Origin of the sequence: Wielerella bovis (genome assembly GCF_022354465.1) — a bacterium.
Classification (GTDB): Bacteria; Pseudomonadota; Gammaproteobacteria; order Burkholderiales; family Neisseriaceae; genus Wielerella; species Wielerella bovis.
Genome location: NZ_CP092361.1, coordinates 1,498,600 through 1,959,972 on the forward strand (window position 1 = coordinate 1,498,600; position 461,373 = coordinate 1,959,972).

Consider the following 461,373-nt stretch of genomic DNA (forward strand, 5'->3'; position numbering starts at 1 on the left):
CATGGTGGCGATTGATGGTTGGGCGACTGTAACCGAACATCATGTGATTGATTTAAGCAAACAATTTGAAAATGATGGTGTGAATAGCATCATCTATACCGACATTGGGCGCGATGGCATGATGAGCGGCGTGAATATTGATGCCACCGTCAAACTAGCGCAAGCCATCAATATTCCGATTATCGCTTCGGGTGGTTTAAGCAATTTAGACGACATTCGCGCTTTGTGTGAAGTGGAACAATATGGCGTAGCAGGCGCAATTACAGGGCGTGCAATTTACGAAGGTGGTATTGATTTCTCCGAAGCGCAAAATTTGGCTGACGAACTTTCGGTAGCCTGAAATTTTTTGAAGTAATTTTTTAAAGATAAGGAAATAAAAATGACTGGTGCTTTTATGTTAATCGCGTTTATTTTGGGCTTTTGGTGTATTTGGTCCGCTAACCGCGATGTCAATTCTATTGGTGAAGCATTGGGTTTCACAGTAATGGCCATTATCATCAAAGCCTTGATGGAATGGAATGGCGCACCCAATTTTGACGATAAGCTGCTGGCAACTTGGGGCATTTTATTTGTGTTTACCATTATTATTCTAGAATTGGTAGACCGTTTTTCTAACAGCATGGGTGCAAATATGGCGATTGCTGTTGTAGGTGGCGGTGGCTGGTTTGGTCTGGCTAAATATTTGTTTAGCGACGCAGGTGCAGCAAAAGTGGCAAGCTGGCTTTCCTGATTTTATTGTAATCATACAAGGGGCGGATTTTCCGTCCTTTTCTATTTTCAGGCTGCCTAATCATAAAGGCAGCCTGAAAATATAGTCGCTTAAAATAAAAATAGGACAAAGCGACCACGCCCGCCGTGTACATCTAGTACATAAGGGCGTGGACAACGCAGTAGTATTTTTAATTTTAAGCGACTATATGTTACACTTTTCATTATTTATTTTTGACTATTAAGAAAGAAAACATCATGGCTGGCAACACTTTCGGACAACTTTTCACGGTAACCACTTTTGGCGAATCACACGGCGTGGGCTTGGGCTGCATCATTGACGGCTGCCCGCCCAATTTGCCTTTGAGCGCAGACGACATTCAACACGACCTAGACCGCCGCAAACCGGGTACAAGCCGCCACGTTACCCAACGCCGTGAAGCCGACCAAGTGGAAATTTTATCGGGCGTGTTTGAAGGCAAAACCACAGGCACACCCATTGCGCTGCTCATTCGCAACACCGACCAGCGCAGCAAAGATTACGGCAACATCGCCCAACAATTCCGCCCTGGACACGCCGACTACACCTACTGGCACAAATACGGCACACGCGATTATCGTGGCGGTGGCAGAAGTTCGGCGCGTGAAACGGCAGCGCGTGTGGCGGCGGGCGCAGTGGCGAAAAAATGGTTGCGCGAACAATTTGGCACAGAAATCGTGTGCTGGGTAACGCAAGTGGGCGAAAAAGAAATTGTGTTTGAAAATGAAAATTTTATTTCGCAAAACCCATTTTTCGCCGCCAATCAATCGCAAATTGCCGAACTGGAAAATTACATGGACAGCGTTCGCAAATCGCTGGACAGCGTGGGCGCGAAATTGCACATTGAAGCGCGAAACGTGCCAGTGGGTTTGGGCGAACCCGTGTTTGACCGTTTGGACGCGGACATTGCCCACGCGCTGATGTCCATCAACGCGGTGAAAGCGGTAGAAATTGGCGATGGTTTTGATGTGGTGGCGCAACGCGGCAGCGTTCACGGTGATGAACTCACGCCCACAGGCTTTAAATCCAACCACGCAGGCGGCATTTTGGGCGGCATTTCCACAGGGCAAACGATTACGGCGAATTTTGCGATTAAACCAACCAGCTCCATTGCCACGCCACGCCAATCCATTGATATTGACGGCAATGCGGTGGAAATCGCCACGCACGGACGGCATGACCCTTGTGTTGGTTTACGCGCCGTGCCGATTGCGGAAGCGATGTTGGCTCTGGTGCTGATTGATCATGCTTTGCGAAATCGGGCACAAAATACTGATGTGCGCGTGAATACACCTAATATTGCGCGTTTGCAGAAATAAGTTTCAGACTGAGATTTTTGCAAAACCTATTCAAGCTACCTGAAAACTCATAAGTTAGATATCTGTATTCGATAATTTTTATAAATATTTATTTAGATATAGAAATGTCGGATTCAAGAAACCAACCAGTAATTTCGGGTTTTGCAAAGATTCCAGACTGCCTGAAAAAATACAAAACACCAGTATAAACATGCAATTTATGTTATTTTTTCAAATAAATTCAGATGTTTAAAAATAAACCAACCTATGACAAAAGCCAAGAAAATAAAAAAACAAAATAGTCGCCAAATATTGCTTCTAGAACGCTTATTGATTCAAAGATATACCTTACCAACCCTGTGTCTTTTCCAATAGCATTGTTCAATTCTTTGAATTAAAAACAAATTCATTCACTAAGCAAACATTTATCATTGTCATTCAAAAACTTTAGATATGAAATTGGACACAGCATTTGTGAATTATTAAACTGATAAACCATTGAAAACAAGAAATATCACTCATGATGCATATTGGTTACGCAGACAAATTGACAAATTGTTGAACGATTGTTCAGACAGCCTGAAACCCTTGCAATCCCTAAATCTTCGTATTGCTCAAAACAATAGCATGACGGAATGCGCAAATATATCCATAAATCCATTGCAACGGAACATCTAAGAAATAGGGATTCTGCAAAGGTTTCAACCTAAAAATGAAAATAACCTAAATTGTATCCATTAAATAAATATTAATGATACAAATATTTAAATAGCATACTTATTGTTCATCGTCTGTACGCTCACGATACAATACCAACAATTTGCCAATATGTTGTATTAATTGTGCATTCACAGCCGAACACAATTCCTCACCAATCAACACACGCTCTGCACGGTCATCTCCCAATACACGTACTTTAATTAACTCATGCGCACGCAACGCCGTATCCGTTTCCTGAATAACAGCCTCCGTTAAGCCCTTTTGCCCCACCATCACCACAGGATTTAAATGATGTGCACGCGCTTTCAACTCTACAATTTCTTGCTTACTCAAAGTTTTGTCATCAACCATACTATTACTTCTTTAAAAAAATTTTAGGAAATATTTGTACCACCCAATTAACGCACAATTCAAAGCCATGCAAAAAAAATAATATTATCAAAAGATACTAACTTTCCAAATCAAACATGACAAAAAATGTACTATAAAAGAGACTTTTACAAAATTTACATTATACGAGAAAACTCATCTTTCAGGCAGCCTGAAAATACCCCACATACAAAAGCACTTTCTAAAAACATGAATTATCTTAAAAATATTTTTACCAAAATCTTGCACAATCTCTACAAAACTCGCTATAATTTACCGTTTTACAACCTTGCTGCCTATTTGCATGAATTAGGCGGCTGATTTTAAACCACAAGGAAGATAACATGCGTCATTACGAAATCGTGTTTATCGTTCACCCAGACCAAAGCGAGCAAGTGCCTGCAATGGTAGAACGCTACAAAACTATGATTACCGAAGCAAGCGGTAAAATTCACCGTTTGGAAGATTGGGGTCGCCGTCAGCTGGCTTATCCAATCAATAAAATCCACAAAGCACACTATGTGTTGATGAACATTGAAGCAACACCAGCAACTATTGAGGAGTTGGAAACTGCTTTCCGTTTTAATGATGCGGTATTGCGTCATTTGACCATTCAAACTAAAGCGGCTGTAACTGAAGCATCTCCTATGATGCGTGAAGAGAAATCAAAAAATCTGATTTCAGGTGAAACAGCTAGTGAAGAAGTTGCCGAAGCATAATAATTGGAAAACCAATTTACCTTGACCGCTACTTTATATAAAGTAGATAGTTTGCGTTATACGCCTGCAGGTATACCTGTATTAGATGTGGTATTGCAACACGATAGTTGGCAAAATGAAAATGGCGCACTCTGCCAAATTAAATTTGAATTACCAGCTAAAATTATCGGTCAAAATGCTCAAGCATGGCAGCACAGGCAAGGCGAAATCGTTACCGTAAGCGGTTTTTTGGCACAAAAAAGCCAGCGTATTCTTCGCCCTATGCTGCGAATTCAAAACATTACAGAATATAAAGGTTAAAACGACATGGCTCGTCAAACATTTAAACGTCGCAAATTCTGCCGTTTTACTGCAGAAAAAATCCAAGAAGTGGATTACAAACAAGTTGATTTGCTGAAAGATTTCATTACTGAAAATGGCAAAATCATTCCTGCTCGTATTACTGGTACTAAAGCAAACTACCAACGTCAGTTGGCTGTTGCTGTGAAACGTGCTCGTTTCTTGGCTTTGTTGCCTTATACAGACCAACATAAATAATTAGGAGTACAACATTATGCAAATTATCTTGTTGGAACGCGTTGCTGGTTTGGGCAACTTGGGTGATGTGGTAACTGTTAAAAATGGTTATGCACGCAATTTCTTGATTCCTACTGCAAAAGCAAAACGTGCTACAGAAACAAACTTGAAAGAGTTTGAAGCACGACGTGCTGAATTAGAAGCAAAACAAGCTGCAATTTTAGCAGATGCACAAGCTCGTCAAGCTAAATTGGATGGTCAAACCATTACTGTGGCTCAAAAAGCGGGTGTAGATGGTCGCTTGTTCGGTTCTGTTACCAATGCAGATATTGCCGAAGCCATTAAAGCATCTGGTATCGAAGTAGTTAAATCAAACGTTCGTTTGCCAGAGGGTCCATTTAAGGCAATTGGCGAATATGAAGTAGAAATTGCATTGCATGCAGATGCTGTTGCAACAATCAAATTGATCATTATATCTGCTACAGAATAATCTGCTAAACACTCTAAGAATCAGGCAGCTTAAAAGCTGTTTATATTAAGGACTAAATCCTATATAAAATGGGATTTAGTCCTTATTTTATTTATGCAGTTGGTTAAAATATAGTGAATTCAATTTAAACCAGTACAGCGTTGCCAACTCCCTTATGTATAGATAAAGAAATTAAAATTCGGTACACAACCAAGTAAAATAAAAAAACAAAGAGTGAATGCAATCCAATAACCAATCTTGACGTAAATGTTTAATCCAAGCCCAAGTGTGCTCAATTAAATTCAAATCAGGACAGTATGGCGGTAACCATAAAATCACATGCCCTGATAAAACAATAAGCTCTTGAATGTCCTGGCGTTTGTGAAAAGTCGCATTATCCATAACCAAAACACTGTTAGGTGGTAATTGTGGCAGTAAAACGTTTTGAACCCATGAATAAAACACATCTGAATTGATGCTGAATTCATACAAACCCACTGCAATCAATTGATTTTGGTACAGTGCGCCAATGGCATTGGTTGTGTTTTTGATTTGCCAGTTGTGATTGCCATGACAAACTTGTCCTCTTGGCGCATAGGCATAAGGACGATAAGTTTGGTTTTTAAAACCACTTTCATCAATATAAACAATAGGACGTTTCTCTTGCTCATACTGTTGTTTTAATGAGAGAAATTGTTCAATTGTTTCGGGTTGAGCTTTGGGGTGTTTAAGAATCTTTTTTTTGAGTGATTTTTAGCCGTTTAAGTGCCACACCAATGGCTCTTTGTGAACAGTTAAAGCGAACAGCGCGTTCTCTTTGAAAATCATCAGGAAATTGTTCTACGTCTTTTCGCAATAATTCATCATTGATTTTATTGGTTCTTTTGGGGTAGGGTTTACGTTCAATGCATTTTTTCCATAGTTGAATGGTACTGCGACTGATGCCATATTCCGCTGCCAATTCACGGTAGCTGTAACCCGAATTTAATTTTTCTAAAATCATTTGGCGATAATCTTGTGAATAAGCCATAACTGTTCTCCTGTGTGTACCGTTTATTTAATTCTACACCTATATAGTGGATTCAATTTAAATTAGGACAAGGTGACAGCGATTACCATGCACAAAAAACATAAAGGGAATGATAAAACGGTATTATTTTGATTTAAAAAACAATCATATTTAAGAATTCAAATATGTACTATGTGTACACGGCAGTCTCTGTCGCCTTGTCCTGATTTAAATTGAATCCACTATAACAAAAATTTCGGGCTGAAACCTTTGCAAAACCCGATTTTTTGAACTTTTTTGAAAAATAAATTTCTTAAAATTCAAAAAATTAAAATTTTTAAATATCAAATTTTAGGAGTTTTGCAAAGGTTTCAGGCTGCCTTTTGATTTTATTGCGCGATTTGTTGCGCTGCTGTTTCTAAACCTGCATTCAAACTATCCAGCATTGCGCCATAACCATCGCCTTGCTGTGGCGTGTTCACAGAAAATGCACGGCGTGTGCCATTGCTCCATTGTGCATAGCCGCTGATTTCGGTTTCGCCGCGATAAGTACCTTGAAAGCGGTCTAGATAAATGGTCAGATTGCTGCCGTTGGTTTGGATTTTGGGCAGATAATTCAGGCTACTGATACGGTTAAGTTTGTTGGCAAATGTGGCGGCTAATGCTTCGTTGAGCGGTGCTGCCCACATATTTTTTTGTGCAAAATGTAGGGTGTATTCATCGGTTTGATACAGCAAACTGTTGCTTTTGAGTGGTTCGGACAACACGATGTTGATGCCGACTGTTTGGCTGTGTTTGCTGGGTAATTTAAATGCGCTATCGGGGAGTTGATAGTATTGGGTGCTGGTGGCGGTGCTGCTGCACGCGGTGAGTAAGATGGCGGTAATAATGGGCAGAAATTTGTTCATGGTGGTATCCGTTGGGTTGTGGCAACCTATAGTCGTTTTAAATTCAAATAAGACAAGGCGACAGCAACCGCCGTGTACACCTAGTACATAAGGGAGCTGGCAACGCGGTATTATTTGAATTTTAAACGACTATAAAGCGTGGGTATGGCGGCGCAACGCCATGTCCGTGGACAAATAGCGTTTTTTATTTTTTCAGGCTGCTTTTTGGTTGATGACGCAAAAAGCAGCCTGAAAATTTTATTTTCCTTTGGGTATAGGGTCTTTACCGCTGCGGTTAAAAATCAAGGCGTTGGGTTGCTCTTTGAGTGTGTTGAGCACGGGTTGGGCGTTTTGCAAGGTACGGTCTATGCTTTGCAAGGTGGCTTGGACGTCTTGATACATGGGCGATTGCGGTGAAATGCCTTGCAGGGTTTGGCGCAATTCGGTCAGTGTTTTGTTTAATTCGCGCGGCAGATTTTGGGTGCTGTTTTGTCCGACCAGTTTGTTAGCAGAGGCTAACATGGTTTGGGCGGATTTGAGTGTGGTTTGCAATTCTTTCAGGCTGCCATTGAGTTCGCCTACGGTTTTATCTAATGGTAAGGCGTTGAATTTGTCCAATAATTTGGAGACTTGTGCTTGTAAATCGTCTAAACCGCCGCCGCGTGTGGCGATGACGATGTCGCCGCCATAATCGTGTTGTGGTTTGAGTACGGGGCTGTTGTCTCTGGCTTCTTCCAATGCGATGAGTTTGCTGCCAAGTACGAGATTATTGCTGCTTATGGTTGCGCTTAATCCTTTGTTTAGGGCAGCCTGAATGGTGTTTTGCCAGTATTCTTCGCTTTGTGGTGAACCGCCCTGCTCTATTCTGTCTGGGTCTATGCGTAGGCGGACGGGAATATAGCCGTTTTGGAACAGTTTTTGGCTGTCGTTGCCTTGAAAATAGGGTACATTGGCAACGCTGCCGATGCGTATGCCTTTGTATTCTACGGGTGCGCCAACATCCAAACCGCGCACGGAATTGTTGAAAAAGGCGACATAGTACAAGGTGCGTTCGTTGGGCTGGTTTTCAATTTCAGCACGGTCGTTGTGAATGGTAAATGTTGCGCCGCTTTGTACGGTTAATGTGGGGTCGTTGGCAGCTATATTGGGTGTGTCAAACGAAATTGCGCCTGATAATAAGGCAGATAGGGGTGCGCTGTTCACTTTAATGCCACCGCCGTCTAAACGCACATCAATGCCGTTATCTAACCAAAAACGGCTGTTGGCTTTGACCAAATTTTCGTGCGGACTTTGGACAAAAATGCTGTATTGCACGCTTTGGTCAGCAGGGTTGAACTTGGCACTTTCTACTGTGCCGACCGTGTAATTTTCGTATAACACGGGGCTGCCTGCGCTAATCATTTTGCTGTTTTTGCCTGTCAGTGTGAAACGTACGCCTGTTTGACCCAATGCGGTAATCGGTGGCAATTCGGAAACGGTGAATTCGTGTGCTTCTTCGCTGCTGCTACCGGGGTTGAAGGCGATGTATGAACCTGATAATAAAGTGCCTAATCCTGTGATGCCGTTTTGGTCAATGCGTGGTTTGACGACCCAAAATTGGGTGTCTTTACGCATAAATTCGGCAGTATCGCGGTTGAGTTTGGCGATGATTTCTACGCCACTTTTGTCTGGACGCAATCTCACTTTGACCACGCGCCCAACTTCTACATTCAATACGCGAATGGTGGTGGTGTTCACTTCAATTCCATCGGCATTGTCCATATAAAGTGTGATTTCGGGTCCTTGTGAACGGATATTTTTGACAAGCAAATAGCCACCGACAATCGCGGCTGCCAATGGAATCAGCCAAACGGTGGATACCAGTGTTTTGCTGGGACGGATTTTGGCGGTTTGTGGTTCGTTGGATGTGGTCATAATTGAATCGTATTAAGGCAGCCTGAAAAAGATAATACGTTTTTTTCAGGCTGCTTTTAATTAACAAATAAAAAAATTTCAGGCTGCATGGTTTAAATCATCTTCATCATTGATATTGTATAAGAATTGCCACATTTTGTTCTCCTAAAATAGGTTTCAGGCTGCCTGAAATGCCCGTATGCGTTTATTTAATTCGTGAATCACAATATGGCTGTTGCTGCCAAATGTAATGTCATCATCGCTTTGCACCATGCGTTCCAAATTTAATTTAATTTGACGTTCAGGTGTAAAAATGATGATGCCGACATCTTCATCCCAAGCTCTTCTATTCGCAGTACGTTGCTCATACCAATGAACCACTTGTTCAATTTCTGTGTATTTCAGGCTGCCTGAATGGGGATAAACATGAAAATACAAGCTGTCATGATTCAAACAAATACATTCCGTTTTTTTGCCGTTCCAATGATAAAGCAAACGCAGTTCCCGACTTATTTTGACACACAACCATACCAATATGCCAATCGCCATTAAAACAATCAACCATACTTCATCAAACGGTATTTGCAGCAATAAATACAGGAATATCGCAAGAATACACAAAGCCGAAAAACCATACACCAGCAATGGAAAAATCAAGTTGGGACAAGGTTGAAAAAACCATTGCTGTTGTTGTAAGTATAATTTTGACATTTTCAGGCTGCCTGAAAAGTTTTTAAGCTGGTGTTTTCGTGTGCCAATCGCTATTCAACTGCATTTGGTGTGCCACGCCCAAGATTTGGCTTTCGCGGAAATAATTGCCAATCAGTTGCACGCCAATCGGCAAACCGCTCGCGCTGAAGCCAGCAGGCAAACTCAACGCAGGCAAACCTGCCAAATTGACCGCAATCGTATAAATATCAGACAAATAGGCTTGTACAGGGTCGCTGTTCAATTCTCCCAATTTGGGCGCGGCAGTTGGCGCATTCGGAGCCAAAATCACATCGCATTTTTCAAAGGCTGCCTGAAAATCATTCGCCACCAAACGGCGCAATTTCTGCGCTTTCAAATAGTAAGCGTCATAATAGCCGTGCGACAAAACGTAAGTGCCAATCATAATGCGGCGTTTCACTTCCGCGCCAAAACCTTCGGCGCGGGTGTTGGCGTACATTTCTTCCAAGTCTTTGAATTGATTGGCACGATGTCCGTAACGCACACCGTCATAACGCGACAAATTGGTGCTGGCTTCGGCAGACGCCAACACATAATACGCTGGAATGGACAACTCGGTTTGTGGCAAGGAAACTTCAACCATTTCAGCACCTTGCTGTTTCAGCAACTCAATCGCATTGTTTAAGGCAGCCTGAACGTCTGCGCTGTTGTTGGCGGTAAAATATTCTTTCGGCAAACCGATTTTTAAGCCTTTAAGTGATTGATTTAAATCACGGGTGTAATCTTCTTTGTCGCGTTCCAAGCTGGTGGAATCGCGTTCGTCAAAACCCGCCATTGAGTTGAGCAAAATCGCGCAATCTTCGGCAGTTTGCGCCATTGGGCCTGCTTGGTCAAAACTGGACGCGTAGGCAATCATACCAAAGCGCGACACCACGCCATAAGTCGGTTTTAAGCCCGTGATGCCGCAATGGGACGCAGGTTGGCGGATTGAACCGCCCGTATCCGAACCGAACGCGGCGGGTGCCAAACGTGCCGCCACCGCTGCCGCCGAACCGCCCGATGAACCACCTGCAACGTGTTGAACATCAAAAGGATTTTTGGTCGCGCCATAGAACGAGCTTTCATTGGTGGAACCCATGGCAAATTCGTCCATGTTCACGCGACCGAGCGTTACCATACCGTCATTCAACACGTTTTGCACGACTGTGGCGGTGTAGGGCGCGATGAAATTGTCCAACATTTTGGACGCGCAAGCGGTGCGCCAACCTGTTTGGCAAAAAATGTCTTTAAAAGCAATGGGTACGCCTGTGAGCGCGTGGGCATTGCCTTGCGCCAAACGCGCGTCTGCGGCAGCGGCTTCGGCAAGGGTTTTGTCTTTGTCCAGCGTGATGTAGGCGTTGATGGCGGTGTTTTGCGCGTCAATCGCGTTCAAATATTCGCTTGCCAATTCTACGGCGGAGATTTTTTTGCTTTGCAATAATTCACTGGCTTGTTTTAAGGTGTAAGTGGGCATGGTTTTTTCTCGTTAATAAAATATTGAAAAATAAATAAAAAAGGGTTTTGTAAATAGGTTTCAGGCTGCCTAAAAAATGTTTTAGTCTGCAAAACCTATTTTTCATTTAGAAAAATTATTTCTGATAGGGGAAAATACAGTTATTTATCAATTCATTAATGATATTGTCATCTATTTGATTTTCGGTATTGTCCTTGAAAATTTTGGATTGTACAAATTCTAAACTTTCATCTGAAATTTGACCAAAAACATCAAGCCTATCTCGGTAAAAAGGATGGGAACGCAACATTTTTTCCAATGCCGAGTTGATAGGCGGACTGCCAGCATAAAGCAATGCAGCTAAATCGTCAGATTCAAATTTAGTGAAAAAGATTAACTTGATTAAAGCCAAAATTTCATCATGATTTAAATGAATTGGGTTATTGTTCATAAATGTACACGATTTTCAATCATTTGGTGCAGTATAAGCCCTGTAACATTTTCAGGCTGCCTGCTTCAACAAAGTTAAAAAATTGTCAGCCAAAGATATAGCTGCATTCTACAACGGTCTGCGATTTGCCGTTGATATTCACAGGCAATAATTCCGCTCTCAGGGTTTCATGCTCTTCCAAAACAATATTGAAGTGTTTGCGTGGGCGATATTTGTTTGCCAACACGCGGCGAGCCTTTTCAATCGGCACATCAAGCAACAAACGCTGGTATTCCATACCTGCGGTTTCTTCCGCTATGAAAGTTTGGCTGTAATGCACCACGGGCAAGCCATAATATAATAATGTCCTTTGAGCGACAATCGGATTTGGTTAAAAGTGTATTTTTCGCGTTCGTCCCACATTTTATGAAAGCTGACTTTTTGAGCCGCTTGATTGCGATATTTTGCAGGCAGCCTGATGTTTTGTGCCAAATAAAATTGTCCATTTGCGTTGGTACGAACTGCGCCCATGCTTTCTGTAAACGCGCTCAATGCTGGACTGGTATCACAACCTTTTTCCCATGGTTTGAACAAGCCCGACCAATCGGCTGGTGCTGCCAAAGCGACAGGGGAAAGCAAATACAAAAATGTGCTTATCAATAAAAATTTTTTCATGGTGGGAAAACCTTTCAGGCTGCCTGAAAAAACCATTCAATCGGGCGGCTGTCCGTCATGCGCCAACCATTGACATTCTTGCAACGCCATTTCGCTGAACACCGCGCAAAACGATGAATTTTCAGGTGAACAGGCGTAAATGCCAAATTGAATTTTGCCTGTGGCGGCGTGTAAATGGGCAATCCGCATTTGATGAAAACGGCTGCCGTCCAATGAATATTCTATGCGAAAATCCTGTGCGCGGCGGCTTAAACGATACCAAACGCTGCGGCAATGGGTGGGCATTTCGCAAGTCGCCCAGTCGGAATAGCCGTGATTGGTGACCACGCTGCCCAAATGTTGGAAGTTGGCATTTTCGTATTCCACCGATGCTTTGAGCCAATTTTCGCTGTCCAAATACACGACTATGCCACATTGGTCAAAGCGTTGTTTGCTTTCAGAAAAATCGGTTTTGACCACAAAACTGAAATGGCTTTCATCGGTCGCCATTTGGAACATGGGGGCGTTGTCGTTCTGAAAATGGTAGTAGGTGCGTTGCCATAAATCGGTGTGGGCTTGGGTTTGGATTGTGATTTTATTTTCTTTTATTTCAAAATATTGGGGTGGATTTGTCCATTGCCATTGTTCAAAATTCATGATTTTTCTCGTTTTTTTGGGGAAAATGGGGTTGCAGGCTGCCTGAAACCGTTATTTTACTTAATGAATGGGCAATTTGTGTCGCAATTTTTCTTGCTTGATGGCTTCAAAAATCATCAACCATTCTTGGTGCAATTCGGGGTGCTTGATGTCAAGCGGCTGAATGTTCGGCAATCGTGTTTTAATGTGGTGGTCGCGCAATTTGCCTGTGCGTGTGTCGCGCAAACGCCATTTGGCAACATAATCGCCTGTTTTTAAATTTAAACTGTCTTGACCTGCACCTTCATTTGCTGCGGTGCCAAAAGCCCAAAAATCGTAGCCTATGTATTGCATTTTGCCATTGGTGGCATTGTGGGCGTAGTGGAAACTTCTGCCGTGTCGCATTGCGCTACACGACACGATAAAACCAACTCGCGCATTTTTTAAATGGGGTGGTTCATCGCAAACATTGTGTTCTGTGATGACTTTGTTTTGGCTGGATAATTTGATGTGCAACACGTCATCTTGTAACCAAACGCTGTCGGGTTTTTGGTCGCCGTCCAAATCTTTGTTTATCCGAGTTTCAGCGTGAATGGTTTGGCTGAATAATAGGGCGAACACGCTCATCAATAAATGTTTTTTCATGATTTTTCCACTTTCAGGTTGCCTGAAACTCAATCAGATTCATCAAGTGCGTACAGTTTATTAACAATTTCACTCGGTAAACCTTCATCATATTCTTCAAAATCAATTTCAAGGTCTACAAAATCATGACCATTAATGGTCGCCAACATTTCGGCAGGCACTTCGCGCACACGCACAATATCTTCATATTCAAACGGCATGCCGCCATCGGTATCGTAAGGGTCGTACCAAATATTCGCATTGGTATAGAAACCATTGGTGTAACGCGCTTCTATCAAACGCGTCAGTCGCCAATCTTCTTGCACAAAATAGGGAACGTCTTGTTCATCATCAAATTGCGTTAAATAATCCGCGCCCAAATTCCAATAAATTTTTAAAATAACCGCTCGTTCCGTTTCAGGCTGGTCAATCAACCACGCCAAACCTGCCTTGTTGTCATCATAATTTGAACGCGCGGCATAATTGAATTGTTCGGCAGGTGTGGCGTTTTTCAAAAAATCAAGAATTAACTTTTCTGTTTCATTATTCATTTGTTTAACCTTTATTCTTTCAGGCTGCCTGAAATTCAATCTGGCGAAGAAATCGTTTTCACTTCCACATTTTTGCCGCGCTGACGGAAAATAATGGTTGTTATTCCGCCTTCAAAATTTTGCTCAATGTGCAAACCGTTTTTGATTGGCATGTAAATAAACGGAATTTGCAATTTCGTGTCGGGATAGACAGTTACGGCTTTTTTCGGCATGGTCGGCAACAGTCTGTATTTGCGGTATTCGCCTGTCAGGTGTTTCAGTTGCTTTTGGCGATATTGTTGATAAACGCGTGCCACATTGGTGTTGGCGTAATGGCAAGTTTCGGTGTTGTTATAATTGTCTTTTGAATAGACGGTATGACATTTGGGCGCGGCGTAAACTGTGTTTGCCAGAAACAATGTTGCCAATAAAATCAATTGTTTTTTCATGATTTTGAACTTTCAGGCTGCCTGAAAATTTAACCTGCATCGGTTTTAATTTGCCCAAAATCGCTTTTTGCCAAGGCTTTTTGTTCAATAAATGCCATTAATTTATTGCCGTCTTGCCAGCACCATGCCAAATCATTGTGCGATTTCAAAGTCAAAAAAGGCAACCAAGTTTCGTTTTCCACTTCGGGCGTGGGGTCATAACCCAAAGAATAAAATGACGGATAACCTGCCAAATAATCAGGCGCTTGTTTTTCTTGTCTATAATCACCGAATAAGTCAAAAAACTCACGACGTGATTTTTTATTATCAGGAAAATCCAATTTTAATTCATCAGAACACGGCATATTTAAACCATATTCAAAAGTAATGCTTTTGGCGTGAATCACCGTACCATCGTGCAGTATGTTCATTTTGTCTTGATGCAAAACACGCTCGGTTTTTTCATCAAAATAATATGCCACAACATAATTTTCATCGCCAAAAAATGGTTCTTCATCATCGCTTTCCCAATCTTTACTACATTCTTGATAAAACAAAGACAAAATACCTGTTTGGGGAAATTGTGAACGCAAAGGATTGTCGCTTGGCAAATCGGTAAAATTGATTTGGGCGAAAAACAGGTATTCTGTACCTTTTGGTGTTTCAGGCAGCCTGAAATCAACTGGCAGATAAGGTGCGCCACCAAAATAACTGCTATTTTGATGAATGTCTTGTTCCACAAAAGAAATGTCAAAACAAGGCTTTGCCAACGCCAACCAAGCATTTTTATCAAATTGTGGATTTTGTTCAAAAAATTGATTTAAATCTGACACTTTCATTATTCTGTCTCTATTATTTTTAGGCTTTCAGGCAGCCTGAAACTTCATTCTTCATTTTGACGAATGGTTAAAGCATGTTCCACCGTTTGCTCTGCCAGCACATCGCCAGCCACATTGGTCAGTTGGAAATAAAATCCTGATATTTCACGAACAGGGTTTTCTGAAAAATCCACATCTTCCCAGTTGATAATAAAACATGGATTATCATCTTCTTGGCATTCATCATAGCTCAATAAACTTGATTTAAAAATACATTCGCCAATTTCGCTGCCAAGCATGTCATAAATCCACACAATCACGCCATGTTTTGCTTGATGATTTAAATACATATACGAACTCAAGTCGGTATTGTGTGCAATGGTACTGTGTTCATCAACGGGGATTAAATTGTCATTTTCATCAGCCATATTGGCATAATATAAATTGTCAGGCTCAAATGTAATTGGGGCATCTTGACCATCGTCATGCCAATTTTCCACTTTTAATGGAAAATCAATTTGTAATGATTCAATCGCAATATCATAACGATTGTATGCTTTAATCATAAAACCGCTAATATCGCCAATTTCATTCATATTGAAATTTAAATCCAATAAGCCATCAACTGTTTCAGATATTGGGTCAAAACCATAAGATAAATCCGTGAGTGGCACACAAGAAAACCGCACATTTTCATTGCATTCAGCCTGTATTCGCACGGTAATTTGTGAATCAATGCTGATGCTGTCGTTGGGCGATAAAATATGTCCGTCATACCGCACAGACACAAATTCAATGTTCAAATTATCCTTATCTGCCGTTTGACGTTGCGCCAATTCTTCTGATGAAAAAGGTTTGTACACATAATTGATGTTGTGTACTTCATGATATAAAGCATCATTATTGGTGCTTTTGGCAGAAAGGATTGCACCCGTAACGGTTAAACCATTGGGATATTTTTCTGCATCAATATCATTCAGATAAAAATAACGCTCAATGGTGTGGCGCCCTGCTGGCAACACATCAGATGGCATATAACCACCATTAGGCAATTCATCTTCCTTAACCTGCGAAAACATCCAAATTCGACAATCATAACGACTTTCAAAATCAATGGTCGCCCACAATAAATCGCCATCACTTAAAGACTCGGATTCAGGTGTTTTAAATGTGATGCTGTGCAAAATAAATTCAGGTTTAGGTTGAAAACCAAACAGTTTGCTAAACAATTTACCAAAACACGACATGATAATATTTCTTTGCTAACTAATTTCATCAAATTAAATTCAGGCTGCCTGAAACATTTTCATTATCTTGAAGAGGCAGCCTGAAACCTTTAACGCATATTAAATAATAGGCAAATTTTCTTTCCCAATTTCCCAGAAATCATCAGGAAGCGGAGGGTCTTCATATTCTTCCTCCTCTTCTTCTGGTTCGGGTTCTTTGGGTGGACTGGCAACCGCTTTTGGCGGCGGTGCCACATCTTTTGCCTTATCCTGATTGCTTACCGAAGTTGTTTCAGGCTGCGTTGATTTAGGTGCAGTTTCTGGTTTAGATGCGACAGGCTGATTATTTGCAGATTCCTCCGCAGGTTTTTCAGGCTGCTTATTTTGATTCTCTGTTTCACCATGTTTCCATTCAGTAGACACTTGAACTTCCTTTGGTGGTGTAGTTGTTTTGGCTGGCGAACTTGGCGCAGATTTCTCTGTTGCATCTGCCTTGTTTTCAGGCTGCCCTACTGTATTTTCAACTGATTTGGTATCTGCTTGAACAACAGGTGGATTATCCACTTGTTGTGGTTTAGGCGCAGTTGGTGCTGTAACATTTGACTGCCCCACTCGTTTGCATACCTCGCGTATCACACCATCATTAGGTTGCGATAATAATTTCAACTGGTCAGCAGTATATTTCGGTACAGGAAATTCATTGGCATCAACGATTTCGCCATTCGTACTGTAATGGGTAGTGGTGCGAATGGTGCGAATACTGTTGGCGCAATCAATCTGCTCAAACCAACGATTATAAGCATACCATGCACCCGTTGCTGGCGATTTTTGCGGTTTAGGATAATGGTATTCTATCAATGCAGTAATCACGCCATTTTCTTGTTTGATACTATCTGCCAACAAAAATTCGCGGCTACCCGATGGATTTGCTTCTCCTGTCGGCACATAATTTGGATTGCGTGTCGGGTCGGGCATTTTGTGTTCGGTCGGTTTTTCAGGCTGCGATGTTGCTACGCCAATATTTTCAGGCTGCCCATCATCAGGTTCCTGAGATTGCCACAAATCAGTATATCGTGTCGTAAAACGAGTTTCATGTATCACATGGCAGCCTGAAAACAAAATTGAACACGCCATCGCCAAGGCAATAGAACGCAACTTCATATTTAACTTTCAATCACTTGTGGCACGATATACAAACGATTGCGTACATCAGGCGCAACTGCTTGATATGCCGCCGCATGGTCGGTTTCCACAACTGCATCTTCGCGCAAACGCAACGCCACTTCATGCGGATGCGACATAGGCTCAACACCATCGGTATTGACCGCTTGCATTTTTTCCACCAACTCAAAAACAGCATTCAATTTTTCCAAAGTTGCCGTTTTTTCCGCATCGTCCAAAGACAAACGCGACAACTTGGCGATTTTTTCCACATCATCTAATGTCAGAGCCATATCTAAAAATTCCTTAAAATTTTGATTTAGTAATTTGAAAAATTAGGGTATCATTGCGTGTTATTTATGCGCAGCGTGCGCAATTATACCCGAAAACGTTTTTAAAAGTATGATGATTTTTTCAGGCAGCCTGAAAGCTATCATGCTTTACCCATTGTTTATATTTAATTAATTTTAACAGGACGCATCATGCTTGGTTTTTTTACTCGCTATTTTTCTAACGACATTGCCATTGATTTAGGCACAGCCAATACATTAATTTATATCAAAGGCAAAGGCATTGTATTAGATGAACCATCTGTGGTAGCCGTTCAATCTGACAACGCAGGCAGAAATGAAACTCTCGCAGTCGGCGCAGAAGCCAAAAAAATGTTGGGTCGTACCCCTGGTAGCATTCAAGCTATTCGACCATTGAAAGACGGCGTGATTGCTGATTTCAACGTAACAGGCAAAATGCTCAAAGCCTTTATCCGCAAAGTGAACAACAGCAAATGGGCAGCTACGCCACGCGTTGTGATTTGCGTACCTTGTGGCGCAACCCAAGTAGAACGCAAAGCCATTCGTGATTCTGCACAAGAAGCAGGCGCATCAGCCGTTTATTTGATTGAAGAACCGATGGCAGCCGCTATTGGCGCAGGTTTACCGATTGAAGAACCCACAGGTTCTATGGTGGTGGACATTGGTGGCGGTACAACCGAAGTGGGCGTGATTTCATTATCAGGCGTGGTGTACTCACATTCTGTGCGCGTAGGTGGCGATACATTTGACGAAGCGATTATTCAATATGTGCGCCGCAACTATGGTATGCTGATTGGTGAAGCATCTGCCGAAGAAATCAAAAAACGCATCGGTTCCGCTTTCCCAAGCACCGAAGTTAGCGAAATGGAAGTTAAAGGTCGTAATTTGGCGGAAGGTATTCCACGCTCGTTTACCATCACATCAAATGAAGTGTTGGAAGCATTGGCAGACCCATTGAGCCAAATTGTGCAAGCCGTACGCAACGCGCTGGAACAAACGCCACCCGAACTGGGCGCAGACATCGCAGAACGTGGCTTGGTATTAACAGGTGGCGGTGCATTGCTCAAAGGTTTAGACCGCTTGTTGGCTGAAGAAACAGGGTTACCTGTGTTAATCGCCGAAGATGCTTTAACGTGCGTTGCGCGCGGTTCTGGTAAAGCATTGGATATGGTAGGCAAATTAAATTCTGTATTTGTCAACAATCCATAAAACTGTTTCGACTTGATGGATAACAGATTATGGCTCACTGGTTTCCCAAACCAAGTGAGCCATTGTCTGCTTACATAATTAAAAAATTTATTGAAAAAACTTAAACAACTACTTTCAGGCTGCCTGAAACATTGTGCTACACAAGTAAATACTTAAACACATGTCAGACCAATCCCTTTCCTTTACCCAACGCGGTATTCGCCCCGTTAATAAGCTGATTTGCTTATCTATTTTATCCATTATTTTATTGATGCTAGATAGCCGATATTCTGCTGTTCAAACAGCTAGACGCTATGTAGCAACCGCATTGTTTCCATTACAATGGCTCGCTAATCAACCACTTGAATGGTATGAATATAGCAGCGCCATGTTTCAATCACAAAACTATTTATTGAAAGAAAATCAACGCTTAATGCAAGAAAACACTCGCTTAAAACTCCAAGCGCAGCAAGCAGAATTACGCGGTAAAGAATTATCAGACCTTAAATCATTGATGTCTTTGCAAAATCATGGCTTACAAATTACCACCGCTGCCGAAATTATTTCTAACGGCAAAGAACCTTCAGGCAGCCGTTTGATTATTAATAAAGGCGCAAACCACAATATTCGCGCAGGAGATGCCGTTGTAGATGACACGGGATTAATTGGACAAATCAATCAAGTCCACCCATTAAGTGCAGAAATCAGCCTATTAACAGACAGCACCTCAACCATTCCAGTCATGGTGGCACGAACAGGGATTCGTTCTTTATTATACGGTGGCAGTGGTAACATTTCTTTACGCTACTTTCCAACCGATGCCGATTTACAACCCAACGATATTTTGGTTACTTCTGGCTTGGACAGCATTTTTCCTGCAGGTATCCCTGTGGCACGCGTCATCCAAACCAGCCGTAATGCAGGCACCCCTTTTTATCGTGTACAATTAGAACCTTTGTCCGATTCGCGCAGCAGTAAATATGTATTAATACTACCGCAAACCGAACTTCCTAATTTTCAGGCTGCCTCTACACCAATGGCAGCATCCGTTCCGACACAACCATGAATGAATCAGAAACCTTTTACCATAAAATCCCTAAGAAGCTGATTTATATCAGCTTTATACTTGCTATTTTAGTGGATTTTATCCCACTTTCAGGCAGCCTTTTTTACTGGCTACCTGAATTTACTGCCTTAATATTAATGTATTGGGCAATTAACCGTCCACAAAATGTGGGTATTGGCACCGCTTTCATTTTAGGCTTACTTATAGATATTGGCATCGCAGCACCTTTAGGAGAACACGCTTTAGCATACATCTTTTCTCTCTATTCAGTGATTCACAACCGTCGCCAAATCGTGTTATATAATTACGGTATTCAAGCCATTGTGGTTTTTGCCGCTCTAATGTGTAGCGAAATCATTTTAACCTTGATTCGTTTGCGTTTTACCCATCATTTTAATGGTTGGACAACTTTTCTCGCACCCTTTGTTGGGGCATTATTGTGGCCATTGTTAAACAAAATTATGGTTTCCATTTTGAATTTCTATTACCTCCGCCGATGAAAACACCACGTCAGCTTTCAGGCAGCCTTTCATACCAAATCAACAACCGCCATCGTGATTTTATTTTGCGATTGGTGGTTGCTTTTGTGTTTATTTTAATTTTATTTAGCTTGCTTATTGCGCGTTTTGTCTTTTTGCAAGTCCGTAAACACGATGAATACGTTGCCCGAGCAACAACTAATCGTATTACACTGATACCAACTCCTCCCATTCGTGGCGAAATTACCGATGTAAATGGCATTGTGTTGGCACAAAATTATCCTGCCTATTCGCTTGAAATTATTCCCAATCAAATTGAAGGCAAAACTGAAGATTTGATTGAGGCACTCAAAGCGTATGTAACTTTGGACGAGGCAGATTTGCGCCGTTTTAAAAAATTTCGTGCCGATTATCGCTCATATGAAAAAGTGCCCCTCAAATTAAAATTAACACCCGATGAAGCCTCACGCCTTGCCGCACATTTGTATCGTTTCAAAGGTGTAGAAATTAATGCGCGTACATTCCGTGAATATCCATTTGGTCCATTGACTGCTCATTTTCTAGGTTATATTGGACGTATCAGCGACCGCGATATGGAAAAATTGACCGAAAATAATCGTGCTATGGCGTATCGCGGTACAACACATATTGGCAAATCAGGTTTGGAAGCATTTTATGAAGAGCAGTTGCATGGTTCACCTGGTTATCAAGAAGTAGAAAAAGATGCGGCAGGTAATATCATGCGGATTATTCGTTCTGAACCTGCACAAACAGGACAAACTTTACGTTTATCCATGGATATTCGCTTACAACAAGAAGCTGACCGTCTGATGCATAATCGTCGCGGTGCTATGGTTGCGATTGACCCTCAAACAGGTGGTATTTTAGCCTTTGTTTCTAAACCCAATTTTGACCCTAATATTTTCATTGATGGCATTGACAGCGAAAGTTGGAAAGCATTGAATGAAAACTGGCAACGTCCATTAATCAACCGTGTAACACAAGGTTTGTATCCACCAGGTTCCACTTTCAAGCCATTCATGGCAATGGCATTATTAGAAAGTGGCAAAATCACACAAACTTCCATTGTGCCCGCTCCAGGTGCTTGGAGTATTCCTGGTACAACACACCAATTCCGTGATTCAGTACGCAGTGGACACGGCGCAGTTAATTTATCACGTGCCATTCAAGTGTCTTCGGATACCTTTTTCTATCGACTCGGTTTTGAAATGGGCATCAACCGCACTTATCCTTATTTGGCTGCTTTCGGTTTAGGTTCTCCAACGGGCATTGATTTACCAGGTGAATATCGCGGCATTCTGCCTAGCCCAGAATGGAAAGCCAAACGTTTTGCCAAAGGTACCGAAAAGCAACGTCATTGGAATCCTGCCGAAATGGTTCCTGTTAGTATCGGACAGGGTTACAACACCTACACACCTTTACAAATGGCACATGCCACCGCTATTTTGGCAAATAATGGCGTAGTTTTCCGTCCACATTTGGTTAAAGAAATACTGGACCATGAAAACCAACAAATTACCGTTATTGACCCTAAACCTGAACGCATTTTGCCGTATAGTCAAAGCAATTTTAACTACATCAAACATGCGATGCAGCGTGTATTGCAACCAGGCGGAACAGCATACAAAAAAATTGGTAGTGGCTTGCATTACACTATGGCAGGCAAAACGGGAACAGCACAAGTTGTCCAAATCAAACAAGGTGAAAAATACAATGCCGCAGCCTTGCGTGTACAACACCGTGACCATGCTTGGTTTATTGCCTTTGCACCTGTAGATAAACCACAAATTGCTGTTGCTGTCATTTTGGAAAATGCAGGCTGGGGGTCAAATGCCGCACCATTGGCTCGTCGTTTGACTGACTTCTATTTATTACGCTTAAAACGTGGTCAATTAAGCAACGAAGTTAAAGGAGCGCGACAAACTGCCAATCCATTGTTGCAACTGAATGCGCCATTGGTCAAACAAAAAAATAGCGTTCAGGCTGCCTTTGAAGCAGTTGCTCAAGAAAAATCTGCGGTTCAGGCTGCCTCTCAACCTGCCGCCGCATCAACTGAAAGATTTGAATAATGTCAAACCATAAAGATGATGCCAACTGGCTTATTAAATTCAAAAATTTATTTTGGGATCCGCTTGACCCTTGGCTATTTTATGCAGTACTGACCATTTATGTAATGAGTATGTTTCTGCTATATTCTGCCGATGGGCAAGACATTGGTCGCTTGGAAAACAAAACCATACATACCATTCTAGGTGTCGGATTATTATTGATTTTTGCGCGAATTCGTCCACAAATTTTAAGTAACTTTGCCCTACCCATGTATGTGATTGGTGTTGTTTTACTGCTGGGCGTTCATTTTTTTGGGATAACCGTAAACGGCTCAACTCGCTGGCTCAATCTCGGCATTGTGCGCTTACAGCCGTCTGAAATCATGAAAATTGGTTTACCCATGACCGTTGCATGGTTTTTTCAGCGATATGAAAGCAATCTCGCATGGTTTCACTATATCGCAGCCTTGGTTATCATTATGATTCCAGGCGTATTGATTTTAAAACAGCCCGATTTGGGTACAGCAACCTTAATTATGGCATCAGGTTTATTTGTCATGTTTTTTGCTGGTTTTCCATGGAAAGCCTTGCTTGCCTCCATTATCGGTTTTTGTGCCGCTATGCCCCTTATTTGGACTTATGGGTTGCACAATTATCAAAAAGTCCGCATCATGACCCTGCTTGACCCAAGCAAAGACCCACTTGGTGCTGGCTATCATATTTTACAATCCATGATTGCCATCGGTTCAGGCGGTGTATGGGGCAAAGGTTGGTTAAACGGAACCCAAACCCATTTGGACTACATTCCCGAAGCCACCACCGACTTTATCTTTGCCGTATATGGCGAAGAATTTGGCTTAATCGGCAATATCTTGCTGCTACTGGTGTATACTATTATTTTGGGACGCGGTTTATATATTTCATCCAAAGCACCCACGCTGTATAGTCGCACATTGGCTGGTGCATTGACCATGACATTTTTCTGTTATGTCTTTGTGAATATGGGAATGGTAAGCGGTATTTTGCCCGTAGTCGGCGTTCCCCTTCCCCTTGTCAGCTACGGCGGTACTGCAACCTTATCTATTATGTTTATCATTGCATTATTAATGGGTATCGCCAATCAGGGAAAACAAAAACATTACTGATATTTTCCCAATGAAAATGCAGCCTGAAAATTGTATAATTTTTCAGGCTGCATCCATCTTTTCAGGCTGCCCTATATCAATATATTTTTTCAAAAAGCAGCCTGAAAAAATTAAGGAGTATAAAAATGAACTTTGAACTTGGAAAACTATTTCTTGCACTCGTCGTCTTAATCAACCCATTGGGTGCACTAGCCATTTATCTAGAACTAACTCAAAACTTTACTAAACGCGAACGTCGCCAAGTGGCACGCCTTGCTGCATTCAGCGTGTTAATGTTAGCTGTTGTATTTACATTAACTGGTTCATTATTATTAAAAATACTCGGTATTCGCATTGGCTCATTCCAAATTGGTGGCGGTATTTTATTATTTTTGATTTCTGTATCCATGGTCAGAGGTGGCAGCAATCCCGCTAAACCCGACATTGGCACCAGTGAAAATAATGAAATCCAAATTAAAACACCACAAAAAACAGATTTAGCTTCCATCGCCGTCGTTCCCATTGCCATGCCAATGATGATTGGACCTGGTGGTATTTCTGCCGTTATTATTCAATCCACTGCTGCACAAACTATTCAAGACACTTTACTTCTACTCGGTGCAGACGTATTGGTTGCCGCATTATGTTATTTGGGATTGATTACCGCCGACAAAATCAGCAAATGGTTGGGGCAAACAGGTTTGACCATTTTCAACCGCATTATGGGCATGATGCTCGCCGCCGTATCCATTGAAATTATTTTGGCAGGCGCACGCAGTCTGTTACCACAATGGTTCTCCTAAATAATATCTAAAGTTAAATATACTTTCAGGCTGCCTGATTATTTTTTGTGATACCATTAGGCAGCCTGAAAAAAAACCTTTTCCTAATTAACCATTATGTCTCACCAAACCATACGCAAAACCGTCCTGTCGCCACACAGCGCAGACAAAATGTTCCAACTCGTGGACCGCGCCGAAGATTATCCCAACTTCCTACCATGGTATGGGCATACCGAAATCCTGTTTCGCAGCGAAACCGAACTCAAAGCACGCCTACACATGGATTACATGGGCGTTCAACAATCTTTCGCCACCCACAACCACAATATCCCCAACCGCGAAATCCGCATCAACTTACTGGAAGGACCATTCAAATCGCTGCACGGTACATGGACATTTGTCCCCTTGGGCGATGACGCATGCCAAATCCAATTTGAATTACACTACGAATTAACAGGCATACTCACGCGCCTGCTCACACCCGTATTCAACAGCGTAACCAACAAACTAGTGGACGCATTCATCAAAGAAGCAGACAAACGCTATGGCTAAACTCACGATTGAAGTCGCATACGGCACGGCGCAAAAACAAAAATTATATCGCTTGCAACTGGACGAACCTTGCACCGCACGGCAAGCCGCCATCGCCGCCCAAGTTTGTCACGACTTTCCCGAAGCGCAGCCTGAAACCGCACCGCTGGGCATTTTCGGCAAAATCGTTCCAGATGAACAACTGTTACACGATGGCGACCGCGTAGAAATCTATCGTCCCCTACTCGCCGACCCGAAAGAAGCACGGCGTAAACGTGTCGCACAACAAAAATAAATCAAAGGCAGCCTGAAAATACCGAAAATATATTTTCAGGCTGCCTAAACCAAAAGGAATCGTATGAATATTAAATTGATTGTTGGATTAGGCAACATCGGCAGCGAATACGAACACACGCGCCACAACGCAGGTTTTTGGTTTGTGGACGAACTCGCATGGCAGATGAAAGCCAGTTTCAAAAGCGAAAAAAAATTCTTTGGCGAAGTGGCACGCATCGCCCGTCCCGAAGGCGATTTGTGGCTGCTCAAACCCGAAACTTACATGAATTTATCGGGCAAAGCCGTTGCCGCACTCGCTCAGTTTTACAAAATCCAGCCCGATGAAATTTTGGTGGTGCATGACGAATTGGATATTCCTTGCGGACAAATCCGCTTCAAACTTGGTGGTGGCAATGGCGGACACAATGGTTTAAAAGACATTCAAGCCAAATTTGGTACGCCCGATTTCTACCGTTTGCGTTTGGGCATTGGACACCCAGGGGAACGCAATTTAGTCGTAGGTTTCGTGTTGAACAAACCGCCTGCCGCCGAACGCCAATTAATTGACGATGCCATCACCAAATCACTGCGCGCCATGCCCGATATTCTGGCTGGCAATAAAGAAGAAGCCGTGCGTTTTTTACACAGCAAATAATTTTTCAGGCTGCCTATTTATTCACGAAAGCACATCATGAATCCATTGATTACCGATTATCCTGTATCCACCGCACCCACGCCCGTGATTGTCGCGCTGGATTTTGCCAACGAACACGACACGCTTGCCTTTGTGCGCCAACTATCGCCCGATTTGTGTCAATTAAAAATCGGCAAAGAATTATTTACCGCCACAGGACGCAGTCTTGCCGAAAAACTCATCAATCAAGGTTTCAAATTATTTTTGGATTTGAAATACCACGATATTCCCAACACCGTTGCCCAAGCCTGCAAAGTTGCCGCTGAAATGGGCGTGTGGATTGTGGATATGCACGCATCGGGCGGTCGCCGCATGATGGAAGCCGCCGCCGAAGCCGTTGCCCACTATTCGCAACGCCCACATCTCATCGGCGTAACCGTTTTGACCAGCATGGAAGCGGCAGATTTGCACGAAATCGGTTTGAGCCAATCGCCCGAAGAATTGGTATTGCGCTGGGCAAAATTAAGCCAAAGTTCAGGTTTGGACGGCGTGGTTTGTTCCGCGCAAGAAGCACGCCTTTTGCGCCAACATTTGGGCAATGATTTTTTGTTGGTAACCCCCGGCATTCGGCTCAACACCGCCAACAACAGCGATGACCAACGCCGCATTATGACACCAGCAGAAGCATTGACAGCAGGTTCCAGTTATTTAGTAATGGGTCGCCCAATTACCCAAGCTGCCCATCCAGCTGCCGTTTTACGTGAAATCAACGCCCAAGCTGCACAATTATTATCCGCTTAATCTTTCATTGCAAAACCTATTCAGGCTGCCTGAAAACGCATATCTGATGTTGTTTATCTGATTTACAATACACGGCAATTTTTGGGATTGCTACCAATATGTCCCCTCCCTCGTCTCCAACGGGGGAGGGCTAGGGTGGGGGGATAAATCTGTGAAAAATAAATATTCTTGAAAATCAAAGAGCAACCCCTACCCTAAACCTCCCCCGCCAGCGAGAGAGGTGATAAGTCTCAGGCAGCCAGAAAGATTTTTGTCGTGTACTGTGTATCGGATTCAAAAATCCGACCTACCATTTTTGAATTTTACAAAGGTTTCAGGCTGCCTCTTCTCTAATAAGACAGCCTGAAAATATACAAATTATTCAATATGATACTTCATAAACTGTTTCAAAAAATCGCCCAATTTTCGCTACCCACACTACATCGCTGGGGCAATGCACTCGGTTATTTGATGTATTACACATCACCAAAAGACCGCCGCCGCATCCGCGAAAATCTCCGCATCGCCCAGCTACCCAGCGACAAAGTCACCATTATTCGCGTCTGCCAAGAAACCGTCAAAAGTGGCTTGGAATTGCCGATTGCATTTTTCAGGCAGCCTGAAAACATTGCTGCTTTATTTACCGAAATACATGGTTGGCAATATATCCAACAAGCACTTGATAATAAACAAGGTTTATTGTTAATTACGCCACACATCGGCAGTTACGATTTGGCAGGACGCTACATCAGCGAACAACTTCCTTTTCCGCTCACCGCCATGTATAAACCACCCAAAATCAAGGTGTTGGACGAGATTATGCAAGCAGGACGAGTACGCGGCAAAGGCAAAACCGCGCCGACCAATTTACACGGCGTAAAACAAGTGATGAAAGCCTTGCGCGATGGCGAAGCCACGATTGTTTTGCCCGACCATGTTCCCGCACCCACCGAAGGCGGCGATGGCGTGTGGGTAGATTTTTTTGGCAAACCTGCATTTACCATGACTTTGGCAGCCAAATTGGCGCAAATGAAAAATGTTGCCGCGCTGTTTTTTGTCGGCGAACGCTTACCCGATGGACAAGGTTTCAGGCTGCATATTGAGCCTTTGCATGGCGAATTAACAGGCAATAAAAGCCACGATGCGCGTATTATCAATCAAAATGTAGAAAGTTTGATTCTCCGTTTTCCTTTGCAATATTTGTTTGCATACAATCGCTATAAACACCCCGCAGGTGCGCCTGAACGTCCTGAATAATGTTCAGGCTGCCTGAAAATATGGAGAAATTATAAATGCAATTCAACCCCAGCCAGCCAGCCAGCCAGCCAGCCAGCCAGCCAATTATACCATTGCTGTTATCACATCAACGATTGGTCGCCCTGAATTAGAACGTGCCATACAAAGCGTTGCTGCACAAACCTATCCATGCACTCATTATGTTTTTGTGGACGGCGAACAATACGCCGATGCTGCGCGTGAAATTTTGACACGTTATCCGCATGTTAAAGCCGTGTATTTGCCTGTTAATACGGGTGCAAATGGTTGGTATAACAGCTACATCAACGCCGCAGCTTCATTTATCGCGCAAGAAGACATTATTTGTTTTTTGGATGATGATAACTGGTATCGTGAAGACCATGTTGCTAGCGTGGTAGAAACTTTTGAGCAAAGTGGCGCAGATTATGTTTATACGTTGCGTAATTTATATACACCGCAACAAGAATTTATTTGCCAAGATAATTTAGAATCGCTAGGTGATTGGGCATGCTTGTTTCATCAGAAAGATATTTCTTTCAACATGGATATTAACCAGCAATACTCAATTTTTTTCACTTTGTTTGGTGTACGCCGTCAATTCTTGATAGATGTCAATTGTTATGCTTTACGACGTGCAGTTGCACAGTCCATTGCCTTACATTGGTGCAAACAAGGATTCGGTAACGATGCTGTGATTCACACGCGTCTACGAGAACAAAATTTCCACAATGCGACTACTGGAAAATATACCGTTAATTATATTTTCAATTACCTAAAACCAAATAATCTAGTCTATGACGCATATCACGATTTATTATCAAAAAATAAATCTGATACAGAAACTAAGTCTGGCATTATAGAAATAATACGCGCCCTAAATCAGGCACATATCCAAGCCTACGGTGGCAGACCTTGGGCAAAAGAATAATTTTTCAGGCTACCTATTGATTTTTCATCGTATAAAAGCAGCCTGAAAACACAAAACAGAAAGCCAATCATGACCCCAGAACAACTTTTTCAAATCGCCGCGCAATTATTAGACAAACTGGAAAACGAAGGCAGCGATGCCCTTTCCGATGCACAACACACCCTACTCGCCTATTGCTGGCTAGATAGCCAAGTGCAAGAAGGTGGTTTGGTGCAACTCATCGCATCAGGTTATGGCGAATACATTTTACTCAACCCCGTTGCCGACAGTTTACGCCGTTGGCGCATCAAACTCACGCCGCGCATTTTGGACAAAGCACGTGTTTTGTATCAACAATACGGCGCAGAAATCGAACACTTGGTGGACGAAAATCCCGACATGGATTTGGACACCTTACGCCAACAATTCAATCAATTTGAAGAATTGGATGCCGATTATTTTGATTGTGCCGACGAAGATTTAGCTGCCGTATGCGAATACGTTGCCACACATCTTGTTGATTTTGTTGATGCAGCCTGAAAAAACATCATGACACGATACGCACTCACCCTATCTTACGATGGCAGCCAATTTTTCGGTTTCCAAAAACAAGCCGCAGGTGTCGCCACCGTTCAGGCTGCTTTGGAACACGCGCTGACCCAAATCGCCCACGAACCCATCAACATCATCGCCGCAGGTCGCACCGACACAGGCGTACACGCCACCGCGCAAATCGTGCATTTTGACAGCGATGCCACGCGCCCACTTTCCGCATGGGTACGCGGTGTTAATGCACATTTGCCCAATGGCGTTGCCGTATTGCACGCGCAGACCGTTGCGCCCCATTTTCATGCACGATTTGATGCGTGTGGACGGCGGTATCGCTATCTTTTGCAAGCCGCGCCTGTGCGTTCGCCCTTGCTGATTGGGCGTGCCGGCTGGACACATTATGCGTTGGATTTGGACAAAATGCGCCAAGCCGCCACATTTTTGCTCGGTGAACACGATTTTTCTAGTTTTCGCGCTGCCGAATGTCAAGCCAAATCACCAATCAAAACCATGTATGCGGTTGAACTTTCAGGCTGCCCTAATGGTTTGATTAAATTGGATATTCATGGTAATGCGTTTTTACATCATATGGTACGCAATATTGTTGGCGCGTTGGTATATGTTGGCTGCGGACGCATGAGCGTGAATGAATTTGCCGAACTACTGGCTTTGCGCAGTCGTTTGACCGCGCCGCCGACATTTATGCCCGATGGTTTGTATTTGACAGGCGTGGATTATCCACCCGAATGGGGGATTAGGCAGCCTGAAATGCCAGATTGGCTGTAGCAAAACTTCCTCAGTTTTGCCCCATTCAAACAATGGGTTCTATTTTTCAGGCTACCTAAAACCTGCGCAAAACCTGAAATGGTAGGTAGGATTCTCACATCCGATATTTTTCTAACTATGCAACTATTTGTTTTTATAGTGGATTCAATTTAAATCAGGACAAGGTGACAGCAACCACCGTGTACACATAGTACATAAGGGAGCTGGCAACGCTGTACTAGTTTAAATTGAATTCACTATAAATCGCTTTACAATTTTGGTGCACTATCTGCAATCTCATTACAAAAACAAAACAGCAAATGCGATGATGTTCTCGTATTTGCCGTTTGTGTTTTAAGCTGTTCTAACTGCACCACTCAATGTGTACACCACCTTGTGTCGTACAGACATACGATGGGTCAAACAGAAACAATACTTTGTCTTGCCTAATAAATTCAGGTAGAAAATTAGCATGCGATTGCGATGTGATTTTTAAAATCAGTCATTTATTTCCCACTAAGCAGCAAGCAACTTTCTACGCTTACTGGTAATTGATTAAAAGGCGTTCTATTTCTTATGAGATAATTATTTTTATACAATGGATTAAAATTAGATTTCCCACATCCTGCGAATATTTTACCTTTAAAATTTATTAATCTAATTTCATTGATGGATTTTATTTTTTCTGGTGCAAGACTATTATCAATAACTAAAATTTTAATTTCAAATAGTGATTTTGATAAGGCATTATCCATCATCAATATGAAAGCTGCCATGATAAGAGCAATATTTTTAGAGTAAAACCCATTGTTAAACTCCTTGTAATATCTATTTAATAGATATTGTTTTTTTAATGATTTACTTTTCTTAATTTGATATACATAAATAATTTGGTTTTCAGGCAGCCTGAAAATGTAAACTGTATTTTTCCTGATTGGGTTAAAAAATACAGTTGCTACAAAACTGAAAGTAAAATTTTATGGATTTTCATCCAAACATTCAATATGCACAGTATTCATGTGTTCGCGGGTTAGAACCAGCAATTCATTGGCTTGTTCCATGCTGTATTTACCCAAGCCCTGCTCGCTTAAAACACGCCCGAACGCATCTTCCAATCCCAAAATCGCACGGCGTTCGGCTTCGGTTAAATATTCATATTCGCGCAAATTGCCAAAATGCTGCGATAGCGTGTGCCACGCGATAAACAGATGTCCCAATGTAAGCGGCACGTTCACGTTTTCTTGTAAATTGATTTTTGGAAAATCGGGTATGATGTTGTCCTTATTATATTTTTCAGGCAGCCTGAAAAGATTGGGGCGCGTAGGCTGGCGGTAAGTGTCGCCCCAAGCGACACGCACCCCAGCTTTGGACGGTGGGGGTGCTGGGGTGCATTTCGCTACGCTGCATTTACCGCCAGCCTACGTGCAATTTGGGGTTTCAGGCTGCCTGAAAATGAATGAAATGATTAAATTACTGTTAAAATCTTTTCCATATCATTTTTCAGCAAATCAGCAGGATTACCATGCCTACCCCGTCTTTGATTTAGTATCATAAAACTTCCAATACATTGTTCACTCATTGTTTTCTCTGGCATCACATCAATAGGGTTCTTATCATAATTCTCAATATTTACACGACACAGTGATAATAAAATATAAAATACCATCAAATCCAAATCTTCGTATGTTGGGACATATAGGTGTAGAATTAAATAAACGGTACACACAGGAGAACAGTTATGGCTTATTCACAAGATTATCGCCAAATGATTTTAGAAAAATTAAATTCGGGTTACAGCTACCGTGAATTGGCAGCGGAATATGGCATCAGTCGCAGTACCATTCAACTATGGAAAAAATGCATTGAACGTAAACCCTACCCCAAAAGAACCAATAAAATCAATGATGAATTATTGCGAAAAGACGTAGAACAATTTCCTGATGATTTTCAAAGAGAACGCGCTGTTCGCTTTAACTGTTCACAAAGAGCCATTGGTGTGGCACTTAAACGGCTAAAAATCACTCAAAAAAAAGATTCTTAAACACCCCAAAGCTCAACCCGAAACAATTGAACAATTTCTCTCATTAAAACAACAGTATGAGCAAGAGAAACGTCCTATTGTTTATATTGATGAAAGTGGTTTTAAAAACCAAACTTATCGTCCTTATGCCTATGCGCCAAGAGGACAAGTTTGTCATGGCAATCACAACTGGCAAATCAAAAACACAACCAATGCCATTGGCGCACTGTACCAAAATCAATTGATTGCAGTGGGTTTGTATGAATTCAGCATCAATTCAGATGTGTTTTATTCATGGGTTCAAAACGTTTTACTGCCACAATTACCACCTAACAGTGTTTTGGTTATGGATAATGCGACTTTTCACAAACGCCAGGACATTCAAGAGCTTATTGTTTTATCAGGGCATGTGATTTTATGGTTACCGCCATACTGTCCTGATTTGAATTTAATTGAGCACACTTGGGCTTGGATTAAACATTTACGTCAAGATTGGTTATTGGATTGCATTCACTCTTTGTTTTTTTATTTTACTTGGTTGTGTACCGAATTTTAATTTCTTTATCTATATCAATCGCATAATCTGGGCGACATCTATCCAATTCATCAATAAACAAAATAATTGGCTTGGTGCTTGCCAATTCTTTTAAAGTTTGTTGTAAAGCTTGTAAATTTTTTTCGCTTTCAATTTGTTCTTGCAATAATGTGGCAGTTACCAATTCAATGCTTTTATCTACACCTGCATTAATGGCTTTTTCGCCCACTTCTTTTGCAGCATCATCAAGAGCTGTTCCCCAGTCATCTGATAATTGCCTAATATTTTGTTTCAATAAATGACCAAGCCCCGCTTTGAGTGCTGTTTTAGATGCAAATTTTGCGCCTGCTGCAAATTTATTTATCCAGTTTTTACGTTGTTCTAGTACTGCGACATCATCATGATTTACAGGGCAGCAAACATTGATGATTTCCGCCAATAATGCCAATAAAGGTTCGCCTGTGTGGTCGGTACGGAATGCATCAATGTAAACCAAATGATGTGTATCGGGCGATGTTTCCCTCATCAAGTTAATCAGTTTTTGGCAAAAAATGGATTTACCTGTTCCCTATGCTCCATCAATAATCATGGGCGAAACATCAATATCGGATTGCTGCAATAAACGACTGATTTTCTCCGCAAGTGGGCGGCGTTTGAAATCGTCTTGCTTAGCAAAAGTAACACCATTATTATCAATATCATGCATAATCATACCCTTATGTTTTAAAAAATGAATTTTTTGGCAAATTTGGTGTACACGACCACATATCATCTCTACCAAAACTTTCAGGTAGCCTAAAAACTTATTCATCAACCAAATCCCGACACAACATAACCGCTTCTTGCAAACTTTCCACGCCATAAATTTTTAATTTGGGGAACTCGTTTTCATTGCGCGGCAAATTCGCTTTCGGCACAATGGCGCGTTTGAAACCCAATTTTTCCGCTTCTTTCAAACGCTCCTGACCGCGCGGCACGGGGCGGATTTCGCCACTCAAACCGATTTCGCCAAACGCCACCATTTTTTCAGGCAAAGGCTTGTTTCTGAAACTGGAAACCATCGCCAATACCGCCGCCAAATCCGTCGCAGGTTCGCCAATTTTCACGCCACCCACCGCGTTCAAAAACACATCTTGGTCAAAACAGGCAATGCCCGCATGACGGTTCAACACCGCCAGCAACATCGCCAAACGGTTTTGTTCCAAACCGACCGTTAAGCGTTTGGGCGTGAAACCGTGTGCATCATCTACAAGTGATTGAATTTCCACCAATAATGGGCGCGTTCCTTCCTGCGTTACCAAGACGCACGAACCCGCCACATCGTCCCGATAGCTCGCCAAAAAAATCGCGGACGGATTGGATACGCCTTTCAAACCCGTTTCGGTCATGGCAAACACGCCCAATTCGTTTGCCGCGCCAAAGCGGTTTTTAATCGCGCGTATCATGCGATGATTGGAATGCTGGTCGCCTTCAAAATACAACACGGTATCCACCATGTGTTCCAACACGCGCGGGCCTGCGATGGCGCCGTCTTTGGTAACGTGTCCGACAAAAATCATGGCGATGCCCATTTGTTTGGCGATGCGCGTGAGTTGGGCGGCACATTCGCGCACTTGCGACACGGAGCCTGGGGCGGACGTGATTTGGTCAGAATACATGGTTTGAATGGAGTCAATCACAACCACGCTGGGCGCGTGTTGTTTTAAGGCAGCCTGAATGGCTTCCAAACGGATTTCGGCAAGCAAATTCACGCCTTCTGCGTTCAAACCTAAACGCTGGGCGCGTAGGGCAACTTGTTGCGCGGATTCTTCGCCTGAAATGTACAAGACCTTGCGTTTTTTCGCCATTAAAGCAATGGTTTGTAAGAGTAATGTGGATTTGCCAATCCCTGGGTCGCCACCCAATAAAATCACGGCACCGTCCACCAAACCGCCGCCCAAAACGCGGTCTAATTCGCCCATGCCTGTGGCTTCGCGTGGTACTTCCATGGCGGTTACTTGGGATAGGGCTTGGACTTGTGTCGTTTCGGCTGCCCATGATTGGAAACGGGCATTTTTCGGTTCGGAGGCGGCGATGTTTTCTTGTAGCGTGTTCCATTCGCCACAATGGGGGCATTTGCCAACCCATTTGGGCGATGTGCCGCCGCATTCGGTGCATTGATAGACGGTTTTGGGGGCTTTTGCCATTTGGTTTTCCTATTTTAATTATTTGAATTAATTTAAATAAAATGGTTTCAGGCTGCCTGAAACCTGCCCCCTCCCACGCTGTCGGGGGGAGGGGACAGATACTTGGTAAAATTAAAAATTGTCGTGTACTGAAAGGCAGCCTGAAAAATATTCAGCGCGTATTTAAGCCAAGTTTATGACGCTGCACGTTTCCTATCCAAACTTTCCAAATACATACGGCGAAACAGGTAAATGAAGGGCATCAAAGCAAATAGCCCAAATAAAGTATTATAGACCCAAGGGGCAAATCTGCCGCATTGAAACATTTGGTAACAAACGAAATCTTTTTTAATGTTGTAGCGATATGATTCATCGTCCCATTCATATTGCTTGGATGCCAACCCGAAATTGAACACATGAATCGGATTATCCGCCATGCCTTTGCCCTGTACAGTTTCATTAGGATGAACAGGGAAAAACAAAGTGGGTTGATTGCTGGAATGCAATATCAGCCCCAAACTGTATGCCGTGTGGTCGTTTTTCTTTTGGCGATAATAATAAAATGCATAATAAGTGTTGCCCGCTTTAATCAAATGAATATTGCTGCTGGCATGAAACAGATGTGGTGTAATCATTGAATCCACAATTTCATAATCATCCAACCGCACTTCTTGCGACTGGGCAATGTATTGTTCTTCATTGACAAACAACCCATCTACCCCCAGCTCTAACAATAATAGGAACGCCATAAACAGTCCCACCACCCAAACAAATAATTTATCGATAAGCGAAGAATTGAAAAAACGCATTGTTTGTCCTTATGAAGTGGATTTTGTTACAAAATAATTTAAGCACAGCAAACCGCATTCGGTGTATTGATAGACGGTTTTGGGGGCTTTTGCCATATTGATTTTTCCTTAAAATAAAATGGGTTTCAGGCTGCCTGAAAAATATTCAGCGCGTATTTAAGCCAAGTTTATGACACTGCACGTTTCCTATCCAAACTTTCCAAATATAGTGAATTCAATTTAAACCAGTACAGCGTTGCCAGCTCCCTTATGTACTTAGGTGTACACAGCGGTTGCTGTCGCCTTGTCCTGATTTAAATTGAATTCATTATATTTTTATTTCAAACGACTACATTGTACTTTTCGAGAGTTGAAAATTTAAAAATAAAATAAAATCATAATTTTGTAAAAAAACAAGCATAATAATTTGCAAATAAATGTAAAATCAGTATGATGTAATGCTTTTCTGTAATCAACTTCTTATGAGGTTTTTTTATGTCTTCACAAACACAACAAAATAATACGGTCGCGTTAGGCGTACTGACTTCGCTGTTCTTCATGATGGGTTTCATTACCTGTATGAACGACATTTTGATTCCGCATCTGAAAAAAATCTTTGATTTAAGCTACACGCAAGCGATGTTGATTCAATTTTGCTTCTTTACTGCTTATGCATTGATGTCCATTCCAGCAGGTAAATTGGTAGAGAAAATCGGCTACAAAGGCGGTGTGATTGGTGGCTTTTTGATTGCAGCTTTGGGCTGTGTGCTGTTTTATCCTGCTGCAGGCAGCGCATCTTATCCCATTTTCTTGGGTGCATTGTTTGTTTTAGCAACAGGTATTGTTTTGTTGCAAGTAGCAGGTAATCCTTATGTTACTTTGTTGGCAAAACCTGGTAAAGAATCCACCACTTTAACCTTAATTCAAGCATTTAACTCATTGGCGACCACCATTGCGCCTCCTTTGGGTGCAGCGTTGATTTTTGTGGATGCATCTGCAACCAAAGCGGAACAAGTGGCTTCGGTGCAAATACCGTATTTAGGATTAGCAGGGTTCATGATTTTATTGGCAGTTGCCGTGGCATTCATTAAGTTGCCTGACGCGCGTAAAATCGCCAATGCTGAAACCGAACACAATCATGATGGTAAAACCAGCGTTTGGCAATATAAACACATGATTTTGGGTGCTGTAGGCATTTTCTGTTATGTGGGCGGTGAAGTGGCCATTGGCTCCATGATGATTAACGTACTGGAAAAAGTGGCAGGTTTGAGCCACGAAACAGGCGCGAATTATTTGGCTTTGTACTGGGGTGGTGCGATGGTCGGTCGCTTTTTGGGTACAGCCGTATTGAACAAATTTGAACCCAATAAATGCTTGGCATTCAACGCAACTGTTGTGGTTGCATTAATTGTGATAGCGATTTTGTTTGGCGGTTATGTTGCCATGTGGAGTTTATTGGCGATTGGTTTGTTCAATTCCATCATGTTCCCAACCATTTTCTCTTTGGGTACAAAAGGTTTGGGTAAATTCACAGGTACGGCATCAGGCATCATCTGTACAGCGATTGTGGGCGGCGCAATCATTCCTGTGGCTCAAGGTGCATTTGCTGACACCATTGGTTTGTTGCCATCGTATTTTGTTTCAGCATTGTGCTATGTTTATATCGTGTTCTTCGCGTTGAAAGGCTACAAAGCAGACGAAAAACACGCATAATGCCGTGAAAGGGTACGGGCATTAGTGCATATTGATATATGATTTGTGCCTCTTGCCCAACTCTATCAAAATCTGATGTACCATCATTTACAACAATTCAGGCTGCCTTATATCCCACTAAGGCAGCCTGAAACATTATTGTAAACAATACCATACAATATACGCCACAAATCCAAACACAGGCACAAATTGCCACAGAGTTTGATTGCGTTGATTTTTTTCGCCTCGCAAATGCGCCATAATCGCAGCAAACAAAATATATTTCAACAAAAAAGTGGCTGCACACGCCATAATAATGCCGTTGATTAAATGGTCGATTGGTGTGCCTGCTGGATTAAGTGTGAACCACATTATCATGCCCAACGGCAGCAAACACGCAATCAACCAACGTTTTAAAATGGAATTTGGCACACAATTTCCTTTCAGGCTAACCAATTAATTGTCAAAATAAATATTCTACCGATTTTTCACACAAAAACCCATTATAATTCTGCCCATTATCATTTTCAGGCAGCCTGAAAGCACATTATGACCCGATTCCGTACCGATAAATCATTGGAATACGCCGAGCGTATTATGCTCGTATCCGTATTATTAACAGACAGTTACACAGGCAGCAATGAAAGCCGTGAACGCCAATTTAAGGCAGCCTGCGCCGAAGCCGCCGAACTTGTCCGTGCGACAGGTGGCGATTTGGTGTGCAGCGAAACCGCTAAACGCGACAAAGCGCATTCCGCGCTGTTTGTCGGCACAGGCAAGGCGGAAGAGTTGGCGGAATTGGTGGTGCAAAATGAAATTGAACTCGTTGTATTCAATCATGAATTGTCGCCCACGCAAGAGCGCAATTTGGAAAAAATATTGCAATGCCGCGTGCTTGACCGCGTGGGTTTGATTCTGGCGATTTTCGCGCAACGAGCGCAATCGCAAGAAGGCAAATTGCAAGTGGAATTGGCGCAACTGAATCATTTGTCCAGCCGATTGGTGCGTGGATACAAACACTTACAAAGTCAAAAAGGCGGCATTGGCTTGAAAGGTCCGGGCGAAACGCAATTGGAAACCGACCGCCGCCTTATTCAAACCAAAATCACGCAATTGCGCCGCCAATTGGAACAAGTGAAAAAACAACGCGAAACACGGCGCAAATCCCGACTTTCAGGCAGCCTGAAGACTTTTGCGATTGTGGGTTACACAAATGCGGGCAAATCCACTTTATTCAATCGCTTAACCAAAGCCGATGTGTTGGCGAAAGACCAATTATTTGCCACGCTGGACACGACCGCACGGCGATTGTATTTGTCGTCCGAAGCCAGCGTGATTTTGACGGATACCGTTGGTTTTGTTCAAGATTTGCCGCATAAATTGGTGTCAGCGTTTTCGGCGACTTTGGAAGAAACGGCGTTGGCAGATGTGTTGCTGCATATTGTGGACGCGGCTGACCCTGAATATGAACGAAAAATTCAGGATGTGAACGATGTGTTGGCGGAAATCAAAGCGGATAAAATTCCACAAATTATTGTTTACAATAAAATTGATTTACTTCCAGAAAATGAACAATTTTCAGGCAGCCTGAAAAACAATGTAGGAGAAACAGTAGTGGTGCGCGTGTCAGCCATCAGCGGTACAGGTTTGGATGATTTGCGTGCCGCAATGGTTGAGTGGGCATGACTTCAGACTAAAACCTTTGCAAAACCCAAATTTTCAGGTCAGATACTTTAATCCAATATTTCCTATTTTTATCAAATACTTATTTTTATTTAAAATTATCGGATACAAGTATCTGACCTACGAGTTTTCAGGCTGCCTTTTTTGATATAGTGAATTCAATTTAAACCAGTACAGCGACCGCCGTGTACATCGAGTATATAAGAGAGCTGGCAACGCTGTACTGGTTTAAATTGAATTCACTATAATTAGCTACTCCTTTAAGATTAATCCGATTGGGAATGACTACATCGTTTTAAAACAATAAAACCACTCACACCCGCCAACAGTGAACCCAAAAATACGCCAATTTTCGCTTGGTCTTGCAAAGCCGTATCGCTAAACGCCAACAGGCTGATAAACAAACTCATGGTAAAACCGATACCACACAACAGTGCCACGCCATACACTTGTTTCCATGTTGCACCTTCAGGCAAACTGGCTAAACGGCATTTCACCATCAACCATACTGTCGCAAATACCCCCAATTGTTTGCCCACAAACAAACCTGCCGCCACGCCCAACACCACAGGCGAAAACAAATTGCCCAAACTAAATCCAGCAAACGACACACCAGCGTTAGCAAAACCAAAAATCGGCAACACCACAAATGCCACAGGCAACGCCAAAGCGTGTTCCCATGTCAGCAGCAAAGGTTCGCGCACATCAGCGTCTGGCGAACGCAAAGGCATGGCAAACGCCAAAACCACCCCCGCCAAAGTTGCATGAATGCCTGTTTTCAAAACAAAAAACCACAGCAACGCACCCAAAACCAAATAAATCCAATGGCGCGTTTCATTTTTGTGATTGAAATAAAACAAAGCCACCATCACCAACACCGCAGGCAATACATACAACCAGTGAATTTGTGCCGTGTAAAACAGTGCAATCACGACAATCACCGCCAAATCGTCCATAATCGCCAAAGCAGTTAGAAAAATTTTTAATGAAACAGGCACTCGGCTGCCCAAAATCGCCAATACGCCCAAAGCAAAAGCAATATCGGTCGCGGCTGGAATCGCCCAACCTTGTGTCAAAGGCGTATTTGTCCCTGCAAACAAAACATAAATCAACGCAGGCAACGCCAAACCACCCACCGCCGCCACCGCAGGCAAAAAGCGTTTGGCATTGTCGCTCAATTCCCCTTGCAGCAATTCGCGTTTCACTTCCAAGCCCACAAACAGGAAAAATACCGCCATCAAACCATCATTAACCCAATGTAATACGCTCATGCCCAATACTTTTGCATCCAATAAAGCAAAATACGCAGGCGCAGCCGCAGAATTGGCAATCAATAAACCCAAAACCGCCGCCACCATCAATACAATGCCAGCCGCTTGTTCCGATTGGAAAAAATGTTTGATTCTTTGCATTTTGACTTCCTTTACTTAAAATAAGGACATAAATATATCACAATTTATTTTCAGGTAGCCTGAAAGGTATAGTGAATTCAATTTAAATCAGGACAAGGCGACAGCGACCGCCGTGTACACATAATACATAAGGGCGCTGGCAACGCTGTACTGGTTTAAATTGAATTCACTATATTTATTCTCAAAATTAGGATGCATTCAAACATAATGCCACAGCATATCTCGCTCGTTAAAAATCATGCAAGTACTGTTTATCAGGAAATAGCATCAGATAAATTTTCAGGCTGCCTTTTGTGATAAACAATCCAAAAAGGCAGCCTGAAAATCTATTATAGTCGTTTAAAATAGAAATCAGACAAGGCGACAGCAACCGACGTGTACATCTAGTACATAAGGGAGCTGGCAACGCTGTATTATTTTATTTTAAACGACTATAACATCACAATAGACTGGGTACAAAATCATTCAATGTATCGCGCAACTGAATCAATTTTCCATGAAAAAAATGTGAGCTTTCAGGCAATACAATCACGGGTAAATTCTGCTCGCCACACCATTTCAAAGGATTGGCTAGTGGCACAACTTCATCGTCTGCGCCATGAATAACCAAAGTTTTGTGTCTATTTGGTACATGTGGCGCAGGTACTTCATACAAACCAACTGCTGTACCAATGAGCAACAATAAATCAGGTTCACGTTGTTGTGCCACAAAAGTGGACACATACGCGCCAAATGAAAAACCTGCTAATACAAATTGCGCTGCATTGGGATGTTGGGCGCGCGCATAATCAATTACGGCAATACAATCAATGGTTTCGCCACGTCCATAATCGTGTACACCTTCACTATTTCCTGTGCCACGAGAATTGGGTAAATAACAATGAAAACCCATTACAGACAAAACTTTGGCTGTCGTTTGTATTACTTTATTAGTAAACGTTCCGCCTTGTGTGGGATTGGGATGATGCACAACGGCTACACCACGTTCTACGCCTTGCGCAGGTAAATACAAGGTTTCCAATTTACCGACTTCACCTTGAATATGGATTAAAGTTTGCGGATTATTCATAAGATTTTACTTTTCATAATAACAAAAATAATAGGATAGGCAGCCTGAAAAATATTTCAGGCTGCCTGAATCATGAAACAAAATTATATCATGCACAAATCACTTTAATCGCCAGCCCACCGCGTGAAGTTTCACGATATTTCGCGTTCATATCCTTGCCTGTTTCATACATGGTTTCAATGACTTTATCCAAATCCACACAAGCCTTGTCTTCACGCCTCACCGCCATACGCGCTGCATTCACCGCTTTAACCGCGCCAATCGCATTACGCTCAATACACGGCACTTGCACTTGTCCGCCAACAGGGTCGCATGTCAAACCTAAATTATGTTCCATACCAATTTCTGCCGCCATGCATACACGTTCAGGCGAACCACCCAATAATGCTGCCAATGCACCAGCTGCCATAGAACACGCAACACCCACTTCGCCTTGACACCCGACTTCCGCCCCCGAAATAGAGGCGTTCATTTTATACAATGCGCCAATTACCGCCGCAGTCAGCAAATAATCACGCACTTTGCCTGCCGTCAATTCCCCGATAAATTGACCATAATATTGCAACACCGCAGGCACAATGCCACACGCACCATTGGTCGGTGCAGTAACCACTCTTCCCCCAGCTGCATTTTCCTCATTCGCTGCCAGCGCATAAACATTAATCCAATCCACCAACAACATCGGGTCTTGCGCCGCATCATGCGCTTTCTTTTGCAGCGAACGATACAATTTCGGTGCGCGACGCGGCACTTTTAACGCACCTGGTAACACGCCATCTTTGACCAAACCGCGTTCCATGCACGCCGACATCGTTTGCCAAATGGTCGCCAATTTCTCGTCCAATTCTGCTGGCGTATGGCAACATAATTCATTGGCCAATGCCATTTGTGCGATAGAAATACCATGTGTTTCGCAATGCCTCAACACCTCTGCTGCGGAATGATAGGGATACGGTACATCTGCTGTTTCAGTTTCGGGCGCATTAAAATTTTCTTCGTTTACCACGAAACCGCCACCGATAGAATAATACGTTTGCGCGTATATTTTCAGGCTGCCTGAAAACGCGGTAATCGTCATTCCATTTTCGTGTAATGGCAAAAAAGTATCATGAAAAACCATGTCTTGCGCATAATCAAATTGTACTTCATGCGCACCTTGCGCCACCGCCAAACGCGCTGTTTGTTTCACATTGGTAACAAAACAAGGAATGTAATCAATGTCCACATCGTGCGGCAAATAACCCGCCAAGCCCATAATAATCGCTGTATCTGTACCATGTCCCAAGCCTGTCATGGACAATGAACCATATACGTCCACTCGAATGTGGTCGGTTTGCGACAAGCGATTTTGTGCGACCAAATCATCTATAAATTGCTTACCTGCTTTCATCGGTGCAACGGTGTGCGAACTGGAAGGACCAATGCCGATTTTGAAAATATCAAAGACGCTAATCATGATGAATGCTCACTTTGTGTATTTTTTCGGGTTTCAGGCTGCCTTTTTGATAAGGCAGCCTGAAAAAAATATGGCACATTATAAAATTAAAATAAAGAAAAAGCAGCCTGAAAAATATGAGTATTCCTGAAACTGAACATGTATGAATTAGATATAGTCGTTTCAAATACAAATAGTACAGCGTTGCCAACGCCCTTATGTACTAGATGTACACGGCAGTCGCTGTACTGGTTTAGTGAATTCACTATAACATACAAATACATACTCGCTTTCAGGCTGCCTACCCTATTCTTTGCTATAATCCGCCACTTTGTTTAATCATTCAGGCAGCCTGAAAAAATGCGTCTTACCCAAATCAAACTAGCAGGTTTCAAATCCTTTACCGACCCCACCACCATTCACGTTCCCAGCCAACTGGTCGCCGTGATTGGACCAAACGGCTGTGGCAAATCCAATGTGATTGATGCGGTGCGTTGGGTGTTGGGCGAAGCATCGGCGAAACAATTGCGCGGTGAAAGTATGCAAGACGTGATTTTTAACGGTGCTGCTACGCGCCGCCCTGCGCCACGCGCATCGGTGGAATTGGTGTTTGATAATAGTGACCACGCTTTGCAAGGCGCGTGGGGACAATATGCCGAAGTATCCATCAAACGCCAGCTCACGCGACAAGGCGACAGCAGCTATTTCATCAATGGTCAAGCAGTGCGCCGCCGCGATATTACCGATTTATTTTTGGGTACAGGCGTGGGTGCGCGTGGTTATGCGGTGATTGAGCAAGGCATGATTTCGCGAATTATTGAAGCGCGTCCCGAAGAATTGCGAGCGTATATTGAAGAAGCAGCGGGCGTATCCAAATACAAAGAACGCCGCCGTGAAACCGAATCGCGTTTGCAAGATACGCGTGAACATTTGCAGCGTTTGGCAGATTTGCAAACCGAATTGTCGCGCCAAGTGGAAAAATTGGAAAAACAGGCGAGCACTGCGGAAAAATATCGTCAGTTAAACCAAGAATTGGCGCAACAACAAAATTTGCAAGATTATGTGCATTGGCAACAGGCATTGGCTGATGCGGACAAGGCGGCGGCGCAACATCAAATCGCGCAAACACAACAAGAACAATTAAGTACGCAAACCGAGCAATTAAATCAACACATTCAAACCTTGCGTACACAAGAACAGGAACAACAAAACACGGTAGGCAGCCTGAAAAATCAACACGCTTTATTGCGCGAACAAATGGCGCGTGTGGAAGAGCAAATTCGGGCGCAACAAACGTATCAACAGCGCACAGAAAAAGAACGTGCGGCGGCACAAAATAAAATTCATCATTTACAACAACAGCATAATTCCATTTTAGAAGAATGCGACGTGTTGCAAAATCGTTTATTGGACAAACAGACGGAATTGGCAGAATTGGCGATGGTGGTGGCGGAACACGAAATGCGTTTGCCCGAATTGGAACGTTTGGAGCAGCAACAACATCATGCCTACACCAGCCAGCAAGAGCAGTTAAATCAATTAAAACGTGAGTTGGCATTGAAGCAGCAGCAAGCGCAACACACGCAACAGGCGTTGGCAAAACACCATGAGCGTGCGGCGCGTTTGCGTGAAGAATTGACGGCATTGGCTTTGCCCGATGATGCGGAATTGGCGGCGGCGCAGTTGGCAAGCGAAACGCATCAAGCGCAATATGAAGCAACAGAAATCGCATTGCAACAACAAACGGACACAATAGGCAGCCTGAAAACACGTTGGCAAACGGCGCAACAACATTTATCGGTAATCCAGCAACAAGTGATGACGGCGCAAGCGCAACAACAGGCGTTGGCGCAGATTTTGCATAGCCAGCAAACAACTGATGTGTGGGCAGAAACCACATTTGCTGATGCGCCTGTTTTGTGGCAACACGTTCACGCACCCGATGCGTGGCAAATGGCGTTGAGCGTGGTGTTGGCGGAACGTGTGCAAGCGCGTTGTTTGCCAGAACCGATGCAAGGGCAGCCTGAAAATTTGGCGCACGGTACGGCTGCGTGGATTAATACACAAGGCAGCCTGAAACACAAAACTTTGCCTGCACAGGCTTTATTGAATCAAATTCAAGTAGATAAACGTTTTCAGGCTGCCGTATCGCATTGGTTAGACGGTGTTTTGTGTGCACCTGATTTGGCGTATGCTTTGGCGCATCAACACGATTTGCAAGGGCATCAGATTTGGCTTACGCCCGAAGGTCATCGGGTGGACAAAGTTGGTGTGATATTGTTTGCTGCGAATGATGGCGTGGATTTTCTGCAACATCAGGCAAAATACGATGCACTGACACAGGATTTGGCACAACTGGAACCGCAATTAGCGACAGCGGAACACGCGTATCAGCAAATCCAACAAGAAATGACGGCAGCTGAACAAGCACATCAACAAATGTTGGCACAACATCGGCAAACATCTGCGGCATGGCAAGAGGCGCAACATCAAGCCAATACGCTGTTCACGCGCACCAATCAAGGACAGTTACGCCGCGAACACATTGTGTTGGAATTGGCGCAGTTAGATGAAGAATGTGCAGTATTGGCGCAACAACAAGAAACGCTGGCGACAGATGGGGAAACTTTGGCGCAAGCGGTGGCGGAATTAGATACGCAAAATCGTGAATTGTCGGGCAATCGCCACACGCAGCAACAGGCGTTGAAACAAGCGCAGTTGGCATTATTGGAAGCCAATCGGCAATACGGTGTAGCGGAATTGGATATACACAAATGGCAGCAACGCGTGGATAGTTTGCAAGCGCAAGCAGCGGCATTGGTGCAACAACAGGCGGATTGGCATACGCGTTTGGAAGAAACAGTTTTTCAGGCTGCCGATGATGCTTTGATGGAAGAATTGTCGCAACAATTAGCGCATCATCAAGAACATGAAATGGTTTTGCAAGAACAGATTTCGGCAGCGGAATCGCATTTGCAAGAGACGCAAACACAGGGCATGGAAGTGTATGAGCGCGTTCAAGCAGCAGCAGCAATGTTGCCGCAAATTCAGGCTGCGGTACAAACAGCTTTGTTGCAACAGCAAGAAGCTTTGTTGAACGCACAGCATTATCACGAAGATTTATTGTCGCGTGATGCAGATTTGGCATATCTATCGCAATATGAATATTCAGGCAGCCTGAAAGATTTAGCGCAACACATTAAACAGTTACAAACACAAATTGATGCTTTGGGTGCGGTTAATTTGGCGGCATTGGCAGAATTGAGCGAAGCGCATGAACGCGATGATTATTATCGCCAGCAAAGCGAAGATGTTCAGGCTGCCATTGATTTGTTGGAACAAGCCATCGCGCAAATTGATGACGAAACCAAAATCCGTTTTAAAGAAACATTTGATGCGGTCAATGCCAAAGTACAGGAATTTTTCCCGACTTTATTCGGTGGCGGCGAAGCGCGTTTGCATATGGTGGGCGATGATTTGCTGACCGCAGGCGTGTCTATTATGGCGCGACCTGTCGGCAAAAAAAATGCCACCATTCATTTGTTAAGCGGTGGCGAAAAAGCCTTAACCGCTATGAGTCTGGTGTTCGCTTTGTTCAGTTTGAATCCTGCACCATTTTGTTTATTGGACGAAGTGGACGCGCCATTGGACGATGCCAATACTTCGCGCTTTTGTCAGTTGGTCAAAGAAATGTCGGCACAAACGCAATTTTTGTATATTTCCCACAATCGTTTGACGATGGAAATGGCGGAACAATTGGTCGGCGTTACCATGCAAGAAAAAGGCGTATCGCGTGTGGTGGCGGTGGATATTCAAGAAGCATTGCAAATGGCGGAGCAGTAATCGTTAAAAGGCAGCCTGAAAAATTTTCAGGCTGCTTTTTCTTTAACAAATCATTTCTTTAATTTACCCACTACTACATTTTCTAACATAGTGCTAATATACACACTTTCTTCAATACCTCTATCAGGAGAATAAACATGGATAACTGGACACAAACACTTAGCGCAGGCACGCTGTTGGGCATTGCCGCAGGTGCGATTGCGCTGATTTTGGTACTGATTATTAAATTTCGCGTACATGCTTTGCTGACTTTAATTCTGGTCAGCTTGCTCACTGCGATTGCCACAGGTTTACCCTATGGCGCATTGGTTAATGATGTGCTAGTCAAAAACTTTGGTGGCACAGTAGGCAGTGTCGCACTATTGGTTGGCTTAGGTGCGATGCTTGGTCGCTTGGTGGAAACATCGGGTGGCGCAAAATCTTTGGCGGATGCAATGATTCGACTGTTTGGCGAAAAACGTGCGCCATTGGCATTGGGTGTAGCATCATTGCTATTCGGTTTCCCCATCTTTTTTGATGCAGGTTTGATTGTTATGTTGCCGATTGTATTCGCAACGGCACGACGCATGAACTCCAATGTGTTAGCGTATGCCTTGCCGTCTATTGGCGCGTTTTCCGTAATGCACGTTTTCTTGCCACCGCATCCAGGTGCAATTGCAGCTTCAGAATTATATGGCGCTGGCGTGGGTTATGTACTGCTGTTGGGCTTACCCGTTGCCATTTTAACTTGGTTAGTGAGCGGTTACTGGTGGGGTTTGACAGCAAATAAATTATTCCCTGTTCCCGTACCTGCTGCTGATTTGCTCGCTGGTGGCAAACAAGACAATGACCAACCTGCCGAACCTGCCAAAGCATCTACCGTGATTATGTTGATGCTGATTCCTATGTTATTGATTTTTATGAATACAGGTTTGCACATGGCAAGCTCTGCCAAATGGGTAGATGGCAAAGCAGAATGGGTACAATTTTTACGAATGATTGGTACAACGCCCATCGCCTTGTTGATTTCTGTATTAGCAGCCATGTATTTCTTGGGACGTAAACGTGGCATGAATGCCAGCGCATTAGAAAAAACATTGGACGGCACGCTGGCACCTGTTTGCTCCGTTATTTTGATTACTGGTGCAGGCGGTATGTTTGGTGGCGTATTACGCGCTTCTGGAATTGGTAAAGCATTGGCAGATACCATGGGCGATTTGGGTGTACCCGTATTACTCGGTTGCTTTTTAGTGGCATTGGTATTGCGAATTGCACAAGGTTCCGCAACCGTTGCATTGATGACTGCGGCTGCTTTAATGGCACCTGCCGTAGCCGCAGCAGGTTACAATGAATGGCAACTGGCAGGCGTGGTTTTAGCCACCGCAGCAGGTTCCGTTGCAGCTAGCCATGTAAACGATTCAGGTTTCTGGTTGGTGGGACGTTTGTTGAATATGGACGAAGCCACCACCTTGAAAACATGGACGGTTAATCAAACATTGATTGCCATCATTGGTTTTATTTTGTCAGCGATTGCGGTGGCAATATTAGGCTAAACCAATTTTGTTTCAGGCTGCTTTTTTGCCATGAATCACACATCAAGGCAGCCTGAAAAATATTTTTTGATAATATTTGATACGCGACTCAAACAAGGAAAAAAACCATGACCAAACATTATGTGATTATGGGCATTTGCGGCTGCGGCAAAACCACCGCCGCCCAAACCGTGCAACAACATTTGCATTGCGCCTATGCCGAAGGAGATGATTTTCATACCCAAGTCAATCGCGACAAAATGGGCGCAGGCATTCCGCTGACCGATGAAGACCGCGCCCCATGGTTGGGAAATTTGCGCGATTGGATGAGTGAACAAGCAAAAAATGGCGCAAAATATTCTGTGGTAACCTGTTCTGCGCTGAAAAAAGCCTACCGCGATATTTTGCGTGGTGCAGAAGGCGAAGTGTATTTCATTCATCTTTCCCCACCGATTGAATTGAACCGCGACCGCATGGCAGCACGACAAGGGCATTATATGAAAGCCAGCATGGTGGATTCTCAACTGGCGATTTTGCAGCCATTGGAACCAGACGAACGCGGCATTGTGATTGACAATGCTGGCGCAGCAGATGAAGTTGCAGCGGATATTCGCCGTTGGTTAGACAGTAACCATTAAACACAAAAAGGCAGCCTGAAAAGTTTTTCAGGCTGCCTTTATTGTTATTTTTGATGGAAGAATTAGTGGATTAAGTCATTTTCGTGCATATAATTCAGACTCTCTTGTGCAGCTTTATTTCCTTGTGCAGCAGCTTTTTCAAACCATTTTTTGGCTTGAATATAATCTTGTTTCACACCCAAACCTCCATAATACATATAGCCCAAATTGTATTGTGAGACTTCATCCCCTTGCACAGCAGCTTTTTCATACCATGCTTTGGCTTGGGTATAATCTTGTTTGATACCCAAACCTTCATCATACATATAACCCAAATTATTTTGTGCACTTGCATCTCCTTGCGCAGCGGCTTTTTCATACCATGATTTAGCTTGGGCATAATCTTGTTTTACGCCCCAACCTTGCTGATATATATAGCCCAAATTGTTTTGTGCACCTGCATCTCCTTGCGCAGCGGCTTTTTCAAACAATGATTTAGCTTGGGCATAATCTTGTTTTACGCCCCAACCTTGCTGATATATATAGCCCAAATTGTTTTGTGCACCTGCATGTCCTTGCGCAGCAGCTTTTTCATACCATGCTTTGGCTTGGGCATAATCTTGTTTCACCCCCCAACCTTGCGCATACATATAGCCCAAACTATTTTGTGCGCCTGCATCTCCTTGCGCAGCAGCTTTCTCATACCATGATTTAGCTTGGGCATAATCTTGTTTGATACCCAAACCTTGCTGATACATATAGCCCAAATTATTTTGTGCGGCTGCATATCCTTGCGCAGCAGCTTTTTCATACCATGCTTTGGCTTGGGCATAATCTTGTTTGACGCCCAAACCTTCATCATACATATAGCCCAAATTGTTTTGTGCGCCTGCCAATCCTTGTGCAGCAGCTTTTTCATACCATGATTTAGCTTGGGCATAATCTTGTTTTACGCCCCAACCTTGCTTATACATATAGCCCAAATTATTTTGTGCTTCTACCAATCCTTGTGCAGCCGCTTTTTCCAACCAAAATTTGGCTTGCGCATAGTCTTGTTTCACACCCTCCAAACCATTCAAATAACGCACACCAACATTATTTTGTGCAAAAGCATCACCTTGTTGCGCCAATTTTAAATCGATCGCGAAATTATTTTGCGATTGTCCTGAAATATTGGTTGATGAAGTGGTTTGCGTATCTGGCTCAGCAGCAACAGGCAACACCAGCATCGTAGCCAATAATACTACGGATAATTGGGGAAATTTGCGAGAAATAGGAAATAGCATATAAAGCACTCCATATCATTGGGACAAGAAAAAAGTGTAAGCTTTTATTACGCATTAAACAAGTTGTAGGTCGAGCATTTATGCCCGACATGATAGCGATACATTGTGTCGGGCATAAATGCTCGACCTACAGAAGTTCCATATCATTGGAACAAAAAGAAAAAGTGTAAGTTTTTATTCCGCATTACACAAGTATTCTGTGCTTGTTAAATATTTTGTGTGTTTATTTTGATAAAGGCAGCCTGAAAAACTTTTCAGGCTGCCTTTATCATCATGAAATTAAATATATTGCACCGTCAAAATTTCATATTCACGCATACCGCTTGGTGCTTGCACTTCCGCCACATCGCCCTCTTCCTTACCAATCAGAGCGCGCGCAATCGGTGAGCTGACTGCAATGCGTTTTTCTTTAATATCCGCCTCGTCATCGCCTACCACTTGATAAGTCGTTTCCTCGTCCGTTTCCAAATCCAACACTGTTACCGTTGCACCAAACACAATGCGACCTTCGGCATGAATTTCTTTTGGGTCAATAATTTGCGCGTGTGATAATTTGCTTTCCAGTTCCGCAATACGTCCTTCAATAAAGCCCTGTTTTTCTTTTGCCGCTTCGTATTCCGCGTTTTCCGACAAATCACCATGCGAACGTGCTTCTGCAATCGCCGCAATAATTTCAGGACGCGCCACACTTTTTAATTGTTGCAATTCCGCTTTCAATGCTTCCGCGCCACGAATCGTTAAAGGGATTTTACTCATAAATATACTCTCCAATAAGGCAGCCTGAAAATTGAAAATCATATTCAGGCTGCCTATAAAACCTTATTTTTATCTGGTTTCAAAATCAATAATAAAAAGGCAAGCCGCAAAATTTATGCGGCTTGCTGCTAAATCAAAAGTTGTGCCTATTGTATCAAATCACACAAAAAAGGCAAGTTTAACGCAATGGTGTCATGCCCATAAATTCCAACAAGAAATTGGTAAACGCAGGATTTTTAGGTTTGCTATCCATATTGGGCCAACGTTGTTGCCAGCCACGCAGCGCATTTTCCACATAAGCACGCGATTGGGTATTGGTAATTTCGCCACGTTGGCTGTCTACCGCTGCTTGCAAATACACATCATACACGCTGTCATCCACAATATTGCGTCCCACCAAATTGATGCGGAAACGGTTCAAATGTTGTGCGGCTTGTACTTTGGTCATTTTGCCTGCGCGAACTTGCAAACCCAAACGATTGGCTTCTGCACGAATTTTTGCCACATCAGACCAATGACTGGCTGCCAATGTGTAGCTTTTTGTGGACACTTGGCTATCCGATGACATGGGTTTTAATTCATGCGGCAATTCCATCATATTGCAGGCAGACAGCAGCAAAGTCGCCATAATGCCCATTGAAAGGTATCGTTTTGTCATGATGCAGTCTCCTTATACAGACGCGAAAGAATGAAGAATAGGCGATATTAACCGATTTTTGTGATTAATCAAAATATCTCTGTTTGAATCTGTGTCATTCAATCCACTTCAAACAGTTAATCATCTAAAAAGATTCATAATATAAAAAGGCAGCCTGAAAATAATTTTCAGGCTGCAAACTCTTGATATTATGTGTGTGTTTCTTTATGCCTGTATTTTATACTAAATCAGCATACAATGCAGTAGACAAATAACGTTCGCCAAAATCAGGCAACACTGCCACAATCAATTTACCTTCGTTTTCAGGTTTTTTCGCCAATTCCAACGCGCTCCAAGCCGCTGCACCCGACGAAATTCCCGCCAATATGCCTTCTTTTTCAGCCAATGCGCGTGCCGTTGCCAACGCATTTTCATTGGATACTTGCACCACGCCATCATAAATAGACGTATTCAAATTTTTTGGTACAAAACCCGCGCCAATACCTTGAATCACGTGCGGACCTTTTTGACCACCGCTCAATACAGGCGAAGCCTCTGGCTCAACAGCAAATACTTGCACGCTGGCTTTTTTCGCTTTCAATACTTCGCCCACACCACTCAATGTACCACCCGTACCAACACCTGCAACAAAAATATCTACCGCACCATCGGTATCGCGCCAAACTTCTTCAGCAGTTGTTTTACGATGCACTTCTGGGTTAGCAGGATTTTCAAATTGTTGTGGCATGAAATACACACTTGGATTAGCTTTAACAAATTCTTCTGCTTTGGCAATCGCACCACTCATGCCTTCCGCAGCAGGAGTCAGCACCAATTCTGCACCAAACGCACGCAGTAACATACGGCGTTCTTTACTCATGCTTTCGGGCATGGTAATCACCAATTTGTAACCTTTTGCCGCACATACCATTGCCAAGCCAATGCCCGTATTACCCGAAGTTGGCTCCACAATAATTGTGTTTGGCGTGATTTTGCCTTCGCGTTCTGCTGCTTCAATCATGGCAGCAGCAATGCGGTCTTTCACGCTGTTACCAGGGTTAAAAAATTCCAGTTTCACCGCAACACGAGCGGGTAAACCTTTGGTCAAATGATTCAGTTGCAACAAAGGCGTGTTGCCGATTAAATCAGTAATATTATTAGCGATATTCATAGTGTATCCCTTTTGCATATTTGCATAAAAATCATTGATGATAGTAATCCTACCTTATCTTCGTGTAGAAAATAAAATAATTTGTGCTGCTTTGTTTTATAACCTACCGCTATAATACGCTTTTTTTGATTATACGATTATTTTTCAGGCTGCATTTTGTTGCTAGGCAGCCTGAAAACCGATTTTGGATTATGTCTCAAACACGTCTCATTTTGCTTCACATACCGCGTATCGCATGGCTATTGCTGATTATTCTAACCCTTGTATGGGATTGGATTTATGCACCACTTGGTACAGGTTATATTTTATTGCTCATCAAACTCGTGCCACTTTTGTTGCCGATACGCGGCATTTTATCGGGCAAAATATACACATACCAATATTGTTCCATGCTGATTATGGCGTATTTCATTGAGGGCGTAATGCGTTTATGGGACATTCAGGCTGCTTCACGTTGGTTCGCTGCAATGGAAATTGTACTCACACTTATCTTTTTTTCAGGCTGCCTGTGTTATTTAAAACAATTCAAAATCAAGAAAGACAAAATATGAATAAGCCTTTGTTTACTAGCGAAACTGCCCCTTTGTGGCTTGGTATTTTGTTGGTCGCTGTTGTGCCATTTTTATCTATTATGCGATTGGGTCCTTTGCCCAGCTTTTTCTTGGAAAGTGGTTCGCTGTTTTTTGCCTTGATATTGGTGTTGCTAACCGTGTTTTCAGGCAGCCTGAAAAGTAAAATCACAGATTCTTTTTGGTATTTTATTGTACTCGCCGCATTTTGGGCGATTCAAGCACGCGCCATGAATTTGACCTATTTAGGCATGAGCGACATGGTTTCGTGGACATTTGTGATTTTGGCGTTGATGTGTTGGGCGTGTCGCGGCTGGGTGTTGAAATTGGGTACAGAGCGTGCCGTTTCCATATTAGCGGCGGCTTTGGTATTGGGTGCGCTGGCAAATGCGGCGATTGGTTGGCTGCAATACACGGGCTTGGCAGGCAAATTTCAGGGTTATTTGATGTATCGCGCAGGCATTGTGGAAGGGCAGCTCGCGCAACGCAATCATTTTGGACATTATTTGATGTGGGGCGTATTGGCGACTGGCTGGCTGTGGGCGCAAAAGCGTTTGGCTAGTGTCGTTGCGCTAGCGTTGATTGTATTTTTATCAGCAACCATGGGTTTGACTGGTTCACGCACCATTTTCGCATATGTGTTGGCATTGGCTATTTGGTTGCCTGTGTATCGCGTGTTTTCAGGCAGCATCAGCAATCGCACCGTCAGTGGATTGGGATTGGCAGCCGCGATGGTATTGTTGTGTCAATTTGCGATTGAGCCTGTGTTGGCTTTGTTCCGCGATGGCGGCTTAAACAGCGCGGCAGAACGTTTGAGTGGCTCGCAATTTGAAGGTTCGGGTCGCGGCTACGAATGGAAAAAAGCATGGCAAGTATTTTTATCCGCGCCTTTATTGGGACACGGTTGGGGCAGTTATTCTTGGTATGGTTTCGTGGAAAATGTCTATCCAACAGGTTTTCGTCCATATGAAAATTCAGTATTGTTCACGCATAGCCACAATTCATTTTTGAATTTATTGGCAGAAATGGGCTGGGTCGGCACAGCATTGGTGTTGGTTGGTTTGCTGTTTGTGGTACGCGCGTGTTTTCAGCGTGTGAATGCGCCTGTGGGTGGATTTTTGCTGGCATTGATGAGCGTATCGCTGGTGCATAGCGTGTTGGAATATCCGCTTTGGTATATTTATTTTTTGAGCGTATTTGCATTGTTTATCGGATTTGCACCGCCTGCTGATGAATCTGAACGTGAAAACACACAAGGCAGCCTGAAAACCAGCATGCCTGTATTATTTGCCACACTTATATTAATGGGCGGCATTATTCGTTTGGGTTTTGCGTATCAAGATTTACGCGCAGTTTCAGGCAGCAGCAATGTGGGCGTCAAAAAACGCACCGACAATATTATTGGTTTGCTGACAACGGCAAAAACCGAACCCATGTTGCGTTATTATGCACAACTGCAACTGATGAATTATGTAGATGTCAATGCCAACAGCATTCCTGACTGGGCGATTGAACATGCGCGAGAAAACATGCTTTATCGTCCCTTTGCCAATGCGCATAAATACGGATTGGTGGCGTATCGTTCGGGCTATGAGCAAGAAGCGCGTGATTTTATGAAATTGATGTACCGTTATTATCCCGCCAAAATGCCAGCCTATGCCGCTCCGATTATGAATACGCCGCATTATGAAGGTTTGCGCCAAGATTACACCGCTGCGTGTGAAGCCTATGCCGCGTCCATCAATCAACGTCCAAATTGCGCACAAGCAATGGTATTGCCTGATTGGTTGCAGAAAAATGTAGCGAGTAAATAAAAGTTTTCAGGCTGCCTATTTTGTAGATAGGCAGCCTGAAAACTTTTATCCCCAATATTTTCCATCAAATCTTTTTTTCCTGCGCCAAAACGCCCATTGCGGTTTCGCCACCATCACACATTCCCCCTGTTCACAAACTATCCGCAAACCTTTCAGGCTGCCTGAAAACAAAGCATCTCGCAACGGTGCAAACCAGCGCGTTTCCCAATCTGCCAATAAATCAACATACGCCCATACATCGCCCGTATCACGACACGCAACAAAATCATCTGCCAATACCGCAGATTGCGCCACCGCCACCTTTCGCTCATCGCACACACGCAACCACGCCGCCCAATCATACGGTGCCGCTTCGGTTTGCAAACTACTATTTTTCGCCCAAACACTATCCGTTCCCAATAATAAGGCAGCCTGAAAATCCACAGGCGTATGTTCAGGCGCGTTCCACAACCACACAGCATTAATTGGCGGCTGGCGATTTTCGTTAAGCCGATGACTGTGCAACCACATTTGAATTTCCGCCGACCAACGCAACCATTCCGCCGTATTGCCCCCACTCGCTTGCTCGCTGCCGTCCATTTGCCCACATATATCCAGCACACACGGCGCAGACCATTGTACTTTTTCAGGCAGCGTTAAAGTCCACAAATCGGGTCGGGCAGCCTGAAAAACAGCATCGCCTGCATATAAATCATTCAAACCTTCGCATAAAATACGCGCTTCGTCCGCCGTAATCGCAACCGCCGCACCGTCCAACATATTCACACTATTCATGCCCATTTGTTGCCACACAGGACTGGCATAAACCACGTTTTCAGGCTGCCTTAATTGGTCACACAAAAACGTTTGATACAGTTGCGAACGTGTACGCAAGGCAACCTGAAAACGCGCAAAACGCCATAAATCATTGAGTGCAGGTGTAGAAAAAGTTGGCACAGTTTCGTGTTCTGCGCGAAGAAATGCAGGAATAATTAGTGTAAACATGATAACTTTAATGAATTTAAACAAAAGTATGCTTGGGTAAAAACTATGTTCTACTCGCGTAACAATGTTAAAATTATAAATTATAGTGAATTCAATTTAAATCAGTACGGCGTTGCCAGCTCTCTTATGTACTCGGTGTACACGGCGGTCGCTGTCGCCTTGTTCTGATTTAAATTGAATCCACTATATTTTGTACAAACAATATCTAGTTTAACGAGATGAAAACGAAAACAAAATTGTTAACAACCATACCTGCTGCATTGATTTTATCGGGTGCAGTATGGGCAAACACGCATGGCACTGCACAACAAACAGAATACAAAACCAAATTGGTGGTACAAGAATTACCACTACCCAAAATAACCAGCAGCAACACACCAGCGAGTTATTGGTACGATGAAGAAGTACAAACAGGCGATAATTTAAGCGTTATATTGGGACGCTTGGGCGTGAGCGAACACAGCATCCAAACCTTTTTGAAAGAAAGCCCAATTGACACCAAAATGCTGCAATTACGCGCAGGACAAATCATCAGCGCGCGCGTGGATTCAGCAAAAGAAGTAACCGATATTCAATTTTTCAATGATAATGAAGATGGCGAACGCACACTCATTGCGATTGAAAAAGTCAATGGAAAATGGCAACTTCATGCAGGCGCTGTGGATACGGAAACCATGCCTTCATTGCGTTCGGTAGTGGTAATAACATCCGCTTCTGGTGCATTGGCGCGCGCAGGTGTGCCAGTAGAAATTCGCACAGCATTGAAAGAAGTATTTGCCGATAAGCTGGATTTAGATGCCTTAAAATCAGGTGATAGCGTGCGCGTGTTGTACGAAAGCTTGTATTTCCGCGGACAAGAAGTGGCAACTGGTAATGTTTTAGCAGCAGAAATTACAACAGGTGGCAAAACCTATTATGGCTATTATTTTGAAAATGGTGAACAAGATAATGGCGGTAATTATTATGATGAGAATGGTAATGCATTGAAAAAAGGTTTTGATGGTTTGCCTATCGAATCATTTACACGCATTTCATCGCCATACGGCATTCGTATCCATCCCATTTTCCGCACAGTGCGCATGCACACAGGAATTGATTATGCAGCGCCAACTGGTACAAAAGTCCTTTCGCCTAGCGATGGTGTAGTGAGTTTTCGTGGCTGGAAAGGTGGCTATGGTAATACCGTTATGGTACGACACAGCGACGGCATGGAAACGCTGTATGCCCATTTAAGCAGCTTTATTCAAAATGTGGATATGGGTACACCTGTTGGTGCAGGAACAGTAATTGGTTTGGTGGGTTCTACAGGTAACTCCACAGGTCCGCATTTGCATTATGAAGTACGGATTAATGGTCAGCACGTCAATCCTGCTGCGGTGGCATTGCCCACGCCTAAACTATCTATACCCGACATGGCGGCATTAAAAAAATATCGCGCCAAAACCGATGATATTATGCAAGCAGTACGCGGTTTACCCGTGATGGTAGCGCAGCGCGATTAAATTTTTATATCATCAAAATAAAAGGCAGCCTGAAAACATTTTTATATGTTTTCAGGCTGCCTTTTTTGGTTTATTTATCGCTTTAGAACAAAACTTTAATATTTTATTGGTTTTATAAAAGTATCATTTTTTCCAATCAAATTTTATGTTAAAATTATTCCATTTTAATTTTGTTAAACAAACCATCATTCTGGAGTAATCAGTTCATGGCATCTTATCAATTAAATATTGTACATCAAGGTACTGTACACAAGGTTGCTTTGCAATCTGGCGAAACCGTGCGCGCACCCGCGTCAGCACATACACAATATAAATTATTCAACCAAAACGGCACTTTATTAATGCAGCCTGAAACCAAAATGGTTGGCAATGATTTATGGGTTTTATTAGACGAAAATTCCAATAAACCATTGTTAATTCTAGAAAATTATACATCAAGCGAATACGTTACCGATGCAATGACCTTACTACAAGATGGCAATACTTTTGCTATTTTGGGTTCCGATACTATGTTTTCAGCACCTGTACAGACTGTCCCTGTAATATCCAAAACAGCGGTGGCGGCAAGTGGTGGAAAAATGGCTGCCATTGCGGCAGGTGTTGCATTATTAGGCGGTACTGCTGCAATTGCTGGTAAAAATAATGGTAAGAATGAAACTGCTCCAACACAACCAGAAACTCCTCCTGCACAACCCACTACTTCTACTACACAACCGAAACCTGTAACCCCTGCTAAACCTGCTGCACCTACTGCCCAAATTACTATCAACAAAATCGCAGGCGATGACATCATTAATCAAACTGAAGCTAAAGGCGATATTACGCTTTCAGGCAGCCTGAAATATACAGGTGATGTATCTGCTAATGCTGTAAAAGTTAATGTAAATGTGGCTGGAAAAACCATTGCTGCTACGGTAAATGGTAATACTTGGACTGCAAAAGTCGCTGGTAGCTTATTGGCTGGCAAACAAGGAGCAAATAATGTAACCGCCACCATTAACGTCAGCGATAGCGCTAAACAAACCGCTAGCGCAACGGCAAATCATGCTTATACTGTGGATACGCAAATTGATAAACCTGTGATTACAATCGATAAAATCACAGGCGATGACTTTGTGAGCTTAACTGAAGCAAAACAAACCACTATTAATATTACTGGTACAGTGCGTAATGCTAATAATGGTGATAAAGTCACTTTAAAAGTGGGCAATGCTAGCTACACTGGCGAAGTGCAAAATGGCAAATTCTCTGTTGCGGTAGATGGTAAAACATTGGCTGTGCATCAGTCTGTATCTGTAAGTGTGAATACTAAAGATGCGGCTGGTAATACGGCTGCTGGTAATGGCTCTCGCAATTATCAGGTGGAAGTAGCGCAACCAACACAACCTACTCAACCTGTAACCCCTGCTAAACCTACTGCGCCTACTGCTCAAATTACTATCAATAAAATCGCAGGCGATGACATCATCAATCAAACTGAAGCTAAAGGCGATATTACGCTTTCAGGCAGCCTGAAATATACAGGTGATGTATCTGCTAATGCTGTAAAAGTTAATGTAAATGTGGCTGGAAAAACAATTGCTGCTACGGTAAATGGTAATACTTGGACTGCGAAAGTCGCTGGTAGCTTATTGGCTGGCAAACAAGGGGCAAATAATGTAACCGCCACCATTAACGTCAGCGATAGCGCTAAACAAACCGCTAGCGCAACGGCAAATCATGCTTATACTGTGGATACGCAAATTGATAAACCTGTGATTACAATCGATAAAATCACAGGCGATGACTTTGTGAGCTTAACCGAAGCAAAACAAACCACTATTAATATTACTGGTACAGTGCGTAATGCTAATAATGGTGATAAAGTCACTTTAAAAGTGGGCAATGCTAGCTACACTGGCGAAGTGCAAAATGGCAAATTCTCTGTTGCGGTAGATGGTAAAACATTGGCTGTTCATCAGTCTGTATCTGTAAGTGTGAATACTAAAGATGCGGCTGGTAATACGGCTGCTGGTAATGGCTCTCGCAATTATCAGGTGGAAGCTGCGCCTGTAAAAACGAACGTATCAGTAGAAATTGATAATGTAACGTCTGATAACGTAGTGAACAAAGCAGAATCGCAAGGAGAGATTGCTGTAACAGGTACTGTGCGTAATGGCGTAGCAGGACAAGAAGTTGTTGTATCATGTGGTTGTCCTGCGTGTTCTAATCCTGGATGGGTAAGCATTGCAACCACTCTGAAAAATGATGGCACATTTGTTGTGAATTTTGAAGGTAACGATGTTGCCAAAGGCACAACAATTAAAGTAACGCTGCCTGAAACAGGTACAACTAATGCGGCGAATAATAGTAAAGACTATTCAGTAGATGTTACTGCGCCTACGATTACACCAACTTTGGGCAAAATCACAGGCGATAATGTGATTAATAAAGCTGAATCTACAGGAAATGTTACCCTTTCAGGCAGCCTGAAAGGTATTGCAGTAGGTGATAAAGTAACAGTTACGATTAATGTTGCGGGTAAAAATCATACTGCAACAGTAAATGGCAATAACTACTCTTTAACTTTGAAAGCCAGTGAATTAGCAAATGGTAACAAAGTGGTGGTTACAGCCAAGTCTATTGATGCAGCAGGTAATGAAGCCACTGGTAAAGCCGAGCAAACTTATGTTTATGATGCAATCATCAATAAACCAAGTATTACTATTGATGCAATTAACGGTGGTAAAACAATTAATTCAACCGTTAAAGGTAATATTACGCTTTCAGGCAGCCTGAAACATGATGCAGATGTATCTAATCCTGAAGTAAAGATCACAATTAATGGTAAAGAACATACAGCACAAGTTAATGGTACGAAATGGACTTTAAGTGTGCCTGTAACAACCTTGACAAGCAAACAAGGCGAGCAAAATATTTCTGCAACCATTAATGTGAAAGACGCTGCTGGCAATACAGAAAGTGCCTCTAATACAGCGAAATATACGGTTGATACGCAAATTTCTGCTACTGTTAAATTAAATGCCATTACCAGTGATAACCAATTGGATAGTTCTGAAATCAGCAAAGATATTGATGTATCTGGCAAAGTAACAGGCGAATTCCAAAATGGCGACAAAGTTAAGATTACTGTTGGCAATAAAACTTATGACACAACTGTTAATGCACAAGGTGTCTTCACAGTAAAAGTTGCAGGTATGCAATTAGCAACGGCGAGCAAAGTAACTGCTACTGTTGTCGCAACTGATGCAGCTGGTAACAGCATTACTGTGAGTGATGACCAAGCGTACACGCTCAAAACCAGCAGCACAACCACAACTTCTAGCATTACATTAGACAATATTGCAAACGATGGTTACATCAATGCTGTAGAAGCAAAAGGCAATATCAAAGTTTCAGGCAGTATTGAAGGCAGTAATGCGGCAGCAGGTCAAAAAGTTAGCTTAGTAATTGCAGGTAAAACACATACCGTTAATGTAGATAGCAGCCTGAAATTTAGTTTGAATGTAAATGCAAGTGATTTGACAACTAGCAAGAACCGTCAAATCAGTGCATCTTGGGATGGCGCATCAACCAGTAAAACATATAACGTGGGCGATTATGCTTCAGCAAAAATCAACATTACCAATGTTGGCACAAATAATGGCAATATTGGTGATGCGGAAGGCACTGTTCGTTTGAGCGGTCAATTGACTAATTTAACTGGCATTTGGGGTAAAGGTAAAAATGCTACCAAAATTTACAACGTTACAGTAAAAATTGGTGAAGAAAGCTATGTTGCTGGTATTAATGAGGAAAATCAAACATTCCACATTAATATTCCCACAAATAAATTAAGCAGCCTGAAAGGTAAAACTTTATCGTATAGTTTTGAAACAGCTGATACTTTGATTGATTACAAAGATGCTACAGGCGTTCGTGTAACCAACAAATATGGCATGTGGGAAAATGTTTTACAACAATATATTGCTGATGATGTAAAAGTAGCTGATGCACCTGCATTAGGTAGCAACAATATCGTGTTTGATGACAATGCCATTTTGTCAAAAAATAGCAATGGTGGTTATACCGTCAAAGATGTATCTAATACAACCACCATTTCAGGAACAGTATCAGGTACAGCTAAAGCCAACGATGTCGTTAAAGTTGTGATTGATGGTGCAACTTACACAGGAAAAGTAGTTTCAGGTAACAAATTCACAGTAGATGTCCCTACTTCTGTCTTATCCAAACAGACAGATATTGTGGCAACATTAGAAACTCGTGATACTGTTGGAAACAGTATTTCTGTAAGTGATAGTACCCATTATGCTGCATCTTCGTCATTAAGTGATGGTACATTTGCCCAAGGCAATGTACACAGCAAAATGAATTATAGCGATTTGCCTTACTTCATCGCTGCCCTTGCTGGCGAAGGATATAATGAAACAGTTAATATCAGACCAAGTGGACACTTAACACATACTGGTTACGGCGCAAATAGTAAGGTTATTAAATACTATTTTGCTACTATGGCAGATTATGTAGCAATGCGTAATAGCGATAGTTATTTAACAGATAGAACAGTACGCCAAATTGTCGATAGCAATCCTATGGAATATGATCAAACCAAAAAAGATTTGATTACCGAAGCATTACAGTCAATCGCTAAATATACTGATATTACGTTCGAATTAGTTAATAACTATCGAGATGCAGATATTCACTACTATATGATTAATACCCAACGAGCAGTGGGTCAATCAGATGTACTGGGTTATGCATATTTTGGTGGCGAAGTTGTTTTAGATAGACAAACTTTTGGTAACAACTATGATGACCTAAGCCAATGGGCAAAAGACCAGTTCTACCTAACAACAGTTCATGAAACCATGCACTCGTTGGGCTTAAAACACTCGTTTTATGAAAACAGCAAACCAACTGCTAGAAATTTAGATGATATCGAAGATATGGAAAGTCTCACACTCATGTCATACGATAGCACCGATATCATGGGTAAATACGATTTGCGTATTTACGATTTGGCTTATTTGCATTATCGCTATGGTGTCAACCCTAATGCACGCACAGGGAATGATACCTACACATTCCAAAACTTTAATGCCAAAGAATCTGATGGTGGTATTTATATTTGGGATGGTGGTGGTATTGATACTTTTGACGCCTCTGCCGAAAAACAAGCTGTAAATGTAAACTTAACCCCAGGTTCATGGATTTACAGAGGAACACAAAGCAGAAAATTTGCGATTGATGGAATGTTAAGTACATCTATTGAAGAATACACAGGTCAATACAGTATCCATCCTTTCAATTCAGGCAAAAAAGCCGAAGTGTATAACTTCACAGAAGGACAAGCCTTCATTGGTTTTGGTACCCAAATTGAAAACCTAAAAGGTTCTGCATATAACGATATCTTAACTGGTAATGCAGCAGATAATGTTATTTATGGTAACGCTGGTGATGATACTATCTACGGTGGAGATGGTAATGACTATTTAGATGGCGGTACAGGTAAAGACAAGTTATTTGGTGGCAAAGGAAATGATACCTATGTAATTGATGATATTGGAGATACTATTACAGAGTATGCTGATGAAGGTATAGATACAGTATACAGCAGCCTGAATAGCTATACATTAGGTGCTAATTTGGAAAACCTAACCCTGATTGGCAATGCGATGACTGCGATTGGTAATAATTTAGCCAATACCCTGACTGCTAATAATCATGGCAACACTTTAGATGGTGGTGCTGGCGACGATACCTTAATTGGTGGTACAGGAGCAGATACACTCACAGGTGGTGCTGGTAATGATACTTTTGTATTCAGCAGCGTATTGAATGGTAGCATTGACACAATTACAGATTTCACCAAAGGCGACAAAATTGCCCTATCTAAATCTGTATTTAGCGCATTAGGAAACACACTTGATGCGTGGTCAACCTACATTAAATACGAACAGTCTACAGGTGCATTGTCATATGATGCTGATGGTGCAGGTGGTTTAGATGCGCAGCAATTTGCAACATTGACCAACAAAGCAGCATTAGACCAAAATAGTTTCATCTTAATATAATAATGTTGTACAAATTAAATGAAAGGCAGCCTGAAAACTATATATAATCACCTCATTACTGATTTATAACATTCAGTCAAAATGCTTTTCAGAAAACAAAACAGCAAATACGATAACATTACTGTATTTGCTGTTTTTTATAGTGGATTCAATTTAAATCAGGACAAGGCGACAGCGACCGCAGTGTACAGCTAGTATAGTCGTTTCAAATACAAATAGTACAGCATTGCCAACGCCCTTATGTACTACTCGTACACGGCGGTCGTTGTCGCCTTGTCCTATTTTAATTTGAAACGACTATAGTATATAAGGGAGCTGGCAACGCTGTACTGGTTTAAATTGAATTCACTATAATATTAAATACAGCCAGTTTGCTTGCATAACAACCTGGCTGTTTTCTCTTTACCATCACATCATTGCACGCAAGAATTGCACAATCTGCTCACCTTCAAATTGCGTTTGAAATTTCACATTGACATCACGATTGATTTCAGCAAATAAACGTTCCGCATGTTTGATTTTTTGCTGTTCTTCTTGGCGCAAATCATCGCTGCCTGAAACATTTTTGCTTTCCAAAATCAAATTCAAGGTTTCACCTAAAGCTGTTTTCACAATATAAGCAAAATCAGGAGAATAAGTGCCACCGCCAGCCACAGGAATTTTGATGGAGTTTTTTGGAATTTTCGTAAACACAATCACTTCTTGAACCTGATTATCCGTGATGTTTTCACGCTCCAATTCGCTGTCATAAAACACACTTTCAAACAGAAATTCTTCTAATGGATTCACTTCGTCAAACTGCGTACCCAAATCAGCCGCATTCACTTCCACCAAAGCATTGCCTTGATTATCCGTGAATTTTGTCGGGTGTATGCTACCACCCACACGACTGTAACCCACTTCAAATGCACTAAACGAATGAAGCAACAACCAACGGTCAAATCCTGCCTGAATCGCTTTAATCGTCTGTTCATTCAAATATTGTGAAATAGCCAACACATCGCGCACGGCAAAAAATGCTTGATGTAAGGTTTGCATTTGAATCAAAGCCGTTTGTGATAGTTTCAGCAAAAATTCACGGTAATTTAGTGTGTTAATCGGTTCAAATACTTCATCATACACACTCTCGCTGTTGACGGCTGTTAATAATCCGTTGCTGATTTGGATTTCTTGTTGCACGGTGCGTATGCCCGTTTTTGTGAACTTGTGAGCGTTGTCGCGCAAATATTGCGTGAACAATGCCAAAAATGCCGCTTCATCTTTGATTTTGTATTGCAACAAGGCTTTTTGGTTAATCGCTTCCCACAAGGCTTTAAGTTCATCGTATTTACCCACGCGCATTTTGACTTTTTCTGCCCTATCGCCCGAACGGATAATTTTGTCTTTTTTCAGGCTGCCTGAAACTTCAAAGGCTTTGGGGAATAATTTTTGGGCTTCAGCAAAACCGTTTTCCAAAAACACATCATCGTCATCGGTCAAATCTGCCAATGTATTGCGTATGTTTTTCTTGGTTTCATTTGGATAGGCAGCCTGAATTTTTTCAATCAATTCATCATTTAATTCTGTGAAAACAATCGGCTTAATAACCGCATTATTCACTTCATCGGTCAATGTTTTGACAAAATCCGTTTCGCTGCTGTCCACAAAATAGTTCAGGAAAAACGCATGGTCTTTCACACGCGCCATGTATTCGTTCACAGGCAAACGCAAGCCTCGTCCCACTTCTTGCAATTTACTGGTTTCACTACCGCTGGAACGTAATTTGCAAATCTGAAACACATTCGGATTATCCCACCCCTCGCGCAATGTCCACTTTGAAAAAATAAAACGGCGCGGATTGTCCAACGACAACAAAGCTGCTTTATCGTGCAAAATCTCATGGATTTCCTGCTCGATTTTTTCGTCTTTGTCGCTGTTGTCTCGTGAAAAATAACCGCCATGTGTTTGGCTAATGTCGTTTAAAGCAGTTTGCCAATATTGGCGTAAAAATTCATCGCTTTCATTTTTCAGACGGCATATCAATTCTGCCTGAACCATTTGCTCAAAAACCGTTTTCAGGCTGCCTGAAAGCCGATTTTGCTCATCACGATAACCTTGAATATCGTCAATAAAAAACAAAGTCAGCGGTTTAATCCGCCCACCATTGCGCGTGAGTAATTGTTTTTCTAACTCAAAATGCTGTCTGACGGCTTGGCGCATCATTTTGTCGCGCACACTGTCGCTGTAAGAATAGGGATTTAAACTTTCGCCCTTTTTCATTTCCAAACCATTGCTTAAAACCAACGTGGTTTTGTTCATTTCTGCAACAAATAAATCATCAATTGCGTGATGAATACGGCTTAACAACTCACCTTTACTCAACTTAAATTCTTGTTTATTTAAAACAAAAGTTGCTTCTTTACCGTCTAAATCAATCAGCTTAATCCGCTCGCCATTATCGCCATCAATCTGTTCGGTAAACGCACGAATGCCTTTGACCAAATCATCATTAAACGCATCAATCGCGGTTAAACGGTAAAGCAGATTTTCAAATTTTTGTACACTTAATTTGATAATTTTGCCTTGTTCATTTTTGATGTTTTTGCCATGCTCATCTTTTTTATTGACCTGAATACTTGGAAATGTTGCACCATAACGCAAAATAAATTGCGCCTTAAATAATTGCAAGTTTTGCCATGTAATACCATCAATATCAAATTTATGCGGCTCGTCCATAATCAAAAACGGCTTTACCGCCGCTAATGCTTCAAACGGTACATGGTATTGGTCTTTAATCAAATGGCTACCGTCATTATTTTTGTCTTTACCCGCCATAGTAGGCGAATTGACCATACCCATATTAATCAGCAAAACATGGATTTTCTGCGTATCCTCCGTTTCCACAAAACGCACAATTTCAGACGGCATAGATGATTTATTTGTTTTATTTTTTTGGCTTTCAACCACATACAGTTGAATTTCTTTCTCGCCATACAGACCTGCAAAATCCTGACGGAAATGCTCGGCAAGCGAAGTGCTTTGCAGAAAATTTTTCGTCCCTGCCTTAATGGAAAGCGTTGGCACAACCACAATAAACTTAAACACACCCAACACACGATTTAGCTCAAACATGGTTTTGGTGTAAGTGTAGGTTTTGCCTGTGCCTGTTTCCATCGCAATATCCAGTACATTGCTGCCTGAAAGCGGTATGTCTTCCACGCTGTTGGCTTTTTGGATTTTCTGCAAATTATCCATTTTCAGGCTGCCTGAAAACATGATTTCAGGATTTTCATCACGGCTATTTTGCTTGGGTGGATGTATATGGTTAAACACACTCAAAACCGATTCAATCGCCCGCTCTTGATGTGGTAAATTTTTTTCGTAAGTAAAACCAGCCATTTAAACCCTCGCCAACACGCTCAAATTGTTCAAACCTTTTTTATTGGCATAAGTTCCAACCGCTTGCGCCAATTCTTTTTGCATGGCACTTTCCATATTTGCGCTGAATAAAACAATGCGTTCAGGGACAAAATCCTTGTCGTTGTCCAGTTTTTCAATCAAGGCTTTGACGCATTCGGAATGGAAACCGCTTGCCAGCAAATACAAATGATGACGGCAGTAATAAGCCGTGTAACCAGCTAAATCAACAGTTTGGACTTTTTCAGGCAGCCTGCAACCGTCATACACACGCCAAGTGGTTAAAAGCATGTGCAATTGCTCATCGCTTAAAGCCGTATCTGTGATATGCGGTAAATCAGGCTGAATGGGGTCAAAGTCGGTATCTGATGCCGTCTGAAAGTTTGGCTCGGTTTGGAAAACTTTAAAGCCCAAATCGCCTGAATAGTCGGGGTTTTCATTTTTAATTTTTTGACTTGCCTTTTGAATACGGGCTTTGGTGATGTCAAAAATGGTTTCATAACCTGCTTTATAGGCTTCGGATTTTTCATCTGTTTTTTCAGGTAACTGCACGCAAATAAAACGGCGGTTGCCGTTGTCTTTGTCTTCTGCATTTAATTGCATCACGGCATGAGCAGTTGTGCCACTACCTGCGAAGAAGTCTAGGATTAAACTATCTTTGTAACTACCTAATTCAATAATACGTTTAATCATATTGATAGGTTTTGGATTCTCAAAAATTAATTGACCGAATATTTGTTTAATCAATTTTGTATCAGGAGAACTATCAAAATACCAAAAATTATCAGGTACAGAATCATCCTCTTCTGTAATATAAGATTTAATGCTTGGTGGCGTATTCTCATCACCATACCAAATTAAACCAGCTTGTTGTAATGCAAGTAAATCTTCATAAGATTTATCCCAACCACGTTCAGGAATAACACAGGGCTTACCAGTATACGGATTGATAATTGTGTAATCTTTTCTGCCACCTTGTCTTGATAAATCAGCATCTTTAAAAACGCCATTTTCATCTACTTTATTCCAACGACTTAAATGTGCATATTTAGGTCGTTTATACATTTCTTTAATTTCCATATCAATTTCATCAATATTCAACCCCATTAACTTTAATTGTTTGAATTTTTTTGCAATATCCTTTGTTCCTTCTTTTTTGACACGCCAATTTGAATGCATAACAGATAGTCTTTCAAGACTTTTAGCATAAACAAATAAATACTCTGTACTTACACCAATAAATTTTGCTTGATTTTTACTCGAATTATTTTTATGGATACATTCCGCAACAAAATTCTCTTCCCCAAACACTTCATCACACAAAATCTTTAATTGCGCCTGTTCATTGTCGTCAATGCTGATAAAAATCACGCCATCTTCGCGCAATAATTCACGCGCTACATACAGACGCGGATACATAAACGTCAGCCACGCGCTGTGCGAATTGGATTTTTTCGCGGTAAATTCCAGCACACGTTGCGCCTCTTCCAAACTCATGCTCCCCAGTTCTGCCAATTGTTCAGGCGTGAATTTGCGGTCGTCTTGATAAACAAAACCATCTGAACCTGTGTTATAAGGCGGGTCAATGTAAATCATCTTAATTTGATTTTTGTAGGCATGTTTCAGGTGTTTCAGCACTTCCAAATTGTCGCCTTTAATCAATAAATTTTCGCTGTTGGCGTTTTCAGGCTGCCTATTGTGTTCCGTATCTTCTGCCAGTAAAGTTTCAGGGGGCGTGTCTTTCAAAACACGCGCATAAGATTTGCCGAGCCAATTGAGATAGTGATAGCCTTCCTTCTGTATCGGAATGCCGTCTGAACGTAACATATCTGCCATTTTTTCAGGCAAAAAAGCGCCGTGTTTGTCAAAACAGTTGGGGAAATGTTGTTTTAAGAGCGCAAGCCGTTCATTTTCAGGCTGCGTGTTTGATGAAAACAAGATTTCATGGGTAAGATTATTCATGGCTTACCCCTTGTTTAAATTGATAATTAAATGATTTTAAAGTATAATTGCGTGCGTGCGTGCGTGCGTGCGTGCGTGCGTGCGTGCGTGCGTGCGTGCGTGCGTGCGTGCGTGCGTTGCCATAATTACGTCCTAAATAAAAAATTATGAATTATAAAAGTAATCTGGCAAAATAGCACCTTGATTGATATCTTATTTAAATTTATAATGAAATCCTAATCTTTCAGCCTATTCTTGGCTTTATCTTTTCCATTTCGGAAATCTAAATTCTGTATTTTCCCTTTTTCATTACTTTAAACCGATTGTAAACGCTGCTTGATTGCCGTTGTTTCGTTCGGCAAATTGTTGTGGCTTTTGCAAATCATGTTAGGAGTTTCCATGATGCAAAATACCGTTATCGTGTATTACCGTTTGTATGACAATCGCCCACATGTTGCACAATTAAGTTTACCTGTTACGCTGTTAAGCAGTTTAACTGCACAGCAATTGCGGATTTATTTGTGTGGTTATGTGGATTGTTATCCTGATAATTTGATTCGTTTTCAAATCATACCTGTTTCTCAATTTCGTTAAGTTGAAAGGACAAACCATGTTCACACAATTATTGCTTACTGTACGCTTATCGCCTGAATTGCCGTCTGAATATCGTACCGTAACCGTGAATAACCGTGAGGTTTTAGCGAAATTAAATTGTGCTGAAATGTTGTTGTATCTTGCAGGCAGCCTGAAAATATTGCCTGAACAAATTATCACATGGAAAAAAGCTCCTGATGAAATTTATCATGCGGATAAATTGCTGGAATTGATGCTTGCCAATGGTTTTGAACGCCATGAAACGGATAAGGGTGTGATGCTTTTAAAGCAACGTGAAAAAGGTGCGTGGAGTTTTAAATGGGACGATTTAGCGCAATATCACAGCCGTCATCAACCCGAAATTGCAGGTTGGTTTATCGGGGAACATTTATTTTGTTGTCCTTTGATTGCACGGTTGGATATGAGTCGCGCGTTTCAGCCTAAATTGATGATTGAATACGATATTTAGCCTTTTCAGGCTGCCTGAAAATAAAAAAGGGACTGCGTAATGCAATCCCTTTTAGCTTATGAATCAAACCATACTTTTCGCATTTCTGCTAACAAAGCTGGTGTAATTTCATACCCTTGCATTTCCCCAATTACGCTATCAATACCGCAATATGGGCAACATGCTGTATAACTTCCGTCTGATTCTTGCATAAAATCATCATCTTTCAATTCAGTTGATGAATAAATGCGTTGGCAATAAAAGCAACCACATGTTTGTTCGGTTGCTAAATCTGTTTGATTGCGTATGCAAGCTGCGTGGGCAGTAAGGGCATCTGTTGTTGATTTATTCATGATTGACTCCGTTTTGATTGGTTAATTGACAAATTCGCGTGTTGCCAGCCAACTTTCAATATCCTCAACCCGAAAAGCAATGCGCTTGAAATCATTGATATAGTGAATTCAATTTAAACCAGTACAGCGTTGCCAGCTCCCTTATGTACTCGGTGTACACGGCGGTTGCTGTCGCCTTGTCCTGATTTAAATTGAATCCACTATACAAAATTTTATACAATTTTAGTGCAAAAAAGAAAAGGACTTAACCTATAAAAAGTTAAGCCCCTAAATTTATTTGGTCGGAGTGAAAGGATTCGAACCTTCGACCCCTTGCACCCCATGCAAGTGCGCTACCAGGCTGCGCCACACTCCGATAAATGAAAGTTTAGATTATAGAATTTTTTTAATTATCTAGCAAGAGACTTTTCAATTTTTGCTAATAAGTTCTCCAATTCAATACGCATTTCAGACGAAATAATCGCAAGATTAGCATACTTATCCAACATATCAAGAGAAAAATAGTCATAAATACTGTGACGTAGTGAACGAAGTTTAATCACATCTAACCGAATTTAAAGTCCGCTCATCCTTATTTAACCTTCTTGATGCTGCCACTCTTGCCATTCTTTAACCTTAATACTCACTAATTAGTGCAAGCCTTTCAAATATCAAAATAACATTTATTTAGCAGAAAAAGGAACTAAATTAACGTTGTTTATCATAATAATGCTCCACCATACCTTTTAATTTTTGGCTAGCGTGGAAAGTTACAACACGACGCGCAGTAATAGGCACTTCTTCTCCCGTTTTAGGATTGCGTCCAGGACGTTGTGGTTTATCACGTAATTGGAAATTGCCAAAACCAGAAATTTTGATTTCCTCACCACTTTCTAAAGTTGTACGAATTTCTTCAAAAAACAATTCAACAATTTCTTTAGCATCGTTTTTGCTAATGTGGCTTACTTTTTCTACTAAAATATCAGCCAGTTCAGCTTTAGTAAGAGTCATGTTTTGTTACCCTCGTCATAAAAAAATTAAACGCGAATTATCCTTAATTTTTCGTTACTATTCAAGTGAATAGTTGGAAATAATCTAAAAAAATACAAAAAAAATGATTTAGGACAATATTCCATGCAGCCTGAAAATAAGAAAACTGTTTCAGGCTGCCTAAATGTAAGTTCTAAGTATAATGGATTCAATTTAAATCAGGACAAGGAGATAGCGACTACCGTGTACACATAGTATAGGTGTAGAATTAAATAAACGGTACACACAAGAGAACAGTTATGGCTTATTCACAAGATTATCGCCAAATGATTTTAGAAAAATTAAATTCGGGTTACAGCTACCGTGAATTGGCAGCGGAATATGGCATCAGTCGCAGTACCATTCAACTATGGAAAAAATGCATTGAACGTAAACCCTACCCCAAAAGAACCAATAAAATCAATGATGAATTATTGCGAAAAGACGTAGAACAATTTCCTGATGATTTTCAAAGAGAACGCGCTGTTCGCTTTAACTGTTCACAAAGAGCCATTGGTGTGGCACTTAAACGGCTAAAAATCACTCAAAAAAAAGATTCTTAAACACCCCAAAGCTCAACCCGAAACAATTGAACAATTTCTCTCATTAAAACAACAGTATGAGCAAGAGAAACGTCCTATTGTTTATATTGATGAAAGTGGTTTTAAAAACCAAACTTATCGTCCTTATGCCTATGCGCCAAGAGGACAAGTTTGTCATGGCAATCACAACTGGCAAATCAAAAACACAACCAATGCCATTGGCGCACTATACCAAAATCAATTGATTGCAGTGGGTTTGTATGAATTCAGCATCAATTCAGATGTGTTTTATTCATGGGTTCAAAACGTTTTACTGCCACAATTACCGCCCAACAGTGTTTTGGTAATGGATAATGCGACTTTTCACAAACGTCAGGACATTCAAGAGCTTATTGTTTTATCAGGGCATGTGATTTTATGGTTACCGCCATACTGTCCTGATTTGAATTTAATTGAGCACACTTGGGCTTGGATTAAACATTTACGTCAAGATTGGTTATTGGATTGCATTCACTCTTTGTTTTTTTATTTTACTTGGTTGTGTACCGAATTTTAATTTCTTTATCTATACATAAGGGGGCTGGCAACGCTGTACTGATTTAAATTGAATCCACTATATTATTGCACGAATAATATGCACAGAAAAAACCACCTGAATTTCAGGTGGTTTTTATAATTTGGTGCCGACAGCGAGACTTGAACTCGCACGAGCTAGGCTCACCACCCCCTCAAGATGGCGTGTCTACCAATTTCACCATGTCGGCAAAAAGTTATTTCGCGCCACTTGCTGCTTGTGGTATAGGTGTTTCAGTTGTAGAAGATGGCGTGGTTGTAGTTTGTTTAACTGTACTAAAATCCAAACCACTTTTTTTACCACTATTACTGTTTACATAACCCAATGCTAAGCAAGAAGCAAAGAAAATCATTGCACTAATCGCGGTCATGCGACTTAAAAAGTTTGCATTACCAGCAGAACCAAATACCCCTTGCGCACTACCTGAACCACCAAAACTTGCACCTGCATCTGCCCCTTTACCGTGCTGCATTAGTACAAGCACAATAATGGCAAGTGATGAGAAAATATTGACAATCCAAATAAGGGTTTTAAAGGCTTCCATGTTTTGATTAGGCTTCTTGTGCTGCGTTGATGATGGCAGTAAACGAATCATATTTGAGTGATGCGCCACCAACTAATGCACCATCAACGTGTGGTACGCTAAAAATGTCGGCGGCATTTTTTTCATTCACGCTGCCACCGTAAAGAACGCGGATATTAGCATCATTGCCACATAAAGACAAGATTTCGTTATAAATAAATTGATGCATATCGGCAATTTGCTCTTTGGTTGCCACTTTTCCTGTGCCGATTGCCCATACAGGCTCATAAGCCACAGCAAAGTTTTGCGTTTTTAATCCTTTAAATACAGATAGTTGGTAAGCAACTGCCTCTTTTTCGCGACCATCTTCACGTTCTTTCAAACTCTCGCCTACACACAGCAAGGGAATTAAGCCGACATTTAATACATTTTCAATTTTCAAACGTTGGATATCGTTCTTTTCATTGAAATATAAACTGCGTTCTGAATGCCCAATCAGCACAATATCTACACCTACATCGCGCATCATTTCTGCTGAAACTTCGCCTGTGTACGCGCCTTTATCGGTAAAGCGACTCACATCTTGGGCGCACACATGGAGTTTATTGTCTAACACAATTTGCACAGCGTTGTGTACTTGCAACAAATAAACAGTAGGTGGCGTGATGCCAATACAGACATTTTCCATTGCAGGCAAACCGCGTAATTTGTGAACAAGCATGTTGTTCTCATGCAGTTGTCCATTCATTTTCCAGTTACCTACCACCCATTTTTGTTGCCAAATATCCTGTTCCATTTTTTCCATGATATATCCCCTAATTTGAGATTCAGATGAATGGTTATTGTACCGCAATTTGAAGATTTATGTAGTCATCTGTAATCAAAGGCTGCCTGAAAATACATTTTGAGTTCAAAACTGTGTTCATCATTTCAACCCAATGCAGTCTCTATTTCGTGCAACATTTTATCGAGAAAGCGTCCTTGCCGTACCGTTTCCGCTGCTTCTATATAGCGCTTCTCATCAAAATAAGTTTTCAGGCAGCCTAATAAATCTTCACGTTTTGCAGTAATTTCTGTATGCAGTTGTTGTATGGTATCGGCGTCATTTTCCATGCGTGCTTCCATGAGCATTTCACGCCATTGCATTTGTTGCATTAAAAATTCAGGCGCAATATGTGTATTATTCGGGTCATCTGGATTAATGTTTTGTGCTTGCAATAAATAAACTGCACGCTCCAACGGATTTTTCAAGACTTGATATGCTTGATTAATGGTTGCAGACATCATCATGGCTTGCTTTTGTTCAAATGCTGATGCTGCGGCAAATTTATCAGGGTGAAATTGCATGGCAAGCATACGATATGTTTGTTCTAATATTTGATTATCAATAGAAAATTGTTCAGGCAGCCTGAAAAGTTGAAAATATTGTGTCATGATGTTGGTTTTATAAGCATATTGAATGAGTTGAAATTATAACAAAAGGCAGCCTGAAAATTATTTTTCAGACTGCCTTTTCTTTGATACACCATATATCTAGCTAAAAATATTGCGAATTTGCATAAAAAATATCACTATTTTTTATAAAAATAAATTTTATGACGTTTTTATATGGTTTTATCCTTAATGAGTCTTTTTATTCTGAAAATACTCTGCTATATTGCAACTGTAAAGAAACCGCTGTTTTTTTGGGCGGTTTTGTTTGTTTTTATTAATTATTGTGAGGTTTGTTATGCCACAGAAAAATAGGTCGGCATTTGTTGCCACAGGTTTAATGCTGTTCGCACTGTTTTTTGGTGCGGGTAATTTGATTTTCCCTGCAATGATGGGACAACAAGCTGGTAATCATGTATTAACTGCTATGTTAGGTTTTTTGATTACGGGTGCAGGTTTACCTTTATTAGGTGTCATTGCGGTGGGTTTTTCTGGCTCGCGTGATATTCAGGAAATGGCTTCTCGTGTTGCGCCTTGGTATGGGGTTTTATTTGCAGTCATGCTGTATTTGGCGATTGGTCCATTATTTGCTAGTCCTCGTACGGCAACCGTTTCGTTTGAAATTGGTGTTATGCCATTTTTAGGCGAAATTGATAAGGATGCAAAAAGCTTATATTTGGGTATTTTCTCATTCGTGTTTTTTGCAATTGCATTTTGGTTGTCTATTTCGCCCAATGAATTGGTAAACCGCGTGGGTAAAATTCTAACGCCCGTTTTATTATTGACGATTGCAATTTTGGTTATTACCGCGGCAGTTAAACCTATGGGTGCGCCTGAATTACCAATAGACGACTACACCAACAAGGCATTTACCAAAGGTATTATTGAAGGGTATGGCACAATGGATGCGCTGGCTTCTTTGGTTTTTGCCATTATCGTGATTGATGCCATTCGCAATATGGGCGTTACCGACAAAAAACAAATTTTGTCTTTAACAACATGGGCTGGATTGATAGCTGCTAGTTGTTTAGCGGTGGTATATATTTTCATTGCTTACATGGGTGCAACCAGTGTGGCTGGCTTGGGTATGCAAGAATCAGGAGCGGCTGTATTGTCCAAAAGTGCTACACATTATTTTGGAACAGTTGGACAAACATTATTAGCAGTAATTGTATTCTTGGCATGTTTATCTACCGCAGTGGGTTTGATTACTGCTTGTGGTGAATATTTCAACCGCTTGATACCACAACTGTCATATGGCAAATGGGTTGTTATCTTTACTTTGGTTTCATTTGGCTTTGCCAATGTGGGTTTAAGTGAAATCATCAAATTGTCTATTCCTGCATTGATGCTATTGTATCCATTGACGATTGCCATTATTGCGTTGGCTTTCTTGCACCCATTATTCGCTGGCAAGCGCATTGTTTATGTTTGCACCATCGCGGCGACTGCGGTATTTGCTATTTTTGATGGCTGGAAAACGTTTTTCGGTACGGATAGTGGTGTAACCAAAGACATCAATACGTTCTTAAACGAAAATTTGTATTTGTATGATGCAGGCTTGGGTTGGATTTTGCCAGCCATCGTGGGTTTTGTGATTGGTGTAGTATTGAGTAAAACCATTGCAAAATAATCAACATAGGGTAATTATAGTGGATTCAATTTAAATCAGGACAAGGCGACAGCGACCGCCGTGTACACATAGTACATAAGGGAGCTGGCAACGCTGTACTGGTTTAAATTGAATTCACTATAAAACTAGGGGTACTCCCTAGTTGAAACTATAAAAATAGCGCGTTGTGAATCTCAATCACAACGCGCTATTTTTCATCAATATTCAATCAACAATGCACCCCACGCAAAACCGCCACCGATGCCTTCCAACAGCAATTTTTGCCCACGAACAATACGTCCATCACGAATACCTGCATCCAATGCCAACGGAATAGATGCCGCTGATGTATTCGCATGTTCATCTACCGTTAAAATCACTTTATCCATGCTCAAACCCAAATGTTTAGCAGTAGATTCAATAATGCGACGATTAGCTTGATGTGGTATGAGCCAATCAATATCCGCGTGCGACAAACCTGCTTGATTCAACACTTCATCAGCAACCGCTGAAAGTTGCTTCACTGCAAATTTAAATACACCCTGCCCATCCATTTTCACAAATGGCGAACCACAAATTTGCCCTTCTGACATTTGTACTGGCAAATGCAATAAATGCAAATATGAACCATCTGCGTGTAATTGACTGGCAATGATACCACCTTGCTCACTTGCACCCAGTACAACTGCACCTGCGCCATCGCCAAATAAAACACAGGTTGCACGGTCTTCCCAATCCACAATACGACTGAAAATATCCGCGCCAATAACCAACACTTTTTGCGCCATACCACTTTGAATATAAGCATTTGCCGTATTTAACGCATACATAAAACCCGCGCATACCGCTTGTACATCAAATGCAGGGCAGCCTGAAATCCCCAATTTATGCTGCACAATCGTTGCAGTCGCAGGAAATTGCATATCAGGCGTAGTAGTTGCTAAAACAATCAAATCAATTTCTTCGGGCAAAACACGCGCTGCAGCAAGCGCACGGCGTGCCGCTTCGGTTGCCAAATCACTGGTTTTCTCCTGTTCCGCAGCGATATGCCGCGCTTTAATACCTGTGCGTGTGGTAATCCATTCATCCGAAGTATCCATGCGTTGTGCTAAATCATCATTGGTAACGCGAGTGGCTGGCAAATAACTGCCTGTGCCAAGAATTTGGGCATTTCTCATCATATTTATATACAAATTTTGTCAATAAAACGTAGCTATTGTATGCGGTTTTCGCTACGCTGTGTGCTAAAATTATATCACTTTCAATTTTTCAGGCTGCATAAAGGGTGCAAATATAGTCGTAGAAGTGAAAATGTAATACAAGGCGGTTAGCTGCAGACAGTACAAGCAGTACGGCAAGGCGAACCAACGCCGTAGTACTTTTTCAATTCTGCGACGATACATCAAGGCAGCCTGAAAACAATTAAATACTATTAAGGAATACAAAATGCGTTTATTACACACCATGCTGCGTGTCGGCAATTTAGAAAAATCATTGGCGTTTTACACCGAAGTTTTGGGTATGCGCGTGTTGCGCCAAAAAGATTATCCTGATGGTCGTTTTACTTTGGCGTTTGTTGGATATGGCGAAGAAAGCGAAACCGCTGTCATTGAATTAACCCATAACTGGGACACGCCAACTTATGATTTGGGTACAGGTTATGGACATATTGCGATTGAAGTGGACGATGCTTATGCGGCGTGCGATGCGGTTCGTGCCAAAGGTGGCAAAGTAACCCGCGAAGCAGGCCCAATGAAACACGGTACAACCGTGATTGCGTTTGTGGAAGACCCCGATGGTTACAAAATTGAATTTATTCAGAAACAATCGGGCGATGATTCTTACTAATTTTATCGCTTAATCAGATAGGCAGCCTGAAAATCGTGTGTGATGGTTTTTCAGGCTGCCTATAAGCATAAATATCTTTTTATCTATAACCCAATCATTCAAATGATTTTTTTGATGCAGCTGTAGGTCGGGCATTCATGCCCGACATTATCACGGTATCTTGTGTCGGGCATAAATGCCCGACCTACGCAAACTCAAGGCATGATGTCTTGATGCAAGTTTCAGGCAGCCTGAAAACACATTTTAAACAAACACAAAGGAAATCAACATGAAAAAATTTTTAGCGGCATTGGTTGGCATCAGTGCATTGTTATTGGGTGGATGTTCTGTGCTGGGTGCATTGGGAAATATAGGGGAAAAGAAGATTATCAATGTAAATGTTTATGCTTATAACCATACGGATAAAATTATTAATTTTAGTTATTCCCCCGTACCCAAAGGTCCGCCACCCAGTGATATGAGTAAAAGCATTCCCTTATTAGGGGGAGGAGGGGGGTGGTCAGCTGGTATTTCACCTTATGCATATGCATCTAATTTGAATTTTGCCGTTCCCAGACAATATGATCCTAATTTTGCGCTGTTGGTGCAATGGTACAACAATGAAACGTATCCTCAAATAACGCTAACCAAAGTAGGTGTACTACCTTATCCTGATGATGCAGATGGTTATTTATCACTTCACTTTATGCCAGATGGTTCCATTAAGGGTTTTTATGGATTAGATGCAGAAAATCCTTATCGGGACGATTACCGAACCCGAAAAGCGCAATTTCAAAAAGGAAAAAATAATGAATAAACAGGATAAAAAAACAGCTTTGGATGTGTTTGTTTGTAAAAAAGAATTGAAATTTGGTATTTTTTTTGATGGAACAGGGAATCATCGGGAGTTTAATTTCATTAAAACCCGATTTCTATTGGAAAAATACCCTTTAACCAAATTATCAAAAATCAATGCCAAGATTTCACCAAATAATGAAAATAATATAGCAAGCGTAGCCTGTGCAATTAACGCGAATTGTTAAATGGTAGGGTGGGCAACTCGTTGCCCACGCAGTTTAATCAGATACGCATAAAATGATGTTTTATTGTGAAATATTTGATTTCAGGCAGCCTGAAAAACCATTTCGGCTGCCTGAAAACTTTTTATTCTTCGTCCATTTTCTTGATTTTGTGGTCAAACACAAATGTACCGCACGGAATAATCGCCGCAACCAAACCCAATAAAAACCAAATCATTGACCAAGCTTTTTTGTGGCTGGTAATCAACAATGTCAGTAAAAAAATCAAAAACAAGATGCCATGTGTCATGCCTGCTGGGAAAATCAGACTGGGATTATCAAACATGTATTTCATCGGCATTGCCACAAAAAACAATGCAATAGACGACACCCCTTCCAGAAAACCCACCGTGCGCAATACTTTGGTGCTCATATTATTGTCTTACAAAATGAAAAAAATCAGCATTATAGCGACAATTTGTCTTTCAGGCAGCCTGAAATGAATTTGCTATAATGCGATTTTGATTTTTTCAGGCAGCCTGAAACCATGTCCACAGATAAATTTGATTATTTGGCAGATTTGAATGCCGCTCAAACCCAATCTTTTCATCAAAATGCCCACGCGAAAACGCTAGCACAATTTTGCCAATCCGAATATTTTCATAAAACAAAACAAGATATTACCGAGAAACTGCAAGACGACAAACAAATCCCATTTTGCCAAGAACACCGCGCGAAAATGTACCACTTCCACCAATCGGCGGAGCAGCCCAAGGGCGTGTATCGCGTGTGCAGCGCGGCGAGCTATCGCGCGGGGCTGCCTGAATGGGAGATTTTGTTTGCGGTGGCGGATTTTGACACGATTTTGGGCGATGATGTCTATTTAGACGGCGTGTCGCACTATGTGGAGCAGCCTGAAATGGCTTTGCTGACTTTGTCATCCGCAGGTTCAGACAGCGCATACACGATTGAATTTAATTTGAAAAATCGGGAAATTGTGCCAAATGGTTTCCACTTTCCGCTTGGCAAAAACCACATTGCTTGGCGCGATGAAAACAGCGTTTGGGTCTGCCCAGCTTGGGACGAGCGGCAACTGACCACTTCAGGCTATCCGCGCCAAGCGTGGTTGATGCAGCGTGGGCAGTCGTTTGAAGATGCCACGCCTGTTCACGAAATGGATGCGGACGGCGTGTTAATCCACGCTTGGCGTTATTTGGACGGGCAGGGCGCGCCGATTGATTTGATTGAAGCGGCAAACACGTTTTACACCAAAGATTATTTCTATGTGAATGCGAATTTGCAAGCCGTGAAATTGGCTTTGCCCGATGATTGTGAGATTGTCGGCTATTTGGCAGGGCAATTATTGTTAAGATTGAAATCGGATTGGCAACGCAGCAAGCAAAAATATTGTTCAGGCAGCCTGATTGCCGTGAAATTGAACAAGGGCGAATTGGGCGAAGCGCAATGTTTGTTCACGCCCACCGCCACGCAAGCATTGGAAAGCGTTGAAACGACACGGAAATTCATCATCATCACATTGCTGGACAATGTTTCAGGCAGCCTGAAAGCGTGGAAATGGCAAGACGGCACTTGGCAGGAAGTCGCCTTGCCCGATTTCCCGAAAGGCGCGATTGAAATTGCCGACCAGCCTTGGGGTGGCGACACGGTGCATTTAACCGCTAGCGATTTTGTTACGCCCCTGACTTTGTTTTCGTTGGATTTGAATGTGATGGAATTGACGGTATTGCGGAAACAGCCCAAGCAATTCAATTCGGAAAACATTTCGGTTAATCAATATTTTGCCACTTCGCATGACGGCACGCGCATTCCCTATTACCACGTTGGCAAAACGCAATCGCCCGACACGCCCACTCTGGTTTATGTGTATGGCGGTTTCAATGTGGCGGAATTGCCGCATTATATGGGCGCGATTGGGCGGCATTGGCTGGAACAGGGCGGTGCGTTTGTGTTGGCGAATGTGCGCGGTGGCGGCGAGTTCGCGCATTGGCACACCGCAGCCATTCGTGAAAACAAACACAAAACGGTTGATGATTTGTTGAGCGTTTTGAATGATTTATGTGAACTCGGTTTCACATCGGCAAAAAAAATCGCCATTCAAGGCGGCAGCAATGGCGGTTTGGTGGTCGCGTCCGCGTTTTGCAGGCAGCCTGAAAGCATGGGCGCGCTGATTTGCGAAGTGCCGCTCACGGATATGTTGAGCTACACCGAATTGTATGCAGGTGCGAGCTGGATAGACGAATATGGCGACCCCAACGACCCACAAATGGCGGATTATTTGGCGCAATTCTCGCCCTATCATCAAATTTCAGGCAGCCTGAAATATCCGCCCGCACTCATCACGACCAGTCTGTCGGACGACCGCGTCCACCCAGCCCACGCGCTGAAATTTTATGCGAAATTGCGTGATGTTGCCCATCAGCAATCGTGGCTCTACGCACCACCAACAGGCGGACACACGGGCAACGGCACACAAGCGGATACCGCCGCAGAATTGGCGTGTGTGTTGGCGTTTTTGCGTGAGACGATTGTTTTGTAAAATATAGTCGTTTAAAATTAACACGGACAAGACAGCAACACCCACCATATACATCCATTACACAAAGGAGCTGGCAACGCTGTACTGGTTTAAATTGAATTTACTATATTTGTATTTGAAACAACTATATTAATGCAGCCTGAAAATAAAGTTTTATTTTCAGGCTGCATCAATACATTATTATCAATCGTATTCAATTACGCTGTTTTATAGTGAATTCAATTTAAACCAGTACAGCGTTGCCAGCTTCCTTATGTACTATGTGTACACTGCGGTCGCTGCCGCCTTGTCCTGATTTAAATTGAATCCACTATAGGATAAACCGCCACCACTCGCGCATTGAAACCCGAAGCATGCTGAATATTTGGCGCACCAATCCACACAGCCGCACCTACCGCAGGCAATTCAGGCAAGCGATTCAATACTTCAATTTGAAATTTATTTTGCGACAACCAATATCGTTCACCACGCAAATCTCCGTGCAAACGACAATCTTCTGCGCTATCAGTATCCAAAGTTTCGTGTCCAATCACAGCCACATTGCGTTGTTCATGCAAAAATTTCAATGCGTCCAAATCCCAACCTGGGGTATGAGCTTGTCCATTTTCATCATAATTATAAAACGCTTTTTTATCGTGCCAACGTACCGACCAGCCGCTCGCAAATGCCACAAAACTGCCTTCGCTGATTCTGCCATATTCTTGCTCAAACGCCAAAATATCTTCTACCGTCAAACGATAATCAGGATTATCTTGTACCGCTTGTTCTTTGTGAATCACAAATAATGGATAAAACCATTCATGCGCCTGAATTTCATGTAACGCGCGTGTATTGGGTGCAAAATGAATGGGTGCATCAATATGCGTGCCATATTGACTGACCAGCGTATATTCATGCGTAAAGAAACCATCTTTTTCCACCGTAAACAACACCCGACTTTTAAGCGGACTAAATGCAGAAAAATGTGGCGTATCCGCATTAATTTCATGGCTTAAATCCAACCAATTTTGTGTTTTTAAAAATTGCGTGATTTCTAAAATATTCATTTTACTTCCCTTCCTGTCAAAAATATGATGACCCGAATACAATGGTTTCATCTTACCAAAATCTATTCCTTATGAGAAAGATTATTTGATTCTTTGGGATAGATAAAATGATTTAGAATAATATAGTTAGTTAAATTAACGCTGAATAATAGTCATAATGCAGCCTGAAAATATTTTTCAGGTTGAAACCTTTGCAAAACTCAAAATCATAGGTCGGATTTTTGAATCTGATATTTCTCATATTTAACAAACATTTATTTTGATTTAAAACATTAGATACGAATTTCCAGACAGCTTAGGTGTGTTTCAATAAACTATAGTCGGTTAAAATAAAAACAACTTAACAACCATTCTCTTAACCATTCCTACAAAAAAGTGTATGCTAAAATACCTTTTTCCATTATTCCTCAATTTTCAGGCTGCCTTTTGACCCAATTTCAAAAAAAGCAGCCTGAAAACACAATACACCATGCTACACACCGACAATATCCACACTCAAACCACACCGCGCATCATCGCCGCCCAAAGCCAATCCAAACAAGAAGAACAATTGGAACGCGCCTTGCGCCCCAAAACCCTGCAAGACTACATCGGACAAGACAAAGCCAAAGCCCAACTCGCCATTTTTATTCAGGCTGCCAAAAATCGCGGCGAAGCCCTTGACCACACTTTATTATTTGGTCCCCCTGGTTTGGGGAAAACCACATTGGCAAATATTATCGCCAAAGAATTGGGCGTGAATTTGCGCCAAACCTCTGGACCTGTACTGGAACGAGCAGGCGATTTAGCCGCTTTGCTTACCAATTTAGAGCCACATGATGTTCTTTTTATTGATGAAATTCACCGCTTAAGCCCAGTCGTGGAAGAAATTTTGTATCCCGCGATGGAAGATTATCAATTGGACATTATGATAGGCGAAGGTCCTGCGGCGCGAAGCGTGAAAATTGATTTACCGCCATTTACCCTGATTGGTGCGACCACGCGAGCGGGCATGCTCACCAATCCCCTGCGCGACCGTTTTGGCATTGTGGCGCGATTAGAATTTTATGAAAACAAGGATTTAGCTACCATTGTCAGCCGTTCCGCCCAATTATTAAACATGAATTTGGACGAACAAGGTGCATGGGAAGTGGCACGGCGCAGTCGTGGCACACCGCGCATTGCCAACCGTTTGTTACGGCGTGTGCGCGATTATGCGGACGTGTTGCACGCGGCTGGCAGCATCAACGCCGACATCGCAGACGCGGCATTATCCATGTTGGACGTGGACAAAATCGGGCTGGACATGATGGACAGAAAATTTTTGGAAGCCGTGTTACACAAATTCGGCGGCGGCCCTGTGGGATTAGACAATGTGGCGGCGGCAATTGGCGAATCCACCGACACGATTGAAGATGTGATTGAACCCTATTTGATTCAACAAGGTTTTTTGCAACGTACCCCTCGCGGTCGCATGGCAACCGAAGCTGCGTTTTTGCATTTTGGTTTACCCGTATCACAAAGCTAATTTTCAGGCAGCCTGAAAGGAACATTCATGATAATTTTTTTAGATTTTGACGGCGTATTACATTCCACTTACACTTTTCAATCTAACCAAATGTTTAGCCAACTGCCTATTTTTGAAACATTTTTCAGGCAGCCTGAATACGCAGATATTGAATTCGTGATTTCGTCCACATGGCGATACGGACGTAATCTAAACGAATTACGTCAGCCATTTTCACTAGACATAGCTGCACGAGTTATTGGCAAAACACCCGAAAATATAGCCACCACACGCATCGGTTCGCGTGAACAAGAAATCCTACATTATTTGCGCGACACGGGACGCGAAGGCGAAACATGGCTAGCATTGGACGATGTCCGCAGTTATTTTGACCGCCATGCTGACCGCGTTTATTTTTGTACCGCTGACACAGGTTTAACCAAGCGCGATTTGCCCTTATTGGCACAGATGATTGCGGATTACGCATAAATACTATTTTTCAGGCTGCCTATATTTTAGGCAGCCTGAAAAATATTTGGCAAAATAAATAATTATCTTACTTATCCACATATTATCCCTGTGTAAAACACAATAATCGTGAACAAAAGGCAGCCTAAAAATCAACTTGCTTAAATTTTTATCATTATAAAATTAACATTTATAAACAAATGATTAAATGACTTATCCACACATTATCTACGTACTTTATCCATGAAACATATGAAAAAAGGCAGCCTGAAAATGTATCAAATTCATTTTCAGGCTGCCTTTTTCTTACTTACCTTCCTCGCTATCTAAAAAACTTTTCAGTTTATCAGAACGAGTTGGATGGCGTAATTTACGCAATGCTTTGGCTTCAATTTGGCGAATCCGCTCACGAGTAACATCAAATTGTTTACCCACTTCTTCCAGCGTGTGGTCGGTATTCATGTCAATGCCAAAACGCATACGCAATACTTTTGCTTCACGCGGTGTCAGGCTTTCCAACACATCAGCGGTAACTTCACGCAAGCTGGAATACATTGCCGCATCAGCAGGTGCAACATTGTTCACGTCTTCAATAAAATCACCCAAGTGCGAATCATCGTCATCGCCAATCGGCGTTTCCATAGAAATCGGCTCTTTGGCAATTTTCATGATTTTGCGGATTTTGTCTTCGGGCATTTCCATGAGTTCCGCCAATTTTGCTGAATCGGGTTCTTCACCAGTTTCTTGCAAATATTGACGTGAAATGCGATTCATTTTGTTAATGGTTTCAATCATGTGGACGGGAATGCGGATGGTACGCGCTTGGTCGGCAATGGAACGCGTAATCGCTTGACGAATCCACCACGTTGCATAAGTAGAAAATTTGTAACCACGACGGTATTCAAATTTATCTACCGCTTTCATCAAACCAATATTACCTTCCTGAATTAAATCAAGGAATTGTAAACCGCGATTGGTATATTTTTTCGCAATGGAAATAACCAAACGCAAGTTGGCTTGAATCATTTTTTGTTTGGCAGCAGCGGTTTCTTTTTCGCTTTTAACCATATTTTTGCTGATGTCTTTCAGCTCCGCAATAGAGATACGCGCTTGATTTTCCAAGTCTGCCATAATGGTTTGTTTTTCCAAAATGGCGTGGCGGAAACGGTCTAGTGTTTCACTCCAAGCATGCTTACGAGCGATTTCTTCTTCCAGCCAATCCAAATTGGTGGCATTGGACATGAAATTACGGATGAAATAATCTCTATCCATGCGTACACGGTCAAGACAAATATCACGAATTTCTCGTTCTAATTTGCGGATTTGGTCTACTCTGCCGCGCAAGTTTTCACTCAAATTCTCAATTTGGCGTGTGGAAAAACGCACTTCCAACAATTTTTGTGCAATGGCATCGCGGTGTTCCAAATATTTGGCATGCCCACTATCGTGTTTTTCCAAAGCCTTAATCATTAAGCCGTAGCTTTTTTCAATTTGTTTGAAATGTTCCAAAACTTGGCTTTTCAATTCTTCCAAGTTTTGGCTTTCCATTGCACTGGCTGCACCCTCGTCTTCATCTTCGTCTTCTTCGCCCCCTTCTTCACTGCTGTCTGCATCGCCATTACTGTCGTCGTCGGTATTCAGGCTGCTTTCTAAATGCCCCAAACCTAATTCATTCAGCAAAACTTCATTCGGGTCAATAATGGCTTCCACCACCTCATCCACACGAATTTCATCTTTTTTGACTTGTTCAATCAAAGCCAAAATTTCGCCAATGGAACCAGGGCAAGCTGAAATGGCTTGAATCATGTTTTTCAGCGCGTGTTCAATTTCTTTGGCAATTTTGATTTCATCTTCGCGAGTCAGCAATTCTACTTGACCCATTTCGCGCATATACATACGCACAGGGTCAGTCGTGCGACCAAATTCGGAGTCAGCTTGCGATAAAGCAGCTTCGGCTTCGGCAACCGCATCTTCATCGGTTACACCTGCGCCATTTTCATTCATCAACAATGTATCTGCATCTGGAGCTTCTTCGGTAACTTGGATACCCAAGCCTTGAATCATATTGACAATATTATCAATTTGCTCCGCATCAGACATATCGTCTGGCAGTGAGTCATTAATTTCTGCATAAGTAATGTAACCGCGCTCTTTGCCAACAATAATGAGGCGACGCAAACGTTCACGCTGTTCTTCTGGCGTGAGTGGGCGGTTATCATTTTGTTCGTCGTTATCGATGTCTTGATTAATGGATTCTGACATTTTTTGGAAACTCATTGAAATAAGAAGTACGTGTTCAGGCAGCCTGAAAATTTCTGTCGTTTTGTTTTAGACAGCACGCGAGGTGCGAACACGGGTTGCGTCTGCGATAGCCGTATCGTTTTGACTTTCAGACGTTGAATAATGGATGTATAGGAATTATATGGGGGTTATTGCTAAATTTTGCAAGCACCCTATAAAAAATAGGGCTGTAATTATAGCAGAATAATTGATTTTTTGCAGATTTTTTACGAATCATAAAAATAGATTTTCTATGGCATAAATAGGCAGCCTGAAACCTTAATGTATCATTTGCACATGGTCGTTTTTTTGCCTCGTCTTATTTTTATTTTAAACAACTATAAAATGTAGCCTGAAAAATAAAAATGCACTATCATTTTTCAAATTTGATTTTGCACCACCAAACACAACACATCTTACACCATTCATTGATTGATAACACAAGGAAATAAAAAATGACTATCATCGTAACAGGCGCAGCGGGCTTTATTGGCAGCAATATCGTTAAAGGCTTGAACGAGCGCGGTATCACTGACATCATCGCCGTTGATAATCTGACACGCGGCGATAAATTCCGTAACCTTGCCGATTGCGACATCGCGCATTATTTGGATAAACATGAATTTATCCGTCAAATCCGTGAACATCAATTTCCATATGACGACATTCGCGCTGTATTTCATCAAGGCGCGTGTTCCGATACCATGAACCACGATGGTAAATATATGATGGAAAACAACTATCAATACACTTTGGATTTGTTGGATTGGTGTCAAGACGAGCGCACACCATTTTTGTATGCGTCCAGTGCGGCCGTGTATGGTAAAGGTGAAACATTCCGTGAAGAACGTGAATTGGAACAACCACTCAATGTGTATGGCTACTCCAAATTTTTATTTGACCAAGTGGTGCGTCAGCGCATGGAACAAGGTTTGACAGCGCAAGTAGTCGGCTTTCGTTATTTTAATGTATATGGCATGCGCGAACAGCATAAAGAACGCATGGCATCGGTTGCATTCCACCACTTTCATCAATATCAAACCAATGGTTTTGTGAACTTATTTGGCGAATATGGTGGCTATGGCAATGGTGAACATTCACGCGATTTTGTCAGCGTAGAAGATGTGGTCAAAGTAAATTTGCATTTTTTGGATAATCCTAATCAATCGGGTATTTTCAATTTAGGCACAGGCCGCAGTCAACCATTCAATGATTTAGCCGCCGCTACGGTTAATGCTTGTCGCGTTGCACAAGGTAAACAGGCTTTGTCTCTAGAAGATTTGGTAGAACGCGAAATTGTGCGTTATATCCCCTTCCCTGATGCGCTTAAAGGCAAATACCAAAGTTTTACCCAAGCCGATATCGGTAAATTGCGTGAAGCGGGTTATACTGATAATTTCTTTGATGTAGATGAAGGTGTTAGTCGCTACGTTCATTGGCTATTACAAAATCAATAAATCAAAAGGCAGCCTGAAAACCTATTTTCAGGCTGCCTTAAGTTTTATTCCAGTACTTAAATAGAGCTAATGGCTATTCGTTCGCGGTTGGATTTTCCACTAAATTCATTCAATTTTGCGTTGAAAATACTCTCCAATAGGCAGTACGTCTTGAATTGTAGTCAATTAAAATAATACAGTGCTGTCAGCCTCCCTTATATACCAAGTGTACACAGCGGATGCTGTCATCTTGTCTGTTTATTATTAACCAAATATAAATAAATTTATATGAAAAACAATATATTACCTAACACATCCGCGCTCTCATGGACAACTATGTAATTGCATGTAATTTTACTTGTCTAAACAAAAAAATTATTGCACAATTTATGACTATTGTTCATAGCCATTCATGTTTTCAGGCTGCCTATTTTCAATAAATGCAGCCTGAAAACCCATCTCAAAAAACAGAGGATAAATTCATGAGTAGCAATATCAACGACTTCATCAATCGACTAGGCAAAAATCTCAAACACCAACTCAAATGGGCAAAACGTCAAAACATTGAAGCATGGCGTATTTATGATAAAGATATTCCACAATTCCCTTTTGCCATAGATGTTTACGGTGAACATATTCATCTACAAGAATACGATACAGGCTGGCTAATGCATGAAGATGAATATCGTGCATGGTTAGATGAAGTGTGCGAAGCGGTTCAATATGTAACGGGATTTTCTCGTCAAAATATCCATTTAAAACAACGAATGCGTCAAAAAGGTACGGCGCAATATGAAAAAACAGGTATTCTTAGTGAAGATTTCATCATCAGCGAAAATGGTCGCCAATTTTGGGTCAATCTAGACAAATATTTAGACACAGGCTTATTTCTAGACCATCGCAATACGCGCAAAGTTGTCGGCGACACCGCCGCAGGCAAACGCTTTCTCAACCTATTTTCTTATACAGGCAGTTTCACTGTTTACGCTGCTACGGGTGGCGCAATATACAGCGAAACTGTTGATTTATCCAATACTTATCTGGATTGGGCGCGTGAAAATTTCTTGCTCAACAACATAGATTTAGCACAGCACCATATTGTGCGTGCCGATGTTTTTCAATATCTTGCCGATGCCATGCGTCAAAATAAACAATTTGACATTATCGTGTTAGACCCACCTAGTTTTTCCAATAGCAAAAAAATGTTGGATATTTTGGATATTCAGCGCGATCAAGCAAAATTAATTGATGGCGCAATGAATTTACTCGCTAAAGATGGTATTTTGTATTTCTCCAACAATTTACGCTCATTTACATTGAATGATGACATTGCAGCACGTTATCAAGTAACAGAAATATCAAAAAAATCCATTCCTGATGATTTTCGTAACAAAAAAATTCATCAATGCTGGGAGATTCAACATCGTTAGAATTTGTTATAATCTTTCCTTGCAGCACTAAATAAACCTTGTAGGAAACTTTACGATAATGCAGTAAATAAACCGATAGGAGTCAACATGACTTTTGAAGCAAGAGCAAAACAAGCGTTGATTGCCAATAGCAATGGACGTGTGGAAGATTTTATTCTGTTTGATAAACAATCAGAAACTATTGATGAGTTGGTTCTTCGTTCCCATCCCTATTGTCGCCTGATTTTTTCAGGTTCCCAGCCATTGGAAATTGTGTTGGGAACAAATACTTCTATTACCCTACCATCAAATGAATTGTTATTTCTTGCCCCCTATATTTTTTACCGTTTGTCACCACGTAAAGAAACTGTAGATAGCTTATCTGTCCGTTTTGCACCTGCGACTAATTTCTTTATTTCAGCCTACTGGGATGATGCTCGCACCCTATTACAACGTGCGCAACACGGTTTACACTTCAATTCAACCGCAACCAGCGAAGTTTATGCTTTATACAATGAACTGTATAACGAATGTTCACTAAGCCATGTATGTAAAATCATTACTATTTTTGATATCTTGTCCAAAAATTTACCTGCTAACAATGTATTGAGCGATTCATTCCCACGTCAAGAGCGCGACCAACGTTTCTGCCAAGTAACAGAAGAGTATATTCAAGGACATTTGGAGAGTAATATTTCTGTTGTAGAAATGGCTGATAAATTACATTTATCTGTTTCTAGCTTTCACCAAAAATTCCGCCAATATTTTGATTGCTCATTTCACAACTATTTATTACAAAAGAAAATTGAACATGCTTGTCGCTTACTAGATGTAACTAACATGACAGTAGCAGAAATTGCTGAACGACTCAATTTCAGCTCGCCATCTCATTTTACATCAGCATTCAAACGATTCTGCCACACAACACCACGCTTGTATCGACAAGAAAGCCAAAATAATACTGCAGATAATCGTGAGGCAGCCTGAAAAGAAAAAAACACACCTATTAATATTTTAGGTGTGTTTTTTATTTTCAAGCTGCCTAATATAGTAAATTCACTAAACCAGTACAGCGTTGCCAGCCCCCTTATGTACTATAGTCGTAGAAATGAAAATGCAGTACAAGGCGACAACGCCCGCCGTGTACGAATAGTACATAAGGGCGTTGGCAACGCCGTACTGCTTTTTCAGTTCTGCGACTATAGTTGTACACGGCGGTCGCTGTCGCCTTGTCCTGATTTAAATTGAATCCACTATACGTTAGAATACACAAAATATTTCATTAGGAAAAACACATTATGCAAATCTATTTAGTCGGCGGTGCAGTCCGCGACACCTTACTCGGTTTGGAAGTGAAAGACCGCGATTGGGTGGTGGTCGGCGCGGACGCAGACCATTTATTGCAACAAGGTTTCCAACCAGTCGGCAAAGATTTCCCCGTTTTTTTGCACCCGACCACCCACGAAGAATACGCGCTCGCCCGCACCGAACGCAAAACAGGCAAAGGCTATGCAGGATTTGCCTTTTATGCCGATAAATCCGTTACTTTAGAACAAGATTTACTCCGCCGCGATTTAACCATTAACGCAATGGCACAAGACGAACAGGGCAATCTGATTGACCCTTTTAATGGACAATCAGATTTACAAAACAAAATTCTACGCCACGTTTCCCCTGCATTTACCGAAGACCCTGTACGAATTTTGCGTACCGCACGATTTGCAGCGCGATATGGTTTCGCCGTTGCGCCCGAAACCATGCAGCTTATGCGCGATATGGTGGCAGCGGGCGAAGTGGACGCTTTAATTGCCGAACGCGTGTGGCAAGAATTTGCCAAAGGCTTAATGGAAAATAATCCACGACAAATGATTGAAATATTAAGAGAATGTGGCGCATTGCGCGTTTTACTGCCCGAGGTAGATGCGCTATTTGGTGTGCCACAACGGGCGGAATTTCATCCCGAAATTTGTTCAGGCGAACACACTTTATTGGTACTGCAAAGAGCTGCAGATTTGGGTTTCAGGCTACCTGAACGCTATGCGGCATTGCTACATGATTTAGGTAAAGCATTGACACCAGAAGAAATTTTACCCAAACACATTGGACATGATGAACGTGGTATTGCCCCAGTCCGTGCCGTGAATACTCGTTGGCGTGTGCCAAAAAATTGTGCGGAATTAGCAGAATTGGTGTGCAAATTTCACATTCGTTTCCACCAAGTTGGTATGATAAAAAAGCCAGTTAAGATATTAAATTTATTAAAAGAAGTAGATGCTATTCGTCGTCCCGAACGTTTTCAGGCTGCCTTAAATGTATGCGTAGCAGATATGCAGGGACGTTTAGGGCGCGAAACAGCAGTGTATCCGCAACGCGAATATTTGCTGGCGATGTTGGCGGTGGCGATGTCAGTAAATACGGCAGAAATTGCAAAAAAATTTGCTGATAAGCCCAAAGTGATTGCGGAACAAATTGATGTAGTACGCACCACAGCGATTGCGGCAGAAATGAATCATTGGGGCGATGTAAATGCACATTGATTTTTCGGGCAGAAATCGTTAGCAAAATTGAGATTTTGCAAAAATTTTTGAATGTATAGTGAATTCAATTTAAACCAGTACAGCGTTGCTAGCTCCCTTATGTAATATGTGTACACGGCGATCGCTGTCGCCTTGTCCTGATTTAAATTGAATCCACTATATATCGCAAAGAAATACACCATACAAGGTTTCAGGCTGCCTATTTATATGAATTATATTCATTCAATAAAGGAAAATTTACCATTTGTCAGATAAGCTTCATACACATTAATATGCCAGCATTCAGCACCTATAATTCATCCAAATTAATATTGTTATTATTTTAAACAACCATAATCAACAAAGGAAATCACCATGAGCCAAACCCTACCCTTACACGCCGATACCGTTGGCAGCTATTTGCGTACCGCCGCATTAAAACAAGCGCGTGCCGATTTTGCCGCTGGAACAATCAACCGAGAACAATTAAGCCAAGTGGAAGATCAAGAAATCAAAAAATTGGTAGATGCACAATTAAACGCAGGCATTCAAGTTGTTACCGATGGCGAATTTCGCCGTTCTTGGTGGCACATTGATTTTTTGGAAAACTTGAATGGTATTGAAGGCTTTGTGCCCGAACAAGGTTATGCATTCAAAGGGGTAGAAGTACGCAAATACAATACCCGTTGCAATGGCAAAGTGTCTTGGAATCACAATCACCCCTTTATCAAGCATTACCAAGCATTAGCGCAAATAGTCGGCGACCGTGCCATTGTCAAATACACCATTCCCAGCATCAATCAATTGATGTATCCGTTTATTTGGGATACGGGTGTGTATACCAATAAACAAGCCTTTTGCGAAGATGTGCGCCAAGCATACAAAGATGCGATTCGCGCATTTTACGATGCAGGCTGCCGTTATTTGCAATTAGATGACGTGTATTGGGGTACATTGTGCAACAATCACGATAAACCTGATTTTGCCGAAAATAAACAATACGCGCTGGAAAATATTCAGGCTGTGTTGGCGGATAAACCTGCGGATATGACAATTACCACCCACGTTTGTCGCGGCAATTACAAATCGTCTTATTTACTGACGGGCGCGTATGACCCTGTGGCGGAAGATTTATTTGGCAAAACCGCTTACGATGGCTATTTTTTGGAATACGATACCGAACGTTCGGGCGGTTTTGAACCCTTGAAATATTTCAACGATAATCCACACAAAGGTCGCGTGGTATTGGGCTTGATTACCTCCAAATTCCCTGAATTGGAAGACAAAGATGTGATTAAAACGCGAATCGCCGAAGCCGCGAAATATGTGCCTTTGGAACGACTGGCTTTGTCGCCACAATGTGGTTTTGCGTCCACCGAAGAAGGCAATATTTTGACCGAAGCAGAACAATGGGCAAAAGTGCGCTTGGTAGAAGAAATTGCCCAAGAAGTTTGGGGCGAAGATTGATTTATAGTCGTTTAAAATACAAATAATACAGCATTGTCAACGTCCCTATGTACTAGATGTACACAGTGGGCGTTGTCGCCCTGTTCTATTTCAATTTGCAACAACTATAAAATAATAATATTTAACTAAATAATCAGAATAGGCAGCCTATTGCACACCTGATGCAATATTGAAAAGTGGCATAATCTTTCAGGCTGCCATCATATTGTTTGCCATATAAAATAGGCAGCCTGAAAAAATTTCAGCTTGAAAACCAATACTAATGCCACATAAACGACAATAGCACACTCTACAGCGAATTATTTATCCTATTTATAGTGAATTCACATTACTTACCATATTCAAATTTCGGTTTAGACGATTGCTGTCGTATCTTCTCACGCAACTCATCTTCCGTCATGACTTTCTTATCATTCAAACAAAACGCATCGTACAATACACGGCGCACACGGTCATTGCTATTACGTTGCCCTCCCAATATTTTCCACTGTGCATTGCGCGGCTGAATCCAACGCTGATTAACCGTATCCGCATAAGCAAATGTCTTAATACGAGAACCCTCGCTGTCCAATAATTTTGTTCCCGTTACACAATGCAAGCCTTCCGCAGTAATATTATCACTCCCACCAAACGATTGATTATTAAATAAATAACGAACACTACCATCTGGCACAACCTTGATACTACTGAGTAAAATTTGCGGTTTACCCTTAAACATATTGTCCACATAAATCTCAAACCAATCACCTTGTCGTGCATCAGGAACATGTGGCAAATCCACGACACTTTCCACAAATTCCTTTTCCACCTCATCCTTACCCCATAATCGGCGGTCACCTTCATTCATAAAATAAGAGTCTGAATCCGCTGCAAATGTTGGCATCGTCATTACACACAACAAAGCAGCCAAAAATGTTTTTTTCATGATTTATCCTTAAAAAATTGTAATTTTCAGGCTGCCTTATAATATAAATTTGCTATCAAGGTAGCCTGAAAAATAATCATATTATAGTGAATCCACTATAATAAATTTATGTATTTATCTACAAAAATAAAAAAGCAGCCTGAAAAATATTTTCAGACTGCCTACATTCATATTTACGCACGTAACTGTGTCAATACTTGCTCACGCACAGTATCCACCGCCTGCGTACCATTCACTTTAATATAGCGTGGCGCATGCTCACCCGATAACTGACTGTAAAAGCCCACCAAGACCTCCGTTTGCTCATGATACACTTCCAAACGTTTTTTTACCGTCTCTTCTTTATCATCATCACGTTGCACTAAATCCTCACCCGTTTCATCGTCCTTGCCAGCCACTTTGGGCGGATTGTGTTTCAAATGATACGTCCGACCCGATGCCAAATGCACACGGCGACCACTCATGCGTTCCACAATCACTTCATCTGGCACATCAATTTCCACTACCGCATCCAAATCTACGCCAGCCGCAACCATCGCTTCTGCTTGCGCCAAAGTGCGCGGAAAACCGTCAAACAAAAAACCATTTTGACAATCGGCTTGCGCGATGCGTTCTTTAACCATACCAATAATGATGTCATCACGCACCAAACCACCCGCATCAATGATTTTTTTTGCTTCCAAACCCAACGGCGTACCTGCTTTAATCGCTGCACGCAGCATATCGCCTGTTGAAATTTGCGGAATACCAAATTCACGAGTGATGAATTGCGCCTGCGTACCTTTACCCGCACCTGGTGCACCTAATAATAAGATTTTCATGATTTCTACCCCTGCTTCAGTTATCAAAAACAATATAGTAATACGTTTTCAGGCAGCCTGAAAAGATTTGTACATCATTTCATTTATATCAATCTCTATTTCAACCCAAAAACTGCATTTTTTTTATGGCAGAGAATCCGAGAAAACGCTATCATAACGGTTATTTTATTATTGTTAAGCCAACTGAATAGCCGCTTGTGATTTTTTGCTGATGGCGGTTAGGGAGAGAAACTTTGAAAACACATACAAAAATGATTGCAGCCTCGTTATCTTTGATGGCTACGGCTCATGTATTTGCTGGCGTGGGCGGCTTGAATGTGCAGTCTAATTTGGGCGAGCCATTTTCAGGCAGCATTGTGGTTACAGGTCGTGAAGCTGAAGCATTGATTAAAAGCGGTTCTGTGAGTGTATCAGGTAACGGCATTCAAGGTACAGTTGTACCACAAGGCAACAATAAAGCCTTGATTCGTTTACGCTCTTCCGCAGCCATCAACGACCCAGTAGTCAATTTAACTGTTAAAGCAGGTAACCAAACACGCCAATATACTGTTATGGTTAATCCTGCTAATTATCGTCCGCGTGCAGCCAACAAAGCAACAACTACGCGTACCAATACGGCATCTGCTCAACAAATACATAAACGTGCAGAAACAACTATTTCTGTGCCACAAGGTCCTTTTAGCAACGATTACAATCCTAATCGCCAAACAGCTAAAATGCAGCCTGAAAACAGCGTTGAATATGTGCGCAAATCTCCTACAGCACAACAACGTGTTCGTAGCGTACGTCCACGTTACTATCGTGCACACAATGGAGAAAGTTTAGCCTCTATTGCTGCACGTTATCGTCCACATGGCATGAGTGTACAACGTGCAATGCGCGGACTTGTTGCTGCTAACCCACGCGCGTTCCGCAATGGCAATCCTAATTCCATATACCGTAATGTAACGTTGTACATTCCAACAGCATCGCAATGGTATGCATATAGCAACCGCCGTATTCATAAAACACATTCACCACGTTTGGCAGCTCAGCCAAATACAAATAAATCTGCGATAGTTAAACCATCTGTTCAACCATCGCAAGCGGTTGTGCCTCCATCGCAAACTGAAACTGTTGCAAATACACAACAAAACCAAGCTGCATCACCACAACCTACTCAATCAGATAATACACAACAGGAGCCAATTCAAGAGAAACAAGTTGAAAAACCCGTTGAAATAGCAACAACCCCCGCATTTGCATCGGACAATAAACCAAAAGAAACAACAGAAGTTGCTTCTGCTCCTATCACTGTAGCGTCAGCTACACAGGTTGCTGCTGCATCAACACCTATTATTGCATCAGCAGAAACAGCTAGTGTTGCTAGTAGCGCTATTACTGCAGTAGCCTCACAAGCATCTCAAACATCCACAGTTGCAGCCTCATCAGAAGTTACGGCTGCACCACCCAAACCCCAAAAACGTCCACCTATGCCTACTGCAGAAGAACCTGTGGAAGAAGAGGGTTTTGACTGGTTAGGTTTAGGCTTGCCTATTGGTGCTGGTTTATTAGTATTAGGCGGTAGTGCAGCTTACTTAATCAATCGTCGTCGCAAAGCCAATGCTGCAGATGATGAAGATGATGGAGATGTAAGTTTTGATGATGATTCAGAAGAGTGGGCTGTTGCACCTGTCGCAACAAGCACAGCTACACAAGCATCGGATGTTGAAGCCGAATGGGATTTACCTGAAACAACCCCATCATTTGAAACTAGTGATGAACTATTTGATTTACCAGCAGAAGAAACGATATCTTCCGTTCAAACTGCATCAAATACATCTGCTCAAGATTTTGATTTAAACAATTTTGAACCTGATAATTTAGCAGATTTTTCCGTAGACACTACAGCGCCAGAAGAAGATTTTGATTGGGCTGTATCTGAAGAACCAGTAATTCCAGCGGCTGTGGCTGTTGAAACAGAAGAAAGCTGGGAGGTAAATACTAATTTATTGAGTCAACCATCAACTGCTACCAATACTCTTGAATCATCTTCTGATGAAGAATGGTTACTTAATGAATCCTTTACTACAAGTGAAACATCGGCTGTTGCGACTACAAATTCAGTTGAAATTGAAGAAGATTGGTCGAATAATACTTTTGTAGTTGAAGAAACTGCACCTATTACGGAAACAAGTTCGCCTGAATCTATTGATGATATATTCAATTTAGATTTGCCAACCGAAACAGCAACTACAAACTCCCTAGATGAATTTGACATTAATCTACCAGAAACCTCTGTAGATTTCACATCGTCTGAAGCAGTTGATACTACAATTCATGATGAAGTATTAGATTTTGATTTAGACTTGTCAACTGCTGCGGTTGCAGGTGCTGCAACAACAGTTGTGGCTGCAACAATTGCTGATAATGTAGATACATCATCTGATATAGCTGTGAATTTAGATGCTCCAAGCGCGCCTATAGATTCACTTGATGAATTCAGTTTGGATTTACCTACTGAGACAGCTGTTCAGGATGTTTCAGGCAAAGAAATTTCAGTGGATGATTTTGGTTTAGAGTTACCAACAGAAACTACCACGCCTGAAATTGCAGTTGATGATTTCGGTTTAGAATTACCAACTATTGAAGAACCCGCTATCAGTTTGGATGCACCAGCTGTCGAAACAGCCAATATCAATCTAAATGATATTCCTGAAGTAGCAGATTCTGTTATCTCATTAGATACACCAGATATCGCTGTTGATGATTTTGGTTTAGAGTTGCCAACAGAGCCTGTAACCGAAGTTTCATTAGATGACTTTGACCTAGATATGACAGTGGAAGCACCACAAACCAGCATTCCTGTTGCTGACGAAATCGGCATGGCATTTGATGATAATTTATCGGTTGGTATAGATGAGCCTGTTCAGACTGCACTTGTTACTGATGACTTATCATTAAGCGTAGATGAACCTGTTCAAGATACACCTATTACTGATGATTTATCACTGAATATTGAAGAAGCTGTTCAGGCTGCACCTGTTGCTGATGACTTGTCATTTAATGTAGATGAACCTGTTCAAGATACACCTATTACTGATAATTTATCACTGAATATTGAAGAACCTGTTCAGGCTGCACCTGTTTTTGATGATTTATCATTTAACATGGATGAACCTGCAACGCCTCCAACTTTAACAGTTGAAGAGTCTCTCGATACTTCCTCTTGGGATATTGCAGATGCGCCAAAAGAAGTTGGTTTCGTTTCCGAATCTGTAGATATGACTGCACCAATGGAAGCGCGTTTGGAATTAGCTAAAATGTATCTAGAAATTGATGATGCCGTTGCTGCACGCGAAACTTTGCGTGAATTGATTAATGAATCAAGTGGCGATGTTCAACATCAAGCAAAACAACTGCTAAATGAATTGGGTGGTTAATCCAAATTAACTAATCTAAAACAACACCACTTTACACATTATTGTAAAGTGGTGTTTTCTTTTGTTAAGAAAAACTTGTTTTTTCATACAATATCATGTAATTTACGTCTCATTCAAAGGCAGCCTGAAACATTTACAACAATATATTTCAGGCTGCCCTACCATTATTTAGCAAAGGAAATATTATGGGCAATTTTAATCCAATGTATGTAACATTCGGCATTTACCTCATCGTTGTATTGCTGATTGGTGTCGCCGCCTACTTTTCTACACGCAATTTTGACGACTATGTATTGGGGGGACGTAGTTTTGGTAGTTTTGTAACCGCCATGTCCGCAGGTGCATCAGATATGTCAGGTTGGCTATTAATGGGCTTACCTGGAGCCATTTTTTTATTCGGTTTAAGCAAGGCTTGGATTGCGATTGGTTTGGTTGTCGGCGCATACTTTAACTGGAAGTTAGTAGCAGGACGATTGCGAGTGCAAACCGAATTTAACAATAATGCACTCACCCTACCCGATTATTTTTATCACCGATTTGGTGCGACAGGGCACGTTATGAAAGTCATGTCTGCCAGCATCATTTTGTTTTTCTTCACTATTTACAGTGCATCAGGCGTAGTAGCAGGCGCACGTTTGTTCCAGAGCTTATTTGATGTAAGCTATACTCAAGCCATGTGGTTGGGTGCAGGCGCAACCATTATCTATACCTTAATCGGTGGTTTTTTAGCAGTCAGTTGGACAGATACGCTACAAGCTACATTAATGATTTTCGCATTGATTTTAACGCCAATCATTGTTTATTTATCACTCGGTGGTGCCAATGAAGTCTCTGCCGCTTTTCAGGCTGCCTCTGCAGCATCAGGTAAACATTACAGCAGTTTATTTGAAGGACAAACCGCATTTACCATCATTTCCACCGCAGCATGGGGCTTGGGTTATTTTGGACAACCTCATATTTTGTCGCGTTTCATGGCAGCAGATAGTGCCAAAACCATGGCAAATGCCCGTAGAATCGGCATGACATGGATGATTTTATGCTTAACTGGCGCATGTGCCGCAGGTTATTTTGGTATTGCTTATTTCCAAATGAATCCTGATTCTGTAAATATCATGAACGGCGACCACGAACGTGTCTTTATTTCTTTGACCACCTTATTGTTCAGTCCATGGATTGCAGGTGTCATTTTATCTGCCATTTTAGCAGCTGTAATGTCCACACTATCTGGACAATTATTAGTCTGCTCTACCGCAATCGCCGAAGACTTTTACAAAGGTTTCTTACGCCCTAATGCCGCACAAAAAGAACTGGTTTGGGTCGGACGTTTAATGGTATTTGCCGTTGCCATGATTGCCATGATTATCGCTTCCGACCCCAATAGTCGAGTATTGGGTTTGGTAGAAAACGCATGGGCCGGATTTGGTGCATCATTCGGTCCTGTGGTATTGATTTCATTATTTTGGAAACGCATGACCGCACAAGGTGCTATGGCAGGTATGTTATGCGGCGCGATAACCGTAGTTGCATGGAAACCATTAACAGGTAGTGCCATGTATGAAATGGTACCAGGATTCATCATTTGCACAATCGCCATTATTGTTGGCTCATTATTAAGCAAACCCACTCCCGAAATGGTTGAACGTTTTGAACGTGCTGATAAAGCATTTAAAGAAGCTGCATAAAAATATAAGGCAGCCTGAAAACAATTTTTCAGGCTGCCTTTATCATAAATTATTATAGTCGGTTAAAATAAAAGGTAACAACGCCCACCGTGTACAAGTCGTATACAAGAAGGTTGGTAACTCTGTATTATTTTTATCTGAACTACCTATATATTATTTACTGTAACAACATCCAAAACAAATTAAGCTAAAATAAAGCATCTTAAAAAATTATGAGGCAGCCTGAAAACATGAACTACCCTATTCCAGCCGTATCACAAAAATCATACTGGACAGAATTATCCAATGGCTCACTTATCTATTTACTCACACAAAATTTGCCACCCAATTCCACCAAGCTGATTTTAACCGCCGACAGCGAAACCGCCCACCGTCTCCACCAAGCGTGGCAATTTTTCCGACCGCAAGACAACGCCCTGTTTTTCCCCGACTGGGAAACTTTGCCCTACGAACATTTTTCGCCCCACAAAGACCTTGTTTCTGAACGGCTTTCCGTTTTGTGGCAACTGAAAAATGGTGGCGTAAACGCGCTGTTTGTGCCAGTCGCCACAGCCATGCAAAAGCTCGCGCCCGTGTCGTTTTTGTTGGCGCGGACGTTTTGGCTGAAAGTCGAGCAAACGCTTAACATTGATTTTTTAAAGAAAAATTTAGTGGAAGCAGGTTATCACAGCGTGGACAATGTTTTGGCGGCTGGCGAATTTGCCGTGCGCGGTGGGATTGTGGACGTGTTCCCCATGGGCGCGGAATTGCCCTATCGCCTTGATTTGTTTGACAATGAAATTGAACAAATCAAAACCTTTGACCCCGAAACGCAAAGAACCTTACAAAACATCAACGAAATCAGATTATTACCCGCCCACGAATTCCCCACAGATACAGACACACAAAAAATCTTCCGCAGCCGTTTCCGCGAAGAAATAGACAGCGACCCGTCCGCCGCAGCCGTGTACAAAGCGGTCGGCAATGGGCAATTTGGTGCAGGCGTGGAATATTATCTGCCCTTGTTTTTTGAACAAGATTGCGCCAATCTGTTTGATTATTTAGGGGAAAATGCGATTGTGGTTTGCACGGACAATGTCCACGCCCATGCCAATCGTTTTTGGGCGGACGTGAAATCGCGCCACCAACTCGCGCAGGGCGATGCGACTTATCCGCCGCTCACGCCGCCACATTTGTTTTTGTCGCCCGACCAATTTTCAGGCTGCCTGAAACCCTATCCGCAAATTTGGACACAATGTGATGAAAGACATGATTTACCTAATCTCGCGGTAAATCGTCAAGCGGAACAGCCTTTGGCGGCATTGGCGGATTTTCAGGCTGCTTTTGACGGCAAAATTTTGATTTGCGCCGAAAGTTTGGGGAGGCGCGAAACCATGTCCGCCTTTTTCAAACAAAATGGTTTGGAAACGCATATTGTGGAAAATTGGGCGGAATTTGTTGCAGGCAGCCTGAAAAATCCGTTGGCAATTTGCGTTGCGCCTTTGGTGCAGGGTTTTCAAATAAACAGCAATCTTGTCCCCTCCCCCGCCCCAAACGGGGGAGGGTTAGGGTGGGGGCAAATCGGCGAAACCACCCCCACCCCAGCCCTCCCCCGCCAGTCGGGGGAGGGGGCAGATTTGTGGCAGCCTGAAAATGCGTTGGCACAATCCCGTTCACAAAATTTGAAAAACAACGTTTCAGGCAGCCTGAAAATTGCTGTCATCACCGAAACCGAACTTTATCAATACCTTGCTCGCCCCAAATCCCGCCGCCTGAAACACGCCAAAATTTCCGACACCGCCCTGCGCGATTTGGCTGAAATCAATTTGGGCGACCCCGTTGTCCACCAAGAACACGGCATTGCGCGTTATCAAGGCTTGGTCAATATGAATTTTGGCGATGGCGACACGGAAATGATGTTGCTGGAATACGCCAACGAAGCACAACTGTATGTGCCTGTTTCTCAATTACATTTAATCAGCCGCTATTCAGGCAGCGCGGCAGAAAACGTGTCTTTGCACAAACTCGGCACAAGCGCGTGGGGCAAAGCCAAACGCAAAGCCGCCGAACAAGTCCGCGACACCGCCGCCGAATTGCTCAATTTGTACGCCCAACGTGCCGCGCAAACGGGTTTCAAATTTGAAATCAATGAATTGGATTACCAAGCATTTGCAGATGGATTTGGCTACGAAGAAACCGAAGACCAAGCCGCAGCCATTGCTGCCGTATTGAAAGACTTGACCCAATCCAAACCAATGGACAGGCTGGTGTGTGGCGATGTCGGTTTTGGCAAAACGGAAGTGGCGTTACGCGCCGCGTTTGTCGCGGTGATGGGCGGCAAACAGGTTGCCGTGTTAGCCCCGACCACGCTTTTAGTAGAACAACACGCCAAGAATTTTGCCGACCGTTTTGCCGATTTTCCCGTGAAAACGGCAGCGTTGTCGCGTTTTAACAGCACCAAAGAAACCAAAGCCACACTCGCTGGCATGGCGGACGGCACGGTGGACATCGTCATCGGCACGCACAAATTGGTGCAAGACGATATTTCGTTTAAAAACTTGGGCTTGGTCATCATTGACGAAGAACACCGTTTCGGTGTGCGCCAAAAAGAGCAGTTGAAACGCCTGCGCGCCAATGTGGACATGCTGACGCTGACCGCCACGCCCATTCCGCGCACATTGAGCATGGCGTTGGAAGGTTTGCGCGATTTTTCGCTGATGACGACCGCGCCCAGCCGTCGACTTGCCGTGAAAACTTTTGTGAAACCGTTTGGCGATGGCAGTGTGCGCGAAGCCGTGTTGCGCGAATTGAAACGCGGTGGACAAGTTTTTTTCCTGCATAATGAAGTAGATACGATTGAAAATATGCGCGACAAGCTGGCTGAACTTTTGCCCGAAGCGCGAATTGGCGTGGCGCACGGACAGTTGCGTGAACGCGAGTTGGAACAGGTCATGCGCGAATTTTTGCAACAGAAATTCAATGTCTTACTCTGTTCCACCATTATTGAGACGGGCATTGACATTCCGAACGCCAACACGATTATCATCAATCGTGCCGACAAATTTGGCATAGCCCAGTTACACCAGTTGCGTGGGCGCGTGGGGCGCAGTCATCATCAGGCGTATGCTTATCTTTTTACACCCGAATTTGTCAGCAAAGACGCGCAAAAACGGCTGGACGCGATTGCGGCGGCGGACGAATTGGGCGCAGGTTTCGCGCTTGCCATGCAGGATTTGGAAATTCGTGGCGCGGGCGAAATTTTGGGCGAAGGGCAATCGGGCGAAATGGCGCAAGTCGGTTTGACTTTGTACACGGAAATGTTGAAACAAGCCGTGCGCGATTTGAAAAAGGGGCGCATGCCTGATTTGGACTCGCCTTTGGGCGTGAGTACCGAGATTAAATTGCACGCGCCAGCTTTGCTGCCTGAAAGTTATTGCCCTGATATTCATGAACGCTTGGTGTTGTACAAACGTTTGGCGACTTGCGAAAACATCAATCAAATCAATGAAATTTACGAAGAATTGATTGACCGTTTTGGGCTGCCTGAAACGCCTGTGAATACGCTGGTGGAAAGTCATCGTTTGCGCGTATTGGCGCGGGATTTGGGGATTGAGACGGTGGACGCGACTGCGGACGCGCTGACATTGGGTTTCGGCAAACAAATGGTGCTTGACCCGATGAAAATCATCGCCATCATGCAACGCGAAAAAGGTTGGCGCATGGCAGGTGGCGATAGATTGCGCGTGGAAATCAAAAGCGCAGATGTGGTGGCACGGATTGAGAATGTGCGGAAGGTGTTGAAGTTGTTGGCGGAATAAGGTTTCAGGCTGCCTTACAGTACACGACAAAAATCTTTCATGCAACCTGAAACCTATCTCCTCCCACGCTGGCGAGGGAGAGAACAGATTAGTGGCAACTTCAAAAAATTGTCGTGCACTGTAAGGCTGAAACCTTTGCAAAACCCCTAAAAATATAGTGGATTCAATTTAAATCAGGACAAGGCGACAGCGACCGCCGTATACACCTAGTATATAAGGGAGCTGGCAACGCTGTACTGGTTTAAATTGCATTCACTATATCAACTACACCATCATTACCGCGTAGGCGGCAATCCAACTTTTCTATTATAGTCAATTCAAAATAAAATAGTACAATACCCTATTTTCTAGGATTTAAAAAATGGCACATTCAACTGAACTGCGAAATAAAGCATTAAATTATTATGAACAATGCAAAAATATCAGTAAAGTTGCCCAAGCTTACCAAATATCCAGAAATACGCTCTACCTATGGATACGCTTAAAAGAGCAAACAGGCAGCTTAAATCATCAAGTAAAGGGACAAAATGCAAATAAATTAAACAGTCAAAAATTGGCTGAATATGTGCAACAACACCCTGATGCTTATTTACATGAAATAGCTGAACTTTTTAATTGTTCAAAATCAGCCATTTTTTATGCACTCAAAAGAATGGGTATCACATGTAAAAAAAGACCACCACATACAAAGAACAAGACCCAAATAAAGTAAAGTGTAGAAATTACTAGCGTTGTTTACAGTATTGAAAGACAATACTGCCATGAATATCCATAAGAACACTCGCCTTACCCCACACCATCGTCAAGCCATTTGGCTAGCTTATACGCAAAACAAAGAAAGCGTTACTTCACTGGCTCGCCGTTTTATGGTTAGTCGCCAAACCATTTATCGTGTACTGAAAGCCGCTCGTCTTCGCCTACTTAAACCGCAAAACAGCACCAACAATCGTTTCAAACAAGCAAAATACGGTATGAAACGATTAGCCAAAGTAGAACGAGAAATTCAAGAGAAACTCAAAAAGCAAGCACAACGATACAATAAATCTTATCCTGGCGAAATGGTACATGTAGATACCAAACGCTTACCTTTACTTAAAGGACAAAAAGCAACGGATAAACGTGAGTATCTGTTTGTTGCTATTGATGATTTTTCTCGTGAGTTGTATGCTGCCATTTTGCCTGATAAAACTGCTACAAGTGCGGCTAAATTTCTAACTGAACAAGTCATAGAGCCTTGCCCATACCAAATTGACTGCATTTATTCAGATAATGGTAGTGAATACAAAGGTGCGGCAAATCATGCGTTTGGTGTGGCGTGTTTTGAAAACAATATCAATCAAAAATTCACTCGCCCAGCACGTCCACAAACCAATGGCAAAGCGGAACGCGTAATACGAACGATTATGCAGATGTGGTATGAGAAAACAGAGTTTACTGATCCATTGCATCGGCAAAAGGAATTATGTCGTTTTGTGAATTTTTATAATACTGTAAAGCCGCACAGTTCCTTAAATGGCGATACGCCATTTGAAGTGTTACAAGCTTATTTTTCTCAACCTGTTGTGTAAACAACTCGGTTTATTTCTACACTATGTACTAGGTGTACACAGCAGTCGCTGTCGCCTTGTCCTGATTTAAACGAAAAAGCCGAGAATGGGCAATCGGCATAATCCGATGATTGGATAAGGCTTGATGAAAATCGCGTTCCAATAAATCAATGTCGGGATACAGTTTGGTGATGTTTACATCATTGTTGTCTAAAACAAATTGTTTTAATCGCCACAAATCAAAGCCGTTGTGTCCCAAATCAGGGGTAAAGTCAAAATCCACAAAATATTCATCGTTAAGTAAAAAAGTGCAACCTATGCCGTGAAATTCATACGACAAACCATGATTAAGCTGACCTGTTCTGGCGATCAGATTGTCTCTCCAAGCCTTGATGGGGTAAATGTCACCAAAGGTTTTTTGAAATTCTGCTACACAAAATTCAACTTTTTGAAGGTAGATGTTGATTAAAGTGAATAGATTTTCTTGCATTGTGTTCACTTAATGATGAATAAAATTCAAACCATTATACCCATTTTTCTGTATATTTTTTTGAAAAATGGGCTTGGTTTACTCGCGTCTTAAATGTTTCGCTTCCCACCAATTATCATTCACAAAACCGTCCGCATATTTCTCGCCCATTTTGGGCACATCAATGGGCAGACCCTGTTCTTTGGCACTTTTTACCGCATTATCAATGGACTCGTACCACGGATTTCTGCCAAGACTAAACACGCCCCAGTGCATTGGCACGATTTTTTTGGCATTTAAATCTAGGGTCGCTTGCACTGATTGATGGGCGAACATATGCGTTTTTGGCCAGCCTGCATTCGCCGCGTCAATTTCCATAAAGGCGATGTCAAATCCGCCATATTTTTTACCGATGTCGCTAAAATGCTGGGCGTAACCCGTGTCGCCGCTCCAATACAGCCGTTTGCTCCCTTCTAGCACAAAAGACGCCCATAAGGTTTTGTTCCTGTCATTTACCCAACGAGAAGTATAATGCTGGGTCGGTTCGGCGGTGAGTTTGACCGTGCCAACCATCGTGCTGTCGCCCCAACCGAGTTCGATAATCTTTTCAGACGACACGCCCCACGACTGCAATCTTGCCCCCACACCAAGCGGTGCGATAAAGCGTTTTGCTTTGTCCGCCAAATGACGAATGGTGGTCGCTTCCAAATGGTCGTAATGGTCGTGGCTAATCAGCACCACATCAATGTCGGGCAGGTTTTCACGACGGATTGGGGCTTCTTGAAAACGAGGGGCAATCAGGGGCAAATTCAAAGGGTTGGCGTTGTCAAACACGGGGTCGGTCAAAAAGCGTTGTCCGTCCAATTCCAAAATGGCGGTGGCGTGCCCAAGCCAATAATAGGCAAAGTTTTCAGGCTGCCTGAAACTGTTTTTATCCAATAAAATCATCGGTAAACGACCATTCGGTGTATAACCATCGTGGCGAATAAAACCGCCTTTGCCAGTCGCTTTGTCGGGATAATAGGGCAAATCATCGGTATAAAGATTGGTAAATTGCCCGTTTTTATAATAGGGCAAATGGGCAAAACGGCTCTCGTCAGGCAAATCGCCCAAATTGCGGTACAACATCACGCCCAAAATCGCCACAATCAGGGCGAGTATGCCCAAAGTGGCTAGGGTGAATTTCAGGATTTTTTTCAATAAAAGTTTCATTGTTGATTAAATAAATCAAACCATTAGGGGAAATGCCTAATGGTTTTGGTTGGGGTTGCAAATAAAGGATATTATAAGGGATTTGAGTTATTTTGAGAAATTGAGAGTTGTTATGGGTGGGTATAAGGTGGGGTTATACTTAAAAATTTTCCCATTAGTACAATCTGATGAAAACCAAAGTTAAGTTGGATTTTGGGTTAATTGAATTTTAAAGGCTGGTTTAATCTATAACCAGCCCATATTTATTTCTTATTCGCCATCTGTCCCATTATTTAATATGTAAATTTGCTGGCACCATTCTTCGTAGATATCTGAACCATATATTTTTTTCGATAAAATTCTCATTATATTTAAGATTGAGTATTGATATATGTCATTTTGATTATAATCAAATATTATATTATCTAAGATTTGATAGGGGTGCTGACCATTAGAAGTTAATTCTTGATAATATTTATCAAATATCTTTTGCATACCAATGTTTATGCTATCTAAATCACTTAATATCTCATTGGTTGATACTTGCATTATACCAAGTGTTTGACCATATTGAGTGTATTTTGCAAATAAATTTTCTACTTTTCTAAACAAAAAAGGTCTATTGAAGTTTTCAAAAATTATAACAGAATAAGTTAAAAATTCTAAAAACTTTTTATTTTTTTCAATAAAAATCTCTTTATTATCTAAATTTATTGTATCTACAAAATGTTGGTAATCTTCTCTAAGGATAAATTGATTCAAATTATCATTAATTATATTTTGATATTTTTTATTTATATTTTTGTACTTTACTAAAATATAATTTCTCAATCTCTTTTCTTTTGCGGATTCTGATATTTCTATTTTGTTTATCGTGTTATAAATAAATATCAATATAATTATCCATAATTCATTAGATAAAGTATTAAAGTCTGGAATTATAGGCTTTTTGGGCTCAATAATATAAATATATGTTATATAACTAAATAAACAAATACAAAACGCATTAAAAAAATAAATCGGCTTATTGATAATATGGTATCTATCCATAAAAATATTAAAAATAAGCCTAATACAAACAGAATACCAAACAACTAGGTATATATTTTTTACATAATAATCAAACCCTAAAAAATAAAAAAATGATGAAATAACAATAATAAAAACAACCGATGTAAGAATTTTTAAACTAAAATTAAATGCGATAGAGCCTTCTTTATCTACAATAAAGTCAATTTGATTATACCCTAAATTTTCGGAATATTTACCCAACCAATTTGTTAATAAAAACAAAAACAAAGCCAAAGACGGGTATAGTATAAAAATTTTCATAAATAACTTACAATAAATATTGATTTAAGATTGTGCCGACTGTGTAATTATAACATATTTTTACCAAAATCTCATTTTACTAAAAAAACACCGCCTTTCCCAAGACGGTGTCCCCCTTATCCCCAAATTACCCCTTCAAACTCCCCATATCAATCACAAAACGGTATTTCACATCGGATTTTTGCATTCTTTCATAAGCGGTGTTGATGTCTTGCATTGCAATCATTTCCACATCTGGCACAATATTATGCTTGGCACAAAAATCCAGCATTTCTTGCGTCTCGGCAATGCCGCCAATCACAGATGCCGAAATGCTACGGCGACCCATAATCATTGGCACGGTGTTAATGGTTTGTTCCAGTTCGCCAACCAAGCCGACCAGCACCAGCGTACCGTCCAATGCCAAAGTGGGGATATAGGGTTTTAAATCGTGGGTATATGGCACGGTATCAATAATCAAATCAAAGGTACTGGCAACCGCTTTCATTTGGCTTTCATCGGTGGACAACACCACACGGCTTGCCCCCAAACGGTAAGCGTCATCGGATTTGCCTGCCGAACGGGTAAATAGCGTTACTTCCGCCCCCATTGCGTGAGCGAGTTTGACCGCCATATGCCCAAGTCCGCCCAAGCCGACCACTGCAACTTTACTGCCCTTGCCCACTTTCCAATGTCGTAGGGGCGAATAAGTGGTAATGCCTGCACACAATAGCGGAGCAACGGCTTTGGTGTCCAAGTTTTCAGAAACTTTAAGCACAAAATCTTCGCTGACCACAATGCCCGTGCTGTAACCGCCGTGCGTGAGCGTGCCGTCAAAGCGGTCAAAACTGCCATAAGTGCCGATGTTGCCGTGTTCGCAATATTGTTCCAAACCGTGCTCACAAGGCGAGCAAGTACGGCACGAATCGACCATACAGCCCACGCCCACCAAATCGCCCACTTGGAATTTATGGGCGTTTTTGCCAACTTGGGTAACTCGCCCGATGATTTCGTGTCCGACCACAATGGGGTAAGTGTGGGTAAAACCCCAGTCATTGCGGGCGGTATGCAAATCCGAATGGCACACACCACAATACAAAATATCAATCAAAACATCGTCTTCACGCAAAGCACGGCGTTCAAAGGCGTAAGGGGCAAGTGGGGTGGTTGCCGAAAAAGCGGCGTAGGATTTTACAGGGTGGGTCATTTTGTGTTCCTAACTGGTTAAAAAATAGGGGTATTATAAAGGATTTGAATTATTGGTGATAATGGATAATTATGATAGGTAGGTATTAGTTGAAGTGATGATTGATTTTCAGGCAGCCTGAAAACAAATGCCGTCCAAAATATCAGACGGCATCTGTTTTATGCTTATTTTAAATATTTGGTGTGAAAAGCAATATGCTCGCCAATAAAACTAGAAATAAAATAATAACTGTGGTCATAACCTGCTCGCAAATTAAATTGATATGCCACGCCCAATTTATCCGCCATTTGGCAAAATAGTTCGGGTTTTAATTGCTCGGCTAAAAATTTATCTTTATCGCCTTGCTCAATCAAAATGGGCAAATTGGGGCGATATTTTTCCAATAACGCCACGCTGTCATAGTCTTGCCACGCATTTTTATCATCGCCCAAATAGGCGGTAAATGCCTTTTGTCCCCACGCCACTTGGCTGGGTGCAACAATGGGCGAAAATGCCGAAACGCTTTGATAAACATCAGGATTTTTAAAGGCAATCATCAACGCCCCGTGTCCGCCCATTGAATGCCCAAAAATGGATTGTTTGCGATTTGTGGGGAAATGCTCGTTAATCAACGCAGGCAATTCTTTGACAATATAATCATACATTTGATAATGCTTTGCCCAGTCGCCCTGTGTGGCATTGACATAAAATCCTGCCCCTTGCCCCAAATCATAAGCGTCATCGTCCGCCACATTTTCACCGCGTGGCGAAGTGTCGGGGGCGACAACAATCACATTATGCTCATCGGCATAACGGGCAAAACCTGATTTGGTAATGAAATTTTGCTCGGTGCAAGTCAAGCCAGATAGCCAATATAGCACGGGCAAACGCTCGGTTTTGGCGGTGTCAGGTAAATAAATGGCGAAAGTCATTTCACAATTTAGGCAGTCTGAAAAATGTTGCCAAATTTGTTGTTCGCCATTAAAAATGCGGTAGGTTTCTAGGTGTTTCATTGTTTGCTCCGTGTTGGGTTTCGTATTCATCAACAATCTCTTTAAATAAACGGTACGACTGGTGCATTTTGTCTTCGTCCCAAATATAGCCTGTACACATAATCTCGTCCACGCCTGTAAATTCTTGGCGAAACTTGGCGTATTGTTTGGCAACGGTTTGTTTGCTACCAATAAAAATCCCTGCCGTTTGCATTGCAATTGACTGCTCTTCGCCGGCGGAATAATAGTCAATGTGTGCCACAGGGGGCTGAATAGGAATGTTAATGCCCCGTTGTTCGTTTAAAAACAGTTGAATCAGCGTGCTGTTATTGTAATGGGCTTCTTCGTCCGTATCAGCAACGGCAATGTTCCAACAAATAATCACATAAGGCTTGGGGCAATGGGCGGACGGCTGAAAGCGTTCACGATAAATGGCAATCGCCTGTTTTTGCTCCATTGGCATAAAATGGGACGCAAACACATAGGGCAAGCCCCGCTCGGCAGCAAAATAAGCACTTGCCGTGCTAGACCCCAAAATATAAAGCGGAACTTGGGTGTTCATCGCAGGTATGGCATTGACACCGTGTGGCTCATACACCCCAAAATAGCGTTGCAAATCAGCGACATCTTGCTCGTGGTTGGTCGCCTGTCTGCGTAAGGCTCGGGCGGTCATCGGGTCGCTTCCCCTTGCCCGCCCTATGCCAATGTCCACGCGGTTTGGGTACAGCGTTGCCAAAGTGCCGTATTGCTCCGCTACGAGTAATGGGGCGTGATTGGGCAACATCACACCGCCTGCTCCTGCCTTAATGCGTGTGGTGTGGTGCAAAATTTGCCCTACCAAAATTTGCGTGGCTGTGCTGGCGTAAGCGTTGATGTTATGGTGTTCGGCAATCCAATAGCGTTCAAAGCCAAGCGTCTCGCAAAGGCGAGCTTCGCGGAGCATTGTGTCTATGGCTTGTTTATGCGTTTGTCCTTGTCGGACAGGTACAAGGCTTAGGGCGGAGAGTTTCATTGTGTTGTTTGGTTAATAAAAGGCTTATTATACAAGGATTTGCCTTATTATAAAAATTGATAATTGTGATATGTGGGTATTAGTGTTTGTGATAAGTTGTTTTTGGGTTGTCTGAAAAATCAAAATCTCATTTTTAACCAAAAAAATGTAGCAATCAACCAATTTTTCCTTAATAAAAATGTAAAAAATAACAAATTTTCATTTGAAAAAATGTAATTCTACTTGTAAAATGGTTGTTAAAACCGTAAAAAGAGTCAATTATGTACCGTAAAATCATTCAATCCTTGGAACATTGGAAGCAAAAACCAAACCGCAAACCCTTAATTATTCAAGGGGCAAGGCAAGTGGGTAAAACTTGGGCAATGAAGCATTTTGGTAAGCAAGCCTTTCCCCAAGTGGCGTACATCAATTTTGACAATAACCCCAGAATGCAAACGCTGTTTTCAGGAGATTATGACATCAATCGTTTGCTACTTGGGCTAAAAATTGAAAGTGGTGTGGACATTCAAGCCCACAACACACTGATTATTTTTGATGAAGTACAGGAAGTGCCACAAGCATTGTCATCGCTCAAATATTTTTATGAAAATGCCCCGCAGTTTTATATTATTTCGGCAGGGTCATTATTGGGCGTATCATTACATCATCAAGTGTCTTTTCCTGTCGGCAAAGTGGATTTTTTATTGCTTTATCCAATGGATTTTTACGAATTTTTAATGGCACTTGACAAACAAAATTTGGTGCAATTATTACAATCAAAAGATTGGACATTAATTACAGCAATGAAAACCAGTTATATTGAACTTCTTCGCCTGTATTATTTTGTGGGAGGAATGCCAGAAGCGGTTAAAATTTTTGTAGAAACACAAAATATCAATGAAGTTCGCCAAATACAAAAGAATTTATTGATGGCGTATGAGCAAGATTTTTCCAAACACATTCTTGATGGGCAAACCGTACAAAAAGTACGGTCAATTTGGCATTCCATTCCAGAGCAACTTGCCAAAGAAAATAAGAAATTTATTTATGCTAATTTGCAAAAAGGAGCAAGAAGCAAAGAATATGAAATCGCCTTACAATGGTTAAAAGACAGTGGTTTGGTGCATAGCGTACCACGCATTAAAAAGCCTCATTTGCCATTGTCTGCCTATCAAGATAACGCCTTTAAATTATACGGTTTGGACGTAGGTTTGCTGGCGGCGCAAAGCCATTTGGATGCAAGCGTACTGTTAGAAGGCAGCCGTATTTTTACCGAATTTAAAGGGGCTTTAACCGAGCAGTATGTACTGCAACAGCTTATCGTCACCCAAGAAAACCCCGTATTCTACTGGGCAGCCGAAAAAGGCACGGCGGAAGTGGATTTTGTGTTGCAATGCAAACAAACCGTAATCCCGATTGAAGTCAAAGCGGAAGAAAATCTCAAAGCCAAAAGTTTGAAAGTGTATGTGGAAAAATTCCAACCCGAACAGGCGATACGCTTTTCAATGGCGGATTTTAGGAAGCAGGATTGGCTGGTGAATGTGCCGTTGTACGGGTTTCTATTTTAGGAAAAAAGTAAAATAGATAATGGAATTATTAAATATATCAAATAGTTATCATATTAAAAAATGCTTTTTAAATGGTGAATCAAACAAATTTAATCAAGGAGAAATTAATGAGTTTTGTTGATATTAAAGAAATATTAACAATGCCATCTATCGGCTTATTTAAATACGTTGAGCTTTTTGAAATTGTTGGCATAAAAGGCAAAGAGCAGCCATTCAATATATTTACTTTAGCTGTCGCTCAAGAATTAGAACTTGACTTAGTAAATGATGAAAAATTTACGCCTAATCCTATTCAACTAAAAAAAGATAAATCCCTTAAATTCGGTATTTTTAGAAGCATTCTCTCTATAGATGATTTTCTTGATAGAGTAAATAATTTGGATAATAGCCAATGGAAAAACAGCCAACAAAAACCACTTTCTTGTGGGCAGTTAAGGAGTATTCCAAAAGTTTATATTCCAGCCTTAGAAAAAGGTAAAAATGAATTTTTAGGCTTATTAAAGAATAATTTCTTTAGTGGTTCTTATCTCTTTGAATGGTTTGATGAGAGTAAAGAGCATGTTCAAGGGTTAATGGAAAATCATTTAGCTCTTATGGAAATATCAGAAAAATTACAAGAACATTTACCAATTAAAATAGGTAGTCATTCAGATAGGTTAGGTAATTTTATTGTTCAAATTCCTTGTTCATCAGTTGCTTTTAAAATTAAAGGAATAGATAAAGAAAGTCATCAGTTAATTTCCAATTTATCTATCAATCCTTCCATAGAACCTTTGAATTTAACAGGTGTTTTTTGGAGAGGAAACAATGGGAGTATTATTGATTTTCAGAAGTTACATCTTACTTTAGGAGAAAATCTAATTCCTTTTAAGCAAATTAATGGGATTGGATACTATACAATTTGGGATGAAGATAAGCAGATTATTTGTTCTGGTGGAGTGATTCCTTCGTTTGTGGAAAGTGTGAATCTTTCCATTGGTATTCAAGAAACAAACCAAAGAATTTTTAAGTTGCCTAATGGTCAAGAGCAAAGAATCAATATATTTGTTCGAGCTTCACAAAGTCAGATAGGTAAATCATCTAAAGATTATCGTGATTGGGTTGCAAATCGATTGATAAAGTTTGAGAAACAGGAATTACGTGATTCCTTAAAGCTCCGACAGTTCAAACAGAATATGCGTGAAGAAGCGTTGGCATTTATTCGAGAGTTAATTAAACGATACGGTGAAAATGGAGTTTATTTGTGGGATCCTTACTTGAACTCTAAAGATTTATTAGAAACTGTATTTTTTAATCCTTATGCAAATACTCCAATTAAAGCACTGACAGGGTTAAAAACTTTAGGAGAGCATAACATTAAAACAATATACAAAAGTGAGCTTGAACAAGCCATTATTGAAAAAGGTTGGCTAGACTTAATATTTCTTAATGCTGATAAATCTAAGGTAGGGGACTTTCATGACAGATTCATTATATTTCCAAAAAATCAAGATAATCCTGCTAGAGCTTGGTCATTAGGAACATCAGTAAACAGTTTGGGAACAAGCCATCATATCATTCACGAAGTAGAAGATGGACAAATCATTGCTGATGTTTTTGAAGAAATGTGGGAACAGTCAATCGTAAATGAGGAAAATATTATATGGAAATCCAAGAACAGTTAACCGTAAAAGCAATATTCAATTTGGCTAAAATGTCCGATGTTATTCGGGAAATACCCGATGAAGTATATCAATACTTTGAAAGTAATTTTAACTTTGAACAATGGCAATGGAAACAAAGGGAACTTTTTTGGCAATTTCTTGATGGATATTATCCTAAAAGCATAGACTATCAGAAAGATATTATTTACATAGATGGCCTATTAAAAAAAGAACAACTTATAAAAAGTATTTCTTGGATTATAAGAATATTACAAGATGAACAAGCTACGCCTAAAAATCAAAAAATTGCTTTTGAGTTAACTTGCTGTATTCCACATTTTTGGAAAATTAGCTATGAAGAAGGCTATGCGTTTTCTGAGTCTAGTGCTAAATTAGCATTATCTTATCTAAATAGTATAGATACTAATTTACTAGTTAATCACAATGCTCATATTAATGAAAGAGAAGTAATAGAAAAGCTTTATATATCCCTAGAAAGTTGCCAATGGAAAGAAATTGAAACTAATCATTATCAAATATCTTCTATATGTGGACAATTATCTCTACACCGGCATAGTACATATTTATTTATCGCAGAACACCATAATAATGAAATACTTAATCTTATTAATAATGAAAAAAGAATTTGGCAACTTCTCTATTGGTTGGCATTGCTCCCAGAAAAATATAAGCATAGCATTGCATTGAAAACCAATAATCAGCTTGCACAATTTCTATTATTATTGGATTTAGGCTATTTAATTCGTAATAAATTAGAGCAAGAGCAATTTCAATTATCAGAAATTTGGTATGAGTGCCCAGTTGAATGGTTTAAGGTTTTTAATAAATATCCAGCAAGATACCGATGGTTACAACCTGGGCTAGGACGTTTTTTAGTTTCTGCGGCACAAGAACAATTTCAAGTTTATATTGATAGCATGGAATTGTCTACTCCGCCTAAGGATATTCAAGATTGCTTAAAATATTTCTTTGAACATGCTGAACAAGAAAGTATTCATTATTTTTGTAAATTAGCATATCAAAAATGGGAAAATTGGGATTTTGATAGTAAATACTCAATTGAAAAAAGCAGCTTAGACAGAGCTATAACTAAGTATTTTCAAGACTTAATAACAGATGAAGAAAGGTCTGATTTTATTGAAAATGAAATAAATAAGATTATATATTTCAACAAGTTTTGGTTTAGTAGTATCGTTGAGTTAGATAAGTTCATTTATTTTCATTTATCTAGAATGCAACCTGTCTGTATAGCTGATGAGCTAAAACAAAATAATGCTTTATCATTTGATGATTTGAATACAAAAATTTATTATCCAAGCTTGTTCCAAAAAGATCAGAGATGGAGGAACTGGGTTAATTTAGATAAATTAAATCTAGATTAGGCTAACACAATGCCTATCTAACTTTATTATGGCTATAACCATAAAACTTGCAAACAATCATCGCTTTTAAAATGAAAAAGCGCCGTCTGAAACCCATTTTCAGACGGCATATTCCCCTAACCCCTCACCACAATTTTCTCAATCTCTGCTGATTACTCGCCATATATTCGCGGGCTTCCCCCATCTCATCAAAACCAAAAATCTAGTTAATTCCGAGCATAGTTAATTGCTTATTTCCCCAACAAAAACTCCCTGATATGCCGATGTACAATCCCATCAATATTTTCCTGCCAGAAATCATCCATCGTGATCACAGATTTCGGTTGATTGTCTGCAATGACTTACAGGGGAGAAAATTCCCGTTGCACGGTTTGTTCGCTTTCTAGTTTGTAGGCAACTTGGATATAGATTTTTTCATTCTGTTTGTGGGTAATGAAGTCAATTTCTTATGTGTTCAGCTCCGCTCGTAACAGCTTCATTGCCGTATGATTTACCCGAACAGCGGATACCTGTCATCACTTTTTATGGTTATAACCATAAAAACTTTTAAAATTGGAATGTTATTTAGGGTATAGCCATAAAACTTGCAGGAAATCACCGCTCTTTCAATACAAAAACGCCGTCTGAAACCAATTTTTCAGACGGCATTCATCATTCCCCAAACACCTTCCAAAAAGGCAAAATCTCTATCGTTTTATCACCCTCAATCATTTTATCTGTCTGATCCAGCGTAATAATAGTCCCCCACTTAATCCCCAAAAAACTCATTGCATCTAGCAAGCCGTCTCGCTCCCAGGCGAGGTTTTCGGTATTGAGTTGCCAGCAAACCTGAATTAATTGCACAGGCGTGCTGTTTTGGCAGACAACAAAATCGCATTCTTTGTGATTTTCGTTGTAGTAATAAATCTCCGAAAATTGTCGTCTCAGTTCCCAAAATACGGCATTTTCCAGTTTTCTGTCGAGATCTTGGCTAAAAGACGGGCTAATTACGCGTTGCAAACCATTGTCGATAAAATAGACTTTACGCGGATTGGCAAGCTGTACTTTGTAGGAATAGGCAAATTTCGGTAACGTTTGAATCACATAGGTTTGCTCTAAATGCGAGAGATACTCTTGCACAGTAGCGGTACTTTTCACTTCAAGGCTTTGTTTAAGCTTGCCTGCGGTAATTAGGTTGCCCACATTGCCCGCCAAAAACAGCAACAGACGTTTCATAGAGCGTTCATCTCGAATACCGAAACGTACAATAATATCCCGATATAAAATATCGTTAATCAGGCTATTTAAAATTTCATCTTCATTAAATTGCAAATATTGCGGAAAACCGCCCTGTTGCAGATAATTTTTCACTGACTCAGCATTTTTTTTCTTTACTTAGAAATTCACAAAATTCCATAAAAGAGAAGGGGAAAAGTTCTTTGCTAATATGTCGTCCGGTGAGTTTTGTGCCCAATTCTCGGCTTAATAATGAGGCATTTGAGCCAGTTACCACCACTTGAAAACCTTGATCCAGCTTGCCTCGTACATAAACTTCCCGACCTTCAATGATTTGAATTTCATCAAAATAAAGGGTTTGGATCTGCGGTTTTTCAGCGATTATTTCGTCTAATAAAGCGAAGTCATTAAACTCAAAATTGAATAACTTCGGCGTATCAAAATTGAGAAACAAATAGTTATTTTGTTCTTGCTTTTCAATCAGCTGAGCAAGTAAGGTGCTTTTTCCACTACGGCGAATTCCCGACACTACCAAAGCAAAATTGGGCAAAATGTTGATTTTTTCCAGCATCTGGCGAGGATACGTCTTTTGCGTGAATAGTTGCTGTTGTTGAGTTTCAACCGCTTGTGCAATTTCTGTTTTTAAGAGCATTCACTCTCTCCTTTTACAATTTGTTTGATACTAATAAACGATAGTGTTCAATATTAACAAATGGTATTTTATACCTTAAACAAAACACATGCAAAACCACTCATTACTGGAAAACAATATTGTTTGATAGTAATGAATGGTATTGTAAGGCTTCAATACTTTCAGAAATAGTCAAAGATATTAACTCAATAAAATAAAAATGCCATCTGAAAATATTTTCAGACGGCATTTTTATTTTAAAATCAATAATGAATCACGCTACGAATAGATTTACCTTCGTGCATTAACTCAAATGCGTGGTTAATGTCATCAAGGGGCATTGTGTGCGTGACAAAGGGCGACAAGCGAATTTTACCCGACATTGCGTCCTCCACCATTTGTGGTAATTGACTACGCCCTTTGACCCCGCCAAATGCCGTGCCTTTCCAAGTTCTGCCTGTAACCAGTTGGAACGGACGGGTGCTAATTTCTTGACCTGCCCCCGCCACGCCAATAATCACCGACTGCCCCCAGCCACGATGTGCCGATTCCAAAGCCGAACGCATTACTTCCACATTGCCAATACATTCAAAAGTGTGGTCCACGCCCCATTTGGTCATTTCAATCAGCACTTGTTGAATGGGTTTGTCAAAATCTTTGGGGTTTAGGCAATCAGTCGCCCCAAATTCTTTGGCAAGGGCAAATTTATCAGGATTGGTGTCAATGGCAAAAATTCGCCCTGCGTTCGCTTGTTTCGCCCCTTGAATCACCGCCAAGCCAATGCCACCCAAGCCAAACACCGCCACGCTATCGCCTGCCTGAACTTTGGCGGTATTATGCACCGCCCCAATGCCTGTGGTTACGCCACAGCCGAGCAAGCAGACTTCCTCTGGGTTGGCTTTGGGATTGATTTTGGCGAGCGATACTTCCGCCACCACCGTGTATTCGCTGAATGTGGAACAGCCCATATAGTGATAAATCGGCTTGCCTTCATAAGAAAAACGGCTGGTGCCGTCTGGCATCACGCCTTGCCCTTGCGTGGCTCGCACCGATACGCACAGATTGCTTTTGTTAGATTGACAAAATTCGCACTCGCCACATTCTGCGGTATAAAGTGGAATCACGCTGTCGCCCACCGCCACGCTGGTAACGCCTTCGCCCACTTCCACCACCACGCCTGCCCCTTCGTGTCCCAAGACGACAGGGAACAGCCCTTCAGGGTCAGCCCCTGATAGGGTAAAGGCGTCTGTATGGCACACGCCTGTGTGGGTGATTTTGACCAAGACTTCGCCTTTTTTCGGGCGTTCTACATCAATTTCTACGATTTTTAAGGGTTCGTTGGGGGCAAATGCCACCGCTGCACGAGATTTGATGGTGTTCATTTTTAGGATACCTGATTGTTTGAAATGGTAATAATTATAACGATTTACAGATATTTTGGCTAATTGATAATTTTGATAGTTGGGTATTATTTGGGGGTGATACATCAGGTTTTCAGGCTGTCTGAAAACATTCAAAACCTTGCTTTTTACCCTTAATTTTTGCATAATAGATACAAAACATAGCTATTTCGGAGAAAACAATGACTACCGCAAAATTATTTTGGACAGGCAATTCCCAAGCCGTGCGATTGCCCAAAGAGTTTCGTTTTGAAGGCAAAGAAGTTCGCATTTTTAAACACGGCAATCAAGTGATTATTGAGCCGATTGCCGATGACTGGGGCTGGGTCAATGAGTTAGAACCTTTTGATGACACAATGGAACAAGCCATTTTGGAGCTAAAAAATGATGTGCCACAAGAGCGAGATTGGAGCGTTTTTGAATGAAATATTTGTTGGATACCAATATCATCATCGCTTTTCAAAAACAACATCAAGGCTTGTTGGCACAAATGAAAAAGCATTCGGTCAATGATTTTGCATTGTCCAACATTGTGTTATTTGAATTGGCATTTGGAGCATACAACAGCCAAAAGGTTGATGAAAATTTGCATAAATTAAGCCAATTACGCTTTCCCACCCTGACATTTAACAGTCAAGACGCTTATCACGCAGGCAAAATTCGGGCAAACTTACAAAAACAAGGCACACCAATCGGTGCGTATGATACGCTGATTGCAGGTCAAGCCATTGCCCAAAATTTGATTTTAATTACCCATAATATCAAAGAATTTGAACGGGTTGAAGGGTTAAGGTCTGAAAATTGGTTGATGTAGATTTTCAGGCAGCCTGAAACTTTTATTTTTAAAATAAAAAACACCGCCCAACTACCATTAGGCTGTATTTTTACTTCCCATCATTTTAAAGCATCAATCAATTGATTGGCATATTGTGTTGCCAATGCCTTATGAGCATTCACAGCAGTTTCATCAGTTGGGTCAATGAATGAAAATCCATAACCCACAATCGGTGTTTGCCATTTTAATCCACAAAATTCGGCACTTACCACAAAACCTGTTAAAAACTCATCAATGCTATGCTCATAATCGCCATTGACTTGATAATCGGCTTGTGTACCTGCAGTTGTGAATGATAAGAGCAGTTTTTTGCCATGTAATTTGGCGGTTGAACCGTAGGCAAAGCCGTGCAAAAACACTTCATCAAACCATTTTTTCATCAAAGCAGGTACGCTGTACCAATGCAAGGGAAATTGCCAAACAATCACATCCGCCCACAATAGGGCATCTTGCTCGGCTGGCACATCAATTTGAAAGTTTGGATAAAGTTCGTCCAATTTACGGATTTGAACATTGGGCAAAGTATTGGCAACCGTATCCAAAATGGTGCGATTGGCAATAGAGTTTTTTAAATCAGGGTGTCCTGACACGATAAGAATGTTTGACATAGCAATGACCTTTGATTATTCAAGAATTAAGGGCGGTAAGATTGCGGTGTTGCAACCAACAATGCGTATATTTTAACCCTTTATTTTGTTAAAATATATAACCAAAATACGAATAGACTGTTTAGAAAATTGGAACAATTAGACTGGCGGAATGGCTTTTCAGGCTGGCTGAAAACTTTTGTAAAAAATCAGAAAAATCCAATCGCTTGCAGGTTTTCCCCAAAATAAAAAGCCGTCTGAAAAAACTTCTCTTTCAGACGGCATTATCCAATCTTACAACCTTACAAATCCCAATCTTTCCACTGCATCATCATTTCGACAAAATTAGGGTCTCTATGGTCAAAATAACTCGGAAACGAAGTCGCCAATGCACTGACACCCGTGTCCATCGTGGCGATTTTTATCATATCTTTTTGTGTCAGTTCAAAATCAAAGATATTGAGATTTTCTGCCATTCGTTCGCTTCGTACGGTTTTTGTCAGTGAAACAATGTTACGCTGATACAGCCAGCGAAGTGTAACTTGCCCTGCGGTTTTGCCGTATGGTTTGCCGATTTCGGTTAAAATAGGGTGGTTAAAAATGTCGTATTTGCCTTCGGCAAAGCTCCCCCACGCGGTCGGTACAATATCGTTCGCCTGCATATAATTGACATTTTGATTTTGCTGATGAAACGGATTGATTTCAATCTGATTGACCATGGGCTTGATTTGATTAAATGCCGTCAAATCCACCAAACGGTCAGCACCAAAATTGCTCACGCCAATCGCACGGATTTTGCCTGCTTGATACAGCTCTTCCATTGCCCGCCAAGTGCCATGCACATCGCCAAAAGGCTGATGAATGAGATACAAATCCACATAATCCATTTGCAAGCGGTTTAAAGAACGTTCAAAAATACCCAAAGTCGCCTCATAGCCTGTGGCACTAATCCAGTGTTTGGTGGTAACAAACAGCTCACTGCGGTCAATACCGCTTTGGCGAATGCCGTTGCCGACTTCACTTTCGTTAAAATAACCTGCGGCGGTGTCAATGTGGCGATAACCTGTGTTCACGGCATTGATGACCACTTGCTCGGTTTGGGCAGGTTCAACCTGATACACGCCAAAGCCCAAAACAGGCATTTGTAAGCCATTGGATAAATTAATGTTTTTCATAAAATTTCCCATTCAAGTAAAAATAGTGCGTGTATTTTAACCTGTTATTTTGTTAAAATATATCCCAAAAATACGAACAGACTGTTTAGGAAAACCAAACAATGCCCCATTTTGACGATTTGCATTTATTTATTGCGGTGGTGCAGGCAGGTAGTTTTACCAAAGCAGGTGAGAAATTGGGCGTATCCAAATCCGCCTTGTCGCAAAGCATTAGCCAGCTTGAAAACCGCTTAAATATCCGCCTGTTAAACCGCACCACACGGAGCGTATCGCCCACGCCAGAAGGCTTATCGCTTTATAACGACATCGCACCGCATTATTTGGCGATTGGGCAGGGCTTGGAAAAATTGGCGGACAATCAACAAAATACCACAGGCACGGTGCGAATTAACGCCAGCCAGCTTGCCATAGAAACCGTGATTTTGCCGAAACTTTCGCCACTTTTAGCCGATTATCCGCATATTTTTGTGGAACTTTATAGCGATAATCGGTTTGTGGATATTGTGGAGCAGGGGTTTGATATGGGCGTTCGCTTTGGCGATGCGGTGGCTGACGGTATGATTGCGGTTAAAATTTCCCAAGCGGTGCAAATTACTCGGGTTGCCACATCTAATTATTTGAAAAATAAAACAATGCCAAAAACGATTGCCGATTTGGACAATCATCGTTTAATCAATTTGCAACTGGGTAAAGAGAAAATGCCGATTGATTGGGAATTTTGTGTCAATGGCGAAACGGTGGTTTATACGCCCAAAAGCCAAATGTTGATGAATGCCAATCTATTGAATGCGATTAAACAGCATTTTGGGATTGGTTTGGTGGGCGTATCGCAAATAGAAAATGAATTAAAAACAGGCGAATTGGTGGAAATTTTGGGCGAATATAGAATGATTTATCCGCCTTTTTATGCGTATTATCCCAATCGTGGCTATCATTCAAGGGCATTTGAACTCGTTTTGGGTGCGTTGAAGGAGTAATTTTTTCAGGCTGCCTGAAACTTTTATTTTTAAAATAAAAAAAACCGCCCAAATGTTCACTTGGGCGGGGTTTTTACAAAAACATCAAATCAATACCGATTAAACTTCCCTGCCTTTTGCTCTGCCAATCTTTTTAACACCGCCTCGGCAAGCAAATGGTCAGAATACGGATTTTGCCCTGTAATCAGCTCACGGTCTTGCACAATAAACGGCTTATCAGGTTCGCCCACAATCACTTTACCGCCAGCATTACGCAAAGCGTCTTCCATATAAAATTCAATTTTTGCCCCCAGCCAATTTTCCACGCCATACTCTTCGGCGGTGGAATAGACATTCATTTTGTAATCTTTGTAAATCCAATTTTTTGCCAAAGATTGGGCTTTTTGGGTGTCGCCTTTAACCATCGCTTTTCTGAATGCCACAGGATTATCCAAAGCCGAAGTTAAAGCCACACCGCCGTGGCACAATAAAGCCGTTGTTTTACCTGTTTCGTGGAAATGACGCAAAATTTTGCCCAAATCCTTGTTTTGCATCAAATCCACCATAGGGGCGTGTCCACCGGGAACATACACCGCATCGTATTGATTGAGCGTGCGGATAGAACGAGCAATCTCATTTAATTTAAACGGTTTTTGCATAGACGGGTGCGACAACACAAACGCCATTGCCCCTGCTAATTTGTCAGGATTGTTATCAAAAATGGACAAGTTAATGGAATTTTTATCCAGTGCAGGGGTTGTGCCGTTTGGCGTGGCAAAATCCACTTGATACCCTGCTTTAATGAATTCTTGGGCAGGCACAGCCAGCTCGCCCAAATAATAACCCGTTTTGTGGGGGCGACCGTCTTTAAACTTCATCTCGTTAATGCCTGATGCAACGACCAAAATTTTGCCCTTGATTTCGCCTTTGGGGGCAAGCTGGACATTCGTTGCGTCCGCCAACGCCATTTGCGAAAACCCCAAAACACCTGCCATAACAGCAACAGAAAAACGCTTTAACATTTTAAAAACTCCGAAAAAATAAAAAAAATCAATTTGATAAAACACATTATACCTTTTTTATTTTTAATGATAAGATAGGTAATCGCTCAATCAGTTTTAGGGAAAAATTAAAAATGATAACGCCATCACTCTACGGTTATCTCACGGTTTTTCATACCATTGTGGAACAGGGCAATATTTCCAAAGCGTCCAAGAGTTTGTCGCTTTCCGTGCCGTCTGTCAGCAATACGCTAAAATCATTGGAAAAAGAATTGGGCTTGTCGTTGTTTCATCGTTCCACACGCAGGCTGACTTTAACCGAAGCAGGACGGCGTTTGTATGATGACACCAAGCCTTTAATCAAAGACTTAACGAGTGCCATTGAAAGCATTCAAGATTTACGCCAAAAACCGTCAGGTTTGGTGCGAATGACCGTACCAAGATTTGCTTATCATTTGCTCATTAAGCCGTTTTACGCTGAATTTTGTCAGGCATATCCTGATGTTTTGCTTGAAATTTCGGTATTTGACGGTACAGTTGATGTGGTGCAAGAAGGTTTTGATGTGGGCATTCGTTTTGGCGACAAAATTGAAGACGGTGTGGTGGCAAAACTTTTGTTACCAGCAATGAAAGATTGTTTAATGGTGTCAAAATCTTATGTTGAACAATACGGCATACCGCACACGCCAAAGGATTTGCCCAAACATCGTTTGATTGGCTACCGTTTTATTACGGCTAACCGTCTGTTACCACTTGAATTGATGATAGGCGGACAAACCACCCCCATTGAAATGCCGATGTCTTTGATTGTCAATGATGAAGTGGATTTGATGGTGGACGCAACACGGCAAGGTTTGGGGATTGGGCGGATTTTTGAAAGTACGCTCGCTCTGAAAGCAGATAGGGCGGATTTTGTGCCGATTTTAGAAGACCATTGGATAGAGTATCCGCCTGTTTATCTGTATTTTTTGCAAAATAGCCAGAAAATTGGGCGGATTAAGGTGTGGATTGATTTTTTATTGGAAAAGGCAAAAATATTACAAAATCAATAAAAAACACCGCCCAAACTTTCATTTGGACGGTGTTTATTTTTAAATAATCAATAACATCATTACTCCTAACTTTTGACAGGCGGAAACCAATTAACACCAGCACAATTATATTGCCAAAGCAAATCGGGGTAGCTATAACGGTCTGGTTTTTTGGGGTCAAAAACGCTTTCAATTTCATCATAGCGTTGTTCTTGTAACAGCGTGGCAATGTTTGGGTTTAACATTACCGCCTTGCCGAGTGCCAAAAATTCACAAAACCCTGTGGCAAACGCCTGTTCAATCGCCTTGCCTGTCAGCAAATTACCCACGCCAATGAGTGGCAATTTACCACCGATGCATGCGTGGATTTGTTCAATGCGGGTTTTGTTTGTATCCGCTCCACGCCGTGCCTTGCTATAAAAATCCCACAACGAAATATGTAGATATTGCAATGGTTTATCCACCAAAGCATCAATCAAGTCAAAAGTATCCGCCATTGTCAGCCCATTCTCGCCTGCTTCTTCGGGCGAAAAACGATAGCCGATGATAAATTCAGGCTTGTTGTGTTTTTCACGCACTTTTACGATTGCGTCCACAATCGCCAAAGGCAAACGCAGGCGATTTTCAAGACTTCCACCCCATTCATCGGTGCGATGATTAAATTCTCGTGAGAAAAATTGCTGAATCACAAAGGCATTTGCACCGTGAATTTCCACACCGTCAAAGCCTGCCCGAATGGCTAAATCGGTTGCATTGGCAAAGGCGTGAATTAAGCCTTGAATTTCGTCCACCGTTGCCGAGCGAGTACCAGTCGCCAAGTCTGTGCTGGCTGAAATTTTATCTTTGCCATTTAACTCGGCAATGGTGTGCATACCACCGTGATGAAGTTGCAAAATCGCTTTTGTGCCTTGATTTTGCAGGATTTGGTCGGTTTGCTTTAAGCTGTCCAAATGGCTGTCGTCTATCGCATAAGGTTGCCCATAGCCTGCTTTGCCACCGTCTGCCACCAGCGTTGCCGCCGTGATAAACAGTCCCATATTTTGTCCACGATTGGCAATAAATCTGCGTTCTTGTTCGCTCAATGTGCCGTCAGGATTAGAACTGTAATGCGACATTGGGGCGACCACAAGGCGGTTTTGGATTACCACGCCATTGTTTAGGGTGTAGGGGGTGAATAAAGGGGTCATTGTTTGCTCCGTATTTTTTGCTTAAATGGAATGGGTGTATTATAAATTTTTGAAATTGATAATTGAATGGCGATTTTTGGGAATTTTATTTTTAAAAATGGAAAGATATATGCTCGGGCTGTCTAAGAAATTTGTAAAAATTTACAAAAATGCTTACATTCAGGGGCGTGTGACTTATCTTACTCAAAAACCAATCTAATACAATTACATCTCAACTCTTACAATACTTCCTTTGCAAAAGATTGACTAATTGCGAACCTATGGCTAATGCCTTGTTTTTCAAAAATATCGTCAACCAAGACGGTTTTTTGTGTGTAAATTAACATAACCCCAAAACCACTTGAATATTTTTAAATTTTATGATAATTTATGGAAAATTTTTCCAAAAAATAGCTTGAAAATATATGTTAATTGAATTTAGCGTGGCAAATTGCCTGTCTTTTGATGAAAGACAAACTTTGAGTATGGTCAAATCGCACAGCGATGAGTTGCCAAATAACGCCTATTCGGTTGAAAAGGCAAAGGACTTGCATCTATTGCACTCGGTTGCCATTTATGGTGCAAATGCCAGTGGTAAATCCAATTTCATTAAGGCTTTCCGCTTGATGGAACAGATTGTAACAACCACATCGCAGCGTGGCGATGAACTTGATGTAACACCTTTTAAACTTAATCAAAAAAACATCACAGAACCATCTGAGTTTGAAGTGGTTTTCGTCATTGATGGTGTCCGCTATCAGTATGGTTTTTCAGCAGATAAATATCAAATTTATGATGAATGGCTTTATGCCTATCCAAAAAATCGCCCACAAAAATGGTTTGAACGGGTTTGGGTTAATGATGAAAAACGCCATACTTGGCAATTTAGTTCATTATTTTTGGGTAATAAACGCTTGTGGCAAGAATCTACAAGAGATAACGCCTTATTTTTATCTACTGCAGTGCAATTAAATAGTGAGCAATTAAAACCCTTGTTTGACTGGTTTGATAAGACATTGGCATTTATTGGTGTTGATGGATTAAGCCCGAGCTATACCGCTCAACTATGCACCAAAGAACAAAAAAATGAAATCATTCGCCTGCTAAGGACTGCTGATTTTAATATTCATGATATTAAAGTTCAAATTGAAGATTTTGATGAATCCAAACTGCCCGACGATATGCCTTCCGAGTTAAAAAATCATTTGGTAAAAGCCTTAAAAGGGACCAAACAAATTGATAGCATTGAATTGTTGCATTATGACGATTTGGGCAATCCTGTTTATTTTGATTTTGATGAAGAATCAGATGGCACACAAAAATTCTTTGCTTTTTCTGGTCCCATTTTAGATATTTTAATGAATGGCAGGATTTTATTTATTGATGAATTAAATCAAAATCTACACCCTAAATTAGTACAATTTTTGGTTGATTTATTTCATAATCCCAAGTCCAACCCAAGACACGCCCAACTTATTTTTACAACACATGAAACTTCTATTCTAAATCAAAATGTGTTTCGTAGAGATCAAATTTGGTTTTGTGAACGCAATAAACAACAATCTTCTATTTTGTATCCTTTATCTGATTTCAGCCCCAAAAAAGGTAAAGAGAATTTAGAAAATGTTTATTTGTCGGGCGGATATGGAGCAGTGCCATTTATTGACCATTTTATTTTGGAGCAATAAATAATGGGTAGTGATGATTTATTTAAAAAACGCAAATTACGAGCCGCCAAAGAAAAACGCAAGAAAACTGAAAGAAAAAATCATGATAGAGTTTTGATTGTTTGTGAAGGTGAGAAAACAGAACCATTTTATTTTAATGGTTTGCGTTCGGCTTATAAATTGGATACTGCAAACATTAAGATAACAGGTGATTGCGGTTCTGACCCAATGAGTATCGTTGATAAAGCCATTGAAGAGTATGAAAAATCCAAGCAAGATAGAAATTGCTTTGATAGAGTTTATTGTGTGTTTGATAAAGATACACACCCAAAATATCAGAATGCTATCAATAAAATCAAACAATTATCAACAGGGAAAAACAAAAAGCCATTCTTTGTAGTTTGTTCTGTTCCTTGTTTTGAGTATTGGTTATTATTACATTTTGTTTATACAACACAGCCATTTTCGGCATCTGGTAAAAATAGTATTGCCGATAATGTTATTAAAGAGCTTAAAAAATATATCCCAACCTATGAAAAGGGACAAGAGGATATCTTTATCTTATTGCATGACAAACTTGAATTTGCCATAAAAAATGCTCATAGAGCTAATGAAGAAGCGATAAAAAATAACACAGACAATCCAAGCACATCAATTATTGAATTGGTTGAATATTTAATTAAATTAAAAGAATAGTAAGGTATTTGCATGTATTTTTATTGAAATAAAAATACATTCTTACTTTCAATAAGTGGCATATTTAGCTCTCTTAGAATCAAAATTATTAACTTAATAATCTATACTTTTGATAACTAATTCCTCACTCTAATATTATAAAATTTTAAAATTGATAATTGAATGGCGATTTATGGGAAGTTGGTTTTCAAATATGGAAAGATATATTTTCAGACAGCCTGAAAAATCATTTTCCAAAATTCCAATAAAAAAACACCGCTTGAACCCAAATCCAAACGGTGTTTCCCCAAACCTTATTTCCTAACTATTCTACTGTCCAGCCCCAGTTGTTCATCTACCCCCAAATGGTCTCGCAAAGTCTCGCCAAGATAATCATCGGCTCGCAATCCCCGCTCCCTTAACATCGGAATGACCTGCTCAATCAAAATCGGCAAATCGTGCTGGTTGTCATTTAAAATCAGCGTAAAGCCCTGACAAGCCCCTTGTTCTAGCCATTCTTGCATCATATCAACCGCTTGGCTTGGACTGCCAATTAAATTTAACATCGGTTCATACAGCCCATAGGCTAAAATTTGGCGTGGCGTTTTGCCTTGTTTGGCAAGTTCAATGACTTTATGGCTTTGGGGTGTGCGTAAGCGTGGGCGTAAGGACGCAATTTGTGTTTCGGTTAATGGCGTGTCAATTTGGCTGGGGTCAAGGTTTATGCCCAACACCACCGCCAAATGCCCCATAATCCAATCCATACCCATTTGACTGTCCAATGTCATACGGTGTGCAACGGCATCTTCTTCGGTGTCGCCCAAACTCAAATTTAGAAATGCCAACAGTTTGATTTCATTGACTTCACGCCCCACTTGTTTTGCCATATCGTTCATAATGGCAATTTGCTGTTTGCCTTCTGCAATATTGGACGGCATCGCAACCATCGCATTGGCATACAAGGCAGCCGCTTCAATGCTTTTACCACTGGCAAAGGGCATAAAAATCACAGGTTGCCCCTGCTTTGACGGCGGAATTTGCAAAGGTCCATAAGACCCCACTTGCTTGCCTTGCAGGTTAATCGGCTGAATGTATCGCATATCGGCAAAACGCCCACTTGCCTTGTCAGGCTCGCCTGCTTCTTTTTGCCAACTGCCCCATAAGGCTTGGGTAATTTGCACCGATTCGTGCAGTCTTTCGTATTTTTTATCGCTACTTGGCACAGGCTTGCCGTAATTGGCAAAGGCTTGTGGCTCATAACTGGGAATGGCATTCCAGCCCACTCGTCCACCACTGATGACATCAATGGCACGAAGTTGTCTTGCCAAAGTGTAGGGTTCATTAAACGATGTGGACGCTGATGTTACCAGTCCAATGCGTTTAGTGGCAGGGGCAATCGCTGATAGCAAAACCATTGGTTCAATACTGGCAAACAAGGGCGAACGCTCGTTTAAATCTTCGTGCAAAAACACTCTGTCGCCATAAAAAATATAATCCAAACCGCCTTGCTCCGCCATTTGGGCTTTTTTAATGATGACATCAATGTCGGTAAAGGCATTGTCAGGGGCAGACGGCAACCGCCACGCCGCAGGGTGAAAGCCGTAACTTTCGCTATTGGAAATGCCCAGTAGCAGTTTATGGGTTGGTTTTGAATGAGTTTTCATAAATTTTTCTCTTTTGTTAAATGGAATGAGCGTATTATAAAATTTTAAAATTGGTAAAAGAATGGCGATTTGTGGGAAATTGGTTTTCAAATATGGAAAGATATATTTTCAGGCTGTCTGAAAACCATTTTCCAAAATTCCAATAAAAAAACACCGCTTGAACCCAAATCCAAACGGTGTTCTTTAATCAAACCATTAACTCATCAATCAATTCTTTTACGCTTTTGATTTTGTGGATTTGTGAAATGCCATTGCCGACCGACACATAGCCTTTTTCAAAATCGCCTTCAAGCATACCCAAACGCATTCCTGTACCTGCATTCATCACTTTGGCGATGTCGGCACGAGTTGTCCCTGCTTCACTCATTTCAAAACATTGTTTTGCCAATGTGGTCGGCAAGGAGCGGTAATAATACGGCTCAGTTCGGAATAAGAGTAAATCATTGGCGGTTGCATTCACAATCCATTCTTTGACTTTTTGATGACTTCGGCATTCGGTTGTGGCGATAAATGCCGTGCCAATCCATACGCCTTCTGCCCCCAAAGTTAAGGCAGCCTGAACCGATTTTTTATCGGCAATGCCACCAGCGAGCATAATTGGCAAATCCACCTTGCCCACAAATTCAGCAAGCACCGAGAAACTACCAATTTCTTTCATTGGCAATGTACCACCTTCATCAAAACCCGTCAGCACCAAAATATCCGCCCCCAACGCTTGGGCTTTTAAAGCGTCTGCCAAATTGGGATTGGGCAAACGGCAGATGATTTTAATGCCCGCCTGTTTGAATTTGGCGTAAATTTCGGCATCTAAATAGCCGTTATCCAACACCACAGGCACACGCTCTTCAATCAGCAAATCCACCATTAAGGGAATGAGCGAAAAATCATAAGACAAAATAAACGGTACGCCAAACGGCTTATCTGTCAAAGCCTTAACCTTGCGGATTTCGCTACGCATTCTTTCTAACACTTCTTCGTTGGAAGTGGGATTGCTTGTTTGCCCTGCGTGTGGGGCTAAAAAGCCCAGTCCGCCAGCGTCCGCCACGCTTGCCACCAGATGAGCGTCCGTCAGCCACGACATCGGGGCTTGGACAATCGGATATTTGATGTTCAAAATTTGGGTAATGCGGTTTTGCATAAAATTCTCCTAAATGATTAAAACAGCTTATTTCACTCGCTCGTTAATCCATTCTGCCACATCATCGTTGATTTTTTGTCCGCCATTTTCCAGCATTAACAAATGCCCAAAGTTTGGATACAAAATCAAACTTTTATCCACCGAGTTGGTTTCATTATAAAAATCAATGGCATCTTTGGGGGCAACAAACACGTCTTTATTACCACTAATCAACATCACAGGGGCGACAAATTTGTCGTCATTGTCTTTTAAATATTTGATGCCTTCTTTAAAGCCGTTGGGGAAAGACACCGAAAATTTGTTCAACATCAACGGGTCGCCAGCCACCGATAAACCAGCCCCTTCAAATGGGATATTGAGCGTGGTTAAAGACACCGAACCGTCCACAAAACTGTTCGCAGGCTCGGGGCGTGGCAAATGCCCAAAATTCATTGTGTTATAACGCAAAACGCCCGCCGCCAAAATAAAGCCGTTCACATCGTGCGGATATTTGGTGCCATAAAGTGCCGAAATGTGTCCGCCCATAGAATGCCCGAGTACAAAAACAGGTGTGTTTGGGTTTTCTTGCTTGGCTTTTGCCACGACAAGGCGTAAATCTTCCACCATTTCAAAATAGCTGTTGATATGAATGCTGTCTCGTCCGTCCGATTTGCCGTGTCCACGATGGTCAAAACGATACACGGCAATGTCATTTTTGTTCATTGTTTTGGCAAAATCGCCAAACACCCCCGAATGGCTCGCCAAACCGTGCGAAATCACGACAACGGCTTTGGGCTTGGCATTTGGAATGTCTTTTTGTAAATGCAAATTTAAGCCGTCAAGGGTTTTGATTTTTTGTACGACTGATTTTGTAATGCTTACTTTTACAGGCTGTTCGGGCGTTTTGGCGGTTGCCACAGAACCAAAAGACAAAGACAATGCCAACGCAATGGCGGTTGATTTTAAAAGGGTTTTCATAAATTTTTCTCTTTTGTTAAATGGAATGAGTGTATTATAAGATTTAATTTTTAAAATTTGAATGGCGAAAATTGGGAAGTTGGTTTTCGTTTTTGGAAAGGTTATTTAAAAATTAATTTTCAGGCTGCCTGAAAACAAAATGCCGTCTGAAAAACTTGTTCAAACGGCATTCCATTTCATTTAAAAAACAATCAAACCTTAACCACAATCTTACCAATCTGTTGATTGCTTGCCATATATTCGTGGGCTTTGACCATTTCATCAAAGGCAAAGATTTTGTCAATTTCTGGGCGTAATTGACCGCTTGCCAAGCCGTCATAGACAAATTGTTTGGCTTTGGCGAGTTTTTCAGGCACGGTGGTGATTTCAAAGAGTTCATAACCCCGCACCGTCAAATGTTTGCCCAAAATCGGGAACACAGGCACGGCAATGTCATCGTGGCTTAATGCTCCGTAAATGATGTAGCGACCGTCTTGTGCCATTGCGTAAAAAATGTGCGATGCCCCTTGACCGCCCACAGGGTCAAACACCACATTCACGCCTTTGCCGTTTGTGATTTCAAGAAGTTTGGTGGTTACATCGTCTTCTGTTGTGGCGACCACAAAATCCGCCCCTTTGTCCAACAGCACATCGCCTTTGGCGTGGGTGCGGGTCAGGGCGATGACGGTTGCCCCTTGCATTTTGGCGATTTGGATTGCCGCCAAGCCGACCGAACTGGTTGCCCCGCCCAGCACCACGACATCGCCTTTTTGCAGATTGCCAAATTCCAACAGTCCGCCATAAGCGGTAACAAACGCCATCCAACTGGCGGACGCTTGCTCCATTGTCAGCGTGTCGGGGTGCTTGACCACGGCGTGTTTGGGCATATTGACGACTTCGCCATAAGTGCCGTATTCGGTAAACATAAAGGACGGAATGACGCTGACCTTATCGCCAATGGCAAATTCGCTCACGCCATCGCCAATCGCTGTTACCACGCCCGCCCCTTCGTAGCCCAAAGTGGCTGGGAACACAGGCTCAATCACATACGCCCCTTCACGGTACATCATCTCGGCACGGTTTAAGCCAATGGCGTGGATTTGGATTTGTACTTCATCGGCTTTGGGGGTAGGCGTTTGTACATCAACGATTTGCAAGACATCAGGCGAACCTGTTTTTGTAAATTGGATTTGTTTGCTCATTGGTTTGACCTTTTGTGAAAATAATGGGCGTATTTTAATGCAATGAAATTAAAATAAGAATGGCGAAAAATGAGAAAGTGATTTTCATTTTTGGAAATTTAAACCCAAATCTGCTACAATAACCCAAATTTTCAAGCACTCAAAACAATGAACCTAAACGCCTTATCCTTATTTGTCTCCGTGATTAAACACGGCAGTCTCTCCAAAACTTCCGAAAAACTGGGCGTACCAATTGCCACCATCAGCCGTCAAATTGCCGAGCTAGAAAAATCCTTACACATTCAACTCTTTGACCGCCAAAAATCGGGCGTTAAACCGACAATGGCAGGGCAAAAACTCTATGATGAAGTGCATTTGTCCATTGATAATTTGTTGAATGCCAAGCAGGTTTTGTTTGACGATGAACAAAATTTAAAAGGCATTTTGCGGATTTCCGCTCCGCCCAAATGCGAGCCTGTGCTGGCGTGGGTCAGCGAGTTTCAACAAAAATTCCCCAATGTGCAAATTCACGCCACGATGACCGAACGCATTTTGGATTTGAGTGCCGACAGCATTGATGTGGCGTTTAGGATTGGCGAGCTTCACGGTGAGCATTTTATCGCCAAAAAAGTCGCCACGCTTGGCACAAAATGGGTGGCACACCCCGAGTTATTGGCTCGTTTTGGTACGCCCAAGACTTTGAAAGAATTGAAAAATTTCCCCATTGCTACTTGGGCAAAAAATGGTGAAAACGAAGTCGTCATTCAAATGAATAAAGAGAAAATCGCTTTGCCGTTTTTGTTTGCCAGCAATGATGCGTATGCGGTGGAATATATGGTTTTGCAGGGGCAGGCGATTGGGCAAATTTCTGATTGTACGGCAAATGAATGGATACAGGACAATCGTGTGGTGGAGATTTTGCCAGAGCTTGCCAAGCCCAATTATGAATTGTTTATGCTCTATGCGTCCCAGCGTTATCCGTCTGCGATTGTGCGGGTGTTTGTGGAGTTTGTTTTGGGGAAAATTCAGGCTGCCTGAAAATAAAAACACCGTTTAAAATCAAACTTAAACGGTGTTTTTAAGCCATCATTTCAAACTTTGATAAATACTCTCTACCAATTTTTCACTATTGATAAAATTCCAATTATGGCTACTTTCCCATTCTTTGGCGGGGCGAGACACTTGAATTTGGGCGAGTGTTTTGCCTTGGCGTTTTTGTTTGGCGACTCGATTTCTAATGGTATTGAGCATTTTGGTATGGGTGATTAGCTCGCTACGGCTTGCCAAATTACCGTGTCCTGCGATGATTTTGGTATTGTCATCGGCAAGGGCGATAATGCCATTTAAGCCTTGAATCATACCGTCAATCGTTCCGCCATTTTTGACATCAATAAACGGAAAACGCCCAAAAAATAAAATATCGCCAGCGTGAATAATATTGGATTTTGGCAAATGTACAATAATATCGCCATTGGTATGAGCATTAGCAAAATACATCAAATGAATGGGTTCATCGCCTGCCAATTTTAAAGAGCTATCAAAAGTCAAATGCGGTAGCGTATTGGGCGTGGCATTATTTTGATTATAAGCAGTGATTAAATCGCTGGTATTGTGATGAGCGATAATGGTCGCATTAAAATCTTTGACAAAAGACGCATTGCCATTGGTATGGTCATTGTGTCCGTGCGTATTGATGACATAACGCACAGGTTTTGAGCTGATTTTGCCAATTTCACTTTTAATATCAGCATAAATATTGGCAAATTGCGTGTCCACGACATATAAAGCGTCATTATTTTCAATCACAGCAATATTACCGCCTTGACCTTCCAACATATGGACTTTGTCATTTAAAGGCGTGGTTTTAATGGGGTTTGTGTGTATGCCGTCAGCCCAAGTGGTCATTGTCAGACAGCTGGCTAAAATAGCAGTTAAAAATTTGATTTTCATGATTAAAAAAATTCCAAAAAAACACCGCCCCAATTTGAAAGAGCGGTGTGTTTAAATCAAAATTACTCGATGAATTTCACCACTTCATCAAAGTCTTTACGGGCTTTTTGGCGGATTTCTTTATCACGATAGCCAAAAGTTACCATTACTGACACGCCCCATTCAGCAGGGTCAAATAAACCTGCCTCAGCCAAAATTTGGTTCACTTCTTGATAAGCGAAACCTTCAATCGGGCAAGAGTCCACGCCAATCATCGCTGCACCTGTCATCATATTGGCAAGGGCAATGTAGGTTTGTTTGCTTGCCCAGTCAAACAAAGTGCGTTCATTGTCAGCAATGTGTGCATCTTCTGTTTGGAATTTTTTATAAACTTGCATTGCTTTTTCACGCGCTTCGCCTTGTAAACCGCGTCTGTCCATGATTTCGCCAAAATAAGGTGTGTCATAGCGGGCATTTTTCTTCGCCAAAATCACCACGATGTGGCTGGACGTTTCCATGGTTGGGATACCCCAGCAGTAGGGTTTGATTTTTTGGCGCAAGTCTGGGTTTTGCAAAACCAAAAATTGCCATGGCTCCGAACCCACCGAGCTTGGGCTTAAACGACCCAATTCCAAAATGTAGTTAAAATCTTCGGCAGGAATTTTTTTGTTGCCGTCATACGAACGTGTGGATGCGCGGTAATGGAACGCATTGATGATGTCATCTTTATTAAAAAAAGTCATAGAAATTACTCCAAAAATAGGGGAAATCAGCTTTTCAGGCTGCCTGAAAATGGGGGCATTATAAAAGATTTGGTTTATTATGAATAATTGATAGTTTTGATAGGTAGGTATTATTTCAAATGATAAATGTTTTTTCAGGCTGCCTCATAGTACACGACAAAAAATGTTTGTATGATTGGAATGCGCTCCCTCCTCCTGTCATAAACGGAGGAGGGAATGGATTTGTGGCAAGTAAAAAATTGTCGTGTACTGTGAGGCTGCCTGAAAATCAGATGTATAGTGAATTCACTAAACCAGTACAGCGTTGCCAGCTCCCTTATGTACTATGAGTACACGACAGTCGCTGTCGCCTTGTCCTGATTTAGTGAATCCACTATATTTTATTCTCCATTGCTTGCTTAATGCCTTAAAACCTGCTTGTTTGCATTATTGCTAACATCATGATTTTTCCAATTCCAATAAATATTGTTTTCGCCAAAGTCCACCGCCATACCCTGTTAATTCACCGTTTGCACCAATCACACGATGACAAGGCACCAATATGGCAATGCTATTCATTCCATTGGCATTGGCGACCGCTCTAACTGCTTTGGGGTTGCCCAAAATTTTGGCTTGTTGTCCATAAGAATAAGTTTTTCCATAAGGAATTTGTTGTAAAATTTGCCAAACTTTTTGTTGAAAATCCGTACCAATCAAATGCAATGGCACACTAAATTCGGTGCGTTTTTGGGCAAAATATTCTTTTAATTGCATTTCCAAAATTTCAAAAAATGGATTGTCGCCCTGAATAAGAATGGCATTTTGGCGTTTGGCGATATTTTTTAATTCTGTTTCAAGCATTTTTCGGTCGGTAAATTCCAATAAACAAATGCCTTTATCAGTAGCACAAGCCATCATTGTGCCAAGCGGTGTTTCTATTCTTTTTAAATTAATCAGGGTTTGGGTTTTGCCTTGTTTGGGAGAAACGCCAAATATTTTTTTAAAAGAGTCTGAAAAACCGCTTAATGAATCAAAGCCCAAATCAAAGGCGGTATGGGTGATTTGTTCGCCTGATTGAATTTTTTTAAAGGCAGAATTAATGCGATACATACGACAAAAAGCGTGAAAAGTCATACCGTGATTTTTTAAAAACCAACGGCGAATGAATTTGGGGTCAATATTTCGTTGTTTTAATTCAAAATCTGTGAATTTTAGACTGGGATTTTGGGTAAATTCATCAAGAATGGCTTGAATTGTGGTAGGTGTTTGGTCTAAATGTTGTAATGGACGACAAACTTTGCAAGGGCGATAGCCTTTTAAAATACATTCTTTGGTGGTCGCAAAAAATTCTACATTTTCGCTTTTGGGTTTTCTGGCAGTACAAGACGGACGACAAAAAATGCCTGTGGTTTTTACAGCCGTAAAAAATATGCCTTCAAATGTCGTATCTTTTTCCAAAATGGCTTGGTACATTCGCTCGTGTGTTAAAGATAAGTTTTTCATTTTTCATCATAAAATAAAGAAGGTGCTTTATTTTATGGGTTAATTTATACAAAAACAACCGAAAACTGGACAAGTATTTTTTGTGGTCTAAAATAAAAAGCACCGCTTCAATCCTGAAAATGGTGTTTCTCTTATCCCCCATTACTTCCTCAAACTCTTCACATCAATCCCCCACTTTTCCACCAAAGCCAGAATGATTTTTCATTACAACCCCGATTTATGATAAAATACCCAATAAAATCAGCAAAGTATTGACAAATATCTTTATTACCAATCTGCTTATCCCAATTAAGAGTCACCAATGACCACCACTGACTTTTTGAAAAAGCAAACCAAACAATAGGATAAATTTCATATTCGGTTCCAAAATCATTTTTCAGGCAGCCTGAAACCCTTGCTAATACGGTATAATCCCAATCATATTCCCTTTAATTATAATCAATTATCATCATGTCCATATTTTCAAAAGATTTTCTAGCGGACTACCAATCCGCCCAAATCAATGACGAAGTTCTGGGTACACTCCATGCTTTTCTCAACGGCACAGCAGATGAAACAGGCTGGCTGTTTGAACGCGAAATCAAAGCCTGCAAACTGGATTACACCCTAGCCAGTTTGAAGCGCATTGATGCCATGTTAGACCGCATTCGTGAAAGCCAAACCCTTGACCGAGAAACATTTTTAGTCAATAGAAAGCCTGAAAACAGCCATTTTTTGGTTTTATTGGCATTTTATTGTGGCGAAATGCGCGGACGTTTGGCGGGCGTTGCGCCCATTTGGCAGGCTTACGAAAGCTACATCGCTGAAAATCCCGAAATGCAAAACATTTTCCCCACCATAGACGAATACCGTTTTGTTGCTACCTATCATCGTGCCGATAATATTAATCAGCATTTTCCACTCGTTGCCATTTTAGAACGCCTATTTCCTGAATTTGATGAACCTGAAAAATCCGTCTATTTTTCTACCATTACAGGCGATTATCAGGCGTTTGCCCCAGACGAAGTTGTGCCACCTGCGTTTCAATCTTTGCCGTTTGATTTGCAGGCTGCCTGTCAAGATTTGTCGGCACATTGGCAAAGTTATTTGCAGATTTTGCCGCCCAAATGGCTGTTTGGCGATGATTTGATAAGCCAAATCAAAGCCATACCTACGCTTTACCAAAAAGGTCGCGTGGTGTGGGGCGCGTTGGTGCAAGCCAACAAGATGCTTTTTGAAGAAGATAACGCGACCAGTTGTCCAGCCGAGATTATTTATGACAAAGCAGGACGTACGCCACCACGTTTATTGCGTGAAATCGCCAGCGATTTGTTTTCATTGAAAAATAAAACGCCAAGTCATTTAACATCCCAATTAAAACAATACGCCACGCATTTGAAAAATGAAAGTACCCGTTTTAAAGGCAGCCTGAATTTCCCAAATGTGGAATACATCCAGCTTCACGCGAGCACCGTGTTTGTGTGGCGACCGCATTTGCCTGATGCGATGCTGACTTTGCCGATTTTTCCGATTGTCATCAATGATGATAACGATGACGTGATGATTTTGCCTGCGAAATTTTGGGCGCACACCGAGTATTACCAAAAATGGTTGGAAATTTCTGAGTGTGCCAGCCAAGAAATTGTGCCGATGTGGGCGAATTTATCTGCCGATGAAGCCAAGCATTTTTGGCAAGATTATCAAGAACTCGTTGTGCCACAAGCCGAAGAATTGCCCCAATTTGGCAAACCCAATGATGACAATCCGCCAACGATTTCAAGTGATGACACACGCTTTTTAAAATGCTGCCAAAACAAAGCACAGCAAGAATATCGCCGTTGGTATGAATTTTTTGAGATACAAACCGATGACCCTGAATTAGCAGAAGACTTGGCAAAGTCTAAGTTGCCTGAAAATTTATACAAACAATTACGCACAATCAATCTCGCCCCATTTTTGGACGATTTAAAACGTGAAATCAATGTGTCACGCTTGCCAAACGCCAAGCCTTTGCCCAAAGTAGCAACCACTCTTTCGCAAAATTTATCGCCTTTACAGACGGCAAAATTGGTGCAATTTCTACACACGCACGGCAACACTTCTTTGTCCAAATTATTACAAAATGAACGGCAAGTCGGCGAACCTGAACGACCAAGCACAATCAACACCACTGCCACATTGGCTTTGGCATTGATGTATTTGACGGGTAAAAATGTCCCGCAAAGCATTGAAGAAGGCATAGGCTGGCTTAATTACGCCGCCGATTTGGGTGACAGTCGTGCTTTGCGTTGGCGAGCCGAACTGGTTTTGCAAGCCCCAGAAATCACCAGCAAATTGTTTGAACAACAACTGAACAAAGATTTCTTACCTGTATCTATCCATTTGATGAATAAGGGAAATATTTCTGTTTTTGACATTCAAGAAGCCGAAAAAAGCTACCCCAAAGAGCGTGGGGCGCAGTTGGCATTGGTGCGACAATGTTTGGAAATGGCATGGCAAGCGGGCGATAGCGTTGCCCAAAAACGCTTACAGGCGTTGATTGCCGATGGCACATTGCCCCAAAAAGACGAAAATCGGTTTACGCATATTCAATTTTGGGTCATTGATTATTTGTTGCGCCACAAAAATCAGGATTACACTTATCTGATTGATAAAAATAAACAATATGAACAGCTTGGCGACATCATTGCAGACGATAATGATTATGAAACTGACGAACCTCCAGCTTGGCACAAATGGGCAAAATGGGCTGTGGCAATGGTGGTGATTTTTGGCATCAAAACGTGCGTATCGGATTGGCGAGCCAGTGAACCCAAACCCACGCCTGTTGCCGAGCCAACCGTTTCAGGCAGTCTGAAAACGCAAACCACGCCCACCGCAGCCCCCGCCACAACTGCCCATAGCCAAACGGCAGAAAATATTGGCAATCATGCGGTTTCGTTAAGCGATGCGGTGTTTATGCTACAACAAAAGTTGCCCAAAACAGCGTTTACAGGTCATCACGAGATTGAAGCAGTTCATTTTGATAATCAATTGGTTACTGTGAAAATCAAAGACAAAGGTCGTGGCATGATGAGTATTCAGGCAGCCAACGGTTTGTATTGTCGTGAGCCATTATTTGACGGTTTGCGTGCGGCAAATGCTGTCGTGATTTTTGATGTGCATGCACAGGGCGATTTGCGCTATGAGATAAGCGATGTGCATTGCCAATAGATTGCAGGCAGCCTGAAAGTTAACATTGATTTTCAGGCAGCCTGAAAAAATCACATAAACCCACGCACATATTGTCTTGGCACAAACTGCATTTCGCTACTGTCCGAGCCATTTTGCTGATATTGTGCGTTTAGCACCCAATACGGGTCGCGGAGCAAACCTCGTCCGACCGCCACCAAATCGGCATCGCCCACGCCCAAAATGTGGTCAGCCACCGCCACATTGTCCAGCATACCGACCGCAATCACAGGTTTGCCTGTCGCTTGTTTGACTTTGCGAGCCAAATCCACTTGATAGCCTGCATAAAATTCAGGGTGATTGCCCTTATGGAGTACGCCATCGCCACCACCGCTGACATCAAACACATCCGCCCCTGCGTCTGAAAATCGTTTGGCAATTTCTACGCCATAATCACTGTCAAAACCGTCTTTGCCGTATTCTTGGGCGGAAATTCGCACGATTAAAGGCATTTCAGACGGCATCACTTCTCTGGCTGCCTGAATCACCTCTACGCCAAACAAGGCTTTATCTTGACCGTATTCATCGGTACGCTGATTGGACTTGGGTGAATAAAATTGATGAATCAAATAACCGTGTGCCCCGTGCAATTCAATCGCATCAAACCCTGCGTCCACCGCTCTTTTGATGCTCATCGCAAAGGCTTGTACCAAGTCTTTGACTTCCTGCGTGGTCAGCTCGCGTGGCGTAATCAAATTTTGCCCTGCATAATCCAGCTCGCCATAATGAATGGCAGACGGGGCAACGGCATTGGGTTCGTCTTGGGCTTTGCGACCTGCGTGGGCGATTTGCACGGCAATTTTTGCCCCGTGAGTGTGTACACTATCCACGATTTTTTTGAACGCGTCTTTTTGTTCGTCATTCCAAAGTCCCAAGCAATTTGGGCTAATGCGACCGTTGGGAGCGACATTGGTCATCTCCACAATAATCAAGCCCACGCCACCAATCGCACGGCTGGTGTAATGCACCAAATGCCAGTCGTTTGGCACGCCGTCTGTGGCGGAATATTGGCACATTGGGGGCATAACCACGCGGTTTTTGAGTTCAAGGTTTTTAATGGAAAAAGGGGTAAGAAGTTGGCGGATTTTTGCCATTGGGATAGTCCTAAGTGATGAAAATTTATCATCATTTTAGGCGAATGATGATATTCTTTCAAATTGATTATTTTGATAATTAGATATTATTTTAAATAATATCTTGATAAAAAAATCTCCATTTTTAACCACACCACTCACCGCCCCCAAGCTAAATCTATCAATCCCACATCAACAGCTAAGGGATTATATTAAAAAATAAAATCTACTTTCATCTCACCATAAAATAACATAAAATTCTCCTCATGCAGAACCTGTTTATCTACATTACTCGGAATAAAATATGACCCGCGCCTATTATCGTCAATCTATCTCACAATTTTTAAACACTGACAACAATCAAATTCTTGGTGAATTGCTCGCCCAACACACGCATCAAAAATTAGATGATTTACAACGCAATGCTTGGCAAAAACAAATCGCTATTCTCAAAAATCAATTACAAGGCATTGACGGACATATTTATTTTGAATTCAGCATTCCACGTATGGGCAAGCGCGTTGATAATATTGTCATTATTGGCGACACAATTTTCCTATTAGAATTTAAAATTGGCGAAATACAATATCGTTCTCATGATTTAGACCAAGTGATTGATTATGCTTTGGATATGCGTAATTTTCACGAAGGCAGTCATCAAGCAAAATTAATTCCTATTTTATTGGCAGAAAAAGCACCGAATACTCACCCACAAAATAATATTCAACAAGCGATAAATTTTCAGGCTGCCATACGTTTAAATGCAGCTAATTTGGGCAGTTTTTTACGTCAATTTTCCTCACAAAATTCATTTGATATTGCCCATTGGGAGCAATCCGCTTACAAACCTACGCCAACCATTGTGGAAGCAGCACAAACCTTATATCAAAAACACGATGTGCGTGAAATTACTCGTTCAGATGCGGGAGCCCAAAATCTGTCATTGACGGCAAATTGCATCAGTCAAATTATTGACAATTCTAAGAAAAATCATCAAAAAACCATTTGTTTTATTACTGGTGTACCAGGAGCGGGCAAAACGTTAGCAGGCTTAAACATTGCCAATCAACGCCTACAAACTGCTGATGATGAACACGCCGTATTTTTGTCGGGCAATGGTCCGCTTGTGGCGGTTTTACAAGAAGCATTGGCGCGCAATAGCAAGGCTGTCAGCAAAAAAGAAGCAACCAGCCACGCCAAAACCTTTATTCAAAACATTCATCATTTTCGTGATGAATATTTGCAAGACACGGCACCACCTACCGAAAAAGTGGTAATTTTTGATGAAGCTCAGCGTGCGTGGAACGAGGCTCAAACCAGCGCATTTATGAAACGCAAACGTGGGCGCGAAGATTTTTGCCAATCGGAACCTGATTTTTTGATTGAGGTGATGAATCGTCATCAAGACTGGTGTGTGATTATTGCCCTGATTGGCGGTGGGCAAGAAATCAATACGGGCGAGGCTGGACTGTCTGAATGGGTGCACGCGCTTAAAACGCATTATGCGGATTGGCAGGTGCATTATTCGCCTTTGATTGTCGATGAGGCGCATTATCTGGACGCGCCAGAACTTTGTGCGTTTGTGGAAAAGCAAGGCATTATTGAACCGCATTTACATTTGGCGACGTCGGTGCGTTCATTTCGCTCGGCAAAGGTATCGGCATTTATTCATGCAGTTTTGGATAATAATTTATCGCTTGCCAAAACTTTATATCAAGAAATCAAAGACAATTATCCCATTGTTTTAACCAGAGATTTAAACACTGCAAAAATGTGGCTACACAAACAAGCGCGTGGTAGCGAGCGTTTTGGTTTGATTGCCTCATCAGGTGCACGGCGTTTAAAGGCGCTTGGCGTTAATGTCAAAAATGAAATTGAAGTGGAAAAATGGTTTTTAAATGATAAAAATGACGTGCGTTCATCGTATTTTTTAGAAGATGTGGCCAGTGAATTTGATGTGCAGGGATTGGAATTGGATTTTGCCTGTGTGGCGTGGGACGGTAATTTTTATTATGACAAAGGCTGGCATTATCAAAATTTTAAGGGCACTAAATGGCAAAATGTCCGACAAGCAGAAGAGCAAAAGTTTATTCAAAATGCGCATCGGGTTTTATTGACGCGCGCACGGCAAGGTATGGTGATTTGGGTGCCAGAAGGGAATGAAAATGACCATACTCGCCCAAGCCGATTTTATGACGGGACTTATGAATTTTGGCGGGGGATTGGGGTAAGGGTTTTGTGATAAATACTTGAAATATTGATAGCTTATGGATAGAATAAACCGATATATTAGTCTGATTTTATTGAGAATATGGCAATGAATACAACCAAAAATTCTGCATTAGATACAGCTTTGTCTTTTTATTATCAAACATTGGTTACTTTGAATAACTGTTTTGATTTAAAGAAAGGTGGACAGATTAAAATGGAATCAGATGGTGATATTAGCATTATTGGCAACTTATTAACTGCCACACAAATAGAAGTTAAACATTATTCTGATGCTTTGACTGATAATCATGAAAATTTTTGGAAGACACTCAGTAACTGGGTGCAGCCTGAATTTAAATATGAAGCATATCAATATTTGGTGTTATACACCACACAATCCTATGGCGCAAGAACACTTTTAAAAACTTGGAATGAAAAAGATGAAAATGGAAAGTTGGAAATTTTAAATCAAATAATTCAAAAGAAAAAAGTTAAGAAAGTTGAGCAATACAAAACCAATGTTATGAATACACCGCAAGAAAAATTAAAAAATATTTTATCTAAGGTTTATTTGTCTGTGGAAAATAAAGATGTGTTTTCTTTAAGAGAAAGCCTTTTGGAAAAAATATCTTATATTTCAGATGAATATAAAAATCAATATATTGATGGTTTAACTGGTTTTTTATATAGAAAGGCACAAAAAGGAGAATGGATTATCTCATATCAGGAATTCCACGAAAAACGATTGGAACTAACTCGGATATACTCTAGCGAATTGCCTTTTCCAGAATTTTTTGGGGAACCTGTATCTGCTGAAGATGCAGATAGATACCAATCAAAACTATTTGTATCTAAAATAAAAAATATAGAATATGATGATGTTTTACCAGAAGCCATTGGAAACTATTTGGAGTTAATACACACTTTAAATCGTGATTTGGATATTTCTTCAACCTACCGAGCATATACCAATAATTATAGAAATATGCTTGCTTCAAAATTGAATCGTCAATATGCAAAAGCAAAAAGAGAACAAACTCATCCTCAGACATTTTATGATGATGCGGTGGGTGAAAATCCATTTTCGCTAAAAAATTATTGCCCTGATATGGCTTACAAAAATGGTTTAATCCACGATATTATGGATGATGATGAGCAAAATTTAAAATGGGATACAACACAATGAATATTGTTGATGCTATTTATCATATTAAATACAATCCATTTAAATACGGCGAGTACATTTATTGTTTTTATCACCATTTGGAAAATCAAACTGAAAATATCTTGCTATTGCCACTTATTTTACCAATTTGTACACATTCGTATTATAGTGATAAAGTTAAAAAGAATAATATCAACAGTTCTATTTACACTATTTTTAAAGAACAAAGAGAACTTCTGGATTTCCAAGAAAGAGTTGATAACTTAAAAGAATTGGGTTTTAGTAGTTTGCAATATTGTTTAAATCAAAATTGGCTTTATCTAAATCCAGATAAACTCAATATAGTTTCAAGTAAAGACAGTATTGATGTTAATCAAAATACACTGGTGGCAAAAAAGTTAGCAATGCTATTTAGTCGCAGTTCAAAAAGTGAAATTTATTCATTGTTAGGAGTGAAGTTATGAGAATGATGCTATGCGAGATTGGTGTATTGGATACTGAGGGAAAAATCCATAAAGTTGAATTGGATGAGGGGTTAAATATTATTACCGGAAAATCTTCTACTGGTAAAAGTGCCTTGATTGAAATTGTGGATTATTGCTTTGTAAGTGGGGAATATACTGTACCAAAAGGTGTAATTACTGATAATGCAGAAATTTATTATATTTATTTAAAACAGTATAATAAATATTTTGTTTTGGGAAGGCATGCTAAAAAACACACTGATTGCTATTTAAAACACGAGCAAGACTATCAAAAAGATTTAATTAATTTTGATTATTTTGCTTCAATTAAGGCTGTTAACATTAAACACTTTAAGGGTAACCTAAAAAATTTATTTATTGGTATCAATGACGTTGATGAGTCTGAAATTTCTAAGGAAATCAAGGGTAAATCACCAACGCCAAGTATCCGTAGTTTTATGTCATTTATGCTTCAACATCAAAATTTGATTGCTAATAAACATGCCTTATTTTATAGATTTGATGAAAAAGAAAAACGCGACCAAGTGATTGAACATACCAAAATATTTTTAGGTTTTGTTAATCAGGATTATTTTGTTATTAGCAAAGAGAAAGAAAATATTGAATATCAGATTAAATCATTACAAAGAGAGAAAAAATCACAAGAAAAAATATATGAAAAATACAAAAACATGATTCATCCCCTGTTATCTTCCTTGCGTTCATTAATGGGTATTGATGAAGATGATTTTCCCAAATTTCACCTTATTGATACTCATATTGAATCCTTTAAGGAAGAAATTCACAAAATGATTTGTGATGATCACATTAATAGAACCTCCGATGAATCATCCAATTATTATCGTCATCTCAGTGAAATTTTGGAAGAAAAAACCCATAATAGAAAAATATTGTCAATGAAAAGAAACCAAATTAAGCATAGTTTAAATTTGGAAGAATCTGTTTCTAATGATTTTCATCATTTGCAAAAAATTGAATTAAATAATCCACAAAAGGATATTTGCCCATTTTGTCAAAATGAATCCGATACATTAGCGGAACATGCAAAACTTTTAAATATGGCAATCCATAAATTTAATACTAGCATTTCTGAAAATAAAGGACTAAAAGCCGAATTGCAACTTGCATTAAAAGATGTTGAAAAAGAAATATCTACACTAAATCATGAAATCAAAGAAACCGAAAACTTAATGAGCAAAATAAAAGGAAATAATCAACTTGTACAAAAAAACATGGCTACACTGGAAAATATTTTAAATATAAAATCTAATTTATTTTCTATTTTGGATATAATTAATTTAAAAAATCATACAGATTTAGACAATCAAATTGAGCAGCTCAAAGCCATTTATAAAGAATTAGAAAATAAATTAAATATTTACAATATATCAAATAATATCAATAAGGCAAATCATCGTGTCAATGAAATTATGAGTCAAATTGGAAGGAATTTTGATTTTGAGGATTCTTATCGCCCGATTAAATTGAAATTTTCTTTTGAAAACTTTAATTTATACCATGAAACAACAAATGGTGAGAAAATTTATTTGCGCTCAATGGGGAGTGGCGCAAATTGGCTTTATAGTCATTTGACATTATTTTTAGCACTACATCAATATTTTATTGAATTGGATAATCGCGCATCTGATGGTTTGCTTAAACAAGAATGCCTTATTCCTTCTATATTAATGATAGACCAACCAACTCAGGTGTACTTTCCTAACTTTAAATTTGATACATTTGCTGAATTTGATGAGAAAGATATTAAGGAATTGGAACACGATCCAAAAACCTTTGATGAAGATATTCAATCTGTTACCAATATTTTTAAGCAACTTGCAATATATTGCCATGATTTAAAACAAAAGTTTGGTTATTCTCCACAAATCATTATTACTGACCATGTTGATGGGCTGAATTTAGGGGAATTTAATTTTGAAGATTTTGTCAAAGCACGTTGGAGAAAAAGAGGTTTTATTAAGGAGTAAGGTGATAGCCTATTATAGGTCTGATCTTAGAGTAGAATAAAAAAACACCGTCCAAATTTTCATTCAGACGGTGTTTAAAATCAATTAAATATTGACAGCTTGCCAATTCTCATCGCCCACCACAGGCGGTAAAAAGGCAGGTTTATTTTGTTGAATGTGCCACAACACAGGCGGATAGCCATATTTTTCAGGCTGGCTTAAATCAAGTCGCGTGGCGATTTGTTCGTCTTGATTATTTTTAAGCAAAGTCGCCAAATTCGGATTCATCAGCACCGCCTTGCCCACCGCCACAAATTCAGCAAAACCAGTATCAAAAGCCCCACGAATGTCCGCTCCCGAGAGCAAATTGCCCACGCCAATCAATGGCAATTTCCCGCCAATATGGGCGTGAATTTGCTCAATGCGAGATTTTGTCGTGTCCGCTCCGCGTCTGGCTTTGTTATAAAAATTCCACAAGGAAATGTGCAGATATTGCAGGGGTTGTTCCACCAATTTATCGAGCAGTACAAAAGTATCCGCCATTGTCAGCCCATTTTCTTCGGGTTCTTCGGGCGAAAAACGGTAGCCGACAATAAAATCAGGGCGATTGTGTTTGGCTTTCACTTCATTCACGGTTTGAATGACCGCCAATGGAAATGCGGTGCGAGCGTGAATGTCGCCACCCCATTTGTCGGTGCGGGTGTTGCTGTCGCCCGAGACAAATTGCTGAATCAAATAGCCATTTGCCCCGTGAATTTCCACGCCATCAAAGCCTGCCTGTAATGCCAATTCTGCTGAACGGGCAAATGCCACAATCATCTCATCCACTTCCGCCCCCGTCATCGCACGGGCAGAATGGTTGTCGGACGCGTCATTGTCAGGCTTGATGTAATCGCTTGGGGCAATGGCGTCAAAGCCTTGATTGATGTCGGCATTCCACTTTTTGCCACCGTGATGCAGTTGCAAAATGGCTTTTGCCCCTTGATTTTTAATGACATTGGCGGTTTCACGCAGGCTGTCCAGCACCGCATCGCTTGTCGCTTCTGGTTCACCCACAAAGGATTTACCTCCGTGTTTGACCAAAGTCGCTGCCGTGATAAACAGCCCAAAATCATTGGCACGATTGCCGATAAATTGGCGTTCTGCGTCCGAAATCGTGCCGTCAGGATTGGACGCAAAATGGGTCATCGGAGCGACCACAAGGCGGTTTTTGATTTCTACGCCATTGTTCAGTGTAAAAGGGGTAAATAAGTCGGTCATAGGATTACCTTTTTTAAATGGTTTCAATAATTTGTTTAAGCAATGAATAAGAGTGGAATTGTTTGGTTTCATCAAAAACATAGTTGATGACCATGATTTCATCAGCCGCAATCTGTTTTTGAAAATCAAGTAATTGGGTTTTCAGGCTGCCTGAATCGCCAATCAAAGATGCACTCATCATGGATTGTGCCGCCAATTTTTCTTGTGGCGACCACAGCACGTCCATATCGGGTACAGGCGGTTGCATACCGCGTGATTCGCCACGCACCAAATCCCAAAATAATTGCTGTTGGGTAGTGGCTAAAAAGTGGGCTTCATCATCGCTGTCTGCCGCTACAACATTATTACAAACAATCACATAAGGCGTATCCAGCACGGCAGACGGTTTAAATTCTTGACGATAAATTTCCACCGCCATTTCCAGCATTCGTGGGGCAAAATGCGCCGCAAACGCATACGGCAAACCCAAACGCCCTGCCAAATACGCACTTTCCGTACTTGAACCCAAAATATAAAGTGGCACATTCAAACCCAAAGCAGGATAAGCTTTCACATAACCCTGCTGGGTCTCATCGCCAAAATACCTTTGTAACTCAATCACATCATCAGCAAAGTGCATGGACACATCACGATGTCCACGCCGTAACGCCATTGCCGTCATTTGGTCAGTCCCAGGGGCGCGCCCCAAACCCAAATCCACACGATTGGGATAAAGTGTTGCCAAAGTGCCATATTGTTCCGCCACCTGCAAAGGACTGTGATTGGGCAACATCACACCACCACTACCGACACGGATTTTTTGCGTGTGCGACAGCGTATGCCCAATCAACACTTGGGTTGCCGAGCTGACCAAATGAGACATATTGTGGTGCTCGGCAATCCAAAAACGTTAAAAATCAAGGTTTTCTAAATATTGTGCCAAGCGTATCATGCTGTTAATCGCATCCAACGAAGTTTGCCCTGCACGTTTCGGGGTCAGATTTAAGGCGGAAAGTTTGGGAATTTTGACGGTATTCGACACGAATCATCCTTCATAATATCAATGGTTGCCAATCATAAAAGCATGATGATATTATTTCAAATTGATTATTCTGATAATTGGGTATAAAAATGAACGATATAAGAAAACTGGATTTAAACTTACTCAAAGCCTTTGTGATTTTATTGGATGAATGCAATGTCAGCCGCGCCGCGCAACGATTGTCCGTAACTCAACCTGCTATGAGCGGCATTCTGAACCGTTTACGCGACAGTTTCCACGACCCGCTTTTTGTGCGCGTACAACACGGTATGCAACCCACCGACCGCGCTTTGCAACTCGGACAAATTGCACGGCAAGTTTTACAAGACATCACGTCCATGCTCCAACCGCCTGTTTTAGAACCTGAAAATTTGGCGATGACTTTGCGGATTGGCGCAACCGATTATGTGCAACAGATTATTGCTTTGCCCTTGATTTTAAAATTAAGACGACTTGCCCCCAATGTGCAAATTGCGCTGTTGCCTGTGCAAGGTCAAAATATTAAGACTTTGTTTGAACAAAATAAAATTGATTTGGCACTGGTCAGCCATTTTCATGTTACACCCGATATGTACCAGCAAAAATTGTATGACGAACATTATGTTTGCGCGATGAGCCGTGAACACCCTTTGGCGAATACGCCTTTGACCGCCGAACGGTTCAGTCAGTTGCCGTTTGCGATGTTTTCCTACAACGGTGGCGAGTTCAGTGGTGCGACCGATTTGGCGTTGCAGGCTTTGGGTTTAAATCGCAAAGTCATGGTTTCATTGAACAATATTGTTTTGCTGCCTGAATTATTGCAAGGTTCGGATTTGGTGGCGGTTTTACCAGCGCATTTCGCACAGACTTTGCCGAATGTGCATTTGCAAGCACCGCCGATTGACATCGCAGGTTTTACCATGATGATGACGTGGCATGAACGCACGCAATATGATGTGGCGCATCAATGGTTACGGCAAATTGTGGGGGAGGTTTGTCAATAAAATAAAGGGGGTTGAATTTTTTCAGGCTGCCTGAAAACAATAAAAAATAAAAACATCGTTTTCCTATTTCTGAAAACGATGTTTTTGAATTATTTTGATTTTATAGTGGATTCAATTTAAATCAGGACAAGGCGACCGCGACCGCCGTGTACACATAGTACATAAGGGAGCTGGCAACGCTGTACTGGTTTAAATTGAATTCACTATATTAAACTGATTTTAAAAATTGGCTAATATTTTCCACCACATTTTCAACATCTTGATAAAGAAATTGGCTCGGCACATTCACAAATTTGCCGTCCACTTCAGCGATTAAACTCGGCACGCCACTCACGCCAAATTTTTGTGCGAAGATTTGACCTTGTTTTATCCAAGCATTTGTTTTATCAACCAATTCGCAATCCCCCAACAATGAATCCGCCAATTCAAATGCCACATCGTCCTCGCACCAATCGCGCAAACACATTTGCACCACGTCCAAACGGCTGGTATCCAAGCCGTCCACATAACGCGCTTTTTGCATTTCGGCGAAAGTCGGCAACCATACGCCAGACGGCGCGTTTTCATTCAACAAAAAGCAAGCCATTGTTAAATTAAAGGAATCGAACTCGCCCTTTTTCAACAAAATCTTTTGGCGATAGGTTTCGCTAAACGGCAAGCCTGTGATTTCGGCAATGCGTTGGTCGTTTGCCCAAGCGTGTTGCGCGAATGGTTCGTCCATGACTTTGCCTGTATTGGCAAACAATCCTGTTGCAAAAACATCAACTTGATGTGTTTTCGCCAATGCCCGAATGCCACGCGATGCCGCATAGCACCAACCGCATAATGGGTCAAATAAATAGATGAATTTCATGATTTTTCTTTCAAAAAATAAAACAGGCAGCCTGAAAAAACCATTTTATGATGTTTCAGGCTGCCTTACAGTACACGACATTTTGTAGGTCTGGCATTCATGCCCGACAATGTGCCGTGATTGCTTATGTCGGGCATAAATGCCCGACCTACGGAAATCATTTTTTGTCGTGTACTGAAAGACTGCCTGAATTTTGATTTAGGCTTGCGCTACGGTAAAGCGTTGATGTAAATGCACTTTCCGTTCCACATCATCGGCAATCGCCACCGCCAAATCCGCCACGCTGATGTCGGCTGGCGAGCCGTCCGCATTCATCAAAACATCGTCCCCACCAATACGGTAAGCACCTGTTTTCTCAAAAGAAACGGGATTGACCGCAAACATTGCCGCAGGCGACAAAAACGCCCAGTTAATGTCTTTACGTTGGCGCAATTCGTCCAACAATTCGCGCACCGCATTTGCCGCAGGGTAAATTTCCGCAGGAAAATCAGGCGTATCCACCAGTTGCAAATTGGGCGCGACATTCAGGCTGCCTGCACCGCCCACCACCAAAAGATACGGCACATTGGCGGTTTTGCTGGCAGTCAAAATGTTGGCGTGCCCCGTTTTCAAATCGTGGGCAAGATTGGGGTTTTCCCAACCCGCGTTAAACGCATTCACTACCGCGTCAAATCCCGCCAATTTTTCAGAAAAATCAGGGGCATTCACGTCCATTGCCACCGCTTGCACATTATTGGCTTGCGCCACTTTATCAATATTTCGCGCAAAAGCGGTAACGTGATGACCGCGACTTGCCAATTCTTGAACCACCGCGTTACCCACCAAACCTGTCGCGCCGATGACTGCAATTTTTTTCATATTTAAATCCTTCATCAATAAATGTTCTTTGGGGAAATTGATTTTGTTATCCATGAAGCGTATTATAAGTAGGCAAATTGATTATTGTAAGTACATACATTTTTGTAAGTATGGAAATATTTTTTAACAAAATGATTTAAAAGGAAAAAATAATGAAAGAATTACAAGGTCGCGTGTTGTCCAAAAATTGCCCCAGCCGTGAAATTTTGAACCATTTAACCAGCCGTTGGGGTGTGTTGGTGATGATTGTATTGCTGACGGGAACGAAGCGGTTTAGCGAAATGCGCCGCGAAATTGAAGGCGTATCAGAACGCATGTTGTCGGAAACGCTGAAACAGTTGGAGCAGGACGGGATGTTGGTTCGCCATTCCTACAACACAGTACCGCCACACACGGATTACACGCTGACAGCGCATGGCGTTCAGGCTGCTGAAAAAATTCAGCATTTGGTGGATTGGCTGGAAAACAATTTGAATGATATTTTGTTGCAAAAACAGTCTGCATGAGCTTTCAGGCTGCCTTTCATCCATCAAAATAAAATGCAGCCTGAAAATATTTTATTGCCAATCTGTTGTATATTAAATGACAATATAAACAAGGAAAATCCATGACTTATTGCGAATTTTGCAACGCCCTACCCCACGACACCACCAATCCCAACAAAGCCTATCACGACACCGAATACGGTTTCGCCCAACACGATGATAATGCCTTATTTGAACGGCTAATATTAGAAATCAACCAAGCAGGTTTAAGTTGGACAATTATTCTCAACAAACGCGCCGCTTTTCAGGCTGCCTATGCACAATTCAACATCGCTCAAGTTGCCGCATTTGATGAAAACGATGTTGCCCGATTACTTGCCGACACAGGCATTGTCCGCAATCGACTCAAAATCCACGCCGCCATTTACAACGCACAACAAATTTTGTTATTACAACAACAATATGGCAGCCTGAAAAACTGGTTAGACGCACATCATCCACGCGAAAAAACCGCATGGGTCAAATTATTCAAACAACATTTCAAATTTGTCGGCGGCGAAATTGTGGGCGAATTTCTGATGAGTTTAGGCTATTTAGACGGCGCACACGATGAAAATTGTCCCATTTATTCAGCCGCAAAAGGCAGCCTGAAATATGTTAAAATGGCGCACAACACCTAATATTTCACGCCCATTATGAACGACCAAACCATTATCCAACACACAACAGAATGGCTAGAAAAAGCCGTTATCGGCTTAAATCTCTGCCCATTTGCCAAAGCACCACACGCCAAGAAACAAATCCGCATCGCCATCAGCCATGCCAAACATTTGGACGCATTTTTGGAAGATTTGGACAGCGAAATCCAGCGTTTGCTAAACACATCAGCAGAAGAATTGGAAACCACCCTACTCGTTCATCCCACCCTATTTCCCGATTTTTTGCTGTTCAACGATGTATTAGACTTCGCAGACCAAGCGATTGCCGATAATCAAGTCGAAGGCATCATTCAAATTGCACCCTTTCATCCTCAATTTCAATTTGCCGATAGCGAAGCCGACGACATCAGTAATTACACCAACCGCAGCCCCTACCCTACGTTACATCTTATCCGCGAAGATAGCATCGCCAAAGCCGTACAAGCCTTCCCCGACCCTTCACTGATTTTTGAACGAAATATCAAAACATTAGAAGAAATGGGACACGAAGGCTGGGCAAAATTAGGGATTTCAGGCTGCCCTTATCACAAAGAAAAAACATGACACTTTATCAAAGAGAATTATTATTTTGGACAATGTCCGCCCTATTATTCATCGTTCCATTTATCATGATTTGGACGATGCCAGCCAGTCGTATCCGCGAAATATTGCTGCGCATTATGGTCGGTATAACCTGCATCGTACTTGGTTTATTATGCGCCATTATGGCTTTTGTACCGCACATCATGCCACATTCGCATTCCATGGGCGCATACACTTTCAGCATTTTAACCACTATACTCATCGGCATTCCCATCGGTTTAATTTTGCTGATGCCCAAAAGTCGCGTTCGTAGTTTATTGATTAACGGATTATTGTGGCTCGTGGGTGCGATTTCACTCATACTTGGCATTATCGGTGCATTTTTACCCGTTATGCCCACCGTCCCATTTATCCTATTAACCGCCGCTTGCTGGGGACGCGCATCGCCACGTTTTCACGCATGGTTGCATCGCCACCCATACTTCGGACCGATGGTCAAAAATTGGGAAGAACGCCGCGCCATCTCCAAACGTGGCAAATACACCGCATGGACAATGATGAGCATTTCATCTATCGGCTTGCTCATCAAATTTCCCGAACGCTGGTATGTCGGCGTATCCACAGGTTTGATTTGTTTATGTGTCGGCATTTGGATGTCGCGTTTGCCCGATGCCTGAAAATATTTTTCAGGCTGCCTTTTGGTTAATATGCAGCCTGAAAAAATGATTGATAGAATAGCTATATCCCAATCTACGCAAAAATATTGTACAACTTTCAGGCAGCCTGAAAGCTTGTTTCCTAATGAAAAAAAATCAATAAAGGATAATATAAATGAATGAAATCGCCATCAAACAACCCCCACGCCTGTTTTCGCAAACCCAGCAACTGATTGCCGAAATTGAAAATCAGCTTAACGCGCCCCTGCTGTGCTACTGGAATGGGCGCATGGGCAGCATTTGCGGCAATGATGTGCTGGCGTTGTATCACATTGTGGAACAAATCAAACAACATGACACCATTTACCTCTTTATCAAAAGCGATGGTGGTTCGGGACGCGATGCCTTGCGGATGATTAATTTGATTCGTGGGCATTGCAAAAAATTGGTTAGCCTTGTTCCATTGGAATGCGCTTCTGCCGCGACCATGATGGCGATTGGCGCAGACGAAATTCACATGGGAACCATGGCTTATTTGAGTTCGGTGGATACGTCATTAACCCACGATTTATCGCCGTTAGACCGCGACAACGACCGCGTTTCCGTGAGTTTGGACGAACTCAACCGCGTAGTGCGTCTGTGGCAAAACAATACCAAAGATACCGATTCCAATCCGTATAAATCTTTGTTTGAATATGTTCATCCGCTTGTGATTGGTGCGGTGGACAGAGCGGAATCCTTGTCCATTCGTTTGTGCGAAGAATTGTTGAGCTATCATATTGACGACACGGAGCGTGTGCGCAACATTGCCAATATGCTCAATTCAGGCTACCCTTCGCACGGCTACCCGATTTTAATTAAAGAAGCACAACGCATTGGCTTGAACGTGAAGAAAATAGACAAAGCCATCAATGATTTACTGCTGGATTTGAATGCGACATACAGCGAAATGGGGCAACGCGCCATCACCGATTTTGACGACACCCATTCGCATTCCAATGAAATTTTGAATATTATGGAAGCGCGCGATATTCAAGTGTTCTACCAAAACGACAAAGATTGGTTTTACCGCACCGAAGAACGCCGTTGGCTGACCTTGAACGACAATTCCAAATGGCATATTGTTCAACAAATTGATGGCGAAGAACAGCATGATGTATTGCATTTGTAATTATTGATTTTATTAAATTTTGTTTCAGGCAGCCTGAAACCCTATTTCTCAAACCTAAAAACAAGGATAAACCCATGAGCTTTTTAAAATTAATCGACCAAAATGTAAACGGCAAAACCGTGTTAATCCGCGCCGATTTAAACGTACCATTTAAAGACGGTAACATCAGCGATGACACGCGCATTCGCGCTTCTTTGCCGTCTATCCAATATTGCTTGGATAATGGCGCGGGCGTGATTGTGATGACCCATTTGGGTCGCCCCACCGAAGGCGAATTCCACCCCGAAGACGATGTCGCCCCCGTTGCCGCGCATTTGGGCAAATTATTGGGCAAAGACGTGCGTGTGTTAAACGACTGGCGCGAAGCCAAACCCACTGTTGCGGCTGGCGAAGTGGCATTGTTGCAAAACGTACGCATTAACAAAGGCGAAAAGAAAAATGACGCGGAATTGGGCAAGGCTTATGCGGCGTTGTGCGATGTGTTTGTGAATGACGCGTTTGGTACAGCGCACCGTGCGCAGGCTTCTACGGAAGCGGTGGCGGCGGCTGCACCTGTTTCGGTAGCAGGTATTTTGATGGCGGCGGAATTGGACGCTTTGGGCAAAGCCTTGAAAGAGCCAGCACGCCCAATGGTGGCGATTGTGGCGGGCAGCAAAGTGTCCACCAAATTGACGATTTTGGAAAGTTTGGCGGACAAAGTTGACCAGTTGATTGTGGGCGGCGGCATTGCCAACACATTCTTGTTGGCACAAGGCAAACCGATTGGCAAATCATTAGCCGAACCCGATTTGGTGGAAGACGCGAAAAAAATCATCGCCAAAATGGCAGCCAAAGGCGGTGTCGTGCCTTTGCCTGTGGACGTGGTTACCGCCAAAGAATTTGCTGAATCCGCTGCAGCCGAACACAAAGCGATTGACGATGTGGCAGCAGACGACATGATTTTGGACATTGGCGCACAATCCGCGCAACAATTGGCAGAAATCTTGAAAAACGCTGGCACAATCGTGTGGAACGGCCCTGTGGGCGTGTTTGAATTTGCACAATTTGCGGGTGGCACGGAAGTGGTTTCACGCGCGGTGGCGGACAGCAACGGTTTTTCCATTGCAGGCGGTGGCGACACTTTGGCGGCAATTGCGAAATTCGGCATTACCGAGCAAATCGGCTACATTTCCACAGGCGGCGGCGCGTTCTTGGAATTTTTGGAAAGCAAAGAATTGCCAGCCGTAGCGGCATTGGAAAAATTTGCCAAATAATGTGAGATATAGTGGATTCAATTTAAATCAGGACAAGGCGACAGCGACTGCCGTGTACACATAGTACATAACGCGAACTCGGGATAAGAAATTTCATAAAAATTAAAGGGCAAACGTGATAATCTATTGTTTGCACACAACCAAACATCACGAAAGCCCTTTAACATGGATTATCTTACCGCACTTTTCTGCCAAATTGATGATTTTTGCAAAGAATTTGAACCCAAATTTAATAGCAAATTGATTAAAAACAATAAAATTCGTAATAGACTAAGTTGTATCAGTACCGCAGAAATCATGACCGTACTGATTGCTTTTCATCAATATCGCATGCGTGATTTCAAAACCTATTACCAATGGCAAGTCCAATCCATTTGGCAGCGAGACTTCCCTAATATGCCCAGCTATAACTGCTTTTTGGAACTGGCTACACGAGCCTTACCTGCTATGTTGGTATTTTTAACCACCCAAATGGGCAAATGCACAGGTATAGGTGTGGTGGATTCAACCACTTTGTCGGTTTGCCACAATCGCCGTATTCACTCACATAAAGTGTTTAAAAACATCGCGCAAAGGGGCAAAAGCAGTACAGGCTGGTTTTACGGTTTCAAATTGCATGCGGTATTTAACCACTTGGGTGAGCTGGTCAATTTTTGCTTAACCGCAGGCAATGTGGATGACCGTCAAGGTTTAAAACAAATGGCAAAGCACCTATTCGGCATTTTGGTGGCGGATAGGGGCTATATTGGAAAAGATTTAAGTGATTGGCTTAAAGAGAAATATGGCATTACTTTACTAACGGGCATCAAAAAAGGCATGAAACCCAAACAATACACAAGTGAGCAGAAAAAGCTGCTTAAAAAACGTGGTGTTATAGAAACCATTTTTGGGCAACTGAAAAATTTGTGTCAAATTGAACATACTCGGCATCGTTTGGAGCGTGGTTTTATCTTGAATTTGATTTCAGGTTTGACTGCCTATTGCCTGTTTCCTTATAAGCCAATGATGTTTGGAAAAAAGTCTTTGTTACCAATGAAGTAAGAAAGGCTTATCCCGAGTTCGCGTTACATAAGGAAGCTGGTAACGCTGTACTGGTTTAAATTGAATTCACTATAAATGGCTCTATCTTGTTCCTACCAAAATAAAATGCAGCCTGAAAACACAAATTGTTTTTCAGGCTGCATCACTTTGAATTATCCATTAAAAATCTACTAACTTCTCGGCTGCAAATACCGAACGGCGACAAATGGATAAATTTGCCACTGCACGGTCTGCTACCAAATAAACAAAAGTATTTTCTTTTTGTGTACATGGGCAAATTAAATGAATTTGTTTATGCAGATTAATTTGAATATCATGCAATTCATCGGTATTTTCCAAACGGCGCAAAATTTTCATTTTTGCACGAATAATATTGACACACCCAGCTGAAGCAATTTCTAAATCCAATTGCTCATCATTGCTGCGTGAAGCCATCATCATGCCACTGCCATAATCCACAATGGACACGCCCAAAACTCCTTTGATTTTAGTTAATGCTATTGTAATTTCATCTAGTGTCATATTGAAACTTCTTTCTGCCCACCCTTGTGGTGTTTCAGGCTCGGTTATTTTTATATCTCTGACAAATAGCGTATTTTCGCCCAAATTTACGCTTTTGAGAATAGGTAAACTGCATTATTTTGATAAAATTTAACCTAAATGATGAAAAGGCAGCCTGAAAAGCTATTTAAATAGCTTTTCAGGCTGCCTTTTTAATAAAAGAATCTTATGCCGCAATATTCCATTCAATATTTAATTGTTCGGCTAACTGTTTCATTTCCTCAATGGTTTTAGGCAATATAGGAACACCACGCTCACGCAATATGGCTTCTGTTTCATACTCTTTTTCCCCATGAGTATAAATGCGTGTTTGACCTAATGCTTTTTCACTATCGCGCAATTCTTGTAAATATTTACTCCAATGTCGCGTAATCTCATCTGGATTGCCAAATAATTTCGGGTCAATCGCCATAAAATAATGACCAACACCCATGACATCACTTTCTTGTACATGATTCGCCGTTGTCCCTTGTGATAGTGATGCAGTTAAAAATTCCACCAACACAGCTAATCCATAACCTTTATGACTACCAAATAGTTCTTGCGAACCACCCAAAGGATACAAGCCACCCATACGACTTCTGACACAATCAATCAAGTGTTTTGGATTTAACTCATCAACTCCTTGTTCATTAATACCCCACCCTGTTGGTAAATCAACACCTTTTTTATTGCACACTTCAACTTTACCAACTGCTGCAACCGAAGTCGCAATGTCTAAATAAAATGGTGTAGGTTCAGCGGCAATGGAAACTGCAATCGGGTTAGTTCCCATCATGGGTGAACGACCATAAGTCGGTACAACAATCGGAAACGAGTTTGTCATGGATACCCCAATTAAACCGTGTGGTAAAGCCATATTGCTGTAATACCCCGCAATACCGTAGTGGTTAGAATTGCGTACCGTAACCATACCAATGCCTGACTGTTTGGCTTTTGTAATGGCTAACTCCATACCAAACTTGCCAACTAACTGACCCATTGCTTGCTTACCGTCTACAACCGCAGAAATAGGCGTTTCAAAAGCAATTTCAGGCTGCCTACCTACCTTGATATAGCCTTTTTGAATATGCTGACGATACATTTCTAGACGCTGTGAGCCATGCGTTTCAATGCCATACAAATCTGCCGTAACCAATACATCGGTAATGATTTCAGCTTCTTGATTGCTAAAACCGTAGGCTTCAAAAGCGCGTTGACAATAAGAACGTAATTCGTTTTCCTGAACATAAATTGCCTGCATGATTTTAATCCTTTTGAGTTTGTTAAAACTTAATGACACAATCTAAAAATCTGTATTCATCAAAATAATGGTTTGATTTCCATAAAATAACAATAAAAATAAACTATTAAAATAGCGAATACAGGTTCTAAATATTTAAAACCATCAATACAACTTGGCAAATAGCATATTAGCACACAAAAAGAATAAATTGATGATATATATAAAATTTTTTTCTCGTTATCAATAATGAGACTATACTTCATTGATTTATAGTGGATTCAATTTAAATCAGGACAAGGCGACAGCGACCGCCGTGTAACATGTACATAAGGGAGCTGGCAACGCTGTACTGGTTTAAATTGAATTCACTATACTAGGTGTACACAGCAGTCACTGTTGTCTTGTCTGTGTTAATTTGAAACGACTATAAGCTATGAATAATGAAGATGCTATGTCTAAATAGCATTAGAAAATATACAAATAAAATAAAACCCACTAAAAACTAGTGGGTTTTGTATAAATCTTGGCGGAGTAAGAGGGATTCGAACCCTCGATGCAGATTTTAGTCCACATGCTCCCTTAGCAGGGGAGTGCCTTCAGCCTCTCAGCCATTACTCCGTTTCAGGAAAGATTTGGATTATATTTATGACATAATCACTTGTCAATCCAATCCCACCAAATAAGATTTACAGTATTGTTTTTATTTATAAAAATTTTCTCATTAAAGAACAATTTGCCGAAATATCTGCATTAAATGGCATCACAGCCTCACCTAAATTCTCATATCCATTCAATTCATAAAACGATGTGGAATTGGTTGATGCATACAAACTTAAAATACTCAAATCTGCTTGTAAACACAATGTTTCTGCTCGTTGTAATAAAGCAGTTCCTAAACCTTTACCATGCAAAAATGGGTGAACATACAAGGCATCCAGTTGTGCTTCTTGAAAATCCAACAAGAAAAAACCGCTAATCCGATGTTTATACTCAATAACCCATAATGTTTTGTGATTAGATTGAATCGCTGCACGATAACCTTCTACATTCAATAATTGCAACCACGCATTTAAAATAGCAGGCGTATAAGCATGCAAACAAGTGTAACGCACAGCAAGGCGATGAACTTCGTAAATCTCATCGCAATCTTCAAAAGTAGCAGGACGCAGTTGTGTAATCAGCAGATTCATGGTTATTCGTGGTGCACAAAATGGAAAATAAAGTTTGTAATTATAGCATTTTTTTATATTTTAATTGCGATACTGATATTTTCAGGCTGCCTTATCCTAAATATCATTTTCAAGCTACTGGGCTAGTGATAAAATTTAACTGCATATCGCATACATATAAAATATGTATTTCATTTTCACTTTCAAGGAGAAGTTCCATGAAGACAAGTAAGAAGTGGTTATGCACAGTGGTTTCTTGTGCAGCATTGACATTAGCCGCCTGTGGTGGTGGACAAAGCAACACGACAGCGTCTAATCCATCAACCGAAGGCAAAACATTACGCGTGGGCATGAATGCTGAATTTGCACCGTTTGAATCACTCAACGAGAAAAAAGAAATTCACGGCTTTGACGTAGATGTCATGACCGCCATGGCAAAAGAAGGTGGCTTTAAAGTAGAATTTACACATCGCCCTTGGGATAGCCTATTTGCCGCACTTGGCAATGGCGATGTAGATGTATTAGCTTCTGCGGTAACGATTACCGATGACCGCAAAAAATCAATGGATTTTTCTGACCCTTATTATCAAATTACCCAAGTCATTTTGGTTCCCCCTACTAAAAACATCCAATCTGTAGAAGATTTAACAAAAATGGCACGCGTTGGTGTCGTCAATGGCAACACTGGTGATTTAGCAGCACAAAAAATTTTTGGTGCCACCAGTAAAAATATTGCACGCTTTGAAAGCATTCCATTACTAATGAAAGAAGTGGAAAGTGGTGGCGTAGATGCAGCAATCAGCGACAGCGCAGTGGTTGCGAACTACATCAAAAATAATGGCGACAAAGGTTTCAAAATGGTACAAGTACCAGATTTTACTGTTGAAAATTATGGTTTCGCATTACGAAAAGGCGATACCGCCACTTTAACCATGTTGAATGATTCGCTGAAAAAAATCCGTGAAAACGGCGAATACAAAAAAATTGAAGATAAATACTTTGCTGAATAATTTTTTCAGGCTGCCTGTAAACTTTCAGAAACTGTATTCTATTTAAGATTGATAAATACAGATTTTCAGGCAGCCTGAAACCTATCCTACGAGAATAATATGTCTAAAACATTACCTATTTCATTGATTGTTGCCAGCGTACTTGCCGCTTGCAATCAAACACATACACCTCGAACCACATCCATGACCCACAACGATATTTCCGCTTATACACGCTGTTTTCAGGCTGCCGAAGCGGAACATCATGGCATTTTACCCAAATCAGAAGCTATATATTTACAAAAAGAATTTATGTGTATTCAAGAAGATATGGCGCATCAACGCCAAAAAGTGGGCGCAACATTGCAATGGCGGAAAGAAGGCCTAAACCAAGAAGATGCTGATACTCGTTTCACGCAAGCCATGTATGCACAAGTCCCTATTACGCAACAATATGCCACGCGTATGCAATCTTTGGTTATTCGCCATAACGAAGTCAATCAAGTTCGCGAAAAATTGGCTATTTCCTTGCAAGATTTTGCTACCTACACAGCCGCATCATTTGCCGTTCTTGCTGATAAAAGCGATGCCGACCACCACGAAAAACTGGTACAAGATGTGGAACAAAAAGGCGAAATAGCACAAAAAAGCCAAGAAATTGCTTTAACTGCATATCGTGAATTGTTACAAAAATACCATTTGACTGAATAATTTTTTCAGGCTGCCTTTTGATATATAGTTGTTTAAAATAAAACAAAGTGACAGAGACCATCGTATACAAATTGTACACAAATGAACGAACAACTCTGTATTATTTTTATTTGAAACAACTATATATCAAAAGGCAGCCTGAAACCTTTGCAAAATATAGGCAAAAAATACAAATTCCAGTAAGATAACAACTTATTTTCTCGTCTGAAATTCTAATCAAACAAATCTTTTCAGGCTGCCTCATTCCCTCTCTCAACTTTAATTTTTAACGAAACGTAAACGATATGAAAACCAACGAACTACGCCAAAAATACCTTTCATTTTTTGAAAGCAAAGGACACAAAATTGTCCGTTCCTCTTCACTCGTACCCCATGAAGACCCTACTCTTTTATTTACCAACGCAGGCATGAACCAATTTAAAGATGTGTTTTTGGGTTTTGAAAAACGAGATTACACTCGTGCCTCCACCGCACAAAAATGCGTACGCGCAGGTGGCAAACACAACGATTTGGAAAACGTGGGCTACACCGCACGTCATCACACATTTTTTGAAATGTTGGGTAATTTCTCGTTTGGCGACTATTTCAAAGAACAAGCCATTACTTATGCTTGGGAATTTCTCACTTCGCCCGAATGGTTGAATTTACCCAAAGAACGCTTGCTTGTAACCGTGTACGCCGAAGATGACGAAGCCTATAACATTTGGCACGAAAAAATTGGCGTACCTGCTGACCGCATTGTCCGCATTGGCGACAACAAAGGTGCGAAATATGCATCCGACAACTTCTGGCAAATGGGCGACACAGGACCTTGCGGCCCTTGTACCGAAATTTTCTACGACCACGGAGAAGAAATTTGGGGCGGCATTCCAGGGAGCGCGGAAGAAGATGGCGACCGTTGGATTGAAATTTGGAACAACGTATTCATGCAATTCAACCGCGATGAAAACGGCGTGATGCACAAATTGCCTAAACCAAGCGTGGACACAGGCATGGGCTTGGAACGCATGGCGGCGGTATTGCAACACGTTCACAGCAATTATGAAATTGATTTGTTCCAAAGTTTACTGAGAGCAGCAGCGCGTGAAACAGGCGTAGCGTTCAGCATGGATGTGCCAAGTTTGAAAGTGATTGCCGACCACATTCGCGCCTGCTCGTTCCTGATTGCAGATGGCGTGATGCCATCTAATGAAGGTCGCGGTTATGTGTTGCGCCGTATTATCCGCCGTGCCGTGCGACATGGTTACAAATTGGGACAAAAACAAGCATTTTTCTATAAATTAGTACCTGATTTAGTTGAAGAAATGGGGAATGCATATCCCGAATTAAAAGAACATCAAACCAAAATCATGACTGCTTTGCGTAACGAAGAAGAGCGTTTTGGTCAAACATTGGAAACAGGCATGGGCTTGTTTAACCAAGTTTGGAGTGGCATGAAATTTGTGAAATTAGAAAGCCTGTTGCCTGTTGATGGTGTGGGACAACCTTTATTGTTGAAAACGGCGGAAGGTGTAGAATTTACCGCCGTTTCACGCAGCAACAATAATTTGAAACAAATTGTGATTCGTCCACAAGTTTCAGGCAGCCTGAACGAAAGTATTACCATTAGTTTAAATGATGCGATTGAACACGCAGATGCACCCGATACAATTAAACCATTTGCGACTGCATTAAATGTCTTTTTAATGGACAATATCGCCAACAGCAAATTGATTATGTCAGGCGAACATGTATTCAAATTGTACGATACCTACGGCTTCCCCTATGATTTGACAGCAGATATGGCGCGTGAATTGGGCATTGATTTGGACGAAGACGGCTTTAACCGAGAAATGGAAGCCCAACGTGCTCGCGCTCGTGCCGCACAAAATTTCAAAGCCGACACGCAACTGGCTTATGATGGTCAAGATACTGAATTTACAGGTTATACCGAGCGTTCAGGCAGCGCAAAAATCATTGCCTTGTACAAAGACAGTGAAGTAGTAAGTGAATTGCGTGAAGGCGAAACAGGCGTCATTGTATTAGATAAAACACCATTTTATGCCGAATCGGGCGGTCAAGTGGGCGATGTCGGCATGATTTTTGTAGGCGAAAATCAATTTGAAGTACGCGACACGCAAAAAATCAAAGCAGCGGTTATCGGACAATTTGGTGCGTTGATTTCAGGCAGCCTGAAAGTGGGTGATACCGTTACAGCAAGTATCAACAATGACTTGCGCGAATCCATCATGCGCAACCATAGCGTAACGCATTTAATGCACCAAGCTCTGCGCGATGTATTGGGCGAGCATGTAGAACAAAAAGGCAGCCTGCAAAATGCTGATTTGACTCGCTTTGACATTTCGCACAATCAAGCGATTACCGCCGAACAAATCGCCGAAGTGGAACGCCGCGTGAATGCTGCGATTATGGCAAACGTGCCAGTAAAAGTGGAAACCATGAGCATGGAAGATGCACAAAAAACAGGTGCAATGATGTTGTTTGGCGAAAAATATGGCGATTTCGTACGCGTGATTACAATGGGTGAATTTTCTACCGAATTGTGTGGTGGCACCCACGTTGGGCGCACAGGCGATATTGGTTTGTTCAAAATCATCAGCGAAGGTGGCATTGCCGCAGGCATCCGTCGCGTAGAAGCTGTTACAGGTTTCAACGCATTGCAATTGGTACAAAATCAAGAAGTTTTGCTAAAAAACATCATTGCCGAAGTAAAAGCGCAAACAGAACGCGACGTGTTAGCGAAAATCCAAGCTAACGCTGCGCAAGCCAAAGCGGTCGAAAAAGAATTAACCAAAGCCAAAGCAGAATTAGCGGTACAAGCAGGTGCGAAATTATTGGACAAAGCGCAAGACTTGGGTGCGGCTCATTTGGTAGTAGCACAAATGGAAGCAGATGCAGCTGCATTGCGCGACATCGTTACAGATTTGACAGGCAAATCGGATAAAGCTGTTGTATTGCTTGCAGCAGTAAACGATGACAAAGTGTCTTTGTGCGCTGGCGTATCCAAACCTTTGACGGCAAAAGTAAAAGCAGGCGATTTGGTGAAATTTGTCGCGGAACAAGTGGGCGGCAAAGGTGGCGGTCGTCCTGATTTGGCGCAGGCTGGTGGCTCGGATGTGGCGAAATTGGCTGGGGCGTTGGCTTCGGTTGAAGCGTTTGTTCAAAATTTGCTGTAATTTGATTTGAAGTGAAATTCAGGCAGCCTGAAAGGTGTTTTCAGGCTGCCTTTATTTAAAAATAAGGAATTTGGGAGATGGAAAAACAATATTATTGGGCGGAAAATTTAGAAGATTATAATGTAGATAATTTTCAGAGAAAGCAGATAACGGATTATCTTGATGATGTATCAATAACTAATGAAAATCCAGTAATTGAAGTAGGCAGATTAAATTTTTTTATTGGTAAAAATAATTCAGGTAAAAGTAGATTTTTAAGAACATTATTTACAAGTAAAGCAACCTTAGATATAAATTGCCCTGTACATAATAATGATATTTTTAAAGAAATTGAGTTATGGCATGATAATAATTTTATATCAGATATGAATTGGCTCAATCCAATTACATTAAAAAATAATAATCGTACAATGAAAAATATTGTTGATGAAGTTTTAAATAATGGTAAAGATTTTTTTGAACTATTAAATTATCAAGAAAGTATTATTGATAAAGAAGAATTAATAAAGCATTTGAGTTGTCCATCTTTTCGCTATACTAATTACAAATTACTTCAAGAGATGTATGAATTTATATCTAATATAATAAATGAAATACATAATAAAATTATTGGTCATCCTGATCAAGATGATGAAGATTTATTGGATTTTCTTTCAGAATATGAAACCATATTGGATTCTTATCTTGACGAAAAATGTATGGCAAAATTTTATATTCCTATTCTGCGTGGTATGCGTCCTGTCCATGAAAATAATTTTCCATATAGAAAACGCACAGAGCATGATTATTTTAGCGATGAAAATCATGAAAATGATGTGATTACGGGTGAAAGCCTATTCCAAGAATTAACCGAACATTTATTGGTCGAACCCGAACAACGCCAACTGATTGCCGATTATCAAAAATTATTAAGTCAATGCTTTTTTGATAATCAAGAAATTACCCTTATTCCCAAACATGGAACAGATGTGGTTCACATTAAAATTGGCAATGAACCACAATTTCCCATTTATCAGTTGGGCGATGGTTTGCAGCAAGCGATTATTTTGACTTATCCCGTGTTTTTGAATAATCAAGATGCACATATGTTTTTTATTGAAGAACCCGAATTGCATATGCACGCAGGCATGGTGCGCCAGTTGATGAATTTTTATTTAAATGAAACAAAGCATTATTATTTCTTTACCACTCATTCCAATCATTTGCTGGATATGGCGGATGAAAGCAATGAAGTCATCATTCAAAAATTTGTCAAACAAACCGATAAACAGCCAAACACGTCTTTTCAGATTTACCGTTGCGACCGCGACCGTGATTTATTGGCTTCGTTGGGTGTGAAGCCGTCTTCGGTGTATTTGGCGAATTGCACAATTTGGGTGGAAGGGATTACAGATAGGCTTTATTTGTTGAAATATATGGAAAAATATTTGCAGGAATTGCAAAACGAGCAGCCTGAAAAATACCTGCAATACAGGCGGTTTATGCCAAATTATCATTATGCTTTTGTGGAATATTCAGGCGGTAATATTACGCATTGGAATTTTTCGGATGATGTTTATTCTAATTGTTCAGTTGATACTTCTGGTTCTCTACCAGATTTTCCTAAAAAGAATGGCATGAGTGCCAAAGGGATTGTTAGCAATATGCTTTTGATTGCGGATGGTGATCATCGGAAAAAAATTGGGCGTCTACCTACATGGAATGAAGAATTGGGCGAACAAAATGTGGTGGTTTTGCAATCCAAAGAAATGGAAAATACTTTGCCGTTTGATGTGATTGTGGAAGTGGCGAAAGCGCGTTTTGTGCGTATGCAAGCGGAAACCAAAATGGGCTTTGAGATTGAGAAATTGGATTTATTGGATAAGCGCGATTATTTTGTTCATAAAACAAAAGGAATTGGTTTTTTGTTGGATAAACAAATCAGGCTGCCTGAAACGGATAGGAAAAAATCCGTTTTTGCAGATGGCAGTGTTGGCACAATTAAAGATAAATTGAAATTTTGCCGCGAAGTCATCCAATATTTTGATAACAATCCAGATTGGGAATTAACGGCAGAAGCGCGTGAATTGTGTGAACGGATTTTTCAGCATATTTATGACGCGAATAAATGCCAAACTGAGCCAAAGACTTAAAACAAACTCCCCTGTCTTTCAGGCTCAATATTTGGCGTTTTCACCGCAAACCCCAATTCCGCCAAATATCCTTTCAAAACAGGAATATTGTAAAAAGAATGGCTTTGCGTGGTGTTTTGGAAATAGATAAACAAAGCGTCAAAATCATCACACTGCCTGAAAATCGTGTCTGCTAATTCCTTTAATTCAGCATCGTTGTAGCGATAATCGTGGCGTTGGCAGGCGGATTCGGCTTGCCACCAATTTGGGTTGCGCCCGTGCAAACGCAAATAGGCGTTGCGGGCGTTTGTCCAAAATGCGGTGTTGGGCAAACCGATATTTACGGGATAATCCAAATTGCACCAAATCAAAGACTTGGCAGCCTGAAAATGCGCGAAAACAGGCTCAACGTGCCAAGTCGGCGAACGAAATTCCAGCACCAAAGGGTAGCCTTCAAACCACGCGCACAATTCGCCCAAATAACGCCGATTGGCTGGCGTGCGCTCAAAGCTGTGCGGAAATTGAACAAACAAATGCGCCAAATGTTCGCCAAGTAGCTGAATTAATTGAAAAAAAGCGTAGGCGTATTGGGCAGTGACGGTGCGTTGGTGGCTGAAATCTTGGTGCAATTTCAATCGCCCTGCCGCTTTGTCCAACATACCGAGCAGGGCTTTTTGACCAATCGGCGTGTGAAATGTGCTGTTAATCTCAACACAATCATAATATTGCGCGTAATGGTACAGAAAATCGCTGTTTTTCGTGCCGTGTGGGTAGAGCGTGCCGAGCAAATCGGTGTCGCTGTAACCGCCTGTGCCGATGTAGATATGTTTCATATTGATTTTTTTTTAAAAAGAAATATTTTTCAGGCTGCCTGAAATCATACGACAAATGTGTTTTGAATCATGAAAACTTTATGTGCTAAAAAATCAAATCATATAATATGTATGGTATTTAACAAAGTGATCTAACGCAAAACTGATATTTATTGGTTTACAACATGTTTTTCAGGCTGCCTTTTCTCTCCCAAAAGTATTACCATATCTCTTTCCAACAAAATTCACAAACAAGGAACGCATCATTATCATGAACCTTACCGAAACCCTTATCTCCACTACACCCATCAATCACGACAGTTTTTTACACATTGACCGTGACCAAATCCGCCTACCCAATGGCAATGAACACACCCGCATTGTGGTGCGCCACCCTGGTGCAGCGTGTGTATTGGCAGTAACACCAGACGACAAAGTGGTGCTGGTGCGTCAATGGCGGCACGCAGCAGGACGTGATATGTTGGAAATTCCCGCAGGTAAATTGGACGATGGCGAAGACCCTGCCGTTTGTGCCTTGCGTGAACTGGGCGAAGAAACGCCTTATACCGCCGAACGCGTGGAAAAAATTATTCAATTTTACAGCGCACCAGGGTTTTGTGATGAAATCTTGTATCTGTATCGTGCCATCAATGTTACTGCCACCAGCACGCTGCAACCCGACCAAGACGAATTTGTGGAAACCGAATTGCTGACACGTGATGAAGTTCGCGCCGCTATTCAAAACAATGAAATTTGCGATGGTAAAACTTTGATTGCTTTACAATTCTGGTTGGAGGAAAAATGAATAGCAGCCTGAAAATTACCGCCTTATCTGCATTTGATGATAATTACATTTGGTTATTAGAATGCAATGGCGAAGCCGTTTGCGTGGACGCAGGACAAGCCGAACCTGTGTTGGATTATGTGCGCCAACACAATTTACATTTAGTGCAAATGTGGACAACGCATCCACACGGCGACCATACAGGCGGCATTGCCCAGCTCAAACGTGTCTTGCCTGATTGTCGTATTTTTGGCGCATCCGATATTCCAGCAAGCGATGAGATTGTCGGCGAAGGCAGCACAATCACATGGCAGCATTTCCGCATCAACGTATGGCACACGGCAGGACACACCGCTAATCATTTAACTTATGTGTTGCATGATGATGAGCAAACACATCTGTTTTGTGGCGATACCCTGTTTTCAGCAGGTTGTGGGCGTGTATTTCCCGATGGACGTGCCGATTGGCTGCATCACAGTTTGCAGCGCATCAATAGGCAGCCTGAAAACACATTCTTATATCCTGCGCACGAATATACCGCCAATAATTTGTGTTTTGCCGCGCATATTGAACCCGATAATCCCGATATTCAGGCTGCCCTATCTGCCGCGCAACATACACCTACATTGCCGACCACATTAGCCCATGAACGGCGCATCAATCCGTTTTTGCGTGTACATTTGCCAGATGTGCAACGACGTGTATCCGAATTATGTGGTTTGGATATGCAGGAAGATGAAGCGGTCTTTATCGCCTTGCGTGAATTGAAAAATCACTTTTAACAGAAAAACCGCATTGGCAAAAACCAATGCGGTTAAATAAGTGGTCGGGGCGGTGGGATTCGAACTCACGACCCTCTGCTCCCAAAGCAGATGCGCTAACCGGGCTGCGCTACGCCCCGACTGAAAGATGTAAATTATAGTGAAGCCAAGTGGATACGTCAAGATAAGTCACATTGTAGATACTTTATCTTACTGTTTTTGTGCTAAACAAAGTTTTTCAGGCTGCCTTGATAAGGCAGCCTGAAAAAAATCACACACCACACAATGCCATTATCCACAAAATCGCCAACATGATTAACGCCAACATTTGCGCGGCAGAACCCACATCTTTCGCGCGTTTGGCAAGCGGATGTTTTTCCAACGAAATATAATCCACCACCGCTTCAATGCCCGTGTTGAACAATTCGGTTATCAGCGAAACAAACGATGCGGCAATCAATATCATGCGCGTGATGCCGTCAAAATCGCAACACCATAGCGCAATCAATAATACGCCATGCAAAATAATCAGCTGACGAAACGCCGCTTCATGGCGATAAGCCGCAATCAGTCCATCTTTGGAATAAGACGCAGCGTTGATGATGCGTTGCACGCCGCGTTTGCCTTTCATATCATTGCTGGGAATAGGTTGTGGTTCAGTCATCATTTTCTCTTTTCTGTATTAAAACAAGGTTTTCAGGCTGCATCTGTATAGTCATTTAAAATTAACACATACAACATTGCCAGCTCCCTTATGTACTATTTGTACACGGCGGTCGCTGTCGCCTTATCTGTGTTAATTTGAAACGACTATATATAAATAGGCAGCCTGAAAAACATTTGAAATCCGTATTTGCTTGATTTTATCCTACTTCTCGCCAACAAGCATCACGCCAAATCGCACGGATTAAATTCGCCCAATCTGTACCAAATTGTTGATAGTCAAATAAGGGACTGTGGCGCACCTGTTCACGCAAACCCAAGCGTATGGCGTTAAGCATACCCCAACGAGATGGATTTGACCAATACAATGTTTTTTCACTGTATTCTTGCGCATCGTGGCAGACAAAATCCGCCAATCCTGCCGCACATAACAATTGCTCGCCCTGTCGTGCCAACATACCTGCTTGCGTTAATGTGATGGTGGGTACGCCCATATACAACGATTGACACGTGGTCGTGCCGCCCGTGTAGGGGAAAGTATCCAAAATCAAATCAATTTGATTGTGCGCGGCAAAATAATCAGACATGGACGTGGCTTGATGCAAATGCACATGGTCAAGATTAAAACCAAATCGCTGCAATCGCGCACGCAAATCATCAGCGACAGTACTTTCAGGCTGCATACTCATGGATTGTATGCGCCAATGTGCGCTGGGCAATTCTTGTGCAATTTGCGCCCACAAGCGCAATATATCATCGTTGATTTTATTCAAATTTTGAAACGTGCCCAAAGTCAAATAACCCTTTTTCAGCGCGGGCAAGGGCGCAATTTCACACGCATTTTCAGGTTCACTCATACACAAACGCGTATGCGGCATACGCCAAACTTTTTCACAAAACCAATTTTCTTCATCAGGCGGCACACAATATGGGTCTGCAATCACCGCTTGCATGGTTGGCAGCCCCGTTGTCGCAAAATAACCTAGCCAATTCACTTGCACAGGCGCGGCTTGCGCTGCCAATACACCCAAACGATGTCCATTGGTTAACCCCGATAAATCAAGCAAAATATCCACGCCATCGGCGCGAATTTGCTCAATCACACGCGCGTCTAGCCAATGGGTAATGTGATGCCAATCGGCAAACGCTGGACGTAATTTTTGTCCAAAATCGTCCAATTCGGGCGTGGCATTATTGGCGTATGCCGTCCATGTGAATTGTTGTGCGGCATCGCTTTTAAGCAGACTGTGCAGAAAATAGGCGACAGGATGCGTACTCAAATTGCCAGAAATCACGCCAATATGCAATTTCTTATCACATTCCTGTTTTTCAGTCTGCCTTGATGGCGGATAAAGCAAAGATTGTGTGATTTGTTTACCATAATATTGCGCGGTTTGTGCCAATTTATCAGGCTGATACGGCGTTAAATAATGCTGACAAAACAATAAATTGGGAAAGGCTTTGGTGTAAGCAATGTGATTATCCAATAATTGTGTATGCAGTTGGGTTTCGCCCGAAAAATGAGTTTTCGGTGTGAATGATGTTTGCCGCTGACTGGTATCTGCCAATATTGCTTCATACAAATCAATGGCTTGATGAAATTTCTCTTGTGTTTGATATGCTTCGGCAAGATTAAATCGCGCTTCATCGTGATGTGGACACAGTTGCAAAACACGTTTCAGGCAGCCTATGGATGCTTCGGTTTGTTGTAATTTTTTCAACACAATGCTGTCATTCATCAAAGCATCTATATTGTGCGTATCCAACGTATAGGCAGCCTGAAAATGCTGATGTGCGTTTTCCCATTGTTTTAAATGAAAATACGCGCTGCCAATATTGCTTTGTATCGCAGATGATTTCGCCCAATCGTCCACCCGTTGCCACATGGCAATGCCTTCTGCTACACGCTGATTTTCGCACAACAATACTGCCGTCAAATTTAATACCGCAAATTCATGAGGATATTGTTCCAGCAGAGCCAATAACTTGGCTAAACTTTGCGACAAATAGCGATTTTTCCACAGCAATTCCGCTTCGTGAAATGCCGCTAACCATTCAGGCTGATGTGTGGGTTGAGTCATAATCAAACACTTTCAAAATAAATTTCAGGCTGCCTATTGGCGATAGGCAGCCTGAAAGTTTATCATATTCCCTTTTCAGGCTGCCTTAATTTAACGAGAAACTCATGAAACTCATCATTTTAGACCGCGATGGCGTGATTAACCACGACAGCGACAAATTCATCAAATCCACCGAAGAATGGCAACCAATAGACGGCAGCATGGACGCGATTGCCTTTTTAACCCAAGCCGATTACACCGTTGTTGTTGCCACCAATCAATCAGGCATTGCGCGTGGCTATTTTAGCGTACACACGCTCAACGAAATGCACAATAAAATGCACAAACTCGTGCGCCAAGCAGGTGGCGAAATCAGCGGCATTTGGTTTTGCCCACACATGGCAGACCACCATTGCGATTGTCGCAAACCCAAAGCTGGAATGATTGTGGATATTTTGGATAGATTTCAAGCCGTTGCCAGTGAAACTTATTTGGTCGGCGACAGCTTGCGTGATTTGCAAGCGATTGATGCCGTTGGCGGCAAAGCTGTGCTGGTCAAAACAGGCAAAGGCATGAAAACATTGGAAAAAGACAGCGATAAATTGCCAGCCAATACCTTAATTTTTGACGATTTACTCATGTTTGCAAAATATCTTGTCCGTCCCAATCAACCCAGCCAAAATCCCAGTGCATGAAGCCCGCCTTATCCATTATCGTGCCATGTTACAACGTGCAACACTACGTTCAGGCTGCCCTACAATCCATTGTGGACAATATGCAGCCTGAAAACCACGCGCGCGCCGAAATCATCATCATCAACGATGGTGCAACCGACCAAACCGCTGAAAAAATTGCCCAATTTGTTTCAGGCTGCCCGATTGCGTATCAAGTTATCACACAAAAAAACGCAGGTTTATCCGCCGCGCGCAACACAGGCATGGCAGCAGCACAAGGCGATTATTGGCTGTTTTTGGATAGCGATGATATGTATCATCATCACACTTTGGACAAAATCCTTTCCGTGATTGATGCACACGCACCCGACATCATTGAATTTAATGCCACCATTTTTTACGGCGAACACGATTGGCAAACACACACTTTGTATCACGCCTATTTTGCCGATGTCGCACAAATGCAGGTGGAAAGTGCCAAAATCTATCGCGCTTTTGAAGAAAATCGCTGGTATGTTTGGTCGCGCTGTTATCACAAAAAATTATTTACTAATCAGCAATTTGAAATCGGAAAATTGTATGAAGATTTCATGACTATTCCCTATTTGTATCCACAAGCACAATTTATTTTCAGGCTGCCTGAAAGTTTATTGGCTTATCGCCAAAATCACAGCAGCATTACCGCCAATGTTTCGCATCGCCACATCGCCGATATTTTTTACGGTTTACAAAAAGCCATTCGGGCCGAAACCGAATTGCCGACTTATCGCACCATGTGGGCAATGTTGCAGCTTAAAACATGGCGGCTGATTGTCGCCTATTGCGTGAAAAAATTTTTGCAGACCCGCGAATGGACATATTTGCAGCATATACCCCATTTTCGGGCGCAAACCCGTGCCGAATTTGGGCGCGATTATGGCTGGCAACTCGGCTATTTTGCGCGTGTCATCATCAAGCGATTGCGCGAGAAAATCATCAAATAAACTTTTTCAGGCTGCCTATCCTATAAAAGAGCAGCCTGAAAACATCATTTTATATTTATATTAAACACAATTGCCAACTATGCACACCATTATCCAACTCGCCCGACCGCGTACCCTACCCTTATCCATTGCCATTGTTTGCACCGCGCACGCACTCGCATGGCACAACAGCGGTGCACGATTCTCCATTTTTGTACTGTCGCTGCTGACCGTATTGCTGCTGCAAATCACGTCCAATATCGCCAACGATTACGGCGATGGCATACGCGGCACGGATAAACATCGCAGCCCCAACGCACCGCGCCGTTTAACCGCCACAGGCAGCCTGGAACCACATATTGTGCGCCGTTATTTGTACACCGCCGTGTGCGCCTGCATCATCAGCGGCATTGCGTTATTGTGCAGCAGTTTGCACAGCGCACACGATTGGTTGATTTTCCTGCTACTCGGCGCAAGCGCGATTGTTGCCGCGATTGCCTACACAGTTGGACGCTATGCCTACGGTTATCACGCGCTGGGCGAAGTAGCGGTATTTTTGACATTCGGCTTACTCGGCGTGCAGGGCAATTATTATTTGCAAACGCACACGCTCAATACAGCGGTGTGGTTGCCCGCCATCGGCAGCGGTTTATTGGCGGCGGCGGTGTTGCACATCAACAATATGCGCGATTTAAGCAGCGATAAATTAGCGGGTAAACAAACCCTTGCCAATATTTTAGGCTTTTCAGGCAGCCTGAAACTGCATTTTGTATTGATTTTGGGCGGATTATTGTGTTACGCCTTGTATGCCGTCAAAGTCTGGCACAGTTTGCCATGGATAATCTTTTTTCCCTATGTTTACACACATCTACGCCGCGTGTGGCACACCGAAAATAGTGAACAAATCGGTACAGAATTGGTGTATGTGGTTAAAATACATTTAATGGTTAATTTATTGTTTTCCTTTGGTTTATATTTAGATTAAATTACAAAACCTTGCCCTGTTCTTTTCAGGCTGCCTATTCCATATTATGATGCACATATTTTTCCAACCCACAACAAGGATAACCCCATGCGCCGCTTTTCCGCCCTACTTATCAGTATTTGGCTGGGTTTACACATCGGTTTTGGTTGCATCGCCGCCCCTACCATTTTTGCCCGACTGGAAACCTTGCCCAACGGCAAAGTGTTGGCAGGCACCATTGCAGGCACCCTGTTTCACACCGTCAATTTGTTTGGCATCGTTGCATGGCTCATCATCTTTTTCATCGCCAAAAGCGACAATCAACGCATGACCTATCGCAAAAGCCGCGTTCCCATGTGGACAGGTTTATTGCTGCTGTTGCTTGGTATAAACGAATTTTTGATTACCCCCGTCATCGCCGCCTTGCGCGACCAACGTAGCAACTGGCTACACGACATCATTGGCGGACGTTTTGGTTTATGGCACGGCACTTCCTATATTCTTTATTTTATCGTCGCCACCATCGGTTTAGGCTTGTGCATCCGCCTATTGCGATTGGATAATCCATACCGATAATTTCCCAATATTTTCAGGCTGCCTATTGATTTAGACAGCTTCACAGTACACGACAAAAAATTATTTCCGTAGGTCGGGCATTTATGCCCGACATTGATGAATCACAGCGTATTGTGTCGGGCATGAATGCCCGACCTACAACTGCCTCACAGTACACAACAAATTTTTGAAATAAGCACGAATCTGCCCCCTTCCCCGTCCTAAACGGGGGAGAGGACAGATTTCAGGTCATATTAAAGATTTGTATCGTGTAGTGTAAGGCAGCCTAAAAAAAACACCTATCCCAACAAAATGTTCAAAATACTCAAAACCCCCATTTTTATCGTCATCTTCCTGCTGATTACCAGCCAATTTGCCGAATATTTGTTTATTTTTGCGCCCATTGTTCTCATCAGTCGCCTATTTGGTTTTGCATCTGCCGCGCGTAAAAAATCATTGTGGATAAGCCAAATCATCAAAACCCTGCTTTGGCTGACCGCCTTTATCGGCGTATATATGTGGCACAATTACCACGCCAGCGAACGACTCGCCCAAGCCAATCAAATCGCCCAACAAATCCAACGCTTTCAAGCCGCCCACCATCGCTATCCCAATCACGGCGAATTATTCAGCGACCAGCAACAATACATCAAACAACAACGCATCATCATCTATTTGCCGCCCGATAAACAACGCCCTTATCCTGTGCTTGCCTACCGCAGCAGCACCCATCCATTTGACAAATATGTCTATGATTTTGAAAAACAAGAATGGCAATTTCGTCCCGATTAAATCATGCTAAACTTTTCCGTCCTTTTATCGCTGTATCACCAAGAGCAGCCTGAAAACCTGCGCCAATGTCTCACCAGTTTACGCGAGCAAACCGTACGCGCAGATGAAATCATCATCGTTTTTGATGGCACGATTTCGCCCGAATTGGAAAATATTGTGCATGATTTTCAGGCTGCCTTACCCATTCATATTTTCAGGCTGCCGCATAATGTGGGTTTAGGCAAAGCCCTAAATATTGGCATACAACATTGCACACACGAATGGATTTTCCGCATGGATACAGACGATATTGCCGTAGCCAACCGTTTTGCGCTGCAAACCGAATTTTTAGCGCAACATCCGCATGTGCAACTATTGGGCGGACAAATCAGCGAATTTGATGATGCACAACCCAATAAGCAGCCTGAAAACCGCATCGTGCCACAAACGCATGATGAAATTATCCAATTTTCCAAAAAACGTAATCCATTCAATCATATGACGGTTGCTTATCGCAAAACAGCCGTACAGGCAGCAGGCGGTTATCAACATCATTGGTATATGGAAGATTACAATTTATGGTTGCGGATGCTGGCAAACGGCGTGCAAGCTGCCAATTTGCCCGATATTTTGGTGCATGCGCGAACGGGGGCTGCCATGTTGCAACGGCGGCGCGGTTGGCAATATATGGTCAGCGAATGGCAATTATGCAGCCTGAAACGGCGATTGAATGTTCAGAATCATGCGAGTGCGTTATACTATTTTATTTTGCGAACTTTGCCGCGCTTATTGCCCACATCTTGCTTGAAATTTGCCTATCGTTTATTACGAAAATCTTGAATCATTTTTTTCAGGCTGCCTAAAATAAAGATAATCTTAAAAAGCAGCCTGAAAACCTTATCATTAAATAAAAAACATGAAGCCTACCCCGTCCCTATTCCTGCGTTTAATTTACGGCATATTGCTCATCGCCGCCACGCTGAAACTCTATCTGTTCGCCAAAGACATCAGCCCCACCGACCCCAAAGTCATCAACAGCATCATTATCTGCATGATTGCCTACACCTTCGCCGTGCTATCCATTACCACATTTCGCGCCTTCCCTGGTAAACAATCATGGCTGCACATTTTGCCAGCAGTCGGCATTGCATACAGCAGCGTATTTGCCATTTGCGGTTTTTTGTTTATCACTTTTTCCAACAGTTTTATATTGGTCAATGGCTTGTTTGCCGCACTAACCTTGCTGGTTGATTTTTATTTCAGTCGCCGCCGCACACCATGCATGGCATATATTCCCGTTGGTCGCGCCAATCATGCCGAGCATATTCCCAATGTAAACTGGCAACGTTTGGACACCCCCCAGTTACCCACAAACAAACTACGCGCCATTGTCGCCGATTTACACAGCCCCGATTTAAGCGCAGACTGGCAACGTTTTCTCGCCGATTGCACCCTACAAGGCATCGCCGTGTACAATATCCGCCAAATTGAAGAATCGCTGACAGGGCGCGTCAAAATCCGCCATATGTACGAAAACGACTTGGGTTCGCTGCTGCCCAGTCCACGCTATATGTTAGTCAAACGGCTGCTGGACATCGTGCTGATTATCAGCACCGCATGGCTAACCCTGCCCATCATGCTTGCCACCGCGCTTGCCATTCGCATGGAAAGTTCAGGCAGCGTCTTATTTGTACAAAATCGCGTGGGGCAAGGCGGACGCGAGTTCAAAATTTACAAATTTCGCAGCATGTGCATGGATTCCGAAAAAGCAGGCGCACAATTAGCGCAAATCGGCGATGCACGCATTACCCGCGTAGGCAAATTTATCCGCAAAACCCGTTTAGACGAATTACCCCAATTTTTCAATATCTTGCGTGGCGATATGAGTTTGATTGGTCCACGTCCCGAACAAAAAGCATTTGTGGACAAATTCAACGAAAATATCCCATTTTACAATTATCGCCACATTGTTAAACCTGGTTTATCAGGCTGGGCGCAAGTTACACAAGGTTATGCGGGCAACGAAGATGAAACACAAATCAAGCTGGAACACGATTTTTATTACATCAAACATTTTTCATTGTCGTTGGATATTTTGATTATTTTCAAAACCATCAAAACCATTTTGACTGGTTTTGGCGCACGATAATTTTCAGGCTGCCTTACAATACACGACAAAAAATGATTTCCGTAGGTCGGGCATTCATGCCCGACATGATGAATCACGGCATATTGTGTCGGGCATAAATGCCCGACCTACAACAAGTACTGTAAGGCTGCCTGAAAACACCCATTAACACAAACAGAAAGAAAAACATGTACTTCCTCATTTCCCCAGCCAAAAATTTAAACGAAACCCACGAATTTACCCCCAAATTCTATTCCATTCCACCGCTGCTGGAACAAGCCGAAATCCTGATGCAAGACGTGCGCCCACTCGCGCCACAACAAATTGCCGAATTGATGCACGTTTCCAACAAAATCGCCTTGCTCAATGCCGAGCGCAATCAAGCATGGCACACACCTTTTACGCCCGACAATGCCAAACTCGCGCTGTATTTATTCAACGGCGATGTGTATGACGGCATCGCACCACGCAGCCTGAACGACACACAAATCAGCTATATCCACAACCATGTCCGCATTTTATCTGGGCTATACGGCTTGTTGCGCCCATTGGATTTAATGCAGCCCTATCGCTTGGAAATGGGTACCGCATTAGCCAATTCACGCGGCAAAAATTTGTATGATTTTTGGGGCGATTTGATTACCGAGCGACTCAATCAAACCCTGCAATGTGCCGCCGACAATATTGTGGTGAATTTGGCTTCACAAGAATATTTCAAAGCCGTGAAACCGCAAAAACTCAACGCACGGATTATCACACCCGTTTTCCAAGATGAAAAAGACGGTAAATTTAAAATCATCAGTTTTTATGCTAAACGTGCGCGTGGTTTAATGGTGCGTTATGCGGCGGAAAATGCAGTGGAAAATGTGGAAGATTTGAAACATTTTGATTTAGACGGCTATGCATTTAATGCAGCATCTTCGTCTGAACATGAATGGGTATTTCAACGTAAGGCAGCCTGAAAAGTTAGCCAGCGCAGCCTGTACAATCAACACAAAATATTGAATGGGTAGAGTGTGCATTCATGCACATGTGGTTTTTCAGGCTGCCTGAAATTTTTTGCGTAGGCAACAAGTTGCCCACCCAAAATAAGCACAACATCCTTAAATTTTTTTCAGGCTGCCTATCATCATAAATAAATATTTACGCAATATTCAACGGCTCAAACGATTTTACCAAATCATCAACCGCTTTCACGCGTGTTAAAAATGCTTCCAGCAACGCCAATGGCAACGCACTTGGACCATCACAACGCGCTTTATCAGGATTTTCGTGGCTTTCCAAAAATAAACCAGCCAAACCTGTCGCCATGCCTGCCAACGCCAAATCCAACACTTGCGCACGGCGACCACCCGATGCAGCTGCACCACTTTCACGTTGTTGCAGCGAATGGGTTACGTCAAAAATCACAGGCGCATCGGCACAGGTTTTTTTCATCACGCCAAAACCCAACATATCCACCACCAAATTATCGTAACCAAATTGTGCGCCACGTTCGCATAAAATAATTTGCTGATTGCCCGCCTCGTGGAATTTTTCCACAATATTTTTCATTTGTGCAGGCGATAAAAATTGCGGTTTTTTGATGTTGATAACCGCGCCTGTTTTCGCCATCGCTGCCACCAAATCGGTTTGACGCGCCAAAAATGCAGGCAGTTGCAACACATCGCACACTTCGGCAACAGGGGCGCATTGATATGGTTCATGCACATCGGTAATCACGGGACAACCAAATTCTTGTTTCACACGCGCAAAAATCTTCATGCCTTCGTCCAAACCCACGCCGCGATATGAATGCACAGACGAACGATTGGCTTTGTCAAAAGAAGCTTTGAAAACATAGGGAATGCCGAGTTTTTCGGTTACACGGACATAATGTTCCGCAGCGCGTAAAGTGCTGTCCATATCTTCTAACACATTGATGCCGCCGAATAAAGTAAACGGTTTTTGATTAGCAACAGTAAGATTTTGGATTTTGACGGTTTGCATAACAGATTTCCTTGTAGATAAATTGAGTGGGATTATTTTCAGGCTGCATAATAATAGGCAGCCTGAAAAATAAGATTTTAAATGATAAACATTGTTTCAGGCTGCCTATGATGAAATAAATGCAGCCTGAAAACACTAAACAACCCTTGCTTGCAACAAATCATTCATATTCAACGCACCAACCAGCGTGCCGTGCTCATCGCATACCAGCAAGCCATTGATGCGCCGATGTTGCATCACTTTCACAGCTTCACTCGCCAATTTATCGGGAGAAATCGTAATCGGATTAGGTTTCATCACATCATCAACAGTTAAATTAGCAAACGTGTCGTGCGTTTCAAACAAGCGGCGTAAATCGCCATCGGTCAAGATACCTTTCAGGCTGCCCGATTGTTCCACAACGGCAAGCATACCCAAACCTTTTTCGCTCATAATCACAACCGCGCTTTTCAACAAAGTACCTGTCGCCACAATCGGCAAATAATCGCCCGAATGCATCACATCGCGCACCGTCATCAACAATCGCCGCCCTAAACTACCCGCTGGGTGGCTCAACGCAAAATCTTCCGATGTAAACTGTCGCGCTTTAAGCAACACAATCGCCAAAGCATCGCACAAAGCAAGCACCGCAGTAGTACTGGAAGTAGGTGCCAAGCCCAAAGGACAGGCTTCTTGTGATACGGCAGCCTGAATGTGAATATCTGCATGTTTTGCCATGCTGGATTGAGGATTGGAAGTGATACAAATTAATGTGGTATTTTTACGTTTCAAAGCAGGGATAATCGCCAAAATTTCATCGCTTTCGCCTGAATTAGACAATGCCACCACCACATCGCCATCTACAATCATACCCAAATCGCCGTGTGCCGCTTCGGCTGGGTGAACAAAATACGATGGCGTACCTGTGGAAGCCAACGTGGCGGACATTTTGCGTCCAATGTGTCCAGATTTACCCATGCCCGTAATAATCACACGCCCCGTACAATGCAGCATGGCATCGGCAGCCTGAATAAACGTATCATTAAGACTATTGGCAACTTCACGAATGGCGGCTTCTTCCACTTGCATGGCAGATTTTGCCCAGTTGAGATATTGGGTTTTCATCATTTTCCCATATTTGAATCTGAAAATTTTCGCATTTTATACGAAAGCATCTTAATTTTGCATAAAAGGCAGCCTGAAACAAGTTTTACAAAAATTTCATTATGAAAATACAATTATTTAAAATAAAAAAATCGGCAGCCTAAAAAACTTTTTTCAGGCGGCCATGAGAAAAATACAGAACGAACAATTATTAACAAGCAAATTGTGTGCAAAAAATAAAAAAATTTACCGATGCTACAAAAAGCTGTTAAAATGCTTATACATTTTTTATTCAGGCAGCCTGAAATCATGTTTTCACATCTCCCACAAGACCTTATTGCACGCGCCAAAAACATCAAATTATTGATTATGGACGTGGACGGCGTTTTAACCAGCGCACAATTATTCATCGGCAATAACGGCGAAATCACCAAAGCATTCAACACATTAGACGGACATGGCATTCGTATGCTGCAAGACAGCGGCGTACAAACCGCAATCATCACCGCACGCAGCGATGAAGCCGTTGCTGCGCGCGCCAAACAATTAGGTATCACACATTATTTTTATGGCGCACACGACAAAAAAGAAGCCTATGAAAAATTACGCGAATTAGCCAATGTACGCGAAGATGAATGCGCAATGGTTGGCGATGATGTGATTGATTTGCCTGTGATGGTACGTTGCGGTTTACCGATTGCGGTGGCGACCGCGCATGATTTTGTCAAACAATACGCGGCGTGGGTAACGCAAAAAAATGGCGGCTTTGGTGCGGTGCGCGAAGTAACCGATTTATTGATGTTTGCTCAAGAAACCTTGTTGCCCAAGTTAAACGAGTACACCCGATGAGCCGCTTTCGCAGTTTGATTTTTCCATTGGCTTTGGCGTTGATTTTGGGCGGATTAAGCGCGTGGCTGGGACGCATCAGCGAAATTGTGGTGGAAGAAGTCAAACTTGACCCTGCGCAACCGCAATATTTGATTACAGGTGTACACGGGCAGCGTTTTGATATTTCAGGCAGCCTGAAAGAAAAATTGGACGCACCACGCGCTTGGCAATTACCCGACCAAAAAAATGTGTATTTTGAACAACCTTTGTTGCAATTATTTCAACAAGGTGTGCATCAATACAGCGTTACCGCAAACCATGCACGTTATGAAATGGAAAGCAAAAAAGTTTTTTTGGAACAAAATGTTGTGCTGAATAAAGGAGCAGATGCACAACGTCCTGCGGCAAAAGTGCAAACCGATAATCTAATAGTGAATACTGTCAGCGAAGTGGCACAAACCGATGCGCCCGTGCATTATCAATATGGACAGTCCAGCGGTACATCGGTTGGCATGGTGTACGATAACCAAAACGGGCTGCTGAATTTGCCGTCCCAAGTGAGAGCTTTGATTTATGACCCGAAACACAATCCTTAAACACACGATTTTGGCAGTAACCTTGTTTTCAGGCTGCCTGAATGCTTATGCGTTGGAAAGCGACCGCAATCAACCCATTTCCATTGAAGCCGACCAAGCATCGCTTGACCAAAAAAATCAAGTTACGGTGTTTTCGGGCAATGTGATTGTGAAACAAGGCACGCTGAATATGCGTGCGGCAGCGGTGCGCGTAACACAAGATAAATCAGGCAATCAAACCATGAGCGCGCAAGGCAGCCCTGCCTATTTTCGTCAACAATTGGACAATAATAAAGGGCTTGCCGAAGGTTGGGGTAACCGCATGGAATACGTTTCCAAAGACAATATGGTTAAACTGATTGGCAATGCCAAAGTACAACGCGGTGGCGACATGGCGCAAGGCGAAGCGATTAGTTACAACACACGCACCGAAGTCTATACTGTGTTGGGCGGCGCAGCGACAGGCAATAAAAACGGGCGACGTGTTCATGTGATTATTCAGCCAAATAATAAAAAATAAGGCAGCCTGAAAATGTTTATTTCCACGTCCGCGTTTGAACAAACACAATGGCAAGAAATTCAACAGTTTATCGTAGATTATCCACTTGCCACACTCATCACACAAACCATTGATGGTATTCAGGCTGCCCATATCCCAATGATTTTGCAACAAAAAGAAAATAGCGAAACTGTGTTAATTGGACACATCGCCCATGCCAATCCCATTTGGCAAAGCAATTTTAATGACAGCGAATGGTTGGCGATATTCAATACCAATGGACATTACATCACGCCAAATTGGTATCCCGAAAAACACATTACCCATCGTGCTGTACCGACGTGGAATTTTCAGGCTGTACATGTGCGTGGCAAATTGAATTTTTTGGACGACACAGCGGCGGTTTTGGCAATGCAAACCGATGTATGGGAACACCAATTACCCAATAACTCTGCATGGAAATTAAACGATGCGCCCGAAGATTATTTACAAAGCATGTACGGTGCGATTGTCTGCTTTGAAATGAGCATGGATTCCGTGCAAGCACAGTTTAAATTGAGCCAAAATAAATCAGCCGAAACGCGTTCTAGTATCGCACATAATTTGCGTCAAACAGGGACACACGAAGCCACACACATGGCTGATTTGATTGAAAAATATTCTCCAAAATAATTTTTCAGGCTGCCTATTTGAATATTATAGATGCAGCCTGAAACGAAAATACAATGAATACTTCACATTTACACGTTCAAGGTTTGCAAAAAACCTTTAAAAAACGCCAAGTTGTCAAAAATTTCTCGCTAGACATTGAAAGCGGCGAAGTGATTGGCTTACTCGGGCCCAACGGCGCAGGCAAAACCACCAGTTTTTACATGATTGTCGGACTGATTGCCGCAGATAACGGCACAATTACGCTGGATGGCAAAGAGTTGCGCCACGAGCCAATTTATGTTCGTGCGCGTGCAGGCATCGGCTATTTGCCACAAGAAGCGTCCATTTTCCGCAAAATGACGGTGGAAGAAAATATTCGCAGCATTTTGGAAATTCGGCTGAACGATAAACACGAAATTGACACGCAACTGAACAAATTGCTGGACGATTTGAACATCGGACGTTTGCGCCAAAGTCCCGCTCCCGCATTATCGGGTGGTGAACGCCGTCGCGTGGAAATTGCCCGTGTACTCGCCATGCAACCACGTTTTATTTTGTTGGACGAACCGTTTGCAGGCGTGGACCCAATTGCCGTGATAGACATTCAAAAAATCATTGAATTTTTGAAACAACGTGGCATCGGCGTATTGATTACCGACCACAATGTACGTGAAACGCTGCGGATTTGCGACCGTGCCTACATCATCAGCGATGGTACGGTGCTGGCATCAGGCAAACCCGAAGATTTGGTCAATGATGAACAAGTTCGCGCCGTCTATTTGGGCGAAAACTTTGATTATTAAATAGGAAAAGTTTTCAGGCTGCCTATTATCATGCAGCCTGAAAACACGCATTCAAGAAATCATTATGAGCGCAACAAATTTCCAATTAAAGCTGCGTCAAACCCAGCAATTAAGTCAAAACATGCAACAATCGCTGCGTGTGTTGCAAATGTCTGGCATTGAAATTGAGCGTGAAGTGGAAGATTGGCTAGCAGATAATCCACTTCTAGAACGCAAAGAGCAGCCTGAAAATCCCTACGAACCCCCGCGTCAAACAGTAGACATTGCCAAACGTGGTATCAGTTTGGACGATGATGATAGCAGCGCGTGGGAAAATCTTGCCGAAGAAGAAACCTTGAATGCATATTTGCACAAACAAGTGAGCGAGCATCCTTTGTCGCCAACCGAAGCCGCGCATGTACATATTTTGATTGATTTTTTGGACGAACGCGGTTATTTGACCGATTCCATTGCCGACATCATTGACCATACACCATTGGAATGGATGTTGAGCGAAGAAGATATGGAAATCGCGCTAGAAAACTTACAACGTTTTGACCCAGCAGGTATTGCTACCGCTAATCTCAATCAATCTTTGTTACATCAATTAGACAGATTACCACTGTCGCCTGCACGTCGCTGTGCAGCACAAATTGTGATGTATCATTTGGAAAAATTAACGCCCAATCAACCTAAAAATATCAATCGTTTAGCCAAAATTTTGCCCGATTTCAGCGATACTGTTTTGAAAGATGCGCTGGATATGATAAGCAGCCTGAATCCTTATCCATCTTATGGTTTTGCCAGCGAAGAACCAACGCAATATGTGCGTCCTGATGTGATTGTGGAACAAGGCGAACATGGTTGGCTAGTAGTCGGCAATGATGACGCTGCACCACAAATCCAAATCAACACTGAATTAGTGGAAATGTTGCAAGACGAAGAAGCGATTGACCCTGTGTGGCGCGAAAAAATCAACAGCGCCAAACAAAAAATGGATATGTTGCAACAGCGCAAAAATACCGTGATTCGCGTGGCAGAATACATTGTGGAACGGCAACAGGATTTCTTCTTTTTTGGCGAAATCGGTTTGGTGCCGATGTTGCTGAAAGATTGCGCAACACATTTAGGATTGGCAGAATCTACCATTTCTCGCGCAGTAAGCAACAAATATTTGTTCTGTCCGCAAGGATTATTTGCATTACGTTTCTTTTTCAGTCAAAATGCGATTAGTAGCGAAAACAGCGATGAGGCGATTAGTGCCAACGCCATTAAATCCGTCATTGCACAAATTGTTGAACGCGAAAATAAACAAAAACCATATAGCGATTGTGCATTGCATGATTTATTGCAGCAACAAGGCATTAAAATTGCGCGACGTACCGTTGCAAAATACCGTGAACAGTTAGGTATCCCAACTGTTCAACAGAGACGACAGCTTTAATTATTTTGCTGCTTGATGTTTAAGCAGTTTTTTCCACCCGTTTAAGGAGTTCACATCATGAATCTAAAAATTACTGGTTTACACATGGAAGTAACCGAAGCCATCAAAACCTATGTTACTGAAAAAATGGAACGTATCTCGCGTCATCACGATGGTGTGATTTCCACTACTGTCACTTTATCAGTAGAAAAATTGCAACAAAAAGCTGCTGTGCAAGTGCATTTAGCAGGTAAGGACTTGCATGTTGAAACCTCCGACGCAGATATGTATGCAGCGATTGATGCACTAGTTGATAAATTAGACCGTGCCATTAAACAACATAAAGAGAAACAACAACATTAATTAATTGATGTTGCAAATAGGCAGCCTGAAAATAGAAATACTCTGTTTTCAGGCTGCCTTTATCTTGATGCAAGATGAATAGGCAGCCTGAAAATGTTATAATTACGCCACTTTTTATCTGATTTTTGTCTATATGAACCATCTTGCCCCCAGTCTCGCGCAAGGTATCGCCGCGATGAATTTAGCGATTAGCGATGCCGAACAGCAAAAATTATTGCATTATCTCGCGCTGCTCAAAAAATGGAACAAAACCTACAATCTCACCGCCCTGCGCGATGAAAGCAAAATGGTCAGCCATCATATTTTAGACAGCCTGACTTTATTGCCCTACATCGAATCCGCACAAACTATGATTGATGTCGGTTCTGGTGGCGGTATGCCGGGGATTCCCACCGCCATTTGTCGCCCCGATTTGCAGATTATGCTGTTGGACGCCAACACCAAAAAAACCACTTTTTTGCAGCAAGCCGTGATTGAACTGGGTTTGAAAAATGTCAGCGTATCCAGCAGCCGCGTGGAAGCCTTACATGGCAAAACAGCGGATATCATTACCAGTCGTGCCTTTGCCGAATTGTGCGATTTTGTAACACTCACACGCCAACTATTGCACGAAAACAGCCATTGGGTTGCCATGAAAGGTATATATCCCAGCGAAGAAATCGCAAGGCTGCCTGAAAACGTGGAAGCCTATCAAATTGACCAATTAACCGTGCCAACTTTGGACGCTGAACGCCATATGGTTTTGCTGCGTCCCACACAAGGAGCAACCGCATGAGCACAAAAATTCTTGCCATTGCCAACCAAAAAGGTGGCGTAGGCAAAACCACTACCGCCGTTAATCTTGCCGCATCATTGGCGCACAAAGGCAAACGTGTTTTGCTGATTGACCTTGACCCACAAGGCAATGCCACCACAGGAAGTGGCGCAGACAAAAGTACCATTGAACAAGGCGTGTACCACGTTTTATTGGGTGAATCCGATATTCAGGCTGCCACCATTCACAGCGAAGCAGGAAAATATGATTTACTTGCTGCCAACCGTGAACTAGCAGGTGCAGAAGTGGAATTGGTACAAGAAATCGCTCGTGAAATGCGTTTAAAAAATGCCTTGATGGCGGTGGAAAATGACTACGATTTTGTGTTGATTGATTGCCCGCCCACTTTAACTTTGCTGACATTAAATGGCTTGGTTGCCGCACAAGGGGTACTTGTGCCGATGGTATGCGAATATTATGCGCTGGAAGGCATCAGCGATTTGGTGGCGACTGTCCGCAAAATTCGTACCGCCATCAATCCCAAATTGGATATTTTCGGTATTGTGCGCACGATGTACAATAACCAAAATCGCCTGTCGCAAGAAGTCAGCGAACAGTTACAACAACATTTTGCAGGAAAATTGTTTGATACGGTTATTCCTCGCAATGTACGGTTGGCAGAAGCCCCTAGTCATGGTATGCCAGCGTTGGCCTATGATGCCAAAGCTAAAGGAACGCTGGCATATTTAAATTTAGCAGATGAAGTATTGGCGCGTGCATAACACTTTCTTTAATTTATAGTCGCTGGCACCTTGCCTTAATTTTTATTTTAACCAACTGAAACCTTTACAAAACCCATTCAGGCTGCCTAAAAATTCGTAGGTTTAGATGCTCGTATCCGATAATTTTAAAATCAAAACAACTAGTTGAAAATATGAAAAATATTAGATTCAAGAATCAGACCCACAATTTTGGGTCTTGTAAGATTTCCAACTATGTATTTGTCAAATCCAACCACGAATAAATTGTCATTAATATCTATCATAATAAAAAACCGTTTATTTAGCCTTGTGCTAAATAAACGGTTTACTTGACTCGGTTTACCAAGATTTATTTTGGGTAGTGGTTTGTGTTAATCCTCTTGCGTCCCGAGTTGTAAGTAATTTTGAATGCCTAAATTAGCAATCATTTCCTGCTGCGTTTCTAACCAATCCAAGTGTTCTTCATTTTCAAATTTTTGTTTTTCCAACAAATCACGAGACACATAGTCTTGTTTTTCTTCGCAGATTGCAATCGCCTCAATCAAAGCTGTGTGTTTTTCTTGCTCTTTTGCCAAATCACATGCAATGATTTCTTCAGGTGTTTCACCAATCAACAATTTACCCAACTCTTGCAGATTAGGCAAACCTTCTAGCATCAAAATACGCTCAATAATCGCATCTGCCGATTTCATTTCGCGGATAGATTGCTTATAAAAATGCTCGCCCAATTCAGTCAAACCCCAGTTTTTCAGAATACGCGCATGCAAGAAATATTGATTAATCGTAATCAGCAACAATCCCAAATTTTTATTTAAATGCTGAATCGCCAAACGGTCGCCTTGCATCATTCAACTCCTTACATTTGGCTTTGCAAATAATTTTGCTCGCCCAGCATTTTGATTAAACGCAGTTGTTGTTCTAACCAATGCGCATGGTCTTCTTCGGTATCTTTTAACTGATTCACCAACAAATCTCGCGTTACATAATCCTGTTTTTCTTCGCACAATTTGATACCATCTTTCAACGCTTGGCGTACAGACAATTCTGTATCCAAATCAAATTGCAACATTTCAGGTACATTCTTGCCCACACGCACAGGTTCAGGAGTCATTTCAGGTGTACCACCCAACATCAAAATACGGCGGATAAATTCATTTGCATGTTGCGTTTCATCTTCCATTTCATGACCAATACGATCAAATAGTTTGGTGTAACCCCATTCTGCATACATACGAGAATGAATAAAATATTGGTCTCGTGCCATCAATTCACCAGCCAACAATTTGTTCATATAATCAATAACTTCTTTATCGCCTTGCATCACTATATTCCTTTAAAAATTAAATCAGATTAAGAGAAGAACGTGTTCTTCAAAACAATTACATTGTAACAAGACTTTTTCATTTATACAAAATTTAGTTTAAAATACAAATAATTATCAAATATATCCATAACTATGAAGTGTATAATACGCATTCTTATTTGGCGATTTCCATTGTTATATCAAATAAATAAACTGATAACGATTGTTAATCATTATGAAAGGCAGCCTGAAAAACATTTTTTCTTTTCATATCTTTACATATTTATACTTTTCAGGCTGAAATCTTTGCGAAATCTATTCAGGCTGCCTGAAAACATGTATCGGATACTCGTATCCGACGTTTCAAATCAAAACAAAATATTTGTTACATATGAGAAATGTCAGATTCAAAAATCTGACCTAACAATTTTGAGTTTTGTAAAGATTTCAGGTCGGATGCTTATATCCAACTATTTTCACATGAAAACAAATACTTGTTAAACATAAAAATATTGAATTTAAGAATCCAACCTGCGGTTTCGGGCTTTGCAAAGGTTTCAGGCTGCCTTTAAAAATTTTATTATTTTGTTTCAAGATGAACATCATTTACACAGATAAGGCAGCCTGAAAAACGTGTTTATATTTCCACAATGCATAAAGTAAGCTACAATCCGTTCCATTTATCCCAAACATTATAAAAGGTCAATTCCATGTTAACAGGTAGCATTGTTGCAATTATTACGCCTATGCACGCTGATGGTAGCGTGAATTTTGAACAACTCCAATCCCTTGTTGAATGGCATATCGCAAATGGTACACACGGTATCGTAGCAGTTGGTACAACAGGCGAATCAGCCACTTTGTCGGTGGAAGAACATTTAGCAGTGGTAGAGACAGTTATCAAGACTGCAAATAAGCGCATTCCTGTTATTGCAGGCACGGGAGCAAACAATACTCACGAAGCCATTGCACTTTCCAAAGAAGCCAAACGTTTGGGGGCAGATGCTACTTTATCAGTTGTGCCTTATTACAATAAACCTTCACAAGAAGGTATTTATCAACATTTTAAAATGATTGCAGAAGCTGTTGATATTCCGATGATTATTTACAATGTCCCTGGTCGTACCGTTGTGGACATGAATAATGAAACCATTTTGCGTTTGGCAAAAATTCCGAATATCATTGGTGTTAAAGAAGCCAGTGGTAATATTGGTCGTGATATGAACTTGCTGCGTGAAGCACCAGAAGGTTTTGCTTTGTACTCTGGCGATGACCCAACAGGCTTAGCCTTTATGTTGTGTGGCGGTCATGGTGTGATTTCTGTAGCAGCCAATATCGCACCAAAAGAATTTGCACAAATGTGTCATCATGCACTCAATGGTAATATCGCAGAAGCACGAAAACTGAATGACCAGTTAATTCCTTTGTATAATGTGATGTTTGTTGAACCCAGTCCTGCATCACCAAAATGGGTAGCTTCACAAATTGGCGTATGTGCAGAACACATTCGTTTGCCATTATTGCCATTGAGTAGCGCATCACAAGAAAAAGTTTTAGCAGCCATGAAAGCGTCTAAACTGATTTAATCGTTTCCTACGGAAGGTGTACATGAATCCTATTAAACCCATTGTTTTCGCTCTAATTACTGTGAGCCTTGCTGCTTGTTCAGGCAGCAAAAAAGAGCAACCTAAATTGGACTACCAATCGCGTAACAATAAAATCGTCAGTTTAGAAATCCCACCAGATTTGAATGACCCACGCAATGGAGATTTATATCGTTTGCCTGAGGGCACGGTTGCCAGTCCAAATGCTTTAAAACAAACTGCAACAGGTAACAAACAAGTTTTGGTACAAGTGAAAGATGTTCACATTGAACGTCGTGGTACACAACGTTGGTTGGTTGTGCAAAATAAACAAGCTGCGGAAATTTGGCCATTGTTGCGCGCATTCTGGCAAGAAGCAGGCTTTTCTATCTATTCTGAAGAGCCACAAGCTGGTTTAATGGAAACCGAATGGGCAGAAAATCGTGCCAAATTGCCAAATCAAGGCTTACGCCGTTTGTTTGATAAAATTGGTATGGGTGGCGTATATACGACCAGCGAACGTGATAAATTCATGATTCGCATGGAACGCCGTAATGATGATGGTTTAGACATCTTCTTTACTCACAAGGGTTTAGAAGAAATTTATGACAGTAAAAAAGAAGAAACGACTGCTTGGCAGCCTCGTGCTAACGACCCTAATTTAGAAGCAGCTTTCTTGGCACGCTTTATGCAGTATTTAGGAGTTGATGACGCAATAGTTGAACAACAAATGCAAGTGCAAACCAATCAATCACAGGGAACGCAATTTGCAAAATTAGAAGGCAATAATTTAGTGGTTTATGGCGCAGCAGAACGCAATGTAAATCGTATCGGTTCTGCACTAGACCGTATTGGCTTGACTGTTCAACAATTTGTGAGTGAGCGTGGAATGTTCTTGGTTAAACCTGCGCCGAATGAAAGTGAGGCTATCGCCCAAGCTACCGCAGAAAGCCGTAAACCTGGACGCATTGCTCGCTTATTTGGTAAAAAAGAAAGCGATACACTTGCTACACCAACAGAAGCACCACAAATGTTTATCGCATTGGAAGATGTTGGCAATGGTCAAAGAATCCATTTACTTGACCAATTTGGTAAACCTTATCAAGGTGCGAATGCCAGCAAGTGGTTGAATGATTTGTATCGTGAATTACGTTAAATCAATCATATCATGATTTTCAGGCTGCCTTTTTATAAGAGGCAGCCTGAAACCTTTGCAAAATTCAAAATGGTAAATTGGATTCTTAAATCTGACATTTCTCATATTTATAGTCATTTCAAATTAACACAGACAAGGTAACAGCGACCTCCATGCACACCTAGTATAGTGAATTTAATTTAAGCCAGTACAGCGTTGCCAGCTCCCTTATGTACTAGGTGTACACTGCGGTCGCTGTCGCCTTGTCCTGATTTAAATTGAATCCACTATACATAAGGGAGCTAGTAGCGCTGTATTATTTTAATTTCAAATAACTATAACAAATAATTGTTTTAATTGTAAATTTTTGTATGCAAGTATCCAACCTACGAATTTTTAGACAGTTTGAATAGATTTATCAAAGATTTAAGCTTGAAAATATTATGAGTTAATAGAAACGGTATTGTATTATTTTTATTTTAACCAACTATATTTTGATAAAAAAGGTTTCCTAAATCAATTAAGAAACCTACTTATTCAATTCTGAATTATTTCATCAAATTTTTCATTGCAATGCGAATAATATCATCCATACCAAAACCGTCTGCATCTGCCGCATTGCCGTTTGGTGTCAGCATATCAATCACTTGGGGTAAAAATTGTGACAACAAATTGCCTGCTGAACCCACATCTAAACCTACTTTTGATGCAGCTTGGCTTAAATTATCACCCAAAGCATTTTGCAAAGCAGAAGCATCAACGCTTGCATTTGCACCTGTACCAATCCAGCTTTGTAGTGCATCACCTAAGCCACCTTGTTGCAGTTGATTCAATAAACCTCCTACATTACCACCATTTTGCTGAATTAATTGTGTAACCAATTCAATCGCTTGACCTTGTTTACTATCGCCACCCATCATTGAAGAAACGGCTGTGCTAACCAAAGAATCCAATAAGCCCATGAGTTTTCCTATCTATTTGTGTTAGTTTAAAAATAAAGCATTTTAGCAAAAAAGATTTTGCTGCATAGCAGTTTAACTTGATTTAGCATACTAATTTGAAATTTTTACGTTTTATTCATACTCATCAAATTAAAGGCAGCCTGAAAATAGTTTCAGGCTGCCTTTAAAAACTGCTCACGCTATTAACGAATTTTTAAAGTAGATAAACCAATCAACACCAATACAATGGTAATAATCCAAAAACGAACAACAACTTGGGTTTCTTTCCAGCCTTTTTGTTCGTAATGATGATGAATGGGCGCCATTAAGAAAATGCGTTTTTTGGTGCGTTTGTACCAGCCTACTTGTAGCATCACACTCAATGCTTCCACCACAAATAAGCCACCCATGATGACCAAAACAAACTCTTGCCGAATGATGACCGCTACTGTACCCAAAGCTGCACCCAATGCCAACGCACCCACATCACCCATAAATACTTGTGCTGGATAAGCATTGAACCACAAGAAACCTAAACACGCTCCACACATGGCTGTACAAAAAATTACTACTTCATTTGCACCCGCTACAAATGGCAGTTGCAAATATTGGGCAAATTGAGCGTGTCCTGTTACATACGCAAATACAGACAAACCACCTGCAACCAGAACCACAGGAAACGCTGCCAAACCATCTAAACCATCAGTCAAATTAACCGCGTTAGATGTGCCAACAATGGTCAGATACGTCAAAATCATAAAGCCAACTACGCCCAAAGGCAGCGCAATTTGCTTAAAAAATGGCACAATCAAAATATTATTGGCACTATTTTTTGCCAAGAAAAATAAGGCTAAACCAGCACCCAAAGCAACCACAGATTGCCATACCATTTTGAATTTTGCTGATACGCCATTTGGGTCTTTATAGACCACTTTGCGCCAATCGTCATAAAAACCCAATGCGCCTGTTGCCAACATAACACCCAACAAAATCCAAATATATGGATTGTGTAAATTACCCCACAATAAAGTAGAAACCGTAATAGCTGTTAAAATAAGCGAGCCACCCATGGTCGGAGTACCATTTTTCACCAAATGCGTTTGAGGCCCGTCTGTACGAACAGCTTGTCCAACTTTCAACGCTGTCAATTTACGGATACTCCAAGGTCCCAGCAATAAACTGAAAACTAAAGCGGTTAATGCAGCCATAACTGCACGGAAAGTTGTATATTGAAAGATGTTAAAACCTGTAATGAAATTTTGTAAAAATTCAGCGATGTAAATCAGCATTGCTGTGATTCCTTAATATTTTAAAATTTTGAACATATTTTAGCAGAAATTGCTGAAAACTATATAGTCGTTTAAACAAGGAAACAGCAACCGCTGTGTATAAATAGCACATAAGAGAGCTGGCGACGCCATATTATTTTTATAGTGGATTCAATTTAAATCAGGACAAGGCGACAGCGACCGCCGTGTACACATAGTATAGTGAATTCAAACAAAAAATAAAAAGCTGCCTGAAAAAGTCATTTTCAGGCAGCTTTAATCAAACATTAAACAGATACAGCTAATAAAGTTGGAATATGTTTCAATTCATCTGATTGCCAATTTGTTGCAGAAACCATATCAGCACCAAAAGCATTCATCGCATTAACCATATTGTTTGCACCCGATAACACACGATTCAGTTCTGTTGCATTCAGATTAACGGTTTGGTCTTCAAATACCAATTTTTCAACTTGGTAGTAGGTACTACTGAAAAAGTTATTAACTAACACCGTATCTTGGCTATCTTGATGACTCAAAAGCAGATTTGAACCTTGTTTATATAAATTCATTTCTGATAAGGAAACATTAGAAAATACCAATACATCAGACTCCGAACCATAATCCTTGATAACATCCTGACCATGACCTTTGGCAAAGACATATGTATCGGAACCAGCACCACCGTTTAAAGTGTCGTTACCTGTACCACCAATTAAGGTATCGTTGCCAGAACCTGCATTCAAAACATCATCGCCAGCACCGCCATCCAACACGTCATCTTTGTCGTATGTGGTTAAGGTATCATTGCCATCGCCACCAAACAGAATATTTTTACCATTCCAGCCCTTAACCGTATCATCACCAGTAGTTTGCGTTAAAGTTAAGCCATTTTCAAAATACTCTTGTAAAGTAACCGTTTTATCGCTGAACTGGAAAGTTTCAATTTGATAGTAGCTGCTTTCAAAGAAAGATTGAATGCGTACCGAATCTTGCTCATTGTAGCCCTCAATAATTAAATGATTACCATCTTTACGGAACTTCGCTTCAGTAGAAGCAACGTCAATAAAGCGAATGGTGTCATTATCATTGTGACCTCCCTCACGAATAACATCCTGACCATGACCTTTGGCAAAGACATATGTATCGGAACCAGCACCACCATTTAAAGTGTCGTTACCTGCACCACCAATTAAGGTATCGTTGCCAGAACCTGCATTCAAAACATCATCGCCAGCACCGCCATCCAACACGTCATCTTTGTCGTATGTAGTTAAGGTATCATTGCCATCGCCACCAAACAGAATATTTTTACCGTTCCAACCTACAACTTTATCATCGCCAGCAGTTTGCGTTAAAGTTAAACCATTTTCAAAATACTCTTGTAAAGTAACCGTTTTATCACTGAACTGGAAAGTTTCAATTTGATAGTAGCTGCTTTCAAAGAAAGATTGAATGCGTACCGAATCTTGCTCATTGTAGCCCTCAATAATTAAATGATTACCATCTTTACGGAACTTCGCTTCAGTAGAAGCAACGTCAATAAAGCGAATGGTGTCATTATCATTGTGACCTCCCTCACGAATAACATCCTGACCATGACCTTTAGAAAAGACATAGGTATACGAACCTGTACCTCCCTCTAATATTTCATTAGCACTACTCGCAATAATGGTATTCTTACCACCATTATTGACAATGGGCAAAGCCACATTGACAATCAAAGTTTGCGTAGCCGTTTCTCCTGCTTTATCAGTAGCGGTAACAGCTAAATGATATTGCCCTTTTTGGGGTGCATTGCCACTCAAAGTCTGTGTATCAGCATCATAATGCAACCATGAAGGTAGTGCTGTTCCATCTGATAAAGTAACTGTATAACTCAACTCATCATCTGTATCTAAATCTTGGAAGTAGTTATTAACCGCTAAATGATATTGCCAATCCTCTTTTGCAGTGATATTTTGCGTAGGAATACTATTTTCAACGGTTGGAGCGCGATTGGTATCGGAAACTTCCAATTGCCAAGTCATACTGCTACTCAAACCTTTGCTATCAGTAGCGATAATGCGTAATGGATAAAAACCTGCAGATTCAAAATCTGGCATACCTGACAATGTGCGCGTTTTACTATCAAAATTTAGCCATTCAGGCAAAGCTTCGCCATTAGCAGATTGAACATGATAAGTAAGTGGATCAACATCATCATCTATAAATAATGTTTCAGGCAGCGTATAAGTAATGGCTTCATTTTCTTTGAATATTGGAGAAATAAAGTTGCTGACAGTTGCAATTGGTGCACGATTAGGCTTTTCTTCTACCACGATATTCCAATTAATTGATGTAGTTAAACCTTCTGCATCTTTAGCGGTTACTTTTAAAGCCAATTGACCGACATTATCCTTTTGCGGAATTCCAATAATGGTTTTACTTTTCTCATCATAACGCAACCATGACGGTAATGCGCTACCATCTGCCAAAGTTACTTCATAAGTCAAAGTTTCTATATCCTCATCTGTAAATAAGTTACCACTCAAAGCGTACTTGATAGCAATACCTTCCATTGCTACTAAATCAGCTAAATTATCAGATATTGCAACAGGTGCTTGATTGTTTTTCACATTCAGCCCTAATTTACCTTCTTTGAAATCTTTGATGGTTGCAGCCACAATACCCATCTGATTCATAATCAATAAATCGCCACCACTTTCTTTCAAATAAATATCCAAATTATCCGTTTGCCATCTTTCCGTTTTGGCATCAAAACGCCAAGTTTTTGTACTCAAATCTACATCATCAACCAATACTCTGCCAAACCCATCACTATCTTGAATGATATTGTGGGTTAATCCATTAAACTCTTCTGAAAATAATGCATAGGTATCAAAACCATTGCCACCATCTAAAAGATTGTATCCTGTCCCACCGTGTAAATAATCATTACCTAAACCTGCAAATAATTTATCATTTCCTGCTCCACCATAAAGATAATCATTGCCTATGATAGTATCGTCTCTATTGTCATCTCCCCATAAAACATCATCACCATCTTCGCCCCATAAATGGTCATTGCCATGCTGACCAATAATCAAATCATTTCCTGCTCCACCATATAAATAATCGTCATTATTTTGTGTCGATGATGAAATGTGTTCATTAAAACGCAAGCCTAATGCATGAAGAATTCGGTAATCACTTGTATAATCACCGTGTATTTCATCTTCGGTTTTGATTAACTCTACCGTCCATGCATTTTGATTAGCGCGATGTCGCGTATCTGTGGTTTTATCTATTGTTTCATCAAAATCTAAATTTTGTGGGCGACTAATAGTGCCTGTAGTAGTACTTTTCAGTTTGCCGTTGGCGTATTCATCAATACTACCTGTCAAACGATGCAATTTCACATTCGGGAAAATATTGCCGTCGCCAATCAAAACATCATCACTGGCACCACCATAAATAATATCGCTTCCCTCGCCACCTAACAGGAAATCTTTGTTCTCGCTACCGTAAATTTGGTCATTACCTTTGCCTCCTGATGCCCAATCTCCGCGTTTGTTGCCGCTTTCTTTGGACAGATGACTAAATTTTTTACCGCGACTGTTGTCTTCTTCTGTGTAAATGATGTCATCACCATCTACACCATAAATCAAATCATTCCCTGCACCACCTACCAAATAATCTCGGTCTTCATCTGCGCTGTATTGTGCAGGACGTGCACTCAATGCACTACCATATAAAATATCGTTGCCCTCTTCTCCAAATAGCCAATCGTAGCCACGACCACCATAAGCAACATCATTACCTGCATCTAAATAAGCAACGACAGAACCATTATTACTATTGAATAAACTGTCATCTTTCATGCCGCCTGTAACCGATAATGCATCTGCCATACGATTGGCTGCCAATACTTCATAGCTTGATGAAGCATCCTCTGTTGCGATATAAGAATGTGTGAAACGATGTACCTGATGATTGGTACCGACATCGGATTTATGGGGTAAATTACGAGGGGTTTGATTATTGAGTGTAATGCCTAATGCAGACCAGCTGCCATCTTCCTGCTGAACATTAGGCGAGGAGAAAAAGTTTTTAATAGTAACAGAGTCGTCTTTGTAACGAATATGTAAGTCTTGGCTACCACCCTGACGAGTAGCGGTCATCAGTGGATTACCTTGTTTATCGCGTATTGTACTTTTCCAAATGGAATCGCTCGAAGCATCATCAGAATCATCAATACATTCAAAGTTACCAGCATCTATGTCATCGGCTGCAAAGATAATTCTACCTGCACCATCTGCATCGTAAATAGTATCTTCCCCAAGAATATGATAGAAATCAAAGCCTACTCCACCTTCCATATAGTCATTACCATCCCCACCTTTTAAGGTATCATTGCCTGCTCCTGCAAAGAGATAATCTGCTAATCCGGCACCTTGCAAATCATCATTGCCATTAGTACCAAAGCGTACATAATTGTTACTTAATCCAGTCAAATTTTTGCCATCGATATGGAAAGATAAGCCACTGGCTTTATCTTCATAAGTCCAGTCGCCATCAATATCAGCAGGGAGCATAGCCAATATTGCAGCAATAGGTGCTCCGATTCTACCGCCAAACATAGACAATAATTGTTCTTGCAATGAAGTCAGATTAATTGCGCCGAACTCATCATTATAATTAATATTGGCATGACCAAAAGCGTTTTTCCAAGCAAGCATATTGGCACGTTGCTGGATATACATTTCTGTCATGCCTTTAGGATTTTCATCTGAAAATAAATCCAATTCGCCCTGAGTATTATGATTCAATAACTTGTAATCTACACCGACAACCGCAAAAGGATTCAGATTTTTCAAAGCGTAACGAATAGCAATCCCCTCATCATTGTCTTGAAGAGCATTATTTTGCCATGAAGCATCATTACTTAATGATAAAATCTGATATTTGCCACCATTTTCATAACCATGAATTTTGCTATCTTCGGCATTTACCAAAATAGCTTTTAAATCCATAATTTGTTGATACAACTCATCTCTGCTTTGTGCTTGATTGGGTGCTGTTTCGCCTAAAAACAGCTTATTTAAACTGTGGACAATTTTCTCCAAAGTTTGTGCATCATCAGAATGGGCTGCCTTAAAAATGGGATTAAGGGTGTTTAAGGCAGCCTGAATGTCTTGGGTATTCAGGCTACTGTCCATTGCAAAAAATAAAGATGCAACCATCATGCTGTCGGACATTTGAGCAGAGCCGTGTCCAAATGTATCGCCTATTTCTGATTCAATAAATAAATCTACAGTTTGACCAGGCTGTTGTAAACCAATTGCCCAATCATTTGCTACCACTTTAATACCTGTTCCAATAATATTGGTAATTTTATTGGTATCAAACAGTTTATTATTTTGGTTTAAACCATTAAATAAATTTTCAATATTTTTTACTGCATCCAATTGAACCACTTTGGGTAAAACAGATGTATCTCTGCCAAAACCAGCTCCATTTACCATATAGGCATGTTCTACCATTTCAGGAAATAAACGAGCAAAAGCAGCAGTTAAATGCCCACCTAAACTGTGTCCAGATACCACAATGGAACCAATGTCTTTAATGCCTAAACCAGATTTTCGTTCATCTGAATAAACATCGTAAGACATTTTATCTTCAATTTTTAGGATTTGACCACGACCAATATCTACAATATAACCTTTCTCTTGAGCCAAATCATGCAATTTTTTAATTTCAGCTTGAGCTTCTGCAACTTTCGCTGGGTTATCAATAAGTAAACGCAAATTTAATTCTGCTATTTTTTGTGTTAAATCATCTACCACAACCAACTGTTTGGTCTGATACTGTCCTGCTGGACTGGTAATTTGCTGCCAAAAATTATATAAATCCACAATTTGATGATGTGCAGAACCATCAAGAACAATATCACCACCATCTGTAACAATCAAATCTTGAATCAGTTCTTTGGTACCTTTTAAAGCTAAAACATATTGATTGGTAGTGTTATTTTTAAATAAGGTACCTGAAAAACCACTTTCTTTACTAAAAATACTGTCTGCCCAACCTGTTACGCGGTCTTTGTAGTGGGCGACTACTTCGTAATTGTTGGTTACGAGTTTGGCAAAATTAGTGGGCTTATCATTATTGACTATGTTTTGTTCATGGTCACTAGATTGAGAAAAATCTGCATAACTAGCCTCTGCCAAGTACACATAATCCGCAATAAACTTATTCATTTGAAAACTCCTCGTTGTGGTAAGAATATTTTAAAGCCATACTATAAAAATTCCGACTAATATCACTGATACAATCATATTGGAATATTTTTATATCTCCAAATTTTTTTATATACAAAAAATAAGTTCCCTGTAAAACGACCTGTTTATTAAAATCATCAACTAATATAAACGAATTTTGTTTTATTTTACCTGCACTACCAAAATAATTGTAGTACGTTAATTTCTCATTTTGAATATTACCATCTTTAAATTGCCCCTGTGCATATTTGTATGATTTATTATTGAAATGAAATATATTTTTATTATTTTTAAAATAACGTTCGTTTCTTTCTTTATCAGTTAATGGTCTCATTTTTTCCCACTCTTCCTCCCCAATCTGCTCACGCCATTGTTCAGGCGTTACATATATCGTAATCCCTGCTTCTTTTTCACATAATTTTGTTACTTGCGCTTGAATATAAGCAAACTCAATCGCCCAATAGACAATCCAGCCACCCATTGTCAGCATAAATCCTGCGAGTGCACCCATTTTGGGATAATGGGCTGCTTTGCCGATTTTGTAGCCGATGATTGTCGCTATCAGCGTTACGACTATCCAAACAAATAACCCGAAAAGTATCGCTAAACCCAGCATGATTTTATCGCTTTCGTTTTTTGAAATAATCCTATTTTTCAATCATCTGAATATTTCAGGCTGCCTGAAAAATGGGAACATTGTTTGTTATGTTAAACCGCGTGGGCAACGAGTGCCCACCCTATGCTTGCTCATAATAATACCTCGTTAAGGTTGATTAAAAAAATTGCTTAATGCGATTAGTCGTTAATTTGACTAATGCCACGCCTGTTTTAAACCAAGAAATAGAAATAAAGAATGCACTAATAAAAAATACATGTCCAATATGTAAGTAAAAGTTCTCCAACCAATAATAAAGATTTAGAATTTCTGCTGTGAACTCAATATCCATAAATAATTTCCCACCTCCGCCTAAAACCAGAAGCAATAGGAAAAACGTAAGAAATGATAGCCATAGAAATTTTTTAACATGACTAAAAAATGAAATTTCTTGGTATTCTGCTTTAAACTTATTGAGCCCAACCCAACCGAGAACATTTGATAACACCAAATAGATTGCAATTAAGATAGGGAAAAAGTTTAAGGCTCTGATAAAGTGAAAAAACAATGTTGCTATTCCAAAATCTGAATTTAAAAAATCGTATTCTGTTTCGTACATCTGTCTTAATAAAATAGATGATGATGTATGAATATCAAGCATAAACAATTTCCTATCCACATTTAATGGTGGTAAGGTGGTATTTGCCCTAATCCACTCCGCAATCCCCATGACCCAATCAGGTTGCCACACAAGTGTCAAATCCTTAACCCATGCTGAAATAAAGAATATTTCAAATAAGAAATATGACCCCAAAAACACCAATGCCCTTCTTTGGGTAGGTCGCATGGCAAGCTGTCCTATTTTATCCAGATAATCAATGATTTCTTGTCGGTCGCCATCATCTAGTTCATCAAGATAGGCATTGATTGCTTGTTCTCGTTTGGCGGTATGCGTTTTCCAAAAAAATAATCTAAACCAAAAAGGGCAAAGTGCCATACAAACACAGATGATGAGATAATAGATAAAATTAAAAAATAGATTTTGTTTTAAACTAAATCCTTCTAATTCAAAGCCTAAAAAAGAAAAACCCACAAAAAACCAGAAACAAATAATCAACGCATAATAAAATAAATTGTCTTCATAAAGGCGATTAGAAACAATCCAGTCTTGGATATTATCAGAGTGATTAGGCATAATAGTGTAGTAGGTAAAATTGGAGGGATTGGGTCATCATACCAAGCGCAGGGTGGGCACTTGTTGCCCACGAAGTTCAATGATATGTACTAAAGTCATATTTCAACATGAATATTTCATTTCAGGCTGCCTGAAAAATAAAATGATGTAATGTGCACAAAACTGCGTGGGCAACGAGTGTCCACTCTACGCTTACTGTCTCATTTCCCCATCATCTACGCTTGTTTTTTCAGGCTGCCTATCAACATCTATTCTTATTTTCAGCATATTACTCCCATTATCTTGCTGATGATATTTGATTTTTCTCAATCAACTTTGTTTCTTAATTGCATTATTTCATTATTTAATGATTTTATTTATGGATTGATTCATAGGCTTATTGATAAAGTTTCAGGCAGCCTGAAATTTACAAATATCTCTCTAAACAATCTAAAAACACAGCCTAAAAACACAGGAAATCCATTCTAGTGTTGCTATTTTTTAACTCGTTTAAATGCAATCATTTCGTAGATTGTTTCTTTCTCTACATTTTTTTGATTCTCCGGCTGCCTATTCTGTGTTCTCACGATATAATCTTTGTGTGGATGTGTTCTATTTTGTTTGTATTTGTTGCTTTTTATTGCATTTGTTTTTTTCTTTGTTTATCTAAATCACTATGTTATTTTTCCAAGCTCTAAAAGATTTTTTCTCTCGCTATGCAACGGTTTGGCGCAATGTTTGGTCTATTCGCGACCAACTTGACCCGCCTGTTCGTAGTGCTGATGAACGTGCTTTTTTGCCTGCACATTTGGAATTGACTGAAACGCCATTATCTGCCGCTCCTAAATGGACTGCGCGTTTGATTATGATTTTTGCGGTATTGGCGTTGTTGTGGTCGTGGTTTGGACAGATTGATATTGTGGCGACTGCGCAAGGTAAAACTTCCTTAGGGGAACGTAGCAAAACCATTCAGCCATTGGAAACAGCGGTGGTTAAGGCGGTGCATGTGCGCGATGGGCAACAGGTTAAACAGGGTGATGTGTTGGTGGAATTAAATGCGGTGGGTTCAGATAGTGATGTAACACAATCGGAACAGGCTTTTCAGGCTGCTTTATTATCTAAATTGCGTTATGAGGCGGTTTTAACGGCATTGGATTCTCGGTCGGTGCCGCATATTGATGTGGCTGCGGCTAAGCAGTTGGGGTTGGCAGAAGTGGAGATTCAATCGGCGCAGGTTTTGGCACAAAATCAGTATCAAGCGTGGGCAATGCAAGATGCGCAATTGCAATCAGCATTGCGTGGTCATCAAGCAGAATTGCAATCTGCACAGGCTCAGGAGCAGAAATTGGTGTCGGTCGGGGTGATTGAGAGGCAGAAAACGTTGGATTATCGTAAGTTGAAGGCAGATAATTTTATTTCTGAACATGCGTATTTGGAACAGGAAAGTAAGTCGGTCAGTAATCAAAATGATTTGAAGAGTACGCGCAGTCAAATTCAGCAAATTCAGGCTGCTATTATGCAGGCGGAACAAAACCGAACGTTGAATACGCAAAATTTAAAACGTGATACTTTGGATGCTTTACGCCAAGCGAATGAGCAAATTGACCAATATCGTGGACAAACGGAACGTGCAAAACAACGGCAACAGTTGATGACTTTGCAATCTCCTGTTGATGGAACGGTACAGGAATTGGCTACTTATACCATTGGTGGTGTGGTGCAAGTGGCGCAGAAGATTATGGTTGTGGTTCCCAATGATGAACGTATGGAAGTAGAAGCATTGGTGTTGAACAAAGATATTGGTTTTGTGAATGCTGGGCAAGAAGCGGTGGTTAAAATTGAGAGTTTTCCTTATACGCGCTATGGTTATTTGACTGGTAAAGTCAAAAGTGTCAGTCATGATGCAATGACACACGAACAACTGGGTTTGGTTTATAGTGCAATTATTGCATTAGATAAAACGGATTTGCAAATTGATGGTAAAACTGTAAATTTAACGGCTGGTATGAATGTCAGCGCAGAAATCAAAACAGGGCAACGCCGAGTATTGGATTATTTGTTGAGTCCATTGCAAACTAAAGTAGATGAAAGTTTCAGGGAGCGTTGATGATTTGAGGAAAATCTTAAATTGTAACATTCTGAAAAAATGACTATTTAACCTATTTTAAGGTAGCCTGAATTGGATTCAGGCTACTTTTGTGATAAAGGAATGATGATGAAGATAAATCCATCCATCAAATATATGGGCTATTCATTTACTAAACTGTTATTACTGAGTAGTTTATGGATGGCAACAGAGAGTCATGCTTTCACGCTGTCTGAAGCATGGGAATCGGCTAAACAATATTCTGCTGATTATAAAATGGCGTATTTTCAACGCGAAGCCAGTATGGAACAAGAACAGCAAGCAAAATCCGCCTTTTTGCCTCATGTGTATGCTAATGCAAGTTATCAACGTCAATTGCCGTCTATTTCTTCTACTCGTGAAACACAGGGTTGGAATGTACAACTGAATCAAACTTTATTTGATGCCAGCAAAATGGCGCAATATCGTCAAAGTCAATATAACAGTGATGTTGCGCGACAACGGTTTAATAGTGCTACAGAAGAATTATTATTGAAGGTAAGCGAACTTTATTTTAATTTACTCTTAATCAAGGAAACTATTGCGGTTCATGCTGCTGAAAAACAGGCTTATGAGCAACAATTAAAACAAGCTCAAGAAATGTTTAAACGTGGTTCGGCTACGGTCATCGATATTCATGAAGCACAGGCAGGATATGATAATGCATTGGCGCAAGAAATATCTGCTCTTACTGAAAAACAAATCTTGGAAAATCAATTGAATAGCTATACTGGTTTAAATAGCCAACAGATTTCACCTATAGACACTCAAAACTTGATTGGGCGTTATTTACCTCACTTTCAGCAATATAGTTTAGCTAAATGGCAAGAAATTGCGTTGCAAAATAATCATGAATATCAGATGAATCAGTTGGTACTTAAAAGTAGTGACGAGGCTGTTCGCATGGCGAGAAAAGGACGTTTACCAACAATGAATGCTCAATTAGGTTATCAGGATAATGTATATACATCTGCTCATCAAAATAGTGATTATCGCCATCGTGGTAAAGGGTTCACTGCCTCACTTCAATTAAGTATTCCACTTTATACGGGTGGAGAACTCAGTAGTAAGATTCGTGAAGCTAGTTTGGAATATGAAGTGGCGCAAGCTCAATTGCTGGCAACTGAACGTCAAATCATGCTGGCTGTGCGGCAGGCTTATACTGAGGGTGATGCGTTGCGTTATCAGATTATGGCGCAAGAGAGGGCACTTAAAAGTAATCAATTAAAACTTAAATCCACTCAAACTGGTCAACAATATGGCATGCGCAATCGTTTAGAAGTGATTCAAGCTAGACAAGAAGTGGCTAAAGTAGAACAGCAATTGATGCGGGTGCAATATCGCTTTTTAATGGCTTATCTGACGTTGATTAAAGAAAGTGGTTTGGGTTTAGAGAATATTTGGCGAAAGCATGAAAATATTATTAATTCAAAATAAAACCGTACAGAAAAGTTGTTTCAGGTTGTCTTTAATGACTACTTAACACCATGTAAGACTTCTTAAAAGAGTATAGCTAAGTTCCAAAAAGTGGTAATAGCTAGGCATATTGGGAAAGTTGTGTTACTAAATGGATTTAACTTGCCAGTGGTAATAAGTTTTGAAATCACGCATGAGATATCTATAAAAAGCTATCAGTACGGTCACAATTTCTGAAGTACATAATACACAACTCAATCGATTACGTATTTTTTAATCAATTTGCTATTGAGTTTAGATTCAAGTTCTTTGCAAAAATCACCAATTTGGCAGAAAAGTGCAGTAAGATAATCCATGTTAAAGGGCTTTCATGATGTTCACTTGTATGGAAACAATAAATATATTATCACGTTTGCCCTTTAAGCTCTGTATGATATTTCTTATCCCAAGTTCTCGTTATTTAACATATTTATAGTCAATTCAAAATAAAATAGTACAATACCCTATTTTCTAGGATTTAAAAAATGGCACATTCAACTGAACTGCGAAATAAAGCATTAAATTATTATGAACAATGCAAAAATATCAGTAAAGTTGCCCAAGCTTACCAAATATCCAGAAATACTCTCTACCTATGGATACGCTTAAAAGAACAAACAGGCAGCTTAAATCATCAAGTAAAGGGACAAAATGCCAATAAATTAAACAGTCAAAAATTGGCTGAATATGTGCAACAACACCCTGATGCTTATTTATATGAAATAGCTGAACATTTTCATTGTTCAAAATCAGCCATTTTTTATGCACTCAAAAGAATGGGTATCACGCGTAAAAAAAGACCACCACATACAAAGAACAAGACCTAAATAAAGTAAAGCATTATTTAAATCAACTGGCTGAATTTTTTGATTATCAGCATGTTTATTTGGATGAAACAGGATTTGATACTTACTTGTTTCGTCCTTATGCGCGTAGTCCAAAGGGACAGGTCATCAAAGCCCAAATCAGTGGTAAAAAGTACCAACGTTTATCGCTTGTTGCCGCACAAATCGGCAATAAACTGATTGCACCGATGATTTATCAAAACACAATGACCAGTGCTTTTTTTGAAACATGGTTTGAGCAATGTTACCTGTAGAAATAAGAAATCTGTCATTATTTTAGATAATGCACGATTTCATCGTATGGGTATTTTGCGTGAAATGGCGCACAAATGGGGGCATAAAATTTTGCCGCTTGCGCCTTATTCACCAGAGCTTAATCCCATAGAACAAACATGGGCAAACATTAAGAGATATATGCGAACCATGTTACCTTGTGGAAGGCATTTTACTGATACGTTAGTGTCCTATTCTTATTTTAACTGACTATAATTGGATTTTCAGACTGCCTGAAACCACAAAAAACATAGGGAGCATATCATGCACCATTTTCAACCATTTGGTGCGTGATACGCACCCTACATTTTCGTGTGCATTTCCCAGTCTAATTTTTTTAAGCAAGCAATGCCGCGACTACATCTTCCATTTTCATAAAGCGCGAACCTTTAACCAACACACAGGCATTTTCAGGCAAATCATGTTCAAAAACTTGAATTAACGGGTCTTTATCCGCAAACCACAAACCGTTACCGCCAAAGGCTTCCGCCGCGTGGGCGCAGTTGTCGCCGACAAAATACGCGCTTTCAATCCCCAATTCACGCGCATACGCGCCGATTTCAGCGTGCATTTGCGCGGCTTCCGTTTCACCCAATTCGCCCATGTCGCCCATCACAAACACGCGCGGTGCGGACATTTGCGCCAACACATTGAGCGCGGCTTTCATGCTGTCGGGATTGGCGTTGTAGGTGTCGTCCAAAATCGTGCTGTTGCGCTTGCCCTGTTTCGCCTGCAAACGTCCTTTAATATTCGAAAAATTCGCCAAACCTGCGGCAACTTCGCCCAATTTCACACCAGCCAACACCGCTAAACTCGCCGCCGCACACGCATTGGCAATATTGTGTGCGCCTGCGACTGGCAAAGCGATTTGTACGCGTTCATCGCCAAAAACCACGTCAAATTGGCTATTTAATGGCTGTAAAACCACATTTTCCGCATGAAAATCGCCCGAATTCAAACCAAACGTTTTTTGTGAAAACGCGGTGCAGGCTGCCTGAAAAATCGGCAAATTCGCGTCTTCGGCTGGCAAAATGGCGATGCCGTTTTCAGGGCTTAATCCTTGATAAATTTCGCTTTTGGCGCGCGCGATGTCGTCCACACCATCAAAACCGCAACCGATGTGCGCGCGCATGGCATTGTTTACCAAAGCAATATTCGGTCGCGCGATTTGTGTCAATTCAGCAAGTTCGCCAAAATGGTTCATGCCCATTTCAATGACGGCATAACGATGATTTTCTCGTAAATTCAACAAGGTAAGTGGCAAACCGATGTGATTGTTGAAATTGCCTACGGTTGCCAAAATCGCGTCATCGCCAAAACGGTGGCGCAAAATGGTCGCCAGCATTTCTTTGACTGTGGTTTTGCCACTTGAACCCGTGATGCCGAATACAAACGGGTTGATTTCATCGCGCCATTTGGCGGCAATTTTTTGCAATGCGGTCAAGGTGTTGTCCACTTTCAGGCAGCCTGAAACGTCCGCCAAATCATCGCGCGACACCAACGCCCACGCGCCTTTTTCCAAAACTTGGGGGACAAAATCGTGGGCATCGTGGTTTTCGCCAATCAGCGCGACAAACAAATCGCCCACTTGGGCTTGGCGGCTGTCGGTAATCACGCGCTGAAAAATGGGATTATCTTGATTTCGTGGGAGATTTAAGGTTTCACAAATAAAGTTTAAAGTGATATTGTTCATCATATTGTTTGATTCCTGTGTTTTGCTAATTCAATTTGCTCTTTTATCCATGATGGAGGATAAATTTGATAGCGTACGTTATAGATACTTTCTAATTCAAATTCTAAATCTACTAATTCAGCATTGAGTTTTTTCGCAGTTTGTTGAAGTAAATCAGCAACCTTATTCCATGCAGATGCTGCTAATTCCGTTAATTCACTATTCGGAAATTTATCTAAATCTCCATATTCTTTCAACGCAGGTATATTCACCAGAACCATCATCTTCTTGATATAAAATACCTAAAAAATCACCATCTTCATCATTAATGGAAAAATTAATATACTTCAAAATCGCCATCTCACTATCTTCACTAGGATTAGCAGGCAAACTCATACCTAGCTTAAGCCCTTTCCCACGAGTAAAGCCAACAGCAACTTGACTGTTAGGTATTAACATTTCTTTATGCACAATATCATTTCTTTTGTCTTTACAAAAACCAATTAATTCATCATTTTGAAATAAGTAAGACCTTTCTTTTTTAAACCAATCATTCACTTCTTTATTATTTTGAATTTACATTTGTAATATCTGTGGTATTTCAACTAATGTTCGTAAAAAAGAATTTAGTGACCAACGAAATTTATCGGAATAGTGATAGTTAGCTTCCATTAAACGAATATAAAAGGCTGCTTCATTCAATCTATCTAATGCAGGATAAATCAAATTTAATATTTGATAATTTTGACAATTTTTCATATTTAAATCCTTATTTCAGGCTGCCTGAAAACACGTACAGTGAAGTTTCTACAAAACTAAAATATTTACGGACGAATATCCACAATCAAATCAGACTGGTACTGCAAAATCTCCGTATCCGCCGTGAGCAAATTCAGTTTTTCGCTGTGCGCTTGGGCAATCAATAAGCGGTCAAACGGGTCTTTGTGGATAAGTGGCAAGCGATTAAGCATAAGAATATGATTAATATGAATATCCAGTAAATGAATGCCGACTTTTTGCATGTTTTTCAGCATTTCTTCGGCTTGGTAGGGAAAATCGGGTTTGTTCAACGCGGCTTTGAGCGTAATTTCCCAAATGCTCGCTGGACTGACAAAAAATTGATTTTGTTGGCGATTTTCCAATACCGAAATGATTTCAGACGAAAATTTTTCTCTGCGATTGTCCGCCAACCACAATAAAACATGGGTGTCCAATAGGTATTTATTCATGCGTTTCCCCTGCGAACAGTTGTTCAATCAAATGGGGATTTTTTTCATCAAATTCATCAATGATTTGCGATAATTTTGCGGTCTCGTCCGATTGCATAAAACCAAACAAAGACGGCGTATCGGGCGCGACTTCAATCGGCATAATCTGCACTTGTGGTTTCCCTGCTTTGGCGATAATCACGGGTTTGCCGTAGGTTTTGACTTCTTCCACAATGCGCGATAAATGCGTTTTGGCTTCGTGAATATTGATGATTTCGGGCGGAGGGCTGACAAATTGGCTTTGGGACATGGTTTTGCTCCATCTTTTTAAGTTTGACTAAACAGGTTTAGTTTAGTTAATATCATTGGAAAAAACAAGTGAGAAAATGTTTTCAGGCTGCCTTTTACAAAACAAGGCAGCCTGAAAGCCTACTTAACGCATTTTTTTTCGCAAAAAATACGACCACAATGCTTTTGCAAAATACCATACCAACCCAATCAGCAACCAAAAAAAACACCGCCGTAAACACCGTGCCAATGCTGTAAACCACTTGAAACATCATGGGTTCAACGCGATTGTCTGCCGTCATCCGATAGCGTGTTTGCAAAACTGCCGTATCCAAATCCAGATACAATTCAAATATATCAGGCTCAATGGACGTGAGTTTGTAGTAGAAATCGCCACGTTGTCCGTGTTCAATGGCGGTGCGTTGCAAATGCCAATCGTGGCGTTCAGCAAATTGCGTTAATTTGACAGAATATATTTCGCCCTGCTCCATCACCGCCAAAACGCGAAACCGTTCATCAAGCACATCGCCACGTTGATAATGAATGGTGGATAAATGCGATTGCCACACCATCAAGCCTTTTAGCAGCAAAAGCCAAAACGCCAATTTCAATACAAATCTCAATAAATCAATTATTAAAGTGGTGAGAAAAATACGCGATTTTTTCATGATTTTGACTTTCAGGCAGCCTGAACCTGATTTATCCAATTTCTCATCACATTAACTGCAATCGGGGCAAATGCTTGCATTTTGCCATTTTCAATCAAATAAACATCATCAATGACAGAAGCCAATAATTCATCATCTTCCACATCAATCGGATTACCCAAACCATAAATATACAAAAAACCCTCTATGGCTTGCTTGCGTGTTTCACATAGTTTTTGATGATTTAACTGCAAAATTTCAATGGCTTGTTCGGCTCGCTCGGTTTTAGCAACCACTTTACCATTTAATCTGAATTCCAACTCGGTTTCACATTCATTCATCAATGGCGTTAAGGGCAAAATTTGTGAGCCTTTACTGTCATCGCAATGCCCATTTTGGGTACAACTTGCCACAATATTATTGAAATCCATAGATAAATTGGGAAAATGATGACGTGGCTGAACATGCTCATTCATCGTATCCACATTTGTCCCCGAAATTTCTTTACAGCAATACGCACACAGAAAATACTGCTCAATGGCACAGGCTTGACGAATATCTTGGCGTACTTGCTCATCTATTAAGTCTTTATATTGATGATTCGGGTTGTGCCGTTTGTATTCAGTCAAACTGGCTGGTTCTTGGTTTTTCTGAATTTTTCTCATGGCGAATTTCCTGTTTTTTCAATAATAATTGTGCTTTATTTAACTCCAAATGATTTTCAGGCAGCTCTTGTCGCAATTCAGCTAATTTTTCTTTTGCAAGGCTTAATTGATTATCTTGAATTAAATCAATTAAATGATTGATTTTTTCTGTAATTTTCTCATTGCGGATAGCCGTATCCATTGCGTTTAACAAAACCATATTCGCGTCCTGCCCATATTGAGACGGCAAACGCGACATTTCGCCATTTTCCAATGAATATACAACAATATCCTTGCTGTCGCTAATCACAAGCGGCGAATGCGTACTCAAAATAAATTGGCAATTTGGGAAAGTTTTGGTTAAACGGTCAATCAGTTGGCGTTGCCATTGGGGGTGCAGGTGCAAATCGGCTTCGTCAATCATAATCACTCCCTGCCCTTCCAATGGATTATCCAGATTGGGATTGAGCATTGCCAAACGCTGCGCAATATCGCCCACCAAAGCCATTAAGGATTTTTCGCCTTGTGAGAGTTGGAAAACATTAAATTCTTTACCATTTTTGGAAACCATCATGCGTAATTTAGGTTTTCTTTGAACCCAAATATTTTCAAAATCGGTAAATTCTTTAATAGCTTGCTTAACAGATTTCAAAGGAACATCTAAACATAATTTAGATGTATCCTCCTTATTTTCCATAATTTCATTCATTTCCTGTTCAGCCAATTTCAATTTAGCCATTTTTTCAAAAATTTGCTTAGATAAAAGAATATCCTTCCTCCCACTCTTCTCCCATTTTTCATTTAAATTTTCAGTTTCATCAAGAAGAGTAGAAAAACGCTCCCACAACTCCAACACCCTATCTATATCCTGAGATTGTTTTTCCAATTCATAAAAAAGTCTTTCCTCATTATCAATATCCTCCCTAGCACGAAACCACTCAAAAAAACGCCTAAAATCCACACCCATTTCCAGTGCATTATCATAAGCATCCAGTTGTTCAAAATAATGTTTTGCTTTGATTTTTAAAGGAATATCCAAAACACTGCGTTCCACAGGATAAAAAACCATTAACGGCAAATTCACATCTTGATTTTCCGTTAATTGTGTCCGATAAATATCCGCCCATTCACTCACAGCTTTCAAATCACTACTGAATTGATTTTTCTTCCCCTCACGTGCTTTACTCAAAGTCCAAACAAATTCCTGATTATGTGCCAACACATTGACCGACACCGCAGCCGAATGTTCATCATTGTGTATCACTTCTTCGGGAATATCCAAACCGCGACCGCGTTCTGTGCGAATACGCGCAGGCAGCCAACTCAACGCCGTTACCAACGATTTCAAAATATTGGTTTTGCCCGAACCATTGTTACCAATAAATACGGTTACACGCGGTTTACCTTCTTCCAAAGGGGCGAAAGGAATGGTCAAATCTTTGAAATGACCAATGTTTTTTAAAGTCATGGATTGAATTTTCATTATTTTTTCCTTTTTATTTTTCAGGCTGCCTGAAATCACAAAATCCTTTTCAGGCAGCCTGAAAATAAGTTTAACGCCCTTTCAAAGCATTTTCCGCCACTTCAAAATCCGAAAAATGCGTTTTCACGCCCTGAATATCCTGATAGGTTTCATGCCCTTTTCCTGCAATCAAAACAATGTCTTGTGCGCTGGCTTGGGCAATCGTCTGTTCAATCGCGGTGCGGCGGTCAAGTTCCACCAAAGCTGCGTTCGGCACGGCTGGCAAAATGTCGTCAATAATCGCGGCTGGGTCTTCCATGCGCGGATTGTCGCTGGTTACGACTGGGCAATCGCTGAACTGGCTCGCCACCGCTCCCATTAAGGGGCGTTTGCCACGGTCACGGTTGCCGCCGCAGCCAAACACGCACCACAAACGGCTTTCAGGCTGCTGGATTTCGCGCAATGTGGTCAAGGCTTTTTCCAATGCGTCTGGTGTGTGGGCGTAGTCCACGACAACTAAGGGTTTGTTTTCATTGATAATACAATCCATGCGACCTGTGGCGGGGCGGATTTGGCTCAAAGCGTTTAAGGCTGCCTGCAAATCCCAACCGTTGGAGCACAACACGCCCACGCATGCCGCGAAATTTTGCGCGTTAAAACGCCCCAATAAGCGCGTTTGTGCCGAGCCTTCGCCCCAAATCGTTTTTAAAGTCAAACGCATACCGCGCGTATCGGCAACAAATTCGCTGATGTGAATGTCCGCGCTTTCATCAAAACCGTAAGAGATTGTTTTTAAATGGGGATATTTTTCGCGCAATTCGGCAATCAGTTTCGTGCCAAACTCATCATCTTGATTGATAATGGCATTTTCCAAACCTTGCCAGTGGAACAATCGTGCTTTGGTTGCGCCATAATCGTCCATGTCGCTGTGGTAATCCAAGTGGTCGCGCGTCAAATTCGTGAACACGGCGGTGCGGAACGGCACGCCATTCACGCGGAATTGGTGCAAGCCATGACTGGACACTTCCATGGTGATGTGTTTTGCGCCCAAGTTTTTGAATTGGCGCAATAAAGTTTGCACGGAAACGGGGTCGGGCGTGGTGTGGCTGGTTTCTTGCAAATCGCCAAAAAAGCCGTTGCCGACCGTGCCGATAATCGCGCAGGATTGTTGATTTTCAAGAATATCAATCGCTTGGGCAAGCCATTGGGTAATGGACGTTTTGCCGTTTGTGCCTGTAACGCCAATCACGTTCAGGCTGCCTGAAAGATTGCCGTAAGCCTGTGCCGCCAAAATGCCCGCGCATTGGCGCAAATCGGCAATCGGCTGATTGGGGATAGCCCATTGATTTTGCCAAACAAAATCGCCGTCCGCGTCCCAATAAACGAATTTCGCGCCATTGTTGATGGCGGCTTGAATGTAATTTCTGCCGTCCGCGTATTCGCCTTGACACGCGACAAACACATCGCCTTGTTGGATTTGGCGGCTGTCGGACGTGAGTTTTTCGTTGGCTTGGGGAATGTATTGTAATTGGGGAAGTTGGGTTTCGCGTGGTATTGCGATTTGGCTGTACATTTTTTAAATCCTTTGTTGAAAAAATTTTTGGGGAATATTTTTTAACTACCCTTTCAGTACACGACAATTTTTAATTTTACCAACAATCTGTCCCCTCCCCCCGTCTCCAACGGGGGAGGGCTAGGGTAGGGATAAATCGGTGGAAATAAATGAATTTTGATGAAAATTAACGAACCACCCCCCACCCTAACCCTCCCCCGCCAGACGAGGGGGACAGGTTTCAGACAGCCCAAAGATTTTTGTCGTGTACTGTAAACTACGCTGAACTTTGTTTCAGGCTGCCTGAAACATTGTTCAGCGCAGGAAAATCAATAGCGTAAATAATGCAAATTTCTTTGTAAATGTTTAAACATAGTCAATGCGAATACGGCGACAATATCCGCCGCAAAGAATAAAAACAATGCGGCTAGAAACGATTGAGCGAATAATTTTTGACACATCTCCACCAACGCCCAAATGGTTAAACCGATAAGTAGCAGCATCATCAAAGCATAAAAGCAAACGGCAAAATAAACCCATATTTTGGTGATGCGATTCGTTAATGGGTCGCGCGGATAATATTCGCGGTGGTATTCTAAATAAGCGTCTAAAAATACCAAACCAATCGCCAGTGCAGTGCCAATCAGTAATCCTACGCTTTGACCGTGGTCATGAGCTATTTCACGATTAAACCACCCAATCATCATGATATAGAGATAGTGTTCTATACCAAACCATTTCATATTTTGTTCCCAAAATAGTCATTTTAGAGTCAAAACAATACTGCGCTACCAGCTTTTCTATCTATCAAATATTTGTTTTTATTTAGATATTATCGGACACAAGAATTTTCAGGCTGCCTGAAAACCTTATTTTTGTCTATTCTCCGCATCTTTCATGCATTGTTGGAATTCCACTTTGCCAAAATCACGCGAAAAATTGGCGTATTCGCTTTTAGGCAATATCTCTTGGATTTTGCTATCTTTCAAAATCACTTCATACACTTTATGGGTAACGATGTAAATCGCGTTGTTGGCAAATTTTTCCGTGTCTTCATTTTTTGCCGCTGGCAGATATTTAGCTTCTAATTGCTGCTACATTTGCGTGCGCGATACGCCTGTTAATGCGCCAGTCATGGTTTCTGTCGCCATCATGCCAACTACGCCACAAACCATCTTCACGCTTTACGGCGTTTCATCGCTCACCCACTCTGCGTGTACCATCGGGCAACACAACATCATCGCGCTCATCATTTTTTGACTATTACTCATCTGAATTTCCTTCCGATTAATTTTGTGGAACAAGGCAGCCTGAAAACTAAACGTAACAACATCATATGCCTAATGATACCGCTTCTTGCGCTGGCAATAAATATGGCGAAACATATCATTCATAGTGAAGTAAAATAAGAAAGATGCAAGGCGACCACGCCCGCCGTGTACATCTAGTACATAAGGGCGTGGGCAACGAAGCAGATTTCTTATTTTAATTTACTATATTTCAATCTTATTTTCAGGCTGCCTCAATAAGATGTTGTGAATAGGTAGCCTGAAAACAAAAAACCTTTGCCCCACATACCGCGTTGCAAAGGTTGATTAGATTGAATTTACTGCTCTTCAATCAGTTCAGATTTCAGATTCATATCAGCAGCAGTGGGCAAATTAATTTGTTGCTCCGCAGTCAAATAAGTTGGTTTCACGCCTAATATTTTCAGGCTGCCCCCCATGATTTTACTGAATGCAGGGCCTGCCACCGTGCCACCATAATAGCCATTACCACTTGGCTCATCAATTGTAATTGCTACAATTAAACGTGGATTTTTCGCAGGGGCAAAACCAACAAAACTTGCACGATATTTGCCTTCGTAACCACCTGTATCGCTCACTTTACGCGCTGTACCTGTTTTTGCGGCAACATCATAACCTACTACTGCACCTGCCTGACCTGTACCGCCTTTTTGCGTGATGCTTATCATCATTTCACGCATTTGACGTGCCGTTTCAGGTTTTAAAATCTGCGTTCCTTCGGTATGACGTTTTTGCTTATAAATAGTTGCTGGCATCAATTTACCATCAGTTGTAAAAATAGTATATGCCTGCGCCAATTGCAATAAATTGGCTGAAATAGAATAACCATACGAAATAACCGCGCGATCCAATTTTGTCCAACGCTCAGCAGGTTTAATTGGTAAATTTTGTTCACCACTTACACCTGATTGTGTTTTTTTACCAAAGCCAATAGCAGAAAAATGCTCATGCAATTCTTCATTTGGATACATCGCCGCAATATAACTGGTTCCCACATTAGACGATTTTTGCAAAATGCCTTCGGTCGTTAAAGCATCACTTTTATGCGTATCACGAATAGTTTTATTGCCCACTTTATATGGCGTTGTATTGAACCATGTATTTCGGCTCACTTTACCGTCATCTAACGCTTTTGCCACTACAAATGGCTTCATCACCGAACCTGGTTCCATCGTTACACCAACGGCAAAATTACGCAAACTATCTTCGGGATAAGCTTGATAAAAATTGGCATCGTAATCAGGCAAACTACTCATTGCCAAAATTTCGCCTGTTTGCGCATCCAAAACCACCGCGCCACCTGCTTTCGCATTAAAGCGTTTTAAAGTTTCAGCTAACTGTGTGCGTGCCAGTTGTTGAATATTACTGTCTACCGACAATACCAATGTTTCACCTGATTTAGCAATGGTATTTTCAGGGGAATCAATCAATTCCACAATATTCTGATGTCGGTCGCGCAAGACGACTTGTTGTCCATCTTCGCCTTTTAGACGTTCATTTTCTACACGCTCCAAACCTTCCAAGCCCACGCCTTTACTGTTGGCAAAACCAACAATATGCGAAAACAAATGTGCGGTTGGATAAGTACGCTCTGTGCGCTCTTCAAAACGCAAAGTCGGTATTTTCAATGCTTTTAACGCATCCGCTTCTTCCAAAGACAATTCTGTTTTAAATTGCACATATTGACTAGAACGATCTTTCAGTTTTTGGCGGATTTCTTGTTCAGGCAGCTTTAACAATTCTGCCATTTTTTCAAATTGTTCATTAGAAATCACATTCCAATTAATTGGATCGCCCACACGTTTTGGCGCATAAATCGCTTTTGGATTGAAAGTTGCCACTTTTAGATAACGGCTCACCGCCAAAATTGTGCCATTACGGTCGGTAATCGTGCCACGCAAAGCGGGTTCTCTAATACTGCGTACTACGCGATTATCACTAAATTTGCTCAATTCATCATGATGATTGGCCTGTACTACAAAACTATATCCTACCAAAACAGCAAATGCGCCAGAAATTGCCAGCAACAAACGACCTAATCGTTTGTTATTTTCCACAACGATTTGGTTCTTTTCTTCTTTTTTTGCCATATATGGCTTGTATTCATTACGAATTAACATTTTTATTTTTCTTCTATGTTACTTTTAACTAAAAATCAATTATGCAAGGCAACCGTTTCCTCTGGTGTAGGCTTGCGCATTTTCATTTGCAAGGCAGCTTGTTCTACTTGTTGCGCATCAGAGTGCTTACTGCGTTCATACATCAATTCCGCACGATCTTGATTCAGGCGAATTTCCTCTTCCTGCCCTTTACCATACAAATGCGTTTGCCGTTTAATGCTCATGCGTAAATCGGTTACATACAATGCCGATAATGTAACCGCTACCAATAATACAAAATTTAATTTAGAAAACATAAATGATGTATCCCTATCATTTTTTCAGGCTGCCTTTTATAGATAAACAATCATAAGGCAGCCTGAAAACCTCATCTTGTATTAATTTACAACAAATGCGCCATTTGTCCGTTCCGCTACTCGCAATACTGCCGAACGTGCGCGTGGATTGGCTGCTAATTCTGTTTCGCTGGCTTTAATCGCTTTGCCAATCGCCATCAATGGTGGTGTGGGTAAATCCGCTTCGCGAATCGCTGCCCATTTAGGTAGAGGCGCGTGGGAAGAATATTGCTTCACAAATTGCTTCACAATCCTGTCTTCCAAAGAATGAAATGCAATCACCGACAAACGCCCACCCACATTCAGCCTTTCAACAACTTGCGGCAATACCGCTGAGATTTCGTCCAATTCGCGGTTAATAAAGATGCGAATAGCTTGGAAGGTACGCGTTGCAGGGTCTTGTCCACGCTCACGAGTACGGACACATTGCGCCGCGATTTGCGCCAACTGACGGGTTGTATTGATGGGCGACTCGCTGCGTTGCGCGACAATAGCACGCGCAATCTGGCGACTAAACCGCTCTTCACCATAATTTTTAATCACTTCGTGTATTTCTTGCTCGTCAGCCACCGCCAGCCATTGCGCTGCCGATTGTCCGCGCGTGGTATCCATACGCATATCCAAAGGTGCATCAAAACGGAAACTGAAACCACGCGATGCATCGTCAATTTGTGGCGATGAAATGCCCAAATCAAACAATGCACCATCAATTTTTTCAATATTTAAATCGTTTAAGGCAGCCTGAAACGTGGCAAAACCATTGTGAATCACATTCACACGTTTATCTTGCGCTGCTAATTCATTGGCTACCGCAATCGCCTGCGGGTCTTTATCAAACACCACCAAACGACCCTTTTCGCCCAAACGCGACAAAATCAAACGCGAATGTCCACCGCGCCCAAATGTACCGTCCACATACACACCATCTGCCTTGATATTGAGCGCATCAACGGCTTCGTGCAGCAAAACAGTAATGTGTTCAAAAGTTGATTGGGTCATAATTGCAAATCGGTTTGGCTCAAATCAAAATCTAATTCATCGGGGTTAATAGACAAAGCAGCTTCGGTTTCTGCCAGTTTTTGTTCACGTCCCCACAATTCCAGACGGTTCACACGTCCCAGCAGCATTACATCTTTATCAAAATTGACTAAACGGCGCAGATTCGCAGGTAACAACACTCGTCCTGCTCCATCAATATCCAAAGTATCCGCATTGTGCAGTAGCAAATTTTGATACAACGCCAAATTCGGTTTCCCTTTCACATTCAGCGCAAGCAACTGTTGCTCCACTTTCTCCCACTCCACTTCGGGATACAGCAACAAACGGTCGCGGCTATCCAACGTAACCACAAAACGTGGCACATCGTCTTCGCCCACAAATTCACGTGACAAAACCTCACGGAACTTGGCTGGAATCGCCAAGCGTCCCTTGGTGTCAATGTTTAATTCATGTGCGCCACGAAACATATTAAGGTTGCCTAAAATGAGAGAGAAAAATCAGCTAAGCGACACTTTTCGCCACTTTGCCCCACAAACCGACACTATAATAGAAAATACGTGATACAGCAAACCTATCAAATTACACAAAACCACTGATTTCAACGTAAAAAAAACACAAAAGGCAGCCTGAAAACCGTTTCAGGCTGCCTTTTCTGCCACACATCACATCACACCAAATAAAAATACCAAATAAAACAAGCAACACATTTTTTCAGGCTGCCTTATTGGCTGATTTATAATATGATTACTCTCCTTAATTTTTACAAAATTTAACCTTATGACTTTTGTACATATTCCCCACATCAGTCCAGATGCAGAAGCTGCCAGCCAAACTCTGACCGATTACATTGCCGCCGATATTCACGCACACGATGGCGCGATTCCCTTTTCACGCTTTATGCAACACGCACTGTACGCGCCGCAATTAGGTTACTACACAGGTGGCGCACACAAAATCGGGGCGGCAGGCGATTTCATCACCGCACCCACTTTATCGCCACTTTTCGGGCAAACTTTGGCACGCCAAATCGCGCTAATTCTGCCACAAACCGCAGGCAATGTGTACGAATTTGGCGCAGGTACGGGCGCACTTGCCACACAAATCATCAACGCGCTTTCAGGCAGCCTGAAAAACTATTACATCATTGAATTATCACCTGATTTAGCTGCAAGACAACGCGAATACATCGCCCAAAACGCGGCTGATTTTGCCGAGCGCGTGATTTGGTTGGACACGCTGCCTGAACAATTGGACGGCGTACTCATCGGCAATGAAGTGCTAGATGCGATGCCGATAGAACGTGTGCGCCGCAATGAACAAGGTGAATTGGAATTAGCGCACGTTAGCATCAATGAACAGAAAATATTTTGTTGGCAATACAAGCCATTACAAGATAAACTGTTGTTTCAGGCTGCCTGTGAATATTTCCCCGATACGCTCAATTACACCAGCGAATTGCACCCTGCTCAACACGCATTTATCCGCACGCTGGCGCAAAAATTAACACGCGGCGCGATGATTTGGCTGGATTACGGTTTTGATGCCGCGCAGTATTACCACCCGCAACGCAACGATGGCACGCTGATTGGGCATCATCGCCACCACACCATTCACGACCCGTTTTATCGCGTAGGTTTGACCGATTTGACCGCGCACATCAATTTCAGCGACATGGCGGCGGCAGGTTGTGGCGCAGGATTGGATTTGATTGGTTACACCACGCAAGCTCATTTTTTGTTTAATTTAGGTATTTTGGATTTATTGGCGCAACAGTATCCGCAAACTGATACGGCAGATTATGTTCAGGCTGCCCATGCGGTACAGGTTTTGACGGCGCAGCATGAAATGGGCGAATTGTTTAAAGTCATCGCTTTTGGGCGTGAGATTGATGTGGATTGGTTGGGTTTTGCGTATGGCGATTTGTGTCATAAATTGTGAATTTTGAAAAAAGGCAGCCTGAAAATATTTTTTCAGGCTGCCTGTATCTTATTTTAACTTTTCTTGTTCTAACAAAATTTGTTTCATCAACTGTCGCACCGAAAGCTGCATCGGCTCGCTTAAATGCTGAAATAACAATTCAATCGGCAATTTATCCCATATCTGTTTTTCATCAGATACTTCTTGCAACTGTTCTGCCACCACAAAAATTCTTGAAATTGGACAACCCAAAGCATGTGCCAAGTGCTGCAACAAAGCTGCACTATAACTTTGATTGCCACTTTCCAAATTGGAAATCGTACTTTTCGTGGTGTGCGAAAAATCAGCCAGTTGCGATTGAGTCCAGCCTTTTTGTTTCCGTAAAAATCGAATTGCGTGTCCAATATTCATGACACACATTATGGCAAAACTACAATAATAAAAAGTTCAATCTAGCAAAACCTATTTACGCAAAAGTTTTATTATATTAAACTTATCTTGCTTTTTGTTAAGCTATATTCAATTTTTCAATATGAGGGATTTTTTATGAAAATTCGTTTTCAGGCTGCATTGGCAGCTACTATCTTAACTTCGTTGGCAGCTTGTTCATCCACACCTTATAACTATTGGCATAAGCCCAATGTAACACAAGCACAAACGACACAAGTTTTGCACTTCTGTAAAGAAGATGTAGGTGCTGATAGATTATCTAAAAGTCATGGCGATAAATTAGTCGCGTATTGTATGACTTCAAAAGGTTTCACATTAAAAACAGGTTATCGATAACCTAAAAAGCAGCCTGAAAATATTTTTCAGGCTGCTTAAATCATGAATATTGTCAAAAATCTAGCAATTTTGCATCTTTAAATCTATCGGTTTGCCGACCAACGCCCAATCGCTGCTTGCGATACCAAATATTCCAACGCTGCATCACGAAAATCGTTTCGCGCAGCAATCGCCGCTTGCTCAATATTAGACAATTCGGCATAGGAATCCAGTACATCAATCAAAGTTCTACGTGCAATTTTAAATTGCAATTCATAGGCTTTTACCACTTGTTTTTGCGTCGCAATTTGTTGTTGCGCAATTTGCCAGCGTGTTTGGCTTTGTTGCATTTCCAAAGTGGCATTGCGACTGCGTTCGGCTGTATCACGCGCAATTTGGTCAAGCTGCGCTTCGGCAACCGCAAGTGCATGTGCGCTGCGTTCAACATCGTGAATACTAGTACGGTTGAATATGTCCCATGAAAAATTTAAATACGCTTCTTTATTATCACGGTTGGCGGTGGCGATTAAATCAATGCTGGGATAACGCGAAGCTTTGGTAACACTAATTTCAGCTTCGGCACGATTACGCTCCGCTTTTTGCGCTTGATAAGACGGTAAATTTGCCAAATCATTGTGCTGATATTTTTGTACCAAACTAGTGGCAGTATCTTGGATAAATGGGTCTTCCAAATCAGCAGGCGTTAATTGCTTAGGTGTATATTTGGCTAAACGGCTCAAATTAAGCAACAATTCACGCTGTTGATTGGCAAGAAATGCTTCCACATTTAATCTTCGCGCCATCGCTTGATTTAATTCATATTGACGACCTCTATCGTAGCGCGTGATGATTTGCAAATCCGCCACAATACGATTATGTCTATCCAAATTGTGTTGGGCAGCCTGAATCGCTTCTTTGGCACGCAATGCGGCTAAATACAAACGCCCCATAGTGTTACCCAGTTCCTCTTGCGTTTCACCAATTTTATGATGATAGTAATCGCGGTTATGTTGGCGTTCATTAACACGCGCTTCAATACCACCAAATGAATATAGATTTACACTGGCACGCAGCCCTGGATTAATGCCACGGCGCCGTTCATTGCTAACGTAGCGATGCTCTTGCGCCAATACCTGTGTCCCCGTAAGTGCAACAACAGGATAATGTGCTGCTTTGGCAGCCGATATACTACTTTCAGCAGACGCTTCATGAGCGCGTGCTTCCAAAATTTGAGGGTCACTATCCAAACTGTGCTGTATTAATTGCTGCAAAGGTATGGCGAAAGCTGGCATAGCGCATAAAGATAAGCTCATGGCAGCCAAAAGTTTTTTTAAATGTGCCATATAAAATCAAATCAAAAAAAATAAATAGGGTATATTTTAACTGAAATTACGCAGACATTGCGCCATATTTGGCACACAAATTGCGTAACTTCTTCCTTAAAAAGGATAAGGTAGCCTGAAATGTTAAATCCCTTATTTATTCACGAAGGATTGCGTCAAAAGCTGCAAAAACAGGTAAAAATGTCTATTTTGTTTGTGTTTTTGCCCTTATTATTGTTTGTTTCGTCATAACCAAATTGGGCGATTTTTACTTTTCAGGCAGCCTGAAAAACCGTCTGCAAAATAAAACTCGTCTGTTTTTTAATACATACAAGGATTATTGTAAATATGAAAAAGTATTTTGCTGAATTTTTCGGCACATTTTGGTTGGTATTTGGTGGTTGCGGCAGCGCGGTTTTAGCAGCAGGTATCCCCGATTTAGGTATTGCTTATGCGGGCGTTTCGCTGGCATTTGGTTTGACTGTTTTGACGATGGCTTATGCTGTCGGTCATATTTCAGGCGGACACTTTAACCCAGCCGTATCCATTGGTTTGATGGTGGGAGGTCGCTTCAACAGCAAAGATTTGTTACCCTACATCGCCGCACAAGTGATTGGCGCGATTGCCGCAGGTGCTGTTTTGTACACCATCGCAACAGGCGCATCGGGTTTTGATGCAACAGCAGGTTTTGCCAGCAATGGTTATGGTGAACATTCACCACATGGTTATTCTTTGCTGTCTGCCTTGTTAATTGAAGTGGTATTAACCGCATTCTTCTTGTTCATCATCATGGGCGCGACTGATAAACGTGCGCCAGCAGGTTTTGCACCGATTGCAATCGGTTTGGCTTTGACCTTGATTCACTTAATCAGCATTCCTGTAACCAATACTTCTGTTAATCCAGCGCGTTCAACTGGTGTAGCACTTTTCCAAGGTTCTTGGGCATTGCAACAATTATGGTTATTCTGGGTTGCACCGATTGTGGGTGGCGTGATTGGCGCATTATGCTACCGTTTTGTTGCAGAAGATAAAAACGCGTAATTTTTCAATAAAATTTGGTTATGAATCATAAATAGGCAGCCTGAAAAATGTTTTCGGACTGCCTATTTTATTTTAAGCGACTATATAGATAAAGAAATTAAAATTCGGTACACAACCAAGTAAAATAAAAAAACAAAGAGTGAATGCAATCCAATAACCAATCTTGACGTAAATGTTTAATCCAAGCCCAAGTGTGCTCAATTAAATTCAAATCAGGACAGTATGGCGGTAACCATAAAATCACATGCCCTGATAAAACAATAAGCTCTTGAATGTCCTGACGTTTGTGAAAAGTCGCATTATCCATTACCAAAACACTGTTGGGCGGTAATTGTGGCAGTAAAACGTTTTGAACCCATGAATAAAACACATCTGAATTGATGCTGAATTCATACAAACCCACTGCAATCAATTGATTTTGGTACAGTGCGCCAATGGCATTGGTTGTGTTTTTGATTTGCCAGTTGTGATTGCCATGACAAACTTGTCCTCTTGGCGCATAGGCATAAGGACGATAAGTTTGGTTTTTAAAACCACTTTCATCAATATAAACAATAGGACGTTTCTCTTGCTCATACTGTTGTTTTAATGAGAGAAATTGTTCAATTGTTTCGGGTTGAGCTTTGGGGTGTTTAAGAATCTTTTTTTTGAGTGATTTTTAGCCGTTTAAGTGCCACACCAATGGCTCTTTGTGAACAGTTAAAGCGAACAGCGCGTTCTCTTTGAAAATCATCAGGAAATTGTTCTACGTCTTTTCGCAATAATTCATCATTGATTTTATTGGTTCTTTTGGGGTAGGGTTTACGTTCAATGCATTTTTTCCATAGTTGAATGGTACTGCGACTGATGCCATATTCCGCTGCCAATTCACGGTAGCTGTAACCCGAATTTAATTTTTCTAAAATCATTTGGCGATAATCTTGTGAATAAGCCATAACTGTTCTCCTGTGTGTACCGTTTATTTAATTCTACACCTATATTTGATTTGCGTACCCAAGATTTTCAGGCTGCCTCAATCCCCAATTTTTCTGCCACTTTTTCCCAAACCGCATCAACAGGAATGGCAGACAATAAACGTGTTTCATCATCTGTATTAATGCTATCAGGATGAGGCAACGCACCAAAATCACCAGCCCAAATAACCGTCGCCTTATCCGAATAGGGTCGCCAACGAAAAACCCACGTCGCCCCAAACAACGCCACTTGCGGTTTATCCAACGCAGCCGCCATGTGCATCGGTACAGAATCCACGCCAATAAACAATTTTGCTCCTGCAATCGCTGCTGCCAATTCACGCAAATTAAGGCAGCCTGAAAGCACAAAAAGTTTGCCATCCCCTTCCATTTTCAGGCTGCCTATTAATGTTTCAATCATTTTTTGTTCACGCAAATCAGGCGCGGCAGTCAAAACAATATTTTGCCCATTGTCCAATAATTTTTGCAGCAATGCTGCCATTTTGTCATCGTCCCAGCATTTAAAAAACCAGCGCGAACCAGGGTGAATAGCTACATAATCTTCCCCTTGCCAACCTTGTCCACGCAGTTTTTCTTGAAACGATACTTGCGTTTGCGACGAAATTTCCATACGAACACGCGGCATATATTCAGGAAGATTGAGTGGCGCCAACACTTGCAGATGAGCTTCAACAATATGATTATTTTTGCCAAAATCATCAACCAGCGTATCATGACACCAGCGCCACGCCGCATTATCACGCTTACCAAAACGATATGAAATTGCATGTTGCCCACATAATTTGGCAATGATAGCCGCACGCCATTGGTCGGAAAAATTCAATACATAATCGTATTTTCGTGCTTTCAGGCTGCCTAATAACGTAAATTCATGATGAAATTGTTGTTTGATACCTTGCTTTTTCCAGTTGCGGTCAATGATAAAAATTTGGTTGATTTGTGAATTCTCACGAATAATATCCGCAGTTTCCGCATAAACCAGCATATCTACTTCACAATCTGGATAAGCGTGTTTGAGTGCATCAATCACAGGCGTGGTCAATAAAACATCGCCGTGATGGCGCAATTTAATAATGAGGAAGCGTTTTGGCATAGTAACATTTTGTATTTTAAAAACAAGAATTTTAGGATTTATGCCATTACTCGTCAAATAATCCAATATTCTCGTCAAATAGATTTATTTTCAGGCAGCCTGAAAACCCATTGCGTAACAATGTTATAATTTGCCCCATTTTTCATTTCAGGCTGCCTTTTGTATCCTCAACACAAAAAGGCAGCCTGAAAACAGAGTAGGAACACAATGGCTAAAAAAACAAAAATTCCCATGCTGGCGCATGAATGGCGTGCCGCAACATCATTAGCTGGTGTATACGCGCTGCGCATGCTCGGTATGTTTTTGGTATTACCCGTACTTTCCTTGCACGCGCACAGTTTGGCTGGCGCAGATGAAGCAAGCAAATTAAAAATGGTCGGCTTGGCAATGGCGGCGTATGGCTTAACCCAAGCATTGTTACAACTACCGTTGGGTATGTTGTCCGATAAAATCGGGCGTAAAAAAGTGATTTATTTGGGTATGAGTGTATTCGCGCTGGGCAGTTTTATCGCCGCCTTTACCAATGACGCACAAACTTTGGTGATTGCGCGTGCCATTCAAGGCGCAGGCGCAGTCAGCGCAGCAGTTACGGCATTGCTGGCAGATTTGACTCGTGAAGAAGTGCGGACACGAGCCATGTCCATGATTGGATTGAGTATTGGGCTGACATTTTCGGTGAGTTTGGTTTTGTCGCCCATGTTAAGCAAATTTATTGGCGTACAAGGTTTATTCGCGCTCACAGGCATATTGAGTCTCGCCAGTATCGCTCTGGTCAAATATTACACACCCAATCCCACGCAATTACGTCATCATGAAGACACCCAAGTTTCCGTGCGACGTATTGGCGAAGTGCTGAAAAACACACAATTATTGCGTTTGAATTATGGTATTTTCGCGCTGCAAGCTGGCTTGATGGCTATTTTTACCGCGTTGCCGTTTGCGCTGCGGCATTTGGGTTGGGACAAATCCGAACATTGGCAAGTGTATTTACCCGCCACCGTGCTAGGGCTGATTTTCATGATACCTGCGATTATTATCGGCGAAACACGCAATAAATTAAAACAAGTATTTGTATTGGGTATTTCGTTGGTGTTATTGGCTCAATTTGCCTTGATTTTTAGCCTATCTTCCGTATGGATAGTTGGTGCTGTACTGATTATTTATTTTATTGGTTTCAATATTTTGGAAGCCAGTTTGCCTTCTTTGGTCTCCAAAATTGCGCCGAGCGATTTGAAAGGCACGGCGATGGGCGTGTATAACACCACTCAATCCTTGGGTGTTTTTACGGGTGGTTTGATTGGTAGCAAAATGTATGCGCTGTTTGGTTTTGTTGGCGTGTTTGGATTTTGCTGCGTGATTGTTGGCGTGTGGTTATGGTTGGCGATGACTGCGCCTGCACCGCGTCCTGTGAAAAATGTGATGTTTGCTGTTCCCGATGCTTTACGCGGTGATTTGAATGGTTTGAAACATAAAATTCAGGCTGCATCTGGCGTGGAAGCGGTGAGTTTTAGTGCCGATGGCGCAACGGTGTTTATTAAGGCATTACAGCAAGGTTTTGATGAAGATTTGGTAAAAAGTTTATTAGTAGGAGTTTGATATGTCTTTGAATAAAGTGATTTTAATTGGTCGCTTGGGGCGCGACCCAGAAGTGCGTTATATGCCCAATGGCGAAGCGGTGTGCAATTTTTCGGTTGCGACCAGTGAAACGTGGAACGACCGCAATTCTGGACAACGCCAAGAGCGCACAGAATGGCACAATATTACTTTGTATCGCCGTCAAGCCGAAGTGGCTGGGCAATATTTGCGTAAGGGTAGTCAAGTGTATTTGGAAGGACGCATTCAATCGCGCAAATACATAGACAAGCAGGGTATGGAGCGCACGGCTTATGATATTATTTGCAATGAAATGAAGATGTTGGATACCAGAAATAATCAACAAGGTGGCTATCAACAAAATACGTATGATGATGGTGGTTACAATGGTGCTTACGATGGTGCTTATCCGCAAGCAGCACCACAACAATCGTATCAAGCAGCACCGCCACAAAATTACCCACAACAAGCTGCGTACAATAATGAACCGCCTGCTGCACCGCAACAACGCCGTCCTGCTGCACCTGTAGCACCTGCCGCACCTGTTGATGATATTGATGATGACATTCCGTTTTAATCTATAAAAATAGGCAGCCTGAAAACATATTGATTAAGTTTTCAGGCTGCCTTTTTACTGGACATAAGCAAGTTAGATACTTTATAGTGAATTCAATTTAAACCAGTACAGCGTTGCCAGCTCCCTTATGTACTAGGTGTACACGGCGGTCGCTGTCGCCTTGTCCTGATTTAAATTGAATCCACTATATAATCGGCTAAAATAGACACAGACAAGGCGACAGCAAGCATCGTGTACACCTAACCAATATTTTTTGTTCTACGGGCTAAACAGAACCGTTCTTCAAATCAAAAAACAAGCACATACACAGTTATATCAATTGGATTTATAATAAACCATTTTATCTTAATTGCATTAAAAGGCAGCCTGAAACCATGAAAAAAACTTTACTCACACTCACACTATTAGCCAGCTTATCTGCATGCAATGTTATAGACAGCGCATCCATCAACCAACAAGCCGCTTTAAGTTATCGCCAAGCCATGACCGAAGCGAGCCAACACAAAATGGTTGATACCACTTCAGCCACCGCCAAACGCGTACAACGTGTCTTCCAACGTCTCGTTCCTTATGCCGATGCCGCCAATCGCACAGGTCAAGCATTTCAATGGGAAATGACCGTAATTCGCTCCGATGAACTCAACGCATGGGCGATGCCTGGTGGCAAAATGGCGGTGTACACAGGTATTGTGGAAAAATTGAAATTAACCGATGATGAATTAGCAGCAATTATCGGACATGAAATGACCCACGCGCTGTTGGAACACAGTAAAAAAGAAGCCAACCGCAATGTAGGCTTGAATATTGGCGCACAGCTGGGTACCAGTATTTTGGCAGCCACAACGGGGGTTGATGGTAATTTAATCGGATTGGGCATGGGTTTGGCGACCGATTTGGGCGTGGATAAACCATTCAGTCGCAGCGCAGAACGCGAAGCTGATATGGGTGGCTTGTATTTAATGGCACAAGCAGGATACAACCCTGAAGCTGCGATTAGTGTGTGGCAAAAAATGAATCAACATGACAATAATAACCACACCATCAACAAAATTTTATCCACCCACCCCACCAATAATGACCGCATGGATTTGTTACGCAAAGAATTACCCAAAGTGATGCCTGTATATCGTCAAGCATTGACTCGTAGGGGATAATCTGCTGAACAACATAAGGCAGCCTGAAAAGATTTTGCAAAAGTTTCAGGCTGCCTTTTCTTTGTAATAATCCAAAACGATTCAAGCAGCCTGAAAAGCGGTTTTCGCGTATAATTTGCGCTATTTTTCAACTTTTTATTTTGTTTCAGGCTGCCTTTGGAAATTGCCACAAACCTGTTCCCTCCCCTGCTTGCGGGGAAGGGTTAGGGTAGAGGCAAAACGGTGGAAATCCAACCCAATCTTGCTGTCCATATTTTCAGGCAGCCTGAAAGTGAATTTGAACCATGAAACCCAGTATTCTCAATAAATTACAAATCCTGTCCGAGCGTTTGGAAGAAGTAACCGCGCTGCTCGGTTCGCCCGAAGCCACAGCCGACATGGACAGTTATCGCAAACTCAACCAAGAACATTCGGAACTCACGCCCATTGTGGAAACCTATCAGGCGTACCGTTTGGCGGAAAGCGATTTGGTGGACGCGCAAGACATGTTGTCCGACCCCGATATGAAAGATTTCGCCGCCGAAGAAATTCAGGCTGCCAAAGATAAAATTGAAACCCTTGATTTTGAATTACAAAAATTATTGCTCCCCAAAGACGCAGACGATGACAAAAACATTTTCATTGAAATCCGCGCAGGCACGGGGGGCGATGAAGCGGCTTTGTTTGCAGGCGATTTGTTACGTATGTACACGCGCTACGCAGAACGCCAACGCTGGCAAACCGAAATCGTATCCGCCAGCGAAAGCGATTTGGGCGGCTACAAGGAAGTGATTGTGCGTTTGGCGGGCGTGGGCGCGTATGGCAAATTGAAATTTGAAAGTGGCGGACACCGCGTTCAGCGCGTGCCAGCGACCGAAAGTCAGGGGCGGATTCACACGTCCGCTTGCACCGTTGCCGTGATGCCCGAAGCGGACGAGTTGGAAGAAATCCAGTTAAACGCCAATGATTTACGCATTGACACTTTCCGCGCGAGTGGCGCAGGCGGTCAGCACATCAACAAAACGGATTCAGCCGTCCGCATCACACATTTGCCCACAGGCATGGTGGTGGAATGCCAAGACGGTCGCAGCCAACACGCCAACAAAGCACAAGCGATGAAAGTGTTAGCCGCCCGTTTGAACGACATGCAAAAACGCGAAGCACAAGCCAAAGAAGCCGCCGAACGCAAATCCTTGATTGGCAGTGGCGACCGCAGCGAGCGCATTCGCACCTACAATTATCCGCAAGGGCGCGTTACCGACCACCGCATCAATTTGACTTTGCACAAACTGGATTTTGTGATGGACGGCGATATGACGGAAATCACGTCTGCACTGATTGCGGAACATCAGGCGGAATTGTTGGCGGCAATGGGGGATTGATTTTGCCGTTTCAGGCTGCCTGAAAGATGTAGGGTGCGCCATGCGCACCAAATATTTGAATATTACTGTGGATTCGGTGCGCTTGGCGTACCCTATTCCATCATTTTAGGGGAAAAAACATGAATCCAACACATAAAAATATACTGATTGTGGCTTATATTTTAGAAATGATTACTGCCGTATGCCATTTATTATGGAATTTATTAGGTTATAAAAATAATAATGATTTATTGGGTATATCCTATTTGGCATTGATGATAATGGGTTTGATTTTGGCGTATATTGTGCGCTTCAAATCCAAAGATGAAGTCATTTATCATCATTCAATTTATTACACACGCAGTTTTTGGGTATATTTGCTTGTGCTGACATTGATTATTTCAGTTGGTCTTGGTTTTATTTTCTTGGCGGTTAGCACAAATTCCAGCATCCTTCACAACAGCATGTTTTATATGTCTATTTTTGTGGTTGTCTTAAGTCATATTATTATCATTTGGTTTATCTATCGCATGATTAAAGGTTTGGTCTATTTATGGCGTGAACAAGATATTCATTTCAAGAGTTGGAAATAAAGTGGCGATAAGTGTTTCAGGCTGCCTGAAAAACCCAGATAAAGCAATATCTTGCTAACTCAACCCAATCTATATATACTCCATCATATACTTTTATGGGAGCTAAATATCATGATAACCACCTTGCCTTTTATGTCGGGCAATTCCCAAGCCATACGTTTGCCCAAAGCCTTTGCGTTTGCACCGAATGTACCAGTCATCATTCACAAAGAAGACAATAAATTGATTATTGAACCCGTGCCAACTTTGGCAAACGCGCCCGAATTATTCAAAAAATTGGGCGAATTTGCCAATCAAAACGACTTTGTGCGCGATGAATTGGTGGAGAACGACCGCGCATGGTAATCACACCTAAATATATGTTGGACACGAATATCTGCATTTATTTGATGAAACACACGCCGCCGAGTGTTGTCCAACGGTTTAGCCAATGTTTTGTTGGCGAAGTGGTGATGAGTGCCATCACTTGGGCTGAATTGCAACGCGGTTTAAACATTCATCAATCGGCAGAAACCTTTCAACAACTGGCAGCCTTAATTCACATTATGCCGTTTGACGCGGCGGCAGGCGAAGTGTTTGGCAAACTCATGCAAACAGGTAAACACAAAGCCAGTTTTGATACGCTGATTGCCAGCCATGCGATTTCATTAGGGCTAATTTTGGTCAGTAACAATGAAAAAGATTTCAGTCAATTTGATTTGACGGTGGAAAATTGGGTTTCAGGCAGCCTGAAAAGTTTATCTGACTAATTAATAAAGGAAAAAATAATGGATAAAAAATTTCGCCATTGAAACGAAACAACACGCTTTAAAATCCATTGAGCATTTGTCTGCCATTTTATTTTTACCCGAATTTGGCGCATTGCCACCCGAATTACGCGCTAAATTACACCGAAACATTGGCATTTTGATTGGCGAAACGCAGATGACAGTTTTGGAAGAAATTTATCGGTTTTATCCCGAATTGGACGATTTACAGGAAAAATAATTTTTCAGGCTGCCTGAAACATCAAAAAAATTAATCATATAGCCATTTAAAGTAATACAGTATTACCAATTCCCCTATGTATAGTGGCTGCCGCTGCCGTGTTTGAAACAACTATACAAATAAGGCAGCCATTTTCAGGCTGCCTCTCATCTCAAACTTCAATTTTATTTGGTGTCAGCGTTTCCCATTTATTGCAAGCGGGACAATGCCAAAAATAAACTTTTGATTTAAAATGGCAATTTTGACATCTATGCATAACAGCTTTTTGCAACTGTCGCCCAATCACGCCACGCATCATATCTGCATCGGCTTTCCATTGCGGATTTAAATCAGACATTTGCAAGCCCAGCAAACGATACATACCATTCAAATCAGGTTTGGCACGAATTAATTCAATCGCAGTGGCATTGGCTTTTTCTTCGCCCAACAACATCAATGATTTGTCATAAATGACATTTACCAAATCCAGCGTAGGAAACGTTTTTTCATAACCAATCAAGACATTAAGCCCATCTTCTGCTTTACCCAATGCATCGTAAGCATCATATAAACGCTCGCCGACCATACTCAAATAAGCATAATTTTGCTTTTCAATCGCTGAATAAGCATCAATGGCAGCCTGAAAATTACCTTGTTTTTGTTCAATATCGCCCAAAATCATATTAGCACGCGTACATTTTTTATTGGCAGATAAGGCAGCCTGAATATGTTGCCGTGCGGTATCCCAATCGCTTCGGAACAAAGATTCTTGCGCCATTTCACAATAAAATTGTGCAATTTCAAATTGATAGGTCAATTCATCGTGCGCCAATAATTGTGCGGTGGCAATCGCTTTTTCCCAATCACGGTCTTGTTGGTAGATATTGAGCAACACTTCATTGGCTTGTTTTGCCATGTTGCCATTTTGCAATTCCAAGAAGATTTGTTCTGCTCTGTCCACCAAACCCGCGCTTTGATAATTCAGCCCCAATTCATACAACACTCGCTCGCGTTTTTCGCCAACGGTATCGGGCGAATCCAATAAGGTTCGGTGCATAGAAATGGCTTTATCGTTTTCACCACGCTGACGATAGAGTTTACCCAGAGTCAAACTTAAATCGTAAGAACCTTGTTGTTGGTCAATCACTTCGGTTAGATTATGTACCGCTTTGCCTGTGTTTTTGTCTACCAGCGCATCCAAGCTGACATAAAAACCTGTCGGCACAGTTTTCGCGTGTTTCAATACAGTTTTCATGTCCACGCGTGCCGCAAACCAACCCATCGCAAAAAACACGGGCAACAGAATAATCGGCACAAGAAACCACCAAATTTCCATATTTTCCATAAACTAACCTTATTTTGTGGCGGATGTTGAGGCAGCCTGAACAGGAGCGCTAATGTCTTGCGTTGCCAAACGTGCAGCTTTTTGGACTTCGGCACGTAAACGTGCATTTTCATGACGCAAACGAATCAAACGACCAAATAATGCGAATAAACCAAACAACGACCCCAAAACAAAACTACAAAATAAAACAAGAATTAAGGGCATTTCTACGGTTTGATTAGGTAGATAGGAGAACGGCACTTTGTCGGTATTAATCAAGGCGAAAATCAAGAAAATAGCTAATACAATTCCTTTGATAATCAAGTAAAAAGTTTTCATAATTTGCTCCAAAATGTAGGTAATGCAGCCTGAAAAACTGTTTTCAGGCTGCCTATACAATCAAATCAGCGTAAGTGTAAACGATTTAATGATGTTTTGATACTTGTTTAATCATTTTGGGCGTGTATAATCGGATACTTATTCCATTTTTCAGGCTGCCTGAAATGACTGGCATTTTCCATTTTAGACAGCTTTTATAAAAAAATATCACAAAATGATATTTTTACAGCATAAAACAGCGTTATAGCGCACAAATGCAGCATATACACAATGCCAACCCCTATAACAATTTTATTTTTGAAAGAGTGAAACAATGAGCGCACCTGCACCAACTACTGCTTTGAGCGACCGCGATGGTAAGATTTGGTATAACAATGAAATGGTTGAATGGCGTGATGCCCAAACCCATGTTTTAACGCATACTTTGCATTATGGCATGGGCGTTTTTGAAGGCGTTCGTGCTTATGAAACGTCAAAAGGTACGGCAATATTCCGTTTGCAAGACCATACCAATCGTTTATTTAATTCAGCAAAAATTGTGGGCATGAATCTGCCCTATTCTAAAGAGCAAATTAATCAAGCACATATTGATGTCGTTAAGGCGAATAATTTGAAATCATGCTATTTCCGTCCAATGGCATTTTATGGTGCGCATAAATTGGGTATTGCACCTAAACCAGATGATGTACAAATGATTGTGGCGGCTTGGGCTTGGGGTGCATATTTGGGTGAAGAGGGTTTACGCCGTGGTATTCGCTGTAAAGTGAGCAGTTTCACACGCCATCATCCGAATATTACGATGATTAAAGCGAAAGCCAATGGTAATTACATGAACTCTATTATGGCTAATACAGAGGCGCATCAAGGTGGTTATGATGAGGCAATCTTGCTGGATGCGACGGGTTATGTTGCTGAGGGTTCAGGCGAAAATATTTTTGTGGTAAACAATGGTAAATTGTACACACCTGCTTTGGACGTGGCTTTGGATGGGATCACACGTCGTACAGTCATTGAAATTGCGAAAGAAATCGGTGTGGAAGTGATTGAAAAACGCATCACGCGCGATGAATTGTATATTGCAGATGAGGTGTTCTTTACGGGTACGGCAGCGGAAGTAACGCCTATTCGTGAAATTGACAATCGCCAAATTGGTATTGGCGAACGTGGTGAATTGACGACTGAATTGCAAAAACGTTTCTTTGACATTGTAGGTGGTCGCAATCCTGATTATGAACATCATTTGACCTATGTATAGTGAATTCAATTTAAACCAGTACAGCGTTGCCAGCTCCCTTATGTACTATGTGTACACGGCGGTCGCTGTCGCCTTGTCCTGATTTAAATTGAATCCACTATAGCTTAATATTGAGATATCAATAAAATCAGGCAGCCTGAAAGTTTGGGCTGCCTGAAAACTTGTATAGTAAATTCAATTTAAAACATTACAGCGTTGCCAGCTCTCTTATGTACTAGGTGTACACGGCGGTCGCTGTCGCCTTGTCCTGATTTAAATTGAATCCACTATACATAAGGGAGCAGGAATTGAATTTACTATATTATTCATTCAGCATCAAATGCGCCTCCACCAAACCATTATCGGAATCGTGTTTGGACAGCGTAAATCCCAATTTCAATGCCAATTTTTGCATGGCGTGGTTATCCACCAAAATTTCGGCACGCATACTGGCGAAACCTTGTTCGCGCGCGCGTTGAATCAATTCGTTCATCAATAGCACACCCACGCCCTGTCCTTGTAAACGGTCGGCAACGCTGATGCCAAGTTCACAACTTTGCGTATCAGGGTCAGCGGTGTAGCTGGCGTGCGCGAGTGGATTATGGTCTTCATCGTGTAGCAAAATAGCAAATTCGCGTTGATAATCGGGGTGGCTCAACCGTGTCAATAACACAGGGGAAATGCCGCTACTGCGACTCATAAAACGCGTGTAACGACTTTGTTCGCTTAATTCGGCTGCCAAGCGTTGAATGAGACTGGCGTCTTCTGGACGAACGGGACGCATCCATGCAATCTCGCCATTTTTTAAAATAACTTCTTTTTCTATTTCAAATGGATAGGGTGTAAATACATTCAGGCTGCCTGAAAGGAAACTTTCAGGGTCTTGCAGATTAAGTTTGGCATCGGTACATACTATCCCTTTGTCTGCATCGTGTACCAAATCCAAAGTGAAACTGTGAATTTCGGTTAAACGACACAAAATATCGGTGCTGGTTAGCAGCCAATCTTGCCAAATAATCGGTGGCAAACCCAGTTGTGCCAAAGTTTTGGCGGCGATTTCTGGGGTAAGCGGTGGCAGCAATTTCACTTGGCGATTGCGTGCGTTAAGATGCAAAATTTGTCCAAATGGTTCTTGTTTTTCCCAGCTTAAATGCAATGTACCTGCATTTTTTTTGCGTTCATCAGGGCGGAAATAAACCTGTAATGCGGTTAGTAAATAGGCGGTGCTGGTTTTGCCTGCGGGCAATACGGCAACGGGCAATAATGGACGCAAATGTTTGTGCAATTCTTCGGCAGCAGCAGCGGCATAGCGATAATCGTGAAATGCACTGGTGCGATGGCGTTGCTGATTGTGGCGACGATACAAATTCAGTTGTGCCAATGCGTGCAAAGCGTGTTCAGGCTGCTTGAAATGCAGATTTTTGTTTTTGTTGAAAATATGTCGAGTTTCTTCACTATCTGCGCTGCCCAACCATACCAATAGCAAGGGTTTACGGCTACGATGTTGCAATGAGGCTACCATTTGTGCGACTTGGCGACTGTCAGCGGAATTAAGTCCTGAGTAAATTAAAATCACGGCATCGGTATTTTCATCGCTTAAATAATGTGATATGGCAGCCTGAAAAACACCTGCAACTGTATCTACTGCCAAATACAATGGATTAAACTCATTGATTTTATATGGCAAATGTTTGCTGACAGCGCGTGTGGTGGCTGTGGTCATTTGTGCCAGTTCAATTTCGGTATGCGTCATGGTTTTCAGCATCAATGCGCTGATTTGTGGCGTATTGCTGATGATACCAACACGTTTGCCGCGACTAATCAATCCTGTATGGATGAGTTTGGCAGCGGTAAAAAATTGGGTCAGCGTATGCACAGTTAAAATATGTGCGCGTTCAAGGACTTGCGCAAACAAGGTTTCTTCTTCGCGGTCAGTTAGCGTAGCGAGTAATACAACGGGTTTTCGCCGTGCTGCGGCATTGAGTGCGCTAATCAGTTCGCGTGTATTATCCAAAACGCTGATGTGGACAAGCAATGATGTGGTGGTCGGCTCTGCTGCCAAATAATCAATGATTTGTCCTGTGCTAATGGGATAATTTTGCGGATTGAGTGTGAGAAAACGGCTGAACACAATACCACGTTCTGCGCTGTAATTGTCCATACAATCAGCGATGCCTGCGGATTGTCCGATAAAAGCGCACGCGGTGTGTTCAGGCTGCCTGAATAATCCGTACAAACCACTAATGGGAACGGCAAATAAACGCACATTGGCTTTGCGTGCTTGTTCGCAAATGCGGTCAATTTTGCTGCGTAGCGTGCTAGGAGGTGGGTCAATTTCGTTAATCAACACCAAATGACGTACATTGGCTTTGGCGGCTTCGCGGATAATGCTGCTGATTTTGTCGGCAGATAACACAACAATCACAACATCAAACGTATATTCAGCAGCCGCTTCGGTCAGCGAGCCATAAGATTTTTGTCCACCAATGGTTTTGTGGCTGGGATTGATGGGAATAATGGTGGGCGCACATTGGTTGGCGGTCAGCAAAGAAAAAACATTGCGTCCCGCGCTACCATAACGGTCTGATGCGCCAATAACAGCGATGGCTTGGGGATGAAAAAGGGCGTGCAAAGGGTGCATCATGTGTTCTTTCTTGATGAAGTTTTTCAGGCTGCCTTGGTGAATAACACATCAAAATAAGACAGCCTGAAAATTAGGTTAATCTAACATTTGACACAATAATTCAATATGAAACGCACTACTTGGATTATATTTTAAGGCAGCCTGAACATCGTGAATTTTGTGTTCACCACGTTGCGCGTGTTCCACCGCCAAAGTTATCGCAGTTGCCAAAGTTTCAGGCTGCCCTCGCGTGAAGAAAAAACCTGCTGCGCCTTCCTGCAACACTTCGCAACACGCCATATTGTCAGACAAAATCACACGCGTGCCACTCAATACGCTTTCTACCCCCACCAAACCAAACGGCTCATATTGTGAAGCCATGATGGTGTAATCCGCCGCGCGATACAATTCGGGCATATCGTGGACAAAACCCAATTCCAACACATTACGCATCGGACGTGGCAAGGGGCTACCCGCAACCGCCAATTTGATGGGTAATTCTGTTTGCTCAAAAAAATCCACCAATAAATCCAAACCCTTGCGTTTATGCCCTGTGCTGGGAAACAAAAACACGATTTCATCATCGGCAAAACCATATTTTTGCCGAACTTGGGCGTTGCGCGAAAAATCGTTGTGAAATCTTGCCGTATCCACAGGCGGATAAATAGTATGAATTTTTTTGGCTGGCACATGATATAAATCCACCAATTCACGCGCCATCATTTGCGAATGCGCCATGATTTTTTTCGCGCTGTGATAACTGCGGCTCTCGCGCCAAATCGTCAATTTATCCAACACATTTTCAGGCTGCCTCATGTGATGCAAATAGCCTTTGTGTGTGCCACCACAAATCAATACATCGGCATTTTCGCTCCGATTACAAGCAATAAGCACTTGGTTTTTATCCCGCTGTTTGTCCAGTTGCGCTGAAAAAACAATCGGACGCAATTTTTTTGGAACGTGTTTTTGTTTGACCCAATGCGTTTGCACCAAATGCATTTCGGGCAAATTATGGTCTATTTTGGCGGCATATACGCTGACAGAATGTTGCTGCGCGACCAATTCACGCACCATATCCAGCGTGTAGCTTTCCATGCCACCACCTTTGGTAAATGTATTAATAGCAATCGCAATATTCATGGTTTCAGGCTGCCTTTCCATGTGTCAAATGCAGCCTGAAAAACGGCGTTGAGTTTGGTTTGATTATCAGGCGTATTGGCAACGCGATAAAAATCATCATCGCGTTCTAAACCAAGTGCGACAAAATAATCTGCCAAAAAATTGCCATAACCGTCTTCTTCGTCTGCATAATAATATTGAGTGAAGAGATTGCCCAATTCGTTGAAGCAAGTGTCGTCTATGCCGCCATTGAGCTGATTTTGCACAAATTCTGCGCCAGAAATCGTGCCTGTTTGTAAATCGGCAAATTGTGGCAAGGTTGCAGCGGCTGCGCTGTATAGGTTTTGTGAGACTGCCCATGCGTAGTAAAAACCCATGTGATGCAGCGCATTTTCTGCTGGTAAATCAGCAGGATAGTGGTCTTCGTGAAACGAAATATGGTCGTAATGCATGATGCAGCCTGAAAAAATAAATAATGATGAATTATATAGGGAAATATCGTTTTCAGGCTGCCTATTCAACTTAATTCATCGGTAATTTTTTGTAACAATGCCAAGCGTTCGACGCGGATTTCGCCCTTTTCAGCAGCAATCTTGAAAGCGCAATTGGGTTCGGCGCGATGGCTGCAATTATGAAAACGACATTGCCCAATCAAATGGCGCAAATCGGGAAAATAGCGCGGTAAATCGGTTATGCTCAAATGGTGCAAACCAAATTCTTGTAAACCGGGACTGTCAATCAATTTGGTTTGTTCATCTAAATCATATAATTGCGCGTGGGTGGTGGTGTGTTTGCCCGAATCCAAAGCGGCGGAAATGTCGTTGGTACGCGCGATGTGTTCGCCCAATAATGCATTGGTTAGTGTGGATTTGCCCATGCCGCTTTGTCCGAGCAAAATATTGGTTTCGCCTGATAACAGGGTTTTCAGGCTGCCTACATCATGCAAGGCGGATAATTCAATTACTTGATAACCCAATGTTTCATAAAAAGAAAGTCTTTCACGCCACGCTGTGGTTTCGGGTAAATCGGCTTTGTTCAATACAATCACGGCGCGAATATCGGCGGCTTCGGCAGCAATCAAGGCGCGTTGTAGCAGGGCTTCGCTGGGGCTAGGGACGGCGGCAATCACAATAATCAGTTGCGACACGTTGGCGGCGATGAGTTTGGATTTCCACGCATCTTGGCGATAGAGCAGGCTGTGGCGTTCTTCGGCGCGTTCTATCACGGCTTGTTCGCCATTTACAATTTGAATGCGCACAAAATCGCCGCACGCATAATCGGTGCGTTTTCTGCGCGTGCTGGCTTCGTAAGTGATTTGGTCGGCGGTACGCACGATGTAGCGGCGACCGTAGCTGGTAATAATTTGGGCAATTTGTTGGGACATAATATTGGTTTTTTCAGGCTGCCTGAAAATATAATAAATAATGGATAAATAATAAAATTGTGTTTTCAGGCTGCCTATTGATAGGTTTGCCCATTGTGTTTGAGCCAACCATCTACGTGGCGTTTGGCAGGGTCATGGTGTGTCCAATGTATCACGCCGCCTTGTTTATTCCATTCATATTTTCCATAAAAATCAACAATATCACCTGCTTTCAATTCCTTGATTTTGGGTGCAAGGTCAATATTGTGCGCAACCAAAATCGTTTGTCCATTGCGCAATTTCAAGATAAAACGTTGATGCCGCGAGCCTTCATTATCATCAGGCAGAATTTTGCTGACCGTGCCACTGCCTTGAATTTGCAGATTACTTTGGCGATTTTGGAACGCTTGTTGCAAGATGTGTTCAAAATCAGCGGTCGGTGCAGAATGTGTTTGGCTGTTGCTGGTTGGATTTTGGGGTGCAGATGAATTGGGCTGGTTGGATTGTGTCAGTTGCCACGCCAATGCCGCTGCAATAATTAGAATAGGGACGATTTTATTCATGATGATTAGGTAAAATTATTTTGCTGTGAAAATTTTGTATATTGCCCTTAATTTTTTTTGGAGTCAAAATTTTATAAGTTGAATTTATGGTGGATTCACTATAGTACCTAGGCAGCCTGAAAAATATATTTTCAGGCTGCCTATTAAGTTTCGCAGAAAATAATTATCTAAATAAATCCATTACTTTCACAAATACCATAATCACGCCATATACCAATGGTATACCCACCAATGTCCAACGCCACCAAACATGGATACCACCATGCGAAACTTCTTCCGCAACCAATAACGCATCGGAAATGGCAGTTTCATCATCAGGATTACTTGAATGTGCCGCTTGCTTAACAGTTTGGTCATGGTGTTTTTCATGTACCGCTTTAACTAACATATTGCAAACCAAGCCAACCAATAGCAACGCCGCCATAATATACATGGTTACGCTGTATGCTTGTGCGGCTGGTACACCATTGGCAATTTGGATTTGACGAATATAGTTTACCAATACAGGACCAACTACCGCCGCTAACGACCATGCCAGTAGCAAGCGTCCATGAATCGCCCCTACTTGATATGTGCCAAATAAATCACGCAAATAAGCAGGAATCGCTGCAAATCCACCGCCATACATGGAGATAATCACGCAAAAACCAATCACAAACAATGCTTTACTGCCACTTGCACCAATAGATGGCACGGCAAAATACAGCAGAGAACCAAGTATAAAAAACACAAAATATACATTTTTGCGCCCGATTTTGTCGGAAATGGACGACCAGAAAAAGCGTCCGCCCATATTAAACAAACTCAATAAACCGACAAAACCAGCTGCCGCCGCTGCGCTAATTGCCGCATCTTTACCGACCGATGTTTCTGAAAACAATTCTTGAATCATCACGCTGGCTTGTCCCAGTACACCGATTCCAGCCGTTACGTTCAAACACAAAATCCAAAACAGTAGCCAAAATTGCGGTGTTTTGATGGCGGTAGCGGCGTTTACATGATGTTGGCTAACCAATTTGTTAGCAGATTTGGGCGCAACATAACCTTTGGGTTTCCAACCATCGGCAGGAATCCGAATCGTGAATACGCCAAACAGCATAAACACAAAATAAAAAATACCTAATACAACAAAGGTTTCCCACACGCCCACCGAAGTGGCACTTTTAAAATAATTCATCAGCAATACGGATAAGGGCGATGCCAACATTGCACCACCACCAAATCCCATAATCGCCAAACCTGTCGCCATACCAGGTTTATCGGGAAACCATTTCATCAGCGTGGATACGGGTCCAATATAGCCCAAGCCCAAACCGACACCGCCAATCACGCCATTGCCCAAATACACCAGCCAAATATTGTGTGTTTTCACGCCCAGAGCAGAAATCAAAAAACCTAAACCAAAACAACACGCTGCGACAAACATGGCTTTGCGTGGCCCGACGCGTTCCATCCATGTGCCAAACAAAGCGGCAGATGCGCCCAACACCGCCAAAGCAATACTGAAAATCCAGCCAATGGTGGCAAGCGACCAATCATTGGGAGCAGATTGAGTAATGCCAATTGTTTGTGTGAGCGGTTTATTGAACACGGAATAGGCGTAAATTTGCCCAATAGACAAATGCACCGCCAATGCGGCTGGGGGAACGAGCCAACGATTGTAATTCATCGGGGCGATAGAGCGAGAACGGTCAAGGAAAGACATAGAAACTCTTTGATTTAGTTCAGAAGAATTCGGATTGTAGCAAAGATTATGTCAGGGTGTTAGAAAAAATAGGTTGTATTTTTGAATCCAATATTTTTTTAATGACTATAAAAACAAATTTATTTTTAATAGGCAGCCTGAAAAAACTATTTTCAGGCTGCCTTTAATATAAGCATTACTTATTCATCATAACCATTTGGATTATGTGATTGCCAACGCCATGCATCTACCATCATAGTGTGTAAATCACGTTGTGCTGTCCAGCCCAATTCTGTTTTGGCTTTGCTTGGGTCGGCGTAACAAGTGGCAATGTCGCCAGCGCGGCGTGGTTTAATTGCATAAGGCACGATTTGTCCTGATGCAGCTTCAAATGCTTTGACAATATCCAACACCGAATAACCTACGCCTGTGCCTAAATTGTAAATGTGTACGCCTGATTGTTTGGCTTTGGCATCCAAAGCTTTCAAATGACCGATTGCCAAATCCACAACGTGAATGTAATCGCGCACGCCTGTGCCATCGTGCGTAGCGTAATCATCGCCAAATACCGACAATTCTTTCAATTTACCCGCTGCGACTTGGCAGACATAGGGCAGTAAATTGTTGGGAATGCCATTGGGTTGTTCTCCGATTTTGCCGCTGGCGTGTGCGCCGATTGGATTGAAATAGCGCAATAAAATCACGCTCCAACGTGGGTCGGCGTGTTGCAAATCCATCATAATGCGTTCCATCATGTGTTTGCTGGTACCGTATGGATTGGTGGTTGCGCCTGTTGGACTTTGCTCGGTAATCGGCACAATGCTCGGGTCGCCATACACGGTTGCCGATGAGCTGAACACGATGCTAAATACCCCTGCGCGTTGCATTTCTTCCAATAAAATCACGCTGCCTGAAACATTGTTGTTGTAATAATTTAACGGTAATTGCACGCTTTCGCCTACGGCTTTTAAGGCGGCAAAATGAATCACGCTGTCCACTTGATGCGTGGCGAAAATCTCACGCAAAAGAGGGCGGTCGCGGATGTCGCCTTCGTAAAAAGTTGGTTCTTTGCCCGTAATTTCTGCCACGCGTTGCAAAACTTTGGCAGATGCGTTACACAAATTATCCAAAATAATCGGCTGATGCCCTGCATTGAGCAATTCCACCACCGTGTGCGAGCCGATAAAACCTGCGCCGCCTGTAACCAAAATATTCATGATGTTTTCCTTGTGTTGATGCAGCCTGAAAAATGGTTTTCAGGCTGCCTTTTTGATTATAGTAGATTCAATTTAAATCAGGACAAGGCGACAGCGACCGCCGTGTACACATAGTACATAAGGGAGCTGGCAACGCTGTACTGGTTTAAATTGAATTCACTATAAATTATAGAATCATGTAACCTGTCAGTACACGACCAAAAATGTTCCATAGGTGGTATACTGAAATGCAGCCTGAAACCTTTAATTTTCCTGCTTTTCATTGTCTTCAGGCTGCTCTTCTTGTTGCGACAAACTACTGTGTTTAGCACGCGTAGTTTTAGGCAAAACAAAGTGCATTTTCAAACCATTAGGCTGTACATTTTCCGCGAATAATTTACCACAATGTTGTTCAGCAATGTGTTTAGTAATCGCCAAACCCAAGCCCGTCCCTGTTTTGCCATTACTGCTGTCGGCGCGATAAAACGCGGTGAAAATATGCGGCAACTGCTCTGGTTTGACACCCACGCCGTTGTCCACAATTTCAATGTGCAGATTTTTGCGGTCTTCATACATTTTGATGTGAATCGTGCTGCCTTCGGGGCTGTAATTCATCGCATTGCGAATCACATTATCCAAAGCGCGATATAGATAACTTTCATTGGCATTTAAACACGCATCGGCTTTCAGGCTGCATTTATCAAAAATAATCGTGTGTTGGCGTTGTTCTGCCACCACTTGACTGTCTTCCACCAATTGCTGCACAAATGGCACAATCGGCAAAGGTTCTTTTTCCATCGCCATATTCGCCGTTTCCAAGCGCGATAAAGTCAGCAATTCGCCCACCAATGTGTCCATGCGCGTGATTTCGTTTTCCAAGCGTTGTATATAATCCGTCTGCTTTTCGGGACGTGCTTGAATTAAGCCCAACAAGGCTTGCACACGCGCCAAAGGCGAACGCATTTCGTGGGATACATGGTGCAGCAAATGGCGTTCTTTCTCTACCAATTGTTGCAGTTGTGCCGCCATTTTATCAAATTGTACACCCAAGCTGGCTAATTCATCTTTTCGCTCAATCAGTTGATGAGACACGCGCGTATCCAACTCACCCGCTGCCAAACGGTTCATACCATGTTCCAAAATACTAATAGGGTGCGCAATATTACGTGCCAAAATATACGCCAACAACAAACCAATCAACAAGGTAACACCAATCAAAATAAATTCATGCCACACGGGCGCAAAAGGCAAACCAGGGATAATTAATGTGGGCAACCGTTCCATTTCTTGCTTATCAAAATTGCGTACAAAAAACAGATACTCTTCGCCAAAACCATCATAATAAATAATCGACATATCCGATTTGGGATTTTCCAGCGCAAATTGATAGGCTCGCAAATATTCATCTCGCGAAAACGGGCGATTGAAAATTTCTTTATGCGTGATACTGGATACGATGGCAATGTGTTTAGTAGCAGGATGGTCATGCCAACGTGTGAGCATATCTTTAGTTGCTTGTGCACCCTGCGATTGGAACGTTGCTAACGTGTTGGCAAGCATGATGCTTTCCATATTGCGTCTTTGTTTGGAATGCGTTTCGTTCATGCGACTTTGTATCAGCCAGAATGTGAAACTGGCGATAAAAATCCCGCAGATAATGACCAAGCAGAATGTGGAAAAAATGCGTTGAAAAAGTTTCATAACAATCAAAAAATAAGAGTTAAGGCAGCCTGAAAAATTAGATTTAAATAACAAATTAAGGCAGCCTGAAAAAGATGTTTCAGGCTGCCATTATAGGGGCTAATAATAATTCGTGCACGGTTGGATTTTGCGCTAAATCCGCCCAAATCATCAGCCCCGAGCTAGCGATTAGTTTTTCACAAACAAATAACCTAAACCGCGCACTGTTTGAATCAAAGAAGCATCGCCTAATTTGTGGCGAATGCTGGAAATATGCACATCAATACTACGGTCAAATTTTGCCAATTTGCGGTCAAGTGCTTCTTGCGACAAATTCCCTTTGCTCACAACTTGTCCTGCATGACGCATCAACACTTCCAATAAATTAAATTCGGTGCTGGTTAATTCCAACGTTTGGTCGCCAACAATCGCTTGGCGTTTAGATGGATACAAGGTTACCCCGCTGGCTGTCAGACCGCTACTCGCAGCACCTGATGTATCCACAGGCTGTTGCGAACGGCGCAAAATAGCATTGATACGCGCCAATAATTCACGTGGTTGGCAAGGTTTCGGTACATAATCATCAGCTCCCATTTCCAAACCGATGATGCGGTCAATGTCATCACCTTTTGCAGTCAGCATAATAATGGGGATATTGCTTTGTGCGCGTACAGTTTTTAATACATCCAAACCGTTCATTTTTGGCATCATGGAATCCAGTACCACTACATCATAATTACCTGTCAAAATTTCTTTTGCACCACTTTCACCATCGGGCATGCGATTCACTTCCAAACCTTCAGCAGTTAAATATTCGGTCAGCAATTCCGCTAAAATATCATCATCATCTACTAATAATACGCGACTCATTGTGTGTTTCCTTATGTTTGTGGGAATAGTTGGAATATATCTTAACAGTATTATCTTTACATTCATAGTGGCATGTATGCCAAGTTTGCGCTTTTTTTCATTGTAAAAGTAGAACTTAACATTTCAGGCTGCCTATAGTGAATTCAATTTAAACCAGTACAGCATTGCCAGCTCCCTTATGTACTAGGTGTACATGGCGGTCTCTGTCGCCTTGTCCTTATTTAAATTGAATCCACTATAATAATAAATATAAACAAACAGCGAAAAAAGCTAGGAGCTAATAACAAATTGCCATTAGCCCCTAGCTTTCGTTGTTTATTTAGCATTTACGCCACATGTCTTCTGCCTTCACAGCCTGAAATCATCGCTTGCAACACATCAGGTTGCAAAATTTTAATGTGTTTGTGTTCCACCGAAATCAAACCTTCTTGATTGAAACGCGACAAAGTACGGCTTACCGTTTCCAGCTTCAAACCCAAATAACTGCCAATTTCTTCACGCGACATCCGCAAAATAAAATCATTTGCCGCAAATCCACGCATACGCAAACGGTCGGACAAGTTCAGCAAAAACACCGCCAAACGTTCTTCCGCACGCATATTGCCCAATAACAACATCACATTTTGGTCGCGTACAATTTCGCGGCTCATCAAGCGGAAAAAGTGTAAATTCAACTGTGGCATATGTTTTTGCAATTCTTCCAAACGGTCAAATGGCAATTCACACACTTCGCTATCTTCCAACGCCACCGCATCGCACGCATATTTGTTGATGCTGATGCCGTCCATGCCCACCAATTCACCCGACATGAAAAAACCCGTTACTTGGTCGCGACCATCTTGCGTATTAACAGATGTTTTGAAAAAACCCGTGCGAATCGCAAACAATGAAGAAAACGACTCTCCCGCATGGAATAAATATTCCCCTTTTTTCAATTTTTTACTTTGTTTGATAACCGCGTTTAATTGTCTAAAATCTTCTTCTTGCAAGCCAGCTGGTGCTTCAACAGGCAAACAAACCTCTCTTAAAGAACAATTCGGACATTCATTTTTTTGTGTGATTAAATGTATTTTTGTCATGGCGACAATCCTGTTTTGATGTTTGCAAAATGCAGCTTGATAGAAATCAATGCATTTTTGTTCGAATTGCGCTATTCTAGCAAGTTTTAGTCCAAAACAAAATACAAGCTACTACACAATGAAAACTATTCATATAGCACAACACGACCACACACTTTTTGACTTCGACCGAGAACTGATTGCCAGCCTACCTGCCAATGGTCCGCGTTACACCTCATATCCCACAGCCGACCGCTTTCACGATGGTTTCAGGCTGCCTGAATATACAAAAACATTAGAGAAAACATTAAAAAATAATGATGAACCCGTTTCATTATATGTACATATTCCATTTTGCAATGTAATTTGCTATTACTGCGCGTGCAACAAAGTCATTACCAAAGACAGCAGCAAAGCCGATGAATATTTAACTTATTTGGAAAAAGAAATGGCTTTGCTCAAACCGCATTTGCACGGCAAACACAAATTGGCACAATTACATTTTGGCGGTGGTACGCCCACGTTTTTGAGCGATGAACAATTGGAGCGCGTGTTCAAAATGATACGCGAACATTTTGAATTGCTGCCAGATGGCGAATATTCCATTGAAATTGACCCGCGCAAAGTGAGCCGTGAAAGCGTGTTCAAATTGGGCAAACTGGGTTTCAACCGCATGAGCGTGGGCATTCAGGATTTTGACCCGAAAGTTCAGGCTGCCGTGAACCGCATTCAAACGGTGGAAGAAACCAAAGAAGTGATTGAAGCCGCACGAGCAGCAGGTTTCAAATCCATCAGCGTGGATTTGATTTACGGTTTGCCGCATCAATCGGTGGAAAGCATTAAACCGACTTTGGACACCGTTTTGAACGAACTGAATCCCGACCGTTTGGCTTTGTATCATTACGCGCATTTGCCACATATTTTCAAACCACAACGCCGCATTGACACTGAAACCGTGCCGTCCAGCGAAGAAAAATTGGATATTTTGCAATACGCCGTGCATTTGTTGGACGAAAAAGGCTATGTGTTTATTGGTATGGACCATTTTGCCAAACCCGAAGACGAATTGGCGATTGCGCTGAAAGAAGGTCGTTTGCAACGCAATTTTCAGGGTTATTCCACTTATGCCGATTGCGATTTGGTGGCGATTGGCGTGTCCAGCATTGGCAAAATCGGCAATACATACAGTCAAAATCAACGTTCATTGGAAGACTATTATGCGGATTTGGACGCAAACAAATTGCCGATTATGCGCGGTTTTCAATTAAATGATGATGACGTATTTCGCCGCCAAATCATTCAAGATTTAATGTGTCGCTTTTCATTGAATTTTAATGATTATGCCGATGAATTGGCACAAAGGCAGCCTGAAAACAGCGATTCAGGTTTTGATGCGGCAGAAGTCGCGCACATGAAAAAAATGGCGGAATTAGGCATTATTAGCGATGCTTTATTGGGTCGTTTTGATGCGCCCAAAACGCCATCGTTTAGCGAATATTTTGCCGATGAAATGCCCGATTTGCGCCAACTTGCCGAACGTGGCTTGATTGATTTGCGCGATGATGGTTTAACCGTTACTCCCAAAGGTCGTTTCTTAATCCGCAATATTGCGATGGTGTTTGATTATTATCTGCGCCACAAAGAAACCCACGCAAAATATTCACAAACAGTATGATTTTCAGGCTGCCTTATCGTTGCGAAGGCAGCCTGAAAACATAAAAAACCGTTAAAATACGTCCCATTTTTATCTACACACAAAATTATCATGAACGCAAATCAACTGAACCATACCGCCCAAGTTTTGGAAAATATGCTAACTTTTCAACAACCTGCTGACGCGATAATTTCTGCGTATTTTCGCAATCATCACAAACTAGGACGCGCCGACCGCCACGAAATCGCGGAAACGGCGTTTGCAGCATTGCGCCATTATCAAAAAATTACATCGGCTTTGCGCCGCCCCCACGTTCAGGCGCGAAAAGCAGCATTGGCGGCTTTGGTATTGGGTCGCAGCTTTAATATCAATCAGTTAGAAGATATATTAAACGAAGCAGATGGCGAAAAGGAATTTTTAAGCAGCCTGAAAGCGCGTAAAGCGGAATTTTCAGGCAGCCTGAACACGGTGGCGGAATTACCCGATTGGCTGATTACACGTTTACAAGTTCATTGGGAAGATGAGCAAATTCAAGCCTTTGGGCGCAGCGTGGCACAATCCGCTCCTCTTGATGTGCGCGTGAACACGCTTAAAGGCAAACGCGATAAAATTTTGGCACAACTGCAAACCGAGTTCCCCAAAGCCATCGCCACGCCATACGCGCCGCATGGTATTCGTTTCCCCGACAAACCTGCGTTAAATAAACATGAATTGTTTTTAAACGGCACTTTGGAAGTACAAGACGAAGGTAGTCAATTATTGGCGCACTTGGTGGGCGCGAAACGTGGCGAGATGGTGGTGGATTTTTGCGCGGGTGCGGGCGGTAAAACGTTGGCAATCGGCGCACAAATGGCAAACAAGGGGCGAATTTATGCCTTTGATGTTTCAGAAAAACGTTTGGCAAATTTAAAACCGCGCATGACACGCGCAGGTTTAACCAATATTCACCCTGAACGCATTGAAAGTGAGCATGACCCACGCATTGCGCGATTATACGGCAAAGCTGACCGTGTGTTGGTGGACGCGCCTTGCTCAGGCTTGGGAACGCTGCGCCGTAACCCTGATTTAAAATATCGCCAATCGCCCGAAACCATTGAAAAATTATTGCAACAGCAGCAAAATATTTTGCAGGCTGCCAGTCAATTGGTGGGCGCAGGTGGGCGTTTGGTGTACGCAACTTGCAGTGTATTGCCCGAAGAAAATGAAATGCAAATTGCCGAATTTTTGGAAAATAATCCACAATTTGAGTTGGTCGATTGCAGCGAATTGTTATCCGCACAAAAAATTGATTTGAATACAGGGCAATTTTTAATACTGAATACGGCTGCACATGGTACAGATGGCTTTTTTGCGGCGGTGTTGCAACGTAAGGCATAATTTCCAAGTTATAATCAGTTAAAATAAAGCAAGGAGACAGCGACCGCCGTGTACAAAAATAAGTCCATAAAGAAAACTAGCAATGCTGTATTATTTTAACTGACTATATAAGGAAATCATCATGTTAAACCAATTAATCGAGCATAAACAACAAGCACAAGCCTTTTGGCAAGCATGGCTAGCGGCATATCCCAGTTTCCAAAAATTACCTGCTCGCGAAATCGTGGAACAAAGCAATGATATTTTGCAAGCATATCTGCCCGACATTGCGTTTGAATTGGAAAATGCCAATTTGTCCGCTAGCGACAATGCATTTACACACAGCACCATCGTGTTTACTGCACATGGTGTCATGGACAAATTCATTCAAGTACAAGCGGTTTGTGAGCAAGCTCCCGACAATTTACCTTGTGCCATACGCGGTTTCCGCCAAGCCATGCCAAATCCTGACCAATTTATGATAGGTATGAACGATTTTGATTTGAGCGTGAGTGATATTGTTGTGAAATTGGACGAATGGTGTGAAATGCCTGCGCTGGAAGTGGTGTTTACCAAAACAATTGATGATGAATTTTTGCAGCATGCACAACATATGACGTTTATTATGCTTGACCATGTGTTAGGCGAATGGAACAGCGCGGTTAAACTGGGAACGGTAGATTTTATGGAACAAGCCGATGAGGATTTTGAACCGTTAAGTATGCTGCCTGAAAAATTGTAAACTATGTGGCTGGCAATGGGACGAAATGGTATTTATCCCGAAGAATGTGGCTATGCGGTAGCACAAATTGAAGAAGACGAGGGGCAAGATGCGTTATTTTTCAGACGCAATCAGTCGGCAAACAGTTTATTGGGACGCGCAGACATGGCATGGGTGGTATCCATAACTTGTCAAATTGCGGGAGATGATGATGCTCAGGCTGCCTATGATTTGCAAGATGAATTTGAAGCCTATGCTATTCAAAATCAACAAGGCATTGATACTTTGAGCTTAATGAATTTATCACAAGGCGAACGTACTGTGTTTGCGGTAACGTCTGAGCCAGAAATTTTGTTGGCACAAGCACAGAAATTGTGCGAAAAATTTGCTCATTTGAATGCGCAAGCATATTGTGAATATGACCCAAATTGGGCACATTATCGTCAATGATTTTTTCAGATTGAAATCTTTACGCAATCCCAAAATTGTAGGTTAGATTCTTGAATCCGACATTTTTTATATTTAATAACAATTTATTTTTTAAACTGTTAGATATAAGTATCCAACCTACAAATTTTCAGGCAGCCTGAATAGATTTTGTAACTATTTCAGGCTGCCTTTTTGTATCCAATCAATTAGCCTTTAAATACAGGCAAAATATCTGCCCGACTGAGTAATTGTGCGGCAATATTTATTACGCCAAATGCAAACACCCAGATGACCATGCCCATACCACCATACACGCGATAACCTTTGCCCATACCATGTTTTTTGCGTGATGCATGCAATAAGAGAGCAGGAACCAAACCTGTCCAAACCGCTGCTGCCAAACCAACGTAACCAATCACGGCAACAAAACCCAATGGATACAATAAGCACGCAATCAAAGGCGGTAAAAAGGTAATTGCGGCAGCTTTGGTGCGACCTGCGCGGCTGTTATCAAAACCAAACAAATCACTCAAATAATCAAACAAGCCCAAAGTTACACCTAAAAATGATGACACAATCGCCATATATGAGAAAAATGACAGAATTTTGCCCATGCTCCCTGTGCTGAGAAATTTGGATAATTCTGCAATCAAAACGCCAACATCACCATCAGCTTGAATCACGGGTGCGAAGGCAGAACGCGGTAAATTGCCGTGAATGGCGATTTGCCACAAAATGTAAATAGCAAACGCAATCAACGTACCAATCCACAAGGAACGTGCAACTTTGGGAGCATTACCTTCAAAATATTTGTACAAACTGGATACGTTGCCGTGGAAACCGAATGATGCCAAACATACGGGCAAGGCGGTACCTGCATAAATCCAATATTTAGTATCAGCTGGTGCAACAGAATCCAATAAAACAGGCAGTTGTGCGTGTGATAACAAGCCACCAGTTGCCCAAATAAACGTTAAAACCATACCGCCAATTAATACGCTGGTTAATCTGTCTACCGCCTTGGCTGACCACCATACACAGCCTGCAAAAATCAGAAAGAAGACAATTTGTCCAACCCATAATGCTTGCCCACCCAATGCGTTTGCGGTCAAATTACCACCCACAAAAATATAGGCATAGGTCAGTAAATACAGCACAAAGGCAACGGCAACGCCATTGACAATGTTCCAACCTTGTCCGAGCAAATCGCGCACCAGCGTGTCAAAACTGGCACCACTGGGATAATGTGTGTTCACTTCCAAAATCATCAGCCCTGATGTGAGCATGGAAAACCATGTGTACAACAGCACCAATAACGAGCCGATAAACCATACGCCCGAAGTTGCAGTAGGATTGGCGAGCATACCTGCGCCAACAATCGTACCTGCGATAATCATCGCGCCGCCGAAGAGAGAGGGTTGCTTGTTCATACGTTTTCTTCTTTCTATGTGGTTGATGGAGTCGGTTAAAATAAAAAATACTATAACTTTGTACACGGCGGTTTCAGCCACCTTATTTTTATTTTAAATGACTATATTGATGAATAAAGATTTTCAGGCTGCCTTATAATGCAGCATAAATGCAGCCTGAAAATACATTATCCGCGAATTTTTGCCAATGTTTTGGTGGTAGATGTTTGATGTAAAAATGGAATGCTGTGTACACTACCGCCACGCGCCAAAGTTTCCGCCGCACCAACAATGTTTTCAGGCTGCCAATCGCCACCTTTTACCAACACATCGGGTTGCAGCAAAGCAATCAAATCCGCAGGGGTATCGCTGTCAAACCATGTTACACAATCCACGCTTGCCAATGCCGCCGCGACTGCCGCACGATTTGCTAGTGTATTGATTGGGCGGTCATCGCCTTTGCCTTGCCGTTTAACCGATTCATCGGTGTTTAACGCCAAAATCAAGTACGCGCCCAATGCTCGCGCTTGCGCCAAATAGGTTACATGCCCACGATGCAAAATATCAAAACAACCATTGGTAAACACCAGCGGACGTGGTAAATCGGCTAATTTTTTCGCCAACTGTTCAGGTGGCAAAATTTTGTGTTCAAAATCGGGCAAAGGGTAATTCATAACAAACTTTCGTATCGGAAATCTGGATTATATAGCGGATGCTGCGCGAATTGTAAGATTTTTGTTAATTGGCGTTGTTGTTTGTAAACAGGTTAATACAATCACAAAAAAATCAAAATAGGCAGCCTGAAATGTACTAATTGTTTTTTCAGGCTGCCTTATATTAAAATGTATTTTTTCAAATATATTCAGGTTGATATATGACACAACAATTTATTGCAGAATCAAGTTTTTGGCAACTATTCCCTCAAGCTCAATTAGCAGTTTTGGTATTGGATAATGTGAATAATCAAGGCGAATCCAACGCAAAAATAACAGATTTATTGGCGCACGCAAATGAGGCTGCAAAAAAGCATTTAACTGCCGAACAATTAAGCCAAAATCTAGCAGTAGCAGTATGGCGTGAGGCATACCAAAAATTTAAAACAAAAAAAGGTGTGCGTTGCAGTATTGAAGCCTTATTAAAACGCGTGGAAAATGGTAAGGGGGTAGGCTGCATCAGTCCATTGGTGGATATTTACAATGCAGCAAGTTTAACATTCGCCCTGCCTTGCGGTGCGGAAGATGTGGATACATTTGTGGGCAGCCTGAAATTGCGTATAACTGAAGGTGGTGATGAATTTTTGGCATTGGGCGATGAAGAAAATTCCCCTACTTTGGCAGGCGAGTTGTGTTATACCGATGATGTTGGCGCGGTATGTCGCTGTTTTAATTGGCGTGATGGCAAACGCACAATGGTTACTGAAAATACGCGCCGTGCATTTGTGATACTGGAATATCCCAACAGCAGCCGTGAAGCAGATTTACGCGCAGCATTAGATTTTATCGCTCAACACGTACAAACAGAATTAGGCGCAACGGTTGTACAGCAAGTCATTTTAACGGCAGATGCACCAAGTGTTTCTCTTCTATAATTTTGTTTCAAAAAAAACATTTTAGGCAGCCTAAAAAATAATTTAATCAAATCTACATTATTTTCAGGCTGCCTATGTTTGATACAAAAGCAAGTGTAAGAACCTGTATTCATAAGATTGATTGCTTGATTTTATTGCCAATTTTTGCGGATACAAGGCGACTTTTCATGCCAATATCGAACATATTGGCATGAAAAGTTAACGCAGTAGGCGCATAAAGTGGCGATAAAAGCAAGTTATTAAGATTGTGAATACAGGTTCTAAAATAAATTGTCATTAGCCCCTAAATAAAAAATGAATCGCATCGTCATTTTGTGCGACATATTCTTTGCTTTCAGTACACATTTTGCCCATCTCTTTCGCTTTGGTTTCGCCAACAAGCACTATAAAATCAGGATAAACATATCAAATACCCATATTCAGGCAGCCCGAAAGGACAAAATCATGAAATTCATCATTCGTGCCGATGCATCATTACAAATTGGCAGCGGACATATTATGCGCTGTTTAAGTTTAGCAAAAGTTTTGCACGAACAAGGACATAGCATCCGATTTATTTCACGCAAACACACAGGACATTTAGGCGATTTTGTCGCACAACAAGGTTTTGAATGTATCCTGCTGCCCGAAATTTCGCCAAACACCACTTTTGTCCCACCACAAAACGCATTGGCACACGCCGCATGGCTTGGCACAAGTCAAGAACAAGATATGGCAGAATGTTTACCCTATCTGATTGATTTTTCGCCTGATTATTTGATTTGCGACCATTATGCGCTGGATGCAGAATGGGAACGTGCCGCCGTTGCCGCAACCCATGCCAAATTACTGGTCATAGACGATTTGCATGACCGCCGCCACGTCGCTGATATTTTGCTTGACCAAAACTGGGGGCATTCTGCTGCTCATTACATTGATTTGATTGAACAAAAATGTCATGTATTGGCAGGAACACGTTATGCTTTGTTGCGTGATGAATTTGCCCAATGGCGTGAACGCAGTTTAATACGGCGCACACCAATTTCAGGCTGCCCACAACATATTCTCATTAATTTAGGAGGCGTAGATAAAGACAATCACACACTTACCATTTTGAAAACATTAGCAAAACATCAAATCCAAGACCAAGTAACCGTTGTTATGGGCAAAACCGCGCCACATATTGCGGCTGTACAAGAATTTGCTGATACCGCGCCATTTTCCTGCCAAGTGCTTGTTCATACACAAAATATGGCGGAATGGATGACGAAAGCAGATTGGGCGATTGGTGCAGCAGGTAGCACTTCTTGGGAACGTTGCTGCTTGGGCTTGCCGACTATTTTGTTGGTTATCGCAGATAATCAACGCAAAATTGCACAACAATTACAAGCGGTTGGTGTCGCATATGCGTTGGAAAGCAATGAAATTGAATCTCAAACTTTTTCAGATATGCTGGCACACATTAAGCAGCCTGAAAACTTGCTTGCCATGAGCCAACGTGCCACAACTTTATGCGATGGTTTGGGAGCAAAACGAGTAGCAAACTATTTGATGCAACAGGATTTTTCAGGCTGCATTCGTCCCGCTCAGTTAGCGGATAGTCGTTTATTGTACACTTGGCGCAATCATGCGGATATTCGCCGTTTTATGCTGCACACCGATGAAATTGCGTGGGAAACACACGAAAAATGGTATGCTGCACAAGAAACCAATCCCGATTATATTTTATTGATTTATCAAGAAAATGATACGCCATTAGGCAGCCTGAATTTTACACGCGTACAAAATAATCTGTGGGAATGGGGTTTTTACGCCGCACCCAATGCACCGCGTGGCACAGGAACAAAAATGGGACGTTTGGCATTGGCGTATGCCTTTTCGGAATTAGCTGCCGATGAAGTGAGTGGGCATGTATTGCCTCATAACGTGGCAAGTTTGCGTTTACATGAAAAATTGGGGTTTGTACGGCAGCCTGAAAATGGCGACGGTTTGGCACATTTTAGATTACGCGCCGATACATTTTTATGGTAAACAAGGCAGCCTGAAATCTTGGCAAAATCCTTAATTACACAAAACTGTGCGACAAATGAGGATTTTGTAAAGGTTTCAGGCTGCCTAATCTTTATGCTTTCGGATTGATAAACGTTAAAATTTCGTCCATACTAACCGCAGCAGTCGCACCGCGTTTAGAAGCGACTAAACTTCCCAATGCGCAAGCAAATGTTAAAATATCTTTAGGTTCAGCGCCTTGCAAGAATTTATAAATAAATCCAGCCAAGAAACTGTCGCCAGCACCAACCGTATCCACTACCTTAACGCAATAACCGTGATGCGCGTGGATTTCGCCAGCGCGATAATACAATGCACCATGTCCACCTAATGTGATACAAATATGCTGCGTTTTGGTTAAATCAGCAATAAATTGAATATTTTGTGCCATGCTATGATAAGGCGAACCAAACGCAGCTGCCAATTCATACAACTCTTCATCATTCAACTTAATCAAATCTGCTTGTTTCATTGCTTCCAACAAACAGTTCAATTCATAATGCGGAGCACGCAAATTCACGTCAAAAATCTTGAACTTGGCGCGTGGTAACAAGGTATTCAAAGTAGCACGAGAAACGGCATCACGTAGAACCAAACTACCATACACCAGCACATCGGAATCCGCTACGCGTGCCAATGCAGCTTCATTTGGCACAATTTTATCCCATGCACAAGGATAAACAATATCATAAGTTGCGCTACCCGAATGATTAAGCGTTACTTTAACCAAACTGGTAGCTTGCTCATCATCTATTTGTATCAAATTGGTTGACACGTTTTTCGCTGCGATTTGTCGCAATAATTCTTCACCATCCGCATCTTTGCCGCAACGGCTGATGATACTCGCATCTACGCCAAATGATGCCAATCGTGCCACCACATTCAATGGTGCACCGCCCAAAACTTTGCCGCTGGGTAAATCGTCCCACAGCACTTCGCCATAACTGCTTACTTTCATGTTTCATCCTTGTGGATAAGTAATTTTGTGAAGTGTATTGTACACACAAGCATTGGCACAAATTTGTGTATGACTTGTGGATAAATCAATTAATTGCTTGTTTTATATTAATAAATATTATTTGCTTAAAATTTAGGCAGCCTGAAAAATATGTTCATTTAAGATTACTGTACGCTCTACTCTTACGCATACAAAGTAAATTTTCATACTTAAAACCCATTATTTTCAGGCTGCCTATTACTTTTTTATACATTAAACAAGAAATGAATCACATCGCCATCTTGCACAACGTATTCTTTACCTTCCGCGCGCATTTTGCCTGCTTCTTTCGCTTTCGCTTCACCACCCAGCGCGATGAAATCATCATACGCAATCACTTGGGCGCGAATGAAACCGCGTTCAAAATCGGTGTGAATCACGCCAGCAGCTTGCGGTGCGGTGTCGCCTTTTTTGATTGTCCACGCACGAACTTCTTTCACGCCAGCCGTGAAATAGGTTTGTAAGCCCAACAAATCGTAACCTGCACGGATTAAGCGATTCAAACCTGCTTCCGCCATGCCCATTTCTGCCAAAAATTCGGCTTTTTCCGCATCGTCCAATTCTGCGATTTCGCTTTCCAATGCCGCGCAAATGGCGACAATCGGCGCGTTTTCGCGTTTGGCTAATTCGGTCAATTTGTCCAAATGGGGGTTGTTTTCAAAGCCGTCTTCCGCCACATTCGCCACATACATGGCAGGTTTTGCCGTCAATAAAAACAAGGGTTTGAGCAATGCCAAATCGTCTTTGTCCAAACCGAATGCGCGGATTGGCTTGCCTTCGTTCAAATGCGGCAACAGTTTTTCCAAAATGGCGACCAGTTTTTGTGCGTCTTTGTCACCTGCTTTGGCGCGTTTGCCTTCGCGCAAAATGGCTTTTTCCACGCTCGCCAAATCCGCCAATGCCAATTCGGTGCCAATCGTTTCAATGTCGGCAATCGGGTCAACTTTGCCCGCAACGTGAATGATATTGTCATCGTCAAAACAACGCACTACGTTCACAATCGCATCAGTTTCGCGAATGTTCGCCAAAAATTGATTGCCCAAACCTTCGCCACGACTGGCACCTGCCACCAAACCTGCAATGTCCACAAATTCCACAATCGCTGGCTGCATTTTTTGCGGATTGACGATTTTCGCCAATTCGTCCATGCGTGGGTCGGGAACTTCTACAATGCCCACATTCGGCTCAATGGTACAGAAAGGGTAGTTTGCCGCTTCAATGCCTGATTTGGTTAAGGCGTTGAATAAAGTGGATTTGCCCACGTTTGGCAAACCGACAATGCCGCATTTTAAACTCATGTTATATTCCTGTTTAGAAAATAAAAAAACGTCTTAATTTTAACACAAAAGGCAGCCTGAAAATGTTTCAGGCTGCCTTTTGTTTTGAAATTTAAATGTATAGTGGATTCACTATATAAAGAAAACTTTTAAAATTTTGATGATTTTTCAGGCTGCCTGAATCGTTTGCCTATCCATTGTAGTGGTAGTCGGTACACCAATAAGCCAAAAATAATCAGACTGCCACCAAGTGTTTTCTGCCAAGTGAGTGTTTCGCCGAGCAATATCACGCTGAAAACAAAGGTCCACACGGGTTCAAGCACCATAATCAATGCACCGTTACCAATCGGACAAAGTTTTTGTGCGTAGGTTTGCAGTAAAAAACGGGCGTTGGTAATGAATAAAATGGCGATGAATAACCAACCATAACTCGCAGCAGAGAGTGGAAAATGCCATGTTTCAAAACCAATAGAATAGATGCTGCATACCAAACCTGCTGTACCCAGCTGTATGGTGGTCAGCGGCAAAGCGGGCATATTTTTGGAAAATTGGTTGTTCAATACAAAAAACAGTGCGCTGGCGATGGATGCCGCACCAAATAATAGGCTACCTAACGACATATGCCACAGCGGTCGTCCTGAATTGAGCAAATACAAACCGCTGGCGGCAATGGCGAGCGAAATCCACAACATACGTGAAGGGGTGTGGCGAAACAATAACCATGAGAGCAGCGGAGCAAGCAGCATGGATAGACTGAGTAAAAATGCGCCTTCGCCAAAATGTTGGCTATGCGCAACACCTTGTATCCACAAGAAAATATTAGTGGTAAACGCAGCACCCACAGCGGCAGCACGGAAAATTTGGGCACGTTGCAACTGGCGAATTTTTGGCAAGGCAAACGGCAAAAACAATAATGATGCGCCAACAAAGCGTATCCCTAAAAAACCTGCTGGTGGCAGTTCTTTGAGTGATGCTTTGGAAACAAACCACCCTGCAGCTGCAAATAGGGTTACGATAAAGAGCATAAATTCGCCACGGTATTTGTTCATGATATGTTTATTTAAAATTATTCTGAATATTTATTGTGCTTCAAATAAATTGGCTAATTCTTGCGAACGTTTGGCGGCGGCTTGTGTGCCATCGCATAAATGTTCAGCGATTTGATGCAGCCTGAAAACGTCCAATGCAGCGGCGGTGGTGCCTCCTTTGGAAGTAACTTTGTTTTGCAATGTGGCTAAATCTTCGCCTGTTTGTTCTGCTAATGCGACTGCGCCTTTGAAGGTTTGGATGCTTAATTCACGCGCTTGTTGTGGCGCAAAACCAAAATTTTGTGCCGCTTGTTGCAATGCGTTCATCAAGTAAAACACATAGCCCGAACCGCTGCCTGAAATGGCGGTGATGGCGTGAATTTGCGCTTCGTTATCCAGCCAAATGGTGTGGCATGATGCGGCGAAAATGGTGTGGGCGATGGTTTTGTCGGCATCGGACAAATGAGCGGGCGCGAATAAACCTGCGATGCCTAAACCAATTTGCGCGGGCGTGTTGGGCATAGCGCGAATAATGCGCGTGTTGCCACCCAAATAACGCGATATAGTGGCGATAGAAATGCCTGCCGCCAACGAAATAATCAATGCGCCATTGGTTTGAACATCGGCGCAAGCAGTTTGCATATCTTGTGGTTTAACCGCCAAAATCAGCACATCATCGGCGTGCAATTCGGGCAGTTTTTCGGATACGCTGATGCCAAATTGGGCAGCAAGGGCTTCGCGTTTGGCTGCACCGCGATTGGCAACGTGAATGGTGTTGCTGAATGATTGGCGTTGCAAACCTGCGATAATCGCGCTTGCCATATTGCCACCACCGAGAAAATAGAGTGTCACGATATATCCTTGTTATATATGAAATATTTAAGATAAAAGACAGCCTAAAAAAGATAAAAATTTATTTTCAGGCTGCCTGAAACATCAAAATTTATTCAATAAGCGACCAAGCAATCTCTTCGCCAGCGCACATCGGCACCACCACACTCTCGCCAAACTGCACACTTTCGGGTACATGCTGTGGCTGTTTGACCAAAGTGATTTGACGCGAATTTTCAGGCAGCCCATAAAAACGCGCCCCATTCTGGCTGGCAAACGCTTCCAATTTATCCAACGCGCCCGCCTGTTCAAAAATCTGCGCGTACAACTCAATCGCCGTCATCGCGCTAAACATGCCTGCACAACCACAGGCATTTTCTTTGGCGTGTTTTGGGTGCGGCGCGGAATCCGTTCCCAAGAAAAATTTATGCGATTTGTCCCCAGTAACCGCGTCCAACAAAGCCTTGCGGTGCGTTTCGCGCTTGATAATCGGCAAACAGTAAAAATGCGGACGCACGCCCCCCACCAAAATATGATTGCGGTTATACATCAAATGTTGCGGCGTAACCGTTGCCGCCACATTGTCGCCCGACTCGCACACCAAACGCGCTGCTTCGGCGGTGGTGATGTGTTCAAAAACCACTTTTAAATTGGGTACTTGCGCCAAAACAGGTTTCATAATCCGTTCAATAAACACCGCTTCACGGTCAAAAATATCAATTTCAGGGTCGGTTACTTCGCCGTGCGCCAAAAATAACACACCCTGCGCCGCCATTTCTTCCAACACAGGCAATAATTTAAACAAATCCGTTACGCCACTATCCGAATTGGTGGTCGCGCCAGCAGGATACAATTTGAAGGCAACAATCCCCGCTGCTTTTGCTTCACGTACTGTGTCAGGCGTGGTTTTGTCGGTCAAATACAAACACATCAAAGGCTCAAATGTGCAATGTTCAGGCGTGGCAGCCTGAATTTGTTTTTTATACTCAAGGGCTTGGGCAACCGTAGTTACAGGCGGTTTCAAATTGGGCATCACCAAAGCGCGACCCATTTGCCGCGCAGTGTATGGCACGACCGATTTCATCGCGTCGCCATCACGAAAATGGACATGTAAATCATCGGGTTGGATAATGGTTAAGGTTTGCATATTTTTTCCTTGTTTATCAAATAATTTATTTTTCAGGCTGCCTGAAACAATTCAGGCTGACTACCCTCAGGTTGCAAATGGCTAACACCCAAACCAATCAAACGAAATTCGCCTTGTGGCATTCGGTTGGCTAATTGCGTGGCAGCCTGAAATAACGCATCGCGTTCTGGCAGGACTGCAGAATAAGTTTGCGAACGCGTGAAAATTTGAAATTCGCTGGTTTTTAATTTCAAGGTCAGCGTGTGTGCGTCAATGTGGTGGCGTTGCATTTGTTGCCACAAATCGGTTGCTAAATCAAATAAATAATGGGGTACATCGTACAAAGTAATGTTTTCAGGCAGCGTGATTTCGGTAGAAATTTGCACGCGCTCGCGTTCAGGTTCAACAGGTCGCTCGTCCACACCGCGTGCCAAATCATAGAGCCGATAGCCAAATTTACCAAATAAATTCAACAATTCGCCGCGTGAAATTTGACGTAAATCGCCCACAGTTTGCCAACCGAGCGCATTCATTTTCTGCTGCGTTTTTTTGCCTACGCCCCAAATTTTTCCCAATGGTAAATCGTGCAAAAAATCTTCGATTTCATGCGGTTGCACCACAAATTGCCCATTGGGTTTGCGCCAATCGGAGGCGATTTTGGCGATGAATTTATTCGGCGCAATGCCCGCGCTGGCGGTTAAACCTGTTTCTTGCCAAATTTGGGCGCGGATTTGTTTGGCGATTTGGTTGGCATAGGGAATATTTTGTTTGTTTTCCGTTACATCTAAATAGGCTTCGTCCAATGAAATCGGCTCAATTAAATCGGTATGCAGCCTGAAAATGGCGTGGATTTGCTGTGAAACTTGGCGATATAAATCAAAATGTGGCGGCACAAAAATCGCTTGAGGACAAAAGCGTTTAGCCGTTGCAACCGACATGGCGGAGCGCAAACCAAACGCGCGTGCTTCGTATGATGCGGCGCAAATGACACTACGCGCCGTATCCCACGCCACCACCACAGGTTTGCCGCGCAAATGGGGTTGCTCGCGTAATTCTACCGATGCGTAAAATGCGTCCATGTCTATGTGTATGATTTTTCGGGTTTCACTCATTTTCAGGCTGCCTTTATAGTCATTTAAAATAGAAATAAGACAAGGTGACAGCGACCGCCGTGTACACCTAGTATAGTGAATTCACTATATCATTAGCCCTATCATGAATATGCTATGTATTTAAAGGCAGCCTGAAAACTTTTCAGGCTGCCTATATGCATTATTCTGCTTCTTGAATCCACGCTTGTTGTACCGCTTCTAAAATACGCTCCCCACAATGTGCAGGGTCATCATCAAAATCGGGAAGCGCGAGAATCAAATCACGCAGTTGGGTAAAACGAATGGTTTTGGGGTCAATATCACTATGTGCATCAAACAATTCTTCGGCGATGCGTTGAGTGTCTGTCCATTTCATAATGTATCCTTATGTGTTGATTTTAATAGACTAAACAAAGGTTACTGACGTATGCTGTCAGTAACCTAATATTTTATTCGTTAATGTGTTTTCAGGCTGCCTGAAGTGATGTTTGGTTACACAGCTGTCAAACGATTGCGTAACCAGCGTACAGCAGTAGCAATTTCATCTGCCAGCAAACCAATTGGACCCACTTGCGCACTTGCCAAGATTTCCGATGCTGCACCATGTAACCAAACCGCTGCAGGTACAGCCTCTTCTGCCACAATGCCTTGCGCCAATAAGCTACCAATAATACCTGCCAATACATCGCCACTACCTGCAGTAGCCAAACCTGCATTACCACTATTGTTCACATGCAAGAAACCACGCGCCGAAGAAACTACGGTTTCATGTCCTTTCAATACCACCCAGCAACGATAACGGCTAGCAATTTCACGCGCTGCCCAAGCACGATTACTTTGCACTTGATTGATGCCCATATTGAGCAAATAAGCAGCTTCACCTGGATGAGGCGTTAAAACCAAATCAGAACGTTTCATCGGTGGAAATAATTTGGAATGGTCTACCAGCAAATGAATAGCATCTGCATCCAATACCAACTGTGGTTTGCTACTATTCCACAAAGCATGTAATGCCCGCGCGGCGCTTTCTGTTTGCCCCAAACCGCAACCAATGACCCATGTATTAATATCTTCACGTTTAACCAGATTAGCTGCCGTATCTAACATTAATTCTGGGCGATGCGAATCAACAGGCATTGGCAAAGTGTCTTGATTGAAACCCACAATCACTTTACCGCAGCCTGAATACAATGCGGCAGAACCTGCCAATAATGCGGCACCAGCCATGCCTTCTGCACCGCCAATCACACCAACCATGCCAAAAGTACCTTTATGGCTATTTGCTGCGCGTGGCTTAAGCAGGGAAGGATAAAATTCTTTTGCGTGTTGTGCGTACTGTGTTATTCCGGGTGGTAGAGTGTTAAACATAGAATAAGACCTTAATTTCAATACAAATTTATTGCAAAAATAGGGTATGACCAAATTTTGCATACATTTTGATAATTTTAACACATTTCGCTGCACAACTGCGCATCTACTTGTTAGAATGCAGCGTCTTTTATTGAGCAATTTTCTTATGGCTATCAAAACTTCTTTTTGTACACGCGTGATGCGTATTATCAAATTATTAGCATGGTTGTACGCAACGGGTAAACGCTTGGGACGGTTGGACGGTGCGACATTAGAACAACGTCATCAAACATTGCGTGATTTGAGTGTGGCGTGTTTGAAAATTTTGAATGTGCATTTGGATACACGTTATCACGCAGAAAAGCAACCGAAAACAGGTTTATTGATTGCAGCAAATCATGTATCGTGGTTGGATATTTTTGTTTTATCAGCTTTGTATCCTGCCAGTTTTATTGCCATGCAGGAAATCAAAAAATGGCCAGTCATCGGTAAAATTGTTGGCAATGCGGGCACCGTGTTTATTGACCGCAGTTCGCGCAAAGATATTGATGTGATTAATGCAGCCATTTCGCAAGAATTGGAACGCGATGGCAATGTGTGTTTTTTTCCCGAAGCGCGGACAACTTTGGGTAATGGCGTGTTACCTTTGAAAGCAGCATTGTTTCAGGCTGCCTTAAACAGCAATCAAGCGGTACAGCCAATTGTGTTGCGTTATTACGATAATCAAACTCGCACTCAAGCGGTTTCTTTTGCAGGCATCAATTTGCTGCGTTCTTTGTGGCAGATTGTGTCCATTGAGCGGATTGATGTGAAAGTAGATGTGTGTGCACAAATTTTGCCAAGCAGTTTGGCAGAGCAAGACCGCTTTTTGATGAAAGATGAGGTGGAACGTTGTTTGTCGGAAATTGTGTTATTGGATAGTCCTAAACCTAATAAAATTTTACCAGAGTAAAACTATAGAGGACTGATGATAAACAACTACGATAAAAAGGCAGCCTGAAAACAGATTTTCTAGGCTGAAACTTTTGCAAAATCCAAGACGGCATGTCGGATTCTTGAATCCGACTTTTTTCATATTTAACAAGATTTTATTTTTATTTATAGTGAATTCACTAAATCAGGACAAGGCGACAGCGACCGCCATGCACACGTAGTACATAAGGAAGCTGGCAATGCTATACTGGTTTAGTGAATTCACTATAAAATTTGTTGAATACAAGTATCTGACCTACAACTTTAGGCAGCCTGAAATAGGTTTAGCAAAGGTTTCAGGCTGCCTTGTAAATTATTATAGTTCATATTTTTATCGTACAGTTTGAATGTGTTCACGTACTACTTCGGCTGCAAGTGTCAAGGTTTCTTGCCATGTTGCCAATGCGTGTGGTGCATGGATATTGAGCACACTGGGATACCATAAATTGTGTTTTTTCCCCACAATACCCCAACGCCAATCGTAAGCATCGCTAGACAAAATAACGGCAGCAGGGATATTCATTGCACCTGCTAAATGTATTACGGCATTGTCGGTGCTGACGACAAAATCCAAATGCGACATGATACTTGCGGTATCGATAAATGTGTGTAAGCGGTCGGCAAAATGCAGAATATGATGTTGTTGCAACCATGCACGTTCTTCTTCTGACAAATCTTTTTGTAGGCAAAACCAATCTACATTGGGCACATTTTGAATTAATGTATCCAAATCAGTTATTTGCGTAATAGAACGTACTGCATCTTTCAGGCTGCTTCTCCATGCCAAACCAATGCGCGGACGCGTACTTTCGGCAAAATCGTTTTCAAATGTGTTACGTTTGGCTTCGGGAATAAAAAAATAGGGGTGGCGCTTGGGAATTTCTTTGAATGGTTTATCAAAACGAGCGAGTAAGCCATAGGGAAATTCCCAGTAGTCAAAATCGGGCAGTGTGGTTTGCCATGTTGCCGCATCTAACACCAAGTCAATATCGGGGTGTGTTTGGAATAATTCCACATTGGCAACATCTGCCAACACAATCAGTTTAGCTGCACCCAAATAGCGTTTGAAAAAATGCGCCAGTTGCATAAACATGATTTCGTTACCCAAACCAAATTCGTTCCAAATAACAAACGTTTTGCCTTTGAGTGATTGGCGTTTCCATTTTTTGGCTAAAATATTATCGCCTTCTGGTGGATACTGTGTGCGCTTATTGAAAGTAATATCCACCAATGCTGCTTCGCGCATTTTAAAACCGTGTGGATAATCTTGGTTTTGCAACAAAAGTTGAGCTTGCAAAATTTTAGCGATAGGTGTTTGTTGGCACAGATAAAATTGTTCACTAATGTGTTCGGTTAAATGCGCCCACCCCATACGTTGATACAACAAAAATAATTTTTGATATATGCCCCAGTTATTGGGATACCATGCCATTGCTTGTTGATACAAACCCAATGCTTTGCCATATTCTTGTTTGGCTTCGCTTTGCAAAGCATGCAGCAATAAATAATCTTGACTGGTTGGTGAGTAAGATTTTTTGGTCATAACAAACGAATGATTACCCAAAGGTTGTAAATCACTTAATACTGGGTTAGCAAGCATAATGGCTTGTTCCAATGGCGCAATTTGATTACTTTGCACATACACTTTACCATTGGGTTTCACAACACGCAGCCAATGCAAATAGGCTTCAGGCGGGGCATTTTGAACGTATTCCTGCGATACCATTACTGCATCGTAATATTCATTAGGAATGGGTGTAAGATAATAAATAAAATCAGGCTCGCCATCTTGTACGGTTACATTGGCAGAATGAGGAGCTGGATTAAAATGCTGAATATAGCTTTGGTTATCATTGGGCGCAAGTAAAAGCCAGTTGAGTTCCATACGAATAGCCTATTTGGGTAAGTATCTAAATGATGAGTGTGGATTGCAGCAATAATAATGCCATTAAAATGCGTTTTTGACAAAAAATATGCAAATCATCAAAAAACAAATTCATATTTAGGCAGCCTGAAAGCCATCATTGTTGAACATAAGAACAAATAAAATGACTGCAACTACCATGTATCAAGAGCGAACGAATAAAGTAACAACACTAAACTAGTTTTATTTAAAACAAACATGTAGTCAAGATAAATAGTCATTTTTTATTTAACAGACCTATTTTGAAACAGATAGTAACATTACCTAGCTTGCCACTCAATTAATTTGAGTTATTCAGTATGATATTTTCAAACCAATGCATATTGACAAATAAAACGTACATTATATATTCAAGTTTATCAACCTTTCAGGCTGCCTGAATATGACCCCAATCTACGCATGGGCAACCCTGCCCACTCTTACCGAATTACACGATTTTCTCGTGCAACATCAACATGCTAAACACATGGTTGTGTGTTTGCAAAATACCCATTTTCCCACTTTCAGGCTGCCTGAAAACGCCAGTAATAGCCAAATCCAACTGTTGCAAGATTGGCAGGAAGCCACGCGCTGTTTGGTGTTTGATGCGGTCAACTATATCGCCCAATGGCAGCCTGAAACCGATTTGTGGCTCTTACCCGAATATGCGGCACAACATTTACACGAACATTTCAGGCAGCCTGAAAACATCGTTTGGCAAACCGAATTTGTGCCACAAAATGCCACAAAATCACTTAAATCATGGCAAAGGCAGCCTGAAAATACCATCACACCACAAAATGTGCTGATTATCGGCGCAGGTATTGCAGGCGCGGCAACCGCTTATGAACTGGCGCAACGTGGCGCAAAAGTCAGCGTATTGGAACGCGCCGAGCAAGTCGCACAAGCAGGTTCTGGTAATCAACAAGGTTTGCTGTATGCCAAAATTTCCGCGCACCACACCGAGCAAACCGAATTGCTGTTGGCGGGATATGGCTACACGCGCCGTTTGTTGCAACGCCTGTTTCCTGAACAAAATGTGTGGGGCGCGAGTGGCATTTTGCATCTGAATCACAACGCCACCGAAACGCAACGCAATGAAAAATTGGCACAAAATACCCATTATCAACATTTGTATCGCCCTGTATCTGCCGCGCAAGCCAGCCAAATCGCGGGCATTCCCATCGCGCAAGATGGTTTATTTTGGCCACAAGGCGCGTGGCTCAATCCGCCGTCTGTGGTACGTGCGCTGTTGCAACATGACAATATTACGTTGCACACGCAAACCGCCGCGCAACATATTTGGCACGATGGCGAAAATTGGCGCGTGCAAAGCAATCGGGGCGAATTTGTCGGCAGCCACATCGTTTTTTGTACAGGCGCAGACAACGCGCAAACGCCGATTATTGGCGATTTTCCGTTTCAAGTGATACGCGGACAAACCAGCGTTGCTCGCGCCACACAAGGCAGCCTGAAACTGCAAACCGCTTTATCGGGCGCATCGTATATTTCCCCAGCGTGGTGTGGCGAACATTGTTATGGCGCAACCTTTATCAACAACGATGCCAGCAGCGAGTGGCGCAGCGCAGACCATATCCGTAATGGAGAAGAATTGGCGCAACTCAATCCTATTTTGTACGATGAATTAATCAACAATAGGCAGCCTGAAAAAGGACACGCTGCTGTGCGTTGCGATAGCCATGACCATTTGCCCGTTGTAGGCGCATTGGGCGATGTGGCTGCCATGCGCGATGTGTACGCCAAATTTGCGCTGGACAAAAATTACCGCATCAATACGCCTTGTCCTTATTTGTCCCATGCCTACACCAATACCGCGCACGGTTCACGCGGTTTAGCGACTGCGCCTTTATGCGCCGCCGAAATTGCCGCGCAAATTTGTGGCACAGCACAACCTTTGTCGGAACGATTACGGCAAGCAGTTAATCCTAATCGTTTGATTATTAGGAAGATTGTTTATGGGAAAAGATAAGGAAAGGCAGCCTGAAAACTCGTAGGGCGGATACTTGTATCCGATAATTTTGAAATAAAATTAAATATTTGCTAAATATTCAAAATATCGGATTCAAAAATTTGCCTTACTATAGTGGATTCACTAAATCAGGACAAGGCAACAGCGACCGCCGTGTACACCTAGTACATAAGGGAGCTGGCAACGCCGTACTGGTTTAGTGAATTCACTATTTTGGGTTTTACAAAGATTTCCGACTATATTTTTTCAACCGCTTGCATTCGTTGGGCGTAAGCCATTTTTCGCGATTATCTTGTAGCAAATCCACAAAATAAGCGAGTTCACGCTGGATATTTAAACTTGTCCACACGAAACCTTGTGTATCAAATGGCAATTTGGCAGCAAGTTGGCGAATAGCAACATCATTAGCCAAATTAATGTGTATGGTTTGTCGCCATTCGCCACGCAATAATAATGATGTGAGCCGCAAATCGTGTTGTATGCTAAAAAAATGTTGTGCCAGTAGCTGCTGCTCTTCGTGAGATAAATGTGGTTTAGGTAGGCGCATTACGTTTACCAACATTAAATGAATATTGCTGATGATGCTGCGATGAATTTGCTGCATGGTTTCCAATGTTTCACTATCCATACCACTTTCCAACGCGGTGGCAGTCATCATGCTACGCGCTTTGACCAAACGTGCATTGATGGTGCGCTGCTCCAAAATCAGCGCTTGCCATTGTTCGTGATGCATGATTTTGTGTTCGGTTACAGCAGAAAATTGCTTGGCGCAAGCAGCAAAATTATCAGATGTGGCAAATCGCCATACCATTGTGGCTTTGATGGGAATCAGTCGCGAAATATTCAACGCAATAATCGCACCAATAATCACATTAGCTGCGCGCAGTAAACCTTCATGTATCCAATTATCGCCAGCATGCCCAAGCATCATACAAATGGTTAAACCTGCAAGCATAGCGGCATAACCGTGTTTGCTGAGCGAATAAAAACCACAAATGGCACTTAATATTGCAATAATCAGAAAAAATACGATGTTGTGATGTAAAAAATATTCATTGATGCCAAGTAATGCCAAGCCAATCGCCATGCCAATAATTGTCCCCAAAATGCGTTCAAGTGCTTTTTCAGAAATAGACCCTTGATACGGAATGGTGCCGAGTATGACAAAGACAGTTATCGGTATCCATTCGCTGTGAGATAAACGAAAAATGTAGCCAAGCAAACTGGCACACACCACAGCTAATCCCAAACGCATAGCATGAATATTGCGTTGAAATTGATAACGTTTATAGGGATTTGCCCAGTTGCTTATCCATGTTTGAAGATGAAAATAATTGCGTATCATGGCTTTCAGGCTGCCTTTTTTTGGGACAGATATTGTAACTGATTTTATCTAGCAGCCTGAAAAACACTTTTTGCTATAATGCCACTTTCTCTTATTTGGTCTGCATTGATATGCTCACTTATACCCCCACACGCACTTCAACTTATCGCCAAACACGCGAATATCCATGGGCATTGTTATTATTGGTCTTTATTTGGCTGTGGCCTGGCGTGTTTTCGCATGATTTGTGGAAACCCAATGAACCCATCGCCTACACCATTATTCAAGAAGCCACATTGGGCGCACCTTGGCACCCTACTTTACACGGCAGCGCACATTTTGAAGTTTCGCCGCTGTATATTCAGGCTGCCCTAATTTTCCAAAAATTATTGTCGCCGTGGGCAGCTGATGCCTATTCTGCTGCACGCTTTGCCAGCGTTTTGTTTACCACCATCGGACTACTTGGCAGCGGCATAGCAGGCTACCGATTTTTAGGGCGACACCATGGACGCAGTGTGGTTTTGATTTTGATTGGCTCGGCAGGATTATTACCGATTGGACACTTTATCGGCGCACAATCAGTCTTGTTTGCTGGCGCAGGATTAACCATGTGGGGCTACTCCATCATTCATCGCCAAGTCGCATTTTCTGCTGCATTAATCGGTATTGGCGCAACATTTTTAGCGCAATCCGCAGGTTTATTGATGGCGGCTGCCGTATTGTTTTCAGGCTGCCTGATGTATGCCCACACACAATGGCGCAATAATCGCACACTCATTGCCCTAATTGGCGCAACCGTTATTGCCGCCCCATTGTCCGCCGTTTATCCACTCGCCTTATCTGCCACCAGTACCAGCGCATTTGAATTGTATATACAGCACCATATTTTTGGCAGTTTTGGCGGCACACGCAGTTTTCAGGCTGCCTTTCAGCTACCTTATTATGCAAAACATATTTTGTGGTTCGCCTTTCCCGCCCTACCCCTTGCCGCATGGACAATTTCGCGTGGCAAACTCACACAACAAACATTTGGCATATTTGCCCTTGCATGGCTCGGCGTATTTGGTACCTTACTCGCCATCAATCCACAATCCGACCAAGATTTATTGGTGCTGATTTTGCCACCCTTAGCATTGCTTGGCGCAGCACAACTGGATAATTTGCGACGTGGCGCAGCAGCCTTTTTGAACTGGTTTGGCATCATGACATTTGGTTTTGCCGCATTATTTTTGTGGATAGGCTTTGTCGCCATGAACTACGGTTTTCCAGCCAAACTTGCCGAACGCGCTGCCTATTTCAGCCCCTATTACACCCGTGATATTAATATCATGCCGCTGATTGTCGCCCTCGTATTCACACCAATGTGGTTCATCGCCATCACGCGCAAACGCATTCGCGGTCGTCAAGCCGTAACCAACTGGGCAGCAGGCATGACCTTGGTGTGGGCATTGTTGATGACTTTATTTTTGCCATGGATTGATGCAGCCAAAAGTTATCGTCCTGTGGTACAAAATATGCAAAATGCCTTACCCGAAAATATAAAAGGCAGCCTGAAAAACGGCACAGCGTGTTTATTTATTCATCCCAACTCCGATAATGCCATTATCTCGTGGCAACAATATGGCGACTTACCATTTACCACACGCCAAAACGATTGTCGTTACGAATTAGTCGCGTTTAATCCCAAACGCCAAGCCGCGCCAACAACGGGCAAAATTCTGTGGGAAGGACGCAGACCGCGTCATAAAAAAGAACACTTTGCTTTGGTGGACAAAGGCGCGTAATGGATGCATATAGGCAGCCTGAAACATTTTTTGGAATAAAACCAGTTTTCAGGCTGCCTTAACACCTATATCACAACAAACATCATGCAGCCTGAAAAATATTCTAAAATCCCCTTTTTATCACAATAAATATTGTTTCAGGCTGCCTATTTATCAAAGGAAAAAATCATGCCTAGCGTATCCGTGCGCCGTTTGTATCAAGACAATCAACAAAAGCTGCAAATGTCGTGGACAGCAGGCACGGCAGGCGGCGATAACCGCATCTCCATTGACACCGACCGCCCCGCTTTGGCATTGGTCGGACATCTCAATTTTATCCACCACAATCAAGTACAAGTATTAGGCATCGCCGAAGTTGCCTATCTGCAAAAACTGGAACAAGCCGAATATCCCACCAATTTGGAAGAATTATTCAATTTCCCAATGGCATTGGTGATTGTTGCCAACGATTTGCCTGTACCGCCCAATTTGCGCGATTATTGCCACACGCACAATGTGCCACTGCTCACATCTAAACTGGAAAGCCCATATTTAATGGACGTTTTGCGGATTTATTTGCAGCGCGTGCTTGCCGTTTCTACTGTCAAACATGGCGTATTTTTGGACGTATTTGAAATTGGCGTGTTGCTGATGGGCGCATCGGGTTTGGGTAAAAGCGAATTGGCTTTGGAATTGATTTCGCGTGGACACAGCTTGGTGGCAGATGATGCAGTAGAATTGCATCGCACCGCACCCGAAGTGTTGGAAGGACGCTGCCCGCCCATGTTGCGTGATTTCTTGGAAGTACGCGGTTTGGGCGTGCTCAATATTCGGCATATTTTTGGCGAAACATCTATCCGCCCGAAAAAACAATTGAAGCTCATCATCAACCTGATGCCTGCCGATGATGATTACATGAAAACACTTGACCGCTTGTCTATCCGCACCGAAACAGAAAGTATTTTGAATGTAAAAATTCGCTCGGTAGTATTGCCTGTGGCGGCTGGGCGCAACTTGGCGGTCTTGGTGGAAGCGGCAGTACGCAATTATATTTTGCAGTTGCGTGGCAAAAACAGTACGAAAGAATTTCTGGAACGCCACCAAGCAATCATGATGAAAGATGAGGAGATAAATGATGAAGATAGTATTGATTAGTGGTTTATCGGGTTCGGGAAAAACCGTTGCGCTGAATTTATTGGAAGACAGCGGCTTTTATTGTGTAGACAATTTACCTTTGGCTTTATTGCCTGAGTTAGTATGTTTGCATGAAAAAGGCAGCCTGAAAACCAGTAAATTAGGAATTAGCATAGATGTGCGTTCCAATTTGGATATTGAAGCCGCGCAGTGCATGATTGCCAATTTACGCGCAATGGGACACGAAGTAGAAATCTTGTTTTTGGAAGCAACCGAAGAAGTATTGTTACGCCGTTTTTCCGAAACACGCCGCAGCCACCCATTGAGCCGAAAATATGAAACACTGCCTGAAAGTTTGCAGCGCGAACGTGAATGGTTGTTGCCGTTGCGTAATTTGGCGTATTGTGTGGACACGTCTAAACTCAATGCCCAACAACTGCGGCGCACGGTGGGACAATGGTTGGGCGTAAGTCGTGATGCTTTGCTGGTGGGGATTGAATCGTTTGGTTTCAAGCATGGCGCGATGTTGAATGCCGATTTTGTGTTTGATGTGCGCTCGCTGCCCAATCCATATTATGACCCTGCGCTACGCCCGTTCAATGGCAAAGATAAACCGATTCAGGATTATTTATCGCAACAGCCATTGGTAAGCGAAATGATTGATGACATTGAACATTTTCTACGCCGTTGGTTGCCGCGTATGCAAGATGAAAGCCGCAGTTATGTTACCGTTGGCATTGGCTGCACGGGTGGGCAACATCGTTCGGTGTATATTGCAGAACAATTAGGCAAACGATTGGGGGCGCAATTTCAAGTATTGGTGCGACATCGTCAATTAAATGAATAAAACAGCGTTATCACAAGTAATTTTGTCGTATTTTTAGATAAACAATCTATTTTCAGGCAGCCTGAAAACCCACGAGTCCACACCATGACATCCCACGAAATCCTAATTCACCACAAACAACACGCCATCGCACAATATCGTCGCAATCGCCGCCCATTCCAATTTTTCCGAGCCTACACAAACACGCTGGATACTTGGTTAAAACACATTTGGCACGAACATTTTGGCGACACATCGCCCCTATGTTTGCTCGCACTTGGTGGCTACGGGCGCAGCGAAATGTATCCGCATTCCGATATTGATTTAGCCATTGTTTCGCCCACCGATTTAAGCGCAAATGAACAACAAAATATTGAACAATTTGTTCACATTTTGTGGGACACACAACTTGCGCCCGCCGTCAAATCAGGCAGCCTGAAAGATTTAGCTACCGCAGCACGCGAAGATTTAAGCGCAGACACCGCATTATTGGAAGCCCGTTTTATCGCAGGCAACGCCGATTTTGCCCAACACGCCTTACACATTTTCAGGCTGCAACGCGACACCGTTACCTTCATGGAAAGCAAATTGCTTGAAATGCAACAACGCCACGCCAAGCAACCCAGTCTGACCCTTGAACCCAATATCAAAAATTGCATCGGCGGTTTGCGCGATTTGCACACCATCGGCTGGCTGGTACGCGCCCAAAATCTGTATCCCGATTTAAGCGCGCTCATCCAAAACCAAGTCATTACATCTACCGAAGCCCATTTATTGCGCCGCAGCCACCGCCAACTGGCGCAATTACGCATTGAATTGCATCTTGCCGCTCATCGGGAAGAAGACCGCTTAATCTTTGATTTACAAGGCAACATTGCCGAAACAAATGGCTGGTGTCAGCCCAATAAACAGGCAGGCATTGAACGCTTGATGCACAATTTTTATCGCGCTGCCAAAACCGTGATGCAACTGAACGGCATACTTATCCCCATGCTGCAAGGGCGCGTGTATTCGCCACTTTCACGCATTCGCCACGAAATTGATGCCGATTATTTTCAAGATGGCAATCAAATCGCTGCCTATGATTTGCAATTATTTGCAAGGCAGCCTGAAAACCTATTTCGCATTATTGAATTATGGCAAAATCACAGTAATATCAACGGTATTGCCCCAAAAACCTTACGCGCATGGTGGGCAGCATCACGCCAAATTGATGCCGCGTTTTACCAAAATCCCACCAATCGTGCCCGTTTTCTCGGTTTTTTTCAGGCTGCATCAGGCTTAACCCATGTGATGCGTTTTCTCAATTTATACGGCGTACTCGCACGCTATTTGCCCGAATGGCACAAAATTGTCGGCTTGCTGCAACACGATTTATTCCACATTTATCCTGTAGATGACCATATTTTAATGGTGTTGAACAACGTCCGCCGTTTGGCATTGGAAGAATACAGCCACGAATTGCCCGCCGCTTCCACGTTGATGCACGGTTTTGCCAAACCGCATATGTTGTATCTCGCCGCGCTGTTTCATGACATCGCCAAAGGACGCAATGGCGACCATGCTGAATTGGGCGTTGCTGATGCGCTGCGTTTTGCCCACGACCACCAATTATCCGCAGACGATGCCGACTTACTCGCATGGTTGGTGCGCGAACATTTGCTGATGTCGCAAACCGCACAAAAAGAAGACATCAACGACCCCGAAGTGGTGCAGCGTTTTTGCGAACGCGTGGGCAATCAAGAAAAACTCACCGCCTTGTATTTGCTGACCATTGCTGATATGCGCGGCACCAATCCCAAAATTTGGAATTCGTGGAAAGCACAATTATTAGAAAGCCTGTTTCAGGCTGCCTCTGCACAATTATCAGGCAGCCTGAAAAACGAAAATGATATTGCCGCACGCTATCGCCACGCACAAGAATGCCTGACCGCATTGGGTTACAAAGCACGCGATATACGCCGTTTATTCAACGCATTGGGCGAAGCCTATTTCTCGCGCCACAGCACGCCGACCATTGTGCGCCAATTACCACAAATCGCCGCACACCCCGAACAAGCCATCGCATTAGTGCAGACCATGGAAGATAGCCACAATCTGCGCGCTTTGGTGTATATGCCCAACCGCGACCGCTTGTTTACGCGATTATGCCGCTTGTTTTCGCAACACCAGCTCAACATTGCCGCCGCGCGCGCCTTTGTTACCGCGCACGATTTTATTTTGGATAATTTCATCATCACATTGCCCGAACACAGCAATGAAGATGACCGCAAACGCATTCAAACAACCATAGAAAACGCGCTGCAACGCTTTGTACAAGGCGATATTCCCGAATTTACTGCCAACAAAGCCCAAGCCAGTCGCCGCGCCCGTTTATTGCCGATTGCGCCGATTATCCGCATTCAACCCGATGACGAACACAAAGCGCGTTACACGATTGAAGTGATTGCTGCCAATCGTCCCTATTTGCTTGCCGATTTAACCGAAGTGTTCGCGCGACACAATATCCGCTTGCACTACGCCAAAATCGCCACGCTGGACGAACGCGCCGAAGACAGTTTTTTGGTGGAATGCGCCGATTTAAATCATGCTACCAAACAATTAACGGTACAAAAAGAATTATTGGCAGCGATTGGGTAAATACAGTCGTTTCAAATTAACACAGACAAGGCGACAGCGACTGCCGTGTTACCTATAGTACATAAGGGAACTGGCAGTACTGTATTATTTTTATTTCAAACGACTATAACAAGGTAGCCTGAAACCTTTGCTAAACCTATTCAGGCTGCCTTACAATACACGACAATTTTTTTGAAGTTACCACTAACCTGTTCCCTCCCCCGTCTCCAACAGGGGAGGGCTAGGGTGGGAGAAAATCTGAGGGAAAAATAAATATTGTTGTAAATCAACGAACCACCACCCTAACCCTCCCCTGCCAGACGTGAGAGGGAACAAGTTTCAGGCAACCCAAAGTTTTTGTCGTGTACTGTAAGGCTGCCTGAAAATTCGTAGATTGAATACTCACATATGACAGTTTTTTAATAAAAACAAATATTTACCAAATATAAAATATTGGATTCAAGAATCCGACCTACCGTTTGGTTTTTGCAAAGATTTCAGCTTAAAAATAAAGGCTAATGACACGATACTACACAGTCATTAGCCCCTAATCCCAAGTTTGTATAGTCGTTTCAAATAGTACAGTGTTGCCAATGCCCTTATGTACTACTCGTACACGGCGGGCGTTGTCGCCTTGTCCTATTTTTATTTGAAACGACTATAAATAAACTTTCAGGCTGCATTTTGTATTTTTCACAAAATGCAGCCTGAAAACAATTTATCGTTCACGCAAAGCCTGTTTCAAGCGCGTAATCGGTTTAACTAAATAATTAAACACCGTTTTTTCGCCCGTTTTCACGTCCACTGTCGCCACCATACCAGGGATAATCTCCATCGGTTTACCATTTTTATCCGTAATCGCATTGCCGTCCGTTTCCACCAAAATGCGATAATATTGCTGATTTTGGTCTAATTTCAATTCATCAGCACGCTTTTGATTGCTCAAAGTATCGGGCGAAATCAACGTAACCTTACCATTCAAGCCGCCATAAATTGCATAATCATACGCACTGATTTTCACCACCGCATCCAACCCAGGGCGCATAAACGCCACATCTTGCGGACGAATATACGCTTCTACCAACAATTTATCGTCCAGCGGCACAATCTCCAAAATATCCTGCCCCGCCTGCACCACGCCGCCTACCGTATTGATTTGAATATTTTTGACCACACCACGCAAAGGCGCACGAATTTCGCTGCGTTCCACAGGGTCAGCACGCATCGCTGTATTTTCACGCGCCTGTGCCAACTCTGCTTCAATTTTTACTAATTCATTATTGGCTTCCGCTGCATAATGATTTTGTTTTTCACTGATTTGCAAAGATAAATTTGCTGATTCACGTTTCATACGCAACAATTCCACTTCGCTCATCACACCTTGCGCTACCATTGGCGAAGTGATTGCGATTTCTTGGTCCAGATTACGCTTACTTTCACGCAAACCAGCCACCGTATCCGTCATTGCACGGCGACGCGCTTGAAATGCTGCCGTTTCACGTTGGCGTAAATCGGCAGGAATATGCTCAGCAAACGTCAAATTTGTGCCATACGCTTCCGCTTTCAAACGCGCAATCATCGCTTCCAAATTGACTACTTTAGCTTCACTTTCGCGCAGAATTGCCGAAGAACGGGTATCGTCCAATTTCAACAACACTTGCCCTTTTTCCACCACATCGCCTTCTTTCACTTTCATTTCGGCAATGGTTCCTGGGTCAAGACTTTGTACAATTTGTTCGCGGCTGGACGGAATCACGCTGCCTTGTCCGCGCGTTACTTCTTCCACTGTGCTGAAATATGCCCACGAAACAAATGCAATCATCAACAAAAACAAAATTACCACAACGGAAAACAAACCGCGATGTTTTTCTGTTTGCAATGCAGCATTTAAATCATTAATTAAATGTAAATCGGATTGAGAAATTTTATCGGACATGATTTTTCCATATAAAAAGGCAGCCTGAAAATGTGATTATACTGTTTTCAGGCTGCCTTTTGTGCTTTTAAGATGCTTCTTCTAACAAACACATTTGCTCATCAAATTCTGCAATGTATTTTTCCGTGAGATGTGGACGCAGTAAACTTAATGTACGATACACGCCACGCGCTTTGATTTTTTTCGCAGGACTGTCTGCCCCATATAATGAAATGTCAAAATCAAACCAATATTTGCTAACCAGCCATAAATTAATGGTTAAATTGCGAATCCCCACTTCATCAATGTGAATAATATCTTGTTCCTTCAATCTACCAATTAACTCAATCGCAAGTGGCGAAAACTGTTCATGCGTAAACTCATTGTGCTTGCCCAGCAATTCTCGGTTACGCGTCAGCAACCCATTGACATCGCTGAATAAAAACCGATATTGCCACAAAATATCATAAATCCCTGCAAAATATTTCACGATTTCAATGATATTGTTTGGGTGCTCTATTTCATGCAAATACGTCATCATTTCGTGGCTGTATCGTTTGAACAGTTGCACGATGATTTCATCTTTGTTGGAAAAGTGATAGTACAAATTACCAGGACTAATGCCAAGATGATTGGCAATATGATTGGTACTAATGTTGCGCTCGCCTTGTTCATTGAATAATTGTAAGCTGGCATCAACAATGCGATTATAAGTACTTGGACGTGATTCTTTGCTCATTATATTAGTTTGGATAATCAAAAAATTTAATTAATGGAATTATAATATGTTTTCAGGCTGCCTGAAATACAACAAATCAATTTTTTTATAAATAAAAATGAATATTTATTTCATACGAAAGGCAGCCTGAAACTTGTTTTTGCGCGATAAAATCGCTAAACTTCCATTTTTGACTACATCGTACTACAAGGATGCAATCATGACTACGTTTTCTGAATATTTACACCAGCATGGTGCAGAGCATCAATTAGAACCTGCGCTGTTGGATACCGTTCAAGCCATTGTTTCTGCATGTCAAACCATTAGCCGCAATGTGCGATTAGGCGCATTATCGGGCGTATTGGGCGAAGCGGGTACAGGCAATATACAAGGTGAAGCACAGAAAAAATTGGATGTGATTGCCAATCAAATTTTGATTGATACCTTGCGAAATAATCCAAATGTCGCAGGTTTGGCGAGCGAGGAAGAAGATGATTTTGTTGCAGCAAATGAACAGGGCGGTTATTTGGTGTTGTTTGACCCATTAGACGGTTCATCCAATATTGATGTCAATATTTCCATTGGTACGATTTTTTCGGTGTTGGTAAAACCTTCAGGCAGCCTGAAAACAGAAAGTTTTTTGCAAAAAGGGCGCGACCAAGTGGCTGCAGGTTATGTGTTATACGGCGTACAAACTTTGCTGGTGCTGACGTTTAAACATGGCGTGTCAGTATTTACTTTGAACGAAAGTGGCGAATTTGTACAAACGCATACCGCGCCACAAATCCCTGAATCTACTGAAGAATTCGCGATTAATATGTCTAACCAACGCCATTGGGAGCAGCCTGTCCAACAATATATTGCGGAATTATTAGCGGGCAAAGAAGGGATTCGCGGCAAAAATTACAATATGCGCTGGGTGGCGAGTATGGTGGCAGAAGTGCATCGTATTTTGATGCGTGGCGGTGTGTTTATGTATCCGAAAGATAACCGCGACCCCAGCAAAGCAGGTAAATTGCGTTTGATGTACGAAGCCAATCCTTTGGGTTTGGTAGTGGAGCAAGCGGGTGGTAAAATCACTAATGCGCGTGAAAATATGTTGGATATTCAACCTGTTGGTTTGCATCAGCGTGTAGCAGTGGTATTGGGTTGTGCGGAAGAAGTGGAAACGGTGTGTCAATATCATTTATGATACAAAAGGCAGCCTGAAAATATTTCAGGACTGCCTTTTTATATGATTATCAATAACTTAATCTTATAGCGGATTCAATTTAAATCTAGAAAAGATGACAGCGACCCACCTTGTACATCTGGTACATAAGGGAACTGGCGACACTGTTTTGGTTTAAATTGAATTCACTATGAAACAAATATTTACCTAGTTAAGAAACTGCAAGAATCCGACTTACAGTTTCAGGTTCTGCAAAGGTTTCAGGCTGCCTTACAATTTAGCTGCCACATCACGCAATGCAGTACGCAAACCTTCTTCAATTACAGGATGATAGAACGGCATATCCAACATTTGTGGCACGGTCATTTTTTGCTGATGCGACCATGCTAACAAATGTGCAATGTGTTCAGCGGCAGGGCCAATCGCCTCCGCACCCAAGAACACGCCTGTATTTTTGTCAGCATATACACGCATATGACCTTTATTTACCAACATCACACGGCTACGACCTTGATTTTTGAATGATACTTCACCAATCACAACATCAGACTCAAACTTGTCGCCATACTGCTCTTTTAAGTTAGCATAACGCGCACCTACGGCTGTAATTTGCGGATTGGTAAACACCACACCAATCATACTGCGACGCAAACCTTTGGTAATATTAGGATATTGCCCTGCATTCACACCTGCAATCTTGCCTTGGTCAGAAGCTTCATGCAACAAAGGCAGTTGATTAGACGCATCACCTGCAATAAAAATATGTGGAATAGAAGTTTGCATGGTATATGGGTCAGCAACTGGCACGCCACGAGCATCTTTTTCAATATTAATGTTTTCCAAGCCAATATTATCCACGTTAGGACGGCGACCTGTCGCTGCCAACATATAATCTGCCACAAAGACACCACTTTCACCATCTTGCGACCATTTGACTTCCACTTTGCCGTCCGCATTCAATGCCACTTCGGTTTTCGCATCCAAGTGCATCACCAATTCTTCGCCCAATACTTCAATAGCGGCATTGCGTACAACAGGGTCTGAAATACCACCAATCAAACCACCCAAACCAAACATTTCTACACGTACACCCAAACGTGCCAATGCTTGACCCAATTCCAAACCAATCACACCAGGCCCAAACACCGCCACACTTTCAGGCAGCGTATCCCAAGAGAATACGTCATCATTAACCAATAATTTATCGCCCAACACTTCCCATTGTGGGAAAATCACAGGACGTGAGCCTGTCGCAATTACGATACGGTCAGCTTTGATTTGTGTATGGTCGTCAATTTGAATGGTATGTTCATCAATAAATTTTGCCGCACCCATAATGCGTTTATCAGCATCCCACTCTTCCACATCACTAACTACGAAACCAACAAAACGGTCGCGTTCGGATTTCACGCGGTTCATCACTTCCACGCCATTCACTTGAATAGACGATTTGTCCAAATGTACGCCAAATGGGTCGGTATGCAAAGCATGATGACGCGCTTCTGCTGCGGCAATCAATAATTTTGATGGCATACAACCAACACGCGCACACGTTGTGCCAAAAACATGGCTTTCAATTAAATATGCATTTTTGGTGTGCAACAACGCATTGCGATAAGCACCCATACCTGCTGTGCCACCACCAATAACAACCACATCTGCATTAATTTGTTTCATGATTTTTCCTTTCAATATGTTTATCAAGTGATGCTATTATTAAGCAGAATAAAAGATTTGTGTATTAAATAATTAAATGTGTGATATTGCGTTTCAGGCTGCCTTCATATAATCGTTTAAAATAAATTTTTTAAACGATTATATGAAGGCAGCCTGAAAATACCAAAAATGGCTTGTTCAGGTAGCTTAACTGTTTATTCAATTAAGCTGCCTGAACAAGCCGAAACCGTTCAGGGGTAATTACGCCAGAAAAGGAGGAGAAAACTGTCGTAATTACCACAGATGCGCCAGAAAAGGAGGAGAAAACTGTCGCACCTGTTAGGAGACAAGTGAGCTAATTATAGCAAATTCAATTATTTTGCCAAGTATGCTTCCAACTCTTCGCTACCACCAATGTATTTACCACCGATAAATACTTGTGGCGCAGTTGCTTTACCTGTAATCGCACGAACAGAAGTGATAGAAGCATCACGACCCAATACGATTTCTTCAAATGAGAAGCCTTTTTCTTTCAACAAAGTTTTTGCTTTCGCACAGAATTGGCAACCAGGTTTAGTGATGATAGATACAGACTCATGTGGCACCCAAGTTGGGTCAATGTGTTTCAACATAGTATCTGCATCAGACACTTCAAATGGGTCGCCATCTTTTACTGGCTCAATGAACATTTTTTCAATTTTGCCATCGTTCACAATCATAGAATAGCGCCAAGAGCGGTCGCCGAAACCCAAAGCTTCTTTGTTTACCAACATGCCCATGCCTTTGGTAAATTCGCCATTACCATCTGGTACAACGATGATGTTTTCTGCTTCTTGGTCAGCCAACCAAGCATTCATTACGAACGTGTCATTTACAGAAATACAAATGATGCTCTCTACACCGCGTTTTTTAAATTCAGCGGCCAATTCATTGTAACGTGGCAAGTGAGTTGAAGAACAAGTTGGGGTAAATGCACCTGGCAATGAGAATACAGCAACTTTTTTACCTTTGAACAAATCATCAGTAGAAACATCAACCCAAGCATCGTCTTGACGAGTGTGGAATACAACTGAAGGTACGTTTTGACCTTCCAATTCAGCAGCAGTTTTGATTGTAACTGACATTATTTTCTCCAATAGAGTGTGGTTAATCAACGGAACGGATTATACGAATTTCGCTGTAAAGTCTGCAATTTATAATCACAATAGCTGAAATTATGGAAACCTATATACTTGTTTTTTAGACTCAAGTGTTTTCAGGCTGCATTATAAATAATAGTGTAAAGCAAACTCACACCGTGTTTTGTCACAATTTTTTTAACGATATTCTTTTCTTGTATAGTGAATTCACTATACATATCAACAAAAGTTCTGAAGGGAGGGGAGGAAATAGAAAAACAACAACCACCGTGTAACATTTATAGAGAATTGGCAACTCCATAGTAATTTTATTTTGAACAACTATAAAAATGAATAAGCAGCCTGAATTTGACGATATTTTGCATAAATTGGATTGGTATTTTAAGCTTGATTAGGTATCATGCACCTTATTTTATTTTTGATTGAGTATCATCCATGAAATTTTCTTATACGCTAACCACATTAATCATTGCAACTGCTTTAAGTGCTTGTGGGCAAGCGCCTGCTGCCAACAAAGGTAAACCTGAAGTAGCCAAAACAAATCAAACCAAACCAGCATCCATTAGTCAAGAAGTACCAGCAGATGTTGCCAAAACCATCATCAGCACATTGGAACGCAACTATGCCGACCAAGGTTTAAAAATTGAAAGTGTTAATGGTACACCTATAACAGGATTATATGAAATCGTGGCAAATGGCAAACAAATCGCTTATACCGATGCAAAAGGTGCCTATATGCTGGTTGGTGATTTGATTGAAACATCAGAAGGTCGCAGCTTGACCGAAGAACGCAAAGCCATTTTAAATGCAGTAGATTACAGCAAATTGCCATTCCAATATGCCACCAAAGAAGTACGCGGCAATGGCAAATTGCAAGTTGCCGTATTCTCTGACCCTGATTGTCCTTATTGCAAACGTTTAGAACACGAATTTGCTAAAATGACTGACATCACAATTTACAATTTTATGATGCCAATCCCATCGTTACACCCCGATGCAACACGCAAATCCATACAAATTATGTGTCAGCCTAATCCAACACAAGCATGGACTCAATGGATGCGTGAAAATAAAATGCCACCCAAAGTAGCCGAATGCAAACATCATGTGGCAGAAACCACCGCTTTGGGCGAAAGTCTGGGCTTTAATGGCACACCAACCATCGTATTTCCAAATGGTCAAGTGCAAAGCGGTTATGCACCCATGCCACAACTTCAACAAGTTATTGAAGCCAACCAAAAATAATCTCGGAACAATAGGCAGCCTGAAACCTTGATTGAATTATTTTAGGAGTTAGGGGCTAATGATAGCGTAGCAGTATCATGCACAAATCATCATTAGTCCCTTAAGAATAAAAAGACACATCTCCATAAACAAATATCGCAAGAAATTGTAAACAAAACTTCCCGATACAATATAAAAACGTTAGAATATTCACCTTCTGGTCGCTTGCGCGTCATCCCAGTTCCACCCTAATAATAAAGCAAAGGAAACCGAAATTATGGCTATTGAAAAAATTGCAGATTATTTGTACATATCCAATCAATTAGATGAACGTTTTGCCAAACGCGCAGCGCAATATGGCATCCAAACCGTTATTTGCAACCGCCCTGATGACGAAGAACCTAATCAACCCTCTTTTGAACAAGTGAAAACTTGGTTAAATGCCGTAGGTATTGAAAATGTGGTGTACATGCCTGTAGTAATGGATGGTATTGATGATGCCGCATTGCGAGAATTTCAAGAAACCGTTGCGAAATCCCCTGCCCCTATTTTGGCATATTGTCGCACAGGTACACGTTCAGCAATGATGTGGGCATTGAATCAAACCAAGCGTGGCGTTGAAGTCAATAGCTTGATTAAAGCAGCAGAATTAGCAAATATTGATTTGGAACCTCATCGCTATCGTTTAGAAATTGCTTATAAAAAACGTGGATAATCTATTTTCAGGCTGCCTTTTGAATAAAGGCAGCCTGAAATATAAAATAAAGATGGATTTAATTAAAAATCCATCTTTCGTACTATTTGGTTAAACCTCTTTGTGGTTTTAGAATTAAGCAGCTTGAATATTGGCTGCTTGCTTACCTTTAGGGCCAGTTGTTACATCAAAAGAAACTTTTTGACCTTCTTTCAATGTTTTGAAACCTTCCATATTAATCGCAGAGAAGTGTGCGAACAAATCTTCACCACCTTCATCAGGAGTAATAAAACCAAAACCTTTAGCATCGTTAAACCATTTAACAGTACCAGTTGCCATATAATGCACTTTCTTACAAAAAAATTAAAAAACATAGCAAAAAATCGAGCATTAATAGATTGGTTGGTGTTACTGCAAACAATTTTATTGCGCGTTTTCCGCTGCTGAGCATTCTCACTTATCCGCCTATTTTCGTCAAGAAGTATTTGGGGAAAGTCCAATTTTTCATTAAAATACGCAAAAATACAACAGAAAGAATGTTATGTCTTCCACTTCCACCCATAAACAAATCAACAAACAAAAAATAGCACCACCCAAAAAATATGGCGTTTTTTTGCTGAATGACCACTATACGCCTATGGATTTTGTGGTCAATATTTTACAAGAAATTTTCAGGCTGCCTGAAGAACAAGCAACAGCAATCATGTTGGAAGTGCATCATCATGGCAAAGGCTTATGTGGCACATACACCCGCGACATGGCGGAAACCAAACAACAACAAGTATTAATGCTAGCAAATGAGGCTGGACATCCACTTATGTGTACGATAGAGGAGCTATCGCTATGATTTCACACGAATTAGAACGAATTTTCCAAAATATGTATGAAGATGCGCATGCTGCCCGACATGAATTAGTGGGTTTGGAACATTTATTATTATCATTGGTGCAAGATTCCCCGCAAGTCAATGCCGCTTTACAACATTGCGGTGTAGATACAGCTTTGCTGGTAATACAATTACATGAAAATATTGATGAAAACACACCAACTTATCGCCGTAATGAAAAACAACACGACCCACAACCCTCTTTGGGCGTACAGCGTGTCGTGCAACGTGCCATGATTCATGTGCAACAATCTTCACAAGACCAAGTTTTGCCAGAAGATGTGTTAATTGCCATTTTGGACGAAGAGAACTGCCCTGCTTCCTATTTATTACAATTACATGGCGTAACCCGTTTGGATTTATTGCGTTATTTTTCGCACGGTTCAGGCAGCCTGAAACATATTCCCAAAGAAGAAGAAGATGAAGACAACACGCTCGCCGATAAACCATTGGAAGCCTATACCATCAATTTGAACCACGAAGTACAAGCTGGGCGCATTGACCCTTTGATTGGGCGCACAATGGAAATGGAACGCTTGTTGCAAGTCTTGTGCCGCCGCCGCAAAAACAATCCACTTTTGGTGGGCGAGGCTGGCGTGGGCAAAACCGCATTGGCAGAAGGTTTAGCTTATTTAATTGAACAAAAACAAGTGCCTGATGTATTGGCAAATGCCACCGTATTTGCTTTGGACATGGGGGCATTGTTGGCGGGGGCGAAATATCGTGGCGATTTTGAAGCGCGTTTAAAAGCGGTGCTGAAAGAATTAGCAAAAGTGGACAACGCGGTTTTGTTTATTGACGAAATTCACACCGTGATTGGCGCAGGCAGCACGCAAGGCAGCACGATGGACGCGAGCAATTTGCTCAAACCCGCTTTGGCAAAAGGGCAATTACGTTGCATTGGTGCGACCACTTACGAAGAATTTCGCACGGTGTTCAGCAAAGACCATGCTTTGAGTCGCCGTTTCCAAAAAATTGATATTGTTGAGCCGAGTGTGGCGGAAACGGTGCAAATTTTGCAAGGTTTGCGCCCAATGTTTGAGCAACATCATGCAGTGCAGTATTTGGACGAAGCGTTTCAGGCTGCCGCCGAATTGTCCGCCAAATACATTAACGAGCGTTTTTTGCCCGATAAAGCCATTGATATTATTGACGAAGCGGGCGCGGCGCAACGAATCAGGCAGCCTGAACACCGCGCCACGCAAATTGATAAAACAATTATTGAACAAGTCGTCGCGAAAATTGCGCGCATTCCCGAAACCACCGTGTCGCACGATGACAAACAAATTTTGAAAACGCTGGCGGCAGATTTGAAAGCGCAAGTTTTTGGGCAGGACAATGCGATTGAAGCCCTTGTTTCGGCGGTAAAAATGTCCCGCGCAGGTTTGGGGCTGCCTGAAAAACCGATTGGCAGTTTTCTTTTTAGCGGGCCAACGGGCGTGGGCAAAACGGAAGTGGCGAAACAATTGGCGCATTGTTTGGGCGTACCATTGCAACGCTTTGATATGTCTGAATATATGGAAGCGCATGCAGTGTCGCGTTTGATTGGTGCGCCCCCTGGTTATGTGGGTTATGAACAGGGTGGATTATTGACCGAATGCGTGAATAAACAACCACATATGGTCTTATTATTAGACGAAATTGAGAAAGCCCACCGCGATATTTACAATGTCTTGCTGCAAGTGATGGACGCAGGCAGACTGACCGACAACACAGGGCGCAGCGCGGATTTTCGCAATGTGATTATCATCATGACCACCAATGCGGGCGCGGAAGCCTTGAGCCGCCCTACTTTTGGTTTTACCAGCAAACGCGAGCACGGCGATGAAATGGTAGACATTAAAAAACAATTCACGCCCGAATTTCGCAACCGTTTGGACGCGATTATCTCCTTTGCGCCGCTTTCACCCGAGATGATTGTGAAGGTGGTGGACAAATTTTTGGTGGCTTTGGCAGACTCGTTGGCTGCGAAAAATGTGGTGGCGGTGTTTGGCGAATCCATGCGTAAGCATTTGGCTGAAAAAGGTTTTGACCCACAAATGGGCGCGCGCCCAATGAACCGTTTGATTCAGCAACAAATTCGCAAGGCGTTGGCAGATGAATTGCTGTTTGGGCGTTTGGTGGACGGCGGCAAAGTGTGGGTGGATTGGGACGCGGATAAGCAGGAAACAAAATTATCGTTTACAAAACCGCGTGTTAGCCGCAAAAAAATTGCAGAGGCAGCCTGAAAACCACTTCTAGCAAATTAAAATCGCACAAAAAGGCAGCCTGAAATGTTTCAGGCTGCCTTATATATTTCGCGCTTAATTTTCAGGCAGCCACACAGGTTCGGGGTGTAAATCTATCGCAAATTTTTGTTTGACTTGTAAACAAATATAATCCGAAAGCGCACGCACATCATCTGCAGTAGCATTATTTTTATTTATTAAAACAAGTGCTTGTTTATCATGCACCGCCGCACCGCCAATTTGATAATTTTTCAGGCTGCATTGGTCAATCAACCAAGCGGCGGCAAGTTTCACGTTGCCATTATCTTGCGGATAACGTGGCATATTTGGATAGGCAGCCTGAATATTATCTGCCAATTTTGCGGATACAATTGGATTTTTGTAGAAACTACCCACATTGCCCAGTATCGCAGGGTCTGGCAATTTGCTGCGGCGAATTTGACACACCGCGTCCGAAATATCTTGTGCGGTCGGTGTTCGCTCGCCACAATTTTGTGCCAATACTTGCGCCAAATCGCCATATTGTACTTGTGGCACGCATTCGGTAGAAAGTGCGAAGGTAACCGCTGTAATCACGAAACGTTTTTTGCCTTCGTGTTTAAAAAAACTATCGCGGTAGGCAAACTGGCAATCTGCATTAGATAAAGTAATAAACGCTTGTTTTTCAATATCAAAACATTGTACGCTATGAATGCGGTCTTTGACTTCCACACCATACGCGCCAATATTTTGTACAGGCGATGCGCCCACTGTACCCGGAATCAAACTTAAATTTTCCAAGCCCGACAAGCCCATTTTGAGTGTGGTTTGGACAAAATCATGCCATATTTCCCCTGCCTGGGCTTCCACCAAAACCATGCAGCCTGAACGCGAAATTTCACGAATGCCGCGCGTTGCCATGCGTACCACCAGCGCAGGAAAATCTTGCATAAACAATACATTGCTGCCACCACCCAACCAGCAAACGGTATGCATATCAAATTCAGGCTGCTGGCATAATTGCGGCAAATCTTGGTTACACGTCAATTCGGTGTAATACGCGGCGCGTGCGGGTAAGCCAAATGTGGTGTATGGCGTAATATCATGATTCTTTTGTATGCTAAACATGGTTTCAGGCTGCCTTTATAAACCAAATAAGGCAATATCGCCTTTGCCTTGACGCACCAATTCTATGCCATCGGTCATATCAATAACGGTGGTCGGTTCTGTACCACACCAGCCGCCATCAATAATGACATCTACGGCGTGTTCTAAACGGTCGCGGATTTCGTATGAGTCGGTCAATGGTTCTTCATCTTCGGGCAACATCATGGTGCAAGACAACAGCGGTTCGCCCAATTCTGCCAATAAAGCGCGTGCGATAATATTGTCGGGAACGCGTAAGCCGATGGTTTTGCGTTTGGGGTGCAAAGTACGGTTGGGTACTTCTTTGGTTGCTTGCAAAATAAAAGTGTAGCTCCCCGGTGTGGCAGCTTTGAGTTGGCGAAATTGGCTATTATCCACTTTGGCATAAGTGCCCAAATCGCGTAAGTCGGCGCACACCAAGGTCAAATGATGTTTTAAATCTATTTGTCGGATAGACAAAATGCGTTCCATCGCGGCTTTATCGCCCATCACGCAACCAAGCGCATAACAAGAATCGGTGGGATACACAATTACACCGCCATTTTTGACGATTTCTACCGCTTGTTTAATCAGCCGTTCTTGTGGATTTTCTGGATGAATCGCAAGAAATTGTGCCATATACAGTCCTTATATCATCAATAGATAAGGCAGCCTGAAAGTTTTTTCATCCTTTCAGGCTGCCTTTTTATGTTTATTTAGTGCTTGTTTTTAAATAATGTTCCAAAATCGCCAATGAATATTGTACGGCTTGCTGACGAATTTCTTCACGATTGCCTGAAAACTGAAATTGCTTCGCCCAAATGCGCTGTTTGGTCGCAAAACCAAACCACACCATGCCAACAGGTTTGTCTGCCGTACCACCATCGGGTCCTGCAACACCCGAAATACTTAATGCGTAATCGCTTTTGGTGTTGATGAGTGCGCCCAAAGCCATTTCGCGCACCACTTCTTCGCTTACTGCACCATAATGGCGTAAAGTTTCAAAGTTTACATTGAGCATTTGCTGTTTGGCTTTATTAGAATAAGTAATGAAACTTCGGTCAAAAAAAGCGGAACTACCTGGAATACTGGTTAATGCAGCAGATAATAATCCGCCTGTACAAGATTCGGCGCAGGTAACAAATTGTTTGCGAGCCGTGAGCTCGGCAGCAATATATTCTATGCGAGTCATGTGTTTTCTCTTCTTTTAATTGTCAATTTTTTTAGGTAGCCTGAAAAACAAATTACTTATTAATCGCATCAAAACTACACATAATAATTTTAAAATCAATGTGTTGTTCAACAGGCTTACCACGCATACTTTCTTGATTGGCTTGCACAAAACGCACATGTGTGAAATATTTATTAGCAGATACTTCGGGCAACACATTGGCTTCAAATGGCACTTCAATCGTCATCAAATGCGTATTGTGCGGCAAAGTATTGTGTTCATACGTTCCATTCTTGGCACAACATTCAATAAATGTTTGATTTTCACGCAAAATTTCCAAAAGAACATTGGTCGCGCGATAAGTCGGCATCATGATTTGACTCCATCGTTGCAAATCGCTGCGGCGTTGTTCAGCAGTTTTTTTCTGCCAAAAATAATAGCTAGGCAATTCCACAGGTGTTGTGCCACCTGCCACCACTATGCGCTGCTTCAATGCCATCAACCATTCATTTTCGCGGATATGCTGACCAAACTTTTGTTGCACATCTTGCAAATCTTGCGCTGCTTGATTTAATCGCTCCAACAGCTCATGATGATTTTGATTGCGCCCAGCTTGGCGTTGGCGTTCCAATTCTTGCAAAATATCCAACTTCAATTCTGCACGCGAAGAACATTCCATAATTTCAAACAGCGAACTCAATGCAACGTGATGCGACCATTTATCATCGCTGGCAGTAGTATGGTTGAAGCGATTGAACAGATGTTCGATGCGTATCAAACTGCGGACGCGCTCGGAAAGGGGGTGGTCAAAACGTAACATAGGCTTCTTTCTCTATTTTTCAGGCTGCCTGAATGTATCTAAATAATACAAATGTTTTTCCAAAACAGCATTTTGCAAATCTTTCAGGCTGCCTTCATTGTAGATAATGTCATCGGCAATCGCAGCGCGTTGTGCATCGCTGGCTTGTGTTGCCATAATCGCACGCACCATTTGTTCACTTAATTGACTGCGTTGCATCACACGATACAACCTGAAAATTTCGTTACATTCTACCACTAAAATCCGCGAAACAATGCGTTGAAAATGGAGATTTTCAATTAAAGTGGGAATTTCTATCACACCATAGGCAGCCTGAAAAGTATCTTTTTGTCGCTGTATTTCTTCTAAAATCAAAGGATGCAAAATAGCTTCTAAACGTTGGCGCGCTGTTTTATCTTGGAAAACCAAATCACGCATATAAGCTCGATTCAGGCTGCCTGAAACGCTGATGGCATCATTGCCAAATGTATCAGCAATTTGCTGTAAAGCGATGCTACCCACTGTTTCCGTTAATTGACGTGAAATCGCATCTGCATCTATAACAGGTACACCCAAAGCAGAAAAACAGGCAGCGGCTTGACTTTTGCCGCTGCCGATTCCGCCCGTCAATCCAATCCAAGCGGTCATGGTTTAAAATCCTGATTTAGTCAGCCACCAGTTAATTGCTTTTCCTGCTGAACTATGGAACAAAAATACGACCCAACCTGCCACAGCCAAACAGGGACCAAAAGCCATAGCTTGGTCGCGTGTATATCGTTTGAGCACAAAAGCGATGATACCAACAATGGACGAAGCCAAAATAACCATCGGCAAAATTTCTGTCCCCAACCATGCACCGATGGCTGCCAGAATTTTGAAATCGCCATAGCCCATACCTTCTTTACCTGTAAACAATTTGAATAAATGATATATTGTCCACAAGCTCATGTAACCTGCGATTGCACCCATTACTGATTGTTGCAAGGTAATAAAATCTGTATACCAGTTAAATACGATACCAAACCAAACCAATGGTAAAGTCAGCGTATCCGGTAGGATTTGTTTATCTGCATCAATAAAAGTTAATGCAACTACAAATGCAGTAAACAGACATGCACCAACGGTAATACTAGTTAGACCATATTGCCATGCCATTAAACCAAATAATACACCTGTTAGTGTTTCTACCAATGGATAGCGAATGCTAATCGGAGTTTTACAGGTATGGCATTTGCCACGCAATATCAACCAACTGATAATGGGGACATTTTGCCAAGGTTTGACTGGCGAACCACAACTGCTACAACGAGAAGGTGGGGTAATTAAGTTAAACTTACCAGTCTAGTCGGCAGTTAAGCGAATGTGTTCACGAACGGTTTGTGCTGCATTTTCAGGCAGCGTATTCAGAAATTTATCGTCTAATTTTAACTGTTCACGTGCTGCAATATCCCATTCACGTTCCAGCATAATGGGTACACGATAAATAACCACATTCAAAAAACTGCCGATGAGTAAACCCAAAATAACGGCTAAAATAATTGCTATATCCAATTTTTTTCCTTAACCGATGGCATCGCCCATGCTGAACAGTGGCAAGTACATCGCCACCAGAATAACACCGACAATACTACCCAAAACTACCATAATAATTGGTTCCATCAAAGAAGATAGAGTAGCAACAGCAGTATCCACTTCTTCTTCATAAAATTCTGCTACTTTGTTCAACATATCATCCAAAGCACCCGATTCTTCACCAATAGATGCCATTTGCACCACCATATTTGGGAATACATTGGCACCTTGCATCCCCGAAGTCAAAGAAATACCTTGGTTCACTTTGCTGCGAATTTCATGTGTGGCTTCCTCGTAAATAATATTACCGCAGGCACCTGCCACTGAATCCAATACTTCAACTAATGGTACACCTGCTGTAAACAAGGTTGCAGTTGTACGCGACCAGCGTGCAATGGTAGCTTTCATCACAATCTCACCAAAAATAGGCATTTTTAATAACCAACTGTCTACCCGTTTTTGGAAAGCAAAAGAATGTTTATGAAATTGAATTAAGCCCCAAGTACCCAAAATTAATCCAGGGATAATAATCCAACCTTTTTCCACAAAAAAATCAGAAGCATTCATCATCCATTGTGTTAAACCTGGTAATTCAGCTCCCAAGCCTTCGTAAATTTTCTTAAACGATGGCAATACAAACATCATCATTACCAAAATCAAAGCAACTGCAACCACCATTACTGCAATGGGATATGTTAAAGCACCTTTCACTTTTTTCTTAATGGCTTGCGTTTTTTCTTTATAGGTTGCTAATTTATCCAGCAAACCTTCCAATACACCACCAGCTTCGCCTGCTGCAACCAAATTGCAATAAAATTTATCAAAATACGCAGGATGTTCAGCAAAGGAATCACCCAAAGATTCACCTTGCTCAACTCGGTTACGAATATCCATCAACAAATTTGTCATATTCGCATTTGGATTACCTTTTGCCACAATATCAAATGCTTGCATCATGGGCAAACCCGCTTTCATCATAGTAGAAAGTTGGCGAGTAAAGATGGTAATATCAGCTTGTGTGATTTTCTTCGCACGCGCCTTTTTCATTTTGGTTAATTGCATCACTTTAATGGAGCGACGCGCTAACTTCTGACGTGCCTCATCTTCGTTTTTTGCAACCACCTCACCGCGAACAATATTTTCAGTCTGTAAGTTCTTACCTTCAAATTGATAGCGGTTACCTTTTTCTTTCTTTTCAGGTTTTGCTGATTTTGCTGCAGTTTTTTTCACTGGCTTTTTCGCGGCGGATTTTGCCGATTTTCTTGCTTCTGCCATTTTTTTTCCTTTATATAATGAATATTATTCGTTTGTGGTTGCAATAACTTCTTCCAAAGAAGTAATACCTTGCATAACTTTCAGTAAACCTGAACGACGCAAATCTACCAAACCATCTTCATATGCGATATTAGCAATATCCACCTCCGTACCACCACTCATGATGACAGCTTTCATTTTTTCAGACATTTTCATTACTTCATACAAACCTGCACGACCTTTATAGCCTTTACCTTTACAAGCATCACAACCCACAGGACGATACATTGTCCAATCTTGCGCTAAATCCTCCTCAGTAAAGCCTACTTCTAATAAAGCCTTTTGAGGTGGACGCTCCATTGGTGCTTTGCAAGCAGAACACAAACGACGTGCCAAACGTTGTGCCATAATCAAGTTCACCGCCGAAGCAATATTAAATGGGGCAACGCCCATATTCAACATACGCGACAAAGTAGCTGGTGCATTATTGGTGTGTAAGGTTGAGAACACCATATGACCTGTTTGCGCTGCTTTAATCGCAATATCCGCCGTACCTAAGTCGCGAATCTCACCAATCATAATCACATCAGGGTCTTGACGCAGGAATGCTTTTAAGGCTGCCTCAAAAGTTAAACCTTGTTTATCGTTTACGTTTACTTGGTTAATCCCTGGTAAGTTAATCTCCGCAGGGTCTTCTGCAGTAGAAATATTGATGTCATCGGTATTCAGAATGTTCAAACAAGTATAGAGAGAAACCGTTTTACCCGAACCCGTTGGACCTGTTACCAACACCATGCCGTATGGACGATGAATCGCTTCCATAATTAATTCTTTTTGGAAAGGTTCAAAACCCAACTGGTCAATATTCAGGCTGGCTGCATCTGAGTTCAAAATACGCATCACGACTTTTTCACCAAACAAACACGGCATGGTGTTCACACGAAAGTCAATCGCTTTGGTATTTTTAGAAAATTGCAACTGAATACGTCCGTCCTGCGGTACACGTTTTTCAGAAATATCCAATTTTGCCATTACTTTAATACGCGATGCCAACTGGCTACGCAATTGTAAGGGTGGTTGCACCACTTCACGCAATACACCATCGGTACGGAAACGTACACGCGCCATAAATTCGTAGAACTCAAAGTGAATATCAGATGCACCAGAAGTAACCGCGTCATGCAAGATTTTTTGAATAAACCGTGCGACAGGACCATCTTCTTCTTCCTGCCCATCCACAATCATAGTCTGTTTGGCTTCTTCTTTATTCACCTCCATGCCCATTTCTTTGAGCAAAGCAGAGTTACTTTGACCAAACCATTCCAACACAGTAGTTAATTGGTCATCACGCGCGATGACCAAATCCACTTGCAAACCGCTGGCAAATACCGCTTTTTGTACATTTTGAATTTGTGTAGGATCTGAAACAGCGAAGAACACTTTTCGACCACGTTTTAACACAGGAATCGCACGCAATTCTTGCATTTGTGCTTCATCAATCAAATCTTGCACAATCGCACTGCGTGGAAAATAGTTTAAATCCAACATCGGATAGTTGAATAAAGACGAACACAATTCTGCCAATGCTTCAGGCGAAATAATTTTATCGCCAAACACCAAAGGTAAAACAGGTTTGTTTTCTTTGATAGCCGTTTGATATTTTTCAATTTTATCTTGTGGGACTAATTTTTGTTGCACCAAGACCCGCAATAAACCTACGCTCATAAATACTTCCTGTTGCTGTATTTTGTCTGATTAGTGAGGCAGCCTGAAAACTGCATCTCCATGAAATTTTGCCAAATGAACGCAATTATATCAAGATAATGCAGACTCTGTTAGCCTATCATAGAAAATGTAAACGGTTTCTAACAAAGCCGTTTCATCTGTGCCACACAATTTTACGATTAGCGACGTTTGCGTTGGCGAGAAGCTGTTCCCTTTTGACGGGCGCGGCTTCAATATCCACCACTTTTATGTCAAAAATCAAAACCGAATTAGGCAAGATTTTCGTATTTGGTGATGCTTCGCCATATGCCAAATCGGCAGGAATAAATAGCGTGTATTCGCCACCTTTTTGCATTAATTGTAAACCTTCAAACCAGCCACGAATGACTATACCGTCTTGCAGAGTGAAACTAAATGGCTCACTATATTCTGCTGTGCTATCAAACACCGTGCCATCAATCAGTTTACCTGTATATTCCACGCTAACTGTATCGCCCAATTTTACTCGCTCACCCGAACCTGCTTTGTTTACACGATATTGCAAACCCGAGGCCGTTGTTTGTACACCTGCTTGCGTTTTGTTTTGCGCCAAAAATTGTTTACCTTTTTCCATCTGTTTATCTGAATACAAGGATATTTTATGCGTAACCGCTTCTGACAATCTCATTTGCTTATCTTCACTTAATCGTGCTGATTTATTGTCTAACGAATCTTGTAAACCCAGTAGCACTTGCTGCTTATCCAATTCCACAGCCATAGGCATTTTGAACAAATGCCATTGTTCCCCCATAGCATACCCAAGCATATAACTCACATCCTTCTGCTCCTGCGCCGATAATTTCACATCATCGTCCGCATAAGCAAGGCAGCCTGAAACCGCTAAAATCATCGCTAAAATGGTCTTTTTCATGATACATAACCTTTTGCAAAATATTTGACTAAATACGCGCCCAACATCACCGCGCCCATGCCACCGCCAAGGTGTAAACCCAAAATCGCCGCCACGCTGCGCCATTTTTCCTGTCCTATGGCACTGACTAATTCTACCGCAAATGTGGAAAATGTCGTTAAACTGCCTAAAAATCCTGTAATTAACAGCCATTTCCAAAATTCAGGCAGCCTGAAAGCCAATGCTGCACCAATCAAAAAACAGCCCAATAAATTAGCCAATAATGTACCCAGCGGCAGCAGATTCAGGCTACCATTAAACCATGTGGCAAATTGCCAACGCAATAATGCGCCAGCGATTGCGCCCAGCATAATTGCCAAAACAGGAACTTGATTCATGATAAGGCAGCCTGAAAACTTTTTTCAAAATCTTCCAACATCGCCATTTCAAATGCTGAAAATCCCGCTCGTTCTCGCGCTTCCAAATTCACATAGCCGCGAAAAATAAACATATCGTATTGACGCAATAATTGGCGGAACAATGCCATCGGCTCTAAACCACGTTGCTCGCACAAATAACCATACCAACGATTGCCGATACGCACATGCCCCACTTCATCACGATAAATCACGTCCAATGCTTCACAGGTTTTCACATCGCCACGTTGCGCCACTTTTTCCCGAATCGCAGGCGTAACGTCCAAGCCACGCGCTTCCAACACACGCGGTACCAGTGCCATACGCAAAAGCGGGTCAAATGCGGTTTTGTACGCCATGTCCCACAAATGTCCATGCGCGGTAAAATCGCCGTATTCATAGCCATATTCGTGCAAACGCGCGCGCATCAATCCAAAATGTTCGCATTCTTCTTTCGCCACTTGCAGCCAATCCGCCGTAAATTGTTCGGGCAAATAACGAAAACGAAACGCGGCATCTAATGCCAAGTTAATCGCATTAAATTCAATGTGGGTAATCGCGTGCAACATCGCCGCATAACCTTCGGGCGTGGACGGTTTGCGTTGTTCCACTTTATACGGCGGCACCAGTTCAGGTTTGGCAGGTCGCCCTGCAATCCATACATCTTCACACGCAGCAGATTTATCCATTTTCAGGCTGCCTGAATGGTATTTTTCGTATAATTCAAAAGTTAAACGGCATTTTTCGCTTGGGTCGGTTTCGCATAAAGCGGCGTGGATTAATGTGTAGAAATTTTCCATAATCATAAAATCGAGTTAAAGTTTTTTGAGAAAATTGTTTAATATGAAAGATTTATTTAAATTTTGCATCTTTACATTTTGTTGATGGGGTTTTCAGGCAGCCTGAAAATGTTAAGATGCGGTTTCTTGTTACATTGTAACTCAATCACTTAAAGGATACGAAATGAAAACATGGAAAACGATTTTGGCGGCTGGCATGATGAGCGTATTGGCGGCAACGGCAAACGCAGGCGGCATTGATGCTTTGCGTCAATTCAACAACGATGCGGACGGTATCAGCGGCACATTCACGCAAACCGTTCAATCCCGAAAAAAAACGCAAACCAGCTCGGGCAGTTTCCAAATTCTGCGCCCTGGTTTGTTCAAATGGGAATACAGCAAACCGTATCAACAAAAAATTATTGGCGATGGCAAACATATTTGGTTGTATGATGTTGATTTGAAACAAATCACCCAATCTAACCAAGACCAAACCATTGGCGACAGTCCTGCGGCAATTTTGTCTAACAAAACGGCTTTGGATGCGAGCTATTCGCTGAAAGAAGATGGCAAAAAAGACGGCGTGGATTATGTGTTGGCAACTCCGAAAAAAGCGAATGCGGGTTATCAATTTATCCGCATTGGTTTCAAGGGCAACACCTTGGCAGCTATGGAATTGAAAGACAGTTTTGGTAATCAAACCACGATACGCTTTAATAATGTGAATACCAAACCGAATTTGTCGCGTAGTGCGTTTACCTTTACGCCACCCAAAGATGTAGATATATTGAAAAATTGATAGAATAAGGCAGCCTGAAACCTTTGCAAAATCCCCATCTTTGGCACATTTCTTCGCGATGCGTTTCTCAAACACTTGCCTATCTAGATGATATGTCTGCGCGTTTTGCGATACTATCGCTTTGAACTGTGCTCAAATCTGGGGTTTTGCAAAGGTTTCAGCCTGAAAATGTTTCAGGCTGCCTTTTTTTGTTATCAGAATAATATTTTATGATAAATCAACAATTTTATATCGGCATTATGTCTGGCACCAGCATGGACGGTGCGGACGCGGTTTTAATCGCCATGAATGGTACGCAATGGCAAGGTGCGCTTGCCCACGCTTTTGTGCCCTATTCAGGCAGCCTGAAAACACGTTTGTTGGATTTGCAAAATCATGGCGACAAGGAATTGCATCGCAGTCAAATGCTGGCGATTGAATTGTCGGAAATTTATGCCCAAGTGGTGCAGCAATTATTGCGTGAACAACAAATGCAGCCTGAAAACATTACTGCGATTGGTTGTCATGGACAAACCGTTCGCCACGCGCCCGAATGCGGATACAGTATTCAACTGGCGAATTTGTCCGTGCTGGCGGAACGCACGGGCATTTTTACCATTGGCGATTTTCGTAGTCGTGATTTGGCTGCGGGTGGACAAGGTGCGCCGCTTGTGCCAGCGTTTCATCAAGCCTTGTTTGCTGCGCCCGATGAAACGCGTGTGGTGTTGAATATTGGTGGCATTGCCAATATCAGCATTTTGCCGCCCGATGGCGAACCATTTGGTTTTGATACGGGCGCAGGCAATATGTTGATGGACGCATGGACGCAGCATATTTGGCAACAAGCGTATGATAAAAATGGCGAAAAAGCGGCGCAAGGTCGCGTATTGCCTGAATTATTGGCACAATTAAAAGCGCACGAATATTTTAGGCTGCCCTACCCTAAATCCACAGGGCGCGAATTGTTTTCGCTGACATGGTTGCAAACGCATTTGCATAGCGATGAAAATCCGCATGATGTATTGCGGACATTGGCGCAATTTACGGCGGAAACCATTGCCGATGCGATTGTTCAGGCTGCCCCCAATACACAAAATATTTATGTTTGTGGTGGTGGTATGAGTAATAATACTTTAATCGGCAGCCTGAAAACTTTATTGGCGGTGGAAAATATGGCTTTGCATAGTACCGATGTGTTGCAACTGAATCCGCAATGGGTGGAAGCGGCAGCATTTGCGTGGCTGGCGGCGTGTTGGGTGAATCGCGTGCCGAGTAATCCGCACAAAGCAACGGGCGCAGCACGACCGTTGATATTGGGTGCGGGTTATTATGCCTAAAAAGATAGCCTCACAGTACACGACAACTTTTTGAAATAACCATGAATCTGTCCCCTCCCCCGCCCTAAACGGGGGAGGGTTAGGGTGGGGAAAACAGATTTCAGATAATATTAAAGATTTATGTCGTGTACTGTAAGGTGTAGAAATAAACCGAGTTGTTTACACAACAGGTTGAGAAAAATAAGCTTGTAACACTTCAAATGGCGTATCGCCATTTAAGGAACTGTGCGGCTTTACAGTATTATAAAAATTCACAAAACGACATAATTCCTTTTGCCGATGCAATGGATCAGTAAACTCTGTTTTCTCATACCACATCTGCATAATCGTTCGTATTACGCGTTCCGCTTTGCCATTGGTTTGTGGACGTGCTGGGCGAGTGAATTTTTGATTGATATTGTTTTCAAAACACGCCACACCAAACGCATGATTTGCCGCACCTTTGTATTCACTACCATTATCTGAATAAATGCAGTCAATTTGGTATGGGCAAGGCTCTATGACTTGTTCAGTTAGAAATTTAGCCGCACTTGTAGCAGTTTTATCAGGCAAAATGGCAGCATACAACTCACGAGAAAAATCATCAATAGCAACAAACAGATACTCACGTTTATCCGTTGCTTTTTGTCCTTTAAGTAAAGGTAAGCGTTTGGTATCTACATGTACCATTTCGCCAGGATAAGATTTATTGTATCGTTGTGCTTGCTTTTTGAGTTTCTCTTGAATTTCTCGTTCTACTTTGGCTAATCGTTTCATACCGTATTTTGCTTGTTTGAAACGATTGTTGGTGCTGTTTTGCGGTTTAAGTAGGCGAAGACGAGCGGCTTTCAGTACACGATAAATGGTTTGGCGACTAACCATAAAACGGCGAGCCAGTGAAGTAACGCTTTCTTTGTTTTGCGTATAAGCTAGCCAAATGGCTTGACGATGGTGTGGGGTAAGGCGAGTGTTCTTATGGATATTCATGGCAGTATTGTCTTTCAATACTGTAAACAACGCTAGTAATTTCTACATGTAAGGCAGCCTGAAAAATCATCGCAAACCATGTTTTCAGGCTGCCTTTTTGTTTGCCCAACACGGTTTCGGGTATAATGCTGATTTATTTGCATTATGAGAGCATCATCATGAAAAAACCACAACGCAACGGCTACGCACGCATTGACCGCGTGAAAGAACAAGTGATGCGTGAGCTTGCCGAATTGGTACGCACAGGTTTGAAAGACCCACGCGCAGGTTTCATCACCATCAACGATGTAGAAGTGACTCGCGATTATTCACACGCTACCGTTTATTACACCGTTTTGAGTGGCGACCGCGATGCCAGCGCAGAAGCATTGGAACACGCCAAAGGTTTTCTACGCAGCGAATTGAGCAAACGCATCACGGTATTTCGCACGCCCGAATTGCATTTTGAATACGATGAATCGCTGGAACGCGGCGTGAATTTGTCGAATTTGATTGATATGGTGGCAGCGGAGAAACCTGTGCAAGATTGAAATTCATACAGAATAAAAGGCAGCCTGAAAAATTTTCAGGCTGCCTTTGCTAATTTAACGCAATAAATCAGCTATGGCGATGCGCGTTTTTAAACCCCAGTAAGTCGCTAATCCTGTGGTGCCATGAACCACTTTTCCATTTTTAATCAACAAAATACTGGGTACCACTTTTACGCCCCATTGTTGTGACAATGCGCCATGCTCATCATTGACCGTATCAAATGTCAAACCTTGTTGCTGCAAAAAGGCATGCACATCGTCCGCTGCCCCAGAATGCAATGCCACACCCAAAACAGGCGTGCCATTTTTGTGCAAACGATGAATCACAGGCGACGTGTGTTTGCAAATGCCGCACCAACTGCCCCAAAAATACAGCAACAATGTTTTTTGTGAACTGGCAGATGCCAGCGTAGTGGGTTCAGCGTGATGAATGGATTGAAACGATACTTGCGTTGCATTGATTGGCACAGTCGGGCTGCGCCAATAATCCACCGCCACGCTCACCACCGCCAATACCAGCAGGGTTTGCGCTACTTGTTTTGCCCATTTAATCAGTTTTTGTTTCATATTATTTTGGGTGCTTCCAACAACTCAATACTCTCTTCACGCCATTTCGCATTAAATAATTTTTTGATTTGTTTCACATTTTCATCTTTATCCAAAATCTGACGAGCTTGTTCGCGTTGCTCTGCCAGCATTCTGGCGCGATACATCAACGGCGTTTCCCAACCTTGTCCGTCCACAAAATCCACCGTTTCAATGCGAATTGGCAACGCATATGCTGCGGACAAAGCTGATTCAATGCGTTGAAAATATTCACGTTTCATGGTATTGCGCGTTTGTTCGCGCACCACCGCCAAACGCAATACACCATCGGCAAAATCCACCCATGCCATATGCTGCAAAGGCATTTGCGCCGCCGCCACTTGTGTGCCAATCCGCCGTGCAATCTGTACCCAATTGGCTGCCACTAATTCAGGCATTGGCTCACTCGGGTCAGTCGCTTCTTCAGATGCTACGATTTCATCAGGTTCAGCACAATTTTCAGGCTGCATCGGTTCGCTGGGCAAATCATCAAACGCAGGAAAATCATCTGGATAGACATCGTTCAGGCTGCCTGAAAAATAGGCTATATCGTCATCATTTGGATAGATTTCGGCAACGGGTGCTGGCACAATTTGTGGCACATTTTCAGGCTGCCTATTTTGGGGAGATGCTGTTGCAGTATTGTCCCAAGATGGCATATCTTCCGAATGATTGGATTGATTAGGTTCAACTTCTGCAATCGTTTTCGCAGCAATTTCAGTTTTCAGGCTGCCTAAATTTTCTGCTTCCGCATCACGCAAATGTTTGGGTAAATCCGTTTGGATTTCATCAGAACTTTCCGCTTTCAGGCTGCCTGAAACTTCTGTGTTACTTGATATATTTTCCGTAACTACCTGATTTTCATCTAAATGTATTTCATCAATTACTTGGGCAGAATGTGTTTTCAGGCTGCCTGAAATGTCTGCGTGTTCATGCGTTTTTTTTTCAGGAGGATTATGCAATTGTGTGCCTTCAATCACCGCATTTTGCGGCGTATGTTTCGCAGCAAAGGGTGCAAACGCCAACATGCGCAACAGCGTCATCACAAAACCTGCGTATTCATCGGGCGCGAGCGGCAAATCGTTTTTACCATGAATAACACATTGATAGTACAACTGAATTTGCTCATCGCTGAAATATTGCGCCAAATGCAGCAAGCGTTCGCGTTCAGGGTCATCGTGTTCAATGGCGGACGGCACGGTTTTCAGCAACGCCAATCTTTGTAACAACATCGCCAAATCGTTTAACGCACTGTCAAAACCAATGGCGTTGGCGGACATTTCTTGTGCTTTGGCGATGAGATTTTCGCCGTCTTGTTCCATTAAAAAGGTTAGCAATTCATAGAGATAGCGTTTGTCCACCGCGCCTATCATGTCGCGCACATCGCGTTCTTGCACGCTGCCTGAACCCATGGCAATCGCTTGGTCTAGCAAACTCAAAGCATCGCGCATGGAACCTTGCGCGGCTCGCCCCAACAGTGCCAAAGCGGCTGGTTCGTACACGATTTGTTCGGTTTTCAAAACGTGGGTCAGGTGTTCGGCGACTTGTTGCGCGGTCATATTGCGTAAAACGAATTGCAAACAACGGCTTAACACGGTAATTGGCACTTTGTGCGGGTCGGTGGTCGCCAAGATGAATTTGACGTGTTCGGGCGGCTCTTCCAGCGTTTTGAGCATGGCATTGAACGCGAATTTGGACAACATATGCACTTCGTCAATGATGTACACCTTGTATTTACCGACTGTGGGCGCGTATTGGGCGTTTTCCAGCACTTCGCGGATGTTGTCTATGCCTGTGTTGCTGGCGGCGTCAATTTCCAGCAAATCCACAAATCGCCCTGCGTCAATGTCGCGGCACGATTGACACACGCCGCAGGGTTCGCCGCGTGTTGGGTTTTCACAGTTCAGGCTTTTTGCCAAAATGCGGGCAATAGTGGTTTTGCCCACGCCGCGCGTGCCTGTGAGCAAATAGGCGTGGTGCAAACGCCCTTTATCCAGCGCGTTTTTCAGGGCTTTGACAACGTGTTGTTGTCCAACCAAATCGGCAAAGGTTTTGGGTCGCCATTTTCGGGCAAGCACTTGGTAAGCAGTCATATTGAAATCATTTTTTTATAAATAAATATAGGTGTATTTTAAACGAAAAAGGCAGCCTGAAAACCAATAAATCATGATTTTCAGGCTGCCTTTTTAGATAAAACAACGTTCATATAAGGGTGTCAGCACACGAATTTGTGCTGCAATCCACGCCACGCTGTCCACGCAGCCAATTGTATCGCGTTCCAAATGTGTTCCAATACAGAAAAAATCCGCATCATCACGCAATATCAAAGCATTTTCAGGCTGCCTATTGAGCGCGACATAATCCGCATATTCACTTTCATCGCCATGCCATACATCAAAATCGCCAAAATCGTCCGCATTCAAATTATCAAGCCATTGATTATATTGCGGTAAAGCAATAGTAGAACGGTCGGCTTTATAACAATGCCAATCCAAAGAAACCGTTAAACGGCGGCGATTGAGCAATACCGACAAAATTGCTGCATCTTGTTGATATTGCGCGTATTTAAAATACGCAAAAAAATGGGCGCGCACCTGCCAACCATTGCACCAGCGTTCAATATGCGGCGGCGCAAATTGCGGATTATCCTGCGCCAAATCCGCCGCAACATGTTGAATAACACTTTGCCAATTTTGCCACGCCGCCCGATAATCCGCTTTAAGTTGCGGAATGGTTTCTGGCGCATATTTTTTCAGTTGTGCAAATTGGAAAAATGGGCGATTGAATAAATCACAATGTTGCGGTGTCAGCATAATTTTCCCTTAATATCATACAATTATATTTTCAGGCTGCCTGAAATAAATAAACGTAAAAAAACCGTACTTGTTTAGAGTACGGTTTTTTATATTGGGGTGGAAGATGGGGCTCGAACCCACGACCCTCGGAATCACAATCCGATGCTCTAACCAACTGAGCTACATCCACCATATAAAACCAAGTTTGGCACGCCCGACAGGAATCGAACCCGTAACCCCCGACTTAGAAGGTCGGTGCTCTATCCAGTTGAGCTACGGGCGCATATATCTGGCGTTTTAAATTGTGTTTCAAGAATGGTCGGGGCGGTGGGATTCGAACTCACGACCCTCTGCTCCCAAAGCAGATGCGCTAACCGGGCTGCGCTACGCCCCGACGTGCTTGAAAGATTTGAATTATAGAGATTGAATGAAAATGGGTCAAGCACTATCTTGATTTATTATTATCTGCTTTTTTTATTTTATTGAAGATACAAAGAAAGTTTTTTCAGGCAGCCTGAAAATATTCATCATAAATAAAATCCTGACAAAATTTTGCGGTTATCTTTGCATAGATTTTCTCTTTACTCCATTTTTTTGATATGATTTATTGCGATAATACACGCATTTATAGAACAATATTTATAAGGAGCGCACATTGTGAAACGGATTTTTCTCTTTTTAGCAACCAATATCGCGGTTTTACTGGTTATCAGTATTGTTACGAGTTTATTGGGATTAAACACCAGCAATGGCAGTATGGGCGGGATTTTGATTTCCGCTGCTGTGGTTGGTTTCTCAGGTTCTATTGTGTCATTGCTCATGTCTAAATCTATGGCAAAAGCATCAGTGGGCGCAGAAGTAATCACACAACCGCAAAATGAAACAGAAGCATGGTTATTGCAAACTGTTGAAAATCAAGCCAAACAATGGGATTTAAAAACGCCTGAAGTAGCGGTTTATCATTCGCCAGAACCCAACGCATTTGCTACGGGTGCAACCAAAAATAGTTCTTTAATTGCAGTTAGTACGGGCTTGATGAACAGCATGACACGCGATGAAGTGGAAGCGGTTTTGGCGCACGAAATGGCACATATTGGCAATGGCGATATGGTTACGCTGACCTTGATTCAAGGCGTTGTGAATACATTTGTGATATTTTTAGCGCGAGTTATTGCTGGTTTGGTATCACAAAACAGAAATGGTGAGAATAGTCAAGGTACTTATTTTTTGGTATCTATGGTTTTACAAGTCGTATTTGGTTTCTTGGCGAGTATTATTGTGATGTGGTTCAGTCGCCAACGTGAATACCGTGCGGATGCGGGGGCAGCGCGTTTGGTCGGCGCACCGAAAATGATTGCGGCATTGCAGCGTTTAAAAGGCGAAAGCAGTCATCTGCCACAAAATATGACGGCGATGGGCATTGCCAGCGAAAACAAAGATTCTTTGTTGAGTACGCATCCGAGTTTGGATAATCGCATTGCGCGTTTGCAAATGATGTGATTTCGTGTTTTCAGGCTGCCTATTATGAGCTTGAATCATAATAAATTTATTTGAAATTCAAATTTTATTGGTCTCTACTTAAAAACAATTTATTTTTAAGTAGAGACTTTTTAATAGAATAATTTGGTCAATATTCAGGCAGCCTGAAAAAATATTGGTTTGGTAAAAACGATATTTTGCGACAAATCACGCATCATTTTGTCTCAAAATCCACGATAATACGCATTTTCGTCTCACAAAATAAACGAAGGACATTTCCATGAAAAAATGGCTCTACACGCTGCTGGCGTGTTTTTCATTCGCAACTGTGGCACACGCTGCGGTCAATCCCGAAGATTTGTTGCCGCCAGAACAGGCGTTTGTGCCAACGGTAACGGTATCAGATACGGGCGTGGATGTGCAATTCAAAATTGCCGATGGCTATTATTTGTATCAAAGCCAAATCACGGCGGATACGCAGCCTGAAACCCATGTATTGGCGGCATCTGCCACATTCAGCGCGGGCGAACCCAAAGAAGATGAATTTTTTGGTAAACAAATCGTGTACCACCATGCGGCAAATGTGCAATGGGCGTATGCCAATCCTGCATCCAAGCCATACACGTTAAATGTGCATTATCAAGGTTGTGCCGAAGTGGGCGTGTGTTATCCGCCTGTGGACACAACTTTTGAGATTACGGGCACAGGTGTTTATCAAACCGAAGTGGCTGCCAATAATGCGAAAGATTTGTTTATAAAAAAGTCGCAAGGGAACGTTCGGGCGGATACGAACGCGCAGAATGTTCCCTCTTCGTCCGCAGCTGCTAATTCAGGCAGCCTGAAAACTTTATCGCGCGATGATTTTTGGACTAATTTGTTTTGGTTTTTCACGGGCGGCTTGGCATTGAGTTTTACCGCGTGCATGTATCCTTTGTTGCCGATTGTATCCAGCATTATTGTTGGCGATAAATCGGATAGCAAAAAACGTGCGTTTGCCTTGTCGTTGGTGTATGTGCAAGGTTTGGCGGTAACGTACACATCGGTCGGTGTGTTGGCAGGTTTAACAGGCGCATTGCTGACAGTTTGGTTGCAACAAGCGTGGGTGGTTTTAACGGCAGCCGCGTTGATGGTGGTGCTGGCATTGTCCATGTTTGGGCTGTTTAATATTCAGTTGCCCAACGCCGTGCAATCGTATTTTCAAAATCAAAGTAACAAATTATCAGGCGGCAAAATCGCCAGCGTATTTGTGATGGGCATGTTGTCTGCACTGATTGTTGGACCTTGCGTTGCACCACCCTTGGCAGCCGCTTTGGCGTATATCGGCAAAACAGGTGATGCGCTATTTGGTGGCACCATGTTGTACGCATTAGCCATTGGCACAGGTGTTCCATTGATTTTGATTGGCACATTTGGCGGACACATTTTGCCACGCGCAGGTAATTGGATGAACGGCATTAAATACGCGTTTGGCGTGATTTTGCTTGCCGTTGCCGTGTATTTGGCGACACCATTTCTGCCCTATGGCGTAACCGCTGCTTTGTACACCTTATTATTGATTGCGCCCGCCATTTATTGGCTCACACGCATCAGCAAACTTTCAGGCAGCCTGAAAACCATTTCGGGCATATTAGCGACCATTTTGTTATTGAGTGGCACATGGTTTGGCATACAAAGTTTCAACGGCGGCACAACAGCAATGCACGATTTTTTGACCTTGCACAAACCGATGGAAGGCGCGGCGCACGGACAAAAATTCACCAGCGTTAGCGAATTACGCAACGCGATTCAGGCTGCCCATCAGCAAAATCCCAATCAACCCGTTTTATTGGATTTTTATGCCGATTGGTGCGTATCGTGCAAAGAAATGGAAGTCAAAACCTTTGGCGATGCGCGTGTTCAGGCTGCCGTACCGATGGCACGATTGATGCAAATTGACGTTACCCAAATGAGCGATGAACACAAAGCCCTGCTCAAAGAATACGGATTGTTTGGTCCCCCTGGATTATTCGTTTTGAAAGCAGACGGCAGCCGCAGCGATGCCCTGCTGGGTTACGCGCCAGTTGATGAATTTATCGCGTGGTATAACGCACGCAAATAAAGGCAGCCTGAAAACTTGTAGGTCAGATACTCTCTCTCAACAATTTTTAAACAAAAACAAATATTTGTTAAATATAAAAATGTTGAGTTCAAGAATCTGACCTACAATTTTGAGTGTTGCAAAGGTTTCAGGCTGCCTTTAATCGAATAGTTTAAATATCATCGTGCTTGATGCGCGACAAGAAACTTTTTGTTCGTTCATGTTTGGGGTGATTGAACAATTCATCGGGAGACCCTTGTTCTGCAATGACACCACCGTCCATCACAACCACAATATCCGCTACGTCCAGCGCAAATTTGATTTCATGTGTTACCACCACCATGGTCCACCCTTCGGTTGCGAGTTGTTTCATGGTCAAGAGCACATCATTAACCAATTCTGGGTCAAGTGCGGAGGTGGGTTCATCAAACAACATCAATTCAGGCTGCAATGCCAAAGCACGTGCAATACCAACACGCTGTTGTTGTCCACCCGAAAGTTGATGGGGGTACAAATCGGCTTTATCTGCTAACCCTACTTTTTCTAGCAATGCAAGTGCTTCTGTGCGTGCCACATCTTTGGATTTGCCTTGTACTTGAATGGGGGCTTCCATAATGTTTTCCAACGCCGTTTTGTGTGGAAACAGATTGTATTGCTGAAACACCATGCCCGATTTGCGGCGCAATGCGAGAATGTCTTTTTTACTGGGTTTGTTGGCAAAATCCACGCTGACAATCGGCTCGCGTTCAAAGCAAATGGTGCCTTGTTCAGGAATTTCCAGTGCGTTCAGGCAGCGCAAAAACGTGGTTTTGCCTGAACCTGATGGACCTAAAATGACGACTACTTGCCCTTTATTGATATTTAAATCAATGCCACGCAAAATGACATTATGACCAAAAGTTTTGTGTATATTTTTAATTTGTATCATGATTTTTCTTTCAAACCAGTTTTCAGGCTGCATTGAATAACATAGGCAGCCTGAAAATTATTTCGCCACATGTCTATCAAAATGTTTTTCCAAACGCGCTTGTACCACAAATAATACCCAGCAGAAACACCAGTATACCAAGCCGACTTCAATGTACACAGGTAAAAAGTCATACGACATATTGGCATATTGTTGTGCTACACGGAACATTTCAGTTACGGTTACAAACGATGCCAATGATGTTTCTTTGAATAAGCCAATGAAACTATTGCTCAACGGTGGCACAGCAACGCGCAAGGCTTGTGGCGCGATGATACGGCGGAAAGTTTGCATATAGGTCATGCCGATGGAAAAACCTGCTTCCCATTGTCCTTTTGGGACGGACAAAATAGCGGCACGGACGGTTTCGGAACCATATGCGCCAACATTCAGGGAAAAACCGATGATGGCGGCTGGAATCGGGTCAATAAAAATATTCATGGCGGGCAAACCGTAAAACACAATCGCCAGTTGCACGACCATCGGCGTGCCACGAATAATGGAGATGTACACGCGTAAAATCGCCAGCACGATGCGATGAAATATGCCGCCTTTGGGCATCACGCGCACAATGGCAACGGCGGTGGCAATCATCATGCCAATAATAAATGAGGCAATCGCAAGTGGCACGGAAACCATGAAACCAGATTTGACGATGGGTAAAAATGCGTCCATAACCAAAGTGGCGCGAGTATCGGTCATGAAAGGGAGGGAAGCAAGAAATTGGTGTAACACGAACTTGTCCTTAATTTGTGTGTTTCAGGCTGCCTGAAAACGGAATAAAGTGATTAATATAAAAATAAGCAAAGTGTTCAGGCTGCCTGAACCTGAACACTTTTATCATTTAATCAATTATTTAACACTAACATCTTTACCGAAGAATTGTTCGCCCAATCTTTTCAGCGTACCGTCTTCATGCAATGCTTTGGTTGCTTCGGATAATTTTGCCAATGCTTCATCATTGCCTTTATTGACAATCAAACCTGCTCCAACTTTTTGTTCTTCGGGCGCAGTCCAAACAATTTTCAAGCCAGAATCGGGATTTTTCTTCAAATAATCCAAGAAAGACAACTCATCGTTTAATGTCAGTTCAGCACGTTTTTGTTGCACCAAAGTTAGGGCTTGTGCCATACCATCAACAGGGACGATTTCAGCTTGTGCTTCACGCGCCATTTCGCCATAGTTGCTGCTCAATGTTTGCGCAGCCTTAATACCTTTAATGTCTGCTAGTGATTTGAAACGGTCATCATCTGCACGCGCCATCATCGCTGCGCCACTCCAAGTATAAGGTTCAGCTTTGTCAAAAGTGGCTTGACGTTCTGGTGAGGTTAAAGCAACTTGGTTGGCAACCATATCAAAACGACCTGCTTTCAAACCTGCCATCATGCCGTCCCATTGCGTTTCTTTAAATTCTACTTGCACGCCTAATTTTTCTGCTACGGCACGCGTAACTTCTACGTCATAACCCGTTAATTTGCCACTTGCATCATGATAAGTAAACGGCGCATAAGTACCTTCTGTACCAACAGTAATCACGCCTTTGCTGTTGATGCGGTCAATCAGGCTACCTGCTACATTGGCTTGTGTGGGTGCCGTATTGTTTGTTGCCGAAGCAGCTGATGCAGAATCTGTTGATTGTGTAGGCGCAGAATTTTGCTGACCACCACAAGCGGCTAATAAAACCAGAGTAGCAGCGGAGAATAAAGTTTTTTTCATGATACGTTTTCCTGTGAATGTTAATTTTTGATAATGCGCATTTTACTGGAAAATTCTATTTTTCCAAATAAAAAACAGTTATATACTTTATTATAAAAGGCAGCCTGAAAACGATTTTTTCGTGTTTCAGGCTGCCTTGATGATGAAACACGCTATAATTCAACTATTTTACACACACTTCGGAGAATAAGAATGCCTCAATCTAATCGCATTTTATGCCGAGAAACCAGTTTATTAGCGTTTAATCGGCGCGTATTAGAACAAGCACGAGATGAGCAAATTCCATTATTGGAGCGTTTGCGTTTTCTATGTATCGTCTCTTCTAATTTGGACGAATTTTTTGAAGTGCGCGTTGCCAATTTAAAACGCGAACAGCAAGAGTGTCCCAATTTTGTCTTTCCTTCGGGATTCACGCCCAGCGAAACGATGAAGCGCATTAATATAGAAACAAAAAAACTGATTCAAGAACAATATCAAATATTTAATCAAATCTTGCTGCCTGAATTGGAAAAGCAAAATATTTGTTTCTATCGCCGTCGTGCATGGACAAACGCACAACGTGAATGGATTGAAGATTATTTCAACCGTGAATTGTTACCAATTTTAACGCCGATTGGTTTGGACGCATCGCATCCGTTTCCGCGTGTCTTGAATAAATCTTTGAATTTTATTGTGGAATTAGACGGGAAAGATGCTTTTGGCCGCGCATCGGGAATGGCTGTTGTACAAGCACCGCGTATTTTGCCACGCGTGGTTAAATTGCCCGATGATTTGTGTGAAGGCAAAAATGGTTTTGTATTTTTATCGTCCATTTTGCATGAATATGTGTACAAATTATTCCGCGGTATGACGGTAAAGGGTTGCCATCAATTTCGCATCACGCGCGATAGTTCGCTGACGGTGGGCGAAGATGATATGAGCAATTTGCGCCAAGCGGTACAAGATGAATTGCGCGACCGTGAATTTGGCGCAGCAGTGCGTTTGGAAGTGGCCGATAGTTGCCCTGATTACATTAGCGAATTATTGTTGAAGCATTTTTATTTGACACGCGATGAGTTTTATCAAGTGCAAGGCCCTGTAAACTTGGTACGCTTAATAGCGGTGCCTGATATGTTGGAACGCAATGATTTAAAATACAAACAATACCCAGCGCAATATCCTAAAAATCTGCGTAAATCGCACTCTATATTAGATGAAATCGCGAAAAATGATATTTTATTGCATCATCCATATCAATCGTTTGAGCCGATTGTGAAGTTCATCAATGATGCGGCGCACGACCCTGATGTGGTTGCCATCAAAATGACAATTTACCGCACGGGCAGCAATTCTGCGTTGGCAAAAGCATTAATGGCAGCAGCATTGGCGGGTAAACAAGTTACCGTGGTGGTGGAATTGATGGCACGATTTGATGAAGCCAATAATGTGAACTGGGCGAGTAAGTTGGAAGAAGCTGGGGCGCACGTGGTTTATGGTGTATTTGGTTACAAAGTACATGCAAAAATGGCATTGGTTATTCGCCGCGAACAAGGCAGCCTGAAAATGTATGCGCATTTGGGAACAGGAAATTATCATCAAGGTACATCACGAATTTATACCGATTTTGGTTTGCTGACCGCAGACGCTGAAATGACACGAGATGTGAATACTTTGTTCATGGAAATCACAGGTTTAGGGCAAGCCAATAAATTGAAAAAACTGTATCAAAGTCCATTTACTTTGCACAAAATGGTGATAGACAAAATTGAGCAGGAAACCGAAAACGCCAAAGCGGGTAAACCTGCTAAAATTATGGCAAAAATGAACTCCTTGTTGGAACCGCAAGTGATTGAAGCTTTATATCGCGCGAGTGCAGCGGGGGTTCAGATTGATTTGATTGTACGCGGTATGTGTGCGCTGCGTCCGCAAGTGGCTGGTTTGTCGGATAATATTCGTGTGCGTTCTATTATTGGGCGATTGCTAGAACATTCGCGAGTCTATTATTTTTATAATGATGGCGCGGAAGATGTGTATATTTCCAGCGCGGATTGGATGAGACGTAATTTTTTCAGTCGCATTGAAACTGCCACAACGATTGTGCAGCCTGAAATCAAGCAACGTGTGATTGACGAAGGTTTAACCTTAGCATTACAAGATAATGTGAAAGCATGGACAATGCATGGCGATGGCACCTATTCGCGTGTTGCAGCGCAAGAGGGCGAAGAAAAAATCTGTTTACAAGAAACATTATTAGCAAAATATGCACGTTAAATTTTCAGGCTGCCTGAAACTATAGTCGTAGAAATGAAAATGCAGTACAAGGCGACAACGCCCGCCGTGTACGAATAGTACATAAGGGCGTTGGCAACGCCGTACTGCTTTTTCAGTTCTGCGACTATACATGATTTGTTGTAGGTCGGGCATTTATGCCCGACATAACGCTCTGTGATGATGTCGGGTATGAATACCTGACCTATGGAAAATCATTTTTGCGTACTGAAAGGCAGCCTGAAAACCCAGTTTTAAAATTCCATCAACAAGGAAAAATCCATGGATAGTTTAGAATTACTCACCACACGCCGTTCCAGCAAAAATTTATTTGCGCCTGCGCCCGATGAATTGCAGCTAGACAGTATTTTACAAGCTGCCACCCAAGTCCCCGACCATGGCGGATTAACGCCATGGCGATTTGTGGTTATCAATAGCGAAACAGGTTTGCAGCGTTTTCAGGCTGCCTTATGTGACACCGTAATCCACAATCAAATGGGCGAAGAAGCGATGAAAAAAGCCGAACGTGTTGGCAAAATGGCACCGATGGTCATTGCCGTCATCGCATCGCCCAAAGCAGGCAAACCAGAATGGGAACAAACATTGAGCGCAGGTTGCGCTGCTTACGCGATTCAGTTAGCCACCAACGCGCAAGGTTTTGATAATGTGTGGATTACAGGCATGTGGGTGCATTCGCCGATTTTGCGCGATGCATTTGCTTGCAGCGAATCAGAAAAAATTATTGGTTTGATGATGATTGGCACGAGCGAAAATCCTGCTCTTCATCAACCCAAAAATACCGATGTCAATGAATTTACCCAATATTGGTAAACAAATCAATTTTCAGGCTGCCTTACAGTACACGACAATTTTTTGAAATAAGCACAAATCTGTCCCCTCCCCCCGTCCTAAACGGGGGAGGGCTAGGGTGGGGGAAAATTAGTGGAACAAATTTATTTTGCTGAAACTCAACGAGCCACCCGCCAGCGTGGAAGGGAACAGATTTTAGATAAAATTAAAGATTTATGTTGTGTACCGTAAGGCAGCCTGAAAATAGCTTAAACAAGGAATTGCCATGTCCACTATTCAAGCCGTATTGTTTGATTTAGACGGCACGCTCGCCGACACCGCGCTGGATTTGGGCGGTGCGTTGAATCGTTTATTACGCAAACGCGGTCTGCCAGAAAAACCACTGGAACAAATCCGCCCATTCGCCAGTCATGGCACCACCGCGCTGCTGGCATTCGGCGCCAATATCCATACAGACCACCCCGATTATCCACAATGGCGACAAGCGTATTTAGATGAATACAATCAATGTTTTGACCACGACACCATTTTATTCGCCGAAACCAACGCATTGATTAACACGCTGCATCAACGCAACATCACATGGGGCATCATCACCAATAAACCGAAAACTTTTACCGACCGCCTTGTTCCCAAATTGGGCTTTGTTCACGCACCAGCCGTGATTGTCAGCGGCGATACCTGTGCCGAAGCCAAACCCAGCACCTTGCCCATGTTTTACGCTTGCGAACAAATTGGTATAGATGCAGCAAATTGCGTGTATGTCGGCGATGCTGAACGCGATATTGTCGCAGGACGTAATGCAGGTATGAAAACAATTTTTGCCGCATGGGGCTACATTGGTGCGGACGATAAACCCGAAACATGGGGCTATGACGCATTGGCACACAATCCGCTGCAAATTGCTGATATACTGAATGCTTTTCAGGCAGCCTGAAACTTGATTTTTCCAACTTTAACTTTAAATATATGAAGGAATATATTATGAAGAAAATTGCTTTAACTTTAATGGCTTCTGTATTATTGACTGCATGTGCAACAGGTACAGGTACTTCTACCACAGGTTCAACCGTGAGTAATTTAGGTGCGGCAGGTGTACAAATGTATGTGCAAAATAAATGTGTAACCGAACTGCAAAGTCGCAACGAATGGCGTTTAGCTGCATTGGCAATGAGTCAAGCGCAACAAAACGAGTGGGAACAAAAAATCTGCGGTTGTGCGAGTGAAGAAGCACCACAACAACTGACTGCTGCTGATATGACACAATTATTGACCCAAGCGGGTCGCACCAAAGTTGCCACCGAAGTAACCGCACGCACGGTTACTGCTTGTTTCAAGCGTTTGTATCAAAAATAATTTTTTCAGGCTGCTTTTGGTATCATAGGCAGCCTGAAAATGCTTTTAGGTTCAAAATTTTGTAAACCCCAAATGATAGGTCGGATTTTTGAATCCAATATTTTTATATTTATCCCTAGGGGCTAATGACAATTTGGGCGCGATGTTGGTTTTGCAGATAAATTCGTTCAATTCAAGGCGAAAATGTGAGCCAATGCGTTCCATTGGCGAGTATTTTCAACGCAGAATTGGACGAATTTAGCGCAAAATCCAACCGCGAACGAATTGTCATTAGCCCCTATCATTGCACCACATAATATGAAAACCCAATTTCAACGTATCGGCATACTGACTCGACCTCTCACGACCGACATTGCGCCCGTTATCCACGATTTGATTGTCTTTTTGCAACAAGAAGATTTACATATTATTTTGGATAAACAATGTGTTGATGAAGGATTGGTTAGCACATCTGACCAGAGTATCTGCCAAATCAGCGACAATATCGGGCAAGACAGCGACCTGATTCTCGTATTAGGTGGCGATGGCACATTTTTGTCTGCTGCACGCAAAGCGGCTCCCTATCGTGTGCCACTTATTGGTGTGAATCAAGGACATTTAGGCTTTTTGACCCAAGTAACACGCGAAAATATGGTCAGCGAATTGCGTAAAATGTTTGCAGGGCAATATTTGGCAGACGAATGCATTGTATTAGAAACCACCGTACAGCGAGAAGGACACGAAATTTATCATGGCATTGCGCTCAATGACACCGTTTTATCGCGTGGTGGCGCAGGGCAAATGATTGAATTTGAAATTTTTATCAATGATGAATTTGTTTGTACACAACGTTCAGATGGTTTAATTGTATCCACACCAACAGGTTCAACAGCTTATTCTTTGGCAGCAGGTGGTTCTATTTTACAAACAGCCATTCGCGCTTTCACATTGGTGCCAATTTGTCCACAATCCATGTCCAACCGCCCGTTGATTATTGCCGATGACTGCGAAATTCGCATTTTAATTACCAAAGCAGGCGATGCGCGTGTGCATTATGATGGACAATCGTTTTTGGATATTCAAAGTAAAGATGAAATTATTATCCACCGTTATCGCCACTCTTTGCGTGTGTTGCATCCTGTGGATTATCAATATTACAAAACCTTGCGCCAAAAATTACGCTGGGGTGAGCAGTTGATTTAGAACTTGAACCTTTGCCAAAATTCAAAATTGTAGGTCATATTCTTGAATCCAACCTACGAATTTTCAGGCAGCCTGAGACCCTCTCCCCCAAAGCAACACAACTGTTTTGGGGTGAGGCAACAAAAATAATAGTATATGTTCAACATTAGCCCCAATTCCTCCATAAGTTGCTTCTTTCAGGCTGAAAATTGGGCGAATTAGAACAAATTCGAGTATAATGTTGGGATATTTTTCAAGCAGCCTAAAAAATATTTACAAAATAAAATCAAATACTTTATCTTTAACGCAGCCTGAATAGCAAGATTAATTAATGATGCTAACCCTACACATTTATTTCAACCAAATCCAAATTCATCACAACGGCGTTACTATTAACCATCGTGGTACATTCAGCAACAGTCGCATGATTGTGGCTGATTTTCTTGCATTTCAGGCTGCCATTAAAATGGCAGCGGAAAAACAAATCTACACACCACCGAGCAAATTGTTTGGCAATCTTCGCGCCACGCCGATTGGTTTGGACGTGCGCGAGCAGTTGGCGGACGGATTGTCGCCAGTTGAATATAAAGTTTTGTTGGAAACTTTGCTGGCTTTGGGCATCAAACCCGTCAAACCTGAACAAGTTTTGTATCACGACAAAATACCCTTTCAGGCTGTCTGAAAAAAAAATCAAAGAAAGCGAAAACACAATGCTCACCCTATTTGCCCTGAAACAATCACGCGCCTACCGCATTGCATGGTTATTGGAATTGCTCGGCGCGGAATATCAAGTGGAAATTTTTGAACGCGACCCCAACAGCAAACTCGCGCCTGAAAGCCTGCGCCGCGTTCATCCGCTCGGCAAATCGCCTTTGATTCAAGACGGCGAGCAAATCATTGCCGAAAGCGGTGCGATTTGCGAATACTTGTTGGCGAAATTTGACGCGCATGGCAGCTACCAAATCGCGCCCGACCATGCCGATTATTGGGCGTATCACCAATGGCTGCATTATGCCGAAGGTTCCTTAATGCCCCTGTTGGTGATGACTTTGATTTTCCGCAAAATTGACGCGACACCCAAACCGTTTTTTGCCAAACCCATCGCGCAGAAATTGACCGATGGTGTGCGCCAAAGTTTTCTGAATCCGCAAATCAAATTGCATTTGGATTATGTGGAACAACAACTTAACGGCAAAACATGGCTGGTGGGCGACAAAATCACAGCTGCCGATGTGATGATGTCTTTCCCTTTGCAGGCTGCCAGCTCACGCGCACCGAGTGCGGATTATCCGAATATTGCCGCTTATGTCGCCCGAATCGCAGCCGAACCGCACTATCAGCAAGCCGAAAACAAATTGGGGAAATTAACGATTTTGTGATTGTTCAGGCAGCCTGAAATGCAAAAAACAATTTTGATTTTATTGGAATATTTGTTTGGCACAGTCATTTTGTTTTTCATATACCAAAGCTCGGGGCATTATGTGCCTGTTTTGTTGGTGTGGCTGGTTTATGTGTTGTGACAGACAATAAAATGGCGCAAAAAGATTTTCAGGCAGCCTGAAAAATATGTGGCTTTGGGATTGATGTTGTTGTCGCTTATTTGGTTGGTTTATGTGAATGAAATCAATTTGATGAACCACAGAATATTGAAAAGCCATGTGGGTTTAGCCCAACAACGTGCGGCACATTCTGAACTTTTTTCAGAAACCAATCCCCAAAAATTGCCGCCTGAATTTTCCGTGAAAAAACAAAATGGGCAAATTCAAATCATGGAATATCGCAAAAGAAATTGGCTGTTTTTATTTGATGATTGTTTTGAACGATACGATTTTCAGAAACAAGTGTTTCAGGAATATTGTCAGTAAAGTTTTCAGGCAGCCTGAAACCGCGTAGGGTGCGTACCACGCACCGAATTTGCCACGATTTGAAATTTTTGGTGCGTGATTGGACTTTAATGAAGAATATTTATTAATGATAGGAAAAAAATGTTAAGAAAAATCGTTGTGCTTGCTTGTGTATTGCTGGCTGCTTGTACCAGCTACCATACGCCTAAAAATTATTCCGATGATTTTTCACCTATGGTATTTCTTGGAATGGAAGCTGTTCAAATCAGCAGTTTGATTCAAACCCCCGATAATAAAATCTATTTACTTGGTGAAAAAGAAGATTATGAATTTTCGGCAACAGAAGCCCGTTATTTGGCACCTTTGTTGCAACCGTCTTACATGATACCTATTTTGAAGGAGCAGGAAGGAAGCGGCTCTTTGGGCATCGTGCTTTATGCTGACCGCAGTAACAATAAGATACAATTAGAATATGGACTTTATCTTGATGTTAAGCATTTAGATACACTTCGTGATAGCGTGAGAGGGTTAGATAAACGGTGGCGTGTATTTTATGGTTCAGGAGATTGTTACGCAGAAGATTTTTTCAAGATGAATCCCAGCGAATGTTCAAATGATAAGCCTCGCGATAAGATGAATTTTATCATTGACCGCCATCCTATTAATGGGCGTATTGTGCAATTAGATAATCGGGAAGAGATTTTGAAAGATTCTGCACAGTCGTTTCCGATTGAAGTTTCTCTCCGTAATTACCGTGTCAAAAGAGGCTCTGAAAAATTAGGAGATATGACACACTCGGCAACTGGTGGAGTAAAAAAGGCTGCTTTGATTGTTACTGCACCGATATGGGTACCCCCCATGTTATTATTGCTTCGCAAATGTGGTAGAGCTTGCGTTGGTGGATAGTTTGCCACAATGTGAAATATGGTGTGTGTGGTATGCCCCCACAAAAGAGCCGCCATTTTCAGACAGCCTGAAAAAAATAAACCGTAGGGTGCAACTTGTTGCATCGCCACCCAAATTCCCCCAAACGATGCGACAGGTTGCACCCTACAAAAAATTTCATTATTGATTAAAAAAGAAAAACATCATGACCGAACAAATCCCCCAAAACACCCCCGAATACGGCGCAGACAGCATTCAAGTATTGGAAGGCTTGGAAGCCGTCCGCAAACGCCCTGGTATGTACATTGGCGACACCCAAGACGGCTCGGGCTTGCACCACATGGTGTTTGAAGTGCTGGACAACGCCATTGACGAAGCACTCGCGGGCTATTGCGACAACATCACGGTCGCCATCAACGCGGACGAATCCATTACCATTGAAGACAACGGGCGCGGCATTCCCACAGGCATTCATCCCAAAGAAGGACGCTCCGCCGCCGAAGTCATCATGACCATACTCCACGCAGGCGGTAAGTTTGACAACAACAGCTACAAAGTATCGGGTGGTTTGCATGGCGTAGGCGTGTCCGTTGTGAACGCGCTTTCAGACTGGCTGAAACTCACGATTTGGCGCGAAGGCAAAGAACATTTTGTGGAATTCAAACGTGGCGAAACGGTAGAACCGCTCAAAGTCGTAGGCGAATGTGCGCCCGACCAAAACGGCACGCGCGTGCAATTTCTCGCCAGCGAAGAAACTTTTGGCACGGTACAATACAAATTTGAAACGCTCGCCAAACGCATTCGTGAATTGTCCTTTTTAAACAATGGTGTAAAAATTGAATTGTTGGACAAACGTGATGGCAAAAGCGAAAATTTTGCCGAAAGCGGCGGCGTGGTCGGTTTTGTGCAATACACGACTGGCAGCAAAAAACCGTTGCACGACAAAGTGTTCTACGCGATTGGCGAAAAAGACGGCATGACGGTGGAATGCGCGATGCAATGGAACGAAAGTTACCAAGAATCCGTGCAATGTTTCACCAACAATATTCCGCAACGCGATGGCGGCACGCATTTGACCGCCTTGCGCCAAGCCATGACGCGCACGATTAACCAATACATTGAAGCCAACGAAATCGCCAAAAAAGCCAAAATTGACACATCTGGCGATGACATGCGCGAAGGTTTGACCTGCATTTTGTCGGTTAAATTGCCCGACCCGAAATTCAGCTCGCAAACCAAAGACAAGCTGGTTTCCAGCGAAATCGCGCCCGTTGTGAATGAAGTTTTGTCGCAAGCCTTGCACGATTTTCTGGAAGAAAATCCGAATGATGCGAAAATCATCTGCGGCAAAATCGTGGAAGCCGCCCGCGCCCGTGAAGCCGCCCGCAAAGCCCGTGAATTGACGCGCAGAAAAGGCGTGATGGACGGTTTGGGTTTACCCGGTAAATTGGCGGATTGTCAGGAAAAAGACCCTGCATTATCAGAACTTTATCTGGTGGAGGGCGATTCGGCAGGGGGTTCGGCAAAACAAGGGCGCGACCGCAAATTCCAAGCCATTTTGCCGCTCAAAGGCAAGATTTTGAACGTGGAAAAAGCGCGTTTTGAAAAAATGTTGGCAAGTCAAGAAGTTGCCACGCTGATTACCGCCTTGGGAACGAGCATCGGCAAAGAAGAGTTCAATTTGGAAAAATTGCGTTACCACCGCATCATCATCATGACGGACGCGGACGTGGACGGTGCACACATTCGCACGCTGTTGCTGACGTTTTTCTATCGCCAAATGCCCGAATTGATTGAACGCGGCTACGTTTACATCGCCCAACCGCCACTCTACAAAGCAAAACACGGCAAAACCGAACGCTACCTGAAAGACGAAGCGGAAAAAGACGAATTTTTATTGAGTTTGGCTTTGGACGGTGCGAAATTGGTTTCAGGCAGCCGCGTGGTAGAAGACGCGGAATTGGCGAAATTGGCGAAACAATTTTTGCGCGCGCGAAACACGATTGCGGAAGAAAGCCGTGTGATTGACGCGGCGGTGTTACGCGCTTTGGTGGATTGTGAAGCGATTGATTTATCAAATGAAAATGCGGCTAAAAATGCGATTGCCACGCTTTCAGGCTGCCTGAAAAATCAGGAAATTGCGCTGGAATATGTGGTGGGCAACGAGGGCGGTCATTTCATCAAAATCACGCGCCAGTTGCACGGCAATGTGATGGTGTCCTACCTTGACCAGAAATTTGTGGACAGCAAAGCCTACCAAGTGTTGCGCAAAACGGCAGAACAGCAGCGCGGTTTGATTGACGAAAATGGCGCGGCTTTGCACAAAGGCGAGCAGATTCACAAGATTGCCGATTTTGAGCAGGCTTTGGATTTGTTGCTGCAAAACGCGCAAAAAGGCATGATGATTCAACGCTATAAAGGTCTGGGCGAGATGAACCCTGAGCAGCTTTGGGAAACGACCATGAACCCCGAAGTGCGCCGTTTGCTGAAAGTGAAAATTGAAGATGCGATTGCGGCAGATGAGATTTTCGTTACGCTGATGGGCGATGAAGTGGAACCGCGCAGGGCATTTATTGAGAGCAATGCGCTTGTGGCACAAAATATTGATATTTAATTAGAAAAAAAATGTTTCAGGCAGCCTTACAGTACACGACAAAAAATGATTTCCGTAGGTCGGGCATTTATGCCCGACATTGATGAATCACGGCGTATTGTGTCGGACATGAATGCCCGACCTACAACTTCAAAAAAATTGTCATGTACTGTAAGGCAGCCTGAAAGTTTTTGGTAGAACTTTTCAGGCTGTCTTATATGATTATTTAAACCTTTCAGGCTGCCTGAAATATGGTCATTTCAAATTAAAATAATACGGCATTACCAGTTCCCTTATTACACGGCGGTCGCTATCGTCTTATCAGGTTAATTTCAACAACACAAGGAAACTCTATGTACAGCCCTACCCTATCCATCTACGATGATTTGAAAAATGGCGATTACCAAGCACCCAGTATTTATTTGGCGGCATTGAAAAACCGCATCGCCAATCCCGATGTGGAAACCGTGCGTCAACGTTTGCAAAAAGTCTTGCAACGCGAAGACATTGCCGAAATTGTGTTGGTGGAACAAAACGAAGACGATGACGGCATTCGCATCGTGTTACGCGCCGAAGACGATGACGATGCGGAAGACGATGAGCCAACCTTTTTCCTATTTGAAATCAAATTTATCAACGATTTTGAGGCCGATGAATGGTCATATGAAGCCGCCGAATACCGCAACCGCAATTTGCTGGAAGACGAGCGCGTGGAAATGCACCAAACGCCACAACTGATTGAATGTACGACTTATTTCAATCCGCATTGGGGTTTGACACATTGGCTGGTTCAGTTGGCGGTGTTGGACGCGGTGGGTGGAGAATGCTATGCCATTCAAGACCTTGTCGCATCAACATTTTTAAGTGGCACATGGCTGGCTGAAATGGCAGAAACCCAGACACCGCCCAGTTTGGAATGCGCCTATGTCATTCACGCGATTACACCCGATGACCCTGAAAATGGTACTTACTGGTTGCACACGCATGGTTTATTGAAATTTGGGCTGCCTGAATTAGAAATGTTATGCGTGAAACAATCGCAACTGTCTGCTTGTCAAGGTATTTTGACTACCACCACTGTACGTTTGTTTGCCGAACCCGAATCGTGGTATCAAGATGAAACCATGTTGGTTGCTCACAATGAACAAGGCGACATAGCGGTACATTTGTTGGCGTGGCAAGACGCATTGCAACATAATTTATTTGCTGCCAAAAAAGCAGGCTTGTTTGGTTTATTTGCCGCTAAAAAAGATGAGGGATTCAGTGGCGATTTGAGCGAACGCACCGAAGGCGATATTCACACCGAGCCCTCTATGGTTATTTTGCCCGATGTGGACGGCAAAATGGCACATTGGGCAGATTTAACAGAAATATTGAATGAAGACAATCACATGATGTTGCTGTTACCGAATATGGAAACGGCGCGCATGTATTATTTGGCAGCGGAAAAATTGCCCGCGTTTACGCGTTGCTTTCAGCGTTTTGCGCCCGAAGAAGGCGTTTGGGGCTATATGATGAAAATCGCTTGCACATCGCCCAGCACAGAAGCGACCGAGCATATGTGGTTTGTGGTGCAGGATTTGGACGATGAAAATGTTACCGCCGAATTGGTCAATCAGCCGTTTGAAATCCCAGAATTGCAGGCGGGCGAAAGTTATACTTTACCTTTGGACGATGTAACAGATTGGTGTATTTATTCATCACCTTTGCAAATGCGGATCGCACCCGATGATGTATATCGTTTGAAACGGTATTTGCAGGCAAATTAATTTTTTCAGGCAGCCTTACTAAAAACATTATTTATTATGAAAAATTCTTTACTTTTAACAGGTTTAGCACAACGATTATTACTTGCCGCGATTGCCCTATGTCTATTATGGGGTGTCTATTTTTGGGCGGTTTCAGGTGAAGCTAATAACATAGATATGGACGAGCTACCTGTGGCGGAGCATACAGAATGAGTATTCTAATCAATAATTTAACTGTAAGCTACCAAGCACGCCCAGCGGTGCATCATGTTGACATGGAATTTCCCGATGCATGTATGTACGCCATTTTTGGTCCAAATGGTGCAGGTAAATCCACCCTACTCAAAGCAATTATGGGCCTGTTGCCATACAGCACAGGAACAATACATTGGCAAAATATGCAACGGCGTGATTTAGCGTATTTGCCCCAACAATCCGATGTGGACAGGTCGCAACCGATGAGTGTGTTTGAATTAGCAGCTATGGGTTTGTGGTACGAAATTGGCTTTTTTGGCAATGTATCGGCGGCACAACGCGAACGTGTTCAGGCTGCCTTGCAGCGTGTGGAAATGGGTGATTTTGCCCAACGTAGTATCAGTGAATTGTCTAATGGACAATTTCAGCGTGTTTTATTTGCGCGAATGTTGGTGCAAGATGCGAAATTTCTACTGTTAGATGAACCTTTTAATGCAGTAGATGCAAAAACGACATTTGCCTTATTGGAAGTTTTGCGCCAAGAAAATCGCAATGGCAAGGCGATTGTGGCGGTGTTACACGATTATGAGCAGGTGCGTGCGTATTTTCCGCACACATTTTTGATGGCGCGTGAGAAAGTAGCGTGTGGCAAAACGGAGGATGTGTTATGCGATGAATTGCTGCTAAAAGCCAATGCTTTGGCACAAGCGGCGGAAGAAGATGAATGGTGTGTGAATTAACTTTTTCAGGCTGCCTTTTATGAGGTTCAATACATGATTATAGTCAATTAAAATAAGACGTTACCCACGCCCTTATGTACTATTTGTACACAATGGGCGTGGTCGCCTTGCATCTTTCTTATTTTACTTCACTATAGTCAGTTAAAATACAACAAAATGCAGCCTGAAAACTTATTTTCAGGCTGCATACTAATCCATGCAAAATCAATATTTCAGCTCTATTGCTGATTTTCAGGCTGCCTTTTGCTTACCAAAATAAACAAAACCAATCACACCCAAAATAATCATAGGCACACTCAACCATTGTCCCATAGACATGCCCATGCCAAGCAAACCCAGTTGTGCATCAGGTTCACGCGCAAATTCTGCAATAAAGCGGAATACGCCATAACCACCTAAAAACAAAGCAGAAACCTGTCCTTCTGGGCGCGCTTTTTTGGAAAAAATCCACACCATCACAAATAAACACAAACCTTCCAGCGCAAATTGATACAGCTGAGATGGATGACGTGGCAAATAACCATATTGCGTCAACCATGTGGCATATTGGGCATTAACTTGTGCCAACGCGGCATCGGCAAATTTAGCTTGTGGAAAACCCATCGCCCAAAAATGATTCGGGTCGGTAACGCGTCCCCATAATTCGCCGTTGATAAAATTGCCAATGCGCCCAGATGCTAAACCTGTGGCAACCAATGGTGCAACAAAATCCAAGGCTTGCAAAAAGCGCATTTTGTGTTTGCGTGCGAACAAAAATACGGCAAGTACCACGCCCAAAAATCCGCCATGAAACGACATGCCACCTTCCCAAATTTTGAAAATGTCCAGCGGATTGGTCAGATATTGATTGAGATTGTAGAACAAAATATAGCCGAAGCGTCCGCCTAAAATCACACCGACCACGCCCCATGTGAGTAAATCGTCCAACATTTCATTGGTAAACAAAGTGTTGCCTGCTTTGATGCGTTTGCGACCAAGCCACACAAATAGAACAAAACCGACAATGTAGCTCAATGCGTACCAGCGAATTGCAAGTGGCCCAAGTTGGATGGCAACTGGGTCAAAATTGGGATGAATAAACATAAATATCAATAGGATAAAAAATCAAATAAAACTTTTTTCAGGCTGCCTGAAAATAAATATTTATTTAGGCAGCCTGAAAAGAATTAGGCAAGCAATTCGCCTGTCAATGAGAATGTACGTGCTTCTGTGATTTCCAATTCAACCATTTGATTAATCAAAGAAACATCTCCAAAGAAATTCACCACGCGATTATTTGCCGTACGCGCTTGCAACATATCGGGGTCTTTTTTGGACACGCCTTCCACCAAACAGCGTTGGATTGTGCCGAGCATGGTTTGGTTGATTCGGGCGGTTTCCGCTTCAATCACTTCGTTCAGGGCTTCCAAACGGCGCACTTTTTCCGCGTGGGGTGTGTCGTCTGGCAAATTCGCGGCTGGCGTCCCTGGGCGCGGACTGTAAATGAACACAAAGCTCAAATCAAACGCGATGTCTTTGACCAATTTCAAAGTTTGCTCAAATTCGCGTTCCGTTTCCCCTGGGAAACCGACAATGAAATCCGAACTCAAACACAAATCGGGGCGAATGGCGCGCAATTTGCGGATAATGGATTTGTATTCCAAAGCCGTGTAACCGCGTTTCATCGCGCTCAACACGCGGTCAGAACCGCTTTGAATCGGCAAATGCAAATGCGAAACCAATTTCGGCAAATCGCGATAACATTCAATAATCGCGTCCGAAAATTCGCGTGGGTGGCTGGTTGTGAAACGCATGCGCTCAATACCAGGGATTTCATGCACAATCCGCAACAAAGTCGCAAAATCGCAAATTTCGCCATCGTCCATTGCGCCGCGATAGGCGTTCACGTTTTGTCCCAACAAGTTGATTTCTTTCACGCCTTGTTGTGCCAAACCTGCAATTTCGGTCAAAACGTCATTGAGTGGGCGCGAAAATTCTTCGCCGCGCGTGTAAGGCACCACGCAGAAACTGCAATATTTGGAGCAGCCTTCCATAATGGAAATGAACGCGCTGCCGCCTTCCACACGCGCTGGCGGCAGGTGGTCAAATTTTTCAATTTCGGGGAAAGAAATGTCCACTTGCGACAAGCCTGTGGTTTCCTTGTCCATAATCATTTTGGGGAGACGGTGCAAAGTTTGTGGACCAAACACCACATCAACATAAGGCGCACGTTCCACAATCGCTTCGCCTTCTTGCGATGCCACGCAGCCGCCCACACCAATGATTAAATTGGGATTTTGTTTTTTCAAATGTTTCACTCGACCCAAATCGGAAAACACTTTTTCTTGCGCTTTTTCGCGCACGGAGCAGGTGTTGAACAAAATGATGTCGGCTTGTTCTGGTTCGGAAACCTGTTGCAATTCATCGCCTTCTGCCAAAACGGAGAGCATTTTTTCGCTGTCGTATTCGTTCATTTGACAGCCGAATGTGCGGATAAAAACTTTTTTCATGGTTTGTGTACTTTCAGGTAGCCCGTAATTGCGGGGCTGATGTTGAAAAATATTTTCAGGCTGCCTAATCTTTGTCTAATCCATTCAGGCTGCCTGAAAACTCGTAGCTTGGATATTTGTACCCAACAATTTTTCAAATAAAATAAATATTTATTAAATATATAAAATGTCGGATTCAAAAATCCGACTACAATTTTAGGCTTTGTATAGTGGATTCACTAAATCAGGACAAGGCGACAGCGACCGTCGTGTACACATACATAGTACATAAGGGAGCTGACAACGCTGTACTGGTTTAGTGAATTCACTATAAAAGTTTCAGCCTGAAATATTTTTCAGGCTGCCTATAAAAATAGAAAAATCGTATTATATAGCTAACTCAATTTAAAACAAGTATAGCCGTTTGAAATTAACACATACAGCGTTGCCAGCTCCATTAGCGGTCGCTGTCGCCCTGTCGGTGTTAATTTAAAACGACTATAATTAACTATAAAACTGTCGGATACAATTATCCAACTTCGACTTTAGGCAGCCTGAATAGATTAAAAATTTCAGGCTGCCTAAATTTTAAGAACTTATACTCATAAGCTTAATATAGTCGTGGAAATGAAAATGCAGTACAAGGCGACAACGCCCGCCGTGTACGAATAGTACATAAGGGCGTTGGCAACGCCGTACTGCTTTTTCAGTTCTGCAACTATATCTTGCTTTTATTGCCAATCTACTAGCTTACTGTATTGAATTTTAAATAATTATTCATAAAATTAATAAAACAGGTTCTTATTCTTTCGCTGCTGCCAATGCTTGCGTTAAATCATCAATCAAATCATCAATATGTTCAATACCGATACTTAAACGAATCATATCCACTGGCACACCAGCTGCTGCCAATTCTGCTTCATTCAATTGGCGATGAGTAGTTGTAGCAGGATGAGTCGCCAATGATTTTGCATCGCCAATGTTTACCAAGCGTAAAAACAGTTGCAGCGCATCAATGAATTTTGCGCCTGCCTCACGTCCGCCCTTGATGCCAAAACTTAATAGACCAGATGCTTTGCCGTCATAATCACGGTCAATCAAAGATTTAAATGGGCTATTATCCAAAGCAGGATAATTGACCCATGCAACTTGTGGATGATTTTGCAAAAATTGCGCTACTTTCAAAGCATTCTCGCAATGACGTTCCATGCGTAACGATAAAGTCTCCAAGCCTTGCAACAATAAAAATGCGCTTTGTGGCGACAATGCTGCGCCTGTATTGCGTAATGGCACGACACGCGCTCTGGCAATATACGCAGCTGCACCAAAGGATTCGGTGTAATTCACGCCGTGATAGGAAATATCGGGGCGGTTGAAAATCGCATCAAAACGTGGATTACCAGCCCATGTAAATTTGCCACTATCAATGATGGCACCGCCAATTGTTGTACCGTGTCCGCCAATATATTTGGTTAAAGATTGCACCACAATATCTGCTCCGTGTTCAATCGGGCGGAACAGAGCTGGCGATGGTACGGTATTATCCACCATCAACGGCAAACCTTGTGCGTGTGCTGCTTGGGCAAAGGCGGCAATGTCCACCACATTAATCGCAGGATTACCAATGGATTCGCAATAAACCAAACGGGTTCGTTCATCGGTAACAGCAGCGATTTGTTCGGGTTGGTCGGGGTCAATGAAACGAACTTCAATGCCTTGACGCGGCAGGCTGTGGGCAAAGAAATTGTAGGTACCACCGTATAAGGTTTTGGTTGCAATGATGTTGTCACCTGCTTCCACCAAGTTTTGCACGGCATAAGTAATCGCTGCCATGCCACTGGCAACCGCAAGTGCAGCAATGCCACCTTCCAACTGTGCCACACGTTCTTCCAATACAGCGGTGGTGGGATTCATGATGCGCGTGTAGATGTTGCCAGCCACATTTAAATTAAACAAATCTGCGCCATGCTGCGTATTGTCAAACGTGTAGGATGTGGTTTGATAAATCGGTACAGCGGCAGCTTTGGTGGTGGGTTCAGATTTGTAGCCTGCGTGTAAGGCGATGGTTTCGCGTTTCATATTGTTTCCTTTGTATGATGGTTGGTTAAAAAAGTTTCAGGCAGCCTGAAACTGATAAAATCCATTCTTAGAACCTGTATTCATCATTTTGGTAGCTTGATTTTGTTGATTTTTTTGCGAACACAAGGCGGGTTTTGTGCCCATAGCGAGACCATTGGCATAAAAATCCAACGCAGTAGGCGCGGAAAAAAACAATAAAAGCAAGCCATCAAGGTTGTGAATACAGGTTCTTAATTATGGTACACAAAATGACATTCATCAAATATAGTAAATTAAAATAAGAAATCTGCTTCGTTGCCCACGCCCTTATGTACTTGGTGTACACGGCGAGCGTTGTCGCCTTGCATCTTTCTTATTTTAATTCACTATATCATGATTTTCAGATGCTGCTTGATTTTTTCGTTTCATTTCTTGGCATACTTGATAAGTAAAATCTTCCCATTTCAAATGTAAATAACACACCATGCCCAATGTAAACGGCAATAACGCCATCCACCAAGCACTCATTTCAAAAGCAAGATAAATTAGCGTACCGAATGCCATTAAAAACAATATCATGAAAACAATATCAGGCAACCATAAGTCAGATTCTTTGAATCCGACAAATTTTGTGCTTGCTGAAAAAATGTCAGATACAAATATCCGACCCACATCCATTTTTACCTTTGCTCAATATAAAAGGCAGCCTGAAACTTTTCAGGCTGCCTAAAACCTGTCCCCTCCCACGCTGGCGGGGGAGCGTTAGGGGGCAGACTTACCAAGTTCTTCAATTTCATACCGCGTAGGTCGGATACTTGTATCCGACAAAACTTGTGGTTGCGTCTGAAAAGGAACAGATTGGCGGTAACTTCAAAAAATTGTCGTGTACTGAAAGGCAGCCTGAAAACTTATTTGATATTGGGCTATTAACATAAAAATCATTTTATATTCAAATATATGATTATAGGCAGCCTGAAAGAGATTTAAAGACATTGTGCTTATTGGTAGGGCAGCGAGGACATACTCTACGTTTACTAAAAATATTATGTACTATTGATTTTTAATTTGTTGTTTCAATAATTCAAACATTTCTTTAATCATAATTAATTCTTGGTTTTTTTGTGCTAATAATTCATCTTTATGTTGAATAATTAAATTAAGTTTTTGAATTTCAGATGCATCATTACCAAATAAGTTTACATTACCAATATTTTGATTATTATCGCTGTCTTTAATTTGAATAGTAATTCCATTAACATCTTTTTTAATTAAATCGGAAATATCAATATTTAAAACTTGTGCAATCTGTTCCAGTTTTTCAATATTTAAACGTACTTCACCACGTTCAATCCGCGCATAACCACTTGGCGACATTTCTAACTTTTCAGCCATTTCTTCTTGCGACCATTGATTTAATTCGCGTGCTAAACGGATTTTTTCATAAGTTTCCATATTTTTTGCTCTTTTTTGAAAGTTACTGCACTTTTAAGCTCTAGCTTAAAGCAGTTTTGATCAGTAAATTAACTTGATTTTTAATTCTATCACGGTGCAATGCATTGTACCATCTCTTGAACTTGATAAATTGGAGAACAAAATGAAACACTTTTTTATAACTTGCTGCACTGCTTTATTAATTTCTGCTTGCTCACAGCAAGTGGATTTTAGTGAAACAAATGTTGTTAGTGGTAGAATTTTTGAAGCGAGTACGAATAAACCATTTAGTGGCAAAGTAACCAATATTCCCTATATTCAACTTCCTATCCAGTATGCAACTGCTGCTTTACAAATGTATGTTGAAATTTCAGGTAGCAAAAGTATATTAAATTCCATACAAAAGGGCGGTATTTCTGCTTTCATGAATGATAGTGGTAAAGATTTTCCGATTGTATGTGATATTACAGTTAAAGAAGGTAATTTATCTGGACCTGTATCATGTCATATCAATGGTAATACACACTTGGAAATATTTTCTTTTAATTTTGAAAATAATGCATTAAATGGGGAAATAAAAATCAGCGACTTAAATAACGAACAGACAAGCACCATTCCTGTGTTTAATGGGAATATGGTTAATGGAAAATTAGATGGTAAATTTACTATATCCAGTAAGCACACAGGTAAAATCATTGCAACAGGACAATTAATCTCTGGGAAATTAGATGGAGAGCGAGTATTTTATAGTGCAGATGGAACTTTATTTGAAAAAGATAATTATACCAAAGGTACTTTAGTAAGCAAAACCATTTATAATCCACAGACAGGGCAGCCATTTACAACTGCAGTTTATAATGAATATGGGCAACATATTATGGATTGGGCAAAAGTAGAGTTTATCGCAACAAATGAAAAAGGAGAATTAGCAGATAAAATTCGTATTTTTAGGGTAACTGAATACCAAAGTTTTATCCAAGAGGATGGATTTAAAAATACAAGAATAACGAAAAAAATATATTACAATGTAGATACTGGTGCATTGCTGGGTGTGTTAACTTATAAAGATGGTAGCCCTTTTAATGGAATAGATTATGGTATGAATGATAAAGGAATAATTAATGATGAACATAATAGAGAATACATTAATGGTAACGTAGGCAAAACAAAAGCAGAATTAGAGCAAGAAGAGGAAAACGCCAAACAAGCTGCAGAATATGAGCGTATTAGAGAAGAAGAAAAACAAAGAGCTGCTGCGGAACAAGAAATTCAAGCACGAGAATTAGAGCGTGAATTTAGAGCTAAAGTAGAAGAGGAGTTTCAAAATTGCCTACAAAATACAGCAGTCGATTATCCTAATTTAACGGAGAATGAAATCCAACGACGTTGTGAGATAGATAAAGAATTTATGTTGAAATAAACTAATGTAATTCGGCATTTAGGCTGTCTGAACATCAATTCTTCATAAACTGCACAATAACTGTAAGTCAGTTTGTTACTTTTGTTCAATATAAAAAGGCAGCCTGAAAAGCCATTTGTAAACTTTTCAGGCTGCCTCATTCATCAATTCTTCATCGACTGCACAGGCGCAGGAATCCGCCCACCGCGATTGACAAACACTTCACACGAACCTTCTTTCACAGGCATAATCGGCGCGTAGCCCAGCAAACCGCCAAATTCCACGCTCTCGCCCACGTCTTTGCCCGTAACGGGGATAATCCGCACCGCCGTTGTTTTGCTGTTAATCATGCCAATGGCGGCTTCGTCTGCGATAATGCCTGAAATGGTTGCCGCGCTGGTTTTGCCCGCCACCGCAATCATGTCCAAACCGACTGAACACACCGCCGTCATCGCTTCCAATTTATCCAGCGTGAGAATACCGCTTTCCGCCGCCGCAATCATGCCTTCGTCTTCCGACACGGGAATGAACGCGCCACTCAAACCGCCCACCGCGCTGCTTGCCATCATGCCGCCTTTTTTCACCGCGTCATTGAGCAAAGCCAGAGCCGCCGTTGTGCCATGCGTACCGCACACCGACAAACCCATGCTTTCCAAAATCCGCGCCACGCTGTCGCCGACCGCAGGTGTGGGTGCCAGCGACAAGTCCAAAATGCCAAACGGAATGTTCAACATTTTCGCTGCTTCCTGCCCGATTAATTCGCCCACGCGCGTGATTTTGAACGCGGTTTTCTTCACAATTTCCGCGATTTCCGTTAAATCATGGCTGTCGCAACCCTGTAAGGCAGCCTGAACCACGCCCGGACCCGATACGCCTACATTGATAATCGCGTCCGCTTCGCCCGAACCGTGAAACGCGCCCGCCATAAACGGATTGTCTTCCACCGCATTACAAAACACCACGATTTTGGCGCAACCAAAGCCTTCGGGCGTGATGTTTGCCGTTTCCTTGATGATTTCGCCCGCCAATTTGACCGCGTCCATATTAATCCCAGCGCGGGTTGAACCGATGTTGATGGACGAGCAGACAATATCGGTGGTTTTCATCGCTTCGGGAATGCTGCGAATCAGCGTTTCATCGGCTGGCGACATGCCTTTTTGCACCAGCGCGGAAAAGCCGCCAATAAACGATACACCTATGTCTTTCGCTGCCTTATCAAGGGTTTGGGCGATGGAAACATAGCTGTCTGCGCCTGTTGCTGCTGCGATTTGCGCGATGGGGGTAACTGAAATGCGCTGATTCACAATGGGTACGCCGTATTTGGCAGACAAATATTGTGCGGTTTTGACCAAATCTTTGCCAATGCGTGTGATTTTATTGTAAATATTTTGGTTTAATATGTTGATATCGGGGTGAATGCAATCGTGCAAATCAATACCGATGGTAATGGTGCGCACGTCAAAATTTTGCTCGGCGACCATATTGATGGTTTCTAGGATTTCGTTGGTGTGGAGATTATTCATGGGTTTCCTTGAAAATTAGATTTGGGTTTTCAGGCAGCCTGAAACGATATAGCAATATTTGTAAGGTATAACTTATTGTACCAAAAATCTCAAATTACTCAATTATTTGAAATGATGTAACGAGTTTTACCCTACATTGTTGTGTATTTTCAGGCAGCCTGAAAGTTATTCAAATTCAGTAATTTCACTTTTTATTAACAGAATATTTCGGCTCACCAATCTGATAAGACGAAATCAATTTTTTCAAATCATCGTTCACTTTGTGTCGGGCATGAATGCCCGACCTACAAATTCAAATTGTTATATACTGTAAAGCTGCCTGAAACTGGTAAAATCAATGCCATTATTGTACATAAAATGGGGTTTATCCCAATATGTATGAATGCGTCCATTCCCAATCCATTTCATACCATCGTGGCAGAATTTTACCAAGTTTTTGCCTATCCCAAGCCTGCACAACGATTGAATGTTTGCGATTGCGGTCGTTGCGTACACCCTGATTTTGAACGGGAAATGCGTACTTTGTCCTTGCGTGAATTGCAAAAAGCCCATATTTATGAATACATTCGTACAGTCTCATTGATTGGTGCTGTCTCATTGGAAGCCGAACGCCCCGATGAAGTCCGTTATTTTTTGCCGCGCATGGTGGAATTGTTCACGCAGGGCAAAGAATTGCACCATTCCATTGAAGTATATTTCAAGCGCGTAGGCGAATGCGTTGCCCATTTTACACCAACAGAAATGGCTTTATGGCAACGATTTTGTAATGAATATTTGATGGCTTTACTGAGTATTTATCCTTATGAAAAAATAGATTGGAAAGTTAAGGATATTGGAAACGATTTATTCAATTATGTGGTCATGTTCCACATTGGCTGTGCGGACATTCAACCATTTTTGGCTTTTTGGGCGACACAAAACACGCCACAATCCACACTGAATTATGTTTTGAATGCCTATGGCGAATATTGGGGCGAGCGTTATCACACTTATCCGCCTGCTTGTTCATGGCACAATGAATTTGCCAATGATTATCCCGAACTGAAAATCATCATGGAAAATTGGCTGAATCATCCGCAACATAAAGCGCATTTTGTAAATTGTTTGCTGGATTTAAGCGCAGATGAAATTCAAAAATACCATGACGCATACGATAAGATGGGTATTTGGGCTTACAACAGCATAGATGATTTATTTGATATTTTGACGGAATAAATTTGGGCTTTCAGGCAGCCTGAAAATTATTCAAATTCGGTAATTTCACGATTTAAATAAATTTTATCATCAATTCTGGTTTCTATTGGGAGATAGAAATGGTAGTCTGGCAAATAGTAGCCAATTTCTTTTTTTCGCTTATCCCATTCCCATACACATTCCACTTTCTTGGCTTGCCCTTTGATATTTGGGTGCAAAGTTTTGGCTGCAACCATTGATGTAATTTGACAAATCGTATCGCCCAAATTCTCTTCAAGATTAAAATAATTCTGTTGATACTGAAATACTGTGCCGACTTCCGCTTTCTGCCAATCACGCATATTTTGTTGATATGAAACCAAATTTATTTTGGCGGTGTGATTTTTGGCGATACTTTCCGAGCGCAATGACAACCATTGCCCTAAAAAAGAAAATTCTTTTGTTTCATAACTTTGTGTTAATGTTGTCTGATAAACAATATTGGGGGTATCGGTTTGTTGAATAAAATATTGAATTTGCATTGGCTTGTCATTATCTGAATGATAAATCAGGCTTATTTTATTAACAAAATATTTTGGCTCACCAATCTGATAAGGCGCGACCAATTTTTTCAAATCATCGCTCACTTGAATCATCGGCGCTTTTTGCGTAACCGTGTTTTGACACGCCACTACGACCAATGCTGTGAATAAAATCATCATCTTTTTCATGATTTATCTTTCTTTTTTCAGGCTGCCTGAAACAATGTAGCACTGATGTGTAGGATGCAACTTGCTGCACCCTACCTTTCAGGCTGCCTGAAAAATATTACTGCCAATTTTTCTTTTTAGAAGTATGCCCAATCCCCACATTAAAACTATTGGTCGGGTCAAGTTTGCGGTAAAACGCTTTCAATTCAGGTTTCGCTTCATACAAATGCCCCACATTATGCTCGGCAGGATATTGTGCGCCGCGCTCGTCCAGCAATGCCAACATTTCGTGTTCCAAAGCCAGCCAATCATTGCCTTTTTTCACAATATAATCCTGATGGAAAACATGGCAGAAAAAATGCCCATAATACAATTTATGGCTGATTTTGCTGTCAATGCTTTCAGGCAGCTTTTCATACCAATCCGTGTCATTGCGGCGCAAGGCGATGTCCAACGCCAAAATTTCTTCCACTTCATCGGGGTGTACCGCGCGATAACGCACCGCCGCACTCGCCACCGCAAAACGGTGCAACATGGCAGCCTGCGCTTCTTGCGGATTGCATTCAAAAAACGCGCCTTTGGCAGAATCGGCAAACAGGTTTTGCAAATATTGGCGCGCCTCGTCCACGCCATCGCCACCCATTTTGATGATTAAATGGTGTTCAAATTGCGCGTGATAATCCAACATTTTTTGTGGCAAATGTTGCGGTAAAAATTTGGACGCAAATTGCAAGGCGCGGTCAGAAAAATGCTTGGGTAACATTGGGATTTTTTTCGCCAAACGGTCTGCGCTGGCTTTGGCGGCGAACATTTTGGGTAAATTTGCTGTGCCAGCATGTTTGATGATGTAAAACATGTCTTTGCCATAAGTCAGCGCAATATCAAACGCGGTGCGATGAATGTATTCGCCCAAAATCGGTAAACTTTTGAAATTGCCCAACATATCGCGGCGAATTTGTGTCAAAACTGCCGTGTCATTGGTGCCGAGATAAAATACCGCCGTGTTTTTTTCCGCAGGGAAAGTGTCCAAACGCACGGCAAACACCGCCAATTTACCCGCGCTGCCCGAAGCCTCATAGTGTCGTGCAGGGTCGGCATTGAAACGCGCTGGTGTATTCGCATTCACATCGCGCACATGGTTGCAGTAGGCGTGGTCGTGTCCTTTGCCGCCAGCCTGAATGTCTTTGCGTTGGTAGTGATGTCCCTGTAAATTCGTCAAAATTTCTTCGGGTGTGTCGCCCAAATCAATACCCAAATGGTTTACCAATTCCAATTCGCCTTGCGCGTTAATTTGCGCGTACAACGCCATTTCCGTGTAAGCAGGTCCGCGCTGTACCAAAGAACCACCCGAATTGTTGCACACCCCACCCACCACAGACGCGCCAATGCAAGATGAACCAATCACAGAATGTGGTTCACGTCCAAGCGGTTTCAGTTTCAGTTCCAATTCGTTTAAGGTAGAACCTGCCAAACACACCACTTGTTCATTATTGTTAATCAACTGAATACCGTTGATTTTCATCGTGTTAATAATGACAATATCGCGGTCATAATCGCCACCTTGTGGGGTAGAACCGCCCGTCAAGCCTGTGTTGGCAGCTTGGCTGATGACCACCACATCTGCCGCCACGCACGCTTGCAAAGCCTGCCATTGTTGCAGCAAAGTTTTCGGGCGCACCACCGCCAAAGCCGCGCCTGAACCAAAACGGTAGCCTTCTCGGTAGGGCAATGTTTGCGCTGGGTCGGTTAAAACATCGTTTTCGCCAACGATTTGGCGCAGTTGTTCTAATAATTGTGCTTGCGTTGTCATAATGTTTTCCTTTGTTCAAAATATTCAGGCAGCCTGAAAGAAATTAGAACCTATATTCATAAGATTGATTGCTTGATTGTATTGCCAATTTTTGCGGATACAAGGCGACTTTTCATGTCAATATTGAACATATTGGCATGAACAGTTAACGCAGTAGGTGCATAAAGTGGCGATAAAAATAAGTTATTAAGATTGTGAATACAGGTTCTTAAATACGATGCATGGCGTTAAAAATATCTTCGTGTTGAATGCGGATTTGCAGCGCGAGTTTTTCGCTTTCTTGACTGAACAAGTCGGCTAATTCGGTAGGCGATTTAGAGCATTTGCTGGTATCCACCAAAATAACCATCGTAAAAAAATCGTTCATCAGTTGTTGGCTGATGTTTACAATATTAATTTGGTTTGCCGCCAATAATTTAGCAACATCATACACAATGCCAACACGGTCTTTGCCAATAACAGTAATCACAGATTGAGACATTTTCTTTCCTTTCAAAAGGATATGATTGAATAAAATCGTGTCAATGAAAATAAAATCATACGATACAACGTAGTAGTAGTATGTTTGTTCTTTTCATTGGCTGTTAATCCATTATAACCATAATTAAAACAATTAAGGTAGAAACCTTTATCAAAAATAGGGTATGGCGTATGATTTAGTTTAAATATACTTATAAATCAAATAAATATAAATTAAGGCAGCCTGAAAACATGATTTTTTTGTTTTCAGGCTGCCTTATTTATAACAAACGTTCAATCGGTAACCACGACAAAACTCGGCTAATTGCACGTTTCCAAAAACTCGCTTCGGGTTCACGATGACTGGGCGGTGCATCAGCGTTTTGCGGGTCATACCATTGCAATTTACCTTGTTCGTTTAGACTAACGTGATACGCATTATGTTGTGCTTGCTCATGCAAACGCTGCTCCATTTGCTGTGCCAGTTGCGGATTATGTAACACCAAGCCCATTTCCGTATTCAAGCGTGCCGAGCGTGGGTCAAGATTAAACGAGCCAACAAACATGCGTTCCTTGTCCACAATAAATGTTTTGGTGTGCAAACTGGTGGACGAGCTGCCCGTTAAACCCTTGTCGCGTAATGTATATTGACTGCCATCCGATTTTAATTCATACAATTTCACACCCGATTGCAATAATGGCTTGCGATAACGCAAATAACCCGAATGTACCGCTGCAACATCGGTTGCGCGTAAAGAATTGGTCAAAACCGTAGTTGTCACACCTTGTTGTTCCAAATCACGCAATATTGCGACACCCGATTGAGTTGGCACAAAATATGGACTAACCAAATACATTTCGCGTTGTGGCGTACCCAAAGCGCGACGCATTTCCGCATTAATATCCACTTGCACATCACGGTCTAATGCTTTGGCGGGGTCATCGCTGACCAATTGTGCTTGCGCCGCAATATACGGCACACCTGCGCCCGATGCAGCCTGAATAATGGGTGCTACTTGCAAAGTTTGTTGATAATGTTGCAACACAGGATTTTTTTCATAATCCAAGCGCAATTTTTCTTCGCCACGCACAATATTATATTTTTTAACAATACTTTCAATGGGATAAGCAGATTGACTGCGCCAATAACGGTCAAATTCCTGCGAAATGCGCGTAACAATGCCGCCACTGACCAACACGTCCACATCCGAAAATACGGTTTCATCGCCCACATCAAAATATTCATCACCAATATTGCGTCCACCAATGATGCTGGCACGATTATCCGCTGTCAGTGATTTATTGTGCATACGGCGATTAACGCGTGGAAAATCATGTAGATAACCCAATGCGCGCCAACGCCGATTCAAAAATGGATTGAATAGCCGCACTTCAATTTTCGGGTGTTGATTCATGACCATCAACACATCATCCATGCCGCGCGTATTGTTATCATCCAGCAACAAGCGCACACGCACGCCACGTTCTGCTGCTTGATAGAGTTTTTGCAACAATAGGCTGCCTGAAATATCGTTATGCCAAATATAATATTGCGTATCAATAGATGTTTCTGCATTTTCTATCAATTTGATACGCGCGGCAAACGCATCTTGTGCGTTATCCAAGATATAAGTATGCGCGTTGAATTTGGGTTCGCTGCTGGATTCGTCTGATTGTGCTTTTGTGTCAGCAGCAGTTAGTGGTGGTAATTGCAAAGCGCGTTCCAGTTTTTCGGCACGCACGGTGGGAATATAAATACTTGGTGTGCGGTTGGATAAATCAGGTAGCGTGGTTTGACACGCAGCAAGCAAGATGATGCTGGTATAGATGGTTATTTTTTTGAAATACAACATAAGTGTGTGAAGAATATGATGAATTATATGAAAATTAAAAAACAAAAGGCAGCCTGAAAGTATTTTTTTATTTTCAGGCTGCATAATCATTATGGACGATGTTCGCGTTTTAATCGCACATAAACAATGCGTTTGGCTATGGCGATGGTTTCATTGTGAGCATCAAATAAACGCACGGTAAATTCGGGCAAATGTTTTTCGCCATTGGCAGCCGCATTTTTTATTGCGTCAATTTCTGCATGACTTAAACGGCATTCCAAAAAAACTTCGCCGTATGCGGCTTTGACAAAATCAATATGGGCTTCTTTGTCCCACACATAATAGGATTTTCCCAAAATATTTTGCAGCATCATGGCATAAATCGGGTCGGTAAACTTGAATAAACTGCCACCAAATTGGCTACCATGCATATTTTTGGTAAGTTTCCAATTTTTCATTTTACCTTTGACTGCGGTAAAATCTTCGGCAATTTCGGTGATGACAATGCCTGAAAACAACAAGGGTAGCCATAAGTTGATACGACGTTTCATGATTTGTGCGGGAGTACGCGAGCATTTTAGCCAAGAAAACATAAATATCCTGAAAATATGTCAATTAAAATAAAGACCTGTATTCAAAAGATGAGAATACAGGTTTTTTATATTTTCAGGCTGCCTTTTGATGATGAGGCAGCCTGAAAAATTATGCTTCGCTTAATAATAGACGATGCACGGTTTCTTTATCAGCATGCAGCAGTTCATCACGAATGTGCTTATCCGAGAATTTGCTTGCCAAATGCGACAGAATTTCCAAATGTTCACCTGTCGCTTGTTCGGGTACGAGTAAGACAAATACCAATGAAACTGCTTTGCCATCGGGAGCATCAAATCCCACAGGCTCTTTTAAACGTGCAAACAAACCTGTTACATTTTGCACGCAAGAGGAGCGTCCATGTGGAATAGCAACACCTTGCCCCAAACCTGTTGAACCGAGTTTTTCACGCGCAAATAAACAGTCAAAAATCATTTCTTTGGGAAGCCCAGATTCACTTTCCAGCATTTCTGCCACTTGTTCAAACAAGCGTTTTTTGCTGCTGGTTTCCAAGTCCAGCACAATACGTGAAAAAGGAAGAATATCGCCAATGACTTTCATGTGATGCAACTTTTAAAAAATAAACAGGTGCGGATTTTAACGCTTGCTTACATACTCTACAACATTTTCCATTAAATTTATATTTTTCAGGCTGCCTGAAAAGATATTCCAATCTGAAACTTTTGCCAAACCCCAAAGTGCAGACCAAATTCTTGGATCCGACATTTTTCATGCTCCACAACTATAGTGAATTCAATTTAAATCAGGACAAGGCGACAGCGACCGCCGTGTACACCTAGTACATAAGGTGTAGAAATTACTAGCGTTGTTTACAGTATTGAAAGACAATACTGCCATGAATATCCATAAGAACACTCGCCTTACCCCACACCATCGTCAAGCCATTTGGCTAGCTTATACGCAAAACAAAGAAAGCGTTACTTCACTGGCTCGCCGTTTTATGGTTAGTCGCCAAACCATTTATCGTGTACTGAAAGCCGCTCGTCTTCGCCTACTTAAACCGCAAAACAGCACCAACAATCGTTTCAAACAAGCAAAATACGGTATGAAACGATTAGCCAAAGTAGAACGAGAAATTCAAGAGAAACTCAAAAAGCAAGCACAACGATACAATAAATCTTATCCTGGCGAAATGGTACATGTAGATACCAAACGCTTACCTTTACTTAAAGGACAAAAAGCAACGGATAAACGTGAGTATCTGTTTGTTGCTATTGATGATTTTTCTCGTGAGTTGTATGCTGCCATTTTGCCTGATAAAACTGCTACAAGTGCGGCTAAATTTCTAACTGAACAAGTCATAGAGCCTTGCCCATACCAAATTGACTGCATTTATTCAGATAATGGTAGTGAATACAAAGGTGCGGCAAATCATGCGTTTGGTGTGGCGTGTTTTGAAAACAATATCAATCAAAAATTCACTCGCCCAGCACGTCCACAAACCAATGGCAAAGCGGAACGCGTAATACGAACGATTATGCAGATGTGGTATGAGAAAACAGAGTTTACTGATCCATTGCATCGGCAAAAGGAATTATGTCGTTTTGTGAATTTTTATAATACTGTAAAGCCGCACAGTTCCTTAAATGGCGATACGCCATTTGAAGTGTTACAAGCTTATTTTTCTCAACCTGTTGTGTAAACAACTCGGTTTATTTCTACACATAAGGGAGCTGGCAACGCTGTACTGGTTTAAATTGAATTCACTATAATTTCAAACGACTATGGTATTTGTATAGCACGCAATGGATACACAGCAAAATAATATGTAAAAAGAAAACCGCCTAAACAAATGCTTAGGCGGTTTAAATTTGGCTCCCCGAGCTGGGCTCGAACCAGCGACCTGCGGATTAACAGTCCGTCGCTCTACCGACTGAGCTATCAGGGAATGAATGCTTGCATTATACAGGAAGCCTGAAATTTGTCAAATCATCTTTTGATATTATTTTTTATATAATTGTTCAAAAAAGAAATTTAATTTCAGGCAGCCTGAAAACTATTTATCCAAATCAAATTCTTTGTGCAACACGCGTGTTGCTAATTCCATGTATTTTTCATCAATCAACACAGAAACTTTGATTTCAGAGGTAGAAATCATTTGCAAATTGATGCTTTCAGCTGCCAATGCACGGAACATTTGTGCTGCCACGCCCACATGTGAACGCATACCTAAACCCACGATAGACACTTTACATACCGCATCATCGCCACTTACTTCGGTTGCGCCAATAGAATCTTTCAGGCTGCCTAATAAATCCAAAGTGTGTTTATAATCACCGCGTGGTACGGTAAAAGAAAAATCAGTCGTGTCTTCGTTGCCTACATTTTGAATAATCATATCTACATCAATGTTTGCATCTGCCACAGCGCCCAAAATTTGGTATGCAATCCCTGGTTTATCGGGCACGCCTCGCACATTAATGCGCGCTTGGTTTTTATCAAATGCCACACCAGCCACTACTGCTCTTTCCATGTTTTCATCTTCCTCAAAAGTAATTAATGTTCCATCGCCACCATCTTGCAGGCTACTCAATACGCGCAAACGAACTTTGTATTTACCTGCAAATTCCACTGAACGAATTTGCAAAACCTTGCTGCCCAAACTTGCCAATTCCAACATTTCTTCAAAAGTGATGGTATCCATTCGTTTGGCTTCGGGAACAACACGCGGGTCAGTAGTATAAACACCGTCCACATCGGTATAGATTTGGCATTCGTCTGCTTTTAACGCTGCTGCCAATGCCACCGCCGATGTATCCGAACCACCGCGTCCCAAAGTAGCAATATTGCCTTCGGTGCTGATACCTTGGAAACCTGCCACAATCACGACACGTCCAGCGTTTAAATCTGCCAGCATTTTTTCGCTATTAATGTCTTCAATACGAGCTTTGGTGTGTGCCGTATCGGTTTTCACAGCAACTTGCCAACCTGTGTAACTCTTTGCATCTACGCCAATATTTTTCAACGCCATTGCCAACAAACCAATGGTAACTTGCTCGCCCGTTGCCAACACCACGTCTAATTCACGTGGGTCAGGAAATTCTTGCATTTCGTGTGCTAACGCGACCAAGCGGTTGGTTTCGCCACTCATGGCAGACACCACCACCACGACATCATGACCCTCATCTCGCGCTTTTTTCACGCGATTGGCAACATTTTTGATTCGCTCGGCAGAACCAACCGAAGTGCCACCATATTTTTGTACAATCAACGCCATTTTCTGCTTCCTATTTTGATATAGATGGAAAAAGTTGTTTGGATTGTAGCATAAAATTTCATTTCTGGTAGTGGCAAACAAGATTGTTTATTTGGACGTGGCATTTTATAAATATATTTTATTTTATAAATACTTATATAAATAATTACAGTCCCTGCGAAATAAAAAATAGAATATTTAAGTATCCCCCCCTATTCAGTTGCGTAAGAAATTCATTTTCTTGTTTTCAGGCTGCCTACCGAAATAGGCAGCCTGAAAATAAAAATTCATATTTATCACAATATTCAAAACACAATACACTTTGCGCAATAAAAACTGCCAATTCTTTTTATAGCAAAACCCAAGCCTTTTCAGGCTGCCTAGAACTTGCCGAAATAGCTGTATAACGCTATCATGCCAGTTTTGAAAACAACCACACATAAGGAACACAAAATGGCATTCACTCTTCCAGAATTGGGTTTTGCTTACGATGCGTTAGAACCATTTTACGATGCACAAACTGTTGAAATCCACCACAGCAAACATCATCAAACCTATGTAAACAATGCTAATGCAGCGGTTGAAAGTTTGCCTGCTGAATACCACAATTTGTCTGCCGAAGAAATCATTTCGCGTGTCGCTGAATTGCCAGCGGATAAACAAATGCCTGTTCGTAACAATGTAGGCGGTCATGCAAACCATTCTTTCTTCTGGGAAAACTTGAAAGTCGGTACAACCTTATCAGGCAACCTGAAAGCAGCTATTGAACGTGATTTTGGTAGCGTAGACACATTCAAAGAGCAATTTGAAAAAGCGGCGCAAACTCGTTTTGCATCAGGTTGGGCATGGTTGGTATTGAACAATGGCAAATTGGAAATTGTTTCTACGCCAAACCAAGACAGCCCATTAATGGGTAAAGCGATTGCAGGTTGCGAAGGCACGCCGTTGATGGTATTGGATGTTTGGGAACATGCTTACTATTTGAAATTCCAAAACCGTCGCCCTGACTACATTAAAGAATTTTGGAATGTTGTAAACTGGGATAAAGTTCAAGCACGTTTTGATGCGGCGACTGCTTAATTAATCGTATTATGCCCGATTCAGCCTTGTTGCCTTTTGCAAACAAGGCTGTTTTTGCACATGCTTAACAAGAAAGAAAACCTATGAAATTGCAACAGTTGCGTTATGCGGTGGAAGTTTTCCGTCGTAATTTAAATGTATCCGATGCTGCCGATGCTTTGTTTACTTCGCAACCAGGGGTATCTAAACAAATTCGTTTACTGGAAGAAGAATTGGGGACACAGATTTTTATCCGCAGCGGTAAACGCATTGTCGCGGTAACGCAAGCAGGTGTCAAAATCTTGGAAACGGCAGAACAAATTTTACGCAATGTACAAAATATTAAAAACATTGGCGGCGAGTTTTCTGATACACAATCAGGTGTATTAACCATTGCTGCTACGCATTCACTCTTACGTTTCAGGCTGCCTGAAACCATTTCTGCTTTTCAGGCAGCCTATCCCGATGTGCGTTTGATTTTAAAACAAGGTTCGCCCGCTGAAATTGCCGAAATGGTGTTCAATGGAGAAGCCGATTTAGGCGTAGGCAAAGATGTACCACAAAATGCCACAGAACTACGCAAATTATCTTACAGCGCATGGCGATATGTCTTGATACTGCCGCATGAACATAAATTGGCGCATCAATCCCACATCACTTTAACAGACATCGCTGCCCATCCTTTGCTGACCTATGATTTTACATTTGACACAGGTTCAGCGGCAGCACGAGCATTTGCACGCGCCAAATTAGCCGCGCAAACGGTATTTACTTCCGATGACAGCGCGATTTTGAAACAATATGTTCGCTTAGGCTTAGGCATAGGTTTATTGGACGATACCGCATTCCATACCACAATGGATACAGATTTAGCGATGCGAGACATTGGGCATTTATTTGAACCATGCGAATACAAAATCCTATTGCGTGGCGATGCTTTATTGCGTGGCTATGCTTATGATTTTATGCAATTATTACACCCAAGTTTAACACGCGACCGCATCAATCATTTGATGTATGCGCCCGCCATTGAAGATTTTTCTATTTAATCATGCAATCCCGATTAGGCAGCCTGAAAAATGCGCGCAGTTTCAATTTTGCGCGATTTATTTGGCGAAGATTTGACGAAACAGGTATCACGCAAGCAGCAGGCAGTTTAACCTTTACCACGCTGCTGGCATTGGTACCTGTTTTGGCGATTATGCTGGTTGTCGTTACCGCATTTCCCATGTTTGATGACCTCGTTACGGCTTTTTTAAACTTTGTAAACAGCATCATCGTTCCTAGTGGCGCAACAGCGGTCAGTGATTATTTGGAAACTTTCAAATTACAAGCAGGCAAACTCACCACCATCGGCATCATCGCCATGCTGATTACCGTCTTAATGCTGATACAAACCATTGAACAAATATTCAACCGCATTTGGGCAGTACGACAACAACGTTCATGGTGGATACGCTTACCAGCCTATATTGCCCTATTGATACTCGTCCCACTTGGCACAGGTATCAGCCTAACCCTTTCCGCCATTATTTTACCGTTTGACAGTTTAGCCCGAGAATATCCCCTATTTTCAGGCAGCCTGAAAAGCGCGTGGCAAATTGCATTAGACACTTTGGCTTTGGCTTTACTGTATCGCACCGTTCCCAATAGCCACGTTCCCTTGCGCCACGCATTCAGCGGTGCATTACTTACCGCTATTTGTTTAGAAGGCGCAAAATGGGGGTTTGGCGTTTATCTGCGCCACTTTAATAGTTACGAACTGGTATATGGCGCATTTGCCGTTGTCCCCGTATTTCTCATCTGGCTCCACTTACTGTGGACAATTGTATTAACAGGTGCATTACTTACCGCATGCAGCAACTATTGGCACGGCGGCGCATTTGAACGCACCGATGCCCACACCTTATTTGATGATGTCATCAGCATGATGCTCTTACTCACTCACACTTATTACACCGAAGAATTTCTCCGCGTCCGCCACTTTCGCCAACAGCTCAACATTGGCTACGACCGCATAGAACGCATATTGCAACATTTAGAAAAACACGGCTATGTTCAACGTTTAAAATACGGTTGGCAACTCAATAGGCAGCCTGAAAACATTTTACTATCTGATTTATTTGCTTTATTTGTATACGACACCCATGATAAACACGGCAACAATCCTATTTTGCGTGAAAAAATGCAAACCTGTGTCCACCATTTGAACACCAGCTTGGCAGATTTATATCAGCAGCAAAAATAGTCATTTAAAATAGTGTCCCAATAAAACAAAAATAGGTCAGATTCTTGAATTAAATATTTATTTTGATTTGAAATATCAGATATGAGTATCCAACCTACGCGTTTTCAGGCTGCCCTTCCTCATATAACAAAAAACAAAAAGCAGCCTGAAACCCAATTTTATTTGACGGCAAGTTAAACAACACTTACCCTTATCCATTCTATATCATATTCACAAACCCACCATGCCAAATAAACCCACTCGCCGCGCCGTGTACGCAGGCAGCTTTGACCCGCCCACCAATGGGCATTTATGGATGATAACCGAAGCACAACAACTGTTTGATGAACTGATTGTTGCCATTGGTGTTAATCCCGACAAACGCAGCAACTACACCCTAGCCGAACGCAAACAAATCCTAGAAGAAATATGCCAGCCCTTTTCAAATGTCCAAGTTGCCTCATTTGAATACGAGTATTTGGTAAATTATGCCTACGATGTTGGTGCAGATTTCATTGTACGCGGCATCCGTTCCGCCAGCGATTACGAATATGAACGCGCCATTCGCTACATCAACGCCGATTTGCAACCTTCCATCCAAACCGTGTTTTTGATGCCCCCACGAGAAATTGCCGAAATTTCTTCCACTATGGTCAAAGGTTTGGTTGGACCAAAAGGTTGGCGCGAAATCGTTCATCGCTATGTTCCCGAACCTGTGTTTAAGAAAATTTTGGCAGATAATGCTGATAAATAAAAAAGGCAGCCTGAAAAAGTTTCAGGCTGCCTTTTATTTATTCTAACCACGCCCAACCATGTTGCGACAAGATTTCTCGCCATTGCACCACAATTTCCATATTGATCGCATCCACATCATCATGCAAAAACTGCACCACTATGCCCGCTTGTGCCGCTTGCGCCAATTTTGTCAGCGTCCGCATCACGCCGCGGTCTGGTACATGATGCGCGCGCACGCCCACCAATAATTGCACCGATTGTTGCGCCAATTCATCCAACAAAATTGCCACATCGCCGCGTTCCGCTAACACGCCTTTGTTTACCCAATCTTGCCCCAAAATTTGCTCAAACCATTGCGGATTTTTTGGCGGTGCATCTAACACAATCGCCCATCGTGCGCCCTGTGCGTCCAATGAAATTTTGGGTGCAATGTGTGGAATGTCATCGGCACGATAATCGCTGGCATCATCCACAATTTTTTGCTGCCATTTTTGGCTGATATTTTGATAATACGGTAAATTTAAATCTATTTCAGGCTGCTTTTGACGGCGTTGATACACGCAAATTGCCCACGCCAACAAACGCGGTAAACAGCCATAGCACAGCAAACTGCCCAGCAACAAACTGCCCCAAGTCGCCGCGTGTTCCGCGTGATAGGCATTTTGTGCCGCGCGTACCATGTCATCGGTTGGCACGGCAAAACCCAATTTACTCGGCAGCCATGCCAGCACCGCAATAATTTGGGCAAAATGGTTGCCATTGAGCAACGTGCTTTCCCAGTTAAACTGATATTGACGCACAATCAGCAGTAACAAAACCGCAGCAAACATGCCACCCAAACCACACAATGCCAAACGATGACTCATGGCACCGCGTGTCCATTTGGCGCGTGGTTGCATGGCAGCTTGCGTGTACAATTCGGTGAGCGTTTGCCCAATGCTATCACGGCTGCCTGAAAACAACGCGGCGTGTGGCATATTTGGCGTTTTGTTGAGACACAAACCCAATAACCACACAATTAGCATCAGCGTGTTGATGCCGAGTACGGCAAACAAAATCAGAAAAAAATTCAGGCTGTCTTGTTGCATCATGCCGTATGTGCCGATAAAACCAAACACAAACCAAATCACGCTCGCTGCGGTTAGCATAAAATGTAAACGGCGTTGATGCGTTGTCAAGCGGTTGGCAAGTTGTTGGTCGCGGTCTATTAATTGGGCGCGGCGATGGAGTTTGCTGCGAATATCGCCATCGGTGTGGCGCAGCAATTCGGTGATGCTGTTGGGGTCGCTGGGAAAAATGTGTCCGCGTTGTTCCAGTAAGCGGATAAATTCGGTGTGTAAATACATATTTTTTGAATGATTTGTTTTTCAGGCTGCATGGGAAAAATAGGCAGCCTGAAAGGATATAAATGGTTTTCTGGACGACCGATGGTAGGCGTGATGACTGCTACGGTATAATTGGCTGGCTGGCTGGCTGGCTGGCTGGCTGGCTGTGGATGTATTGCATTTTGACTATTCTCACTATTTTGCATATTTTCAGGCTGCCTTAATATTTATTATTGTTTTAACAAGATTTTTTCAGGCTGCCTATTTTATAAAAGCAGTCTGAAAAAACGATTTACGCCATTTCAGGTACATTCAAACCGTCCGTCAGCGCATCGCATAATTCACGCAAATAACGCGCATCTATCTCATCAAATGTTGCCAATTCCGTGTGGTCAATATCCAACACGCCGACAATTTCGCCGCGTTTATTGTAAACAGGCAACACAATTTCCGATTGCGACAAAGACGAACACGCAATATGGTCAGGGTGCGCGTTCACATCAGGCACCACCATAATTTGATTTTGCGCCCACGCCTGCCCGCATACACCTCGTCCTTTAGCAATACGCGTACACGCAATCGAACCTTGAAATGGCGCGAGAATCAGCTCATTCTTCGCCGTATCCACCCAATAAAACCCGACCCAAAACCAGCCAAAATGCTCTTTCAACACCGCGCAAACATTCGCCAGAGTCGCAATAAACAAATCACTATCCGCTTCAATTAAACCACGCAATTGTGGCAATAATTGCTCATATTTTTCCGCTTTATCCGTACCTGATAAATGAATTTCGTGCATGATATTTCCCTTTCTTAATCAATATTTTTCAGGCAGCCTGAAACCCACAAGCATTGTAACAGATTGCCTTGACAGAACATATTTTAACCACAGCCAACAATTTAGCGTACAATCCCATCAATCAATCCCCCAATTTGTCAGCCATGTCCAACGCCTACCTGATTCTCTGCCACCACGCCCCCTTGCACATTCGCACGCTCGCCCTGCGCCACCCAAACGCACATTATTATCTGCATTACGATGCACGCGCCCCGCTTATCAAATTAGACAGCCTAAAAAATCTACCTAATGTTCATATTTTACGCCACCGCATTGCCGTTAATTGGGGCGGATTTTCCATGATAGAAGCCACGCTCGCCCTATTTCAGGCTGCCTTATCTAACAAAAATAATCAATATTTTCATTTAATTAGTGGAGATTGCGCACCCTTATTATCACCCGAGCAACTTGCCGAACAATGCGCCATGCAGCCTGAAAACACCATTTGGCTACACAGCGAAAACACGCCACACTTACGCTATCGCACCCGTTTTAATGCACCACACGCCGATACCACTTGGCAACGCCATTTTATCGGCAAGATATTGACACGCAGCCTGAAAATTGCCGATAAAATTTTGCCCAGCAAGGAAATATGCCTATCGGGCAGCCAATGGTTTTCTGCCAATCGTGCCGCCTTGCAATTATTGTTTAACGAAAGTTTGGGCGATGCCACCGCGTATTTTGAGAAAAAATTGGTGCCAGATGAACATTTTTTTCAATACATTGTGGCACAAAATATCGATAAATTTCATCATATTAATCAAAATAAACGCTTGATTCGTTTTGCTGATGCTGCTGCCAATCACCCCGATTTTTTAACTCTGGATGATTTGTGGGCAGCGCAACGTGAAGGTGCGTGGTTTGCGCGAAAAGTGTCAGCGGAACACATAGCGCGTTTTTTGCAATATGAACCAGATGTGTAATTTCATCACAAAAGGCAGCCTGAAACGAGTCAAAATAGCTTTCAGGCTGCCTTATTTCAATTATTTATTTTAGAAAAATACGATTTTCAGGCTGCCTGAAAAACCGCCACGCACACTTCTTCCCCAACTGCGGCACTCAAAGCTTCGTTCAAAACCTCAAAAAATTCACGTTGTTCGCGCGTGGAAAACCACACACCATCTTTTTCGGCAAAATGGTAGCCACCACTTTTCGCCGCAATCCACAATTCCTGATTGGGCGTGTGGCGATTAACAATGATTTGCGTGCCATCGTCCGCTTCAATCGTCAGCACATTGCCCGCCAGCAAACAATCCAAATCGTAATCATCCAACTCATCTTCAATATGGGCAAAAAGCGCATCAGAATGTTGCAAAAATTCAGTTTCGGTCATGATTTTATGTGTCCAAATGTTGTAAATGTTTTAAAATGGCGAACATTTTGCCAGTTTTCAGGCAGCCTGAAAAGAAAGTTTCATGATGAATAAAATAATTTTGCTTGGCACACTTGCCACACTAACCGCCTGCGGTTTCAAAGGAGATTTATATTTACCCAAAGAAAACGATGACGCGCATTTTGGCGTGATTCAAACAGGCATTGATTTCCGCCGTCCAACGCCACAAACGACAAGCGAACCAATAAACATGACACCGAAATAATTTTCAGGCTGCCTGAAAGATAACAAATGTTGATACCCGAATTAAAAAAAATCAGTTGTCTTGATTACGATTTAACTGAATTCCCACCCGAAATCCGAGATAATTTTTGCATTTTGCTCATCTTAAAAATTGGTTTTGCAGGAAAAACGAGCATGGATACATTTAATGTCGCTGTTTGCAGCCCCAAATGGTTAGCGCATCATTTGGATAAACCACAATCAGGTCGGCACATGATTATTATCCAATCTTTTGATTTTCCAGAATTATTAATATTGATTAAACGCATTTTGAATCAATGCCAAGCCGAAACCGAAAGTCTTGCGATACAAAAAATAACCCGCTATTTTGCATGGGAATTAGAAGACACTTCATCTTTATGCTATCCTTATTTTTATTTTTAAATTCAGAGAGTTAATATGACCAAACTTTGCGAACACCTGCCCTTTGCCCAACTTGCCGAACAATACGACACGCCACTTTATGTGTACAGCCAAAACGCGCTGACACAAGCTTATCAAAATTATGTACACGCATTTTCAGGCTGCCGTCCGCTGATTTGTTATGCCGTGAAAGCCAATGGCAATTTGAGTATTATCAAACACTTCGCTCAATTAGGCAGCGGTTTTGATACCGTATCAGGTGGCGAAATTGCACGCGTGTTGGCGGCAGGTGGAGATGCCAGCAAAATCATTTTTTCGGGCGTGGGTAAAACCGTTGCCGAAATGGAATTTGCGCTCAATGCAGGCATCAAATGTTTCAACGTGGAAAGTCTGCCCGAATTAGACAGATTGAACGAAGTTGCAGCACGTTTGGGTAAAATCGCACCGATTTCCTTGCGTATCAATCCCGATGTGGACGCGAAAACGCACCCCTATATTTCCACAGGTTTAAAAGCCAATAAATTTGGCATTGCGATGGCAGATGCGGAACGTGCCTATCAACACGCACGCAGCCTGAAAAATCTACGCATTGTCGGTATTGATTGCCACATTGGTTCACAATTAACCGATTTGTCGCCATTGGTAGAAGCTTGTGAGCGTATGTTGAATTTAGTGGACAAATTAGCAACACAAGGTATTGTTTTTGAACATATTGATTTAGGTGGTGGCGTCGGTATTGTTTATAAAGATGAAAATGTACCCGATTTGGCGCAATATGCGGCGGCGGTGGAAAAAATGTTGGCAGGACGCAATTTATCGCTGGTGTTGGAACCAGGGCGCAGTTTGGTCGGTAATGCTGGCACACTGGTAACGCGCGTGGAATATGTGAAACATGGCGAAGAGAAAAATTTTGTGGTAGTGGATGCAGCGATGAATGATTTGATGCGCCCTGCTTTGTATCAAGCCTATCATCATATTGAAAATGCAGCGGAAAATGGGCAGCCTGAAATTGTGGCAGATGTGGTCGGTGCGATTTGTGAAACGGGCGATTTTATCGGCAAGGAGCGCAAAATCGCGGCGCAACAAGGCGATTTGTTGCTGGTTCGCAGCGCGGGGGCGTATGCGGCGAGTATGGCGAGCAATTACAATGCGCGTTGTCGGGCGGCGGAAGTGTTGGTTAATGGCGATACGGCGCGATTGGTGCGTAAACGTGAAACGCTGGAAGACTTGCTGGCAAATGAGCGAGATTGGTTGTAATAGAATAAAAAGGCAGCCTGAAAATTTGTTTTCAGGCTGAAACCTTTGCCCCCCCCCAGATTTGAGCGCAGTTCAAAGCGATAGTATCGCAAAACGCGCAGACATATCATATAGATAGGTAAGCGTTTGAGAAACGCATCGCGCAGAAATGTGCCAAAGATGGGGATTTTACAAAGGTTTCAGGCTGCTTTTTCGTTATTTTTACAACGTAATTCAGGCAGCCTGAAACCTTTTTACCAACACGCCTTATCAAAATGCTTAAACTTCTTTAAAATAACGTTTTATTTATTTTTAGTAACAAGAAAGAACCCCCCATCATGAGTATGCAAATTACCGACTTGCTCGCCTTTGGCGTGAAAAACAAAGCATCAGACTTGCACCTATCCGCAGGTTTGCCGCCAATGATTCGTGTACACGGCGATGTGCGCCGCATCAATCTGCCCGAAATGAGTGCGGAAGATGTGGGTAACATGATTAGTTCTATTATGAACGACTTGCAACGCAAAAACTATCAACAAAATTTGGAAACCGACTTTTCGTTTGAATTACCAAATGTGGCGCGTTTCCGTGTCAATGCGTTTAACACCAATCGCGGACCCGCTGCTGTGTTGCGTACCATTCCCAGCAAAGTATTGACGCTGGAAGAATTAAAAGCACCGCGTATTTTCCAAAAAATTGCCGATACACCGCGCGGTTTGGTTTTGGTAACAGGTCCAACAGGTTCAGGTAAATCCACCACTTTGGCAGCGATGATTGACTATGTGAACGACAATCACGCAGGTCATATTTTAACGATTGAAGACCCAATTGAGTTTGTGCATCAATCCAAAAAATGCTTGGTAAACCAACGTGAATTGCACGAACACACACACAGTTTCGCCAACGCGCTGAAATCAGCCTTGCGTGAAGACCCAGATATTATTCTAGTGGGCGAGATGCGCGATCCTGAAACCATCGGTTTGGCATTGACCGCTGCCGAAACAGGGCACTTGGTATTCGGTACTTTGCATACCACTTCCGCTGCCAAAACCGTTGACCGTATTATTGACGTGTTCCCTGCGGGCGAGAAAGAGATGGTTCGTTCCATGTTGTCCGAATCATTGCGCGCCGTAATCGCACAAACGCTGCTGAAAACCAAAGACGGTAAAGGTCGTGTTGCCGCGCATGAAATCATGGTTTCTACACCTGCGATTCGTAACTTGATTCGTGAAAACAAAATTGCCCAAATGAACTCCACCATTCAAACAGGTCAAAACTTTGGTATGCAGACATTAGACCAATGTTTGCAAGATTTGGTGCGCCGCAACATCGTATCATTAGCTGATGCACGCGCCAAAGCACAAAACCCTGACATGATTGTGTAATTTGATACGACAAGGAGCATAAAATGTCGGAGCAACAACAGCAACCACAGAAAAAACCTTCGGAACTGGCTAACTTGTTGGAAAGTTTTGTACAAGATTATGAAGTTACGCCCAATGCTGCTAACACTATTCCACATGCTGCAGGTAAAGCTGCTGCACGAGGACAAGCGGTTCCAGCCGCCCCTGCTGGTGGCGCAGCTTCTACAGCGGAAGCGGCACAACGCAAAGGTTTGCATCCTTTGTTAGAAAAAATGTCTGCCGAATGTGAACGCCGTGGTGCATCGGATATTTTCATCAGCGCAGGTTTTCCGCCATCATTCAAAATCAATGGCGAATTAACGCCAATGCCGCTGAAACCTTTGTCGCAACAAGACACGCAAATTTTGGTACATTCCACCATGAATCCAGACCAACGCGCACGTTTTGACCAAGAATTGGAGCTTAACTATTCGGTTTCCTCTTCAGATGGTACGCGTTATCGTGTGAATGCGTATCACGAACAAGGTCGCATGGGTATGGTTTGGCGGCGCATTACTACTAAAATTTTGACGGTGGACGATTTGCATTTGCCACAAGGTTTGAAAGATTTGGCTATGCAACCACGCGGTTTGCTGATTTTGGCGGGTGCAACAGGTTCGGGTAAATCCACATCTATGGCGGCGATGTTGGACTGGCGCAATAAACATTCTGCTGGTCATATCGTAACCATTGAAGACCCTGTGGAATATTTGCATAAACCGATTAAATCCATTTTCACACAACGCGAATTGGGCATTGACACCAATTCATGGTCAATGGCGGTACAATCTGCCATGCGTCAAGCGCCAGACGTGGTCTGCGTGGGCGAGGTGCGCAATGAACATACGATGGAATATGCGTTGCAACTGGCGCAAACAGGGCACTTGTGTATTTTCACGATTCACGCCAACAACGCCGTGCAAACCATTGAACGGATTATGAACTTCTATCCAGAAGAACGCCATCAACAAGTTTTAATGGATTTGGCGTTGAACGTGGTCGGGATTATTGGACAACGTTTAACGCGACTCAAAGCAGGTGGTCGCCGTGCGATTGTGGATTTGCTGATTAATACACCAGCGATGCAAGACCACATTTTCAAAGGCGAATTGATGGAATGTATGGGTTTGATGCAACGTTCTGGCACCGACGGTATGCAAACATTTGACCAAGACTTGCTCAAATTGTACACCGAAGATTTGATTACGCGCGAAGAAGCCTTGCGTCAAGCCGAATCGGTGAATGACTTGAATCTGCAAATTAATTTGTGGGAAGAAGGTCAGCGTCCAGACCAAATCTTTGAGCGTGTTAGCGATTTGCAAATGTTGTAATACCTTATTTTCAGGCTGCCTTTATAAATCCTGTATTCATCATCTTAAATAGTTTGCTTTTATTACCACTTCATGTTATGGGGTAGTGATAGTTTTGTCATGGGTGGGATTGCATTTTCGCTGCGCTAAATCGCAAATAAATCAACACACAAGACACAATCACACCCCAAAACTAAAATGCAAAATTTCGCGCAAAAATGAGCAAATTCTTATCATTTTTGCGCGATTTTTGTCATATTTTTTATCAGGTTTTTATCACAAATGATTACGGGCGTATCGCACAATCCCATAGATATTTGCCGTAAATCTCAAACTCATAATCTTCCAATTCACGCAAATCCAGAAGTTCTGTTGGATAGATGTCCTTATTTGGATTATCGCTGATGATGCGGAACGTATACCCATTCACACGCTGCAAGCGTTTAATTCGCAGTTCTTCAACTTGTCTGAACAAGTAAATCCCTTCAGTGGCATAGCGGTCTTGCATTTGCCACAACACTGTTCCCCTATCAATCAATGTGGGTTCCATACTACTCCCTTTAACCCTTGTGCAGAAACACTTTTCAGGTTTCACGCCCAGCACATTAAAGAACGAAGCCCTGAACCACATGGCTTGTGTTTCCAAAGACTCGTTAAAGATGTAGCCATTACCTGCGCTGCCAAATACATTGACATGGTAGCGCACAGGGACAATCGCGCCAGTATCCTGTTCAGCAGCCCAATCATCGTATTCGGCGACCATAGAACGCATAGAATCAGGCACGCCTACTGCCACAGGGCGGAGCGCAGGCTGCTTACGGCGTGGGGCAACAGGTTCAGCATCGCCTTTATCCAGCAGATGCAGCAAGCCTTTTTCTTTTAATTCTTCAATGGTTTCAAGTGGTAATGAATACAAAGTTTTTAATCCACCGCGACCGCCCTTACCCTTAACCACACGCGTAGCCCAATTTTGGCTATCTGCACGTTTTTTTACACCCGTCTTCGTGCTGGGTAAATCAATTTCAGCCCCCAATTCGGCGGCTTTTTCCACTAATTCAGTAATTTCTTGTGCGCCAAGCTCCATAGAGAAAAACCTTTCAAGAGTAATCTACTTTAAATCCAAAGTAGATTACTTTGTTGAATACCAAGTAGAAAACTTTATTTCATTTAAAAACAATAATATGATAAATTATGAGATTTTCTTTTGGTTTTCTAGTTGCATACTTTGGTAATCTACTTTATGATGTTTACAACTTCCAGTCGGAAACTTTAAACATTGTACCTGATTTGGATTTGTTCTTTAACAATTTGGAAAAAAATCAGAAATAGGGGCTGATTTCGTCCCCTATGAAATGGGATGGTTATGAAGACTATTGAACAGGCAGTCTGCGTGGTTATGAGACGTACGGACTGCCGATTGAATGGTTTTTATCCTATATAAGGTGTGTGATAGGAGGTTGAGTATGCACCCTGAATTGATTAGAGCAGAAATCAGAATGCGCGGCAAAACACTAACTGATGTGGCACGGTTGTATGACGTATCGCCCAAAGTGGTTAGTCTTGCACTACAACAGCCGAGCTTGTCGGGTGAAAAAGTCATAGCCGCATTTTTAAATAGGCCGTTACATGAGTTATTTCCCGAGCGTTGGACAAAAGACGGTCGGAGGATTCGCCCACGTTATCGGTATTTATATGAAGAGGCTGCCTGAAAATGGAACTGAAATCGCATTACTCTATTAGTGAACTAATTGAAATGTCGTTGCCATTGTTGCCACCAAGTAAAGCAGGCATCACAAAACGCATCAAAACAGAAAACTGGCAATTCCGAGAAGTTCCAGCCAAAGGCGGTAAAGGTGGCGTGAAAAAAGAATACCTCCCACCCCCAGAAATTCAGGCAGCCATCATCAAACAGCACACAGAACGAGTGCTGGCAGAACAGGCTGCCGTGCCATTACCTGCCCTTGCAGACGTGCTGCCTGAAAAACCCGACCTTTCAGGCAGCACCGAAGCACAACGCACCCAACTAGGCGCACGCGAAGCGGTATTGAATGCCATTGAAACGCTGATGAAGGAAACGAAAGTCGGCAAAGATGCAGCGATTACTACGTTTCTCACTTCTGCCCAGCACCCCAGTCAGGAACATTTGCTGAAAATGCTGGTGTTGGCAACGGATAAACGCGGTGGCGGTCAGCAAGTGCCAAATGCACGGACGGTTAAACGCTGGTTTAAACAGCGCGAAGAAAACCGTTTGATGTCCAAGACACCACAGAAAAATTGGCAAGTGCCTGAATGGTTTGGCCTGTTTTTGCATTATTACAGGCAGCCGCAGAAACCAACGGTCAGCGCGGCTTACCGCAAGTTTGTGGCAGATTGGGCGATTCGGCAACCGCTTGCCAAAGTACCCAGTCAAGACGCGGTACGCCGTTGGTTGGACAAGACAGGCAATGTGTTCCGTGAAGATGGTCGTATGGGTAAGCGTGAATTGAAAAATCTGTTGCCGTTTAAACGGCGCAAATTTGATGATTTGTTGCCCTGCGATATTTACAGCATGGACGGTCATACTTTTGATGCAGAAGTGCTGCACCCCGATTCGGGCAAGCCGTTTCGCCCTGAAATCACAACCGTGATTGATGTGGCAACGCGCAAAATTGTCGGTTGGTCGGTGGATTTGGCGGAAAGCAGTTTGGCGGTTACGGCTGCATTGGCACACGCCAGCGTGGTCAATGGCATAGGCGCGGTGCTGTATGTGGACAACGGCAAGGGCTACGACAATGCTTTGATGAAAGACGATGCGGTCGGACTGATGGGGCGTTTGGGCATGACGATGGTGCATTCGCTGCCGTATAGCTCGCAAGCGCGTGGTGTGATTGAGCGTGTGCATCAAACGGTGTGGGTTCAGGCTGCCAAAGAGTTCCAAAGTTATATCGGTAAAGATATGGACGCGGAAACATCGCAAAAAGTCCACAAAGCCAGTCGAAAAGCGATGAAACAAGAGATTGTTTTGAAAAATGTGCCAGCGTTGGCGAATATTCGCTCACTTTCAAGCAACCTGATTCCCAATTGGCGTGAATTTGTGGCGTTTGGCGATGAGTGGGTGGGCGAATACAACAACCGCCCACACCGCAGTTTGCCGAAAGTAACCGATGTTTCAGGCAGCATTCGCCACATGACACCCAATGAAATGTGGGCTTTGAAAGCACAGGAAAGCGCGATTACGCAGGTGGACGAAGACGATGCGATGTATTTGTTTATGCCGCAAGCGGTTCGCAAAGTGGCGCGTGGCGAAATTCAGTTGCACAACAATCTGTATTTCAGCCAAGACTTGCAAGAGTATCACGGCGATGAATTGCGCGTGGCATACAACATCCACAACGCGGATTGGGTTTGGTTGTTTGACGATGATGGGCGTTTTGTGTGCAAAGCGCAATGGAACGGCAACCGCATTGATTATATGCCCAAACCCTTTATTGAACAGGCGAAAGACAAACGTGTGGACGCGCAAGTCAAACGTTTGGAAACCAAAATCAGCGTGGTGGAAGCAGCGCGACCTGCCAAAGTGCTGGAACATCAACAGAGCGTGAGTTTGGGCGGTTTGGTGGTGGATTTGGCGCAAGCCAAGCGCGAAACAGAAGCGGTTTTGTTGCCACGCGCTGAAATCAAGCCCGAGCCGAAAGCGGTGGAAGTGCTGGAAGTAGAAGACTGGTGTTTGCCCACCACAGAAGCTGGGCGATGGGCGGAGTGGTCGCGTTTGGTGGCTTTATCGGAAGCGGATTTACGGCGTGAACCTGAACGGGCGCAACGGTGGTTGATTAGCTACACGCGCACGCCTGAATTTAAAGTCATGAATAAACAAGTGGCTTGATGTTTTTCAGGCAGCCTGAAACGAAAAAAAACAGTCCAAATCTGACCATTTGGACTGTCCTCTAAAACTTTTTACACAAATATGGAGCATTTTACCATGAAAATGGCAGAAATTACCAATTTGACTTTGGTTAAAGTCGCAATGGAACGCTTGACCAACCGCTTGGACGGTTTGCCAGCTTTGGGCGTATTGTATGGACCCAGCGGCTACGGCAAAACCACAGCCACGATTGCGGTTGCCAATACCACGCAAGCCTATTATGTGCAAATCCGCAGTGCGTGGAGCAAGAAAACACTGCTGGAAAAGATTTGTTTTGAAATGGGTTTGCCGATTGCAAAAAACGCGGCAGCGTGTTTGGACGCGATTTGTGAGCAAATGGCAGCCAGCCAACGCCCTTTGATTTTGGACGAAGCGGATTACCTGCTCAACAAAAACGGCATGGTGGAATTGGTACGCGATATTTATGAAGGCAGCCAAGCCCCGATTTTGCTGGTGGGCGAAGAGCAGTTGCCGAATAAATTGAAGAAGTTTGAGCGGTTTCACGGTCGGGTGTTGTCGTGGATTCCAGCGCAGCCAGTTAGCCAAGCGGACGCGGAAATTTTAGCGAGCGTGTACGCGCCCAATTTGCGGATTGAAGCGGATTTGCTGAAACAGATTGTGAACATGGCGCACGGCTCGGTACGGCGCGTTACCGTGAATTTGGTAAATTTGGCGCAAGCGGCGGATTTGCACGGTTATGATGAAGTGGATTTGAACAAAATCAAAACCATGCAAGGCTTTGAGTTTTACAAGGGCGAAATTCCCAAGCGTGGAGTGAAGTCATGAAAGAACAACCGATTGAAACCGTGATGTGGCGTACTTTGAAAATCTTGGGTGTGTGTGATGATGACAGATTGTTGCGTAACATCAATTATTATAGTGGATTATATTTGGATTAGCACAGAGTTGGCTCTCCTTATCCTAATCTAAATCTAATCCACTATGCTAAACCTTAGACTGATATGCTGTTGATTGAATACAGTTTGATAATTTTCATTCCAAGCAATCCAAATTACCACTTAATTCCAAAAAATAGCAATGATATTTGATTCTTTTGATTTATTGCGACATTAAGCAGCCTGAAACCCTAATTCAAACCGCTTAACTGTTTTGCAAATCATACAAATAGTGATAATAACCATCGGGTTTTTGCAACAAACCGTCATGTGTGCCTTGCTCCAGAATCTTGCCCTTGTCCATCGCAATAATGCGGTGGGCGTGGCGGACGGTGGACAAGCGGTGCGCGATAATCAACACCGTGCGTCCTGCACAAATCGCCTGCATATTTTGCATAATCGCGCGTTCACTTTCATAATCCAACGCGCTGGTGGCTTCATCAAAAATCAAAATGCGCGGATTGGTAATCAAAGCACGGGCAATGGCAATGCGCTGGCGTTGTCCGCCTGATAAACCTGCGCCCTGTTCGCCCACAATCGTGTCGTAACCTTCCGACAATTCCATAATAAAATCATGCGCCCCCGCCAATTTGGCAGCCTGAATAATCATTTCCAAAGGCAAACCCGTGTCCGTCAGCGCAATATTGTCGCGCACGCTGCGATTCAGCAGCACATTCTCTTGCAACACCACCCCCACTTGGCGGCGCAACCACGCTGGGTCTGCCAAAGCCAAATCGTTGCCGTCCACCAAAACCCGACCGTTTTCAGGCACATACAATCTTTGCACCAATTTAGTCAAAGTGGATTTGCCCGAACCCGATCGCCCGACAATGCCCAAAATTTCCCCTGCCCGAATCTGCAAATTCAAATCCTGCAAAATCAAACGCCCATCGGCTTTGTATCTAAAATCAACGTGTTCAAACGTGATGTCACCGCGAATATCGGGCAACGCCAATTTGGAAGACGGATTTTCAGTCGGCGCATTCAAAATATCGCCCAAACGCGCCACCGAAATACCAACCTGTTGAAAATCCTGCCACAATTGCGCCAAACGAATCACAGGTGCCGCCACTTGTCCCGCCAACATATTAAACGCAATCAATTGACCCACCGTCAATTTGCCTTCAATCACCAAACGCGCCCCTATCCACAAAGTCGCCACCGTAACCAATTTCTGCACCAACTGCACGCCCTGTTGCCCAATCACCGCCAATCGAGTTACTTTGAAACTCGCATTCACATACGCCGCAAGCTGGTTATCCCATTTGCGTGTCATTTGCGGTTCAACCGCCATCGCTTTGACCGTGCCGACCGCCGTCATGCTTTCCACCAAAAACGATTGATTGTCGGCATTTCGCGAAAATTTCTCATTTAAACGTGCGCGCAAAATCGGACTGATAAACGCCGACCAAAACGCATAAGCAGGCAATGAAGCCAACACCACCAAAGTCAAAGTCGGACTGTAATACCACATCACAATCAAGAAGATAAACGAAAATGCCAAATCCAATACCGAAGTCAAAGCCTGACCTGTCAAGAAATTACGGATTTGTTCCAATTCGCGTACCCGCGCCACAGTGTCGCCCACCCGTCTGTTTTCAAAATACGCCAAGGGCAAAGCCAATAAATGACGAAACAGTCTCGCGCCCAATTCCACGTCAATGCGCGAAGTGGTGTGAGCAAAAATATAGGTTCGCAAACCGCCCAACACAATTTCAAATAAGCTGACCACCAATAGCGCAATCGCCACCACATCTAAAGTGGAAAAACCTCGATGTACCAACACCTTATCCATCACCACTTGGAAGAACAAAGGCGTAATCAGCGCAAAAATTTGTAGCACCACCGAAACAATCAAGACTTCAATAAAAATGCGGCGATATTTAATCACCGCAGGGATAAACCAAGTAAAGTCAAATTTCGCCAAACTGCCCAAGATTGAAGCGCGCGATGCCACCATAATCAGGCAGCCTGAATACCGTGCCGAAAATTCTGCCGCATTCAAAACCGCAGGTTTATTGTGCTGCAAATCCTGAATCAAATATTTGGCATCATCGCCCGAACCGTCTGTTTTGGCCAAAATAAAATGGTTGCCATCATCACACCACACCAATGCAGGCAGCGTAGCATAAGGCAAACGTGCCACCGATTGTTTGACTACTTTGGCTTTCAATTCCAATTTTTTTGCCGCCAACAGCCATTCGGTTTGGCTTAAATCGCCATTGAGGCTGCCTGAAACGGAGAAATGGTGCTGAATGTCAGCGGGGTTGGCAGCAATACCATGATAGTGGGCCAATACAATTAAGCCGGCCAAAGCAGGTTTAGGAGTGGAGGAAGAAGCCATAGAATAACCGTTTTGTAAAAAAAGAATAAGAACAGCGCAAGAATTTTAACGAACATTGATATACAACGCAATGATACAGAAGATTTGACAATTTAGGATAGGCAATGATAAAAAAAACGTTAATTTGAATAAAACTAAATTGGTAATAGGTTTATTCAAAGATTAGAGATGTAATTGAAAATGGATTTAGCATTTTTCAATGCAGATTACAATTTTTCAAACAGTTTGAACTATAGATGGCGGCTCGGAGAGCAGAGCTACGCTAGCTGGTTTGGCAGGTCAAGAGGTAAATAATGAGTTCAAAAATATTTGATAAATTAAGCATATGTTATATAGCATATCTTGTCATAGAATCAATCATTGATTTTATTAAATATGATAAACCAGGAGGGCTAATTTTTTTTACTATTTTTTTTACTTTTCTATTTTTAGTTGTGGCATTCTGTAAGGATAATTAATCATGAAAGATAAACAAACATTTGTTGGAAGTTTTGTTAAACATTTTAACAATAGAGTCTCCTCAATCAATAGTGCTATGGGACCAGCAAGCGTAGGGTGGGCACTCGTTGCCCACGCGTTGCAATGGTAAAAGTAATTGACCGTAAATGGTTAAAAAAACAAGGTTGGGTTTTTACCCAATTTTTTTATTTTCAGGCAGCCTGAAATGGAAAATTTCACATTAAAACATCATTTTAACATATACGATTGAACCGCGTGGGCAACGAGTGCCCACCCTACGCTTGCTTGCTTGACAAAAATAGGATAGGCAAAATAAATTGTACAAAGTAAAGATTGTTAATCAATATGAAATGGGATTTCAGGCTGTCTGAAATGGAATTATGTGATGTGTACAAAAACGCGTGGGCAAAACAAGTTGCCCACCCTACGCTTGCTAAAATCAAAAGCGAAGTTTGTAGGATTTTTTCCTGCGAACTTCGCTTTTTTGTTTTTTCAGGCTGCCTGATTTTAGGGCGCAAAGGCAGCATGAAAACAAAGATAATTGAAATATTGGGCATTTTTTAGCGAGAGTGCAATGTAAAATCGCTTGACAAAAATAAAATAGGTGAATAAATTACATAGCATTACACAAAGTAAAGATTGTGTTAATCAATGTGAAATTGGATTTCAGGCTGCCTGAAATGGAATTATGTGATGTGTACAAAAACGCGTGGGCAAAACAAGTTGTCCACCCTACGCTTGCTGTTTTTATTTTTAGGTTATTTAAAAATGTAAGGGTTATGTATGTTGCATTTTTTTTAAAACAAATTTCTTTTAGGAATACTTCATTCTTAAATTTTTTAATTTGGAATTTTATTTTTTCAAAATGTTCTTTTTTTTTTATGCTTTTTTATTTTTTCTTTAATTCAAGGAAGTACATTTAATTTTACTACTGTCTACATTTTAATAAAATACAGTTTATTATTTGCTTTTTTATTATCATTAATTTCAAGTTTTTTATATTTTTCAAATACCTTACGTAAGAAATAATTTATTTTTTATTAATAAAACTCAACTAAGCTAATTAATTTGATTATTAGGAGACTCTTAATTATGTCAACACAAAAACCAAGCATTCGAGAAATTCAAAAAGAATGCAGAGATGATTTGCATATGGGATTTAGTTTTGGAGGAGCGGTAGGCATAGCTGTTGGTAGTCTATTAGGTCCAGCAGGTGCCTTTGCTGGTTCTACAATTGGTGGTTTAATAGGGATGCTTACTGGAATGAAATTGAGTCCAGAATGCACAGCTTTGATTGAATACAATGAAAAAATGAAATCCTATAAGGATGGTAATTACTTTGTTTCAGACCCTATTGCTCTAGATTTAGACGGCAACGGCATTCAAACCATTGCTGCATCAGGCTTTTCAGGCAGCCTGTTTGACCATAACAAAGACGGCATTCGCACCGCAACAGGTTGGGTGGCAAGTGGCGATGGCTTGCTCGTGCGCGATTTAAATGGTAATGGCATCATTGACAATGGTGGTGAATTGTTTGGCGACAGCACTGTATTGGCAGACGGTACTTTGGCGCAGCATGGCTATGCTGCATTGGCAGAATTGGACGACAACAACGATGGTGTGGTGGATGCCAACGATGTCGCTTTTGCCACTTTGCGCGTATGGCAAGATGCCAACCAAGACGGTATTTCCCAATCCGATGAATTACACACTTTGGCAGATTTGGGCATTCAATCGCTCAATACTGCTTATAAAGACGTGAGCCAAGATTTGGGCAATGGCAACAGCATCGCCCAACTGGGCAGCTATACCAAAACAGACGGTAGCACCGCGCAAATGGCAGATTTACTGCTGGCAAATGACCATTTGTACAGCCGTTTTGCCGACCGCATTGAATTAACCGCCGAGCAAAGCCAAGCTGCTAATTTGAGCGGCATTGGTCGTTTGCGTGATTTGCGTGAAGCAGCAGCATTGTCGGGCGATTTGGCTGCGGCTTTGCGTGTTTATTCGCAAGCCAGCACCAAGCAAGAACAACTGGCTTTATTGGACAACTTGGTACACGAATGGGCAGAAACCGACCCACAATGGGGCAAACGTGAATTTGCATTAGCCACAACTTTTACAGAAACGCGTAATCAAGGTCGTGCATTAACGCCATCTCAAGCTAAACAACTAGGTAATGTGTTAGTTTCTTTATCTAATGAAACACGGGCTGCAATGAGTGTAGCTCGCGACCGCATGGCGGTATTGGATGCATTCACAGGACAAGACAGCAGCCGTTTGTTCTTGTTCAGTGAAGATGATGCCAAAAAAGTGTTAAAAATCACAAATGATACTTATGCTAGCTTAACCGATAATATTTACAAAGGTTTGTTGTTTCAAACTCGTTTGCAACCCTATTTGAATGAAATTGCGTTCAAAATTGAGGATGAGCAATTTGCTTTGGATTTCTCTCGTGTGATTGCCACATTCAATCAAGTACACGAAGACAATCCACAAAAAGCAATGGTGGATTTGGCTGAATTGATGGGCTATGGCAAATTTGAGCTAAAACAAACAGGGCTGCCTGAATTGTTGGCGACTTATTTTGCACTTGCTGATGAATCTACATTGGCTGATGTTGTACCAATGTTGGATAAGAAAGTGATGGAAACTTTGGATTTGCATTTTGCTAATGTAGAACAAGCCAATGTTTCAGGTAGCAGTAAAAATGATTTCTTGATTGGCGATAAAGCAGATAATGTCTTGAATGGCAGTTCTGGTAATGACACTTTAATCGGTGGTACAGGTAACGACACTTTAAACGGTGGTGCTGGTTCCGATACATATGTCTTTGCCAAAGGTCATGGTCAGGATGTTATTCGTGAGGGAGGTCACAATGATAATGATACCATTCGCTTTATTGACGTTGCTTCTACTGAAGCGAAATTCCGCAAAGATGGTAATCATTTAATTATTGAGGGCTACAATGAGCAAGATTCGGTACGCATTCAATCTTTCTTTGAAAGCAGCTACTATCAAATTGAAACTTTCCAGTTCAGCGATAAAACGGTTACTTTACAAGAGTATTTTGAAAATGGCTTAACTTTAACGCAAACTACTGGTGATGATACGGTTAAGGGCTGGAATGGTAAAAATATTCTGTTTGGTGGCGATGGCAATGATACCTTAACCACATACGACAAAGATGACGTGTTGGATGGCGGTGCTGGCGATGATGTTTTGAATGCAGGTTCTGGCAACGATACCTTAATTGGTGGTGCAGGTAATGACACTTTAAACGGTGGTTCTGGTTCCGATACATATGTCTTTGCCAAAGGTCATGGTCAGGATGTTATTCGTGAGGGAGGTCACAATGATAATGATACCATTCGCTTTATTGACGTTGCTTCTACTGAAGCGAAATTCCGCAAAGATGGTAATCATTTAATTATTGAAGGCTACAATGAGCAAGATTCAGTACGCATTCAATCTTTCTTTGAAAGCAGCTACTATCAAATTGAAACTTTCCAGTTCAGCGATAAAACGGTTACTTTACAAGAGTATTTTGAAAATGGCTTAACTTTAACGCAAACTACTGGTGATGATACGGTTAAGGGCTGGAATGGTAAAAATATTCTGTTTGGTGGCGATGGCAATGATACCTTAACCACATACGACAAAGATGACGTGTTGGATGGCGGTGCTGGCGATGATGTTTTGAATGCAGGTTCTGGCAACGATACCTTAATTGGTGGTACAGGTAACGACACTTTAAACGGTGGTGCTGGTTCCGATACATATGTCTTTGCCAAAGGTCATGGTCAGGATGTTATTCGTGAGGGAGGTCACAATGATAATGATACCATTCGCTTTATTGACGTTGCTTCTACTGAAGCGAAATTCCGCAAAGATGGTAATCATTTAATTATTGAAGGCTACAATGAGCAAGATTCAGTACGCATTCAATCTTTCTTTGAAAGCAGCTACTATCAAATTGAAACTTTCCAGTTCAGCGATAAAACGGTTACTTTACAAGAGTATTTTGAAAATGGCTTAACTTTAACGCAAACTACTGGTGATGATACGGTTAAGGGCTGGAATGGTAAAAATATTCTGTTTGGTGGCGATGGCAATGATACCTTAACCACATACGACAAAGATGACGTGTTGGATGGCGGTGCTGGCGATGATGTTTTGAATGCAGGTTCTGGCAACGATACCTTAATTGGTGGTACAGGTAACGACACTTTAAACGGTGGTGCTGGTTCCGATACATATGTCTTTGCCAAAGGTCATGGTCAGGATGTTATCAAGGATTATGGTTCAGACAACAACGATACCATTCGTTTTATTGATGTAGCTTCAAATGAAGTGAAATTCCGTAAAGATGGTAATCATTTAATTATTGAGGGCTACAATGAGCAAGATTCGGTACGCATTCAATCTTTTTTTGAAAACAGTTACTATCAAATTGAAACTTTCCAGTTCAGCGATAAAACGGTTACTTTACAAGAGTATTTTGAAAATGGTTTAACTTTAACGCAAACTGTTGGCGATGATAAAGTTACAGGTTGGAACGGTAAAAATATTCTGTTTGGTGGCGATGGCAATGATACCTTAACCACAAACGACAAAGATGACGTGTTGGATGGCGGTGCTGGCGATGATGTTTTGAATGCAGGTTCTGGCAACGATACCTTAATTGGTGGTGCAGGTAATGACACTTTAAACGGTGGTGCTGGTTCCGATACATATGTCTTTGCCAAAGGTCATGGTCAGGATGTTATTCGTGAGGGAGGTCACAATGATAATGACACCATTGCCTTTATTGATGTGACTTTATCTGATATGAACTTGATTAAACAAGGTTCTGACCTGTTGTTAAGTCATCAGAATAGTCAAGATACGGTATTGATTAATAACTTTTTCAATAGTACCTACTACCAAGTTGAAAAATTGGTATTTGAAGACCAAACCGTTAATCTGAATGCAACAGAACTGAATCGTGTATTATCCGGCGCAAACAATATGGTCAATGCGATGAATGCTTTTGGTGCTGATATGGTTTCTGCAACAAATTGGCAATCGGATGAATTGAAACATATTCCAACTTTATTAGCTGTATCTGTTTAATGTTTGATGAAAGGCAGCCTGAAAATGATTTTTCAGGCTGCCTTTAACAATGACTATTTCATGTTATTTCCAAATGCCACTCACAGATATCATCTGTTGTGCATAAGCTTGCATCTGTTCAACTTCACTCAATCCAATTCCCTGTTGTGGCGCAAAACTTGCCATTGCTTGAACCATTTGCTGAACCGATTTAACATCTAAATACGCACCATCTGCCATTTGAATTGTTTCTATACGACGCGGAATAACGTTATACCAACCTTCAATAGTAACACTATCCTGTTGTCCTAGAATTTGTATCGTTAAATCACGACCCGTACGGCTAAACCATAAATCTTGTTTGGTTATATCTTGACCTAATTTTAAAATATCGCTACCAAAACTATCGTAAATACGGTCATTACCATCACCTAAATTAAACAAGTAGGTATCATTGCCTATACCACCTTCTAAACGGTCATCATTCTTGCCTCCTTGCAAAATATCATTTCCTGCTCCGCCCACAAAATAATCTATGCCTGTATTGCCAATAAAAACATCATCACCATTACCACCATAAATTTTGCCACCCTCTGCATAGGCATATAATTTATCATTGCCTGTCGTAGGACTCGTTACCCATTGACGTAATTGTTCTGTATCCAATGTTTTACCATCGGCAAATTCAATAGATTGAATGCTGTAATCTCCTTTACCATCTTTGTCAAAGAAATTTTGTACAATAACACGTTGCCCATCTTTTTGAGTTAACACCAAATCTGATTCATTGCGTTGAATAGTCATATCACTCAATTTAGTATGAGTAAATCGTAAAATATCGTTGTCCTGCTGATTTGGATTAAAATTAATGACCGTATCCTGACCAAATTGTTTACCAAAAATATAAGTATCTGAACCTAGACTTCCCTCTAATATTTCATTAGCACTACCCGCAATAATGGTATTCTCGCCACCATTATTAACAATGGGCAAAGCCACATTGACAATCAAAGTTTGCGTAGCCGTTTCTCCTGCTTTATCAGTAGCGGTAACAGCTAAATGATATTGCCCTTTTTGGGGTGCATTGCCACTCAAAGTCTGTGTATCAGCATCATAATGCAACCATGAAGGTAGTGCTGTTCCATCTGATAAAGTAACTGTATAACTCAACTCATCATCTGTATCTAAATCTTGGAAGTAGTTATTAACCGCTAAATGATATTGCCAATCCTCTTTTGCAGTGATATTTTGCGTAGGAATACTATTTTCAACGGTTGGAGCGCGATTGGTATCGGAAACTTCCAATTGCCAAGTCATACTGCTACTCAAACCTTTGCTATCAGTAGCGATAATGCGTAATGGATAAAAACCTGCAGATTCAAAATCTGGCATACCTGACAATGTGCGCGTTTTACTATCAAAATTTAGCCATTCAGGCAAAGCTTCGCCATTAGCAGATTGAACATGATAAGTAAGTGGATCAACATCATCATCTATAAATAATGTTTCAGGCAGCGTATAAGTAATGGCTTCATTTTCTTTGAATATTGGAGAAATAAAGTTGCTGACAGTTGCAATTGGTGCACGATTAGGCTTTTCTTCTACCACGATATTCCAATTAATTGATGTAGTTAAACCTTCTGCATCTTTAGCGGTTACTTTTAAAGCCAATTGACCGACATTATCCTTTTGCGGAATTCCAATAATGGTTTTACTTTTCTCATCATAACGCAACCATGACGGTAATGCGCTACCATCTGCCAAAGTTACTTCATAAGTCAAAGTTTCTATATCCTCATCTGTAAATAAGTTACCACTCAAAGCGTACTTGATAGCAATACCTTCCATTGCTACTAAATCAGCTAAATTATCAGATATTGCAACAGGTGCTTGATTGTTTTTCACATTCAGCCCTAATTTACCTTCTTTGAAATCTTTGATGGTTGCAGCCACAATACCCATCTGATTCATAATCAATAAATCGCCACCACTTTCTTTCAAATAAATATCCAAATTATCCGTTTGCCATCTTTCCGTTTTGGCATCAAAACGCCAAGTTTTTGTACTCAAATCTACATCATCAACCAATACTCTGCCAAACCCATCACTATCTTGAATGATATTGTGGGTTAATCCATTAAACTCTTCTGAAAATAATGCATAGGTATCAAAACCATTGCCACCATCTAAAAGATTGTATCCTGTCCCACCGTGTAAATAATCATTACCTAAACCTGCAAATAATTTATCATTTCCTGCTCCACCATAAAGATAATCATTGCCTATGATAGTATCGTCTCTATTGTCATCTCCCCATAAAACATCATCACCATCTTCGCCCCATAAATGGTCATTGCCATGCTGACCAATAATCAAATCATTTCCTGCTCCACCATATAAATAATCGTCATTATTTTGTGTCGATGATGAAATGTGTTCATTAAAACGCAAGCCTAATGCATGAAGAATTCGGTAATCACTTGTATAATCACCGTGTATTTCATCTTCGGTTTTGATTAACTCTACCGTCCATGCATTTTGATTAGCGCGATGTCGCGTATCTGTGGTTTTATCTATTGTTTCATCAAAATCTAAATTTTGTGGGCGACTAATAGTGCCTGTAGTAGTACTTTTCAGTTTGCCGTTGGCGTATTCATCAATACTACCTGTCAAACGATGCAATTTCACATTCGGGAAAATATTGCCGTCGCCAATCAAAACATCATCACTGGCACCACCATAAATAATATCGCTTCCCTCGCCACCTAACAGGAAATCTTTGTTCTCGCTACCGTAAATTTGGTCATTACCTTTGCCTCCTGATGCCCAATCTCCGCGTTTGTTGCCGCTTTCTTTGGACAGATGACTAAATTTTTTACCGCGACTGTTGTCTTCTTCTGTGTAAATGATGTCATCACCATCTACACCATAAATCAAATCATTCCCTGCACCACCTACCAAATAATCTCGGTCTTCATCTGCGCTGTATTGTGCAGGACGTGCACTCAATGCACTACCATATAAAATATCGTTGCCCTCTTCTCCAAATAGCCAATCGTAGCCACGACCACCATAAGCAACATCATTACCTGCATCTAAATAAGCAACGACAGAACCATTATTACTATTGAATAAACTGTCATCTTTCATGCCGCCTGTAACCGATAATGCATCTGCCATACGATTGGCTGCCAATACTTCATAGCTTGATGAAGCATCCTCTGTTGCGAAATAAGAATGCGTGAAACGATGCACCTGATGATTGGTACCAACATTGGATTTATGGGGTAAATTACGAGGGGTTTGATTATTGAGTGTAATGCCTAATGCAGACCAGCTGCCATCTTCTTGTTTTACATTAGGTGAAGAGAAAAAGTTTTTAATGGTAACAGAGTCGGTTTTATCATATTGACCCACATATTGAATATGCAAATCCTGACTTCCTGCTTGACGTGTGGCAGTGAATATGGGTTTACCTTCTTTATCACGTTGAGTACTTACCCAAAGCATATCAGCAGCATCATCGTTAGAATGATCTGCTCGTTCAAAGTTGCCTACTTCAAGATTAAGGTCATAACTTTCCCAGCCGCCCAAAGGGCTGCCTGTTGTGTGTATTTGTGGGGCGGAGAAGATGATTTTACCTAAACCATCTTCATCGTAAACTGTATCGTTATCACGAATGTAGTAGGTGTCAAAGCCTTTACCACCTAACATTGTGTCGTTTCCACCATTACCTTTTAGGATGTCATCGCCATGACCACCGTCTAAATCATCGTCATCTACCTTATCGCCGTATAAATAATCATCGTTTACCCCACCTATTAAGGTGTCATTCCCCTTTCCACCATGCATGGTAAACTTATCGTTGTAGTCATAATGCTGAAACCAAGCATAAGCATCAAGAATATCATCTCGAATTACTTTATTACCGTTCTCATCCATATCACCATATAAAGTAACAGGGTCTGAATCCCAAGGCGTCATAAAATCAGGGGTTAAACTATCCAACAATTCTTCTAAAGAAGCTGTTTTTTCAACCCATCTATCAATCGTTAATTGAGCACCAAGCAATAAATACTCATAAATATCACTAGGAGCAATACGTTCAGCAAATTTTTGCGGATTTTTCTTATATTCTTCTTCTAAACTATTGCTGGTTTCCGTTGCAAATAACCCTAAAACATTGACTAATGCCCCCAACGGATTAAAACGAGTAAATTTAGCAACTTCGGCAAAAATGGTTGCTGAATCAGAAAAAATACTTAATATTGTGGTAAATTGAATAGTACCATCATATTTTACATCATTTTGATAATTATCAATATTAATTTTTAATCTCGGAATTAGAACAGCTAATCTTCCCACAGAGGCAAAATGTTTAAATTTTGGATTTTTTGCAATGAAATCAATGGTGTCAGCAATAGTTAAAATTAAACCCATAAAAGCTTGAGTATATGATTCTTTAGGCTTTTCAATATTATGCGTAATTGACCATACATTATTAAGACCACTCACAATCGTTGTTAAGCTTGAAACCTTACCTGAATTTTGATTTTGGTCATTATAATTAAATCTTGTTAATGTCAAATCTTTGTCTTTTTTTAAAAAAGCACCAATCATTTCGCTGATTTTAATCATATTCATGATATATTTCCTTATGTTGTAAAAAATAATAGTGTGGCAAATATCACATTCAGATTAATCTTGAATGTAATCATATATGTAAAATTTCTTCCAAAATCCCAAATCAATAATGGAAACATACTTAATTAGGTAACATTTTTTTCCATCAGATTTAACATCAGATTCCAACATAGCGCGCTTGTTATTTTTAGATATTGGAAATAGTTCTTTAACTTCAAAAAATGGTGTAGTGTATAAAAATACATCTGTTTCATAATATTTCTTACCATCTATAATAATAGCGTTCCATTTGGAATTAATAAATCCTCCAACACAAGCTGTTTTAATCCGAGAGCTATCTTGGCTAAAATAAATACCTAATTTAGGATAGACATACCATCCTAAAACGATTAGATGAAATGAATAACAAAACATTACAAAAAGGTAAACTTTAAATAAAAAAATAAATGTTTTTTCCATTGCTTATTCCTTTTTATTTTTATCTGAATTGTGGCAGCCTAAAAGTGGTTTTCAGGCTGTTTTATCTTTAAATCAATCTTGAATGTAATCATATATGTAAAATTTCTTCCAAAATCCCAAATCAATAATGGAAACATATTTTACTTTATGACATTTATAAGGTGCCCCAGCCTTATAAGCTTGCCTTAAATTATCTTCAAATATACCTCGTTTATCATAAATTGGAAAAAAGTTTTTATCTATATCTACAATTCTTGTATTTATATGTAAATAAATACTCCCTATATCATATTTTTTATTATCAATAAAAATAAAATCTCTTGTTGGTCTACCTGGTATATGAACATATTTTTGTGCACAAGCTGTTTTAATACGAGAACTATCTTGACTAAAATAAATACCTAGTTTAGGGTAGATATACCATCCAAAAATTATTGAGTAAAGTGTGTAACTTAACATTACAGCAATACAAACTTTCCATAAAAAAATAAATGTTTTCCCCATACTAATGTACCCTTAATTTATTTTCTTTAGCCTGTTTAGTTATCTGTAAAAACTGACAGTAAACCAATAATTCTTCCGCTTTTTCATGCCCTGTCGCTTTCGCCTTTTCCAACCAGTACTGGCTTTTATCCAAATCTTTGGGTAAATATTCCCCTTTAAAATAGCACCAGCCCAGTATATACATCACTTCGGCACTGCCATTTTCGGCAATCGCTTCTAATTGCTGGAGATTTTCAGGATGCTGGGGTAGATTTTCCAACATCATACGGTATTGCATCATTTGTAATTGTTCGGTTTCTTTATGACTCATATGCTTATTCTCTATATTTATCTGGTTTCAGGCTGCCTATCAGCAGTCATCAATATCTATTTTTATTCCCAGTATATTACTCCCATTATCTTGCTGATGATATTTGATTTTTCTCAATCAACTTTGTTTCTTAATTGCATTATTTCATTATTTAATGATTTTATTTATGGATTGATTCATAGGCTTATTGATAAAGTTTCAGGCAGCCTGAAATTTACAAATATCTCTCTAAACAATCTAAAAACACAGCCTAAAAACACAGGAAATCCATTCTAGTGTTGCTATTTTTTAACTCGTTTAAATGCAATCATTTCGTAGATTGTTTCTTTCTCTACATTTTTTTGATTCTCCGGCTGCCTATTCTGTGTTCTCACGATATAATCTTTGTGTGGATGTGTTCTATTTTGTTTGTATTTGTTGCTTTTTATTGCATTTGTTTTTTTCTTTGTTTATCTAAATCACTATGTTATTTTTCCAAGCTCTAAAAGATTTTTTCTCTCGCTATGCAACGGTTTGGCGCAATGTTTGGTCTATTCGCGACCAACTTGACCCGCCTGTTCGTAGTGCTGATGAACGTGCTTTTTTGCCTGCACATTTGGAATTGACTGAAACGCCATTATCTGCCGCTCCTAAATGGACTGCGCGTTTGATTATGATTTTTGCGGTATTGGCGTTGTTGTGGTCGTGGTTTGGACAGATTGATATTGTGGCGACTGCGCAAGGTAAAACTTCCTTAGGGGAACGTAGCAAAACCATTCAGCCATTGGAAACAGCGGTGGTTAAGGCGGTGCATGTGCGCGATGGGCAACAGGTTAAACAGGGTGATGTGTTGGTGGAATTAAATGCGGTGGGTTCAGATAGTGATGTAACACAATCGGAACAGGCTTTTCAGGCTGCTTTATTATCTAAATTGCGTTATGAGGCGGTTTTAACGGCATTGGATTCTCGGTCGGTGCCGCATATTGATGTGGCTGCGGCTAAGCAGTTGGGGTTGGCAGAAGTGGAGATTCAATCGGCGCAGGTTTTGGCACAAAATCAGTATCAAGCGTGGGCAATGCAAGATGCGCAATTGCAATCAGCATTGCGTGGTCATCAAGCAGAATTGCAATCTGCACAGGCTCAGGAGCAGAAATTGGTGTCGGTCGGGGTGATTGAGAGGCAGAAAACGTTGGATTATCGTAAGTTGAAGGCAGATAATTTTATTTCTGAACATGCGTATTTGGAACAGGAAAGTAAGTCGGTCAGTAATCAAAATGATTTGAAGAGTACGCGCAGTCAAATTCAGCAAATTCAGGCTGCTATTATGCAGGCGGAACAAAACCGAACGTTGAATACGCAAAATTTAAAACGTGATACTTTGGATGCTTTACGCCAAGCGAATGAGCAAATTGACCAATATCGTGGACAAACGGAACGTGCAAAACAACGGCAACAGTTGATGACTTTGCAATCTCCTGTTGATGGAACGGTACAGGAATTGGCTACTTATACCATTGGTGGTGTGGTGCAAGTGGCGCAGAAGATTATGGTTGTGGTTCCCAATGATGAACGTATGGAAGTAGAAGCATTGGTGTTGAACAAAGATATTGGTTTTGTGAATGCTGGGCAAGAAGCGGTGGTTAAAATTGAGAGTTTTCCTTATACGCGCTATGGTTATTTGACTGGTAAAGTCAAAAGTGTCAGTCATGATGCAATGACACACGAACAACTGGGTTTGGTTTATAGTGCAATTATTGCATTAGATAAAACGGATTTGCAAATTGATGGTAAAACTGTAAATTTAACGGCTGGTATGAATGTCAGCGCAGAAATCAAAACAGGGCAACGCCGAGTATTGGATTATTTGTTGAGTCCATTGCAAACTAAAGTAGATGAAAGTTTCAGGGAGCGTTGATGATTTGAGGAAAATCTTAAATTGTAACATTCTGAAAAAATGACTATTTAACCTATTTTAAGGTAGCCTGAATTGGATTCAGGCTACTTTTGTGATAAAGGAATGATGATGAAGATAAATCCATCCATCAAATATATGGGCTATTCATTTACTAAACTGTTATTACTGAGTAGTTTATGGATGGCAACAGAGAGTCATGCTTTCACGCTGTCTGAAGCATGGGAATCGGCTAAACAATATTCTGCTGATTATAAAATGGCGTATTTTCAACGCGAAGCCAGTATGGAACAAGAACAGCAAGCAAAATCCGCCTTTTTGCCTCATGTGTATGCTAATGCAAGTTATCAACGTCAATTGCCGTCTATTTCTTCTACTCGTGAAACACAGGGTTGGAATGTACAACTGAATCAAACTTTATTTGATGCCAGCAAAATGGCGCAATATCGTCAAAGTCAATATAACAGTGATGTTGCGCGACAACGGTTTAATAGTGCTACAGAAGAATTATTATTGAAGGTAAGCGAACTTTATTTTAATTTACTCTTAATCAAGGAAACTATTGCGGTTCATGCTGCTGAAAAACAGGCTTATGAGCAACAATTAAAACAAGCTCAAGAAATGTTTAAACGTGGTTCGGCTACGGTCATCGATATTCATGAAGCACAGGCAGGATATGATAATGCATTGGCGCAAGAAATATCTGCTCTTACTGAAAAACAAATCTTGGAAAATCAATTGAATAGCTATACTGGTTTAAATAGCCAACAGATTTCACCTATAGACACTCAAAACTTGATTGGGCGTTATTTACCTCACTTTCAGCAATATAGTTTAGCTAAATGGCAAGAAATTGCGTTGCAAAATAATCATGAATATCAGATGAATCAGTTGGTACTTAAAAGTAGTGACGAGGCTGTTCGCATGGCGAGAAAAGGACGTTTACCAACAATGAATGCTCAATTAGGTTATCAGGATAATGTATATACATCTGCTCATCAAAATAGTGATTATCGCCATCGTGGTAAAGGGTTCACTGCCTCACTTCAATTAAGTATTCCACTTTATACGGGTGGAGAACTCAGTAGTAAGATTCGTGAAGCTAGTTTGGAATATGAAGTGGCGCAAGCTCAATTGCTGGCAACTGAACGTCAAATCATGCTGGCTGTGCGGCAGGCTTATACTGAGGGTGATGCGTTGCGTTATCAGATTATGGCGCAAGAGAGGGCACTTAAAAGTAATCAATTAAAACTTAAATCCACTCAAACTGGTCAACAATATGGCATGCGCAATCGTTTAGAAGTGATTCAAGCTAGACAAGAAGTGGCTAAAGTAGAACAGCAATTGATGCGGGTGCAATATCGCTTTTTAATGGCTTATCTGACGTTGATTAAAGAAAGTGGTTTGGGTTTAGAGAATATTTGGCGAGAACATGAAAATGTTGTTAATTCAAAATCAAAATAAAGGGTGGTGTCCTGAAAAGTGTGCTGATTTAAACTTGTTTAGGATTATTTATCGCCCAAAAACCAATATTAAATGCTTTAATATGGTAAAACAATGTTTTAGAAAAACAGCAACTGCGCCGTATTCCTCTACTTAATCGATGACGAATACGACAATTATTTCCTTCAATCGCTTGGGTATGTTGTTTACTAATCCATTGATCATCTGCGTCAGAGAAAGTATTAACAAAAGCGTCCAGTCATCACTAGCAATACGGTCGTGAGTGACTTTCAGCTCTTTTAATCGCGCTTCTAAAGCCAGTGCTGTTTGTGAATCACGTTTACCCCAAACAAATGCAACTATTTCACCTGTTTTGGCATGATAAGCATAAATCAGCCAAACTTTGTTTTTCTTATGTTCAACAAATGTATGGAATTCATCAATTTGTAAAGTGTCATAATGCTTTTTTTTTGGATTTGATTTGGTGTTCACTGCGTTTTAAGGCAGCCTGAATTTTAGCTCGACTATAAGCCATTATCCTAGAAATAGCGCGGATACTACAACCATTAGCGGTCATTCGCCAAATCATGAAATCTGATTCAGAATGACAGCCTTTGTTATTCAGGGCGTGGTCACCAATAAAACATCGTTTGCATGTTTTACAGCGATATTTTTGTTTGTGATTGCCATTGAAGCCATTTTTCTTTATATTTAGTTCTTGGCAGCGAGGACATTTCAGAGTTATTTCGGTTTTCACACATCAAAATATACTCTGTTCTCGCTGCTTTTTGTTTATTTATTTTAAACAGCACACTTTTCAGGACACCACTCTGTCATGATTTCTACGGTACTTATATAGTTGGGTCTACTACGTGTTTTATCCATAATGCCTAAATTAAATAAGGGTTTATAGATACTTATACGCAAAGGTGAGTGCTGCTTATGTTTAATGTTTCACATTCATTTTGTCATGACAAAAAATGTGCTAAATTATGACAAAATGCTTGCGGTTTTATACATGTTTTATTATTCGCACGAATTATCAATAAAATAAAGCTACCAATCTTACAAATACAAATTCTATAGTGAATTCACTATAAAAGAAAAGGCAGCCTGAAACCTTTGAGAAAAATAAAAAATCCGAGTCAATATCTTGCTGACTCGGATTTTTTACCTTGCTACATAATTATTGCTGAATCGTTTCCACCTGAATCATTTCCACAGGTACAATTTTCGGTGTCATACGCGGTACATCTGCATAACGCAACACAGGTGCAGGTGGTGGGTCAAGACGAGCTGCCGCCGCAATCATCGCGCCCACGCTGGTCTCTACCAACTGTAAACCCAAAGCAGCCGCCTCAGCCACAGCTTGCTGTCGCAATGAAACATTTTCAGGCTGTGGCATGGTTTCCGTTACAGTATTATTTTCAGGCTGCGTTTGTGTTTCCAAAACAGGATTTTCAGATTGCACCAATGCTGTTTCTGTTTCCAAAACATCAACTTCTTCCTGCACCATTTCAGGCTGCATCTGAGCAATATGCGACATTTCTGGCGCAAGATTTTCAGAAGAAACTGGAATTTCTTCCTCATCAACTGTCTCAATCGCTTTCAGGCTGCCTGAATTTATCGTGTTTTCAACGGTTTCAGGGAACAAAGTCGCCACAATCGCTTCCACTTGCTGCGCCACATGTTGCGCAATCGCATTATCATCGGCAATCTCGGTCGCATTTTCAACTGGTTGTTCCATCGCATCATCGCGCTCAATACCCACTAAAACAGGAGCCTGTCGCGCCTGATACGCCGCAACCAAACTACTTTCCGCTGCCAATTCAGGATATTCCAGCAAAACATGTGCAATACCATCTTCCACACGCAAACTCACATCATCAATGCTCAAATACTGCTCAATTTTGGCTGCTGACGGAATACCACGATTGCGATTTTGATTATGACGATTGTTGTTTTTACTGCGTTTCTCGCCACCAATATGCACTACCACAGGTTTTTGTTTTTTATGACGATTACCTTTTTTCGCCACATTTTCCATGTTTTCAGGCTGCATTTCTGTTTCTGCAGCAGCCTGAACCATTTGTTGTTGTGCTTTTTCAGCCTTATTTTTTTCACGATTCAAACGCTGTTGTTCACGCTGTTCCTGCTTGCGATTTTGTTTTTCTGTTTTAACAGAAATATTTTCAGGCTGCATCAAAGCGGTTGCATCATCAGTTGGATTTTTCTCCGCTTGTTTTGCCTGATTTTGACGCTGATTGTGTTTGCCCGTTGCATTTTCTTCACGATTTTTATGCTGACGGCGATTTGGATTATTGCGTTTACTTGCTGCTGTCGCCTGTTTCTTATGACCACGCTTTTTCACAGGTTCTGTTTTTTCAGGTTCAGATGCACCAAACAGATTTTTCAACCAGCCCTTGAAACTATCCCACCATGATTTGCTGTCTTTGCTCGGCGCAGTAGGCGCAGGAGTAGCGTGTTTCAAACCACGCACAGCAGGTTCAGGACGCGATGCTTTTTCACCTTTACTGTTACTAAACGGTACATTTTCCTCTTTTTCAGGCTGCATGACACGTTTATAACTTGGTTCCGCATTTTCCGCTACATCATCGGTACGGATACGCGAAATTTCGTAATGCGGATTTTCCAAATTCGTATTTGGAATCAGGAACACAGAAACATCCAAACGCTCTTCCATACCAAACAATTCGGCGCGTTTTTCGTTCAACAAAAAAGTCGCCACATCAACAGGCACTTGCGCGTGAACTTCGCCCGTGTTTTCTTTCATCGCCGCGTCTTGAATCAAACGCAAAACGTGCAAAGCGGTGGACTCAATGCTGCGAATCACGCCCGTGCCAGCACAACGTGGACAGGCAATGTGGCTGCTTTCCGCCAATGCTGGCTGCAAACGTTGGCGCGACAATTCCAGCAAACCAAAACGCGACAATTTGCCCATTTGCACACGCGCACGGTCTTTTTTCAGCGCATCGCGCAAGGTGTTTTCCACATCGCGCTGATGTTTCGCGTCTTCCATGTCAATGAAATCAATCACGACCAAGCCGCCCAAGTCGCGCAAACGCATTTGACGCGCCACTTCTTCCGCCGCTTCCATATTCGTGCGGAATGCGGTTTCTTCAATGTCCGCGCCGCGTGTGGAACGCGCTGAGTTTACATCAATAGAAACAAGAGCTTCGGTGTGGTCAATCACAATCGCGCCGCCGCTTGGCAAGCTCACGGAACGCGCAAATGCCGTTTCAATTTGCTGCTCAATTTGCAAACGTGAAAATAAGGGCGTGTGGTCGGTGTAGAGTTTCAGTCTGCTCAAATTATTCGGCATGACATAACTCATGAATTCAGACACTTGCTCGTAAACTTTGGGGTTGTCCACCAAAATTTCGGCAATATCGGGGCGGTAATAATCGCGGATTGCGCGAATCACCAGCGAGCTTTCCATAAACAGCAAATAGGGCTGTTTGTGGGCATTGGCGGCTTCTTCAATCGCGCGCCAAAGTTGCAATAAATAATTGAAATCCCATTGCAATTCTTCTGCGCTGCGTCCGATGCCTGCGGTACGCGCAATCATGCTCATGCCGTGTGGCACGTCCAGTTGCGCCATCGCTTCTTTGAGTTCGGCGCGGTCTTCGCCTTCAATGCGGCGCGACACGCCACCACCACGCGGATTATTCGGCATCAACACCAAATAGCGTCCTGCCAAGCTGATAAAGGTGGTTAAGGCTGCGCCTTTGTTGCCGCGCTCGTCTTTTTCCACTTGCACGATGATTTTCATGCCTTCTTTCAGCACGTCTTGAATGCGGACTTTGCCGCCTTCGTAGTCCTGAAAATAGGCGCGTGAGACTTCTTTAAACGGCAAAAAGCCATGACGTTCCACGCCATAATCCACAAAACAGGCTTCCAAAGACGGCTCAATGCGCGTAATCACGCCTGTGTAGATGTTGCCTTTGCGTTGTTCTTTGCCGAGGGTTTCAATGTCCAAATCCAACAGGGTTTGTCCATCAACAATTGCCACGCGCAATTCTTCCGAATGAGTGGCGTTGAAGAGCATACGTTTCATGTTATACCTTTGTTTTCAAAAGTTTAACACGTTTTCGGTTTGATAAACTGCTCGCGTGATGGCGCATATCTTGCGCTGCGATGTATGCAGTTGTAGGGTTATGAATATTTTGCTTGCGAATTGCTTTTTTCGCTCAAAATATTCATAACCCCTTAATGGAGACGATTATAAAGAACATTTTGTGTTTTCAGGCTGCCTGAAATTTAAGATGCTTATTATTCACAATTAAATTAACAAATTTTATTTTAAGGAATTTGTTGGGCAAACATTAAAATTTCTACTGATGCAGAAATGACGACAATGTATTTTATATTGCGAGATATTTTCAGGCTGTCTAAATATTTATTTTTCCAATTAATCAATAATTTTAAGCCATCGTCTATACTTTTGTATTCAAACAATATTTTTGCTGCCACAGGCTAACTAGCAACAAAAAGGAAAACGTGTAAAGTAGTTTTTTTGTAAAATGGCGATATACGGCTTTTTCTATACAATCGGTGTACAAGTTGCCTAAAAAATTATTTCTTCAATTTAATCAAAGCCGTATAGCTTGCAAACACCATGTTTCAGGCAGCCTATTTGCTGCTAAAACCAGTTGGGAATTATAGAGAAAATGCCGACAATTAGCAAAGATTTAGTCAATCATATTACGATTCAGCCGCATGATGCAGGACAACGTTTGGATAACTATTTGATTAAAATATTAAAAGGCGTACCAAAAAGCCATATTCATCGCATTATTCGCGGTGGCGAGGTGCGCATCAACAAAGGGCGAACAAAAGCCGATGCGCGTATTGAAGCGGGCGATGTCATACGCATTCCGCCGATTCGTATCGCAGAAAAAAGTGCAATCACGCAAAAAATAATTCCTGCGCGTAATTTTGAAATTGTGTTTGAAGATGATGCATTGCTGGTGGTCAATAAACCATCTGGGGTGGCGGTACATGGTGGTTCAGGCGTGAGTTTTGGCGTGATTGAACAACTACGACAAGCACGCCCTGATGCGAAATATTTGGAATTGGTGCATCGTTTGGATAAAGATACAAGTGGTTTGTTGATGGTGGCGAAAAAACGCAGCGCATTGGTCAAATTACACGAAATGTTACGCAACGACCATCCGAAAAAAGTGTATTTAGCTTTGGGTGTGGGTGTATGGCAGCCTGAAAATCGGCACATTAAATTGCCATTGTTTAAATACACGGGCGCAGCTGGGGAAAAAATGGTGCGCGTTGATGAAAATGGACAGTCGGCACATACAATTTTTCAAGTGTTGGATACGTTTTCAGGCAGCCTGACGCATTCGGTAGGGATTTCAGCCTTGAGTTTGGTGCAAGCGACTTTGAAAACAGGGCGCACGCATCAAATTCGGGTGCATATGCAATCGCAAAATTGTCCGATTGCGGGCGATGAACGATATGGGGATTATCAGGCGAATAAGCGTTTGCAGAAATTGGGGCTGAAACGTATGTTTTTACACGCTTATATTTTGGAACTTGACCACCCGATTACGGGCGAGCGTTTGTATTTGAAAGCGGAATTGCCACAAGATTTACAAATTTTATTGGCAAATTTGAAAGTAGCGTAATGTTTTTTCAGGCTGCCTGAAATGGAGCAAATATGGATTTTAATCAAACCGCAAGAGAGACTTTAACGCGTGTGCAATCTGAATTGGCGCAAGGTCAAACGCAAATTTCATGGGATATTTTGTATCCAATTTTTGACCGTGAAAATTATTTGAAGGAGATGAAAAAATCGTTTGGCTGGCGTTCGCACATGAAAAGTATGTTTTTTGCCTTTCTGATGTTGATAGGTTTAGTTGCCAAAGGTGGTTTGAACCCATTTTGGGCTGGATTGGCAAGTGTGTTATTTTTGATTTGGGAGGTAAGGGATAATCAAAAAACGCGTCAAGAAGCTTTGGCGAGAGAATATTTTGTTTATGGTATTCAGGTCAATTTCAAAAAGCGAAAAGCACAGATAACGTGGAATGGTGTGAAAATGCGTCATCAGGTGAAATTTCACAAAAATGAAGAATTGCCCTCATTTAATCTGCCTGAACGACCAGAGCCGTCTGATGTGAGATTGCGCGATACGCTGCAAAATACGCTAGCGCAGAAAATGGGGGTTCGGTTTGTGGATTGAAAACCTGTATTATCAGTTTTCAGGCTGCCTTTTGCTATTTTTATCTAAAAAGGCAGCCTGAAAAATGATTTGCTAAAATCAAACCATTTGGATTAAAAAAAGAAATAATATGAAACCATTATCGGAAAAATCCGCTGCGCTGAATTTACTGATTGGCTGCGTGGTGTTTAGTTTGGGCAGCATTATTGTGGCAAAAGTCCCTGTTGGTTCCTATGCGATTGCGTTTTGGCGATTGGCGGTGGCGGCGGTGATTTTTGCCGTGTTGATGCGATTGTTCGCGCAACGCTTTCCCAAAAATCGTAAGGCGATTGGGTGGGCTTTGTTGTCGGGCGTTTTTTTGGGATTTGACTTGGCGTTGTGGCATGAGAGCATTCATGCGGTTGGACCAGGTATTGCCACTGTATTGAATTGTTTGCAGATTTTTTGGATAACGGCGATGGGCTTGTTATTTTTTGGTGAGAAATTGACACGACAACAAGTCGTTAGTTTGGTGTTAGCCATGTTGGGCGTTATCATGATTGCCAGCCCCGAATTTGGACACAATCATCACGCATTATGGGGCTTGTTTACGGGCTTGGCATCGGGTTTAGCGTTGGCGATTTCTATGATGTTGGTACGCAAAACGCATGAAACGGCAAAAACGCCGATTTTTGTGTTGATGTGGCTTTTAAGTGTGGGTGGTATGCTGACTTTGATTGTGCCGATGTTGTTGTGGAATGGGGATAGTTTGTTGCCGCAAACGTGGACGCAAGCGAGCTTGATTGTGATTTATGGTGCGGTGATGCAATGTTTTGCGTGGGGCATGATTGCGTATGCGCTGCCTTTGTTGTCGTTGAGTGTGGCGGGATTGTTGCTGTTGAGTGAGCCTGTGGCGGCGTTGTGGATTGATTTTGTGTTTTTGGATAAACCGATTTCGGCGATTCAATGGCTGGGCGCGGTTTTGACGATGGTGGCGATTTATTTGGGGTCGTTGAAAAAGAAGAAATAGTGGTATTTTTGAAAGATAAGGCAGCCTGAAAAATATTTTTCAGGCTGCCTTTGTCATTTATATTTGACAATTTTGATGTCAATATTCACAATGTCATTTATACGCGACATCAATCATGGCAATTATGAATACCAACCAAGTCCGACACTTTCGCCAACAAAAAGGCTGGTCGCAACAAGAATTGGCGCAACAGGTTGAAGTTGCGCGACAAACGATTAATTTAATTGAAAATAATCGCTACAATCCTACGCTATCTTTGTGCTTAAAACTGGCGTGGGCATTGGAGACAGATTTAAATGCTTTGTTTTGGCAACAGGAGACTGATGATGAACACAAAGAAATGCTATGAACATATGTTCAAATTTTGCGTTGGACAACCGCCACATCATTTAGATGAGCGACAAATGCAAATGGTTGAAGCGTATTATGCCAAAATTGGGATAGTATGCAGTTTTTTGTTCAATATCTTCATGTTTTTATTGTGTGTTTTGGGACTTGTCACCACACTATCCAATAATCAACTGCTATTGCGGATACACATGATTGCATGGATAGTCCTGATGCCTTATCTCTATTTTTTAGTCAAAAATCCGCTGAAATTGAACTTGGAATGGCTAAATCCTGCTGATTTTTCTGAACAAAAAATCCAACAAAAAAAGCAACAAATGCACCGAGCGACTTGGCTGGGATTTTTTATCATCAGTATCATTGGTATCACAGCAGCAAAAGGCTTGAAACCAGACGTGCCGATTTGGTTAATCGTGCCATTCGTTGTGCTTGCAGTCGGATTGATTATGCGTTTTGAACACATGGAAAGTATGCAAAATCACGATGAAAGGGTAAAAGAATTTCGTGAGCAACAGAATGAAAATGCGGAATAATTTCAGGCTGCCTTTCAGTACACGATTTGTTGTAGCAACTGTATTTTTAACCCCATCGGGTAAAAATACAAAAAACGTTAAGTCAAAGCCAAATTGTCGCGCATCATTGTATTTAAAATGGTCAGCAATTTGTGCATACACGCATTGATTGCGACTTTGTAAGGTCAGGTATTCATTCCCGACATTATCACGGTATGTTGTGTCGGGCATAAATGCCCGACCTACGAAAATCACGCAAAAAAAGAACCGCTGCCTGAAATGGTGAGAAACGCGTGCAATGGTTGATGTTAAGCAGCGTGGGTATGGCGGCGCAACGCCATGAAAAAAAATTTTAAATATTGAGTAAATAATGTTTCAGGCTGCATGATTAGGCTAAAATGCAGCCTGAAAATATGTGTAACAAGGAAAAATGATGAATTTGCTCCCTTATCAAGCTGATGTTGCGGCGCGTATGAATGTTGGCGCGGAACAGGAAGTGCCTGCTCATGCGGAATTTTATGAAACAAAAAATGCTTATTGGATTGCGTGGTTTGCGCCGATGGCTGCGGTGTTGCCACCCAATTTGCCTGCTGATGAGCCGTGCGATTGGGTGGAAGGTGCGGACAGTTTGGCGGAATTGGTGAGTTTGATTGAAAGTGGTGATTATGAACAATTATTGGCAGACGATGCGCACGAAATGTGTTGCGCTTGCGGCTGCCATCATGAATAAGGCAGCCTGAAACGATGTTTAGAGCTAATTTATACGATTTATTCAATGATGCGATTCATGCGGTGCGTCTGCAATATCGCCCACGTGCAGAAATGTATGCGTATGGTTTGCCTGTGTTTGCGATTGTGATGCTGGCGGTGGGCGTGAGTATTGCAACATCACCTGCTTATTTGGCGCTTTTTGGTTCAAGCTCTGCGGCATTTGGTTTTGCGATTGTGATGGGTATCACGCGCTGGTTGGTGCTAACGCGTGCTTTAACCAGCATGGTACAACATGCAAGTGGGGAACGTATTCCATTTTTGGGCTACACTTTGGCAACAGAAGCGTTGGCAATTCCTTCTTTGTTGATATTGCCTTTCCCTGATTTATTGCCTTTGATTAGTTTGTGGATGGTGTGGTGTTTTTGGGCACAAATCGCAGGGGTTGCAGTATTGAGTCGCCAGCCGATTTTGCGGATTTGTATGGCTTATGTGATTTACTGGCTGGCATCTAGTTTACTGCTTGGTTTGTTTATGACCTTATTTGTCGCAGAAGGTTGGCTGGATAGTGCCGAAATTTTGAAAAATCTTGAAACTTATATGCAACAAGCAAAATAATAGAAAGGCAGCCTGAAAAAAGGAGGAATTGTGTGTTCAATAAATTGATTAAAGAAAAAGAAATAAATTTAGCCAACCATTACTTCAAGCATACACGCTATGCCCAACTTAATTGGGAAGTTCATGGAAAACCGATTATCAAAGAACTTGCACAAGAATTTATACAAACTATTGAAAAAGAAGATAGTTGTTATCTCCATATTTTAAAAGACGATGTTAAAAAACAACCAGTAACACAAGGTGATAATTCTATTTATGGCGACAGTATTACCATTCGATTTGGTTGTAAGCCATTACCTTGTACTGCAACTTTACCAAAACAAGGTACAAAACATGAAATTCTAGTAGAAACAGGTGCATGTTTAGTTTTTTCATGTGGCTTCAATGGTTCTGTTATTGCCATGATATATCTGCCACAATCAGATGTATCCCAGCCACTACGAACACCTTATTTTGTTGCTGCTTGGCAAAATAGCAATGAGTTTACCAAACGCGATATAGTTCCCATATTTGAATTATTTTGGCAAGTACAATTATTTTGTGGAGCGTACACTACCAATCGTAAATCTGCACGAATTATCGCCAAATTAGAAGCCAAACATCAACAAATTAGCGAAGGTAAAAATGTATTTATCTCCTACCTTATTTATCTGCGTACATTCATCAACGGATTACGTAAAATATATGGAATTGCACACTAATAAAAAGCAGCCTGAAAAACCATGAAACCCGTCATTATCAATCTTTCAGACTGCCTGATTACTGTTTATCTCAAACACAGCAGCAAGAAAAACATCATCGTCCGCGCACGCGATGAACACAGTCTAACCGTCAATTCACCCAAATGGCTGCCACGCGCTGAATTGATGCGCTGGCTCAACAGCCATCATGCCGATTTGCAACGCTGCTTAAATCACGCCCCCAAAAAACGCGCTGAACCCGAACAATTATGGTTTCGCGGACAACTTTATTCTCGCAACGCCACCATTTTCAGGCAGCCTGAAAATTTATCCCCCACCCAACAAAGCGATTATTTACGCCAATTTTTGTTTCAGGCTGCACATGAGATTTTGTTGGACAAACTCGCGCAACACAGCCAAAAACTGCATCTTATTCCCAAACAAATCGCGCTTTCAAACGCCAAAACTTTTTGGGGCGTGTGTCGCCATCACACAGGTATACGTCTCAATTGGCGACTGATTGGCGCACCCGATTTTGTGCAAGATTACGTTTGCATCCACGAACTTTGCCACCTTGTACACGCCAATCACAGCCACGCATTTTGGCAACTAGTGCATCAACATTGCCATGACGTTGATGCCGCCAAACAGTGGCTCAAAACACATGGTAAAGAATTATTTGCGCTTGGGTAAGCGTGGGTAAACAGAGTTTAATCAACGAATAAAATGACATAAAATAACGCATTTCAGGCAGCCTGAAAATTATGCGTAGGAATAAAAATGGATTTATATACTCCCGTTGTGGATACCTTGAACAAATTAGCCATTCCCTTTCAAATTGTAGAACACCCACCTGCACTCACCACCGAACAAGCAGATAGTTTTATTGAAGGCATTGACGGTGTGCGTACCAAAACCCTATTTTTATGCAATCGTAAAAAAACCGCGTTCTACCTATTGATTATGGATGATGCCAAACGCTTGGACATGGACGCTTTCAAAGAAACCGTTGGCGAAAGCCGTATCAGCATAGCATCTAGCAACAGTTTGTTTGAAAAGATGAAATTACCCGCAGGCGTGGTGTCGCCTTTTGGTTTACTCAATACGCCCGAAAAAGACATTGCGGTGTATATTGACCAAGCCATCATGTCCGAAGAACGTATGAGCTTCCACCCCAACACCAATGAAAAAACGCTATTTTTAGCCAGCACCGATTTGCTGAAATTTTTAGTACACATCGGTTGTCCAGCGAATATTATTAAATTGTAAAAGTTTTCAGGCTGCCTATTGTTTTATCCAACAAATAAAGGCAGCCTGAAAACAAATATTACCAAAAGGATAAACATAATGAAAAAAACACTTCTCTCACTCACCCTAATTGCCGCATTCACTTTGGCAGCCTGTGGCAAAGACGATGCGCCAGCCAAAAACACAACCGCTTCACAAACCTTTGTGCAGCCTGTGGAAAATAAAACCAACGATGGCACAGTCGGTATGTTGTTGCCCAATTTTGCCGAATTGGTGGCGCGTGAAGGCAGCACCGTTGTGAATATTCAGGCTGCCAGTGAAAAAGACAATACTTCCATGTCCAACAATGATGATTTGGCGGACAATGACCCATTTTCCGAATTTTTCAAGCGTCTTATCCCCAATCAACCTGATTTTCCACAAAGTGAAAACGAAGCCAATTTTGGTTCGGGCGTGATTATCAGCGAAGATGGCTATGTCATGACCAATGCCCACGTTATCAAAGGTATGAATAATATTAAAGTTACGCTGAACGATAAGCGCGAATATCCTGCCAAATTGGTCGGTTCAGATGAAAAATCCGACATCGCTTTGCTGAAAATTGATGCGCAAAATCTGCCTGCTGCCAAAATTGGTAATCCCGATGAATTGAAATCGGGCGAATGGGTAGCGGCGATTGGTGCGCCATTTGGTTTTGATAACAGCGTAACCGCAGGCATCGTGTCCGCCAAAAATCGTACCTTGCCCGATGAAACTTATACGCCATTTATCCAAACCGATGTGGCAATCAACCCTGGTAATTCGGGTGGACCTTTGTTCAATTTAAAAGGACAAGTGGTTGGTATCAACTCGCAAATTTATAGCCGCAGCGGTGGTTTTATGGGCATTTCTTTCGCCATTCCGATTGATGTCGCGATGAATGTTGCCGACCAACTGAAAGCCACAGGCAAAGTTCATCGTGGGCAACTGGGCGTAATCATCCAAGAAGTCAGCTACGATTTAGCCAAAACATTTGGTTTGGATAAACCCACAGGCGCATTGATTGCCAAAGTGATTTCAGGCAGCCCTGCGGAAAAAGCAGGTTTGCGCGTAGGCGATATTATTCGCAGTGTAAACGATAACGAAGTGCGTTCATCCAGCGATTTACCCATGACGATTGGCGCACTCGCCCCAGGTAAAGAAGTTAAATTAGGCGTATGGCGCAAAGGTAATATGACCGAAATCACGGTTACTTTGGGCGAACAAGGCAGCCAAACGGCTTTAAATTTAAATAATAAAGCTGCCAAACCTTATTCAGGCAGCATAGATGGTTTTGAGTTTGCCGCAGCAGGCTTGACCATTAGCGTAGAAAATGGCGTGGATAATTCTGTGTTACTGGTACGAAAAGCGCAGGGTATTTCAGCGAACGCAGGCTTACGACGTGGCGATATTATCGTGGAAATTGCAGGACAAGCGGTTCATAATAAAGCTGAATTTGAATCAGCAATCAGCCAAGCAGGGAAAAATATTCCCATATTGATTAATCGCGGTGGCAATATGATTTTCTTGGCATTGATTTTGCCATAAATCATTTTAAAGCATTCAGGCTGCCTGAAAAATTCAGGCAGCCTGAAACATAATGGATTGATTATAATAAGATTAAATAAAAACTGAATGGCTGCAACTTATTATTGTTGCCATTTTTTCAAAATCTCATCTAATTGACCATTTTTCTTAATATTTTCTAATCCAGCGTTTACTTTTTGCAACATTTCTGTGTCATCTTTACGAATAGCAAAAACCAAATCCGCAGAAGCTTCACCTTCTACTGGCGGCAGTTCTTCCATAGCAAATGTGAAATCTTTTAATGAACCATTGACATAATATTTCAAAATAGTGCAATCACTTATCGCTGCATGAGCTTGATTAGTAGCGATTTGGCGTAAAGTATCGTATCTGTGTGTACTAATAGTAATATTTTTTTGTGGTATTTTTAATACATTCGTTACATAATCGCCTAGTTCATCATTATCAAACAAGATGATTGGATTAGATTGCCAACTGGATAGATTATTTTGATTGGCAGCAATCACACAATTTTTTGAAACCATATATGATTGTGTATGGGTAACATACTCACTAGGTAAATCCTCTGCAACCAATCCACCTGCTACTAAATGAACCTTATCTTTTTGCATATCAGTAAAAATAGCTTCCCAAATATAAGGTTCTACTTTTAATTTCAATCCTTGGTCTTTTGCAATAGCTTCCAAAATATCAGTATCAATACCACTAAATGTTCGGTCAGCATTGAAAATATTGAAAGGTGCATAATCAGTAGCAGCAATACGAACATGCAAAATGGGTGCATTAGTATTCTCTGATGCAGAAGTAGTAACAGAAGAATCAGGTTTGCTAGCAGTTATTGCCGTATCGTTTGTACTGGATTTATCTGAACACGCGGCTAACAAAACAGTTAACGTAATCAAAGATAAGGTTTTTTTCATGATAATCTCCCTATGATGCTGGTATGATTTGTGAACAGGTTAAATTTAATGTTTTAAATTTATAACACCTAATTCAGCCCCTTATTTTATCAAGAAAAAAACAAATATAGTAAATTTTACTATTAATTCATGCGTTTCTATTTTGATAATTTTAAAATAAAAAAAACAAATATTTAGTTAAATATAAGAAATATCGGATTCAAGAATCCGCCCTACAATTTTGAGTTTCACAAAGGTTTCAACTTATAAAAACAAAATCATCTTGTTTTTCAGGCAGCCTATTTAAATGGCACAAATAACATAAAACAATCATGCGGTAAAACATTGGAATCCCCCGCAACTTTTGCGTTAAAATAACCGCCCTTTCAAAAATTAGGTCGGATTACGGATTAGATTTAGATTAGGACAAATTAGAAGTCGTGGGTGTTAAGTATGACAAATTAAGCTAGCCCTGTTTCATCTAAATCTTACTCTCTATACCATCATTTTTTAGGATACATCATGTCTCAACAAGCTGAACAAAAACCTTTAATTGAATTTCCAACCGATTTCAATCTCAAAATTATGGGTGCTCAACATCCTGATTTTGCATCTGAAATCTTAAAAGCCATTCAACAACATGCCCCAAATACCACTGAACAACACATCAAATTGCGTCCTAGTTCAGGTGGTAATTTTGTCGGTGCAACGGTTACCGTTCATGCGCAAAGTCAAGAACATTTGGACAATATTTACCGCAGCGTAACTTCTCATCCAATGGTAAAAGTAGTATTTTAAGTTTTCAGGCTGCCTTTTTAATTGATGTAGCCTGAAAAATCATTTTATTGATAATAAAAGATAAATTATGAAAATTGTCAAACTGGGCAGACGCGATTATCAACCCGTGTTTGAAGCGATGAAACAATTCAACGACACGCGTGATGACGATACTGAAGACGAACTATGGCTAGTGGAACATTACCCTGTGTTCACACAAGGCTTGGCTGGCAAACCCGAGCATTTGCTGTTTTCAAGCGATATTCCTGTGGTGCAAATTGACCGTGGTGGACAGATTACCTACCACGGATTAGGACAACTCGTTGTTTACACTATGATTAATTTTAAACGCCGCAAACAAAGTGTGCGTCATATTGTTTCCGCATTAGAAAATACCATCATTGCCACACTTGCTGAATATGGTATTCAGGCTGCCAACGACCCGCAACGACCAGGGGTTTATGTGGGCGAGCGCAAAATTGCATCTTTGGGTTTGCGGATTAAAAATGGCTCGGTTTATCATGGGCTTGCGCTGAATGTGAACATGGATTTGTCGCCATTTCAGCAAATCAATCCTTGCGGTTATGCAGGCATGGAAATGGTGCAAATGGCGGATTTGTTGCCGCAAACACCTGATTTGGATGAAGTGGCGGATAAATTGACGGCGCATTTGATGCGTGAATTGGCGTAAGTTTTTAGGCAGCCTGAAAACCGCAAATAAATATGATAAAGAAAGAATCCAAATGACCCCAAATGGACACACCGTCCTGATTACAGGTGGCGCAACAGGTATCGGTTTTGCGCTGGCAAAACAATTTCATAACGCAGGCAACCAAGTTATTTTGGTTGGACGGCGCGAAGACGTGTTGCAACAAGCCGCCGCACAACTTTCAGGCTGCCGTTATGCCGTTGCCGATGTATCCAAAGCCGAAGACCGTGAACGTTTGGCGCGTGATTTTGCCGATGTGAACGTGTTAATCAACAACGCCGCCATTCAATACACCAAGCCGCTTGCCGAACAAACCGATGCCGAAATTGTACAGGAAATTGACATCAATCTGACCGCGCCTGTATTGCTCACACAAGCATTTATGTCCGTGTTGCAAGCCAAGCCGAGTGCGGCAGTGGTTAATGTGTCATCGGGTTTGGCGATTGTGCCGAAAGAAACCTGCGCCCTGTATTGCGCCACCAAAGCCGCGTTGCACAGCTATTCACAAGTATTGCGCTGGCAATTGGAAGCGACCCATGTACGCGTATTTGAAATTTTACCGCCAATGGTCGCCACGCCCTTATCACAAGGCAAAGGTCATGCCAATTTAAAAATTTCGCCCGATGAACTCGCCGCCGAATTTTGGCGTGATTTCCAACGCGACCATTATGAAATCATGGTAGGCAAAAGCAAATGGCTCTATTGGATAAACCGCATTTCGGCAACATTGGGGCAACGGATTATGCGTAAGGGTTTATAATGCGAGTTATTTCAGGCAGCCTGAAAAATTACCAAATAAAGGAAAAATCATGATAAATCAACAGAATATTCCAACTGGCGAAGTGCGGACTTTTGGCACATTTGGCGTGCCTTATTTGGTCGGCAAAGCGGAACAGGAATTGCCCAATGGCGACATTTTGGTGGGCATTGAATTGTTGGAAAGTGGCGAGCATGAACAATATCCGCTCTCCCATTTGTTGCAAGACCCGAAAGCCAATTAAATTATGTATGCGATTTCATTTGATTTGGTCGTTTCCGACACCCAAAATGCCCACCCAAAAGGCGTAAGCCAAGCCTATCAAGATATTGGCGCAACCCTACATCAATACGGTTTTGAGCGCGTTCAAGGCAGCCTGTATATCAATGACAATGAAGACATGGCAAACCTGTTTTCTGCCATTCAAGCCTTGAAAAATTTGGCGTGGTTTCCCACTTCTGTGCGTGATATTCGCGCATTCCGCATTGAGCAATGGTCGGATTTTACAAAATTTGTGAAAACCTAATTTGAGCCAGCATTCAACATTTAAGAGAGAAATAAAAATGACCACCGAAACCACCAATCCCCTATCCAACGCACAAGGCATTAAACACAAAGGCGCAGACAAAACCGCGCGTATTCCCATCAAAATCGTACCATTAGAAGAAAAAATCAAAAAACCCGAATGGATTAAAGCCAAAATCCCAACTGGCAAAAAATTCTTTGAAATCAAAAATATTTTGCGCGACCAGAAAATGCACACAGTTTGCGAAGAAGCGTCCTGCCCGAATATTGGCGAATGTTTCAGCAAAGGCACAGCCACATTCATGATTATGGGCGACATTTGTACGCGCCGTTGTCCGTTTTGCGATGTGGGACACGGTCGCCCCAATCCGCTTGACCCCGATGAGCCGAAAAATCTCGCCGAAAGCGTGGCAGCGATGAATTTACGCTACGTTGTGATTACATCGGTGGACAGGGACGATTTGCGCGATGGCGGCGCACAGCATTTTGCCGATTGCATTAACGCCATTCGTGAACGCAGCCCGAATACGAAAATTGAAATTCTCGTGCCTGATTTCCGTGGGCGTTTGGACATTGCACTGGACATTTTGTCCAAAAATCCGCCCGATGTGATGAACCACAATTTGGAAACCCACCCGCGTTTGTACAAACAAGCGCGCCCAGGGTCGGATTACAAACATTCTTTGGAATTGTTGCGAAGATTCAAGGAAATGCAACCGAATATTCCCACCAAATCGGGCATTATGGTTGGTTTGGGCGAAACGGACGATGAAGTCCGCGAAATCATGCGCGATATGCGCGAGCATAATATTGAGATGATTACGGTGGGGCAATATTTGCAGCCGTCTGACGGGCATTTGCCTGTGTTGCGCTACGTTACGCCCGATATGTTCAAGCAATTTGAAAAGGAAGCCTATGAAATGGGCTTTACCAATGCGGCGATTGGCGCGATGGTTCGCAGTTCGTATCATGCTGATGTGCAAGCGGAAGAAGCGTTGAAAGAAAACGGTTGCGGTCATCATTGATTTTTAGCAGAGAAAACATTCAGGCAACCTGAAAATGTTTCAGGCTGCCTGAAAAATATATTTTATTCATTTTTTAAGGATAAAGTTATGGCAACGCACGCACGCACGCACGCACGCACGCACGCACGCACGCACGCACGCAATTATACTCAAAATCAATCAATAAATCAATTATTTAAACAGAAATTAAACACATTAATTCAGGAGAATCATCATGCCTGAATTAATGTGGTCTGGTAAAGACAAAGTCAAATTTCATCATCATGATGTTCCTTTTTATCTTTTAAATCAGCAATATCATTTTGTTGCCGAAGAGGGCAAACCGCAAAACCGTGAAGACAATATTCTGATTCACGGCGACAATCTGCTTGCACTCAAATCACTGCTGCCTGAATTTGGCGGCAAAATCAACTGCATTTACATAGACCCACCGTATAACACAGGCAATGAAAACTGGGTGTACAACGACAATGTGAACGACTCGCGCATTCAAAAATGGTTGGGCGAAGTGGTGGGCAAAGAGGGCGAGGATTTTTCGCGCCATGACAAATGGCTGTGCATGATGTATCCGCGTTTGAAATTGCTGAAACAGCTTTTGGCAGATGATGGAGTGATTTTTATCAGCATTGATGATAATGAACAAGCCTGCCTGAAATTGATTTGTGATGAGATTTTTGGGTATGGGAATTTCGTTGCCCAATTTTCAATTAAAAGACAAGGTGGGCGACAAGATAGTAAATTTTTTGCCAAAATAACAGAATACATTTTTTGTTATGCGAAAAATAGCAACCAATTTATTTCAGGACAAGATATTAAAGAAAATGAAAGTTATCCCAAATTTGATAAAAATAAACAACAATTTTATAAAACTCAATTGTTAAGAAAATGGGGAAATAGCAGTTTAAAACAAGATAGACCGAATTTATATTATGCAATCCCAGCACCTGATGGTAACGATGTTTTCCCAATTATCTATTCTGATAATGGTGAAAAAATTGATGGGCGTTGGCGTTGGAAACCCAAAAAAATGGAAAAAGCGTTAAAAGATGGGTTAATTGAATTTATTAAAGATAAAAATAACAATTGGATTGCGTATGAAAAAATTTTCCAGCCTGAAAGTGGTGGGAAAAGTAAAAAATTTTCCACTTGGTTGGAAAAACTTAATGTAAGTGGCAGTGCCGAATTAAAAGATATTTTCGGCTCATCGGTTTTTGACTATCCAAAACCACCACAATTATTAGAATTAATTTTAAAAATGGCAAATGTTAATAAAAACGCCATTATCCTAGACAGCTTTTCAGGCAGCGGTACCACCGCCCACGCTGTTTTGTCGCTCAACAAAGATGGTGGCAACCGCCGCTTTATCGGCGTGGAAATGATGGATTACGCCGAAACCATTACTGCCGAACGCATTCGCCGCGTGATAAACGGCTACGGCAACAAACCCGAAACACAAAATGGCACAGGCGGCGGTTTTACGTTTTACACAATCGGCGACCCACTGTTTATCGCTCCCGATACACTCAACCCCAATGCATCGCTTGCCGCCATTCGCCAATACATCGGCTATACCGAAAATTTGCAGCAAACATGGCAGCCTGAAAACGGTGTTTCGCCGCACGCATTGGGCTATCAAAACGGCACAGCGTATGTGTTTTATTATGAACAAGACGAAGTTACCACGCTGGATTTGCCCTTTTTGCAAACGCTGCAAGCCACAGGGCTGCCTGAAAAACCTGAATGCTGGGTCATTTACGCCGATAAAGTGGTTTTGACTGAATCGCAATTAAAAACTTTTAATATCGTGTTTAAACGCATTCCGCGCGATATTTCACGGTTTTAACAGGGGAAAATAATGGAATTGAAAAAATATCAGCAAACCGTGATTGACGATTTGCAAGCCTATTTAAATGTGCTTTTGGCACATTCAGGCAGCCTGAAAAGCAGTTTTGCCGAATATTGGCAAAACCACGCGTGTACCCCTTTGGCGGCAGACAAAATTGAACCGTATCACGATAAATTAAACGGTGCGCCCAATGTGTGCGTGAAAGTCCCGACGGCGGGCGGTAAAACGTTTATTGCTGTCAATGCTTTGCAGCCGATTTTTGTGGCGCGTGAATATTTTGGCGCACAAGAACCACGCATGGTGGTTTGGCTGGTGCCGTCTGAAAGCATTTTGTCGCAAACGCTTGCCAACTTGGGCAATCTGCAACACCCATACCGCCAAAAACTGAACGTGGATTTTTCAGGGCGAGTGAGTGTGTTGGACAAAGAAAAAGTGTTACGCGGACATGAGTTTGACGCCGATTCTGTGCGACATGGTGTGTCCATACTGGTGATGACGTTTGACAGCTTAAAAGGGCGCAGCAAAGATGTTTTACGCGCTTATCGTGAAAACCCCAATTTGTCATCGTTTGCCGATTTCAGGCAGCCTGAAAACGAATTGGCAGAATACGACAATACTTCTTTAATCAATGTGTTGCGTGGTTTAAAACCTGTTGTGATTGTGGATGAAAGCCACAATGCCACCACAACTTTATCGCAAGAAATGTTGGCAAATTTAAATCCCAGTTTTGTATTGGAACTGACCGCCACACCGCATGAAAAAAGCAATATCATCAGCTATGTCGGCGCATTGGAACTGAAAAAAGAACAAATGGTGAAACTGCCTTTGATGATTAGCCAACAGCGTAACCAAGCCGATGTAATGATGGCAGCAATGACTTTGCGCCACAATTTGGAAATCGCTGCCACAAACAGTGGGCAAGCCTTTATCCGCCCGATTGTGCTGTTTCAAGCCGAACCGCGCAGCAAAGACGACAAAGCCACGTTTGATAAAGTGAAACAGGAATTGCTGAATTTGGGCATTCCAGAAAATCAAATTGCAATGAAAACCAGCGAAATCAATGAGCTGAAAAATGTGGATTTGATGTCACCTGATTGTGCCATTCGCTTTGTGATTACCGTGAATGCACTCAAAGAAGGCTGGGATTGCCCGTTTGCCTATATTTTGGCGAGTTTGGCAAACAAATCTTCGGTGGTGGACGTTACTCAAATTGTGGGGCGTGTGTTGCGCCAGCCCTATGCGCGAAACCATGTTTTGCCTGAACTGAATTGCAGCTATGTGTTCACATCTTCCGAGAAATTTCATGAAACGCTGGCTAATGTGGCAAAAGGTTTGAATGCAGCAGGGTTCAGCGAACAAGACTACCGTATTGCACAAGAAACAGAAAATGAAACTGAAAACGATTTCAGGCAGCCTGAAACTGTTGTGCAGCCTGAATTGAGTTTGTCTGCGCCTGAAATGCCATCTGAACCCTGTGTTGATGATGAGAATTGGCGCATTCCCAATACATTCAAGCTGCCTGAAAACGGTATGGCGGTTTCATCGTCCAATCCGATTGCACAAAAAATGGCACAATTACAACAAAATACCGCCCAAATCAGCCAAGCGTTCAGCCACACGGCACAAAAAACCGAACATGCTTTGCCACCCGAATTATCAGGAAAAACCAATATGCAAAAAATGCGCGATGAGTTTGTGAATGAAATGATGAATTTCCGTTTGCCACAATTTGTGCAAGCAGGTTTCAGCAATGAATTGTTTGTGGAAAATAGTGAAAAAGTCTTGTTTGATAAAGATAATTTGCTTACATCATTTGAATTACGAAAAGCCGATAGAAACATTGACTTTGGCAATATTGAAACGGTGCTGTATGCCAGTGAAATTGATGAAAAAGGCAAAGTGGATTTTTCGCCACTCAAAGGCAAAGAAAAACAGTATTTTGCCGATTTGTTCAGCCAAAGCAGCGATGAAAGTCAGCAAAAAATGTTGGTTAAAAAACTGTTTGAATTGGCTGACAAAAAAAGTTTCTATCCGATTAGCGACAACGACGTACGCGAATATTTACGCGATATTGTGAACACCATGGCGGCAGCGCAACGGCAACATTGCTTTGAACATCTGCATCAATATTTTGCCGCCATCAAACAGAAAATTGACGGCTTGGCGCGTGAATTTTCGGAAAAAGAATTTAAGAAACAACGTGATATTGATGATATTGTTTTGCAGCCCATGTACGCTTTTTCACCCGAAATTTTGCCCAAAGAACTGGCTGTACCATTAAGCCAAAGCCTGTACAGCCGTGAAAGCAAAATGAGTGATTTTGAAGTAAAAATGTTGCGCCAAATTCTGCAAGATGATGGTATCCGCTTGCGTTGGTGGCATAGGAATGAGGAGCGAAAAGGCTTTTACATCAATGCTTTTATCAATCACTATCCCGACTTTATTTTATTGACTGAAAACGGTACAGTCATTTTACTGGAAACCAAAGGCAGCCAACTGGACGGCAGCGACAGTCAAGCAAAAATCCGTGCAGGTTTGGCATGGGAAAATGCCGCCAATGCACTGAATGATGGGCACAAATACCGTTATATGATGGTGTTTGAACAAAATCAATTAGATGGGACTTATTCTTTGGCGGAAGCATTAGAGAGATTGCGACATTGGTAAATAATACAGGCAGCATGAAAATTTGTAGGCTGGATATTAAAATCCAACATTATTAAAATAAAAACAAATGTTTGCTTAGTCTGAGAAATGTCGGATTCATGAATTCAACCTACCATTTTAGGTCTTGCAAAAGTTTCAGGTAGCATTTTCTTTTCCAAATAATGTAGTCTGATGTAGTTTTAACATCCGTTTTCCGTTATAATCCACGCCGTTTTATCATTTTCTACAACTTAATAGTGAATTCAATTTAAACCAGTACAGCGTTGCCAGCTCCCTTATGTACTCGGTGTACATGGCAGTCGCTGTCGCCTTGTCCTGATTTAAATTGAATCCACTATAATTTCAAACAACTATAAAACGAAACTAAATTTTTATATCTGTTAGTAAGTATGCCAGAATAAAAATTTCATAAAATTAAATAATAAATTATTGCTTTATAAATATTTTAATATAATTGCTTTCCCAAACTTTCCTGTCAAATTAATGATTTTCGCAAAACATTTGAACCAAAATATAGTGGATTGAATAATAGATTAATCATATTAAAACAATTTTTGGTATCACAAAAAATCCTTTCTACTTACTGTTCAGGCTGCCTGAAAACAATTATTTCTGTTTTTCATTACATATATACCATTTAATTGTTTGAATTTTTTAAACTACTACACCATAATCCTTGTTTTCATTTAATTTTTGCATTCAGGAGGCTGTTATGAATCAATCTGATTCCTTAAAAAACAAACGTTTGCATAAATTACTCAATACAATTGAATGGTTAGGTAACTTATTGCCACATCCTGTGATTCTATTTTTGATTTTTATCGGTATTTTACTGCTCACATCGGCAATAGGCTCTTATTTTGATTGGAGTGTCATTGACCCACGTCCAGAAGGCGCAAAAGGTCGTGCCGAAGATGGTATGATACGCGTCGTCAATTTAATGAATGGCGAAGGCGTAGTCAAAATACTGGAAAACTTAGTCAGCAATTTCACAGGATTTGCACCCTTGGGTTCTGCATTAATTGCATTATTAGGTGTGGGTGTGGCAGAACGTTCAGGGTTAATTTCTGCTGCTATGCGTGCGCTGATTTTAAATGCCCCTAAACGATTGATTACATTAGCCGTTGTGTTTGCAGGTGTAATTTCTAACGTGGCTTCTGAATTAGGTTATGTAGTCATCATCCCCTTATCTGGCATGGTATTTTATGCTTTGGGACGACACCCAATTGCGGGCATTGCGGCAGCCTTTGCTGGGGTATCGGCAGGTTATAGTGCCAATTTATTGATTGGTACGGTAGACCCAATTTTGTCAGGTATCACACAACAAGCTGCACGCATGATTGCGCCAGAATACACCGTTGGAGCAGAAGCCAACTGGTATTTCATGGCATTTAGTGCCATTTTCATTTCATTATTGGGTTGGTTGATTACTGAAAAAATTACTGAACCACGTTTGGGCAAATACGAGCCAGAAGAAGGTTTACAAGATGCAAATAATCTCAATATGCAACAATTAACAAATGAAGAAAAACGCGGCTTGAAAGCAGCTGGTGTTACCTTACTCATTCTAACTGGCATCGTTTTGGCATTACTGCTGCCTGAAAATGGTATTTTGCGCAATCCCAAAACAGGCTCAATTACCAACTCACCCTTTATGCATGGTATTGTAGCGTTTGTATTTATTTTCTTTTCCATCACAGGTATTGTGTTTGGACGCGTAGCAGGAACAATGAAAGGCAGCGCACAAGTCATTGAAGGCATGGAAAGTTCCATGAAATCTATGGCTCTATATTTGGTTTTAATTTTCTTTGTTTCACAATTCGTTGCATATTTTAGTTGGAGTAATTTGGGCCCTATTTTAGCCGTACAAGGTTCAGAATTTTTGAAAAACATTGGCTTAACAGGAGGTACGTTGATGTTCTTCTTTATTTTGATTTGTGCATTCATCAATTTAATGATTGGTTCAGCTTCAGCACAATGGGCAGTAACCGCACCAATTTTTGTACCCATGTTAATGCTCGCAGGCTACGCTCCCGAAACCATTCAGGCTGCCTACCGCATTGGCGACTCTGTTACCAACATTATCACACCTTTAATGAGCTTTTTCGGCTTGATTTTAGCGGTGTGTATTCGCTATAAAAAAGACATTGGCGTAGGTAGTTTGATTGCGATTATGCTGCCCTACTCAGTCATTTTCTTGCTGGCTTGGAGTTTATTATTCTGTATTTGGGTATTTGTTTTAGGTTTACCCGTTGGACCTGGCTCACCCATTTATTATCAACCCTGAATAAATAACTATTTATCAATCGGTTGATTTTTAAAAATCATGATTTTCAGGCTGCCCTACCCTGCACGATAAATTGTTGATTACCCACAATCTATTCCCATAGAGAGTAGGTTTCAGGCAGCCTGAAAACACATTTAAAAGAAATCAAAATGATAGTATTAGGAATTGAATCATCATGCGATGAAACAGGTATCGCGATTTACGACACAGAAAAAGGCTTAATTGCCAACCAGTTACACACACAAATGGCGATGCACGCCGAATATGGCGGTGTGGTGCCAGAGCTTGCCAGCCGCGACCATATTCGCCGACTGGTGCCACTCACGCAGGCTGCTTTGCAGGAAAGTGGCTTGCAATACAGTGATTTAGACGCAATTGCCTACACGCAAGGGCCGGGTTTGGGTGGCGCATTGTTGGCAGGTTCAGCGTATGCCAATGCTTTGGCGTTTGCATTAGACAAGCCGGTTTTACCTGTTCATCATTTGGAAGGGCATTTGTTGTCGCCACTTTTGGCGGACGATGTGCCTGAATTTCCCTTTGTTGCGTTGCTAGTGTCTGGCGGACACACGCAATTTATGGCGGTACGCGATTTTGGCGATTACGAATTACTCGGCGAAACAGTAGATGATGCGGCTGGGGAAGCTTTTGATAAAACAGGAAAACTGATTGGTTTACCTTATCCAGCAGGTGCGATTTTGTCGCAATATGCGAAATTAGGGCAGCCTGAAACATTCAGTTTCCCGCGCCCCATGTTGCATAGCCCTGATTTGCAAATGAGTTTTTCGGGCTTGAAAACGGCGGTGCTGACAGCAGTAGAAAAAACGCGGGCGGAACTGAATTTATCGCCCACAGACGCATTGCCCGAACAAATGCGCAATGATATTTGTCGCGCCTTTCAAGATGCGGTGGTGGACGTGTTGGTGGCGAAAGCCAAACGGGCGTTGTTGCAAACGGGATTTCGCTGTTTGGTGGTGGCGGGCGGCGTGGGCGCGAACTGGAAATTGCGCGAAGAATTGGCAAATTTAACCGTGCAGCCCACGCCAAAAGGGCAGCCTGAAACGGTGCAAACGTATTTTCCGCCACTTCCGCTTTGTACCGATAATGGCGCGATGATTGCGTTTGCAGGTGCCATGCGTTTGCAACACGAAGTGGCACAGGCGCTACGGGCTGGGGCATTTGATGTGAAACCGCGTTGGTCGTTGCGTGAGATTGTGCGTGAGAATGCGCAGGCTGCCTGAAACTCAATAAACCGACTAAAAATATCTTCACTTTATTTTCAGGCTGCCTATTTATAGTGGATTCAATTTAAATCAGGACAAGGAGACAGCGACCGCCATATACACCTAGTATATAAGGGAGCTGGCAATGCTGTACTGGTTTAAATTGAATTCACTATAATTAAATAGGCAGCCTGAAAACCATCATGATAAAGATTCTTCCTGCAAACCACGCTCCACTGCCGCCCATGCTTCCAGCAATAATTCAGGGCGACTGTCTTTCAGCAAATCCGCATCCGACAACATTCTGCGCCACACTTTTGCGCCGTGTAAACCGTGCATCAAACCCAAATAATGACGTGCCATGTGGCGCAAAATCGTACCACGATTGGCAGCTAATTGCGTTTGTGCATAGGCATACAAGCGTTGTACCAATTCGTCATACGCGATTTCAGGCTGCATATCGCCGTAAAACAAGTTATCCCAATTACGCATAATCATTGGATTGTGATACGCCTCGCGCCCAATCATCACGCCGTCCACATGGCGCAAGTGTTCGGCAATTTCTGCGTTGGTTTTGATGCCGCCGTTGATGATGATTTCTAAATCAGGAAATTCTTGTTTCAAACGATAAACATAATCGTATTTCAGCGGCGGAATATCGCGGTTTTCTTTGGGCGACAAGCCGTCCAGCCACGCATTTCGCGCGTGAACAATATAAGTGCGACACGCGGTTTTGTCGCGCAAGGTGCCGACAAAATCCGCCACGATTTGATAATCGGTTTGACGGTCAATGCCGATGCGGTGTTTTACGGTAATATCGCAATCGGGTGCCGCATCTTGCATGGCGTTCAGGCAGCCTGAAACCAAATCCACTTCGCCCATTAAACAGGCACCAAACGCGCCTTTTTGTACGCGTGGACTGGGGCAGCCGCAATTTAAATTGATTTCATCGTAACCATATGCGCCGGCTTTTTGGGCAGCTTGGGCGAGCAAAGCGGGTTCGCTGCCGCCTAATTGTAAGGCAACAGGATTTTCGCATTCGTCTTTGAGCAAAAAACGTTCTGGGTCGCCATACACGATTGCGCCTGCGTTAATCATTTCGGTGTAGAGCCATGTGTGACGGCTGATTTGTCGCGCCATGTAGCGATAATGGCGGTCAGTCCAATCCAGCATCGGGGCAATGGATAAACGGCGTGATGGGCGTTTTTTATTCATATTTTTTGTTCTTTCACTATTTTTATTGACAAGGCAGCCTGAAAATGTGTTTTTTATAGTCGTTTAAAATAAAAATAATACCGCGTTGCCAGCTCCCTTATGTACTAGATGTACACGGCGGTCGCTGTCGCCTTGTCTTATTTCTATTTTAAACAACTATATTTTTTTCAGGCTGCCTATTTGATTGAATTAAGCACATTGTTCCGCCATAAAATCAATAAAACTGCGGACTTTGGCTTTCATAAATTGGCGATTGGCATACACGGCATATAACGGTGGCTCAATCATTGGCAAATCGGGTAATAAACGTACCAATTTTCCCGTTGCCAAATCATCGTCCGCCAACCATGCAGGCATATAGCCAATACCCGCATCTGAACGTATCATTGCCGCTACCATTTGCGTGTGGTTGCTGCGTGTTTTACCGTGTAACTGAACAGAAATTTCTTCACCTAAATAATCCAGTTTCAGCTGCGACATATCGGTATAAGTTGGCAAAATAACGTTGTGTTGCGCCAAATCTTGCGGTGTTTTCGGTGTACCATGTTGCGCTAAATATATGGGTGTAGCGACCAAATAAAATGGGATGGCACCCAATCGTTTGGCGATGATGTTTTCGGACAGACTATCCGACAAACGCAATGCCAAATCTTCGCCATCGCTGTTCAAATCCACATGGCGATTGGTTAGCGTTAATACCACGTCCACTTCGGGATAACGTGCTTGATACGCGGCGACCATGCGGGCAAATTTGTCGCAAGCAAACCAAACAGGCGCACTCACGCGTAAAGTACCTTGTGGCGTGGTTTTGCCTGCAGCTGCTTGTTCGGCTGCTTGCCCGAGCAATTCCAGCGCGTGTACGCAATCACGGTAATAGGCTTCGCCTTGTTCGGTGAGTTTCAGGCTGCGGTTGTTGCGATACAATAGTTGCGCGGCAATGTGTTTTTCCAAATGGGCAACGTGTTTGCTTGCCATTGGCGTGGAAATATCCAATAAATCGGCAGCGCGTGTGAAGCTGCCGCTTTGCACCACTTGGCAAAATACTTTCATGCTGAATAATGTGTCCATATTGCCGAAAACCTGTGTTGTGTGAGTGCTTATTTTATCATGTGCAATACTTTCAGGCTGCCTTATTGTTTAAATTGAATTCACTATAAAATGCTTAATATAAAAGGCAGCCTGAAAACAAAAAACCGCATATTAAATTATGCGGTTTTTTAATACTCCTAATTATTGTGCTGCTTTTGGATACCATTTATCGATAATTTGTTGATAAGTGCCATCAGCTTTCAAATCATCAATACCTTTATCCAACTTGGCTTTCAATTCAGTATTGCCTTTTTTCAATACCCAACCAAATGGAATGGTTCCCGATTTTTCATCAACCAAAGTGTAATAAGAAGCATCGGGTTTCAAATAAGTATTCAGCACTGCATCTACATCATAAGTTGCAACTGCGTTGCCTTGCGCCATTGTAGTCAAACCCATATACACCGTATCCACCAATACAGGTTTATCGGTAATCCCCGATGCTTTTAATTGCGTTTCAGACAAACTGGCTTTTTGTACCGCAATCGGTTTACCTCTTAAATCGTCAAAACTGTTGAATTGGTTTTGTTGTTTATCAACAATCGCAACCCATTTCGCATCAAAATATGATTTAGAGAATGTGTATAGCTGCTCACGTTCAGGTGTAATATTCACACCCGTTGCCACAATATCCGCTTCCCCTGCATTCACTGTTTCCAACAGCCCCGTCATCGCATGAGGAACAAATCTCAGACTAAATCCTTCTTTTTTGGCAATCGCATTGAGCAAATCCATATCCAACCCAATCATTTCACCTTTATCGCCACGAGTGGCAAATGGTGGATAAGATGGTTGGCTCATCACAATATAGGTTTCACCACCATTATTGGATTCTTGCACAGTTGCCGTAGCCGAACCTGTGGCAGTTTCCGTAGTAGCAGCCGTTTTGTCTTGTTCCTGAGCTGCAGGTGGTGCATCATTACAAGCAGCCAACAATACAACAGGCAAAATCAAAGTAGATAAAATACTTGGTTTCATGTGTGTTACTCCTTAGATAGAATGACAGCTAAATAATCACAATAGCTTAAAAATTTGTTTTCCCCATTATGAGCCATAAAAAACAGCCCAAAAACATCATATCGTGTTTTCAGGCTGCCTGTTAAAAAATCACACTTTTAAGTGCAAAAATTCTATTTCATGCGTAATTTTTGCCACAGTGCAGTTGTTTGTTTTTTCGCCTCATCGGACATTTGTGGCATCACAAAACCCGCTGCCATATCTTCTGCTGTTGGGAAAATAGAACGCGTTGCCACCAATTCAGGATTCATTTTCTCACGTGCTGGCAAGCTCGCTGGTGCAAATGTTACCGCATTACCATTTTTTGCCGCAATTTCAGGGTCTAGCGTGTAGTTGATGTATTTGTGTGCATTGGCAACGTTTGCGGCATCTTTCGGAATCACCCAAGATTCCACCCAAAAGCCCATGCCTTTTGGTGTCAAAACTTCAATACCAACATTATTTTTGGCTTCTTCCGAACGCGCTTTTGCCAAATTCAAATCACCACCATTACCCGCAGTCAAACAAATATTGCCGTTAGCCAAATCATCAATATACGATGCTTTGAATTGCTTGATGTCGCCACGAATCCCTTGCAACACTTTTGCTGCTTCTTCAATATCTGCAGGATTAGTGCCTTTCGGGTCTTTACCGATGTAGTTCAACACAATCGGGAAGATTTCACTTGGCGAATCCCACAATACCACACCACATGATTTCAATTTGCTGGTGTATTCAGGTTTAAACAATAAATCCCAAGCATTTTCAGGCAGCTGTCCACCCAATAATTCTTTACCTTTTGCAGTAATCGCCAAAGTATTGGCACCAGAGAAATAAGGCACAGCATATTCAGTTGCTTGAGGGTCGGCCTCTTCCAATAATTTCAACAAAGCAGGGTCAATATTGGTGTAATTTGGAATCAAATCTTTGTTGATTTTCTGATAAGCACCTGATTTAATTTGACGTGGCAAGAATGCAATCCCTGGTACGCCCAAATCAAAACCAGATTTACCTGTCAGCATTTTCGCTTCTAATTGCTCATTGCTTTCATACAAGGTATAAGTCAAATTCAAATTGTTGGCTTTTTTGAAGTCCTCCACAGTGGATTCGTCCACATAGTTTGACCAGTTGTAAATATTCAACGTGTCAGTTTGCGGCAAATTACTTGCAACCGCTGCTCCAGAGGCAGCTGTTGTACTTGTAGGCGCAGCTTTATCAGCGTTTTGGTTAGATTGACCGCCACAGGCTGCCAGAGTCATCAGAATGATGGTGCTTAACAGGGTTTTTTTCATTATCTTATCTTCTCGTTAGGAGTTGTTAAAAAAGGAATGGGCATTGTAAAGTCCCTGTTTTTAAAATGCAATATGCTTATTCATTTTTATGATGAATTTAGAGGTTAATAACAGCATAGTTAGGTTAGACACAATATTTGTTTTGCAGATAACAAGCTCAATGCATGATACCCCCTTCAGGCTGCCTATTTATGCTAGAAGCTAAATGACAGCCTAAAAACATAATATAAAAATAATACGGTAAACAATAAAATAGCGATAAAAGTAAACTATTAAAATCATGGGCGCACATTTTAAAGTTATGAGTTCCATCTTCAATAAAGCATTACCTATTAACACCTAATTTCACAACATAAATTAGCCATTTCTCCAAAAAAATCCCTATGAAAAGAATTACCATTTACCTCTGTATATTCCTTGAATAAATAGGTTAAAACAGGTAAACTGCCAGCCTTAATTGAATAAAACAATCATATCCATATGAAACCTGCTTTTGATTTAAAATCTGCACGCTTGCGTGTAGAAGCACTCACTGTGCGATTAAGCACAACAGACAGTGAAGCCATAGCGGCACTTCTTGCAGAAAAACAAGAACAATATCAAATCTTTACATCTATGCCTTTTATTTTAGATGCCAGCCATTTATCTTCTAGTAATCATTTGGATTTGGAGAAAATTGTGGCAATCTTTGCGGCACAGCAGTTGCGTGTCGTGGCATTACGCCACAATGAACATGATTGGTCGGATAAAGCCAAACAAGCAGGATTAATGTGGCTATCATCGGAAAAACATGAACATACTATCTCATCTGAACATCACGATGAAGCTGCTGATTTAGCTGAACATGATGCAGCTGTCGCGCTTTCACAACAAAATGATGTAACGCAGCCTGAAAACGCATCATGCGAAGAAAATACCGATATTCAGGCTGCATCTTCTGATAATGAAAATAATGAATCCGAAGAGCAGCCTGAAAACATAAAATCTGAAGAAAATACGGATATTCAAACCACATCTTCTGATAACGAAAACAATGAATCTGAAGAGCAGCCTGAAAACGCAGAATCTGAAGAAACCGCCAATATCCAAACTGTATCTTCTGATAATGAAAACAATGAATCTGAAGAGCAGCCTGAAAACGCCGAAACTGAAACTGAACCTGAATTAGAATTAACTGCACGTCCCACAATGGTCATTAATCACCCAGTGCGTACTGGTCAGCAAATCTACGCACAAAAATCCGATTTATTGGTGTTGGGCATAGTTAGCGAGGGTGCGGAATTGATTGCAGATGGTAATATTTATGTTTACGCACCAATGCGTGGACGTGCATTAGCAGGCGAATCAGGCGATAAAAATGCGCGGATTTTCATTCAATCTATGCAAGCAGAGTTGGTTTCTATCGCGGGAATATATCGTGTATTTGAACAAAATCTGCCACCACATTTGCACAAACATGCGGTACGGATTGAATTGCAAGAAGATGACCGTTTAGCGATTTCAGCGATTAATACGCAATAATTAGGTAGTCTGAAAAGAATTTAAAATAAGGTATAGCTAATTTGTATCAAAATACTGTTTCAAATATGCTTATTTTAGATTTATCTATTTTCAGGCAGCCTGAAAAAACAATTAACTCAACAAGAAAGTGTAAACAACAATGGCAAAAATTATTGTAGTAACATCAGGTAAAGGTGGCGTTGGTAAAACCACCACATCAGCAAGCATTGCAACAGGTATTGCGTTACGCGGTCATAAAACAGCCGTGATTGACTTTGATGTGGGCTTGCGTAACTTGGATTTGATTATGGGTTGCGAACGCCGCGTGGTTTATGATTTAGTCAATGTCATTCAAGGCGAAGCAACTTTGAATCAAGCCTTGATTAAAGACAAACATTGCGAAAATTTGTTTATTTTGCCCGCTTCTCAAACGCGCGATAAAGATGCTTTGACCAAAGAAGGCGTGGCGCGTGTTTTGAGTGGCTTGATTAAAGAATTGGGTTTTGAATACATTATTTGCGACTCGCCAGCAGGGATTGAAACAGGTGCGTTAATGGCATTGTATTTTGCCGATGAAGCGATTGTTACCACCAACCCAGAAGTTTCTTCCGTGCGCGACTCTGACCGTATTTTAGGAATTTTGCAAAGTAAATCACGCAAAGCTGAAAAAGGTGAGCAAGTCAAAGAACATTTGCTGATTACTCGCTATTCACCCGAGCGTGTGGAAAAAGGCGAAATGTTGTCGGTTGATGATATTAAAGACATCTTGCGTATTCCATTGATTGGTGTGATTCCTGAATCGCAAAATGTATTGCAAGCATCAAATGCTGGCGAACCCGTAATTCACCAAAGTGATGCCGTTGCAGCACAAGCATATGAAGACGTAGTAGCCCGTTTATTAGGGGAAAATCGCCCTATTCGTTTCTTGGAAGTGGAGAAAAAAGGTTTCTTCCAAAAATTGTTTGGAGGCTAAATCATGTCTTTAATTGATAAATTATTTGGCAAAAAACAAACAACTGCTAATTTAGCACGCGACCGTTTGCAAATTATCATCACGCAAGAACGCGCCAATCGTGATGCAGAAAACAGTACGCCCGATTATTTGCCGACTTTGCAAAAAGAATTGCTGGAAGTGCTGTCTAAATATGTGAAAATTGAGTTAGATGACATCAATATTTCCCATGAAAAACAAGATGGCGTGGATATGTTGGCATTAAATATCACGCTGCCTGAAAATAAGGTAACAGGAACATCTAAACAGCCTGAATCCGCTAAAAAAGGGAGATAATCATGACTTTAACTGAGTTACGCTACATTGTGGCAGTGGCGCAGGAAAAACATTTTGGTCGTGCTGCACAACGTTGCCATGTTAGCCAACCAACTCTTTCTATTGCCATTAAAAAATTGGAAGAAGAATTGGGTTTATCACTATTTGACCGCAGCAGCAATGAAGTGATTACGACTGAATCTGGTACACGCATTGTGTCGCAAGCACGGCGTGTATTGGAAGAAGTAGAAGTCATTCGCCATTTGGCAAATGAGGAACAAAACCAACTGGAAGGTACATTTAAACTAGGTTTAATTTTTACCGTTGCACCTTATTTATTGCCCAAATTAATCGTAGCTTTGCGTGATGTTGCGCCTAAAATGCCATTAATTTTAGAAGAAAATTATACGCATGCGCTAACTGAATCACTCAAACGTGCCGAAGTGGATGCAATTATTGTTGCCGAACCTTATTCAGAATCGGGTGTAGAAACTATCCCATTGTATGATGAGCCATTCTTTGTGATTGTCCCCAAAGGACACAAATTTGAAGAATTGGATGCCGTTTCTACCGCAGATTTGGCAGAAGAAAATGTCTTGCTGCTGACCGAAGGCAACTGTATGCGCGACCAAATTTTGGGCTCATGCAGCGAGTTAGCAGCCAAACAGCGCGTAGCAGGTTTGGCAAGCACCTTGCAAGGCAGTTCATTAAACACCATTCGCCACATGGTTGCTAGTGGTTTAGGTATCAGTATTTTGCCATCAACTGCATTAACCGATAACGACCATATGTTGTTCTCTATCGTTCCATTTGAAATGCCTGTACCCAGCCGTCGCGTTTTATTAGCATATCGCCGTAACTTTGTACGCCCACAAGCCTTAACTGCAATCAAGCAAGCAATTATGGCAGCACATTTAGCAGGTGTATCGTTTATTGAACCTGTTTAATTTGGCAAAATATAGGGACTAAAAATTAAGGCAGCCTGAAAATTTTCAGGCTGCCTTTCATATTGATTTTACATAAAATTCAATACCACCCATCCTCGTTTTTTTGCATGAGCCAATAATTCAGCATCAGGATTAACAGCAACCGCTTCATCCACTGCTTCCAACAACGGCAAATCATTATGCGAATCACTGTAAAAATATGTTTTACTATAATCAGCCAAAGTTTCGCCACGCGCCATTAACCATTCATCCAAGCGTGTAATTTTACCGCCTTGCAAACTCGGCACACCCACCACTTTTCCCGTAAAATAGCCATCAGCATCCACTTCCAACTGAGTTCCAATAATATTGGTAATGCCAAACAAATGACAAATTGGCGTAATCACAAATTCATTGGTAGACGAAATCACCAATAGCTCATCACCCGCCTCGCGGTGTCCACGCACCAACATTTGCGCCATATTGCTGATATGCGGTTTAATGTGTGTTTCCACAAATTCACGATGCAATTCATCCAGTTGTGTACGATTTAAATGTCGAATTGGCTCAATTTCAAACGCCACAAAATCTTCAATTTTCAGGCAACCATTCAAATAATCTTGATAAAATTGTTCATTTTTCGCAGCCGCTTCTTCTGCATCCAACAAACCTTTTTCAATTAAAAATTTAGGAAATTCATTATCACTATCGATGTTGATAAGCGTGTGGTCAAGGTCAAAAATAGCAAGATTTTTCATGATTGTTCCTGTTGTTTGAGTAAACGGCGTAAAAGCGGCAAAGTAATGGGCTTGCCTTGTGTAATAGAATAATTAGCTAAATCATTGAACATACTGATTAAACTATTCAAATCTTGTCGCCAATGGTCAAGCAGATACTGATAAATCATCGGGTCAATGTTGAGTTGCCTTGCTTTTGCCATATTGCTCAACGCATCAATTTTTTCTTGTTTACTCAATGATTTAACTTCGTATGCCAAGCAATATCCCATTCGGGTACGCAAATCTTCACGCAACTGTAATTTAGCAGGTGCAACATCGGCAGAAAGCAATAAATGTCCTTTATGACTATTGCGGAATTGATTGAATATATAGAATAAAACTGCTTGTTCGTTTGCGTTGAGCTTTTCCACTTGGTCAATTGCCACAAAATCAGCATCTGCGGCGGCATCAGTTAGCGTGGTATGACCCACATCAATATAAACCGCCGTTTGCCCTGCTTGCAACGCCTGCCCAACCCACGCTTGCAAAATATGGCTTTTACCTGAACCCTGTTCGCCCCAAATATACAAAAACTGGTCATGTTCTTGTTGCAAATAATAAATCAGCTCGGCATTGGCTGTGCCAAGCAATTTATCAAATGTGGGGTAAGCAGGTTCATCAAAATCAAAGGCTTGCTGGTTCACGGCTTGGGTCAAATAGATTTAAAGTTGATAAGAATTGTAATGTTTGGGTGGGGAATTGTCTAGCTTTGTTCAGGCAGCCAAAGTTTTTAAAATGCTTGCCTATCCTTATTGAAATTATTATAACCTATTGAATTTAATAATTAATATAATTAACACTGTTGTAAATCTTTAGGCCGGTTTTTAATTCTTGGTTTCGCAGGAAATCTATTATGTATTTCAATTCAGAATTGGCAAAATTTCAAATAGTCGGTATTTTCAGGTTACTGCATTGACAAATTAGTTGTAGTATTTTATATTTTCACAAAAAATAACAAAACTTAACTAAATTATGATAGAAATTAACAATATTAGCGAGAATGCCTTGTGTTGCACTTTGCCGCCGCCTGCCGAATTGTCCAAACAACAACGATGGTGGGCATTTGCCGATTCGCTGCAAGCATTACCCGAGATTGCCGAAGTGGTGGTTGGTATGAATAACGTTACCGCTTTTACCCACTACGGCACCGATTTAATAACGCTTTCAGGCAGCCTGAAAGAAATTTGGGAGCGGACTCAAGCAGGTCATCATCAGGGACGACATGTTGATATCCCTGTGGTGTATGGTGGCGAATTTGGCGAAGATTTGGCAGAAGTTGCCGCTTTTCACGGTATTACTACTGCTGAAGTGATTGCTCGCCACACTGCGCCTACTTACACCGTATTTATGATGGGTTTCCAGCCTGGTTTTCCCTATTTGGGAGGATTGCCTGAAAACTTACACACACCACGCCGTGCCGTGCCGCGTGCGTCTGTGCCTGCAGGTTCGGTAGGCATTGGCGGTGCACAAACAGGCATGTATCCGTTTGCTTCGCCAGGCGGTTGGCAGATTATCGGGCGCACTTTTGCACCACTGTTTCAGGCTGCCGCCATGCCGCCAACTCTATTGAATGCAGGCGATACAGTACGTTTTGTAGTGGAACGGATTGAAAAATAAGTATGTTCGGCACATGCTGACCGAACAGCGGATAATGGATTACAGCCTGAAATATTTATCCGCCGCAACGTGGGCAACAATTTGCCCACATATTTTTTAGTACAACCAATCGGCTTTTTCAGGCAGCCTGAAAAAAAGGACTTGCATTATGTTAGAAATACTTGAATGCGCTACATTGGCGAGCGTACAGGATTTAGGACGCTACGGTTTACGCCGACTCGGCATCGGACACGCAGGTGCGATGGATACACTCGCGCTCAAAGCAGGTAACTTGTTGCTGCAAAACGAAGAAAATGCTGCCGCCATTGAAGTTGCGCTCGGTTCAATCAGCATGCGCTTTGAACGTGATACACCGTTTTGTCTCACAGGCGCGGTATATCAGGCAGATTTGGACGGCGAAAGCGTGCATTCCTATTGGCGCTACACCGCCCGTGCAGGGCAAACCCTGCGCTTGATACGCGCTGTGCACGGCATGTATGGTTATGTTTGTGTTCATGGTGGTTTGGATGTTGCCGAAGTATTGGGCGCACGCAGCACCGATTTAAAAGCCGCATTCGGTGGACACCAAGGACGGAACCTGAAAGCAGGCGACCGCATCGCTTTGGGCGGCAGTGCGTGTGAAATGCAGCGCATTGGCATTGCCCCCATTCCGTTTACCAACCGCATTCATGCGCTGCCATCGTCCGAATACACCGCATTTACGCGCAATGCACATTACCGCTTCTGGCAAAACCCATGGACGCTACAAAGCGACAGCAACCGCATGGGCTACCGTTTTGGCGGTAGTGTACTGAACAAGGTTAAAGAAATAGAAATGTTGTCGCACGCTGTGCAGTTTGGCACGGTGCAAGTACCGCCAAGCGGTCAGCCGATTGTATTGATGGCAGACACGCAAACCACGGGCGGTTATCCGAAAATAGCGACTGTGGTGGCGGCAGATTTGGGGCATTTGGCGCAAATCCGTTTTGGTAGCAAGGTGTTTTTTCAGATTGCCACACCACAGGAAGCAGCTAAATTGAAACGGCACAATGAAGCGTATTTGCATCAAATTGGAGTGATTGCAAAGAAAAAATGAACTTTCAGGCAGCCTGAAAAAAAATAAAATGATTCAAAAGGATAAATAAAAATGCAAGTAGATTTAAATGCCGATTTAGCCGAAGCCTGTGGCGTGGACGAAGCCTTATTGCAACGCGTAACGTCCGCGAACATTTGTTGTGGCATACACGCAGGTGGCGCAGAACACATCGCACAAGCCCTTGTTTGGGCAAAAGAAAATGGCGTTCGTGTGGGCGCACACCCCAGTTTCCCCGACCGCGAAAATTTCGGCAGAAAAAACATGGATTTGCCAGCAAACGAATTACGCGCTTGGCTTTTGTATCAACTGGGCGCGGTGCAAACTTTGTGCGACCATTTTGGCGTGGAAATGGCGTATGTGAAACCGCATGGCGCATTGTACAACCAATCGGCACAAGACATTGATTTGGCAAATTTAATCGCGCAAACCATACGCGAATTTAACCCCAAATTGAAATTGATGGGGCTTTCAGGCAGCCTGCACATTCAGGCAGCACAAAACGCAGGTTTGGGTGTGATTTCCGAAGTGTTTGCCGACAGACGTTATTTGCCAGACGGTTCGCTGGTGCCACGTTCGCGCCCCGATGCGACCGTGTCCAGCGATGATGAAGCGGTGGAGCAAGTGTTGCAAATGGTGCGAGATGGCTCGGTTACGGCTGTGGACGGCAGTCGCGTGGCGGTGCAAACCGACAGCATTTGTTTGCATGGCGATGGGGCGCACGCGCTTGAATTTGCCGATAAAATTCGCAAGGCTTTGGCGGATAATGGGATAAAAATTCAGGCAGCCTGAAAAATTCAGAAAACATTTTAATCAAGGAAAAACATGTCATCAATCAATGGTTTTGGCACAAGATTTTACGGTGAATGTGATTATCAAAGTGATGGTTCATACACCTCAACTTATTGGATAATATTGGCATTTATCCCAGTTATCCCTTTATACAGCGCACGCATTTTGCACAAAGAAGGCACTCGCTATCAATATGAAAAAATACCAATTGACTGGCAACAAGTTTTCCGAATTTGGGCATTTATCGTGGCATTGGCAAGCGGCTATTTGATGTGTGTCATGTGGATAAATCAAGCACAAATCAGCGAAGAAATTCGCATGTTAATTTTGATTGCCTATCCCGTCATCATGTTATTGCTACCCAGTTTTTTGCGTTACCAAGCTAAAAAATGCATTGTATTTCAACCCCATGTGCAATTATTGCCCGCCATTTCAAAGAAAACCATTTTTCTGGTGGTGCTGTTAATCATTTGCGTGGCATTGTTGCAAGTGTATTTACAAATGGAAAATTGATTTTCAGGCAGCCTGAAACCATTTTTTAAGCAGAAACAGAACGAGCGAAGTTTTAATATGGCGCGTTAGCGACATGGGCTCATCCAAAAAGATTTTTATTTTTAACCACTTATCAGGAGTGTAAAAATCATGTCTCAACAATCCAATCGCCGTAATGCCCTTTTGGGCGCGGCTTTTTTGATGGCAACTTCCGCCATTGGGCCGGGTTTCTTAACCCAAACCGCCACGTTCACGCAAAAACTCGCTGCGAGTTTTGGTTTTGTGATTTTGCTGTCCATTATTTTGGACATTGGCGCACAACTGAATATTTGGCGCATTATTGCCATTTCGGAAAAACGCGCCCAAGACATCGCCAATGAAGTTTTCCCTTATGCGGGCTATTTTTTGGCTTTGCTGATTGTGATGGGCGGTTTGGCGTTCAACATCGGCAATGTGGGCGGTGCTGGTTTGGGCTTGAATTTGTTGATGGGCGTAACGCCTGAAACGGGCGCGATTATTTCGGGTGCGATTGCGATTGGCATTTTCTTGTTCAAAGAAGCGGGCAAGGCAATGGACAAATTCGCGCAAATCATGGGTTTTGTGATGATTGCGCTGACGGTTTATGTGGCATTCCAAGCCAATCCGCCTATGGGCGAAGCGGTGGCGCGGACGTTTGTGCCTGAAACGCTTGACCCGATTGCAATCGTCACGCTGGTGGGCGGTACTGTGGGCGGTTACATCACGTTTGCGGGCGCACACCGTTTGTTGGACGCTGGTGTGAAAGGCAAAGCTGCATTGCCCGAAGTGAGCCGCAGTTCCATTACGGCAATCTTGATTGCGTCTGTGATGCGCGTGGTACTGTTTTTGGCGGTGCTGGGCGTGGTGGCGCAAGGCGTGGCTTTGGATAAAGCCAATCCTGCATCTACACCATTCCAACACGTTGCAGGTAATTGGGGTTTGATGATTTTCGGCATGGTGATTTGGGCGGCATCTGTTACTTCTGTGATTGGCGCGGCTTATACTTCGGTGTCGTTCATTTCCAGTTTCAGCCCGAAAATTGAACAACATAAAAACTGGGTAATTATTGCCTTTATCGTGGTTTCAACGGCTGTGTTGGCAACGATTGGTCGCCCTGCCCAAGTGTTGGTTTTGGTGGGTACGTTAAACGGCTTTATTTTGCCGATTGCTTTGGGTTTGATTTTGTTGGCGGCGCATAAGACAAAAATAGTCGGCGATTACAAACACCCCGTTTGGATGACGATTTTTGGTGCGTTGGTGGTGATTGCCATGGCAATTTTGAGCGTGCAAACCTTTATTAAATATTTAGGTTAATTATAAAAAAATCATAAAAAGGCAGCCTGAAAACCAATTTTGTGTTTTCAGGCTGCCTATTTTCCTATTTACTCGCTCAATGCCGAAATATCCGCCACGCCATTCATCAAATTCGCCAACAAATTCAACAAATTCAAGCGATTTTGTTTCACAGCCGCATCGTCCACCATCACCATTACGCCATCAAAAAACGCATCAACTTGCGGTTTGATTGCCGCCAACGCTTTTAAGGCTGCCTGAAAATCACGCGCGGCAATCGCGGTTTGCACACGCGGCTGCAAATCTTGCACGGCGGTAAACAAGGCTTGCTCTTCGTCTTGCGCCAACAAATCGGCACGCACTTCGCCCAATTCGCTTTCCGCTTTTTTCAGCAGATTTTGCACGCGCTTGTTGGCGGCTGCCAATGCGCTGGCTTCGGGTAATTGTTTAAATGATTGAACAGCTTGCAATTTCGCCAACAAATCATCTAAACGGTCAGGGCGTTGCGCCAACACAGCCGCCACCACATCTTGCGGATAATCGTTTTGCAACAACACCGCCAAACGCGCCTGCATAAAGTCCGCCACTTCGCCAACCGTTTTTTCAGCCAGCAAATTCGCAGGGAATTGCGCTGCCACAAATTGCAACAAATCATTGATAGACAAAGGATAATTCATCAACATACGCAACACACCCAAAGCGGAACGGCGCAGCGCGTACGGGTCTTTGTCGCCAGTCGGAATCAAGCCAATGCCCCAAATGCCGACCAGCGTTTCCAATTTGTCCGCCAGCGCAACGGCGGTCGCAATCGCGCTTTCAGGCAGCGTGTCGCCCGCAAAACGCGGCTGATAATGCTGCTCAATGGCTTGCGCGATTTCGGGTTGTTCGCCGTCCAGTTGCGCGTAATATTTGCCCATAACCCCTTGTAATTCTGGGAATTCGCCCACCATTTCCGTTACCAAATCGGCTTTTGCCAATTTCGCGGCGCGTTCGGCAAGTGCGGTGTCGGCATTCAGGCTGCCTGCAATGTGTGCGGCAATTTTCTGTAATCTTTCAACACGTTCCGCTTGCGAACCGATTTTGTTGTGGTAAACCACATTCGCCAATTTCGGCAAACGGCTTGCCAAAGTCGCCTTTTGGTCTTGCGTGTAGAAAAACGCCGCGTCCGACAAACGCGCGCGCAACACGCGCTCATTACCGTGAATGATGTGGCTGGGGTCATCGGTTTTCAGATTGGAAACCAGCAAAAATTGGTTCATCAATTTGCCGTTTTTATCCAAAAGTGGGAAATATTTTTGATTTTGCTGCATGGTCAAAATCAAGCATTCTTGTGGCACGGACAAGAAATGTTCTTCAAAACTCGCTTGCAAAACAACGGGGTATTCCACCAAAGCGGTAACTTCGTCCAACAGACTTTCATCGGCGGCAACGGTCGCGTTCAGGCTGCCTGCTTGCTTGTCCAATTCGGCTTGAATGGTGGCTTTGCGCTCGGTAAACTGGGCGATGACTTTGCCTTGCTCGGCTAATTGTGTTGCATAATCATCGGCTTGTGCGAACACGATTTCGCCTTGCGACAAGAAACGGTGTCCCAAAGTTTTGTTTGCGCTGTCCAAGCCCAGCACGTTAATCGGCACAACTTCCGCGCCATGCAGCGCAATCAAGCCGTGAACGGGGCGCACAAACGTGTGGGTGCTGCTGCCCCAACGCATGACTTTGGGAATGGGCAATTTTTTCACGGCAGCCTGAACGATGTCGCCCAGCAAAGCAGCAAGTGTTTGACCTGATTGGGTAAATTCGTGGGCATAAATTTCTTGTTTGCCGTCATGAATGACTTTCAGGCTGCCCACTTCCACGCCATTGGAACGCGCAAAGCCTTCAATCGCTTTTTCGTTGGCGGTCAGCGCGGGACCTTTTTTGACGATGTGCTGGTCGGCTTGCACCGCTTTCACATTCGGCACGGCTACCGCCAAACGGCGTGGCGAGGCGTAGGCGGTGAATTTCGTTTCGCCATCAATCAGTTGGGCTTTTTCCAAGCCTTCGGCAATGGCGGCAGCGAAGTGGTTGCCCAAGTTGTTCAGGGCTTTTGGGGGGAGTTCTTCGGTAAGTAATTCAATTAAAAGGGTTTGGGACATTGTTTTCTTTCGTTTTATTTAATGTGAATGGTTGCTTGAATATCCAGTCTAATGCGAATGCCTAATTGCTTGGATAATTCACGAAATTCATTTTTTTCCGCTATGGTTGTTTCTTCAAATTTTGGTAATGTTTTATTACAAATATAGGCTTTAAAAACAGAATAATGTTGTAATTCTTGCGGATTGTGTTCTATCAATAATTTGATGGTATTGATTAACTGATGTTTTGCTTTGGAACGCCAATCTTGTTTTCTACCACGTTCTTTTAATTCTACCAAAAACAATCGGTCATCAAAAGTCAGCATACCATCGCATAAACTTTCTTGTTGATTGTTTCCGTTTACACAAATAACAACATTATCAATGGGATAAAATTGCACACCACATTCATTTGGATTATCAGCGATGGCAATCCATTTTTCAGGCTGCCTGTTATCTGAATAAGCTGGTAAATTATCTTCATCATCACATAAGCCAAACAATTTATCGCTGCGAGTTGGCTCATTGATTTGTAAGATGAAAAAATTAGATGTCGTAGATGTCATCATTAAATCTTCTTTCAAATTCATCTTCAATATCAAATAATTTATCAATTAAATCATTGCCTTCTCGCAGCATTTGATTAAGGTAATTATCATCAGAAGGAATGCCGTAAATTTCAGGTAGCAGAGTTACAACGCCATCTTTTAATTGATAAATAGATAAATCATGACTTTCTAGCCAACAATCTGTATCAATAATTTCATCAAGCTTATCAAATATTTCTTTTTCTAATTCAGAACCACATGGAAGCTCTGTATTATAAATATTGAAATATGTATCTAAAATCACCTGAAAAATTTGTGAAGCCTTAATTGTTATACTCAAATAATTGATGATATAGGGGCTATGGGTAGTTATGAATAATTGATTAAATTCTGCCAAATCATTAAATTTTAATAGTTCTTTTAAAATCTCCCATTGTGAATTAGGGAATAAATTTTGCTCTGGTTCTTCCACAATATTGATAAAGGCTTTTTTATTAAATTTTGCCGATAAAAGCGAAATCGCCAAACGCCGTTGTTCATCAGAAAAATCGGCATTTTCTAATATTTGTTTCATTTCTTTGGAAAAATTCTCGCGTTCTTTTTCAGACATGGGCGCATTGTTGACATTCGGATTAACAATAGAATTTGCCAAATAATCCGACACCAACAACAAAGGTACAGCAGACTGAAAACCGCTTGCACCATCGCTTAAATCAATTTCGTAATTTTCGCCTTTGAGTTTCAGGCTGTCTGTTTTTTCTTGATATTTCAAGTGAATATTGTTAATTGGTAGGGCAATCGGTTCTTTTAATGCACGTTTGGCATTATTGAATTCAGTAATAAATTCTTGCAAACTTTCCGATGTAATTTTCAATTCACGCGGATTTTTTACATAAGAAATGAAATTGCGTTCGGCTGGCACATACATAATTTGTGGCAAAACATAATTCTGCTCGTGAGACTCATTTTTTTGAACTTTTAACTGATTGTTTTCAAAAATAATGTGTTTCGCCAAACCATCGTATTCAATATAGCTGTTTGGCTGAACATAGCTTTCCAAACGATGGTATTTCAAAAATTGAGTGAATTTGCCTTTGCGCTGCAAGGTTTTCGCGTCCAAATCGCCACGCACCAACGCTTTTTCTATCCACATAAATGTGGAAATCAGCTTGGCAACCGTGCTTTTGCCCGAACCTTGGTCGCCAATAAACACGGTTACTTTCTCAATGTCTAACCAGCCTTGATTGTCGGGATTGGTTTGTTGGATTGCGCCGAAATGTTGGATTTTGATACGTGGTTTTTGGTTCATTTTCGTATGCTCGATGGTTTCAGGCTGCCTGAAATAAAAATCGCGTTATTTTACCGAATTTTCAGACTATCTTATAGATGCGATTGCAAGTATCGTGCGATTTTTTGTTGATTTTATTTGCTGTATTTTTCAGGCTGCCTTATCCAGCGCAAAATCTTCTATCGCAATATCCATTTTCGCCATTAAATCATACAAATATATCAAACCAGGCTGCCTGAAAAATTCACTATCGGGGCGCAATGCATGAATTTGGGTGCGTGGAAAATGGTTCACATTGATTGCAGCGGTACTAGCAAGATGATAAATGTGAAATTCGGTTTCAGGCTGCATTTGGATTTGTTGCAATAAATAATCTTCAAAAATCAATATGGTATCAATATATTCTACTTTATCCAAACGATAATTTTCGCGTGGATGCGGAAAATAGGCATTGGCTTGAATGTGGTCGCACAATTGGTTAAACAGGGTGATATTGTCTTCATTGCGCGTAAACAGGGGTTGTCCCAATAAAATTTTTTGCGGTTTCAGGCTGCCTGAAAATGGGGTTTCAGGCTGCGTATCCCATAATTGTAGCGGCACGGTGTTTGAGCTGATATTGGCTTGATTGGGATACAGCGTGTGATGTTGCGCGGATAGGTGGCGCAAATCTTCGGTTTGGTAACGAATTCTTTGTAATGCCTTGATTATTTTACATTTTATTGTTGCCGCATGATTGCGATACAAAATGCTGTCGGGATAGAGATTGCCTGTGCCATCGTCAAAAGTTTCCAGTTTTTCAAAATGCAAATGGCTAATGGGATATTGGACATTGGGGTTGTCTATACTGGCAGCGTAAATGGTTTGATATAATTTATCTAAATTTTTCAATAATTTGGAAAGATTAAATATTCGTTTCCATGAATTACTTGGCACGACAATATAATCGGAACGTTGGCAAAGCTGGGCGGTGGTTTGGTAATAGTGGCGGAATTTGGCGTTATCGGCTTCGGCGTAACATACCATCAGCAAATGTGCGGGCGTGGGTGCGGTTTGGCGGATAAGTTGCTGGGCGATTAGGGCTTGTAGCGGGGTGAGACAAATGAATAAATTGGGCATTTTGAATGTTGTCGCGTGTTTTTCAGGCTGCCTATTTTAGCAAAAGGCAGCCTGAAAAATGGTTTTTGACGGAAAAATAAGCGTGTTAATGCGTTTCAGGCTGCCTTTTCTTCGCGCACATAATAAAACAGTATCGGCAAAATGGCGATATTGCCGATTATCATGGCGAGCGGTATCCATGCGATGCCGAGCAAGGCGGTGGCAAATAAGGCGAGCAAATACGCGCCTGTGGACAGGAGCGAAATGCTGGCGATGAGTTTGTTTTTGCCGTAATAAAACAGGTAATTGACCAGCAAATAATAGGGAATAGTCAATCCAAATCCGATTAAAAACAAACAAATATAATGCTGCACGCCGCCGTATGCGGCACCCAATAGCCATAGAAATAATTTTTCAGGCAGCATATATGTGATAAATGCGGGCAATGGCGCAATTATCAGGCTATATCGCGCGAATTGACGCACTTTGGTGGCATTCAGGCTGCCTTGTTTGATGGCTTGATAATAATGTGGCACGGTGGCTTTATTGATGGCGAGCAATAATATGCTCAATATGCTGGCAACTTGGTAAGCTGCGGCATAAATACCCAATTGTTCAGCAGGATAATGCTGATAAATCACAATACGGTCCAACTGCCCTTTGATGAAACCGCTGGCATGATGCAATAATAATGGCGCACCAAATGCGATGATGTAGCAGCCTGAAAGTTTTAGGATTTTCAGGCTGCCTTTTTTGGCAAAATGCTTGGGTTTGGCAAAATAATAAGCTATTAGGGAAATGATGATATTGCCAATAAATAAGGCAGCGAAACGTGGCGTGGGACTGATGTGGTCGCTGGATTCCAAAAAAACTACTGTCAGCAAACTGGTCAATACGCCGCTGGCAATTTGAATCAGCGTGTACGACACAGCATATTTTTGACATTGTCGCCATGCTAATTGCACGCCGAGTATGCTTTGTGCTGCGGCGGCGACAATGACAGCAGCCAATATCATAGATTGGCTAAACCATGCGTATAATAATGCAATAATCGTACAAAATAGCGTATAAAGGTAGCCTGAAAGCATGATATTGTGCAAATTGCGCTTACCATACACATAAAAATAGCGCGTGAGTGCGCCATCTTGGCTGAATGCGAAGACAATTATCAACAATGAGCCAATGGTTTGATAGTAAGACAATTCGCCAAAACCTGCGCTGCCAAATTTGCGTGTCAAATACGGCAACAGCAAAAATGGCAGGGCTTTGGCGACCAATTCGCCGAATAAATAAATCAGGCTATCTTTTAAGATTTTCATAATACAAAATGGCTTTCAGGCTGCCTGAATAGCGCAATAAAAACATCACTCATCTTGTTTATCCAACACATCAATCGCACCACGCAAACGCGCCCACGCCAACTGTTGATGTTCATGAAAAGCATTCCACAGCGTATCTTCGCTCATCACACTGTATTCCCCTTCGGTACGCAAATCCACGTCCGCACCCTGTTCCATTTTTTCATAGAATTCTTGAAATTGACCATCAAAATAAAAGGCATTTAATTCATGCATAATTTGATTAGCACGTTGCCAGTCTTTTTGTTCTCTTTGCAGTTTTTCCTGTAATTGCAGCCATTCACGATAAAGTGCTTGGATACGATTGATTTCATTTTGCACAACATTGTTTCCTAATTAGAAAAGTAAAAATATTTTCAGGCAGCCTGAAAAACACGAAAAGCATATTTTCAGGTAAAATTGAGCATTTTTGATTTCAGGCTGTCTCAACATCCGACGAAAGATTATTATGTTAAACAAAGACCAATTTGCCGACAACCACTTTATCCGCACGACCATTGAAGACGATTTACAAAGTGGCAAACACACCGCCATTCAAACGCGCTTTCCGCCCGAACCCAACGGCTATTTGCACATCGGACACGCCAAATCCATTTGCTTGAATTTTGGCTTGGCGTATGTGTTTGACGGCAAATGCAATTTGCGTTTTGACGACACCAATCCCGAAAAAGAAAACCAAGAATACGTTGATTCCATTAAAGAAGACGTGCAATGGCTCGGCTTTAAATGGGAAGGCGAACCGCGTTATGCCTCTGATTATTTTGACCAATTATTTGATTACGCAGTCGGCTTAATCAAAGACGGCAAAGCCTACGTTTGCGAACTCACGCCAGACGAAATGCGCGAATATCGCGGCACTCTGACCGAAGCAGGCAAAAACAGCCCCTACCGCGACCGCATCGTAGAAGAAAACCTTGATTTGTTTATGAAAATGCGAGACGGCGCATTCCCAGACGGCAGCAAAACCCTGCGCCTGAAAATTGACATGGCATCGGGCAATATCAATATGCGCGACCCCGTGATTTACCGCATTCGCCGCGCCCACCACCACAATACTGGCGACAAATGGTGCATTTACCCGATGTACGATTACACCCACGCCATTTCCGATGCCATTGAAAACATTACCCATTCTTTGTGTACTTTGGAATTTGAAGCGCACCGTCCGCTTTACGATTGGGTGTTGGACAATATCCCGATTCAATCGCACCCGCGCCAATACGAATTTTCGCGTTTGGAATTGCTGTACTCCATCACATCAAAACGAAAATTAAATCAACTGGTTAGCGAAAACCACGTTTCAGGCTGGGACGACCCACGCATGCCCACTATTTCGGGTATGCGAAGACGCGGCTACACGCCCGAAGGTTTGCGCCTGTTTGCCAAACGCGTGGGCATTTCCAAATCGGAAAACATTGTGGACATGAGCGTTTTGGAAGGCGCCATCCGCGAAGAATTGGAACATTCCGCGCCACGTTTGATGGCGGTGCTCAATCCTTTGAAAGTGACTTTGACCAATTTTGAACACGGCAAAACGCAAAGCCGCACAGCCGCATTCCACCCCAATAACGACAGCTTTGGCGAGCGTGAAGTGCCAATCAGTTCAACCATTTACATTGAACAAGACGACTTTGCCGAAGTGCCACCAAAAGGCTGGAAACGCCTGACTTTGGGCGGTGAAGTGCGTTTGCGACACGGTTACGTCATCAAATGCGATGAAGTCGTGAAAGACAAAAACAGTCAAGTCATTGAATTGAAATGCAGCATTGACCACGACACTTTGGGCAAAAATCCCGAAGGTCGCAAAGTGAAAGGCGTGATTCACTGGGTGTCTGCCGAACACGCTGTGCCCATCAAAGCGCGTTTGTATGACCGCCTGTTTACGGTAGAACGCCCCGATGCGGTGCGTGGCGATGATGGCGAATATTTGCCGTTTACCGATTTCATCAATCCGCAATCCATTCAAGAGATTACTGCGTTTGCCGAGCCTGTGGTGCGCGATTTGCCAGCCGAAAGCCATTGGCAATTTGAACGCATGGGCTATTTTGTTACCGACCGATATGACCATAAAATGGGGGAAACACCTGTGTTCAATCGTACGGTTACACTAAAAGATAGTTGGCAAAAGTAATTATTAACAAAAGGTAGCCTGAAAAGTTTTCAGGCTGCTTTTTTCTTTATCAAAAATCAAATTTGCGGTAAAATTACACGTTTTATTTTTTAACCCAATATTCTAATTGAAAGAACATCCAAATGAAAACTGCACAAGAATTACGCGCTGGTAATGTATTTATGATTGGCAACGACCCTATGGTAGTTCAAAAAACCGAATATATTAAAGGCGGTCGCTCATCAGCTAAAGTTTCTATGAAATTAAAAAACTTACTGACTGGCGCAGCTTCTGAAACCATCGTTAAAGCTGATGACAAATTTGATGTAATTATCCTATCACGTAAAAACTGCAAATATAGTTACTTTGCAGACCCTATGTATGTATTTATGGATGAAGAATTTAATCAATACGAAATTGAAGCTGATAATATCGGTGATGCCTTAAAATTCATCGTAGATGGCATGGAAGATGATTGCGAAGTAACTTTCTACGAAGGTAACGCAATTTCAGTAGAATTGCCCACTATCATTGTACGCGAAGTGGAATACACTGAACCTGCCGTTAAAGGTGATACTTCTGGTAAAGTAATGAAAACTGCACGTTTAGTTGGTGGCACTGAAATCCAAGTAATGTCTTACATTGAAAATGGAGATAAAGTAGAAATTGATACACGTACGGGTGAATTCCGTAAACGTGCTTAATATTTATTTTCTCAAATCCCTCAAAGCAATCATTTTGTTTTGAGGGATTTATTTTCTCAACTATATATAAAATAGTATAGTCAATTCAAAATAAAATAGTACAATACCCTATTTTCTAGGATTTAAAAAATAACACATTCAACTGAACTGCGAAATAAAGCATTAAATTACAGTGGATTCAATTTATAGTCAGTTAAAATAAGAATAGGACACCAATGTATCAGTAAAATTCCTTCCACAAGGTAACATGGTTCGCATATATAGATAAAGAAATTAAAATTCGGTACACAACCAAGTAAAATAAAAAAACAAAGAGTGAATGCAATCCAATAACCAATCTTGACGTAAATGTTTAATCCAAGCCCAAGTGTGCTCAATTAAATTCAAATCAGGACAGTATGGCGGTAACCATAAAATCACATGCCCTTATAAAACAATAAGCTCTTGAATGTCCTGACGTTTGTGAAAAGTCGCATTATCCATTACCAAAACACTGTTGGGCGGTAATTGTGGCAGTAAAACGTTTTGAACCCATGAATAAAACACATCTGAATTGATGCTGAATTCATACAAACCCACTGCAATCAATTGATTTTGGTACAGTGCGCCAATGGCATTGGTTGTGTTTTTGATTTGCCAGTTGTGATTGCCATGACAAACTTGTCCTCTTGGCGCATAGGCATAAGGACGATAAGTTTGGTTTTTAAAACCACTTTCATCAATATAAACAATAGGACGTTTCTCTTGCTCATACTGTTGTTTTAATGAGAGAAATTGTTCAATTGTTTCGGGTTGAGCTTTGGGGTGTTTAAGAATCTTTTTTTTGAGTGATTTTTAGCCGTTTAAGTGCCACACCAATGGCTCTTTGTGAACAGTTAAAGCGAACAGCGCGTTCTCTTTGAAAATCATCAGGAAATTGTTCTACGTCTTTTCGCAATAATTCATCATTGATTTTATTGGTTCTTTTGGGGTAGGGTTTACGTTCAATGCATTTTTTCCATAGTTGAATGGTACTGCGACTGATGCCATATTCCGCTGCCAATTCACGGTAGCTGTAACCCGAATTTAATTTTTCTAAAATCATTTGGCGATAATCTTGTGAATAGCCATAACTGTTCTCCTGTGTGTACCGTTTATTTAATTCTACACCTATAGTATAGTCAGTTAAAATAAGAATAGGACACTAACGTATCAGTAAAATGCCTTCCACAAGGTAACATGGTTCGCATATATCTCTTAATGTTTGCCCATGTTTGTTCTATGGGATTAAGCTTTGGTGAATAAGGCGCAAGCGGCAAAATTTTATGCCCCCATTTGTGCGCCATTTCACGCAAAATACCCATACGATGAAATCGTGCATTATCTAAAATAATGACAGATTTCTTATTTCTACAGGTAACATTGCTCAAACCATGTTTCAAAAAAAGCACTGGTCATTGTGTTTTGATAAATCATTGGTGCAATCAGTTTATTGCCGATTTGTGCGGCAACAAGCGATAAACGTTGGTACTTTTTACCACTGATTTGGGCTTTGATGACCTGTCCCTTTGGACTACGCGCATAAGGACGAAACAAGTAAGTATCAAATCCTGTTTCATCCAAATAAACATGCTGATAATCAAAAAATTCAGCCAGTTGATTTAAATAATGCTTTACTTTATTTAGGTCTTGTTCTTTGTATGTGGTGGTCTTTTTTTACGCGTGATACCCATTCTTTTGAGTGCATAAAAAATGGCTGATTTTGAACAATGAAAATGTTCAGCTATTTCATATAAATAAGCATCAGGGTGTTGTTGCACATATTCAGCCAATTTTTGACTGTTTAATTTATTGGCATTTTGTCCCTTTACTTGATGATTTAAGCTGCCTGTTTGCTCTTTTAAGCGTATCCATAGGTAGAGTGTATTTCTGGATATTTGGTAAGCTTGGGAAACTTTACTGATATTTTTGCATTGTTCATAATAATTTAATGCTTTATTTCGCAGTTCAGTTGAATGTTGAATGTGCCATTTTTAAATCCTAGAAAATAGGGTATTGTACTATTTTATTTTGAATTGACTATAATTGATTTCCACTCTGACAAATTACTTCATACTGATAAAAAGATAAACCCCCTAGCACTATGTGAGCTAGGGGGTTAGGATTAAGAGTTTGGCGATGACCTACTTTCGCATAGGGACTATACTATCATCGGCGCTAGTTCGTTTCACTGTCCTGTTCGAGATGGGAAGGAGTGGTGCCAAACCGCTATGGTCGCCAAACATAAACTGTCAAACTGGAAAGCCTTTATCTTTGGTATTTGTTTTTGGTGATGACTGAGTCATCAGTAAGCTTTATTTTCATTTTTGTTTACTTTGATTTCAGTTTTTCTATTTTCAAAGTCCTTCAAATGATAGAGTCAAGCCTTACGGGCAATTAGTATCGGTTAGCTGCACGCATTACTGCGCTTCCACACCCGACCTATCAACGTTGTGGTCTACAACGACCCTTCAATGCGGTTAAATCGCAGGGGAAGTCTCATCTTTGGGCGAGTTTCGCGCTTAGATGCTTTCAGCGCTTATCTCTTCCGAACTTAGCTACCCGGCTATGCTTCTGGCGAAACAACCGGTACACCAGAGGTTCGTCCACTCCGGTCCTCTCGTACTAGGAGCAGCCCCCGTCAAACTTCCAACGCCCACTGCAGATAGGGACCAAACTGTCTCACGACGTTTTAAACCCAGCTCACGTACCACTTTAAATGGCGAACAGCCATACCCTTGGGACCGACTACAGCCCCAGGATGTGATGAGCCGACATCGAGGTGCCAAACTCCGCCGTCGATATGGACTCTTGGGCGGAATCAGCCTGTTATCCCCGGAGTACCTTTTATCCGTTGAGCGATGGCCCTTCCATTCAGAACCACCGGATCACTATGTCCTGCTTTCGCACCTGCTCGACTTGTCGGTCTCGCAGTTAAGCTACCTTTTGCCATTGCACTATCAGTCCGATTTCCGACCGGACCTAGGTAACCTTCGAACTCCTCCGTTACTCTTTGGGAGGAGACCGCCCCAGTCAAACTGCCTACCATGCACGGTCCCCGACCCGGATTACGGGTCTGGGTTAGAACCTCAAAGCCACCAGGGTGGTATTTCAAGGACGGCTCCACAGAAACTGGCGTCTCTGCTTCTAAGCCTCCCACCTATCCTACACAAGTGACTTCAAAGTCCAATGCAAAGCTACAGTAAAGGTTCACGGGGTCTTTCCGTCTAGCAGCGGGGAGATTGCATCTTCACAACCATTTCAACTTCGCTGAGTCTCGGGAGGAGACAGTGTGGCCATCGTTACGCCATTCGTGCGGGTCGGAACTTACCCGACAAGGAATTTCGCTACCTTAGGACCGTTATAGTTACGGCCGCCGTTTACTGGGGCTTCGATCCGATGCTTGCACATCTTCAATTAACCTTCCAGCACCGGGCAGGCGTCACACCCTATACGTCCACTTTCGTGTTAGCAGAGTGCTGTGTTTTTAATAAACAGTCGCAGCCACCGATTCTCTGCGACCCTGATTGGCTTACGGAGCAAGTCCTTAACCTTACAGGGCATACCTTCTCCCGAAGTTACGGTATCAATTTGCCGAGTTCCTTCTCCCGAGTTCTCTCAAGCGCCTTAGAATTCTCATCCTGCCCACCTGTGTCGGTTTGCGGTACGGTTCTGATTCAACTGAAGCTTAGTGGCTTTTCCTGGAAGCGTGGTATTTGCTACTTCGTAACCGTAGTTACTCGTCATCACGTCTCGGTGTTAAGAAAGAGCGGATTTGCCTACTCTTTCCACCTACTGGCTTAAACAAACTATTCCAACAGTTTGCTAGCATAACCTTCTCCGTCCCCACATCGCATTGAATCAAAGTACGGGAATATTAACCCGTTTCCCATCGACTACGCATTTCTGCCTCGCCTTAGGGGCCGACTCACCCTACGCCGATGAACGTTGCGTAGGAAACCTTGGGCTTTCGGCGAGCGGGCTTTTCACCCGCTTTATCGCTACTCATGTCAACATTCGCACTTCTGATACCTCCAGCAGCCTTTACAAGCCGCCTTCACAGGCTTACAGAACGCTCCCCTACCATGCTTTAAAAGCATCCGCAGCTTCGGTTACAGATTTGAGCCCCGTTACATCTTCCGCGCAGGAAGACTCGACCAGTGAGCTATTACGCTTTCTTTAAATGATGGCTGCTTCTAAGCCAACATCCTGGCTGTCTGTGCCTTCCCACTTCGTTTACCACTTAATCTGTCATTTGGGACCTTAGCTGGCGGTCTGGGTTGTTTCCCTCTTGACACCGGACGTTAGCACCCGATGTCTGTCTCCCATGATTGCACTTTCTGGTATTCTGAGTTTGCAATGGGTTGGTAAGTCGCAATGACCCCCTAGCCATAACAGTGCTTTACCCCCAGAAGTGATACATGAGGCACTACCTAAATAGTTTTCGGGGAGAACCAGCTATCTCCGAGTTTGTTTAGCCTTTCACCCCTATCCACAGCTCATCCCCGCATTTTGCAACATGCGTGGGTTCGGACCTCCAATGCGTTTTACCGCACCTTCATCCTGGCCATGGATAGATCACTCGGTTTCGGGTCTACACCCAGCAACTATGCGCCCTATTAAGACTCGGTTTCCCTACGCCTCCCCTACTCGGTTAAGCTCGCTACTGAATGTAAGTCGTTGACCCATTATACAAAAGGTACGCAGTCACACCATAAAGGTGCTCCCACTGTTTGTATGCATCAGGTTTCAGGTTCTATTTCACTCCCCTCCCGGGGTTCTTTTCGCCTTTCCCTCACGGTACTGGTTCACTATCGGTCGATGATGAGTATTTAGCCTTGGAGGATGGTCCCCCCATATTCAGACAGGATTTCACGTGTCCCGCCCTACTTGTCGTGCGCTTAGTACCATTAATGTGTTTTCGGATACGGGGCTATCACCCACTATGGCGGACTTTTCCAAGTCCTTCTCCTAACGCATCAATTATCACGCACAGGCTGCTCCGTGTTCGCTCGCCACTACTTACGGAATCTCGGTTGATTTCTTTTCCTCGGGGTACTTAGATGGTTCAGTTCTCCCGGTTCGCTTCACCAGTCCTATGTATTCAGACTGGGATACTGTACAAGTACAGTGGGTTTCCCCATTCGGACATCGCGGTATCATTGCTTTTTTGCCAGCTTCTCCGCGCTTTTCGCAGGCTTACACGTCCTTCATCGCCTATCATCGCCAAGGCATCCACCTGATGCACTTATTCACTTGACTCTATCATTTGAAGAACCTCTGACTTTGCAAAAACTGGCGTTGACTACCAATCTTTACTTAAATTCTCAAACAATAAAGCTTACTGCTTTGTTGTGAGTAGTTTGTGCCTTTTGTGTTTCACAAACTACTTGATACAATCATCACCCAAATTCGCACAATCTTTCATTTCTATATTTAAAGATTGCTTTGTCTTTGTTTGTTGATTTCGGCTTTCCAATTTGTTAAAGATCGATGCAATCATTTCCCGACTTTGTCAGGAAATTGCAAATTAAAACAAGCAAACTATTCATTCTACACAAACTCGCTTTAATTTGCAATTTCATTTTATTTAATCTTGGTGGAGGCAAACGGGATCGAACCGATGACCCCCTGCTTGCAAAGCAGGTGCTCTACCAACTGAGCTATGCCCCCAGTATTCCTGTGCTGCAACTGGTGGGTCTGGTAGGACTTGAACCTACGACCCCACGCTTATCAAGCGTGTGCTCTAACCACCTGAGCTACAAACCCATGTACTTTTGACTCTTAAACTTCTGTTTAATCATCCTTGCATCTTCTGATTACCGATAAGTGTGAGTACCTAATAATCTCTTCTTTTCTCTAGAAAGGAGGTGATCCAGCCGCAGGTTCCCCTACGGCTACCTTGTTACGACTTCACCCCAGTCACGAAGCATACCGTGTTAAGCGGGCTCCTTGCGGTTACCCTACCCAATTCTGGTATCCCCCGCTCCCATGGTGTGACGGGCGGTGTGTACAAGACCCGGGAACGTATTCACCGCAGTATGCTGACCTGCGATTACTAGCGATTCCGACTTCATGCACTCGAGTTGCAGAGTGCAATCCGGACTACGATCGGTTTTCTGGGATTGGCTCCACCTCGCGGCTTGGCTACCCTCTGTACCGACCATTGTATGACGTGTGAAGCCCTGGTCATAAGGGCCATGAGGACTTGACGTCATCCCCACCTTCCTCCGGTTTGTCACCGGCAGTCTCATTAGAGTGCCCAACTAAATGATGGCAACTAATGACAAGGGTTGCGCTCGTTGCGGGACTTAACCCAACATCTCACGACACGAGCTGACGACAGCCATGCAGCACCTGTGTTACGGCTCCCGAAGGCACAAGCATATCTCTACGCTCTTCCGTACATGTCAAGACCAGGTAAGGTTCTTCGCGTTGCATCGAATTAATCCACATCATCCACCGCTTGTGCGGGTCCCCGTCAATTCCTTTGAGTTTTAATCTTGCGACCGTACTCCCCAGGCGGTCAATTTCACGCGTTAGCTACGCTACTAATGCATCAAGTGCACCAACAGCTAATTGACATCGTTTAGGGCGTGGACTACCAGGGTATCTAATCCTGTTTGCTACCCACGCTTTCGAGCATGAACGTCAGTATTATCCCAGGAGGCTGCCTTCGCCATCGGTATTCCTCCACATCTCTACGCATTTCACTGCTACACGTGGAATTCTACCCCCCTCTGACATACTCTAGCTTGCCAGTTTCAAACGCCGTTCCCAAGTTGAGCTCGGGGATTTCACATCTGACTTAACAAACCGTCTGCGCTCGCTTTACGCCCAGTAATTCCGATTAACGCTCGCACCCTACGTATTACCGCGGCTGCTGGCACGTAGTTAGCCGGTGCTTATTCTTCAGGTACCGTCATCAGCAACTGATATTAGCAATCGCCTTTTCTTCCCTGACAAAAGTCCTTTACAACCCGAAGGCCTTCTTCAGACACGCGGCATGGCTGGATCAGGGTTGCCCCCATTGTCCAAAATTCCCCACTGCTGCCTCCCGTAGGAGTCTGGGCCGTGTCTCAGTCCCAGTGTGGCGGATCATCCTCTCAGACCCGCTACTGATCGTCGCCTTGGTAGGCCTTTACCCCACCAACTAGCTAATCAGACATTGGCCGCTCAAATAGCGCAAGGTCCGAAGATCCCCTGCTTTCTCTCTCAAGACGTATGCGGTATTAGCTAATCTTTCGACTAGTTATCCCCCACTACTCGGTACGTTCCAATGCATTACTCACCCGTTCGCCACTCGCCACCAAGTACAAGTACTCGTGCTGCCGTCCGACTTGCATGTGTAAAGCATGCCGCCAGCGTTCAATCTGAGCCAGGATCAAACTCTTATGTTCAATCTCTAACTTATTTAACTTCTGGTCTGCTTCAAAGAAATTAACAAAAACTTAATAGGAAAATTCCAAATCAAATCTTGTATCTCTCAAAACAGTGTGAGACCATCAGGCACTCACACTTATCGGTAATCTTGCTTTTAAAGAACTCTTCTCAATCAAAATCTTGAAATATCTAACCATATGCCTTACAATCAAATATTTCTCTCTTTTAACCTCACCGCCGTAGCAGCGAAAGTCAGAACTATACGCCTACTACCCAAAACTGTCAACTCATTTCTCTCAAGATTTCTTTGTAAAACATATTAACCACATGAAATACAATTAAATTATCTTCTCACATCATAACAGCCAAAATCTAAATTCTAGGCATTTATACTTTGCATATTTCCTTTTAGTCTTAATAACGCCCTATCCAATCAAATATTTTTGATTGGATAAAACTAACTTTTATCTATTGTCGTGTTAATATGTGTTAAGGTATGATGTACTTTGCTGGCAAGCTTTCAGGCTGCCTTTTATGTTAAAAGAAACCGATGAATACGAAAGGAATACAATGAATGCAGTAATTATTGGTGTACTTGTCATGTTGATACTCTCTGTATCACGTGTACATGTTGTTTTAAGTTTAGTAGTAGGTGCATTTGCTGGTGGCTTATCGGCTGGCTTACCTTTATCAGATATTGTTGATACAGCAGATAAAGTAATACAAACTGGGGTAATGACACATTTCCAAAATGGTGTTAAGAATGGTGCAACGATTGCATTATCATATGCAATGCTGGGAGCTTTTGCCATGGCAATTACACATTCAGGTTTACCACAACAAGTGGCAGGTGCAGTTATTCGCAAAATTGAAACACGACACGCTCGTGATACGATTCCTACTGGCACGAACAAAATCAAATGGGGTTTACTATTAGGATTATTAGCAATGGGTATTATGAGTCAAAATATTGTACCCATTCACATTGCATTTATCCCAATGATAATCCCTCCTTTATTATTGGTATTCAATCGTTTACATATTGACCGTCGTTTATTAGCCTGTGTCATTACATTTGGCTTGGTAACCACTTATATGTTTTTACCCTATGGTTTTGGTGCTATTTTCTTGAATAATATTTTGCTGACAAACATTGAGAAAGCAGGTATGAATATTAAAGACATCAATGTTATGCACGCTATGGCAATTCCTGCTTTGGGTATGTTTACAGGCTTAGTATTAGCATTTATCCACTATCGTAAACCTCGCATTTATCAAGATAAACAAATTGATGCAGACAATGAAGATTCAGCTACACACCAACCACAAATCTCTGCTTACCGAAGTGCAGTTGCAGCATTAGCTATTCTTGTGTGCTTCTCTATCCAACTACTCTATAAAGATGCGTTAATGGTTGGTGCCATGCTAGGTTTTGCCGTATTTATGATGTTAGGCGTTGTCCGCCGCAGCGAAGCAGATATTGTATTTAATAAAGGCATTAAAATGATGGCAACCATCGGCTTTATTATGATTGCTGCACAAGGTTTCGCTGAAGTAATGCAAGCAACCGAACAAATTAAACCATTGGTCGAAGCCAGCGCATCCATGTTTGCAGGCAACAAAGCCATGGCAGCTTTCGCTATGTTAATAGTTGGATTATTAGTTACAATGGGCATTGGCAGTTCCTTCTCTACACTACCAATTATTACCGCCATTTATGTTCCTTTATGTGCAGGATTAGGATTTTCACCATTAGCAACTGTTGCCATTATTGGCACAGCAGGTGCATTGGGCGATGCAGGCTCTCCCGCCTCCGATTCCACACTTGGTCCAACGATGGGTTTGAATATTGACGGACAACACGACCATATGCGCGATAGTGTTATTCCAACCTTTGTTCACTATAATATTCCCCTATTTATTGCAGGTTGGATTGCTGCATTAGTTCTATAAAAACATTTTTATGCTGAAACATTTGCAGAACCTATTCAGGCTGCCTATACACAAAAGGCAGCCTGAAACCTTATTTATGAATTAATTAATAAGAATTATATATTTAATTATTTGATATAAATAAATTTTTTAATTAGAATTAATTTATTTTTTTCACAAGTAAACAGTTTATCTGATGCCGCGCACGAAAATCCAGCCAGCGAAACCAAGATAAATCTCCCTTAAAACTCTTTCACTATGTGAAACAGCTTTGCAAAAACAAAAACAGCAAAAACGATGACAACCTCGCTTTTGCTGTTTTTTTTATTTGCCCAATCTAACCCGACAACGGGTTTATAACCCAACCTAATTGCTACGTTTTGGCAACACCCAAACGCAGCAATTCGGACTACCAATTCATTCGCATCGGCTTTCAGGGCGACAAATTGGCAGCCATGGAACTAGAAAGACAGCTTTGGTAATTTAACACACATTCAGTTTGTCAGCGTGAACAGCAAGCCCAATTTGAAGAAAAGCGAATTCAAATTCCGCCCAGAGGCATAGATGCATTGAGCAACTGATTGATGTAAAAACAAAAGCTGCCTGAAAAAATCGGGCAGCTTTTGCTTTGGAGACTAAGTTATCGGGTTGCAAGCAGCAAAATCTTTGTTTTTCAGCATGGCATTTTAAGTGGACGATTTGATGATTTAAAGCGTTATTGTAATGGATTTGCTGAGTTTGGGCTGATGAAATGGTGGGGATTTTTTGGGGGGATATTTTTCAGGCTGCCTGAAAAGGGGTTCAGGCTGCCTGAAAAATAAAATGCGATTTAGGGATAAAATGCGTGGGTGCAAGCACCATAACTACCCACACAAATTTTTTATTAATAAAATTAAATAGCAAACGTAGGGTGGGCAACTTGTTGCCCACGCGGTGTGGGTTTTGCTATCAATTTGATTTTGATATTCCACTAACCCAAAGCTCTGTTTCAGGTAGCCTAAAATCCAATATTTCACGTTAAAACATGGATTTGTGGTACATTATCAAACCGCGTGGGCAACAAGTTGCCCACCCTACGCTTGCTTTTCTTCCCGATGCCCACTTTTGCAACGCTGCGAATAGACTTGGCAAAAACCAAATTTTCGCGCATTTTTTTGCAACCAACGCTGCGTTTTTTTGCCGTCCGCGCTTGCCCAATAGGTCAATTTCAAGCTATTCAAATCCACATCAGACCCCCAATGATGACGGCTGAACGCAGGCGGATTGGAATAACGCAACACGGCTTGCAACCGCTTTTTATCGTTGCCCGAAGTCCGTTGCCATTTGCGTTGCCACAGATGTTTTTGATGCGAATACGAGCGAAACGCAGAAATCACGCGCAAATTCACGCCATCTTTACGCGCGGCAAGTATCATGCCTTCCAAATCGGGCAGGACATTTTTTTGAATGTATTCGGTTTTGTTGGTGTATTTGCTGGGTATGCGTACCAAACGCGCGTCTTTTTGTGGCGACACCATGCCGCTTACTTGATTGAGCGTGGGTGTGCTTGTGGATTTGGGTGCAGATTTTGGCGCGGGAGCGGCTGCCCACAAACTGAAAGACAACATATTGATAAACAAAAATAAAAGAAACTTCATTTTCAGCATGACATTTTAAACGGACGATTTGATGATTTAAAGCGTTATTGTAATGGATTTGCTGGGTTTGGGCTGATGAAATAGTGGGGATTTTTTGGGGGGAATATTTTTAGGCAGCCTGAAAAGGGGTTCAGGCTGCCTATAGATTTGGAACGGCAATGTATATACTGCTTACCAAAATCCCATATAAAGTTAATAATAAGGAATAATATATTCGGATTTCAAAGCAAGGCATTGAATGGGATTGCTTTTCTTCTCTTTTTGGGTTTCAAGTCTGGCTTGTTCATAACCATGTGGACAAAATACTTTCATATCACCTAAATTCCAAGCAACATAACCGTAGAAACGGTTGTATTTACGTTCATTCTTAAACTGATTTTCTTTCTGTTCACACTGTGCTTTTCTTTTATCTTTGTCAGATAAAAACTGACATTGAGAATCTAACAAAGTACATTGTAATCCAGTATCTTGTATGGTTTTATAATTAAAATATTGTTTTAAATCATTACTATTACTTTCCAATTCACTAGTGGTTAGATTATTAGGTGCAAAAAAGCGTGTATCAATGGTGTACCAGTTTGCATTAGATGGGTATTCAATAAAATGCAATGGTTTTAAAATCAAGCGAGGTAATTGCCGCCCTTTATCAAAGAAAATTAATACATAAGCAATTAAAAACAACATTATACAAGGTATAAATAAATACCATATCTCAAATTTTTTCTTATTTTGGCACAAATGAAATGCAAAGAACCCGTTAACAGCATACACCAATAACCATGCAACAAAAAACACAATAAATAAATACCATGAAGCATCATTTTGATGACCTTTATCTGCAATGTTTATTGCCATTAATATAAAAAATACAGTAGATACAAAAAATGATATCGGTAAGCAAAGTAGGACTATAAGAAAAGATTTCATACGCTCAAACTTGGTTTGAGAAATAGTACATTGCCAAGTATATCCAACAAAAATCATAAAAAATAAAATAGAGAAAATATACTTAAATTCAACTCTTTCTATCCATAAATGCACACTTGATGTAATAATGATAAATGATGTTACTAAAATAGTAATAATATCAGTTTTTTCTTTTTTCCAAAAAAAGAACAATGGTACTACTAGTAAAATGAATATTGAACATGATATAAAAAAACTACAATATTTAATATCTGCATCAAGAATAATTTCCAATACAAAAAAGCACATAACAATAGTATTAGTAATGATTAATTTAGCATAATAATTTGTATTACTAAAGAACTCCAAACCATCCATAATTAACGGAATCTTTTCCTGATTCAGATATTCTGGAACAAAATAGGGTGTGATTAAACTGAATAAAAAAATCGTACTTATACCCATAAAAACTAAAATTAATGCCAATACGCTTAATATCGGAAATAATTTGGTGATAATTTCAATAAAATTCATCAACTGAAATCCAGGTGTGCTATTGCTAGATGTAACAATTTCTTGATTATCCATTGTTTTATCCTAAAATCATCTTCAAATACTTCGCTGTATGGCTCGTTTTGTGTTTCGCCACCTGTTCAGGGCTACCTGAAACCAAAATCGTCCCGCCACCTGCACCACCTTCCAACCCCAAATCCACAATCCAATCCGCCGTTTTAATCACATCTAAATTATGCTCAATAATCACAATAGAATTGCCTTTGCCCTTCAATCTTTGAATCACTTCCAACAATAAAGCGATGTCGGCAAAATGCAAACCTGTTGTCGGCTCGTCCAAAATATACAAAGTGCGCCCCGTATCGCGTTTGGACAATTCCAATGCCAATTTCACGCGCTGTGCCTCGCCGCCTGACAAAGTCGTGGCGGATTGCCCCAAACGAATGTAGCCCAAACCCACGTCCATCAGCGTTTGCAATTTGCGCGACACGGTCGGCACGGCATCAAAAAATTCACGCGCTTCTTCAACGGTTAAGTCCAAGACTTCGCTGATGTTTTTGCCTTTATAGCGCACTTCCAGCGTTTCACGGTTGTAGCGTTTGCCGTGGCACACTTCGCATGGCACATACACGTCTGGCAAAAAGTGCATTTCCACTTTAATCACGCCATCGCCTTGACACGCTTCGCAACGTCCGCCTTTCACGTTAAACGAAAAACGCCCCACGCTGTAACCGCGTTCCCGCGCCACAGGCACGCCCGCAAACAGCTCACGAATGGGCGTAAACAAACCCGTGTAAGTCGCTGGATTGGAACGCGGTGTGCGTCCGATGGGCGATTGGTCAACATTGATGACTTTGTCCAAATGCTCCAAGCCGTGAATTTCATCGTATGGCGCAGGTTCTTCGTGGGCGCGGTTGAGTTCACGCGCGGCAATTTTGGCGAGTGTGTCGTTAATCAACGTGGATTTGCCCGAACCCGACACGCCTGTTACGCAAGTGATTAAGCCCAAAGGCAATTCCAGCGTTACATTTTTCAAATTGTTGCCACGCGCACCCGTCAAAACCAACATTTTTTCAGGATTAACAGGCGTGCGTTTTTCAGGCAGCCTGATTTGTTTTTTGCCGCTCAAATATTGTCCTGTAACCGATTGTTCGCATTCGGCAATTTTGTCTGGTGTGTCGGCAATGATGACGTTGCCGCCGTGTTCGCCCGCGCCCACGCCCATGTCCACCACAAAATCGGCATGGCGAATCGCGTCTTCATCGTGTTCCACAACGATGACGCTGTTGCCCAAATCGCGCAATCTTTTCAATGTCATCAACAATCTGTCGTTGTCGCGTTGGTGCAAACCGATGGACGGTTCGTCCAAAACATACATCACGCCCGTCAAACCTGAACCGATTTGGCTCGCCAAGCGAATGCGTTGCGCTTCGCCACCCGAAAGCGTTTCGGCTGAACGGCTTAAATTCAAATAATCCAAACCCACGTTAATCAAAAAGCCCAAGCGTTCCGTGATTTCTTTCAGGATTTTTTCGGCAATTTGCGCTTTGTTGCCTTCTAATTGTAATTGTTCAAAAAATTCAATGGTTTGATTTAAGGGCAAAGCGGACAAATCGTGCAAAGCCATGTCGCCAACGTGGACGTGTCGCGCTTCTTTTCGCAAACGCGCACCGCCACAACTCGGACAGGCGCGGTGGCTTTGGTATTCGCGCAATTTGTCGCGTATGGTTTCGCTGTCGGTTTCGCGGTAACGGCGTTCCAAATTCGGCAAAATGCCTTCAAAAGCGTGGGGGCGTTCAAACGTACCGCCTTTTTCGGATAAATATTTGAAATTAATGATTTCTTTGCCAGAACCATGCAAAATGACGTTTTGTACATTTTCAGGCAGCCTGAAAAATGGTTCGTTCACATCAAATTGATAATGCGTGGCAAGTGATTGTATCATTTGAAAATAAAATTGATTGCGCTTGTCCCAGCCTTCAATCGCGCCAGCCGCCAGCGACAATTCGGGGTGGGCGACTACGCGTTCCGCGTCAAAAAAATCTTTGCTGCCCAAACCATCGCAACTCGGACACGCGCCCACGGGATTGTTGAACGAAAACAAACGCGGTTCCAATTCAGGCAGACTGTACGAACACATCGGGCAGGCGAATTGCGCGGAAAACCAATGTTCTTGATTGGTGTCCATTTCTAGGGCAATGGCGCGGTCGCCGCCGTGTCGCAGGGTGGTTTCAAAACTTTCGGCAAGCCGTTGTTGTAAATCGGATTTGACTTTAATTCGGTCAATGACCACATCAATGTCGTGTTTGTGGGTTTTTGCCAATTTGGGGACTTCGTCCAAAGTGTAAACCGTGCCGTCCACGCGCACACGCGCAAAACCTTGCGCTTGCAAATCAGCAAACAAATCCAAAAATTCGCCTTTGCGACCGCGCACGGCTGGGGCGAGTATCATGATTTTGGTGTCTTCGGCTAATTGCAAAACAAAATCAACCATTTGTGAAACAGTCTGACTGGCAAGCGGCAAGCCGTGTTCAGGACAATGTGGCGTGCCAATTCGCGCGTACAAAAGTCGCAAATAATCATGGATTTCGGTAACCGTACCAACGGTGGAACGCGGATTGTGGCTGGTGGATTTTTGTTCAATGGAAATGGCGGGCGACAAGCCTTCAATCAAATCCACATCGGGCTTGTCCATCATTTGCAGAAACTGACGGGCGTAGGCAGACAGGCTTTCCACATAACGGCGTTGCCCTTCGGCATAGAGCGTGTCAAACGCCAAACTGGATTTGCCCGAACCAGAAAGCCCTGTAATGACAACCAGTTGATGACGCGGAATGTCCAAATCCACGTTTTTGAGATTGTGGGTGCGTGCGCCGCGAATGCGAATGAAATCATTGTTTTGAATGGAGGTGTATTTGGACATGGTTCAGGCTGCCTGAAAAAATTGAAAACTGGGTATTTTAGCATTTTTTGTGGGCAAAAATGGGGTTTCAGGCAGCCTGAAAAGTATCATTATTTGAGGAAGAACATTTCGTGAACAATAAAATTACTTTCCGAAATACTACAATCGCACGCTGGATACTGCGTATTTATACATCGTGGCTTCTCTTCTCATTTCGCAATGCTACAATGCCTGAAAATGCACAATCTCGTTATTTTAAGTTGTAGCTCCCTTTCTCATTTCGCAATGCTACAATGCTGCACCAACGCAACAGACAACTACGTCAGTTGTAGCTCCCTTTCTCATTTCGCAATGCTACAATTGCGCGGCAGCGATGCCAATCCCATCAGCAGTTGTAGCTCCCTTTCTCATTTCGCAATGCTACAATTGCATAGACGGTTTGCGCGGCTGGATTTTGGTTGTAGCTCCCTTTCTCATTTCGCAATGCTACAATTCGCAGCGGTTTTACTGTGCTCACGTTCTGGTTGTAGCTCCCTTTCTCATTTCGCAATGCTACAATTCGCAGCGGTTTTACTGTGCTCACGTTCTGGTTGTAGCTCCCTTTCTCATTTCGCAATGCTACAATTTTGGGTGGATTAATTTCATTGTTTTTCTCGTTGTAGCTCCCTTTCTCATTTCGCAATGCTACAATCAATCAGCATTTCTACCGCACGTTCCACCGGTTGTAGCTCCCTTTCTCATTTCGCAATGCTACAATTTGAAGCCGAAGTTGTCGGCTTTGATGCAGGTTGTAGCTCCCTTTCTCATTTCGCAATGCTACAATTGGCATGGCAAGCGGGCGATAGCGTTGCCCGTTGTAGCTCCCTTTCTCATTTCGCAATGCTACAATATCCGTACAACTCTTTGCGCCCTTTCTGAAGTTGTAGCTCCCTTTCTCATTTCGCAATGCTACAATTCAACAAACAACAAGGCAGCATAAATTTTAGTTGTAGCTCCCTTTCTCATTTCGCAATGCTACAATGGTAAGAAATCGCCCGTCCTTAATGAGTACGTTGTAGCTCCCTTTCTCATTTCGCAATGCTACAATTTCAATCACTCACAGGAGCTTAAAAAATGAGTTGTAGCTCCCTTTCTCATTTCGCAATGCTACAATTTAAAGCAACATTTAAAAATGCAAATGCAAGTTGTAGCTCCCTTTCTCATTTCGCAATGCTACAATCGCGTTTATCATGTTACTAAAACAACTCGGGTTGTAGCTCCCTTTCTCATTTCGCAATGCTACAATCCTTCTGCTGCCACCCCGAAACAATTTTGAGTTGTAGCTCCCTTTCTCATTTCGCAATGCTACAATACCAAAATAGCATAAGCCACCGTTTGAGCAGTTGTAGCTCCCTTTCTCATTTCGCAATGCTACAATCAGAGCGTTTAGCACAAAATGGTACAGATAGTTGTAGCTCCCTTTCTCATTTCGCAATGCTACAATCCAAAAGATTGTGTCGTTGCCATCCTTGGGGTTGTAGCTCCCTTTCTCATTTCGCAATGCTACAATGCAAAATCTGTGCGTGATTCAAATTCAATTGTTGTAGCTCCCTTTCTCATTTCGCAATGCTACAATTATGGCTTGCCTCACCGCCAGCGTGTGCAGGTTGTAGCTCCCTTTCTCATTTCGCAATGCTACAATCTACGCCATTGTTCAGTGTAAAAGGGGTAAGTTGTAGCTCCCTTTCTCATTTCGCAATGCTACAATTATTAAACGCGGTGCATGGGTGCATTGAGAGTTGTAGCTCCCTTTCTCATTTCGCAATGCTACAATAGCATTTCAAGTGCTGCGCCTTGTATAAGGGTTGTAGCTCCCTTTCTCATTTCGCAATGCTACAATGGTCGGCAACATTCACGCCATTGACCCAAAGTTGTAGCTCCCTTTCTCATTTCGCAATGCTACAATACCTATGCCCGAAACCTTGATGAATTCAAGGTTTCGGGTGTTTTTTCTCACAAAAAAATCACGCTAAAACAGCAAAAGTTGCTCTGCATTGACCTTTTTTTCCACCGTTGTTTTCTCACCCAAAAGCACTGCCATTGCCGCAAATTGCTTTTCGGTTACTTCCAAACAGCGTACTGAACCCTCTCTGGGCAAATTTTCGCACAAGTGTTTGTGGTGCTTTTGCAACATATCGCGACCGCGCACAATGCGTGTGTACACCGACAATTGCAACATTTGATAACCGTCTCTTTGTAAAAATCGACGGAAATCATTCGCGGCTTTGCGCTTGGCTTTGGTGGTTACAGGTAAATCAAAAAACACAATAATGCGCATAAATTGGTTCTCACTCATAACGGTGTTCTTTCAAAACAAGCATTTCAGGCAGCCACAATCGTTTGGCATCTTTTTCATTTAAGGCTGCCTGCAAACTGCCAATCGTGCGGTCTATTGCACCCAATGTGGTAAAAACTTGATTCTGCCAACGCATTTGGTAATGCAATAATTTGATGAGCTGCTGTTTGCTGTGTGGGGTTAATTCGTCTTTCAGGCTGCCTGAATTTGCCCATTCGCTTACCATTAAATCCACAATTGGGCGAAAGGGTTCTATGAAATCGTCTGCCAAATTGAATGGATTTTGTTCGTTGTGATGATGCAAACCCAATGCGGGCAGCCACCCATATTGCACCAATGCCCGCGCCACTGCTGAACGCAAAATGGTGTAGCCATAGTTTAAATGTGCGTTTATGGCGTTTGCTTGTTGGCGTGTGAATCCGCGCCCAAAGGCTGCCTGAAAATACACGGCTGCCGCTTGCGATTCTTTGTTGTCGTGGTCGCCTGATTTGACGTTTTCAGCCAGCCTGTTGAGTGTTTCGGCTGCTTTATCTGCACCCATTTCATTTAAAACAAAGGCTTGATTGCGGATTTTTTGTTGCACAATTTTTTGCCAAAGCTGCTTTTTTTGGGGTTGTGTGGCGTTCAGTTGCAATTTCAGGGTTTTTAATGGGCGATGATATTGGGCAAAGGGCAACCATTGTCCGCAGGGCAAAAATTGTTCATCACAAGTCAGCAGGGTAATGCCATGTTGTGCCAATGCTGAAAGTAAAGGCGTGGTCAGCACGGTTTCTTTGTTTTCAATGACGATGACCGCCAAATCTGCCAATGGCACGGGAATGGCATCGCCATTTTGTTGAATGAGCAATTGCTGATTTTTTAAAGACAGTTTTCCGCCATTGCTGATGAGTAAAGTGCGCCAAGTCATGATTTTTCCTTTAAAAAAATCCCCTGTTTCATTGCGTATTTATCACAATGAAACAGGGGAATGGTTTAGCCAACACCCTGACGTTTGCTGGTTTTGCACTCGTGAATGTCTTTGCCCAATACATCTATTTCAAATTTTTTGAATGAAATCACACCAGATTTCACACCTAAACCGCGATGTGTTCCGTCTTTCACTTTCTGCGTATCACGGTCATGTTCACGAATGCTTATGGCAGCACTTGCCCTATCTAAACCTGCAAAATAACCCAAAATACGTTGCTTTTTGGTAATCAGTTCCACCAAATCATTCTTATATAAAGAAAATTGGAAAATAAAGGTTTCATCCATTTCGTCCCAATCTTGTTCGTTTTTTTGGGCAGTTGCGGCTTTATTGGGCAGAATGCCTTTTGCCACTTGCCACGCATAAATCGGCACAAGGTAAAACTTCCCTGCTTTGGCAAACACATCTACGCGCACCATGTCGCCATTGTCGGCAATGCCTTTGTTTTTGGGCAACAGCACGCCTGATTTTTGGACACTTTTAATGCGCACCGCTTTGACGCGCTGCCCGCCTTTTTTGTAAAAGGGTTCGGCAAAGGCTTTGACGGGGTCATCATTGAATTGCTGCAAACGTGCTTTTAAGGCTGCCTGTAAATCGGGTTCGCGTTCACGATTGACCATGTTGTCCAAATCTTTTAATTTCAATTTGTTTAATGGCACGCGCAATATGCTGATTTTTTCTTGCTCAAAACGCTTGGCAGAGCGTATTGTTTCCAAATGCCCTTGCCCCGACATTTTCCGTGTGGGCATGCGCGATACAAACAGGGGCTGCACATATTCATGCTGATGTTTTTCAGGCAGCTTTTCGCGTGGATTGTCGTCAAACACGCGTGTCATCACCTCTTCACGAAAACCGTGCCAAGGGCTTGGGAAATGCTCGGAAATCACTTCGCCTGTTGCTTTGTCAATGCGCTCGTCTGTGAAGACGTTGCCTTCTTGATATTTCACAAAACGTGTGATTTTTTGCTGCATTGCCACTGTGCTGCACGCCACAACAATGGCATCTATTGCGTGATGTCGGTCGTTGATTTCGCGGTTTTTGCTCAACCCCCAACGTCCGCGCAATAAAGCGGTAATCTGCCCATTGCTGGCAAATACGCGCTGTTTGCCTTTGCCGACAAGCTGCATGTTCTCTGCAATAAAACGACACAGAAAACGCGATACATAGCGTGTGTCATTCAAATTGCGTTCAATGAATTTTTTCTCATCAATGTGTTGCAGCATCACGCGCTGTTTTTTGGCACGCGAAAAATTGCTGCCTGAAACATTTGCCACAAACAATCGCCAGCGTTCGCTGTCGTTTTTGCCGTCCAAATATTCGTAGGGGGTTTGATTGCCTTTGTTTTGGTTTTCGCTTTTCAACACCAAGATTTTGTTGTTGAAACTGTCGTCCCAAGTGCGTGAAAATGGCAATGCGTGGTCAATTTCCACATAGCCATTTTCAGGCAGCCTGCGCAAATCAATGGGTTTGCCTGAATACAAACATTTGCCATGTTGTGCTTGATACAAACGCCATTTCAAAATGTCTTTGGCTTTGGGTTCGCCCACTAAATTGGGGAAGTTTTTGCAAAATTCGGCAATGGCATCTTGGCGTTGTTTGGCATGGGTTTCTTGTTGTTTTTTGATTTTTTCGCGTTCATCAAATGATTTGCCCACTTCGCGCCCTGTTTCAATGTGCACCCGAGCTGGCGAACCGTAACGACGCACAATCGCATTGATGACTTTCCGCGCCTGTGTGAGTGTGCGCAACACAACGGGATTGCGGATTTCATCTGCGAGGATATTGGGCAGCAAGGTTTGAATGTGGGCAGATTTTTGTCCGTAATGATTGCCGTAAATTTGCGTACATGCCTCGTCATAGCGCAAGCCTTGTTCCATTAAAGGCACAATTTTCCGCAATGCTTTCAAAGACAAATGTTGAAATTGACTGAAATTCAAATTTTCTTGCAACACCAACAACACTTTTTCGGGCAATGCGTGTTTCAGGCTGCCTGAAATTTCATCATCGGTTTGGCAAATGGAAAAGACTGTGCCAATTTCGTCCAATAAATCGGGCTTTATCGCCAAACTTTGCCATTCTGTTTTTAAGCCCTGATTTTCCATTGCTTTGCGGATGGCATGCCATGCTTTCATTTCCATGAATGTGGCGTTTTCGGCATTGTCTTTGCCATAGCGCAAGCCTTTGAAATGGGCGGTTTCAGGTAACTCTAATCGCTCGCGAACTTGTTTGTAGGTCAGTTTGGCTTTTTCATAAGGCAAATTGATGAGCTGCTTGCGTTGCGTTTCATTCAAAGCATATTCATCGCCATTATCGGCAATGCGCAAATTGTTCAAGCGCGTGAGCCACACAAAACGCTCTGCCGTGTAGGTGTTTTTGGCGGCTTTGTATTCTTCTGGTTCATGAGTGCATTTGCCGAGCATGTTCAGCAGGTCTTTGCCTGATAATGCGGCACGTTGTGTCATCAACAAATTGTGGACGCACGTTTTCAGGCTGCCTGAAACGTGTGGGTTGCCCAAACGGGTTTGTGCATCAAACAATTGGTTCAGTTCATCTGCCAAATCTTCTCGGCTGAATGTGTGTTGGTATGCACCACTTTGATTGCGAATGTGTCCGTCTTGCAGCGCAAATTGTTTGACTGCCAATTCTGCTGGTGTGCGAATGTGTTGATTGTTTTGCAATATTTGATGATTTTGGTGTACGCCTTGCAGCAATGCGCCCAATTCTTTATCGGTGGTTTTTACTTCGTTTTTGCGTTGCGACAAATAGCCGCGTCGCTTAACCAAATGCAATAAAACGGCTGCCCATTCTTTGGGTTCAAGTTTTCTGTCCAAGCCTGCCACACGCAAATCCCATACATGAATGGGCAAATTTATCACATAACCATTTTCATCAAAATCGGCAGCCTGCAACACATTTTCACGCAACAAGATTTCACGCAATCGCTGTAAACGGTGGGTGCGGCGGTAAATACGCCTACGCTGACCGCGTGCCAAACGCCTTACTGCTGCCAATGATTCACCATTTTGTGAATTTTCTGCTGCATCAAAGGTGCGCACTCCTACATCAATCAAACGAATGGGAGATTCGTGTTCGTCGATTTCCACAACAGCCCAACCGCATGATGCAATACCCAAATCCAAACCTAATACGTAGTTCATTACTCAGTCCCTTTTAGCAAACAAAAATATTTATGTATCATACATTTATAATAAAATTAACACAATACTTGACGCTATGGGTGTTTCTTTATTATGATGTACCGCATTGTTGCATTGCGAAATGAGAAACGTTGCTACAATAAGGTTTTATACCGTAACGCTCTGCCCCCTAAATACTTCGATATTTAGGGGGCATCGTTTTTCAGGCTGAAACTCTTGCAAACTCCAAACTGTAGTTCGAATTCTTGAAGCCAACATTTTTTATATTTAATAAATATTTGTTTTTATATAAAATTGTCAAATATGGGTATACGACCTATGGTTGTTGAGGCAGCCTGAAAGTCCAAAAACAAATGCTAAACCTCCCAAAATTTAAGTTGGAATATTCAACTTAAAATTTTGGGAGGTATCATTTCTTTCAGGCTGCCTTTCATGCTTATGCTATAGCAAACCTAACAGAGCAAAGTAAAAAAAGTGAATCAAGATTATATTAATAATCTTGATTCAAAATAAATTCAATCTATTATGCTTCAATAGATGCTTTGATAAAAGCTTCTAATTGTGGTTTTGCCAATGCACCTACTTTATTTGCTACGCTCTTACCATCTTTAAACACAATCATGGTTGGAATACCGCGAACACCAAATTGTGTAGGAATGGCTTGATTTTCATCAACATTCATTTTTGCAATTTTCACTTTGCCGTCCATTTCTTCTGCCAACTGATCCAAAATAGGGGCAATCATTTTACAAGGACCACACCAAGGTGCCCAAAAGTCCAATACCACAGGCAATTCTGATTCCAAAACTTCGGTTGCAAAATTTGCATCGGTAACGTGTATGATTTTGTCGCTCATGATTTTCCTTTTCACAAGTAATGATTAATGGTGCATGTAAGATACTTCTTTATGACACGAATTTCAAGTAGCATATCTGAATTATAGCTTTTGCATATTCATTAAATAGTCTCTCAAACAAGAAGGTAGCCTGAAAATAGTTTCAGGCTGCCTTTTTCTATGGATTTATTTTTGTTTCGCAACTTGCAAATAAATCCCCGACACATCTTCGCCGCCCAAACCCGCTTCTACCGCCGCCCGATATTGCGCGGCGGTGGTTTCAATCGCGGGCAAAGTCAAATTCATTTGTGCCAATTCGCCACACGCCAAATTCAAATCCTTACTGGCGTGTTTCAACATAAACGCGGCTGGGAAAGTTTTGTCCAACAACAACGGTTTTTTGGTTTGGAACATCGGCGAATTCATGGCAGAACCGCCAATCGCTTCGGCTAATTCATTCAAATCAATGCCAAATTTTTCGCCCATCAACATCGCTTCGGCATAGGCTTCGCCAAATACGCCAAGCAAGGAATTCAGCACCAATTTTGCGCCCGAACCTTTGCCCACGCCGCCAAAATGGAAAGTCTGTTTGCCCAACACGCTGAACACGCCGCGTAATGGATTCAATACGCTTTCTTCGCCACCAAATAAAATCAGCAGCGTACCTTGTGTGGCAGGCACAACCGAACCCGAAACAGGGGCTTCGGCAAATTGACCGCCATGTGATTCCACCAAGTCTTTGATTTTTAAATTTTCAGTCGGCGAAACAGTGCTCATATTGACAATAATTTTGCCATTTAATTGGGCGCACACTTCTTCGTTCAAAATCGCCACCGCCGCCGCGTAGTCTGATACCATCAAAATCACGGCAGGATAATCACGTACCAATTCACTGGCAGATGGGTACACTTTCGCGCCTTTTTCGGCAAATTCGGCGCATTTGTCGGCATTTCGGTTGTACACACCCACGCCAATCTCGTGCGCCAACAGGCGATTAACCATCGGTACGCCCATTTGCCCTAAACCAATCCAGCCAATTTGTTTCAATTCTGTTGTCATATTTGTTTTCCTTGTTGATAAAGTGAAATGCTGTTTTCAGGCTGCCTTATAAACAATAGGCAGCCTGAAAATATAGCGTTTGATGAGATTTTAGTCTAAATTATCGTTTAATTGTCAAACCTTTAAAATTGAAATTTAACCATTTGAAAAATAACGAATATTTTTACAAATTAAATAACCCAAAAGCAAAAAGGCAGCCTGAAAAATATTATCCTACAAAAACATTTTCAGGCTGCCTTTTTAAATTCAATTAATTAAAAAATATTAATATAAATCAATGAAATAGAATCCATTTTAAATTTATTGTTTGACAAAATCCATTATCATCTTTTCATTTTAACCAGAAAAGAATATAATCCAACAAATTTTTCAAACACCCAACGAAAAATGACCCGAGCGGTCATTTTTTTGTTTTTATACTTTACGGAAATATCAATAACATATGGATTTACAACAAATTTTAGACACAACTCTACCTGGTTTAGGTTACGAATTGGTGGATTTTGAACTGACCGCACAAGGTACTTTGCGTATTTTTATTGATAAAGAAGGCGGCATTACGGTGGAAGATTGCGCGACTGTCAGCAATCATTTAAGCCGCGTGTTTATGGTGGAAGATGTGGATTATAAAAATCTGGAAATTTCCAGCCCTGGGCTTGACCGTCCATTGAAAAAAGCCAGCGATTTTGTGCGTTTTACGGGCAGCCAAGCCAAAATCAAAACACGCTTACCTGTTGAAGGACAAAAAAACTTCATCGGCAAAATTGAAGCGTTTGATGAAACAACGCAAATCATCACGCTTTCTTTTGATGGTAAAACGGCGCAAATTGAATTGTCCAATGTGGATAAAGCGCGAATTAAACCTGAATTTAAATTTTAAAATTCAGGCAGCCTGAAAAAGTATTATTTCTTATTTTCAGGCTGCCTATCCGTATTTATTTCAAAATATATATTAAATATTAGTAGGAGCAACTCTGTGAGTCGTGAAATTTTAGCGTTGGTGGAAGCACTGGCGAGCGAAAAAAATGTGAACGAAGACGTGGTTTTTGAAGCGTTGGAAACCGCTTTGGGTATCGCTGCCAAAAAGAAAGCTGACCGCGAACAAATGGATTTGGAAGTCCGCATCAATCGTGAAACAGGCGAATATACAACTGTGCGTAAGTGGTTGATTGTAGAAGACTTGGACTACACTTATCCCGAATTGGAAAAAACCATCGAGCAAATTCAGGAAGAAATCCCTGGTATTGAAATCAATGTGGGCGATTACTACGAAGAAGACATTCCCAATGAGGCATTTGGTCGTCAAGCGGCACAAACGGCAAAACAAATCATTTTGCAAAAAATCCGTGATGCGGAACGTGAGCAAATTTTGAACAACTTTTTAGCCGTGCGTGAAGATATTGTCATCGGCACAGTAAAACGTGTGGAACGTCATGGCATTATCGTGGAAATTGCACCAAAATTGGACGCTTTGATTCCACGCGAAGAAATGTTGCCACGCGAAAACTACCGCGGTGGCGACAAAATTCGTGCATTGTTCTGGAAAGTGGAAGAATTTAATGGTGGTCGCAAACAAGTGATGTTGAGCCGTTCTTCGCCTGAATTTTTGCGCAAGTTGTTTGAACAGGAAGTGCCTGAAATCAAAGATGGTTTGCTGGAAATTCGTGAAGTGGCACGTGATGCTGGACAGCGTGCAAAAATTGCGGTGCATACCAATGACCAGCGCATTGACCCACAAGGCACTTGCATTGGCGTACGCGGTTCGCGTGTGAATGCGGTTTCCAATGAAATTGGCGGAGAGCGTATTGATGTGGTGTTGTGGTCGGACGATACAGCACAGTTTGTGATTAATGCGCTTTCTCCTGCTCAGGTAAGCCGTATTGTCATTGACGATGAAACTAATTCTGTGGATGTGATTGTGGCAGAAGACCAGTTGGCATTGGCGATTGGTCGTGGCGGTCAAAATGTGCGTTTAGCAGCGGAATTAACTGGTTTACAGTTAAATATCATGACATTGCAAGAAGCAGCAGAACGTAATGCAGAAGAAGAAGCGGCATTGCGTGATTTGTTTATGTCACAACTGAATGTTGATGAAGAGACCGCTAATGCTTTAGTTGCAGCAGAATTTACCAGCATTGAAGAAGTGGCATTTGTACCTGTGGAAGATTTGCTGGAAATTGAAATCCTAACGCCAGAAACCGCTGAAACTTTGCGTATTACCGCGCGTGAAGTGATTTTGCAAACAGAGTTAGAAGTAGCTGAGAAATTAAACAATATTGATGAAGATTTGAAATCTCTGGACAACGTGGACGAAGATATGTTGCGCGATTTAGCCGATGCGAATATCACTAACCGCGATGCATTGGCAGAACTTTCCATTGATGAATTGATTGAAATCACAGGTGTCAGCAAAGATGAAGCAGAACGTGTGATTCTAGCCGCACGCGCCCATTGGTTTGCCGAAGATAACGCAGAATAAGGAAGAATATCTATGAGTAACAATAATTCACGTAATAAACCGACTTCTGCCAGTAAAACTGTGGTGGAACATAAAGGCAAAAAACGCGCGCTTGTACCACAATCTCGCGAAGAAATGTTGGCGCAGTTGAAAGCTGAAGCAGAAGGTAAAACCGTTTCAGGCAGCCTGAAAACCGAAGAAAAACAGATTGAAACAACAGAAAATCCTGTAACACAGCCTGAAAATACTGTGGCAGATACAAGTGCTGCTGATGCAGAACGTGCAGCAAAAAAAGCTGCTGCCGAAGCTGAGGCTGCGCGATTGAAAGCAGCGAGAGCAGGTAAAACCACAAAACCTGCACCTGTTGTGGAAGAAACATCTGCGTCAGTTGTTGCGCAAGAAACGGTAACACAGCCTGAAAAAACGGGAGAACAAACAGAAGTTTCAGGCAGCCTGAAAACAACGGAAAATCAAATTACTGCGCCACAAGCTGAAAATACAAATACAGCAGAAAACAAAGAAACAACTAAACGTAAACGCAACCGCGGTGGTAAAAATCGCAATAAAGAAAATGCTGCACCTGAACCATTGCCACAACCTGTTGAGGTGGTTAATGCTGAAGAAGCCGCTCGTCGTGCCGAAGAAGCGGAACGTGCGCAGCGTATGCGCGAAGCACAAGAAAAATTGGCACGCGAAAAAGCGGAACGTGCTGAACGTCAAGCACGACGTGAGGCGGCAAAATTAGAAGCTGCGGAGCAAGCGCGTCAAGCTGAAGCGGCGAAAAAAGCGGGTAAAGACGGAAAAGGTCAGCGTGTTGCCAAACCAAGTGAAGAAAAATTGGCGCAAAAAGCCCAAGAAGCTAAAAATAAACCAGCCAAACCTGCTGCACCTAAAATCTTATCTGAAGATGAAAATCCAAGTAGTGGCAGTCGCAAAAAAGAAGACCGCCGTCACAATCGCGATGAAGACGCACCCAAAGGTAAAGGTGGTAAAAATGCCAAAGGCGGTCGCAATGACAGTCGCAATTCAGGTGGCGATGATGAACGCGTACGCAGTGGTAAAAAAGGCAAAAAACTGAAATTAGAACCTAATCAACACGGTTTCCAAGCACCAACCGAACCCGTTGTGCATGAAGTTTCTGTTCCTGAAACCATTACCGTTGCTGATTTGGCGCACAAAATGGCGGTCAAAGGCGTGGAAGTGGTGAAAACGCTAATGAAAATGGGCATGATGGTTACCATCAACCAATCGCTTGACCAAGACACCGCGCTGTTGGTGGTGGAAGAAATGGGGCACATTGGCAAACCTGCCGCGATTGATGACCCAGATGCATTCTTGAATGACGACAGTACCCATGTTGATGCGGAATTGTTGCCACGTCCACCTGTTGTTACTGTAATGGGACACGTTGACCACGGTAAAACATCTTTGCTGGACTACATTCGCCGTACCAAAGTAGTAGCCGGCGAGGCTGGTGGTATCACGCAACATATTGGTGCGTACCATGTGGAAACACCCAAAGGTGTGGTAACGTTCTTGGATACCCCCGGTCATGAAGCGTTTACCGCCATGCGTGCACGTGGTGCAAAAGCCACAGATGTGGTGATTTTGGTGGTGGCAGCCGATGACGGTGTCATGCCACAAACCATTGAAGCCATCGCTCACGCCAAAGCCGCTGGTGTCCCCATTGTGGTTGCCGTGAACAAAATTGATAAAGAGGCTGCCAACCCAGAACGTATTCGCCAAGAATTGACCCAACACGAAATCGTGTGTGATGAATGGGGCGGTGATGTGCAATTTGTGGATGTTTCTGCCAAACAAGGTATCAATATTGATAAATTGTTGGAAGCCGTATTGCTGGAAGCAGAAGTGTTGGAATTGAAAGCCCCTGTTGCATCGCCAGCGAAAGGCATTATTGTGGAAGCGCGTTTGGACAAAGGTCGTGGCGCGGTTGCTACTTTGTTGGTGCAAAGCGGTACATTACGCAAAGGCGACATGCTGTTGGCTGGTACGACTTTCGGTAAAATCCGCGCCATGTTGGACGAAAGCGGTAAACCGATTGAAGAGGCTGGCCCATCTATCCCTGTAGAAATTTTGGGTTTATCCGATGTGCCCAATGCAGGCGAAGATGCCATTGTATTGGCAGACGAGAAAAAAGCACGTGAAGTGGCATTGTTCCGTCAAGGCAAATTCCGTGATGTGCGTTTGGCGAAACAGCAAGCAGCAAAATTGGAAAACATGTTCAACAACATGGGTGAAGGTCAGGCGCAAAATCTGTCGGTCATCATCAAAGCAGACGTACAAGGTTCTTACGAAGCCCTTGCAGGCAGCCTGCAAAAATTATCTACCGATGAAGTGCGTGTACAAGTCCTGCACAGCGGTGTGGGTGGTATCTCCGAGAGTGATGTGAACTTGGCGATTGCCTCTGGTGCGTTGATTATCGGCTTTAATGTGCGTGCTGACGCATCTGCGCGTAAATTAGCTGAAAGTGAAGATGTGGAAATTCGTTACTACAACATCATTTACGATGCTATTGACGATGTAAAAGCTGCCATGAGTGGCATGTTGTCGCCAGAAGAAAAAGAACAAATCACAGGTACAGTGGAAATCCGCCAAGTCATCACAGTATCCAAAGTCGGCAATATTGCGGGTTGTATGGTTACCGATGGTGTGGTGAAACGCGACAGCAAAGTCCGTTTGATTCGCAATAATGTGGTGATTCACACGGGCGAGCTGGCGTCATTGAAACGCTTTAAAGACGATGCGAAAGAAGTTCGCATGGGCTTTGAATGTGGCTTGATGATTAAAAACTTCAATGAAATCATGGAAGGCGACCAGTTGGAATGCTTTGACGTAGTAGAAGTGGCGCGTACTTTGTAATTGCGTTTAAATAAAAAAAGGCTGTCTGAAAATCCTAGCGGAATATTTTCAGGCAGCCTTTATTTGATTTGTTTATTCAAACCTAATATAGTGGATCCAATTTAAATCAGGACAAGGCGACAGCGACCGCCGTGTATACATAGTAGTACATAAGGGAGCTGGCAACGCTGTACTGGTTTAAATTGAATTCACTATACTTAATGTGTACACGGCGGTCACTGTCACCTTGTCCTGATTTAAATTGAATCCACTATATATGTTGGACACATTGGATGGGGTTGGGCACAAAATGGACACAAACCCAACTGAGCTACAAAAAGAAAACCGCCTAAACAATTGTTTAGGCGGTTTAAATTTGGCTCCCCGAGCTGGGCTCGAACCAGCGACCTGCGGATTAACAGTCCGTCGCTCTACCGACTGAGCTATCAGGGAATGAAGATTGACATTATACAGGCAGCCTGAAATTTGTCAAATATCAATTTACAGAATTATTTTATATTTTTGATATTTTAGAAAATTTATTTTTTCAGGCTGCCTGAAAGTTGGTATTTCAGATGTGCAAAATGCAACGCAATTATCACGCCGAGCATATCCGCAAGCGCATCCAGCCAATCACCTTGCCGAGTTTGCGTCAATAAATGCTGGGCAATTTCGCTGCTGATGGCATATATCAACCCAAAAATAAACAATGCCATATAAGCAGGACGACGATTTTCGTGTAGCCATGCTTTGGCAAATAACCATGTTTGCGCGAAAAAAAGCAGGCAATGTGCAAATTTATCAAAATGTGGAAATGGAGGTGCTTGGTGTGCGCCACTTTCACGAAAAATGAGAGCGTAAATGCTAGCCACCAGCCAAATAAGTGCAAAAATCAACCATTTATTGGTGGCGGTATCATGCGATTTCGTCCAAATAATGTTGGCATTGTTGGGCGAGTGCGCTGAATTTGCCACCACGTTGTTGAAGTATATCGCGCCATTGGCTGATTTCTTCACGGCTAGGGATTTCGTCTAGGCTGCATTCTTCAAGGAAAAATTGGAGGGTTTCTTGTACTTCGCCGTAGTTTTCAGTTTGGAATAGGTTGATAAGTTCGGTTGTCATAATTTTCCCTTTGTTGATTGATTTTTTTGGTTTTCAGGCTGCCTGAAAATATTAAAAATCTGTATCACGGTATTTTTCTTGCCAAGGGTTAATGAGAATTTAGACGAAAAAACGACCGAATACGAATTGTCATTAGCCCCTATTTTGGCATGAAAAATTGTCTTGTTATTAAGCCATCAATTTATCAATACGAGTTTGAGATGTGAATTGTATCATGCGTTGTGAGTTGATGTGATTTCGTGGGATAATTCGGGTGATGATATTTTTGTGAATAGGGCTTGTCATGTTAGACAGGGAGGGTTATCGCCCGAATGTTGGCATTATTTTGGTAAACGATGATAATCGTGTATTTTGGGGTAAGCGAGTGCGTGAGCATTCGTGGCAATTTCCACAGGGTGGCATTAAACCTGGGGAAAGTCCTGAAACAGCGATGTATCGTGAGTTGTTTGAGGAAACAGGCTTGCTGCCACAGCATATTAAAATTTTGGGGCGAACTCGGGATTGGTTGCGTTATGATGTGCCGAATAATTGGATACGACGTGAATGGCGTGGGTCATATCGTGGACAAAAGCAAATTTGGTTTTTGTTGCGTTTAGTTGGCAAGGATACTGATGTACATTTGCGCGCCACACGGCATCCTGAATTTGATGGTTGGCGGTGGCATGAGTATTGGGCTCCGATTGACGAAGTAATTGAATTTAAACGATTTGTTTATGAACGTGCATTAACAGAATTGTCGTCGTATTTGCGTGGCTTGGAGAGTATGGGGGAATATCATGCACGACAAGTGGAAATCCGAAAAGCAACGCGACAAAAATAAGAATCTGAAACTTTTGTAAACCCTAGATTTGTGCGTGGTTCAAAACGATGGCATCACAGATGCGCAGACATATAGTGAATTAAAATAAGAAAGGTGCAAGGCGACCACACCCGCCGTGTACAAATAGTACATAATGGTGTGGGCAACAAAGCAGATTTCTTATTTTAATTTACTATATCATGTAGATAGGCAAGTATTCTAGAATACTCATCGCAAAAAAATATACTAAAGATAGGGATTTTGCAAAGGTTTCAATCTGTAATTCGCAGAAGAATTAATAAAATTGATACAGGTTCTTAACCAAAGGCAGCCTGAAAACAACTTTTCATGTTTCAGGCTGCCTTTTGATATAAAAATACAATGGAAATGCCAAAATGAATGAAGAAGAACGTTTAATTGAACTGGAAATTCGTTGCGCTTTGCAAGATGAATTACTTGCATCACTCAACGATACAATCGCTAAAATGCAAGATACTTTGGATTTACAGCAAGCTCAACTACGCATGTTATATAACAAAATGCAGCAACATGCCGACAATGCCAATGATAACCAGCCATATAGTTTGGCAGAAGAAATCCCGCCACACTATTAGGAACTATAGTGAATTTAATTTAAACCAGTACAGCGTTGCCAGCTCCCTTATGTACTATGTATGTGTACACGGCAGCCGCTGTCGCCTTGTCCTGATTTAAATTGAATCTACTATAATAACAGCATAGCGGTGTCATTTTCGGTTGGATTTTGCAAAGGTTTCCGATTTTTAAAATCTTGTCCCCAAACTAATATGCCAACGTATTTTTTTATCGTGATGTCCATACGCAAGGTCAAATGAGAATGGCGCAGCAGGACTAAACCAACGCACACCTAAACCCGTACCATGTCGCAAAGTCATATCTTTAAAACGAGGTGCTACACTCCCAACATCGTGAAATACCGCCAGCGCAAAATCTCTTTTAATAGGATATTGATATTCTGTACTCGCCACAAACATAGCTCGGTCAGGCAAGGTTGCTGATGTGATTTGTGGCATTTTAAGACCAATGCTATCCAATTCATAACCACGCACCGAAGATGCCCCACCTGTGCGGAACATTAGTGAAGATGGGACGTCACCATCAACAAAATCATCATTGGTATACACATAGCCTAATTCGCCACGCGCTACAAATGTGCCTAACTGTTTATTTTCAGGCGTGTAAAATAAACCTGCACTACCTTTCAATCGCATCATAAAAGTAGACGACAATAAACTCCCCAAAGTCGTACCAATTTTGCCTTCAAAATAGTAACCATTTTGTGGACGTATAGCAGTTTCAATATTTTGACGTTTCCAAGATGCGGTAATCATCGTAGCGAAACTGCGCCCCAAATTCACATTATCTTCTGGAATTTTATTATCTTCCGCAACAAACTCAACACCATAACGTGATTCAATATTATTTCGGTCGCGTACATACCATAAACCACTGGAAATTGAACGTTTTTCCAATTTTTGCGTGGTGCTGCGATTGTAAGAAACATTGCTCGTCCAATAATGTCCTTTATTATTGCGCGGTTGGCTCACACCAGCAGCCAATGTGGTTTGATATTTATCCATATCCCACACAACCGAACCAACATAACCACGATTGAATAAATTGTAATGGTCATAGCCAATATTGCCACCCAAACCGTATTCCGAATCAAAGCGAATACCCATTTCCGCTTTTTGGCGTTTCACTTCCGAAACCACCACTTTCACAGGAACATGGTTATCTTTCATCTGGTCAAAATCCGCCTGTACACTTGCACCTGAATAATGACCATCACTCTCCAAAGCCTGCTGATAATCCAATAATTTAT

The 461,373-nt window shown here is 42.1% G+C and carries 422 protein-coding genes, 11 tRNA genes, 3 rRNA genes, 6 pseudogenes and 1 CRISPR repeat array (2 of these 443 cut by a window edge); of the genes and pseudogenes, 216 read left to right on the forward strand and 226 right to left on the reverse strand.

Annotated features, from left to right (window positions below; translation table 11 throughout):
* The 3 genes from hisA to aroC form a co-directional block, all read left to right on the forward strand.
* Nucleotides 1-340 carry the 3' portion of a 1-(5-phosphoribosyl)-5-[(5-phosphoribosylamino)methylideneamino]imidazole-4-carboxamide isomerase gene (hisA, locus tag MIS45_RS07320; RefSeq protein ID WP_249445439.1) on the forward strand. 404 nt of this gene lie to the left of the window's left edge, so only the last 340 of its 744 coding nucleotides appear in the window; the start codon falls outside the window, past its left edge; the stop codon is at nucleotides 338-340.
* 39 nt (nucleotides 341-379) lie between these two features.
* Nucleotides 380-730, forward strand: a complete 351-nt coding sequence (locus tag MIS45_RS07325; RefSeq protein ID WP_249445440.1) for a phosphate transporter — start codon at nucleotides 380-382, stop codon at nucleotides 728-730.
* A gap of 236 nt (nucleotides 731-966) precedes the next feature.
* Nucleotides 967-2,067 (forward strand): chorismate synthase, encoded by a 1,101-nt coding sequence (aroC, locus tag MIS45_RS07330; protein ID WP_249450051.1) that lies wholly within the window; start codon nucleotides 967-969, stop codon nucleotides 2,065-2,067.
* Between the two features lie 756 nt (nucleotides 2,068-2,823).
* Here aroC and yhbY read toward each other — a convergent pair.
* The gene (gene yhbY / locus MIS45_RS07335; RefSeq protein WP_249445442.1) at nucleotides 2,824-3,117 is read right to left on the reverse strand and encodes a ribosome assembly RNA-binding protein YhbY; all 294 of its coding nucleotides are present in this window, start codon (nucleotides 3,115-3,117) and stop codon (nucleotides 2,824-2,826) included.
* A gap of 362 nt (nucleotides 3,118-3,479) precedes the next feature.
* Between yhbY and rpsF the strand changes: the two genes are divergently transcribed.
* The 4 genes from rpsF to rplI are packed head-to-tail and all read left to right on the forward strand — an operon-like array spanning nucleotide 3,480 to nucleotide 4,860.
* A complete protein-coding gene (gene rpsF / locus MIS45_RS07340; protein WP_249450052.1) occupies nucleotides 3,480-3,854 on the forward strand; it encodes a 30S ribosomal protein S6 in 375 nt (124 codons plus the stop codon).
* A gap of 3 nt (nucleotides 3,855-3,857) precedes the next feature.
* Entirely contained in the window at nucleotides 3,858-4,154 is a 297-nt protein-coding gene (gene priB, locus MIS45_RS07345) for a primosomal replication protein N (RefSeq protein WP_249450053.1), read from the forward strand.
* Between the two features lie 6 nt (nucleotides 4,155-4,160).
* The gene (gene rpsR / locus MIS45_RS07350) at nucleotides 4,161-4,391 is read left to right on the forward strand and encodes a 30S ribosomal protein S18 (protein ID WP_249442001.1); all 231 of its coding nucleotides are present in this window, start codon (nucleotides 4,161-4,163) and stop codon (nucleotides 4,389-4,391) included.
* 16 nt (nucleotides 4,392-4,407) lie between these two features.
* A complete protein-coding gene (gene rplI, locus MIS45_RS07355) occupies nucleotides 4,408-4,860 on the forward strand; it encodes a 50S ribosomal protein L9 (protein ID WP_249450054.1) in 453 nt (150 codons plus the stop codon).
* 171 nt (nucleotides 4,861-5,031) lie between these two features.
* Here the strand turns inward: rplI and MIS45_RS07360 are convergent, their stop codons facing one another.
* The 17 genes from MIS45_RS07360 to gatC all read right to left on the reverse strand — a co-directional run bounded on the left by MIS45_RS07360 (nucleotide 5,032) and on the right by gatC (nucleotide 17,589).
* Nucleotides 5,032-5,574 (reverse strand): IS630 family transposase, encoded by a 543-nt coding sequence (locus MIS45_RS07360; RefSeq protein ID WP_346766869.1) that lies wholly within the window; start codon nucleotides 5,572-5,574, stop codon nucleotides 5,032-5,034.
* The gene (locus MIS45_RS07365) at nucleotides 5,567-5,869 is read right to left on the reverse strand and encodes an IS630 transposase-related protein (RefSeq protein WP_249441922.1); all 303 of its coding nucleotides are present in this window, start codon (nucleotides 5,867-5,869) and stop codon (nucleotides 5,567-5,569) included. Before MIS45_RS07365 ends, MIS45_RS07360 begins: the two co-directional genes overlap by 8 nt.
* A gap of 368 nt (nucleotides 5,870-6,237) precedes the next feature.
* Nucleotides 6,238-6,756 (reverse strand): PqiC family protein, encoded by a 519-nt coding sequence (locus MIS45_RS07370; RefSeq protein WP_249450055.1) that lies wholly within the window; start codon nucleotides 6,754-6,756, stop codon nucleotides 6,238-6,240.
* Nucleotides 6,757-6,993: 237 nt separating this feature from the next.
* The gene (pqiB, locus tag MIS45_RS07375; RefSeq protein ID WP_249450056.1) at nucleotides 6,994-8,649 is read right to left on the reverse strand and encodes an intermembrane transport protein PqiB; all 1,656 of its coding nucleotides are present in this window, start codon (nucleotides 8,647-8,649) and stop codon (nucleotides 6,994-6,996) included.
* 156 nt (nucleotides 8,650-8,805) lie between these two features.
* On the reverse strand, nucleotides 8,806-9,339 hold the full coding sequence (locus tag MIS45_RS07380; protein WP_249450057.1) for a PH domain-containing protein: 534 nt from the start codon (nucleotides 9,337-9,339) through the stop codon (nucleotides 8,806-8,808).
* Nucleotides 9,340-9,361: 22 nt separating this feature from the next.
* Nucleotides 9,362-10,810 carry an Asp-tRNA(Asn)/Glu-tRNA(Gln) amidotransferase subunit GatA gene (gatA, locus tag MIS45_RS07385; RefSeq protein WP_249450058.1) on the reverse strand — a complete coding sequence of 483 codons (1,449 nt, stop codon included), beginning with the start codon at nucleotides 10,808-10,810 and terminating at the stop codon, nucleotides 9,362-9,364.
* Nucleotides 10,811-10,925: 115 nt separating this feature from the next.
* The gene (locus MIS45_RS07390; RefSeq protein WP_249448154.1) at nucleotides 10,926-11,240 is read right to left on the reverse strand and encodes a hypothetical protein; all 315 of its coding nucleotides are present in this window, start codon (nucleotides 11,238-11,240) and stop codon (nucleotides 10,926-10,928) included.
* A gap of 85 nt (nucleotides 11,241-11,325) precedes the next feature.
* Entirely contained in the window at nucleotides 11,326-11,562 is a 237-nt protein-coding gene (locus MIS45_RS07395; protein WP_249450059.1) for a hypothetical protein, read from the reverse strand.
* On the reverse strand, nucleotides 11,535-11,894 hold the full coding sequence (locus MIS45_RS07400) for a hypothetical protein (protein WP_249450060.1): 360 nt from the start codon (nucleotides 11,892-11,894) through the stop codon (nucleotides 11,535-11,537). Before MIS45_RS07400 ends, MIS45_RS07395 begins: the two co-directional genes overlap by 28 nt.
* A gap of 36 nt (nucleotides 11,895-11,930) precedes the next feature.
* Nucleotides 11,931-12,530, reverse strand: a complete 600-nt coding sequence (locus MIS45_RS07405; RefSeq protein WP_249450061.1) for a DUF1349 domain-containing protein — start codon at nucleotides 12,528-12,530, stop codon at nucleotides 11,931-11,933.
* Between the two features lie 60 nt (nucleotides 12,531-12,590).
* A complete protein-coding gene (locus MIS45_RS07410; protein WP_249450062.1) occupies nucleotides 12,591-13,154 on the reverse strand; it encodes a hypothetical protein in 564 nt (187 codons plus the stop codon).
* Between the two features lie 29 nt (nucleotides 13,155-13,183).
* Complete coding sequence (locus MIS45_RS07415; protein ID WP_249450063.1) at nucleotides 13,184-13,684, reverse strand: DUF4274 domain-containing protein; 501 nt, start codon at nucleotides 13,682-13,684, stop codon at nucleotides 13,184-13,186.
* Nucleotides 13,685-13,719: 35 nt separating this feature from the next.
* Entirely contained in the window at nucleotides 13,720-14,112 is a 393-nt protein-coding gene (locus MIS45_RS07420) for a hypothetical protein (RefSeq protein ID WP_249450064.1), read from the reverse strand.
* Between the two features lie 29 nt (nucleotides 14,113-14,141).
* Nucleotides 14,142-14,924 carry a DUF1963 domain-containing protein gene (locus MIS45_RS07425; RefSeq protein WP_249450065.1) on the reverse strand — a complete coding sequence of 261 codons (783 nt, stop codon included), beginning with the start codon at nucleotides 14,922-14,924 and terminating at the stop codon, nucleotides 14,142-14,144.
* A gap of 50 nt (nucleotides 14,925-14,974) precedes the next feature.
* The gene (locus tag MIS45_RS07430) at nucleotides 14,975-16,156 is read right to left on the reverse strand and encodes a hypothetical protein (protein WP_249450066.1); all 1,182 of its coding nucleotides are present in this window, start codon (nucleotides 16,154-16,156) and stop codon (nucleotides 14,975-14,977) included.
* Nucleotides 16,157-16,255: 99 nt separating this feature from the next.
* The gene (locus MIS45_RS07435) at nucleotides 16,256-17,296 is read right to left on the reverse strand and encodes a hypothetical protein (protein ID WP_249450067.1); all 1,041 of its coding nucleotides are present in this window, start codon (nucleotides 17,294-17,296) and stop codon (nucleotides 16,256-16,258) included.
* 2 nt (nucleotides 17,297-17,298) lie between these two features.
* Nucleotides 17,299-17,589 carry an Asp-tRNA(Asn)/Glu-tRNA(Gln) amidotransferase subunit GatC gene (gene gatC, locus MIS45_RS07440; protein WP_249450068.1) on the reverse strand — a complete coding sequence of 97 codons (291 nt, stop codon included), beginning with the start codon at nucleotides 17,587-17,589 and terminating at the stop codon, nucleotides 17,299-17,301.
* A gap of 189 nt (nucleotides 17,590-17,778) precedes the next feature.
* On the opposite strand from gatC, the gene MIS45_RS07445 reads away from it, so the two are divergent.
* The 14 genes from MIS45_RS07445 to truA all read left to right on the forward strand — a co-directional run bounded on the left by MIS45_RS07445 (nucleotide 17,779) and on the right by truA (nucleotide 30,035).
* Complete coding sequence (locus tag MIS45_RS07445; RefSeq protein WP_249448167.1) at nucleotides 17,779-18,816, forward strand: rod shape-determining protein; 1,038 nt, start codon at nucleotides 17,779-17,781, stop codon at nucleotides 18,814-18,816.
* Between the two features lie 160 nt (nucleotides 18,817-18,976).
* Nucleotides 18,977-19,861 (forward strand): rod shape-determining protein MreC, encoded by an 885-nt coding sequence (gene mreC, locus MIS45_RS07450; RefSeq protein WP_249448168.1) that lies wholly within the window; start codon nucleotides 18,977-18,979, stop codon nucleotides 19,859-19,861.
* Nucleotides 19,858-20,361 carry a rod shape-determining protein MreD gene (gene mreD, locus MIS45_RS07455; protein WP_249450069.1) on the forward strand — a complete coding sequence of 168 codons (504 nt, stop codon included), beginning with the start codon at nucleotides 19,858-19,860 and terminating at the stop codon, nucleotides 20,359-20,361. The genes mreC and mreD overlap by 4 nt, the downstream gene beginning before the upstream one ends.
* Complete coding sequence (mrdA, locus tag MIS45_RS07460; protein WP_249450070.1) at nucleotides 20,358-22,430, forward strand: penicillin-binding protein 2; 2,073 nt, start codon at nucleotides 20,358-20,360, stop codon at nucleotides 22,428-22,430. The genes mreD and mrdA overlap by 4 nt, the downstream gene beginning before the upstream one ends.
* Entirely contained in the window at nucleotides 22,430-23,554 is a 1,125-nt protein-coding gene (gene rodA / locus MIS45_RS07465) for a rod shape-determining protein RodA (protein WP_249442019.1), read from the forward strand. Before mrdA ends, rodA begins: the two co-directional genes overlap by 1 nt.
* Nucleotides 23,555-23,673: 119 nt before the next feature.
* A complete protein-coding gene (locus MIS45_RS07470) occupies nucleotides 23,674-24,336 on the forward strand; it encodes a MarC family protein (RefSeq protein WP_249451354.1) in 663 nt (220 codons plus the stop codon).
* A gap of 96 nt (nucleotides 24,337-24,432) precedes the next feature.
* Nucleotides 24,433-24,867: a type II toxin-antitoxin system RatA family toxin gene (locus tag MIS45_RS07475; protein ID WP_249450071.1), complete on the forward strand. Its 435-nt coding sequence runs from the start codon at nucleotides 24,433-24,435 to the stop codon at nucleotides 24,865-24,867.
* A complete protein-coding gene (locus tag MIS45_RS07480) occupies nucleotides 24,860-25,141 on the forward strand; it encodes an RnfH family protein (protein WP_249450072.1) in 282 nt (93 codons plus the stop codon). The genes MIS45_RS07475 and MIS45_RS07480 overlap by 8 nt, the downstream gene beginning before the upstream one ends.
* Before the next feature lie 63 nt (nucleotides 25,142-25,204).
* Nucleotides 25,205-25,777 (forward strand): aminoacyl-tRNA hydrolase, encoded by a 573-nt coding sequence (gene pth / locus MIS45_RS07485; RefSeq protein ID WP_249450073.1) that lies wholly within the window; start codon nucleotides 25,205-25,207, stop codon nucleotides 25,775-25,777.
* 36 nt (nucleotides 25,778-25,813) lie between these two features.
* Complete coding sequence (pyrF, locus tag MIS45_RS07490; RefSeq protein ID WP_249450074.1) at nucleotides 25,814-26,557, forward strand: orotidine-5'-phosphate decarboxylase; 744 nt, start codon at nucleotides 25,814-25,816, stop codon at nucleotides 26,555-26,557.
* 366 nt (nucleotides 26,558-26,923) lie between these two features.
* Nucleotides 26,924-27,793: a lysophospholipid acyltransferase family protein gene (locus tag MIS45_RS07495; protein ID WP_430472143.1), complete on the forward strand. Its 870-nt coding sequence runs from the start codon at nucleotides 26,924-26,926 to the stop codon at nucleotides 27,791-27,793.
* Between the two features lie 139 nt (nucleotides 27,794-27,932).
* Nucleotides 27,933-28,721: a glycosyltransferase family 2 protein gene (locus MIS45_RS07500; protein WP_249451356.1), complete on the forward strand. Its 789-nt coding sequence runs from the start codon at nucleotides 27,933-27,935 to the stop codon at nucleotides 28,719-28,721.
* Nucleotides 28,722-28,790: 69 nt separating this feature from the next.
* Nucleotides 28,791-29,240, forward strand: a complete 450-nt coding sequence (locus tag MIS45_RS07505) for a DMP19 family protein (RefSeq protein WP_249450075.1) — start codon at nucleotides 28,791-28,793, stop codon at nucleotides 29,238-29,240.
* Nucleotides 29,241-29,249: 9 nt separating this feature from the next.
* Nucleotides 29,250-30,035 (forward strand): tRNA pseudouridine(38-40) synthase TruA, encoded by a 786-nt coding sequence (gene truA / locus MIS45_RS07510; protein ID WP_249449616.1) that lies wholly within the window; start codon nucleotides 29,250-29,252, stop codon nucleotides 30,033-30,035.
* A 485-nt stretch (nucleotides 30,036-30,520) separates the two neighbouring features.
* Here the strand turns inward: truA and MIS45_RS07515 are convergent, their stop codons facing one another.
* From MIS45_RS07515 to MIS45_RS07525, 3 genes are all read right to left on the reverse strand, one after another.
* Entirely contained in the window at nucleotides 30,521-30,790 is a 270-nt protein-coding gene (locus MIS45_RS07515; protein ID WP_249450076.1) for a hypothetical protein, read from the reverse strand.
* Nucleotides 30,791-30,991: 201 nt separating this feature from the next.
* On the reverse strand, nucleotides 30,992-31,372 hold the full coding sequence (locus MIS45_RS07520) for a hypothetical protein (protein ID WP_249450077.1): 381 nt from the start codon (nucleotides 31,370-31,372) through the stop codon (nucleotides 30,992-30,994).
* Nucleotides 31,373-31,479: 107 nt separating this feature from the next.
* A complete protein-coding gene (locus MIS45_RS07525; RefSeq protein WP_249450078.1) occupies nucleotides 31,480-31,689 on the reverse strand; it encodes a hypothetical protein in 210 nt (69 codons plus the stop codon).
* A 63-nt stretch (nucleotides 31,690-31,752) separates the two neighbouring features.
* Here MIS45_RS07525 and MIS45_RS07530 point away from each other — a divergent pair, with 63 nt between their 5' ends.
* Entirely contained in the window at nucleotides 31,753-32,055 is a 303-nt protein-coding gene (locus MIS45_RS07530) for an IS630 transposase-related protein (RefSeq protein WP_249441922.1), read from the forward strand.
* 25 nt (nucleotides 32,056-32,080) lie between these two features.
* On the forward strand, nucleotides 32,081-32,590 hold the full coding sequence (locus tag MIS45_RS07535) for an IS630 family transposase (RefSeq protein WP_249447679.1): 510 nt from the start codon (nucleotides 32,081-32,083) through the stop codon (nucleotides 32,588-32,590).
* Here MIS45_RS07535 and MIS45_RS07540 read toward each other — a convergent pair.
* The 4 genes from MIS45_RS07540 to MIS45_RS07555 all read right to left on the reverse strand — a co-directional run bounded on the left by MIS45_RS07540 (nucleotide 32,565) and on the right by MIS45_RS07555 (nucleotide 35,543).
* Nucleotides 32,565-33,095: a P-loop NTPase fold protein gene (locus MIS45_RS07540; RefSeq protein WP_249450079.1), complete on the reverse strand. Its 531-nt coding sequence runs from the start codon at nucleotides 33,093-33,095 to the stop codon at nucleotides 32,565-32,567. The genes MIS45_RS07535 and MIS45_RS07540 overlap by 26 nt on opposite strands.
* Nucleotides 33,096-33,137: 42 nt before the next feature.
* The gene (locus MIS45_RS07545; protein WP_249450080.1) at nucleotides 33,138-33,380 is read right to left on the reverse strand and encodes a hypothetical protein; all 243 of its coding nucleotides are present in this window, start codon (nucleotides 33,378-33,380) and stop codon (nucleotides 33,138-33,140) included.
* Entirely contained in the window at nucleotides 33,373-34,755 is a 1,383-nt protein-coding gene (gene radA / locus MIS45_RS07550) for a DNA repair protein RadA (protein ID WP_249450081.1), read from the reverse strand. Before radA ends, MIS45_RS07545 begins: the two co-directional genes overlap by 8 nt.
* Before the next feature lie 173 nt (nucleotides 34,756-34,928).
* On the reverse strand, nucleotides 34,929-35,543 hold the full coding sequence (locus MIS45_RS07555) for a hypothetical protein (protein WP_249450082.1): 615 nt from the start codon (nucleotides 35,541-35,543) through the stop codon (nucleotides 34,929-34,931).
* Between the two features lie 474 nt (nucleotides 35,544-36,017).
* Between MIS45_RS07555 and MIS45_RS07560 the strand changes: the two genes are divergently transcribed.
* Entirely contained in the window at nucleotides 36,018-37,235 is a 1,218-nt protein-coding gene (locus tag MIS45_RS07560) for a sugar MFS transporter (RefSeq protein ID WP_249448179.1), read from the forward strand.
* A 135-nt stretch (nucleotides 37,236-37,370) separates the two neighbouring features.
* Here the strand turns inward: MIS45_RS07560 and MIS45_RS07565 are convergent, their stop codons facing one another.
* Nucleotides 37,371-37,646: a hypothetical protein gene (locus MIS45_RS07565; protein WP_249450083.1), complete on the reverse strand. Its 276-nt coding sequence runs from the start codon at nucleotides 37,644-37,646 to the stop codon at nucleotides 37,371-37,373.
* Between the two features lie 117 nt (nucleotides 37,647-37,763).
* Here MIS45_RS07565 and hflX point away from each other — a divergent pair, with 117 nt between their 5' ends.
* On the forward strand, nucleotides 37,764-38,900 hold the full coding sequence (hflX, locus tag MIS45_RS07570; RefSeq protein ID WP_249450084.1) for a GTPase HflX: 1,137 nt from the start codon (nucleotides 37,764-37,766) through the stop codon (nucleotides 38,898-38,900).
* A gap of 263 nt (nucleotides 38,901-39,163) precedes the next feature.
* Here the strand turns inward: hflX and nhaA are convergent, their stop codons facing one another.
* From nhaA to MIS45_RS07585, 3 genes are all read right to left on the reverse strand, one after another.
* Nucleotides 39,164-40,309: a Na+/H+ antiporter NhaA gene (gene nhaA / locus MIS45_RS07575; protein ID WP_249450085.1), complete on the reverse strand. Its 1,146-nt coding sequence runs from the start codon at nucleotides 40,307-40,309 to the stop codon at nucleotides 39,164-39,166.
* A 439-nt stretch (nucleotides 40,310-40,748) separates the two neighbouring features.
* Nucleotides 40,749-41,378 (reverse strand): alpha/beta hydrolase, encoded by a 630-nt coding sequence (locus MIS45_RS07580; RefSeq protein ID WP_249450086.1) that lies wholly within the window; start codon nucleotides 41,376-41,378, stop codon nucleotides 40,749-40,751.
* 88 nt (nucleotides 41,379-41,466) lie between these two features.
* Complete coding sequence (locus MIS45_RS07585) at nucleotides 41,467-42,834, reverse strand: L-serine ammonia-lyase (protein WP_249450087.1); 1,368 nt, start codon at nucleotides 42,832-42,834, stop codon at nucleotides 41,467-41,469.
* On the opposite strand from MIS45_RS07585, the gene MIS45_RS11360 reads away from it, so the two are divergent.
* The 4 genes from MIS45_RS11360 (at nucleotide 42,833) to MIS45_RS07600 (ending at nucleotide 48,805) form a co-directional block, all read left to right on the forward strand.
* Nucleotides 42,833-42,964, forward strand: coding sequence for a hypothetical protein (locus MIS45_RS11360; protein ID WP_283397409.1), 132 nt, complete (start codon nucleotides 42,833-42,835; stop codon nucleotides 42,962-42,964). The genes MIS45_RS07585 and MIS45_RS11360 overlap by 2 nt on opposite strands.
* 209 nt (nucleotides 42,965-43,173) lie before the next feature.
* Nucleotides 43,174-46,656: a chromosome segregation protein SMC gene (smc, locus tag MIS45_RS07590; protein ID WP_249450088.1), complete on the forward strand. Its 3,483-nt coding sequence runs from the start codon at nucleotides 43,174-43,176 to the stop codon at nucleotides 46,654-46,656.
* 137 nt (nucleotides 46,657-46,793) lie between these two features.
* The gene (locus MIS45_RS07595) at nucleotides 46,794-48,188 is read left to right on the forward strand and encodes a GntP family permease (RefSeq protein WP_249450089.1); all 1,395 of its coding nucleotides are present in this window, start codon (nucleotides 46,794-46,796) and stop codon (nucleotides 48,186-48,188) included.
* A 107-nt stretch (nucleotides 48,189-48,295) separates the two neighbouring features.
* A complete protein-coding gene (locus tag MIS45_RS07600) occupies nucleotides 48,296-48,805 on the forward strand; it encodes a gluconokinase (protein ID WP_249450090.1) in 510 nt (169 codons plus the stop codon).
* A gap of 62 nt (nucleotides 48,806-48,867) precedes the next feature.
* Here MIS45_RS07600 and MIS45_RS07605 read toward each other — a convergent pair whose 3' ends face one another.
* The 4 genes from MIS45_RS07605 to cysK form a co-directional block, all read right to left on the reverse strand.
* Nucleotides 48,868-50,070: a tetratricopeptide repeat protein gene (locus tag MIS45_RS07605; protein ID WP_249450091.1), complete on the reverse strand. Its 1,203-nt coding sequence runs from the start codon at nucleotides 50,068-50,070 to the stop codon at nucleotides 48,868-48,870.
* 279 nt (nucleotides 50,071-50,349) lie between these two features.
* Complete coding sequence (gene greA, locus MIS45_RS07610; protein WP_249442037.1) at nucleotides 50,350-50,826, reverse strand: transcription elongation factor GreA; 477 nt, start codon at nucleotides 50,824-50,826, stop codon at nucleotides 50,350-50,352.
* 178 nt (nucleotides 50,827-51,004) lie between these two features.
* A complete protein-coding gene (locus MIS45_RS07615; protein ID WP_430472144.1) occupies nucleotides 51,005-51,484 on the reverse strand; it encodes a hypothetical protein in 480 nt (159 codons plus the stop codon).
* A 217-nt stretch (nucleotides 51,485-51,701) separates the two neighbouring features.
* Nucleotides 51,702-52,634, reverse strand: a complete 933-nt coding sequence (gene cysK, locus MIS45_RS07620; RefSeq protein ID WP_249445491.1) for a cysteine synthase A — start codon at nucleotides 52,632-52,634, stop codon at nucleotides 51,702-51,704.
* A gap of 125 nt (nucleotides 52,635-52,759) precedes the next feature.
* Between cysK and MIS45_RS07625 the strand changes: the two genes are divergently transcribed.
* Both MIS45_RS07625 and MIS45_RS07630 read left to right on the forward strand, forming a co-directional pair.
* Nucleotides 52,760-53,185 carry a DUF2069 domain-containing protein gene (locus tag MIS45_RS07625; RefSeq protein ID WP_430472071.1) on the forward strand — a complete coding sequence of 142 codons (426 nt, stop codon included), beginning with the start codon at nucleotides 52,760-52,762 and terminating at the stop codon, nucleotides 53,183-53,185.
* Complete coding sequence (locus MIS45_RS07630) at nucleotides 53,182-55,017, forward strand: O-antigen ligase family protein (protein WP_249450092.1); 1,836 nt, start codon at nucleotides 53,182-53,184, stop codon at nucleotides 55,015-55,017. Before MIS45_RS07625 ends, MIS45_RS07630 begins: the two co-directional genes overlap by 4 nt.
* A 45-nt stretch (nucleotides 55,018-55,062) precedes the next feature.
* On the opposite strand, the gene MIS45_RS07635 is transcribed toward MIS45_RS07630, so the two are convergent.
* Nucleotides 55,063-56,001 carry a hypothetical protein gene (locus MIS45_RS07635; RefSeq protein ID WP_249450093.1) on the reverse strand — a complete coding sequence of 313 codons (939 nt, stop codon included), beginning with the start codon at nucleotides 55,999-56,001 and terminating at the stop codon, nucleotides 55,063-55,065.
* A gap of 236 nt (nucleotides 56,002-56,237) precedes the next feature.
* On the opposite strand from MIS45_RS07635, the gene MIS45_RS07640 reads away from it, so the two are divergent.
* Both MIS45_RS07640 and MIS45_RS07645 read left to right on the forward strand, forming a co-directional pair.
* Nucleotides 56,238-57,503, forward strand: a complete 1,266-nt coding sequence (locus MIS45_RS07640; RefSeq protein ID WP_249450094.1) for a M23 family metallopeptidase — start codon at nucleotides 56,238-56,240, stop codon at nucleotides 57,501-57,503.
* Between the two features lie 206 nt (nucleotides 57,504-57,709).
* Complete coding sequence (locus MIS45_RS07645) at nucleotides 57,710-63,580, forward strand: Ig-like domain-containing protein (protein WP_249450095.1); 5,871 nt, start codon at nucleotides 57,710-57,712, stop codon at nucleotides 63,578-63,580.
* 408 nt (nucleotides 63,581-63,988) lie between these two features.
* Here the strand turns inward: MIS45_RS07645 and MIS45_RS07650 are convergent, their stop codons facing one another.
* Nucleotides 63,989-66,958 carry a type III restriction-modification system endonuclease gene (locus tag MIS45_RS07650; protein ID WP_249450096.1) on the reverse strand — a complete coding sequence of 990 codons (2,970 nt, stop codon included), beginning with the start codon at nucleotides 66,956-66,958 and terminating at the stop codon, nucleotides 63,989-63,991.
* Nucleotides 66,959-68,938 (reverse strand): site-specific DNA-methyltransferase, encoded by a 1,980-nt coding sequence (locus tag MIS45_RS07655; protein ID WP_249450097.1) that lies wholly within the window; start codon nucleotides 68,936-68,938, stop codon nucleotides 66,959-66,961. It lies immediately after the preceding gene.
* A 378-nt stretch (nucleotides 68,939-69,316) separates the two neighbouring features.
* Here MIS45_RS07655 and MIS45_RS07660 point away from each other — a divergent pair, with 378 nt between their 5' ends.
* A complete protein-coding gene (locus tag MIS45_RS07660; protein ID WP_249450098.1) occupies nucleotides 69,317-69,511 on the forward strand; it encodes a hypothetical protein in 195 nt (64 codons plus the stop codon).
* Between the two features lie 16 nt (nucleotides 69,512-69,527).
* The gene (locus MIS45_RS07665; protein WP_249450099.1) at nucleotides 69,528-69,980 is read left to right on the forward strand and encodes a hypothetical protein; all 453 of its coding nucleotides are present in this window, start codon (nucleotides 69,528-69,530) and stop codon (nucleotides 69,978-69,980) included.
* 56 nt (nucleotides 69,981-70,036) lie between these two features.
* Here MIS45_RS07665 and MIS45_RS07670 read toward each other — a convergent pair whose 3' ends face one another.
* The 3 genes from MIS45_RS07670 to MIS45_RS07680 all read right to left on the reverse strand — a co-directional run bounded on the left by MIS45_RS07670 (nucleotide 70,037) and on the right by MIS45_RS07680 (nucleotide 71,302).
* Complete coding sequence (locus MIS45_RS07670) at nucleotides 70,037-70,312, reverse strand: hypothetical protein (RefSeq protein WP_249450100.1); 276 nt, start codon at nucleotides 70,310-70,312, stop codon at nucleotides 70,037-70,039.
* 278 nt (nucleotides 70,313-70,590) lie between these two features.
* Nucleotides 70,591-70,667: transfer RNA gene (locus MIS45_RS07675), tRNA-Pro, on the reverse strand.
* Between the two features lie 332 nt (nucleotides 70,668-70,999).
* A complete protein-coding gene (locus tag MIS45_RS07680) occupies nucleotides 71,000-71,302 on the reverse strand; it encodes an integration host factor subunit alpha (RefSeq protein ID WP_249448196.1) in 303 nt (100 codons plus the stop codon).
* A 278-nt stretch (nucleotides 71,303-71,580) separates the two neighbouring features.
* On the opposite strand from MIS45_RS07680, the gene MIS45_RS07685 reads away from it, so the two are divergent.
* Nucleotides 71,581-71,883 (forward strand): IS630 transposase-related protein, encoded by a 303-nt coding sequence (locus MIS45_RS07685; RefSeq protein WP_249441922.1) that lies wholly within the window; start codon nucleotides 71,581-71,583, stop codon nucleotides 71,881-71,883.
* Nucleotides 71,884-71,908: 25 nt separating this feature from the next.
* Nucleotides 71,909-72,418, forward strand: coding sequence for an IS630 family transposase (locus MIS45_RS07690; protein WP_249447679.1), 510 nt, complete (start codon nucleotides 71,909-71,911; stop codon nucleotides 72,416-72,418).
* Between the two features lie 122 nt (nucleotides 72,419-72,540).
* Here the strand turns inward: MIS45_RS07690 and MIS45_RS07695 are convergent.
* The 4 genes from MIS45_RS07695 to hscB all read right to left on the reverse strand — a co-directional run bounded on the left by MIS45_RS07695 (nucleotide 72,541) and on the right by hscB (nucleotide 74,393).
* Nucleotides 72,541-72,626 (reverse strand) — tRNA-Leu (locus MIS45_RS07695).
* Between the two features lie 6 nt (nucleotides 72,627-72,632).
* Nucleotides 72,633-72,980, reverse strand: coding sequence for a preprotein translocase subunit SecG (secG, locus tag MIS45_RS07700; RefSeq protein ID WP_249442057.1), 348 nt, complete (start codon nucleotides 72,978-72,980; stop codon nucleotides 72,633-72,635).
* 7 nt (nucleotides 72,981-72,987) lie between these two features.
* On the reverse strand, nucleotides 72,988-73,755 hold the full coding sequence (gene tpiA, locus MIS45_RS07705; RefSeq protein ID WP_249443822.1) for a triose-phosphate isomerase: 768 nt from the start codon (nucleotides 73,753-73,755) through the stop codon (nucleotides 72,988-72,990).
* A 134-nt stretch (nucleotides 73,756-73,889) separates the two neighbouring features.
* Nucleotides 73,890-74,393, reverse strand: coding sequence for a Fe-S protein assembly co-chaperone HscB (hscB, locus tag MIS45_RS07710; protein WP_249450101.1), 504 nt, complete (start codon nucleotides 74,391-74,393; stop codon nucleotides 73,890-73,892).
* Nucleotides 74,394-74,688: 295 nt separating this feature from the next.
* Here hscB and brnQ point away from each other — a divergent pair, with 295 nt between their 5' ends.
* Complete coding sequence (gene brnQ, locus MIS45_RS07715; RefSeq protein WP_249450102.1) at nucleotides 74,689-76,023, forward strand: branched-chain amino acid transport system II carrier protein; 1,335 nt, start codon at nucleotides 74,689-74,691, stop codon at nucleotides 76,021-76,023.
* Nucleotides 76,024-76,220: 197 nt separating this feature from the next.
* Here brnQ and MIS45_RS07720 read toward each other — a convergent pair whose 3' ends face one another.
* On the reverse strand, nucleotides 76,221-77,180 hold the full coding sequence (locus tag MIS45_RS07720; RefSeq protein WP_249451358.1) for a beta-ketoacyl-ACP synthase III: 960 nt from the start codon (nucleotides 77,178-77,180) through the stop codon (nucleotides 76,221-76,223).
* Between the two features lie 268 nt (nucleotides 77,181-77,448).
* On the opposite strand from MIS45_RS07720, the gene gloA reads away from it, so the two are divergent.
* The 3 genes from gloA to MIS45_RS07735 all read left to right on the forward strand — a co-directional run bounded on the left by gloA (nucleotide 77,449) and on the right by MIS45_RS07735 (nucleotide 78,872).
* Complete coding sequence (gene gloA, locus MIS45_RS07725) at nucleotides 77,449-77,850, forward strand: lactoylglutathione lyase (protein ID WP_249450103.1); 402 nt, start codon at nucleotides 77,449-77,451, stop codon at nucleotides 77,848-77,850.
* Nucleotides 77,851-78,118: 268 nt separating this feature from the next.
* Nucleotides 78,119-78,646: a hypothetical protein gene (locus MIS45_RS07730; protein ID WP_249450104.1), complete on the forward strand. Its 528-nt coding sequence runs from the start codon at nucleotides 78,119-78,121 to the stop codon at nucleotides 78,644-78,646.
* Complete coding sequence (locus tag MIS45_RS07735) at nucleotides 78,639-78,872, forward strand: hypothetical protein (RefSeq protein WP_249450105.1); 234 nt, start codon at nucleotides 78,639-78,641, stop codon at nucleotides 78,870-78,872. The genes MIS45_RS07730 and MIS45_RS07735 overlap by 8 nt, the downstream gene beginning before the upstream one ends.
* Before the next feature lie 121 nt (nucleotides 78,873-78,993).
* Here MIS45_RS07735 and MIS45_RS07740 read toward each other — a convergent pair whose 3' ends face one another.
* Complete coding sequence (locus MIS45_RS07740; RefSeq protein ID WP_249450106.1) at nucleotides 78,994-79,281, reverse strand: DUF3817 domain-containing protein; 288 nt, start codon at nucleotides 79,279-79,281, stop codon at nucleotides 78,994-78,996.
* Nucleotides 79,282-79,395: 114 nt separating this feature from the next.
* On the opposite strand from MIS45_RS07740, the gene MIS45_RS07745 reads away from it, so the two are divergent.
* On the forward strand, nucleotides 79,396-81,405 hold the full coding sequence (locus MIS45_RS07745) for a prolyl oligopeptidase family serine peptidase (RefSeq protein WP_249450107.1): 2,010 nt from the start codon (nucleotides 79,396-79,398) through the stop codon (nucleotides 81,403-81,405).
* 296 nt (nucleotides 81,406-81,701) lie between these two features.
* Here MIS45_RS07745 and MIS45_RS07750 read toward each other — a convergent pair whose 3' ends face one another.
* On the reverse strand, nucleotides 81,702-82,451 hold the full coding sequence (locus MIS45_RS07750) for a cyclase family protein (RefSeq protein WP_249447554.1): 750 nt from the start codon (nucleotides 82,449-82,451) through the stop codon (nucleotides 81,702-81,704).
* Between the two features lie 469 nt (nucleotides 82,452-82,920).
* Between MIS45_RS07750 and ruvB the strand changes: the two genes are divergently transcribed.
* Nucleotides 82,921-83,958: a Holliday junction branch migration DNA helicase RuvB gene (gene ruvB, locus MIS45_RS07755; protein ID WP_249447553.1), complete on the forward strand. Its 1,038-nt coding sequence runs from the start codon at nucleotides 82,921-82,923 to the stop codon at nucleotides 83,956-83,958.
* 27 nt (nucleotides 83,959-83,985) lie between these two features.
* Nucleotides 83,986-84,426 (forward strand): HAD domain-containing protein, encoded by a 441-nt coding sequence (locus MIS45_RS07760; protein ID WP_249450108.1) that lies wholly within the window; start codon nucleotides 83,986-83,988, stop codon nucleotides 84,424-84,426.
* Nucleotides 84,427-84,711: 285 nt separating this feature from the next.
* On the opposite strand, the gene rpoD is transcribed toward MIS45_RS07760, so the two are convergent.
* On the reverse strand, nucleotides 84,712-86,667 hold the full coding sequence (rpoD, locus tag MIS45_RS07765) for an RNA polymerase sigma factor RpoD (RefSeq protein WP_249445511.1): 1,956 nt from the start codon (nucleotides 86,665-86,667) through the stop codon (nucleotides 84,712-84,714).
* Between the two features lie 473 nt (nucleotides 86,668-87,140).
* On the opposite strand from rpoD, the gene rfaD reads away from it, so the two are divergent.
* From rfaD to MIS45_RS07790, 5 genes are all read left to right on the forward strand, one after another.
* Entirely contained in the window at nucleotides 87,141-88,142 is a 1,002-nt protein-coding gene (rfaD, locus tag MIS45_RS07770; RefSeq protein WP_249445512.1) for an ADP-glyceromanno-heptose 6-epimerase, read from the forward strand.
* Between the two features lie 461 nt (nucleotides 88,143-88,603).
* Complete coding sequence (locus tag MIS45_RS07775; RefSeq protein ID WP_249442069.1) at nucleotides 88,604-89,551, forward strand: class I SAM-dependent methyltransferase; 948 nt, start codon at nucleotides 88,604-88,606, stop codon at nucleotides 89,549-89,551.
* Between the two features lie 87 nt (nucleotides 89,552-89,638).
* Complete coding sequence (locus tag MIS45_RS07780; protein ID WP_249450109.1) at nucleotides 89,639-90,517, forward strand: helix-turn-helix transcriptional regulator; 879 nt, start codon at nucleotides 89,639-89,641, stop codon at nucleotides 90,515-90,517.
* 311 nt (nucleotides 90,518-90,828) lie between these two features.
* On the forward strand, nucleotides 90,829-92,067 hold the full coding sequence (locus MIS45_RS07785; RefSeq protein ID WP_249450110.1) for a multifunctional CCA addition/repair protein: 1,239 nt from the start codon (nucleotides 90,829-90,831) through the stop codon (nucleotides 92,065-92,067).
* A 354-nt stretch (nucleotides 92,068-92,421) separates the two neighbouring features.
* Complete coding sequence (locus tag MIS45_RS07790) at nucleotides 92,422-93,513, forward strand: 5-methyltetrahydropteroyltriglutamate--homocysteine S-methyltransferase (RefSeq protein WP_249450111.1); 1,092 nt, start codon at nucleotides 92,422-92,424, stop codon at nucleotides 93,511-93,513.
* A 328-nt stretch (nucleotides 93,514-93,841) separates the two neighbouring features.
* Here MIS45_RS07790 and MIS45_RS07795 read toward each other — a convergent pair whose 3' ends face one another.
* Both MIS45_RS07795 and adk read right to left on the reverse strand, forming a co-directional pair.
* Nucleotides 93,842-94,438: a CNP1-like family protein gene (locus MIS45_RS07795; RefSeq protein ID WP_249450112.1), complete on the reverse strand. Its 597-nt coding sequence runs from the start codon at nucleotides 94,436-94,438 to the stop codon at nucleotides 93,842-93,844.
* A 173-nt stretch (nucleotides 94,439-94,611) separates the two neighbouring features.
* A complete protein-coding gene (gene adk, locus MIS45_RS07800; protein WP_249445517.1) occupies nucleotides 94,612-95,259 on the reverse strand; it encodes an adenylate kinase in 648 nt (215 codons plus the stop codon).
* Nucleotides 95,260-95,492: 233 nt separating this feature from the next.
* Between adk and MIS45_RS07805 the strand changes: the two genes are divergently transcribed.
* The 5 genes and pseudogenes from MIS45_RS07805 to MIS45_RS07825 all read left to right on the forward strand — a co-directional run bounded on the left by MIS45_RS07805 (nucleotide 95,493) and on the right by MIS45_RS07825 (nucleotide 105,728).
* Entirely contained in the window at nucleotides 95,493-98,681 is a 3,189-nt protein-coding gene (locus MIS45_RS07805) for a FimV/HubP family polar landmark protein (RefSeq protein WP_249450113.1), read from the forward strand.
* Nucleotides 98,682-98,866: 185 nt separating this feature from the next.
* Nucleotides 98,867-100,363 carry a sodium/proline symporter PutP gene (putP, locus tag MIS45_RS07810; RefSeq protein ID WP_249450114.1) on the forward strand — a complete coding sequence of 499 codons (1,497 nt, stop codon included), beginning with the start codon at nucleotides 98,867-98,869 and terminating at the stop codon, nucleotides 100,361-100,363.
* Between the two features lie 230 nt (nucleotides 100,364-100,593).
* Entirely contained in the window at nucleotides 100,594-104,160 is a 3,567-nt protein-coding gene (mfd, locus tag MIS45_RS07815) for a transcription-repair coupling factor (RefSeq protein ID WP_249450115.1), read from the forward strand.
* A 361-nt stretch (nucleotides 104,161-104,521) separates the two neighbouring features.
* A pseudogene (locus MIS45_RS07820) lies at nucleotides 104,522-104,874 on the forward strand (IS630 family transposase); the annotation flags it as partial.
* A 47-nt stretch (nucleotides 104,875-104,921) separates the two neighbouring features.
* Entirely contained in the window at nucleotides 104,922-105,728 is an 807-nt protein-coding gene (locus tag MIS45_RS07825; protein WP_249445581.1) for an integrase core domain-containing protein, read from the forward strand.
* 28 nt (nucleotides 105,729-105,756) lie between these two features.
* Here the strand turns inward: MIS45_RS07825 and MIS45_RS07830 are convergent, their stop codons facing one another.
* The 6 genes from MIS45_RS07830 to MIS45_RS07855 form a co-directional block, all read right to left on the reverse strand.
* Complete coding sequence (locus MIS45_RS07830) at nucleotides 105,757-106,197, reverse strand: DUF6896 domain-containing protein (protein ID WP_249450116.1); 441 nt, start codon at nucleotides 106,195-106,197, stop codon at nucleotides 105,757-105,759.
* 78 nt (nucleotides 106,198-106,275) lie between these two features.
* Nucleotides 106,276-107,376 (reverse strand): MBL fold metallo-hydrolase, encoded by a 1,101-nt coding sequence (locus tag MIS45_RS07835; RefSeq protein ID WP_249450117.1) that lies wholly within the window; start codon nucleotides 107,374-107,376, stop codon nucleotides 106,276-106,278.
* Between the two features lie 261 nt (nucleotides 107,377-107,637).
* A complete protein-coding gene (locus MIS45_RS07840) occupies nucleotides 107,638-108,699 on the reverse strand; it encodes a hypothetical protein (protein ID WP_249450118.1) in 1,062 nt (353 codons plus the stop codon).
* A gap of 127 nt (nucleotides 108,700-108,826) precedes the next feature.
* Nucleotides 108,827-109,885, reverse strand: coding sequence for an NAD(P)-dependent alcohol dehydrogenase (locus tag MIS45_RS07845; protein WP_249450119.1), 1,059 nt, complete (start codon nucleotides 109,883-109,885; stop codon nucleotides 108,827-108,829).
* A 164-nt stretch (nucleotides 109,886-110,049) separates the two neighbouring features.
* On the reverse strand, nucleotides 110,050-110,877 hold the full coding sequence (gene fghA / locus MIS45_RS07850) for an S-formylglutathione hydrolase (RefSeq protein WP_249451359.1): 828 nt from the start codon (nucleotides 110,875-110,877) through the stop codon (nucleotides 110,050-110,052).
* On the reverse strand, nucleotides 110,846-111,868 hold the full coding sequence (locus tag MIS45_RS07855) for an LLM class flavin-dependent oxidoreductase (protein WP_249450120.1): 1,023 nt from the start codon (nucleotides 111,866-111,868) through the stop codon (nucleotides 110,846-110,848). The genes fghA and MIS45_RS07855 overlap by 32 nt, the downstream gene beginning before the upstream one ends.
* A 260-nt stretch (nucleotides 111,869-112,128) precedes the next feature.
* Between MIS45_RS07855 and MIS45_RS07860 the strand changes: the two genes are divergently transcribed.
* From MIS45_RS07860 to MIS45_RS07870, 3 genes are all read left to right on the forward strand, one after another.
* On the forward strand, nucleotides 112,129-113,415 hold the full coding sequence (locus tag MIS45_RS07860) for an ATP-binding protein (RefSeq protein WP_249450121.1): 1,287 nt from the start codon (nucleotides 112,129-112,131) through the stop codon (nucleotides 113,413-113,415).
* Nucleotides 113,416-113,522: 107 nt separating this feature from the next.
* Complete coding sequence (locus MIS45_RS07865; protein WP_249450122.1) at nucleotides 113,523-115,079, forward strand: VPA1262 family N-terminal domain-containing protein; 1,557 nt, start codon at nucleotides 113,523-113,525, stop codon at nucleotides 115,077-115,079.
* Nucleotides 115,058-116,461, forward strand: a complete 1,404-nt coding sequence (locus MIS45_RS07870; protein ID WP_249450123.1) for a hypothetical protein — start codon at nucleotides 115,058-115,060, stop codon at nucleotides 116,459-116,461. Before MIS45_RS07865 ends, MIS45_RS07870 begins: the two co-directional genes overlap by 22 nt.
* Before the next feature lie 651 nt (nucleotides 116,462-117,112).
* Here MIS45_RS07870 and MIS45_RS07875 read toward each other — a convergent pair.
* From MIS45_RS07875 to MIS45_RS07885, 3 genes are all read right to left on the reverse strand, one after another.
* Nucleotides 117,113-117,811 (reverse strand): ATP-binding protein, encoded by a 699-nt coding sequence (locus MIS45_RS07875; RefSeq protein ID WP_249450124.1) that lies wholly within the window; start codon nucleotides 117,809-117,811, stop codon nucleotides 117,113-117,115.
* 4 nt (nucleotides 117,812-117,815) lie between these two features.
* Nucleotides 117,816-118,328 (reverse strand): ATP-binding protein, encoded by a 513-nt coding sequence (locus MIS45_RS07880; protein WP_249450125.1) that lies wholly within the window; start codon nucleotides 118,326-118,328, stop codon nucleotides 117,816-117,818.
* Between the two features lie 242 nt (nucleotides 118,329-118,570).
* A complete protein-coding gene (locus MIS45_RS07885) occupies nucleotides 118,571-119,689 on the reverse strand; it encodes an S-(hydroxymethyl)glutathione dehydrogenase/class III alcohol dehydrogenase (RefSeq protein WP_430472145.1) in 1,119 nt (372 codons plus the stop codon).
* A gap of 200 nt (nucleotides 119,690-119,889) precedes the next feature.
* Here MIS45_RS07885 and MIS45_RS07890 point away from each other — a divergent pair, with 200 nt between their 5' ends.
* A complete protein-coding gene (locus MIS45_RS07890; RefSeq protein ID WP_249450126.1) occupies nucleotides 119,890-120,132 on the forward strand; it encodes an antitoxin in 243 nt (80 codons plus the stop codon).
* Nucleotides 120,129-120,521, forward strand: coding sequence for a type II toxin-antitoxin system VapC family toxin (locus MIS45_RS07895; RefSeq protein ID WP_249450127.1), 393 nt, complete (start codon nucleotides 120,129-120,131; stop codon nucleotides 120,519-120,521). Before MIS45_RS07890 ends, MIS45_RS07895 begins: the two co-directional genes overlap by 4 nt.
* Nucleotides 120,522-120,601: 80 nt before the next feature.
* On the opposite strand, the gene MIS45_RS07900 is transcribed toward MIS45_RS07895, so the two are convergent.
* Nucleotides 120,602-121,150, reverse strand: coding sequence for an NAD(P)H-dependent oxidoreductase (locus MIS45_RS07900; protein ID WP_249450128.1), 549 nt, complete (start codon nucleotides 121,148-121,150; stop codon nucleotides 120,602-120,604).
* 281 nt (nucleotides 121,151-121,431) lie between these two features.
* Nucleotides 121,432-122,304 carry an aldo/keto reductase gene (locus MIS45_RS07905; RefSeq protein WP_249450129.1) on the reverse strand — a complete coding sequence of 291 codons (873 nt, stop codon included), beginning with the start codon at nucleotides 122,302-122,304 and terminating at the stop codon, nucleotides 121,432-121,434.
* Nucleotides 122,305-122,405: 101 nt separating this feature from the next.
* Between MIS45_RS07905 and MIS45_RS07910 the strand changes: the two genes are divergently transcribed.
* Nucleotides 122,406-123,281 carry a LysR family transcriptional regulator gene (locus tag MIS45_RS07910; protein WP_249450130.1) on the forward strand — a complete coding sequence of 292 codons (876 nt, stop codon included), beginning with the start codon at nucleotides 122,406-122,408 and terminating at the stop codon, nucleotides 123,279-123,281.
* 89 nt (nucleotides 123,282-123,370) lie between these two features.
* Here MIS45_RS07910 and MIS45_RS07915 read toward each other — a convergent pair whose 3' ends face one another.
* The gene (locus MIS45_RS07915; protein WP_249450131.1) at nucleotides 123,371-124,282 is read right to left on the reverse strand and encodes a type 1 glutamine amidotransferase domain-containing protein; all 912 of its coding nucleotides are present in this window, start codon (nucleotides 124,280-124,282) and stop codon (nucleotides 123,371-123,373) included.
* A gap of 113 nt (nucleotides 124,283-124,395) precedes the next feature.
* On the opposite strand from MIS45_RS07915, the gene MIS45_RS07920 reads away from it, so the two are divergent.
* Nucleotides 124,396-125,313, forward strand: a complete 918-nt coding sequence (locus MIS45_RS07920) for a LysR family transcriptional regulator (RefSeq protein WP_249450132.1) — start codon at nucleotides 124,396-124,398, stop codon at nucleotides 125,311-125,313.
* A gap of 65 nt (nucleotides 125,314-125,378) precedes the next feature.
* On the opposite strand, the gene MIS45_RS07925 is transcribed toward MIS45_RS07920, so the two are convergent.
* Nucleotides 125,379-126,479 carry an NADH-dependent flavin oxidoreductase gene (locus tag MIS45_RS07925; protein ID WP_249450133.1) on the reverse strand — a complete coding sequence of 367 codons (1,101 nt, stop codon included), beginning with the start codon at nucleotides 126,477-126,479 and terminating at the stop codon, nucleotides 125,379-125,381.
* Between the two features lie 488 nt (nucleotides 126,480-126,967).
* On the opposite strand from MIS45_RS07925, the gene MIS45_RS07930 reads away from it, so the two are divergent.
* A complete protein-coding gene (locus MIS45_RS07930) occupies nucleotides 126,968-128,146 on the forward strand; it encodes an AAA family ATPase (protein WP_249450134.1) in 1,179 nt (392 codons plus the stop codon).
* A 3-nt stretch (nucleotides 128,147-128,149) separates the two neighbouring features.
* Nucleotides 128,150-128,821, forward strand: a complete 672-nt coding sequence (locus MIS45_RS07935; RefSeq protein WP_249450135.1) for an RloB family protein — start codon at nucleotides 128,150-128,152, stop codon at nucleotides 128,819-128,821.
* A gap of 293 nt (nucleotides 128,822-129,114) precedes the next feature.
* On the opposite strand, the gene MIS45_RS07940 is transcribed toward MIS45_RS07935, so the two are convergent.
* The 4 genes from MIS45_RS07940 to MIS45_RS07955 all read right to left on the reverse strand — a co-directional run bounded on the left by MIS45_RS07940 (nucleotide 129,115) and on the right by MIS45_RS07955 (nucleotide 133,740).
* A complete protein-coding gene (locus MIS45_RS07940; protein WP_249450136.1) occupies nucleotides 129,115-130,464 on the reverse strand; it encodes an NtaA/DmoA family FMN-dependent monooxygenase in 1,350 nt (449 codons plus the stop codon).
* Between the two features lie 187 nt (nucleotides 130,465-130,651).
* Nucleotides 130,652-131,602 carry an NAD(P)H-dependent flavin oxidoreductase gene (locus MIS45_RS07945; RefSeq protein WP_249450137.1) on the reverse strand — a complete coding sequence of 317 codons (951 nt, stop codon included), beginning with the start codon at nucleotides 131,600-131,602 and terminating at the stop codon, nucleotides 130,652-130,654.
* A gap of 27 nt (nucleotides 131,603-131,629) precedes the next feature.
* Nucleotides 131,630-132,559 carry an alpha/beta hydrolase gene (locus MIS45_RS07950; RefSeq protein ID WP_249450138.1) on the reverse strand — a complete coding sequence of 310 codons (930 nt, stop codon included), beginning with the start codon at nucleotides 132,557-132,559 and terminating at the stop codon, nucleotides 131,630-131,632.
* 191 nt (nucleotides 132,560-132,750) lie between these two features.
* On the reverse strand, nucleotides 132,751-133,740 hold the full coding sequence (locus tag MIS45_RS07955) for a zinc-dependent alcohol dehydrogenase family protein (RefSeq protein ID WP_249450139.1): 990 nt from the start codon (nucleotides 133,738-133,740) through the stop codon (nucleotides 132,751-132,753).
* 147 nt (nucleotides 133,741-133,887) lie between these two features.
* Here MIS45_RS07955 and MIS45_RS07960 point away from each other — a divergent pair, with 147 nt between their 5' ends.
* Nucleotides 133,888-134,757 (forward strand): LysR family transcriptional regulator, encoded by an 870-nt coding sequence (locus MIS45_RS07960; RefSeq protein ID WP_249450140.1) that lies wholly within the window; start codon nucleotides 133,888-133,890, stop codon nucleotides 134,755-134,757.
* Nucleotides 134,758-134,805: 48 nt separating this feature from the next.
* On the opposite strand, the gene MIS45_RS07965 is transcribed toward MIS45_RS07960, so the two are convergent.
* From MIS45_RS07965 to MIS45_RS11365, 3 genes are all read right to left on the reverse strand, one after another.
* Nucleotides 134,806-135,669: an MBL fold metallo-hydrolase gene (locus tag MIS45_RS07965; protein ID WP_249450141.1), complete on the reverse strand. Its 864-nt coding sequence runs from the start codon at nucleotides 135,667-135,669 to the stop codon at nucleotides 134,806-134,808.
* Nucleotides 135,670-135,731: 62 nt separating this feature from the next.
* Nucleotides 135,732-136,391: an NAD(P)H-dependent oxidoreductase gene (locus tag MIS45_RS07970; protein WP_249442115.1), complete on the reverse strand. Its 660-nt coding sequence runs from the start codon at nucleotides 136,389-136,391 to the stop codon at nucleotides 135,732-135,734.
* 438 nt (nucleotides 136,392-136,829) lie between these two features.
* Entirely contained in the window at nucleotides 136,830-137,873 is a 1,044-nt protein-coding gene (locus MIS45_RS11365; RefSeq protein WP_283397410.1) for a bifunctional transcriptional activator/DNA repair enzyme AdaA, read from the reverse strand.
* 450 nt (nucleotides 137,874-138,323) lie between these two features.
* Between MIS45_RS11365 and MIS45_RS07985 the strand changes: the two genes are divergently transcribed.
* Nucleotides 138,324-141,065: an SEL1-like repeat protein gene (locus MIS45_RS07985; RefSeq protein ID WP_249450142.1), complete on the forward strand. Its 2,742-nt coding sequence runs from the start codon at nucleotides 138,324-138,326 to the stop codon at nucleotides 141,063-141,065.
* A gap of 50 nt (nucleotides 141,066-141,115) precedes the next feature.
* On the opposite strand, the gene MIS45_RS07990 is transcribed toward MIS45_RS07985, so the two are convergent.
* Nucleotides 141,116-142,177 carry an NADH:flavin oxidoreductase/NADH oxidase gene (locus tag MIS45_RS07990; RefSeq protein ID WP_249450143.1) on the reverse strand — a complete coding sequence of 354 codons (1,062 nt, stop codon included), beginning with the start codon at nucleotides 142,175-142,177 and terminating at the stop codon, nucleotides 141,116-141,118.
* A gap of 283 nt (nucleotides 142,178-142,460) precedes the next feature.
* On the opposite strand from MIS45_RS07990, the gene MIS45_RS07995 reads away from it, so the two are divergent.
* The 4 genes from MIS45_RS07995 (at nucleotide 142,461) to MIS45_RS08010 (ending at nucleotide 148,005) form a co-directional block, all read left to right on the forward strand.
* Nucleotides 142,461-144,398 (forward strand): DUF2075 domain-containing protein, encoded by a 1,938-nt coding sequence (locus MIS45_RS07995; protein ID WP_249450144.1) that lies wholly within the window; start codon nucleotides 142,461-142,463, stop codon nucleotides 144,396-144,398.
* Between the two features lie 75 nt (nucleotides 144,399-144,473).
* Entirely contained in the window at nucleotides 144,474-145,553 is a 1,080-nt protein-coding gene (locus MIS45_RS08000) for a hypothetical protein (RefSeq protein ID WP_249450145.1), read from the forward strand.
* The gene (locus MIS45_RS08005) at nucleotides 145,550-145,996 is read left to right on the forward strand and encodes a three component ABC system middle component (RefSeq protein ID WP_249450146.1); all 447 of its coding nucleotides are present in this window, start codon (nucleotides 145,550-145,552) and stop codon (nucleotides 145,994-145,996) included. Before MIS45_RS08000 ends, MIS45_RS08005 begins: the two co-directional genes overlap by 4 nt.
* Nucleotides 145,993-148,005 (forward strand): DUF3732 domain-containing protein, encoded by a 2,013-nt coding sequence (locus MIS45_RS08010; protein WP_249450147.1) that lies wholly within the window; start codon nucleotides 145,993-145,995, stop codon nucleotides 148,003-148,005. The genes MIS45_RS08005 and MIS45_RS08010 overlap by 4 nt, the downstream gene beginning before the upstream one ends.
* 84 nt (nucleotides 148,006-148,089) lie before the next feature.
* Here MIS45_RS08010 and MIS45_RS08015 read toward each other — a convergent pair whose 3' ends face one another.
* From MIS45_RS08015 to MIS45_RS11370, 3 genes are read right to left on the reverse strand one after another with little or no spacing between them, the layout of a single operon-like run.
* Entirely contained in the window at nucleotides 148,090-149,244 is a 1,155-nt protein-coding gene (locus tag MIS45_RS08015) for an NADH-dependent flavin oxidoreductase (protein WP_249450148.1), read from the reverse strand.
* A 13-nt stretch (nucleotides 149,245-149,257) separates the two neighbouring features.
* Nucleotides 149,258-150,106 carry an LLM class flavin-dependent oxidoreductase gene (locus MIS45_RS08020; RefSeq protein WP_249450149.1) on the reverse strand — a complete coding sequence of 283 codons (849 nt, stop codon included), beginning with the start codon at nucleotides 150,104-150,106 and terminating at the stop codon, nucleotides 149,258-149,260.
* A 27-nt stretch (nucleotides 150,107-150,133) separates the two neighbouring features.
* Nucleotides 150,134-150,265, reverse strand: a complete 132-nt coding sequence (locus MIS45_RS11370; protein WP_283397411.1) for a hypothetical protein — start codon at nucleotides 150,263-150,265, stop codon at nucleotides 150,134-150,136.
* An 89-nt stretch (nucleotides 150,266-150,354) separates the two neighbouring features.
* Here MIS45_RS11370 and MIS45_RS08025 point away from each other — a divergent pair, with 89 nt between their 5' ends.
* Nucleotides 150,355-151,248: a LysR family transcriptional regulator gene (locus MIS45_RS08025; protein WP_249450150.1), complete on the forward strand. Its 894-nt coding sequence runs from the start codon at nucleotides 150,355-150,357 to the stop codon at nucleotides 151,246-151,248.
* Between the two features lie 208 nt (nucleotides 151,249-151,456).
* Here the strand turns inward: MIS45_RS08025 and MIS45_RS08030 are convergent, their stop codons facing one another.
* Together MIS45_RS08030 and MIS45_RS08035 are read right to left on the reverse strand one after the other, a co-directional pair.
* A complete protein-coding gene (locus MIS45_RS08030; protein ID WP_249442123.1) occupies nucleotides 151,457-152,101 on the reverse strand; it encodes a DsbA family protein in 645 nt (214 codons plus the stop codon).
* A gap of 198 nt (nucleotides 152,102-152,299) precedes the next feature.
* Nucleotides 152,300-152,959, reverse strand: a complete 660-nt coding sequence (locus MIS45_RS08035; RefSeq protein ID WP_249451361.1) for an NAD(P)-dependent oxidoreductase — start codon at nucleotides 152,957-152,959, stop codon at nucleotides 152,300-152,302.
* Nucleotides 152,960-153,111: 152 nt separating this feature from the next.
* Here MIS45_RS08035 and MIS45_RS08040 point away from each other — a divergent pair, with 152 nt between their 5' ends.
* From MIS45_RS08040 to MIS45_RS08070, 7 genes are all read left to right on the forward strand, one after another.
* Complete coding sequence (locus MIS45_RS08040) at nucleotides 153,112-153,465, forward strand: winged helix-turn-helix transcriptional regulator (RefSeq protein ID WP_249442125.1); 354 nt, start codon at nucleotides 153,112-153,114, stop codon at nucleotides 153,463-153,465.
* Nucleotides 153,466-153,566: 101 nt separating this feature from the next.
* The gene (locus MIS45_RS08045) at nucleotides 153,567-154,124 is read left to right on the forward strand and encodes a DNA-3-methyladenine glycosylase I (RefSeq protein WP_249450151.1); all 558 of its coding nucleotides are present in this window, start codon (nucleotides 153,567-153,569) and stop codon (nucleotides 154,122-154,124) included.
* A 15-nt stretch (nucleotides 154,125-154,139) separates the two neighbouring features.
* Complete coding sequence (locus MIS45_RS08050) at nucleotides 154,140-154,706, forward strand: DUF1415 domain-containing protein (RefSeq protein WP_249450152.1); 567 nt, start codon at nucleotides 154,140-154,142, stop codon at nucleotides 154,704-154,706.
* Entirely contained in the window at nucleotides 154,703-155,362 is a 660-nt protein-coding gene (locus MIS45_RS11445; protein ID WP_346766859.1) for a YbaN family protein, read from the forward strand. Before MIS45_RS08050 ends, MIS45_RS11445 begins: the two co-directional genes overlap by 4 nt.
* 154 nt (nucleotides 155,363-155,516) lie before the next feature.
* The gene (locus tag MIS45_RS08060; RefSeq protein ID WP_249450153.1) at nucleotides 155,517-156,512 is read left to right on the forward strand and encodes a Clp protease/crotonase-like domain-containing protein; all 996 of its coding nucleotides are present in this window, start codon (nucleotides 155,517-155,519) and stop codon (nucleotides 156,510-156,512) included.
* A 74-nt stretch (nucleotides 156,513-156,586) separates the two neighbouring features.
* Nucleotides 156,587-157,765, forward strand: a complete 1,179-nt coding sequence (locus MIS45_RS08065) for a phosphoglycerate kinase (protein WP_249450154.1) — start codon at nucleotides 156,587-156,589, stop codon at nucleotides 157,763-157,765.
* Between the two features lie 165 nt (nucleotides 157,766-157,930).
* Entirely contained in the window at nucleotides 157,931-158,806 is an 876-nt protein-coding gene (locus MIS45_RS08070; protein WP_249450155.1) for an IS982 family transposase, read from the forward strand.
* Nucleotides 158,807-158,965: 159 nt separating this feature from the next.
* Here MIS45_RS08070 and MIS45_RS08075 read toward each other — a convergent pair whose 3' ends face one another.
* From MIS45_RS08075 to MIS45_RS08090, 4 genes are all read right to left on the reverse strand, one after another.
* Nucleotides 158,966-159,328 carry a hypothetical protein gene (locus tag MIS45_RS08075; RefSeq protein ID WP_249442131.1) on the reverse strand — a complete coding sequence of 121 codons (363 nt, stop codon included), beginning with the start codon at nucleotides 159,326-159,328 and terminating at the stop codon, nucleotides 158,966-158,968.
* A gap of 205 nt (nucleotides 159,329-159,533) precedes the next feature.
* Nucleotides 159,534-160,610, reverse strand: a complete 1,077-nt coding sequence (locus tag MIS45_RS08080; protein WP_249442132.1) for an Ldh family oxidoreductase — start codon at nucleotides 160,608-160,610, stop codon at nucleotides 159,534-159,536.
* 506 nt (nucleotides 160,611-161,116) lie between these two features.
* Nucleotides 161,117-161,210, reverse strand: a tRNA-Ser gene (locus tag MIS45_RS08085).
* Between the two features lie 86 nt (nucleotides 161,211-161,296).
* Nucleotides 161,297-161,782 (reverse strand): GNAT family N-acetyltransferase, encoded by a 486-nt coding sequence (locus MIS45_RS08090; protein WP_249442133.1) that lies wholly within the window; start codon nucleotides 161,780-161,782, stop codon nucleotides 161,297-161,299.
* Nucleotides 161,783-161,979: 197 nt separating this feature from the next.
* On the opposite strand from MIS45_RS08090, the gene MIS45_RS08095 reads away from it, so the two are divergent.
* From MIS45_RS08095 to MIS45_RS08110, 4 genes are all read left to right on the forward strand, one after another.
* Complete coding sequence (locus MIS45_RS08095) at nucleotides 161,980-162,771, forward strand: basic amino acid ABC transporter substrate-binding protein (RefSeq protein ID WP_249450156.1); 792 nt, start codon at nucleotides 161,980-161,982, stop codon at nucleotides 162,769-162,771.
* A 99-nt stretch (nucleotides 162,772-162,870) separates the two neighbouring features.
* Complete coding sequence (locus MIS45_RS08100) at nucleotides 162,871-163,461, forward strand: hypothetical protein (RefSeq protein ID WP_249450157.1); 591 nt, start codon at nucleotides 162,871-162,873, stop codon at nucleotides 163,459-163,461.
* A gap of 284 nt (nucleotides 163,462-163,745) precedes the next feature.
* On the forward strand, nucleotides 163,746-166,637 hold the full coding sequence (gene alaS, locus MIS45_RS08105) for an alanine--tRNA ligase (protein ID WP_249450158.1): 2,892 nt from the start codon (nucleotides 163,746-163,748) through the stop codon (nucleotides 166,635-166,637).
* Nucleotides 166,638-166,714: 77 nt separating this feature from the next.
* Nucleotides 166,715-168,769, forward strand: coding sequence for an AAA family ATPase (locus MIS45_RS08110; protein WP_249450159.1), 2,055 nt, complete (start codon nucleotides 166,715-166,717; stop codon nucleotides 168,767-168,769).
* On the opposite strand, the gene MIS45_RS08115 is transcribed toward MIS45_RS08110, so the two are convergent.
* Entirely contained in the window at nucleotides 168,766-169,581 is an 816-nt protein-coding gene (locus MIS45_RS08115) for a DUF72 domain-containing protein (RefSeq protein WP_249450160.1), read from the reverse strand. The genes MIS45_RS08110 and MIS45_RS08115 overlap by 4 nt on opposite strands.
* A gap of 250 nt (nucleotides 169,582-169,831) precedes the next feature.
* Between MIS45_RS08115 and MIS45_RS08120 the strand changes: the two genes are divergently transcribed.
* Nucleotides 169,832-170,365, forward strand: a complete 534-nt coding sequence (locus MIS45_RS08120) for an NUDIX hydrolase (protein WP_249450161.1) — start codon at nucleotides 169,832-169,834, stop codon at nucleotides 170,363-170,365.
* Between the two features lie 8 nt (nucleotides 170,366-170,373).
* Nucleotides 170,374-171,126, forward strand: coding sequence for a hydroxyacylglutathione hydrolase (gloB, locus tag MIS45_RS08125; protein ID WP_249451362.1), 753 nt, complete (start codon nucleotides 170,374-170,376; stop codon nucleotides 171,124-171,126).
* 41 nt (nucleotides 171,127-171,167) lie between these two features.
* Here the strand turns inward: gloB and MIS45_RS08130 are convergent.
* The 3 genes from MIS45_RS08130 to MIS45_RS08140 all read right to left on the reverse strand — a co-directional run bounded on the left by MIS45_RS08130 (nucleotide 171,168) and on the right by MIS45_RS08140 (nucleotide 173,849).
* Nucleotides 171,168-171,245, reverse strand: a tRNA-Pro gene (locus MIS45_RS08130).
* Nucleotides 171,246-171,376: 131 nt separating this feature from the next.
* Nucleotides 171,377-171,772 carry a diacylglycerol kinase gene (locus tag MIS45_RS08135; RefSeq protein ID WP_249450162.1) on the reverse strand — a complete coding sequence of 132 codons (396 nt, stop codon included), beginning with the start codon at nucleotides 171,770-171,772 and terminating at the stop codon, nucleotides 171,377-171,379.
* A 196-nt stretch (nucleotides 171,773-171,968) separates the two neighbouring features.
* Nucleotides 171,969-173,849 (reverse strand): O-linked N-acetylglucosamine transferase, SPINDLY family protein, encoded by a 1,881-nt coding sequence (locus tag MIS45_RS08140; protein WP_249450163.1) that lies wholly within the window; start codon nucleotides 173,847-173,849, stop codon nucleotides 171,969-171,971.
* A 104-nt stretch (nucleotides 173,850-173,953) separates the two neighbouring features.
* Between MIS45_RS08140 and gmhB the strand changes: the two genes are divergently transcribed.
* The 9 genes from gmhB to yaaA all read left to right on the forward strand — a co-directional run bounded on the left by gmhB (nucleotide 173,954) and on the right by yaaA (nucleotide 180,844).
* Nucleotides 173,954-174,523 (forward strand): D-glycero-beta-D-manno-heptose 1,7-bisphosphate 7-phosphatase, encoded by a 570-nt coding sequence (gmhB, locus tag MIS45_RS08145; RefSeq protein ID WP_249450164.1) that lies wholly within the window; start codon nucleotides 173,954-173,956, stop codon nucleotides 174,521-174,523.
* Nucleotides 174,520-175,485, forward strand: coding sequence for a glycosyltransferase family 2 protein (locus MIS45_RS08150; protein ID WP_249450165.1), 966 nt, complete (start codon nucleotides 174,520-174,522; stop codon nucleotides 175,483-175,485). The genes gmhB and MIS45_RS08150 overlap by 4 nt, the downstream gene beginning before the upstream one ends.
* Nucleotides 175,486-175,564: 79 nt before the next feature.
* Entirely contained in the window at nucleotides 175,565-176,449 is an 885-nt protein-coding gene (gene menA, locus MIS45_RS08155) for a 1,4-dihydroxy-2-naphthoate octaprenyltransferase (RefSeq protein WP_249450166.1), read from the forward strand.
* 87 nt (nucleotides 176,450-176,536) lie between these two features.
* On the forward strand, nucleotides 176,537-177,004 hold the full coding sequence (locus MIS45_RS08160; protein WP_249450167.1) for a DUF4149 domain-containing protein: 468 nt from the start codon (nucleotides 176,537-176,539) through the stop codon (nucleotides 177,002-177,004).
* A gap of 291 nt (nucleotides 177,005-177,295) precedes the next feature.
* Nucleotides 177,296-177,775 carry a hypothetical protein gene (locus tag MIS45_RS08165; RefSeq protein ID WP_249442148.1) on the forward strand — a complete coding sequence of 160 codons (480 nt, stop codon included), beginning with the start codon at nucleotides 177,296-177,298 and terminating at the stop codon, nucleotides 177,773-177,775.
* Nucleotides 177,776-177,778: 3 nt separating this feature from the next.
* A complete protein-coding gene (locus MIS45_RS08170; RefSeq protein WP_249450168.1) occupies nucleotides 177,779-178,594 on the forward strand; it encodes a glycosyltransferase in 816 nt (271 codons plus the stop codon).
* Between the two features lie 76 nt (nucleotides 178,595-178,670).
* Nucleotides 178,671-179,903: a sugar transferase gene (locus MIS45_RS08175; RefSeq protein ID WP_249450169.1), complete on the forward strand. Its 1,233-nt coding sequence runs from the start codon at nucleotides 178,671-178,673 to the stop codon at nucleotides 179,901-179,903.
* Nucleotides 179,890-180,051, forward strand: coding sequence for a hypothetical protein (locus tag MIS45_RS08180; RefSeq protein ID WP_249445562.1), 162 nt, complete (start codon nucleotides 179,890-179,892; stop codon nucleotides 180,049-180,051). Before MIS45_RS08175 ends, MIS45_RS08180 begins: the two co-directional genes overlap by 14 nt.
* 19 nt (nucleotides 180,052-180,070) lie before the next feature.
* A complete protein-coding gene (gene yaaA, locus MIS45_RS08185) occupies nucleotides 180,071-180,844 on the forward strand; it encodes a peroxide stress protein YaaA (RefSeq protein ID WP_249450170.1) in 774 nt (257 codons plus the stop codon).
* A 181-nt stretch (nucleotides 180,845-181,025) separates the two neighbouring features.
* On the opposite strand, the gene kdsA is transcribed toward yaaA, so the two are convergent.
* Both kdsA and MIS45_RS08195 read right to left on the reverse strand, forming a co-directional pair.
* On the reverse strand, nucleotides 181,026-181,871 hold the full coding sequence (gene kdsA / locus MIS45_RS08190; protein ID WP_249450171.1) for a 3-deoxy-8-phosphooctulonate synthase: 846 nt from the start codon (nucleotides 181,869-181,871) through the stop codon (nucleotides 181,026-181,028).
* 135 nt (nucleotides 181,872-182,006) lie between these two features.
* The gene (locus tag MIS45_RS08195; RefSeq protein WP_283397442.1) at nucleotides 182,007-182,975 is read right to left on the reverse strand and encodes a KpsF/GutQ family sugar-phosphate isomerase; all 969 of its coding nucleotides are present in this window, start codon (nucleotides 182,973-182,975) and stop codon (nucleotides 182,007-182,009) included.
* Nucleotides 182,976-183,263: 288 nt separating this feature from the next.
* On the opposite strand from MIS45_RS08195, the gene MIS45_RS08200 reads away from it, so the two are divergent.
* The 9 genes from MIS45_RS08200 to MIS45_RS08240 all read left to right on the forward strand — a co-directional run bounded on the left by MIS45_RS08200 (nucleotide 183,264) and on the right by MIS45_RS08240 (nucleotide 189,611).
* Nucleotides 183,264-183,803 carry a KdsC family phosphatase gene (locus MIS45_RS08200; protein ID WP_249450173.1) on the forward strand — a complete coding sequence of 180 codons (540 nt, stop codon included), beginning with the start codon at nucleotides 183,264-183,266 and terminating at the stop codon, nucleotides 183,801-183,803.
* Nucleotides 183,800-184,378, forward strand: coding sequence for an LPS export ABC transporter periplasmic protein LptC (gene lptC / locus MIS45_RS08205; protein WP_249450174.1), 579 nt, complete (start codon nucleotides 183,800-183,802; stop codon nucleotides 184,376-184,378). The genes MIS45_RS08200 and lptC overlap by 4 nt, the downstream gene beginning before the upstream one ends.
* Nucleotides 184,356-184,877, forward strand: coding sequence for a lipopolysaccharide transport periplasmic protein LptA (gene lptA, locus MIS45_RS08210; protein WP_249450175.1), 522 nt, complete (start codon nucleotides 184,356-184,358; stop codon nucleotides 184,875-184,877). Before lptC ends, lptA begins: the two co-directional genes overlap by 23 nt.
* 12 nt (nucleotides 184,878-184,889) lie before the next feature.
* Nucleotides 184,890-185,528 carry an FMN-binding negative transcriptional regulator gene (locus tag MIS45_RS08215; protein ID WP_249445567.1) on the forward strand — a complete coding sequence of 213 codons (639 nt, stop codon included), beginning with the start codon at nucleotides 184,890-184,892 and terminating at the stop codon, nucleotides 185,526-185,528.
* Nucleotides 185,529-185,581: 53 nt separating this feature from the next.
* Nucleotides 185,582-186,310, forward strand: coding sequence for an LPS export ABC transporter ATP-binding protein (gene lptB, locus MIS45_RS08220; RefSeq protein ID WP_249445568.1), 729 nt, complete (start codon nucleotides 185,582-185,584; stop codon nucleotides 186,308-186,310).
* 64 nt (nucleotides 186,311-186,374) lie between these two features.
* Nucleotides 186,375-187,733, forward strand: a complete 1,359-nt coding sequence (gene rpoN, locus MIS45_RS08225; protein WP_249450176.1) for an RNA polymerase factor sigma-54 — start codon at nucleotides 186,375-186,377, stop codon at nucleotides 187,731-187,733.
* Between the two features lie 57 nt (nucleotides 187,734-187,790).
* A complete protein-coding gene (gene hpf, locus MIS45_RS08230; protein ID WP_249442159.1) occupies nucleotides 187,791-188,075 on the forward strand; it encodes a ribosome hibernation-promoting factor, HPF/YfiA family in 285 nt (94 codons plus the stop codon).
* Nucleotides 188,076-188,208: 133 nt separating this feature from the next.
* Nucleotides 188,209-188,850: a 16S rRNA (guanine(527)-N(7))-methyltransferase RsmG gene (rsmG, locus tag MIS45_RS08235; RefSeq protein WP_249450177.1), complete on the forward strand. Its 642-nt coding sequence runs from the start codon at nucleotides 188,209-188,211 to the stop codon at nucleotides 188,848-188,850.
* Nucleotides 188,847-189,611, forward strand: a complete 765-nt coding sequence (locus MIS45_RS08240; RefSeq protein ID WP_249445572.1) for a ParA family protein — start codon at nucleotides 188,847-188,849, stop codon at nucleotides 189,609-189,611. The genes rsmG and MIS45_RS08240 overlap by 4 nt, the downstream gene beginning before the upstream one ends.
* Nucleotides 189,612-189,961: 350 nt before the next feature.
* On the opposite strand, the gene bfr (MIS45_RS08245) is transcribed toward MIS45_RS08240, so the two are convergent.
* Both bfr (MIS45_RS08245) and bfr (MIS45_RS08250) read right to left on the reverse strand, forming a co-directional pair.
* Complete coding sequence (gene bfr, locus MIS45_RS08245; RefSeq protein ID WP_249443829.1) at nucleotides 189,962-190,435, reverse strand: bacterioferritin; 474 nt, start codon at nucleotides 190,433-190,435, stop codon at nucleotides 189,962-189,964.
* A gap of 11 nt (nucleotides 190,436-190,446) precedes the next feature.
* Nucleotides 190,447-190,911, reverse strand: a complete 465-nt coding sequence (bfr, locus tag MIS45_RS08250) for a bacterioferritin (RefSeq protein ID WP_249442162.1) — start codon at nucleotides 190,909-190,911, stop codon at nucleotides 190,447-190,449.
* A 692-nt stretch (nucleotides 190,912-191,603) separates the two neighbouring features.
* On the opposite strand from bfr (MIS45_RS08250), the gene dapA reads away from it, so the two are divergent.
* Both dapA and MIS45_RS08260 read left to right on the forward strand, forming a co-directional pair.
* Entirely contained in the window at nucleotides 191,604-192,479 is an 876-nt protein-coding gene (dapA, locus tag MIS45_RS08255; protein ID WP_249442163.1) for a 4-hydroxy-tetrahydrodipicolinate synthase, read from the forward strand.
* A gap of 22 nt (nucleotides 192,480-192,501) precedes the next feature.
* The gene (locus MIS45_RS08260) at nucleotides 192,502-193,632 is read left to right on the forward strand and encodes an NlpB/DapX family lipoprotein (RefSeq protein ID WP_249450178.1); all 1,131 of its coding nucleotides are present in this window, start codon (nucleotides 192,502-192,504) and stop codon (nucleotides 193,630-193,632) included.
* Between the two features lie 527 nt (nucleotides 193,633-194,159).
* On the opposite strand, the gene MIS45_RS08265 is transcribed toward MIS45_RS08260, so the two are convergent.
* The 5 genes from MIS45_RS08265 to MIS45_RS08295 form a co-directional block, all read right to left on the reverse strand.
* Complete coding sequence (locus MIS45_RS08265) at nucleotides 194,160-194,573, reverse strand: YidB family protein (protein WP_249447434.1); 414 nt, start codon at nucleotides 194,571-194,573, stop codon at nucleotides 194,160-194,162.
* 182 nt (nucleotides 194,574-194,755) lie between these two features.
* On the reverse strand, nucleotides 194,756-195,841 hold the full coding sequence (gene mraY, locus MIS45_RS08270) for a phospho-N-acetylmuramoyl-pentapeptide-transferase (protein ID WP_249450179.1): 1,086 nt from the start codon (nucleotides 195,839-195,841) through the stop codon (nucleotides 194,756-194,758).
* Between the two features lie 266 nt (nucleotides 195,842-196,107).
* Nucleotides 196,108-202,062 carry a putative Ig domain-containing protein gene (locus tag MIS45_RS11375; RefSeq protein WP_283397412.1) on the reverse strand — a complete coding sequence of 1,985 codons (5,955 nt, stop codon included), beginning with the start codon at nucleotides 202,060-202,062 and terminating at the stop codon, nucleotides 196,108-196,110.
* Nucleotides 202,055-202,699, reverse strand: a complete 645-nt coding sequence (locus MIS45_RS08290) for a hypothetical protein (protein WP_249450180.1) — start codon at nucleotides 202,697-202,699, stop codon at nucleotides 202,055-202,057. The genes MIS45_RS11375 and MIS45_RS08290 overlap by 8 nt, the downstream gene beginning before the upstream one ends.
* A gap of 157 nt (nucleotides 202,700-202,856) precedes the next feature.
* Nucleotides 202,857-203,873 (reverse strand): hypothetical protein, encoded by a 1,017-nt coding sequence (locus tag MIS45_RS08295; RefSeq protein ID WP_249450181.1) that lies wholly within the window; start codon nucleotides 203,871-203,873, stop codon nucleotides 202,857-202,859.
* Between the two features lie 655 nt (nucleotides 203,874-204,528).
* Between MIS45_RS08295 and MIS45_RS08300 the strand changes: the two genes are divergently transcribed.
* The 3 genes and pseudogenes from MIS45_RS08300 to MIS45_RS08310 all read left to right on the forward strand — a co-directional run bounded on the left by MIS45_RS08300 (nucleotide 204,529) and on the right by MIS45_RS08310 (nucleotide 208,760).
* Entirely contained in the window at nucleotides 204,529-205,959 is a 1,431-nt protein-coding gene (locus MIS45_RS08300; RefSeq protein WP_249450182.1) for an HlyD family type I secretion periplasmic adaptor subunit, read from the forward strand.
* A 102-nt stretch (nucleotides 205,960-206,061) separates the two neighbouring features.
* Nucleotides 206,062-207,414 carry a TolC family protein gene (locus MIS45_RS08305; RefSeq protein WP_430472167.1) on the forward strand — a complete coding sequence of 451 codons (1,353 nt, stop codon included), beginning with the start codon at nucleotides 206,062-206,064 and terminating at the stop codon, nucleotides 207,412-207,414.
* Nucleotides 207,415-207,917: 503 nt separating this feature from the next.
* A pseudogene (locus MIS45_RS08310) lies at nucleotides 207,918-208,760 on the forward strand (IS630 family transposase).
* A 127-nt stretch (nucleotides 208,761-208,887) separates the two neighbouring features.
* Here the strand turns inward: MIS45_RS08310 and MIS45_RS08315 are convergent.
* The 11 genes from MIS45_RS08315 to MIS45_RS11380 all read right to left on the reverse strand — a co-directional run bounded on the left by MIS45_RS08315 (nucleotide 208,888) and on the right by MIS45_RS11380 (nucleotide 217,018).
* On the reverse strand, nucleotides 208,888-210,243 hold the full coding sequence (locus tag MIS45_RS08315; RefSeq protein WP_249451365.1) for a UDP-N-acetylmuramoyl-tripeptide--D-alanyl-D-alanine ligase: 1,356 nt from the start codon (nucleotides 210,241-210,243) through the stop codon (nucleotides 208,888-208,890).
* Entirely contained in the window at nucleotides 210,243-210,479 is a 237-nt protein-coding gene (locus tag MIS45_RS08320; RefSeq protein WP_249450183.1) for a hypothetical protein, read from the reverse strand. The genes MIS45_RS08315 and MIS45_RS08320 overlap by 1 nt, the downstream gene beginning before the upstream one ends.
* A complete protein-coding gene (locus MIS45_RS08325; RefSeq protein ID WP_249450184.1) occupies nucleotides 210,454-210,780 on the reverse strand; it encodes a hypothetical protein in 327 nt (108 codons plus the stop codon). Before MIS45_RS08325 ends, MIS45_RS08320 begins: the two co-directional genes overlap by 26 nt.
* A gap of 266 nt (nucleotides 210,781-211,046) precedes the next feature.
* Nucleotides 211,047-211,451 carry a type II toxin-antitoxin system VapC family toxin gene (locus MIS45_RS08330; protein ID WP_249450185.1) on the reverse strand — a complete coding sequence of 135 codons (405 nt, stop codon included), beginning with the start codon at nucleotides 211,449-211,451 and terminating at the stop codon, nucleotides 211,047-211,049.
* A complete protein-coding gene (locus tag MIS45_RS08335; protein WP_249450186.1) occupies nucleotides 211,444-211,740 on the reverse strand; it encodes a type II toxin-antitoxin system Phd/YefM family antitoxin in 297 nt (98 codons plus the stop codon). The genes MIS45_RS08330 and MIS45_RS08335 overlap by 8 nt, the downstream gene beginning before the upstream one ends.
* Nucleotides 211,741-211,834: 94 nt before the next feature.
* A complete protein-coding gene (locus tag MIS45_RS08340; protein ID WP_249450187.1) occupies nucleotides 211,835-212,425 on the reverse strand; it encodes a hypothetical protein in 591 nt (196 codons plus the stop codon).
* On the reverse strand, nucleotides 212,398-213,030 hold the full coding sequence (locus MIS45_RS08345; RefSeq protein WP_249450188.1) for an HNH endonuclease family protein: 633 nt from the start codon (nucleotides 213,028-213,030) through the stop codon (nucleotides 212,398-212,400). Before MIS45_RS08345 ends, MIS45_RS08340 begins: the two co-directional genes overlap by 28 nt.
* Nucleotides 212,987-214,492, reverse strand: coding sequence for an AAA family ATPase (locus tag MIS45_RS08350; protein WP_249450189.1), 1,506 nt, complete (start codon nucleotides 214,490-214,492; stop codon nucleotides 212,987-212,989). The genes MIS45_RS08345 and MIS45_RS08350 overlap by 44 nt, the downstream gene beginning before the upstream one ends.
* 70 nt (nucleotides 214,493-214,562) lie before the next feature.
* On the reverse strand, nucleotides 214,563-216,044 hold the full coding sequence (locus MIS45_RS08355) for a UDP-N-acetylmuramoyl-L-alanyl-D-glutamate--2,6-diaminopimelate ligase (RefSeq protein WP_249450190.1): 1,482 nt from the start codon (nucleotides 216,042-216,044) through the stop codon (nucleotides 214,563-214,565).
* Nucleotides 216,045-216,352: 308 nt separating this feature from the next.
* Complete coding sequence (locus tag MIS45_RS08360) at nucleotides 216,353-216,766, reverse strand: hypothetical protein (protein ID WP_249442179.1); 414 nt, start codon at nucleotides 216,764-216,766, stop codon at nucleotides 216,353-216,355.
* Nucleotides 216,767-216,892: 126 nt separating this feature from the next.
* Entirely contained in the window at nucleotides 216,893-217,018 is a 126-nt protein-coding gene (locus tag MIS45_RS11380; protein WP_283397413.1) for a hypothetical protein, read from the reverse strand.
* Between the two features lie 52 nt (nucleotides 217,019-217,070).
* Here MIS45_RS11380 and MIS45_RS08365 point away from each other — a divergent pair, with 52 nt between their 5' ends.
* The gene (locus MIS45_RS08365; RefSeq protein ID WP_249442180.1) at nucleotides 217,071-217,283 is read left to right on the forward strand and encodes a hypothetical protein; all 213 of its coding nucleotides are present in this window, start codon (nucleotides 217,071-217,073) and stop codon (nucleotides 217,281-217,283) included.
* 346 nt (nucleotides 217,284-217,629) lie between these two features.
* On the opposite strand, the gene MIS45_RS08370 is transcribed toward MIS45_RS08365, so the two are convergent.
* From MIS45_RS08370 to mraZ, 4 genes are all read right to left on the reverse strand, one after another.
* A complete protein-coding gene (locus tag MIS45_RS08370; protein ID WP_249450191.1) occupies nucleotides 217,630-219,450 on the reverse strand; it encodes a peptidoglycan D,D-transpeptidase FtsI family protein in 1,821 nt (606 codons plus the stop codon).
* A gap of 35 nt (nucleotides 219,451-219,485) precedes the next feature.
* Entirely contained in the window at nucleotides 219,486-219,746 is a 261-nt protein-coding gene (locus MIS45_RS08375; RefSeq protein WP_249442182.1) for a cell division protein FtsL, read from the reverse strand.
* Between the two features lie 81 nt (nucleotides 219,747-219,827).
* Nucleotides 219,828-220,784, reverse strand: coding sequence for a 16S rRNA (cytosine(1402)-N(4))-methyltransferase RsmH (gene rsmH / locus MIS45_RS08380; protein WP_249450192.1), 957 nt, complete (start codon nucleotides 220,782-220,784; stop codon nucleotides 219,828-219,830).
* Nucleotides 220,781-221,251, reverse strand: coding sequence for a division/cell wall cluster transcriptional repressor MraZ (gene mraZ, locus MIS45_RS08385; protein ID WP_249450193.1), 471 nt, complete (start codon nucleotides 221,249-221,251; stop codon nucleotides 220,781-220,783). Before mraZ ends, rsmH begins: the two co-directional genes overlap by 4 nt.
* Before the next feature lie 310 nt (nucleotides 221,252-221,561).
* Here mraZ and MIS45_RS08390 point away from each other — a divergent pair, with 310 nt between their 5' ends.
* Nucleotides 221,562-222,722 carry a class I SAM-dependent methyltransferase gene (locus MIS45_RS08390; protein ID WP_249450194.1) on the forward strand — a complete coding sequence of 387 codons (1,161 nt, stop codon included), beginning with the start codon at nucleotides 221,562-221,564 and terminating at the stop codon, nucleotides 222,720-222,722.
* Nucleotides 222,723-222,770: 48 nt separating this feature from the next.
* Here MIS45_RS08390 and MIS45_RS08395 read toward each other — a convergent pair whose 3' ends face one another.
* Nucleotides 222,771-223,112, reverse strand: a complete 342-nt coding sequence (locus MIS45_RS08395) for a helix-turn-helix domain-containing protein (protein WP_249450195.1) — start codon at nucleotides 223,110-223,112, stop codon at nucleotides 222,771-222,773.
* A 135-nt stretch (nucleotides 223,113-223,247) separates the two neighbouring features.
* Here MIS45_RS08395 and MIS45_RS08400 point away from each other — a divergent pair, with 135 nt between their 5' ends.
* Entirely contained in the window at nucleotides 223,248-223,487 is a 240-nt protein-coding gene (locus tag MIS45_RS08400) for a hypothetical protein (protein ID WP_249450196.1), read from the forward strand.
* Nucleotides 223,488-223,570: 83 nt separating this feature from the next.
* Here the strand turns inward: MIS45_RS08400 and MIS45_RS08405 are convergent, their stop codons facing one another.
* The gene (locus MIS45_RS08405) at nucleotides 223,571-224,809 is read right to left on the reverse strand and encodes a TolC family protein (RefSeq protein WP_249450197.1); all 1,239 of its coding nucleotides are present in this window, start codon (nucleotides 224,807-224,809) and stop codon (nucleotides 223,571-223,573) included.
* 327 nt (nucleotides 224,810-225,136) lie between these two features.
* Here MIS45_RS08405 and aqpZ point away from each other — a divergent pair, with 327 nt between their 5' ends.
* Nucleotides 225,137-225,829 carry an aquaporin Z gene (aqpZ, locus tag MIS45_RS08410; protein ID WP_249450198.1) on the forward strand — a complete coding sequence of 231 codons (693 nt, stop codon included), beginning with the start codon at nucleotides 225,137-225,139 and terminating at the stop codon, nucleotides 225,827-225,829.
* A 97-nt stretch (nucleotides 225,830-225,926) separates the two neighbouring features.
* Here aqpZ and MIS45_RS08415 read toward each other — a convergent pair whose 3' ends face one another.
* From MIS45_RS08415 to rfaQ, 3 genes are all read right to left on the reverse strand, one after another.
* The gene (locus MIS45_RS08415) at nucleotides 225,927-226,469 is read right to left on the reverse strand and encodes an IS630 family transposase (protein ID WP_346766869.1); all 543 of its coding nucleotides are present in this window, start codon (nucleotides 226,467-226,469) and stop codon (nucleotides 225,927-225,929) included.
* Nucleotides 226,462-226,764: an IS630 transposase-related protein gene (locus MIS45_RS08420; RefSeq protein ID WP_249441922.1), complete on the reverse strand. Its 303-nt coding sequence runs from the start codon at nucleotides 226,762-226,764 to the stop codon at nucleotides 226,462-226,464. The genes MIS45_RS08415 and MIS45_RS08420 overlap by 8 nt, the downstream gene beginning before the upstream one ends.
* Nucleotides 226,765-226,831: 67 nt before the next feature.
* Nucleotides 226,832-227,896, reverse strand: a complete 1,065-nt coding sequence (gene rfaQ / locus MIS45_RS08425) for a putative lipopolysaccharide heptosyltransferase III (RefSeq protein WP_249450199.1) — start codon at nucleotides 227,894-227,896, stop codon at nucleotides 226,832-226,834.
* A gap of 207 nt (nucleotides 227,897-228,103) precedes the next feature.
* Here rfaQ and MIS45_RS08430 point away from each other — a divergent pair, with 207 nt between their 5' ends.
* From MIS45_RS08430 to MIS45_RS08440, 3 genes are all read left to right on the forward strand, one after another.
* Nucleotides 228,104-229,492 (forward strand): MFS transporter, encoded by a 1,389-nt coding sequence (locus MIS45_RS08430; RefSeq protein ID WP_249450200.1) that lies wholly within the window; start codon nucleotides 228,104-228,106, stop codon nucleotides 229,490-229,492.
* A gap of 1 nt (nucleotide 229,493) precedes the next feature.
* Nucleotides 229,494-230,066: a single-stranded DNA-binding protein gene (locus MIS45_RS08435; protein ID WP_249450201.1), complete on the forward strand. Its 573-nt coding sequence runs from the start codon at nucleotides 229,494-229,496 to the stop codon at nucleotides 230,064-230,066.
* 374 nt (nucleotides 230,067-230,440) lie between these two features.
* The gene (locus MIS45_RS08440) at nucleotides 230,441-231,220 is read left to right on the forward strand and encodes a M48 family metallopeptidase (protein ID WP_249450202.1); all 780 of its coding nucleotides are present in this window, start codon (nucleotides 230,441-230,443) and stop codon (nucleotides 231,218-231,220) included.
* Here MIS45_RS08440 and MIS45_RS08445 read toward each other — a convergent pair.
* Complete coding sequence (locus MIS45_RS08445; protein WP_249442195.1) at nucleotides 231,196-231,390, reverse strand: hypothetical protein; 195 nt, start codon at nucleotides 231,388-231,390, stop codon at nucleotides 231,196-231,198. The two genes, MIS45_RS08440 and MIS45_RS08445, sit on opposite strands and share 25 nt — an antisense overlap.
* 114 nt (nucleotides 231,391-231,504) lie before the next feature.
* On the opposite strand from MIS45_RS08445, the gene prfA reads away from it, so the two are divergent.
* The 5 genes from prfA to MIS45_RS08470 all read left to right on the forward strand — a co-directional run bounded on the left by prfA (nucleotide 231,505) and on the right by MIS45_RS08470 (nucleotide 234,140).
* Nucleotides 231,505-232,581, forward strand: coding sequence for a peptide chain release factor 1 (prfA, locus tag MIS45_RS08450; RefSeq protein ID WP_249450203.1), 1,077 nt, complete (start codon nucleotides 231,505-231,507; stop codon nucleotides 232,579-232,581).
* Nucleotides 232,582-232,700: 119 nt separating this feature from the next.
* The gene (locus MIS45_RS08455) at nucleotides 232,701-233,153 is read left to right on the forward strand and encodes a hypothetical protein (RefSeq protein WP_249442197.1); all 453 of its coding nucleotides are present in this window, start codon (nucleotides 232,701-232,703) and stop codon (nucleotides 233,151-233,153) included.
* Nucleotides 233,154-233,264: 111 nt separating this feature from the next.
* Nucleotides 233,265-233,498: an antitoxin gene (locus MIS45_RS08460; protein ID WP_249450204.1), complete on the forward strand. Its 234-nt coding sequence runs from the start codon at nucleotides 233,265-233,267 to the stop codon at nucleotides 233,496-233,498.
* Nucleotides 233,492-233,902 carry a type II toxin-antitoxin system VapC family toxin gene (locus MIS45_RS08465; RefSeq protein ID WP_249445601.1) on the forward strand — a complete coding sequence of 137 codons (411 nt, stop codon included), beginning with the start codon at nucleotides 233,492-233,494 and terminating at the stop codon, nucleotides 233,900-233,902. Before MIS45_RS08460 ends, MIS45_RS08465 begins: the two co-directional genes overlap by 7 nt.
* Nucleotides 233,903-233,978: 76 nt before the next feature.
* On the forward strand, nucleotides 233,979-234,140 hold the full coding sequence (locus tag MIS45_RS08470) for a hypothetical protein (protein WP_249450205.1): 162 nt from the start codon (nucleotides 233,979-233,981) through the stop codon (nucleotides 234,138-234,140).
* A gap of 151 nt (nucleotides 234,141-234,291) precedes the next feature.
* Here the strand turns inward: MIS45_RS08470 and lapB are convergent, their stop codons facing one another.
* The gene (lapB, locus tag MIS45_RS08475; RefSeq protein ID WP_249450206.1) at nucleotides 234,292-235,464 is read right to left on the reverse strand and encodes a lipopolysaccharide assembly protein LapB; all 1,173 of its coding nucleotides are present in this window, start codon (nucleotides 235,462-235,464) and stop codon (nucleotides 234,292-234,294) included.
* Nucleotides 235,465-235,473: 9 nt separating this feature from the next.
* A complete protein-coding gene (locus tag MIS45_RS08480; protein ID WP_249450207.1) occupies nucleotides 235,474-235,782 on the reverse strand; it encodes a LapA family protein in 309 nt (102 codons plus the stop codon).
* A gap of 313 nt (nucleotides 235,783-236,095) precedes the next feature.
* Between MIS45_RS08480 and MIS45_RS08485 the strand changes: the two genes are divergently transcribed.
* Nucleotides 236,096-237,037 (forward strand): branched-chain amino acid transaminase, encoded by a 942-nt coding sequence (locus MIS45_RS08485; RefSeq protein WP_249450208.1) that lies wholly within the window; start codon nucleotides 236,096-236,098, stop codon nucleotides 237,035-237,037.
* Between the two features lie 301 nt (nucleotides 237,038-237,338).
* Here the strand turns inward: MIS45_RS08485 and MIS45_RS08490 are convergent, their stop codons facing one another.
* The 10 genes from MIS45_RS08490 to fnr form a co-directional block, all read right to left on the reverse strand.
* The gene (locus MIS45_RS08490) at nucleotides 237,339-239,660 is read right to left on the reverse strand and encodes a bifunctional acetate--CoA ligase family protein/GNAT family N-acetyltransferase (RefSeq protein ID WP_249450209.1); all 2,322 of its coding nucleotides are present in this window, start codon (nucleotides 239,658-239,660) and stop codon (nucleotides 237,339-237,341) included.
* 75 nt (nucleotides 239,661-239,735) lie between these two features.
* Nucleotides 239,736-240,779 carry a glycosyltransferase family 4 protein gene (locus tag MIS45_RS08495; protein ID WP_249450210.1) on the reverse strand — a complete coding sequence of 348 codons (1,044 nt, stop codon included), beginning with the start codon at nucleotides 240,777-240,779 and terminating at the stop codon, nucleotides 239,736-239,738.
* On the reverse strand, nucleotides 240,776-241,210 hold the full coding sequence (locus MIS45_RS08500) for a DUF7832 domain-containing protein (protein ID WP_249450211.1): 435 nt from the start codon (nucleotides 241,208-241,210) through the stop codon (nucleotides 240,776-240,778). The genes MIS45_RS08495 and MIS45_RS08500 overlap by 4 nt, the downstream gene beginning before the upstream one ends.
* Before the next feature lie 65 nt (nucleotides 241,211-241,275).
* On the reverse strand, nucleotides 241,276-242,142 hold the full coding sequence (gene rsgA / locus MIS45_RS08505; protein ID WP_249451366.1) for a ribosome small subunit-dependent GTPase A: 867 nt from the start codon (nucleotides 242,140-242,142) through the stop codon (nucleotides 241,276-241,278).
* A 74-nt stretch (nucleotides 242,143-242,216) separates the two neighbouring features.
* Nucleotides 242,217-242,684, reverse strand: coding sequence for a DUF3465 domain-containing protein (locus MIS45_RS08510; protein WP_249450212.1), 468 nt, complete (start codon nucleotides 242,682-242,684; stop codon nucleotides 242,217-242,219).
* A gap of 163 nt (nucleotides 242,685-242,847) precedes the next feature.
* The gene (locus MIS45_RS08515; protein WP_249442210.1) at nucleotides 242,848-244,389 is read right to left on the reverse strand and encodes an L-lactate MFS transporter; all 1,542 of its coding nucleotides are present in this window, start codon (nucleotides 244,387-244,389) and stop codon (nucleotides 242,848-242,850) included.
* A 179-nt stretch (nucleotides 244,390-244,568) separates the two neighbouring features.
* Nucleotides 244,569-245,585 carry a UDP-glucose 4-epimerase GalE gene (gene galE / locus MIS45_RS08520; RefSeq protein WP_249450213.1) on the reverse strand — a complete coding sequence of 339 codons (1,017 nt, stop codon included), beginning with the start codon at nucleotides 245,583-245,585 and terminating at the stop codon, nucleotides 244,569-244,571.
* A 243-nt stretch (nucleotides 245,586-245,828) separates the two neighbouring features.
* Nucleotides 245,829-247,265, reverse strand: a complete 1,437-nt coding sequence (locus MIS45_RS08525; protein WP_249450214.1) for a sensor histidine kinase — start codon at nucleotides 247,263-247,265, stop codon at nucleotides 245,829-245,831.
* Nucleotides 247,266-247,433: 168 nt separating this feature from the next.
* The gene (locus MIS45_RS08530) at nucleotides 247,434-248,114 is read right to left on the reverse strand and encodes a response regulator transcription factor (protein ID WP_249450215.1); all 681 of its coding nucleotides are present in this window, start codon (nucleotides 248,112-248,114) and stop codon (nucleotides 247,434-247,436) included.
* Between the two features lie 326 nt (nucleotides 248,115-248,440).
* Nucleotides 248,441-249,193, reverse strand: coding sequence for a fumarate/nitrate reduction transcriptional regulator Fnr (fnr, locus tag MIS45_RS08535; RefSeq protein WP_249442206.1), 753 nt, complete (start codon nucleotides 249,191-249,193; stop codon nucleotides 248,441-248,443).
* Nucleotides 249,194-249,311: 118 nt separating this feature from the next.
* Between fnr and hemN the strand changes: the two genes are divergently transcribed.
* The 4 genes from hemN (at nucleotide 249,312) to MIS45_RS08555 (ending at nucleotide 253,353) form a co-directional block, all read left to right on the forward strand.
* Complete coding sequence (gene hemN, locus MIS45_RS08540; RefSeq protein ID WP_249450216.1) at nucleotides 249,312-250,847, forward strand: oxygen-independent coproporphyrinogen III oxidase; 1,536 nt, start codon at nucleotides 249,312-249,314, stop codon at nucleotides 250,845-250,847.
* A 90-nt stretch (nucleotides 250,848-250,937) separates the two neighbouring features.
* Entirely contained in the window at nucleotides 250,938-252,203 is a 1,266-nt protein-coding gene (locus MIS45_RS08545) for an RsmB/NOP family class I SAM-dependent RNA methyltransferase (RefSeq protein ID WP_249450217.1), read from the forward strand.
* A 121-nt stretch (nucleotides 252,204-252,324) separates the two neighbouring features.
* Complete coding sequence (locus MIS45_RS08550) at nucleotides 252,325-252,924, forward strand: hypothetical protein (RefSeq protein WP_249450218.1); 600 nt, start codon at nucleotides 252,325-252,327, stop codon at nucleotides 252,922-252,924.
* A 15-nt stretch (nucleotides 252,925-252,939) separates the two neighbouring features.
* Nucleotides 252,940-253,353, forward strand: a complete 414-nt coding sequence (locus tag MIS45_RS08555; protein ID WP_249450219.1) for a DUF695 domain-containing protein — start codon at nucleotides 252,940-252,942, stop codon at nucleotides 253,351-253,353.
* A 185-nt stretch (nucleotides 253,354-253,538) separates the two neighbouring features.
* Here the strand turns inward: MIS45_RS08555 and MIS45_RS08560 are convergent, their stop codons facing one another.
* Complete coding sequence (locus tag MIS45_RS08560; protein WP_249442215.1) at nucleotides 253,539-254,762, reverse strand: aromatic amino acid transporter; 1,224 nt, start codon at nucleotides 254,760-254,762, stop codon at nucleotides 253,539-253,541.
* Nucleotides 254,763-254,929: 167 nt separating this feature from the next.
* On the reverse strand, nucleotides 254,930-255,415 hold the full coding sequence (locus tag MIS45_RS08565; RefSeq protein WP_249450220.1) for an adenylyltransferase/cytidyltransferase family protein: 486 nt from the start codon (nucleotides 255,413-255,415) through the stop codon (nucleotides 254,930-254,932).
* Nucleotides 255,416-255,615: 200 nt separating this feature from the next.
* On the opposite strand from MIS45_RS08565, the gene MIS45_RS08570 reads away from it, so the two are divergent.
* Nucleotides 255,616-256,329: a B3/B4 domain-containing protein gene (locus MIS45_RS08570; RefSeq protein ID WP_249450221.1), complete on the forward strand. Its 714-nt coding sequence runs from the start codon at nucleotides 255,616-255,618 to the stop codon at nucleotides 256,327-256,329.
* Nucleotides 256,330-256,605: 276 nt separating this feature from the next.
* Here MIS45_RS08570 and MIS45_RS11485 read toward each other — a convergent pair whose 3' ends face one another.
* Nucleotides 256,606-256,683, reverse strand: a complete 78-nt coding sequence (locus MIS45_RS11485) for a hypothetical protein (RefSeq protein WP_430472136.1) — start codon at nucleotides 256,681-256,683, stop codon at nucleotides 256,606-256,608.
* A 90-nt stretch (nucleotides 256,684-256,773) separates the two neighbouring features.
* Here MIS45_RS11485 and pseG point away from each other — a divergent pair, with 90 nt between their 5' ends.
* Nucleotides 256,774-258,339 (forward strand): UDP-2,4-diacetamido-2,4,6-trideoxy-beta-L-altropyranose hydrolase, encoded by a 1,566-nt coding sequence (gene pseG, locus MIS45_RS08580; protein WP_249450222.1) that lies wholly within the window; start codon nucleotides 256,774-256,776, stop codon nucleotides 258,337-258,339.
* Between the two features lie 91 nt (nucleotides 258,340-258,430).
* Here pseG and MIS45_RS08585 read toward each other — a convergent pair whose 3' ends face one another.
* The 8 genes from MIS45_RS08585 to MIS45_RS08620 all read right to left on the reverse strand — a co-directional run bounded on the left by MIS45_RS08585 (nucleotide 258,431) and on the right by MIS45_RS08620 (nucleotide 266,075).
* Nucleotides 258,431-259,315, reverse strand: a complete 885-nt coding sequence (locus MIS45_RS08585; RefSeq protein WP_249450223.1) for a carbohydrate kinase family protein — start codon at nucleotides 259,313-259,315, stop codon at nucleotides 258,431-258,433.
* Nucleotides 259,316-259,560: 245 nt separating this feature from the next.
* Complete coding sequence (ychF, locus tag MIS45_RS08590; RefSeq protein ID WP_249450224.1) at nucleotides 259,561-260,652, reverse strand: redox-regulated ATPase YchF; 1,092 nt, start codon at nucleotides 260,650-260,652, stop codon at nucleotides 259,561-259,563.
* Nucleotides 260,653-260,780: 128 nt separating this feature from the next.
* Nucleotides 260,781-261,680 (reverse strand): DMT family transporter, encoded by a 900-nt coding sequence (locus tag MIS45_RS08595; protein ID WP_249450225.1) that lies wholly within the window; start codon nucleotides 261,678-261,680, stop codon nucleotides 260,781-260,783.
* A 30-nt stretch (nucleotides 261,681-261,710) separates the two neighbouring features.
* On the reverse strand, nucleotides 261,711-262,511 hold the full coding sequence (proC, locus tag MIS45_RS08600) for a pyrroline-5-carboxylate reductase (protein ID WP_249450226.1): 801 nt from the start codon (nucleotides 262,509-262,511) through the stop codon (nucleotides 261,711-261,713).
* A gap of 91 nt (nucleotides 262,512-262,602) precedes the next feature.
* Nucleotides 262,603-263,637: a dihydroorotase gene (pyrC, locus tag MIS45_RS08605; protein WP_249450227.1), complete on the reverse strand. Its 1,035-nt coding sequence runs from the start codon at nucleotides 263,635-263,637 to the stop codon at nucleotides 262,603-262,605.
* A gap of 32 nt (nucleotides 263,638-263,669) precedes the next feature.
* Complete coding sequence (gene dinB, locus MIS45_RS08610; protein ID WP_249450228.1) at nucleotides 263,670-264,728, reverse strand: DNA polymerase IV; 1,059 nt, start codon at nucleotides 264,726-264,728, stop codon at nucleotides 263,670-263,672.
* Nucleotides 264,729-264,888: 160 nt separating this feature from the next.
* Nucleotides 264,889-265,083: a Fe-S cluster assembly protein IscX gene (gene iscX, locus MIS45_RS08615; protein WP_249445626.1), complete on the reverse strand. Its 195-nt coding sequence runs from the start codon at nucleotides 265,081-265,083 to the stop codon at nucleotides 264,889-264,891.
* 116 nt (nucleotides 265,084-265,199) lie between these two features.
* Nucleotides 265,200-266,075, reverse strand: coding sequence for an NAD(P)H-hydrate dehydratase (locus MIS45_RS08620; protein ID WP_249442229.1), 876 nt, complete (start codon nucleotides 266,073-266,075; stop codon nucleotides 265,200-265,202).
* A gap of 148 nt (nucleotides 266,076-266,223) precedes the next feature.
* On the opposite strand from MIS45_RS08620, the gene MIS45_RS08625 reads away from it, so the two are divergent.
* Entirely contained in the window at nucleotides 266,224-267,009 is a 786-nt protein-coding gene (locus MIS45_RS08625) for a lysophospholipid acyltransferase family protein (protein ID WP_249450229.1), read from the forward strand.
* 351 nt (nucleotides 267,010-267,360) lie between these two features.
* Here the strand turns inward: MIS45_RS08625 and MIS45_RS08630 are convergent, their stop codons facing one another.
* Nucleotides 267,361-268,914 (reverse strand): glycosyltransferase family protein, encoded by a 1,554-nt coding sequence (locus MIS45_RS08630; protein ID WP_249450230.1) that lies wholly within the window; start codon nucleotides 268,912-268,914, stop codon nucleotides 267,361-267,363.
* A gap of 421 nt (nucleotides 268,915-269,335) precedes the next feature.
* Here MIS45_RS08630 and mnmC1 point away from each other — a divergent pair, with 421 nt between their 5' ends.
* Nucleotides 269,336-270,922: an FAD-dependent 5-carboxymethylaminomethyl-2-thiouridine(34) oxidoreductase MnmC1 gene (mnmC1, locus tag MIS45_RS08635; protein WP_249450231.1), complete on the forward strand. Its 1,587-nt coding sequence runs from the start codon at nucleotides 269,336-269,338 to the stop codon at nucleotides 270,920-270,922.
* A 220-nt stretch (nucleotides 270,923-271,142) separates the two neighbouring features.
* On the opposite strand, the gene MIS45_RS08640 is transcribed toward mnmC1, so the two are convergent.
* Complete coding sequence (locus MIS45_RS08640) at nucleotides 271,143-272,267, reverse strand: FUSC family protein (RefSeq protein ID WP_249450232.1); 1,125 nt, start codon at nucleotides 272,265-272,267, stop codon at nucleotides 271,143-271,145.
* 110 nt (nucleotides 272,268-272,377) lie between these two features.
* On the opposite strand from MIS45_RS08640, the gene MIS45_RS08645 reads away from it, so the two are divergent.
* The 4 genes from MIS45_RS08645 to glnD all read left to right on the forward strand — a co-directional run bounded on the left by MIS45_RS08645 (nucleotide 272,378) and on the right by glnD (nucleotide 278,609).
* Nucleotides 272,378-274,030 (forward strand): ArnT family glycosyltransferase, encoded by a 1,653-nt coding sequence (locus MIS45_RS08645; protein ID WP_249450233.1) that lies wholly within the window; start codon nucleotides 272,378-272,380, stop codon nucleotides 274,028-274,030.
* 168 nt (nucleotides 274,031-274,198) lie between these two features.
* Nucleotides 274,199-275,164 carry an HPr(Ser) kinase/phosphatase gene (gene hprK / locus MIS45_RS08650; protein WP_249450234.1) on the forward strand — a complete coding sequence of 322 codons (966 nt, stop codon included), beginning with the start codon at nucleotides 274,199-274,201 and terminating at the stop codon, nucleotides 275,162-275,164.
* A complete protein-coding gene (rapZ, locus tag MIS45_RS08655) occupies nucleotides 275,145-275,990 on the forward strand; it encodes an RNase adapter RapZ (protein WP_249451367.1) in 846 nt (281 codons plus the stop codon). Before hprK ends, rapZ begins: the two co-directional genes overlap by 20 nt.
* 84 nt (nucleotides 275,991-276,074) lie before the next feature.
* Entirely contained in the window at nucleotides 276,075-278,609 is a 2,535-nt protein-coding gene (gene glnD / locus MIS45_RS08660; protein WP_249450235.1) for a [protein-PII] uridylyltransferase, read from the forward strand.
* 697 nt (nucleotides 278,610-279,306) lie between these two features.
* Here the strand turns inward: glnD and MIS45_RS08665 are convergent.
* Nucleotides 279,307-280,524: an HlyD family type I secretion periplasmic adaptor subunit gene (locus MIS45_RS08665; protein WP_249450236.1), complete on the reverse strand. Its 1,218-nt coding sequence runs from the start codon at nucleotides 280,522-280,524 to the stop codon at nucleotides 279,307-279,309.
* 67 nt (nucleotides 280,525-280,591) lie between these two features.
* On the reverse strand, nucleotides 280,592-281,242 hold the full coding sequence (locus tag MIS45_RS08670) for a TetR/AcrR family transcriptional regulator (RefSeq protein ID WP_249450237.1): 651 nt from the start codon (nucleotides 281,240-281,242) through the stop codon (nucleotides 280,592-280,594).
* Nucleotides 281,243-281,441: 199 nt separating this feature from the next.
* Between MIS45_RS08670 and MIS45_RS08675 the strand changes: the two genes are divergently transcribed.
* Nucleotides 281,442-282,413 carry a class 1 fructose-bisphosphatase gene (locus MIS45_RS08675; RefSeq protein WP_249450238.1) on the forward strand — a complete coding sequence of 324 codons (972 nt, stop codon included), beginning with the start codon at nucleotides 281,442-281,444 and terminating at the stop codon, nucleotides 282,411-282,413.
* Between the two features lie 249 nt (nucleotides 282,414-282,662).
* Here MIS45_RS08675 and MIS45_RS08680 read toward each other — a convergent pair whose 3' ends face one another.
* Both MIS45_RS08680 and MIS45_RS08685 read right to left on the reverse strand, forming a co-directional pair.
* Nucleotides 282,663-284,069: a dihydrolipoyl dehydrogenase gene (locus tag MIS45_RS08680; RefSeq protein ID WP_249450239.1), complete on the reverse strand. Its 1,407-nt coding sequence runs from the start codon at nucleotides 284,067-284,069 to the stop codon at nucleotides 282,663-282,665.
* A gap of 353 nt (nucleotides 284,070-284,422) precedes the next feature.
* Nucleotides 284,423-285,172: a glutathione peroxidase gene (locus MIS45_RS08685; RefSeq protein WP_249450240.1), complete on the reverse strand. Its 750-nt coding sequence runs from the start codon at nucleotides 285,170-285,172 to the stop codon at nucleotides 284,423-284,425.
* A 450-nt stretch (nucleotides 285,173-285,622) separates the two neighbouring features.
* Here MIS45_RS08685 and MIS45_RS08690 point away from each other — a divergent pair, with 450 nt between their 5' ends.
* Together MIS45_RS08690 and MIS45_RS08695 are read left to right on the forward strand one after the other, a co-directional pair.
* Nucleotides 285,623-286,432, forward strand: coding sequence for a DsbC family protein (locus MIS45_RS08690; protein ID WP_249450241.1), 810 nt, complete (start codon nucleotides 285,623-285,625; stop codon nucleotides 286,430-286,432).
* A gap of 256 nt (nucleotides 286,433-286,688) precedes the next feature.
* Nucleotides 286,689-287,126, forward strand: a complete 438-nt coding sequence (locus tag MIS45_RS08695; protein ID WP_249449360.1) for a protein tyrosine phosphatase family protein — start codon at nucleotides 286,689-286,691, stop codon at nucleotides 287,124-287,126.
* Between the two features lie 114 nt (nucleotides 287,127-287,240).
* On the opposite strand, the gene MIS45_RS08700 is transcribed toward MIS45_RS08695, so the two are convergent.
* On the reverse strand, nucleotides 287,241-287,444 hold the full coding sequence (locus MIS45_RS08700) for a cold-shock protein (RefSeq protein ID WP_032137258.1): 204 nt from the start codon (nucleotides 287,442-287,444) through the stop codon (nucleotides 287,241-287,243).
* Between the two features lie 202 nt (nucleotides 287,445-287,646).
* On the opposite strand from MIS45_RS08700, the gene clpS reads away from it, so the two are divergent.
* On the forward strand, nucleotides 287,647-287,952 hold the full coding sequence (gene clpS / locus MIS45_RS08705; protein ID WP_249450242.1) for an ATP-dependent Clp protease adapter ClpS: 306 nt from the start codon (nucleotides 287,647-287,649) through the stop codon (nucleotides 287,950-287,952).
* Nucleotides 287,949-290,219, forward strand: coding sequence for an ATP-dependent Clp protease ATP-binding subunit ClpA (gene clpA, locus MIS45_RS08710; RefSeq protein WP_249450243.1), 2,271 nt, complete (start codon nucleotides 287,949-287,951; stop codon nucleotides 290,217-290,219). The genes clpS and clpA overlap by 4 nt, the downstream gene beginning before the upstream one ends.
* 75 nt (nucleotides 290,220-290,294) lie before the next feature.
* Here the strand turns inward: clpA and murB are convergent, their stop codons facing one another.
* From murB to MIS45_RS08765, 11 genes and pseudogenes are all read right to left on the reverse strand, one after another.
* Entirely contained in the window at nucleotides 290,295-291,326 is a 1,032-nt protein-coding gene (gene murB, locus MIS45_RS08715) for a UDP-N-acetylmuramate dehydrogenase (RefSeq protein ID WP_249450244.1), read from the reverse strand.
* Nucleotides 291,327-291,341: 15 nt separating this feature from the next.
* Complete coding sequence (locus MIS45_RS08720; protein ID WP_249450245.1) at nucleotides 291,342-291,962, reverse strand: L-threonylcarbamoyladenylate synthase; 621 nt, start codon at nucleotides 291,960-291,962, stop codon at nucleotides 291,342-291,344.
* Between the two features lie 73 nt (nucleotides 291,963-292,035).
* Nucleotides 292,036-292,515 carry a nicotinamide-nucleotide amidase gene (gene pncC, locus MIS45_RS08725; protein ID WP_249450246.1) on the reverse strand — a complete coding sequence of 160 codons (480 nt, stop codon included), beginning with the start codon at nucleotides 292,513-292,515 and terminating at the stop codon, nucleotides 292,036-292,038.
* 52 nt (nucleotides 292,516-292,567) lie between these two features.
* Complete coding sequence (gene zapD / locus MIS45_RS08730) at nucleotides 292,568-293,314, reverse strand: cell division protein ZapD (RefSeq protein WP_249442248.1); 747 nt, start codon at nucleotides 293,312-293,314, stop codon at nucleotides 292,568-292,570.
* A 12-nt stretch (nucleotides 293,315-293,326) separates the two neighbouring features.
* Complete coding sequence (gene coaE, locus MIS45_RS08735; protein WP_249450247.1) at nucleotides 293,327-293,941, reverse strand: dephospho-CoA kinase; 615 nt, start codon at nucleotides 293,939-293,941, stop codon at nucleotides 293,327-293,329.
* A 3-nt stretch (nucleotides 293,942-293,944) separates the two neighbouring features.
* Nucleotides 293,945-294,844: pseudogene (locus MIS45_RS08740) on the reverse strand (prepilin peptidase).
* Between the two features lie 9 nt (nucleotides 294,845-294,853).
* On the reverse strand, nucleotides 294,854-296,140 hold the full coding sequence (locus MIS45_RS08745; RefSeq protein WP_249450248.1) for a type II secretion system F family protein: 1,287 nt from the start codon (nucleotides 296,138-296,140) through the stop codon (nucleotides 294,854-294,856).
* A 24-nt stretch (nucleotides 296,141-296,164) separates the two neighbouring features.
* Complete coding sequence (pilB, locus tag MIS45_RS08750; protein ID WP_249450249.1) at nucleotides 296,165-297,844, reverse strand: type IV-A pilus assembly ATPase PilB; 1,680 nt, start codon at nucleotides 297,842-297,844, stop codon at nucleotides 296,165-296,167.
* 154 nt (nucleotides 297,845-297,998) lie between these two features.
* Entirely contained in the window at nucleotides 297,999-298,754 is a 756-nt protein-coding gene (locus tag MIS45_RS08755; protein ID WP_249450250.1) for an FKBP-type peptidyl-prolyl cis-trans isomerase, read from the reverse strand.
* Complete coding sequence (locus MIS45_RS08760) at nucleotides 298,751-299,131, reverse strand: CrcB family protein (RefSeq protein ID WP_249450251.1); 381 nt, start codon at nucleotides 299,129-299,131, stop codon at nucleotides 298,751-298,753. The genes MIS45_RS08755 and MIS45_RS08760 overlap by 4 nt, the downstream gene beginning before the upstream one ends.
* The gene (locus MIS45_RS08765; protein ID WP_249450252.1) at nucleotides 299,128-299,949 is read right to left on the reverse strand and encodes a ferritin-like domain-containing protein; all 822 of its coding nucleotides are present in this window, start codon (nucleotides 299,947-299,949) and stop codon (nucleotides 299,128-299,130) included. The genes MIS45_RS08760 and MIS45_RS08765 overlap by 4 nt, the downstream gene beginning before the upstream one ends.
* 163 nt (nucleotides 299,950-300,112) lie before the next feature.
* On the opposite strand from MIS45_RS08765, the gene lolA reads away from it, so the two are divergent.
* Together lolA and MIS45_RS08775 are read left to right on the forward strand one after the other, a co-directional pair.
* On the forward strand, nucleotides 300,113-300,727 hold the full coding sequence (gene lolA / locus MIS45_RS08770) for an outer membrane lipoprotein periplasmic chaperone LolA (protein WP_430472146.1): 615 nt from the start codon (nucleotides 300,113-300,115) through the stop codon (nucleotides 300,725-300,727).
* A gap of 212 nt (nucleotides 300,728-300,939) precedes the next feature.
* Entirely contained in the window at nucleotides 300,940-302,043 is a 1,104-nt protein-coding gene (locus tag MIS45_RS08775) for an anhydro-N-acetylmuramic acid kinase (RefSeq protein ID WP_249451369.1), read from the forward strand.
* A 159-nt stretch (nucleotides 302,044-302,202) separates the two neighbouring features.
* Here the strand turns inward: MIS45_RS08775 and MIS45_RS08780 are convergent, their stop codons facing one another.
* Nucleotides 302,203-303,009, reverse strand: a complete 807-nt coding sequence (locus MIS45_RS08780) for an integrase core domain-containing protein (RefSeq protein WP_249445581.1) — start codon at nucleotides 303,007-303,009, stop codon at nucleotides 302,203-302,205.
* Nucleotides 302,996-303,121: a hypothetical protein gene (locus tag MIS45_RS11385; RefSeq protein WP_283397414.1), complete on the reverse strand. Its 126-nt coding sequence runs from the start codon at nucleotides 303,119-303,121 to the stop codon at nucleotides 302,996-302,998. The genes MIS45_RS08780 and MIS45_RS11385 overlap by 14 nt, the downstream gene beginning before the upstream one ends.
* 46 nt (nucleotides 303,122-303,167) lie before the next feature.
* Between MIS45_RS11385 and rbfA the strand changes: the two genes are divergently transcribed.
* Complete coding sequence (gene rbfA / locus MIS45_RS08785) at nucleotides 303,168-303,539, forward strand: 30S ribosome-binding factor RbfA (protein ID WP_249450253.1); 372 nt, start codon at nucleotides 303,168-303,170, stop codon at nucleotides 303,537-303,539.
* A 54-nt stretch (nucleotides 303,540-303,593) separates the two neighbouring features.
* Here the strand turns inward: rbfA and MIS45_RS08790 are convergent, their stop codons facing one another.
* From MIS45_RS08790 to MIS45_RS08815, 6 genes are all read right to left on the reverse strand, one after another.
* Complete coding sequence (locus MIS45_RS08790; protein WP_249450254.1) at nucleotides 303,594-304,106, reverse strand: protein disulfide oxidoreductase; 513 nt, start codon at nucleotides 304,104-304,106, stop codon at nucleotides 303,594-303,596.
* Nucleotides 304,103-306,217, reverse strand: a complete 2,115-nt coding sequence (dnaX, locus tag MIS45_RS08795) for a DNA polymerase III subunit gamma/tau (protein WP_249450255.1) — start codon at nucleotides 306,215-306,217, stop codon at nucleotides 304,103-304,105. Before dnaX ends, MIS45_RS08790 begins: the two co-directional genes overlap by 4 nt.
* Nucleotides 306,218-306,310: 93 nt before the next feature.
* A complete protein-coding gene (locus tag MIS45_RS08800; protein ID WP_249450256.1) occupies nucleotides 306,311-306,937 on the reverse strand; it encodes an HI_0552 family protein in 627 nt (208 codons plus the stop codon).
* A gap of 95 nt (nucleotides 306,938-307,032) precedes the next feature.
* Nucleotides 307,033-307,109 (reverse strand) — tRNA-His (locus MIS45_RS08805).
* Nucleotides 307,110-307,125: 16 nt separating this feature from the next.
* Nucleotides 307,126-307,202: transfer RNA gene (locus MIS45_RS08810), tRNA-Arg, on the reverse strand.
* A 33-nt stretch (nucleotides 307,203-307,235) separates the two neighbouring features.
* Nucleotides 307,236-307,313 (reverse strand) — tRNA-Pro (locus MIS45_RS08815).
* 263 nt (nucleotides 307,314-307,576) lie between these two features.
* Between MIS45_RS08815 and htpX the strand changes: the two genes are divergently transcribed.
* Both htpX and dsbD read left to right on the forward strand, forming a co-directional pair.
* Complete coding sequence (gene htpX / locus MIS45_RS08820) at nucleotides 307,577-308,419, forward strand: protease HtpX (RefSeq protein ID WP_249450257.1); 843 nt, start codon at nucleotides 307,577-307,579, stop codon at nucleotides 308,417-308,419.
* A gap of 259 nt (nucleotides 308,420-308,678) precedes the next feature.
* A complete protein-coding gene (gene dsbD / locus MIS45_RS08825; RefSeq protein ID WP_249450258.1) occupies nucleotides 308,679-310,496 on the forward strand; it encodes a protein-disulfide reductase DsbD in 1,818 nt (605 codons plus the stop codon).
* A gap of 151 nt (nucleotides 310,497-310,647) precedes the next feature.
* Here the strand turns inward: dsbD and MIS45_RS08830 are convergent, their stop codons facing one another.
* The 3 genes from MIS45_RS08830 to MIS45_RS08840 all read right to left on the reverse strand — a co-directional run bounded on the left by MIS45_RS08830 (nucleotide 310,648) and on the right by MIS45_RS08840 (nucleotide 313,161).
* Nucleotides 310,648-311,403: an amino acid ABC transporter ATP-binding protein gene (locus MIS45_RS08830; RefSeq protein ID WP_249450259.1), complete on the reverse strand. Its 756-nt coding sequence runs from the start codon at nucleotides 311,401-311,403 to the stop codon at nucleotides 310,648-310,650.
* A gap of 57 nt (nucleotides 311,404-311,460) precedes the next feature.
* Complete coding sequence (locus tag MIS45_RS08835; RefSeq protein ID WP_249445656.1) at nucleotides 311,461-312,177, reverse strand: amino acid ABC transporter permease; 717 nt, start codon at nucleotides 312,175-312,177, stop codon at nucleotides 311,461-311,463.
* Nucleotides 312,178-312,294: 117 nt separating this feature from the next.
* Nucleotides 312,295-313,161, reverse strand: coding sequence for an amino acid ABC transporter substrate-binding protein (locus tag MIS45_RS08840; RefSeq protein ID WP_249451370.1), 867 nt, complete (start codon nucleotides 313,159-313,161; stop codon nucleotides 312,295-312,297).
* A gap of 189 nt (nucleotides 313,162-313,350) precedes the next feature.
* On the opposite strand from MIS45_RS08840, the gene ppk1 reads away from it, so the two are divergent.
* The 15 genes from ppk1 to MIS45_RS08905 all read left to right on the forward strand — a co-directional run bounded on the left by ppk1 (nucleotide 313,351) and on the right by MIS45_RS08905 (nucleotide 326,737).
* A complete protein-coding gene (gene ppk1 / locus MIS45_RS08845; protein ID WP_249449345.1) occupies nucleotides 313,351-315,408 on the forward strand; it encodes a polyphosphate kinase 1 in 2,058 nt (685 codons plus the stop codon).
* A 279-nt stretch (nucleotides 315,409-315,687) separates the two neighbouring features.
* On the forward strand, nucleotides 315,688-316,236 hold the full coding sequence (locus MIS45_RS08850) for a nitroreductase family protein (RefSeq protein ID WP_249450260.1): 549 nt from the start codon (nucleotides 315,688-315,690) through the stop codon (nucleotides 316,234-316,236).
* 244 nt (nucleotides 316,237-316,480) lie between these two features.
* Nucleotides 316,481-317,152: an HAD family hydrolase gene (locus MIS45_RS08855; RefSeq protein ID WP_249450261.1), complete on the forward strand. Its 672-nt coding sequence runs from the start codon at nucleotides 316,481-316,483 to the stop codon at nucleotides 317,150-317,152.
* Nucleotides 317,153-317,199: 47 nt separating this feature from the next.
* Nucleotides 317,200-317,571: a hypothetical protein gene (locus tag MIS45_RS08860; RefSeq protein WP_249442267.1), complete on the forward strand. Its 372-nt coding sequence runs from the start codon at nucleotides 317,200-317,202 to the stop codon at nucleotides 317,569-317,571.
* A gap of 297 nt (nucleotides 317,572-317,868) precedes the next feature.
* The gene (locus tag MIS45_RS08865; protein ID WP_249445661.1) at nucleotides 317,869-318,753 is read left to right on the forward strand and encodes an NAD(+)/NADH kinase; all 885 of its coding nucleotides are present in this window, start codon (nucleotides 317,869-317,871) and stop codon (nucleotides 318,751-318,753) included.
* Nucleotides 318,754-319,063: 310 nt separating this feature from the next.
* Nucleotides 319,064-319,414 carry a hypothetical protein gene (locus MIS45_RS08870; protein WP_249450262.1) on the forward strand — a complete coding sequence of 117 codons (351 nt, stop codon included), beginning with the start codon at nucleotides 319,064-319,066 and terminating at the stop codon, nucleotides 319,412-319,414.
* Between the two features lie 28 nt (nucleotides 319,415-319,442).
* Nucleotides 319,443-320,111 carry a glutathione S-transferase gene (locus MIS45_RS08875; RefSeq protein ID WP_249450263.1) on the forward strand — a complete coding sequence of 223 codons (669 nt, stop codon included), beginning with the start codon at nucleotides 319,443-319,445 and terminating at the stop codon, nucleotides 320,109-320,111.
* An 18-nt stretch (nucleotides 320,112-320,129) separates the two neighbouring features.
* Nucleotides 320,130-320,252 (forward strand): hypothetical protein, encoded by a 123-nt coding sequence (locus MIS45_RS11390; RefSeq protein ID WP_283397415.1) that lies wholly within the window; start codon nucleotides 320,130-320,132, stop codon nucleotides 320,250-320,252.
* Nucleotides 320,253-320,300: 48 nt separating this feature from the next.
* Nucleotides 320,301-320,597 (forward strand): hypothetical protein, encoded by a 297-nt coding sequence (locus MIS45_RS08880; RefSeq protein WP_249450264.1) that lies wholly within the window; start codon nucleotides 320,301-320,303, stop codon nucleotides 320,595-320,597.
* Between the two features lie 120 nt (nucleotides 320,598-320,717).
* Nucleotides 320,718-321,482: a hypothetical protein gene (locus MIS45_RS08885; RefSeq protein ID WP_249450265.1), complete on the forward strand. Its 765-nt coding sequence runs from the start codon at nucleotides 320,718-320,720 to the stop codon at nucleotides 321,480-321,482.
* A gap of 184 nt (nucleotides 321,483-321,666) precedes the next feature.
* On the forward strand, nucleotides 321,667-324,075 hold the full coding sequence (gyrB, locus tag MIS45_RS08890; RefSeq protein ID WP_249450266.1) for a DNA topoisomerase (ATP-hydrolyzing) subunit B: 2,409 nt from the start codon (nucleotides 321,667-321,669) through the stop codon (nucleotides 324,073-324,075).
* Nucleotides 324,076-324,120: 45 nt separating this feature from the next.
* Nucleotides 324,121-324,252: a hypothetical protein gene (locus MIS45_RS11395; protein WP_283397416.1), complete on the forward strand. Its 132-nt coding sequence runs from the start codon at nucleotides 324,121-324,123 to the stop codon at nucleotides 324,250-324,252.
* Between the two features lie 155 nt (nucleotides 324,253-324,407).
* On the forward strand, nucleotides 324,408-325,823 hold the full coding sequence (locus MIS45_RS08895) for a DUF4026 domain-containing protein (RefSeq protein ID WP_249450267.1): 1,416 nt from the start codon (nucleotides 324,408-324,410) through the stop codon (nucleotides 325,821-325,823).
* A gap of 36 nt (nucleotides 325,824-325,859) precedes the next feature.
* Nucleotides 325,860-326,015, forward strand: a complete 156-nt coding sequence (locus tag MIS45_RS08900) for a hypothetical protein (protein WP_249446615.1) — start codon at nucleotides 325,860-325,862, stop codon at nucleotides 326,013-326,015.
* Entirely contained in the window at nucleotides 326,012-326,737 is a 726-nt protein-coding gene (locus tag MIS45_RS08905) for a metal ABC transporter ATP-binding protein (RefSeq protein WP_249445669.1), read from the forward strand. The genes MIS45_RS08900 and MIS45_RS08905 overlap by 4 nt, the downstream gene beginning before the upstream one ends.
* A 231-nt stretch (nucleotides 326,738-326,968) precedes the next feature.
* On the opposite strand, the gene lgt is transcribed toward MIS45_RS08905, so the two are convergent.
* From lgt to MIS45_RS08930, 5 genes are all read right to left on the reverse strand, one after another.
* On the reverse strand, nucleotides 326,969-327,820 hold the full coding sequence (lgt, locus tag MIS45_RS08910; RefSeq protein WP_249450268.1) for a prolipoprotein diacylglyceryl transferase: 852 nt from the start codon (nucleotides 327,818-327,820) through the stop codon (nucleotides 326,969-326,971).
* 83 nt (nucleotides 327,821-327,903) lie between these two features.
* Nucleotides 327,904-329,226 carry a tRNA (N6-isopentenyl adenosine(37)-C2)-methylthiotransferase MiaB gene (gene miaB, locus MIS45_RS08915; protein WP_249449330.1) on the reverse strand — a complete coding sequence of 441 codons (1,323 nt, stop codon included), beginning with the start codon at nucleotides 329,224-329,226 and terminating at the stop codon, nucleotides 327,904-327,906.
* Nucleotides 329,227-330,006: 780 nt separating this feature from the next.
* A complete protein-coding gene (locus MIS45_RS08920) occupies nucleotides 330,007-331,284 on the reverse strand; it encodes an O-acetylhomoserine aminocarboxypropyltransferase/cysteine synthase family protein (RefSeq protein ID WP_249449329.1) in 1,278 nt (425 codons plus the stop codon).
* A gap of 357 nt (nucleotides 331,285-331,641) precedes the next feature.
* Nucleotides 331,642-331,842: a hypothetical protein gene (locus tag MIS45_RS08925; protein ID WP_249450269.1), complete on the reverse strand. Its 201-nt coding sequence runs from the start codon at nucleotides 331,840-331,842 to the stop codon at nucleotides 331,642-331,644.
* A 471-nt stretch (nucleotides 331,843-332,313) separates the two neighbouring features.
* Nucleotides 332,314-332,715, reverse strand: coding sequence for a helix-turn-helix domain-containing protein (locus MIS45_RS08930; protein WP_249450270.1), 402 nt, complete (start codon nucleotides 332,713-332,715; stop codon nucleotides 332,314-332,316).
* Between the two features lie 142 nt (nucleotides 332,716-332,857).
* Between MIS45_RS08930 and MIS45_RS08935 the strand changes: the two genes are divergently transcribed.
* A complete protein-coding gene (locus MIS45_RS08935; protein WP_249450271.1) occupies nucleotides 332,858-334,114 on the forward strand; it encodes a toxin-antitoxin system YwqK family antitoxin in 1,257 nt (418 codons plus the stop codon).
* Between the two features lie 143 nt (nucleotides 334,115-334,257).
* On the opposite strand, the gene MIS45_RS08940 is transcribed toward MIS45_RS08935, so the two are convergent.
* Nucleotides 334,258-335,616 (reverse strand): PFL family protein, encoded by a 1,359-nt coding sequence (locus MIS45_RS08940; RefSeq protein WP_249449327.1) that lies wholly within the window; start codon nucleotides 335,614-335,616, stop codon nucleotides 334,258-334,260.
* A gap of 297 nt (nucleotides 335,617-335,913) precedes the next feature.
* On the opposite strand from MIS45_RS08940, the gene MIS45_RS08945 reads away from it, so the two are divergent.
* Entirely contained in the window at nucleotides 335,914-336,831 is a 918-nt protein-coding gene (locus MIS45_RS08945; protein ID WP_249450272.1) for a hypothetical protein, read from the forward strand.
* A 26-nt stretch (nucleotides 336,832-336,857) separates the two neighbouring features.
* Here MIS45_RS08945 and MIS45_RS08950 read toward each other — a convergent pair whose 3' ends face one another.
* The 7 genes from MIS45_RS08950 to MIS45_RS11400 all read right to left on the reverse strand — a co-directional run bounded on the left by MIS45_RS08950 (nucleotide 336,858) and on the right by MIS45_RS11400 (nucleotide 342,917).
* Nucleotides 336,858-337,520 (reverse strand): hypothetical protein, encoded by a 663-nt coding sequence (locus MIS45_RS08950; RefSeq protein WP_249450273.1) that lies wholly within the window; start codon nucleotides 337,518-337,520, stop codon nucleotides 336,858-336,860.
* 97 nt (nucleotides 337,521-337,617) lie between these two features.
* A complete protein-coding gene (gene dld, locus MIS45_RS08955) occupies nucleotides 337,618-339,309 on the reverse strand; it encodes a D-lactate dehydrogenase (protein WP_249450274.1) in 1,692 nt (563 codons plus the stop codon).
* A 208-nt stretch (nucleotides 339,310-339,517) separates the two neighbouring features.
* Nucleotides 339,518-339,790, reverse strand: a complete 273-nt coding sequence (locus tag MIS45_RS08960; RefSeq protein ID WP_249450275.1) for an ACT domain-containing protein — start codon at nucleotides 339,788-339,790, stop codon at nucleotides 339,518-339,520.
* Between the two features lie 259 nt (nucleotides 339,791-340,049).
* A complete protein-coding gene (locus MIS45_RS08965) occupies nucleotides 340,050-341,621 on the reverse strand; it encodes a phospholipase D family protein (protein WP_249450276.1) in 1,572 nt (523 codons plus the stop codon).
* A gap of 89 nt (nucleotides 341,622-341,710) precedes the next feature.
* Nucleotides 341,711-342,193: a DUF4442 domain-containing protein gene (locus MIS45_RS08970; protein WP_249450277.1), complete on the reverse strand. Its 483-nt coding sequence runs from the start codon at nucleotides 342,191-342,193 to the stop codon at nucleotides 341,711-341,713.
* A gap of 109 nt (nucleotides 342,194-342,302) precedes the next feature.
* Nucleotides 342,303-342,752, reverse strand: a complete 450-nt coding sequence (gene ptsN / locus MIS45_RS08975; protein WP_249442290.1) for a PTS IIA-like nitrogen regulatory protein PtsN — start codon at nucleotides 342,750-342,752, stop codon at nucleotides 342,303-342,305.
* Between the two features lie 36 nt (nucleotides 342,753-342,788).
* Nucleotides 342,789-342,917 (reverse strand): hypothetical protein, encoded by a 129-nt coding sequence (locus MIS45_RS11400; RefSeq protein ID WP_283397417.1) that lies wholly within the window; start codon nucleotides 342,915-342,917, stop codon nucleotides 342,789-342,791.
* A gap of 130 nt (nucleotides 342,918-343,047) precedes the next feature.
* On the opposite strand from MIS45_RS11400, the gene MIS45_RS08980 reads away from it, so the two are divergent.
* Nucleotides 343,048-343,854, forward strand: a complete 807-nt coding sequence (locus MIS45_RS08980) for an integrase core domain-containing protein (RefSeq protein ID WP_249445581.1) — start codon at nucleotides 343,048-343,050, stop codon at nucleotides 343,852-343,854.
* Between the two features lie 170 nt (nucleotides 343,855-344,024).
* Here the strand turns inward: MIS45_RS08980 and MIS45_RS08985 are convergent.
* A tRNA-Asn gene (locus tag MIS45_RS08985) sits at nucleotides 344,025-344,100 on the reverse strand.
* A gap of 108 nt (nucleotides 344,101-344,208) precedes the next feature.
* The gene (locus MIS45_RS08990; RefSeq protein WP_249445681.1) at nucleotides 344,209-345,429 is read right to left on the reverse strand and encodes an aspartate kinase; all 1,221 of its coding nucleotides are present in this window, start codon (nucleotides 345,427-345,429) and stop codon (nucleotides 344,209-344,211) included.
* Nucleotides 345,430-345,861: 432 nt separating this feature from the next.
* Here MIS45_RS08990 and MIS45_RS08995 point away from each other — a divergent pair, with 432 nt between their 5' ends.
* The 4 genes from MIS45_RS08995 (at nucleotide 345,862) to coaD (ending at nucleotide 349,448) form a co-directional block, all read left to right on the forward strand.
* Nucleotides 345,862-346,488, forward strand: a complete 627-nt coding sequence (locus MIS45_RS08995) for a Fe-Mn family superoxide dismutase (RefSeq protein WP_249450278.1) — start codon at nucleotides 345,862-345,864, stop codon at nucleotides 346,486-346,488.
* Nucleotides 346,489-346,571: 83 nt separating this feature from the next.
* A complete protein-coding gene (locus MIS45_RS09000) occupies nucleotides 346,572-347,516 on the forward strand; it encodes a LysR substrate-binding domain-containing protein (RefSeq protein ID WP_249450279.1) in 945 nt (314 codons plus the stop codon).
* Nucleotides 347,517-347,518: 2 nt separating this feature from the next.
* Entirely contained in the window at nucleotides 347,519-348,715 is a 1,197-nt protein-coding gene (locus MIS45_RS09005) for a YihY family inner membrane protein (RefSeq protein WP_249450280.1), read from the forward strand.
* A gap of 223 nt (nucleotides 348,716-348,938) precedes the next feature.
* Nucleotides 348,939-349,448 (forward strand): pantetheine-phosphate adenylyltransferase, encoded by a 510-nt coding sequence (coaD, locus tag MIS45_RS09010; protein WP_249442295.1) that lies wholly within the window; start codon nucleotides 348,939-348,941, stop codon nucleotides 349,446-349,448.
* Nucleotides 349,449-349,485: 37 nt separating this feature from the next.
* On the opposite strand, the gene MIS45_RS09015 is transcribed toward coaD, so the two are convergent.
* From MIS45_RS09015 to MIS45_RS09025, 3 genes are all read right to left on the reverse strand, one after another.
* On the reverse strand, nucleotides 349,486-350,577 hold the full coding sequence (locus tag MIS45_RS09015) for a DUF2868 domain-containing protein (protein ID WP_346766871.1): 1,092 nt from the start codon (nucleotides 350,575-350,577) through the stop codon (nucleotides 349,486-349,488).
* A gap of 59 nt (nucleotides 350,578-350,636) precedes the next feature.
* Nucleotides 350,637-350,960: a hypothetical protein gene (locus MIS45_RS09020; protein WP_249450281.1), complete on the reverse strand. Its 324-nt coding sequence runs from the start codon at nucleotides 350,958-350,960 to the stop codon at nucleotides 350,637-350,639.
* Between the two features lie 86 nt (nucleotides 350,961-351,046).
* On the reverse strand, nucleotides 351,047-351,553 hold the full coding sequence (locus MIS45_RS09025) for a GAF domain-containing protein (RefSeq protein ID WP_249450282.1): 507 nt from the start codon (nucleotides 351,551-351,553) through the stop codon (nucleotides 351,047-351,049).
* 68 nt (nucleotides 351,554-351,621) lie between these two features.
* Between MIS45_RS09025 and MIS45_RS09030 the strand changes: the two genes are divergently transcribed.
* Nucleotides 351,622-352,518: a beta-1,6-N-acetylglucosaminyltransferase gene (locus MIS45_RS09030; protein ID WP_249450283.1), complete on the forward strand. Its 897-nt coding sequence runs from the start codon at nucleotides 351,622-351,624 to the stop codon at nucleotides 352,516-352,518.
* Between the two features lie 86 nt (nucleotides 352,519-352,604).
* Here MIS45_RS09030 and cyaY read toward each other — a convergent pair whose 3' ends face one another.
* Nucleotides 352,605-352,931: an iron donor protein CyaY gene (gene cyaY / locus MIS45_RS09035; RefSeq protein WP_249449581.1), complete on the reverse strand. Its 327-nt coding sequence runs from the start codon at nucleotides 352,929-352,931 to the stop codon at nucleotides 352,605-352,607.
* Nucleotides 352,932-353,013: 82 nt separating this feature from the next.
* Here cyaY and lptM point away from each other — a divergent pair, with 82 nt between their 5' ends.
* From lptM to MIS45_RS09060, 5 genes are all read left to right on the forward strand, one after another.
* Nucleotides 353,014-353,193 (forward strand): LPS translocon maturation chaperone LptM, encoded by a 180-nt coding sequence (gene lptM, locus MIS45_RS09040; RefSeq protein WP_430472168.1) that lies wholly within the window; start codon nucleotides 353,014-353,016, stop codon nucleotides 353,191-353,193.
* A gap of 26 nt (nucleotides 353,194-353,219) precedes the next feature.
* The gene (locus tag MIS45_RS09045; RefSeq protein WP_249450285.1) at nucleotides 353,220-353,594 is read left to right on the forward strand and encodes an Imm8 family immunity protein; all 375 of its coding nucleotides are present in this window, start codon (nucleotides 353,220-353,222) and stop codon (nucleotides 353,592-353,594) included.
* 15 nt (nucleotides 353,595-353,609) lie between these two features.
* The gene (lysA, locus tag MIS45_RS09050) at nucleotides 353,610-354,830 is read left to right on the forward strand and encodes a diaminopimelate decarboxylase (protein WP_249450286.1); all 1,221 of its coding nucleotides are present in this window, start codon (nucleotides 353,610-353,612) and stop codon (nucleotides 354,828-354,830) included.
* A gap of 323 nt (nucleotides 354,831-355,153) precedes the next feature.
* Nucleotides 355,154-356,194 (forward strand): type IV pilus twitching motility protein PilT, encoded by a 1,041-nt coding sequence (locus MIS45_RS09055; RefSeq protein ID WP_249446020.1) that lies wholly within the window; start codon nucleotides 355,154-355,156, stop codon nucleotides 356,192-356,194.
* Nucleotides 356,195-356,217: 23 nt separating this feature from the next.
* On the forward strand, nucleotides 356,218-357,543 hold the full coding sequence (locus tag MIS45_RS09060) for a PilT/PilU family type 4a pilus ATPase (protein ID WP_249450287.1): 1,326 nt from the start codon (nucleotides 356,218-356,220) through the stop codon (nucleotides 357,541-357,543).
* A 265-nt stretch (nucleotides 357,544-357,808) separates the two neighbouring features.
* On the opposite strand, the gene MIS45_RS09065 is transcribed toward MIS45_RS09060, so the two are convergent.
* Nucleotides 357,809-358,606, reverse strand: coding sequence for a S24 family peptidase (locus MIS45_RS09065; protein WP_249450288.1), 798 nt, complete (start codon nucleotides 358,604-358,606; stop codon nucleotides 357,809-357,811).
* Between the two features lie 379 nt (nucleotides 358,607-358,985).
* Here MIS45_RS09065 and MIS45_RS09070 point away from each other — a divergent pair, with 379 nt between their 5' ends.
* The 3 genes from MIS45_RS09070 to MIS45_RS09080 all read left to right on the forward strand — a co-directional run bounded on the left by MIS45_RS09070 (nucleotide 358,986) and on the right by MIS45_RS09080 (nucleotide 362,209).
* Nucleotides 358,986-359,231, forward strand: a complete 246-nt coding sequence (locus MIS45_RS09070; RefSeq protein WP_249450289.1) for a helix-turn-helix domain-containing protein — start codon at nucleotides 358,986-358,988, stop codon at nucleotides 359,229-359,231.
* A 2-nt stretch (nucleotides 359,232-359,233) separates the two neighbouring features.
* Nucleotides 359,234-361,384: a Mu transposase C-terminal domain-containing protein gene (locus MIS45_RS09075; protein WP_249450290.1), complete on the forward strand. Its 2,151-nt coding sequence runs from the start codon at nucleotides 359,234-359,236 to the stop codon at nucleotides 361,382-361,384.
* Nucleotides 361,385-361,480: 96 nt separating this feature from the next.
* Nucleotides 361,481-362,209, forward strand: a complete 729-nt coding sequence (locus MIS45_RS09080; protein WP_249450291.1) for an AAA family ATPase — start codon at nucleotides 361,481-361,483, stop codon at nucleotides 362,207-362,209.
* A 315-nt stretch (nucleotides 362,210-362,524) separates the two neighbouring features.
* Here the strand turns inward: MIS45_RS09080 and MIS45_RS09085 are convergent, their stop codons facing one another.
* Nucleotides 362,525-364,663, reverse strand: coding sequence for a type I secretion system permease/ATPase (locus MIS45_RS09085; protein ID WP_249449936.1), 2,139 nt, complete (start codon nucleotides 364,661-364,663; stop codon nucleotides 362,525-362,527).
* Between the two features lie 460 nt (nucleotides 364,664-365,123).
* On the opposite strand from MIS45_RS09085, the gene MIS45_RS11405 reads away from it, so the two are divergent.
* Both MIS45_RS11405 and MIS45_RS09090 read left to right on the forward strand, forming a co-directional pair.
* Nucleotides 365,124-365,252: a hypothetical protein gene (locus tag MIS45_RS11405; RefSeq protein WP_283397418.1), complete on the forward strand. Its 129-nt coding sequence runs from the start codon at nucleotides 365,124-365,126 to the stop codon at nucleotides 365,250-365,252.
* A 962-nt stretch (nucleotides 365,253-366,214) separates the two neighbouring features.
* Nucleotides 366,215-370,237 (forward strand): calcium-binding protein, encoded by a 4,023-nt coding sequence (locus MIS45_RS09090; RefSeq protein WP_249450292.1) that lies wholly within the window; start codon nucleotides 366,215-366,217, stop codon nucleotides 370,235-370,237.
* A 63-nt stretch (nucleotides 370,238-370,300) separates the two neighbouring features.
* Here MIS45_RS09090 and MIS45_RS11410 read toward each other — a convergent pair whose 3' ends face one another.
* The 4 genes from MIS45_RS11410 to MIS45_RS09125 all read right to left on the reverse strand — a co-directional run bounded on the left by MIS45_RS11410 (nucleotide 370,301) and on the right by MIS45_RS09125 (nucleotide 376,133).
* Complete coding sequence (locus MIS45_RS11410) at nucleotides 370,301-374,656, reverse strand: putative Ig domain-containing protein (protein WP_283397419.1); 4,356 nt, start codon at nucleotides 374,654-374,656, stop codon at nucleotides 370,301-370,303.
* Between the two features lie 258 nt (nucleotides 374,657-374,914).
* Nucleotides 374,915-375,319: a hypothetical protein gene (locus tag MIS45_RS09115; RefSeq protein WP_249450294.1), complete on the reverse strand. Its 405-nt coding sequence runs from the start codon at nucleotides 375,317-375,319 to the stop codon at nucleotides 374,915-374,917.
* A gap of 72 nt (nucleotides 375,320-375,391) precedes the next feature.
* Nucleotides 375,392-375,823 carry a hypothetical protein gene (locus MIS45_RS09120; RefSeq protein WP_249450295.1) on the reverse strand — a complete coding sequence of 144 codons (432 nt, stop codon included), beginning with the start codon at nucleotides 375,821-375,823 and terminating at the stop codon, nucleotides 375,392-375,394.
* A gap of 1 nt (nucleotide 375,824) precedes the next feature.
* Nucleotides 375,825-376,133, reverse strand: coding sequence for a hypothetical protein (locus MIS45_RS09125; protein WP_249450296.1), 309 nt, complete (start codon nucleotides 376,131-376,133; stop codon nucleotides 375,825-375,827).
* A gap of 463 nt (nucleotides 376,134-376,596) precedes the next feature.
* Here MIS45_RS09125 and MIS45_RS09130 point away from each other — a divergent pair, with 463 nt between their 5' ends.
* Together MIS45_RS09130 and MIS45_RS09135 are read left to right on the forward strand one after the other, a co-directional pair.
* A complete protein-coding gene (locus MIS45_RS09130) occupies nucleotides 376,597-378,027 on the forward strand; it encodes an HlyD family type I secretion periplasmic adaptor subunit (RefSeq protein WP_249450182.1) in 1,431 nt (476 codons plus the stop codon).
* Nucleotides 378,028-378,129: 102 nt separating this feature from the next.
* Entirely contained in the window at nucleotides 378,130-379,488 is a 1,359-nt protein-coding gene (locus tag MIS45_RS09135; protein WP_430472169.1) for a TolC family protein, read from the forward strand.
* Between the two features lie 28 nt (nucleotides 379,489-379,516).
* Here MIS45_RS09135 and MIS45_RS09140 read toward each other — a convergent pair.
* From MIS45_RS09140 to MIS45_RS09150, 3 genes and pseudogenes are all read right to left on the reverse strand, one after another.
* A pseudogene (locus MIS45_RS09140) lies at nucleotides 379,517-380,224 on the reverse strand (IS1 family transposase).
* 429 nt (nucleotides 380,225-380,653) lie between these two features.
* Nucleotides 380,654-383,545, reverse strand: coding sequence for an Rne/Rng family ribonuclease (locus MIS45_RS09145; protein ID WP_249450297.1), 2,892 nt, complete (start codon nucleotides 383,543-383,545; stop codon nucleotides 380,654-380,656).
* 245 nt (nucleotides 383,546-383,790) lie between these two features.
* Complete coding sequence (locus MIS45_RS09150) at nucleotides 383,791-383,946, reverse strand: hypothetical protein (protein ID WP_249445692.1); 156 nt, start codon at nucleotides 383,944-383,946, stop codon at nucleotides 383,791-383,793.
* A 212-nt stretch (nucleotides 383,947-384,158) separates the two neighbouring features.
* Here MIS45_RS09150 and MIS45_RS09155 point away from each other — a divergent pair, with 212 nt between their 5' ends.
* From MIS45_RS09155 to MIS45_RS09205, 11 genes are all read left to right on the forward strand, one after another.
* Nucleotides 384,159-385,130 carry an RluA family pseudouridine synthase gene (locus tag MIS45_RS09155; RefSeq protein ID WP_249450299.1) on the forward strand — a complete coding sequence of 324 codons (972 nt, stop codon included), beginning with the start codon at nucleotides 384,159-384,161 and terminating at the stop codon, nucleotides 385,128-385,130.
* A 32-nt stretch (nucleotides 385,131-385,162) separates the two neighbouring features.
* Nucleotides 385,163-385,684, forward strand: a complete 522-nt coding sequence (locus MIS45_RS09160) for a hypothetical protein (RefSeq protein ID WP_249450300.1) — start codon at nucleotides 385,163-385,165, stop codon at nucleotides 385,682-385,684.
* A 109-nt stretch (nucleotides 385,685-385,793) separates the two neighbouring features.
* Nucleotides 385,794-386,672: a DMT family transporter gene (locus MIS45_RS09165; protein WP_249442306.1), complete on the forward strand. Its 879-nt coding sequence runs from the start codon at nucleotides 385,794-385,796 to the stop codon at nucleotides 386,670-386,672.
* Between the two features lie 115 nt (nucleotides 386,673-386,787).
* Entirely contained in the window at nucleotides 386,788-387,021 is a 234-nt protein-coding gene (locus MIS45_RS09170; protein WP_283397325.1) for a helix-turn-helix transcriptional regulator, read from the forward strand.
* Nucleotides 387,022-387,025: 4 nt separating this feature from the next.
* Nucleotides 387,026-387,553 carry a hypothetical protein gene (locus MIS45_RS09175; RefSeq protein WP_249450302.1) on the forward strand — a complete coding sequence of 176 codons (528 nt, stop codon included), beginning with the start codon at nucleotides 387,026-387,028 and terminating at the stop codon, nucleotides 387,551-387,553.
* Nucleotides 387,554-387,962: 409 nt separating this feature from the next.
* Complete coding sequence (locus MIS45_RS09180) at nucleotides 387,963-388,262, forward strand: hypothetical protein (RefSeq protein WP_249450303.1); 300 nt, start codon at nucleotides 387,963-387,965, stop codon at nucleotides 388,260-388,262.
* 14 nt (nucleotides 388,263-388,276) lie between these two features.
* Nucleotides 388,277-388,858: a hypothetical protein gene (locus MIS45_RS09185; protein WP_249445699.1), complete on the forward strand. Its 582-nt coding sequence runs from the start codon at nucleotides 388,277-388,279 to the stop codon at nucleotides 388,856-388,858.
* Nucleotides 388,859-388,890: 32 nt separating this feature from the next.
* On the forward strand, nucleotides 388,891-389,559 hold the full coding sequence (locus tag MIS45_RS09190) for a hypothetical protein (protein WP_249450304.1): 669 nt from the start codon (nucleotides 388,891-388,893) through the stop codon (nucleotides 389,557-389,559).
* A 21-nt stretch (nucleotides 389,560-389,580) separates the two neighbouring features.
* A complete protein-coding gene (locus MIS45_RS09195) occupies nucleotides 389,581-390,231 on the forward strand; it encodes a M48 family metallopeptidase (RefSeq protein ID WP_249450306.1) in 651 nt (216 codons plus the stop codon).
* Between the two features lie 87 nt (nucleotides 390,232-390,318).
* Nucleotides 390,319-390,807, forward strand: coding sequence for a prolyl-tRNA synthetase associated domain-containing protein (locus tag MIS45_RS09200; RefSeq protein WP_249450307.1), 489 nt, complete (start codon nucleotides 390,319-390,321; stop codon nucleotides 390,805-390,807).
* Nucleotides 390,808-390,885: 78 nt separating this feature from the next.
* A complete protein-coding gene (locus MIS45_RS09205) occupies nucleotides 390,886-392,352 on the forward strand; it encodes a DegQ family serine endoprotease (RefSeq protein WP_249450308.1) in 1,467 nt (488 codons plus the stop codon).
* Nucleotides 392,353-392,453: 101 nt separating this feature from the next.
* Here the strand turns inward: MIS45_RS09205 and MIS45_RS09210 are convergent, their stop codons facing one another.
* A complete protein-coding gene (locus tag MIS45_RS09210) occupies nucleotides 392,454-393,272 on the reverse strand; it encodes an ABC transporter substrate-binding protein (RefSeq protein ID WP_249450309.1) in 819 nt (272 codons plus the stop codon).
* Between the two features lie 501 nt (nucleotides 393,273-393,773).
* Between MIS45_RS09210 and MIS45_RS09215 the strand changes: the two genes are divergently transcribed.
* The 11 genes from MIS45_RS09215 to tsaD all read left to right on the forward strand — a co-directional run bounded on the left by MIS45_RS09215 (nucleotide 393,774) and on the right by tsaD (nucleotide 405,082).
* Nucleotides 393,774-394,049 (forward strand): YbeD family protein, encoded by a 276-nt coding sequence (locus MIS45_RS09215; protein ID WP_249448426.1) that lies wholly within the window; start codon nucleotides 393,774-393,776, stop codon nucleotides 394,047-394,049.
* Nucleotides 394,050-394,116: 67 nt separating this feature from the next.
* Complete coding sequence (lipB, locus tag MIS45_RS09220) at nucleotides 394,117-394,719, forward strand: lipoyl(octanoyl) transferase LipB (RefSeq protein WP_249450310.1); 603 nt, start codon at nucleotides 394,117-394,119, stop codon at nucleotides 394,717-394,719.
* Nucleotides 394,720-394,771: 52 nt separating this feature from the next.
* Entirely contained in the window at nucleotides 394,772-395,497 is a 726-nt protein-coding gene (locus tag MIS45_RS09225) for an SDR family oxidoreductase (RefSeq protein WP_249450311.1), read from the forward strand.
* Between the two features lie 49 nt (nucleotides 395,498-395,546).
* The gene (locus tag MIS45_RS09230; protein ID WP_249450313.1) at nucleotides 395,547-395,738 is read left to right on the forward strand and encodes a DUF5397 family protein; all 192 of its coding nucleotides are present in this window, start codon (nucleotides 395,547-395,549) and stop codon (nucleotides 395,736-395,738) included.
* A 3-nt stretch (nucleotides 395,739-395,741) separates the two neighbouring features.
* Nucleotides 395,742-396,020: a virulence factor gene (locus tag MIS45_RS09235; protein ID WP_249450314.1), complete on the forward strand. Its 279-nt coding sequence runs from the start codon at nucleotides 395,742-395,744 to the stop codon at nucleotides 396,018-396,020.
* 37 nt (nucleotides 396,021-396,057) lie between these two features.
* Nucleotides 396,058-397,044 carry a lipoyl synthase gene (gene lipA, locus MIS45_RS09240; RefSeq protein ID WP_249450315.1) on the forward strand — a complete coding sequence of 329 codons (987 nt, stop codon included), beginning with the start codon at nucleotides 396,058-396,060 and terminating at the stop codon, nucleotides 397,042-397,044.
* A gap of 87 nt (nucleotides 397,045-397,131) precedes the next feature.
* Nucleotides 397,132-397,266 (forward strand): hypothetical protein, encoded by a 135-nt coding sequence (locus MIS45_RS11415; protein ID WP_283397420.1) that lies wholly within the window; start codon nucleotides 397,132-397,134, stop codon nucleotides 397,264-397,266.
* Complete coding sequence (locus tag MIS45_RS09245) at nucleotides 397,259-398,887, forward strand: site-specific DNA-methyltransferase (RefSeq protein WP_249450316.1); 1,629 nt, start codon at nucleotides 397,259-397,261, stop codon at nucleotides 398,885-398,887. The genes MIS45_RS11415 and MIS45_RS09245 overlap by 8 nt, the downstream gene beginning before the upstream one ends.
* A gap of 12 nt (nucleotides 398,888-398,899) precedes the next feature.
* Nucleotides 398,900-401,557 (forward strand): DEAD/DEAH box helicase, encoded by a 2,658-nt coding sequence (locus tag MIS45_RS09250; protein ID WP_249450317.1) that lies wholly within the window; start codon nucleotides 398,900-398,902, stop codon nucleotides 401,555-401,557.
* A 712-nt stretch (nucleotides 401,558-402,269) separates the two neighbouring features.
* Complete coding sequence (locus tag MIS45_RS09255; protein ID WP_249450319.1) at nucleotides 402,270-403,844, forward strand: AbgT family transporter; 1,575 nt, start codon at nucleotides 402,270-402,272, stop codon at nucleotides 403,842-403,844.
* 149 nt (nucleotides 403,845-403,993) lie between these two features.
* Nucleotides 403,994-405,082: a tRNA (adenosine(37)-N6)-threonylcarbamoyltransferase complex transferase subunit TsaD gene (tsaD, locus tag MIS45_RS09260; RefSeq protein WP_249450320.1), complete on the forward strand. Its 1,089-nt coding sequence runs from the start codon at nucleotides 403,994-403,996 to the stop codon at nucleotides 405,080-405,082.
* A gap of 183 nt (nucleotides 405,083-405,265) precedes the next feature.
* Here tsaD and dusA read toward each other — a convergent pair whose 3' ends face one another.
* From dusA to MIS45_RS09280, 4 genes are all read right to left on the reverse strand, one after another.
* Nucleotides 405,266-406,279, reverse strand: a complete 1,014-nt coding sequence (gene dusA, locus MIS45_RS09265) for a tRNA dihydrouridine(20/20a) synthase DusA (RefSeq protein ID WP_249450321.1) — start codon at nucleotides 406,277-406,279, stop codon at nucleotides 405,266-405,268.
* 189 nt (nucleotides 406,280-406,468) lie between these two features.
* Entirely contained in the window at nucleotides 406,469-407,347 is an 879-nt protein-coding gene (locus tag MIS45_RS09270) for a LysR family transcriptional regulator (protein ID WP_249450322.1), read from the reverse strand.
* Between the two features lie 162 nt (nucleotides 407,348-407,509).
* The gene (locus tag MIS45_RS09275) at nucleotides 407,510-408,346 is read right to left on the reverse strand and encodes a substrate-binding periplasmic protein (RefSeq protein ID WP_249450324.1); all 837 of its coding nucleotides are present in this window, start codon (nucleotides 408,344-408,346) and stop codon (nucleotides 407,510-407,512) included.
* Between the two features lie 152 nt (nucleotides 408,347-408,498).
* Nucleotides 408,499-409,656: an extracellular solute-binding protein gene (locus MIS45_RS09280; RefSeq protein ID WP_249450325.1), complete on the reverse strand. Its 1,158-nt coding sequence runs from the start codon at nucleotides 409,654-409,656 to the stop codon at nucleotides 408,499-408,501.
* A 480-nt stretch (nucleotides 409,657-410,136) separates the two neighbouring features.
* Here MIS45_RS09280 and minC point away from each other — a divergent pair, with 480 nt between their 5' ends.
* From minC to MIS45_RS09300, 4 genes are all read left to right on the forward strand, one after another.
* Nucleotides 410,137-411,177 (forward strand): septum site-determining protein MinC, encoded by a 1,041-nt coding sequence (gene minC, locus MIS45_RS09285; protein WP_249450327.1) that lies wholly within the window; start codon nucleotides 410,137-410,139, stop codon nucleotides 411,175-411,177.
* A 139-nt stretch (nucleotides 411,178-411,316) separates the two neighbouring features.
* Nucleotides 411,317-412,129 carry a septum site-determining protein MinD gene (minD, locus tag MIS45_RS09290; RefSeq protein ID WP_249442340.1) on the forward strand — a complete coding sequence of 271 codons (813 nt, stop codon included), beginning with the start codon at nucleotides 411,317-411,319 and terminating at the stop codon, nucleotides 412,127-412,129.
* Nucleotides 412,130-412,132: 3 nt separating this feature from the next.
* A complete protein-coding gene (gene minE, locus MIS45_RS09295) occupies nucleotides 412,133-412,444 on the forward strand; it encodes a cell division topological specificity factor MinE (protein WP_249446715.1) in 312 nt (103 codons plus the stop codon).
* 2 nt (nucleotides 412,445-412,446) lie between these two features.
* A complete protein-coding gene (locus tag MIS45_RS09300; protein ID WP_249442342.1) occupies nucleotides 412,447-413,370 on the forward strand; it encodes a LysR substrate-binding domain-containing protein in 924 nt (307 codons plus the stop codon).
* Nucleotides 413,371-413,438: 68 nt separating this feature from the next.
* Here MIS45_RS09300 and MIS45_RS09305 read toward each other — a convergent pair whose 3' ends face one another.
* Entirely contained in the window at nucleotides 413,439-414,107 is a 669-nt protein-coding gene (locus tag MIS45_RS09305) for an HAD family hydrolase (RefSeq protein WP_249450328.1), read from the reverse strand.
* Nucleotides 414,104-414,772, reverse strand: coding sequence for a DnaA regulatory inactivator Hda (gene hda, locus MIS45_RS09310; RefSeq protein WP_249451374.1), 669 nt, complete (start codon nucleotides 414,770-414,772; stop codon nucleotides 414,104-414,106). Before hda ends, MIS45_RS09305 begins: the two co-directional genes overlap by 4 nt.
* A 325-nt stretch (nucleotides 414,773-415,097) precedes the next feature.
* Here hda and pxpB point away from each other — a divergent pair, with 325 nt between their 5' ends.
* The 5 genes from pxpB to MIS45_RS09335 all read left to right on the forward strand — a co-directional run bounded on the left by pxpB (nucleotide 415,098) and on the right by MIS45_RS09335 (nucleotide 419,433).
* The gene (gene pxpB, locus MIS45_RS09315; RefSeq protein WP_346766872.1) at nucleotides 415,098-415,745 is read left to right on the forward strand and encodes a 5-oxoprolinase subunit PxpB; all 648 of its coding nucleotides are present in this window, start codon (nucleotides 415,098-415,100) and stop codon (nucleotides 415,743-415,745) included.
* Nucleotides 415,746-415,893: 148 nt separating this feature from the next.
* Nucleotides 415,894-416,820: a 5-oxoprolinase subunit C family protein gene (locus tag MIS45_RS09320; protein ID WP_249445726.1), complete on the forward strand. Its 927-nt coding sequence runs from the start codon at nucleotides 415,894-415,896 to the stop codon at nucleotides 416,818-416,820.
* Between the two features lie 51 nt (nucleotides 416,821-416,871).
* Nucleotides 416,872-417,609: a 5-oxoprolinase subunit PxpA gene (pxpA, locus tag MIS45_RS09325; RefSeq protein ID WP_249450330.1), complete on the forward strand. Its 738-nt coding sequence runs from the start codon at nucleotides 416,872-416,874 to the stop codon at nucleotides 417,607-417,609.
* Between the two features lie 33 nt (nucleotides 417,610-417,642).
* Nucleotides 417,643-418,122: a hypothetical protein gene (locus tag MIS45_RS09330; RefSeq protein WP_249450332.1), complete on the forward strand. Its 480-nt coding sequence runs from the start codon at nucleotides 417,643-417,645 to the stop codon at nucleotides 418,120-418,122.
* A gap of 129 nt (nucleotides 418,123-418,251) precedes the next feature.
* Entirely contained in the window at nucleotides 418,252-419,433 is a 1,182-nt protein-coding gene (locus MIS45_RS09335) for an NRAMP family divalent metal transporter (RefSeq protein WP_249450334.1), read from the forward strand.
* Between the two features lie 68 nt (nucleotides 419,434-419,501).
* Here the strand turns inward: MIS45_RS09335 and glyS are convergent, their stop codons facing one another.
* From glyS to MIS45_RS09365, 6 genes are all read right to left on the reverse strand, one after another.
* Nucleotides 419,502-421,544 (reverse strand): glycine--tRNA ligase subunit beta, encoded by a 2,043-nt coding sequence (glyS, locus tag MIS45_RS09340; RefSeq protein WP_249450335.1) that lies wholly within the window; start codon nucleotides 421,542-421,544, stop codon nucleotides 419,502-419,504.
* Between the two features lie 14 nt (nucleotides 421,545-421,558).
* On the reverse strand, nucleotides 421,559-422,092 hold the full coding sequence (locus tag MIS45_RS09345; protein ID WP_249450338.1) for a hypothetical protein: 534 nt from the start codon (nucleotides 422,090-422,092) through the stop codon (nucleotides 421,559-421,561).
* On the reverse strand, nucleotides 422,070-423,380 hold the full coding sequence (locus MIS45_RS09350) for an AAA family ATPase (protein ID WP_249450340.1): 1,311 nt from the start codon (nucleotides 423,378-423,380) through the stop codon (nucleotides 422,070-422,072). Before MIS45_RS09350 ends, MIS45_RS09345 begins: the two co-directional genes overlap by 23 nt.
* 129 nt (nucleotides 423,381-423,509) lie before the next feature.
* A complete protein-coding gene (locus MIS45_RS09355) occupies nucleotides 423,510-424,475 on the reverse strand; it encodes a glycosyltransferase family 52 (protein ID WP_249450341.1) in 966 nt (321 codons plus the stop codon).
* A gap of 95 nt (nucleotides 424,476-424,570) precedes the next feature.
* Entirely contained in the window at nucleotides 424,571-425,773 is a 1,203-nt protein-coding gene (locus MIS45_RS09360) for an oligosaccharide flippase family protein (RefSeq protein ID WP_249450343.1), read from the reverse strand.
* A 45-nt stretch (nucleotides 425,774-425,818) separates the two neighbouring features.
* The gene (locus tag MIS45_RS09365) at nucleotides 425,819-426,133 is read right to left on the reverse strand and encodes a DUF4298 domain-containing protein (protein WP_249448454.1); all 315 of its coding nucleotides are present in this window, start codon (nucleotides 426,131-426,133) and stop codon (nucleotides 425,819-425,821) included.
* 127 nt (nucleotides 426,134-426,260) lie between these two features.
* Here MIS45_RS09365 and MIS45_RS09370 point away from each other — a divergent pair, with 127 nt between their 5' ends.
* Together MIS45_RS09370 and efp are read left to right on the forward strand one after the other, a co-directional pair.
* The gene (locus MIS45_RS09370; RefSeq protein WP_249450344.1) at nucleotides 426,261-427,943 is read left to right on the forward strand and encodes a glutamine--tRNA ligase/YqeY domain fusion protein; all 1,683 of its coding nucleotides are present in this window, start codon (nucleotides 426,261-426,263) and stop codon (nucleotides 427,941-427,943) included.
* A 122-nt stretch (nucleotides 427,944-428,065) separates the two neighbouring features.
* The gene (efp, locus tag MIS45_RS09375) at nucleotides 428,066-428,626 is read left to right on the forward strand and encodes an elongation factor P (RefSeq protein WP_249442358.1); all 561 of its coding nucleotides are present in this window, start codon (nucleotides 428,066-428,068) and stop codon (nucleotides 428,624-428,626) included.
* 273 nt (nucleotides 428,627-428,899) lie between these two features.
* Here efp and MIS45_RS09380 read toward each other — a convergent pair.
* The 8 genes and pseudogenes from MIS45_RS09380 to MIS45_RS09415 all read right to left on the reverse strand — a co-directional run bounded on the left by MIS45_RS09380 (nucleotide 428,900) and on the right by MIS45_RS09415 (nucleotide 436,044).
* Nucleotides 428,900-429,442 (reverse strand): annotated as a pseudogene (locus MIS45_RS09380) (IS630 family transposase).
* Entirely contained in the window at nucleotides 429,435-429,710 is a 276-nt protein-coding gene (locus MIS45_RS09385) for an IS630 transposase-related protein (RefSeq protein WP_249450346.1), read from the reverse strand. Before MIS45_RS09385 ends, MIS45_RS09380 begins: the two are co-directional and overlap by 8 nt.
* A 76-nt stretch (nucleotides 429,711-429,786) precedes the next feature.
* Nucleotides 429,787-430,629, reverse strand: a pseudogene (locus tag MIS45_RS09390) (IS630 family transposase).
* Between the two features lie 146 nt (nucleotides 430,630-430,775).
* A 5S ribosomal RNA gene (gene rrf, locus MIS45_RS09395) occupies nucleotides 430,776-430,887 on the reverse strand.
* 133 nt (nucleotides 430,888-431,020) lie between these two features.
* A 23S ribosomal RNA gene (locus MIS45_RS09400) occupies nucleotides 431,021-433,906 on the reverse strand.
* A 335-nt stretch (nucleotides 433,907-434,241) separates the two neighbouring features.
* Nucleotides 434,242-434,317 (reverse strand) — tRNA-Ala (locus MIS45_RS09405).
* Nucleotides 434,318-434,336: 19 nt separating this feature from the next.
* Nucleotides 434,337-434,413 (reverse strand) — tRNA-Ile (locus MIS45_RS09410).
* A 94-nt stretch (nucleotides 434,414-434,507) separates the two neighbouring features.
* Nucleotides 434,508-436,044, reverse strand: a 16S ribosomal RNA gene (locus MIS45_RS09415).
* The 16S, 23S and 5S rRNA genes sit together here with 2 tRNA genes alongside, the layout of an rRNA operon.
* Nucleotides 436,045-436,597: 553 nt before the next feature.
* Here MIS45_RS09415 and MIS45_RS09420 point away from each other — a divergent pair.
* Together MIS45_RS09420 and MIS45_RS09430 are read left to right on the forward strand one after the other, a co-directional pair.
* Nucleotides 436,598-437,980, forward strand: a complete 1,383-nt coding sequence (locus MIS45_RS09420) for a Na+/H+ antiporter family protein (RefSeq protein WP_249451375.1) — start codon at nucleotides 436,598-436,600, stop codon at nucleotides 437,978-437,980.
* A 602-nt stretch (nucleotides 437,981-438,582) separates the two neighbouring features.
* Nucleotides 438,583-438,780 carry a hypothetical protein gene (locus MIS45_RS09430; protein ID WP_249450348.1) on the forward strand — a complete coding sequence of 66 codons (198 nt, stop codon included), beginning with the start codon at nucleotides 438,583-438,585 and terminating at the stop codon, nucleotides 438,778-438,780.
* A 252-nt stretch (nucleotides 438,781-439,032) separates the two neighbouring features.
* On the opposite strand, the gene MIS45_RS09435 is transcribed toward MIS45_RS09430, so the two are convergent.
* The 8 genes from MIS45_RS09435 to MIS45_RS09470 all read right to left on the reverse strand — a co-directional run bounded on the left by MIS45_RS09435 (nucleotide 439,033) and on the right by MIS45_RS09470 (nucleotide 452,271).
* Nucleotides 439,033-439,596, reverse strand: coding sequence for a D-alanyl-D-alanine carboxypeptidase family protein (locus tag MIS45_RS09435; protein ID WP_249450350.1), 564 nt, complete (start codon nucleotides 439,594-439,596; stop codon nucleotides 439,033-439,035).
* Nucleotides 439,597-439,788: 192 nt separating this feature from the next.
* A complete protein-coding gene (locus MIS45_RS09440; protein ID WP_249450352.1) occupies nucleotides 439,789-441,090 on the reverse strand; it encodes a hypothetical protein in 1,302 nt (433 codons plus the stop codon).
* Nucleotides 441,091-441,094: 4 nt separating this feature from the next.
* Nucleotides 441,095-443,938 carry an excinuclease ABC subunit UvrA gene (uvrA, locus tag MIS45_RS09445; RefSeq protein ID WP_249450354.1) on the reverse strand — a complete coding sequence of 948 codons (2,844 nt, stop codon included), beginning with the start codon at nucleotides 443,936-443,938 and terminating at the stop codon, nucleotides 441,095-441,097.
* Between the two features lie 172 nt (nucleotides 443,939-444,110).
* Nucleotides 444,111-445,862: direct repeats of the CRISPR family, unit length 36 nt; unit sequence GTTGTAGCTCCCTTTCTCATTTCGCAATGCTACAAT.
* 63 nt (nucleotides 445,863-445,925) lie between these two features.
* Nucleotides 445,926-446,252 (reverse strand): CRISPR-associated endonuclease Cas2, encoded by a 327-nt coding sequence (gene cas2 / locus MIS45_RS09450; RefSeq protein ID WP_249450356.1) that lies wholly within the window; start codon nucleotides 446,250-446,252, stop codon nucleotides 445,926-445,928.
* Nucleotides 446,245-447,159, reverse strand: coding sequence for a type II CRISPR-associated endonuclease Cas1 (gene cas1 / locus MIS45_RS09455; protein WP_249450358.1), 915 nt, complete (start codon nucleotides 447,157-447,159; stop codon nucleotides 446,245-446,247). Before cas1 ends, cas2 begins: the two co-directional genes overlap by 8 nt.
* Before the next feature lie 65 nt (nucleotides 447,160-447,224).
* Nucleotides 447,225-450,377, reverse strand: a complete 3,153-nt coding sequence (cas9, locus tag MIS45_RS09460) for a type II CRISPR RNA-guided endonuclease Cas9 (protein WP_249450360.1) — start codon at nucleotides 450,375-450,377, stop codon at nucleotides 447,225-447,227.
* Between the two features lie 523 nt (nucleotides 450,378-450,900).
* Nucleotides 450,901-451,233 (reverse strand): thioredoxin TrxA, encoded by a 333-nt coding sequence (trxA, locus tag MIS45_RS09465; RefSeq protein WP_249442378.1) that lies wholly within the window; start codon nucleotides 451,231-451,233, stop codon nucleotides 450,901-450,903.
* A 165-nt stretch (nucleotides 451,234-451,398) separates the two neighbouring features.
* Nucleotides 451,399-452,271 carry an NAD(P)-dependent oxidoreductase gene (locus MIS45_RS09470; protein ID WP_249450362.1) on the reverse strand — a complete coding sequence of 291 codons (873 nt, stop codon included), beginning with the start codon at nucleotides 452,269-452,271 and terminating at the stop codon, nucleotides 451,399-451,401.
* A 442-nt stretch (nucleotides 452,272-452,713) separates the two neighbouring features.
* Here MIS45_RS09470 and rimP point away from each other — a divergent pair, with 442 nt between their 5' ends.
* The 3 genes from rimP to infB all read left to right on the forward strand — a co-directional run bounded on the left by rimP (nucleotide 452,714) and on the right by infB (nucleotide 457,609).
* Nucleotides 452,714-453,151: a ribosome maturation factor RimP gene (gene rimP / locus MIS45_RS09475; protein WP_249448471.1), complete on the forward strand. Its 438-nt coding sequence runs from the start codon at nucleotides 452,714-452,716 to the stop codon at nucleotides 453,149-453,151.
* Between the two features lie 96 nt (nucleotides 453,152-453,247).
* A complete protein-coding gene (gene nusA, locus MIS45_RS09480; RefSeq protein WP_249445749.1) occupies nucleotides 453,248-454,750 on the forward strand; it encodes a transcription termination factor NusA in 1,503 nt (500 codons plus the stop codon).
* A 12-nt stretch (nucleotides 454,751-454,762) separates the two neighbouring features.
* A complete protein-coding gene (gene infB, locus MIS45_RS09485) occupies nucleotides 454,763-457,609 on the forward strand; it encodes a translation initiation factor IF-2 (protein ID WP_249450364.1) in 2,847 nt (948 codons plus the stop codon).
* Nucleotides 457,610-457,965: 356 nt separating this feature from the next.
* Here the strand turns inward: infB and MIS45_RS09490 are convergent.
* The 3 genes from MIS45_RS09490 to MIS45_RS09500 all read right to left on the reverse strand — a co-directional run bounded on the left by MIS45_RS09490 (nucleotide 457,966) and on the right by MIS45_RS09500 (nucleotide 458,710).
* Nucleotides 457,966-458,041: transfer RNA gene (locus MIS45_RS09490), tRNA-Asn, on the reverse strand.
* An 86-nt stretch (nucleotides 458,042-458,127) separates the two neighbouring features.
* Nucleotides 458,128-458,523, reverse strand: coding sequence for a VanZ family protein (locus tag MIS45_RS09495; protein ID WP_249451376.1), 396 nt, complete (start codon nucleotides 458,521-458,523; stop codon nucleotides 458,128-458,130).
* The gene (locus MIS45_RS09500; protein ID WP_249448468.1) at nucleotides 458,504-458,710 is read right to left on the reverse strand and encodes a dioxygenase; all 207 of its coding nucleotides are present in this window, start codon (nucleotides 458,708-458,710) and stop codon (nucleotides 458,504-458,506) included. The genes MIS45_RS09495 and MIS45_RS09500 overlap by 20 nt, the downstream gene beginning before the upstream one ends.
* Before the next feature lie 283 nt (nucleotides 458,711-458,993).
* Here MIS45_RS09500 and MIS45_RS09505 point away from each other — a divergent pair, with 283 nt between their 5' ends.
* Together MIS45_RS09505 and MIS45_RS09510 are read left to right on the forward strand one after the other, a co-directional pair.
* Nucleotides 458,994-459,530, forward strand: a complete 537-nt coding sequence (locus MIS45_RS09505) for an RNA pyrophosphohydrolase (protein ID WP_249450365.1) — start codon at nucleotides 458,994-458,996, stop codon at nucleotides 459,528-459,530.
* Between the two features lie 374 nt (nucleotides 459,531-459,904).
* Nucleotides 459,905-460,123, forward strand: a complete 219-nt coding sequence (locus tag MIS45_RS09510; RefSeq protein ID WP_249442370.1) for a SlyX family protein — start codon at nucleotides 459,905-459,907, stop codon at nucleotides 460,121-460,123.
* A gap of 168 nt (nucleotides 460,124-460,291) precedes the next feature.
* Here the strand turns inward: MIS45_RS09510 and MIS45_RS09515 are convergent, their stop codons facing one another.
* Nucleotides 460,292-461,373, reverse strand: partial view of an autotransporter assembly complex protein TamA gene (locus MIS45_RS09515; RefSeq protein WP_249450366.1) — the 3' portion only. Its footprint extends 799 nt past the window's final position; 1,082 of the gene's 1,881 nt are visible here — the last part of the coding sequence; its start codon lies off the right edge, out of view; the stop codon is at nucleotides 460,292-460,294.

What these genes read in the sequence shown, in the direction of transcription:
- MIS45_RS07325 (WP_249445440.1), top strand. Translation starts at nt 380, where the DNA reads ATGACTGGTGCTTTTATGTTAATCGCGTTTATTTTGGGCTTTTGGTGT.
- aroC (WP_249450051.1), top strand. Translation starts at nt 967, where the DNA reads ATGGCTGGCAACACTTTCGGACAACTTTTCACGGTAACCACTTTTGGC.
- yhbY (WP_249445442.1), bottom strand. Translation starts at nt 3,117, where the DNA reads ATGGTTGATGACAAAACTTTGAGTAAGCAAGAAATTGTAGAGTTGAAA.
- rpsF (WP_249450052.1), top strand. Translation starts at nt 3,480, where the DNA reads ATGCGTCATTACGAAATCGTGTTTATCGTTCACCCAGACCAAAGCGAG.
- rpsR (WP_249442001.1), top strand. Translation starts at nt 4,161, where the DNA reads ATGGCTCGTCAAACATTTAAACGTCGCAAATTCTGCCGTTTTACTGCA.
- rplI (WP_249450054.1), top strand. Translation starts at nt 4,408, where the DNA reads ATGCAAATTATCTTGTTGGAACGCGTTGCTGGTTTGGGCAACTTGGGT.
- MIS45_RS07365 (WP_249441922.1), bottom strand. Translation starts at nt 5,869, where the DNA reads ATGGCTTATTCACAAGATTATCGCCAAATGATTTTAGAAAAATTAAAT.
- MIS45_RS07370 (WP_249450055.1), bottom strand. Translation starts at nt 6,756, where the DNA reads ATGAACAAATTTCTGCCCATTATTACCGCCATCTTACTCACCGCGTGC.
- pqiB (WP_249450056.1), bottom strand. Translation starts at nt 8,649, where the DNA reads ATGACCACATCCAACGAACCACAAACCGCCAAAATCCGTCCCAGCAAA.
- MIS45_RS07380 (WP_249450057.1), bottom strand. Translation starts at nt 9,339, where the DNA reads ATGTCAAAATTATACTTACAACAACAGCAATGGTTTTTTCAACCTTGT.
- gatA (WP_249450058.1), bottom strand. Translation starts at nt 10,810, where the DNA reads ATGCCCACTTACACCTTAAAACAAGCCAGTGAATTATTGCAAAGCAAA.
- MIS45_RS07390 (WP_249448154.1), bottom strand. Translation starts at nt 11,240, where the DNA reads ATGAACAATAACCCAATTCATTTAAATCATGATGAAATTTTGGCTTTA.
- MIS45_RS07400 (WP_249450060.1), bottom strand. Translation starts at nt 11,894, where the DNA reads ATGAAAAAATTTTTATTGATAAGCACATTTTTGTATTTGCTTTCCCCT.
- MIS45_RS07405 (WP_249450061.1), bottom strand. Translation starts at nt 12,530, where the DNA reads ATGAATTTTGAACAATGGCAATGGACAAATCCACCCCAATATTTTGAA.
- MIS45_RS07410 (WP_249450062.1), bottom strand. Translation starts at nt 13,154, where the DNA reads ATGAAAAAACATTTATTGATGAGCGTGTTCGCCCTATTATTCAGCCAA.
- MIS45_RS07415 (WP_249450063.1), bottom strand. Translation starts at nt 13,684, where the DNA reads ATGAATAATGAAACAGAAAAGTTAATTCTTGATTTTTTGAAAAACGCC.
- MIS45_RS07420 (WP_249450064.1), bottom strand. Translation starts at nt 14,112, where the DNA reads ATGAAAAAACAATTGATTTTATTGGCAACATTGTTTCTGGCAAACACA.
- MIS45_RS07430 (WP_249450066.1), bottom strand. Translation starts at nt 16,156, where the DNA reads ATGTCGTGTTTTGGTAAATTGTTTAGCAAACTGTTTGGTTTTCAACCT.
- MIS45_RS07435 (WP_249450067.1), bottom strand. Translation starts at nt 17,296, where the DNA reads ATGAAGTTGCGTTCTATTGCCTTGGCGATGGCGTGTTCAATTTTGTTT.
- gatC (WP_249450068.1), bottom strand. Translation starts at nt 17,589, where the DNA reads ATGGCTCTGACATTAGATGATGTGGAAAAAATCGCCAAGTTGTCGCGT.
- MIS45_RS07445 (WP_249448167.1), top strand. Translation starts at nt 17,779, where the DNA reads ATGCTTGGTTTTTTTACTCGCTATTTTTCTAACGACATTGCCATTGAT.
- mreC (WP_249448168.1), top strand. Translation starts at nt 18,977, where the DNA reads ATGTCAGACCAATCCCTTTCCTTTACCCAACGCGGTATTCGCCCCGTT.
- mreD (WP_249450069.1), top strand. Translation starts at nt 19,858, where the DNA reads ATGAATGAATCAGAAACCTTTTACCATAAAATCCCTAAGAAGCTGATT.
- mrdA (WP_249450070.1), top strand. Translation starts at nt 20,358, where the DNA reads ATGAAAACACCACGTCAGCTTTCAGGCAGCCTTTCATACCAAATCAAC.
- rodA (WP_249442019.1), top strand. Translation starts at nt 22,430, where the DNA reads ATGTCAAACCATAAAGATGATGCCAACTGGCTTATTAAATTCAAAAAT.
- MIS45_RS07475 (WP_249450071.1), top strand. Translation starts at nt 24,433, where the DNA reads ATGTCTCACCAAACCATACGCAAAACCGTCCTGTCGCCACACAGCGCA.
- MIS45_RS07480 (WP_249450072.1), top strand. Translation starts at nt 24,860, where the DNA reads ATGGCTAAACTCACGATTGAAGTCGCATACGGCACGGCGCAAAAACAA.
- pth (WP_249450073.1), top strand. Translation starts at nt 25,205, where the DNA reads ATGAATATTAAATTGATTGTTGGATTAGGCAACATCGGCAGCGAATAC.
- pyrF (WP_249450074.1), top strand. Translation starts at nt 25,814, where the DNA reads ATGAATCCATTGATTACCGATTATCCTGTATCCACCGCACCCACGCCC.
- MIS45_RS07495 (WP_430472143.1), top strand. Translation starts at nt 26,924, where the DNA reads ATGATACTTCATAAACTGTTTCAAAAAATCGCCCAATTTTCGCTACCC.
- MIS45_RS07505 (WP_249450075.1), top strand. Translation starts at nt 28,791, where the DNA reads ATGACCCCAGAACAACTTTTTCAAATCGCCGCGCAATTATTAGACAAA.
- truA (WP_249449616.1), top strand. Translation starts at nt 29,250, where the DNA reads ATGACACGATACGCACTCACCCTATCTTACGATGGCAGCCAATTTTTC.
- MIS45_RS07515 (WP_249450076.1), bottom strand. Translation starts at nt 30,790, where the DNA reads ATGGCAGCTTTCATATTGATGATGGATAATGCCTTATCAAAATCACTA.
- MIS45_RS07530 (WP_249441922.1), top strand. Translation starts at nt 31,753, where the DNA reads ATGGCTTATTCACAAGATTATCGCCAAATGATTTTAGAAAAATTAAAT.
- MIS45_RS07540 (WP_249450079.1), bottom strand. Translation starts at nt 33,095, where the DNA reads ATGAGGGAAACATCGCCCGATACACATCATTTGGTTTACATTGATGCA.
- MIS45_RS07545 (WP_249450080.1), bottom strand. Translation starts at nt 33,380, where the DNA reads ATGAATAAGTTTTTAGGCTACCTGAAAGTTTTGGTAGAGATGATATGT.
- radA (WP_249450081.1), bottom strand. Translation starts at nt 34,755, where the DNA reads ATGGCAAAAGCCCCCAAAACCGTCTATCAATGCACCGAATGCGGCGGC.
- MIS45_RS07555 (WP_249450082.1), bottom strand. Translation starts at nt 35,543, where the DNA reads ATGCGTTTTTTCAATTCTTCGCTTATCGATAAATTATTTGTTTGGGTG.
- MIS45_RS07560 (WP_249448179.1), top strand. Translation starts at nt 36,018, where the DNA reads ATGTCTTCACAAACACAACAAAATAATACGGTCGCGTTAGGCGTACTG.
- hflX (WP_249450084.1), top strand. Translation starts at nt 37,764, where the DNA reads ATGACCCGATTCCGTACCGATAAATCATTGGAATACGCCGAGCGTATT.
- nhaA (WP_249450085.1), bottom strand. Translation starts at nt 40,309, where the DNA reads ATGCAAAGAATCAAACATTTTTTCCAATCGGAACAAGCGGCTGGCATT.
- MIS45_RS07580 (WP_249450086.1), bottom strand. Translation starts at nt 41,378, where the DNA reads ATGAATAATCCGCAAACTTTAATCCATATTCAAGGTGAAGTCGGTAAA.
- MIS45_RS11360 (WP_283397409.1), top strand. Translation starts at nt 42,833, where the DNA reads ATGATGAATGCTCACTTTGTGTATTTTTTCGGGTTTCAGGCTGCCTTT.
- MIS45_RS07585 (WP_249450087.1), bottom strand. Translation starts at nt 42,834, where the DNA reads ATGATTAGCGTCTTTGATATTTTCAAAATCGGCATTGGTCCTTCCAGT.
- smc (WP_249450088.1), top strand. Translation starts at nt 43,174, where the DNA reads ATGCGTCTTACCCAAATCAAACTAGCAGGTTTCAAATCCTTTACCGAC.
- MIS45_RS07595 (WP_249450089.1), top strand. Translation starts at nt 46,794, where the DNA reads ATGGATAACTGGACACAAACACTTAGCGCAGGCACGCTGTTGGGCATT.
- MIS45_RS07600 (WP_249450090.1), top strand. Translation starts at nt 48,296, where the DNA reads ATGACCAAACATTATGTGATTATGGGCATTTGCGGCTGCGGCAAAACC.
- MIS45_RS07605 (WP_249450091.1), bottom strand. Translation starts at nt 50,070, where the DNA reads ATGCTATTTCCTATTTCTCGCAAATTTCCCCAATTATCCGTAGTATTA.
- greA (WP_249442037.1), bottom strand. Translation starts at nt 50,826, where the DNA reads ATGAGTAAAATCCCTTTAACGATTCGTGGCGCGGAAGCATTGAAAGCG.
- MIS45_RS07615 (WP_430472144.1), bottom strand. Translation starts at nt 51,484, where the DNA reads ATGACAAAACGATACCTTTCAATGGGCATTATGGCGACTTTGCTGCTG.
- cysK (WP_249445491.1), bottom strand. Translation starts at nt 52,634, where the DNA reads ATGAATATCGCTAATAATATTACTGATTTAATCGGCAACACGCCTTTG.
- MIS45_RS07630 (WP_249450092.1), top strand. Translation starts at nt 53,182, where the DNA reads ATGAATAAGCCTTTGTTTACTAGCGAAACTGCCCCTTTGTGGCTTGGT.
- MIS45_RS07635 (WP_249450093.1), bottom strand. Translation starts at nt 56,001, where the DNA reads ATGTTTACACTAATTATTCCTGCATTTCTTCGCGCAGAACACGAAACT.
- MIS45_RS07645 (WP_249450095.1), top strand. Translation starts at nt 57,710, where the DNA reads ATGGCATCTTATCAATTAAATATTGTACATCAAGGTACTGTACACAAG.
- MIS45_RS07650 (WP_249450096.1), bottom strand. Translation starts at nt 66,958, where the DNA reads ATGGCTGGTTTTACTTACGAAAAAAATTTACCACATCAAGAGCGGGCG.
- MIS45_RS07655 (WP_249450097.1), bottom strand. Translation starts at nt 68,938, where the DNA reads ATGAATAATCTTACCCATGAAATCTTGTTTTCATCAAACACGCAGCCT.
- MIS45_RS07660 (WP_249450098.1), top strand. Translation starts at nt 69,317, where the DNA reads ATGATGCAAAATACCGTTATCGTGTATTACCGTTTGTATGACAATCGC.
- MIS45_RS07665 (WP_249450099.1), top strand. Translation starts at nt 69,528, where the DNA reads ATGTTCACACAATTATTGCTTACTGTACGCTTATCGCCTGAATTGCCG.
- MIS45_RS07670 (WP_249450100.1), bottom strand. Translation starts at nt 70,312, where the DNA reads ATGAATAAATCAACAACAGATGCCCTTACTGCCCACGCAGCTTGCATA.
- MIS45_RS07680 (WP_249448196.1), bottom strand. Translation starts at nt 71,302, where the DNA reads ATGACTCTTACTAAAGCTGAACTGGCTGATATTTTAGTAGAAAAAGTA.
- MIS45_RS07685 (WP_249441922.1), top strand. Translation starts at nt 71,581, where the DNA reads ATGGCTTATTCACAAGATTATCGCCAAATGATTTTAGAAAAATTAAAT.
- secG (WP_249442057.1), bottom strand. Translation starts at nt 72,980, where the DNA reads ATGGAAGCCTTTAAAACCCTTATTTGGATTGTCAATATTTTCTCATCA.
- tpiA (WP_249443822.1), bottom strand. Translation starts at nt 73,755, where the DNA reads ATGGAACAGGATATTTGGCAACAAAAATGGGTGGTAGGTAACTGGAAA.
- hscB (WP_249450101.1), bottom strand. Translation starts at nt 74,393, where the DNA reads ATGACACAATATTTTCAACTTTTCAGGCTGCCTGAACAATTTTCTATT.
- brnQ (WP_249450102.1), top strand. Translation starts at nt 74,689, where the DNA reads ATGCCACAGAAAAATAGGTCGGCATTTGTTGCCACAGGTTTAATGCTG.
- MIS45_RS07720 (WP_249451358.1), bottom strand. Translation starts at nt 77,180, where the DNA reads ATGAGAAATGCCCAAATTCTTGGCACAGGCAGTTATTTGCCAGCCACT.
- gloA (WP_249450103.1), top strand. Translation starts at nt 77,449, where the DNA reads ATGCGTTTATTACACACCATGCTGCGTGTCGGCAATTTAGAAAAATCA.
- MIS45_RS07730 (WP_249450104.1), top strand. Translation starts at nt 78,119, where the DNA reads ATGAAAAAATTTTTAGCGGCATTGGTTGGCATCAGTGCATTGTTATTG.
- MIS45_RS07735 (WP_249450105.1), top strand. Translation starts at nt 78,639, where the DNA reads ATGAATAAACAGGATAAAAAAACAGCTTTGGATGTGTTTGTTTGTAAA.
- MIS45_RS07740 (WP_249450106.1), bottom strand. Translation starts at nt 79,281, where the DNA reads ATGAGCACCAAAGTATTGCGCACGGTGGGTTTTCTGGAAGGGGTGTCG.
- MIS45_RS07745 (WP_249450107.1), top strand. Translation starts at nt 79,396, where the DNA reads ATGTCCACAGATAAATTTGATTATTTGGCAGATTTGAATGCCGCTCAA.
- MIS45_RS07750 (WP_249447554.1), bottom strand. Translation starts at nt 82,451, where the DNA reads ATGAATATTTTAGAAATCACGCAATTTTTAAAAACACAAAATTGGTTG.
- ruvB (WP_249447553.1), top strand. Translation starts at nt 82,921, where the DNA reads ATGCTACACACCGACAATATCCACACTCAAACCACACCGCGCATCATC.
- MIS45_RS07760 (WP_249450108.1), top strand. Translation starts at nt 83,986, where the DNA reads ATGATAATTTTTTTAGATTTTGACGGCGTATTACATTCCACTTACACT.
- rpoD (WP_249445511.1), bottom strand. Translation starts at nt 86,667, where the DNA reads ATGTCAGAATCCATTAATCAAGACATCGATAACGACGAACAAAATGAT.
- rfaD (WP_249445512.1), top strand. Translation starts at nt 87,141, where the DNA reads ATGACTATCATCGTAACAGGCGCAGCGGGCTTTATTGGCAGCAATATC.
- MIS45_RS07775 (WP_249442069.1), top strand. Translation starts at nt 88,604, where the DNA reads ATGAGTAGCAATATCAACGACTTCATCAATCGACTAGGCAAAAATCTC.
- MIS45_RS07780 (WP_249450109.1), top strand. Translation starts at nt 89,639, where the DNA reads ATGACTTTTGAAGCAAGAGCAAAACAAGCGTTGATTGCCAATAGCAAT.
- MIS45_RS07785 (WP_249450110.1), top strand. Translation starts at nt 90,829, where the DNA reads ATGCAAATCTATTTAGTCGGCGGTGCAGTCCGCGACACCTTACTCGGT.
- MIS45_RS07790 (WP_249450111.1), top strand. Translation starts at nt 92,422, where the DNA reads ATGAGCCAAACCCTACCCTTACACGCCGATACCGTTGGCAGCTATTTG.
- MIS45_RS07795 (WP_249450112.1), bottom strand. Translation starts at nt 94,438, where the DNA reads ATGAAAAAAACATTTTTGGCTGCTTTGTTGTGTGTAATGACGATGCCA.
- adk (WP_249445517.1), bottom strand. Translation starts at nt 95,259, where the DNA reads ATGAAAATCTTATTATTAGGTGCACCAGGTGCGGGTAAAGGTACGCAG.
- putP (WP_249450114.1), top strand. Translation starts at nt 98,867, where the DNA reads ATGGGCAATTTTAATCCAATGTATGTAACATTCGGCATTTACCTCATC.
- mfd (WP_249450115.1), top strand. Translation starts at nt 100,594, where the DNA reads ATGAACTACCCTATTCCAGCCGTATCACAAAAATCATACTGGACAGAA.
- MIS45_RS07825 (WP_249445581.1), top strand. Translation starts at nt 104,922, where the DNA reads ATGAATATCCATAAGAACACTCGCCTTACCCCACACCATCGTCAAGCC.
- MIS45_RS07830 (WP_249450116.1), bottom strand. Translation starts at nt 106,197, where the DNA reads ATGCAAGAAAATCTATTCACTTTAATCAACATCTACCTTCAAAAAGTT.
- MIS45_RS07840 (WP_249450118.1), bottom strand. Translation starts at nt 108,699, where the DNA reads ATGAAAATTTTTATACTATACCCGTCTTTGGCTTTGTTTTTGTTTTTA.
- MIS45_RS07845 (WP_249450119.1), bottom strand. Translation starts at nt 109,885, where the DNA reads ATGACCCACCCTGTAAAATCCTACGCCGCTTTTTCGGCAACCACCCCA.
- fghA (WP_249451359.1), bottom strand. Translation starts at nt 110,877, where the DNA reads ATGAAACACCTAGAAACCTACCGCATTTTTAATGGCGAACAACAAATT.
- MIS45_RS07855 (WP_249450120.1), bottom strand. Translation starts at nt 111,868, where the DNA reads ATGAAACTCTCCGCCCTAAGCCTTGTACCTGTCCGACAAGGACAAACG.
- MIS45_RS07860 (WP_249450121.1), top strand. Translation starts at nt 112,129, where the DNA reads ATGTACCGTAAAATCATTCAATCCTTGGAACATTGGAAGCAAAAACCA.
- MIS45_RS07865 (WP_249450122.1), top strand. Translation starts at nt 113,523, where the DNA reads ATGAGTTTTGTTGATATTAAAGAAATATTAACAATGCCATCTATCGGC.
- MIS45_RS07870 (WP_249450123.1), top strand. Translation starts at nt 115,058, where the DNA reads ATGGAAATCCAAGAACAGTTAACCGTAAAAGCAATATTCAATTTGGCT.
- MIS45_RS07880 (WP_249450125.1), bottom strand. Translation starts at nt 118,328, where the DNA reads ATGCTCTTAAAAACAGAAATTGCACAAGCGGTTGAAACTCAACAACAG.
- MIS45_RS07885 (WP_430472145.1), bottom strand. Translation starts at nt 119,689, where the DNA reads ATGAACACCATCAAATCTCGTGCAGCGGTGGCATTTGCCCCCAACGAA.
- MIS45_RS07890 (WP_249450126.1), top strand. Translation starts at nt 119,890, where the DNA reads ATGACTACCGCAAAATTATTTTGGACAGGCAATTCCCAAGCCGTGCGA.
- MIS45_RS07895 (WP_249450127.1), top strand. Translation starts at nt 120,129, where the DNA reads ATGAAATATTTGTTGGATACCAATATCATCATCGCTTTTCAAAAACAA.
- MIS45_RS07900 (WP_249450128.1), bottom strand. Translation starts at nt 121,150, where the DNA reads ATGTCAAACATTCTTATCGTGTCAGGACACCCTGATTTAAAAAACTCT.
- MIS45_RS07905 (WP_249450129.1), bottom strand. Translation starts at nt 122,304, where the DNA reads ATGAAAAACATTAATTTATCCAATGGCTTACAAATGCCTGTTTTGGGC.
- MIS45_RS07910 (WP_249450130.1), top strand. Translation starts at nt 122,406, where the DNA reads ATGCCCCATTTTGACGATTTGCATTTATTTATTGCGGTGGTGCAGGCA.
- MIS45_RS07915 (WP_249450131.1), bottom strand. Translation starts at nt 124,282, where the DNA reads ATGTTAAAGCGTTTTTCTGTTGCTGTTATGGCAGGTGTTTTGGGGTTT.
- MIS45_RS07920 (WP_249450132.1), top strand. Translation starts at nt 124,396, where the DNA reads ATGATAACGCCATCACTCTACGGTTATCTCACGGTTTTTCATACCATT.
- MIS45_RS07925 (WP_249450133.1), bottom strand. Translation starts at nt 126,479, where the DNA reads ATGACCCCTTTATTCACCCCCTACACCCTAAACAATGGCGTGGTAATC.
- MIS45_RS07935 (WP_249450135.1), top strand. Translation starts at nt 128,150, where the DNA reads ATGGGTAGTGATGATTTATTTAAAAAACGCAAATTACGAGCCGCCAAA.
- MIS45_RS07940 (WP_249450136.1), bottom strand. Translation starts at nt 130,464, where the DNA reads ATGAAAACTCATTCAAAACCAACCCATAAACTGCTACTGGGCATTTCC.
- MIS45_RS07945 (WP_249450137.1), bottom strand. Translation starts at nt 131,602, where the DNA reads ATGCAAAACCGCATTACCCAAATTTTGAACATCAAATATCCGATTGTC.
- MIS45_RS07950 (WP_249450138.1), bottom strand. Translation starts at nt 132,559, where the DNA reads ATGAAAACCCTTTTAAAATCAACCGCCATTGCGTTGGCATTGTCTTTG.
- MIS45_RS07955 (WP_249450139.1), bottom strand. Translation starts at nt 133,740, where the DNA reads ATGAGCAAACAAATCCAATTTACAAAAACAGGTTCGCCTGATGTCTTG.
- MIS45_RS07960 (WP_249450140.1), top strand. Translation starts at nt 133,888, where the DNA reads ATGAACCTAAACGCCTTATCCTTATTTGTCTCCGTGATTAAACACGGC.
- MIS45_RS07965 (WP_249450141.1), bottom strand. Translation starts at nt 135,669, where the DNA reads ATGAAAATCAAATTTTTAACTGCTATTTTAGCCAGCTGTCTGACAATG.
- MIS45_RS07970 (WP_249442115.1), bottom strand. Translation starts at nt 136,391, where the DNA reads ATGACTTTTTTTAATAAAGATGACATCATCAATGCGTTCCATTACCGC.
- MIS45_RS11365 (WP_283397410.1), bottom strand. Translation starts at nt 137,873, where the DNA reads ATGAAAAACTTATCTTTAACACACGAGCGAATGTACCAAGCCATTTTG.
- MIS45_RS07985 (WP_249450142.1), top strand. Translation starts at nt 138,324, where the DNA reads ATGTCCATATTTTCAAAAGATTTTCTAGCGGACTACCAATCCGCCCAA.
- MIS45_RS07990 (WP_249450143.1), bottom strand. Translation starts at nt 142,177, where the DNA reads ATGGCAAAAATCCGCCAACTTCTTACCCCTTTTTCCATTAAAAACCTT.
- MIS45_RS07995 (WP_249450144.1), top strand. Translation starts at nt 142,461, where the DNA reads ATGACCCGCGCCTATTATCGTCAATCTATCTCACAATTTTTAAACACT.
- MIS45_RS08000 (WP_249450145.1), top strand. Translation starts at nt 144,474, where the DNA reads ATGAATACAACCAAAAATTCTGCATTAGATACAGCTTTGTCTTTTTAT.
- MIS45_RS08005 (WP_249450146.1), top strand. Translation starts at nt 145,550, where the DNA reads ATGAATATTGTTGATGCTATTTATCATATTAAATACAATCCATTTAAA.
- MIS45_RS08010 (WP_249450147.1), top strand. Translation starts at nt 145,993, where the DNA reads ATGAGAATGATGCTATGCGAGATTGGTGTATTGGATACTGAGGGAAAA.
- MIS45_RS08015 (WP_249450148.1), bottom strand. Translation starts at nt 149,244, where the DNA reads ATGACCGACTTATTTACCCCTTTTACACTGAACAATGGCGTAGAAATC.
- MIS45_RS08020 (WP_249450149.1), bottom strand. Translation starts at nt 150,106, where the DNA reads ATGTCTCATTTGGTCAGCTCGGCAACCCAAGTGTTGATTGGGCATACG.
- MIS45_RS08025 (WP_249450150.1), top strand. Translation starts at nt 150,355, where the DNA reads ATGAACGATATAAGAAAACTGGATTTAAACTTACTCAAAGCCTTTGTG.
- MIS45_RS08030 (WP_249442123.1), bottom strand. Translation starts at nt 152,101, where the DNA reads ATGAAATTCATCTATTTATTTGACCCATTATGCGGTTGGTGCTATGCG.
- MIS45_RS08035 (WP_249451361.1), bottom strand. Translation starts at nt 152,959, where the DNA reads ATGAAAAAAATTGCAGTCATCGGCGCGACAGGTTTGGTGGGTAACGCG.
- MIS45_RS08040 (WP_249442125.1), top strand. Translation starts at nt 153,112, where the DNA reads ATGAAAGAATTACAAGGTCGCGTGTTGTCCAAAAATTGCCCCAGCCGT.
- MIS45_RS08045 (WP_249450151.1), top strand. Translation starts at nt 153,567, where the DNA reads ATGACTTATTGCGAATTTTGCAACGCCCTACCCCACGACACCACCAAT.
- MIS45_RS08050 (WP_249450152.1), top strand. Translation starts at nt 154,140, where the DNA reads ATGAACGACCAAACCATTATCCAACACACAACAGAATGGCTAGAAAAA.
- MIS45_RS11445 (WP_346766859.1), top strand. Translation starts at nt 154,703, where the DNA reads ATGACACTTTATCAAAGAGAATTATTATTTTGGACAATGTCCGCCCTA.
- MIS45_RS08060 (WP_249450153.1), top strand. Translation starts at nt 155,517, where the DNA reads ATGAATGAAATCGCCATCAAACAACCCCCACGCCTGTTTTCGCAAACC.
- MIS45_RS08065 (WP_249450154.1), top strand. Translation starts at nt 156,587, where the DNA reads ATGAGCTTTTTAAAATTAATCGACCAAAATGTAAACGGCAAAACCGTG.
- MIS45_RS08070 (WP_249450155.1), top strand. Translation starts at nt 157,931, where the DNA reads ATGGATTATCTTACCGCACTTTTCTGCCAAATTGATGATTTTTGCAAA.
- MIS45_RS08075 (WP_249442131.1), bottom strand. Translation starts at nt 159,328, where the DNA reads ATGACACTAGATGAAATTACAATAGCATTAACTAAAATCAAAGGAGTT.
- MIS45_RS08080 (WP_249442132.1), bottom strand. Translation starts at nt 160,610, where the DNA reads ATGCAGGCAATTTATGTTCAGGAAAACGAATTACGTTCTTATTGTCAA.
- MIS45_RS08090 (WP_249442133.1), bottom strand. Translation starts at nt 161,782, where the DNA reads ATGAATCTGCTGATTACACAACTGCGTCCTGCTACTTTTGAAGATTGC.
- MIS45_RS08095 (WP_249450156.1), top strand. Translation starts at nt 161,980, where the DNA reads ATGAAGACAAGTAAGAAGTGGTTATGCACAGTGGTTTCTTGTGCAGCA.
- MIS45_RS08100 (WP_249450157.1), top strand. Translation starts at nt 162,871, where the DNA reads ATGTCTAAAACATTACCTATTTCATTGATTGTTGCCAGCGTACTTGCC.
- alaS (WP_249450158.1), top strand. Translation starts at nt 163,746, where the DNA reads ATGAAAACCAACGAACTACGCCAAAAATACCTTTCATTTTTTGAAAGC.
- MIS45_RS08110 (WP_249450159.1), top strand. Translation starts at nt 166,715, where the DNA reads ATGGAAAAACAATATTATTGGGCGGAAAATTTAGAAGATTATAATGTA.
- MIS45_RS08115 (WP_249450160.1), bottom strand. Translation starts at nt 169,581, where the DNA reads ATGAAACATATCTACATCGGCACAGGCGGTTACAGCGACACCGATTTG.
- MIS45_RS08120 (WP_249450161.1), top strand. Translation starts at nt 169,832, where the DNA reads ATGAACCTTACCGAAACCCTTATCTCCACTACACCCATCAATCACGAC.
- MIS45_RS08135 (WP_249450162.1), bottom strand. Translation starts at nt 171,772, where the DNA reads ATGATGACTGAACCACAACCTATTCCCAGCAATGATATGAAAGGCAAA.
- MIS45_RS08140 (WP_249450163.1), bottom strand. Translation starts at nt 173,849, where the DNA reads ATGACTCAACCCACACATCAGCCTGAATGGTTAGCGGCATTTCACGAA.
- gmhB (WP_249450164.1), top strand. Translation starts at nt 173,954, where the DNA reads ATGAAACTCATCATTTTAGACCGCGATGGCGTGATTAACCACGACAGC.
- MIS45_RS08150 (WP_249450165.1), top strand. Translation starts at nt 174,520, where the DNA reads ATGAAGCCCGCCTTATCCATTATCGTGCCATGTTACAACGTGCAACAC.
- menA (WP_249450166.1), top strand. Translation starts at nt 175,565, where the DNA reads ATGCACACCATTATCCAACTCGCCCGACCGCGTACCCTACCCTTATCC.
- MIS45_RS08160 (WP_249450167.1), top strand. Translation starts at nt 176,537, where the DNA reads ATGCGCCGCTTTTCCGCCCTACTTATCAGTATTTGGCTGGGTTTACAC.
- MIS45_RS08165 (WP_249442148.1), top strand. Translation starts at nt 177,296, where the DNA reads ATGTTCAAAATACTCAAAACCCCCATTTTTATCGTCATCTTCCTGCTG.
- MIS45_RS08170 (WP_249450168.1), top strand. Translation starts at nt 177,779, where the DNA reads ATGCTAAACTTTTCCGTCCTTTTATCGCTGTATCACCAAGAGCAGCCT.
- MIS45_RS08175 (WP_249450169.1), top strand. Translation starts at nt 178,671, where the DNA reads ATGAAGCCTACCCCGTCCCTATTCCTGCGTTTAATTTACGGCATATTG.
- yaaA (WP_249450170.1), top strand. Translation starts at nt 180,071, where the DNA reads ATGTACTTCCTCATTTCCCCAGCCAAAAATTTAAACGAAACCCACGAA.
- kdsA (WP_249450171.1), bottom strand. Translation starts at nt 181,871, where the DNA reads ATGCAAACCGTCAAAATCCAAAATCTTACTGTTGCTAATCAAAAACCG.
- MIS45_RS08195 (WP_283397442.1), bottom strand. Translation starts at nt 182,975, where the DNA reads ATGAAAACCCAATATCTCAACTGGGCAAAATCTGCCATGCAAGTGGAA.
- MIS45_RS08200 (WP_249450173.1), top strand. Translation starts at nt 183,264, where the DNA reads ATGTTTTCACATCTCCCACAAGACCTTATTGCACGCGCCAAAAACATC.
- lptC (WP_249450174.1), top strand. Translation starts at nt 183,800, where the DNA reads ATGAGCCGCTTTCGCAGTTTGATTTTTCCATTGGCTTTGGCGTTGATT.
- lptA (WP_249450175.1), top strand. Translation starts at nt 184,356, where the DNA reads ATGACCCGAAACACAATCCTTAAACACACGATTTTGGCAGTAACCTTG.
- MIS45_RS08215 (WP_249445567.1), top strand. Translation starts at nt 184,890, where the DNA reads ATGTTTATTTCCACGTCCGCGTTTGAACAAACACAATGGCAAGAAATT.
- lptB (WP_249445568.1), top strand. Translation starts at nt 185,582, where the DNA reads ATGAATACTTCACATTTACACGTTCAAGGTTTGCAAAAAACCTTTAAA.
- rpoN (WP_249450176.1), top strand. Translation starts at nt 186,375, where the DNA reads ATGAGCGCAACAAATTTCCAATTAAAGCTGCGTCAAACCCAGCAATTA.
- hpf (WP_249442159.1), top strand. Translation starts at nt 187,791, where the DNA reads ATGAATCTAAAAATTACTGGTTTACACATGGAAGTAACCGAAGCCATC.
- rsmG (WP_249450177.1), top strand. Translation starts at nt 188,209, where the DNA reads ATGAACCATCTTGCCCCCAGTCTCGCGCAAGGTATCGCCGCGATGAAT.
- MIS45_RS08240 (WP_249445572.1), top strand. Translation starts at nt 188,847, where the DNA reads ATGAGCACAAAAATTCTTGCCATTGCCAACCAAAAAGGTGGCGTAGGC.
- bfr (WP_249443829.1), bottom strand. Translation starts at nt 190,435, where the DNA reads ATGCAAGGCGACCGTTTGGCGATTCAGCATTTAAATAAAAATTTGGGA.
- bfr (WP_249442162.1), bottom strand. Translation starts at nt 190,911, where the DNA reads ATGCAAGGCGATAAAGAAGTTATTGATTATATGAACAAATTGTTGGCT.
- dapA (WP_249442163.1), top strand. Translation starts at nt 191,604, where the DNA reads ATGTTAACAGGTAGCATTGTTGCAATTATTACGCCTATGCACGCTGAT.
- MIS45_RS08260 (WP_249450178.1), top strand. Translation starts at nt 192,502, where the DNA reads ATGAATCCTATTAAACCCATTGTTTTCGCTCTAATTACTGTGAGCCTT.
- MIS45_RS08265 (WP_249447434.1), bottom strand. Translation starts at nt 194,573, where the DNA reads ATGGGCTTATTGGATTCTTTGGTTAGCACAGCCGTTTCTTCAATGATG.
- mraY (WP_249450179.1), bottom strand. Translation starts at nt 195,841, where the DNA reads ATGCTGATTTACATCGCTGAATTTTTACAAAATTTCATTACAGGTTTT.
- MIS45_RS11375 (WP_283397412.1), bottom strand. Translation starts at nt 202,062, where the DNA reads ATGAATAAGTTTATTGCGGATTATGTGTACTTGGCAGAGGCTAGTTAT.
- MIS45_RS08290 (WP_249450180.1), bottom strand. Translation starts at nt 202,699, where the DNA reads ATGCTGGGTTTAGCGATACTTTTCGGGTTATTTGTTTGGATAGTCGTA.
- MIS45_RS08295 (WP_249450181.1), bottom strand. Translation starts at nt 203,873, where the DNA reads ATGCCTAATCACTCTGATAATATCCAAGACTGGATTGTTTCTAATCGC.
- MIS45_RS08300 (WP_249450182.1), top strand. Translation starts at nt 204,529, where the DNA reads ATGTTATTTTTCCAAGCTCTAAAAGATTTTTTCTCTCGCTATGCAACG.
- MIS45_RS08305 (WP_430472167.1), top strand. Translation starts at nt 206,062, where the DNA reads ATGATGATGAAGATAAATCCATCCATCAAATATATGGGCTATTCATTT.
- MIS45_RS08315 (WP_249451365.1), bottom strand. Translation starts at nt 210,243, where the DNA reads ATGAACAATATCACTTTAAACTTTATTTGTGAAACCTTAAATCTCCCA.
- MIS45_RS08330 (WP_249450185.1), bottom strand. Translation starts at nt 211,451, where the DNA reads ATGAATAAATACCTATTGGACACCCATGTTTTATTGTGGTTGGCGGAC.
- MIS45_RS08335 (WP_249450186.1), bottom strand. Translation starts at nt 211,740, where the DNA reads ATGTCCCAAAGCCAATTTGTCAGCCCTCCGCCCGAAATCATCAATATT.
- MIS45_RS08345 (WP_249450188.1), bottom strand. Translation starts at nt 213,030, where the DNA reads ATGAGAAAAATTCAGAAAAACCAAGAACCAGCCAGTTTGACTGAATAC.
- MIS45_RS08350 (WP_249450189.1), bottom strand. Translation starts at nt 214,492, where the DNA reads ATGAAAATTCAATCCATGACTTTAAAAAACATTGGTCATTTCAAAGAT.
- MIS45_RS08355 (WP_249450190.1), bottom strand. Translation starts at nt 216,044, where the DNA reads ATGTACAGCCAAATCGCAATACCACGCGAAACCCAACTTCCCCAATTA.
- MIS45_RS08360 (WP_249442179.1), bottom strand. Translation starts at nt 216,766, where the DNA reads ATGAAATGGTTTGGTATAGAACACTATCTCTATATCATGATGATTGGG.
- MIS45_RS08370 (WP_249450191.1), bottom strand. Translation starts at nt 219,450, where the DNA reads ATGTTAATTCGTAATGAATACAAGCCATATATGGCAAAAAAAGAAGAA.
- MIS45_RS08375 (WP_249442182.1), bottom strand. Translation starts at nt 219,746, where the DNA reads ATGTTTTCTAAATTAAATTTTGTATTATTGGTAGCGGTTACATTATCG.
- rsmH (WP_249450192.1), bottom strand. Translation starts at nt 220,784, where the DNA reads ATGACCCAATCAACTTTTGAACACATTACTGTTTTGCTGCACGAAGCC.
- mraZ (WP_249450193.1), bottom strand. Translation starts at nt 221,251, where the DNA reads ATGTTTCGTGGCGCACATGAATTAAACATTGACACCAAGGGACGCTTG.
- MIS45_RS08390 (WP_249450194.1), top strand. Translation starts at nt 221,562, where the DNA reads ATGACTTTTGTACATATTCCCCACATCAGTCCAGATGCAGAAGCTGCC.
- MIS45_RS08395 (WP_249450195.1), bottom strand. Translation starts at nt 223,112, where the DNA reads ATGAATATTGGACACGCAATTCGATTTTTACGGAAACAAAAAGGCTGG.
- MIS45_RS08400 (WP_249450196.1), top strand. Translation starts at nt 223,248, where the DNA reads ATGAAAATTCGTTTTCAGGCTGCATTGGCAGCTACTATCTTAACTTCG.
- MIS45_RS08405 (WP_249450197.1), bottom strand. Translation starts at nt 224,809, where the DNA reads ATGGCACATTTAAAAAAACTTTTGGCTGCCATGAGCTTATCTTTATGC.
- aqpZ (WP_249450198.1), top strand. Translation starts at nt 225,137, where the DNA reads ATGAAAAAGTATTTTGCTGAATTTTTCGGCACATTTTGGTTGGTATTT.
- MIS45_RS08420 (WP_249441922.1), bottom strand. Translation starts at nt 226,764, where the DNA reads ATGGCTTATTCACAAGATTATCGCCAAATGATTTTAGAAAAATTAAAT.
- rfaQ (WP_249450199.1), bottom strand. Translation starts at nt 227,896, where the DNA reads ATGCCAAAACGCTTCCTCATTATTAAATTGCGCCATCACGGCGATGTT.
- MIS45_RS08430 (WP_249450200.1), top strand. Translation starts at nt 228,104, where the DNA reads ATGGCTAAAAAAACAAAAATTCCCATGCTGGCGCATGAATGGCGTGCC.
- MIS45_RS08435 (WP_249450201.1), top strand. Translation starts at nt 229,494, where the DNA reads ATGTCTTTGAATAAAGTGATTTTAATTGGTCGCTTGGGGCGCGACCCA.
- MIS45_RS08440 (WP_249450202.1), top strand. Translation starts at nt 230,441, where the DNA reads ATGAAAAAAACTTTACTCACACTCACACTATTAGCCAGCTTATCTGCA.
- prfA (WP_249450203.1), top strand. Translation starts at nt 231,505, where the DNA reads ATGAAACCCAGTATTCTCAATAAATTACAAATCCTGTCCGAGCGTTTG.
- MIS45_RS08455 (WP_249442197.1), top strand. Translation starts at nt 232,701, where the DNA reads ATGAATCCAACACATAAAAATATACTGATTGTGGCTTATATTTTAGAA.
- MIS45_RS08460 (WP_249450204.1), top strand. Translation starts at nt 233,265, where the DNA reads ATGATAACCACCTTGCCTTTTATGTCGGGCAATTCCCAAGCCATACGT.
- MIS45_RS08465 (WP_249445601.1), top strand. Translation starts at nt 233,492, where the DNA reads ATGGTAATCACACCTAAATATATGTTGGACACGAATATCTGCATTTAT.
- lapB (WP_249450206.1), bottom strand. Translation starts at nt 235,464, where the DNA reads ATGGAAAATATGGAAATTTGGTGGTTTCTTGTGCCGATTATTCTGTTG.
- MIS45_RS08480 (WP_249450207.1), bottom strand. Translation starts at nt 235,782, where the DNA reads ATGAAAACTTTTTACTTGATTATCAAAGGAATTGTATTAGCTATTTTC.
- MIS45_RS08485 (WP_249450208.1), top strand. Translation starts at nt 236,096, where the DNA reads ATGAGCGCACCTGCACCAACTACTGCTTTGAGCGACCGCGATGGTAAG.
- MIS45_RS08490 (WP_249450209.1), bottom strand. Translation starts at nt 239,660, where the DNA reads ATGATGCACCCTTTGCACGCCCTTTTTCATCCCCAAGCCATCGCTGTT.
- MIS45_RS08495 (WP_249450210.1), bottom strand. Translation starts at nt 240,779, where the DNA reads ATGAATATTGCGATTGCTATTAATACATTTACCAAAGGTGGTGGCATG.
- MIS45_RS08500 (WP_249450211.1), bottom strand. Translation starts at nt 241,210, where the DNA reads ATGCATTACGACCATATTTCGTTTCACGAAGACCACTATCCTGCTGAT.
- rsgA (WP_249451366.1), bottom strand. Translation starts at nt 242,142, where the DNA reads ATGTCCCAACAAATTGCCCAAATTATTACCAGCTACGGTCGCCGCTAC.
- MIS45_RS08510 (WP_249450212.1), bottom strand. Translation starts at nt 242,684, where the DNA reads ATGAATAAAATCGTCCCTATTCTAATTATTGCAGCGGCATTGGCGTGG.
- MIS45_RS08515 (WP_249442210.1), bottom strand. Translation starts at nt 244,389, where the DNA reads ATGTCTTTCCTTGACCGTTCTCGCTCTATCGCCCCGATGAATTACAAT.
- galE (WP_249450213.1), bottom strand. Translation starts at nt 245,585, where the DNA reads ATGAATATTTTGGTTACAGGCGGCGCAGGTTTTATCGGCTCGCACACG.
- MIS45_RS08525 (WP_249450214.1), bottom strand. Translation starts at nt 247,265, where the DNA reads ATGAAACTTTTTCAACGCATTTTTTCCACATTCTGCTTGGTCATTATC.
- MIS45_RS08530 (WP_249450215.1), bottom strand. Translation starts at nt 248,114, where the DNA reads ATGAGTCGCGTATTATTAGTAGATGATGATGATATTTTAGCGGAATTG.
- fnr (WP_249442206.1), bottom strand. Translation starts at nt 249,193, where the DNA reads ATGACAAAAATACATTTAATCACACAAAAAAATGAATGTCCGAATTGT.
- hemN (WP_249450216.1), top strand. Translation starts at nt 249,312, where the DNA reads ATGAAAACTATTCATATAGCACAACACGACCACACACTTTTTGACTTC.
- MIS45_RS08545 (WP_249450217.1), top strand. Translation starts at nt 250,938, where the DNA reads ATGAACGCAAATCAACTGAACCATACCGCCCAAGTTTTGGAAAATATG.
- MIS45_RS08550 (WP_249450218.1), top strand. Translation starts at nt 252,325, where the DNA reads ATGTTAAACCAATTAATCGAGCATAAACAACAAGCACAAGCCTTTTGG.
- MIS45_RS08555 (WP_249450219.1), top strand. Translation starts at nt 252,940, where the DNA reads ATGGGACGAAATGGTATTTATCCCGAAGAATGTGGCTATGCGGTAGCA.
- MIS45_RS08560 (WP_249442215.1), bottom strand. Translation starts at nt 254,762, where the DNA reads ATGAACAAGCAACCCTCTCTCTTCGGCGGCGCGATGATTATCGCAGGT.
- MIS45_RS08565 (WP_249450220.1), bottom strand. Translation starts at nt 255,415, where the DNA reads ATGAATTACCCTTTGCCCGATTTTGAACACAAAATTTTGCCACCTGAA.
- MIS45_RS08570 (WP_249450221.1), top strand. Translation starts at nt 255,616, where the DNA reads ATGACACAACAATTTATTGCAGAATCAAGTTTTTGGCAACTATTCCCT.
- MIS45_RS11485 (WP_430472136.1), bottom strand. Translation starts at nt 256,683, where the DNA reads ATGGGCAAAATGTGTACTGAAAGCAAAGAATATGTCGCACAAAATGAC.
- pseG (WP_249450222.1), top strand. Translation starts at nt 256,774, where the DNA reads ATGAAATTCATCATTCGTGCCGATGCATCATTACAAATTGGCAGCGGA.
- MIS45_RS08585 (WP_249450223.1), bottom strand. Translation starts at nt 259,315, where the DNA reads ATGAAAGTAAGCAGTTATGGCGAAGTGCTGTGGGACGATTTACCCAGC.
- ychF (WP_249450224.1), bottom strand. Translation starts at nt 260,652, where the DNA reads ATGAGTTTAAAATGCGGCATTGTCGGTTTGCCAAACGTGGGCAAATCC.
- MIS45_RS08595 (WP_249450225.1), bottom strand. Translation starts at nt 261,680, where the DNA reads ATGAACAAATACCGTGGCGAATTTATGCTCTTTATCGTAACCCTATTT.
- pyrC (WP_249450227.1), bottom strand. Translation starts at nt 263,637, where the DNA reads ATGCAAACCTTAACCATTATCCAACCCGATGATTTACATGTCCATTTT.
- dinB (WP_249450228.1), bottom strand. Translation starts at nt 264,728, where the DNA reads ATGAGTGAAACCCGAAAAATCATACACATAGACATGGACGCATTTTAC.
- iscX (WP_249445626.1), bottom strand. Translation starts at nt 265,083, where the DNA reads ATGAAATGGACAGACACTCAACGCATCGCCGAAGAATTGTTTGATGCA.
- MIS45_RS08620 (WP_249442229.1), bottom strand. Translation starts at nt 266,075, where the DNA reads ATGTTTAACACTCTACCACCCGGAATAACACAGTACGCACAACACGCA.
- MIS45_RS08625 (WP_249450229.1), top strand. Translation starts at nt 266,224, where the DNA reads ATGGCTATCAAAACTTCTTTTTGTACACGCGTGATGCGTATTATCAAA.
- MIS45_RS08630 (WP_249450230.1), bottom strand. Translation starts at nt 268,914, where the DNA reads ATGGAACTCAACTGGCTTTTACTTGCGCCCAATGATAACCAAAGCTAT.
- mnmC1 (WP_249450231.1), top strand. Translation starts at nt 269,336, where the DNA reads ATGACCCCAATCTACGCATGGGCAACCCTGCCCACTCTTACCGAATTA.
- MIS45_RS08640 (WP_249450232.1), bottom strand. Translation starts at nt 272,267, where the DNA reads ATGATACGCAATTATTTTCATCTTCAAACATGGATAAGCAACTGGGCA.
- MIS45_RS08645 (WP_249450233.1), top strand. Translation starts at nt 272,378, where the DNA reads ATGCTCACTTATACCCCCACACGCACTTCAACTTATCGCCAAACACGC.
- hprK (WP_249450234.1), top strand. Translation starts at nt 274,199, where the DNA reads ATGCCTAGCGTATCCGTGCGCCGTTTGTATCAAGACAATCAACAAAAG.
- rapZ (WP_249451367.1), top strand. Translation starts at nt 275,145, where the DNA reads ATGAAGATAGTATTGATTAGTGGTTTATCGGGTTCGGGAAAAACCGTT.
- glnD (WP_249450235.1), top strand. Translation starts at nt 276,075, where the DNA reads ATGACATCCCACGAAATCCTAATTCACCACAAACAACACGCCATCGCA.
- MIS45_RS08665 (WP_249450236.1), bottom strand. Translation starts at nt 280,524, where the DNA reads ATGTCCGATAAAATTTCTCAATCCGATTTACATTTAATTAATGATTTA.
- MIS45_RS08670 (WP_249450237.1), bottom strand. Translation starts at nt 281,242, where the DNA reads ATGAGCAAAGAATCACGTCCAAGTACTTATAATCGCATTGTTGATGCC.
- MIS45_RS08675 (WP_249450238.1), top strand. Translation starts at nt 281,442, where the DNA reads ATGACTACGTTTTCTGAATATTTACACCAGCATGGTGCAGAGCATCAA.
- MIS45_RS08680 (WP_249450239.1), bottom strand. Translation starts at nt 284,069, where the DNA reads ATGAAACAAATTAATGCAGATGTGGTTGTTATTGGTGGTGGCACAGCA.
- MIS45_RS08685 (WP_249450240.1), bottom strand. Translation starts at nt 285,172, where the DNA reads ATGTCAGTTACAATCAAAACTGCTGCTGAATTGGAAGGTCAAAACGTA.
- MIS45_RS08690 (WP_249450241.1), top strand. Translation starts at nt 285,623, where the DNA reads ATGAAATTTTCTTATACGCTAACCACATTAATCATTGCAACTGCTTTA.
- MIS45_RS08695 (WP_249449360.1), top strand. Translation starts at nt 286,689, where the DNA reads ATGGCTATTGAAAAAATTGCAGATTATTTGTACATATCCAATCAATTA.
- MIS45_RS08700 (WP_032137258.1), bottom strand. Translation starts at nt 287,444, where the DNA reads ATGGCAACTGGTACTGTTAAATGGTTTAACGATGCTAAAGGTTTTGGT.
- clpS (WP_249450242.1), top strand. Translation starts at nt 287,647, where the DNA reads ATGTCTTCCACTTCCACCCATAAACAAATCAACAAACAAAAAATAGCA.
- clpA (WP_249450243.1), top strand. Translation starts at nt 287,949, where the DNA reads ATGATTTCACACGAATTAGAACGAATTTTCCAAAATATGTATGAAGAT.
- murB (WP_249450244.1), bottom strand. Translation starts at nt 291,326, where the DNA reads ATGTTTAGCATACAAAAGAATCATGATATTACGCCATACACCACATTT.
- MIS45_RS08720 (WP_249450245.1), bottom strand. Translation starts at nt 291,962, where the DNA reads ATGGCACAATTTCTTGCGATTCATCCAGAAAATCCACAAGAACGGCTG.
- pncC (WP_249450246.1), bottom strand. Translation starts at nt 292,515, where the DNA reads ATGACTCGCATAGAATATATTGCTGCCGAGCTCACGGCTCGCAAACAA.
- zapD (WP_249442248.1), bottom strand. Translation starts at nt 293,314, where the DNA reads ATGTTACGTTTTGACCACCCCCTTTCCGAGCGCGTCCGCAGTTTGATA.
- coaE (WP_249450247.1), bottom strand. Translation starts at nt 293,941, where the DNA reads ATGACCGCTTGGATTGGATTGACGGGCGGAATCGGCAGCGGCAAAAGT.
- MIS45_RS08745 (WP_249450248.1), bottom strand. Translation starts at nt 296,140, where the DNA reads ATGGCAGAAGCAAGAAAATCGGCAAAATCCGCCGCGAAAAAGCCAGTG.
- pilB (WP_249450249.1), bottom strand. Translation starts at nt 297,844, where the DNA reads ATGAGCGTAGGTTTATTGCGGGTCTTGGTGCAACAAAAATTAGTCCCA.
- MIS45_RS08755 (WP_249450250.1), bottom strand. Translation starts at nt 298,754, where the DNA reads ATGAAAAAGACCATTTTAGCGATGATTTTAGCGGTTTCAGGCTGCCTT.
- MIS45_RS08760 (WP_249450251.1), bottom strand. Translation starts at nt 299,131, where the DNA reads ATGAATCAAGTTCCTGTTTTGGCAATTATGCTGGGCGCAATCGCTGGC.
- MIS45_RS08765 (WP_249450252.1), bottom strand. Translation starts at nt 299,949, where the DNA reads ATGGAAAATTTCTACACATTAATCCACGCCGCTTTATGCGAAACCGAC.
- lolA (WP_430472146.1), top strand. Translation starts at nt 300,113, where the DNA reads ATGAAAACATGGAAAACGATTTTGGCGGCTGGCATGATGAGCGTATTG.
- MIS45_RS08780 (WP_249445581.1), bottom strand. Translation starts at nt 303,009, where the DNA reads ATGAATATCCATAAGAACACTCGCCTTACCCCACACCATCGTCAAGCC.
- rbfA (WP_249450253.1), top strand. Translation starts at nt 303,168, where the DNA reads ATGAAAAAACCACAACGCAACGGCTACGCACGCATTGACCGCGTGAAA.
- MIS45_RS08790 (WP_249450254.1), bottom strand. Translation starts at nt 304,106, where the DNA reads ATGAAACAAAAACTGATTAAATGGGCAAAACAAGTAGCGCAAACCCTG.
- dnaX (WP_249450255.1), bottom strand. Translation starts at nt 306,217, where the DNA reads ATGACTGCTTACCAAGTGCTTGCCCGAAAATGGCGACCCAAAACCTTT.
- MIS45_RS08800 (WP_249450256.1), bottom strand. Translation starts at nt 306,937, where the DNA reads ATGCTGACACCGCAACATTGTGATTTATTCAATCGCCCATTTTTCCAA.
- dsbD (WP_249450258.1), top strand. Translation starts at nt 308,679, where the DNA reads ATGAAAAAATGGCTCTACACGCTGCTGGCGTGTTTTTCATTCGCAACT.
- MIS45_RS08830 (WP_249450259.1), bottom strand. Translation starts at nt 311,403, where the DNA reads ATGATACAAATTAAAAATATACACAAAACTTTTGGTCATAATGTCATT.
- ppk1 (WP_249449345.1), top strand. Translation starts at nt 313,351, where the DNA reads ATGCCTCAATCTAATCGCATTTTATGCCGAGAAACCAGTTTATTAGCG.
- MIS45_RS08850 (WP_249450260.1), top strand. Translation starts at nt 315,688, where the DNA reads ATGGATAGTTTAGAATTACTCACCACACGCCGTTCCAGCAAAAATTTA.
- MIS45_RS08855 (WP_249450261.1), top strand. Translation starts at nt 316,481, where the DNA reads ATGTCCACTATTCAAGCCGTATTGTTTGATTTAGACGGCACGCTCGCC.
- MIS45_RS08860 (WP_249442267.1), top strand. Translation starts at nt 317,200, where the DNA reads ATGAAGAAAATTGCTTTAACTTTAATGGCTTCTGTATTATTGACTGCA.
- MIS45_RS08865 (WP_249445661.1), top strand. Translation starts at nt 317,869, where the DNA reads ATGAAAACCCAATTTCAACGTATCGGCATACTGACTCGACCTCTCACG.
- MIS45_RS08870 (WP_249450262.1), top strand. Translation starts at nt 319,064, where the DNA reads ATGATGCTAACCCTACACATTTATTTCAACCAAATCCAAATTCATCAC.
- MIS45_RS08875 (WP_249450263.1), top strand. Translation starts at nt 319,443, where the DNA reads ATGCTCACCCTATTTGCCCTGAAACAATCACGCGCCTACCGCATTGCA.
- MIS45_RS11390 (WP_283397415.1), top strand. Translation starts at nt 320,130, where the DNA reads ATGCAAAAAACAATTTTGATTTTATTGGAATATTTGTTTGGCACAGTC.
- MIS45_RS08885 (WP_249450265.1), top strand. Translation starts at nt 320,718, where the DNA reads ATGTTAAGAAAAATCGTTGTGCTTGCTTGTGTATTGCTGGCTGCTTGT.
- gyrB (WP_249450266.1), top strand. Translation starts at nt 321,667, where the DNA reads ATGACCGAACAAATCCCCCAAAACACCCCCGAATACGGCGCAGACAGC.
- MIS45_RS11395 (WP_283397416.1), top strand. Translation starts at nt 324,121, where the DNA reads ATGATTTCCGTAGGTCGGGCATTTATGCCCGACATTGATGAATCACGG.
- MIS45_RS08895 (WP_249450267.1), top strand. Translation starts at nt 324,408, where the DNA reads ATGTACAGCCCTACCCTATCCATCTACGATGATTTGAAAAATGGCGAT.
- MIS45_RS08900 (WP_249446615.1), top strand. Translation starts at nt 325,860, where the DNA reads ATGAAAAATTCTTTACTTTTAACAGGTTTAGCACAACGATTATTACTT.
- MIS45_RS08905 (WP_249445669.1), top strand. Translation starts at nt 326,012, where the DNA reads ATGAGTATTCTAATCAATAATTTAACTGTAAGCTACCAAGCACGCCCA.
- lgt (WP_249450268.1), bottom strand. Translation starts at nt 327,820, where the DNA reads ATGTTTATTCATCCCAATTTTGACCCAGTTGCCATCCAACTTGGGCCA.
- miaB (WP_249449330.1), bottom strand. Translation starts at nt 329,226, where the DNA reads ATGAAAAAAGTTTTTATCCGCACATTCGGCTGTCAAATGAACGAATAC.
- MIS45_RS08920 (WP_249449329.1), bottom strand. Translation starts at nt 331,284, where the DNA reads ATGAAACGCGAAACCATCGCCTTACACGCAGGCTACAAATCTGAACCC.
- MIS45_RS08925 (WP_249450269.1), bottom strand. Translation starts at nt 331,842, where the DNA reads ATGATATTGTTTTTAATGGCATTCGGTACGCTAATTTATCTTGCTTTT.
- MIS45_RS08930 (WP_249450270.1), bottom strand. Translation starts at nt 332,715, where the DNA reads ATGGAAACTTATGAAAAAATCCGTTTAGCACGCGAATTAAATCAATGG.
- MIS45_RS08935 (WP_249450271.1), top strand. Translation starts at nt 332,858, where the DNA reads ATGAAACACTTTTTTATAACTTGCTGCACTGCTTTATTAATTTCTGCT.
- MIS45_RS08940 (WP_249449327.1), bottom strand. Translation starts at nt 335,616, where the DNA reads ATGAATAATCTCCACACCAACGAAATCCTAGAAACCATCAATATGGTC.
- MIS45_RS08950 (WP_249450273.1), bottom strand. Translation starts at nt 337,520, where the DNA reads ATGAAAAAGATGATGATTTTATTCACAGCATTGGTCGTAGTGGCGTGT.
- dld (WP_249450274.1), bottom strand. Translation starts at nt 339,309, where the DNA reads ATGACAACGCAAGCACAATTATTAGAACAACTGCGCCAAATCGTTGGC.
- MIS45_RS08960 (WP_249450275.1), bottom strand. Translation starts at nt 339,790, where the DNA reads ATGTCTCAATCTGTGATTACTGTTATTGGCAAAGACCGTGTTGGCATT.
- MIS45_RS08965 (WP_249450276.1), bottom strand. Translation starts at nt 341,621, where the DNA reads ATGTTGTATTTCAAAAAAATAACCATCTATACCAGCATCATCTTGCTT.
- MIS45_RS08970 (WP_249450277.1), bottom strand. Translation starts at nt 342,193, where the DNA reads ATGTTTTCTTGGCTAAAATGCTCGCGTACTCCCGCACAAATCATGAAA.
- ptsN (WP_249442290.1), bottom strand. Translation starts at nt 342,752, where the DNA reads ATGAAAGTCATTGGCGATATTCTTCCTTTTTCACGTATTGTGCTGGAC.
- MIS45_RS11400 (WP_283397417.1), bottom strand. Translation starts at nt 342,917, where the DNA reads ATGTCGGATCCAAGAATTTGGTCTGCACTTTGGGGTTTGGCAAAAGTT.
- MIS45_RS08980 (WP_249445581.1), top strand. Translation starts at nt 343,048, where the DNA reads ATGAATATCCATAAGAACACTCGCCTTACCCCACACCATCGTCAAGCC.
- MIS45_RS08990 (WP_249445681.1), bottom strand. Translation starts at nt 345,429, where the DNA reads ATGGCGTTGATTGTACAAAAATATGGTGGCACTTCGGTTGGTTCTGCC.
- MIS45_RS08995 (WP_249450278.1), top strand. Translation starts at nt 345,862, where the DNA reads ATGGCATTCACTCTTCCAGAATTGGGTTTTGCTTACGATGCGTTAGAA.
- MIS45_RS09000 (WP_249450279.1), top strand. Translation starts at nt 346,572, where the DNA reads ATGAAATTGCAACAGTTGCGTTATGCGGTGGAAGTTTTCCGTCGTAAT.
- MIS45_RS09005 (WP_249450280.1), top strand. Translation starts at nt 347,519, where the DNA reads ATGCAATCCCGATTAGGCAGCCTGAAAAATGCGCGCAGTTTCAATTTT.
- coaD (WP_249442295.1), top strand. Translation starts at nt 348,939, where the DNA reads ATGCCAAATAAACCCACTCGCCGCGCCGTGTACGCAGGCAGCTTTGAC.
- MIS45_RS09015 (WP_346766871.1), bottom strand. Translation starts at nt 350,577, where the DNA reads ATGCTAACCGCAGCGAGCGTGATTTGGTTTGTGTTTGGTTTTATCGGC.
- MIS45_RS09020 (WP_249450281.1), bottom strand. Translation starts at nt 350,960, where the DNA reads ATGCAAAATAGTGAGAATAGTCAAAATGCAATACATCCACAGCCAGCC.
- MIS45_RS09025 (WP_249450282.1), bottom strand. Translation starts at nt 351,553, where the DNA reads ATGCACGAAATTCATTTATCAGGTACGGATAAAGCGGAAAAATATGAG.
- lptM (WP_430472168.1), top strand. Translation starts at nt 353,014, where the DNA reads ATGAATAAAATAATTTTGCTTGGCACACTTGCCACACTAACCGCCTGC.
- MIS45_RS09045 (WP_249450285.1), top strand. Translation starts at nt 353,220, where the DNA reads ATGTTGATACCCGAATTAAAAAAAATCAGTTGTCTTGATTACGATTTA.
- lysA (WP_249450286.1), top strand. Translation starts at nt 353,610, where the DNA reads ATGACCAAACTTTGCGAACACCTGCCCTTTGCCCAACTTGCCGAACAA.
- MIS45_RS09055 (WP_249446020.1), top strand. Translation starts at nt 355,154, where the DNA reads ATGCAAATTACCGACTTGCTCGCCTTTGGCGTGAAAAACAAAGCATCA.
- MIS45_RS09060 (WP_249450287.1), top strand. Translation starts at nt 356,218, where the DNA reads ATGTCGGAGCAACAACAGCAACCACAGAAAAAACCTTCGGAACTGGCT.
- MIS45_RS09065 (WP_249450288.1), bottom strand. Translation starts at nt 358,606, where the DNA reads ATGGAGCTTGGCGCACAAGAAATTACTGAATTAGTGGAAAAAGCCGCC.
- MIS45_RS09070 (WP_249450289.1), top strand. Translation starts at nt 358,986, where the DNA reads ATGCACCCTGAATTGATTAGAGCAGAAATCAGAATGCGCGGCAAAACA.
- MIS45_RS09075 (WP_249450290.1), top strand. Translation starts at nt 359,234, where the DNA reads ATGGAACTGAAATCGCATTACTCTATTAGTGAACTAATTGAAATGTCG.
- MIS45_RS09080 (WP_249450291.1), top strand. Translation starts at nt 361,481, where the DNA reads ATGAAAATGGCAGAAATTACCAATTTGACTTTGGTTAAAGTCGCAATG.
- MIS45_RS09085 (WP_249449936.1), bottom strand. Translation starts at nt 364,663, where the DNA reads ATGGCTTCTTCCTCCACTCCTAAACCTGCTTTGGCCGGCTTAATTGTA.
- MIS45_RS11405 (WP_283397418.1), top strand. Translation starts at nt 365,124, where the DNA reads ATGAAAGATAAACAAACATTTGTTGGAAGTTTTGTTAAACATTTTAAC.
- MIS45_RS09090 (WP_249450292.1), top strand. Translation starts at nt 366,215, where the DNA reads ATGTCAACACAAAAACCAAGCATTCGAGAAATTCAAAAAGAATGCAGA.
- MIS45_RS11410 (WP_283397419.1), bottom strand. Translation starts at nt 374,656, where the DNA reads ATGGGTTTAATTTTAACTATTGCTGACACCATTGATTTCATTGCAAAA.
- MIS45_RS09115 (WP_249450294.1), bottom strand. Translation starts at nt 375,319, where the DNA reads ATGGAAAAAACATTTATTTTTTTATTTAAAGTTTACCTTTTTGTAATG.
- MIS45_RS09120 (WP_249450295.1), bottom strand. Translation starts at nt 375,823, where the DNA reads ATGGGGAAAACATTTATTTTTTTATGGAAAGTTTGTATTGCTGTAATG.
- MIS45_RS09125 (WP_249450296.1), bottom strand. Translation starts at nt 376,133, where the DNA reads ATGAGTCATAAAGAAACCGAACAATTACAAATGATGCAATACCGTATG.
- MIS45_RS09130 (WP_249450182.1), top strand. Translation starts at nt 376,597, where the DNA reads ATGTTATTTTTCCAAGCTCTAAAAGATTTTTTCTCTCGCTATGCAACG.
- MIS45_RS09135 (WP_430472169.1), top strand. Translation starts at nt 378,130, where the DNA reads ATGATGATGAAGATAAATCCATCCATCAAATATATGGGCTATTCATTT.
- MIS45_RS09145 (WP_249450297.1), bottom strand. Translation starts at nt 383,545, where the DNA reads ATGAAACGTATGCTCTTCAACGCCACTCATTCGGAAGAATTGCGCGTG.
- MIS45_RS09155 (WP_249450299.1), top strand. Translation starts at nt 384,159, where the DNA reads ATGCCGACAATTAGCAAAGATTTAGTCAATCATATTACGATTCAGCCG.
- MIS45_RS09160 (WP_249450300.1), top strand. Translation starts at nt 385,163, where the DNA reads ATGGATTTTAATCAAACCGCAAGAGAGACTTTAACGCGTGTGCAATCT.
- MIS45_RS09165 (WP_249442306.1), top strand. Translation starts at nt 385,794, where the DNA reads ATGAAACCATTATCGGAAAAATCCGCTGCGCTGAATTTACTGATTGGC.
- MIS45_RS09170 (WP_283397325.1), top strand. Translation starts at nt 386,788, where the DNA reads ATGGCAATTATGAATACCAACCAAGTCCGACACTTTCGCCAACAAAAA.
- MIS45_RS09175 (WP_249450302.1), top strand. Translation starts at nt 387,026, where the DNA reads ATGTTCAAATTTTGCGTTGGACAACCGCCACATCATTTAGATGAGCGA.
- MIS45_RS09180 (WP_249450303.1), top strand. Translation starts at nt 387,963, where the DNA reads ATGATGAATTTGCTCCCTTATCAAGCTGATGTTGCGGCGCGTATGAAT.
- MIS45_RS09185 (WP_249445699.1), top strand. Translation starts at nt 388,277, where the DNA reads ATGTTTAGAGCTAATTTATACGATTTATTCAATGATGCGATTCATGCG.
- MIS45_RS09195 (WP_249450306.1), top strand. Translation starts at nt 389,581, where the DNA reads ATGAAACCCGTCATTATCAATCTTTCAGACTGCCTGATTACTGTTTAT.
- MIS45_RS09200 (WP_249450307.1), top strand. Translation starts at nt 390,319, where the DNA reads ATGGATTTATATACTCCCGTTGTGGATACCTTGAACAAATTAGCCATT.
- MIS45_RS09205 (WP_249450308.1), top strand. Translation starts at nt 390,886, where the DNA reads ATGAAAAAAACACTTCTCTCACTCACCCTAATTGCCGCATTCACTTTG.
- MIS45_RS09210 (WP_249450309.1), bottom strand. Translation starts at nt 393,272, where the DNA reads ATGAAAAAAACCTTATCTTTGATTACGTTAACTGTTTTGTTAGCCGCG.
- MIS45_RS09215 (WP_249448426.1), top strand. Translation starts at nt 393,774, where the DNA reads ATGTCTCAACAAGCTGAACAAAAACCTTTAATTGAATTTCCAACCGAT.
- lipB (WP_249450310.1), top strand. Translation starts at nt 394,117, where the DNA reads ATGAAAATTGTCAAACTGGGCAGACGCGATTATCAACCCGTGTTTGAA.
- MIS45_RS09225 (WP_249450311.1), top strand. Translation starts at nt 394,772, where the DNA reads ATGACCCCAAATGGACACACCGTCCTGATTACAGGTGGCGCAACAGGT.
- MIS45_RS09230 (WP_249450313.1), top strand. Translation starts at nt 395,547, where the DNA reads ATGATAAATCAACAGAATATTCCAACTGGCGAAGTGCGGACTTTTGGC.
- MIS45_RS09235 (WP_249450314.1), top strand. Translation starts at nt 395,742, where the DNA reads ATGTATGCGATTTCATTTGATTTGGTCGTTTCCGACACCCAAAATGCC.
- lipA (WP_249450315.1), top strand. Translation starts at nt 396,058, where the DNA reads ATGACCACCGAAACCACCAATCCCCTATCCAACGCACAAGGCATTAAA.
- MIS45_RS11415 (WP_283397420.1), top strand. Translation starts at nt 397,132, where the DNA reads ATGGCAACGCACGCACGCACGCACGCACGCACGCACGCACGCACGCAC.
- MIS45_RS09245 (WP_249450316.1), top strand. Translation starts at nt 397,259, where the DNA reads ATGCCTGAATTAATGTGGTCTGGTAAAGACAAAGTCAAATTTCATCAT.
- MIS45_RS09250 (WP_249450317.1), top strand. Translation starts at nt 398,900, where the DNA reads ATGGAATTGAAAAAATATCAGCAAACCGTGATTGACGATTTGCAAGCC.
- MIS45_RS09255 (WP_249450319.1), top strand. Translation starts at nt 402,270, where the DNA reads ATGAATCAATCTGATTCCTTAAAAAACAAACGTTTGCATAAATTACTC.
- tsaD (WP_249450320.1), top strand. Translation starts at nt 403,994, where the DNA reads ATGATAGTATTAGGAATTGAATCATCATGCGATGAAACAGGTATCGCG.
- dusA (WP_249450321.1), bottom strand. Translation starts at nt 406,279, where the DNA reads ATGAATAAAAAACGCCCATCACGCCGTTTATCCATTGCCCCGATGCTG.
- MIS45_RS09270 (WP_249450322.1), bottom strand. Translation starts at nt 407,347, where the DNA reads ATGGACACATTATTCAGCATGAAAGTATTTTGCCAAGTGGTGCAAAGC.
- MIS45_RS09275 (WP_249450324.1), bottom strand. Translation starts at nt 408,346, where the DNA reads ATGAAACCAAGTATTTTATCTACTTTGATTTTGCCTGTTGTATTGTTG.
- MIS45_RS09280 (WP_249450325.1), bottom strand. Translation starts at nt 409,656, where the DNA reads ATGAAAAAAACCCTGTTAAGCACCATCATTCTGATGACTCTGGCAGCC.
- minC (WP_249450327.1), top strand. Translation starts at nt 410,137, where the DNA reads ATGAAACCTGCTTTTGATTTAAAATCTGCACGCTTGCGTGTAGAAGCA.
- minD (WP_249442340.1), top strand. Translation starts at nt 411,317, where the DNA reads ATGGCAAAAATTATTGTAGTAACATCAGGTAAAGGTGGCGTTGGTAAA.
- minE (WP_249446715.1), top strand. Translation starts at nt 412,133, where the DNA reads ATGTCTTTAATTGATAAATTATTTGGCAAAAAACAAACAACTGCTAAT.
- MIS45_RS09300 (WP_249442342.1), top strand. Translation starts at nt 412,447, where the DNA reads ATGACTTTAACTGAGTTACGCTACATTGTGGCAGTGGCGCAGGAAAAA.
- MIS45_RS09305 (WP_249450328.1), bottom strand. Translation starts at nt 414,107, where the DNA reads ATGAAAAATCTTGCTATTTTTGACCTTGACCACACGCTTATCAACATC.
- MIS45_RS09320 (WP_249445726.1), top strand. Translation starts at nt 415,894, where the DNA reads ATGTTAGAAATACTTGAATGCGCTACATTGGCGAGCGTACAGGATTTA.
- pxpA (WP_249450330.1), top strand. Translation starts at nt 416,872, where the DNA reads ATGCAAGTAGATTTAAATGCCGATTTAGCCGAAGCCTGTGGCGTGGAC.
- MIS45_RS09330 (WP_249450332.1), top strand. Translation starts at nt 417,643, where the DNA reads ATGTCATCAATCAATGGTTTTGGCACAAGATTTTACGGTGAATGTGAT.
- MIS45_RS09335 (WP_249450334.1), top strand. Translation starts at nt 418,252, where the DNA reads ATGTCTCAACAATCCAATCGCCGTAATGCCCTTTTGGGCGCGGCTTTT.
- glyS (WP_249450335.1), bottom strand. Translation starts at nt 421,544, where the DNA reads ATGTCCCAAACCCTTTTAATTGAATTACTTACCGAAGAACTCCCCCCA.
- MIS45_RS09345 (WP_249450338.1), bottom strand. Translation starts at nt 422,092, where the DNA reads ATGATGACATCTACGACATCTAATTTTTTCATCTTACAAATCAATGAG.
- MIS45_RS09350 (WP_249450340.1), bottom strand. Translation starts at nt 423,380, where the DNA reads ATGAACCAAAAACCACGTATCAAAATCCAACATTTCGGCGCAATCCAA.
- MIS45_RS09355 (WP_249450341.1), bottom strand. Translation starts at nt 424,475, where the DNA reads ATGCCCAATTTATTCATTTGTCTCACCCCGCTACAAGCCCTAATCGCC.
- MIS45_RS09360 (WP_249450343.1), bottom strand. Translation starts at nt 425,773, where the DNA reads ATGAAAATCTTAAAAGATAGCCTGATTTATTTATTCGGCGAATTGGTC.
- MIS45_RS09370 (WP_249450344.1), top strand. Translation starts at nt 426,261, where the DNA reads ATGTTAAACAAAGACCAATTTGCCGACAACCACTTTATCCGCACGACC.
- efp (WP_249442358.1), top strand. Translation starts at nt 428,066, where the DNA reads ATGAAAACTGCACAAGAATTACGCGCTGGTAATGTATTTATGATTGGC.
- MIS45_RS09385 (WP_249450346.1), bottom strand. Translation starts at nt 429,710, where the DNA reads ATGATTTTAGAAAAATTAAATTCGGGTTACAGCTACCGTGAATTGGCA.
- MIS45_RS09420 (WP_249451375.1), top strand. Translation starts at nt 436,598, where the DNA reads ATGAATGCAGTAATTATTGGTGTACTTGTCATGTTGATACTCTCTGTA.
- MIS45_RS09435 (WP_249450350.1), bottom strand. Translation starts at nt 439,596, where the DNA reads ATGAAGTTTCTTTTATTTTTGTTTATCAATATGTTGTCTTTCAGTTTG.
- MIS45_RS09440 (WP_249450352.1), bottom strand. Translation starts at nt 441,090, where the DNA reads ATGGATAATCAAGAAATTGTTACATCTAGCAATAGCACACCTGGATTT.
- uvrA (WP_249450354.1), bottom strand. Translation starts at nt 443,938, where the DNA reads ATGTCCAAATACACCTCCATTCAAAACAATGATTTCATTCGCATTCGC.
- cas2 (WP_249450356.1), bottom strand. Translation starts at nt 446,252, where the DNA reads ATGAGTGAGAACCAATTTATGCGCATTATTGTGTTTTTTGATTTACCT.
- cas1 (WP_249450358.1), bottom strand. Translation starts at nt 447,159, where the DNA reads ATGACTTGGCGCACTTTACTCATCAGCAATGGCGGAAAACTGTCTTTA.
- cas9 (WP_249450360.1), bottom strand. Translation starts at nt 450,377, where the DNA reads ATGAACTACGTATTAGGTTTGGATTTGGGTATTGCATCATGCGGTTGG.
- trxA (WP_249442378.1), bottom strand. Translation starts at nt 451,233, where the DNA reads ATGAGCGACAAAATCATACACGTTACCGATGCAAATTTTGCAACCGAA.
- MIS45_RS09470 (WP_249450362.1), bottom strand. Translation starts at nt 452,271, where the DNA reads ATGACAACAGAATTGAAACAAATTGGCTGGATTGGTTTAGGGCAAATG.
- rimP (WP_249448471.1), top strand. Translation starts at nt 452,714, where the DNA reads ATGGATTTACAACAAATTTTAGACACAACTCTACCTGGTTTAGGTTAC.
- infB (WP_249450364.1), top strand. Translation starts at nt 454,763, where the DNA reads ATGAGTAACAATAATTCACGTAATAAACCGACTTCTGCCAGTAAAACT.
- MIS45_RS09500 (WP_249448468.1), bottom strand. Translation starts at nt 458,710, where the DNA reads ATGACAACCGAACTTATCAACCTATTCCAAACTGAAAACTACGGCGAA.
- MIS45_RS09505 (WP_249450365.1), top strand. Translation starts at nt 458,994, where the DNA reads ATGTTAGACAGGGAGGGTTATCGCCCGAATGTTGGCATTATTTTGGTA.
- MIS45_RS09510 (WP_249442370.1), top strand. Translation starts at nt 459,905, where the DNA reads ATGAATGAAGAAGAACGTTTAATTGAACTGGAAATTCGTTGCGCTTTG.